The organism is Bacillus sp. FSL H8-0534 (assembly GCF_038005885.1).
GTDB lineage: Bacteria > Bacillota > Bacilli > Bacillales > Bacillaceae_G > Bacillus_A > Bacillus_A pseudomycoides.
The window spans coordinates 1,095,759-1,557,131 of sequence record NZ_JBBOUC010000001.1; the positions used below are offsets into that span (position 1 = coordinate 1,095,759).

General features: G+C 35.1%; 463 protein-coding genes, 3 other RNA genes, 22 pseudogenes, 7 riboswitches and 5 other annotated features (2 of these 500 running past the window's edge). Of the genes and pseudogenes, 94 read left to right on the forward strand and 394 right to left on the reverse strand.

Annotation, left to right across the window (positions count from 1 at the left end; translation table 11 throughout):
• Together MHH71_RS05740 and MHH71_RS05745 are read right to left on the reverse strand one after the other, a co-directional pair.
• Positions 1-1,307: the 5' portion of an MMPL family transporter gene (locus MHH71_RS05740; protein WP_006094587.1), read on the reverse strand. It extends 835 nt beyond the left edge of the window; 1,307 of the gene's 2,142 nt are visible here — the first part of the coding sequence; it begins with the start codon at positions 1,305-1,307; its stop codon lies off the left edge, out of view.
• A 265-nt stretch (positions 1,308-1,572) separates the two neighbouring features.
• Complete coding sequence (locus MHH71_RS05745) at positions 1,573-3,453, reverse strand: FtsX-like permease family protein (protein ID WP_006094588.1); 1,881 nt, start codon at positions 3,451-3,453, stop codon at positions 1,573-1,575.
• A 269-nt stretch (positions 3,454-3,722) separates the two neighbouring features.
• Here MHH71_RS05745 and nadE point away from each other — a divergent pair, with 269 nt between their 5' ends.
• Positions 3,723-4,541, forward strand: coding sequence for an ammonia-dependent NAD(+) synthetase (nadE, locus tag MHH71_RS05750; RefSeq protein WP_003197043.1), 819 nt, complete (start codon positions 3,723-3,725; stop codon positions 4,539-4,541).
• 59 nt (positions 4,542-4,600) lie between these two features.
• On the opposite strand, the gene MHH71_RS05755 is transcribed toward nadE, so the two are convergent.
• The 5 genes from MHH71_RS05755 to MHH71_RS05775 all read right to left on the reverse strand — a co-directional run bounded on the left by MHH71_RS05755 (position 4,601) and on the right by MHH71_RS05775 (position 8,323).
• Entirely contained in the window at positions 4,601-5,107 is a 507-nt protein-coding gene (locus tag MHH71_RS05755) for a hypothetical protein (protein WP_006094589.1), read from the reverse strand.
• Positions 5,108-5,207: 100 nt separating this feature from the next.
• Entirely contained in the window at positions 5,208-5,669 is a 462-nt protein-coding gene (locus tag MHH71_RS05760) for an NUDIX hydrolase (protein ID WP_006094590.1), read from the reverse strand.
• Between the two features lie 39 nt (positions 5,670-5,708).
• Positions 5,709-5,906 carry a DUF4083 domain-containing protein gene (locus tag MHH71_RS05765; protein WP_018781339.1) on the reverse strand — a complete coding sequence of 66 codons (198 nt, stop codon included), beginning with the start codon at positions 5,904-5,906 and terminating at the stop codon, positions 5,709-5,711.
• A gap of 312 nt (positions 5,907-6,218) precedes the next feature.
• Complete coding sequence (locus MHH71_RS05770) at positions 6,219-7,379, reverse strand: transglutaminase domain-containing protein (protein ID WP_006094592.1); 1,161 nt, start codon at positions 7,377-7,379, stop codon at positions 6,219-6,221.
• Between the two features lie 206 nt (positions 7,380-7,585).
• Positions 7,586-8,323: a YwqG family protein gene (locus MHH71_RS05775; RefSeq protein ID WP_003197034.1), complete on the reverse strand. Its 738-nt coding sequence runs from the start codon at positions 8,321-8,323 to the stop codon at positions 7,586-7,588.
• Positions 8,324-8,562: 239 nt separating this feature from the next.
• Here MHH71_RS05775 and MHH71_RS05780 point away from each other — a divergent pair, with 239 nt between their 5' ends.
• Complete coding sequence (locus MHH71_RS05780; RefSeq protein ID WP_003197032.1) at positions 8,563-8,730, forward strand: YjcZ family sporulation protein; 168 nt, start codon at positions 8,563-8,565, stop codon at positions 8,728-8,730.
• Positions 8,731-8,818: 88 nt separating this feature from the next.
• The gene (locus MHH71_RS05785; RefSeq protein WP_018781340.1) at positions 8,819-9,748 is read left to right on the forward strand and encodes a patatin-like phospholipase family protein; all 930 of its coding nucleotides are present in this window, start codon (positions 8,819-8,821) and stop codon (positions 9,746-9,748) included.
• A 265-nt stretch (positions 9,749-10,013) separates the two neighbouring features.
• Here MHH71_RS05785 and MHH71_RS05790 read toward each other — a convergent pair whose 3' ends face one another.
• From MHH71_RS05790 to MHH71_RS05800, 3 genes are all read right to left on the reverse strand, one after another.
• Positions 10,014-10,847: a VanW family protein gene (locus MHH71_RS05790; RefSeq protein WP_018781341.1), complete on the reverse strand. Its 834-nt coding sequence runs from the start codon at positions 10,845-10,847 to the stop codon at positions 10,014-10,016.
• Positions 10,848-11,073: 226 nt separating this feature from the next.
• A complete protein-coding gene (locus MHH71_RS05795; protein ID WP_003197025.1) occupies positions 11,074-11,241 on the reverse strand; it encodes a DUF3933 family protein in 168 nt (55 codons plus the stop codon).
• Positions 11,242-11,304: 63 nt separating this feature from the next.
• The gene (locus MHH71_RS05800) at positions 11,305-12,759 is read right to left on the reverse strand and encodes an aminotransferase-like domain-containing protein (protein WP_006094594.1); all 1,455 of its coding nucleotides are present in this window, start codon (positions 12,757-12,759) and stop codon (positions 11,305-11,307) included.
• Positions 12,760-12,880: 121 nt separating this feature from the next.
• Between MHH71_RS05800 and MHH71_RS05805 the strand changes: the two genes are divergently transcribed.
• Positions 12,881-13,480: a LysE/ArgO family amino acid transporter gene (locus MHH71_RS05805; protein ID WP_033798829.1), complete on the forward strand. Its 600-nt coding sequence runs from the start codon at positions 12,881-12,883 to the stop codon at positions 13,478-13,480.
• Positions 13,481-13,944: 464 nt separating this feature from the next.
• On the opposite strand, the gene MHH71_RS05810 is transcribed toward MHH71_RS05805, so the two are convergent.
• Positions 13,945-15,174 carry an MFS transporter gene (locus MHH71_RS05810; protein ID WP_003197019.1) on the reverse strand — a complete coding sequence of 410 codons (1,230 nt, stop codon included), beginning with the start codon at positions 15,172-15,174 and terminating at the stop codon, positions 13,945-13,947.
• Positions 15,175-15,442: 268 nt separating this feature from the next.
• Positions 15,443-15,649, reverse strand: coding sequence for an alpha/beta-type small acid-soluble spore protein (locus MHH71_RS05815; RefSeq protein WP_003197017.1), 207 nt, complete (start codon positions 15,647-15,649; stop codon positions 15,443-15,445).
• A gap of 316 nt (positions 15,650-15,965) precedes the next feature.
• Between MHH71_RS05815 and MHH71_RS05820 the strand changes: the two genes are divergently transcribed.
• Positions 15,966-17,636 (forward strand): IS200/IS605 family accessory protein TnpB-related protein, encoded by a 1,671-nt coding sequence (locus MHH71_RS05820; protein ID WP_340722988.1) that lies wholly within the window; start codon positions 15,966-15,968, stop codon positions 17,634-17,636.
• Between the two features lie 291 nt (positions 17,637-17,927).
• Here the strand turns inward: MHH71_RS05820 and MHH71_RS05825 are convergent, their stop codons facing one another.
• From MHH71_RS05825 to MHH71_RS05870, 10 genes are all read right to left on the reverse strand, one after another.
• Positions 17,928-18,461: a GNAT family N-acetyltransferase gene (locus MHH71_RS05825; protein WP_006094575.1), complete on the reverse strand. Its 534-nt coding sequence runs from the start codon at positions 18,459-18,461 to the stop codon at positions 17,928-17,930.
• Between the two features lie 474 nt (positions 18,462-18,935).
• The gene (locus tag MHH71_RS05830; RefSeq protein ID WP_003197014.1) at positions 18,936-19,613 is read right to left on the reverse strand and encodes an MgtC/SapB family protein; all 678 of its coding nucleotides are present in this window, start codon (positions 19,611-19,613) and stop codon (positions 18,936-18,938) included.
• A 449-nt stretch (positions 19,614-20,062) separates the two neighbouring features.
• Positions 20,063-20,719, reverse strand: coding sequence for a YkyA family protein (locus MHH71_RS05835; RefSeq protein WP_006094574.1), 657 nt, complete (start codon positions 20,717-20,719; stop codon positions 20,063-20,065).
• Between the two features lie 17 nt (positions 20,720-20,736).
• Positions 20,737-21,558 carry a peptidoglycan-N-acetylglucosamine deacetylase gene (locus MHH71_RS05840; RefSeq protein ID WP_018781344.1) on the reverse strand — a complete coding sequence of 274 codons (822 nt, stop codon included), beginning with the start codon at positions 21,556-21,558 and terminating at the stop codon, positions 20,737-20,739.
• 277 nt (positions 21,559-21,835) lie between these two features.
• Positions 21,836-22,834: an LCP family protein gene (locus tag MHH71_RS05845; protein ID WP_003197007.1), complete on the reverse strand. Its 999-nt coding sequence runs from the start codon at positions 22,832-22,834 to the stop codon at positions 21,836-21,838.
• A 273-nt stretch (positions 22,835-23,107) separates the two neighbouring features.
• Positions 23,108-25,417, reverse strand: coding sequence for a glycoside hydrolase (locus tag MHH71_RS05850; RefSeq protein WP_018781345.1), 2,310 nt, complete (start codon positions 25,415-25,417; stop codon positions 23,108-23,110).
• Between the two features lie 184 nt (positions 25,418-25,601).
• Positions 25,602-26,516: a homoserine kinase gene (thrB, locus tag MHH71_RS05855; RefSeq protein WP_018781346.1), complete on the reverse strand. Its 915-nt coding sequence runs from the start codon at positions 26,514-26,516 to the stop codon at positions 25,602-25,604.
• Positions 26,513-27,571, reverse strand: coding sequence for a threonine synthase (gene thrC / locus MHH71_RS05860; protein WP_016114538.1), 1,059 nt, complete (start codon positions 27,569-27,571; stop codon positions 26,513-26,515). Before thrC ends, thrB begins: the two co-directional genes overlap by 4 nt.
• Entirely contained in the window at positions 27,564-28,859 is a 1,296-nt protein-coding gene (locus MHH71_RS05865; protein WP_006094569.1) for a homoserine dehydrogenase, read from the reverse strand. The genes thrC and MHH71_RS05865 overlap by 8 nt, the downstream gene beginning before the upstream one ends.
• 156 nt (positions 28,860-29,015) lie before the next feature.
• Positions 29,016-29,249: a binding site (T-box leader), on the reverse strand.
• Positions 29,250-29,364: 115 nt separating this feature from the next.
• Positions 29,365-29,598 (reverse strand) — a binding site (T-box leader).
• Positions 29,599-30,071: 473 nt separating this feature from the next.
• Positions 30,072-30,710, reverse strand: coding sequence for a pyridoxamine 5'-phosphate oxidase family protein (locus tag MHH71_RS05870; protein WP_003196998.1), 639 nt, complete (start codon positions 30,708-30,710; stop codon positions 30,072-30,074).
• Between the two features lie 89 nt (positions 30,711-30,799).
• On the opposite strand from MHH71_RS05870, the gene MHH71_RS05875 reads away from it, so the two are divergent.
• Positions 30,800-31,414, forward strand: a complete 615-nt coding sequence (locus MHH71_RS05875; protein ID WP_006094568.1) for an NUDIX hydrolase — start codon at positions 30,800-30,802, stop codon at positions 31,412-31,414.
• A gap of 89 nt (positions 31,415-31,503) precedes the next feature.
• On the opposite strand, the gene MHH71_RS05880 is transcribed toward MHH71_RS05875, so the two are convergent.
• The 6 genes and pseudogenes from MHH71_RS05880 to MHH71_RS05905 form a co-directional block, all read right to left on the reverse strand.
• Positions 31,504-31,848, reverse strand: a complete 345-nt coding sequence (locus MHH71_RS05880) for an SdpI family protein (protein ID WP_006094567.1) — start codon at positions 31,846-31,848, stop codon at positions 31,504-31,506.
• A 181-nt stretch (positions 31,849-32,029) separates the two neighbouring features.
• A complete protein-coding gene (locus tag MHH71_RS05885; RefSeq protein WP_006094566.1) occupies positions 32,030-32,875 on the reverse strand; it encodes a peptidoglycan-N-acetylglucosamine deacetylase in 846 nt (281 codons plus the stop codon).
• 125 nt (positions 32,876-33,000) lie between these two features.
• Positions 33,001-33,873: an aminoglycoside 6-adenylyltransferase gene (locus MHH71_RS05890; protein ID WP_006094565.1), complete on the reverse strand. Its 873-nt coding sequence runs from the start codon at positions 33,871-33,873 to the stop codon at positions 33,001-33,003.
• A gap of 155 nt (positions 33,874-34,028) precedes the next feature.
• Positions 34,029-34,703 (reverse strand): annotated as a pseudogene (locus MHH71_RS05895) (O-methyltransferase).
• Positions 34,704-34,848: 145 nt separating this feature from the next.
• Positions 34,849-35,568 (reverse strand): 3-ketoacyl-ACP reductase, encoded by a 720-nt coding sequence (locus MHH71_RS05900; protein WP_016114516.1) that lies wholly within the window; start codon positions 35,566-35,568, stop codon positions 34,849-34,851.
• Positions 35,569-35,755: 187 nt separating this feature from the next.
• Positions 35,756-36,343 (reverse strand): annotated as a pseudogene (locus tag MHH71_RS05905) (ATP-binding protein); the annotation flags it as partial.
• A 269-nt stretch (positions 36,344-36,612) separates the two neighbouring features.
• Between MHH71_RS05905 and MHH71_RS05910 the strand changes: the two are divergent.
• Positions 36,613-37,371 carry an alpha/beta fold hydrolase gene (locus tag MHH71_RS05910; RefSeq protein ID WP_003196982.1) on the forward strand — a complete coding sequence of 253 codons (759 nt, stop codon included), beginning with the start codon at positions 36,613-36,615 and terminating at the stop codon, positions 37,369-37,371.
• 75 nt (positions 37,372-37,446) lie between these two features.
• On the opposite strand, the gene entFM is transcribed toward MHH71_RS05910, so the two are convergent.
• A complete protein-coding gene (entFM, locus tag MHH71_RS05915; protein WP_006094561.1) occupies positions 37,447-38,763 on the reverse strand; it encodes an enterotoxin EntFM in 1,317 nt (438 codons plus the stop codon).
• 409 nt (positions 38,764-39,172) lie between these two features.
• Positions 39,173-39,955: a TrmB family transcriptional regulator gene (locus MHH71_RS05920; RefSeq protein ID WP_006094560.1), complete on the reverse strand. Its 783-nt coding sequence runs from the start codon at positions 39,953-39,955 to the stop codon at positions 39,173-39,175.
• 178 nt (positions 39,956-40,133) lie between these two features.
• Here MHH71_RS05920 and MHH71_RS05925 point away from each other — a divergent pair, with 178 nt between their 5' ends.
• Together MHH71_RS05925 and MHH71_RS05930 are read left to right on the forward strand one after the other, a co-directional pair.
• Positions 40,134-40,907, forward strand: a complete 774-nt coding sequence (locus MHH71_RS05925) for a sulfite exporter TauE/SafE family protein (protein WP_033798827.1) — start codon at positions 40,134-40,136, stop codon at positions 40,905-40,907.
• An 83-nt stretch (positions 40,908-40,990) separates the two neighbouring features.
• Complete coding sequence (locus tag MHH71_RS05930) at positions 40,991-41,173, forward strand: hypothetical protein (protein ID WP_018781367.1); 183 nt, start codon at positions 40,991-40,993, stop codon at positions 41,171-41,173.
• A 239-nt stretch (positions 41,174-41,412) separates the two neighbouring features.
• Here MHH71_RS05930 and MHH71_RS05935 read toward each other — a convergent pair whose 3' ends face one another.
• Together MHH71_RS05935 and MHH71_RS05940 are read right to left on the reverse strand one after the other, a co-directional pair.
• A complete protein-coding gene (locus tag MHH71_RS05935) occupies positions 41,413-42,012 on the reverse strand; it encodes a nitroreductase family protein (RefSeq protein WP_033798825.1) in 600 nt (199 codons plus the stop codon).
• Between the two features lie 250 nt (positions 42,013-42,262).
• The gene (locus MHH71_RS05940) at positions 42,263-43,246 is read right to left on the reverse strand and encodes a D-alanyl-D-alanine carboxypeptidase family protein (RefSeq protein ID WP_033796067.1); all 984 of its coding nucleotides are present in this window, start codon (positions 43,244-43,246) and stop codon (positions 42,263-42,265) included.
• 224 nt (positions 43,247-43,470) lie between these two features.
• Here MHH71_RS05940 and MHH71_RS05945 point away from each other — a divergent pair, with 224 nt between their 5' ends.
• The 3 genes from MHH71_RS05945 (at position 43,471) to MHH71_RS05955 (ending at position 45,434) form a co-directional block, all read left to right on the forward strand.
• A complete protein-coding gene (locus MHH71_RS05945) occupies positions 43,471-44,478 on the forward strand; it encodes a S66 family peptidase (RefSeq protein WP_006094556.1) in 1,008 nt (335 codons plus the stop codon).
• A gap of 283 nt (positions 44,479-44,761) precedes the next feature.
• Entirely contained in the window at positions 44,762-45,103 is a 342-nt protein-coding gene (locus MHH71_RS05950; protein WP_018765426.1) for an EamA family transporter, read from the forward strand.
• The gene (locus MHH71_RS05955) at positions 45,096-45,434 is read left to right on the forward strand and encodes an EamA family transporter (RefSeq protein ID WP_018765425.1); all 339 of its coding nucleotides are present in this window, start codon (positions 45,096-45,098) and stop codon (positions 45,432-45,434) included. Before MHH71_RS05950 ends, MHH71_RS05955 begins: the two co-directional genes overlap by 8 nt.
• A gap of 75 nt (positions 45,435-45,509) precedes the next feature.
• On the opposite strand, the gene MHH71_RS05960 is transcribed toward MHH71_RS05955, so the two are convergent.
• The 9 genes from MHH71_RS05960 to MHH71_RS06000 form a co-directional block, all read right to left on the reverse strand.
• A complete protein-coding gene (locus tag MHH71_RS05960; RefSeq protein WP_006094555.1) occupies positions 45,510-45,959 on the reverse strand; it encodes a DUF6376 family protein in 450 nt (149 codons plus the stop codon).
• Positions 45,960-46,191: 232 nt separating this feature from the next.
• Positions 46,192-46,356: a spore germination protein gene (locus MHH71_RS05965; protein ID WP_018781372.1), complete on the reverse strand. Its 165-nt coding sequence runs from the start codon at positions 46,354-46,356 to the stop codon at positions 46,192-46,194.
• A gap of 110 nt (positions 46,357-46,466) precedes the next feature.
• On the reverse strand, positions 46,467-46,688 hold the full coding sequence (locus MHH71_RS05970; protein ID WP_003196960.1) for a hypothetical protein: 222 nt from the start codon (positions 46,686-46,688) through the stop codon (positions 46,467-46,469).
• A gap of 322 nt (positions 46,689-47,010) precedes the next feature.
• The gene (locus MHH71_RS05975; RefSeq protein ID WP_006094554.1) at positions 47,011-48,012 is read right to left on the reverse strand and encodes a branched-chain amino acid ABC transporter permease; all 1,002 of its coding nucleotides are present in this window, start codon (positions 48,010-48,012) and stop codon (positions 47,011-47,013) included.
• 4 nt (positions 48,013-48,016) lie between these two features.
• The gene (locus tag MHH71_RS05980; protein ID WP_006094553.1) at positions 48,017-48,877 is read right to left on the reverse strand and encodes a branched-chain amino acid ABC transporter permease; all 861 of its coding nucleotides are present in this window, start codon (positions 48,875-48,877) and stop codon (positions 48,017-48,019) included.
• A gap of 25 nt (positions 48,878-48,902) precedes the next feature.
• Positions 48,903-49,607, reverse strand: a complete 705-nt coding sequence (locus MHH71_RS05985; protein ID WP_018781373.1) for a branched-chain amino acid ABC transporter ATP-binding protein — start codon at positions 49,605-49,607, stop codon at positions 48,903-48,905.
• Entirely contained in the window at positions 49,585-50,358 is a 774-nt protein-coding gene (locus MHH71_RS05990) for an ABC transporter ATP-binding protein (protein ID WP_033798824.1), read from the reverse strand. The genes MHH71_RS05985 and MHH71_RS05990 overlap by 23 nt, the downstream gene beginning before the upstream one ends.
• Positions 50,359-50,464: 106 nt before the next feature.
• On the reverse strand, positions 50,465-51,682 hold the full coding sequence (locus tag MHH71_RS05995; protein WP_006094551.1) for a substrate-binding domain-containing protein: 1,218 nt from the start codon (positions 51,680-51,682) through the stop codon (positions 50,465-50,467).
• A gap of 312 nt (positions 51,683-51,994) precedes the next feature.
• The gene (locus MHH71_RS06000) at positions 51,995-53,218 is read right to left on the reverse strand and encodes a serine hydrolase domain-containing protein (protein ID WP_006094550.1); all 1,224 of its coding nucleotides are present in this window, start codon (positions 53,216-53,218) and stop codon (positions 51,995-51,997) included.
• Positions 53,219-53,530: 312 nt separating this feature from the next.
• On the opposite strand from MHH71_RS06000, the gene MHH71_RS06005 reads away from it, so the two are divergent.
• Positions 53,531-53,671 (forward strand): hypothetical protein, encoded by a 141-nt coding sequence (locus MHH71_RS06005; protein WP_003196947.1) that lies wholly within the window; start codon positions 53,531-53,533, stop codon positions 53,669-53,671.
• 88 nt (positions 53,672-53,759) lie between these two features.
• Here the strand turns inward: MHH71_RS06005 and MHH71_RS06010 are convergent, their stop codons facing one another.
• Positions 53,760-54,686, reverse strand: coding sequence for a CobW family GTP-binding protein (locus MHH71_RS06010; RefSeq protein ID WP_033796068.1), 927 nt, complete (start codon positions 54,684-54,686; stop codon positions 53,760-53,762).
• Between the two features lie 411 nt (positions 54,687-55,097).
• On the opposite strand from MHH71_RS06010, the gene MHH71_RS06015 reads away from it, so the two are divergent.
• Positions 55,098-56,042 (forward strand): L-lactate dehydrogenase, encoded by a 945-nt coding sequence (locus MHH71_RS06015; RefSeq protein ID WP_006094549.1) that lies wholly within the window; start codon positions 55,098-55,100, stop codon positions 56,040-56,042.
• Between the two features lie 74 nt (positions 56,043-56,116).
• On the opposite strand, the gene MHH71_RS06020 is transcribed toward MHH71_RS06015, so the two are convergent.
• The 6 genes from MHH71_RS06020 to MHH71_RS06050 all read right to left on the reverse strand — a co-directional run bounded on the left by MHH71_RS06020 (position 56,117) and on the right by MHH71_RS06050 (position 61,216).
• A complete protein-coding gene (locus MHH71_RS06020; protein ID WP_003196941.1) occupies positions 56,117-57,151 on the reverse strand; it encodes an AI-2E family transporter in 1,035 nt (344 codons plus the stop codon).
• Between the two features lie 461 nt (positions 57,152-57,612).
• The gene (locus MHH71_RS06025; protein ID WP_006094548.1) at positions 57,613-57,741 is read right to left on the reverse strand and encodes a hypothetical protein; all 129 of its coding nucleotides are present in this window, start codon (positions 57,739-57,741) and stop codon (positions 57,613-57,615) included.
• Positions 57,742-58,337: 596 nt separating this feature from the next.
• Entirely contained in the window at positions 58,338-58,940 is a 603-nt protein-coding gene (locus tag MHH71_RS06035) for a nitroreductase family protein (protein WP_003196936.1), read from the reverse strand.
• A gap of 75 nt (positions 58,941-59,015) precedes the next feature.
• Entirely contained in the window at positions 59,016-59,666 is a 651-nt protein-coding gene (locus MHH71_RS06040; protein WP_006094547.1) for a DsbA family oxidoreductase, read from the reverse strand.
• 115 nt (positions 59,667-59,781) lie between these two features.
• On the reverse strand, positions 59,782-60,213 hold the full coding sequence (locus MHH71_RS06045) for an Rrf2 family transcriptional regulator (protein ID WP_018765415.1): 432 nt from the start codon (positions 60,211-60,213) through the stop codon (positions 59,782-59,784).
• Between the two features lie 133 nt (positions 60,214-60,346).
• Positions 60,347-61,216, reverse strand: coding sequence for a LysR family transcriptional regulator (locus tag MHH71_RS06050; RefSeq protein ID WP_003196930.1), 870 nt, complete (start codon positions 61,214-61,216; stop codon positions 60,347-60,349).
• 97 nt (positions 61,217-61,313) lie between these two features.
• Between MHH71_RS06050 and MHH71_RS06055 the strand changes: the two genes are divergently transcribed.
• The gene (locus tag MHH71_RS06055) at positions 61,314-62,225 is read left to right on the forward strand and encodes a DMT family transporter (RefSeq protein ID WP_018781379.1); all 912 of its coding nucleotides are present in this window, start codon (positions 61,314-61,316) and stop codon (positions 62,223-62,225) included.
• Between the two features lie 220 nt (positions 62,226-62,445).
• Here the strand turns inward: MHH71_RS06055 and MHH71_RS06060 are convergent.
• The 24 genes and pseudogenes from MHH71_RS06060 to MHH71_RS06175 all read right to left on the reverse strand — a co-directional run.
• Positions 62,446-62,625 (reverse strand): annotated as a pseudogene (locus MHH71_RS06060) (integrase core domain-containing protein); the annotation flags it as partial.
• Positions 62,626-62,640: 15 nt separating this feature from the next.
• Entirely contained in the window at positions 62,641-63,264 is a 624-nt protein-coding gene (locus tag MHH71_RS06065) for a YcnI family copper-binding membrane protein (RefSeq protein WP_006094546.1), read from the reverse strand.
• A gap of 53 nt (positions 63,265-63,317) precedes the next feature.
• Positions 63,318-64,973, reverse strand: coding sequence for a copper resistance protein CopC (locus tag MHH71_RS06070; protein ID WP_033799642.1), 1,656 nt, complete (start codon positions 64,971-64,973; stop codon positions 63,318-63,320).
• A gap of 476 nt (positions 64,974-65,449) precedes the next feature.
• Positions 65,450-65,869, reverse strand: coding sequence for a VOC family protein (locus MHH71_RS06075; RefSeq protein ID WP_003196910.1), 420 nt, complete (start codon positions 65,867-65,869; stop codon positions 65,450-65,452).
• A gap of 186 nt (positions 65,870-66,055) precedes the next feature.
• The gene (brnQ, locus tag MHH71_RS06080; RefSeq protein ID WP_033798823.1) at positions 66,056-67,408 is read right to left on the reverse strand and encodes a branched-chain amino acid transport system II carrier protein; all 1,353 of its coding nucleotides are present in this window, start codon (positions 67,406-67,408) and stop codon (positions 66,056-66,058) included.
• A gap of 347 nt (positions 67,409-67,755) precedes the next feature.
• Positions 67,756-68,097 carry a zinc ribbon domain-containing protein YjdM gene (locus MHH71_RS06085; protein ID WP_006094542.1) on the reverse strand — a complete coding sequence of 114 codons (342 nt, stop codon included), beginning with the start codon at positions 68,095-68,097 and terminating at the stop codon, positions 67,756-67,758.
• Between the two features lie 127 nt (positions 68,098-68,224).
• Positions 68,225-68,464 carry a D-alanine--poly(phosphoribitol) ligase subunit DltC gene (gene dltC / locus MHH71_RS06090; protein ID WP_003196905.1) on the reverse strand — a complete coding sequence of 80 codons (240 nt, stop codon included), beginning with the start codon at positions 68,462-68,464 and terminating at the stop codon, positions 68,225-68,227.
• A gap of 43 nt (positions 68,465-68,507) precedes the next feature.
• Positions 68,508-70,271 carry a SulP family inorganic anion transporter gene (locus MHH71_RS06095; protein ID WP_006094541.1) on the reverse strand — a complete coding sequence of 588 codons (1,764 nt, stop codon included), beginning with the start codon at positions 70,269-70,271 and terminating at the stop codon, positions 68,508-68,510.
• A 137-nt stretch (positions 70,272-70,408) separates the two neighbouring features.
• A complete protein-coding gene (locus tag MHH71_RS06100; RefSeq protein ID WP_006094540.1) occupies positions 70,409-70,849 on the reverse strand; it encodes a hypothetical protein in 441 nt (146 codons plus the stop codon).
• A gap of 1 nt (position 70,850) precedes the next feature.
• Positions 70,851-71,204 carry an ArsR/SmtB family transcription factor gene (locus tag MHH71_RS06105; RefSeq protein ID WP_003196899.1) on the reverse strand — a complete coding sequence of 118 codons (354 nt, stop codon included), beginning with the start codon at positions 71,202-71,204 and terminating at the stop codon, positions 70,851-70,853.
• Between the two features lie 554 nt (positions 71,205-71,758).
• The gene (locus MHH71_RS06110; protein ID WP_006094539.1) at positions 71,759-71,980 is read right to left on the reverse strand and encodes a hypothetical protein; all 222 of its coding nucleotides are present in this window, start codon (positions 71,978-71,980) and stop codon (positions 71,759-71,761) included.
• Between the two features lie 32 nt (positions 71,981-72,012).
• Positions 72,013-73,098 (reverse strand): P-loop NTPase, encoded by a 1,086-nt coding sequence (locus MHH71_RS06115; RefSeq protein ID WP_006094538.1) that lies wholly within the window; start codon positions 73,096-73,098, stop codon positions 72,013-72,015.
• Between the two features lie 50 nt (positions 73,099-73,148).
• Positions 73,149-73,385 carry a molybdopterin converting factor subunit 1 gene (moaD, locus tag MHH71_RS06120; RefSeq protein WP_006094537.1) on the reverse strand — a complete coding sequence of 79 codons (237 nt, stop codon included), beginning with the start codon at positions 73,383-73,385 and terminating at the stop codon, positions 73,149-73,151.
• 4 nt (positions 73,386-73,389) lie between these two features.
• A complete protein-coding gene (locus MHH71_RS06125; RefSeq protein ID WP_006094536.1) occupies positions 73,390-73,854 on the reverse strand; it encodes a molybdenum cofactor biosynthesis protein MoaE in 465 nt (154 codons plus the stop codon).
• A gap of 170 nt (positions 73,855-74,024) precedes the next feature.
• On the reverse strand, positions 74,025-75,320 hold the full coding sequence (locus MHH71_RS06130) for a molybdopterin molybdotransferase MoeA (protein ID WP_033799641.1): 1,296 nt from the start codon (positions 75,318-75,320) through the stop codon (positions 74,025-74,027).
• 20 nt (positions 75,321-75,340) lie between these two features.
• Positions 75,341-76,357, reverse strand: a complete 1,017-nt coding sequence (locus tag MHH71_RS06135; protein WP_006094534.1) for a molybdopterin-synthase adenylyltransferase MoeB — start codon at positions 76,355-76,357, stop codon at positions 75,341-75,343.
• 62 nt (positions 76,358-76,419) lie between these two features.
• Positions 76,420-77,214, reverse strand: a complete 795-nt coding sequence (locus tag MHH71_RS06140) for a formate/nitrite transporter family protein (RefSeq protein WP_029427105.1) — start codon at positions 77,212-77,214, stop codon at positions 76,420-76,422.
• A 215-nt stretch (positions 77,215-77,429) separates the two neighbouring features.
• Positions 77,430-78,446, reverse strand: a complete 1,017-nt coding sequence (gene moaA / locus MHH71_RS06145; RefSeq protein WP_018781389.1) for a GTP 3',8-cyclase MoaA — start codon at positions 78,444-78,446, stop codon at positions 77,430-77,432.
• Between the two features lie 44 nt (positions 78,447-78,490).
• Positions 78,491-79,288, reverse strand: coding sequence for a formate dehydrogenase accessory sulfurtransferase FdhD (gene fdhD / locus MHH71_RS06150; protein ID WP_018765399.1), 798 nt, complete (start codon positions 79,286-79,288; stop codon positions 78,491-78,493).
• Positions 79,289-79,304: 16 nt separating this feature from the next.
• Positions 79,305-79,649, reverse strand: a complete 345-nt coding sequence (locus tag MHH71_RS06155; protein ID WP_000041501.1) for a DUF2294 domain-containing protein — start codon at positions 79,647-79,649, stop codon at positions 79,305-79,307.
• Between the two features lie 179 nt (positions 79,650-79,828).
• Entirely contained in the window at positions 79,829-80,311 is a 483-nt protein-coding gene (locus MHH71_RS06160) for a DUF1641 domain-containing protein (RefSeq protein ID WP_006094531.1), read from the reverse strand.
• Positions 80,312-80,326: 15 nt separating this feature from the next.
• Positions 80,327-83,266 (reverse strand): formate dehydrogenase subunit alpha, encoded by a 2,940-nt coding sequence (gene fdhF / locus MHH71_RS06165; RefSeq protein ID WP_033798822.1) that lies wholly within the window; start codon positions 83,264-83,266, stop codon positions 80,327-80,329.
• A 968-nt stretch (positions 83,267-84,234) separates the two neighbouring features.
• Entirely contained in the window at positions 84,235-86,379 is a 2,145-nt protein-coding gene (gene topB, locus MHH71_RS06170; protein ID WP_006094529.1) for a DNA topoisomerase III, read from the reverse strand.
• Positions 86,380-87,018: 639 nt separating this feature from the next.
• Positions 87,019-88,059 (reverse strand): YheC/YheD family endospore coat-associated protein, encoded by a 1,041-nt coding sequence (locus MHH71_RS06175; protein ID WP_006094527.1) that lies wholly within the window; start codon positions 88,057-88,059, stop codon positions 87,019-87,021.
• Positions 88,060-88,256: 197 nt separating this feature from the next.
• On the opposite strand from MHH71_RS06175, the gene MHH71_RS06180 reads away from it, so the two are divergent.
• Positions 88,257-89,489 carry an ATP-grasp domain-containing protein gene (locus tag MHH71_RS06180; RefSeq protein ID WP_006094526.1) on the forward strand — a complete coding sequence of 411 codons (1,233 nt, stop codon included), beginning with the start codon at positions 88,257-88,259 and terminating at the stop codon, positions 89,487-89,489.
• 173 nt (positions 89,490-89,662) lie between these two features.
• On the opposite strand, the gene MHH71_RS06185 is transcribed toward MHH71_RS06180, so the two are convergent.
• Together MHH71_RS06185 and MHH71_RS06190 are read right to left on the reverse strand one after the other, a co-directional pair.
• On the reverse strand, positions 89,663-90,511 hold the full coding sequence (locus MHH71_RS06185; RefSeq protein ID WP_003196864.1) for a YitT family protein: 849 nt from the start codon (positions 90,509-90,511) through the stop codon (positions 89,663-89,665).
• 48 nt (positions 90,512-90,559) lie between these two features.
• On the reverse strand, positions 90,560-91,456 hold the full coding sequence (locus MHH71_RS06190) for a LysR family transcriptional regulator (RefSeq protein WP_006094525.1): 897 nt from the start codon (positions 91,454-91,456) through the stop codon (positions 90,560-90,562).
• A gap of 583 nt (positions 91,457-92,039) precedes the next feature.
• Between MHH71_RS06190 and MHH71_RS06195 the strand changes: the two are divergent.
• Positions 92,040-92,269 (forward strand): annotated as a pseudogene (locus MHH71_RS06195) (DUF896 domain-containing protein).
• 133 nt (positions 92,270-92,402) lie between these two features.
• Here the strand turns inward: MHH71_RS06195 and MHH71_RS06200 are convergent.
• From MHH71_RS06200 to MHH71_RS06290, 19 genes are all read right to left on the reverse strand, one after another.
• Positions 92,403-93,005, reverse strand: coding sequence for a nucleotidyltransferase family protein (locus MHH71_RS06200; RefSeq protein ID WP_078211539.1), 603 nt, complete (start codon positions 93,003-93,005; stop codon positions 92,403-92,405).
• 1 nt (position 93,006) lies between these two features.
• Positions 93,007-93,957, reverse strand: a complete 951-nt coding sequence (locus tag MHH71_RS06205) for an XdhC family protein (protein ID WP_006094522.1) — start codon at positions 93,955-93,957, stop codon at positions 93,007-93,009.
• The gene (locus MHH71_RS06210) at positions 93,957-94,424 is read right to left on the reverse strand and encodes a (2Fe-2S)-binding protein (RefSeq protein ID WP_006094521.1); all 468 of its coding nucleotides are present in this window, start codon (positions 94,422-94,424) and stop codon (positions 93,957-93,959) included. Before MHH71_RS06210 ends, MHH71_RS06205 begins: the two co-directional genes overlap by 1 nt.
• Positions 94,424-95,260 carry an FAD binding domain-containing protein gene (locus MHH71_RS06215; RefSeq protein ID WP_033798821.1) on the reverse strand — a complete coding sequence of 279 codons (837 nt, stop codon included), beginning with the start codon at positions 95,258-95,260 and terminating at the stop codon, positions 94,424-94,426. The genes MHH71_RS06210 and MHH71_RS06215 overlap by 1 nt, the downstream gene beginning before the upstream one ends.
• Complete coding sequence (locus tag MHH71_RS06220; RefSeq protein WP_006094519.1) at positions 95,247-97,598, reverse strand: xanthine dehydrogenase family protein molybdopterin-binding subunit; 2,352 nt, start codon at positions 97,596-97,598, stop codon at positions 95,247-95,249. The genes MHH71_RS06215 and MHH71_RS06220 overlap by 14 nt, the downstream gene beginning before the upstream one ends.
• Positions 97,599-97,932: 334 nt before the next feature.
• Positions 97,933-98,328 carry a cytidine deaminase gene (locus MHH71_RS06225; protein WP_003206815.1) on the reverse strand — a complete coding sequence of 132 codons (396 nt, stop codon included), beginning with the start codon at positions 98,326-98,328 and terminating at the stop codon, positions 97,933-97,935.
• Between the two features lie 38 nt (positions 98,329-98,366).
• On the reverse strand, positions 98,367-99,668 hold the full coding sequence (locus MHH71_RS06230) for a pyrimidine-nucleoside phosphorylase (protein WP_006094518.1): 1,302 nt from the start codon (positions 99,666-99,668) through the stop codon (positions 98,367-98,369).
• 48 nt (positions 99,669-99,716) lie between these two features.
• Complete coding sequence (locus MHH71_RS06235) at positions 99,717-100,898, reverse strand: NupC/NupG family nucleoside CNT transporter (protein ID WP_006094517.1); 1,182 nt, start codon at positions 100,896-100,898, stop codon at positions 99,717-99,719.
• Between the two features lie 111 nt (positions 100,899-101,009).
• A complete protein-coding gene (deoC, locus tag MHH71_RS06240) occupies positions 101,010-101,681 on the reverse strand; it encodes a deoxyribose-phosphate aldolase (RefSeq protein ID WP_018765387.1) in 672 nt (223 codons plus the stop codon).
• Between the two features lie 404 nt (positions 101,682-102,085).
• A complete protein-coding gene (locus tag MHH71_RS06245) occupies positions 102,086-103,024 on the reverse strand; it encodes a sugar-binding transcriptional regulator (RefSeq protein WP_006094516.1) in 939 nt (312 codons plus the stop codon).
• Positions 103,025-103,306: 282 nt separating this feature from the next.
• Entirely contained in the window at positions 103,307-104,392 is a 1,086-nt protein-coding gene (nheC, locus tag MHH71_RS06250) for a non-hemolytic enterotoxin subunit C (protein ID WP_033799640.1), read from the reverse strand.
• Positions 104,393-104,588: 196 nt separating this feature from the next.
• Entirely contained in the window at positions 104,589-105,797 is a 1,209-nt protein-coding gene (gene nheB / locus MHH71_RS06255) for a non-hemolytic enterotoxin subunit B (RefSeq protein WP_006094514.1), read from the reverse strand.
• 53 nt (positions 105,798-105,850) lie between these two features.
• Positions 105,851-107,011 (reverse strand): non-hemolytic enterotoxin subunit A, encoded by a 1,161-nt coding sequence (nheA, locus tag MHH71_RS06260; protein ID WP_003196831.1) that lies wholly within the window; start codon positions 107,009-107,011, stop codon positions 105,851-105,853.
• A 961-nt stretch (positions 107,012-107,972) separates the two neighbouring features.
• Positions 107,973-109,073, reverse strand: coding sequence for a hypothetical protein (locus tag MHH71_RS06265; protein ID WP_033798820.1), 1,101 nt, complete (start codon positions 109,071-109,073; stop codon positions 107,973-107,975).
• A 107-nt stretch (positions 109,074-109,180) separates the two neighbouring features.
• On the reverse strand, positions 109,181-109,702 hold the full coding sequence (locus tag MHH71_RS06270) for a hypothetical protein (protein ID WP_167535675.1): 522 nt from the start codon (positions 109,700-109,702) through the stop codon (positions 109,181-109,183).
• Positions 109,703-109,802: 100 nt separating this feature from the next.
• Positions 109,803-110,207, reverse strand: coding sequence for a hypothetical protein (locus MHH71_RS06275; protein ID WP_167535674.1), 405 nt, complete (start codon positions 110,205-110,207; stop codon positions 109,803-109,805).
• A 223-nt stretch (positions 110,208-110,430) separates the two neighbouring features.
• The gene (locus MHH71_RS06280; protein WP_018781406.1) at positions 110,431-111,105 is read right to left on the reverse strand and encodes a response regulator; all 675 of its coding nucleotides are present in this window, start codon (positions 111,103-111,105) and stop codon (positions 110,431-110,433) included.
• Positions 111,068-112,591 (reverse strand): sensor histidine kinase, encoded by a 1,524-nt coding sequence (locus MHH71_RS06285; protein WP_018781407.1) that lies wholly within the window; start codon positions 112,589-112,591, stop codon positions 111,068-111,070. The genes MHH71_RS06280 and MHH71_RS06285 overlap by 38 nt, the downstream gene beginning before the upstream one ends.
• A gap of 663 nt (positions 112,592-113,254) precedes the next feature.
• Positions 113,255-115,081, reverse strand: coding sequence for an APC family permease (locus MHH71_RS06290; protein ID WP_003196822.1), 1,827 nt, complete (start codon positions 115,079-115,081; stop codon positions 113,255-113,257).
• Between the two features lie 141 nt (positions 115,082-115,222).
• A riboswitch (cyclic di-AMP (ydaO/yuaA leader) is annotated at positions 115,223-115,371 on the reverse strand.
• A 378-nt stretch (positions 115,372-115,749) separates the two neighbouring features.
• On the opposite strand from MHH71_RS06290, the gene MHH71_RS06295 reads away from it, so the two are divergent.
• A complete protein-coding gene (locus MHH71_RS06295) occupies positions 115,750-118,191 on the forward strand; it encodes a PAS domain S-box protein (protein ID WP_033798819.1) in 2,442 nt (813 codons plus the stop codon).
• Between the two features lie 465 nt (positions 118,192-118,656).
• Here MHH71_RS06295 and MHH71_RS06300 read toward each other — a convergent pair.
• From MHH71_RS06300 to panE, 3 genes and pseudogenes are all read right to left on the reverse strand, one after another.
• A pseudogene (locus tag MHH71_RS06300) lies at positions 118,657-118,815 on the reverse strand (phospholipase); the annotation flags it as partial.
• A 64-nt stretch (positions 118,816-118,879) separates the two neighbouring features.
• Complete coding sequence (locus tag MHH71_RS06305; RefSeq protein WP_033798818.1) at positions 118,880-119,155, reverse strand: hypothetical protein; 276 nt, start codon at positions 119,153-119,155, stop codon at positions 118,880-118,882.
• 150 nt (positions 119,156-119,305) lie between these two features.
• Positions 119,306-120,220: a 2-dehydropantoate 2-reductase gene (panE, locus tag MHH71_RS06310; RefSeq protein WP_033799639.1), complete on the reverse strand. Its 915-nt coding sequence runs from the start codon at positions 120,218-120,220 to the stop codon at positions 119,306-119,308.
• Positions 120,221-120,391: 171 nt separating this feature from the next.
• Here panE and MHH71_RS06315 point away from each other — a divergent pair, with 171 nt between their 5' ends.
• Together MHH71_RS06315 and MHH71_RS06320 are read left to right on the forward strand one after the other, a co-directional pair.
• Positions 120,392-120,937: a GNAT family N-acetyltransferase gene (locus MHH71_RS06315; protein WP_006094504.1), complete on the forward strand. Its 546-nt coding sequence runs from the start codon at positions 120,392-120,394 to the stop codon at positions 120,935-120,937.
• 319 nt (positions 120,938-121,256) lie between these two features.
• Positions 121,257-121,718, forward strand: a complete 462-nt coding sequence (locus MHH71_RS06320; protein WP_006094503.1) for a YfbM family protein — start codon at positions 121,257-121,259, stop codon at positions 121,716-121,718.
• Between the two features lie 119 nt (positions 121,719-121,837).
• Here the strand turns inward: MHH71_RS06320 and trhO are convergent, their stop codons facing one another.
• Positions 121,838-122,812, reverse strand: coding sequence for an oxygen-dependent tRNA uridine(34) hydroxylase TrhO (gene trhO, locus MHH71_RS06325; RefSeq protein ID WP_018781412.1), 975 nt, complete (start codon positions 122,810-122,812; stop codon positions 121,838-121,840).
• A 527-nt stretch (positions 122,813-123,339) separates the two neighbouring features.
• On the opposite strand from trhO, the gene MHH71_RS06330 reads away from it, so the two are divergent.
• On the forward strand, positions 123,340-124,638 hold the full coding sequence (locus tag MHH71_RS06330) for an Nramp family divalent metal transporter (protein WP_006094501.1): 1,299 nt from the start codon (positions 123,340-123,342) through the stop codon (positions 124,636-124,638).
• Between the two features lie 75 nt (positions 124,639-124,713).
• Here MHH71_RS06330 and MHH71_RS06335 read toward each other — a convergent pair whose 3' ends face one another.
• From MHH71_RS06335 to MHH71_RS06345, 3 genes are all read right to left on the reverse strand, one after another.
• Complete coding sequence (locus MHH71_RS06335; RefSeq protein ID WP_006094500.1) at positions 124,714-125,613, reverse strand: M23 family metallopeptidase; 900 nt, start codon at positions 125,611-125,613, stop codon at positions 124,714-124,716.
• 83 nt (positions 125,614-125,696) lie between these two features.
• Positions 125,697-126,791, reverse strand: coding sequence for a sensor histidine kinase (locus tag MHH71_RS06340; protein WP_167535673.1), 1,095 nt, complete (start codon positions 126,789-126,791; stop codon positions 125,697-125,699).
• On the reverse strand, positions 126,757-127,455 hold the full coding sequence (locus MHH71_RS06345) for a response regulator transcription factor (RefSeq protein WP_033798816.1): 699 nt from the start codon (positions 127,453-127,455) through the stop codon (positions 126,757-126,759). Before MHH71_RS06345 ends, MHH71_RS06340 begins: the two co-directional genes overlap by 35 nt.
• Before the next feature lie 200 nt (positions 127,456-127,655).
• Here MHH71_RS06345 and MHH71_RS06350 point away from each other — a divergent pair, with 200 nt between their 5' ends.
• A complete protein-coding gene (locus tag MHH71_RS06350; RefSeq protein ID WP_006094497.1) occupies positions 127,656-128,186 on the forward strand; it encodes a GNAT family N-acetyltransferase in 531 nt (176 codons plus the stop codon).
• 174 nt (positions 128,187-128,360) lie between these two features.
• On the opposite strand, the gene MHH71_RS06355 is transcribed toward MHH71_RS06350, so the two are convergent.
• The 6 genes from MHH71_RS06355 to MHH71_RS06380 form a co-directional block, all read right to left on the reverse strand.
• Positions 128,361-129,989: a peptide ABC transporter substrate-binding protein gene (locus tag MHH71_RS06355; RefSeq protein WP_006094496.1), complete on the reverse strand. Its 1,629-nt coding sequence runs from the start codon at positions 129,987-129,989 to the stop codon at positions 128,361-128,363.
• Positions 129,990-130,172: 183 nt separating this feature from the next.
• Complete coding sequence (locus tag MHH71_RS06360; RefSeq protein ID WP_006094495.1) at positions 130,173-131,480, reverse strand: bifunctional S-methyl-5'-thioadenosine deaminase/S-adenosylhomocysteine deaminase; 1,308 nt, start codon at positions 131,478-131,480, stop codon at positions 130,173-130,175.
• A 111-nt stretch (positions 131,481-131,591) separates the two neighbouring features.
• Positions 131,592-131,936: a YunG family protein gene (locus tag MHH71_RS06365; protein ID WP_018781418.1), complete on the reverse strand. Its 345-nt coding sequence runs from the start codon at positions 131,934-131,936 to the stop codon at positions 131,592-131,594.
• 27 nt (positions 131,937-131,963) lie between these two features.
• A complete protein-coding gene (locus MHH71_RS06370) occupies positions 131,964-132,410 on the reverse strand; it encodes a GNAT family N-acetyltransferase (protein WP_006094493.1) in 447 nt (148 codons plus the stop codon).
• Positions 132,411-132,488: 78 nt separating this feature from the next.
• Positions 132,489-133,094, reverse strand: coding sequence for a pentapeptide repeat-containing protein (locus MHH71_RS06375; RefSeq protein WP_018781419.1), 606 nt, complete (start codon positions 133,092-133,094; stop codon positions 132,489-132,491).
• Between the two features lie 57 nt (positions 133,095-133,151).
• On the reverse strand, positions 133,152-134,075 hold the full coding sequence (locus tag MHH71_RS06380; protein WP_006094492.1) for an alpha/beta hydrolase: 924 nt from the start codon (positions 134,073-134,075) through the stop codon (positions 133,152-133,154).
• 225 nt (positions 134,076-134,300) lie between these two features.
• Here MHH71_RS06380 and MHH71_RS06385 point away from each other — a divergent pair.
• From MHH71_RS06385 to tnpC, 5 genes and pseudogenes are all read left to right on the forward strand, one after another.
• A pseudogene (locus tag MHH71_RS06385) lies at positions 134,301-134,510 on the forward strand (dioxygenase family protein); the annotation flags it as partial.
• 479 nt (positions 134,511-134,989) lie between these two features.
• The gene (locus MHH71_RS06390; protein ID WP_006094490.1) at positions 134,990-135,235 is read left to right on the forward strand and encodes a hypothetical protein; all 246 of its coding nucleotides are present in this window, start codon (positions 134,990-134,992) and stop codon (positions 135,233-135,235) included.
• A gap of 180 nt (positions 135,236-135,415) precedes the next feature.
• Positions 135,416-135,736 carry an IS66 family insertion sequence element accessory protein TnpA gene (gene tnpA, locus MHH71_RS06395; RefSeq protein ID WP_033798813.1) on the forward strand — a complete coding sequence of 107 codons (321 nt, stop codon included), beginning with the start codon at positions 135,416-135,418 and terminating at the stop codon, positions 135,734-135,736.
• Positions 135,733-136,089, forward strand: coding sequence for an IS66 family insertion sequence element accessory protein TnpB (gene tnpB, locus MHH71_RS06400; protein ID WP_006094489.1), 357 nt, complete (start codon positions 135,733-135,735; stop codon positions 136,087-136,089). Before tnpA (MHH71_RS06395) ends, tnpB begins: the two co-directional genes overlap by 4 nt.
• A 39-nt stretch (positions 136,090-136,128) precedes the next feature.
• Positions 136,129-137,718, forward strand: a complete 1,590-nt coding sequence (gene tnpC / locus MHH71_RS06405) for an IS66 family transposase (protein WP_006094488.1) — start codon at positions 136,129-136,131, stop codon at positions 137,716-137,718.
• Between the two features lie 219 nt (positions 137,719-137,937).
• Here the strand turns inward: tnpC and MHH71_RS30540 are convergent, their stop codons facing one another.
• The 9 genes and pseudogenes from MHH71_RS30540 to MHH71_RS06450 all read right to left on the reverse strand — a co-directional run bounded on the left by MHH71_RS30540 (position 137,938) and on the right by MHH71_RS06450 (position 145,480).
• Positions 137,938-138,303, reverse strand: a complete 366-nt coding sequence (locus MHH71_RS30540; protein WP_139358561.1) for a hypothetical protein — start codon at positions 138,301-138,303, stop codon at positions 137,938-137,940.
• Between the two features lie 31 nt (positions 138,304-138,334).
• Positions 138,335-138,849 (reverse strand): annotated as a pseudogene (locus MHH71_RS06415) (LysR family transcriptional regulator substrate-binding protein); the annotation flags it as partial.
• Positions 138,831-138,995 carry an IS66 family insertion sequence element accessory protein TnpA gene (tnpA, locus tag MHH71_RS30545; RefSeq protein ID WP_412676842.1) on the reverse strand — a complete coding sequence of 55 codons (165 nt, stop codon included), beginning with the start codon at positions 138,993-138,995 and terminating at the stop codon, positions 138,831-138,833. The pseudogene MHH71_RS06415 and the gene tnpA (MHH71_RS30545), both read right to left, overlap by 19 nt.
• 80 nt (positions 138,996-139,075) lie before the next feature.
• A complete protein-coding gene (locus MHH71_RS06420; RefSeq protein WP_006094484.1) occupies positions 139,076-139,531 on the reverse strand; it encodes a DUF3189 family protein in 456 nt (151 codons plus the stop codon).
• A gap of 198 nt (positions 139,532-139,729) precedes the next feature.
• Positions 139,730-140,054, reverse strand: a pseudogene (locus MHH71_RS06425) (DDE-type integrase/transposase/recombinase); the annotation flags it as partial.
• Between the two features lie 400 nt (positions 140,055-140,454).
• Positions 140,455-141,543: a CDP-glucose 4,6-dehydratase gene (rfbG, locus tag MHH71_RS06435; RefSeq protein WP_033798812.1), complete on the reverse strand. Its 1,089-nt coding sequence runs from the start codon at positions 141,541-141,543 to the stop codon at positions 140,455-140,457.
• A gap of 26 nt (positions 141,544-141,569) precedes the next feature.
• The gene (locus MHH71_RS06440; protein ID WP_033799636.1) at positions 141,570-142,529 is read right to left on the reverse strand and encodes an NAD-dependent epimerase/dehydratase family protein; all 960 of its coding nucleotides are present in this window, start codon (positions 142,527-142,529) and stop codon (positions 141,570-141,572) included.
• Between the two features lie 118 nt (positions 142,530-142,647).
• A complete protein-coding gene (locus MHH71_RS06445; RefSeq protein ID WP_006094479.1) occupies positions 142,648-144,714 on the reverse strand; it encodes a hypothetical protein in 2,067 nt (688 codons plus the stop codon).
• Positions 144,715-144,730: 16 nt separating this feature from the next.
• Positions 144,731-145,480, reverse strand: coding sequence for a sugar phosphate nucleotidyltransferase (locus MHH71_RS06450; RefSeq protein WP_033798811.1), 750 nt, complete (start codon positions 145,478-145,480; stop codon positions 144,731-144,733).
• 354 nt (positions 145,481-145,834) lie between these two features.
• Between MHH71_RS06450 and MHH71_RS06455 the strand changes: the two genes are divergently transcribed.
• Positions 145,835-146,134: a hypothetical protein gene (locus MHH71_RS06455; RefSeq protein WP_018781430.1), complete on the forward strand. Its 300-nt coding sequence runs from the start codon at positions 145,835-145,837 to the stop codon at positions 146,132-146,134.
• 325 nt (positions 146,135-146,459) lie between these two features.
• On the opposite strand, the gene MHH71_RS06460 is transcribed toward MHH71_RS06455, so the two are convergent.
• From MHH71_RS06460 to MHH71_RS06505, 10 genes and pseudogenes are all read right to left on the reverse strand, one after another.
• Complete coding sequence (locus tag MHH71_RS06460; RefSeq protein WP_006094476.1) at positions 146,460-146,663, reverse strand: DUF1657 domain-containing protein; 204 nt, start codon at positions 146,661-146,663, stop codon at positions 146,460-146,462.
• A 406-nt stretch (positions 146,664-147,069) separates the two neighbouring features.
• Positions 147,070-147,462, reverse strand: coding sequence for a RidA family protein (locus MHH71_RS06465; protein WP_006094475.1), 393 nt, complete (start codon positions 147,460-147,462; stop codon positions 147,070-147,072).
• Positions 147,463-147,871: 409 nt separating this feature from the next.
• A complete protein-coding gene (locus MHH71_RS06470; RefSeq protein ID WP_033798810.1) occupies positions 147,872-148,345 on the reverse strand; it encodes a hypothetical protein in 474 nt (157 codons plus the stop codon).
• The gene (locus MHH71_RS06475; protein ID WP_033798809.1) at positions 148,317-150,449 is read right to left on the reverse strand and encodes a tyrosine-type recombinase/integrase; all 2,133 of its coding nucleotides are present in this window, start codon (positions 150,447-150,449) and stop codon (positions 148,317-148,319) included. The genes MHH71_RS06470 and MHH71_RS06475 overlap by 29 nt, the downstream gene beginning before the upstream one ends.
• Positions 150,446-151,806 (reverse strand): annotated as a pseudogene (locus tag MHH71_RS06480) (tyrosine-type recombinase/integrase). Before MHH71_RS06480 ends, MHH71_RS06475 begins: the two are co-directional and overlap by 4 nt.
• Before the next feature lie 33 nt (positions 151,807-151,839).
• On the reverse strand, positions 151,840-152,133 hold the full coding sequence (locus MHH71_RS06485) for a hypothetical protein (RefSeq protein ID WP_257143687.1): 294 nt from the start codon (positions 152,131-152,133) through the stop codon (positions 151,840-151,842).
• Positions 152,134-152,691: 558 nt separating this feature from the next.
• Entirely contained in the window at positions 152,692-153,906 is a 1,215-nt protein-coding gene (locus MHH71_RS06490; protein ID WP_033798808.1) for a multidrug efflux MFS transporter, read from the reverse strand.
• 160 nt (positions 153,907-154,066) lie between these two features.
• Complete coding sequence (locus MHH71_RS06495; protein ID WP_006094468.1) at positions 154,067-154,930, reverse strand: GNAT family N-acetyltransferase; 864 nt, start codon at positions 154,928-154,930, stop codon at positions 154,067-154,069.
• A gap of 14 nt (positions 154,931-154,944) precedes the next feature.
• Positions 154,945-156,294, reverse strand: coding sequence for a HAMP domain-containing sensor histidine kinase (locus MHH71_RS06500; protein WP_029427909.1), 1,350 nt, complete (start codon positions 156,292-156,294; stop codon positions 154,945-154,947).
• Complete coding sequence (locus MHH71_RS06505) at positions 156,291-156,962, reverse strand: response regulator transcription factor (protein WP_006094466.1); 672 nt, start codon at positions 156,960-156,962, stop codon at positions 156,291-156,293. The genes MHH71_RS06500 and MHH71_RS06505 overlap by 4 nt, the downstream gene beginning before the upstream one ends.
• Before the next feature lie 177 nt (positions 156,963-157,139).
• On the opposite strand from MHH71_RS06505, the gene MHH71_RS06510 reads away from it, so the two are divergent.
• Genes MHH71_RS06510 through MHH71_RS06520 form a run of 3 tightly spaced genes read left to right on the forward strand, consistent with a single transcriptional unit; the run spans position 157,140 to position 159,491 of the window.
• The gene (locus MHH71_RS06510; protein WP_003206779.1) at positions 157,140-158,072 is read left to right on the forward strand and encodes an ABC transporter ATP-binding protein; all 933 of its coding nucleotides are present in this window, start codon (positions 157,140-157,142) and stop codon (positions 158,070-158,072) included.
• On the forward strand, positions 158,047-158,763 hold the full coding sequence (locus MHH71_RS06515) for an ABC transporter permease (protein WP_018783452.1): 717 nt from the start codon (positions 158,047-158,049) through the stop codon (positions 158,761-158,763). Before MHH71_RS06510 ends, MHH71_RS06515 begins: the two co-directional genes overlap by 26 nt.
• Positions 158,763-159,491: an ABC transporter permease gene (locus MHH71_RS06520; RefSeq protein WP_006094465.1), complete on the forward strand. Its 729-nt coding sequence runs from the start codon at positions 158,763-158,765 to the stop codon at positions 159,489-159,491. Before MHH71_RS06515 ends, MHH71_RS06520 begins: the two co-directional genes overlap by 1 nt.
• Positions 159,492-159,550: 59 nt before the next feature.
• On the opposite strand, the gene MHH71_RS06525 is transcribed toward MHH71_RS06520, so the two are convergent.
• Positions 159,551-160,264, reverse strand: coding sequence for a DUF554 domain-containing protein (locus MHH71_RS06525; protein ID WP_018766677.1), 714 nt, complete (start codon positions 160,262-160,264; stop codon positions 159,551-159,553).
• A gap of 441 nt (positions 160,265-160,705) precedes the next feature.
• On the opposite strand from MHH71_RS06525, the gene MHH71_RS06530 reads away from it, so the two are divergent.
• Positions 160,706-161,803 carry a CapA family protein gene (locus MHH71_RS06530; RefSeq protein ID WP_018783451.1) on the forward strand — a complete coding sequence of 366 codons (1,098 nt, stop codon included), beginning with the start codon at positions 160,706-160,708 and terminating at the stop codon, positions 161,801-161,803.
• Positions 161,804-161,848: 45 nt separating this feature from the next.
• Here MHH71_RS06530 and ilvA read toward each other — a convergent pair whose 3' ends face one another.
• From ilvA to ilvE, 6 genes are read right to left on the reverse strand one after another with little or no spacing between them, the layout of a single operon-like run.
• Positions 161,849-163,111: a threonine ammonia-lyase IlvA gene (gene ilvA, locus MHH71_RS06535; protein WP_006094461.1), complete on the reverse strand. Its 1,263-nt coding sequence runs from the start codon at positions 163,109-163,111 to the stop codon at positions 161,849-161,851.
• A 32-nt stretch (positions 163,112-163,143) separates the two neighbouring features.
• Positions 163,144-164,817: a dihydroxy-acid dehydratase gene (gene ilvD / locus MHH71_RS06540; protein ID WP_033798807.1), complete on the reverse strand. Its 1,674-nt coding sequence runs from the start codon at positions 164,815-164,817 to the stop codon at positions 163,144-163,146.
• 43 nt (positions 164,818-164,860) lie between these two features.
• Positions 164,861-165,874 (reverse strand): ketol-acid reductoisomerase, encoded by a 1,014-nt coding sequence (locus tag MHH71_RS06545; protein WP_018783448.1) that lies wholly within the window; start codon positions 165,872-165,874, stop codon positions 164,861-164,863.
• A 15-nt stretch (positions 165,875-165,889) separates the two neighbouring features.
• Positions 165,890-166,120, reverse strand: coding sequence for an ACT domain-containing protein (locus MHH71_RS06550; protein WP_018783447.1), 231 nt, complete (start codon positions 166,118-166,120; stop codon positions 165,890-165,892).
• The gene (gene ilvB, locus MHH71_RS06555; protein WP_006094458.1) at positions 166,117-167,841 is read right to left on the reverse strand and encodes an acetolactate synthase large subunit; all 1,725 of its coding nucleotides are present in this window, start codon (positions 167,839-167,841) and stop codon (positions 166,117-166,119) included. Before ilvB ends, MHH71_RS06550 begins: the two co-directional genes overlap by 4 nt.
• A gap of 24 nt (positions 167,842-167,865) precedes the next feature.
• On the reverse strand, positions 167,866-168,765 hold the full coding sequence (gene ilvE / locus MHH71_RS06560) for a branched-chain-amino-acid transaminase (protein ID WP_033798806.1): 900 nt from the start codon (positions 168,763-168,765) through the stop codon (positions 167,866-167,868).
• A gap of 463 nt (positions 168,766-169,228) precedes the next feature.
• Positions 169,229-169,474 (reverse strand) — a binding site (T-box leader).
• A gap of 240 nt (positions 169,475-169,714) precedes the next feature.
• On the opposite strand from ilvE, the gene MHH71_RS06565 reads away from it, so the two are divergent.
• Both MHH71_RS06565 and msrA read left to right on the forward strand, forming a co-directional pair.
• Positions 169,715-170,473 (forward strand): SDR family oxidoreductase, encoded by a 759-nt coding sequence (locus MHH71_RS06565; RefSeq protein ID WP_006094456.1) that lies wholly within the window; start codon positions 169,715-169,717, stop codon positions 170,471-170,473.
• A gap of 91 nt (positions 170,474-170,564) precedes the next feature.
• Positions 170,565-171,101, forward strand: a complete 537-nt coding sequence (gene msrA, locus MHH71_RS06570; RefSeq protein ID WP_006094455.1) for a peptide-methionine (S)-S-oxide reductase MsrA — start codon at positions 170,565-170,567, stop codon at positions 171,099-171,101.
• 74 nt (positions 171,102-171,175) lie between these two features.
• Here msrA and speB read toward each other — a convergent pair whose 3' ends face one another.
• Positions 171,176-172,120 (reverse strand): agmatinase, encoded by a 945-nt coding sequence (gene speB, locus MHH71_RS06575; protein ID WP_006094454.1) that lies wholly within the window; start codon positions 172,118-172,120, stop codon positions 171,176-171,178.
• A gap of 517 nt (positions 172,121-172,637) precedes the next feature.
• Here speB and MHH71_RS06580 point away from each other — a divergent pair.
• Positions 172,638-173,714: an N-acetylmuramoyl-L-alanine amidase family protein gene (locus MHH71_RS06580; protein ID WP_006094453.1), complete on the forward strand. Its 1,077-nt coding sequence runs from the start codon at positions 172,638-172,640 to the stop codon at positions 173,712-173,714.
• A gap of 157 nt (positions 173,715-173,871) precedes the next feature.
• Here MHH71_RS06580 and MHH71_RS06585 read toward each other — a convergent pair whose 3' ends face one another.
• Positions 173,872-174,510 (reverse strand): FusB/FusC family EF-G-binding protein, encoded by a 639-nt coding sequence (locus MHH71_RS06585; RefSeq protein ID WP_006094452.1) that lies wholly within the window; start codon positions 174,508-174,510, stop codon positions 173,872-173,874.
• A gap of 142 nt (positions 174,511-174,652) precedes the next feature.
• Positions 174,653-174,916 carry a CD3324 family protein gene (locus tag MHH71_RS06590; protein WP_003203805.1) on the reverse strand — a complete coding sequence of 88 codons (264 nt, stop codon included), beginning with the start codon at positions 174,914-174,916 and terminating at the stop codon, positions 174,653-174,655.
• A 291-nt stretch (positions 174,917-175,207) separates the two neighbouring features.
• Here MHH71_RS06590 and MHH71_RS06595 point away from each other — a divergent pair, with 291 nt between their 5' ends.
• Complete coding sequence (locus tag MHH71_RS06595; RefSeq protein WP_078211535.1) at positions 175,208-175,525, forward strand: polysaccharide deacetylase; 318 nt, start codon at positions 175,208-175,210, stop codon at positions 175,523-175,525.
• A gap of 51 nt (positions 175,526-175,576) precedes the next feature.
• Here the strand turns inward: MHH71_RS06595 and MHH71_RS06600 are convergent, their stop codons facing one another.
• The gene (locus tag MHH71_RS06600) at positions 175,577-176,914 is read right to left on the reverse strand and encodes a sodium-dependent transporter (protein ID WP_003203801.1); all 1,338 of its coding nucleotides are present in this window, start codon (positions 176,912-176,914) and stop codon (positions 175,577-175,579) included.
• Positions 176,915-177,217: 303 nt separating this feature from the next.
• Positions 177,218-177,441 (reverse strand) — a binding site (T-box leader).
• A 230-nt stretch (positions 177,442-177,671) separates the two neighbouring features.
• Here MHH71_RS06600 and MHH71_RS06605 point away from each other — a divergent pair.
• Positions 177,672-179,306 (forward strand): putative polysaccharide biosynthesis protein, encoded by a 1,635-nt coding sequence (locus MHH71_RS06605; RefSeq protein ID WP_006094450.1) that lies wholly within the window; start codon positions 177,672-177,674, stop codon positions 179,304-179,306.
• Positions 179,307-179,358: 52 nt separating this feature from the next.
• Here the strand turns inward: MHH71_RS06605 and cysK are convergent, their stop codons facing one another.
• From cysK to MHH71_RS06630, 5 genes are all read right to left on the reverse strand, one after another.
• On the reverse strand, positions 179,359-180,276 hold the full coding sequence (gene cysK / locus MHH71_RS06610; RefSeq protein ID WP_006094449.1) for a cysteine synthase A: 918 nt from the start codon (positions 180,274-180,276) through the stop codon (positions 179,359-179,361).
• Positions 180,277-180,291: 15 nt separating this feature from the next.
• On the reverse strand, positions 180,292-181,500 hold the full coding sequence (locus MHH71_RS06615) for an MFS transporter (protein WP_006094448.1): 1,209 nt from the start codon (positions 181,498-181,500) through the stop codon (positions 180,292-180,294).
• A gap of 375 nt (positions 181,501-181,875) precedes the next feature.
• The gene (locus tag MHH71_RS06620) at positions 181,876-183,438 is read right to left on the reverse strand and encodes a Vga family ABC-F type ribosomal protection protein (protein WP_006094447.1); all 1,563 of its coding nucleotides are present in this window, start codon (positions 183,436-183,438) and stop codon (positions 181,876-181,878) included.
• Positions 183,439-183,768: 330 nt separating this feature from the next.
• A complete protein-coding gene (gene hflX, locus MHH71_RS06625; RefSeq protein ID WP_003206751.1) occupies positions 183,769-185,028 on the reverse strand; it encodes a GTPase HflX in 1,260 nt (419 codons plus the stop codon).
• A 583-nt stretch (positions 185,029-185,611) separates the two neighbouring features.
• Positions 185,612-186,418 carry a polyphosphate kinase 2 family protein gene (locus MHH71_RS06630; RefSeq protein WP_006094445.1) on the reverse strand — a complete coding sequence of 269 codons (807 nt, stop codon included), beginning with the start codon at positions 186,416-186,418 and terminating at the stop codon, positions 185,612-185,614.
• A gap of 125 nt (positions 186,419-186,543) precedes the next feature.
• On the opposite strand from MHH71_RS06630, the gene MHH71_RS06635 reads away from it, so the two are divergent.
• Positions 186,544-187,365 (forward strand): YwqG family protein, encoded by an 822-nt coding sequence (locus MHH71_RS06635; protein ID WP_006094444.1) that lies wholly within the window; start codon positions 186,544-186,546, stop codon positions 187,363-187,365.
• 399 nt (positions 187,366-187,764) lie between these two features.
• On the opposite strand, the gene MHH71_RS06640 is transcribed toward MHH71_RS06635, so the two are convergent.
• From MHH71_RS06640 to MHH71_RS06650, 3 genes are all read right to left on the reverse strand, one after another.
• On the reverse strand, positions 187,765-189,048 hold the full coding sequence (locus tag MHH71_RS06640) for an MFS transporter (protein ID WP_006094443.1): 1,284 nt from the start codon (positions 189,046-189,048) through the stop codon (positions 187,765-187,767).
• A 272-nt stretch (positions 189,049-189,320) separates the two neighbouring features.
• Positions 189,321-189,833, reverse strand: coding sequence for a hypothetical protein (locus MHH71_RS06645; RefSeq protein WP_033798805.1), 513 nt, complete (start codon positions 189,831-189,833; stop codon positions 189,321-189,323).
• A gap of 372 nt (positions 189,834-190,205) precedes the next feature.
• Positions 190,206-190,772: an undecaprenyl-diphosphatase gene (locus MHH71_RS06650; RefSeq protein WP_006094441.1), complete on the reverse strand. Its 567-nt coding sequence runs from the start codon at positions 190,770-190,772 to the stop codon at positions 190,206-190,208.
• A 243-nt stretch (positions 190,773-191,015) separates the two neighbouring features.
• Between MHH71_RS06650 and MHH71_RS06655 the strand changes: the two are divergent.
• Positions 191,016-191,342 (forward strand): annotated as a pseudogene (locus MHH71_RS06655) (RNA-guided endonuclease InsQ/TnpB family protein); the annotation flags it as partial.
• A 351-nt stretch (positions 191,343-191,693) separates the two neighbouring features.
• Here MHH71_RS06655 and MHH71_RS06660 read toward each other — a convergent pair.
• The gene (locus MHH71_RS06660) at positions 191,694-191,930 is read right to left on the reverse strand and encodes a hypothetical protein (protein ID WP_006094439.1); all 237 of its coding nucleotides are present in this window, start codon (positions 191,928-191,930) and stop codon (positions 191,694-191,696) included.
• Between the two features lie 58 nt (positions 191,931-191,988).
• Positions 191,989-192,585 carry a DedA family protein gene (locus tag MHH71_RS06665; RefSeq protein WP_033799635.1) on the reverse strand — a complete coding sequence of 199 codons (597 nt, stop codon included), beginning with the start codon at positions 192,583-192,585 and terminating at the stop codon, positions 191,989-191,991.
• 569 nt (positions 192,586-193,154) lie between these two features.
• On the opposite strand from MHH71_RS06665, the gene MHH71_RS06670 reads away from it, so the two are divergent.
• The gene (locus MHH71_RS06670; protein WP_006094437.1) at positions 193,155-193,463 is read left to right on the forward strand and encodes a hypothetical protein; all 309 of its coding nucleotides are present in this window, start codon (positions 193,155-193,157) and stop codon (positions 193,461-193,463) included.
• A gap of 100 nt (positions 193,464-193,563) precedes the next feature.
• On the opposite strand, the gene MHH71_RS06675 is transcribed toward MHH71_RS06670, so the two are convergent.
• The 4 genes from MHH71_RS06675 to MHH71_RS06690 all read right to left on the reverse strand — a co-directional run bounded on the left by MHH71_RS06675 (position 193,564) and on the right by MHH71_RS06690 (position 197,309).
• Complete coding sequence (locus MHH71_RS06675; RefSeq protein ID WP_033798804.1) at positions 193,564-195,315, reverse strand: MFS transporter; 1,752 nt, start codon at positions 195,313-195,315, stop codon at positions 193,564-193,566.
• 34 nt (positions 195,316-195,349) lie between these two features.
• Entirely contained in the window at positions 195,350-195,889 is a 540-nt protein-coding gene (locus MHH71_RS06680) for a PadR family transcriptional regulator (RefSeq protein WP_033798803.1), read from the reverse strand.
• A 300-nt stretch (positions 195,890-196,189) separates the two neighbouring features.
• Positions 196,190-196,834: an alpha/beta family hydrolase gene (locus MHH71_RS06685; protein ID WP_018766700.1), complete on the reverse strand. Its 645-nt coding sequence runs from the start codon at positions 196,832-196,834 to the stop codon at positions 196,190-196,192.
• A 154-nt stretch (positions 196,835-196,988) separates the two neighbouring features.
• Complete coding sequence (locus MHH71_RS06690; protein WP_006094433.1) at positions 196,989-197,309, reverse strand: hypothetical protein; 321 nt, start codon at positions 197,307-197,309, stop codon at positions 196,989-196,991.
• 343 nt (positions 197,310-197,652) lie between these two features.
• On the opposite strand from MHH71_RS06690, the gene MHH71_RS06695 reads away from it, so the two are divergent.
• Positions 197,653-198,114 carry a hypothetical protein gene (locus MHH71_RS06695; RefSeq protein ID WP_003196732.1) on the forward strand — a complete coding sequence of 154 codons (462 nt, stop codon included), beginning with the start codon at positions 197,653-197,655 and terminating at the stop codon, positions 198,112-198,114.
• Between the two features lie 43 nt (positions 198,115-198,157).
• Here MHH71_RS06695 and MHH71_RS06700 read toward each other — a convergent pair whose 3' ends face one another.
• From MHH71_RS06700 to MHH71_RS06715, 4 genes are all read right to left on the reverse strand, one after another.
• Complete coding sequence (locus tag MHH71_RS06700; RefSeq protein WP_006094432.1) at positions 198,158-199,420, reverse strand: MFS transporter; 1,263 nt, start codon at positions 199,418-199,420, stop codon at positions 198,158-198,160.
• 106 nt (positions 199,421-199,526) lie between these two features.
• The gene (locus MHH71_RS06705; RefSeq protein ID WP_033798802.1) at positions 199,527-201,158 is read right to left on the reverse strand and encodes a YndJ family protein; all 1,632 of its coding nucleotides are present in this window, start codon (positions 201,156-201,158) and stop codon (positions 199,527-199,529) included.
• The gene (locus tag MHH71_RS06710; RefSeq protein ID WP_006094430.1) at positions 201,155-201,775 is read right to left on the reverse strand and encodes a DUF4166 domain-containing protein; all 621 of its coding nucleotides are present in this window, start codon (positions 201,773-201,775) and stop codon (positions 201,155-201,157) included. Before MHH71_RS06710 ends, MHH71_RS06705 begins: the two co-directional genes overlap by 4 nt.
• Before the next feature lie 4 nt (positions 201,776-201,779).
• A complete protein-coding gene (locus MHH71_RS06715; protein ID WP_033798801.1) occupies positions 201,780-202,688 on the reverse strand; it encodes a DoxX-like family protein in 909 nt (302 codons plus the stop codon).
• A gap of 200 nt (positions 202,689-202,888) precedes the next feature.
• Positions 202,889-203,075: riboswitch (Lysine riboswitch) on the forward strand.
• Between the two features lie 230 nt (positions 203,076-203,305).
• Between MHH71_RS06715 and MHH71_RS06720 the strand changes: the two genes are divergently transcribed.
• The 3 genes from MHH71_RS06720 to MHH71_RS06730 all read left to right on the forward strand — a co-directional run bounded on the left by MHH71_RS06720 (position 203,306) and on the right by MHH71_RS06730 (position 206,487).
• Positions 203,306-204,535 (forward strand): aspartate kinase, encoded by a 1,230-nt coding sequence (locus MHH71_RS06720; protein WP_006094428.1) that lies wholly within the window; start codon positions 203,306-203,308, stop codon positions 204,533-204,535.
• Positions 204,536-204,679: 144 nt separating this feature from the next.
• Entirely contained in the window at positions 204,680-205,399 is a 720-nt protein-coding gene (locus MHH71_RS06725; protein WP_033798800.1) for a response regulator transcription factor, read from the forward strand.
• On the forward strand, positions 205,396-206,487 hold the full coding sequence (locus MHH71_RS06730) for a sensor histidine kinase (RefSeq protein ID WP_033798799.1): 1,092 nt from the start codon (positions 205,396-205,398) through the stop codon (positions 206,485-206,487). The genes MHH71_RS06725 and MHH71_RS06730 overlap by 4 nt, the downstream gene beginning before the upstream one ends.
• Positions 206,488-206,675: 188 nt before the next feature.
• Here the strand turns inward: MHH71_RS06730 and cyoE are convergent, their stop codons facing one another.
• From cyoE to asnA, 6 genes and pseudogenes are all read right to left on the reverse strand, one after another.
• Positions 206,676-207,599, reverse strand: a complete 924-nt coding sequence (gene cyoE / locus MHH71_RS06735) for a heme o synthase (protein ID WP_033798798.1) — start codon at positions 207,597-207,599, stop codon at positions 206,676-206,678.
• 259 nt (positions 207,600-207,858) lie between these two features.
• Positions 207,859-208,677 (reverse strand): DUF4097 family beta strand repeat-containing protein, encoded by an 819-nt coding sequence (locus MHH71_RS06740; protein ID WP_033798797.1) that lies wholly within the window; start codon positions 208,675-208,677, stop codon positions 207,859-207,861.
• A gap of 21 nt (positions 208,678-208,698) precedes the next feature.
• On the reverse strand, positions 208,699-210,219 hold the full coding sequence (locus MHH71_RS06745; RefSeq protein WP_006094423.1) for a hypothetical protein: 1,521 nt from the start codon (positions 210,217-210,219) through the stop codon (positions 208,699-208,701).
• A 37-nt stretch (positions 210,220-210,256) separates the two neighbouring features.
• A pseudogene (locus MHH71_RS06750) lies at positions 210,257-211,146 on the reverse strand (ABC transporter ATP-binding protein).
• A gap of 294 nt (positions 211,147-211,440) precedes the next feature.
• Positions 211,441-213,456 carry a class I SAM-dependent methyltransferase gene (locus tag MHH71_RS06755; protein WP_033798796.1) on the reverse strand — a complete coding sequence of 672 codons (2,016 nt, stop codon included), beginning with the start codon at positions 213,454-213,456 and terminating at the stop codon, positions 211,441-211,443.
• 376 nt (positions 213,457-213,832) lie between these two features.
• Complete coding sequence (gene asnA / locus MHH71_RS06760) at positions 213,833-214,816, reverse strand: aspartate--ammonia ligase (protein WP_006094420.1); 984 nt, start codon at positions 214,814-214,816, stop codon at positions 213,833-213,835.
• A gap of 70 nt (positions 214,817-214,886) precedes the next feature.
• Positions 214,887-215,147: a binding site (T-box leader), on the reverse strand.
• Between the two features lie 603 nt (positions 215,148-215,750).
• On the opposite strand from asnA, the gene MHH71_RS06765 reads away from it, so the two are divergent.
• Positions 215,751-215,888 (forward strand): DUF3934 family protein, encoded by a 138-nt coding sequence (locus MHH71_RS06765; RefSeq protein ID WP_003196698.1) that lies wholly within the window; start codon positions 215,751-215,753, stop codon positions 215,886-215,888.
• Between the two features lie 131 nt (positions 215,889-216,019).
• Here MHH71_RS06765 and MHH71_RS06770 read toward each other — a convergent pair whose 3' ends face one another.
• Entirely contained in the window at positions 216,020-219,235 is a 3,216-nt protein-coding gene (locus MHH71_RS06770) for a DEAD/DEAH box helicase (protein WP_006094419.1), read from the reverse strand.
• Between the two features lie 160 nt (positions 219,236-219,395).
• Positions 219,396-221,069 carry a ribonuclease J gene (locus MHH71_RS06775; RefSeq protein ID WP_006094418.1) on the reverse strand — a complete coding sequence of 558 codons (1,674 nt, stop codon included), beginning with the start codon at positions 221,067-221,069 and terminating at the stop codon, positions 219,396-219,398.
• A gap of 108 nt (positions 221,070-221,177) precedes the next feature.
• Between MHH71_RS06775 and MHH71_RS06780 the strand changes: the two are divergent.
• Positions 221,178-221,405, forward strand: a pseudogene (locus MHH71_RS06780) (hypothetical protein); the annotation flags it as partial.
• A 75-nt stretch (positions 221,406-221,480) separates the two neighbouring features.
• Here MHH71_RS06780 and MHH71_RS06785 read toward each other — a convergent pair.
• The 6 genes and pseudogenes from MHH71_RS06785 to MHH71_RS06810 all read right to left on the reverse strand — a co-directional run.
• A pseudogene (locus tag MHH71_RS06785) lies at positions 221,481-221,924 on the reverse strand (LysE family translocator); the annotation flags it as partial.
• 96 nt (positions 221,925-222,020) lie between these two features.
• Positions 222,021-222,953: a response regulator gene (locus MHH71_RS06790; RefSeq protein ID WP_003196687.1), complete on the reverse strand. Its 933-nt coding sequence runs from the start codon at positions 222,951-222,953 to the stop codon at positions 222,021-222,023.
• Between the two features lies 1 nt (position 222,954).
• On the reverse strand, positions 222,955-224,268 hold the full coding sequence (locus MHH71_RS06795; RefSeq protein WP_006094415.1) for an ATP-binding protein: 1,314 nt from the start codon (positions 224,266-224,268) through the stop codon (positions 222,955-222,957).
• A gap of 73 nt (positions 224,269-224,341) precedes the next feature.
• Positions 224,342-226,075: an oxaloacetate-decarboxylating malate dehydrogenase gene (gene malS / locus MHH71_RS06800; RefSeq protein WP_097814825.1), complete on the reverse strand. Its 1,734-nt coding sequence runs from the start codon at positions 226,073-226,075 to the stop codon at positions 224,342-224,344.
• 52 nt (positions 226,076-226,127) lie between these two features.
• Positions 226,128-227,567: an aspartate ammonia-lyase gene (aspA, locus tag MHH71_RS06805; RefSeq protein ID WP_003196682.1), complete on the reverse strand. Its 1,440-nt coding sequence runs from the start codon at positions 227,565-227,567 to the stop codon at positions 226,128-226,130.
• A gap of 24 nt (positions 227,568-227,591) precedes the next feature.
• Positions 227,592-228,863 (reverse strand): cation:dicarboxylate symporter family transporter, encoded by a 1,272-nt coding sequence (locus tag MHH71_RS06810; RefSeq protein ID WP_003196680.1) that lies wholly within the window; start codon positions 228,861-228,863, stop codon positions 227,592-227,594.
• 379 nt (positions 228,864-229,242) lie between these two features.
• Between MHH71_RS06810 and pyrH the strand changes: the two genes are divergently transcribed.
• On the forward strand, positions 229,243-229,986 hold the full coding sequence (gene pyrH, locus MHH71_RS06815) for a UMP kinase (protein ID WP_003196676.1): 744 nt from the start codon (positions 229,243-229,245) through the stop codon (positions 229,984-229,986).
• Between the two features lie 173 nt (positions 229,987-230,159).
• On the opposite strand, the gene MHH71_RS06820 is transcribed toward pyrH, so the two are convergent.
• Positions 230,160-230,828 carry a uridine kinase gene (locus MHH71_RS06820; RefSeq protein ID WP_033798795.1) on the reverse strand — a complete coding sequence of 223 codons (669 nt, stop codon included), beginning with the start codon at positions 230,826-230,828 and terminating at the stop codon, positions 230,160-230,162.
• Positions 230,829-231,138: 310 nt separating this feature from the next.
• Between MHH71_RS06820 and MHH71_RS06825 the strand changes: the two genes are divergently transcribed.
• Complete coding sequence (locus MHH71_RS06825) at positions 231,139-231,561, forward strand: GNAT family N-acetyltransferase (RefSeq protein ID WP_003196672.1); 423 nt, start codon at positions 231,139-231,141, stop codon at positions 231,559-231,561.
• A gap of 100 nt (positions 231,562-231,661) precedes the next feature.
• On the opposite strand, the gene cls is transcribed toward MHH71_RS06825, so the two are convergent.
• A complete protein-coding gene (gene cls, locus MHH71_RS06830; protein WP_006094412.1) occupies positions 231,662-232,873 on the reverse strand; it encodes a cardiolipin synthase in 1,212 nt (403 codons plus the stop codon).
• An 85-nt stretch (positions 232,874-232,958) separates the two neighbouring features.
• Here cls and MHH71_RS06835 point away from each other — a divergent pair.
• A pseudogene (locus tag MHH71_RS06835) lies at positions 232,959-233,243 on the forward strand (lipase/acyltransferase domain-containing protein); the annotation flags it as partial.
• 63 nt (positions 233,244-233,306) lie between these two features.
• Here MHH71_RS06835 and MHH71_RS06840 read toward each other — a convergent pair.
• The 5 genes from MHH71_RS06840 to MHH71_RS06860 form a co-directional block, all read right to left on the reverse strand.
• The gene (locus tag MHH71_RS06840; RefSeq protein ID WP_006094411.1) at positions 233,307-234,452 is read right to left on the reverse strand and encodes an ABC transporter permease; all 1,146 of its coding nucleotides are present in this window, start codon (positions 234,450-234,452) and stop codon (positions 233,307-233,309) included.
• Between the two features lies 1 nt (position 234,453).
• Complete coding sequence (locus MHH71_RS06845) at positions 234,454-235,563, reverse strand: ABC transporter permease (RefSeq protein ID WP_018782469.1); 1,110 nt, start codon at positions 235,561-235,563, stop codon at positions 234,454-234,456.
• A gap of 33 nt (positions 235,564-235,596) precedes the next feature.
• Positions 235,597-236,535, reverse strand: coding sequence for an ABC transporter ATP-binding protein (locus MHH71_RS06850; protein ID WP_018782470.1), 939 nt, complete (start codon positions 236,533-236,535; stop codon positions 235,597-235,599).
• Positions 236,536-236,668: 133 nt separating this feature from the next.
• On the reverse strand, positions 236,669-237,772 hold the full coding sequence (locus MHH71_RS06855; RefSeq protein WP_033798794.1) for a sensor histidine kinase: 1,104 nt from the start codon (positions 237,770-237,772) through the stop codon (positions 236,669-236,671).
• 4 nt (positions 237,773-237,776) lie between these two features.
• Entirely contained in the window at positions 237,777-238,415 is a 639-nt protein-coding gene (locus tag MHH71_RS06860) for a response regulator transcription factor (RefSeq protein WP_003196658.1), read from the reverse strand.
• Between the two features lie 275 nt (positions 238,416-238,690).
• Here MHH71_RS06860 and MHH71_RS06865 point away from each other — a divergent pair, with 275 nt between their 5' ends.
• From MHH71_RS06865 to MHH71_RS06880, 4 genes are read left to right on the forward strand one after another with little or no spacing between them, the layout of a single operon-like run.
• Entirely contained in the window at positions 238,691-239,179 is a 489-nt protein-coding gene (locus MHH71_RS06865; protein WP_078211532.1) for an RNA polymerase sigma factor, read from the forward strand.
• Positions 239,176-239,628: a hypothetical protein gene (locus MHH71_RS06870; RefSeq protein ID WP_018766730.1), complete on the forward strand. Its 453-nt coding sequence runs from the start codon at positions 239,176-239,178 to the stop codon at positions 239,626-239,628. Before MHH71_RS06865 ends, MHH71_RS06870 begins: the two co-directional genes overlap by 4 nt.
• A complete protein-coding gene (locus MHH71_RS06875; RefSeq protein ID WP_018782474.1) occupies positions 239,621-240,691 on the forward strand; it encodes a hypothetical protein in 1,071 nt (356 codons plus the stop codon). The genes MHH71_RS06870 and MHH71_RS06875 overlap by 8 nt, the downstream gene beginning before the upstream one ends.
• Entirely contained in the window at positions 240,688-241,644 is a 957-nt protein-coding gene (locus MHH71_RS06880; protein WP_033798793.1) for a LiaF transmembrane domain-containing protein, read from the forward strand. The genes MHH71_RS06875 and MHH71_RS06880 overlap by 4 nt, the downstream gene beginning before the upstream one ends.
• Before the next feature lie 86 nt (positions 241,645-241,730).
• Here MHH71_RS06880 and MHH71_RS06885 read toward each other — a convergent pair whose 3' ends face one another.
• The 8 genes and pseudogenes from MHH71_RS06885 to MHH71_RS06920 all read right to left on the reverse strand — a co-directional run bounded on the left by MHH71_RS06885 (position 241,731) and on the right by MHH71_RS06920 (position 249,290).
• Entirely contained in the window at positions 241,731-242,978 is a 1,248-nt protein-coding gene (locus MHH71_RS06885; protein WP_003196647.1) for a DUF445 domain-containing protein, read from the reverse strand.
• 191 nt (positions 242,979-243,169) lie between these two features.
• Positions 243,170-244,525 (reverse strand): D-serine ammonia-lyase, encoded by a 1,356-nt coding sequence (locus tag MHH71_RS06890; protein ID WP_006094404.1) that lies wholly within the window; start codon positions 244,523-244,525, stop codon positions 243,170-243,172.
• A gap of 179 nt (positions 244,526-244,704) precedes the next feature.
• A pseudogene (locus MHH71_RS06895) lies at positions 244,705-245,331 on the reverse strand (potassium-transporting ATPase subunit KdpA); the annotation flags it as partial.
• A 30-nt stretch (positions 245,332-245,361) separates the two neighbouring features.
• Positions 245,362-246,810, reverse strand: a complete 1,449-nt coding sequence (locus MHH71_RS06900; RefSeq protein ID WP_078211530.1) for a recombinase family protein — start codon at positions 246,808-246,810, stop codon at positions 245,362-245,364.
• Positions 246,811-246,944: 134 nt separating this feature from the next.
• Positions 246,945-247,562, reverse strand: coding sequence for a replication-relaxation family protein (locus MHH71_RS06905; RefSeq protein WP_078211528.1), 618 nt, complete (start codon positions 247,560-247,562; stop codon positions 246,945-246,947).
• Complete coding sequence (locus MHH71_RS06910; protein WP_078211526.1) at positions 247,504-248,685, reverse strand: FtsK/SpoIIIE domain-containing protein; 1,182 nt, start codon at positions 248,683-248,685, stop codon at positions 247,504-247,506. The genes MHH71_RS06905 and MHH71_RS06910 overlap by 59 nt, the downstream gene beginning before the upstream one ends.
• Before the next feature lie 117 nt (positions 248,686-248,802).
• On the reverse strand, positions 248,803-248,985 hold the full coding sequence (locus tag MHH71_RS06915; RefSeq protein WP_078211524.1) for a hypothetical protein: 183 nt from the start codon (positions 248,983-248,985) through the stop codon (positions 248,803-248,805).
• Between the two features lie 2 nt (positions 248,986-248,987).
• Positions 248,988-249,290, reverse strand: coding sequence for a hypothetical protein (locus MHH71_RS06920; RefSeq protein ID WP_078211522.1), 303 nt, complete (start codon positions 249,288-249,290; stop codon positions 248,988-248,990).
• A 156-nt stretch (positions 249,291-249,446) separates the two neighbouring features.
• On the opposite strand from MHH71_RS06920, the gene MHH71_RS06925 reads away from it, so the two are divergent.
• The gene (locus MHH71_RS06925; RefSeq protein ID WP_306473184.1) at positions 249,447-249,662 is read left to right on the forward strand and encodes a helix-turn-helix transcriptional regulator; all 216 of its coding nucleotides are present in this window, start codon (positions 249,447-249,449) and stop codon (positions 249,660-249,662) included.
• A 24-nt stretch (positions 249,663-249,686) separates the two neighbouring features.
• Here MHH71_RS06925 and MHH71_RS06930 read toward each other — a convergent pair whose 3' ends face one another.
• The 46 genes from MHH71_RS06930 to MHH71_RS07155 form a co-directional block, all read right to left on the reverse strand.
• A complete protein-coding gene (locus tag MHH71_RS06930; protein ID WP_078211518.1) occupies positions 249,687-251,777 on the reverse strand; it encodes a right-handed parallel beta-helix repeat-containing protein in 2,091 nt (696 codons plus the stop codon).
• 87 nt (positions 251,778-251,864) lie between these two features.
• Positions 251,865-252,917 carry an N-acetylmuramoyl-L-alanine amidase gene (locus tag MHH71_RS06935; RefSeq protein ID WP_078211516.1) on the reverse strand — a complete coding sequence of 351 codons (1,053 nt, stop codon included), beginning with the start codon at positions 252,915-252,917 and terminating at the stop codon, positions 251,865-251,867.
• On the reverse strand, positions 252,917-253,117 hold the full coding sequence (locus MHH71_RS06940; RefSeq protein WP_078211514.1) for a hypothetical protein: 201 nt from the start codon (positions 253,115-253,117) through the stop codon (positions 252,917-252,919). The genes MHH71_RS06935 and MHH71_RS06940 overlap by 1 nt, the downstream gene beginning before the upstream one ends.
• A 1-nt stretch (position 253,118) precedes the next feature.
• Positions 253,119-253,352: a hemolysin XhlA family protein gene (locus tag MHH71_RS06945; protein WP_078211512.1), complete on the reverse strand. Its 234-nt coding sequence runs from the start codon at positions 253,350-253,352 to the stop codon at positions 253,119-253,121.
• A 94-nt stretch (positions 253,353-253,446) separates the two neighbouring features.
• Positions 253,447-253,941 carry a hypothetical protein gene (locus MHH71_RS06950; RefSeq protein ID WP_078211510.1) on the reverse strand — a complete coding sequence of 165 codons (495 nt, stop codon included), beginning with the start codon at positions 253,939-253,941 and terminating at the stop codon, positions 253,447-253,449.
• 132 nt (positions 253,942-254,073) lie between these two features.
• Entirely contained in the window at positions 254,074-257,565 is a 3,492-nt protein-coding gene (locus MHH71_RS06955) for a phage tail spike protein (RefSeq protein WP_078211508.1), read from the reverse strand.
• Complete coding sequence (locus MHH71_RS06960; RefSeq protein ID WP_176134301.1) at positions 257,562-259,004, reverse strand: distal tail protein Dit; 1,443 nt, start codon at positions 259,002-259,004, stop codon at positions 257,562-257,564. Before MHH71_RS06960 ends, MHH71_RS06955 begins: the two co-directional genes overlap by 4 nt.
• Positions 259,005-259,038: 34 nt before the next feature.
• A complete protein-coding gene (locus tag MHH71_RS06965) occupies positions 259,039-262,677 on the reverse strand; it encodes a DUF2207 domain-containing protein (RefSeq protein WP_078211504.1) in 3,639 nt (1,212 codons plus the stop codon).
• Positions 262,678-262,693: 16 nt separating this feature from the next.
• Positions 262,694-262,882, reverse strand: coding sequence for a hypothetical protein (locus MHH71_RS06970; protein WP_254853729.1), 189 nt, complete (start codon positions 262,880-262,882; stop codon positions 262,694-262,696).
• 26 nt (positions 262,883-262,908) lie between these two features.
• The gene (locus MHH71_RS06975) at positions 262,909-263,271 is read right to left on the reverse strand and encodes a hypothetical protein (RefSeq protein ID WP_078211502.1); all 363 of its coding nucleotides are present in this window, start codon (positions 263,269-263,271) and stop codon (positions 262,909-262,911) included.
• A gap of 4 nt (positions 263,272-263,275) precedes the next feature.
• Positions 263,276-263,854 (reverse strand): major tail protein, encoded by a 579-nt coding sequence (locus MHH71_RS06980; protein ID WP_078211500.1) that lies wholly within the window; start codon positions 263,852-263,854, stop codon positions 263,276-263,278.
• Entirely contained in the window at positions 263,855-264,184 is a 330-nt protein-coding gene (locus tag MHH71_RS06985; protein ID WP_078211498.1) for a hypothetical protein, read from the reverse strand.
• A complete protein-coding gene (locus MHH71_RS06990; RefSeq protein ID WP_078211496.1) occupies positions 264,181-264,543 on the reverse strand; it encodes an HK97 gp10 family phage protein in 363 nt (120 codons plus the stop codon). The genes MHH71_RS06985 and MHH71_RS06990 overlap by 4 nt, the downstream gene beginning before the upstream one ends.
• Complete coding sequence (locus MHH71_RS06995; RefSeq protein ID WP_078211494.1) at positions 264,536-264,835, reverse strand: phage head closure protein; 300 nt, start codon at positions 264,833-264,835, stop codon at positions 264,536-264,538. Before MHH71_RS06995 ends, MHH71_RS06990 begins: the two co-directional genes overlap by 8 nt.
• Positions 264,832-265,101 carry a head-tail connector protein gene (locus MHH71_RS07000; RefSeq protein ID WP_078211492.1) on the reverse strand — a complete coding sequence of 90 codons (270 nt, stop codon included), beginning with the start codon at positions 265,099-265,101 and terminating at the stop codon, positions 264,832-264,834. Before MHH71_RS07000 ends, MHH71_RS06995 begins: the two co-directional genes overlap by 4 nt.
• Positions 265,094-265,255: a hypothetical protein gene (locus MHH71_RS07005; protein ID WP_176134300.1), complete on the reverse strand. Its 162-nt coding sequence runs from the start codon at positions 265,253-265,255 to the stop codon at positions 265,094-265,096. Before MHH71_RS07005 ends, MHH71_RS07000 begins: the two co-directional genes overlap by 8 nt.
• A gap of 14 nt (positions 265,256-265,269) precedes the next feature.
• A complete protein-coding gene (locus MHH71_RS07010; RefSeq protein ID WP_078211490.1) occupies positions 265,270-266,448 on the reverse strand; it encodes a phage major capsid protein in 1,179 nt (392 codons plus the stop codon).
• A 13-nt stretch (positions 266,449-266,461) separates the two neighbouring features.
• The gene (locus tag MHH71_RS07015; RefSeq protein ID WP_078211488.1) at positions 266,462-267,046 is read right to left on the reverse strand and encodes an HK97 family phage prohead protease; all 585 of its coding nucleotides are present in this window, start codon (positions 267,044-267,046) and stop codon (positions 266,462-266,464) included.
• Entirely contained in the window at positions 267,012-268,223 is a 1,212-nt protein-coding gene (locus MHH71_RS07020; RefSeq protein WP_078211486.1) for a phage portal protein, read from the reverse strand. The genes MHH71_RS07015 and MHH71_RS07020 overlap by 35 nt, the downstream gene beginning before the upstream one ends.
• A 15-nt stretch (positions 268,224-268,238) precedes the next feature.
• Positions 268,239-269,924 carry a terminase large subunit gene (locus MHH71_RS07025; protein ID WP_078211484.1) on the reverse strand — a complete coding sequence of 562 codons (1,686 nt, stop codon included), beginning with the start codon at positions 269,922-269,924 and terminating at the stop codon, positions 268,239-268,241.
• A complete protein-coding gene (locus tag MHH71_RS07030) occupies positions 269,917-270,291 on the reverse strand; it encodes a hypothetical protein (protein WP_078211482.1) in 375 nt (124 codons plus the stop codon). Before MHH71_RS07030 ends, MHH71_RS07025 begins: the two co-directional genes overlap by 8 nt.
• Positions 270,292-270,392: 101 nt before the next feature.
• Positions 270,393-270,839, reverse strand: a complete 447-nt coding sequence (locus MHH71_RS07035; protein WP_078211480.1) for a hypothetical protein — start codon at positions 270,837-270,839, stop codon at positions 270,393-270,395.
• A 5-nt stretch (positions 270,840-270,844) separates the two neighbouring features.
• Positions 270,845-271,138, reverse strand: a complete 294-nt coding sequence (locus MHH71_RS07040) for an HNH endonuclease (protein WP_078211478.1) — start codon at positions 271,136-271,138, stop codon at positions 270,845-270,847.
• Between the two features lie 193 nt (positions 271,139-271,331).
• A complete protein-coding gene (locus MHH71_RS07045; protein WP_371399389.1) occupies positions 271,332-271,595 on the reverse strand; it encodes a hypothetical protein in 264 nt (87 codons plus the stop codon).
• Between the two features lie 66 nt (positions 271,596-271,661).
• Positions 271,662-272,411, reverse strand: a complete 750-nt coding sequence (locus MHH71_RS07050) for a DNA-methyltransferase (RefSeq protein ID WP_078211474.1) — start codon at positions 272,409-272,411, stop codon at positions 271,662-271,664.
• A gap of 415 nt (positions 272,412-272,826) precedes the next feature.
• Positions 272,827-273,003, reverse strand: coding sequence for a hypothetical protein (locus MHH71_RS07055; RefSeq protein WP_176134299.1), 177 nt, complete (start codon positions 273,001-273,003; stop codon positions 272,827-272,829).
• 313 nt (positions 273,004-273,316) lie between these two features.
• Positions 273,317-273,859, reverse strand: coding sequence for a tyrosine-type recombinase/integrase (locus MHH71_RS07060; RefSeq protein WP_078211472.1), 543 nt, complete (start codon positions 273,857-273,859; stop codon positions 273,317-273,319).
• Positions 273,856-274,326, reverse strand: coding sequence for an ArpU family phage packaging/lysis transcriptional regulator (locus MHH71_RS07065; RefSeq protein WP_078211470.1), 471 nt, complete (start codon positions 274,324-274,326; stop codon positions 273,856-273,858). Before MHH71_RS07065 ends, MHH71_RS07060 begins: the two co-directional genes overlap by 4 nt.
• Positions 274,327-274,350: 24 nt before the next feature.
• Positions 274,351-274,530, reverse strand: a complete 180-nt coding sequence (locus tag MHH71_RS07070) for a hypothetical protein (protein ID WP_139358560.1) — start codon at positions 274,528-274,530, stop codon at positions 274,351-274,353.
• 230 nt (positions 274,531-274,760) lie between these two features.
• Positions 274,761-274,883, reverse strand: a complete 123-nt coding sequence (locus MHH71_RS07075; protein ID WP_078211468.1) for a DUF3983 domain-containing protein — start codon at positions 274,881-274,883, stop codon at positions 274,761-274,763.
• Positions 274,884-275,049: 166 nt separating this feature from the next.
• Positions 275,050-275,454: a DUF7448 domain-containing protein gene (locus tag MHH71_RS07080; protein WP_078211466.1), complete on the reverse strand. Its 405-nt coding sequence runs from the start codon at positions 275,452-275,454 to the stop codon at positions 275,050-275,052.
• Positions 275,455-275,544: 90 nt separating this feature from the next.
• Complete coding sequence (locus MHH71_RS07085; RefSeq protein ID WP_078211464.1) at positions 275,545-275,931, reverse strand: hypothetical protein; 387 nt, start codon at positions 275,929-275,931, stop codon at positions 275,545-275,547.
• A gap of 36 nt (positions 275,932-275,967) precedes the next feature.
• Positions 275,968-276,165 carry a hypothetical protein gene (locus MHH71_RS07090; RefSeq protein WP_078211463.1) on the reverse strand — a complete coding sequence of 66 codons (198 nt, stop codon included), beginning with the start codon at positions 276,163-276,165 and terminating at the stop codon, positions 275,968-275,970.
• A 23-nt stretch (positions 276,166-276,188) separates the two neighbouring features.
• Positions 276,189-276,569, reverse strand: coding sequence for a hypothetical protein (locus MHH71_RS07095; protein WP_078211461.1), 381 nt, complete (start codon positions 276,567-276,569; stop codon positions 276,189-276,191).
• Positions 276,570-276,607: 38 nt separating this feature from the next.
• Positions 276,608-277,063, reverse strand: coding sequence for a nucleoside triphosphate pyrophosphohydrolase family protein (locus tag MHH71_RS07100; RefSeq protein ID WP_078211459.1), 456 nt, complete (start codon positions 277,061-277,063; stop codon positions 276,608-276,610).
• A 17-nt stretch (positions 277,064-277,080) separates the two neighbouring features.
• Entirely contained in the window at positions 277,081-277,332 is a 252-nt protein-coding gene (locus MHH71_RS07105) for a helix-turn-helix domain containing protein (RefSeq protein ID WP_078211457.1), read from the reverse strand.
• A 25-nt stretch (positions 277,333-277,357) separates the two neighbouring features.
• Positions 277,358-277,522, reverse strand: coding sequence for a DUF3954 domain-containing protein (locus tag MHH71_RS07110; protein WP_078211455.1), 165 nt, complete (start codon positions 277,520-277,522; stop codon positions 277,358-277,360).
• An 18-nt stretch (positions 277,523-277,540) separates the two neighbouring features.
• Positions 277,541-277,900, reverse strand: a complete 360-nt coding sequence (locus MHH71_RS07115) for a cell division protein SepF (protein ID WP_078211545.1) — start codon at positions 277,898-277,900, stop codon at positions 277,541-277,543.
• A 39-nt stretch (positions 277,901-277,939) separates the two neighbouring features.
• Positions 277,940-278,386 carry a hypothetical protein gene (locus tag MHH71_RS07120; protein ID WP_078211453.1) on the reverse strand — a complete coding sequence of 149 codons (447 nt, stop codon included), beginning with the start codon at positions 278,384-278,386 and terminating at the stop codon, positions 277,940-277,942.
• Positions 278,383-278,673, reverse strand: a complete 291-nt coding sequence (locus tag MHH71_RS07125; protein ID WP_078211451.1) for an AbrB/MazE/SpoVT family DNA-binding domain-containing protein — start codon at positions 278,671-278,673, stop codon at positions 278,383-278,385. The genes MHH71_RS07120 and MHH71_RS07125 overlap by 4 nt, the downstream gene beginning before the upstream one ends.
• 17 nt (positions 278,674-278,690) lie before the next feature.
• Positions 278,691-278,885, reverse strand: coding sequence for a hypothetical protein (locus MHH71_RS07130; RefSeq protein WP_078211449.1), 195 nt, complete (start codon positions 278,883-278,885; stop codon positions 278,691-278,693).
• A gap of 2 nt (positions 278,886-278,887) precedes the next feature.
• Positions 278,888-279,751 carry an ATP-binding protein gene (locus MHH71_RS07135; protein WP_078211447.1) on the reverse strand — a complete coding sequence of 288 codons (864 nt, stop codon included), beginning with the start codon at positions 279,749-279,751 and terminating at the stop codon, positions 278,888-278,890.
• Positions 279,693-280,574, reverse strand: coding sequence for a DnaD domain-containing protein (locus MHH71_RS07140; RefSeq protein WP_078211445.1), 882 nt, complete (start codon positions 280,572-280,574; stop codon positions 279,693-279,695). Before MHH71_RS07140 ends, MHH71_RS07135 begins: the two co-directional genes overlap by 59 nt.
• A 217-nt stretch (positions 280,575-280,791) precedes the next feature.
• Positions 280,792-280,959 carry a hypothetical protein gene (locus MHH71_RS07145; RefSeq protein WP_176134297.1) on the reverse strand — a complete coding sequence of 56 codons (168 nt, stop codon included), beginning with the start codon at positions 280,957-280,959 and terminating at the stop codon, positions 280,792-280,794.
• The gene (locus MHH71_RS07150; RefSeq protein ID WP_176134298.1) at positions 280,956-281,132 is read right to left on the reverse strand and encodes a hypothetical protein; all 177 of its coding nucleotides are present in this window, start codon (positions 281,130-281,132) and stop codon (positions 280,956-280,958) included. The genes MHH71_RS07145 and MHH71_RS07150 overlap by 4 nt, the downstream gene beginning before the upstream one ends.
• 40 nt (positions 281,133-281,172) lie before the next feature.
• On the reverse strand, positions 281,173-281,400 hold the full coding sequence (locus MHH71_RS07155; protein ID WP_078211441.1) for a helix-turn-helix transcriptional regulator: 228 nt from the start codon (positions 281,398-281,400) through the stop codon (positions 281,173-281,175).
• Between the two features lie 170 nt (positions 281,401-281,570).
• Here MHH71_RS07155 and MHH71_RS07160 point away from each other — a divergent pair, with 170 nt between their 5' ends.
• On the forward strand, positions 281,571-281,921 hold the full coding sequence (locus MHH71_RS07160; protein ID WP_078211439.1) for a helix-turn-helix domain-containing protein: 351 nt from the start codon (positions 281,571-281,573) through the stop codon (positions 281,919-281,921).
• A 330-nt stretch (positions 281,922-282,251) separates the two neighbouring features.
• On the opposite strand, the gene MHH71_RS07165 is transcribed toward MHH71_RS07160, so the two are convergent.
• From MHH71_RS07165 to MHH71_RS07175, 3 genes and pseudogenes are all read right to left on the reverse strand, one after another.
• Positions 282,252-283,511, reverse strand: a complete 1,260-nt coding sequence (locus tag MHH71_RS07165; RefSeq protein ID WP_078211437.1) for an AimR family lysis-lysogeny pheromone receptor — start codon at positions 283,509-283,511, stop codon at positions 282,252-282,254.
• A gap of 178 nt (positions 283,512-283,689) precedes the next feature.
• Positions 283,690-284,736: pseudogene (locus MHH71_RS07170) on the reverse strand (potassium-transporting ATPase subunit KdpA); the annotation flags it as partial.
• 109 nt (positions 284,737-284,845) lie between these two features.
• A riboswitch (cyclic di-AMP (ydaO/yuaA leader) is annotated at positions 284,846-284,987 on the reverse strand.
• A gap of 238 nt (positions 284,988-285,225) precedes the next feature.
• Entirely contained in the window at positions 285,226-285,780 is a 555-nt protein-coding gene (locus MHH71_RS07175; protein WP_033798791.1) for a TlpA family protein disulfide reductase, read from the reverse strand.
• A gap of 169 nt (positions 285,781-285,949) precedes the next feature.
• On the opposite strand from MHH71_RS07175, the gene MHH71_RS07180 reads away from it, so the two are divergent.
• The gene (locus tag MHH71_RS07180) at positions 285,950-286,648 is read left to right on the forward strand and encodes a Type 1 glutamine amidotransferase-like domain-containing protein (protein WP_003196629.1); all 699 of its coding nucleotides are present in this window, start codon (positions 285,950-285,952) and stop codon (positions 286,646-286,648) included.
• A gap of 69 nt (positions 286,649-286,717) precedes the next feature.
• Here the strand turns inward: MHH71_RS07180 and MHH71_RS07185 are convergent, their stop codons facing one another.
• Both MHH71_RS07185 and MHH71_RS07190 read right to left on the reverse strand, forming a co-directional pair.
• Complete coding sequence (locus tag MHH71_RS07185; protein ID WP_006094401.1) at positions 286,718-288,127, reverse strand: MATE family efflux transporter; 1,410 nt, start codon at positions 288,125-288,127, stop codon at positions 286,718-286,720.
• Between the two features lie 30 nt (positions 288,128-288,157).
• Positions 288,158-288,922: a DUF2087 domain-containing protein gene (locus MHH71_RS07190; RefSeq protein WP_006094400.1), complete on the reverse strand. Its 765-nt coding sequence runs from the start codon at positions 288,920-288,922 to the stop codon at positions 288,158-288,160.
• A gap of 893 nt (positions 288,923-289,815) precedes the next feature.
• On the opposite strand from MHH71_RS07190, the gene MHH71_RS07195 reads away from it, so the two are divergent.
• On the forward strand, positions 289,816-291,036 hold the full coding sequence (locus MHH71_RS07195) for a macrolide family glycosyltransferase (RefSeq protein ID WP_033798790.1): 1,221 nt from the start codon (positions 289,816-289,818) through the stop codon (positions 291,034-291,036).
• 95 nt (positions 291,037-291,131) lie between these two features.
• Here MHH71_RS07195 and MHH71_RS07200 read toward each other — a convergent pair whose 3' ends face one another.
• The 7 genes from MHH71_RS07200 to MHH71_RS07230 form a co-directional block, all read right to left on the reverse strand.
• Positions 291,132-291,380: a hypothetical protein gene (locus MHH71_RS07200; protein ID WP_018764369.1), complete on the reverse strand. Its 249-nt coding sequence runs from the start codon at positions 291,378-291,380 to the stop codon at positions 291,132-291,134.
• Between the two features lie 96 nt (positions 291,381-291,476).
• A complete protein-coding gene (gene fumC, locus MHH71_RS07205) occupies positions 291,477-292,865 on the reverse strand; it encodes a class II fumarate hydratase (protein WP_006094398.1) in 1,389 nt (462 codons plus the stop codon).
• A gap of 108 nt (positions 292,866-292,973) precedes the next feature.
• Positions 292,974-293,759, reverse strand: coding sequence for a TerC family protein (locus MHH71_RS07210; RefSeq protein ID WP_003206694.1), 786 nt, complete (start codon positions 293,757-293,759; stop codon positions 292,974-292,976).
• 192 nt (positions 293,760-293,951) lie between these two features.
• Positions 293,952-295,355, reverse strand: a complete 1,404-nt coding sequence (gene nhaC, locus MHH71_RS07215) for a Na+/H+ antiporter NhaC (RefSeq protein ID WP_003196614.1) — start codon at positions 295,353-295,355, stop codon at positions 293,952-293,954.
• 457 nt (positions 295,356-295,812) lie between these two features.
• Positions 295,813-296,343: a cysteine hydrolase family protein gene (locus MHH71_RS07220; protein WP_018782481.1), complete on the reverse strand. Its 531-nt coding sequence runs from the start codon at positions 296,341-296,343 to the stop codon at positions 295,813-295,815.
• Positions 296,344-296,805: 462 nt separating this feature from the next.
• The gene (locus tag MHH71_RS07225) at positions 296,806-297,696 is read right to left on the reverse strand and encodes a TIGR03943 family putative permease subunit (RefSeq protein ID WP_006094396.1); all 891 of its coding nucleotides are present in this window, start codon (positions 297,694-297,696) and stop codon (positions 296,806-296,808) included.
• A gap of 16 nt (positions 297,697-297,712) precedes the next feature.
• Positions 297,713-298,687, reverse strand: a complete 975-nt coding sequence (locus tag MHH71_RS07230) for a permease (protein ID WP_018782482.1) — start codon at positions 298,685-298,687, stop codon at positions 297,713-297,715.
• 187 nt (positions 298,688-298,874) lie between these two features.
• Between MHH71_RS07230 and MHH71_RS07235 the strand changes: the two genes are divergently transcribed.
• The gene (locus MHH71_RS07235) at positions 298,875-300,062 is read left to right on the forward strand and encodes a GTP-binding protein (protein ID WP_006094394.1); all 1,188 of its coding nucleotides are present in this window, start codon (positions 298,875-298,877) and stop codon (positions 300,060-300,062) included.
• An 85-nt stretch (positions 300,063-300,147) separates the two neighbouring features.
• Here the strand turns inward: MHH71_RS07235 and MHH71_RS07240 are convergent, their stop codons facing one another.
• Positions 300,148-300,462, reverse strand: a complete 315-nt coding sequence (locus tag MHH71_RS07240; RefSeq protein ID WP_003196606.1) for a DUF3784 domain-containing protein — start codon at positions 300,460-300,462, stop codon at positions 300,148-300,150.
• A gap of 157 nt (positions 300,463-300,619) precedes the next feature.
• Between MHH71_RS07240 and MHH71_RS07245 the strand changes: the two genes are divergently transcribed.
• Positions 300,620-301,585, forward strand: a complete 966-nt coding sequence (locus MHH71_RS07245) for a DMT family transporter (RefSeq protein WP_003196604.1) — start codon at positions 300,620-300,622, stop codon at positions 301,583-301,585.
• A 16-nt stretch (positions 301,586-301,601) separates the two neighbouring features.
• Entirely contained in the window at positions 301,602-302,273 is a 672-nt protein-coding gene (locus MHH71_RS07250; protein ID WP_006094393.1) for a GntR family transcriptional regulator, read from the forward strand.
• A gap of 62 nt (positions 302,274-302,335) precedes the next feature.
• Here the strand turns inward: MHH71_RS07250 and fbpA are convergent, their stop codons facing one another.
• The 5 genes and pseudogenes from fbpA to MHH71_RS07275 form a co-directional block, all read right to left on the reverse strand.
• Positions 302,336-302,506, reverse strand: a complete 171-nt coding sequence (gene fbpA / locus MHH71_RS07255) for a Fur-regulated basic protein FbpA (protein ID WP_003196601.1) — start codon at positions 302,504-302,506, stop codon at positions 302,336-302,338.
• 191 nt (positions 302,507-302,697) lie between these two features.
• Positions 302,698-303,527, reverse strand: a pseudogene (locus MHH71_RS07260) (cation diffusion facilitator family transporter).
• 279 nt (positions 303,528-303,806) lie between these two features.
• Positions 303,807-304,907: a DUF4179 domain-containing protein gene (locus tag MHH71_RS07265; protein WP_033798789.1), complete on the reverse strand. Its 1,101-nt coding sequence runs from the start codon at positions 304,905-304,907 to the stop codon at positions 303,807-303,809.
• Positions 304,904-305,470 carry a sigma-70 family RNA polymerase sigma factor gene (locus tag MHH71_RS07270; protein ID WP_003196592.1) on the reverse strand — a complete coding sequence of 189 codons (567 nt, stop codon included), beginning with the start codon at positions 305,468-305,470 and terminating at the stop codon, positions 304,904-304,906. The genes MHH71_RS07265 and MHH71_RS07270 overlap by 4 nt, the downstream gene beginning before the upstream one ends.
• Positions 305,471-305,724: 254 nt before the next feature.
• Positions 305,725-306,519, reverse strand: coding sequence for a protein phosphatase 2C domain-containing protein (locus tag MHH71_RS07275; RefSeq protein ID WP_006094389.1), 795 nt, complete (start codon positions 306,517-306,519; stop codon positions 305,725-305,727).
• A 162-nt stretch (positions 306,520-306,681) separates the two neighbouring features.
• On the opposite strand from MHH71_RS07275, the gene MHH71_RS07280 reads away from it, so the two are divergent.
• From MHH71_RS07280 to MHH71_RS07290, 3 genes are read left to right on the forward strand one after another with little or no spacing between them, the layout of a single operon-like run.
• Positions 306,682-307,092, forward strand: coding sequence for a MarR family winged helix-turn-helix transcriptional regulator (locus MHH71_RS07280; protein ID WP_006094388.1), 411 nt, complete (start codon positions 306,682-306,684; stop codon positions 307,090-307,092).
• Positions 307,076-307,405, forward strand: a complete 330-nt coding sequence (locus MHH71_RS07285) for a DUF3147 family protein (protein ID WP_018764360.1) — start codon at positions 307,076-307,078, stop codon at positions 307,403-307,405. Before MHH71_RS07280 ends, MHH71_RS07285 begins: the two co-directional genes overlap by 17 nt.
• A 14-nt stretch (positions 307,406-307,419) precedes the next feature.
• Entirely contained in the window at positions 307,420-308,352 is a 933-nt protein-coding gene (locus MHH71_RS07290; RefSeq protein WP_033798788.1) for an alpha/beta hydrolase, read from the forward strand.
• A gap of 46 nt (positions 308,353-308,398) precedes the next feature.
• Here the strand turns inward: MHH71_RS07290 and MHH71_RS07295 are convergent, their stop codons facing one another.
• From MHH71_RS07295 to MHH71_RS07330, 8 genes are all read right to left on the reverse strand, one after another.
• Positions 308,399-308,791, reverse strand: coding sequence for a hypothetical protein (locus tag MHH71_RS07295; protein ID WP_018782488.1), 393 nt, complete (start codon positions 308,789-308,791; stop codon positions 308,399-308,401).
• A gap of 99 nt (positions 308,792-308,890) precedes the next feature.
• Entirely contained in the window at positions 308,891-309,475 is a 585-nt protein-coding gene (locus tag MHH71_RS07300) for a histidine phosphatase family protein (RefSeq protein ID WP_006094385.1), read from the reverse strand.
• Between the two features lie 142 nt (positions 309,476-309,617).
• Positions 309,618-310,697 carry a serine hydrolase gene (locus MHH71_RS07305; RefSeq protein WP_006094384.1) on the reverse strand — a complete coding sequence of 360 codons (1,080 nt, stop codon included), beginning with the start codon at positions 310,695-310,697 and terminating at the stop codon, positions 309,618-309,620.
• A gap of 135 nt (positions 310,698-310,832) precedes the next feature.
• Positions 310,833-311,459, reverse strand: a complete 627-nt coding sequence (locus tag MHH71_RS07310) for a cupin domain-containing protein (RefSeq protein WP_018782490.1) — start codon at positions 311,457-311,459, stop codon at positions 310,833-310,835.
• A gap of 171 nt (positions 311,460-311,630) precedes the next feature.
• Complete coding sequence (locus MHH71_RS07315; RefSeq protein WP_003196574.1) at positions 311,631-311,792, reverse strand: hypothetical protein; 162 nt, start codon at positions 311,790-311,792, stop codon at positions 311,631-311,633.
• Between the two features lie 165 nt (positions 311,793-311,957).
• Positions 311,958-312,752 (reverse strand): SDR family oxidoreductase UcpA, encoded by a 795-nt coding sequence (ucpA, locus tag MHH71_RS07320; RefSeq protein ID WP_006094382.1) that lies wholly within the window; start codon positions 312,750-312,752, stop codon positions 311,958-311,960.
• A 162-nt stretch (positions 312,753-312,914) separates the two neighbouring features.
• Positions 312,915-313,439: a DUF4398 domain-containing protein gene (locus tag MHH71_RS07325; protein ID WP_018782492.1), complete on the reverse strand. Its 525-nt coding sequence runs from the start codon at positions 313,437-313,439 to the stop codon at positions 312,915-312,917.
• A 134-nt stretch (positions 313,440-313,573) separates the two neighbouring features.
• Positions 313,574-314,842 (reverse strand): MFS transporter, encoded by a 1,269-nt coding sequence (locus MHH71_RS07330; RefSeq protein WP_006094380.1) that lies wholly within the window; start codon positions 314,840-314,842, stop codon positions 313,574-313,576.
• A gap of 118 nt (positions 314,843-314,960) precedes the next feature.
• Here MHH71_RS07330 and MHH71_RS07335 point away from each other — a divergent pair, with 118 nt between their 5' ends.
• The 5 genes from MHH71_RS07335 to MHH71_RS07355 all read left to right on the forward strand — a co-directional run bounded on the left by MHH71_RS07335 (position 314,961) and on the right by MHH71_RS07355 (position 317,966).
• Positions 314,961-316,175, forward strand: a complete 1,215-nt coding sequence (locus MHH71_RS07335) for a helix-turn-helix domain-containing protein (protein ID WP_006094379.1) — start codon at positions 314,961-314,963, stop codon at positions 316,173-316,175.
• Positions 316,176-316,243: 68 nt separating this feature from the next.
• Positions 316,244-316,423: an H-type small acid-soluble spore protein gene (locus MHH71_RS07340; protein WP_006094378.1), complete on the forward strand. Its 180-nt coding sequence runs from the start codon at positions 316,244-316,246 to the stop codon at positions 316,421-316,423.
• 226 nt (positions 316,424-316,649) lie between these two features.
• Entirely contained in the window at positions 316,650-316,985 is a 336-nt protein-coding gene (locus MHH71_RS07345) for an antibiotic biosynthesis monooxygenase family protein (protein ID WP_006094377.1), read from the forward strand.
• Between the two features lie 3 nt (positions 316,986-316,988).
• On the forward strand, positions 316,989-317,594 hold the full coding sequence (locus tag MHH71_RS07350) for a dienelactone hydrolase family protein (protein ID WP_006094376.1): 606 nt from the start codon (positions 316,989-316,991) through the stop codon (positions 317,592-317,594).
• 12 nt (positions 317,595-317,606) lie between these two features.
• Positions 317,607-317,966 (forward strand): hypothetical protein, encoded by a 360-nt coding sequence (locus tag MHH71_RS07355; protein ID WP_006094375.1) that lies wholly within the window; start codon positions 317,607-317,609, stop codon positions 317,964-317,966.
• Between the two features lie 30 nt (positions 317,967-317,996).
• On the opposite strand, the pseudogene MHH71_RS07360 reads toward MHH71_RS07355, so the two are convergent.
• From MHH71_RS07360 to MHH71_RS07395, 8 genes and pseudogenes are all read right to left on the reverse strand, one after another.
• Positions 317,997-318,212, reverse strand: a pseudogene (locus tag MHH71_RS07360) (hypothetical protein); the annotation flags it as partial.
• Between the two features lie 83 nt (positions 318,213-318,295).
• On the reverse strand, positions 318,296-318,466 hold the full coding sequence (locus tag MHH71_RS07365; RefSeq protein ID WP_003196553.1) for a DUF3951 domain-containing protein: 171 nt from the start codon (positions 318,464-318,466) through the stop codon (positions 318,296-318,298).
• 62 nt (positions 318,467-318,528) lie between these two features.
• Positions 318,529-318,840: an AzlD domain-containing protein gene (locus tag MHH71_RS07370; protein ID WP_018782494.1), complete on the reverse strand. Its 312-nt coding sequence runs from the start codon at positions 318,838-318,840 to the stop codon at positions 318,529-318,531.
• Positions 318,831-319,556: an AzlC family ABC transporter permease gene (locus MHH71_RS07375; protein WP_003196550.1), complete on the reverse strand. Its 726-nt coding sequence runs from the start codon at positions 319,554-319,556 to the stop codon at positions 318,831-318,833. Before MHH71_RS07375 ends, MHH71_RS07370 begins: the two co-directional genes overlap by 10 nt.
• Entirely contained in the window at positions 319,556-320,386 is an 831-nt protein-coding gene (locus tag MHH71_RS07380) for a TrmB family transcriptional regulator (RefSeq protein ID WP_006094373.1), read from the reverse strand. The genes MHH71_RS07375 and MHH71_RS07380 overlap by 1 nt, the downstream gene beginning before the upstream one ends.
• Positions 320,387-320,497: 111 nt before the next feature.
• A pseudogene (locus tag MHH71_RS07385) lies at positions 320,498-320,643 on the reverse strand (alanyl-tRNA editing protein); the annotation flags it as partial.
• A gap of 209 nt (positions 320,644-320,852) precedes the next feature.
• Positions 320,853-321,266 (reverse strand): NUDIX domain-containing protein, encoded by a 414-nt coding sequence (locus tag MHH71_RS07390; RefSeq protein ID WP_006094372.1) that lies wholly within the window; start codon positions 321,264-321,266, stop codon positions 320,853-320,855.
• Positions 321,267-321,365: 99 nt separating this feature from the next.
• Positions 321,366-322,271, reverse strand: a complete 906-nt coding sequence (locus tag MHH71_RS07395; RefSeq protein ID WP_018782497.1) for a DNA-binding domain-containing protein — start codon at positions 322,269-322,271, stop codon at positions 321,366-321,368.
• Between the two features lie 181 nt (positions 322,272-322,452).
• Here MHH71_RS07395 and MHH71_RS07400 point away from each other — a divergent pair, with 181 nt between their 5' ends.
• Positions 322,453-323,055: an HD domain-containing protein gene (locus MHH71_RS07400; protein ID WP_003206650.1), complete on the forward strand. Its 603-nt coding sequence runs from the start codon at positions 322,453-322,455 to the stop codon at positions 323,053-323,055.
• A 208-nt stretch (positions 323,056-323,263) separates the two neighbouring features.
• Here the strand turns inward: MHH71_RS07400 and MHH71_RS07405 are convergent, their stop codons facing one another.
• A complete protein-coding gene (locus MHH71_RS07405) occupies positions 323,264-323,980 on the reverse strand; it encodes a nucleoside triphosphate hydrolase (RefSeq protein ID WP_371398823.1) in 717 nt (238 codons plus the stop codon).
• Positions 323,981-324,329: 349 nt separating this feature from the next.
• Between MHH71_RS07405 and MHH71_RS07410 the strand changes: the two genes are divergently transcribed.
• On the forward strand, positions 324,330-324,794 hold the full coding sequence (locus MHH71_RS07410; RefSeq protein ID WP_018782499.1) for a VOC family protein: 465 nt from the start codon (positions 324,330-324,332) through the stop codon (positions 324,792-324,794).
• A gap of 279 nt (positions 324,795-325,073) precedes the next feature.
• On the opposite strand, the gene MHH71_RS07415 is transcribed toward MHH71_RS07410, so the two are convergent.
• The 10 genes from MHH71_RS07415 to MHH71_RS07460 form a co-directional block, all read right to left on the reverse strand.
• The gene (locus MHH71_RS07415) at positions 325,074-325,895 is read right to left on the reverse strand and encodes a GNAT family N-acetyltransferase (RefSeq protein ID WP_006094369.1); all 822 of its coding nucleotides are present in this window, start codon (positions 325,893-325,895) and stop codon (positions 325,074-325,076) included.
• 31 nt (positions 325,896-325,926) lie between these two features.
• Positions 325,927-326,355: an NUDIX hydrolase gene (locus MHH71_RS07420; protein WP_003196533.1), complete on the reverse strand. Its 429-nt coding sequence runs from the start codon at positions 326,353-326,355 to the stop codon at positions 325,927-325,929.
• A gap of 17 nt (positions 326,356-326,372) precedes the next feature.
• Positions 326,373-327,170, reverse strand: a complete 798-nt coding sequence (locus MHH71_RS07425; RefSeq protein WP_006094368.1) for an ABC transporter permease — start codon at positions 327,168-327,170, stop codon at positions 326,373-326,375.
• Positions 327,171-327,172: 2 nt separating this feature from the next.
• A complete protein-coding gene (locus MHH71_RS07430; RefSeq protein WP_006094367.1) occupies positions 327,173-328,156 on the reverse strand; it encodes an ABC transporter ATP-binding protein in 984 nt (327 codons plus the stop codon).
• Positions 328,157-328,167: 11 nt separating this feature from the next.
• A complete protein-coding gene (locus MHH71_RS07435; RefSeq protein ID WP_033798786.1) occupies positions 328,168-328,977 on the reverse strand; it encodes an ABC transporter permease in 810 nt (269 codons plus the stop codon).
• A complete protein-coding gene (locus MHH71_RS07440) occupies positions 328,968-329,939 on the reverse strand; it encodes an ArsR/SmtB family transcription factor (protein ID WP_033798785.1) in 972 nt (323 codons plus the stop codon). Before MHH71_RS07440 ends, MHH71_RS07435 begins: the two co-directional genes overlap by 10 nt.
• Before the next feature lie 132 nt (positions 329,940-330,071).
• Entirely contained in the window at positions 330,072-330,692 is a 621-nt protein-coding gene (locus tag MHH71_RS07445; protein WP_033798784.1) for a DJ-1/PfpI family protein, read from the reverse strand.
• Between the two features lie 63 nt (positions 330,693-330,755).
• Positions 330,756-331,490 (reverse strand): oxygen-insensitive NADPH nitroreductase, encoded by a 735-nt coding sequence (nfsA, locus tag MHH71_RS07450; protein WP_006094363.1) that lies wholly within the window; start codon positions 331,488-331,490, stop codon positions 330,756-330,758.
• A 197-nt stretch (positions 331,491-331,687) separates the two neighbouring features.
• The gene (locus tag MHH71_RS07455) at positions 331,688-332,005 is read right to left on the reverse strand and encodes a DUF4870 domain-containing protein (protein ID WP_006094362.1); all 318 of its coding nucleotides are present in this window, start codon (positions 332,003-332,005) and stop codon (positions 331,688-331,690) included.
• 112 nt (positions 332,006-332,117) lie between these two features.
• Positions 332,118-332,696, reverse strand: coding sequence for a YdcF family protein (locus MHH71_RS07460; RefSeq protein WP_033799633.1), 579 nt, complete (start codon positions 332,694-332,696; stop codon positions 332,118-332,120).
• Positions 332,697-332,869: 173 nt separating this feature from the next.
• Here MHH71_RS07460 and MHH71_RS07465 point away from each other — a divergent pair, with 173 nt between their 5' ends.
• The 4 genes from MHH71_RS07465 to MHH71_RS07480 all read left to right on the forward strand — a co-directional run bounded on the left by MHH71_RS07465 (position 332,870) and on the right by MHH71_RS07480 (position 337,398).
• Entirely contained in the window at positions 332,870-333,547 is a 678-nt protein-coding gene (locus MHH71_RS07465) for a DUF421 domain-containing protein (protein ID WP_003196513.1), read from the forward strand.
• Between the two features lie 233 nt (positions 333,548-333,780).
• Positions 333,781-334,914 carry a tyrosine-type recombinase/integrase gene (locus MHH71_RS07470; protein WP_033798783.1) on the forward strand — a complete coding sequence of 378 codons (1,134 nt, stop codon included), beginning with the start codon at positions 333,781-333,783 and terminating at the stop codon, positions 334,912-334,914.
• The gene (locus MHH71_RS07475; RefSeq protein WP_033798782.1) at positions 334,911-337,025 is read left to right on the forward strand and encodes a tyrosine-type recombinase/integrase; all 2,115 of its coding nucleotides are present in this window, start codon (positions 334,911-334,913) and stop codon (positions 337,023-337,025) included. Before MHH71_RS07470 ends, MHH71_RS07475 begins: the two co-directional genes overlap by 4 nt.
• Positions 337,018-337,398, forward strand: coding sequence for a DUF6262 family protein (locus MHH71_RS07480; RefSeq protein ID WP_033798781.1), 381 nt, complete (start codon positions 337,018-337,020; stop codon positions 337,396-337,398). Before MHH71_RS07475 ends, MHH71_RS07480 begins: the two co-directional genes overlap by 8 nt.
• Before the next feature lie 115 nt (positions 337,399-337,513).
• On the opposite strand, the gene arsC is transcribed toward MHH71_RS07480, so the two are convergent.
• The 6 genes from arsC to MHH71_RS07510 all read right to left on the reverse strand — a co-directional run bounded on the left by arsC (position 337,514) and on the right by MHH71_RS07510 (position 342,271).
• Complete coding sequence (arsC, locus tag MHH71_RS07485; RefSeq protein ID WP_033798780.1) at positions 337,514-337,918, reverse strand: arsenate reductase (thioredoxin); 405 nt, start codon at positions 337,916-337,918, stop codon at positions 337,514-337,516.
• A 26-nt stretch (positions 337,919-337,944) separates the two neighbouring features.
• A complete protein-coding gene (gene arsB / locus MHH71_RS07490) occupies positions 337,945-338,985 on the reverse strand; it encodes an ACR3 family arsenite efflux transporter (protein ID WP_033798779.1) in 1,041 nt (346 codons plus the stop codon).
• Positions 338,986-339,002: 17 nt separating this feature from the next.
• Entirely contained in the window at positions 339,003-339,404 is a 402-nt protein-coding gene (locus MHH71_RS07495; RefSeq protein WP_006094355.1) for an ArsI/CadI family heavy metal resistance metalloenzyme, read from the reverse strand.
• A gap of 66 nt (positions 339,405-339,470) precedes the next feature.
• Positions 339,471-339,776, reverse strand: coding sequence for an arsenical resistance operon transcriptional regulator ArsR (arsR, locus tag MHH71_RS07500; protein ID WP_033798778.1), 306 nt, complete (start codon positions 339,774-339,776; stop codon positions 339,471-339,473).
• Positions 339,777-339,982: 206 nt separating this feature from the next.
• Positions 339,983-341,341, reverse strand: coding sequence for an MATE family efflux transporter (locus MHH71_RS07505; protein WP_033799632.1), 1,359 nt, complete (start codon positions 341,339-341,341; stop codon positions 339,983-339,985).
• Between the two features lie 96 nt (positions 341,342-341,437).
• Positions 341,438-342,271, reverse strand: a complete 834-nt coding sequence (locus tag MHH71_RS07510; RefSeq protein ID WP_006094353.1) for a MerR family transcriptional regulator — start codon at positions 342,269-342,271, stop codon at positions 341,438-341,440.
• A gap of 293 nt (positions 342,272-342,564) precedes the next feature.
• On the opposite strand from MHH71_RS07510, the gene MHH71_RS07515 reads away from it, so the two are divergent.
• A complete protein-coding gene (locus tag MHH71_RS07515) occupies positions 342,565-343,722 on the forward strand; it encodes a cation:proton antiporter (protein WP_018764331.1) in 1,158 nt (385 codons plus the stop codon).
• A 139-nt stretch (positions 343,723-343,861) separates the two neighbouring features.
• Here the strand turns inward: MHH71_RS07515 and MHH71_RS07520 are convergent, their stop codons facing one another.
• The 7 genes and pseudogenes from MHH71_RS07520 to MHH71_RS07550 form a co-directional block, all read right to left on the reverse strand.
• The gene (locus MHH71_RS07520; protein WP_033798777.1) at positions 343,862-345,214 is read right to left on the reverse strand and encodes an aspartate aminotransferase family protein; all 1,353 of its coding nucleotides are present in this window, start codon (positions 345,212-345,214) and stop codon (positions 343,862-343,864) included.
• 190 nt (positions 345,215-345,404) lie between these two features.
• A complete protein-coding gene (locus MHH71_RS07525) occupies positions 345,405-346,955 on the reverse strand; it encodes a solute symporter family protein (RefSeq protein ID WP_003196504.1) in 1,551 nt (516 codons plus the stop codon).
• Positions 346,956-346,957: 2 nt separating this feature from the next.
• Positions 346,958-347,296 carry a DUF485 domain-containing protein gene (locus MHH71_RS07530; protein ID WP_018764329.1) on the reverse strand — a complete coding sequence of 113 codons (339 nt, stop codon included), beginning with the start codon at positions 347,294-347,296 and terminating at the stop codon, positions 346,958-346,960.
• Positions 347,297-347,488: 192 nt separating this feature from the next.
• Positions 347,489-348,101 (reverse strand): annotated as a pseudogene (locus MHH71_RS07535) (sterol desaturase family protein).
• Positions 348,102-348,184: 83 nt separating this feature from the next.
• Positions 348,185-348,478, reverse strand: a complete 294-nt coding sequence (locus tag MHH71_RS07540) for a hypothetical protein (protein WP_006094347.1) — start codon at positions 348,476-348,478, stop codon at positions 348,185-348,187.
• Between the two features lie 19 nt (positions 348,479-348,497).
• Positions 348,498-349,130 carry a LysE family transporter gene (locus tag MHH71_RS07545; RefSeq protein WP_006094346.1) on the reverse strand — a complete coding sequence of 211 codons (633 nt, stop codon included), beginning with the start codon at positions 349,128-349,130 and terminating at the stop codon, positions 348,498-348,500.
• A gap of 141 nt (positions 349,131-349,271) precedes the next feature.
• Positions 349,272-350,000, reverse strand: a complete 729-nt coding sequence (locus MHH71_RS07550; RefSeq protein ID WP_003196494.1) for a YqcI/YcgG family protein — start codon at positions 349,998-350,000, stop codon at positions 349,272-349,274.
• Positions 350,001-350,268: 268 nt separating this feature from the next.
• Here MHH71_RS07550 and cspB point away from each other — a divergent pair, with 268 nt between their 5' ends.
• Both cspB and MHH71_RS07560 read left to right on the forward strand, forming a co-directional pair.
• Positions 350,269-350,466, forward strand: coding sequence for a cold shock-like protein CspB (gene cspB / locus MHH71_RS07555; RefSeq protein WP_003196492.1), 198 nt, complete (start codon positions 350,269-350,271; stop codon positions 350,464-350,466).
• A 120-nt stretch (positions 350,467-350,586) separates the two neighbouring features.
• The gene (locus MHH71_RS07560; RefSeq protein WP_003206638.1) at positions 350,587-350,835 is read left to right on the forward strand and encodes a DUF2564 family protein; all 249 of its coding nucleotides are present in this window, start codon (positions 350,587-350,589) and stop codon (positions 350,833-350,835) included.
• 31 nt (positions 350,836-350,866) lie between these two features.
• Here MHH71_RS07560 and MHH71_RS07565 read toward each other — a convergent pair whose 3' ends face one another.
• From MHH71_RS07565 to MHH71_RS07575, 3 genes are all read right to left on the reverse strand, one after another.
• Positions 350,867-351,043, reverse strand: a complete 177-nt coding sequence (locus MHH71_RS07565; RefSeq protein WP_003196489.1) for a zinc-finger domain-containing protein — start codon at positions 351,041-351,043, stop codon at positions 350,867-350,869.
• A 12-nt stretch (positions 351,044-351,055) separates the two neighbouring features.
• A complete protein-coding gene (locus MHH71_RS07570) occupies positions 351,056-351,715 on the reverse strand; it encodes a ribonuclease H family protein (protein ID WP_006094345.1) in 660 nt (219 codons plus the stop codon).
• A 670-nt stretch (positions 351,716-352,385) separates the two neighbouring features.
• Positions 352,386-352,871 (reverse strand): QueT transporter family protein, encoded by a 486-nt coding sequence (locus tag MHH71_RS07575; RefSeq protein ID WP_003196485.1) that lies wholly within the window; start codon positions 352,869-352,871, stop codon positions 352,386-352,388.
• A 6-nt stretch (positions 352,872-352,877) separates the two neighbouring features.
• A riboswitch (PreQ1 riboswitch) is annotated at positions 352,878-352,922 on the reverse strand.
• Between the two features lie 131 nt (positions 352,923-353,053).
• Here MHH71_RS07575 and MHH71_RS07580 point away from each other — a divergent pair.
• The 3 genes from MHH71_RS07580 (at position 353,054) to MHH71_RS07590 (ending at position 355,328) form a co-directional block, all read left to right on the forward strand.
• Entirely contained in the window at positions 353,054-353,926 is an 873-nt protein-coding gene (locus MHH71_RS07580) for an aldose 1-epimerase family protein (RefSeq protein ID WP_006094344.1), read from the forward strand.
• A gap of 95 nt (positions 353,927-354,021) precedes the next feature.
• Positions 354,022-354,408, forward strand: a complete 387-nt coding sequence (locus MHH71_RS07585) for a reverse transcriptase-like protein (protein ID WP_003196481.1) — start codon at positions 354,022-354,024, stop codon at positions 354,406-354,408.
• Positions 354,409-354,437: 29 nt separating this feature from the next.
• Entirely contained in the window at positions 354,438-355,328 is an 891-nt protein-coding gene (locus MHH71_RS07590) for a DMT family transporter (RefSeq protein WP_033798776.1), read from the forward strand.
• 2 nt (positions 355,329-355,330) lie between these two features.
• Here the strand turns inward: MHH71_RS07590 and MHH71_RS07595 are convergent, their stop codons facing one another.
• On the reverse strand, positions 355,331-355,591 hold the full coding sequence (locus MHH71_RS07595; protein ID WP_003196477.1) for a DUF6123 family protein: 261 nt from the start codon (positions 355,589-355,591) through the stop codon (positions 355,331-355,333).
• 374 nt (positions 355,592-355,965) lie between these two features.
• On the opposite strand from MHH71_RS07595, the gene MHH71_RS07600 reads away from it, so the two are divergent.
• The gene (locus MHH71_RS07600) at positions 355,966-356,526 is read left to right on the forward strand and encodes an isochorismatase family protein (protein ID WP_006094342.1); all 561 of its coding nucleotides are present in this window, start codon (positions 355,966-355,968) and stop codon (positions 356,524-356,526) included.
• Positions 356,527-356,577: 51 nt separating this feature from the next.
• Here MHH71_RS07600 and MHH71_RS07605 read toward each other — a convergent pair whose 3' ends face one another.
• The 9 genes from MHH71_RS07605 to MHH71_RS07645 all read right to left on the reverse strand — a co-directional run bounded on the left by MHH71_RS07605 (position 356,578) and on the right by MHH71_RS07645 (position 364,934).
• On the reverse strand, positions 356,578-357,432 hold the full coding sequence (locus tag MHH71_RS07605; protein WP_033798775.1) for a GNAT family N-acetyltransferase: 855 nt from the start codon (positions 357,430-357,432) through the stop codon (positions 356,578-356,580).
• A 217-nt stretch (positions 357,433-357,649) separates the two neighbouring features.
• A complete protein-coding gene (locus MHH71_RS07610; RefSeq protein WP_006094340.1) occupies positions 357,650-359,629 on the reverse strand; it encodes an acetoacetate--CoA ligase in 1,980 nt (659 codons plus the stop codon).
• Between the two features lie 265 nt (positions 359,630-359,894).
• Positions 359,895-360,146 (reverse strand): hypothetical protein, encoded by a 252-nt coding sequence (locus MHH71_RS07615; protein ID WP_006094339.1) that lies wholly within the window; start codon positions 360,144-360,146, stop codon positions 359,895-359,897.
• A gap of 111 nt (positions 360,147-360,257) precedes the next feature.
• Entirely contained in the window at positions 360,258-360,398 is a 141-nt protein-coding gene (locus MHH71_RS07620) for an FbpB family small basic protein (RefSeq protein ID WP_006094338.1), read from the reverse strand.
• 247 nt (positions 360,399-360,645) lie between these two features.
• The gene (locus tag MHH71_RS07625) at positions 360,646-361,512 is read right to left on the reverse strand and encodes a 5'-3' exonuclease (RefSeq protein WP_006094337.1); all 867 of its coding nucleotides are present in this window, start codon (positions 361,510-361,512) and stop codon (positions 360,646-360,648) included.
• Between the two features lie 134 nt (positions 361,513-361,646).
• Positions 361,647-362,378, reverse strand: coding sequence for a P-type ATPase (locus MHH71_RS07630; protein WP_006094336.1), 732 nt, complete (start codon positions 362,376-362,378; stop codon positions 361,647-361,649).
• A 394-nt stretch (positions 362,379-362,772) separates the two neighbouring features.
• A riboswitch (M-box (ykoK) riboswitch) is annotated at positions 362,773-362,936 on the reverse strand.
• 67 nt (positions 362,937-363,003) lie between these two features.
• The gene (locus tag MHH71_RS07635) at positions 363,004-363,390 is read right to left on the reverse strand and encodes a DUF350 domain-containing protein (protein WP_018764315.1); all 387 of its coding nucleotides are present in this window, start codon (positions 363,388-363,390) and stop codon (positions 363,004-363,006) included.
• Positions 363,387-364,619, reverse strand: a complete 1,233-nt coding sequence (locus MHH71_RS07640; RefSeq protein WP_006094335.1) for a glutathionylspermidine synthase family protein — start codon at positions 364,617-364,619, stop codon at positions 363,387-363,389. Before MHH71_RS07640 ends, MHH71_RS07635 begins: the two co-directional genes overlap by 4 nt.
• A 3-nt stretch (positions 364,620-364,622) precedes the next feature.
• A complete protein-coding gene (locus tag MHH71_RS07645) occupies positions 364,623-364,934 on the reverse strand; it encodes a hypothetical protein (RefSeq protein ID WP_006094334.1) in 312 nt (103 codons plus the stop codon).
• 82 nt (positions 364,935-365,016) lie between these two features.
• On the opposite strand from MHH71_RS07645, the gene MHH71_RS07650 reads away from it, so the two are divergent.
• Entirely contained in the window at positions 365,017-365,466 is a 450-nt protein-coding gene (locus MHH71_RS07650; RefSeq protein ID WP_033798774.1) for a hypothetical protein, read from the forward strand.
• A gap of 240 nt (positions 365,467-365,706) precedes the next feature.
• Here MHH71_RS07650 and ssrS (MHH71_RS07655) read toward each other — a convergent pair.
• From ssrS (MHH71_RS07655) to MHH71_RS07675, 5 genes are all read right to left on the reverse strand, one after another.
• Positions 365,707-365,890, reverse strand: a non-coding RNA gene (ssrS, locus tag MHH71_RS07655) — 6S RNA.
• A 20-nt stretch (positions 365,891-365,910) separates the two neighbouring features.
• Positions 365,911-366,094, reverse strand: a non-coding RNA gene (gene ssrS, locus MHH71_RS07660) — 6S RNA.
• Positions 366,095-366,209: 115 nt separating this feature from the next.
• Positions 366,210-367,043, reverse strand: coding sequence for a sulfurtransferase (locus tag MHH71_RS07665; RefSeq protein ID WP_006094333.1), 834 nt, complete (start codon positions 367,041-367,043; stop codon positions 366,210-366,212).
• Between the two features lie 2 nt (positions 367,044-367,045).
• Positions 367,046-367,318, reverse strand: coding sequence for a DUF2533 family protein (locus tag MHH71_RS07670; protein ID WP_003196439.1), 273 nt, complete (start codon positions 367,316-367,318; stop codon positions 367,046-367,048).
• 56 nt (positions 367,319-367,374) lie between these two features.
• Positions 367,375-367,830 carry a GNAT family N-acetyltransferase gene (locus MHH71_RS07675; RefSeq protein WP_006094332.1) on the reverse strand — a complete coding sequence of 152 codons (456 nt, stop codon included), beginning with the start codon at positions 367,828-367,830 and terminating at the stop codon, positions 367,375-367,377.
• 71 nt (positions 367,831-367,901) lie between these two features.
• Here MHH71_RS07675 and MHH71_RS07680 point away from each other — a divergent pair, with 71 nt between their 5' ends.
• Positions 367,902-368,156, forward strand: coding sequence for a DUF3931 domain-containing protein (locus MHH71_RS07680; RefSeq protein ID WP_000369734.1), 255 nt, complete (start codon positions 367,902-367,904; stop codon positions 368,154-368,156).
• A 3-nt stretch (positions 368,157-368,159) separates the two neighbouring features.
• On the opposite strand, the gene MHH71_RS07685 is transcribed toward MHH71_RS07680, so the two are convergent.
• Positions 368,160-371,819, reverse strand: a complete 3,660-nt coding sequence (locus MHH71_RS07685) for a dynamin family protein (protein ID WP_033798773.1) — start codon at positions 371,817-371,819, stop codon at positions 368,160-368,162.
• Between the two features lie 491 nt (positions 371,820-372,310).
• On the opposite strand from MHH71_RS07685, the gene MHH71_RS07690 reads away from it, so the two are divergent.
• Positions 372,311-373,474: a DUF418 domain-containing protein gene (locus MHH71_RS07690; protein ID WP_006094330.1), complete on the forward strand. Its 1,164-nt coding sequence runs from the start codon at positions 372,311-372,313 to the stop codon at positions 373,472-373,474.
• A 19-nt stretch (positions 373,475-373,493) separates the two neighbouring features.
• On the opposite strand, the gene pbuX is transcribed toward MHH71_RS07690, so the two are convergent.
• From pbuX to MHH71_RS07705, 3 genes are all read right to left on the reverse strand, one after another.
• Positions 373,494-374,816 carry a xanthine permease PbuX gene (gene pbuX / locus MHH71_RS07695; protein WP_003196428.1) on the reverse strand — a complete coding sequence of 441 codons (1,323 nt, stop codon included), beginning with the start codon at positions 374,814-374,816 and terminating at the stop codon, positions 373,494-373,496.
• 2 nt (positions 374,817-374,818) lie between these two features.
• On the reverse strand, positions 374,819-375,412 hold the full coding sequence (locus MHH71_RS07700; protein ID WP_033798772.1) for a xanthine phosphoribosyltransferase: 594 nt from the start codon (positions 375,410-375,412) through the stop codon (positions 374,819-374,821).
• A 106-nt stretch (positions 375,413-375,518) separates the two neighbouring features.
• A riboswitch (purine riboswitch) is annotated at positions 375,519-375,620 on the reverse strand.
• Positions 375,621-375,745: 125 nt separating this feature from the next.
• Entirely contained in the window at positions 375,746-376,492 is a 747-nt protein-coding gene (locus MHH71_RS07705) for a type I methionyl aminopeptidase (RefSeq protein WP_029427542.1), read from the reverse strand.
• A gap of 440 nt (positions 376,493-376,932) precedes the next feature.
• On the opposite strand from MHH71_RS07705, the gene MHH71_RS07715 reads away from it, so the two are divergent.
• Together MHH71_RS07715 and MHH71_RS07720 are read left to right on the forward strand one after the other, a co-directional pair.
• Complete coding sequence (locus MHH71_RS07715; RefSeq protein WP_003196423.1) at positions 376,933-377,406, forward strand: cytochrome c oxidase subunit II; 474 nt, start codon at positions 376,933-376,935, stop codon at positions 377,404-377,406.
• The gene (locus MHH71_RS07720; RefSeq protein ID WP_033798771.1) at positions 377,403-379,052 is read left to right on the forward strand and encodes a b(o/a)3-type cytochrome-c oxidase subunit 1; all 1,650 of its coding nucleotides are present in this window, start codon (positions 377,403-377,405) and stop codon (positions 379,050-379,052) included. The genes MHH71_RS07715 and MHH71_RS07720 overlap by 4 nt, the downstream gene beginning before the upstream one ends.
• A 90-nt stretch (positions 379,053-379,142) precedes the next feature.
• Here the strand turns inward: MHH71_RS07720 and MHH71_RS07725 are convergent, their stop codons facing one another.
• From MHH71_RS07725 to MHH71_RS07775, 11 genes are all read right to left on the reverse strand, one after another.
• Positions 379,143-379,700: an SMI1/KNR4 family protein gene (locus MHH71_RS07725; RefSeq protein ID WP_006094326.1), complete on the reverse strand. Its 558-nt coding sequence runs from the start codon at positions 379,698-379,700 to the stop codon at positions 379,143-379,145.
• Positions 379,701-379,794: 94 nt separating this feature from the next.
• Entirely contained in the window at positions 379,795-380,274 is a 480-nt protein-coding gene (locus MHH71_RS07730) for a GNAT family N-acetyltransferase (RefSeq protein WP_003206633.1), read from the reverse strand.
• Between the two features lie 84 nt (positions 380,275-380,358).
• Positions 380,359-381,876: a carboxypeptidase M32 gene (locus MHH71_RS07735; RefSeq protein ID WP_006094325.1), complete on the reverse strand. Its 1,518-nt coding sequence runs from the start codon at positions 381,874-381,876 to the stop codon at positions 380,359-380,361.
• A 147-nt stretch (positions 381,877-382,023) separates the two neighbouring features.
• Positions 382,024-383,961, reverse strand: coding sequence for an ATP-dependent DNA helicase (locus MHH71_RS07740; protein WP_003196413.1), 1,938 nt, complete (start codon positions 383,959-383,961; stop codon positions 382,024-382,026).
• A gap of 133 nt (positions 383,962-384,094) precedes the next feature.
• The gene (locus tag MHH71_RS07745) at positions 384,095-384,280 is read right to left on the reverse strand and encodes a DUF3921 domain-containing protein (protein ID WP_003196411.1); all 186 of its coding nucleotides are present in this window, start codon (positions 384,278-384,280) and stop codon (positions 384,095-384,097) included.
• Positions 384,281-384,342: 62 nt separating this feature from the next.
• Positions 384,343-385,482 (reverse strand): THUMP domain-containing class I SAM-dependent RNA methyltransferase, encoded by a 1,140-nt coding sequence (locus tag MHH71_RS07750; protein WP_018764299.1) that lies wholly within the window; start codon positions 385,480-385,482, stop codon positions 384,343-384,345.
• Positions 385,483-385,662: 180 nt separating this feature from the next.
• Positions 385,663-386,054: RNase P RNA component class B (gene rnpB / locus MHH71_RS07755), an RNA gene on the reverse strand.
• Between the two features lie 87 nt (positions 386,055-386,141).
• The gene (gene gpsB / locus MHH71_RS07760; RefSeq protein WP_016114126.1) at positions 386,142-386,477 is read right to left on the reverse strand and encodes a cell division regulator GpsB; all 336 of its coding nucleotides are present in this window, start codon (positions 386,475-386,477) and stop codon (positions 386,142-386,144) included.
• Between the two features lie 97 nt (positions 386,478-386,574).
• The gene (locus MHH71_RS07765; protein WP_003196406.1) at positions 386,575-387,129 is read right to left on the reverse strand and encodes a DUF1273 domain-containing protein; all 555 of its coding nucleotides are present in this window, start codon (positions 387,127-387,129) and stop codon (positions 386,575-386,577) included.
• Between the two features lie 56 nt (positions 387,130-387,185).
• The gene (locus MHH71_RS07770; protein WP_340723250.1) at positions 387,186-387,605 is read right to left on the reverse strand and encodes a CotD family spore coat protein; all 420 of its coding nucleotides are present in this window, start codon (positions 387,603-387,605) and stop codon (positions 387,186-387,188) included.
• Between the two features lie 151 nt (positions 387,606-387,756).
• Positions 387,757-388,245 carry a YppG family protein gene (locus MHH71_RS07775; protein WP_003204284.1) on the reverse strand — a complete coding sequence of 163 codons (489 nt, stop codon included), beginning with the start codon at positions 388,243-388,245 and terminating at the stop codon, positions 387,757-387,759.
• 175 nt (positions 388,246-388,420) lie between these two features.
• On the opposite strand from MHH71_RS07775, the gene MHH71_RS07780 reads away from it, so the two are divergent.
• A complete protein-coding gene (locus tag MHH71_RS07780) occupies positions 388,421-388,612 on the forward strand; it encodes a YppF family protein (protein WP_006094322.1) in 192 nt (63 codons plus the stop codon).
• Positions 388,613-388,635: 23 nt separating this feature from the next.
• On the opposite strand, the gene MHH71_RS07785 is transcribed toward MHH71_RS07780, so the two are convergent.
• From MHH71_RS07785 to MHH71_RS07795, 3 genes are all read right to left on the reverse strand, one after another.
• Positions 388,636-388,962, reverse strand: coding sequence for a YppE family protein (locus tag MHH71_RS07785; RefSeq protein WP_006094321.1), 327 nt, complete (start codon positions 388,960-388,962; stop codon positions 388,636-388,638).
• A gap of 33 nt (positions 388,963-388,995) precedes the next feature.
• Positions 388,996-389,238 (reverse strand): hypothetical protein, encoded by a 243-nt coding sequence (locus tag MHH71_RS07790; protein WP_003206610.1) that lies wholly within the window; start codon positions 389,236-389,238, stop codon positions 388,996-388,998.
• Between the two features lie 429 nt (positions 389,239-389,667).
• Positions 389,668-390,693: a DUF2515 domain-containing protein gene (locus tag MHH71_RS07795; RefSeq protein ID WP_006094320.1), complete on the reverse strand. Its 1,026-nt coding sequence runs from the start codon at positions 390,691-390,693 to the stop codon at positions 389,668-389,670.
• Positions 390,694-390,796: 103 nt separating this feature from the next.
• Here MHH71_RS07795 and recU point away from each other — a divergent pair, with 103 nt between their 5' ends.
• Positions 390,797-391,399: a Holliday junction resolvase RecU gene (recU, locus tag MHH71_RS07800; RefSeq protein ID WP_003196400.1), complete on the forward strand. Its 603-nt coding sequence runs from the start codon at positions 390,797-390,799 to the stop codon at positions 391,397-391,399.
• A gap of 65 nt (positions 391,400-391,464) precedes the next feature.
• Positions 391,465-394,116: a PBP1A family penicillin-binding protein gene (locus tag MHH71_RS07805; protein ID WP_340723257.1), complete on the forward strand. Its 2,652-nt coding sequence runs from the start codon at positions 391,465-391,467 to the stop codon at positions 394,114-394,116.
• A gap of 23 nt (positions 394,117-394,139) precedes the next feature.
• Here the strand turns inward: MHH71_RS07805 and MHH71_RS07810 are convergent, their stop codons facing one another.
• The 17 genes from MHH71_RS07810 to MHH71_RS07890 all read right to left on the reverse strand — a co-directional run bounded on the left by MHH71_RS07810 (position 394,140) and on the right by MHH71_RS07890 (position 409,634).
• Positions 394,140-394,658 carry a YpoC family protein gene (locus MHH71_RS07810; RefSeq protein WP_006094318.1) on the reverse strand — a complete coding sequence of 173 codons (519 nt, stop codon included), beginning with the start codon at positions 394,656-394,658 and terminating at the stop codon, positions 394,140-394,142.
• A gap of 4 nt (positions 394,659-394,662) precedes the next feature.
• Complete coding sequence (gene nth / locus MHH71_RS07815; RefSeq protein WP_006094317.1) at positions 394,663-395,310, reverse strand: endonuclease III; 648 nt, start codon at positions 395,308-395,310, stop codon at positions 394,663-394,665.
• Positions 395,311-395,325: 15 nt separating this feature from the next.
• Positions 395,326-396,033 (reverse strand): DNA replication protein DnaD, encoded by a 708-nt coding sequence (gene dnaD, locus MHH71_RS07820; RefSeq protein WP_016114116.1) that lies wholly within the window; start codon positions 396,031-396,033, stop codon positions 395,326-395,328.
• Positions 396,034-396,177: 144 nt separating this feature from the next.
• On the reverse strand, positions 396,178-397,365 hold the full coding sequence (gene aspB / locus MHH71_RS07825; protein ID WP_006094316.1) for an aspartate transaminase AspB: 1,188 nt from the start codon (positions 397,363-397,365) through the stop codon (positions 396,178-396,180).
• 19 nt (positions 397,366-397,384) lie between these two features.
• Positions 397,385-397,861: a cell wall elongation regulator TseB-like domain-containing protein gene (locus MHH71_RS07830; protein ID WP_003206481.1), complete on the reverse strand. Its 477-nt coding sequence runs from the start codon at positions 397,859-397,861 to the stop codon at positions 397,385-397,387.
• Between the two features lie 7 nt (positions 397,862-397,868).
• The gene (locus MHH71_RS07835) at positions 397,869-398,039 is read right to left on the reverse strand and encodes a YpmA family protein (RefSeq protein WP_000412180.1); all 171 of its coding nucleotides are present in this window, start codon (positions 398,037-398,039) and stop codon (positions 397,869-397,871) included.
• Between the two features lie 413 nt (positions 398,040-398,452).
• Entirely contained in the window at positions 398,453-401,245 is a 2,793-nt protein-coding gene (gene dinG / locus MHH71_RS07840; RefSeq protein WP_006094315.1) for an ATP-dependent DNA helicase DinG, read from the reverse strand.
• A gap of 369 nt (positions 401,246-401,614) precedes the next feature.
• Complete coding sequence (panD, locus tag MHH71_RS07845; RefSeq protein WP_006094314.1) at positions 401,615-401,998, reverse strand: aspartate 1-decarboxylase; 384 nt, start codon at positions 401,996-401,998, stop codon at positions 401,615-401,617.
• A 13-nt stretch (positions 401,999-402,011) separates the two neighbouring features.
• The gene (panC, locus tag MHH71_RS07850; RefSeq protein WP_006094313.1) at positions 402,012-402,860 is read right to left on the reverse strand and encodes a pantoate--beta-alanine ligase; all 849 of its coding nucleotides are present in this window, start codon (positions 402,858-402,860) and stop codon (positions 402,012-402,014) included.
• A complete protein-coding gene (gene panB, locus MHH71_RS07855; protein WP_006094312.1) occupies positions 402,860-403,696 on the reverse strand; it encodes a 3-methyl-2-oxobutanoate hydroxymethyltransferase in 837 nt (278 codons plus the stop codon). The genes panC and panB overlap by 1 nt, the downstream gene beginning before the upstream one ends.
• 383 nt (positions 403,697-404,079) lie before the next feature.
• A complete protein-coding gene (locus MHH71_RS07860) occupies positions 404,080-405,060 on the reverse strand; it encodes a biotin--[acetyl-CoA-carboxylase] ligase (RefSeq protein WP_033796006.1) in 981 nt (326 codons plus the stop codon).
• Positions 405,045-406,238 (reverse strand): CCA tRNA nucleotidyltransferase, encoded by a 1,194-nt coding sequence (locus tag MHH71_RS07865; protein ID WP_018764289.1) that lies wholly within the window; start codon positions 406,236-406,238, stop codon positions 405,045-405,047. The genes MHH71_RS07860 and MHH71_RS07865 overlap by 16 nt, the downstream gene beginning before the upstream one ends.
• Positions 406,225-407,370, reverse strand: a complete 1,146-nt coding sequence (gene bshA, locus MHH71_RS07870) for an N-acetyl-alpha-D-glucosaminyl L-malate synthase BshA (RefSeq protein ID WP_033798770.1) — start codon at positions 407,368-407,370, stop codon at positions 406,225-406,227. Before bshA ends, MHH71_RS07865 begins: the two co-directional genes overlap by 14 nt.
• The gene (gene bshB1, locus MHH71_RS07875) at positions 407,367-408,071 is read right to left on the reverse strand and encodes a bacillithiol biosynthesis deacetylase BshB1 (RefSeq protein ID WP_006094309.1); all 705 of its coding nucleotides are present in this window, start codon (positions 408,069-408,071) and stop codon (positions 407,367-407,369) included. The genes bshA and bshB1 overlap by 4 nt, the downstream gene beginning before the upstream one ends.
• An 11-nt stretch (positions 408,072-408,082) precedes the next feature.
• A complete protein-coding gene (gene mgsA / locus MHH71_RS07880) occupies positions 408,083-408,478 on the reverse strand; it encodes a methylglyoxal synthase (RefSeq protein ID WP_006094308.1) in 396 nt (131 codons plus the stop codon).
• A gap of 14 nt (positions 408,479-408,492) precedes the next feature.
• Positions 408,493-409,293 carry a 4-hydroxy-tetrahydrodipicolinate reductase gene (dapB, locus tag MHH71_RS07885; RefSeq protein ID WP_006094307.1) on the reverse strand — a complete coding sequence of 267 codons (801 nt, stop codon included), beginning with the start codon at positions 409,291-409,293 and terminating at the stop codon, positions 408,493-408,495.
• Positions 409,293-409,634, reverse strand: coding sequence for a nucleotide pyrophosphohydrolase (locus tag MHH71_RS07890; protein WP_044880798.1), 342 nt, complete (start codon positions 409,632-409,634; stop codon positions 409,293-409,295). Before MHH71_RS07890 ends, dapB begins: the two co-directional genes overlap by 1 nt.
• A gap of 384 nt (positions 409,635-410,018) precedes the next feature.
• On the opposite strand from MHH71_RS07890, the gene MHH71_RS07895 reads away from it, so the two are divergent.
• Positions 410,019-410,900: a YitT family protein gene (locus tag MHH71_RS07895; RefSeq protein WP_016114108.1), complete on the forward strand. Its 882-nt coding sequence runs from the start codon at positions 410,019-410,021 to the stop codon at positions 410,898-410,900.
• A 105-nt stretch (positions 410,901-411,005) separates the two neighbouring features.
• Here MHH71_RS07895 and MHH71_RS07900 read toward each other — a convergent pair whose 3' ends face one another.
• The 31 genes and pseudogenes from MHH71_RS07900 to MHH71_RS08055 form a co-directional block, all read right to left on the reverse strand.
• Positions 411,006-411,644, reverse strand: coding sequence for a uracil-DNA glycosylase (locus MHH71_RS07900; RefSeq protein WP_018780979.1), 639 nt, complete (start codon positions 411,642-411,644; stop codon positions 411,006-411,008).
• Positions 411,645-411,845: 201 nt separating this feature from the next.
• On the reverse strand, positions 411,846-412,529 hold the full coding sequence (locus tag MHH71_RS07905; RefSeq protein ID WP_018764284.1) for a zinc metallopeptidase: 684 nt from the start codon (positions 412,527-412,529) through the stop codon (positions 411,846-411,848).
• A gap of 104 nt (positions 412,530-412,633) precedes the next feature.
• Positions 412,634-413,422 (reverse strand): sporulation protein YpjB, encoded by a 789-nt coding sequence (gene ypjB, locus MHH71_RS07910; RefSeq protein ID WP_006094306.1) that lies wholly within the window; start codon positions 413,420-413,422, stop codon positions 412,634-412,636.
• 78 nt (positions 413,423-413,500) lie between these two features.
• Positions 413,501-414,187, reverse strand: a complete 687-nt coding sequence (gene lit, locus MHH71_RS07915; RefSeq protein WP_018780981.1) for a lipoprotein intramolecular transacylase Lit — start codon at positions 414,185-414,187, stop codon at positions 413,501-413,503.
• Between the two features lie 27 nt (positions 414,188-414,214).
• A complete protein-coding gene (locus tag MHH71_RS07920) occupies positions 414,215-414,805 on the reverse strand; it encodes a DUF1405 domain-containing protein (protein ID WP_033798769.1) in 591 nt (196 codons plus the stop codon).
• Between the two features lie 124 nt (positions 414,806-414,929).
• Positions 414,930-415,697 (reverse strand): menaquinol-cytochrome c reductase cytochrome b/c subunit, encoded by a 768-nt coding sequence (qcrC, locus tag MHH71_RS07925; protein ID WP_003206500.1) that lies wholly within the window; start codon positions 415,695-415,697, stop codon positions 414,930-414,932.
• Between the two features lie 57 nt (positions 415,698-415,754).
• Positions 415,755-416,429 carry a menaquinol-cytochrome c reductase cytochrome b subunit gene (qcrB, locus tag MHH71_RS07930; RefSeq protein ID WP_000932700.1) on the reverse strand — a complete coding sequence of 225 codons (675 nt, stop codon included), beginning with the start codon at positions 416,427-416,429 and terminating at the stop codon, positions 415,755-415,757.
• On the reverse strand, positions 416,430-416,942 hold the full coding sequence (qcrA, locus tag MHH71_RS07935) for a menaquinol-cytochrome c reductase iron-sulfur subunit (protein WP_003196349.1): 513 nt from the start codon (positions 416,940-416,942) through the stop codon (positions 416,430-416,432).
• Positions 416,943-417,081: 139 nt separating this feature from the next.
• Positions 417,082-417,543: a YpiF family protein gene (locus MHH71_RS07940; RefSeq protein WP_018764280.1), complete on the reverse strand. Its 462-nt coding sequence runs from the start codon at positions 417,541-417,543 to the stop codon at positions 417,082-417,084.
• A gap of 164 nt (positions 417,544-417,707) precedes the next feature.
• Entirely contained in the window at positions 417,708-418,244 is a 537-nt protein-coding gene (locus tag MHH71_RS07945) for a ReoY family proteolytic degradation factor (RefSeq protein ID WP_003206504.1), read from the reverse strand.
• A gap of 73 nt (positions 418,245-418,317) precedes the next feature.
• A complete protein-coding gene (locus tag MHH71_RS07950; protein ID WP_006094302.1) occupies positions 418,318-419,580 on the reverse strand; it encodes a tetratricopeptide repeat protein in 1,263 nt (420 codons plus the stop codon).
• Between the two features lie 121 nt (positions 419,581-419,701).
• Entirely contained in the window at positions 419,702-420,985 is a 1,284-nt protein-coding gene (gene aroA, locus MHH71_RS07955; RefSeq protein WP_371399184.1) for a 3-phosphoshikimate 1-carboxyvinyltransferase, read from the reverse strand.
• 331 nt (positions 420,986-421,316) lie between these two features.
• Positions 421,317-422,429, reverse strand: coding sequence for a histidinol-phosphate transaminase (gene hisC / locus MHH71_RS07960; RefSeq protein ID WP_006094298.1), 1,113 nt, complete (start codon positions 422,427-422,429; stop codon positions 421,317-421,319).
• Positions 422,430-422,443: 14 nt separating this feature from the next.
• A pseudogene (aroH, locus tag MHH71_RS07970) lies at positions 422,444-422,795 on the reverse strand (chorismate mutase).
• Positions 422,792-423,883: a 3-dehydroquinate synthase gene (gene aroB / locus MHH71_RS07975; protein WP_003206512.1), complete on the reverse strand. Its 1,092-nt coding sequence runs from the start codon at positions 423,881-423,883 to the stop codon at positions 422,792-422,794. The pseudogene aroH and the gene aroB overlap by 4 nt, the downstream one beginning before the upstream one ends.
• Positions 423,883-425,055, reverse strand: a complete 1,173-nt coding sequence (gene aroC, locus MHH71_RS07980; protein ID WP_033798766.1) for a chorismate synthase — start codon at positions 425,053-425,055, stop codon at positions 423,883-423,885. The genes aroB and aroC overlap by 1 nt, the downstream gene beginning before the upstream one ends.
• A gap of 517 nt (positions 425,056-425,572) precedes the next feature.
• Positions 425,573-426,019 carry a nucleoside-diphosphate kinase gene (gene ndk, locus MHH71_RS07985; protein WP_003206516.1) on the reverse strand — a complete coding sequence of 149 codons (447 nt, stop codon included), beginning with the start codon at positions 426,017-426,019 and terminating at the stop codon, positions 425,573-425,575.
• A gap of 125 nt (positions 426,020-426,144) precedes the next feature.
• A complete protein-coding gene (gene hepT, locus MHH71_RS07990; protein WP_003206518.1) occupies positions 426,145-427,107 on the reverse strand; it encodes a heptaprenyl diphosphate synthase component II in 963 nt (320 codons plus the stop codon).
• A gap of 32 nt (positions 427,108-427,139) precedes the next feature.
• A complete protein-coding gene (locus tag MHH71_RS07995; RefSeq protein WP_006094292.1) occupies positions 427,140-427,853 on the reverse strand; it encodes a demethylmenaquinone methyltransferase in 714 nt (237 codons plus the stop codon).
• Positions 427,854-427,883: 30 nt separating this feature from the next.
• Entirely contained in the window at positions 427,884-428,639 is a 756-nt protein-coding gene (locus MHH71_RS08000; protein ID WP_006094290.1) for a heptaprenyl diphosphate synthase component 1, read from the reverse strand.
• 383 nt (positions 428,640-429,022) lie between these two features.
• Positions 429,023-429,592 (reverse strand): GTP cyclohydrolase I FolE, encoded by a 570-nt coding sequence (gene folE, locus MHH71_RS08005; RefSeq protein ID WP_003206523.1) that lies wholly within the window; start codon positions 429,590-429,592, stop codon positions 429,023-429,025.
• A gap of 122 nt (positions 429,593-429,714) precedes the next feature.
• Entirely contained in the window at positions 429,715-429,987 is a 273-nt protein-coding gene (locus MHH71_RS08010; RefSeq protein WP_001043860.1) for an HU family DNA-binding protein, read from the reverse strand.
• 352 nt (positions 429,988-430,339) lie between these two features.
• A complete protein-coding gene (gene spoIVA / locus MHH71_RS08015) occupies positions 430,340-431,818 on the reverse strand; it encodes a stage IV sporulation protein A (protein ID WP_016114091.1) in 1,479 nt (492 codons plus the stop codon).
• Positions 431,819-432,065: 247 nt separating this feature from the next.
• Positions 432,066-432,776: a hypothetical protein gene (locus MHH71_RS08020; protein WP_026008435.1), complete on the reverse strand. Its 711-nt coding sequence runs from the start codon at positions 432,774-432,776 to the stop codon at positions 432,066-432,068.
• Between the two features lie 109 nt (positions 432,777-432,885).
• On the reverse strand, positions 432,886-433,089 hold the full coding sequence (locus tag MHH71_RS08025) for a DUF2768 domain-containing protein (protein ID WP_016114089.1): 204 nt from the start codon (positions 433,087-433,089) through the stop codon (positions 432,886-432,888).
• A 564-nt stretch (positions 433,090-433,653) separates the two neighbouring features.
• Positions 433,654-433,905 (reverse strand): stage VI sporulation protein F, encoded by a 252-nt coding sequence (locus MHH71_RS08030; RefSeq protein ID WP_018764271.1) that lies wholly within the window; start codon positions 433,903-433,905, stop codon positions 433,654-433,656.
• A gap of 116 nt (positions 433,906-434,021) precedes the next feature.
• Positions 434,022-435,044: an NAD(P)H-dependent glycerol-3-phosphate dehydrogenase gene (locus MHH71_RS08035; RefSeq protein WP_006094267.1), complete on the reverse strand. Its 1,023-nt coding sequence runs from the start codon at positions 435,042-435,044 to the stop codon at positions 434,022-434,024.
• An 18-nt stretch (positions 435,045-435,062) separates the two neighbouring features.
• Entirely contained in the window at positions 435,063-436,373 is a 1,311-nt protein-coding gene (gene der, locus MHH71_RS08040; protein ID WP_003206531.1) for a ribosome biogenesis GTPase Der, read from the reverse strand.
• A 124-nt stretch (positions 436,374-436,497) separates the two neighbouring features.
• Complete coding sequence (locus tag MHH71_RS08045; RefSeq protein WP_016114087.1) at positions 436,498-436,683, reverse strand: capping complex subunit for YIEGIA; 186 nt, start codon at positions 436,681-436,683, stop codon at positions 436,498-436,500.
• Complete coding sequence (locus MHH71_RS08050) at positions 436,680-437,573, reverse strand: YIEGIA family protein (protein ID WP_006094265.1); 894 nt, start codon at positions 437,571-437,573, stop codon at positions 436,680-436,682. Before MHH71_RS08050 ends, MHH71_RS08045 begins: the two co-directional genes overlap by 4 nt.
• Positions 437,566-438,176, reverse strand: a pseudogene (locus tag MHH71_RS08055) (YphA family membrane protein). Before MHH71_RS08055 ends, MHH71_RS08050 begins: the two are co-directional and overlap by 8 nt.
• A gap of 118 nt (positions 438,177-438,294) precedes the next feature.
• Here MHH71_RS08055 and MHH71_RS08060 point away from each other — a divergent pair.
• On the forward strand, positions 438,295-438,429 hold the full coding sequence (locus MHH71_RS08060; protein WP_003206535.1) for a YpzI family protein: 135 nt from the start codon (positions 438,295-438,297) through the stop codon (positions 438,427-438,429).
• 53 nt (positions 438,430-438,482) lie between these two features.
• Here the strand turns inward: MHH71_RS08060 and MHH71_RS08065 are convergent, their stop codons facing one another.
• From MHH71_RS08065 to MHH71_RS08085, 5 genes are all read right to left on the reverse strand, one after another.
• The gene (locus MHH71_RS08065) at positions 438,483-438,650 is read right to left on the reverse strand and encodes a helix-turn-helix transcriptional regulator (protein ID WP_006094258.1); all 168 of its coding nucleotides are present in this window, start codon (positions 438,648-438,650) and stop codon (positions 438,483-438,485) included.
• Between the two features lie 250 nt (positions 438,651-438,900).
• Positions 438,901-439,950: a type 2 isopentenyl-diphosphate Delta-isomerase gene (fni, locus tag MHH71_RS08070; RefSeq protein ID WP_006094255.1), complete on the reverse strand. Its 1,050-nt coding sequence runs from the start codon at positions 439,948-439,950 to the stop codon at positions 438,901-438,903.
• A gap of 12 nt (positions 439,951-439,962) precedes the next feature.
• The gene (gene rpsA, locus MHH71_RS08075) at positions 439,963-441,111 is read right to left on the reverse strand and encodes a 30S ribosomal protein S1 (RefSeq protein ID WP_006094253.1); all 1,149 of its coding nucleotides are present in this window, start codon (positions 441,109-441,111) and stop codon (positions 439,963-439,965) included.
• A 355-nt stretch (positions 441,112-441,466) separates the two neighbouring features.
• A complete protein-coding gene (cmk, locus tag MHH71_RS08080; RefSeq protein WP_006094252.1) occupies positions 441,467-442,144 on the reverse strand; it encodes a (d)CMP kinase in 678 nt (225 codons plus the stop codon).
• Positions 442,145-442,277: 133 nt separating this feature from the next.
• Positions 442,278-442,451, reverse strand: a complete 174-nt coding sequence (locus MHH71_RS08085; RefSeq protein ID WP_003196311.1) for a DUF5359 family protein — start codon at positions 442,449-442,451, stop codon at positions 442,278-442,280.
• A 206-nt stretch (positions 442,452-442,657) separates the two neighbouring features.
• On the opposite strand from MHH71_RS08085, the gene MHH71_RS08090 reads away from it, so the two are divergent.
• Entirely contained in the window at positions 442,658-443,632 is a 975-nt protein-coding gene (locus MHH71_RS08090; RefSeq protein ID WP_003196313.1) for an asparaginase, read from the forward strand.
• Positions 443,633-443,660: 28 nt separating this feature from the next.
• Here the strand turns inward: MHH71_RS08090 and MHH71_RS08095 are convergent, their stop codons facing one another.
• The 12 genes from MHH71_RS08095 to MHH71_RS08150 all read right to left on the reverse strand — a co-directional run bounded on the left by MHH71_RS08095 (position 443,661) and on the right by MHH71_RS08150 (position 453,774).
• Positions 443,661-444,644, reverse strand: coding sequence for a YpdA family putative bacillithiol disulfide reductase (locus MHH71_RS08095; RefSeq protein WP_006094250.1), 984 nt, complete (start codon positions 444,642-444,644; stop codon positions 443,661-443,663).
• A 112-nt stretch (positions 444,645-444,756) separates the two neighbouring features.
• A complete protein-coding gene (locus tag MHH71_RS08100) occupies positions 444,757-445,287 on the reverse strand; it encodes a peptidoglycan recognition protein family protein (RefSeq protein ID WP_003206547.1) in 531 nt (176 codons plus the stop codon).
• 78 nt (positions 445,288-445,365) lie between these two features.
• The gene (locus MHH71_RS08105) at positions 445,366-445,602 is read right to left on the reverse strand and encodes a DUF3961 domain-containing protein (RefSeq protein ID WP_026008432.1); all 237 of its coding nucleotides are present in this window, start codon (positions 445,600-445,602) and stop codon (positions 445,366-445,368) included.
• 141 nt (positions 445,603-445,743) lie between these two features.
• Positions 445,744-445,965, reverse strand: a complete 222-nt coding sequence (locus tag MHH71_RS08110) for a hypothetical protein (RefSeq protein WP_033798763.1) — start codon at positions 445,963-445,965, stop codon at positions 445,744-445,746.
• Between the two features lie 98 nt (positions 445,966-446,063).
• Positions 446,064-447,347, reverse strand: coding sequence for an NAD-specific glutamate dehydrogenase (gene gudB / locus MHH71_RS08115; protein WP_003196304.1), 1,284 nt, complete (start codon positions 447,345-447,347; stop codon positions 446,064-446,066).
• Between the two features lie 259 nt (positions 447,348-447,606).
• Positions 447,607-448,209 (reverse strand): genetic competence negative regulator, encoded by a 603-nt coding sequence (locus tag MHH71_RS08120; RefSeq protein WP_006094247.1) that lies wholly within the window; start codon positions 448,207-448,209, stop codon positions 447,607-447,609.
• Positions 448,210-448,286: 77 nt separating this feature from the next.
• Entirely contained in the window at positions 448,287-449,186 is a 900-nt protein-coding gene (locus tag MHH71_RS08125; protein ID WP_003206552.1) for a MerR family transcriptional regulator, read from the reverse strand.
• A 29-nt stretch (positions 449,187-449,215) separates the two neighbouring features.
• Positions 449,216-449,989: a metallophosphoesterase gene (locus MHH71_RS08130; protein WP_006094245.1), complete on the reverse strand. Its 774-nt coding sequence runs from the start codon at positions 449,987-449,989 to the stop codon at positions 449,216-449,218.
• A 137-nt stretch (positions 449,990-450,126) separates the two neighbouring features.
• Positions 450,127-450,609, reverse strand: coding sequence for a LysM peptidoglycan-binding domain-containing protein (locus MHH71_RS08135; RefSeq protein ID WP_006094243.1), 483 nt, complete (start codon positions 450,607-450,609; stop codon positions 450,127-450,129).
• Positions 450,610-450,631: 22 nt separating this feature from the next.
• Positions 450,632-451,195 carry a CPBP family intramembrane glutamic endopeptidase gene (locus tag MHH71_RS08140; protein ID WP_018780991.1) on the reverse strand — a complete coding sequence of 188 codons (564 nt, stop codon included), beginning with the start codon at positions 451,193-451,195 and terminating at the stop codon, positions 450,632-450,634.
• Complete coding sequence (locus MHH71_RS08145) at positions 451,176-452,723, reverse strand: RecQ family ATP-dependent DNA helicase (protein ID WP_078211421.1); 1,548 nt, start codon at positions 452,721-452,723, stop codon at positions 451,176-451,178. The genes MHH71_RS08140 and MHH71_RS08145 overlap by 20 nt, the downstream gene beginning before the upstream one ends.
• A complete protein-coding gene (locus MHH71_RS08150) occupies positions 452,713-453,774 on the reverse strand; it encodes a helix-turn-helix domain-containing protein (RefSeq protein WP_018764260.1) in 1,062 nt (353 codons plus the stop codon). Before MHH71_RS08150 ends, MHH71_RS08145 begins: the two co-directional genes overlap by 11 nt.
• A gap of 319 nt (positions 453,775-454,093) precedes the next feature.
• On the opposite strand from MHH71_RS08150, the gene MHH71_RS08155 reads away from it, so the two are divergent.
• On the forward strand, positions 454,094-454,342 hold the full coding sequence (locus MHH71_RS08155) for a ferredoxin (RefSeq protein WP_003206564.1): 249 nt from the start codon (positions 454,094-454,096) through the stop codon (positions 454,340-454,342).
• A 117-nt stretch (positions 454,343-454,459) separates the two neighbouring features.
• On the opposite strand, the gene MHH71_RS08160 is transcribed toward MHH71_RS08155, so the two are convergent.
• Positions 454,460-455,038: an ECF transporter S component gene (locus MHH71_RS08160; protein WP_033796014.1), complete on the reverse strand. Its 579-nt coding sequence runs from the start codon at positions 455,036-455,038 to the stop codon at positions 454,460-454,462.
• A gap of 163 nt (positions 455,039-455,201) precedes the next feature.
• A riboswitch (FMN riboswitch) is annotated at positions 455,202-455,339 on the reverse strand.
• A gap of 266 nt (positions 455,340-455,605) precedes the next feature.
• On the opposite strand from MHH71_RS08160, the gene MHH71_RS08165 reads away from it, so the two are divergent.
• Complete coding sequence (locus tag MHH71_RS08165) at positions 455,606-456,289, forward strand: hypothetical protein (RefSeq protein ID WP_003206567.1); 684 nt, start codon at positions 455,606-455,608, stop codon at positions 456,287-456,289.
• Between the two features lie 29 nt (positions 456,290-456,318).
• Here the strand turns inward: MHH71_RS08165 and MHH71_RS08170 are convergent, their stop codons facing one another.
• From MHH71_RS08170 to ccsB, 5 genes are all read right to left on the reverse strand, one after another.
• On the reverse strand, positions 456,319-456,933 hold the full coding sequence (locus tag MHH71_RS08170; protein ID WP_033798762.1) for a peptidoglycan DD-metalloendopeptidase family protein: 615 nt from the start codon (positions 456,931-456,933) through the stop codon (positions 456,319-456,321).
• Between the two features lie 83 nt (positions 456,934-457,016).
• Positions 457,017-457,589, reverse strand: a complete 573-nt coding sequence (locus MHH71_RS08175) for a cob(I)yrinic acid a,c-diamide adenosyltransferase (protein WP_006094234.1) — start codon at positions 457,587-457,589, stop codon at positions 457,017-457,019.
• A gap of 416 nt (positions 457,590-458,005) precedes the next feature.
• On the reverse strand, positions 458,006-459,781 hold the full coding sequence (locus MHH71_RS08180; protein WP_003206574.1) for an ATP-binding protein: 1,776 nt from the start codon (positions 459,779-459,781) through the stop codon (positions 458,006-458,008).
• Positions 459,781-460,497 carry a DNA-binding response regulator ResD gene (resD, locus tag MHH71_RS08185; RefSeq protein ID WP_033799630.1) on the reverse strand — a complete coding sequence of 239 codons (717 nt, stop codon included), beginning with the start codon at positions 460,495-460,497 and terminating at the stop codon, positions 459,781-459,783. Before resD ends, MHH71_RS08180 begins: the two co-directional genes overlap by 1 nt.
• A 358-nt stretch (positions 460,498-460,855) precedes the next feature.
• Positions 460,856-461,373: the 3' portion of a c-type cytochrome biogenesis protein CcsB gene (gene ccsB, locus MHH71_RS08190; RefSeq protein WP_003196285.1), read on the reverse strand. The gene runs 640 nt beyond the window's last position; only the last 518 of its 1,158 coding nucleotides appear in the window; the start codon falls outside the window, past its right edge — the gene reads right to left on this strand; its stop codon occupies positions 460,856-460,858.

Consider the following 461,373-nt stretch of genomic DNA (forward strand, 5'->3'; position numbering starts at 1 on the left):
GTAATTGGTGCCAATTGACCAGGAGAGTATTTCTTTTCAATTAATTCATATCCTTGTCTGGATTCTAAATTGTCCGGGAAAGACTTTAATAGATTGAATGAATACTTAATTTGAAAAATATTCATTGAGCATACAATTAGAAATACAGCAACCGCTCCTCCAATAATATATGGTCTACTTACTACGACATGACTCACCTTTTTCCATATCACGTGTTTTTCTTTTTGCTGCCCAATTTTTGGAATAAACGGCCAGAATGCTTTTCTACCAAACAGCGTAAAGAGGGCAGGTAGTAATGTAATTCCACCTAGAATAATGACAACAAGCGCAATAGAAAATAGCGGGGCGAAGTTTCGATAACCATTATATACTGCGAAAAACAGCATTAACATCGAAGCAAGCACAGTACTCCCACTAAAGAAAATCGGTTCGCCTACCCTTCTCATCGCTTGCTTCATACTTTCATATTTATCTTCACGCTTTTGCAACTCTTCCTTGTACCTTGCAAAAATAAATAAAGCATAATCCGTTAACGCGGCGAATAATAAGATTGACATAATCGACAAGGATTGTGATTTTATTTCGAGGCCAAATTTACCAAATAAACCAAGGGTTCGGTCGATTACTTGGTACACAATAATTGCCGCTATGAGTGGAATAACTGCTAATAGTGGCGAACGATAAATCATAATTAATAATACAAAAATCAACCCAATTGTTGATAATAGAAGTACTACATCAGCATTTTTAAAAATTTCTAACGTATCCGCAGCAATCCCCGCTGGACCCGTTACCTTCGCCTCCATACTAGAAGGTAATTCCTGTTTCAATTCTTTTTTTATTTGATTTACAGTATTGTGAATCTCTTTTACTTCTAGATTATTTGTCATTGTAACAGGTAAAATAAAACTTGTTTTATCTTTAGATAAAAAACCTGTTAACATTTGAACTGGCATTTCACTAATTGGTACAATTTTCTCGACATGCTTTATTTTCTTATCCTCTAGCCTCTTGGTCATTTCTTGAATATGTTGTAACTCTTCTTCCTTCATTTCCTCTTTTTGATCAAATACAATAATAGCCGGTAATCCTTCATCATTTGGAAAATACTTTTCTACTTGTTTTTCAGCTTGCAAGGATGCTGCGCTTTTCGGAATGCCATCACCACTTACATTATTTGCGTATTTCTTTGCTGGTTTGGAGACTCCTGTTAGTACAAGCATAATAATAATCCAAGATACAACAATGATTTTCGCACCTTTTTTACTACTCGCAAAGTCTGTTGTGCTCTGTAACCATTTCAACATACAAACCCTCCTTACACATTATTAACATTTAATAAAGTTAATCATTAACTTTACACTATATGTATATTGCTTTCTTACAAACAAATAAAGTGTAGGACAAATATATGTGAAAAACAAGTCTGTTCACAAAAACTACAAATTACTATTTGTATATACAATTATTAAAACATTACATGTAAACTCTTAAAAATATCCAAGTTTTTATTTATATAATAAAAACTCCCCTAACCTCATGTGTTAGGGGAGTTTTATGAACTACTATATGTTAACTCATTCGTAATCTTTCTTTCAATTGCTTTAAATAACGTGATCGTATCAGGATAAAGTACACAATTTGAATCCCTACAAAGATACTTAATACAATCGCATTTTCTTTTACAAGTGAATACTCAAACATTTGCCCTAAAGCTGTTAACGCAACTGCACCATGTAATGTCGCAACACCAATTGGAACAAAGAATAATAGCCCTAATCGGATCGTTACTACTTTTGCTAACTCACCACTTGTTAAACCTACTTTTCGAATGGAATCAAATAAACGATAGTCCTCTTCTAAGTCAGAGAATAAGCGGAAGTATAAAAAACTACCTGCACAAACAAAGAATACAATACCAATAAAGAATCCTACAAAAAAGATAGGTCCAGCAAATTGTAAAGCCTGATTTTGATCATATTCTGCAGCACTAAATCTTGAATATTCTTGATAAGCTTTTATCTGGTGGGTAAGTTCTTTTCCAGCTTCAATTTCATTTTTTGTTTCGTTTGTTTTATACATGTAATCTTTTACTTCTTTGAATCCATCTTGTAGTAAATTATATTGAGCTTCTGAAACTACATAGATATTTCCAGTAAGTACTTTACCAAGAGAAGATGTGTTAACTTTTTTTACCTGCAACGATTTGTTATCATTCGGTAATTCAATTGTTGTTCTTTCTTTTTTCGGTGGACCTGGTATTTCTATCGATAGAAATAGTACTGCATTTTCAGTTAATAAATCAACTGGCTCCCCCGTTAACTTTGCATACTTTTTATAATCAGATTCTCTTACAAATGTCGCATCTCTTAGTGGTTTATTTTCAGTTTTCTTTGATACAATATCTATTTTTTCAGCAGATATATGATATCTCTTCAATGTTTGTCCAATGAATCGTACGTGCTGTGGCTCATTTTCATCCCCTTGTTTAGAGTGATAATGGAATGCAATTGGTTGATTCATGATTCCCTTTGTCATGGAAGCAAAGCCGACTAATGTACCAATAGCTGAAAATGCTACAGTTGAAATAATGGTAACAATAAAGAACATCCGCGCGTTATCTCTCATACGGTACGCTAAATCTGAAAGAGTAATAATATTCGTTCTCGTCCAATACAACCGTTTACTCTTTTTACATGCTCGAATAATAAATACGCTGAGCTGCTTATAAAATAAGTATGTGCCAATAATGACAACTGTCGTTACAGGAATCAACATAATAAATACCATGGCACCATGCGAAATTAAAGCACCTATATATCCCGCTCCAAGCAATACTATAGCTAAGAACGAAGAAATAATTGAAGCTTTTGGTTCAGGCTTTGCTTTTACTGCACCTCTAAGTAGTTTCATAATCTGATTTTTACGAATCAGCCCTGCACTAAAGAATGAAATGATAATAAATAATATGAAAAACATAATGCTTGTTACACCGATTGCTGTTGTTGGTACATAGTATGATAAAGATAAATCTAACTTTAGTAATAATGGCGCTACCAAAATCAATATACCCGAAAACAGCATGCCGCAAATGATACCTGTAATAATTGCAGCGATACCGATCATAACATTTTCAAAAAAGATAAGACGCTTTAATTGAAATTTCGTCATACCTAGCATCATTAAAATTCCCAATTCACGCTTTCTTGTTTTTAAAAACATTCCCATTGAATACAAAATAAAGAAAAACGTAAAAAGATAAATAATGACCTGTGCAACAGACATACTTACAAATACATATTGACCTAATTGGCCTGCGCTTAATGCTGGATGAAATGCAAAAAATGAATAAACAAAAAAGGCCATAATTGCAAATGCACTACTCAAAAAATAAGCTGAATATGTTCGTCTATTTCGCGTTACATTACGAAACGCTAATTCCCTAATATTCATATTGTTTCTCCGCCCTTCCAATCACTATACTGCAATCATAATGAAGCGAAGAAATATCTTCCATCGATTCAAATGACAAAAACCTTACATTTTTGAAAGGTTACAGAAAAATTGATTAAACAACGTAGTTTTTTTATAATGACTACATTCATATTCATACGTTCAACCTATTGTATATTCGCTAATTTTGCGAAATAATAAGGGTGGAGATATATGAATCAGTACATATAAACGTATTGCTTGTTCTATATGAATAGGAGGAAAACATAATGACATTACAAGAACAAATTATGAAAGCACTACATGTTCAACCTGTAATCGATCCGAAGGCAGAAACTCGTAAACGAATTGATTTTTTAAAAGACTATTTAAGAAAAACCGGCGCAAAAGGATTTGTGCTTGGAATTAGCGGTGGACAAGATTCCACACTAGCGGGTCGCTTAGCACAACTTGCAGTTGAAGAAGTTCGTAATGAAGGAGGCAACGCAACATTTATTGCTGTACGTCTTCCATATCACGTGCAAAAAGATGAAGATGATGCACAATTAGCGTTACAATTCATTCAGCCAGATCAATCTGTTGCTTTTGATATTGCATCAACAGTTGATGCATTTTCAAATCAATATAAAGACTTATTAGGAGAGTCATTAACAGACTTCAATAAAGGAAACGTCAAGGCTCGCATTCGTATGGTCACACAATATGCAATTGGTGGACAACAAGGTTTACTTGTTATCGGAACAGATCACGCTGCTGAGGCTGTAACAGGATTCTTTACAAAATTCGGAGATGGCGGTGCTGACCTTCTACCACTTACAGGCTTAACAAAACGTCAAGGAAGAGCTTTATTACAAGAATTAGGTGCTGAAGAGCGTCTTTACTTAAAAATGCCAACAGCTGATTTATTAGACGAAAAGCCAGGTCAAGCTGACGAAACAGAATTAGGCATTACATACGATCAACTAGATGATTACTTAGAAGGAAAAGCAGTTCCTGAAGACGTTGCAGAAAAAATCGAAAAACGTTATACAGTAAGTGAACATAAAAGACAAACACCGGCATCAATGTTTGATGATTGGTGGAAATAAACATATAAAGAAAAAAGAAGTCAATTTATATTGGCTTCTTTTTCTGGATTTTTTAAGCATTAATGTCTCATCAATAACACTATCCCTTTAAAAATTGCCACCCACACTACAAATGGCAAGTCTAACGTATTATGAACATTAACATTGTAATCATACATACTCAAAACATTTTTATATATCGAGGAGATTTTATTGGCTGTCATTATCAATTCTTCATCTTTACTTATAGTAATATTTTTAAATGCAAGCGTAGTCTTTATCTGATAACTATTTTTACCATACACTAAATTAAGTTCTTTTAATATAGACTCTTTTTTTAACAATGGTATATTTTTAACTCTCGCAATTTCGCTTCCATCCGGATGACACACTATAAATACATTATACATAACGCTTTCTTTTGTTGATATTGCCTTATACTCTTCTTCCCTACAAAAAAATGAATATTTTCCGTTTGGAAAGCTCCATCTAGGATAAAGTAGTATTTCCTCATTCGTTTTCGTTTCTTGTATATAAGTTTTTCTCAGGTCCATAAAGGAATCTTTAAAAACAAATTCATAAGTCATATCTTTTTCCTCTTGTCTTTAAAGTCTATTGTCTAATAGAGCAAACTAACTATTAACTAAATAAAAAATGTACGATATTCTTTTTAATGCAGTTTTTTCGTTAACGATATACAGCTGTTTTCCCTTTCAGAATATCTTGCAAACAATCCTTATGCTGTTCATTAAATAGTACAGGCATTTGATCTAACGGGAAAAACTGTAAATCTAAAGTTTCTTCTCCATCTATATTTTTACTTCCACCAATTATGGAGCATTTAAAGAACATTCCTATCGTCTGTGCTTGATCTCCATTCGGATATGTATGAAAATACTTTGTATATACGCCTATAAGCTCATCCACTTGCACCATATACCCAGTCTCTTCCCTTATTTCTCGAATTGCAGTTTCTTCAGCCGATTCTCCAATTTCCATTGCCCCGCCAAGAAATCCCCATGCACCATTATCCCCTCTTTTTTGAAGAAGCACTTCACCTACTTCATTAAAAACACAGCCGCCAGAAAAATTCAAAATTACATAATCATGCCCTACTTTTGTTCTTAATTTTCTAATATAATCAGCCATCTTAACTCCTCCAATATATCCTTCACCTATTCTATTTAATTATTTTTTATCTTTTTCAAGTAATTCTATAATTTTATCGAGCTTCTTCTCTATCTGATCGGAATGAACATTTTTTGTGGAAGAATTTATTAGTAATCTCCGAATGAAAAGAGTGAAAGATACGACAAATAACACAATAAGGCCTATCATGACGCACAAGTAAATCATTACAAATATATCATTTTCAAATAAAGACACATCATTCACCTGATTCCTATTTTTGATGATTTCAACATAACTTTACAATAAATAGGGTTTTAATTATGTGTTATCCATTCTAAAAATAATAGTTTTCTTCTATTTGTGGGCAGTAAGATCCCCACCTCAAAATTCAGCAGAAGCAAAGAGGATCAACTGCCCGTAAAAGCCGGATTGGTGAGGGCTAATAATCAGTGGGGAATGGAGAAAGCCCCACTGATTAAATTTTCATTTTATATGACTTAGCTATTTTAGCTTCTCTTTCTACTAACAACTAAGAAAAAAGAGTATCTACGGAAGATACTCTTTTCATTAATACTTAAACGTAATCGTCGCCAATGAATAGTCAGCTTGCGCACTATATGGGGCTACTTGATAAGAAACTCGTTTCACTCCGTTTGGCCAAGAAATTTCATTTAATACTTTTTTAACATCTTGCATCGTTCCATCCATAGACCGCTTATAGCGCACTTCTACTTTTTTAGGTTGTCCTGCAAATTGCTTCTGTAATTTTTTCTTTAATTCATTGTAGTTATCCGCTCCATATTTAGCAGATAAATATACAAGATTTGTATCCTTTAACATTTGCTGATATACCAGTGTTTTTGGACTTCCTACCTTGATTTTACTTGTTAATTCATTATAATAATTTGTTGTTGCTGCCGGATATTTACTCTGATCCCAGCTATGATCTTTACTGAATTGTTCATCAGACATATTAAAATATGAATAGGTTACACGTCCCTCTTTATCTGGAACCGGATCATCAAACGTAGTATCAAGATGATACCATTTTCCATCGATATTCACTAGATTCCAGGCATGCGCTTGCCCATCCCCCATCCCAGTTACGATATGGGATTGAATACCTGCTTCTTTTAATAATTGATAGGTTAATAATGTATATCCTTGACAAACCGCTGAACGATTCACCAACGCTTCATACGCCGTATAAGCTTTATAGGAAGTATCGTATGAAACATGTTTCACAACATAATCATGAATTGCTTTCACTTTTTCATGCTCATCCATGCCAACCTTCAAAATAGAACTTATAATTGATTTTGCTTGCGCCTTTACATGTTGCGTTTGTTCTTTTGATTCACGATATGTAATTTTTAATGTAAAAGTATAATTTTCTGGTATACCACGAATTGAATATTTTGTACTTGCTACATTGTATTTTAAGTACTCATCTGCATCTACTATCTTAGTATACTCTTTATAGAGCGTATCCATCACTTCTCTACCATTCTTAGCTTTTGTTTTATATGTGATTGTAATATTTTCTTCACGATTATCAATATGTTTTTTTAATTCTTTTTGGAAATTTTTTAATAATTTGGTATCCGGTTTTATATCGTCCACTTTTTCATTTGTAGCTGCATAAGATACTGCAGGAACTTGTAAACCACCAATCATAATCGTTGAACAAAGTGCGACAGCTGTTAAGTACTTGTTTGATTTCTTCATCTCATCTTGTCACGCCCTTCTACTTAAAATCATAAAAAATGTTCATATACTTTTAAAGTATACAATACTTTTTCAAAAAGAAAATATGGGATTGTGCATATTTATTAATCATTATTTTATCATCACTAAATATCGAATTTTTAAAAAATATATCGTAAAAGAAAAGCAGTAAACTCTTCAATAAGAATTAACTACTGCTTTTCCTTCTAACAAGACTGCAATACACAACATGTATTTTCAAAACGACGTTGCTTTAAATCTTCATTTCCAATGCAGAAATACAGCATCCCTAAATCTCCCCACATCATATTACAATTTGTATAGTCAGAGTCAACTTGGAATAACAATGTCATATCCTGATCATTAATACCAGCATATTCTCCAGCCTCCTCAAATACTTCTCTTTGCACTGAGAACGGTTCACCAAATACTTGATGATTATCATAATGATCTGGCATTAACTCCTCTAATAGTTGTAGAAAACGATCCGAATCAGCTTCATCTTCAATAAATAGCTCAGGGAGTTTATATGTTAGCTTAAATGATAATGCACATTGTGTATATTTTGATGGTTGATCACTTATCCTCTGTAATTGTTCTAGCGGAACGTTATAATATAGAACACGCCAAGTACCATCATATTGATAATTGCCATTATAGAAAAAATACAACATACCTGTTTCAGGTAAGTCATGCTCTATGTTCACGCCTTGTAGGTCAGCTAGATTGAATTGTGCAATAAAATCTAACGCTTTCCCTTCATAAGTTGGGTATTCAAATGTAGATGGAACATCAGGCATTCCCCCCATCTTTGAACAGCCAATTGAAAGTGACTCCTCTTGTCTCGGAATAACTTTTACACATGGAAATATAGTAGCTAATAGTTCTGGTTTTATATGTGTTAAATCATATTTATCAATTAATAAATCAATCTGGTTTCTCATAACTTCTCCTTACGTAAATGTGCTTATCCGTATCATAACACACATACAGTACATCCTTCATCCTAAAAAATCGAAATAAGTTATTCAAAAAAACAGGCTTATCCCTAGGACGCGAATAAGTTTAAAACAGCATAGTATACAGTGTTCCTACAAACACGATCTTTCATAATTCCTTATAGCAGATCCTCAAATTGTTCATTTTTCTTTATTTCAACTTTTATTATAAGGAGGCATTCCATATGGGTTATGGTTATGGTGGCGGTTACGGCTACAGTTGTGGTGGCGGTTACGGTTACGGCGGTTATGGTGGTGGTTGCGGTTACGGCGGTTTCGCTTTATTAATCGTTTTATTCATCCTTCTAATCATCATTGGAGCTAGCTGCTGTGGCGGCTTCATCGGTTGCTAAGTGGCTTTAAAAACTATTGTAAAAAAGCACGTGAATCACGTGCTTTTTTGCTATACGGCAAATCCAATCTTTGAAAGGAATTATTCCTATGAAAATCGATGGTGTCTTTGAAGGTGGCGGCGTTCGAGGAATTGCACATGTTGGTGCAATTTGTGCATTAGCAAAGCAAGGCTATGAATGTGAACGTGTAGCGGGAACATCAGCTGGAGCTATTATTGCAGCCCTTCTGGCAGCAGGTTACTCTTGTGAAGAATTAAAAACAATTATTAGTAACGTTAATTATCATCAATTTATAAAAAAAACTTTACTTGATAAAATTCCTTTTGTAGGAAAGGGATTAAATGCATGGGCTAAATTAGGGATTTATTCAAATGTTTTTTTAGAAACATGGTTAGAAGACTTACTACACAAAAAAGGGATTCATAATTTTAGCGACTTATCTAATCCACAAAACTTAAAAATCATTGCCTCAGATATTAGTAATGGAAAGATGGTTATTTTCCCTGATGATTTACCAAACTATGGATTTACAAATCAAGATTTCTCTATCGCAAAAGCTGTTAGAATGAGCAGTACTATCCCTTTCTATTTCGAACCAGTAAAATGGAAAACACCTAAATGGAAACAACCTTGTTATATGGTTGATGGAGGTCTTCTTAGCAATTATCCAATTTGGATTTTTGACTCACCTAATATACCCCGTTGGCCAACTTTTGGCTTTCATTTTGTAAAAAATGAAATACAAGCTGAACCTGTTCCTTATGAAGATCCCATCTCGATGTTTAAAGGCTTATTCAAAACGATGATGCAAGCACATGACTTACGCCATCTAGATAAAGAATCGAAAGCAAGAACCATTGCAATTCCAACTGGAACAATTACAAGTACAAAATTCCAATTAACTACTGAGGAAAAAGAATGGCTTTATCAGTCTGGTTTTCACGCTGCCGAAAAATTTTTACAGTCTTGGAATTTCAAAACATATATTAATCGATTTAGAAATGGGAATCGAATTTGAAAAAGAAATTAGCATTACTATCCATAGAATCCTTAGAAAAATACTTCTTACTGTATTCATTTACTTTTTTCATTATTTTCACATGGATATTGTAAGACCACTAAATCATAAAAAAGAAATAAGCCTAATAAACTAAATGTTTTATCCTACTACTTACGAACAATAATACCTCCAACTCAAAGTCCAACGAAAGTAAAGATGTTAGAGGTAAGATTAACTACCCGTAAAATTAAAGTTTCATTTTATTAGGCTTCTTCATAAAGTACTACTCCTCACTTTTACCACTACTATACGCCAGAAGTGGCTCATACATCATTATTGCGTGATTTCCCGTTACATATTGATCCTCAACAAACTGTTTTTGTTGATTAAACGCTCTACGATGTATGACATTACATCGGATATAGCCACCCCAATACGCTGGCTTAATTGCATGTTCTTTTTCATATACTTCATATTGGTAAAGCTGAGGATAGGCTGTTCTCCATTCCCCTACTAAGTGTTCGTCTGTCACGTAAAGATGAAGTTGATAAGCTTGATCTGTTTCATTTTTTATTTGTAAATCAAGATAGTTATAGGAGCAAGTCGCACCACTTCCAAACGGCTGTGTACGCTTTGAATCAGGAAATACATCATAGCTATGACGATATCGCTCTGTTACGGTTAGTGTTGTATGTAATGTCATCCAGTATATTAAATTTGAAAGTTGACAAAGCCCACCTCCAACTCCTGGTTTAAAAGTACCATAATGCAATACCATTCCTTCTACATACCCTTTTCTCTTTGTAGTCTTACCTATTAAACGCCAATAAGAAAATGTTTCTCCCGGCTTAATTACAACACCATTTAACTGTTTAATAGCGATTTTCAAATTAATAATTTTATTCTCTTGATACCACATATCTACATCTTTAAGTTTACGAAGCAGTATTGTTCGATGCTGTATAACAGTACAAGGTAACTTTTCTTGTTGAAAAGTTTTAGCATACTTTTTCCCATCCGTTAACCATTGAATATTCCTTTTTACAGAGTAATACCACGTTCCTAACATAATACGATACTTAGACCTTTTTTTAGGCCGTATGTTTACTTCATTCATTTTATTCTCTCCTCTATCATCTATGTATTTTCTATGGTTAAAATAATACTTATAAGCTCATACAGCATTCTTATTACTGTTTCCAAATAAAATATTATAATATACAGAAATAAGTATAGTATTATCTTAGAAACAAAGAAATGATATTTGAAGTTAATTTTATACAAATATGAAAAAAGAGCGAATCTTAGATTCACTCTTTTTCTCTATTTTAGTAGCTTAACAATTAGGGATACTGTAATCCCTCCGCTTCTTCAGCAGTAACAACAACGTAGCGGCTTCCCGTCCTTAACCCTAATAATTCTGCTTTTTCAATCGCTTCTTGTTTTGTTTCTGCATAGGCAGCTAAATACTTTGTTCCATCGATAACCTGACAAATGACATATTGTTTCATATTTCTTCTCCTTTTCCAATTACTGGTATTTATGATATCATTTTTCACTTCTAAAAATTGTGATTATTGTACTGAGAGATTCTTTATCAATCTCGCAACCATTTCAATCCCTTTCTCTATATCATGCATTGAGGCATATGAATAAGAAAGACGTAAATATTGGCTTGCATTTCTATCATACACATTTCCAGGATTGAGTAGAATTTTTTCTTGTAATGCTTTTTCAAACAACTCCCGCATCGAAATGTTTTGTTCAATATGTAGCCAAATATAAAATCCACCGCTTGGTATTTGCCAAGTTGCTATATCTCTGCAGTATTTCTCTAGCATTGCAAGCATAAAGTCTCTCCGTTTTTTCAACTCAATTCGTATTTGCTGTATATGTTTCTCATATAACTCACTTGCAAACCATTCTGCAGCAACTCGTTGTGATAACGAACTCGAGCCGTAATCCATTTGCATTTTTATATCTGCCAATCTTTTAATGACTGGTTCTGGTCCAACAACCCAGCCGATTCTTAAACCCGGACTAATGACTTTTGACATACTTCCAATATGTAATACGATCCCATTTGTATCATATGCCTTCAATGGTTTTGGTGGAGACGAATCAAGCCATAAATCTTGATACACGGCATCTTCAATTATAGGTAATCCAATTTCATTACATACTTTCATAACGTCTTGCCTTCTTTGTTCATTCATGACAAGACTTGTTGGATTATGAAAAGACGGAATAGTATATAAAATTGAACCATTGAATCGTCTTTTATATTTTGAAATAAGTGATGGCTGAACCCCATTTTCATCCATCGGAATACCAAACAAACGCATTCCTGCAGATTGAAAAACATTGAGGGAGTATAAATAAGATGGTTTTTCAAGTAAAATGGATGAGCCTTTGCATAGAAGTCCCATCGAAATAAGTTGCAGTGCTTGAATTGCTCCCGAAACAATTAATATAGATGCCGGCGATGCAAAAATATCATATTTTTGTAAATACGTGGCTATTTGTTCTCTCAACTTGAAGTCTCCTCTTGGTTCCTCATATCCTAAAGGAATTTTCCCACGAGAAAGTTCTTTCATGATTTGCTTCGTTTTCTTTTCAGGTAAAAGTTCTGGTGAAAGTTCACCAGTACCCAATCGAATGATATGTGGATAAAATTCGGCTTCATTAATCTCTTGAATGGTGGGAAGATTCGGATAATAAATACCTGTTTCTACATAAGAATTCCAGTTAGGAGGAGGCACCAAAGTTGATACACTCCATGTATCGTTTCTCACAATTGTTCCTCTTCTACCCTTTCCCTCAATCAATCCTTGCGCTGCTAATTCATCTAAAGCCATTATAATTGTACTTCGATTCACTTCAAATGCTTGTGAAAAAGCTCGCTGTGACGGTAATTTTGTACCAATCGTCCATTCTCCATTTATAATCTTCTCTTTTATATATTCCTCAATTTGTTTATATAAGGGAATCGGAGAGAATCCATTTGGCTTCCAGTCAAATCGCTCCATTTTATCACCTCACTTCTTTTTGGTTGGTTTATTATCCAACCATATGGATGGATACAATTTCGATTTTCTTCTATACAATATACACTATCATATTTCAGTAATTTATATGGGAGGAAATAAAATGATTGAAGCAATTCTTCACGGAATGGTTCTTGCGTTTGGACTCATTATTCCATTAGGTGTACAAAACGTCTTTGTCTTTAACCAAGGTGCTAGTCAGCCAAATATTTTACGGGCTACACCAGTTGTTCTAACCGCATCAATCTGCGATACAATTTTAATTTTGATTGCAGTACAAGGTGTATCACTTATGCTTCTGACCTTTTCATGGCTAACAACAATACTTTATGTAATTGGATTTTTCTTTCTGATTTATATGGGATGGATGATTTGGAAAAGTGATTCTACAAAAGAGACGATTGAAGCAAAAACGATGACTATCAAAAAGCAAATTATCTTTGCCGCTTCTGTTTCCTTATTGAATCCTCATGCAATTTTAGATACAATTGGCGTCATTGGCACAAACTCTATTCAATATGTAGGCAACGAAAAATGGGCCTTTACTTTTACAACAATTATAGTTTCTTGGCTTTGGTTTATTGGCTTAGCATTTGCAGGGCACGTGCTGGGAAAATTAAATTCATCAGGAAACTCAATTGCAATTCTAAATAAAATTTCAGGGGTTATTATTTGGGGAGTTGCTCTTTACATGTTAAAATAACTCATTTTTTAGAAAAGAAAGTATAACGGTTCAGTATATTTATCCCGCATTAACGGGCAGTAAGACCCCCACCTCAAAATTTGGCAAAAGCAACGGAGTTAGGAGGGGGATGAACTGCCCGTAAAAGCCCGATTAGTTCAACTAATAATCAGTGGGGGATGAAGAAACCCCCCACTGATTAAAGTTTCACTTTATAGATAATTGTTAAACAATAATTAAAGTTGTATTTCTTGTATAATGTTCATAAAAGGAGCAGTTACTTATATGGAATTCCGATATCCGGTAAGCCATTAACAGCGTGCCTAAATAAACTTGTTGAAAATTTTGATTAACTGGCAATACCTGATTATGATCACTATGTTGATCATACGAAAGAGAATTAACAGGTTGAAATGATATATTAAAAAAGTCCATTTGCAATCATTTGCAGATGGACTTTTTGATAGACCTTATAAAATTTTGAATTAAGATGTAGGTTCCGGAACTGAATTTAAAGGTTTATTATTCTTTTTAGGCTTAATCCACACTATTGTAATAATTGCTCCAGCAACTGCAAATATGCAGGTTAAATAAAATACTTCATGATCTGTCCCCTTCATAAAGTAAGCATACAGAGGTGGTCCCGCTGCTACACCAGTAAAACGCATTGAACTATAAAAAGAGGTAACAGTTCCTCTTTGTTCTTTTTCAATCCCTTGTGTAATAAGAGCATCTAAACACGGTAAAGCAATCCCGATTCCCATTCCCATAACAACAAGACAAAGAATTAACAAGTAAATGCCTTTTAAAAATAATGGAAGTATAACAGACGCGGCTGCTAATATAAATCCGATATATATACATTTTTTCATAACATCTTGGTCATCACCAATTTTCTTTCCTGCCATGTATGAACTTATTGATAATACAAGCAACGGAATCGCAAGTATACAGCCTTTCCAAATTCCATGAATGTTATATTTCTCTTCCAATATCGTAGACAAATAAAAAAGAATTCCAAATAATATGAGCATAATGATAGCACCTAATGCAAAAATTGCGACTAACCATCTTCCCTTTTCTTGGAAAGTTGAACCGATTGATTGAATGAATTCTTTGAAAGGTGGTGCTTGATTTTCTTGTTTCTTTGCTTTTACTAACAGTAATAATAAGATGATAGCAACAGCACATAAAACTGGAATGGCCCAAAATGGTAAAAACCATACTACTGCTGCGAGAGCAGAACCTAATATTGGACTTAGAACTTTCCCAAATGTATTTGACGTTTCAATAATCCCTAATCCCGTACTTACTTGTTTTTCATCTTTATATAAATCACCAACACATGGGATTACAACTGGCATCGCTCCAGCAGCACCTATCCCTTGAATCGCTCTTCCAATTAGAATCCAAACATATGGATTTTCCACTTTCCATGATACCCAACCCGTTATTGCACCACCGATAGCTGCAATTAACAAACTTGGAACCATTACCATTTTACGTCCCCAGCGATCCGATAAATACCCAGCAATCGGAATCAATACAATAGCAACGATAGAATATATTGTAATAATCATGGATACTTGAAAAGAAGAGATATGGAGTTTTTTTTCAAGTGTCGGAAGGATTGGAATTAGCATGGAATTTCCTAATGTCATAACAAGTGGAACAGATGCAAGTGCAATTAAACAACAGTTTTCTTTTTTTAGCATGTTGATTTCGAGACCCTTCCTCACGTATTTCTTTCCATATAGTAACCCTGATGAAATTCATTTTTAAATTTCATCAGGGCTATCACATTTTGTCTGCTTTTCAACTTATATAACAAAAGAAATTGGAGTATATCATAGCATTACTTCTATTTTTCCAATCCTTACAACAGTATATTCGTGCTATTAAATGGAAAACTCACTTTTGTTTTAGTAAAAACTATACAAAAAAGAAAGGAAGAATTCTTCCTTTCTCTCATACTGCTTTAAATTAACGAGTATACCCGCCACCAAGCTGTTGTTCTGCCATAGCTACAAGGCGTTTTGTGATTTCACCACCTACAGAACCATTCGCACGTGAAGAAGTATCGGCTCCAAGTTGTACACCAAATTCCTGTGCAATTTCATACTTCATTTGATCAAGAGCTGCTTGTGCTCCGTTTGATACTAACTGATTTGAATTACGATTTCTAGCCATTACCGTTCACCTCCTTTATATATTAAAATGTTTAAAAATTACACGTTTTATACTTGGTATTTATTGGTAAAAAATATACATTTTTTAATTTTGGAATAAAAGTCCTAGTATGAATACACCTTCCCATAGGCTAAATACATTCGTAAGCTGAAAACTTCATATTTTATTATGTTAACCGAAAAGACCCCCTCCTCTAGACCAAGTGAAGGTGGGGGTCTTCTCGGTTTTTTCTTTTTAAAGAAAACGTCTCTTTTTTCAGAACGTATGTTTGTTTTGATGTATAATGATCTTATCAAATAAAATGAGGTGAAAACAGGTGAAGAAAGCGTATTTTTCGAAACGGATCTATAAGACAGATTTACCCCATGAGATGGTAGATGTAGTCACACAGACAATCGAAACATGTAATCGGGCGAAACGATTTGCATTTCAAACGATTGTTCGGGAAAAACGTTGGAACCGTAAGATATATACAGACAGTCTTCATCTCGTTCTCAAGCGGAAATATCAATTGAATGATTACTATGCAAACAGTGCGGCGCAAGAAGCGAAGGCGTTGTTTACAGGTTTAATGGAATTACAAAAACGATATGAGAAACAAACACAAGAGAAAATTAAGAAACTTAAGAAAAAGTTGAAACAAGAACGGACAAAACTGACAAACCTTCGTAAAATCAAACAAAGTTGTGTAAAAGGAAAGCTGACGTTTCCAAAAAACACTCGCTTCGCAAAGCACAACAACCTCATTTCCTTATCCCGTAAAAAAGACACATTGATTTGGCTGAATGAATATCTGTTTGAGCACCAATACTTAGATGTTCAAATCAAAAGGATTCAGGCGAAAATCGGCCTTTTAACCCACAGCCAATACCGTTTAACTCAGAAACTTCCATCATATAAAACGCATATTCCAAGCGCAGTATTTGGAAGCAAAAAACTATTTCGCTCTCAATTTACCACCCGCGAGTTTGTACGTAACCACGACAAATGGAAAACATTCTTTTCCCGTTCTCGAAATAAACAACTCATTCTATCTGGCCGTAAAGATGCCAAACATGGGAATTTTGTGTTTCAGTATGTGCCTGAGACACAGGGATTATGGATGACGACAAGTTCCGGAAAAACACTGATGTTTCCAGCTGTTACGTTCCCGTATGGACAAGAAATCATTGAGGAAGTGATCATAACTCAATTACAGTGTGAAAATAAGAAAAAACACGGTAAACCAATTACGTGGTCTGTGGAAGACTATGGGGAATATTACATTGTAAAATGTTTAGTCGATGTACCGGAAAATCCTCACACAAATTATAGTAAATCAGATGGTGTCATTGGTTTGGATTGTAATCTTGAGCATTTTGCGTGGGCGAATGTAACGAAGGATGGGAATTACAAAGGAAGTGGTTCCCTTGGTTTTTCTATCATGGGTAAATCCACAGGACAAATCACAAAGATCATCGAAGTGGAAGCGATTCGCTTAGTGGACTTAGCGGAGCGGTATAACAAGCCGATTGTCATCGAGAAGTTAGATACAACCCAATCGAAAACAGGGAATCGATATGGAAATAAACATGCGAATCGAATGAGGAGTATGTTTGCTTATGAGAAGATGACAAGTGCAATTCTGAATCGTGCAGATAAAAGGGGTGTGGCTGTCTTTCAAGTGAATCCCGCTTACACTTCAATCTCCGGAAAGATGAAATACATGCGGAAATTCGGCATCTCTATTCATCAATCCGCGGCTTTTACGATTGGGCGCCGAGGGTTAGGGTATAAAGAAAAAGTACCTGGGGTGCTTCAGCCTTATATTCCAAAGAAAGACGCACATCACTGGAGCCATTGGCATCAATTAAACAATCGATTGGATATTCGCACGCATCATTTCTATCAGCTATACGATGTAGATCAACCGAAAGAAGTCTTACAAATCGAACGGTTACACTTGTTTGAAAATGAAAAGAAAAAACTAGCAAAACTATTTGCATGATAAAAAAGAGCACTTTGTCCCAGATTTTCACGCTTATTACCAGAGCAGATAACAAGTCTAGGAACTGGATGCATGACAAAGTGTTCTATCCTCGATATAAGAACAAAGTAGCTGTACCTATTTTGTTTACCTTTCGTCGGAAGATAGAATGGGTCGTCTTACATTACATACAGACACTACCGAACTCTATATTGTTGTATCCTCTTTGTTGAACGAGAGGAACTGTTTTTGTGAGGACAGAGACAGGAGAATCCCCCACCTCAAGCTCTTATAGAGGTAGGTGGGGGTAGTTCAATATGTTAAGCTCTTATACAGACTTTTAATATTTCTCCAACAATATGCCGTTTCTTCTACAGCTAACCTTTCCAAAAATTTTGTATCAATAAGTTCTGGTCTGAATTTTTCATAAAAAAGCTTAGAAGGATTACTAGAAACAACCCATACTAATACAGAAGACATATCATTTTTTATAAATTCTGACACAAGTTCTTGAAATAATCTCTTTCCTAATTTATTTCCTTGATATTCTTTCAATAAGTAAATCGCATACAGTTCTCCGTCACAATTATACTTTCCTGTTCTTTCATGACCACCATCAATAAATCCTATAATTTTCTGATCAAACGTTTCTGCCACATACCTATATTCATTTCCTACCGCTTGTTTAAAGATATTTTCCCATTGCTTTTCCCGACTTTCATACGTTGCATTGTCTATGATTTCATCATATATTATTCCTTTATATGTTATCTTCCAACTATCAACATGCACTTTTGCGATCCCTTTTATATCCTTTTCTGTTGCCTTTCTAATTGTTATATCCATTTCGTCTCCCCCTCTTGTCCCTCATTATACCAAAGGGTAACATAGCATCTATATCAATTAAGCAAATCATTTAATATTTCCCATTCTTCCCTATATAATTAATTTCCTATGGCAATTCATATCAAAAACATTTTAAAGTTGGAATAGTTGGAACAAATACAATCGCAACTAGATCTATCAAAGATTCACGTATATTACAAGACTTTTCTCTTACAGCGGTTTATTCAAGGTTAGAGCAAAAAAATTATGAAGGAGGCTAGACAACAAATCGGTCTTGTTTTCCCTACTGATAAAGTGGAATTTTAATCATGGGAGGTTCTTCATCATTCGCTTAACTTCTTTATTTTTTCTAAAATTGAAGGTTGGTTATTACTACTCATAATAGTGTAAAAAAACAATACTTTTCAAATAAAAAAGGGTGAATTTCATCACCCTTTTTTGATTTAACCTTGTTTCACTCATTAAACTTTATAATTATCTACTTTCAACCTCAACCGAAACAATATGATCAATTTCCTTTAAGGAACTGTATAATTCGGTTGTATATAAATCTTCAGGTGCTAATATAACCATTTCTAATTGCTGAGATTCACTATCAATATCTTTAATTTTCACGCGTTTCACTTGCATGTTTAAGTTTTTAATTTGTTTAAAAATGCCATCTAATTCTCGGTGCTCTTTTACGATAATTTTAATCGCTAAATCCCTTTGTCTTAAAGAATAAGGACCTGCTATTTTAACAAGGTGTGGCAATACATTTATGGCTAATATAATAAGAATCATTGCAACGATTGCTTGTATATAAAAACCTGCCCCAATTGCAATCCCTAAAGCAGATGCTGCCCAAACCATTGATGCTGTTGTTAATCCTGAAATCACATCATTATTTCTTCTTAAAATTACACCTGCTCCAAGGAAACCAACACCACTTACAATTTGTGCTGCTAAACGCATTGGGTCCATATTTGTATGTCCTGGTGAAGAGTAAACATTCACAGATTCAATCGAAACCATCGTAATTAAACAACTTGCTACAGAAATGACCATACTTGTTTTCACACCGAGTGGTTTATTCTTTAGTTGCCTGTCAATGCCTATAAATAAACCTAAAAAGAGTGCCAAACCTAATTTGAGTAAAAATTCATATGTCATTTTTCATTCTCCTTACTTATATGATGTTCATCATTTCTTTTCTTAAACATCTTTTTTCTCCTTAAACATTAAACTATAACTCTTTTAGAATTTCATTTCCAGTCTTTTCTGTCCTACAAGTTAAAAAAGCCGAAAAACATTATAATTTAAATGTCTTTCAGCTTTTTTGTCTATATTATTTGATTAAGGTATTTCATTACCTTTTCGCATTTGAGCCTTACACCTTAAATTTATGTATTACCTAACATCATACTATATAAATCCACTTTGATTTTTCGACATATAAATCGCTGCTACGAAGAAAAAAGATGACTTGCACTCGTTTTCTCTCTCTGTTTTCACTTGGCATAGGGCAAGAAGATGATCTGACCGCTTCTATGCATGGCCGGATGCTCTCTCCCCTAAAAAGAAAGGATTTATGTCGGTTTTTTAATTTGGATTTATATACTTTATTTTTGTTCCTTAACCTTGATTTTCGCTTCCTTATAGAATGCTAGTTTTCCTTCATTATACTCTTTTGTATATCCATTAAACTTCTCTTTTTCTTTTTGCATTTCTTCCGTTAATTGATTTACAGCTTTCACTTTCTCACCGATTTCTTTTAACTTTGTTTCTTTTACTTTTAACTTCGCATAAAGTTCTTTTTCAATCGCCATTGATTTCACATAGCTTTCGTTCATTTTTTGAAAAGCATCATAACGATTCTTATAAGATTCTTCTACTTTTTTCGCTTGTTTTTGTATTTTTTTATCTTCAATTTTCTCTACATTACTTTGAACTGAGTTCGTCTCTTTCTGTGCTTTCTCTAATGCATCTTTTTCATTTTTTAATATTTTTTCACGCTCGCCCACATTTAAAACTGCTTGGTCTAATTTTTGGGCAACAGCTTCATTATGCTCTTTTCCTTCTTTTATAATTTGAGCATATAATTCCTGGCCTTGTTTTTCCAACGTCTCTAATTTTTTCGCATCTTCAAACAATGACTTTTCTTGTTTAGCTGCGTTTTCAAATGCAACAAATAGATTTTCTTCTGGCTTTTCGCCAAAACAACCTGATAATAATCCTACTGATAATGCTCCAACTAGTGCTAATTTTCTATAACCCAACTTCTTTTCCTCCTATGTTACATACGTTTGTCATGCCAAAAATTCAACGGGAAGTGATCACCTTCATGATACGCTTCAAATTCATAACCTTTTTCTTTTAACCCTTTTATAATTGCCGGTACTGCTGCAACAGATTGCGGATGAATATCATGCATTAAGATAACTTCTTTAGGATTCGTTGCACCCGTAATTACATTTTCAACAATTTTTGCTGAAGCAGCATCAACAGGCATTTTATTATATTTCCAATCTAAAGAGTCAATCGTCCAATCCCAAACTTTTAAGCCATCTTCTACTACTTTATTACGAAGCGCTTCATTTAAACCAGGCATAGAACCGTACGGAGGACGTGTTAATTTCGGAAATTCTCCAATAATATTTGCTATTAAGCCTTGATCTTCTTTCATTTCATTCACATACTCGCCATTTGTATACAATTTTTTAAAATCATGTGTCATACTATGCATACCCACATAATGACCTTCTGCTTTCTCACGCTTTACTAAATCTGCAAATTGTTTTACATTTGCACCGATTAAGAAAAATGTTGCTTTCGCATCATTTTGTTTTAATATATTAAGTAGTTCAGCCGTATATTTTCCTGGCCCATCATCAAATGTAAGGTAGGCAACTTTTCTAACTTGACCATTAAATTGACTTGGTGCTGTTTTATTCATCTCCACTTTTGACTGCTCACTTGCAAGCTGTATAGAATTCGCTTGATTTGCTACTGCCCTAGCTGGTGATGTGACTGATTGAAACATAAAATACCCCACTGCGATCGCAACAACAGCCACTATTGTGACTACAATGCTTTTTACATTAAATACATTTCCCATTCTATTAAATTCCTTTCTATTAATCTTATATAATTCTTCCATTCATATTAGTATATCTATTCAATTTCTTTTCAATCTTCTAAAATGAACATTAACAAACTGTATACAAAGGAAGTTTTACCCTAATTCGTGTACTTCGTAATTCCTCGCTAACTATATATATGCATTTTATTATATATGTAAACATTTTTAAATAACTCCAATAATATTTTGATTTATTTAATACCCATATATATTATAAATCAAAAAAGGTTGGCCAGGCGCCAACCTTTTACAATTAGTTTCGTGCTGCTTTTGGCGTAACACCTAGATGTTCATTTAACTTTTTAGAAATGTCTTGCACATTTTTTTCATTTGGAATGTAGTAATAAATACCACCGATACGTTTATCCGTACCTTCTATTTGCATTTTCTCCATCTGTAAATCAGTTCCGGCCATATTTCTTGTAATGGAAAGCATATCATCAAATGTTAAGTTTGTTTTCATTTTGCTATCAACTGCATCTAAAAGGGGACCTAATTTACTAATCGATTGAACAGACATTGCTTTTTTCGCAATTGCTTCAATAACGAGCTGTTGTCTTTGACCACGCATTGCATCACTATCAATTTTACGAGTTCGTGCTAACGCAAGAGCTTGCTCTCCGTTTAAATGTTGGTAACCTTTTTCTAAATGAATCATACCTGCTTGATCTTTACTATCTTGTTCTGTAAATGCAACTGGTACATCCACATCAATACCACCAAGTGAATCTACAATTTTCACAAAGGAATCAAAGTTAAATTTCACATAATAGTCAACTGGAACATTTAAAAATCTCTCTACTGTATCCCGTGTACTTTCAACTCCACCAAATACATGGGCATGCGTAATTTTATCCAATTTCTTTTTTGATGGAATATACACGCGAGAATCACGTGGAATACTTACTAATTTTACTGATTTATCATCTTTATTAATTGTTGCCAATAATAGCGCATCCGTACGAACAGCTTCTCCATATTGTCCTTTTCGAATATCACTTCCATCAACACCCATAATTAAAACAGAAATATTATCTTTTAACGGTTCAACCTCTTTATCGCGTTTAGTTGATTTCTCAATTTTTGCATACGCATCACTTACAACCGCATTTGCTTTATTATATAAAAACGAACCATATCCTACTCCACCAAAAATGAGTAGTAAAAATGGAATCAAAATGAACCACTTCACAGATTTTCTTTTAGAACGTTTCTTTTTACTTCTTGTGTTTTGTTCTAATTCAGAGCTCATGTCTATTCTCCTCTCCTTCTCTTTTCCTAGTATACTCCATGTCTATCAATCTTCATATTGAATTTCATTTCATTCACCTTACATTTTTGTAAGGTTTCGTTATAAAGAAGTAAAATCAATATGTATTTCATTTCACATTATACTCTCGTGTTGGATTTTAACAAGACATCAAATGATAATTTCAAAAAATTTACAATTATTTTGTATACTAGTAAAAAATCCCCACCAGTTTAGCACTTTCGTTACCATACCAGTGGGAACCTGCTACATTTATCACTGTTTATTTATTTCAGGTTTGTAAATCATTTTCTTACCTTCGTCAAAAATAATAGCCGATTTTGCAGGTATTTTTGTATCTTCTGTTTTTACATCTTGATCAGAGAAGTTTACAATTACTTTTATGTCCTTTCCATAGGAAGCTGTTTGCACAAGTTTGTCTTTTGAAAGATATGCAAAATTCGTCATCTCTTCTTTTACTGCTTTTTTATGAAATGCTTCCCATGTTTTTAAATGATGTGTAATTTCATTTTTATGCTTCTTCCATTCAACTTCATCTAAGTGATATAAAGGAGGAACGTTATACAATAGTTCATATAACATACGATTTCCGACTTCATCTTTTACCTTCAAGCTACCCCATTCCCAATGATGCGTTGTAATGACAGAGTCATTGTACACTAATTTATATAAAGGTATTGAATACACTGGGTTTAAGTACACTTGTTTATATTCTTCCTTCACTGGTACTTGTTTTACATACTTTTCTGGAACATTTTGATTTGGCGACCAGTAACCCCCAACATAATATGGACTTGTCTTATTCTTTCTCATATCTTCATCGGCCCATTTAATAACGGGTGTTTCAATACCATGTGCAAAAGCAATCACTTGACTTGCAAAATCATTTCCACCCTCAGAGCCAACAACCATACCTTTTTCTTTCGCTATATAATCCATTCGTGCTAAACGTGCTTTTAAATCTTGTTCTTGTGTTGTAATATGTTTTGGAGAATAATCATCATAAATTTCCCCTGTGGCGTCACAATCAATAAACCATGAATTAAATGGGGTACCATTATTTAATATGCCACTAACTCGTTCTTTCACACTAGGCAAAGATAATGTCGGATTTAATTTACGACCTTTTCCTAGAAATCCTTGTATTTTCTCACCATTTTTTTTGGCAACCGTTGCATCTTCAAATAGTGAAGGATCTTTAAAGGAAGCTGTATTCCAATTTTTATCTCCTTTTTCATGAATGGAATGATAAGAATCATATGGACCAACTAAATATCCTATTTTCTCAGCTAGCTTCACAAATTCTGGTTGAATGAATCCTTGTTCCCAGTTCGGCAGTCCAATCCATGCATGTTCAATACCAGCTTCATCCATCTCTTTTAATACATTCGTTCCATCTGCACTACCCCATTTGTCAACATCCTCAACTGCATCACCAAGTGTTGATTTTAACAAATGTTTATTTAAATTATACAATTCCGTTTCAGTTAAGTGATCTACGCCTTTTTTCAATAATTGATTTGCCTCATCATCAACTTTCGGAAACATATCTTCTTTATAAAACTCCTTCATTCCCAATACTTCATTTATATAACGTAAAACAATATTTTTCTGATACTTATCAATAAAATCTTGCTTATTAATTTGATCAAATACATTTAATTCGCCAGGCTCTTTACTATATTTTTGAATCAGTTCTTTCATCCACCCAAATATAGGACTATTGATTTGTTGTCTTAGTTTTGGCCAATCTACATTACTTTGCGATAAAGCATTTTGATTCCAAAAATAAAAGTGAGCTGCTCCGTATAACTTTTCAACTTCTTTATTTTGTTTTGCTTTCTCTTGTAATGTTTTAAATTCACCTTTCTCTACAATATTATTCTTATACAATTTTGCAATATTTACCGCATCATTATCAGTCACATACAGTTGAAAACCGTACGATTTATTTTTGTTAATACTCGGAAATTCATGAGTAAAATCAAATCCAATTTTCGGATCAGAATGAAATTCAACTTCATTATTAAACATATTGTTTGCAACAAATACCATGGAATATTTCGAACCATTTAACGCAAAAAATTTCATTGAAAATGATTCCGCAAATGAATACGTTTCATCCTTTAAGAATTTCTTCCAATTTTCATCATTGCTCGGAATATACTTACCTTCCCATAAAGGAAGTGTATAATTTTCAGCTTGTACTTTTGGCCAAGTAAAGCTTTCTGCACCTGTAGATTCAATCGCAATATCTACATGATCTTTTTTCTTTTCTAAATTCACTTTTATTTTCTGATCAGGATATTCCCATGATGTATGTGTATCATCTTTTTTCAACTTTGATACTTTCATTTTCGGTAAAGGCTGTGATGCTTGCTCCTTCACTCCATCATGGTCTATTGTTAAAGCAAACGTTTCTGGATTAACCTCATACGTAAAATCTTTATATGTTACTTTTTTTGCTTTGAATTCCTGTGAAACATTTTTTTGTTTCCAATTGCATCCCGTCAAAGCCGTAATTGTCATTGTTGTAAGAAGACATATTGTCATCATTTTTTTCATCTTCTGCACCTCCACCACTGAATATATAGGTGGTTTGTTACAGGAATATGGCAAAGAGCATACAAAAAGAAGCCTGTCTCAAAATTCTTGTATTACGGTCGTTACTACACCAACCTAAAACAAGAAAAGAGTTCGACTCCTTTATGTCTATTATATAAGAAACTTCTCTTCTTTAATCCCTTATCTATATACTATACTTCTCTTCTGTTCTACCAGCACTTTGTTCCCTTTTCACAACTGTTCCTTCATGATCAATTTCTAGCTCACAAACTTGCATCGCCGGAAATACTTTTGCTAATTGTTCAGCAACTTCCTCGCGTTTTTCATATGGAGTCAATATAAAAAGAGATGGACCAGCCCCACTAAGTGCTGTCCCATATGCTCCAAACTTTTTCGCATACATCCGAACTGCGGGTAAAAATGTAACAAGCTGTGAACGGTATGGTTCATGAAATTGATCTCTTTCCATCATTTCACCAACAATTTCCCACTTCTTTTGGCATAACGCTGCTACTAAAACATTGCTGACTGCACTTGCACGAACAGCATCATGAAACTGAAATATTTCTGGCAATACAGAACGACTTTTATTTGTATTTAATTCTTCATCAGGAATAAGAGAGATTACACCTAATTCTTTACTCTCTATTCTAACAACAGATACATGATTCCCATCCATCGCGCCAATAACAGTACCTCCTAAAATAGAAGCAGCTACATTATCAGGGTGTCCCTCAAAACTTGTAGCAAGATGAACTTTCTCATCTGTTGTTAAATGTAATTCTCCAAGTTCATTGGCAAGTTCTATTCCTGCTACAATCGCTGATGCGCTGCTCCCCAATCCTCGCGTAAGTGGAATATTACTAGTAACTTCTATTATATAGGAAGATAACGAAGGACATACTTTAAGTGCTGTACTTACAATTAAGTTTCTCTCATCATTTGGGATAGAAGAATCGAATGAATGTATAACATGCCAATGAGCTGATTGTTCCTTCACAGCCACTTCCAAATATAATGATAATGCTATTCCAACAGAATCAAAACCCGGACCTACATTTGCCGTACTAGCTGGAACACGAACTTTAAATGGAATCACGAAACAATCACTCCTTTAATATGTTCTTTTATTTGTTCCATATCGTTTGAAACACTTGCAATCTCTAAGTGATTAGAGGCAATAGCAATATCAGGATCTTTTAAACCATTTCCTGTTAATACAGCAACAACTGTCTCTCCCTTTTTGATTTTCCCTGCTTGAACATGTTTAATTACACCTGCTAGAGAAGCACTTGACCCTGGTTCTGCAAAAACTCCTTCTGTTTTTGCTAGCAACTGATAGGCACTTAAGATTTCTTCGTCTGATACCATATCAATTTCACCGTTTGATTGCTCTGCTGCTTCTACAGCATAGGACCAGCTTGCTGGATTACCAATACGAATTGCAGTTGCGATTGTTTCGGGTGAATCAATGACATGACCTTTTACAATTGCAGCTGCTCCTTCGGCTTCAAAACCGTGAATTCTAGGTTTCTTGAATCCCTTTTCTTTCTCATATTCACAAAAACCTTTCCAGTATGCCGTAATATTCCCTGCATTTCCAACCGGAATAGCAAGGACATCTGGTGCTTTTTGCAACTGATCACAAATTTCAAACGCAGCTGTTTTTTGTCCTTCAATTCGATATGGATTAACAGAGTTTACTAATGTAATTGGTTCTTCATCTGCAATCTGACGTACAGCTCGAAGTGCGTCATCAAAGTTTCCTTCAATTGAAATAATCTCTGCTCCATACGCAATAGCTTGTGCTAATTTTCCATGAGCAATTTTCCCTTCTGGTATAACGATAATACACTTCAGCCCAAGACGAGCAGCGTATGCCGCTGCCGCTGCTGATGTATTACCTGTTGATGCACAAATAATTGCCTGTGATCCTTCTTCTTTCGCTTTCGCAACTGCCATCACCATCCCTCTATCTTTAAAAGATCCTGTAGGGTTAGCACCTTCATATTTTCCATACAAATGAATCCCTAATTCTTTAGAAATATTCAGAAGTGGAATGAGTGGTGTATTCCCTTCCATCAAGCTTACATCTGGTGTATTGTCATTCACTGGTAAATAAGAAGCATATTGTTTTAATAATCCTTTATACATATTGTTTTTCCTCCTCAATAGCGTAATAACTTTTTATTTCATTTGCTACATTCTCTAGTAATGTTAAAACTTTTTCGAATTGGTACTTTGAAGTTTGATGCGTCACAATCACAATTTCCGCAAGCTCTTGATTTAATGGAAGTTGCACAATTTCTTCTAAGCTAACCGATTCATTGACGAAACATTCTGTAATTTCCTGAAACATCCCTGGTTCATCACGTAATAAAATGCGTAAAAAATATTTCGAGACAACTTCTTCATCCCCTTTTAGTGTATAAGGCACTGACTCTTTTAACACACCTTTACTTTTCACTATTTGATTCATATTTTTAACGATTGAAATAATATCACTTACTACAGCAGATCCTGTTGGCAATTTTCCAGCCCCTGGCCCATAAAACATAACTTCACCAACCGCATGACCGTGTACATATACAGCGTTAAATTCGTTATTCACACTGGATAATGGATGCTGACTCGGTAATAAAGTAGGTGCTACGCTTAAATTAACAGCTGAACCTTGCTTCTCCGCTTTCCCGACTAGCTTCATAGTAAAACCTAGCTTCCCAGCCATTTCTAAATCTTCTTTTTCTACATTTCGAATACCTCGAACATGTACATCATCTAAAGAAACATTCATCGAAAATCCTAAGTTTGCAAGAATAGCTACCTTTCGTGCAGCATCCAGTCCATCTACATCTGCTGACGGATCTGATTCTGCAAAGCCTAGCTTTTGAGCTTCTTGAAGCGCCTGTTCATACGACCAACCATTTTGACTCATTTTTGTTAGTATATAATTCGTTGTGCCATTTACAATTCCCATAATCTTTTCAATATGATCAGAAGCTAAGCCGTCTACTAGTCCTCTTAAAATTGGAATTCCTCCAGCTACACTTGCTTCATAATACAACTGACAACCATTTGCATTCGCTAATTTTAACAATTCATTACCGTATACAGCCATTAAATCTTTGTTTGCAGTTACGACATGTTTCTTATTACATAACGCCCTTATAATAGCCTGTTTTGCTTCTTGAATTCCACCCATCACCTCTACTACGATATCAATATTGGGATCTTCTAAAATTTCATCTGCATCATTTGTTATCATGATTCCATCAATTGAAACATCTCGTTCTTTTTCCACATCACGTACTGCCACTGCCTTTACCTTTACTTCATATCCTGTATCAAGACTTATTTTCTCCTTGTGACCTTCCAAAATATGAACGACACCGCTCCCTACTGTTCCAAGTCCTAATACTCCAACATGTACTACATTGCTCATTTTTTAATCTCCTCCTATTTTTTAAACTACTTGACCATTATCTTCTTCCTATTTGCGCAGTTAATGGTGATTCTCGTTCGGATCACTCGTTTCACTCCACTGCACCTCCTTTCAATTCAGTAATACATTTTATAAAAAAAACACACTCATCCCTATAAAAGGGACGAATGTGTTTTCGTGGTTCCACCCTTGTTCCAATCCAAATATACATTCGCTTCGGATTGCTCAAGATCAGATAACGGCTGAAACCGTCAATAATTACTAGATTACTCGTTCACTATTGAAGTTCAAAGGTGGTAAGATTATTTCTCGTGTTAGGAAGCTCACAGCCTTTGGCCTCCCTCTCTGCAAACCGTAAAAATTATCTCATGTCCTTATCACTACTTTTCGTTCATATCTATTTGTTAAATTATTATACGTACATATCATACAAAAGCAAGGAATATTTTTTATATTTTTAATTTTCGAATATTAACTTTGTATAAAAAAACACACTCATCCCTATAAAAGGGACGAATGTGTTTTCGTGGTTCCACCCTTGTTCCAATCCAAATATACATTCACCTCGGATTGCTCAAGATCAGATAACGGCTGAGACCGTCAATAATTACTAGATTACTCGTTCACTATTGAAGCTCAAAGGTGGTAAGAGAATTCCCCGTGTTAGGAAGCTCACAGCCTTTGGCTTCCCTCTCTGTAAACCGTAAAAATTATCTCATGTCCTTATCCTTACTTTTCGTTCATGTCTATTTGTTAAATTATTATAATTACGAAAATTTGAAAAATCAATCCCATTTTTGAGAAAAAAATTATACCTTTTATTTTCCACAAGATAATTACACTTTTATAACTTATTTCAAGATAATAATTTAAACTACTAAAAAAATGATTAAACCCACATAATTACCTTTTTAAAATTGGAATTCACATAAAGTGAAACTTTAATCAGTGGGGGTTTTCTTCATCCCCCACTGATTATTAGCCCTCACCAATCGGGCTTTTACGGGCAGTTCATCCCCCTTCTAACTTCTTTGCTTTTCCAAATTTTGAGGTGGGGGTCTTACTGCCCGTTAATGCGGGATAAAAATATCAAGTAAAACAATTATGCTTTTGATTTTAAATACTGATTACCAATAGAATGAATGCTCTTTAGATTCCTAAATCATTAATTATATTTATATATTTTATCAATCAATGTACTATGCAATATTTTCAATATAATCTTTTTGTATAACTTTCTTCTAAAGAACGTGCGACTTCTTCTTCATTTGCATTTACTTTTGCATGATCAGCAAGCATTTTTGCTGCTGATGGTAATGCTTCTTTTTCTAACCAAGAATCTGGATTCCATAATTCAGAACGTATAAATGCTTTTGCACAATGGATGAAACACTCCTCTATTTTTACAACGATTCCGAGAAGTGGATTGCGACCCCTTACTTGCATTTTCTCTAAAATCTCTTCGTCTTTTGTGATAGTTGCACGCCCATTTATCCGTAATGATTCTCCAAGCCCTGGAATAAAAAAGATAAGTCCCACCCGTGAGTTAGATAAAATATTAAGGATAGAATCCACTCTCCGATTCCCCGGTCTTTCTGGAATTACAATTTGATTTTCATTTAAAACATATACAAATCCAGGTGCATCCCCTCTTGGTGATGCATCACAATGACCAAATTCATCTGAAGTAGATATTACTAGAAAAGGAGACTTAGATAGAAATTCACGACAATGATAATCGAGTGATGGGATCACTTTTTTCACCGCGCGTTCACTTGGATATCCTAAAATAAGACGTAATTCTTCTTCTGTTGAAATGAGCGAATTTATTTTTTTCTCGCCTAGTCCCATTCCATATACACTCCCTACTTAATTATCGTTATTTTCCCAAAATTACATACATTCATTGTATAATAAACTATGCAGAAAGGGGAATATCAATGGCAGAATGGTTAACGATATTTGATACAGAAGGAAACAAAATTGGAAAAAAACTACGTGATGATGTACATCGTGACGGTGATTGGCACGAAACATTCCATTGTTGGTTTGTAGAAAAAGATAATGAAGACATCTTTCTACACTTCCAATTACGTGCTAAAAACAAGAAAGATTTCCCAGGAAAATGGGATATTACATCAGCGGGACATATTATGCATGATGAAGATATACGAATAGGGGGTCTTCGTGAAGTAAAAGAGGAATTAGGACTTTCCTTTCAAGCTACTGATTTAGAGTACAAAGGCATTTTTAAAATCAACCATGAAATCCCGCATTTCATTGACCGTGAAATGTGTCATATGTATTTTCATGCTGTTACAAAACCACTTCCATTTGCTCCAGGTGATGAAGTTGAAGATGTAATGAAAGTAAATGCGACTTCTTTTTTACAGCTTTTAAAAGGAGAAATCTCATCTACAACAGGCATTCCAGTTTTAAACAAAAGCGCTAAATCTATTACAATAACATTTGAAGATATTTATCCATATGAGCTTGAATATTATGAATTTGTCGTAGAAAAAGGACGAGATATGCTAAAAATCAATAACTTCTAAAATTTAATTGACCCCCACTTAAATAGTGCAGGGGTCAAAACTATTTGTACTTCCTTAATAGAACAGCTTGAAAATTTCACAAGTAAAGTTTATTGTTTCTCCAGTACCTTTAATTTCTTCTCCACCCGTATAAACAAACGAATGATTAATACTATCATAAGGATTAAAATAGCAATCATTGTATGTGGGTACCAAAATAGCAATCCGATTAAACTTCCTATTAAAATCATTAAAAGTCCATTTTGTTTCATAACTTCAGCGCTATATTGATTTCCAACATCCCACAAATCTTTATTTTTCATTGATCGCTTTGTTCGATATCCGTATACTGCGTTAATATCTGTTGGTGGATTTTTTTGCAATATGAGTGCGGATAGTATAAATATAATACCGATTAACAAGCTCATTCCTATATTTACAAGCGCATATGTCATCTTATTCCCTCCACATCCACACACATATTTTCAAACTTATTTGTCAGTTTATAGTTTTATTATACAACAAAAACCAATCGAAAACCTATATTTTCCAAAAACAAAAATACACCACTCTTGTTTAAATGATGTACAAGCTGAATACAGTATTTTATATTTATAGGTCCACCTTATCGGTCATTTACTTTCTCTGTTTCGACGTATGAAACATGTTAGGAAGCGTCACGAAACGTGACCCTTTCGCTTTCAGTTCAGTAATGATTCGATCTAGCGCATCCACAGATCCTTGCAAATGTCCTCCCGGTGTAGAATGCTGGAGTATAACACTTCCTGGAAACGCATTCCCTAACACAGTATTTGTAACCTGCTCTGCACTTACTCCTTTCCAATCAACTGTATCTACACTCCATTGTACAGTCATAAAATTCTGTTCTGTCGCCCACTCTAATTGTTTTTCACGTATTTCACCATAAGGCGGACGTATAAACTTTGGTGCATACCCTATCAACTTCTGCAATATCTCTTCCGTTCTTACAATTTGATTACGATATTCTTCATCACTTACTTTAACTAAATTTGGGTGGTTATACGTATGATTCCCAACAGTATGACCCTCATTTGCAATTCGTTTTACTACATCAGGATATCTTTCTGCATTTTCACCAAGAAGAAAAAAAGTAGCTTTCACACCATAATTTTTTAACTTATCTAGTATTTGCGGAGTAAATACAAAGTCTGGTCCATCATCAAATGTAAGGGCAACTTCCGCTTTATTATATGGACCAGAAAATGCATAAGCATATTTTTCAACCCAAGAAAAAGGTGTCCACGAGCCTCTATCTTCTTCTGCACCTTGAACCTCATTCTTCAAACCAGCATTTAGCAAATCAGGCGTTACACTCAAATAGTTTTGATAATAAAATACATTTGAGTATGGCAAATAAGAATACATATTATATAAAGGCGTATTACGTTCTGAAACCCATTGAAAAGGAGTTAGTATCTCTGATGGATAAAAATAATACATAATTAATAAAACCTCCCTAAAATTTTATATGCAGTTCATTCTTATTTTGTCAGGATGATTCATGTTCCTGAACAGAAATAAGACCGTCCCATTTTGGAATGGTCTTATTTCTATCTATCATATACTTAATAAATTGTTTGACTATCTTTTGGTAAAGATCTCACATGTTTTAGATAGCTTGTTACTCTAGCATCGTCACCTTGTGGATATTCAAAACTAAAATATCTAGCAATTCCGATTGCAGTTTCCCTAAATAAATCCCCCATTACAAAGAACGACTTCCAAATATTCTCATAATCTGCATTTGAAAATGTCTCTATATATTGTTTCCACAAATCATCCTCAAGATATTGTTCAAAATACTTCCCAAACTTTCCGGCGTTTACTGTAAAATTTGTTTTTATCCCAATATGCCATTCTAGCATTTGCATCAGCATATTTCGAATAGGACCTTCAAGCATTCCTTTTACATAAGGAAGTTCTTCTCTCCACAACCCTTTTGCTACATTTGTACTACACCACCAAAACTCATTACAGCAATCTGCAAATTCTTTTGCTGTTGGCCTTTTTATACAGTAATCCGAATCATTTGCTGGTGGAAATGGCTCAATAGCACCATCTTTATCAAAAAGAAGTACACTCAAACTATCTCCACCAAGAATTTCATGTATTAATTCTACTGAAACTAAAGTCAAATCGATTCGATTCCCGTCTATAAACTGCATCAAATAAGGAAAGCTTCCATCCTCTTCGGGTGGAACTAAAGTGCTTTCTTCTGGCATTTGTACAATCATTATTTTTCCAAATCTATTTATCCAACTGTGATCAGATGTGAATGACTGTATATCTTTCACAACATATACAATATCGTAATCTTGAAAACAATCTCTCTTCACATTCGGATTCACACGAGAACCATTCATAATCACTGCGCGAATACGCTCATCTTCTCTTGCTGCATTTAATATTAAACACATCATTTCTTTTTCACTTCTCATATTTTTATAGCCTCCAAATTTTATTAGTGCATTGTACTGCATTCATTTTGGAGGAGCACGAGAAGAGTTCCCTGTTTTCCATCCATGTTATAACATATCAAACATTTTTTATTTCCCCCTCCTAGTCTAGTAGATCTATAATTGGCATCTAGACCTCATCCTTCTGTTACAAGCGCAATTACAAATCCATCATACCCCTTACTCCCTACAGTTTGGATCACAGTAGCAGTAACACGCGGTTCAGCAGCAATTCGTTCATAAAAACGTCGTATCCCCTGTACACGAGCGTCTTCATTTAAACCATTGACCACCTCACCATCGCGCACTACATTATCACCAATAATTAAACTACCACACCTCGAAAGTTTAAGAGCCCATTCAAAATATGCAGGGTTGTTTTGTTTATCAGCATCAATGAAAATAAGATCAAACGGCTCACAGTTTTCAGTAGCCATTTGCTGCAACGAATCTATTGCCATTCCAGTACGCACATGAACCACTTAACTCAAATTAGCTCGTTTGATATTAGCACGGGCAATTTCAGCATACTTTTCACTTGCTTCAAGCGTGATAAGACGACCATCTGTTGGCAACGCCCTTGCAAGCCATATTGTACTATATCCACCTAAAGTACCAATTTCTAAAATATTTCGTGCACCTTGAATTTGCACGAGCAATTGTAAGAACTTCCCTTGAGTTGGCGAAACATCATGTGCTGGCAAATTAGCTTCAGCATTTACTTGAAGTACCTCTTCAAGAATAGAATCAGTTGGTATAAGTAAATCCGTAATAAAATGATCAACAGCTTTCCATTTATCAATATTATTCACGTAAATACCATTCCCTTCGAATTGTATAGGATAATCCTTCAATAACTTTCATCCCTCATTACAGTTCGTAAAATTCAGAATTAAAAAGAAATAAATAAAAAGGATTTGGCTTTAAACCAAATCTTTTTTATTCATATACAACTTCTTACGGATTAGTAGACCAAAGTCCTGCAGATTTAATAAATGTACGTTTATTTAATTTCAGCTGCGCTACGATAAACTCAGCGATATCTTCTGCTTGCATGACTTTCTCAGGGTTACCATCTGTTAATCCTAATTCTACCGCCATATCAGTTGCAACAGTACTTGGTGTTAAAGCTGTTACACGAATGTTGTGTTTACGTACTTCCATTGCTAACGATTCTGTTAAACCAAGAACACCAAATTTAGAAGCACTGTATGCACTTGTTACTGGTGCACCTTTTTGTCCTGCTGTTGATGAAATATTAATAATGTCACCAGACTGTTGTTCAATCATGCTTGGTAGCGCTGCGCGAGTTGCGTAATATACACCCATTAAGTTTACTTGGATGATTTTTTCCCAATCAGCAACATCTAATTCTAAGAATTTGCCAAACTTAGAAATACCCGCATTATTAATTAAAATATCAATAGAACCTAATCCTTTTTTTAATGTTTCAATAGCAGTAGTAACTTCTTCATATGAAGATACATCAGCAGTAGCAATAACAGCTTTTACACCTTCTGCTTCTACTTCCTTCGCAACTGCTTTTAAGTTTTCTTCTGAGCGTGCTAAAAGACCAACGTTCACACCTTCTTTTGCTAAAGCAATTGCCACAGCACGGCCAATCCCTCTTCCTGCTCCTGTAATTAATGCATTTTTTCCTTGTAATAATTCTGCCAAATATAACACTCCTCAATCATTCTAAGTTGCTTTTTCATACCATGAATTCTATATGTATATCATCCTAAATGCAATTATGCACTTTGATGTGCGTAGGTTACTTCTAGGTAACCTATAATTTTTTTTATTTCTTACTAAACAAATAGAGAAGTAAGAGACAGTTTCCTCTGCCCCCACTTCTCTATTTTCAAGTGCTATGTTTACTCCCAGGAATCAAAACGATAAATTCCGTTCCCTTTCCAACTACACTCTCTATCCGGGTCTCTCCCTTATGAAGATCAATCATTTTCTTCACAATTGCCAATCCTAAACCACTACCTCCATGTGCACGATTTCGTGATGAATCAGCTTTATAAAAACGTTCTAATAAAGAAAACAATGTCGTTTTCCCACTACCACTTGGACCTACAATTGCAGTCACTTTTCTTGATTCAATCGTAAATTGAATATTTTGTAGTACTTTCTCTTCCTCGTTATATTCAAAATCCACATTTTCACCTTCTATATGATGTTCCACTTCATATTCTAAAATTGTATTAATGCGTTCCGTTGCGCCAATTGCCTTTTGGAATTGTGTAAAGAACATAGAAAGTTGACTCATTGGCATAACAATTTGCATTAAATATAAAATAAATGCCACAAGTTCTCCAATTGTTAATGCTTCACTAGAAACTCGCATTCCACCATATCCTACAATAATGACAAGTAACGCCATTAAAACAAATGACATAACTGGTGTAATTAAAGCTTGAACCTTGCCTTCTTTCAAACCAAACGGTTATTTCTAAAATTAGAATACGATATGAATGTAAACCGTCAAACGATTAATCTACTGATTTGGTAATAAAACACATCAAATCTTATCTTTACAACAGATATAATCATCTGATATTATTACCTGGTACTTAATAAAAAAATAAAAAATTACCATTCTATAGTCTACGCAAAAAGAATTTAGAATGATTACCCATATATAACTATAAAAATATATATTTTCATAGCATACGCATCTCACTAATCTTCATTCACCGAAAGGGGTATACCGTGCAAGCAAAAAAGAATTCTGAAAAAAAGACCATTATATTCATTCATGGATTAGTCGGAAATCGTCGTGCCTTCAAAAAAGAATATAAACGATTTTCTCCTTCTTACAATATTATAACGTATGATTTACTAGGTCATGGTGAAGACAAAGGGCAAGCAATAGACTTTTCTTTAGATCGATTAGTACAGCAATTATCAGACCTGTATGAGAAAGAAGGTATCCAGCAAGCTCATATTTGTGCCCTAAGCTATGGCTGTTACATTGCCACTATATTCGCTCACAAATATCCAGAGAAAGTATTAAGTCTTTGTCATATTGGAGGTCATTACAATAATCCCTCCCTTTTATATAACGTCTTTCGAAAGTTTTGGGACAACCGTGAAAATGAATATTCCACTTGGCTTTATCAATATGCGAGTACAATTTTCCCAAGTGGTATACTAAAAGCAAGTCCTTTTGCGGTTATTTCAAAAAACATTTATTATCGGTTTGGATTACAATTGCATTCATCGATTATTGTCGAATCGCTCAAACACCGTCTAGAATTCGATTTAAAATCTCGACTACGAGAACTATCACAACCTATTCTATGGGTAATGGGTGAACACGATCATCTCTATAAATCCTGTTTATTTGATTTAAAATCCATTCTTCCAAACGTTTTATATAAAGAAATTCCACTAGCCGGCCATGCCGCAAACTTATTCCGTCCTAGCTACTTCCATGATTTATATTCCAAATTTTTACTGGACGCATAAAGACATCTAAAACAGAAAAAGCTTTCTAGTTTCCTAGAAAGCTTTTTCTTATAATATGTAAGAATACGGTTCTTATTATGCTTTTGTGTAACCTGCTAGATGCTTACTCCAGTAAGAGTTATTTACTGAGCTAATTCTTACACCAGTTTTTTCAGTTTCTGCACTGATGAACTGACCATTTCCTAAGTAAATACCCATATGAGTCATACCTGCACCAGCACCAGTAGTATCTTTAAAGTATACTAAATCACCTGGTTGTGGATTACTAGTATGCGTCTTGCTGCTCCAGTAGCCAGCAACAGTTTGACGTCCACCAGAATGACCTGCTTTATTTAATACGTAGTAAACGTAGCCACTGCAGTCAAAACCAGATGGTGTTGTACCACCATATACATATGGTGAACCATTTAGCGATTGTGCAATAGACACAATTGATGAGCCATTAGCAGATGGTGTTGTCGGTTTTTCTGTTTGTGGTTTTTCTGTTTGTGTATTTCCTTGCTCACCGCCAGTAGCTGGACGAGAAGGCGTAGTTACATTTGCTGTACCACCTTTTACAAACTTAACATGGTCTGCACTTACATAGCCAGTTCTTCCTTGGTGGTTAATTTTATACCAACCGTTTTCTCCACCAATAACTTGTAATGTTTGGCCTTGTACTACGCCACCAATTACAGCATTATATGTAGCCGGGCCTGTACGTACACGTAAAGCTCCTGTATCAACAACATATGAGCCGTCTTTTCGGATTGTCATTTCATTGTTGTTTGGCTTTTCTGTTTCCGTACTTACATTTGTAGTTGTACCGCCTTTTGTTACAAAGTCTTTACTTACATAGCCAGTTCCGCCGTTGTGGTTAATTTTAAACCAGTCTTGTACTTCACCGACAACTTGTACAGTTTGTCCTTTGCCTACAGTACCTACAACTGTATGAGAAGCACTAGGACCTGTACGTACATTAAGTGAAGAAACGTTTACCGTATAGTTACCTGTTCCTTGTTGAACAGCAGTTCCTGTTTTCTCACCAGTTGTTACAAAATCACTGCTTACATAGCCAGTTTTACCGTTTACATTTACTTTAAACCAACCATTTTCTTCACCAGTTACTTGTAGAACTTGTCCTTCTTGTACTTTAGAAATAATATCATTTCCTGTACCAGGACCTGTACGTACATTCAATACATCAGCTGTTACTGTGTATTTAATGTCAGATTTTTTCTCTACTGTTTGTGTTTCAGTTACTTTCGGATCAACTGTTTGTGTTTGTTTTTGTGTTTGTCCATCGATTTCTTTTAGCGCGTCTGTTGAAACTTGTGCGTGAGCAGCATCCATTCCAGGAACTACTGCGCCGGCTACAGAAGCTGCCGCTAAACCTGCTAGTACTTTTTTCATAAGTTGTATTAACTCCCTTTCCCTACTACCCTCTTAAAAAAATGATTTTAATATCCTACCAAAACATTGGAAATGATTTCATGTTAAATTCCATTTTTATACAAGGGCTTTCTTTTTCACACGTCAACTATTTTAAATTATCAATGTGAACTTCACGTGAACTTCATGTGAATTCCAGCTTCATATACAGCGTTTTCGTAATAAAACATTTAATTTTTTCTATTACAAAACGAATCAAAGCTTCTAGTAGTATCCATTCTTTACTTACTCCACTAATAAAATCATGATATCTAAGTAAACAATTGGTTTTTCTACTGGTCTTACAAAATAGTTCTTTTCATGAGTCACCTTCTTATCATTACAAAAATTCCGCCATTTATCAACTATATAGTATCCTAAAAAATTATATTTATATGAAAAAGAACTTTTCTCGTTCTGGAGCAATCCAAGAATCCATGTTTTGATCGCTATCCCTTACTAAACGATTTACTAATATATCATGCCATATATAATTTTCTAGTAAATATATATGAACAGGATCATCTGTATAAAAAGCATTTCCTTTTTGTTCTATCGAGTGACCATATACCATTTCTTTTCCATCAATTGATAAGATAAACCATTTATGACTTCCAATATTATTAACGTAACTTGTTTTTCTATGAATTTCTAATCCTTGCAACGGATCGTCAACTTCACAGACAATACCCTTTAAACTACATTCTCTTTCTTTTTCTTTTAAGTCTACTAATAGTTTTTCATACATAGTATCCCAAATTGACAAAATAATCTTTTTTTTCGCTCTTCGAATTAATATTCTGCAGAAAGCTAGTATATTTTCTTCACCTTTCAAAGTGGTTACTCTCGGATCCACCTCAGGTTCTTTTTTTTCAAATACTTTTAATTCTTTTTCTACATACGTGTATGTCTCTTCCCATTTCTCTCTTACTGCCTCTAAAAACACATCTACAGGTAAAGGAGAATATTGTACTGCTTCATTTATTTCTTCCTTCATTACAATGCCTTTTTGTTCAAGGGTATTCAATATTTCATATATACGTGCACGAGGGACTCCAGAATTTTTGCTAACTTGATAAGCACTAGAAGCTCCTTGTTGAACTAATGAAACATAGGCTTTTGTTTCATATTGATTTAAGCCAAGCATTTGAATTTTTTGTAGTAAATCTTCCATTGTAAGCCTCCTGCATATTTTGTACTTGCCGCAACATTGACAGTAATTATTACTTTAATAGTAAACACAAAAGTGGTTGGAGTAAATATTAAAGAGGCATTATCAAATTTTCATTTACACAAAGCAATTAAACAGATACTATCTTAGTAGTGACTATTCTAGGATGGGGGAAATACATATGGAGGACATCAATCTTTATACAATGTTTTTTTTAATTGCTTCAGGTTTTTTAGCTGCCTTTATCGATTCTGTTGTAGGTGGCGGTGGATTAATTTCTATACCAGCTTTATTATTCACCGGCCTCCCACCTTCAACAGCTATTGCAACTAATAAACTGGCAAGCTCAATGGGATCACTTATGAGTACCATTTCATTTATTCGATCTGGAAATGTGAATTTCAAATTGGTCTCTAAGCTATTCTCTTTAACTTTTATCGGGGCTATACTTGGCGCCTTTGTAGTCAAACACATTTCATCTGAAATATTAAAACCATTAGTACTTGTTCTATTAATTGCCGTTGCGATTTATACGATTATGAAAAAAGAGTGGGGAAAAGATGCAAGTTATAATGGAATGAGTGTAAAAAAAAGAGTTATCTTCTCTTCTGTTATTTTTATCATTGGATTTTATGATGGATTTTTCGGGGCAGGAACAGGATCCTTTTTGTTATTTACATTTTTGATCATTGGATTTGATTTTGTGCAATCAGCTGGAAATGCCAAAGTTTTAAATTTTGGTAGTAACATCGCTGCACTTATCATTTTTCTTTATTTAGATGTTGTTAATTTTGCATATGGACTTCCAATGGGAGTTGCAATGATTTTCGGGGCTTTCGTAGGCTCAAATTTCGCTATAAAAAAAGGAGTATCTTACGTACGAATTTTATTTATCATTGTAACGTTACTCCTTATCAGTAAAAATATTTTAGATTATTTAGGCTTTTTTGATTGAAGACCTGATTATTTGGAATCTTTATGCTTATATTGTTAAAATAACCAATATAGTTCAAATAATTAGGAAGAGGAGTATTATCCATGGAACAAATTATTGATAATGGTTCGAAGCATTATATCGATTTTCACTATGCATTGGTTCGTACGCTATCCTTGGTAACGTTCAGAAAAATCCCAACCATTGAAACAAAAAAATCCGAATTAAAAGTTACTATTGAAAATCAAAGTAATAATTTAAATCATAAGAATCCTTATAAATTATAATTATTTTTTAATAATTTATCGCACAAACAGGGAATTGCTAATAACCGCATTCCCTGTTTGTCTGTTTCATTTATTTTGAAACCACTGCGTCACATGATGGATTTCAATATCTGTCATTCCATGCCTATAATGATATCTTAGAACTTCTAATGACTAGAAGTCACAAGATTTTAAAAATCTTTTATTGGTCTCGTACAAAACAAAAAAGGATTACCTATATAGGCAATCCTTTTCCCATTTTATTTATGAAATTTCACACGAGTTTCTAACGGCTGAAATTCTTTTTCACCTGCTGGCGCAACTGGCTTACCAAATGGCATTTGAGCGATCAGCTTCCAAGTCTCTGGAATATCCCATTCTTTTCTGACTTCTTCATCAATTAATGGGTTATAATGTTGCAGCGTTGCACCAAACCCTTCAATTTCTAATGCTGTCCAAATCACAAACTGTAGCATTCCTGATGATTGCTGGGACCAAGTCGGGAAATTGTCTTTATATAATGCAAACTTTTCTTGAAGATTTTCTATTACTTTGCTGTCTTCAAAATATAAAACTGTTCCATAGCCACTTTTAAATGCGTTCATTTTTTCTTTGGTTGGTGCAAAATTATTTTCTGGTACAATTTTTCGTAATGTTTCTTTCGTAATATCCCATAGTTTATCATGTTGTTCTCCTAATAACACAACAACCCTTGCACTCTGAGAATTAAAAGATGAAGGTGTATACTTTACGGCATGATTCACTACTTCTTGAATTTTCTCATCAGAAACAACTTGCTCTTTACTAATTGCATAAATTGATCTTCTGTCTTCAATTGCTGAATAAAAATCTTTTGCCATACTAATTCCCTCCAATTTTTATTTTGAGGCTTACTAATCTGTATTATGGTATATCCCGCCCCGAACTTATTAATAATAAGTTTATAACTTTATTATATCTACATAGAAAAACAATTTCAAACAATAGCACTCATACTTTTTAGTTTTTGTTTTTGATACCTTTTATATTCCCTTAAAATAAAAAAACAGCTTATTTTCCACTCAATCCGAGTTTTAAACAAGCCGTCTTCTTTCATAATAGATCCTTCACCTACTTAACAATCTCGAAACCATAGGACATTAGTTTATGCGTTTCTGTAAAACGTTTCATTTGGCTCTTCGTACCCATAACAACTGTTACAAGTCGCTTATCACCTTGTTTGGCAGTCCCAGTAAAGCAATAACCCGCACTATCAGTGAAGCCTGTTTTCAGTCCATCCATTCCTTCTAAGTAAAGTCCTTGGTTGGCCGGATTCAACATTTCATTCGTACTCGTAACCATCGTGCTTTTAAATGCTAACTGACTTTGACGTAAATGTGTAACATCTAATATCTCCGGGTAATCTGTTACAAGGTGATACGCTAACTTCGCTACATCAGCTACAGTCATCTTCGTTTCACTTCCATCAGGCTCTTGCAATCCAGAAGCATTTACAAACTTGGTTGCTTCTGATAACTCCAGTTGTTTCGCTGTTTGATTCATAAGATGGGCAAAATCTTGCTCAGTTTTTGCTATATGTTCCGCTAAAGCAACTGCAGAATTGTTGGCCGATTGGATCATTAACGCATGGTATAGGTCTTTAACCGTTAATACATCCCCCGTTTGTACCGGAATTCTCGCACCTTCTGCTTGTGCCGATTTCGCACTTATTTTCACTTGATCTTCCCAATGGACCTTTCCTTTATGTATGTTTTCTAAAAGAATATATGCTGTCATCATCTTTGACATACTCGCCGGGGCAAGTAGCTCTTCTTCATTGTTTTTATACATGACTTGCCCATTACTTGCATCAATGATCATTGCTGCTTTCGCTTCAACTACTGGTACATATTTTTGTGGGATCATCTTTTCAGTTAATCCTGTTTTTGGTAACTCTGCTACTTGTAGGGGCGGACCATCTATTGTCATTTTTTCTTTTGCTTTGGAAACATTAATACCATTCTTCTCTAGAATACTCCCTTGGAAAAAGAACCAACATGAACCTAAAATAATAGCACAGAGTATTGTTACACTTCCCCATCCTAACCTTTTCATCAATAAAACTCCTTTTACTCTACCTATTATAATTTCAAATTTAACCATAACAACAATGTCTTTAAACCGTCAAGGTCAAACAGTAAATAATCTACGATAACTATTTTTTCAAGATTATTTGTTAAGAATATGTTATACTACCAAAAATTTAATAATATAAATTTTCAAATATTAAACCCTGAAACTACTTAAATTCCTAATCGAAACAAGAAAGGTTTGATACAATGATACTACTTAACCCCTTAAAAAAAGGAGATACTATTGGCATTTACTCTCCTTCTTCACCTGTAACATATACATCTCCCGAAAGATTTAATCGAGCTAAAAAATATTTACAAGATAAAGGGTTCCACATATTGGAAGGTAACCTTACAGGTAAGCAGGATTTTTATCGTTCAGGAAGCATTCAAGAACGTGCTGAAGAACTAAATGCATTAATTAGAAATCTGAATGTTACATGCATCATGTCAACAATTGGCGGGATGAATTCAAATTCTCTTTTACCTTATATTGATTACAAAGCATTGCAAGAAAATCCAAAAATTATGATTGGGTATTCAGATACTACAGCTTTACTACTTGGAATCTATGCACAAACAGGCATTACTACATTTTATGGACCAGCACTTGTTCCTTCTTTTGGTGAATTTGAGCCTTTTGTGGATTCCACTTATACATACTTTGCAGAAGCTTTAATGGAAGAACAAGAAATTCCTTACAAGGTAAAGCAACCTTTATTTTGGACAGATGACTTTATAAACTGGGAAGAAAAAACAAAGGACAAAGAACTAAGAAAAAACGAGTGGATTTGTGTAAATGGCGGAAAAACAACTGGAAGACTAATTGGTGGCAACTTAAATACAATACAAGGTATATGGGGTAGCCCATTTATGCCTGGTATTAAAGAAGGAGATATTCTCTTTATTGAAGATAGCTCCAAAGATGCAGCTACCATTGAAAGAAGTTTTTCATTACTTAAAATTAACGGTGTATTTGATAAAGTTTCAGGAATCATTCTTGGAAAGCATGAGCAATTTGATGATTGTGGTACACATCGGAAACCTTATGAAATATTATTAGAAGTACTCCAAAATCGTAACATTCCATTTCTAGCAGACTTTGATTGTTGCCATACCCATCCGATGATGACGATGCCAATTGGTGTACAAGTGGAGATGGATGCAACCAATAAAAGAGTAAGAATCATTGAGCAATGGAAAAAGCAAATATGAAGTTTAATGATTCTATGAATATCTTTACTTTAATAATGAAATAGAAATTACATAACGAATATAAGGAAACGAGTGGCTTCTATATTAAAAAGCCACTCGTTTCCTTATATTGTTTTACAACATCACTCATGGTATTATATACCTTGGAATGTGAAGAGATAGACAAAGTATACACATTATAAAACAAAAAACCATTTCAAACCACATTCCATGTAATAAGAAAACATAGATGAAATGCATTCTTTTCAAATTAATGTATTTACATCTAAAAGAGAGTGAATATATGAAACCGACTATGAAAAATTATGTATTTTTACATGTAGCTTTCTTGCTATATTCTATCATCCTGCTTTATATGAAATGGGCAGCTAAATTCCCTGTTTCATCCATTTCGTTTTTCATCGCCTATTTTGGACTTGTTGTAATTTTATTTGGCTATGCTATTCTTTGGCAACAGGTAATTAAACATTTTGAAATTTCTAAAGCATATTCCCACCGAGGGATCATCATATTATGGTCCATGTTATGGTCCGTTATCTTTTTAGGTGAGACGATAAAATGGAACAATTTACTCGGTGCAGCTATCATTATGATTGGAATTGTGGTGGTGACGAAAGATGAATAATTATATATTGTTATATATTTTCGGTATTATTTTAGCAAATTACTCACAAATTTTACTCAAAAAAGCAACTCTACAAGAATATGATTCCAAATTAAGAGAATATGTCAACCCTTATGTTATTATCGGCTATTCTTTATTTGTAATTAATGCTGGGCTAAACGTTATTGCACTAAAAGGTGTTCCATTAAAACAGGCTCCTGTATTAGAATCTCTTAGCTATGTCATTATTTTAGTATTCGGTTGGTATTTCTTAGGAGAGAAAATAACAAAAAGAAAAGTCATTGGTAACATTATTATTATAATTGGGATCGTCGTTTTTTCTATTCAATAACAAGTACACGCCTTATTATAATATTCTCGCGTTAAAAAAGTCCGTTATAAATAACGGACTTTTTTCATATCCTCTCTACTGCCCTAAATTTTGAACTTTATCTTTTAAATCTTGAACTTGTTGCACTGTCTTCATAAGCTCTGAGTTTTTAAATTGTTCTACATCTATTTTCCCTTCTTCTATCTTTTTCATAGTTGTATCAATTAATGCATTTAATTTTTCGTTATATCCAACAATTTGCTGATGGATGTCCTTCGCTACATCCGGGGGTGTCAATTCATTAAAAGCTGGGATATCCTTTTGAATATCTCCGAGCTTAGTCTCTAATTCTTTTCGAGCAGCACTATCATTGATTGCTTTTTCTACTAACCCCGGCGCTTCATTTGCAAACGCACTCACTTCATTAACATAGTCTGTCGCCTTTTGAGCATAATCAATTGAATTCTTACCCTCTTCAATCATAGAGCAGCCCATTAAACCGATTGTAATTAAAAACACAAGTAATATCGTCTTTTTCAACTTCATTTTTTACCTCCTAGCTGAATACTAACGTTTCTTCTACTATATTTATAAACACCTATCCCTTTCGCTATACTGTCATTCTAGAATACTAGCTACTTCATTTCCATTTTCATTACCTCAACTTATATATTCTAGCAGGACTTTTCAATTTCCTTTTCATAATCAATTTTGAAAAACATACGGGGTTTTCATGGAACGAATTTCATATACAACAGGCTCGTTTGTTGATTTTTCTCTAGCTGTTAACACTCCTTGATTTCCATAATTGTGTTTCTAATAGTAGTATTTCTCCCATTCCATCTATTAGTAATACGGTATAACCTGTTAACGATTCAGAAATCGTACCTTCTACTACATCACACTCTTTCATGCTACCTACTGTTAGTACATAGTTTTTCAAAAACTCCTTCATTTCTTTACTTGTCGCAGTGCCTATTTCAAATTTGTATACAACCGAAAAAAGACATACTTAAGATACAATTAAGTATGCCGATTCCTTTATACTAACGTTTACTTCCCTACATATCCTATAACTGTTACAAGTTCTGATTCTATATGTACACCGATAATTTCCTCAATAATATTTGTGTATCCTTCCCCTATAGCCGCTCCATATTGTAAGGAAATTTCTTTTTTCTTATAAACTGACTGAGGTATAGTCAAAATGAATTTCCTAAGATCTCTTTCATCCACAGGTTCCATAATTAAAACTATGCCTTCTTCCTCAAACATCCAATCATCCTTTCACATACATTCCTAATATGGCTCAGTATTGCCTTTACCTGCTGAGTTCTAAACCCATTTACAAATAGTACGATACTCTTCATTCGATAAAACGCCCATTTCCCATAGTCATACTAATCACTCATCTAAAAATCTCCAAAATAAAAAGCACAAACCTTGACACATCAAGAATTTGTACTTTTATCACATACGATTTCACATTCCTTTATCCATCTCATAAGGTGATATCTTCATCAACGGAAGGTTCTACCGCTGATGGCTAACTTTCACCTATCTTCCACATTTCTCTCTAAATCTCAAGGACGGAGTTTCATGTACTATGCTCAACTTCCTTACTTTTCTCTGCCCCCTTCTTTTTTGTTATACTTCTTATTTTTTTAACCGTACCAGTTAACCCTGTTGGGAAACCTAATAACACAATAATATATAGTAACCCAAGAAAGATCGTCCATCTCTCAAAGATTGGATACTGCGCTGCAAGTTCTGATAAATAATACTTTAAAAACTCAATAATCCCTGCGCCAGCGATTGCTCCAACTAATGTGCCAACTCCCCCAATCATTGTCATTAACAGAGCATTTAAAGTCATTTCAATTGAAAAAACAGTTGTATTTACAAAGCGTAATGTGATAACAAATAAACCACCGCTAAGCGCTGCTACTACTCCCGCAACTATGCTCGCAATAATTTTATAGTGGAGAATTTTATATCCAAGTGCTTCTACACGTTGCTCATTTTGCGAAATTGCCTTTAACACTTTTCCAATAGAAGATTGTGTAAATAAGCGAAGCAATAGAAAGATGACGACTAGACATATGAGTGTAATATAGTAAAATGTGAAACGGTCACGAAACATATCAGGTACACGGAATGTAAAGCCATCTCCTCCATGTGTGAAAGACCGCCATTTTTCAGCAAGTACAAAGAATAGTTGGGAAATCGCAAGTGTTAACATTGCATAAAAATGACTTTTTAATCGTAAAGAAAGCATACCGATTATATAACTGATTATCGTTGATAGTACAACAGCTATCCCAATACCGATTAAAAAGCTTGCTATAGAAACCTCTTGTCGATCTAGTAAGAGTGCAACACAATAAGCACCTATTCCAAAAAACATGCAATGACCGAATGAAACAATTCCTGTATATCCAAGAAGAATATCAAAACTCATTGCAAATATAGCAAAGATGAAAACTTGTGTAAACAAAATGAGTAAGCTCCGTGAATCATTTACGAAAGGGAATACACTTAAACAAATCAATACAACTAGCCCAAAATATATCCCGGCCCGATTAAATGTATTATTCACCTTTTCACCCCTTTTCACCAACGAGCCCCGTTGGCTTGACTACCAAGAAAAACAACAACATTAACATATTTATTGCGAGTGATAAATCAGGTAAATAATAAGCCGTAAACGCTCCAGCCAATCCAACAATTAAAGACGCAAGCGCTGAACCTTGCACGCTTCCCAATCCTCCGATAATGACAACAATAAAAGCTAAAATTGCATACTGCATACCCATTTCAGCGAAAATAACTCCTGAATATGGAGCAAGGAGAAATCCCCCTAACGCGGCCATTCCAGCCCCTAATAAAAAGACAAATGAAAATATCGCCTTTATGTTAATACCAAGAGCTTGAACCATCTCCTTATCTATTACACCCGCACGAATCATAAGACCAATTTTTGTTTTACGTAGTAACAACATCAGGCCAATATAAATAAGTACCCCAACAATAATAACAAACAATCGATACTTTATTAATATAATTCCATCAAATGTCAAGCTTCCTTGTAACCATGTTGGTAATTTAGCACTAATTGGATTCGGTCCCCAAAATACTTTTATACATTCACTAAGTACAAGCATTCCACCAAGTGTAACGAGAAGTTGTCGAACATGATTTCCATAAACAGGACGAATAAGGAATCTTTCTAAAACGAAACCAAGAAACATTCCCATCAAAATCGCACCTATTAATGCAAGTACATAGCTACCAGTCATATTGAATAACCAAACCCCTGTAAAAGCTCCCCAGGCAAACAATCCACCATGAGCAAAATTGAGTACACTCATTAAACCAAAAATAAGTGAAAGTCCCGATGCTAATAAGAAAATAAGCATACCTGTCGAAACGCCATTTACAAATAAGTTAACTAACACATCCACGTTCCATACCTCCTCCGTATCAATGTTAAGAAATCCCCAGATACTTATGACATGTTTCCTTATCTTCTTTCAGTTCATTCATTGGACCGTTATGCACGATTTTTCCATTGTCCATGATGTAAAAATAATCACCTATCTGGCTTGCCATCATAAAGTTTTGTTCTACAAGCAAAACAGTCGTTTTCTCTTTCATTTTCAAAATAGCCGACATTAACTTTTCAATCATAATCGGCGCTAATCCTTTACTTGGCTCATCAATTAATAGCAATCCATCACTATTAATGAACGCTCTTGAAATCGCCAGCATTTGCTTTTGTCCTCCGCTCAACAGCCCACTTTTTTTATTCCAATATTGTTTTAAATCTGGAAATAAATCGAGCATCCATTCTACCTTTTCTGCATATTCTATCCCTTTCTTTACTCCAGCGAGAGCAAATGTTTCTTCTACCGTTAAATCATGAAAGATCCCTTGATTCTCTGGCACATAGCCCATTCCTTTTCGCGAAATCAGATGAGTAGATAAACCATTTACTTTCTCATCACAATAATAAATTTCTCCATTAGAAATCCGATTAAACCCCATAATTGAACGTAAAGTCGTTGTTTTTCCAGCCCCATTTCTTCCGAACAATACGGTGATTGTTCCTTTCTCAACCATAAAAGAAACGCCTTGCAAAATATGAAACTGATCCAAATACGTTTCTATATTATCCACTTTTAATAGTGTCACCGTATAATCCCCCTAAGTATGCCGTTTGTACACGTTCATCCTTCATAATCTCTTCTGGTAACCCTTCGGCCAATAACTCGCCATGAAATAGTACAATTAAATGATCTGATACATGTAGAACCATATCCATTTTGTGTTCAATAAGTACAATTGTATTCTCACGATTTTTCTTTATATTCTCTATCACTTGAAGAATAGCTGGGACTTCCTCAACAGAGATACCCGCTGTTGGTTCATCAAGTAGCAATACATCTGTTCTGAGCGCTAGCAGCATGGCCAGTTCTAATTTTCTCTTTTCCCCATGCGCTAAATCTTTCGCTAGCACTTCTTCTTTTTCGTGAAGCAATACTGTCTTCAAAAGACGTCTCGCCTCTCCCATCTGCTGCTTGAATCGTGAGAAGTTTGGAAAAAAACTATAATAATCTTGAACAAACGACTGTACACTTAAGCGTACATTTTCAATCACTGGTAATTCCGGAAAAATATTTGTAAGCTGGAAAGAGCGTCCCATACCAAGGCGGGTTCGCTCTGGAATCGATAACTTTGTAATGTCACGTTCTTTAAAATAAATCTCACCTTTTGTTGGAGAAATCTGTCCACTTAACAAGTTAAATAGAGTTGTCTTCCCTGCTCCGTTGGGTCCAATAATAGAAATAAGTTTTCCTTTTGGTATCATCAAATTTACGTCTTTAATGACATGATGTTCTCCAAATGAGACACAAAGATTTCTAGTCTCTAACAAGTTCTTCACTCTATACCCTCCTCAAAGAATTCATATTTTCAGGGTGAAAAAGAGAAGTTGATGTAAAGAGAAATAACCTCCTCTCTTTACATCTTTTCATTACCGAATATTCAATCTATTTATTTTGAATTGGTGGCTCTGTTTCTTTCATTGTTAATTCTCGCTCTAGAACAGGTACTGGATAATCAACACCCTCTTGTTTTTGTAGCGTTACAGAATAAAGCGCTTGCAAAGCTTGGTGGTCTTTCTCTCTAAATTTCATTTTTCCTTTTGGTGTTTCAAATTCCATTCCTTCCATTTTCTTAATAAGCGTATCAACATCTGTATCGCCTTTTGTTTTCTTTAATCCTTCAACGATGGAAATTGCTGCTGACATTCCTCCAGCTGTAAACAAATCTGGAACTGTTCCATTGAAACGTTTCTTATGTTCTTCCACTAGCCACTCGTTCACTTTATTTTTCGGAAGTGTATGATAATATACTGAAAATCCTTGCATGCCCACTAATGCATCCATCGTCTTTAATGCTGGTATATCCGGTGCCCCCGTTGAAATCTTAATCCCTTGCGCTTCTACATTCATATCTTTTAATTGCTTCCATGGTGAATTCGCACCAGCCCAAACAACAAATAAATAATCTGGTTTTGAACTAATGATGTTTTGAATATTTGCAGTAAAATCAGTAGAATTCGTATCAGCATATTGTTCATTTACAATATTCGCCCCTAGCTTCTTCGCTCCCGCTTTAAATGCAGCAATTCCTTCACGACCAAAGGCGTTATCTGGAGCAAGTGTTGCAATCTTTACATCTTTCTTAGCGATGGATGCAGCACCAGCAATTGCATCTTGAGATGAATTTCTGCCTGTTCTAAAAATATATTTATTCCAGTTCTTCCCCGTAATACTATCTGCAACTGCAGGTTCAACAACCATTATTTTTTCATATTCTTCCGCTAGTGGTAACACTGCTAATGTATCACTTGAACTCGAAGATCCAACAAGAAAATCAACCTTGTCTTCCTCTAATAGTTTCGTAGCTTTTTTAACTGCTACATCCGCTTTTGTTTCCGTATCTTCTACAACAAACTTAATCTTCTTCCCATCTACTTTCCCTGTTCCGCCTGTTGCGTAATCTAGCCCTAGTTCAAACCCGTTTACCGTTTGTTTCCCATATGATTCAAGCGGTCCTGTTAACGAAGCAAGAACACCTACTTTAATCGTCTTCTCATCATCTGTACTTGCTTTTTCCCCTGAACATCCTGCTGTTACTAATAATGAACCAAGAATACATCCCGTAAACACCATTTTTAGCCACTTACGTTTTTTTGCTGACATTGTGATCCTCCCCATACTTTACTTTCTGATAGAATCAAATACGCCAAAGTAACCATCCGTAATCATGACTTCTTGTTTTTAACAATGTGAACTATGTTGTCAATAGAAATTTCTCGAAGTACCTCTACATTCGCCAGCCATTTCCAAATCCCTTCCAATACATTTGTAAATATTCATACAATTATTCGCATTATACATATCATCCCTTGAACAAATACATTAAAATAACTGTTCTCTTCCTCTAATATATTAGCCCTACAAAAAAGACTAACTTCCAAAATGAGTTAATCTTTTCCCCCAATCGCACTACTCTTAAGACTCTTTACGTAAAAAGTCTACTATTGCACGATAAACAGCATACATTTCGTAGTGATGTTTTTCAAAACTAGGATCAGCACTTGTTCTCACAATAACAAGGTTTTCTGGTTGGTTTATATAAATATTCTGCCCCCAAATTCCTATAGCAAGAAATTCTCCAACTATATAATCTGGTCCAGGAGTCCACCATTGATACTGATAATTATCAGTAAAATGAGATTGATTATCTTTCAGTAGATTATACCTTTCAGGTATGGTTGATTCTCGAATCCACTCTTGAGAAATAATCTGTTTCCCCTTCCAATTTCCATTATGTAAGTAGAGTAATCCAAATCTAGCAAAATCTCTCAACGTAGCATTCAAGAAAGAATAAGATATCATGCTCCCATCACTACCTATATTCCAAAATGCATGGGACTCCATTCCAAGCGGTTCCCATATTTTCTCTTGCAAATATTGTGCTAAGTTCCGTCCAGTTGCTTTTGCAATCAACATGCCTAACACTTGCGCATCTATACTTTTATAAGAAAATTTCCCAGAAAATTCTTTATACTTAAATTGATTTATATACTCATTTACACTCTTACTTGCAGTCAATGACGCTTGCATCAGCATATAAAAATCTGATGACAAATTATGATAATCTTCATTGAAATAAATACCAGAGCACATCTGTAGACATTCCTTAATAGAAACATTTTTATATCCGGAGTCCTTTAACTCTGGCAAATAAGCAATGATTGGATCCTTTACTGATTTAATATCCCCTTCATCAATCGCTATACCTACTAAAGCAGATAAAAAAGATTTTGCTACAGACCATGAAGTATTAAGAGATTTGCACGTATTTCCATGAAAGTATCGCTCATTTACAACTTTATAATCTTTCATAATGAAAAAGCCTGTCGCCGTCGTGTTTTTAAGAAACTCATCAAGAGTTGATTGTTTCCCATTATAGCTGTACGTAACATTCATATCCTTCAAATCATAATCAAATCGAGAAATATGTCCTTTACGTTTCACCTTTTGGGCTGGGTATACTTCAGAAAGATTACGGAAGTTTTCAATTGTTTTTTTCTTATCAAATAGTATATGAAAATCCACAAAACGCTTCTTATTTGTAGTATTTTTATTCCTTAAATTTAGTAAATTTTTTAAACCAACGGCTATTGAAGCTGGAATCATAATAGTTCTTTTAAAACTATATTTCTTATTCATCTTATTCTCCTTGGATCAAAGCATATTACTTTCAACCTTCTTAACCTATACTTAAAAAACTCATATTCACCCTAATAATGTCAATTATGAACAACACAGAACGATTACTCCCTAGTTAATTCTAATATAATCCACTTCAAAAACCCAAAGTATGCAGTGCGATTTACATTTCATGTATGAATCTATTCACAAAGCTCTTAGCTTCTTTAGAATTGGCTCGGTACGGTATTGGCGTGGTTGCAGTAGCAATCGGGTGTCATTGTCGATACACCCATCATTCAAGGCTATAACGATTCAGGGTTAATTGATGTAATGAAAACAAAAGTAACAGGAAATAAATTAACTCAACCTGAGCAGATCGCAGATACTGTTTATCTTATTTCATTGGAAGAAGCAAGTTTAATTAATAGTAGAGTTGTTATAGCATATGAAGGTTACGCTTCCTTTAAATAATATTAACTTTCCAATCACTATCATTTTTATACATGCAAAAGCAGCCTAGAATCTATAATTCTACGCTGCTTTTCTATATCAACAAAAATTATGAAATCGAGTTACTCTCTAAACCACCTAATCCTTCTGCCAATTGTTTCTTATCTAAACTCTCACCAATAATCACCAAGTTTGTGGGAAACCCAAAGTCCTGTTCCAATAAAATTGGTACACCAAATGAGTATTGTAATAAGTGCGGATATTTATCTCCATGAAATTTTACAAATCCTTTTACACGATAAATTTCCTGCGATAAATTGGAAAGCCATTCATATAATTGATCTTGATCGATTGATTTTGTAAATTGATATGTCATCGTTTGTATATGTAAATGCTGCTTCATATGTAATGTTTCATGTTCTTCATTTTCTGTAAGTTCCACACCTTCTATATCCTCTAAAGATATATTACAATACTGTGTTTCATACAATTTCGCATGTTTATTAATTGCTGCTACTTCTTCTAAAACTTTTTTCTTCTCCTCATCTTTTAATAAATCTGATTTATTAATGAGGATATGACTTCCGTATTTGATTTGTTCATTTAAAAGTTGTTGAATATTTTTACTTAGTGTATCACGATTTAACCATCTCATTGCATCTAATACAACAACGATGGATTTCACGTCAAGATAAGGAGCTAAAATAGGTGACAAGCATGCATCTAATACTTCAATTGGGTGAGCAACTCCTGTTGTTTCTATATAAATTACATCTGGTCTCTCTTGTTGATATAAAGAATGTAACTGAATCTCAAGTTCATCTTTTAACGTGCAACAAATACAACCTTTTAAAAGTTCTCTTAAAATATTCTCTTTCCCTATAATATCTGTATCTACCGAGTATTCTCCTATTTCATTCATTAAAACAGCAACTTTTCGATTTTTCTTCTTTTCTGCTAGTAGTAAATTTTGTAGCAATGTGGATTTCCCACTTCCTAAAAAACCACCTAATATATGAATTTCTACTTTACTCATATGACCGACCATCCATTTCTATGCTTTTAATATACTTTAAAGCGTAATTATTACGATTTATATTTATTATTTTATTAAAATAACTGCAATTTGTAAACAAAACACTCCGGTTGTTTTGTATTCCTATATATATTTCGGATGCTCTGTCTTCATAAGTATAGTATGAATAATATAAATTATCTGTTCCATTGTTAATGGATTCAGCATCCTAATTTTCTTCTCTTAATAAAGATTACATTCAAGAGAGGATACTTATGTTTCATTCCCTATGATTCACAACTATATAAACGGATGTATTTTGAAATACTTGAATATCTTTTATGAAATGTAATAAACTAGGTTAGAATCTATAGAAGTAAGACATGTTCTTTCTTACATATCAAAATTACTGAAATAGCGAGGAATTATCATATGAAAAAAGGTATTAACCGTGTTGCATTAGTAGGAACTGGTGCAGTAGGATGTAGTTATGCTTACTGCATGATTAACCAAGGTGTTGCAGAAGAATTTGTTCTCGTTGATGTAAACGAGGCAAAAGCAGAAGGAGAAGCAATGGATTTAAGTCATGCAGTTCCCTTTGCTCCAGCACCAACAAGGGTTTGGAAAGGCAGCTATGAAGATTGTAAAGATGCAGATCTTGTTGTAATTACTGCTGGTTTACCACAAAAACCAGGTGAAACACGTTTAGATTTAGTTGAAAAAAATGCTAAAATCTTTAAACAAATTGTTCGTAGTATTATGGATAGCGGATTTGATGGTATCTTCTTAATTGCTACAAACCCTGTAGATATTTTAACTTACGTAACTTGGAAAGAATCTGGATTACCAAAAGAACGTGTAATTGGTTCTGGTACAACTCTAGATTCTGCCCGTTTCCGCTATATGTTAGGAGAATATTTCAATATTGACTCTCACAATATTCATGCTTACATCATCGGTGAACATGGTGATACAGAACTTCCAGTTTGGAGCCACGTATCAATCGGAATTCAAAAACTACAAACGATTCTTGAAAAAGATAATGACCTTAATCAACAAGATTTAGATGAAATCTTTATAAATGTTCGCGATGCTGCTTATCACATCATTGAACGAAAAGGTGCAACATACTACGGAATCGGTATGTCCCTTTTACGTGTAACAAAAGCAATCTTAAATGATGAAAATAGCGTATTAACTGTATCTGCATATCTTGAAGGTCAATATGGACAAAAAGATGTTTATATCGGTGTTCCTGCAGTCTTGAATCGTCAAGGTGTTCGTGAAATTTTAGAAGTTGAATTAAGTGAAGATGAAGAATTAAAGTTCGATCACTCTGTTCAAGTACTAAAAGAAACAATGGCTCCTATACTGTAAAATACATGCTAATTATGACCTTATAAAAAAAGCAATCCAAAATACTTGGATTGCTTTTTGCATAGCTTAAAAATTCATTCCGTATTTAGATCCGATTTCTCTCCATCGTACACTTCAAGCACATCAAGTAAAAAGATAAAGATTGGAATTCCAATAATGAGTCCCCATATTCCTAAAAAATGCTCTGAAAAGATAAGAACCATAAACGTATAAAAAATGGGTAAATTCGTTTTTGCGGACATAAATTTCGGATTTAAGAAGTAACTTTCAATTGCATGAATAACTGCAATAAAAATTAATATGTATACGACATATGCAATTCCACCAATATTATACGCAATGATACAAAGTGGAAATAGTGAAATAATAACACCTGCAACAGGAATTAAACCAAGCAAGAATATCATAACTGCTAATACAAGTAGCTGCGGGAAACCTAAAAATACTAGTGCAATGACAGAAAGAATACAGTTTACAACGGCAATTAAAAACTGTGCCTCAATGACTTTTCCAAATGAACGCGCAAATTTCTGACCAAAGTATGCAATTTCCTCATAAAAAATACTAAGTTTACTATCCTCAAATTTTGATGTAAAAACAATGATACGCTCTTTTTCTAATAAGAAAAATAAACTTAAAATAAGGGAAAGTAAAATTTGTAAACTTATCTTTCCAATATTCGCCAAAGATTGATAAATAACATCCACACCTTGTTCAATATATTTTGATACTTCCATCTGATTAATTGCAGAAAACACATATCTTATCATTTCATTATCAGGGGGATTTTTAAAAAACAATTTGAACTGGTAAATCAATTGTGAAATTTGTATCGTTAATACAGGCAAATATTTATATAACGTAGCAACAATAAACGTAACTAAAACAATGTATAAAAAGGCGATAATCACTTTCCTATTTATCCGTACAAAACGATTAAGTTTTTCAGAAATAAATCTTTGAAAGCGATCCATTAGAAACGTAAGGATAAAGGTAATCAATATTAAATTAATCATACTTTTTAGCCCGTATAATATAAGGGCTAAAATGACTAATATAAGAAGCCTCTGAAACCCTCTACTTTGAAAGAAATTTTTCATTTGAATCATTAAGTCTCACTCTCCCCCTTCGACGGATGGAAATTCCATATATTCATGAAAGTACTAACCGTTTATTTGTTACTATATTAAGACATTTTATGAACTTCTAAAGACAATCTTTCTCACTAATTTGAAAGTGTCCTCTTTTTCTTTTTAATTGTCTTATTTTCTTATTCCATATCAAAGCGTAAAACTATATTAGTATATACATCACAACACACAATCTTAGTCTTTTTCATTTTTTGGATAACTACTGATATACATAACCTATTCAAAATAATTCTATCATTTTCTGATATTTTAAGAGTTTTTATTCAAAATACAGAAACAAATAAGCCATAACTAGAAACTTCCATCAGCGGGGGCTTCATCTGCCACCTAACTTCTTTTCTTGCACTGAATTTTGAGGGGGGATTACTGCCCGCAAATAGCGAGATAAACGTATGATTCCTGACTACTATTTTATTTCCTTATTTCCGCTTCATCCGCTTTGCTAGTAACTCCTTTACTTGATTATACGTTAACCCAGAATTTTTATTTAAACGTTTCACTTCATAAATATCTGTGCCTACAACTGTATATTTCTTCTCTTTATTCATAATTACACATCCTTTTATAAACTTTCATTGAATCGAGCAAATATTATTTATTATAGTTCTTCCCTAAACGAAGAGTTCATACTCATACCATAACAAATTAAGTATTAGTGTACCTGAACAATAAAGTGAAACTTTAATCAGTGGGGTTTTTCTTCATCCCCCACTGATTATTAGTTGAACCAATCGGGCTTTTACGGGCAGTTCATCCCCACCTAACTTCTTTGCTTTTGCCAAATTTTGAGGTGGGGGTCTTACTGCCCGCTAATGCGGGATAAAGGTTTTTAATTACAAATAAAGTCGTTTAATTTACAATAAAGTTGTTTCATTCTTTTATTGCGCAGTAAAATACAGACTGTGCACAAGACATCACACATGAAATCCTCCCACATCAACGGTGTTATAGTATTGGTCGGCAGAACGGTATTTGTCATTTTTTAGAATGCCTTCGGTTTTAAAACCAAATTTCCCATAAAAGATTAAACAACTTTATTTATATTTTTCAATTAATCCTTAAAATCATTTACATAAAAAAAGAAGCTATTTGTCAAAACAGCTTCTTTTTCTGCTATATATATTTATACTTTCAGTCGTACATTTTAATAAAATTTCACTACATCTTCAGTAGGTAAGAACGTTCTTTCTCCTGGTTGTTCATTTGGCTCACCAAATGGCATTTGTGCTACTAAGCTCCATTCTGCTGGAATATCCCATGTTTCTTTCACTTCAGCATCTACAATTGGATTGTAGTGTTGTAATGATGCTCCGATTCCCTCTGCAGATAATGACATCCAAACAGCATATTGTAACATTGCACTCCCTTGGTGAGACCAATATGGGAACTGCTCCTTATATAAAGGTGCATTTTCTTGCATTTGTTTTACAGTTGCTTGATTTTCAAAGAATAATACTGTCCCCACTCCATCATGGAAACCTTTTAGTCTTTCAACAGTTGCTTCAAAATTTTCTGCTGGCACACGCGCTCTAAGTGTTTCTTTTACAATATCCCAGAACTTTTCATGCTCTGCATCCATTAATACAACCATACGACCACTTTGCATGTTGAAAGATGATGGTGCGTGTAAAGCTGTTTTTAAAACATCTTGAATTCTTTCTTTTGTAATCGTAGCATTTTTTGTTACTTTACGGATTGAACGACGGTTCACGATTGCATCTTTTAAATTTGTTCTAGTTACTGACATGTTAATTCCTCCAAGTATATAAGTTGTATAATTTATTTAAACAAATAGATTTGATTCTTCAATTGAAGACAAGTATTAGCAATATCCATCAGTTGTACATTGCATTCCATCAAATGAATTTGTTTTTCCCTTTTGTATTTCTTTATCAATTACTCTTTCTAGCATTTCCTTACTAGCAAGACCTTGAATTACTTCGTCTCCAATCATTACCGTTGGAACAGCCAGAATATTTGCTTCATCATATGCGTGTTGGATTGCTTTTTGATGTTTCTCTTTATATTTACGAGTTATTAAAGCTTCTTTAAATTCAGCTTCAGGAAGCCCTACTTCACCTGCTAACTTTGTTAGTACATCTATCTCTTCAATATTTTGTTCTTCCTGGAAAAATGCTGTAAACACTCGATGATGAAAAGCATTTTCCAAACCATGTTCCTTCGCAAATTGATATCCTTCAAACGCAAAGTGTGTATATGGATGAGGTGAAACACGTGGTAAACTCATCTCAACTCCTAACTTTTTCGCAGTAGGAAGAATAAACGAATCCCAAGAACTTAATTTATCTGGTTCTTGCCATGGATCAATTTTTGCATATGGACTTGGACGTAATTCGAATGGCATCCATTCAATTTCTACATCTTTTTCCTTAGCTACTTCATCCAATGGGCCCTTTGCCAAAAAACAAAATGGACAAATAAAATCAGAGTACACTTTCATTTTTACAGTCATATAATTACACCTTACCTTCATTAATTGTCATTAGTTGTAACCAAAGTGGTTACATTTATATAAAAAAAATATGCACTCTCTTTTTTATAGAACTTGGCATGTTTCAATCCTTATTTCAAGCATTTATTTTCTCTTGTAACGATTCAAACAAATTCTCCATCGTGATATTTTTTAAAACTTCTTCCATTGCAGATTGCGCTTGAACCAAAACCACTTCTAATACAGCTTGAATATTTGCTCCAATTGGACAATCTGGATTGGGTTGTTCATGAATATGAAATAACTTATCTGCCTCAACTACATTTACTGCATGATACACATCTAATAATGTAATCTCATTTAAATCCTTTAATAGTTCAGCTCCACCTGGCCCTCGATTTACATAAACAAACTCAGCCCGTTTTAAGTCAGACATTATTTTTCGAATTACAACCGGATTTGTATTTACACTCTCAGCGATAAATTCTGAAGTACAAATAGAAGATGAATTGTTTTTCAAAATAGATAAAATATGAACAGCTATAGAAAAGCGGCTACTAATTTTCATCATGATCACCACCTCGATGTAATCATTATAGTTACAACAAAAAAATAAGTCAATCCTTTTTATAGATTTTTTTGGACATTATTATAGTTAAAAACAAATAAGCATCTCATTATCATATATGAGACGCTCTTTATCATTCTGCGAATAGCCCTTGGAACTCTTCAATAAATAGTTGAACAGCTAGTGAAGATTCCCTTAATGAAGGAACAGCTAAAGCAATTTCCCTCCATACTTGAGGTGCTAATTCTTTCGTTTTGACATTTGGAGGTAAATTCGTTAAAGATAATTCAGCTAATATCGCTAAACCTAACCCCTCTTGAATCATATTTAAAGATGTTGTAACGGTAGACACCGCATACTCAACTCGAAGTGGTACACCTGCTTGTTTAAACATATCAATAATTGGTGGTTCGTATCCTCCCTTAAATAAAATAATTGGTTCACCCTCTAAATCATTTATTGTAATAGCTTCTTTCTCACAAAGAGGATGATCATTATGCAGGACAACAACCATTTTCCCCCTCGTTAACGGTACAATCTCCATTTCTTTATTGGGCAAAATAACAATTCCGACATCAATTACACGTGATAATAGCCACTCTTCTACTTCTTTCAGTGTTCCTTCATGGAGAACTAGCTCTAAATTCGGATATTTTTCACGAAAGATATTAATCATTCTAGGCAAGAAATATGCTGATGCACTTGGAAAGCTTCCGATTCGAATCGTCCCGACTTCATGCCCTTTCTCCATCGCAACCTCTTGTTCTACTTTCTCAACGCCATTTAAAATTTCTCGAAAATGAACAAGAATCCGATTTCCTACATCAGTCAGAATTAGACCTTTCCTTTTATCGCGTATAATAAGCGTTACACCGAGTTCCGATTCAACACTAGAAATAGCATGGCTCACAGCTGGTTGTGTCATATTTAAAACTCGAGCTGCCTTCGTAAAACTTCCTAGTTCAACTACTTTTATAAAAACTTGAAGTTGTGTAATGGTCATAACAAATTACTTATACTCCTTATAAAAAAGATTCATTTTATTTATCGTGTTCAATATCATATCATAGTGAAATGATATACAACAAGGAGGTATTATCGTGACACAGCTTTCACGAACAAAAACGGTCATAATCCTTTCATTTCTCGTTCTTATGTGGGGGATTAATTGGCCTTTATCTAAATTCGCTCTGCATTATACACCGCCCGTATTGTTTGCAGGAATTAGAACAATAATTGGAGGATTCATTCTACTTATTTTTGCATTGCCAAAATACAAACAGTTACATCTAAAAGAAACTTGGCATTTATACTTTATTTCAGCTCTACTCAACATTATTTTATTTTACGGACTACAAACTGTAGGGCTTCAGTATATGCCCGCTGGACTCTTTTCCGCTATTGTATTTCTTCAGCCTGTCTTACTTGGAATTTTCTCTTGGATTTGGCTGGAAGAAGCAATGTATGGCTTGAAAATTTTTGGTCTTATTCTTGGATTTGCGGGCGTTGCTGTTATTAGCTCTAGTAGCTTAACTGGACATATTTCTGTCATCGGCATCTTACTTGCTTTAGGATGTGCAATTGGATGGGCGCTTGGTACAGTGTTTATCAAAAAAACTGGAAACCGTGTAAACGCAATTTGGATGGTGACACTTCAACTTATTATCGGTGGATTTTGCTTAATTGGCTTCGGTTCAGAATTTGAAAGCTGGTCCAGCATCGCTTGGAGCATACCATTTGTAATCGTACTACTATTCATCTCAATCTTTGTTATCGCAATGGGCTGGCTCGCTTACTTTACACTTGTCGGAGCTGGAGAAGCAAGTAAAGTTGGTGCCTATACATTTCTTATTCCACTTATCGCAATTATTATAAGTTCTATTTTCCTACATGAGGCGATTACAATTAGCTTATTTGTTGGACTTCTATTTATTGTCGTAAGCATTTGCTTTGTAAATATAAAACCGAAATCGCTCATCATGAAACAGTCTATTGAACCCAAAAAATGTTAATAAAGTGAAACTTTAATCAGTGGGGGTTTTCTCCATCCCCCACTGATTATTACCCCTCACCAATCGGGCTTTTACGGACAGTTCATCTCCCACCTAACTTCTTTGCTTTCGCTGAATTTTGAGGGGAGAGTGTTACTGTCCGTTAATGCGGGATAAAAAAGAAAGAGCCTATGAACTGTACCCTATAAAATGGACAGTTTAATAAAAAGACCTTTAAAAATTAGGCACTTAACAGATGGTTCCGGTATTGTACCGGAACCATCTTTTTGAGTGTCCATTGATAACGATCATAATTATAATCTTGCATATACTTCTCGATTACCAGTTGAAGAGATTGGAATGTTTGACAACACTTGTAGTCTAATTCATCTTTCATATGACCGAAAAAGGATTCCATTGGGCACTATCTAGACAATTACTTTTTACAACTGGATACAAATATACATGCACCTATTGAAACGATAATAGAAAGAATGGATAAAATAATCGCGATTGTTTGTAGGCTTGTACTTTCTTTCTCTTTCGCATCAGGTGCTTTTAATTCTCCATGTTCCCCTGTTAGTGTTGTACCTTTTGTAATGGTAGTAAGTGAGTGCGGTTTATCTGCTTTCTCATCACCTGTCCACTCTGCAATATCTCCATCCTTATACTGTTGATATGCATCCCAAGCCACTTTTTGCTCTTTATCTGGATTTTTCGCAACAAAAGTAAATTGCTGAAATTGCCCCGGTAAAATACCTTCTCCAGTCGCTTCCCATATAACAGATTTAACCTTCCCAGATGTATCTTTTTGTTCATTGACTTTCCATCCTGGTACAGGTTCATACCGCTGGAACTCAACTCCCTCTGGGATTTTAAGGGTAATTTTGGTTGTTGCTATATCCTTCTCAACAGGTACCTTTATTGTATACGTTTCCCAAGAATCCACTCCAGAATTAGCCGGTTTCACCGTTACATGTGCACTAACAGGTAACGAGAAAAGTCCCATTGCAATTACTGTTGCCATCATTGTTGTTCCTAATTTTTTTATACGTTTCATTTCCCTATGACTTCTTTTTGATTATCTATAAGTAGCGGTTCGTAAGCTTCGCTTTACCGACCACCTACCATAAATTGAAAATCTGTATCAAAGCTATCAAGTTCTTTTGTTAACCCATGAACATGTATGTTCCATTTCCCTGTCATATTAATATACATTCCTTCTGCTTGATACGACCCTGATGAAACTGAAGAAACTCTAAACGTGCCTTTTCCCATATCCATGTCTAAAGATTTCGTTGTCAATACGATTTGCTCCATATTAGTAACAAGCTGTCCATTTGTATCCTTTATATCAATACGAAACGAATTCATCCCTACCTTATTTGGGCTTACATGTAAAGTAAGCTCATATCCATTATCAAGTTTTTGGCTCCCTATAAAAGGCCCAGTTGGCGGCATTGGTGGCGTTTGTACATTTGTTAAAAAAGCTACTATTATAAAAAGAGCTATCCCTATACCAAACTCGACTTTCACCGTAGCCCCCAATCTTTTCTGCCCTCTCATCCTTCCCTTCACATAATGAATAAGTCCCAATATCCCCATACCAATAAATAAAATAAATTTCATTAACAATGCTAATCCATAACTTGTATCAAATAATGAATGAATCGTTGGAATAAAGAATGTCGTATTAAAAAGACCGGTTATAAAAAGAAGAATGACCGCACATATTGCCCATAGTGAAAAACGTTTAATGGCATCCCAATACATCGTCCATTTCCCATTCTCATGGTCTTTAGGTAAAAGAAGAACAATTGCCGATAGTCCTCCAATCCATAATGAAGCTGCAAGTAAATGTAAAAAATCCATAGTTACAGCAATTTCTTTATACTTTAGACCATATGCATGACTATTCATTGCTTTCATAATAAGTAACCCAATAAAAAATAAGATCGGAATTGTCCATACTTTTAACGATGAAGGCTTTTCTCGTTTTAAAGCAACATATGTAACAGCAATCAGTGTTATTACGAGTACCATCTGAGCCGTCCATATATATCCAAAAACAGATAGTTGCAATGTTTCTTTTAGTAATGAAGGCTGGAATGCATCTATCCACGTAACATCAGCATTTATCTTTGCTTGTAAAGGGAGGCTAAATAGTAAACTAATGAATATGCCAAACAACGAAATCCAAATTAGTTTATTACCTCTTGATTGCACTTTACTCGAATTCCCCTTATATATAATAAGATTAAAAAATAGAACACCTATATAGAGAGAAAAACTTGTATATAAAATCCCTCTTTCTATCAACATATCCAACTGCGGGACATAACCAATTTCTTCGGCTTGTATATCACTCGTTCCCTTTCCCTCTGTTCCAATACGGAACGGAATGACCCCTTGAATGGGATGCCCATCAGCAGAAATAGCTTTCCACTGAATGGAATACGTACCATTTGGTATATTTTGTTCCACTCCAGCTTCTAATAATTTGGGATTCTTTTTATCAATATGAGCATTTTTTAAATCTACTCGTTTCCCTGAAGCATCCCTTACGAATACTGTATTAAAGTGTGAGGATTGAAGCATTTCATCAAATTCAATCCTTACAACGGAAGGTGCTTTTTCTAATGTTTCATTTTCTGCAGGATTTGATTTAACAATATAAGCATGAGCGGAAGCCGCGCTCGGTGCCAGTATCAGTAACACACATACCATTACCATCCAGATTCCTAGTTTTCTTAATACACTCACATTCATTTCACTTCTTTCTTTTGCATCACTATATTTCACTTGGAAGTTAATAAAGTACCACTATTTTTACTCTCTTTTTTTAGAAATTAACCTCATTAAATATCAAATAATAAAATATAAATTCTCATTATGAACTGTTCACACACCACCTTTAACTTACACTTATAAAGCTACTATTTATACAAACATAACTTATCTTTAGAAAGTTAGTTACGATTATAACACATAATATATAAATAAAAGTTTTTAAAAACGAAAAGAAACAATGAATCATTTGTGAAGAAAGTGTGAAATCCACTTTCATACAGCGTAATTCCTCACAAAAAAGGTATTACGCCAATGCATAACACCTTTTTGTTTTTTAATCAATATTATACAACCTACTCTATCTAATCGATGCGTTACTGCAATAAGTGTTGTCGCGATTGTCCAGGCTTCTAAACTTGCTGCCGCGACACCTTTTATCACACTTCATATACAAATTATTGTTCCTCTGGGTAATCACAATATTCGATAATTGTCCCCTCCGTATCTGCTGGATTGAGGTAAATTAATCTTCTACCATGCTTGTTTATACGGAGTGTATGCTCCAACGTTCGAATTCCTTGTTGTTTTAATTCTTCTAAAGCTTGATCCAAATTATCTACACGATAAGCAATGTGATGTACACCTTTTCCTTTTTGCTTTATAAACCTAGCAATTGGCGAAGTTGTATTATTCGTCGGCGCAAGTAACTCAATTCTATCTCCGTTCACTTCAAGAATAGCCACTTCACTCTCAACACCTATCGCTTCACTTATGTAACGATCTATTAATGTTCCTGATAAGACTTTTTCATAAAAACGTATACTACTATCTATATCACGAACAGCAATACCAATATGATCAATTTTTTTATTCATTTCGTTTCTCCTAGCTTCATTTTACTTCTTTTATAAAAGACATCTAATCAAATTGCCATCTATGAATGATCCAGATCTCTATATTTATTATACATCTAAATTATTATAAAAACTCTCGCTATTCATCTCCTATAATAATAAAAAAGTTATAGAAACGAATTCTATAACTTTTTTTGGTACATATAACTACTTATTTACTCTCGCTACGTTAGAATGAATTTCACCTTTCATTCGTAAATAACTAATCCCATATCCAATAAGTCCACCAATAATAGCTGGGAAAATCCATCCGAGCCCTACTTCATGCATCGGAAGAATTTGAGTGAACAGCTGATTAACTACTTGAATATTTACTCCAGCTACACCAAGTCCATCAAATAAACTTATAATAAATGTTACAAGTAAGCTTGCTTGATAAACTTCTGATCTCCCTTTAAATAATGGATGTAAAAACGTTAAGAAGATTAATACAATTGCTAATGGATATATAGCTGTTAATACAGGAACAGAAATAGCAATTAATTGTGTTAATCCTACATTCGCAACAATTGCACTAAACACAGATAACATAATCGCGATTTTTTTGTAAGATACCTTTGGAAATAATTTATGGAAAAATGAAGAACATGCTGAGACAAGCCCTACACTAGTCGTTAAACAAGCTACTGTAATCATTAATCCTAACAGTATTCCGCCATATGAACCAAAGTAGTAATTTGAAACCTTCGCTAACACTGCTCCTCCATTATCTAAATGTCCAAGCTTCGCTACGCTTGAAGCTCCCATATAAGAAAGCGCTGTATAAATAATCGCTAATGTCGTTGCTGCAATAATTGTTGCTTTTGCACAAACAACCATAATTTGTTTTTTCGTCTTCGCACCTTTTTCTTTAATAGCATTAATGATAATAATGCCAAATACGAAAGATGCAAGCGTGTCCATTGTTAAGTATCCTTCTTGAAAACCTTTAAAGAATGCGTGAGATGTATAATTTTCAACAGGTGCTTGCATATCCCCTATTGGGTGAATAAAAGCAACAATTACTAAAATTCCAATGAACGTTAATTTGATTGGCGTCAAGATTTTCCCAACAATATCGACAATTTTCGCAGGATTGAGCGAAAAAAAACATGTAATGCTAAAGAATATAATTGTAAAAATGATTAAAGGCATAGAACCTAAACTTTCTGGTACAAAAGGTTTAACACCAATTTCAAAGGAAACATTACCCGTTCTCGGTATAGCAAACAAAGGACCAATTGCTAAATACAAAACTGTTGTAAACACAACTCCGAAAACAGGATGAACACGACTTGCCAGCGATTGTAAATCCTCTTTACCTGAAATTCCAAATGCTAATACACCAAGTAACGGTAGTCCAACTCCAGTCACTAAAAATCCTGCATTCGCTGACCAAACATTCGTTCCTGCCGATTGTCCAAGCATCGCAGGGAAAATTAAATTTCCTGCCCCAAAAAAGAGAGCAAACAACATTAATCCAATAACTACTATGAACGAAAATGGTACTTTGTTCGTCATCATAAAACCTCCATTAAAAATAACGTATCTCATTTCCAAATTTAACTAATTGAAGATTCTGAATATTTAACTTAAAAGTTAGGTATTCTTTTCATTTATTATAGTCCCAAGGATAATATATTGCAATACTATTTTCTAACTTTTCTTTTTTTTTAGATATACAAATATTAATAGAGACTCAATTTTCCTGTTATTATATAATTCCGCATCAATATTTAAGAAGGTGTTGCGTATCATCACAACACCTTCCCTCTATCGTTATATAAACAGTTCTTTACTAATAAATAGCGAAATCAACATGTTTTCCAAGTAATAAAGATTTTTTATCTTTTATTATAAAGCAACATTTATATCTTTTTAACAAATTCAGATTTTAATTTCATTGCTCCAAAACCATCAATTTTACAATCAATATCATGATCTGCATCAACTAAGCGGATACTCTTTACTTTTGTACCGATTTTTATAACTGATGAAGTTCCTTTTACTTTAAGATCTTTGATGACTGTTACAGAATCACCATCGTTTAGTACATTTCCATTTGCATCTTTGATTACCTTTGTATCTTCACTATTTTCAGTTTCTGATTCTAAAGTCCACTCATGAGCACATTCTGGGCATACGAAAAGATTCCCATCTTCATAAGTGTATTCCGAATTACATTTAGGACAATTTGGTAAATTAGACATATTTTATTTCCTCCACTTGTTATCATTCTAATATATATGAATTATTTTCAATTTCCTTTTTACGACTTCATAAGAAAAACAATTACGAAGTTAAACTGTTTCTTATCCATTTCTCAAACTTCTATTTTTATCGAATTTCTTTCAATTTCTTAATAATCATGTTTGGTGTCGCCCATTCATCGCGATCAAAATCAGAGATAGACACTTCAATGTTTAAACGTTCTTGAAATTCTACTAATAAAGATACCGTACCAAAAGAATCTAAAATCCCTTCTTCAAATAATTGCACATCTGGGTTATCTTTTACGATATCATTTTCACATACTTCTTCTAAAATGTTTAATACTTGATCTTGAAATTCAGACATTATTTATTCTCCTTTATATCCATGATTTATAATACATTTCTTCTTAAAAATCTAGTGCATTAGCCTTATTATTTATTGTATTCCCTTCCTGGGATTGCTGAGAAAGCCCGGTACATTCACGAAAAGCGAAATGCTTACACTCTATACATTTTTTCGTATTTAAATGCTCTAGAGCGTAGTTAATCGCTTCTCCTGTATGATCAAAAAAGTTTTCTTCTCCAATCTCAGCGTATAATCCATTCTTGTCTAGAGTTGTTTTTAACTCTGATTGAACTCCCGAAATGAGAAGTACGCCACCTTGTTTTTTAAAATGCTGGACAATATTCCCAAAGTATGATTCTCCTGTTGTATCAATAAAAGGAACTTTTCCCATACGTAAAATTAAAACTTTAGGTTTATAATGAATGGTTGCTAAAATGTTTTGTTCAAACGTCTGAGCAGCACCAAAAAATAACGGACCTTCTATTGTATAAATACTAATTTGCGGACAATCATGAGCTTTACTTACCACATGTGGTAACAATTTTTCGTTCTTTTTTGTGTGATCAGGAAGCACTTTAGATATAACGAGCATATTGCTCATACGTTTTGTAAACAAAATAATAGCTAAAATAAGACCGATTTCCACAGCAGTTGTCAAACTAGTAAATACAGTGAGTAAAAAAGTTACAAGTAATACAAGGGAATCCCCTGTCTTCATTTTCAGTATGTGAACAAAGTGTTTTTGCTCACTCATATTCCAAGCTACTACCATTAAAATGGGAGCCATACTAGCAAGAGGAATATGCGAAGCATATGGAGCTAACAATAGAAGCGTAAATAACACAAATCCCCCATGAATCACACCTGACATCGGAGATATGGCTCCACTTTTGATATTGGTTGCTGTGCGAGCAATCGCTCCAGTTGCAGGAATCCCTCCAAATAATGGTGTAACAATATTAGCAATACCCTGACCAAACAGTTCTTTATTACTGTTGTGTTTACTATTTGTCATACCATCTGCTACGACAGCAGATAAAAGGGATTCAATACCACCCAGCATTGCAATAACAAATGCTGGACCAATTAACTGTTGTATCCGTTCTAATGTAACTTCTGGTATACCAAAATGAGGAAGTGTATTTGGAATCGTACCATATGCTGTGCCAATAGTAGGTATATGCCCTGAGAAAAATATAATTGCAATTACAGTTGAAACTATAATCCCTACTAATGAACCTGGTACTTTTGGAAAAATTTTTGGTGTTATAAGTATAGTGAACAAACAAATCAAGGCAGTTAAAACACTGTAAAAATTAGTAGTATCAATATGAGTAAAGATTTCTTTTAAGTTCGCTATAAATTCTTCATGTTTTTTGATACCCGTTAAACCTAAGAAACTGGAAATTTGTCCTGTAAAGATAATGACGGCAATACCTGACGTAAAGCCAATTGTTACAGGACGCGGAATAAACTTAATTAAAGATCCTAGCTTAAAAATCCCCATAAGACATAAGATAATTCCAGCTAATAAACCAGCAAGTAGTAAATCTTCATACCCATAGGTAATAACAATCCCTAAAAGAATAGGAACAAAAGCACCTGTAGGTCCTCCTATTTGATACTTTGAACCACCAAATAGCGAAATGAGTATCCCGGCAATACATGTTGTATAAATCCCATACTCCGGCTTAACACCAGAGGCTATAGCAAAAGACATTGCAAGTGGAATCGCGACAACTCCTACAATCATTCCAGAAAGAAGATCCTTTTGAAAATGTCCCAATGAATATCCTTCAAATCTTCCTGTAAATAACCCTTTCATTACAAACCCTTCTTTTCTATTTTTAATAAATCTAATTTCTTCTGAAAGAATATTTTCTTTTGATAAATTTGAATCCTAAATGTATGTTTCATACTTTTGTACAAGAGTTCTTTATCTCGTTACAAGAAAATATCAGCCTAGTATTGGCTATACGTTTTGCTTAAATGTCGTTCTAATTTCCCTATGTCTCCACCTTCTTGCATGTAGGATTTTAACCTTTCTGCTAAAAGTAATCCATCTCGATTATTTAATTTTTTCATATCTATAAACGATGTAACCTTTACTATATCTGGGGTAATATCTCTACGAAACATTTGTCCTGGAACTTCATTCCAGAAACGATTCCACTCGTCCAATATTCCGATTTGATCAAATAAAAAACATTGCATCCCACATAGCCAAGCTGTGCAAGCTGTATTTCTCTTTTGACATCCTACTCCTTCTTGCAAATGTTCGCATAAAAAACAACAAGAATTCCCACTTTCAATACAAACTTTACAAACGTGATGAGCTCCTATTGAGCGAAATAGTTCCATTCCGTATTGAATAATATCCTCTTTCTTAACTTCAATACTCAATCTAATCCTCCTTACTCATCACTTCACGTTCTGTTTCATCCAACTCTTCTAACATTGAAATTGTATCGATTAAATGGTTGTTAAAAATTTTCTTAGCAACTACCAGTAAATCCACAATCATAGGATCTCGCAAGGAATATAAAACTCGTTTTCCATCTTTCGTACCAACAACAATGTTCTTTGAGCGTAGTACACTAAGTTGTTGAGAAACAGCTGAACCTTCTTTATTAAGAATCGTTTGCATTTCATTTACGCTTTTTTCGCCCTCTGATAATAATTCAAGAATACCTATTCGCAAAGGATGTGATAAGGCTTTAAAAAAATCAGCTTTAAATTGTTGCATTTCGTTTCCCATTCAAACGCCTCCGTTATTTATCCTTAATTTGAAAAATCATCATATACATCTTCAAATGTTTGAATATGTATATGATACTTCTAAAACTTACAAGTTTCAATATAAATTTTGAAACTTTAAAAACCTAACTGTTTTTTGTACCAGAACAAAGTTCCTTATTTTAATTCGATAAGGTTTTTAGTATTAGTTTGATAGGAATTGAGACAAACAATTTATCCATTATTTTCTTTTAAATCATTGCGTCTATTCTCATTTATAATTCCCTCTGAGTGAAATATTTCAAACGAAAAAACCTCGCATCCTTAATGATGTGAAGTTTTAAAATGAGGACAGTATATATTCAAATTTGACTTTGCCACGTTTCTTCTACCCTCATTTGTTGCCTAACAAGAAAAGCATGACATTTCGCTGTCATGCTTTTTTCATGCATTTTATAATAACTCATTTAGTAAAAAATTTTTTTATCTTTTACTTTTTGATATCCATAAGATTCACCCTTTCCGAAAAGCTAACTAAAGAAAACACAAGTTAAATACTGCTGTAAATTCTATTAATTAACTTATAAGTAACATTAATTTTTCATTTCTTTTCTCCCGTTCTTCTTTAGCTGCTAGGTCGTACTTTTTTAAAAGGTGAAATATTTCATTTAATATTTTCTGTGAATGATTGCTTTTTAGAAATTCATGTAAGTCTTTAACCAAAAATTCGGATAAAAAATATTGCTGCGTTTCAAGTTTATTGATTACATCTTCAAAAGAATGATCTATATTACACATTCTATTAAAATCCCTCCTTATATCCCTCTCTTTTAAAAGTTCCGTTCTTTTACTATGTTGATATTTAATTTCCATTTGTAGATAAGATCTTGAGCTAAAGATGTAAACATCTCTCCAACAAGCGAATCTTCGTCATATACGGACGAACCTTTATTTTCTTCAGGCTTTGCAAAAGGTATTTGTGCCATCACTTCTGTTTGCAGTTGTTCTGCTAACATTTCGCCGCCACCCTTCCCAAAGAGATAATTCCTTGAACCATCTTGTTCCTCATAATATGCCATATTCTCAACGATACCTAAAATATCGTGTTTTGTATGCTTTGCCATTACCCCTACTCTGGAAGCAACAAACGAAGCTACACTATGAGGAGTCGTAACTATAATTTCCTTCGCATGAGGAATCATCGCAGCCACATCAATCGCGACATCTCCTGTGCCAGGAGGCAAATCAAGAAGAAGATAATCTAATTCTCCCCAATGAGTATTGGCAATGAAATTTTGAATCCATTTGTTTAACATTGGCCCTCGCCACATAACTGGGTTATTACCCTCTGTAAAAAATCCCATTGACATAATTTTAACGTCGTGGCTAACGACCGGAATCGCTGTCTGATCTATCATTATTGGCTTTTGATTAGCTTCCATCATAGCAGGGATACTGAATCCATATATATCTGCATCTAAAATCCCAACCTTTTTCCCCATACGGGCTAAAGCAGTAGCAAGGTTAATCGTCACAGTTGATTTTCCGACTCCACCTTTTCCACTTGTCACAGCAATAAAACGTACACCTGAATCTGATCGCAATATACTAGGCATGCCGGTTTCCGTTCTAGAATTTTTCTTTAAAGTTTCTGTTAATGCAGCCCGCTCTTCCGGTGTCATGGAGCCGAAAGTCAAAGACACCTTAGAGGCTCCAATGTTCCGAAGAGAGTCTTCAATATCTTGTTGAATTTTTGCCTTTAATGGACAACCTTGAATCGTTAAAATAACTTCAAGGTAAATATGTGTGCCGTCAATTTGAATATTTCTTACCATGTTTAATTCCACGATACTTTTGTGCAACTCTGGATCCTGAACATGGCTTAGAACTTTCATAATTTGTTCATGAGTAAGCATAAATCTCAGTCCTTTTCATTTTTATTTGATAATTTTTAGTACAAACAACATTATCCTCCACTTACAGGTGGCATAAACGCAACGTTATCTCCGGATTTTACAATATGTTCGTCAGTTACAAATTCTTCGTTGATAGCCACCATGACTCTATCCAACGATTGTAAATGATAACTATCTTTAAGCCATTCTTTTAATTGATGAACACTAATCTTTTGTTTTTCTATTATTACTAATTGGTCTGAGCCGACTTCCTCTCGCAAATTTGCGAACAGTAAAATTGTAATCATCTTCTCACTCTTCCTTCTTTGGTTCCCCTTCCGGGTACGGCGTATTTTCAAGCTGATCTCCAATCCACTTTGTTCCATCTTCCCAAAATTCTTTTTTCCAAATTGGGACGATTTGTTTTATGCGTTCAATTGCGTATTCATTCGCTTCGTAGGCAACTTTACGATGCGGCGACGACACTGCAATTACAACTGCAATATCCATTATTTCTAGTCGTCCCACTCGATGTATAATTGCTATCTTTGCACCCGGCCAACTCTTCTTAATTTCTTCACCAATTTGAGTAAGCATTTTTATTGCCATTGGTTTATACGCTTCATACTCTAAATGCAAAGTTCTTTTTCCCTTTGTCAATTCTCTTACTGTTCCAATAAATGTTGTAATGGCACCTGCTTCTCTTCTTGCTACCTTATTCGTTACTTCTTCGACTAAAATAGGAGTTTCTACAATTTCAAATAATACTTGTCCCATCAACATGATCCTCCTCTTGTTTTAAAGCTCTATTATTTATCCCGCTATTTGCGTGCAGTAAGACTCCACCTCAAAACTCAGCGAAAACAAAAAGGTTAGGTGGGAGATCAACTGCCCGTAAAAGCCTGATTGGTTCAACTAATAATCAGTGGGGGGCCATCCCCCACTGATTAAAGTTTCACTTTATAGGATGGAATAATATTGATCCAAGGCCATTCACTGCCTTGATTATCTTCTAATAAGAGAACCTCTACGAACATCCCTTTCTTATATCCTCTTGTACCGCCTGGGAGTACGATAAAAGCATTTGATTCAGCTAATGAAGAAACCGCACTAGACTTATCAAACCCTGATGGATAGGCGATTACTTGTCCTTCGTTATATTTGAGCTTTGCTCGTACAAACCTTGTAAATGGATTAGGTTTTAAAAAATCTTCTCCTAGTAATGCTTTTTCTTTTTTTAAATGTGGCTTTTCACTAAACATATAGGTACGAATGCTAGGTCTTACGAATAACTCAAAGCCTACATAACAAGCAGAAGGATTACCTGATAACCCAAATAATAGTTTTTTATTTAATTGTGCTACGGTCGTGACGCTACCTGGCCGCATTGCAACTTTGTTAAAAAGAACCGATGCCCCTAATTTTTCGTATATAGCTGGCAAATAATCATAATCCCCTACCGAAACACCACCTGTTGTGATTAACATATCCACTTGACTTAACGCTTCTTTTACGGCTGCGTGGCACGTATCAAAATCGTCACTAAACTTACCAAAGTATTTCACTCTTCCCCCTGCTCTTCGAATTTGGGACAATATCATGTACGTATTACTATTTCGAATTTTCCCAGGTTGTAGTAATTCATTTACATCAAGAAGCTCACTCCCAGTCGCCAATACTCCAACTACAGGCTTTTTTGCAACTGGCACTTCGCTGTAACCAAATGTAGCAAGGAGAGCTGAAATACCTGGATTAATGTAAGAACCTCTCTTCGCAAGAATTGTCCCTTTACGTGTATCTTCACCTTGAAAGGAAATATTTTCTCCTTTTTTGAATGAGCGTTTCACTTCCATATAGGCTTTACCGACATCCTCATATTGACGGGTCAGTTCCAGCATCACAACTGCATTACATCCTTTTGGAATTTGTGCCCCCGTCATGATTCGAACTGCTTGAAATTGACCTACCTCTTGAGGAAATATGGAACCTGCCCCAATTTCGCCAATTACTTCGAACAAAATTGGATTCTCATAACTTGCCCAGGCAGTATCTTCTGCCCTAATAGCAAATCCATCATATGGTGAGCGATTGAAGGAAGGAACATCATGATCAGCTATTAAATCCTCTGCTAATGTACGCCCATAAGCTAGTTCAAGTGGCAGTAGTTCTTTTAAACCACGATTGGCAAATTCCATTACTTTATGGACGGCCTCTCCAAATGCAATCGGTATTCTTTTTTCCATCATTCCCCTCACTCCTTCTGTTATCCTAATAAACGATAGTATATTTGTTTCGCTTTTTGAATTTCATTTGTCCCGTGAATAAATACACGACCATCTTGAAAAATGACCACACGATAATCCTCTAGTTGGCAAGATAACAAATACGGGTTTCGATCTACTTTCCCGTGTTTTTTTAGTTGTTTTTCTAACTGGTCAAAGTTGTAACAACTATTATGCATCGGTCTAATTTGAATCGTATTTCTTCCGCATAAAACAACTGTCTTTGTTTGATTTTCATAAGATAAATAAGGATAAGTTCTATGCGGTCCGCACGAAGGACAATTGTCCGCTTTTATTTTTCCTAGTTTGATAGAATGATGTTGATTACTCCATATATCAAACATTAAAAAAGTTTTTCTAATTGCTGCGAAATCTTCCACTAAAATTTTAAATGCTTCTGTCACTTGATATGCTGCCACTATTTGGACAGCGGGACTAATAATTCCAACTGTGTCACACGTCGCTCCTGTAACTGGAACACTTTTAAGTACACAATGTAAGCACGGTGTTTTCTTTGGAATAATCGTATAGCTCATGCCATACCCCCCGACACAAGAACCATAAATCCACGGAATATCATATTTTTGTGATAGATCATTTATCACAAATCGAATATCAAAATTATCTGTTGCATCAATGATTATATCGACATCGCCTAACAAAGCTTCCATATCTTCTATTCTTGCATCCATCACGAAAGCATTAATCTGTACCTCTGAATTGATTTGTTTCAACCGATTTTGAGCTGCAATTGCTTTTGGTAATTTTTCTATCGCATCTTGTTCAACATAAAGCTGTTGCCGCTGTAAATTACTCCATTCTACATAATCACGATCAATAATCGTTAATTTTCCAATACCTGCACGTACAAATGCCTCTGCACTTGCACTTCCTAATGCACCTGCCCCCACAATCAACACATGCTTATTTCTAATCTTCTCTTGTCCTTTACTTCCAATAGGAGTGAACAACTGTTGACGTGAATACCGCTCTATCATTAGATAGCCTTCCTTTCATGTACATACTCATCATTTAATTAAAAAACATGCTTCATATTCGATCATTTTCTCAATACATCTTTCTCTGTAGCACTTTGTTTCTGATAACAAGAAAAATAAGCAAACCCAACAAATCCAGCTCCACCAATTACATTTCCGATAAAGACAGGAACAAAGTTTTTAGCAAGATCCATCCACGTAAGATGACCAGCAAAAATAACTGCTGAAATAACAAACATATTTGCTACTACTTGCTGAAATCCAATTACTACAAAGGCCATAATCGGAATCCAAATTCCAACAATCTTTCCAATCAAATCGTTCGTTCCATAAGCTAACCAAATCGCAAGGCAAACGAGCCAGTTACAACCAATTGCTAAAATTAACGTTCTCCCAAACGATTCATGTAACTTATCTTGAGCTATCGCGATCGTTTTATTTAAATACGCCCCCTCTGTTAGCCCGCCAAGGTGGCCGAAACAATAAGCTACGAAAAGTGCACCGACAAAGTTAGTTAAAGTTATCCAAACCCAGTTATTCAACACATTTTTCAATGAAATTTTTCGTGCATAAAGTGCCATGGACAGTGACATCATGTTTCCCGTAATTAATTCTCCTCCTGCTAAGACTACGAGCATAAGACCTATAGGAAAAACCGCTCCTCCTATAAAATTTACTAAACTTCCCCATTGCTGAGGTACATTGCCTAGAACGCGAATATTAAGCAAAAATCCTAACGAAATGAATGCTCCTCCTAAAAATCCAAGAATAAGCATTGCGGATAGCGATTGCCTTACCTTTTGAACACCGGATTCAATCACAAGCTCAGCGATTTGTTCCGGTTTATGAAATGACATAACCAATTCCTCCATTTTTCCAATTAAAAAAGCAGCTTCAAAAACCCTTAACATAATAAGGGTTTTTGAATGCTGCTTAATCTCCCTGCATTTCTCTTACAGAGATATCAATCATCACTTTTACTATACAATAGAAAATCTGCAAAACTTGCACACTTTCCACTACTTACTTTAACAAAAAGAAGCTACGAACAGCCTTCTTTCATAGTGATTTCTCAACCACCAATATGCGACATTTCAATTTTCGGTAATGCTTTTTTATTTGTATTACTTAGCCGTTCATCTGAATAGCGATCTGAACGATTATTCCAAATGTCACGAATAACATCAGTAATCTCCTCATCGGTATATCCAGAGCGAAGTAATTCTCTAAGATCGTTTCCTTTAGAAGCAAACAAACAAGTATATAATTTTCCTTCTGCAGAAATACGAGCTCTTGTACATGATGAACAAAAAGAATCTGTTACAGATGAAATAATTCCTATTTCCTCATCGCTACCGATATAACGATAGCGAGTAGCAACTTCACCAGGATAGTTCGCTTCAATTCGTTCAAGCGGCATAACTTTATGAATCATCTCTAATATTTCTTGTTTAGAGACTACCTCGCCTAATTCCCAGCCGTTAAAATTTCCGACATCCATATATTCAATAAACCGAAGAATATGCTTATTCTCTTTAAAGTATTGCGCCATCTGAACGATGTCTTGTTCATTTTTTCCTTTTTGAACAACCATGTTCATTTTAATTTTCATCCCGACTTCCGCTGCAACCTGTATTCCTGCAAGAACCGTTTTTACTTTACTTCTATTCCCATTTAAATAAGAGAAACGCTCTTCGTCTAAAGAATCTAAACTAACTGTCACACGCGATAAACCCGCCTTATATAAATCCGGAGCAAACTTCTTAAGTAGTGATCCATTTGTAGTTAAACCAATATCCTCTACTCCATCAATCTTGTTAAGTCGCTCGATTAATTCAGGAAGGTTTTTCCGAAGTAAAGGCTCTCCCCCAGTAATACGCAACTTTCTTACACCTAAAGAAACGAAAATACGCGCTATCCTTTCAATTTCATCAAAAGATAAAATTTTATCATTAGACAAAAAAGAATAATCACGACCAAATATTTCCTCTGGCATACAATATCGACAGCGAAAATTACAGCGATCGGTAACAGAAATACGTAAATCCTTTAAAGGACGGTGCAATTTGTCTAATGTGACGGATTTCATGTTTATTGCCTCGCTTCTACATATTTTATAATTCCGTACAAGTTTTATTTAATATTTACAACCCGCTCTGGATGAGTATATACATTTAAAGATTGATTCCGAATGAAACCTATTGTAGTAATCCCCAATTCTTCTGCTAGCTGCAATGCTAACTCAGTTGGAGCGGATTTTGACAATATTATTTCACAGCCAATTTTCGCAACTTTCAATAGAATCTCTGAAGATATACGGCCACTAAAAACAATAATTTTATCACCAATAGAAATGTTATTTTTTAAACAATAGCCGTAAATTTTATCTAAAGCATTATGTCTTCCTATATCCATTCGGCTTAAAATAATCCCATTCACATCGCATAAAGCTGCATTATGAACGCCGCCTGTATGTTGAAAAGTAGCCGCAGATTGCTGCATATCATTCATTAATCGAAAACAATCCTGAGTAGTGATCTTTACGCGAATATCATTCATCTTCTTCGCAGTCAGCGCATCGTTTGCGAAAACAAATCCTTGCCTACTCATTCCACAGCATGAAGTAATATAACGCTTATTTTGGATATCACGATAATAAGGATTGATTTTTGTCGTTTTTACATGTACATATCCTTCTTTCTCCTGTACCCATATTTCATCAATATCTTCATACTTTCGGATTATACCTTCAGAGGCTAAAAAGCCTATTACCATATCTTCAATATACTCTGGAGTACTAACCATTGTAACAAATTCCTGTCCGTTAATTTTAACCGTCACTGGAAACTCTGTTACAATGCTGTCCTCTATTTGTTTAAATTCCCCTTGTTCATAACGGAAAATCCCCCGTTCCACCTGTATCGATTTCACGATCAGTATCCTTCTCTCACGTTATATTTTTATCAAAGACAAAGACTGAAACTGCAATATCTTCTTCCACTTTCATATCCGAAAACAGATGAACTAATTTTGCCCCAACAAGTTCCTCCAAATGTTCACGAGAATTGACAGCATAAACCTCCTGAATCATTTTCGTTCGAGCCATATGAACCATTTCCGCACCATCCATAGTTCCCGAAATGAATTTCTCAGTAGGTGTCAAATTTCCATAAAGTGTGGCAATAGCCATATTCTCAGCAAATACAGTATGAATTCGTTCTGGTCCCTTTCCGAACAAATCTTTTCTAAGCTTTCGTATCATATCATTAAATTCATGCACCATTTTTGACATACTCTCATTCCTCCCAGTTAATCAATATTAATTTCCCGAATACTACTTCATCATAAACATTGTAACAAAATGACCTTTTCGTCTAAATTATTCACTCAAATAATTAAACGAAAAGGCTCATCTTTTGGCATTATTTCAAACATGCATACAACATATGAAATAATATTATTGTTGCTTACCTATTCGTCTTTTAACCCTTTACCCATACCTTTTAAGAAATGAAGACCGAATCCGATAGCACGGTTAATATCCGGATCCTTAAGTACCTTCATAAGGTCCAGTATTCCTACTTTTTTATTACTTTGCAGATGCTGATTACCTTCATCCATGCCTGTTAATACACTACCTACAAGCTTTTTAGTAAGTTCCGGATTAAGCTCTGTTAAAGCTCCTGCAGCGCCCAGCATATTATTAATTAAATTTGTAACTGGTTCACGAGTGACTTGTCCTAAAACAATTTTTGCAATTGGTTCTTTCGCTTTAAGCATAGAATTTGCAGCTTCCAGCATCCCAATATCATTCAGTTCACCTACAATATTAAACATTTGATTTAAAGCTTCTTCATTATTAGCTAGAAGTTCTTTTAAACCTTCTAGCTTTTGTTGCTTTTGTTCTTCCTCAGTTAGCCCCTGCTTCTGGATCGCCTTAATAGGTGCTGCCATATTCTTTTCTCCTCCCTAGTTATCCGTTAAATGTACGTATCCTGGACGAGCCCACTTACGATTTACCTCAATCCCATTTTGAGGATGACGCTTTTTGTTACGTGGATTCGCTTTTGGCATCGGATTTTCACCTTCTACTTGTAACACTTCCATACGAACCTTCGTTTGTTTATATGCAGGTGTATTCGTACGTTGATCGACCGCCGGACCAGTTAAGAAATTAATCGCCGATTCTTTATCAGTTGAGTTCATCGGTAAATAAAGCTCATTTTCTTTTACGCGATCCGTTACAAGTGCACGTAATTTAAGTGCTCCAAAAGGAGAAACAAGGCGCACTAACGAACCAGTTTTAACTCCACGTTCTTTTGCAAGTTCTGGAGAAACTTCAACGAATACACCAGGCACTTTCGTTTGAATACCAGTTGATTTATTTGTCATATTACCTTCATGGAAATGTTCAAGCATACGACCATTATTAATGTGAAGATCATATTCCGCTGGGAATTCAGCAGGACGTACCCAATCAGCTAGCGCAAAACGAGCTTTTTTGTCTGGGAAGTTAAATCCATCTTGGAAAAGAAGCGGCGTATTCGTTCCTTCAAAGCTTCCCCAATGGAAACTATTCCAGCCTTCAAGTACTTCATAGTTTGCTTGTGCGAAAAGTGGCGATAAGCTTGCCATTTCAGCAAAGATTTCACTTGGATGACTATAGTTCCAATTTGCGCCTAATTTATTTGCAATCGCTTGTACGATCCACCAATCTGGTTTCGCATCACCTAGCGTTGGAAGAACTTGATATAATCTTTGTACACGACGCTCTGTATTTGTGAAAGTACCTTCTTTTTCAAGAGATGGTGCTGCTGGTAACACTACATCGGCGTATTGAGCAGTTTTAGAAAGGAAAACATCTTGAACGACAAAGAATTCAAGACTTGATAAAACTTCATGTACATGATTTGCGTTAGAGTCTACAAGGGCCATATCCTCCCCAACTAGATACATTGCTTTCATTTTCTCTTCTTCAATTGCGTGAAGCATTTCAATGTTATTAAGACCTGGTTTGTTATCAATTTTCACCCCGTAAGCTATTTCAAATTTCGCACGTTCTACATCGTCAGTAACGTGCTGATATCCTGGAAGCCAGCCTGGGAGAGTTCCCATATCACAAGCACCTTGTACGTTGTTATGACCTCGTAGCGGATATGCACCAGCACCTGGGCGACGATAATTTCCTGTTGCAAGAAGTAAATTTGAAATCGCAGCGGAAGTATCTGAACCACCCGTATTTTGCGTTACACCCATTCCCCAAAGAATACAAGTACCATCTGCGTCACGAATCATTTCTGCCATTCTAACGAGAGTTTCTTTTGAAATGCCTGTAATCTCTTCTGCATATTCAAGCGTATATTCTGCAAGACTATCTTTGAAGTCTTCAAAGAAGTTTACATTCTCGTCGATGAACTGTTGATCATGCCAACCTTGATCAATCATATATTTCGTAACAGCCATTAACCATACTTGATCTGTTCCTTGCTTTGGACTAATAAAGATATCTGAACGCTCTGCCATTTCGGTTTTACGAAGATCTGCAACAATTAGTTTTTGACCGTGAAGTTTATGCGCACGTTTCACACGAGTAGCTAAAACTGGGTGGCCTTCTGTTGGATTTGAACCAACGATAATAACAAGACCTGATTGTGCAATATCTTTAATCGTTCCGGCATCTCCGCCCATACCAATCGTACGGAATAACCCATCTGTTGCTGGTGATTGACAATAACGAGAGCAGTTATCAATGTTGTTCGTTTCGAATACTTGTCGAGCTAATTTTTGAATAACATAGTTGTCTTCATTCGTAATTTTAGAAGAAGAAATAAAACCTACAGAACCACTGCCGTACTCTTGTTTAATAGATCCTAATTTATTTGCCACTAATTCAAGTGCTTCTTCCCAAGTTGATTCAACAAATGTTCCATTTTTACGAATTAAAGGCTTAGTGAGTCGTTCTTCAGAATTTACAAAATCCCAACCAAATTTTCCTTTTACGCAAGTAGAAATTGCATTAACCGGCGCTTCAGAAGTTGGTTGGACTTTAAGAATTTTACGTCCCTTCGTCCACACTTCGAATGAGCACCCTACACCACAAAACGTACATACTGTTTTCGTTTTCTTCGTACGAGTTTCACGCATCGCAGCTTCTACTTCTGATATAGCGAAAATACCACTGTATCCAGGTTCCACTTCTTTTATAAGATCAACCATAGGCTCAAGTATGTCCGGCTTCAGCCCAGTCATAAATCCAGCTTCACCAAGCATCGATTTTTCCATCAAAGCATTACAAGGGCAAATAGTTACACATTGACCGCAGCTAACACATGAAGAATCGTTAATATCCACTCCATCATCCCAAATAACACGAGGACGTTCCGCTTCCCAATCAATAGATAACGTTTCATTTACTTGTAAGTTTTGACACACCTCTACACATTGACCGCACGCAATACACTGATTAGGATCATAGCGATAAAATGGATGAGACATATCAACCTCACTTGTATCTACTTTTGGCTCGTAAGGATATTTTTGATGCTCAATTTCCATTAATTCTGCCGTATTATGCAATTTGCAGTTCCCGTTATTGTTGTCACAGACCGTACAATAAAGTAAATGATTTTCTAATAAGCGATCCATCGCCTCCGTTTGTGCTGCCTTTGCACTAATAGAGGACAACTCAATATTCATACCGTCCGTTGCTACTGCCGAGCAGGATCGCACAAGTTTCCCATCAACTTCTACAATACAAGTATCACATGTTTGAATAGGATCCACTTCAGGCACATAACAGATTTGTGGATGTTCAATCCCGTTCTCATTAATGATGCCTAATATAGTTGAACCGGGCTTAGCACTATATTCTTTGCCGTCAATTGTAATATGAACCATGCTGTCATTCATGGTCTTTCCCCCTTTTTGAGAATAAAAAAACTCCACCACGAAAATATACGCACCGAATTAATAGGTACGCTATCATCATGGTGGAGTAGTTTATTAGCACATCTTGCTAAAATACCAATCCATTTATTCATAAGTAAAATGATAGATTCATAACAGGTCATATCACGATTCCATCTTTAACACTATAATTATAGCGTTTAATCCAAAAATACACAATATAATAATGATAAAAAAGTCACGGCACTCAATGCTCTGACTTGTTTGGATATATTCGTTTAATCACGAAGCCATGCATTGACAAGCATAATTCAACGCATGCTACTGAGCTTTCGGTGAATTAACTTTGCAGTCTCCATCCGTTTCAACATAGGGATAAGTGTTCCTGTATCCAGCCTTCACCGTGCTTTGTTTGCTTTCCCAAAGTACCAGAGGAACAAGATATTACAGATGAGTCAAACTCAGTTCTTTGATAGCTGTAGGACTAATTATTTATTTTTGTTATTCTCGCAATAAAAGTTCACTTAATAATAAGTATTAGCTCACATAAAAAAATAAATGTAACTTAATTTTAAATACACGGTTATTTATTAAGCTAAAGGATTTCTTATAAAAAATCCTCCAGCTTTTTTATAATCATAATTTGAATTAGCAAACTTTGATGAAACATATCTTTGTACAACAAAAAGAAAGCATACATCTGTATTTTATGCAAAGTTATACTTCATATCACACGTTGTTTTATATTAGAATCAACGTGCAATGCTATTTTATTATTTTTTAAATGGCTTTATTATTTGTTAAATACCTTTTTAATTCGTGAACATTAATTCCCCAAATAAAACCTTTGTATAGTTATTCTTATTCTGAATGGCTTATATTGTCTTGACGCAAGATATACGAAAAAAAGCACTCCATCTTGCTACAGAACCTTTTTACCTAGTAAAGAACTTTTTATTAGCTGACAACTCTCACTTCTCAAACACAAAATTGATTTTATTCTCTTTCCACTCTAATTTCGCATCAAAAGTTTTATCATTCTTCTTAAAACCTTTAATTAAATCTGTTTGTTCACCTTTTAATAACTTAGTCATATTCTTTTGTGATATTGTTTTCCCTAATATTTTTTTTGAAATCGTGAAATCACATTGTGTTGTATTATAGTTCGAGCACCCATAAAAAGTTGATTTATCGATTATATCACCATCACATTTTTTACATTTCCCTACTTTTTTACCTGTTGTAAACTTCGATTCTTTACGTTCAATCGATTCAACATGTAATCCAGTAAAGTCCCACTTCTCAGACATTTCAATCGCATCTTCAATAATTTTCGCTGATAGCTTTTTCGTTTGTTCCATAAAGGTTGCTGGAGAAGCTATGCCTTCCCCAATTTCAGCAAGACGCTGCTCCCACTTCGCAGTCATTTCTGGAGAAGCTAAAATTTTATCACCAATTGCGGTAATTAATACTTTTCCTTTATCTGTTGCATACACTTGATTTTTCTTCACATCAATATACTTACGATCTTTCAGCATTGTAATGATGCCTGCACGGGTTGCCTCTGTCCCTAACCCTTCTGTCTTTTTTAATACTTTCTCTAGCTCTTCATTTTCTAAATATTTCCCAGCTGTCTTCATTAGCGTAATAAGCTGCCCTTCTGTATAACGCTTTGGTGGCTGTGTTTTTCCTTCTTTCACTTTCACCGTTACAACTTTCCCTTGTTCGCCTTCTACTACGATTGGAAGAATGGTTTCATCTTCTTTATCATCTTGGAAAATAACTTTGCGCCATCCTTCTTGAATTTGCTGTTTCCCTTTTGAAATAAATTCAGCACGGCTATCAACAAGTGTTGTAATTGTTGTATAGTCAAAGATCGCAACTTCATAATGAGCCGCAATGAGACGCCTTACAATCATATCGTAAATTTTCTTTTCATCGCCAGATAGTTTATTTGGATTTGTCGCTTGTTCTGTTGGAATAATTGCATAGTGATCTGTAACCTTTTTCTCATTCACATATCGCTTATTATTCATAATGGACTCAATCGGCGCTGGTAATAAGTCTTTATATTCCTCAAACTGGCTTAATTTTTGTAAGATGTCAGGGAACGTTGCTGCTTCTCCTTGTGTTACATAGTTAGAATCCGAACGTGGGTAAGACACAATACCTTTTTGATACAATGCTTGTGTAATATCAAGAGTCTTTTTTGGTGAAAACTTAAATGCTTTATTCGCTGTTGCTTGCAGTGATGATAAGTTAAATAAAAACGGTGGTTGAAACTCCTTCCGCTCCGTTTTCATTTCTTTTACTTCAGCCGGTTTATTTTGGCAAAATGCTGCAATTTTATTTGCCATATCAGGGTCTTTTAAACGGGACTCATTATCTTTCTCCCATTTCCCTTCATATTTCTTTCCTTCTATATTAAAAGTTGCAAACACTTCCCAAAACGGCTCTGATTTAAAGTTTTCTATTTCTTTTTCACGTTTCACAATTAAAGCTAATGTCGGCGTCTGTACACGACCAGCCGAAAACACATCATTCATTCCTTTTTTCTTTAGCAAAATACTAAAGACACGCGATGCATTCATCCCAACCACCCAGTCGGCACATGATCGTGTGTATGCTTCATAGTACGTATTGATTGTATCTGCTTCATCAAGTAAATTTTTAAATCCTTGGTAAATCGCTTGCTTCGTTAAGGAGGAGATCCATAGACGTTTCATCGGTTTTTGCACGTTACAAAGATTGATAATATTTCGTACAATTAATTCCCCTTCACGCCCCGCATCGCCTGCATGAATAATTCCCGTCACTTGCGGATTATGTAACAGCTGTTTCACAACATTAAATTGCTTATACTTTGATTTTGTAACTTCAAATTGAAAACGTTCCGGAATCATTGGTAATGTATCGAGTGACCACTTTTTCCACTCAGCGTGATAATGTTCCGGATTACATAACTGCGTCAAATGACCAATTGCCCATGTACAATAAGCTCCATTTGGAAATAACTCATTTGCTTCTACTTCTAAATAGCCGTCTTTTCGGCGATATTTAAATTGAGAAACAAGGGCCAAACCTTGATCTGGTTTCTCGGCTATGATTAATTTCATTTTATAACTCCCTATCTAAATTCCAATGCTACTTTCATTTTATCTCTGTTTTATAAGTGATGAAAAATATCTATCATTTTTATCATTCACAATTTATCCTATATTTTTTAGACCTATAATATTATACGCTTAACCTTTACACCTTCACAATAGGAGACTATATAAACAATAGATTTAATAAAGATATGGAATTCATATAGGATGCGGGAGATCCAAAGAAAAACCATGCAAATAAACCATCTTTTGCGGAGAACCCGTTCCTTTTCCCTTAGATATAAGAACATCCCTTTAGATATTCGAACCTAAAGGGATGAAACCATGCAACTTTTTTACAAACACCGGAGCTTTATTTTAAGCATATTAACTTTATTTCAACTCTACACTAAAATTTGTTTTTGCATGCCCCCTATTTATATATATTTTTCCTTAAAAACAAAAAAATAGTGTATATCGTTGATCATTGTTTTGAATAGGGACTCCAATACTGTTCAATACCATATTATCAAAAAAGCTAGTAGCAAATAAACGATTGGGATATGTTGCAATCCCATTGTATAGATTGCCATGTAGTACATTCTCAATCATCTCTTCACTAATATTGATTTTTTTAAAAGCATCACCCTACCGTTTCCCTTGTTTTTATCCTCTATTTTGTTTGTATTTATTGGCTAAATATCTAGCATAGTGAATCGTGTTTCTAACTACATCTAATTCAAGATTAAATATACTAGGTGCACCTGGTCTCCAATTCACTTCAAACAGCCACAATTTTTGGTCCGCATCAATTCCAACATCAATTCCTAATTCATCAAATGATACACTGTCATATAAAGAATCAAAATGGTTAACAAAGCTTACTGCAAACCGCTCCAAATACCTTTGAATATTGTACCAGTTGTCATCAAACTCTGTTTTTAAAAAAATTTCTAGATACGTGCTATAACCACCACTACCCATATTTGATACAATGCTTCCCAATGGACCTATCCTTGGAAAAATTGAAGTAATGACCCATTTTCCTTCTCCGTTTCTTTGAACATGCAGCCTGAAATCATAAACATGACCAGTTTTCATTTGACATGAAATAAATTGTTGAACTAGGTAATCTTGTTCTTGTATTTTATGAGATATAAAGTCTAACAATTGTTTTTCATTAATAGATGAGATTTGCCCTGCCTCATTCATTTTGTAATGCTCTACCCCATATTTTTCAATAAAAACGATGCCCCCACCTTGATGCCCAGACATCGGTTTGATAATAACTTTTTTATAGCGCTTAATCATGTCAAAAAACTTGCTAGCATCAGTTAATTCATAAAAAGGAATAAGATATTGTTCAAACTCTTTTGCTTTTTTAATTCTGTTATATACACTTAATTTATCTCCAATCGAATGACTTGTGAATGGAATCCTATCGTATAGATAATCAAAGATTTTCTCAGTTTTATCACTAACAGGAGCACTTGCATTATAAATGACATCGGGAAAAGAAAATTCTTTTTCAATCCACTCGCCGTTTTCATAGATTTTTCCTAAAATCGTTTGATTTTCTATTTTTACTTTCCCTGGGGTAAAGTAAAAGAAGTTGACACCTTCAGCTTTTGCTACAGCGGCACAAGCATATGCTCTCCTTACGTTTCTTGGATCTTCTCGATGATGAAGCATACCAATTATAGTCATATTGGTTCCCTTCCCCTCTTTCTAAAGTTCTTTTTCAACATACAGATCAAATTCAACTTATATATATTCATATTCTTTCCACATTTAACCAATTTTCAAAAGATTAAGAACAACCTTTGTCCCATTTTTATATTCTATTTATATAGATAACAGAGCTTATTTTATAAAAACAAGTAAAGATAGGGTGGGGTAAGATTATGAATACTATTGTTTTTATTGAAACAAATAAATCTGGATCGAGTAGGGAAGCAATTAAAGCAGCAGAGAAACTTAATTTCTTTACGGTTTTGTTAACAGACCAAAAAAGATTTCTTGAAGAACGAAGTGAATTTCCGGATGTACATCAGATGATATTTACCGATATAAATGATTATGATAATTTAATTACAGTAATCCACAATCTAAAAAAAACAGGGAAAAATATAAAAGGAATTTTTAGTTTTATTGATTATTTTGTTTATGTCGCTGCATGTTTGTCTGAGAAGTTCTGTAAAAGTATGGTATCTACTGACGCAATTTATCATATGGAAAATAAAATATTGACCCGTAACGTGCTTAAGAATTTACCGATTTCACTCAATTATTTAATTTACAAACCAACAGAATCCTTATCATCTTTTCTTAAAACTGTAGAGATGAAATTTCCTCTTGTCGTTAAATCCCCTGAATCAGCAGGATCAAAAGATGTATTGTTGGCAAAGGATAGAGATCAATTAATTTCATCTATGCAAACCCTTTTAAAAAAACGACCTAATGAAGAAATTCTACTTGAAGAATATGTAGATGGACCTCAGTACTTAGTTGAAGTTTTAGTTCACAATAAAAAGGTTCATATTATTGCAGTGATTGAACAAGAAATTACATTTTTTGAACGTTTTATCGTCACTGGTTATTCTTTGTTAGGACAATTAGACACTAAACTACATTATAGTCTTCTTAACGCTATTCATTCTGTTGTACATGCTTTTGATATAAAAAATGGTGCTTGTCATCTGGAGCTCCGCAGAGTAAATGGTATTTGGAAGTTAATTGAGATAAACCCAAGGATATCAGGCGGAGCTATGAATCGTATGATTGAAGTTGGACATGGAATCAACTTAGTACAGGAAACGATTCAGTTAATGTTAGGAAATAAACCTTCACTGAATAAAAAACATTATAAATATGTATATACGCACTACTTAACAGTCGCTTATAGAGGGAAATTAATTCGAGCTACAGGAAAAAAGCGTAGCTCTAAATATCCTGGTGTAGAAGAAGTATATATAAAACCTAAAAAGGGAAGTATCCTAAAACCTCCTAAATCAATGGGGGATCGGTGCGGCTACGTTTTAGCAGCATCATTTTCTAAACAAGAAGCTAAAAGAATAGCTTTAGAAGCAGCTAAAGAAATTTCTTTTGACATTGAACCAATGAATACAACAGCATAAATTATACTGCATTCAAACGATACTCAAAAAAAAACGAAACCCTTATATATTATAGTGTTTCGTTTTTTTTTGAGTATTTGTTATGACGTTGTTTCTTAAAACTATAAACTAATGATTATTTTTTTACCTCCTTAAACAAAAAGCTGGTCCTCAAAATTTGAAGACCAGCTTTTTTAACTCGCTTTAAAACCACCACCTAATACATCACGCACATCGTGAATGACAACGAATGCATTTTCATCTTTTTGGCTCACGACTTTCTTTAATTGAATGAGCTCTTGTTTATTGATGACAACATATAATACTTCTTTGTTATTTCCTGTGTAACCACCTTTCCCATCTAGTACTGTTACACCTCGTGTCATACTCTTCATAATGGATTCTCTGATCATGTCTGGATAGTTTGAAATAATTGTTACAGCAGTCTTTGTATTCAATCCTTCTACAATAAAATCAATAACCTTTGCACCGATAAATACCGCTACCAGCGTATACATCGCTTTTTCCTGCCCAATAATAAATACTGAACCTGCAATAACGACGATATCAATAATTAATACACCTTTTCCAACACTCCAACCTAAATATTGGTTTGCTAATTGTGCTATGATTGCAGATCCACCTGATGTACCACCTGCACGGAACATAAATCCTAAACCAACACCAACGAAAACACCCGCAAATAGAGCTGCTAACAATGTATCATGATTTACCGGAGTCGCTATATCTTCTGTGATATATAAAAAGAAAGATGAAGAGACAATACCAAGTATTGTATACACCATTGTCTTTCTATCAAAAAACTTATACCCAATTGCAAGTAATACTGCATTTATTAAAAGGTTTACAGTACCTGGTGACCATTCAAACAAATAATATGTAATAACTGTAAGCCCAATAACTCCACCTTCAGATAACCGATTTGGAATAGCAAAAAAGTTAATCCCAATCGCAAACAATAATGATCCTATTACGACAAGCGCTACTTCTTTCACTCTTTCATTTATTACTCTTTCATTCATTACTTTTCCCCCAATATATAGTTTCCAGCCTACTTTCAGATCAGAGAATCAAGCGAATTCTTTCCATTTCTCTGCATGCTTTTCTATCATTTCAATTAATTTCTTCATTGCAGGAGTTAACCATTTGCTTTTATGATATGCCAATTCCGTTGTAACGAAATCTTTACTATACGTCCATGGTAGTACACTTAGCTTGCCTTGCTCGATTTCTTCCTTTACCGTTATAAACGGTAAATAAGATATCCCTAGCCCACACATAACGGTTTGCTTAATCGCTTCAATACTCCAAAAATGAATATGAGAACAATTAATACCATCTTCTTTAATCCGTCTTTCTAACAAATCTCGGTAACTCCCTGGCTCTGTAAGCAACAACATTTCTCCTTCTAAATCAGCAGGACTAACGCTCACCTTTTTTGTTAGTGGATGTTTGGGCGGAGCAATAAGCACAATCTTCTCTTGAACAAGAGAATGAGTAACAATGTCTGTACCTAGTTGCTCCGGATGTGTAAATAAAGCGAAATCAAATTTTCCTGATTTTAGCTCATTGTGCAATTCTTGACTCTCTGATGGTTGTAAAATGATATGTACTTGCGGATACTTCCTTTTAAATTCATATAAAACAGCAGGTAATCGATAAATCATTAAAGACTCATTCGCTCCAATGCGTATTGTCCCTGAAAATTTCCCGTTCATTTGAGATGATTCCAATGCTTCATTTGATAATTCCAATATTTTATGCGCATAAGAAAGCATATGCTCCCCTACATCAGTTAAAATTACCTTTTTTCCAAGACGATCAAATAATGGATTTCCAATCTCTTCTTCTAATGATCGAATATGATTAGTAATTGTCGATTGCGTATACCCAAGTTGTTCTCCAGCCCGTGTAAAGCCACCGCTTTCCGCTACAATAATAAAAGTTTTCAAATGGCGCAGCTCCATACTTACTCCTCCTGTTGTACGATCATTCTTTTGTTTTATATAAAGCTAAAATATAATTTCCGGATGTTTTTCTTGTTATAACCATATCTTCATAATAATGAAAAAGTTAATATGTAGGTTACATAGTTTTCTCTTACGCAGAAATGCAGTCCATTGTTCACCGAGACACCAATAAAAATAATCATTCTCATGAAATTAGTTGGTTTTAGTAACAATCTCATATATTTTCTATTCTGCGAGCTTGAGCGATTCCCTAAAAAATCATTGATTAACTATCTAAACGACTTATTAAATCGAACGATTTATGCACAAATAGCATTCCGAAAAGAAGGGCAATTAAATAGCTGTTCCTGTGCACTCACCTAATCGCTATTATATATTTAGAATGCAAATAAATAAAATGAATTATTTTAATAGAAATCATTTATAAAAATGATGGATAAACCTAATGTAATCTAGTTAGACACCTTTTTTAAAAAAGGAGTGTCTTTTTCATTTACAACTATTGACATAATCAAAAAGAAATATCAAAATCATTATAAATTAGTGAGTTACTAATTTATAGTTAAAAGAGGTGAACAAAATGAAAAATATATTATTTCGCATTAATGAATTAGCAAAAAAAGAAAAAGCTTCCGGACTAAAAAAACTGAAAAATAGGAACAACAAATGTTAAGACAACACTATATGACAGAATTTCGCGGAAGTTTAGATTCCATTTTATTAAATACAACGATTGTAGATCCTAACAGGGAGAACGTTACTCCACTTGCTTTACAGCATGCACAAAATCGTATGAACCTTACAAATTGAGATCCAAAATCGATTCAAACGACCAATTTCACAAAATAATATCAACGTAAAAAGAGCCAAATTTCTATATTGAGAAATTCCGGCTCTTTTTGACATAGTTCTATGTCTACTACATTGTAATTCAAACACCATATCAATCCGCATATTTTTGTTTCACCTGTTGATATTTTTCCCATGTATCGATATCAAAAAATATTTTGTCATTTTGAGACAACAATGAAATTCCATTTATCGTAGGCTTCATAAAAATTGCACGTGCTCCTTCATCCCCTTTCAACGCTTTAAAAAACGGAAACACTTTCTTTGTAAATAAAACAGGAGGTTGCCTTACTCCCCTATAACTCGCTGCTACAAAATGAATGTTTTTATTTTGCTCATAGCAATCCATTATCTTATTAATAAATTCAGCTGTAACGAATGGTTGATCCGCCAAAAGAACAACCACTGCATCTACATTTATTTTTTTCGCCATTTTAACACCACACTGAAGAGAATATGACTGTCCCTTATCAGCGTTTGGACAAGAAAGAATATACACATTTTCACGGCACATCCTCTTTAATATCCACGTGGGGTCATTTGTAACAACAATAATATGAGAGAGCCTTGAAGAAAATGCCGCTTGTAACGCTATGTTTCCAAGTGGTTTCCCCTGTAATGGTAAGTATAATTTATTTATTCCTGGCCCCATCCTTCGACTGTTTCCAGCAGCTAAATATATCCCTGCAATCTTTATTTTACTTCCCCCTTAATTCTTGGATGATTTCAGCTATGATACTAATCGCTATTTCAGTTGGCCCTTTTCCACCAATTGCAAGCCCTACCGGAGAATGAATATTTTTTGGTATCGCCTTTCCTTCTAATAGACGAGCAGTGCGGTGACGTGGACCTAAAATACCAATATAGCGAACACATTGTTTCAATAACAGTTCAACCAATTGCTGATCGCGTTGAAAATGGTGAGTCATAATCACAACAAAATCTTCTTCTCTTAATAGAAGTCGTGGTACAATCTCTTTCGGAAACCCATTCATACAAACATCTGCACTCGGAAAATGTAAAGAATTACATAACGATTCACGCCAATCACAAACTGTTACAACAAAGTTTACTTCTTTTGCAAACCGAACAAGAGGTTTCGCATCCTCCCCCGCTCCAAAAATAAAGAGTCGTGGCTTTGGTGCAAAGTGTTGATAAAACCATTTACCGTATAAACCATGTAAGGAATGAGTTGAAAATAAAGCTTCTTCATTCCCAAACATGTCACCATTCTCACTTACAAACAAAGTCTGTAATGAAGAAAGGTTCTTTATCATTCGAACTGAAATACCCTTCTTAAGATATTCATATAGTGTTTGCAAAAAAGCTTTGTACTCCTCATCTATATGCTCAACTAATATACGAATGATGCCGTTGCATCCCATTCCCCAAGATAAATCATCTTCTGCTTTTGTATTAAACTGATGGATAGACCAAGTTTGATTCTCTATTACTTCAGCTGCATAAATAGAAACCTCTTCTTCTAAACAACCTGCACTTAACATTCCGACTTTCGTTCCATCTTCACCAAAAAGCATGATTGTTCCTTCTTTACAATATGCAGATCCTTCTACATGAATAATCGTCGCTAAAGCACATCGTTGTTCACAAGATAGTAGTGCTTCTAGTACAGTATGAACAGAAGTCATCATTGATGCTCCCGTTGTTTTTGTAAGACAGATTTCACAGCTTCTTCAATCTCTTGATAACTTGTGCACCGGCAAATATTAGAACTTAACCATTCTTCAATAACTGAATCATCCACATCCATTTTTTGTGTAACGAGCGCATGACAATTTATAATAAACCCAGGCGTACAATACCCACACTGAAAAGCCCATTTGTCTTCAAAAGCTCGCTGAATAGGCGTTTCCCGTAAGCCTTCAATCGTTGTAATCCGCTTATCAATCGCTTCCACTGCTAACATAATACAAGACTTAATTGGTAGCCCCTCAACAAGAACTGTACAAGCACCACAATCACCGTTTTCACATCCCGGCTTAGCTCCAGTTAGACCGAGGTTATGTCGTAATGTATATAATAGCGTATCTGCCATTCTGACAATCACTTCACTATCTTCCCCATTCACATGAAGAATAAATTGCCCATTCCCCATTATTTCACCCCTTCCAGCTTCATCAGCACATCATAAAGCACATGTTGCAAAACAAACATACGATAAGCACGCGAACCTCGTATATCATCTAATATAAGTGCGGGAATATGAAGAAGGGCGCGCTCAATTCTCTTCCTTACTGGAATATCCCAATCGTTTAACACTGCCTCTATTGCGAGCGACCGAAATGGAAAGGCACACAATCCACTAAATGCAATTCGAATGTCTTCATCACTTTTTAACGCAGCAACTGTTACAAGTGGGTAATCAATTTTCTCTAATTGCCTTTTTTTTACACTGTAATAAGGAGATTCTATATATTTTTGATCGGTGATAATTTGTATAAGAAACTCACCTTTTTGCAATTGTAACTTCTCAATAAACGCTTGCTGTGCCTTGATATACTTTATACCTTCTTTTCCTGCAATAACAAATGTGCTATCAGCTAGTAAAAAAGGGAGTACTGCTTCCCTATATATAATTTTCCCTGCAATGTTGCCACCAAGCGTAATTTTATTTCTTGCTGTGTGATCTGCAGCCCTTCCGGCAGTCTCTCCAAGAAGAGGGAATACTTTTTTCTCTTGAACTTGTGTTAATGTTAATGTAGCTCCAAGAATAAGATTTTGGTCATTCCACACACAAATATTACATTCGGGAATATCTTTCAAATCAATGACCGCTTTCGCAATTATTTGTTGCAAACGCCCCATTGTAATAATTTCAGTGCCTCCTCCATAATAAATAGGCTTTTTTCCCTCTTTATCCAGCTGATGAAATAATCGGATTGCTTCTTCGATACAATTCGGACGATAATATTCAAAGTCAAATGGTATCATATACACCATTCTCCTCCGCTTGTTTTACTTTCCAAATCAATTCAGGATTAATAGGTAATTGACGAAGTGAAATACTAGCCGCAATAGATAACGCATTCGCTAAAGCAGCTGGCATACCGATAATTCCATGCTCACCAAGCCCTCTAGACCCAAATGCAGCTTGATCATGCGGTACTTCTACAAATTCAGCAATGTATTTTGGGTGTTGCCCATAATGCATCACTTTATAAGAACGAAACCGATTATTAAGAACTCTCCCATACAAGTCATAGTGAAATGTTTCTCTCGTCGCAAAACTTAATCCCATACTCATAGCCCCTATAATTTGTGTTTCTGCTCCTTTTCTATTTAAAATCCTTCCAGCATCTGCAACCGTTACTGCTTTAATTAATTTATACGTATATAATTGTGGATCAAATTCAACCTCTATTGCCTGTGCTCCCACTCCCCACTCTGGTCCTTGTTTCCCTTTTCCTGTTTCATAGTCAACCTTTGTTATTCCTTCAAAAATATATGTACCTCTTCCGATTATTTGCGCCCCTGCCACATTCCCACTCGAATCAACATATCCAAAAACAATTTTTGAAAATGGTACGTAAATATCTGGATTTGTTTTTACATATACAGTCTTATTTGCAATTGTTAATTCACCTGCTGGTATTCCAAGTACATTAGCTGCCGTATCTAGTAACTGCTTCATTACATCTTCCGTCGCTTTTACAACTGCATTTCCAACGAGATGTGTCGTTCGACTGGCAGCTGTTTTCCAATGTTTTGGCGCTATTTGTGTATTGACTTCCATCATAATAGATACATCTTTAACATTCATATTCATTTTTTCTGCAACCATTTGTGTTAAAGTTGTTTTCGTTCCTTGTCCAATTTCCACTGCACCACAATTGACATTTACACTCCCATCACCATTAAAGGTTATAGTCGCACCCGCTCCAGCATTATTTGGTGTAGTCGAATTTTTCCAAAAGCAACTAATTCCTTTTGCCCGTATCCTCCCATTTGGTAAAACAATACGATTCCCTTCTTCCCAACTAATAAGCGATTTTAACTTTTGTAAACACGCCCGAATATCCCCCGTATTACTTTTTGTGACTAATACTTGTGTTGGTGTTGTATCTCCTCCCTCAATTGTATTTTTCATACGAAACTCAAGCGGACATATATTTACTTTCTTTGCCAATATATCTATCATTCTTTCAATTACAAATGTATACTCGGCATGACTATATCCACGAAACGATGTCGCATATGGATGATTCGTATACATACAAAGCGAATCACACGATACATGCTGAATTGAGTATGGACCTGTACAGTCTAATCCGGCCGCTTTACTCATGGTCACTGCCCGATCAGCATACGCACCGCCATCAAATAAATATAAAATCTCTGCAGCTTGCAATTTCCCTTTCTTTGTACATCCAAGCTTTACTTTTGCTTGTAAACCAATATGAACAGGCGATGTTACAAAATCTTCTTCTCTACTATTCCGCAGGGTAACACGCCTCCCACCCACTGCTTTAGAAGCAAGATACACTAAATACTCAAGTTGTACCGCTGTTTTTCCACCATACGCCCCTCCAACTAAAGGCACATGTACAATTATTTTTTCCTCATCAATTTGAAACGTCTTACTAAGCAATCTTTTAATTTCAAAAGGGGCTTGCGAAGTAGAATGAATAATAACCTCTCCATTTGGCTTAATTTCTACTTTCGCACATCGAGTTTCCATTGCAGTATGATCAGATTGCCGAAAAGAAAACGTTTCCTCTACAACAACTTCACTATTTACAAACCCTTCTCGAATATCTCCCTTACGAATTTTCGTTCTATTTGCAATGTTTGTATGCGCTTCTGGATATACTTCTTCTTCCAATTCATATTGTTCTATATTTTCATGTACGAGTATATCCCTTTCTAAATAGGCTTGCAGCGGGGCGTGAACTACAGGCAGTTTCTTATATATAACACGTATTTGTGCTGTTGCGTGTTTAGCAATCGCTTCGCTATCCGCTACGACAAGTGCAATAGGCTCACCAAAATACCGAACTTTTTCGTAGGCTAACGGGGGACGATCTACAATACTGGAACCGACCAGAATAGGATAATCTGCGCCTGTTATTACAGCATGAACACCAGGGATTTCCTCAGCTCTCCTTATATCAATACTTTCAATAAAAGCATGCGCATACACACTTGTTAAGAGTTTTGCGTATAAAGTACCTATCTCAATCTCGTCATCCACATATTTTGCTCTACCCGTTACTTTATCTGCACCTTCTTTTCGTTTAATACTTTTTCCAATAATGTGATACGGTTTCATTTTAGCCCTCCCTTCCTTCTACTCTTCTACCAACCTTATTCGTAGCCACCCTCATTTAGTACGGAACTCTTTATAGATGCACAATACCATTAGAGAGAACTTCACCTAACCTTGTGGACAGTTTACGAGTTTGAAATAGATAAGAAGCAGACAGAAAGAGTAATCCTGCAAAACGGTCGATCCATCCCCAGAAAATTCCCATTCAAATAGAAAAATGTCTTTCATGAACAGAATTTCAATGGTTATATAAATAAAAACATATTCTTCACACAAAAAAAGAAGCTCTCCCTACATATAAATTTTAGGACAGCTTCTTTCTTATATTCATTTGAAATTAGATTAAATCCTCAATCGAAAATGCACCCGGTAACAATTGTTCAACCGTTACTTCTTTTTCATCGCCTTTTAGATTTGTTAATAACACTGGCATTTTAGGATCGCAAAACTCTGCAATGACTTGTCTACAAGCTCCGCATGGTGAAATAGGCCCATCTGTTTTACCTGTAATTACTAAATAACTAAAATCACGTTCCCCTTCTGATACTGCTTTAAATATAGCCGTTCTTTCAGCACAATTACATAGACCGTAAGAAGCATTTTCTATATTACAACCTGTATAGATCTTACCTTCTTTCGTAACCAACGCTGCACCAACAGGAAATTTAGAATATGGAATATAAGCTTTTTCTAACATCTTCGTTGCTTCTTCAATGTATCTTTTTTTATCCATGTTATTTCCTCCTCAGAGTAAATTAATCCTATGAACCATTAATCAGTTATAATTGTATGAATTAAGTTAGGAGTTTCAGCCTTTTCTGATACAGAAATGTTTTCATAAATTTTAGCTTTTACATCTTCCACGTTTTCACGATTCGCGTAAATCGTAACAAGTGGTTCCCCTTCTTTTACAGCTTCACCAACTTTTTTACGTAGCATTAAGCCAACAGCTAAATCAATTTCATCTTCTTTTGTTGCACGACCTGCCCCTAGAAGCATGGCAGCAATACCTATTTCATCTGCCACAATGTTAGAGACTACACCTGAAGTTTTAGCAGGTACATCAATTACATATTTAGCTTGTGGTAACTTTTCTGGATGATCTACAATTGAGCTATCTCCACCTTGATTACTCAAGAACTCCTTGAACTTCTCAATTGCTTTTCCATTTTTCATAACTTCTTTTAACATTTCACGTGCTTCTTCTAACGTATTCGCTTTTTTCCCAAGTACAACCATTTGACTACCTAATACAAGTACTAATTCCGTTAAATCTTCTGGACCTTCCCCTTTTAATGTATCAATCGCTTCTTGTACTTCAAGAGCATTACCAATTGCAAAACCAAGAGGTTGTGACATGTCTGAAATAACAGCCATTGTTTGACGCCCGACATTATTTCCAATTCGCACCATTGCGTGTGCTAATTCTTTCGCATCCTCTTCTGTTTTCATGAATGCACCAGCACCTGTCTTAACATCAAGAACAATCGCATCAGCACCAGCCGCAATCTTTTTACTCATGATCGAACTTGCGATTAACGGAATTGAATTCACTGTTCCAGTAACATCACGTAGTGCATATATTTTTTTATCGGCAGGCGTTAAATTTCCTGTTTGTCCAATAATTGCAACCTTGTCACGGTTCACTAATTCGATGAATTGCTCTTTCGTAATTTCAACATGGAAGCCTTCTACTGCTTCTAATTTATCAATTGTACCACCCGTATGGCCTAAACCTCGACCAGACATTTTTGCAACTGGTACATCTAAAGCAGCTACTAATGGTCCTAACACTAATGTTGTTGTATCACCAACACCACCAGTTGAATGTTTATCTACTTTTACTCCTTCAATCTCAGATAAATCAATTGTTTCTCCAGAATGCACCATAGCCATCGTTAAATCGGCACGTTCACGGTCAGACATGTCTTTGAAAAAGATAGCCATTGCCAGTGCACTTACTTGGTAATCAGGTATTGATCCATCTGTATACCCTTTGATAAAGAATTGAATCTCCTCTGTTGTTAATTCTTTACCATCACGTTTTTTCGCGATAATATCTACCATTCTCATCTGAATCACCAATCCTTTTTATTTTTTATTCGTCTAGCTCTTAAATTCTTAATATATTAAACCAACTATTGTTGCTGATAAAAAGCTTACTAAAGTTGCACCAAAGAGTAATTTCAAACCAAATCTTGCTACTACATTCCCTTGTTTTTCATTCAAACTTTTAACAGCACCGGCGATAATTCCGATTGAAGAGAAGTTTGCGAATGAAACAAGGAACACTGATATGATTGCTGTTGTTCTGCCTGAAAAATTAAAGTTCCCTTGTGCTAAATTTGTCATAGCTACAAATTCATTTGATACAAGTTTCGTTGCCATGATGTTACCTGCGTTAACAGCTTCATGCCAAGGGACACCTATAATAAAAGCAAATGGCGCAAATACATAGCCAAGGATTTCTTGGAATGAGATACCAATTACCCCTTTAAAAATTGCATTAATGAAAGCAATTAAAGCAACAAATCCAATTAACATAGCCGCTACTGTAATAGCAACTTTAAAGCCATCAATTATATACTCCCCTAATACTTCGAAAAAGGTCTTTTTCTCTTCCTCTTGTACTTCTAACATATCTTCTTCTTCAGTAACCTCGTAAGGGTTAATGATAGAAGCGATAATAAAACCACCAAACAAGTTAAGCACTAAAGCGGTTACAACGTATTGAGGCTTTAATAACACCATGTATGATCCAACTATAGACATAGAAACCGTTGACATTGCAGATGCACATAATGTATATAATCTTCTTTCCGATAATAAACCTAACTGTTTCTTAACCGAAATAAATACTTCTGATTGTCCTAGAATCGCTGAAGCTACAGCGTTATACGATTCAAGTTTCCCCATTCCATTTATTTTACTTAAAGCTAAACCAATGTATTTCACAATAAATGGCAATACCTTAATGTGTTGCAGGATACCAATTAAAGCTGATATGAAAACAATTGGCATTAATACCCCTAAAAAGAATGAAAATTCTTTTTGATTTGCTAAACCACCAAATACAAAATCAACACCATCACCAGCATACTTTAACAATTGTCCAAAACCATCTGCAATCCCAGCAATTAACACGTTCCCGATGCTTGTATTTAATAGTAAGAAACCTAAAATAAACTGAAGCACAATCATCGTTATAATAGGGCGATATTTCACTTTTCTTCTATTATTACTAGCAAGCCATGCAATGCCTAACACAATGATCAAGCCTATGATACCGATTACATATTTCATAAAATTCCCCCTCCTTTTCCGTATCCGCTTACATATTTATCAAGTGTTAAAGTAATAGATACACCATGCTCCTTGCAGTTTGTGTATCTATTACTTACAACGTTTTATGAATTAGTAGTTATCTGAAGCACCATTTTTGTCATCTAATACGATTGCAACACTAGCGCTTGCTCCGATTCTAGAAGCTCCCGCTTCAATCATTTTCTCTGCATCTTCTCTTGTACGAACACCACCAGATGCTTTCACACCAACATTTTCTCCAACAGTTTTACGCATTAATGCGATATCTTCAGCAGTCGCTCCACCAGTTGAGAATCCAGTTGAAGTTTTTACAAAGTCAGCTCCAGCTTTTACAGATAATTCACAAGCACGTACTTTTTCTTCATCTGTTAATAAGCATGTTTCAATAATAACTTTTACAAGTGCTTTTCCTTTTGCAGCTTGTACAACTTCGTAAATATCTTTTTCAACGAATTCATTATCGCCATCTTTTAAAGCGCCAACGTTGATTACCATGTCAACTTCAGTTGCACCTTTTGCAATTACATCTTTTGTTTCAAATACTTTTGTTTCAGTTGTATTCGCACCTAAAGGGAAACCAATAACTGTACAAACATCTACATCATGTCCTGCTAATTCTTCGGCTGCTAATTTCACCCATGTAGGATTAATACAAACAGAAGCGAAATTGTATTTTTTTGCTTCTTCTAAAACTTTCATAACATCTTCTTTTTTAGTATCCGGTTTCAAAACTGTATGATCAATTAACTTTGCAATGTTCATTTTCTTCACTCCTCATATCTTTTAACAACTTCATTCTAACTCCACTCTGAACAAATGTAAACACACTTTTGAAATTATGTTCAATATTTTTTTGAGATAGCGAACTAAGTTTTTAAAATTGACACAAAAAAGGGGATACCCTATTAACAGCTCCCTCATAAAACACAGTATTTATTCATTTATAAAGTGAAACTTTAATCAGTGAAGGGGCTTCACCCCTCACTGATTATCAGCCCTCACCAATCCGACTTTTACGGGATTAAAAAATTCCTTTCACAAATCTCTTATACAAACCATTATTTCATCATGAATTTTTTACTGAAAAACTCATATATTGCACAACCACATACTAAAAGAAGGTTTCTCAAATTCATATTTTTGAGAAACCTTCTTTTTTAACCTTTTTAATAATTTAAAAGCTCTTTCGCGGTATGCTGATCTATAATCAGCACATTTGCATATCCTCCGCTTAACGCACCATCTATTGCTTTTACTTTTCTAGAACCTCCAGCAACAAGAACAGAGCGTTTTTTTAAGCGCAACTCCTCTAAATCAATACCAATTGTACGCTGATTAATTTCCTCACTGCAAATATTACCAGCTCCATCAAAGAAACGTGAACAAATATCACCAACAGCTTGTTCTTTCAATAAACTCATCTCTTCTTTATCTAAATAGCCTAATCGAAATAATAGAGCTTCGTCTCTAACAGTTCCAACCGTAAAAATTGCAATATTTGCTTGTTTTCCCATTTCAATAATATGGTGAATATGTCTATCCTGCTCCACTAATTCCTTTGTAACTGCGTTATCAAATATAACTGGAAGCGGTAGATTTCGTGGTGTCGTTTGAAATGCATCTGCAAATAAAGCGATTGTTTCATTCGCATAGGTATTAACACTTGAGTGACTAATACCCCCTTTTAATTGAACAACCTCTACCCCTTTTACATGTTGCGGCACAATTTTTCTTGCGATTTCATACATAGTGGTTCCCCAGCTCACACCAACGATATCACCATTTGTAACAGTCTTCTCCATATACTCAGCAGCATATTTACTAATATATTCCGTAATAGTCGCATACTCTGGTACCGGAGAAAATACGATGTGCGCTTCTAATAAATTATATTTTTCTCTAAGTAGATTTCCTACATTATCTAAATCAGCAAATGGATCTGCTATGTTAATTTGAACAAATCCTTTTTCTTTCGCATATTTTAAAAGCCTTGAGATGGTCGGTCTGGAAATATTCAGTTTATTAGCAATTTCTTGTTGGCTATAATCAGATTGGTAGTATAATCTTGCAACTTCAACACTTAATTGTTGTTTATCTTTATCCATAGTAGCTATTTATATATCCTTTCCTACATTTTTCTATCATTTACAAGCATTATACCGCTTTATTCTAGGAAATTCGACCATCTAAATTGATAGCCAACATTTTCAGAGTAACTTCAATCAAATTTATTTATTAGGCGAAAAAAATTTCTATCAATAAGTTTCTTTTTTCTGTCCCTTGAATTAACACATATGAAGTTCCTTAAACCTCTATTTATCCTCGTTTCAAACTTCAACCAAAACAAAAAAATCAGCGGAGGCTCCCCCACTGATTAGAGTCTTACTTTATTCTACTACACCTTCATGTAATTTTTCTGTATAATTCTTGACATCCTGCCAACTATCTCTAGCTGTATTCAGATCTTCTTTGATAAAAGTAAACTCCTCAGGACTGATGCCTTTTACATTTTGCAACAAATTATTATACTTCGCTCCAATTGTATACCACTGATTCGATATATTTTGAAGAGAAGTAATGGCTGCATCAATTGTTTCCGTCATATTGATTGTCTTATTTTTAACATCAGTCAAAATAGCTACTTCCGCCTGTGCCCCAGAAATTCTAGCCTTTAAGTTTTCGATTTCTCGTTCTGCATTTGCAATATCTTTCTTAGCGACAGCAATCATCGGCCCACCAGCGAGACAAGTGATTAACGCCACACAAAGTGCTGCTCCCGCAATAACCATATCATTACTTTTTTTAATTGAATCATTGTAAGTATTGATTTGCTGTTGCAACAGCGGAATTCCAGCATTCGTACTTGCTAAAATTGAGGTTAATTGATTTGCATCATCCTTAAAGCTTTTTGTATCTTCTGCCATTCTATTTCGAAACGTTTTTAGATTTCCTAACAGCTTATCCACTTCACTCTGGTTGTTCAAAATGACATTGTACAATTTTTCTAAATCAGATTTCAATTTCCCGCTGTCTTTTTGGTCCATAGCTGCTAATAAATTGTTGTAATATGCTTGGAATGTATCATTAAATTCCACAATATTTTGATCCGTCTTCAAAATTTGAGGTTTCATTTCATCTAACCAGTATATCGCATTCAACTTGGCCTCTTTTTGGTGCTTGATCATATTTTCTCGTAAACTACTATTTACTGCACTTATTTTACTCAAATCTGTTTCTTGTTGATCACGAATTGTTTTCGCATATGCATCCATTGCAAATACACTAGATGTTGTTTGTGCCATTACATCCTGGAATCCTGCAGGACCAAGAGAATAGTTTTTATTGCTTTCTTGCAATGAATGTATTTGCCCCTTTTGTTCTGCTGCAAGAGGATGCAGTGGTACAATATTACTTGTCGTAACCCCAAGAACCATCATTGACAACATGATTTTCTTATAAAGCCTCTTATTCATATCTCCACCTACTTTGTATAAAGTACAACTTCTATCAGCTGAGATTCCCTTTATCTCAATCATTCTCTGTGTCTCTCTGTTCACGAATAATGAGATTAAAAATCTCCTGCTCAAAATTGAACAGGAGACCTGCATCCCATACTTTATATGTCCGAAAAAATTATCAAGTATCTCCATATAAAGCATTAGTGATTTATTACGCTTTTGTATCCACTACTTTAATATCCTCAGCATAAATCTTTTCAGCATAATCTTTAATATTTTTCCAGCTATCTTTAGCAATATTTAGATCCTCTTTGATGAAAACAAGATCGTTAGGGCTAATAGATTCAACGTTTTGAAGTAAAGAGTTATATTTTGATCCCATTGTATACCATTGATTTGAAATATTTTGCAGTGCAGTAATGGCTACATCGATTGTATTTGTTAAATATTCAGTTTGAGTTTTAATATTTGTTAAGCCAGCTACCTGTAATTGAGCTTGCGAAATTTGTCCTGTTATCTTTTGGATTTCTGCCTGTGCATTATCAAGTTCTTTCTTCGCTAAAACAATTCCAGCAGTTCCCCCTCCTATCGCTGCTGCTCCACCTGCAATAAGTCCAATTCCTAATGGAGTCCCTGCACCAGTAGCAATTACAACTGCACCACCTATAATCGCAATTGGTCCTAAAGCTGTTGCAACTGACGATCCAATAATAATTGCGTTATATTTACCAATCGCCTCATTATACGTTGTGATTTGGTTTTGCATAAGTGGAATTCCAGCATCTTGACTTGCTAAAATAGACGTTAATTGATTTGCATCACCTTTAAAGTTTTGCGTATCTGTTGTCATTTTATTTCGGAATTGTTTTAGGTCTGCCACTAACTTATCTACTTTTTCTTTGTTCTCTGTAATACTAGCAGATAATCTTGTAAGTCCTTTTGTTAGTGTTGCTTTGTCTTTATTATCTACCGCTGTTACTAACGTATCATAATAGTTTTGGAATTTCGTATTATAATTAATAATATTTTGGTTCGTGGAAATCAATTGCGGTTTAATTGTATCCAACCAATGATTTGCATTTCCTCTAGCAACATCTTGATGATGAACAACTTTTGTTTTTAAAGAATCATCAACTGTCGTTATACCATTAAAATTAACATTAGCTTGTTTGATAATTGTTAAAGCATATAGGTCCATTACTAAAGCATTTGAACCTGTTCTTGCCATCGCATCTCTTAGACCGTCTGGCCCTAATGAATATTCAGAGTACTTGTCCGATGCATCTGATACACTAGCATGAATCGGAATTGGTTTTGTTGTGCTTTCCGCTGCATAAGTATGTGCTGGTAGGATATTACCTGCTGCAACTACTGCCATGATTGCCGATAGAGCCATTACTTTATAAGGTTTTTTTGTCATTTTTCTTCTCTCCCTATATCATTAATTATTATGATGTATTGTCTGCAAGAAATTTAATGTACCATTACATTTGTCACGTAATCTTCAAATTGCTTCGTTTGTTTAGCCATCTCATCATTTAATCTTTTAAGTTGACTAAATTGTTTTTGGAGTGTACTACTATCAATAGAAACACCTGTTGCAAGATTCTCTTTCATTTGAAGCATAGTTTCATTCACTGACTTCCAATCATTCACCAAATACTCCAAAGTTGTAATTTGTCTATTAATTAGCTCCGTAAAACTTTTTACCTGATCTTCAATAAATGTAATTTCAGTTACTTGAATTTCAGATTGTGATAACTTTTGAATAAGTGGTAGTAATTCTTTTTGCTTCTGCTGAATTCTATTCGCAGCTTCTCTTGTTTGACTATCTGCAGCATTTACGATTTCATCGCTAAGAGATCCAATCGATACAAAATCTACTGTTTTTGTCTGAGCTGTTTGATTCGTAATTGTAAAAACTTGTTTCCCAATATTAATTGAGCCTTTAATAATTTCATTTGGTCGATTTAAAATCTTTGTAAGTTCCGCTTGAATCTCTTCTTGAATTCTTTTAATATCCGCTCTTATTTGTACAATATCTCCATTTGAGCCCTTTAATGATTGAATTGCTGTGTCAGCCTTTTGAGATAGACTTGCATTATCTTTATCCAATAAAGCTTTAAAGCGATTTAACTCAAGTAAAGTTTGTTCCATGTCATCTTGAATTGTTTGTGATTGACTATGGAGTCTACCGAAAGCGCTTACAAAATCATTTTTTGCTTGTTCATCTTCATTCACTTTTCCAGCTAAATCATATAATTTACTATAATAGCTATTAAATCTTGTACTATATCTCATCATTTCTTGATTTAGATCCATTAACTTCGGATTATACTCATCTACCCATTCACGGACATTCGTTTTTGCGATCTTTTGAAAATCTGTCAAACTACTCATAGCACTTACTTTAATATCTGGCTGTTGTAAAATAACTAATCCGTAAGCTTGTATTAAAGGAGTGTTTGCCCCTAAAGTTCTTATCGAATTTGACAATGTATTTCTAGCCGTAATATTTTGAACACTTGTTTGTTTAAATTCTGATTGATTACTTTCTGCGAAAGCACTTATAGGTGTTAAGCAACTTGTAGATACTGCCGTAACCAATAGCCCTGTAAGTAAAGTTTTTTTCACTTTAACTCCTCCTAATATATTAGTAACTAATTATATCTTTTTATATAGATTTAATACTGTTTATTTCTTTGTAATAGACAAATATAGGAAACGTTTCCATACATATTCAATCTTTTTCGAATATATATGAACTCTATTAGTTTTTATATTTCCTTATTAGCGATTTCATCCCTTACTTTTTTGATTCAAATTAGAACTACTATCTTAATAAGAAAATAAAATCATATTTTACTATATCCACCTCTTTCGATTCATTAGGTTTAAAATATAGCACCACTTGGACTTAAACTAAATCATATAAGCTATTCATCATACCTTTTATTTACTGAATGAATTTCCTACCATGAATCTTCTTCCAATTCCCTATAAAACTAAGAAAGAAGATTGCATATGTTACACAAAAATATTATTCATTTTTCACAATTCATTAATAAGGCTATGAAACAAATAACTGTGTTTAAATTCAAGTTTTATACTGTAGCCTCATTTAAACACAGCTATTTTTTATCGTAAAGGTGTATTTTTTCTTCCGCTATTCCATAGGCTTTTTGTCTTTATTTCAATATAAAGTAACATTAACTTTATAAAATATTAATAAGAGTATTTTCCATTGAAAAGCACCTTTATCTCTAAAAGAATTGCCATAGCAATTATTATTTCAATATAATTATTATGAGTGTATGCAATTATGCATACACTCTTTTCACAAAGCAGATTTCCTTACTTTAAAACTTTTTCCCCCTTACAGAAAACAATTCATTTTCTCTTTTTATAAAAAAGAAAATGAATTAATCATCCTCCTGATAGAAACATTCCCTTTCTGCTCTTTTATTCATAGGTAGTAAGTCCCATCTATATCCTATATTCATTATCTAAAAGCGAGCGCTCACTAGCCCCAATTAAATGGTCAAGTTTACTGAGAAATCCTATTCTATTTCTATTTTTTGATTAGCAAAGTATACTACAAACTACCACAGTGTCTACATTTATTACGCCTCCGATAATAGTAAGCTATCGTAGCGCCAAACAGAGCCACTCCCCAAATTGGCCATAATAACTCTGGACCTTCCAATGCCCATCCCCTGTGATCTAGGCCCCCTTTATTAATAAAACCTCGGATGTACATCAAACCAGCTGAAGTAACCATAATGGAAACCAGTGAAGCCGGGATAATCGCTAATGAAAGAGGTACACGCTTACCAGCAACAAATAGAAACCAACGCGGAAAAATTTCTCCCCATCGCTGAATAAGCCCTAGCGTAAGAATTGCCCCTCCAAGCGCTACGGTTGCCAAAGACGCACCCATTAACCAAATTCCAGGTGAATCACGTTCAAAAGAATCAAGTAATTCTTTAGTCGTTCCTAGTGGAATGCCTATCGCCCAACACCATCTTGTTATGGAATAACAGATGGGAATTATAATAGCAATGTAAGTGCACCATTTCCCCCAAGATGCTGCTGAGGATTGTGATGTCCATTTAGAAGGATTACTATTTCGGCCACAATACGGACAAGCATTTCGTATTTGGCGTTGGTAGGCTAAAGCAGTAGCAATCCATAGAAAGGATCCGAGCATACTAATATATTGATTTACAACCGTCCCATACATCATGTGTTCAAAAAAATTAGCTTCAGATGGAAAATCAAATGGCGCTCCAACCAGAAAGACAATTCCATACGCCGCAGTCGCCAAAATACGGTAATCGATAACTGCAAATAATAGAATTGCTACTAACATATACACAAACGTGAGCAACATCATTCGGAAAAGTCCCTTGCCCCAGCCAAGAATCATCAGGACAGCTACAATGACTCCCATTAATCCAAATCCAACCATCATAGGTGCACCGATCTCAGGCCTCAAACCAGCTAGCATTGAGTATTCAGAATGTGGATCCCCTATCCCAAGTGGAAAACCTTTTCCTCCCAACGCCCAATACAAACCTAATATGAAATACATAAACGACCACGCACCTGCAACATACCCAATCCATTTTGGCCATAGCGATAACCGCTCAACAATATGAATTCCGGTTTCACTTGTTTTCTTTATCTTTAACATCTCGAAAACCATCCCTTCTATTAGAAAGTTCAAATGCTAAAACTTTCCGCAAAATCCACACTGGCCTTTCCTTCTTTGATAATAAGCAAGAGTTGCCACTCCTAATGCTATTCCCCATGGAAGCCAAAATAGTGAAGGCCCCAATTTCCAGCATTGATGGAACCATCCAATATTTTCAAAATGATAATCGGACTTATTTTTAATCCCGCAAGAGTGATAAGAACAGATGCACATGTCGCTGGTATCACCGCGAACCAAATAGGAACACGTCTTCCAGCCAAATAAAGGCACCAACGAGGAAAATTTTCTCCCCATTTTTGGATAAGTCCCAATGTAAGAATAGCACCGCATATTGGTAATCCCCCAAGTACGACCTCTATCAAACGTTCCGTAAATGATTGATTGCTAATTAATGTTGCTGCTGCATCACTCACTCCCAATGGAATCTCTGCAGCCCACGCTAAGCGGACAATGCCATAAGGAAGTGCCATAACGATAGCAATGTAGGTTGCATATTTCCCCAAACTGTTTCCGGCAATTGAGTTATCCTGAGTCTCCTTTTGGCGCCCGCAATTCTCACATGCTTCCCGGCTCCGCCGCTGATAAGCCAAGGCTGTGGCTCCCCACAAAAATCCTCCTACCATACATAGAAGTTGATTTATTACAGACCAATCAATGAGTTGAAAGTGTAGCATGAATGAATAAGCGAAATTCTGTAATACCCGGACATCAGGAATCACCAACACTAGAGTCATACACATTATCCATGCGAAAATGAGCAGGACTGCACGTGGAATCATTCCCCCCCCACATTCGGATTGTAGCCAATGCAGCGATTGCTCCAATCCCTCCAATGCAAACGATTGTCACTCCTCCCACATCTGATTGTATGTTTGCTAAAAATGATCCCATCATAACCCCTCTTGAATCATTTTCACCAAAAGGAAATCCTGCGCCTCCTAAAGCCCAATAAAGCCCCAAAATCCCATACAAGAAAGACCAGATTGCAGCTATATAAGCAACCCATCTATGCCAATCTGACAGCAGTTTATTTTGATTCCTCTTCCTATCTTTCAATGTGTATTCTGAGTTATTCTCAGTCGACTGTCGTATATAATTTAATTTAAAAACCATAGTCTCCAACTCCTTAGTGGATAGTGATGAGTAAGTTCATACTATAATAGGAGAAACAATTTGAAACGAATCCACGGACCTGTTTATAAACAGGTCTAAAGATCCGTTTATAAACAGGAGTTTACATGATTAAGGCTTTAGGCCCACTTCTTGTAAATGTCGCTAGAAAACAAAAACCCAATTCCATGTAAAGGAATTGGGTTGAGAACTTTCTAAATATAAATCAATAATCGCTTTCCTGATTCGGACGCATAAACCCTTGTTCCCATGCAAAAACAGCAGCTTTCGTACGATCAAGCATATGAAGCTTACTTAAAATGTTACTAACATGGCCTTTCACTGTCTTTCCACTAATGAAAAGACTTTCAGCAATTTCAGCATTCGTGAGTCCCCTAGCAATCAATCGTAATACTTCCAATTCTCGTTCACTTAGCTCGGAAAATGGATCGGGAGATGCCTGTTTCGTAGCACGAATCTCATTAACAACCCGTGCAGCCACCCGTGGATGCATAATGGATTCGCCTTGTACGCCTCTCCTTACCGTTTCAACCAATTGATTAGGCTCAATGTCTTTAAGCACATATGATATCGCCCCTGCACGTAACGCTGGAAAAATGTACTCGTCCTCATGATAAGAAGTCAACACAATCACTTGAGAACGAGGACTAACTTGTTTAATCATTCGTATCGCCTCTACACCATTGATACCCGGCATCACTAAATCCATGAGTACGATATCTGGCACAAGCTCAGCAGCTAGGTCCGTAGCATTCTCACCATTCTCTGCTTCTCCAACCACGTGAAAGTCAGGTTGAATTGTGAACAGAGTATTCAATCCTTGTCTTACAATTGCATGATCATCAACAATTAAAATCGAAATCGGATCTTCCTTCTCCATTTTCTGTCACCTCTTCTAAATAACCATTGGCATTCGGATTGTTATCTTCCCAAATGTCTGCTTGTTTACATTGAACGGTAATTTTCACACCTTTCTCTATCCCGCTTTGGATATCGATATTCCCTTTTAACGCATGAATCCGTTCACGCATAGAGGACAAACCTACTCCTTGTCGAGCTCCCCTTTGCATATCAAACCCACAACCATTATCATGAATAGAAAGAGTTACTACTTCTTCGCACTCTAGATGAATCATTACCATATTTGCTTGACTGTGGCGTGCAACATTATTCAGTGCCTCCTGTGTGATGCGAAAAAATGTTTCTTCAATAATGGGGGATACTTGTTGCTGTCCACTTGTCTCCAAATTAACCATGATACCCGTTTGTTCTTGCCACATCCCCGCATAATCTTTTAATGCATGTGCCAAATTCTTTCCCTCAAGTGCGACAGGACGTAATTCCCGTATTAATGCACTTAACTCCCGCTGCGTTTGATGTAACAAGTTTTCTGCCTTTAGTAAATGGTCTTTAGCGATATCATCATCTTTTCCAATAAGGGATTTACTAGTATTCAGCCAGATAGATGTAGCAAACAGTTGCTGCTTAATACTATCATGTAGCTCACGAGCTAATCGATTGCGTTCCTCAAGTGTCGCTAAATCTTGCCGCACTCTAAGTAAGGTACGTAATTGTTTTGCCATTTGATTCAACTTATATGCCAACTGCCCTAATTCATCCTTTGAAGGATCATGTACAAATGTTGTGAAATCTCCTTGACTCCATTGATCTGTAGAGTTTAATATCTTTTGAATACGACGAACGAGACTTCGAGAGGTGATAATTCCAAAAGTAATACCAACAATTGCTGCACCAATAAAGAAAGCCAAAATACTAAATCCAAAAAACTGAAAAGTAGCCTTCCAAAAATCGAACAAAGAAAAATGTATGTTTTCTGCTTTAACTACTAATACCCCAAGAACATCTTTCTCATTAGATAACGGAGCAACAATATATAAAACCCCACCTTTATGATAGCTATATGTTTTTAACTTACGTGCTTCGGATGGTTTCAGTGACAGAGCTGTATATATATTTCGATAAACTTTCGCAGGGAACTCTGTTTTAAAATCAATAAACTGAGGCACATTCTCTCCAGCACTTGCAAGTAATTTCCCATTTGGATCAGTCACCACAGAAAATCCATCGAATTCAGTCCCTACTTCTATGGGCCAATCTTCTAATGCCTTCTTCAGTTGATTTTGATTAATCAATGGTCCATTAAAGTTAGAAGATATATTTTGGGCCTGTATGCTTATCTGTTGTTCAAACATTTGGTCCGCATTATATTTCACTAGACTAAGTGAAATAAGAAAGCCTACCACTTCAAGGGTTAATAGAACACCAATGGTTGTTAATACATAAAATAAAGTCAGTTTCCACTGCAAGCGGCGGAAATGCCGGACAAAACGAGACAAAAATTTCATGTTTTTCCCTTCCTAATTGAAAGTATAGTGACCACCGTATTGTTCAATTCCCACTAAAATCTACTTCCTACTATAAAATATGTATTGAAATTTAACATTCCTCCCCCCAAGAAGCTTCTTTATATCATTCATTCTAAATTTAATTTTTCTTGATAAATTAGAAATTTCCTAGCGTACCCTTAAAATTATTTGTGCACGAATATATCCTCTCCTTGCTCTTCTGTAAATCAGATCCTTTTCCGTCTTATCATTCACTCTATTTTAACAACTTCTTAAAAAGATAGATTGGTATGGAGAAACAGATATAAACTCCCCCCCTTCTACTTAATGACGAATGTGGATGTGGAACATGCACTTTTGTAATAATATTCTTAAAGAAAAAATCAAAAACTATATATCTTTATTGCCTTAATAGTAGTAAATATATTCATAAAATGTAGATAATCATTTTAAAAACCAGGGTCGTTCAAAGAATTGGTGAAAGTAAATGGATAGGAATTTTAACAAGGTTAGAAAGAATAACTTTTGGAGTGGTAAAAAGTTTCGAAATACCAAATTTAACATAAGGATTGGATACACAAAGATAAGATATAAAACCTATTTGTATAAAAAGGTAGCTCTACATAAGTAAAGCTACCTTAGAAATTGCTTGTTCTATAATCTTTATTTTTTCAAATGATACGGTACAGTCGTAATAACTACATTTCTCTTATAGAGCAAGAATGCACGAATCAATAAGCTAGACTGGTTATGAAGAATATTGTGCCAGCCTTTCTTAGGAATAAATTGCGGTATTACTACAGTAACCCGATAATTTGATTCGCTCGCTTTATATTGAACTGTATCAATAAATTTGGTTAGCGGCTGAATAATACTTCTGTAATGAGAGTGTAGTGTCACCAGTCTAACCTCAGGCTGCCATTTCTTCCATTTTTCTTCAAACTTCTTCTCATCTTCTCTTTCAAAAGAAACGTAAACAGCTATGACCTGATCTGGTGAAAGGGATTTAGCATAATTTAATGAATTCTCTACTACATGAGTCATCCCAGCAACAGGAACAATTATGACATTCCCTTCAATCGGCACAATTGGTTCACAAGTTTTAAGACTTAATTGATCACCTACCGCTTCATAATGCTTTCTAATTCGATGAAAAACAATAATAATGACAGGTAAGAAAATTAAGACTGTCCAAACTTGTGAAAACTTAGTTAAAAAGAACATACTCATAACTATAAAACTAATAATAGCACCCGTTAAATTAATCGTTAATTTTAAAATCCATCCTTGAGGCTTTTCACGAATCCATTTTACCACCATTCCAGACTGGGACAACGTAAATGGAATAAACACGCCTACTGCATAAAGTGGAATGAGATGTTCTGTTTGCCCTTGGAAAGCAATAATTAAAAGAATTGAAGCAATTCCAAGTATGATAATTCCATTTGAATACCCTAATCGGTCTCCTCTAACTGTAAACATTCTAGGTATAAACTTATCTTTTGCAAGATTAACTGCTAATAAAGGAAAAGCAGAATAACCAGTATTAGCAGCAAGTATTAATATCAACGCTGTTGTTCCTTGAATAAAGAAATACATGAAGTTCCGTCCAAATGTTTCTTCGGCAATTTGTGAAACAACTGTTACCTCTCCACTTGGAGTAATACCATAATAGTAAGCTAAATATACGATTCCTGAAAATAACACTGCAAGTAAGGAGCCCATCGCAAGTAACGTTTTAGCAGCATTTTTAGGAGCCGGATCTTTAAAGTTTGGAATCGCATTGGAAATGGCTTCAACACCTGTCAAAGCAGAACTACCTGATGCAAATGCTTTTAAAAGTAAAAACAAACTAACCCCTGCTACTGGTGTACCAATTGGTGTATGCAAATTAGGTGAGACTTCACCTGTTACAATGTTGTATATACCTACACCGATTAATATAAATAACGCTAAAACAAATAAATAAACGGGATAAGCTAAAATAGAAGCTGATTCCGTTACTCCTCTTAAGTTCAAAATTGTAATAAATAATACAAAGATAATAGCAATAATTACATTATGAGCATGTAAGCTAGGAAAAGCAGATGTAATAGCATCTGTACCTGCAGATACACTTACTGCCACCGTTAAAATGTAGTCTACTAATAAGGAACCTCCAGCTATTAATCCTGGATTAACACCTAAATTTTCTTTTGATACTACATATGCTCCCCCGCCATGAGGATAGGCAAAAATAATTTGTCTATAAGACAAAATTAGAGCTGTTAGCAAAACTAAGACTCCTATTGCGATTGGAATAGAATACCAAAATGCTAACGCCCCCACCGTAGATAGAGCAATCAATATTTGCTCCGGACCATAGGCAACCGATGATAATGCGTCAGAAGATAGAATCGCTAACGCTTTCGTTTTATTAAGCTTTTGCTCTCCTAATTCGGTTGATTTTAAGGGTCTTCCAATTAAAAACCTCTTTATAGTTGAAACCACTGCTGTCCACTCTCCAATAACTTTGTACGTACATTTCTCTTTTAGTCAAATTAATACGCTATTTTTCAGAAAACAAAAAATGTCTACAAGCCATAACAAATAGACTTGTAGACATTAATTTTTTTGTCGCACAAGCTCCACCTTCCTTCTCATATAACGCTTACGAGGTTAGCTGTCGGATTCGGGCCTGTGAGTAGCCCTACCTCTTTTGCAAGGATTCACCCCTTGGATTATGTATCAATCCATAAAAACGGTTCCCCCGTACCATCAGGTTTCAGCGATTTAGAAATTCGAAACTGTCGATTATCATACTCCCTTATTTAGAAAAAGTAAACAAAAATTTTTAAACAATGGCTTAAATTTTTAGAAATAGAAAAATTGTGATGATTATATAGGGTATTACTTCGTGAATGAATATAATGCATCATATAAAATTAGCTTTTGAAGTTTTTGCACCACAATCAAATTATTTATATATACGCTATCTATTAATGAATAGACTTCACCTTTTTTCAACTACAGTATACATATATCTAGACCCATCGATTACTTCTATCAGTTCCCCTATTAATACTCTTATTGTTCGAAATATTAAATCTAAAACCCGTTTTATTTGTAGGATTTCCTTACTTTTTGTCGAATATATTCAATGGGAGGAGGAATATTACATGATTTTCAAAGGATTCTTCATTAATCTATCTATTTTTGCTTTCCTAGTTAGCTCAGCTATATTCATTCGGGTGTTGATTTTGAATATTAATTCTAAATTAAACCGGCTATACGGAGGAGTAGTTGCCGGTATCATAGCTGCTATTCTGATGGTCTTTAATTTTAAGCACATGGGATTGTTTTATGATCTCCGAATGGCTCCTCTTATAATTTCGTACATTTATTTTGGTCGTACGGCCGGTTGGATTACAATAACATTTATTATAATTATGCGCATTTTCTATCTTGGTGGTAATTGGGGACCATCTTTGATTGTTTCTTTAGGAATAGCTACTATATATACTATTTTTGAAACTTATCTCAAGGAGCTTCATCCCTTTAAGAGAGTCTTTCTCTATCTAGCTGTTTATATAGCTATGATCCATTTGGTATTCGGATTCTTTTTTCCTTCTATACCTCTTATACTTTTTGACATTCAAGGTACATTATTTATATCTTCTGGACTATTGATCTGTATTTTTCTTATGGAGTCCTATCAAAAATTATATTGTTTAACACAAAATTTAACTAAAGCGAATGAAACATTACTAGAATCCAAGCAAGAATTAAGGGATACCGTACATGAATTGCAAGGAGGTATTTTTAAATTTAAAAAAGTAAATGGAAATTTTATTCATACTATGTGTGATGGGCAGTTATTTTATCAACATGGGTTTCACTCAGAACAAGTGGTAGGAAGAAGTTTACTTACCATAGATTCTTCCATTATTTCATTTCATTTACTTCCTCGACTACTAAAATATTATCAACAGGCATGGGATGGTGAAGAAGTCAGTTTCGAACTGCCATGGCCCAATGATGAGACTATTATACTTTTCTCTCTTAGGCCTGTTAAACGAGAAGGAACAGTTATTGAGGTAGTTGGTTCTACTGTTGATATAACGAAAAGAAAAAATGCGGAAGATGAACTAAAGGTGACGAAAGATCGGCTGGAATCATTTATTAATCATAACGTAGATGCTATCACTATATTTGATTTAGATGGACATATGATACAAGCCAATAAAGCTTATGAAAAGATATTTGGATGGTCAGAAAAAGAAATCTTGGGAAAAAAATTACCTTGCATACCTGATTTTTTAATGAATGAAACTTTAGAATTTATAAAAAATATTAAAAATACCAATATACAAGACCCTGTTATTACTAGGTTAGAAACAGTTAGACAAAGAAAAGATAAAACTCTAATTGATGTAAGCTTGACGGTTTCACCCATTCTAGATTTAAGGGGCAATGTAATTGCTTTATCAGGAATTTGTAGAGACATTTCTGAAAGGAAACAAGCAGAAAGAGAACTCCATCGATTACATCAACAATTAAAAGACAGTGAAATGAAATACCGTGCACTAATCGAACAAGCAACTGACGCAGTATATGTAGTAGAGCTGAATGAGGATCAATTTCCAACAGGATTTATAGAGGTAAATCCTGTTGGGTGTAAAAGATTTGGATATAGTAGAGAGAAGCTTCTCTCAATGCCATTTCCTAGTACCGTTCCGCCAGATTCTCCAATGGTCAAAAGAGTAATAAAAAAAATTAGAGAAGGGCAAACTTCTTTCACTTTGCAAGATGAATTTGTTTTTCCAACAGGAAAAACAATAACAACTGAGTTTGGTGTCCGTGTTTTTAACTTGAATGGCAAAAACGTTTTCTTGAGTATCTCTCGAGATATCACTGAGCGGTTAAAAACAGAGGAATTATTACGAAAATCAGAGAAACTTGCTGTAGTTGGTCAATTAGCCACTGCAATTGCCCATGAAATTAACAATCCTTTAACAGCAATGAAAGGATTCATGCATTTACTAAAATCATCGGAAAATAAGAAAAATGAACATTATATAGATATCGTGTTATCAGAGATTGAGCGAATAGAAAGTATTACAAATGAATTTATGGCACTAGCAAAGCCTCAGGCGTTAGAAATTAAAACAAATGATCTTAATGTATTAATGAAACAAGTTGTAATGATACTTCAGCCTCAAGCAATGATGAACAACATACAAATTACAACTGAGTTTACATCTGATACTTCATTCATCCTTTGTGAAGGAAATCAATTAAAGCAAGTTTTTATAAATATCTTAAAAAATGCGATTGAAGCGACAGCAATGGGAGGGGAAGTCTTGATTCAAATCGAATATATACCTGATAAAAACCAGGTAAACATTCGATTTACTGATTACGGATGCGGAATTGAAAAAGATCGTATACCTTATCTAGGAGAGCCATTTTATAGTATTAAAGAAGATGGTGTCGGTTTAGGATTAATGATCTGTTATAAAATGATCGAAAAGCACCAAGGAAAGATACTTATTGAAAGTGAGGTAGGTAAAGGAACGACAATCAATGTAAATCTTCCTATATCTACTCTCGAAAACTAATATTCTTATTTATCTTTTTAGGTACCACCGTATCACCAGAAATTTAAAAATAAAAACATCTCAAAAGTAAAAAGTTTCTTTTCTATAGTTTAGAAGAAGAAATTTTTTCATTTTAAATATTATGGATAATTTAATTTAAAAAAATGAAGAACAATATCTATTAGAAGCTGATGATAGTGTAAAAATACCAGCAAATTCGAAACATAAATGGGAAAATTTTTAGATATGGTGGATTATTCCTAGAATCGTTGCCGTATCTTAATAAAGACATCCTTGTTGTACAGACAATTGGTATACCAAACATGATTGTAATACACAGATTGATCGAATGAACTTAATAGAAAGAGAGGGCCTTTCTGGTAAGAGCTCCTCTCTTTCTATTAAGTTGTGTCATGTGTAAGTTTATCATTTTAACCGAGAAGACTCCCTCCTCTAAACGAAGTGAAGGTGGGGGTAGTTCAATTCTTATTGATTCACGTACGTATCAAACCATAAATGGATATATCCAGCTGTAATACGTTGCGCTTCTATTAAGCATTTTCCTGTTACTGGTGTTACCTCAGCACGCCATTTATCAGCAGAGTCTTGTGACACAGCCGCTTTTATAAACCAACCTTTCGTTGAACTTTAAGGTGAGAGTCTTACTATCGGCGAATAGCGGGATAAAATATTGAATGTTCATATACAATTACCTGATTTGTACTTTTTTATATCCACCTTCTTTTTCGAGACCATTCATTTTTAAATTCACATAATAAACCAATCTAAATATAAACGGAAACAACAAAGAGCCTACAAGGGATGGAATGAATATTTTATTAAAAAGTGAAGCTATCCCAAAAAGAATCCCCGCAAAAAAGTAGCCTACAATTGCACTCCAATAAACAAAACGTGCAAATTTAATTTGGAACGTATCACCTTTTTTGCAAGGTTTACCGAACATAACTTGGACAAATTTAATCAATGTAATCACCTCTCCTTATGCTGTAGCTTGTTTCAAGAGACAACAAGCCAATTATATCTCATTTACAGTAACTCACTTGGAAATGTCTCCTCGAAAACCCGTCACACCAGCAGGTCTACGAATCTCTCTATAGACTGTTGGAATGTTCGCTTACAGCATCTCTTCATAAACTTTTAAATTTTGATAAATAATTTTTAGCAATGGCGCATCTATATGAAATTGTTTTGCTAATTTTAACAAATATCCTTGTAAGTACTCCCCCTCGATAGGTGAATCTTTCTCCATATCCCGCTGCATAGAAGATTTCATATCATATGAAATCTTATCGATCGTCTTCATATGTTCGTCAACAATATTATCCTGAATTGGGGCTCCAGATGCTTTCATAATCTGTGCTGCTTCTTCAAATAAATTCCGAATCAAGTCCCGTCCCCCATCACTTTCACGGATTGGTCCTATTGGTGCGCGCATTAGCGTAGTCACACCTGACATAACAGTAATAAATAAATATTTATGCCACATATCTTGCACGATATGATTACTCAAAACAAAACTTGCTTTTGTACCCTTTAATGCATCGGCAATCTCATATATTCGCTCTGTATGTAGATGTTTAATTTCCCCAAATACAAGTCGGTCAGCAGAGCTAGTTTGAACAACATCTCCCTCACCGTTTAATGTTGTTTCAATAAAACACAAACCTCCAATAACTTTATCCTCACCAAATACCCGTTGTAATACAGATAGATGAGCTATACCATTTAGTAGTGGTATAATAATTGTGTTCTCACCAACAAATGGCTTCAAATCGTTTATTGCTTCTTCTAAATGATAAGTTTTTGTTGAAAATAAAATTAAATCGAATGGATCTGCGGATTCAGTTTTTGTGATTAATTGTGGTATAAAGGAGAAATCTCCATTTATGCTACGAATAACAAGACCATTTTTCTCAAGCTGTTGTTTTCGTCCACTACGAACGAGAAAAGTAACGTCTTCCCCTTTTTCTACTAAACGGCCTCCAAAATACCCTCCGACTCCTCCAGCTCCTAGTACTAAAATACGCATATAGAACTCCCCTTTTCCAAACATGAAAATTTTACTTCCTTGTAACATAACTATATTATACATCTGACTCATCAATTAAACAGAAGATTCAACTTTTTAATAAGGTTTTATTTTAAAATTATGTATTATAGACTTAGTAAAGACTTGTATAGTTAGAAAGGATGAGAAGAAATGCAATATCCAATGTTCTTATCTAAAAGATTAACAATACGCCCATTTGAATTAGATGATGCTCCGAGAGTTCAAGAATTAGCAGGCGATAAAGAGGTTGCGAAAACTACTACAATTATTCCTCACCCTTATCCAGATGGCTGGGCAGAAGAGTGGATTACCTCTACTCATACAGCTATGGATAAGGGAGACAGTTTTCACTTTGCAATGGTTAATGAGCAAAATATGCTCATCGGTTGTATTTACCTTTTTATTAACAAAAAACACAATAAAGGAGAACTAGGATACTGGCTGGGTAAATCCTATTGGGGTAAAGGATACTGTACAGAAGTCGGTCAGGTCATCGTTACATATGCATTTGAAGAATTACAGCTAAATCGTATTTATGCTGATGCTTTTACTAAAAATCCTGCTTCTTCTAAAGTCATGCAAAAATTAGGCTTGAAACATGAGGGAACATTTAAACAAAGTTGTTTGTATTGGGGAGTGTATGAAGATACTGTTGTTTATGGTTTAACAAGATCTGATTATAACAAGAGTAAGTAGCTTCTCTTCTTTTTAGCGAATATCAATAATACGAAAGCTTTACTTCCACCATAAAAATCAAAATTTCAAGAAGAAAAAACGCAGAAACCTCCTTTTAACAATTACGTTTTAACATCTAAATGAATGATTATAAAAAGAGTAGGCCACAAATTTTTATGGCCTACTCTTTTATTTAAACATTTCCCTTGTTTTGATTCACCAGAAGTAATCTATATTTTCTCATATCTTATAAATAAGTTAAAATCCTCTTCCATCCCAAAAAAACACCTACATAAAATATGATATACTAAATTCAAAATCTTTAGAGGAGCTGGCTATTATGGGGATGATTGGACAGTATCTATTAGTTACAGATGAGGAATTAAGTAAAATCAACAATAACGAGTTAGACATTTATTTTAGAGAATCTGATTTAGATATCGATAAGTCATGGCAGTTACTTCATTTTACTTTATGTGGTGAGATTGGCGGAGGCGAACCACCGCTTGGACATGTCGTACCGCTTAATGATTCCATCATAGATAACGATTCTCTCGGTACATTTTATCTTACAACTAGTGAAGTCGAAGAGGTCTATTCTGCAATAAAAGATTTAAGCGAATCTGATTTCAACAACATGTACAACTTTCAAGAATTAATGGATGAACAGCTTTATCCACTTGTTGAAGATGATGACCCGGATGAAATATTAGAATATATCTATAGTTACTTTTTAGAAATTAAGGATTTATATAAGCAAGCTGCTGCAAACAAGCAATGTGTAATTTTTTTCATTATCTAAATAGAAGTGAACTACCCTCCCCTTCACTTCTATTAGAGGAGAGGGGCTTCTCGGTTAAAACGATAAAAAAACGGATCCTCTCTTTGACGATAAGATCCGTTTTTTATGAAAGTGAACGATTATCCTAATTTCACTTTATTTTCTTCTTCAATTTTTTCTAATGCGATAGCCACTTGCTCTTCTGTTAATTCATGCTCTTTTACATAACGATTGCGCGGGTGTACACGGCATTCATGTGAACATGCACGTAAATATTTCTCTTCATTTTCTTCCGAGCATAAGATTTGTTTGTTACATTCTGGATTTGCACAATTTACATAGCGCTCACATGGTTCTTTTGTAAAGTGGTCTTTCCCAACAATAACATGTTCTTTTTGGTTTACTGGTACACCAATACGCTCATCGAATACGTAACATTGTCCATCCCATAGTTCACCTTGCACTTCAGGGTCTTTTCCGTACGTTACAATTCCGCCGTGAAGCTGACTTACATCCTCAAAGCCTTCACGCACTAACCAGCCTGAAAACTTCTCACAGCGAATACCACCTGTACAATATGTTAAAATCTTTTTACCTTCGAACATTTCCTTATTTTCATCAATCCAATCTGGTAGTTCGCGGAATGATTTAATATCAGGTTTAATCGCGCCTCTAAAATGCCCTAGCTCATATTCATAATCATTTCTTGCATCTATGATAACTGTATTTTCTTCCTTCATTGCTTCACAAAACTCTTTTGGTTCTAAATACTTACCTGTTGTTTCTTTCGGATTGATATCATCTTCTAAACGAAGTGTAACAAGCTCTGAACGAGGGCGCACATGCATTTTTTTGAACGCATGTTCATCAGCTTCATCCACTTTAAACACGATTCCATCAAAACGTGAATCGTTCTTCATTGCTTCCATATATTCCTCTGTTTGTTCAACAGTACCTGAAGCAGTTCCGTTAATCCCCTCTTCTGCTACAAGAATTCTTCCTTTTAACTCAAGTGAATTACAAAATTCTAAATGCTGAGCAGCAAATTCTTCCGGATTCTCAATTGTAGTGTACATGTAGTACAGTAACACTCTGTATGGTTTTGTATTTGACATTTTATTTTTACCACCTATCTAATTCGATATTTTAAAATCATGTATAAGTTAACGATCATATCGGAACATATAAGAATAAGAAAAGATATGTTAACTATTGCTCAAATAACTTTCTCCTATTTACAATGTTTTCCTATAAGTTAACGCAAATGAAAAACGAGATTACATCACAATCCAATAGAGTTGTGATGTAATCCCAATATATTATATAACATACAAATTGGTTTCCAGCAATTAATATGCTGTAATCCCTGTTTTACAATTAAAAAACAGCCTTTTCCATTCCATATTATAGGTTAATTTTCCTACAATCCCAAAAGTTATAACTGTATGTTAGCTATTTATTTATTTTTATTACATAGTTATTTCAAGTACACCTTTTATTGTACACAGTCATATAATTTGCATTAAGGAAACATTTGTGTTCAAATAAAAAAATCAACTAAAACATCTAAATGTATTGAAATAGATAGTAAGAATAAATACAATAATTGCATCATGCTAAGAAACTAAAGGGGAAAACTACTATGAATAAAAATATAACAAAAGATGAACACGTCCCTTCTCAAAGTACAACCGTTCAATCTGCTCATCTAGCTTTAAGTGGTGAAACTAAGGGACTTAAAAAATTATTACCTTTTCTAGGACCTGCATTCATCGCATCTGTTGCTTATATTGATCCAGGGAACTTCGCTACAAATATTGCAGCTGGATCACAATATGGTTATTTACTACTTTGGGTAATTCTCGCTTCCAATTTAATGGCCGTTTTAATTCAGTCTCTATCAGCGAAACTCGGGATTGCTACTGGTAAAAACCTTCCAGAAGTTGCTCGCGAACATTTCCCAAAACCCGTTTCAATTGGTTTATGGATACAGGGTGAACTCGTTATTATGGCTACTGATTTAGCCGAGTTTATCGGTGCTGCTTTAGGATTATATTTGCTATTTGGCATTCCAATGTTACCTGCTGCTTTAATCACAGCAATCGGATCATTCATTATTCTTGAATTTCAGCGCAGAGGCTTCCGCCCATTAGAAGCTGTTATTACAGGGATGGTCTTTATTGTTGTTGTTGCATTTGGTGTACAAATGTTTTATGCGAAACCAGAGCTAAGTCCCCTTCTTTCGGGACTATTTATTCCTAAATTTCAGGGTGTAGATAGTATTTTACTTGCAGCTGGGATTTTAGGTGCAACAGTAATGCCACATGCAATTTATCTACATTCTGCTTTAACGCAGCGCCGCGTAGTTGGAACAACAGATGAACAGCGCAAAAAGATTTTTCGCTTTGAATTCATTGATATCATTATTGCAATGGTGATTGCTGGAGCAATTAATGCAAGTATGCTAATCGTAGCAGCTGCCCTGTTCTTCAAAAACGGATTACATGTTAAAGATTTAGACGTTGCTTTTAATGAATTTAGCAATTTAGTTGGACCTGTATCAGCCAGCCTTTTCGGAATTGGATTGTTGGCTGCTGGTTTATCTAGTTCTTCCGTCGGTACAATGTCTGGTGATATTATTATGCAAGGATTTATCCGCATGCATATTCCTTTATATGTAAGACGCTTTATTACAATGATTCCGCCTCTTGTTATTATCGCTTTAGGTGTGAATCCAACTTACGCTCTTGTTATGAGTCAAGTTGTATTATCATTTGGAATCGCGTTTGCATTAGTACCTCTTATTATGTTTACAAGTAGCAAAAAAATTATGGGCGTGCTAGTTAATCATCGTATTACAAGCGCAATTGCCTGGTTAATCGCGGCTCTAGTTATCGCTTTAAATATTTTCTTACTGTATCAAACATTTACTGGACAATAAAGCTATTATGTTTTTGATTTTTATTTTATAAGATGCCATGATAAATCCCCTTTGCTTAAACAAAGGGGATTTATTTTAGGTTAAAGGTGAAATCACATCACCTATTGGTACCGCATTTCCATTTTTCACACGAATACCACCTTCTGGCATAGCGTGCCCATCAATATCCCGAAAATATAATGGTAAGCCTTCCGAAAGAAACATGCTCGTCTTGGATGGATCTTGCCATTGATGATGAATATGTAAATGTGGCTCACTGGAATTTCCTGAGTTTCCAACTTTCGCAACCACTGTTCCTTCGTTTATGTGTTGTCCTTCTTTCACAAGTACCGATCCTCTCTTCAAATGAGCAAGGATAAGGTATGTTCCTGTTTCATCTAAGCGTAAATATATGTGATTACCAGCCATAGAATCAAAATCATCAGTTCCTGGTTTCAAATCAGGTTCATCAGTATTAATCGATATAACTGTTCCAGAAGCCGGAGCTACTACCTCTGCCCCATATATACCGTAATCTTCTAATTTTGAGCTTTTTATTCCCGCTGGTGGAACGAGAAAATCATATGCCCAACGTTGATTTGGTGCCCAGGCGTGATAATTCGTTTCAAGTCGATTTCCTCCCCATCCTACTAATGCAGTTTGATTCAATGGAAGACGAATCGTTGCTTTTGGAGTTGCAGAATGAACATCTGCCGGATAAGCAATTTGTCCTATTCCAACAAACCATCCTGCTGGCCAAGCTCCAGCTACAGATAGAATCAAAATAAAAATAATTGTTTTATCTATACGTCTTCTAGAAAACAAAATCCAAATAATTGTAGTCATTGTGATGATAAAAATTACGATAGAAAAGAAACTAAAAGCTTGTATTCCCCACCAAGCAAAGATAGATACAATGCCCCTAGCTAAATAAATTAAGCTCCAACCTATCAACAAAATTGCAACAAAAATAGTAAGTATAATTTTCTTCCACATATTATATCCTCCGTTTCCATATCTTCATTCGCTATGATACAGAACAGACTTTACGACATATGAAAGAAATACTTACGACTTTCTTACGATTTCCTTTTATATCTTGGTAAAATGATAGTAAATGTTGTCTCTTCTTTATTACTATCCACTGTTAGATCACCTTCATGGATGTGAGCAATACTTTTAGCGATAGCAAGCCCCATTCCTTTTCCACCAGTATGAGCATTCCTTGACTTTTCTCCACGATAAAATTTTTCAAATACATACGGAATGTCTTCGTCTGAAATGCGTGGTCCATAATTCTTTATTTTTATTTGGGCATTCACGTTTTCAACTAACACTTCAATAACGATTTTCTTTCCAGACTTCCCATATAAAATACTATTACTGATTACATTTTGCATTAGCCTTATGATTAATTTTATATCTACTTCAATTTGTACAGTTTGTTTACACTCAATGTCAAAATGCATCTTTTCCTCATCTAATTGCGGTACAAAATCAATCATGATTTGTTCTATTAATGGTTTAACTTCTACTATTTCTTTATGTAACTGACGTTCCTTATAGTTTATATGACAATATTCTAGTAGATCATCTATTTGATTTTTTAACTCATCACTTTTTCGCTTTAATACCGCTACATACTGATCGCATTCCTCTATGTTGGAATGAAGCTTACTTTCCACTAAATCAACATAACCTATTAAAGATGTTACAGGTGTTCGTAAGTCATGAGAGATGTTATGAATCATTTCATTTTTCATTTCTTGTGATTGTTTTTCTTTTTCAATCGACTCCTTTAAACTTTTTACCATCCCATTAATATCGGTCGCTAACTTTCCAATCTCATCACTTTTCAAAACGGGTATACGTACTTCCAAATTACCTTTACTTATCTGTTTCACACCCTGATTGATTTGCTCCAATCTTTTCATCATATTCTTTGATAATAGTAGAAAAAAGAGCGAAGTTAAAATGAGAAAAATAACAAAGTAAATAAAAGAATATTCTTCTTCTAATCTCATAACATCCTCATGCATACTTCCAGCCAAACTTTGAAATACTATAATGCAAATAGTAGAGAATAAAATGCTACTTATAAAAACAAGAAAAAATTTCATCCTAATCCCTTGCAATAATTTAGTCTTCAATTTTATAACCGACTCCCCAAACATTTTGTATAACTGTTGGCTTCTTTGGATTTTCTTCTATCTTATTTCTTAACCTTGCAAGATGAACCATGACAGTATTATTGCTTTCATGAGCTCTTTCTCTCCAAATACTTTCATATATTTCTTCTAATGTGAATACCCGGTTTCTATTTTTAGCCATAAGATGTAATATATCGTATTCCGTTTTTGTAAGATTAATAGCTTTCTCGTACAACATCACTTTTCTAGATAATTCATCTATCTCCAAACCTCTGATTTTAATTTTGTTTTTATGCACTTCGCTTGGCATATGATTGAAATATGTATATCTTCTTAATTGTGCCTTCACCCGTGCTACGAGCTCCATCATACTAAATGGTTTCGTTATATAATCATCTGCGCCTGTGCTTAGTCCAATAACCTTATCTATATCTGTCGCTTTTGCACTTAAGAACATAACAGGAATAGTATGCCGTTCTCTTATTCTTCGGCATACCTCAATTCCATCCATGGCAGGCATCATAATGTCCAAAATAACCAGTTGTATATCATTTATATCTAAAATATTTAATGCCTCTCCCCCAGTGTAAGCTCTTAAAACACGAAACTCTTCTTGGCGTAAATGTACTTCAATTAATTGAACAATATCTGCGTCATCATCTACGATTAATATAGATTGTTGTTTCATAACCCATCCTCTTCCATAATCATTTGAAATATATTCCATAAAATTATATTAACATGTAGCAAAAGAGAATTATCATTTCTTTTTAGTCAGTTTCTAAAGTTCTCATTATAATTATTTCACGATAAATATTTTAAAAGTTTGTTTTTTTCTGATTTTAATATAGAATAATAAATAAATTTTATACAAAAAGGAGTGAAAAAATGTTTCCGATATTAGAAACAGAACGACTCATTTTGAGAGAACTTACAGAATCTGATGCACAAAGTATATTAAATTGCTTTTCTAATACAGATGTATTACGTTACTATGGTCAAAATCCATTAAAAAGTATAGATCAGGTAAAACAAATCATTAGAAATTTTGCAGAAAGTTACAATGAAAAACATGGTATGAAATGGGGAATTGAACGAAAGGGGACGAAAGGCATTATTGGAACAATCGGTTTTCACGATTGGTCTTCTGAACATAAAAGAGCAAATATAAGTTATGCACTTTTCCCTGAGCAATGGGGAAATGGCTATGCTACTGAAGCAGTTTCTCAAGTTATATCATATGGTTTCCATACACTTCATTTAACACGTATTGGAGCGATTGTTTTTCTTGAAAATGAATCATCCAATAAATTGTTAACAAAACTAGGGTTTAAAAAAGAAGAAGTTCTACAAAATTATATGTATCAAAATGGAATTCCATATGATACAAACGTTTATTCTTTACTAAAATCTGTTTAATAAAAAGAATAACACAATCCCTTTACTTTAACTAAAATATAATTTTCAAACTTAAATACAACATTTCCCTTGAAAAAGCTTTTTCTAAATTTGTTTTAAAATGATTCAAAAACCAATTAAAAAAGAGCTAATATTTCTGTATCAAGCAATTAGCTCTTTTCCACCTCAGTATTTTTATTTTTCAGCTATAAAAGCATGTTTATACGTGTATACACCGCCAAATTGATGCTTCTCAATGCCCTTTATACGCTCCTTCTGTATATATGCTGAACCAGTATGATAAAGAGGAGCAACTGCCGCATCTTCCAATACTATTCGTTCTGCCTCTTGTAAGGCTTTCCATCTTTTTTGTTGATCTAGTACAATATCATATTTTGCTTTCTTTATAAGATCATCATAATTAGAATTTGAGTAATCCATCTTATTATTAGGGCTATTTGTCGTAAATAATTCTAAATAATTTATCGGATCTTTGTAATCTGGTCCCCATACTACCATAGATATATCATATTGCCCTGTTTGTTCTAGTTGTAATTTTTGCTTAAATGGTTGCTGTTTAATCTGCACTGTTAAACCTTGTAAATGCTTTTCTAAATCTCCTTTTATATATTCAGCTATACGTTTTGCATTATCTTGCTCAAATGTCAAGAACTCCACTGTAACATTCTCCGTACCAAGCTCTTTTTTCGCGTCTTCCCAAAGTTCTTTTGCTTTTTCTAAATCGTAATCAGCAATATTCCCATTTTCCTTTCGAAAATCTTTCCCGGTTACTTCATTCTTATACCCTGTTGGAATCAAGCCATGCGCAGGAGATGCACCGTTGTTTATAAAGTGATTTATAAGCTCTTCTTTATTTACTGCTAAAGAAATTGATTGCCGAAGTTTTTTATTTGCTAGTGAAGTATTCCCTTCATTAAAGCGAAGCATAGCTATAGCAGGATCACTTGACACATGTAGCTCCTTATTGTTTTTATATTGGTCTACAAATGTAGAATTAATAGGTACTCGATCAAGACTACCAGATTCATATAAATTTACAGCTGTCATTGTATCTTTTATAATATGAAAGTTTATTTCATCTAGCTTTACTTTCCGCTTATCCCAATATGTATCATTTTTCTTCAATTGAAATTCTTGTTCATGCTTCCATTTTTCTAACACAAACGCTCCATTATATATAAGATTATCTGGTTCTAATCCATAACGATCTCCTTGTTCTTTCACAAATGATTCATGCTGTGGTAAATAAATAGGCAACGCTAATAATTGCAATAAATAAGGGACAGGCTGCTCTAACTGTACTTCTAGCGTATAATTATCTAATGCCTTTACTCCTAGTCGATCAGTAGCCAATGTACCTTTATTAATTTCTTGTGCGTTTTTTATATAAAATAGCATGTATGCATATTGAGATGCTGTTTCAGGACTCAATGTCCGTTTCCACGAAAAAGTAAAATCATGTGCTGTTACCGATTCCCCATTTGACCATTTTGCATCTTTGCGCAAATGGAATGTATATCTTTTCCCATCCTCACTTTTCTCAAATGACTTCGCCACACCAGGTACGGGCTTGTCTTGATTATCTAGCACATACAACCCTTCAAATATATTTTGCATCACATGTGATGATGTACCATCCATCACTTTCGCTGTATCAAGAGAAGGAATTTCTTCTGATACTGTTACATTTAACACTTGTTTTTGATCCCCTTTATTAACTTTATTCGCTGTACTACTACAAGCCGATAAAATCAAAGATGTGACAAGTGTAATTACTAGTAAGCGGCTCTTTTTCTGCTTCATGAATTTTTCTCCTTAAATTCAAATAATATTATAAAACGTTATACATTATAACAGAAGGACCAGTATAAAGTCGTGATATTCTATTGAATATTTATTCGTTTCACATAAAATTCACAAAAAAAACGCTTCCCTCTTGTATTTTATTAAAAAGGGAAGCGTTCGTTATCAATTCCTCTATTTCAACTACATCCCCAATCCTCGTTTATAACGACTTGCCTCAAAAATAATTTGCTCTTCATCTAATGTTTTACATTCACCATTCCACACAATATGTTTCCCATTAATTACAACATCAGATACATCTTTTCCACTTGCTGCATACACAAGGTGTGACAACACTTCTTCTGCTGGCTGTAGATGCGGCTTATTGGATGGATCAATTGTAATAAAGTCAGCACACTTTCCTACTTCAATGGAACCTGTTTGTTTCATCCCAATGACTTCTGCCGCTCCTTTTGTTGCGAGTGAAAGAGCTGTTTCAACTGGTAATGCAGTCGCATCTTTATGAATACCCTTTTGCAATAAAGTTGCAACTCGAAGCTCCTCAAACATATCTAAATTATTGTTAGATGCAACGCTATCTGTTGCAATACCAACTTTTATTCCCGCTTCTAACATTCCCTTAACATTCGCTATACCAGACCCTAATTTTAAATTGCTATTTGGATTGTGTGCTACACGAACGTCATGTTCCGCTAAGAATGCGCGCTCATCTTCATTTAACACAACGCCATGTGCAATAACTGTCGGTCTCTTAAATAAACCACAGCTCGCTGCATATTCTACAGGACGTTTGCCATATCGCGCTTCAATATCGCGTACTTCACGCTCTGTTTCTGAAAGATGGATGTGAACCATCGTATGGTTTTCCACCGCGATTCTCGCACACTCTTCTAACATTTCGGTAGAGCATGCATATGGACTATGAGGAGCAACCATCGTTGTTAACATGCCGTTTTCACTGTAATATCGTTTTACATATTTTTCAGCATCTTGAATTGCTTTCTTTTCATCCTCTTTCGTTCCAAAACTAAATAAAGTTCTTGAAACCGCTGCTCGCATTCCACTATTACGAACCGTTTCCATAATCGCATCCTGATCTACACCGATTGGATTAAACATATCAGAAAATGTTGTTGTCCCGCTTTTTACCATTTCTAATAAACCAAGTTCTGTACTAGCAACAGCAAGCTCTGGCGTAAATTGACTTTCAAGAGGCCAAATTCTTGTTTCAAGCCACGGCTGTAATAACATATCATCACCAATGCCACGTAAAAGACTCATCACAACATGTGTATGCGTATTCACAAGACCTGGAAATAGCCACTTTCCCTTCAAATCTATCACTTGATCCACTTGATTTCGATTAGAAAATTCTCCATTTTGTACTTCTATAATCTTATCATCTTCTACAATGATATATCCGTTTTCAAACAATTCATTCTGTTCATTTAGCGTTGCAATCGTAGCGCTTACATAAGCTGTTTTCAAAAGTATTTCCCCTCTCGACTCTATAAAGTATGTTTCCCTTTAAAAAGTTACCACCATTATAGTAACTCATTGGACATTAAGAGTCAAAAGATATTTCACTTCAAACAAATTCTATTGCATAAAGATATGCATTTTCTGTTTTAAAGCATAATATTGCCTATCATTTGTGTCTGCAAATGCTTCTTCTCTATTAGAAGGAATATCCATATAAGCTATCTCTTCAAAAAATTGTGTTGCGGTAAAATCATATCGCTTTCCATTTATAGCATTGTAAAAGTGCCAATCTTCGCCAACTTGCGTCTTTTTTATTTCCCCTCCAAACAAATCATGTATAACAAGTGCTGTTACACCACATTGCCCTTTTGCCGGATTTTCTATCGTCCACTTTGAACTTGTTTCAAGTGACCAAGATTTCATTAAAATCTTGTAGATTTGTGCGATTTCAAAACCATCCATTTCAGCATCTCCCATGTATACTCATTTTTATACATCATATTGCAAAAGTGGCAGAACACGATCTTTAAAAACTGTTGAAGGTGTCTCTCCAATCAATTTTGCACCCATTTTCATGTAGTAGCCTTTCGCATTTGGATCACTATCAATTGTAAAACTCTTAATTCCTAATTCAACTGCTTTTTCTACGACACTTTGCCATAGAATGTTACCATAACCCTTTCCCTTATAATTTGGATGTAAATATAAAAAATCGAGAACATCTTCTTCTTTTCGTTGAAATGAAAAAAAACCAATTTTCACTCCTTTATTTTCTAAAATATATACGTAATGATTTTTAATATACTCTTCCGTAATCGTTAAATCTTCCTTACATGCTAGTATAAATTCTTCGCTGTAATCCCAAGTTGCCTTTGATGCTAGTGCTATATGACTTAGTTCATTTGCCTCGTTTAATAATGCTTTCCTCACTACCATTTTCCCCTCTCCCTTTCCTTTAAATTACAAAAAGAACCCTTACTGATACTTTATCATAGTAAGAGTTCTCTCATCATTTTAATCTACCTTCGCTCCATAACACCTCGCCACAGCAACCGCCTGCGTTATATCCAATCTTACATTCTGTAAATCAAATGCTCTAAAGTCAATTCTATCCACTACAGCTCCTCTTAAATCTGCACCTATAAGCTTCGCTTTTCCTAATTGTGCACCTGTTAAATCAACATCACGTAAATCAGCTTTTTCTAAATTACATTCACAAAGATCCGCTTCAACTAAGCGAATACCCTTTAATTTTTGTTTACTTAAATTCGCAAATCTTAAATTTGTATATGACCAATCGCCAAATACAATCGTTATTCCATCTAAATTCGCCTCTTCAAAATCAGAACCCGTCATTTTACATTCCTCAAACTTAGAAACAAATAAATTTGCTCCAGAAAATTTACAATTTGCAAACGTACTTCCCTGGTGAATTGAAGCATTAAAAAGAGCGCCTGTGAAGTCACATTCTATGAAATTACAATTTTCCGTTACAATTTCTGATGCATCTACACCTCTAAAACGACACTTTATAAATGTACAATTTTTTAATTCCTCTTCTTTTATAGCAACATCACGAAAATCTATTTCTATATACTCGTTATTTACAAATTCACTCATGCTTTCCCTCCAAATTCCCAAAAAGAAACCTCACTACAACAAAAGTGAGGTTTCTTTTTATATAATATGTTCATCTAACCAAGAAATCAAATCTTGAAATACTTCATCCCTATTTACTTCATGGAACATTTCGTGCCTTCCATTTTCATATAGGCGAAGTGTTACATCTTTCACACCGCAATTTTTATACATATCGTATACTTCTTTTACGCCTTTCCCCATATCTCCCACTGGATCACGATCTCCGGAAAAAATATGTATAGGAAGGTCTTTCGGCGTTTTTTTATATTCTTCTGGTCTATTCACTTCCAGCATACCACTAAATAATTCACGGTAAAAACTCGTTGAACAAATAAAACCACATAACGGATCTTCTATGTATCTATCAACTTGATTTGTATCTGAAGAAAGCCAATCAAACTTTGTCCGATTCGGTTTAAAATTGGAATTAAAGTTTCCAAATGACAAAAAGTTCAACATTGGACTTTTCGTTTTTGTGCCGCGAAGCTTCATTTCAATCGTTGCCACTTTATAACCTAGTACACCTAAAAATCCAGGGTTTCCACCTGTCCCAGAAATAAGGAATCCATCATATAGGTCACCACGAAGTTGTACAGCACGTCTAGATAAGAAAGAACCCATACTGTGACCTAATAAAAAGAGCGGACAAGTATGTTCATTACGAATAAGTTCCGATACAAAGATTATGTCAGAAACAGCTTGATCCCAGCCAACATTCGGTTCGAAATGGCCATAATCCTCTTCTTGTTTTGCTGTTTTTCCATGTCCCCGGTGATCATGAGCATATACACCATAACCAGCCTTCAATAAGGCATCAATGTATTCTGTATAGACACCAGCATGTTCCGTCATACCATGTGCAATCTGTACAATTCCACGAATTTCACTTTCCGGCAGCCACTTACGCAAATAAATTTCCGATCCATCCAACACTGTAACAAAGCTTTCCTGTATGTTCATTTTGAAGGCCCCCAAATCTATATAATCTATTAACAATAGCAATCTATATATCTAAAAAATGAATCACTATTCATTCTTCTTACTATGTATTATATGCAATTGTTTGTATTATGACAAACACTGCACTTTCTAAGCAAAGACTCAAACCATTATCTTGACGAACAACAAATTAAATATTATAGTTACTTACATAAAGTAATTAATATATTTTAGGAGGTTTCACTTATGATGCCATCATTATTTTTAGCGCACGGCTCACCAATGCTTGCTATTCAAGATACAGATTATACACGTTTTCTAAAAACACTTGGAGAAACATATAAACCAAAAGCAATTGTTATTTTTACAGCACACTGGGAAACTGAAGTATTAACTATCTCATCTTCAGATAATGAATATGAAACAATTTATGATTTCGGCGGATTCCCTCCTGAAACGGATATATCTCCGTAAACTTTTATGTACATATTCTTCGAATATCATCCAAACCTTTAATTTTCAAACATATCACGCATTAAATGTTCACTGTACATAAAAGTTTTTCTGTACATAAATAGGACGCTCACGATAAAATGTGTACATGTTGATTTGAAATAAAGTCGTACCGGTTTGCGTTCGGAGTAAAATCGAAAAGGTTGGGTTCTGTACCCAGATCAACATCCAATTCATTATTTTTTTATCAATTACCCTCATTGAGCTTGATCCAGAGCCATCCAAAACAATACAATTTGTTTCATCAAAACCGAATTGACTAAGGCGAATTTTCAAACTACCAATCGACGCCCCTTGAAGAGTAACCATTAAATACGCATAGATAGTTCCATTTTCTTCCTGAAATCCTAAAACTGTTCTTCTAGAATGAAAAAATACGCTATTCTTTCTGTAGAATCATAGGAAAGGATGGCGTTTTTGGCATGAACTTATCGAATTTTGATAAATTAGAATTGTTTTCTAAAGAGTTACAACGATATATGTCACCTGATGCTTTAGAACAATTAGCTAGAGAAAGAGGATTTGTTTTATCTGTAAAACCTTATGATGAACGCGCGGAAGCTGATTTATATTTTGAAATGTATTTGAAAGAACGCGGCTTATTTATCGGCGATGAAGAACACGAAATTGATAAGGTTGTGATTCGAAAGAAAGTTGAAATGTTATAGAAAAAAGCAGGATAGCAATGTATCCTGCTTTTTTCATTTGAAAGTCTTATTCTCTAATATAACAACGTAATCGTTTGTCAGTCTACCAGCTTCTTTGTAAGCGTCAAACATTCCCCACTTACAATTTGTAAATAACCCATGAGATAATCTCCGTACATACTACATGTGGAGGTTTTTTTTATGAAAAGACACCTATTAAAGAAAGAATGGGAGACTAATATTCAAGACTATAAAAACAGCGGATTATCAAAAGTTGCCTGGTGTCAGAAACAGAACCTACGGGTTCATCGGCTATATTACTGGCTAAACAAATTATCACCTGAAACGGAAGATCAAAATAAAAATGAGCGTGTGAATTGGATTTCTATGAATGTCCCTGTCGTAGAAGAAAACATACATGCCACCATTCGAATTCACATGCAAGAAGCCACTATTGAGTTAGATGTGCCTTTTACTCCACAAGTGCTCCTACAAGTGATACAGACGGTGAAACAACAATGATATCCGAAATCGCAATTGAAAAAGTATATCTTGCACAAGGGGCAACAGATTTACGTAAATCAATTGATGGACTAGCAGCTATTGTAAAGGAAGAATTTGAGTTAGACCCTTTTTCTTCTTGTTTATTTGTTTTTTGTAATCGCTCACGCGATAAACTAAAAATTCTTGTTTGGGAACATAATGGTTTCTGGTTGCACTATCGCAGATTGGAAAAGGGAACGTTTTACTGGCCAACTGGTCATCCGGGTGTGCCACTTACCATTTCAAGACGACAATTGAGATGGCTTCTTGATGGATTTGCTTTTCAACAAAAACAAGGTCATCAAGCCGTACATGCGAGAACCATTCTATAAAAATCATATATGAAAAAGGAATTTGGATGATTTTATCGAATGGATTTATCTATGAAAACAACACTCTCACATTCAAAACAACCCACAATTGAATCACTTCAAGCTCAAGTAGAGGAACTCACGGAAAAAGTGAGATGGTATGAAGAACAATTTCGTCTTAGTCAACAAAAACGGTTTGGTACGTCTAGCGAAAAAACACCTAATAATCAACTCGCTTTAGAACTGTTTAATGAGGCTGAGAAAGAAAGTGACTCTGAAACCCCTGAATCAGCTGTTGAAACAATCACCTATCGTCGTAAGAAGAAACACGGTCATAGGGATGAGTCTGTCCAAAACCTTCCGGTTGAAACGATTGAATATCGTTTACTTGATATGGAACAGGTTTGTTTGTGCTGTGGTGGTGCTTTGCATGAGATGAGTGTAGAAGTCCGTAAGGAACTGACGATTATCCCTGCGGAAGTAAAGGTGACGGAACATAAGAGGTATGTATACGCTTGTCGTAAGTGTGAATTAGATGAGGTATCTACACCGATTGTGACGGCTAAGATGCCAGCCCCTGCCTTTCCTAAAAGTATCGCTTCCCCATCGATTATGGCGTATATCATGACACAAAAATATGTAGAAGGATTGCCTCTTTATCGTCAGAAAAAGCATTTTAAACGAATGGAAATCTTCTTATCACGACAAACGATGGGAAATTGGTTATTATATGGGGCGGATCGATGGTTAGTGGCTTTGTATGAAAGGATGCATGAACATTTACTTACTCGAACCATTCTTCATGCGGACGAAACAACCTTCCAAGTCTTACGCGTACCTGGTCGAGCCGCAACAACCAAGTCCTATCTGTGGTTATATCGTACAGGACGAGAGGATATCCCTATTGTCCTCTATGACTATCAACCTACAAGAGCAGGCGAACATCCGAAACGTTTTTTAACTGGTTTTGAAGGATATTTACAGGTAGATGGATATAGTGGTTATCATCAAGTACCGGATGTCACCCTTATCGGATGTTGGGCGCATGCGAGACGAAAGTTTGATGAAGCCTTAAAGGCTTTACCTGATTCACAGAAGGGGAAAAAAGTGAAGGCGAGCGAAGGTTTACACTTCTGTAATCAACTCTATTCGATTGAAAGGAAGCTCAGACATGTCAACCCTACCGAGCGATATGAGCAGAGACTGAAAAAAAGCAGGCCCATTCTGAACCTTTTTTCAGCATGGCTTCATGAACAGAAAGATCGTGTTTTACCAAAAAGTGCGCTAGGCAAAGCCATCACTTATTGTTTGAATCAACGGAATCATCTTGAAGCTTTTTTATTAGACGGTCGTTTAGAAATCGATAACAACAGAAGTGAACGTTCTATTAAACCGTTTGTAATCGGGAGAAAAAATTGGATGTTCTCAAATACACCGCGAGGTGCCAGAGGAAGTGCCATCATGTATAGTGTGGTGGAAACTGCAAAAGAGAATGGTTTAAGTCCTTATCATTATCTTCGTTATTTATTTGAAACACTTCCCAACATCGATTTAAACAATAAAGAGGAACTGGATAAAATCTTGCCGTGGTCAGCGGATTTACCATCTAGCTGTAGAGTGCCGAAAAAAAGTGAAGTAAACAAAAAATAACTCCAAAATCAACTTTTATTGTATATTTTGGAGTTACTTTACGTTTACTTTTAAACTTCCATTTCTCGTACAATTTGGACAGAAAATTATAAAGAAAAAGCTCTCCCTGCATATAAGGGATAAGCCTATTTTACAAAGAAAACAGCTCTTGCACCTCTTCAATAAATAATTGGACTGCAAAAATCATTTTTTTTTACAAAATCTTATAGAAATGAGCCTTTAAAACTGCCCATTCTTTTCCCAAGATTCGACGATGTAATGTGCCAGTTGTTGGTCGTAGCCTTTTCCAATTAAGAACATGATTGCAGCTAATTCAGTCATAGCGTGGGGAATGGGATTGTGTTGAGTTTCTTGAATTCCATACTGTACCCAAGGTCTAACAATTTGTAGAACTGGATCTTTTAAATAAAGATAGTGAGTACCCACAGCATGTTGAACTTGCTGTTGAGTGGGTTCTTGAGGGATATATTGCTGCTGGCGTAAATTAGGATGCTGAGCTTGTTGAGTGTGTTGTGTATCATTCGGATATTGTGGGTATTGCTGATTATAACGAGGATCATTCGGCATTTGAGAATTAGTATACATGAATTTCCTCCTTTTATTTGCTATATATACATTATATTAATGTACATAAAAAGTTATGTTGAGAAATAGATAATTCCCCTCCAGGATGCTCCCTTTCCATGGGGAAATGCCATGATTCCTTTAATGAAGGGACAGCTAGACCTATTTCTCTCCAAACGTGTGGTTCTAGCTCTCGAGTTCGAACATTCGGGGGTAGATTAGATAAGGATAACTCAGCTAAGATGGCCAACCCTAGCCCTTCTTGTATCATATTTAGTGATGTCGTTACAGTAGAAACTGCATATTCAATGCGGAGCGGTACTCCGTCTTGTTTAAACATATCGATAATCGGAGGTTCATATCCCCCTTTAAAAATAATGATTGGTTCATTATTCAAATCCTGTATTGTAATAGCTGATTTCTTATATAGGGTGTGATCATCTCGTATTACCACAACCATTTCCCCCTTGTCAATGGGCTAATTTCCATTTCTTCATTTGGAAGGATAACTATCCCGATATCGATGACGCGAGACAATAACCAATCTTCTACTTCCTTAGGTGTTCCTTTTGAGGTGATAATTTTTTCAACCAATAGTAAAGCCCATGAGCCAGTAGGTTCTGTTTTTGACACCAAGCAACTTTTGATAATCCACTGTTTTTATAGTCTTGAATATAGGCTTCCCATTCCTTTTTTAATAGGTGTTTTTCCATAAAAAAAACTTCCACATGTAGTATGTAAGGAGATTATCTCATGGGTTATTTATAAATGGCAGGTGGGGAATATTTGACGCTTACGCTTCTTTTGTATAATCCACCAGTCTTTGTACATTGACACAACAAATCTGTGCTCCCCATACAAGTAATGGAATACCAATAAAATCAATATGTAATCTTCTAGAGAATAAACCACCAAACGTCATAGGAAGTGGAACGGTTGGTGACATATTTGAAAAAATGATTTTTTCGTTGTTTTGATATTGATGTTGAAGAATTTCTCCTAGATTTTTCATAGATGGTACCACAACTTTTGATGCTCCGCACCCTACTGTATAAACAGGATTGCCGCCCTCATCTCGGCCATGAAAAATAATTTTTCCCATATCATAAGTTTTAAGTTTATTAAAATAGTCCACATTTAAAATTTCTTCTCTCGTTAAATTCCGATCAGTTGGTAGTTTGTTTAAATGATACGCTGCGGCTAGTGATGTTGTATGCGTTCCGCCATAATCAGTGTAAATATAAATCATGTTCTCATTCCTTTGTCATTTACGTTCAATATTGATTAGTATCACCATTTCATTATTTACTAATCAAGGACTGATATATTTGGTTCTGGTACAAAGATAAAATAAAAGGGAATATAGCACATATATTTCTAACGGGATTGTATTTTATGCTGTCAGCCTAAATAATTGATGGATGAATTCTTTTTGATTTTGGACAGACTAATTCCTTAAATTAATCTGTCTCTTTTTCATCATATGCATGACTCCCACACCACTCAATATAGCGGTTGCTGTTTAAAATGATTTGAATCCCATCATAGAGCGTACACGTTTCTTAATAAAACGATGATCTTGTTCCACAATGTTATTTAGATATTTTATCTGCCTGATTTGGATGCCTAGTGGCATCTTTTTTTCTTTCTTCATTTTTTCTATGGCGATTGGATAATCTGGATTTTTATCAACTGTAATCACATGGGGGGAGAGGGACATGAAAAGACCGCAAAGCTTTCTTAAAGAATCGCTTTGCAGCCCTATGATTTCTATACATTTAATCATTTTTATATTTTAATTTATTTCTTAAGGAACTTTTTAAGGCAGTGAAAAATATCCTTTTTATTTTTCACTATATAATACCTAAACTCCTCATCTTCAATGTTTTTATAAACAGAAAAAAGGGTAGATGATGAGCGATTATACTGGTTTAATTAGCAAGGATGTAACCAAATTCAAATAGATTCTGTTCCCAAAACTCACTTGTCATGACTTTTTTGTTTTGTTTATTCTTTTTCTGGTTCTGTTGCAAAGTTTTTAAAAGTAGGCTAAACCTTTGCAAAATAGAGTAAGGAGAATCATAGATGGGATATTTTAAAGGAATGATAAGTGTCAAATGAATGATACATTCCGAAGTATACAATGAGAAAGGGATTATAGCTTTTCTTTTCTTAAGACTGCACATATTGTTTAATTTGATCAACACATAAATTTCTCAGCTCTGTACTGGAGTACGCCTTATAATTTTTATACCAGTCTACTGTATGGTCTAAAGTCTGTTGAAGGGACCATTTTGGTTCCCAATTGAGCTTGAATTTTGCTTTGCTTATATCTAGGTTTAGGAATGTTGCCTCATGAAATTCTTCTGGATTTACATTTGAAGATATCCAATTCCCACATCCCCAGGACTTTATCATACCGGTAACAAGCTCTTTTACTGAGACAATATTATTTAGTTTTGGACCAAAATTCCATGCACCAGAAAAAAGGACCCCATCAGTTAAAATTTTTTCTGCTAGAAGTAAATATCCACTTAAGGGTTCAAGTACATGTTGCCAAGGTCTTACTGCATTAGTATTTCTAATGAAAATTTCTTGGTTTGATTCCAGTGCTCGTATACAATCAGGAATAATCCTGCCTATTGACCAATCTCCTCCGCCAATTACATTGCCAGCACGAACACTTGCGATTATTTTTTTATGGTGCTCATATTTTTTTTCTGGAAAATAAGAGTTGCGGTAGGAGGAAATTAATAGTTCGCAGCATCCTTTGCTAGAACTATAAAGGTCATGTCCACCCATTGGGTCATTTTCACGGTATCCCCAAACCCATTCATTGTTCTCATAACACTTGTCACTTGTAACTATAATTCCTATTTTAGTGGATTCATGTAAACGAATTGCTTCTAATATATTCATTGTTCCCATAACATTTATATCATACGTATCTTTAGGGTGCTCATAAGAATATTTAACAAGTGGTTGTGCGGCTAAATGAAATACAATTTCAGGTTTATATTCTTTGAAAAGCTTATTTAATTTATTATAGTCTCTAATATCCCCACGAACATCAATTATGTCGTTTTGAAGGTTTGTTAAATTAAAGTTATCTTTTTTATTTTTAGGATCTAAAGAATATCCAATTACAGTCGCGCCTAATTCTTTTAACCATATGGATAACCAAGAGCCTTTAAAACCAGTGTGTCCTGTGATTAAAATCTTTTTTCCATGAAATACATTCTTAAAGCTATTATTGAACAATTGTTTCACACCTTAGAAATAGATTTTCATACATTCGGATATAGATGTGTATTATGTTTATACCAATTAACAGTTTTAATAATACCTTCTTCAATACTTATGCGTGGTTCCCAAGAGAGCATACGTTTAATTTTATTAATATTCGGTTTAGAAATCCTTCTTTCATTCGTTCTATAGGATAACGCACCATAATTGGGTCTTTTATTAGTCTGCAAGTGTTTAAAGAGTAATTCCACATAATATTTTAAAGGGTGAGTTTCACCGCTTCCAATATTAAAAATCTCATTTTGTATAGAATTATTTTCAATTGTTAGCATACAAGCATCTATAATATTATCTACATAGCAGTAATCTCTTAATTGATTACATAACGTTAAGTTTACATTTCTATTCTGTAATACCTGTAAAATAATATAGCAAAAAATTTTATGTGGTTCTTCACCTTCTCCGAATACTCCAAAGGGTCTTAAGGTTATAAGGTTGATATTGTTTTCAGCCGCGACTTGATGAGCAATTATAGTGGCTGCAGCTTTACTACTTCCATAAATATCTACTGGTGTTAATTCCATATCTTCCTTAATAGATTCTGTTTTATTTCCATACTCAGAACTGCTTCCAATATTAATAATCTTTTTGCAATCTATAGACTTTGTTGCCTGAATAATATTAATTGTACCTAAAACATTCGTTTCAATAGCACTCATGTAATCTGTATGAGCTGAATTTACTCCGTATGCAGCAAAGTGAAAAATATAGTCAGGACGGATTTGTTTTATAATATTTTCAACTTGGATCTTATCTCGTATATCTACTTCATAAAGTTTGATACTTTTTAATACATCATTAAGACGCCAAGGATTTGATGACTTTCTGGCTAAAATAACGATTTTCGCTTGTAATTTCAATAATCTTCTTACTAAATGAGAACCAATAAAACCGTATCCGCCAGTGATAAGAAACGTTTTATTTTTAAAATGGTCAATCATATTCATAGAATTTCATTTGTCTCCTTATAAATTTTGGGTAAAAGGAATAAATATATTTACTGAGGAAGTTTGTGTGAATTAGGGAATAATACTATTTATATAAAAGAGAGAATGGATATCACTTAAAAGATGAGGGAAGGTATTGGAAATAGTTTTTTACAGAGGACTCATCTAATTTTCCAACAAATAAAGGGGTAAGAGAAAAGATATTATCAAGTACGCGACATGTATTTCGTATTTTTTCGATATAAGGAATATATATATATTCTAAAATTGACGGATCTATTTCTACATGTTCTTGTTTCCATAAATCAAATTCATTTTTATTAATAATTTGCATACTCCCAAAGTGAAAAGCGATTAATTCATCTTGATCTATAAAAATCTTGTTTTCTGTTTTTGTTATAGAAGAATGATTATTTAAAATTAGATTCCAAGGTGCAGCGTTAATCCCCTTTTGAGTCATGATTTTAATGTTAGAAAATAAATCAGGAATGTGATTTAAATATTTTTGATCTCCCCATCTATTCATCTCAATATCATATACATCTTTACAATATTCTAGGCACTTATCTTTCCACCATATTAAAATATCTTTACTGTTTTGATCATTTTTAAATCCTATTAGGCCGGCCTGATACATGCCATGTACATTTTCCAATTCAGTAGTGCCTCTCTGTGGACAAAGAAATACAGAATACTTCCACCATTCATCTAGAATTATAGTAGGCTTTGTAAAGAAAAACATATCTGCGTCACAGTATATAATGTGATCAACTTCAGAATAATATTTAAGAATATGAAGGCATAGAGGGGCTTTTAATGTCCAGCAGTATTCCTGCAAACTTCTTTCATTCTTTATATTTAGGAGTTCTTGATTTTCTATGTCTTTCACATGAAGCAGTATAGCATTCTTCAATTTTAGATTTGTTAGAATTCGATAAGTTAAATTGTCCATACAACAGATCCACACTATAAAATCTGTACCATGGCTTTCAAGGGAATAGTAGCAAGTCAGACCTTGAATTAAACGTTTTTGACTTATAATTATTGAATAATTCATAAAATGATTTGATTGATTCATTTTTCTTCTTAATTGTGTATCTTTATATAAAGTCTGCGCCTCGCTAATGTCTTTAATACTTAACAGGCGCTGTGTTTTTTCACCTAATTTTTCTGCTAATTTTGTGAGGTTAAACTGAATTCCTTCTAGATAGGGGGTATAAATAAGGTGCAATATATTATTTGGTATTGAAAGTTTACCTAAAGACCAAAGATCAAAATCCTGTTCATTGAAAATGGTAATGCATGCAAAATGATATACAATTAGTTTATCTGTTTCAATGTATACCTCATTTTGATTTTTATCAATTATATAATTGTTATTATAAATACAATTCCAAGGTGCGGCATTTATACCTAGATTGCTTGAGATTTTTACTTTTGGAAAGTAAATAGGAATTAAATCTAAATATTTTTGGTCACCAAATCTTCCTTTATCAGGATTAGCACTACACCAGTCTAAGCATTTATCTTTCCACCATCGTACGCTTTTTAATCCGTAGAAATCGTTTTTAAACCCAATTAACCCAGCCTGATATTTCCCGTATTTTTCCTCTACCCAGTCACGGTCTCTCTGTGGACAAAGATAAATAGAATTGTCATCCCATTCTTTAAATATCATGTTAGGATCAGAGAAGAAATATAAATCACTATCACAATAAAGAACAGATGGCAAATTATAATTTACCAATAAATATTCAATAAGTACGGACTTTAAAGTCCAACAATATTCACTGACTGTCCTATTTCTTTTAATATCTTTCAAATTTGGATCTTCTATATCATCTACCTGCAAAAGATTTACATTATTCAAGTTCATTTCTTTCAATGTTGAATAAGCAAACACATCTATACAACAAATCCATAATGTAAACGTTTGTGAATTTTGCATTAGAGATTGGTGCAAAGCAATTATTTTCAAGACGTATTCTGTTCCAACTATGGCACAAAAATGATTTTCAGAGTGAGGCTGTTTATTATAAGGTAGAGGATAGATTTGTTTGCTTGTAGTTTTTTTAGAGTGGTCAATAGCTGAAGCATCTGAAGATAACGGAAAATCCTTTTCTATTTTAAAGGGAGTATAGCGGTGCGGCCAACCTTTCTTTCTATTGTTAAAACGCAATGTTTATTCACTCCTTTCAACTATTTTTGTTAGGGTTCCAGCTTTCATTTGCATCTTTAAGATCTTTAGGTGTATCTACACTAATCCAATAATCATTGTGCTCATAAACTGCAAGTTCCTTGTTTTTTATTAAATTTAGTAGAGGTTCTTCTTCAAGCATACAATCATTATCATTCAAATAATTGAATATTCCTTTATTAAATACAAAAAAACCTCCATTTATTACAGCATTAAGTAGGGGTTTTTCCTTAAAATCCACAGCAATCCCGTTTTCAATCTGTAAAAGACCATATTGACTACTTTTTTTTATACCGGTTAATGTTGCGATTTTTCCTTTGTCTTTATGAAATTTTATAAGTTCGTTAATATCTATCTTTGCTAATCCGTCACCATAAGTTAATAAAAACATTTCATCCTGTATATGCTTTTCAAGTTTTTTCAATCTGGTTCCGGTCATTGTTTCAATCCCTGTATCTATAAATTTTATATTCCACTGTTTTGGTTCTTCAAGCAACTGGTAATGATTATTCTTTAAATCTAAATTAAAATCATGTTCTTTCCATATATAGTCCATGAAATATTCTTTGATTTTTTCACCTCCATACCCTAATGGTAGGACGAATTCATGATGTCCAAACTTGCTATACCAATTCATTATATGCCAAATGAGAGGTTTTCCTTGAACATGAACTAATGGTTTGGGTATATTCCCCAGAATACCTTGCATCCTCAATCCTTTTCCACCACATAAAATTATGACTTTCATAGTCTTCTCTCCATCCCCTTCAGTTATTTAGCTAATTTAAATTATGCTATCACTATATAAATGGTATACACACTTGTACCATTAATTTTACAGAAGATATTTTCCATAAAAATACTGGTTAAAATACAAAATAAAGCCTACTCAAATGTATGAGTAGGCTTATTGCCTTAACATTACTTCAAGGTTACAAATGGATTTCAAAATCTAATAAGCATAGACATATCACTAAGCTAAACATACAAAAACCGGATAGGGATCCATTTATTTCATCATTATGAAACAAACTTAGTCCATTCTTTTAGTGCACTCATAGAATAAAGGGATATAAATCTTATTAAAAAGGGTTGGATTTCGATGTCTTTCGAACGCAGAAGACGTGGAAGATTTGATAGACGAGAAAGAGAGTTTTTCGGTGAAAGAGAATGTTTTGAGGAAAAGAATTGCTTTGTTGAGCGCAAAAGACGCTCAAGATTAGATCCCATACGAGAGGGAGATAAGATTCAAGTGTTCTCTGGTAGCAATCGAATCGATGGAACAGGAGTTTTTATTAAAGTTGAAGACAGATTTCTTGTTTGGGTTGATGAATGTGCGAATATTAATGTTACAAGCCTAGATGTTATTAGTGTTTGTAGAGAACATTCTTGTAATGCTTGAAGCATAACATTGCCATAAATCTTTTATTACCCCATAATCTTGCCTCAGGGACAAAGATAGTAGCAATCCATCTCAAACTTTTAAAATCAACACTTCAAATCCAAAAAAATAAATTGGGGTTCAGCCCATGCCCATCAAGCTAGTATTTTGAAGTGTCCCCAAAACGACAATTTTATTATTTTACAGTTATTTATGAGAATTTAGCTTAATTTTTTCGTTTTGAGGAACAACCAATTTCTTAACTTGATGGGCATACGGCAGAACCCCAGATATATAAATCTAACTATGATAAGACCTCTGCAAAAAATCTGAAGATTACTGCGTTTTATTGATTATACTGAGGCTCATCTTGTTGAACCTCCTGAACACGTGGTTCTAAAGAATCAATAATTATCTGCGCTTGCTGAGCTGCATTTTGATACAGTTGTTTTGCTTGCTGATTGTCAGTATCAAGAACAAATCCTTCTAAACATGCTTGAGCACTTTTTAATCCAGAAATAGTTTGCTTAAGCTTAGTAATTACTGTCATAATTAAATTCCTCCTTATAATTATGAATTCACTATTTAGAATAGCTATTTTCTACTGAAAATATGATTTCTAAATCTTGGTTATCTTTATAAAAGGGGTAGTGCCACATCGCTATCAACTTAAGAAAAGTAAACACCGCCAAAACAAAAAAATGAGCTGATCTCTCAAAATAACTAACTGTAGAGAAAGAAAATTTTCATTTAGGGGGTACTTCAAAACCTTAGCTTGATGGCGATGGGGTCTCGCCAACAAAACGCGAATTTTGTACGCTAAGCAAATTTCCATTCAAAAAAGTCGAATTCCCATACACTAAGGATTCGACTTTTTTAGATTGATTTATTCAATTAAAGCTCCCGATAATACAATAAGATTCATCATATAATTAATTATTGTTTATCAAAAGAGATTAATTAATTTCCTTACATGCCCATGCGTCTATCTCCACTTTAAATACAGGAGCTGCTAATGCCACCACATAAATCATAGTAGTACAAGGAAGATGTTCACCTAGAAAATCTCCAATAATTTTCCTTCTCTTCTCTGCATTAAAATCACCTACTAAATAAAATACTATCTTCGTTAAATCTTCTACGTTCATATTAGCAGCCTTAAGATTTCTTCTAATATTATCTAGAGCTAATTGTAACTGCTCCAATGGATCATCTGGAACCATTCCATCTATTTCCATGCCTAATTGACCTGATAATGTGAGCCATTTATTGGGACCTGTTACTTCTATTTGATGTACATATGGTGCTACTGGTTTATGTACTGTTTCTGGATTTCGGGATTTCTTCAACTAGAATCATTCCTTTACTGAAATTTTATAATAATCTAAATTATTATATCAGTTTTTTGAGTTTGGTGTTAACCTGCCTTGTTAGCTAAATTATATTTCTTCATAAACTTTTTTGTAACATATTTATCCAATTTATTTTCTCTAAAAGTACCGAAAACGACCGTTTAAAGAACTCTATTTAGTTCTAACAAAGCTGAAATAAATACGGTCAAAAACCAGTTCTAAAACTCATTACCAAAAACAAAGTTCCATAACAAACATTAAATGTCGTTTATGGAACTTTGTTAAAGTACGGTAAAACCAAGTTTTTTAACTTAGGAATTCCTTAGCGTACGAAATTCGCGTTTAGTTGGCGAGACCCCTAGCTGGTTTAGTTGAAGAAGGGAGGGTGATGCTTACCGTGTATCACCTACTTAAACAATTCAAAATAATTTGCCACCCATTTTGAATTGTTTTCTGCAATATATTGTTCTGCCAAAATCAATCGCTGTACAAGCTCTTTCTTAGACATCTTCATATACTTTCGTTCCGTGTTTTCTATGCTTCGGTCTAAACGTATACGTCGATAATCAACAGAAGTAAATGCAACTGAACGCTTTTGTGTAGACTTGTTGATATTTAATTTTTTCTTATATGATTTGCTATGCTGCTTATAATACGCATTCAATTCTTGATTTGTACTAATCGTGTTACGATGAATCCCTTTCCCTTCGGGATCAATGTCTTTTGACTTCTCTGATACAGTCTTGAGTGTAACAGGGAGGTTTTGTTTGACCAGAAGGTCAATTGCCTCCTTCCCTAACAAGAGAGAACGCTGGCTTCGAGATTCATGAACCTCTTTGAGCCACGTTCGGTTATCTTTTGAAGGAAACGTCTGGTTCATATGTCTGTTCCTCCCGATATTTCTCAATCAATTCAATTTCCTTTAACTCGTTTCTCGCAAGTTTCCGCATCTGTTTCGCCTTATTTACTTCAATCGTCAAATCCAGGGAAGCATACCGCTTTTCCATATCCTTAGATAAATCAACCACTTCAAGGAGTTCATGTTTCTTCTCAGGTTGCGGAATTTTTGCTACACATCCTAAACATGCCATTTTTACAGGACATACTTTATCTGTAACGCAAGTACCGCCCAACACATTGTTATATACACCTACTTTGGCCTTGTGTTCCTCCCACTCCCGCTGAAGTTCTTCAGGACTGCGAAGAATCGCTTCATCTAAGTCAACATAGTTTAAAATTACGCTGTGTAATTCTCCAACCTTTTCAGCTACTTGACTTGGAGTGGGTTCAGAGTAATACCTTGTTACATTCAAATCACGCTGATGAAGGATTTTCGCTACAATATCAACGGGAATTTCCTGACGTTGAACAGCTTCTGTTGCGAAAGCGTGACGCAGTAAGTGTGTTTTAATGATCACATGTTTTCCTTCTTGTGTCTCGAAATGCAATCCATGCAAGAGAAAACGGAGACATGAATGAATGGTTCTATCCTTAAGTCCTTTCTTGTTATATTGAAAGAAGTAGGGCTTTGTCTCTGGAAATAGGTGTTTCCTGTCACCTTGATACTTTACACTTGGCATTGCTCCATTATAATGTTTTTTCAGCATCTTATTGACTCTTTTCATTAGTTCGAAGGTTTGCTTGCTAATTATGTAAGACTCAACCGTATCTCGTCCTTTTGGGACAGCGTAGAAGGAATATTTTAAATCGCCATTCACCCTCATGGCTTGTAGGCAATCTTTTGCACGGTTAATTTGTAATAGTTCATTGATTCTCGCTCCTGTTGTCGTCAGAATGTCTACCGCCAATAGACCGAAGGTTGATGCAGCATAGAATGGCTCCATATCGAATAAAATACCTTCGGCTTTGTCTCTTTGTTGAGTAACAAAAGTAGTTTGAGATAGAACTCCTTTGTGATGAGATTCGAAAGGGCTAGGATTGCTAATTGATCCTTCTTCGCCATATCCCCATGAGAATAGGAGTTCTCGTTTCTGTTCAAGCCCTTCATCCATCACATTTTGAAACCACTTTCCTAATACGCCTTCTTGCAAGATTTCTGCAAACCATAGACCTTCCGCTACATCATCATCTTCTAATCGTTCGGCTTTTACAAACTCTACAAAGTAATGATTGTTGGCCTCCGAATATGTCCTTGTTCGCTGTTCAGCTGATGTTACAATAAATTCTGTAAATTTCTCTTTCTGGTACAGAACAAAGGAAGGTTTGTCCCATAAGCGGAAGTAAAACCGCTCTCCGATGCGTTCAGGTTCATCATAATGAAATTCTATGGGTAATGTGACCTCTCTCTTTTCCGCTTGTTTACAGGCTGTCAGAAAGGCTTCTCGCAATCGTTTCATCTGATTCCATCGGAAGTTTGCTTCCGCCCGAATTTGAGGAAGGTAAGGGAGAATGGCATCCGTCTCACTCTTGCGAGTGTTTTGAGCTTGTTCTCTTGCTTGTTTAGTGAACGTAAAATCTCGGCTATCAAACAAAGGCTTAGGGAGTAAGAATTGCTGAAAATACTCCCGTTGTTCTTGATTTAACTTTGCTATAAGCCATTTGTTAGTCGAGTAGGAAATTGATTTATAACGACTTAAAAACCTTGCTCGCTGGTCATTTGAATGTTCGGGATAAATAAGGCCTTTCAGGTACTGGTACATGTGTTTTTCTGTATCAAAATCAGCAAAAGTTTGCAATTCATAAGTATGGAATATATCCTTGAATCTTGGACACAATGTGCGAAGTTGGTTTGCTATGCTATTAGTATCTAAATTTCTATCTCCACTAATAAGCATATATAATAGCAATTGATTTTGCCAAGGCGTATCTAGACACTGATTTAGAAAGTATTTTACAGGGGATTCGTCTAATTTATCTAAAAGAAACACCCCTCTGTTATCCTGCAAATGAAGAAAGTGTTCATACACTTTTCCTATTAATTCATTATAAAATGGGGAGGTAGGTAAATCTGTTATTGTTGTCATAATTCATCCTCCAAATCATCCAGTAGAGCCTGTATATCCACTTCTAACTCCATGTCTTTTACTGTGTTTACAACAGTCAGAGTGGGCTTTTTTGTTCTTTTTTGTTTTGGCTGCTTTATGTATTCCTTTTCTTTCTCTGCTATATGTTCCAGCATCTTGTCATGGAAACCTCGATGCCTTTCCTCGTCAAAGTGGTGTTCATACACTTCAATCGTGTCTTTTTGTTTCCATTTCATGTATTTAATAAGTTCATCTTTACGTTGAGCAATTTCTGCATCCGTTTTAGAGACATTATAAATTTCACGCATACTTGTCGTAACAAACCAATGTCTTATTTTGTGCGGATTTAACCTTATGTCCATCAACGTCATTACCTTATTCCAGTGCAGATACCAGGTCTGATATGACAACGGTGTTCCTCGTTCCGTCAGAAACATGGGTGCATCGTTAGGTAGGGAATCAAAATCCTGCCCTAAAGGGTCAAATATTTTCCGCTCCTTGTTGATATATTGAAACAGGAGTTTCGTGGTGTCTTTACTAAAGCGAAGAAATTTCACTCTGCGACCATGACTCCCTTTATTAAACGTGCTGACTTCTTGAAAGGACTTACGGGAACGATAGTCCCCAATCGTAAGTTCAATAACTTCAGATGCCCTTGCTCCTGTCTCAAATAACATACGGGCGTGCCCTTCTCTCGCAATGACCAATTTGCATGATTACCTGTCTGTTTGACTTTATGGTAGAGAAGAGGATCATCAATGATTTCAGGTTGCCATTCCTCGTTAATGAGCTTGAAGTAGGAATCTGTCAAACGTCTATGCACAAGCGGGTCTTCCGTTCCTGCTTCGGCAGGCATTCGCGGTTTATTTTCTCTTACACCTTCGGTATTCGTTTTATAGTCATCTAATATTGCATGAGAGTCGATAAGAGGATTGGGATAGCTATACTGTCTCAGCGTAATCAAAGACTTATAAAACGACTTGAGAGCGGAAAGAAAACGATGAACCGTATTGGGGCTTTTATTGGAACGATTGATAAAACGAAAAGAATCCTTTTCTCGAACTTTACAAGCCATTTCATCCATCAAATAATCTTCCACAGCGATCCGTATGGCTTCTGGAGAATCAATCCACTGAACACGTTTTCCTTGATAATTGCTGTGTTTATCCAACCAACTAAAGAATGGTAGAAGGCATTGTAGATACGACAATGCCGAGCTTTCTGAGATTTTCCTGCTGACATCATCATAAAAGTCAGTTAGCGGTAAAAACGGCTCATTACTGGCGTTGAACACAAGCAATTTGTATCGGCTTTGAACACCTTTTGGGCAATACAAGTGGTAATAACTATTTTGCATTTTCACAATCTCCTGTCAGACGAACTAAGCAAATCACTCTTCCAACCAATTGAAGAGAGGCACTTTGGGTTGATATTCATGCTGTTTCTGATTCCCCATTGCCTCGTAATCCTGTTGGGTAAGGTCGTAGATATGTTTACTTTGCTTCTTTGATAATTTGACAGGAACGGTCATTGGACTCCAATTCTCTCGAATAGCTTTCTTAATAAACCCGTCAGGTTTTTTTACTTTTGTAGCGGATTGTTGCATAATCAGTAGAATTTCTAAGGTTCGTTTAATCCCGACAACGGACAGAAGAGTAAGGATTTCCTCCGTAGGAGATGTCAATGTGACTGCCTCATATGCTAATTTTACTAACTCCCATTCCTCAACCTCTTGTTGTGCCACTGGCGGACTTTTCTGAGAATCTTCTTTTACAAATCCTATTTCTTTCTTAATATGTACAAAGTCGCTTTCAGGAATCTTCCATCCTTGCTTGTCGCTATTGCGAAATGCGTTCGGAAACTTGCCAGAGCGTAGCCATTACTTAATTGTTTCTTCATGTTTCCCTAAAGCGGTCGCCATCTCTTTCACTGTATATACTTTCATCTAAACACCTCATATAAGACTGAAAATTCAAAAAACAATATAAATTCTTATTATAACTAAAGTAATTGTTGCTGTAAATGCGCTTTTCATGAGGATGTGTTGTTGTTGTAAATGAGGTCATGCAGAGGTCTGTAAAATTAAAAAAGTACACCACTTTCATTAAGTGATGTACCAATATTTATATAATGTGTAACATTATATAAGTTCTTTACTCTTAGTAAGGAAAGAGAACTATTAATCATTCTTTATTTTACAGAGTAACTTCATCCTTTTTTACAACTTACATATTTCACCTTGTTAACTAACTTTCAAATGCTCTTTTTCTGACACCACTGCACCTTTACTATTGAAATATACCCAAATGCAAGCTAAGAATAAAAGCGATGCTGTAGAGAAGAATACATATTGAAACCCGGCATGTGCGGCAATTTGTCCACCGAGTACTGGTCCAATCATATTTCCTAAAAACTGAAAGGATTGATTATATCCAAAAATACGTCCAGTCACATGTTGTGGTGTATGTTGTTTAAGTAGAGTTTGTACGGAAGGTAACAATCCAGCTTGTGCAATCCCTAATAGAAAACGCAATATGAATAATTGCCAAGCAGCTGTCACAAATGCTTGTGGAATAAAAACAATTCCTGCAAAGAACAATGCTACAACTAACGTTTTTTGAGGGCCAATATGATCCGATAATCTCCCTAGTTTAGGAGCTGCTAAAATGACTGCTAGACCTGTTGCAGATATCACTGCCCCCGCAATTATCTCAATATGATCCGTATGAGGCCCCGCTAAATGTTTCACATACAACGTAATAATAGGTTGTATGGACATATTTGCAAGTTGAATCATAAAGGTTACTACAAATAGGCTTATAATAAAATGTTTCGCCGGAACCATCGTCCATACTTTTTTTGGTTGCTCTTTTTTTGCTTGAACAGAATGATTCGATTCATGTAAAAAGAAAAAAACAATTAAAAATGAAAGAAATAAAAAAGCACCCGTTACTAAAAATACATGACGCATTCCGATTAATTCAGACAAATAGCCACCAAGCATCGGGCCAAGTAAGGAACCACTTACACCACCTGTTGATATAGTAGAAATTGCCCAGCCTGAATGCTCTTTCGGTGTTTCTGCTGCTATAAATGTGATTGCAGTCGAAAGAAATCCTGACACTGCACCCATTAAAAAACGAAGTGCAACTAATTGATATACATTTGTAACAAATCCCATAAGCGTCATAATCATTGCCATACCAAGACTCGCACGAATGAGCATCAATTTCCGACCATGTATATCACCGAGTTTCCCCCATATTGGTGATACAATCGCACCCATTAAAAAAGTTACACCGAATGCAAGTCCTGACCACTGTGCAATTTCAGATGTACCCGTTACTCCTAGATCCTCAATATAGAAGGATAAAAATGGTATCACTAAACTCATACCGGCTGCAGTGGTAAAACACCCAAGCCAACAAATGATTAAATTTCTTTTCCAGCTGGCCATTTTTGCACCTTCTTTCTTAGATACCCATTCTACACCCTTTTCTTAAAAAAGTTTAGCAATATGATTCATAGATCAAACCTTATTCAAAAACTACAATAACATGTAAGAACAATAAACAACACTCCTATTGCTTCTGTGACATTTCTAATCAAAGCAATCTCTATATAATATGTATTACTTGCGCACCACAACTCTCCTCATAAAACTCAATCGGACCTGCCTGACCAATCACTGCATATTCATAACCAATTTGCTGCATTTCAGCCAAGCATCTATGTAATAGTTCTCTTCCTACACCCTTTACACGATTATTTTTAGCGATTCCCATCGGTCCAAACAGCCCCTTCTTTCCTCTTACAACATCATAACAAGCAAAACCAATAATCTTCTTCTCTTGCACTGCGATATATATTGGCATTTCTTGATATATTTGAAAACCATTATGAATTGCATCGATCCATCTTTCTCCAAATTCAAACATAACAAATTGAAGAAGTTCTTCTAAATCAGATTGAACAGCTCGTCTAACATTGCAAACGGCATGTTTCATACTTGTTGGTATTTCACAACTATTCAAATTTACAGTCATATCTCTTGGTACTGAAACAATCTGTAAAATACTTTGTTTCATATCTTCGTCTATTAGACTTGCTATTGTCTCATCTTGCTGAAGGATCACACTTAAAATATGTCCTTCATTCACATATAATTGATTAAATCGCGCCATCTTATGTTTAGCTAACTGTAATATCTCCATTGTTTTATAAGAAACTTTGTATCCTTGTACTTCTATATATCTTTTATCTTGAAAGCCCCTTTGTTGTAATTGTACAAATTTCGTTACAAAATCTAGCCCTATATTATGAAATAAATACATATATAATTCACTACAAACCCCTGTTCCTTCTTTATAGGCTCCTATAAATAAATCTAACGGGTGAATGATATACTCATTATATTTAGATTCTTTGCTTGCAATTTGAAAGATTCTATTTACACGCTTTGTGAATCGAAACTCTTCCATGTATATTCTCCCTTCTACGGCAATTTTTTAAATATACACTTCGCTCCTGTATCATCAGATTCTATACTCCAGTCGATACCCATCTCTTTCGCCATAACAGCAATAATAGATAATCCAATTCCCGCACCTTTATTTTGCGAATGAATATTTTGAAAACCTGGCCCATGGTCAACAACTGTAATTGTTTTTTCCCCATGGTTTACATATACCCCTATAAACTTCCCATCATCTGCATGCCTAACTACATTTTGAATTACATTATCTATAATTCTTTGAAACCAATTTTCATCGATATTCCAAAACAATTGCTTTTCTGGAATCACAATATCAACCTCAAAACCTTTCTCATCTAATATGTCATACCATGATGCAACAACCTTTCTCATTAAACGTGTCATATCCCTTCGTTCCGGATGATATGGATATTTCTTTGCCGTTATTAATGAATACGATAGTAAGTTCTCTATTAACTCCGCTAAGTAATTAATTTTTTCATCCATTCGTACGATTGTTTTCTGTCCTTTGACTGAGATAACTTCTTCTTTTAAAGAATCTATTTGTGCACGCATTGTCGTTAATGGCGTTCGCAAATCATGAGAAAGATCGGCAATTAGTTTTCTACGAAATTGCTCCTCTTCCTCCTCCTTCAATCGACTTTGCTGTAAAGCCTCTACCATACGATTAAACGACTCTTCTAATAAGCCGATCTCGTCTTGCTTTGATATAGAAATTTTTGACGGAAGTGTCTGGTCTTGCGGAAGTTCCATTGCTTTTTGTAGCTTTAATAATCTTTTTCTAATCTTAAGAAAAAAGATGATAGAGATAATGATAAATGTTGTGAAACATCCAATGATAACCATTTCAAAAACAATTTCATATCTTTCACGTATTTGAGCAATTGGTGCCTTCACATATTTCCTCGGAATTTGAAATACCATAAATGCCCCTTGCTTCTCTTTTCCAATGTAAGATACAACTGTAAATGGATCCCCTTCAAAACTCCTTTTCATAAATGCAACTGCATCACTTGCACTCCACTCCTGTGGAATATTTTGTTTTTTAGGAATTTGAAGGTTCGTTTTCCCTTTATTATCTACCCAAAACATTGATCCTTCTGGATATTTCCCTTGAAATTCTTGAAAAGTTCGCTCAATTCCTTCAGGATTTTTTCCGTGTAAATCTGTCGCTTTATTTCTCCATTCCTCTTCTATTTGCACACTAGAATACGCAACTTTAAAATCCTCTATCCACTCGATATATTTAATGAAGAGAAACGAACTGAGTGGGACAATGAGAGGTAACAATATAACCGCTATAAATATGATAAATAAGTACTTTCGTAATAGTGATGTACTTTTTATCATATTTTACACCGATAACCTATTCCACGTATTGTTTCTATTATTTGAGGACTACTTGGATTTCTCTCTATTTTTTCGCGTAAATGACGGATATGAACCATCAATGATTTATCTCCTTCTATGTAGGATTCATTCCATACTGCCTCAAAAATTTGTTCTTTCGTTAATGTACGATTCATATTCTTCATCAAATAAAAAAAGATTTGATGCTGCTTTCCTGATAAAACAATTTCTTCACCCGTGTCTATATCAACAATCCGGTATTCTTTCATAAATACTTTTAAATGTTTCACATATTGCACTTCTGCTCCATCTTTGTTATACCGCCTTAATAAAACTTCAATACGTGCCATTAACTCTTTTGGATGGAATGGCTTTGTTATATAATCATCAGCAAATGTTAATCCATATATTTTATCTTCTAATGTTGTTCTTGCAGTTAACATAATAATAGGGGTATCTGGATATTCACTTTTAAAACGTTGACCTAGTGTAAAACCATCAAGGCCTGGCAACATAACGTCTAAAACAATTACATCTGCTATTTCACATACTTCATTCGTACCATTCTCTGAAGTAAACCATGCAACTTCATACTCTTGTTTCTGCAGTTCTCTTTTGACCCATTCCCCAATCTCGTGATCATCCTCAACATATAAAATGTGTGTCATTTCTTCACCTTCATATACAAATTTAACCTTTCTCTTCCATCATAAGGAATACAACACGATTTGAAAACCAGCACACTCCAAAATTAGGGAATACTGTATAAATTTAAACAAATCTTAAACTCTTCTAACATTATCATTAACCTTTATTTCCTATACTTGATTTGAGGTGATAGGAACATGAATTATATTTTGAAAACGACAGGGTTAACAAAAAGATATCGAAATGATTATGTAGTACATAACGTAGATTTAAAAATTCCAAAAGGAGAGATTTATGGATTTCTCGGGCCTAACGGAGCTGGTAAAACAACTAGCATTCGCATGTTATTAGGCCTTATTAAACCAACGCAAGGAAAGGTCGTGATATTTCAACAAGATTTGGCTAAAGAACGCTTATCCATATTATCTAAAATTGGAGCTCTCGTTGAAAATCCATCTTATTATGCCCACCTAAATGCCATTGAGAATTTAGAGGTTTACCGGATTTTAAGAAATGCTCCGAAAGAAAAAATTGAGGAAGTGTTACAAATTGTCGGTTTACAACATGCTGCCAAACAAAAGGTAAAAGAATACTCATTAGGAATGAAACAACGGTTAGGAATTGCAATTGCCTTACTTGGTGATCCACAGCTATTAATTTTAGATGAACCGACAAACGGACTCGATCCAGAGGGGATTCATGAGATTCGTACGTTAATTAAGCAATTAGCAAAAGAAAGAGGAATTACCATCCTTATATCTAGTCACTTATTAAGTGAAATTGATCAAATGGCAACTTATGTTGGTATCATTGCAAAAGGAAAGCTTATTTTTCAAGACAAAATAGAAACATTGCGCCGCCATGCTCAGCACTCTATTTCACTTATGACAGACAAATCAGATGCAGCTTGGAAAATCATTCTCGCTAAGGGGATTCCTTCTATGCAAGAAGAGCAGCGAATTATTCTATCAAATGTATCAAATGAAACTGTTGGCGAAATTGTAAAAACACTTGTAACACATAACATTTCTGTATTCAGAATTGAAGAAAATAAAAAGTCACTCGAAGAGATATTCTTACAGCTTATAAAGGAGGAAGAGACACATGTACAAACGCCTCTTTCAATCTGAGCTTTTAAAAATAAAAAGGAAGTGGATTTGGTTTTTAATCTTTTTAGGACCAATAGGTGTTATTTCTCTTCAAGCATGTAACTTCTTTCTTCGATATGATTGGTTGACAAAGAAATATGCGAAAGACTTATGGAGCGGCCTCATTTCTGAAGCTCAACCGCTTGCTCTCACAACTCTTATATTAGGAATTACGATTGTTACTTCTTTAATTGCACACATAGAGCATCATTCTAGTTCATGGAAGCATCTCTTATCCTTACCTATTAATAAGCGACATATTTTTCTAGTAAAATTCATACTGGTATTTTTCCTGCTTGCTGTATCTTGTTCTTTATTATTAATTGGCATAGTTGGATTGGGTTTAGCATTACAATTCGATGCTTCCATTCCATGGCTTTCTATATTTAAAATGAGTTTCTATCCTTATTGGTCGGCACTGCCAATTGTAGCGCTACAACTATGGATTGCTATCATATTTCAAAACCAAAGTATCGCATTTACAATCGGACTTTTAGGAACTATTTTCACAATGTTTTCAGTAGCTCTTCCCAATTGGTTCATATGGAGATGGCCAAGCCTACGTATTGACTGGGGGTCTCCACTTCTATGTGTAGCAATAGGCCTAATCGTTGGTATATGTATGTTATGTATTGAAACAGCAGATTTTACTAGAAGGGATGTGCATAAATAATGCTTTGGCTTAAAACCATACAAGCTGAATTTTATAAAATTAAAAAAACCAAAATATGGACATTACTATTTTTAAGCCCGATTTTAGCAGGAGTAATAGCTTATGCAAATGCCTCAAACTATCCCGATTATAAACATTGGGAGTTAATTTATAATATCATGATAATGGTACATGGTATGTTGCTTCTTCCATTATTAACAGGCATTTTCACTGCATTTATTTGCCGATATGAACATTCAAATGGTGGTTGGAAACAACTTTTAGTACAACCTATATCACGATATCACGTCTATATTATAAAATTTCTCTTTATTCTCTTATTTATAGGTGCGATGCAAGTCTTCTTCATTATAAGTTATATTAGCGTTGGACAACTTTTGCATGTCCCTGGGCCATTCCCTCTAGCTACTATAGTAAAAAGTGTAGTAGGCGGCTGGATTGCTACCCTCCCTTTAATCGCCTTACAATTATGGGTTTCAAGTATTTGGTCCAGCTTTGCAGCACCGATTGCTTTAAATGTTATAGCTTCCATACCCGCTATGATAATTGCGAATTCTGCAAGGTTCGGTCCCATCTATCCATGGTCCCAACCTTTTCTCGCTATGCTTCCTAAAGAAGGCTCTGGGCTGTTTTATATCTCTGTTCAAACACTAGTATTTGTCGTAATCGGGAGCTTTGTGATTGTATTTATAGGTGGCTTTGTTCATTTTATGAAAAAAGCATATTAATTTTTTACATACAAATAGCCCAAAACTGTTTCAAAACAGGATTGGGCTATTCAGCCTAACTAAACATACAAATCATATCCATATATAATAGAAACAATAATCCCAACTACCACTATCCCAGGCAATAAATTTGCCACTTTAATTTTAATAAAACCAAGTAAATTGAGTCCAATTGCAAAAATCATAATCCCACCAGTCGCAGTCATTTCTACGATAAACTGATTCATTAGCTTCTCTGGTACAAAACTATTAATTTGCGTCGCGAAAATCGCAATACCTCCCTCATATAAAATGACTGGTATTGCTGAAAATAGTACGCCTATTCCAAGCGTTGTCGTTAAAATAAGCGAAATAAATCCATCAATAATTGCTTTTGTAAATAGCACATCATGATTTCCACGAATACCGCTATCCAAAGCTCCAAGTATCCCCATTGCTCCGATAGCAAAGATTAATGTAGCTGTCACAAATCCAAGAGATATACTCCCTTCTCCTTTTGAGCCAACCTTTTTTTCTAGCCAATCCCCTAAACTCTTTAACTTTCCTTCTAACTCCAACCATTCTCCAATCACTGAACCAATAACAAGACTTATAATTACAACAAGAAAGTTTTCGCTTTTTAATCCCATTTGAAGACCAAGTACAGTAACAGCTAAACCAATTGTATGCATAACTGTCCCTTTCATACTTTCTGGAATATTACTTAATAGTTTACCTAATATAGTACCAATTAGTATACAAATTCCGTTCACTACTGCTCCTAATATAACCATTATGCCTTCTCCATCCTCTTCAAGCATTATTTTTCAAATTTTTATATCTAACATACAACAAAATACACGAAATTTTAACAGAATTTTCAAAACTCTACAAGTAAAATCGACTTATGTATTGTATTTTTTCCTCGTTTCATGTTACCGTAATATTACACTATGAGATGAGCTCTTAATACATAGCTATCATCTTACATACCATGTCTAGCATACATAAAGTGAAACTTTAATCAGCTCTCACCAATCAGACTTTTACGGACAGTTCATCTCCCACCTTAACCTCTTTGCTTCCGCTGAATTTTAAGACGGGAGTGTTACTGTCCATAAATAGCGGGATAAACTATTAAGCACTTACTCATTTTTGTACATATTATATGAAACTCTCATCATTGAACTTTCTAAAAGGAAGTCATGATATAAAAAGAAAAAGGAAAGATAACTATGACACCTTTATTTAAACGATTTATTTTAATAGTAATTCTCATTACACCGATTGTTTTATTGATAAATAACTCCTTTACATCAAAAGCAAAAGATACAGCTGGGGTAGAAAATAAAACGAAAAAAGCAACGGACACAAAGAAGAAAGAGAATCCTGAAATTACAATTACTTTCTCTGGTGATACGATGTTCGATTGGAATTTACGACCAGCTATTCAAAAAAACGGTGCTGATTATCCGTTCCAGCATGTGAAAGGTGAAATAACCAAAGCTGATATTTCCTTTATAAACTTGGAATCTGCATTTACAACACGGGAGAAAAAGGCCCCTGGTCAGTCATTCTGGATCAAAAGCGATCCTTCCACATTACAAGCTATTAAAAACACAGGCTATGACATTGTGAATATTGGCAATAACCATACGCTCGACTATGGACAAGATGGTTTAATGGATACGATATCTCATGTAGAAAAACTAAAACTCCCTTATATTGGAGCTGGAAAAAATGCAGATGATGCATACACAGCTAGAGAAATCACAGTAAAAGGGAAAAAAATTAAATTCCTTTCCTTTGTTCGTTTTATGCCTGACTTTACCTGGGTAGCTGGTAAAGACAAGCCAGGTGTTGCAAATGGATATGATATCAATCTAGTAACAAAAACGATTAAAGAACAAAAGAAAGACGCCGATTATCTGATTGTGTATATGCATTGGGGTGTTGAAAAATCTAATAGACCTGTAGACTACCAAAAACAATATGTACCGAAAATAGTCGAAGCTGGTGCTGATGCGATTGTTGGAAGTCACCCACATTGGTTACAAGGATTTGAATACTACAACAAAGTCCCTGTCGCTTATTCATTAGGAAACTTCTTATTCCCTAACTATGTAAAAGGAAAAAGTGCTGAAACAGGTGTATTGACCCTTACATTTAAAGGAAAAGATGTACAAATGTCAATTAACCCTTATATCATTCGTAATGATCAAATTTCACCAGCCACCCCTGAGGAAAAGAAAAAAACACTACAATATTTACAAACCATTTCAACTGATGTAGAAATTGATGAAACTGGAACAATCAAAAATAAACGTAGTTAGAAAAAAGGAAGCTTTTCACTAAAAAGCTTCCTTTCTTTTTGTATATTAAATTAACAAATCAAACAAAACAGGATTTTTATTTAACTCCATAAATTGAATATTATTTTCTCGAAAACGGGTAATTAACGGTTCATAATCTTCTTTATGTTTTAGCTCCACTCCAACGAGTGCAGGTCCATTTTCTTTATTATGTTTTTTAATATACTCAAAACGAGTGATGTCATCCTCTGATCCTAATCCTTTATCAAGAAATTCTCGCAATGCTCCTGAACGTTGCGGAAATTCAATAATAAAATAATGTTTTAACCCTTCGTAAATGAGAGAGCGTTCTTTCATTTCCTGCATTCTATCAATATCGTTATTCCCACCACTTAACGTACAAACAACGGTTTTCCCTTTAATTTCGTCCTTATAAAAATCGAGTGCTGCAATTGAAAGAGCACCAGCTGGCTCCGCAACGATTGCATTTTTTTTGTACAATTCTAAAATCGTTGTACAAATTTTCCCTTCAGGAATCAATACAATATCATCCAATACGTCTTTACACGTTTCAAAGGTTAATTTCCCTACCTTTTTGACAGCTGCTCCATCAACGAAACTATCGATTTTTTCTAGGGCCACGTTTTCATTTTGTAAAAAAGCTTCTTTCATCGATGCTGCTCCCTTTGGTTCCACACCGATTACTTTTGTCGTAGGACTCACACCTTTTACATATGTACCAATACCTGATGCTAAACCACCGCCACCAATTGCTGTGAAGACATAATCCACATGTTTCTCCATATCGTGTAAGATTTCAACAGCGACTGTCCCTTGACCCGCAATTACATATGGATCATCAAACGGATGAACAAACATCATGCTATTTTCCTCACAATAGCGCTGCGCTTCTTGGAAAGAACTATCAAATGTGTCTCCAACTAACACAATTTCCGCATAAGTACCACCAAAAAATTGTACTTGAGATACTTTTTGCTTAGGTGTTGTTGTTGGCATAAAAATTTTAGACTGAATCTTCAATAAATTACACGTATAAGCAACCCCTTGCGCATGATTACCAGCACTAGCACATACAACCCCATTTTGTAATTGTTCTTTCGATAAGCTTTGAATTAAATTGTAAGCACCTCGAATTTTAAACGAACGAATTACTTGTAAGTCTTCTCGTTTCACATATACATCACATTCATATTTCTCAGATAAAACTGAATCCCGCTGGAGCGGTGTTTTATTGACGATATCCTTCATATGATTATGAGCCACAAGGATATCTTCGATTTTCACTCTCTCCCTTACATTTTGCACCATCTCGTATCATTCCTTATCTCTTTTATATAGATTTAATCAAAATTTTGCATTTTTAGCACTGCACCTGTATTCGCTGATGTTACCATTTGTGCATAGCGCCCAAGCCATCCTGTTTTCACTTTTAGCTCTGGTTTTCTCCATTCTTTTCTCCGTTTTTCTAATTCTTCATCACTTACTCTCACTTCAAGTAAACGTTCCTCTACATCAATACATACAATATCGCCTTGCTCGAGAAGTGCAATCTCTCCGCCAGCAGCAGCTTCTGGTGAAATATGTCCTACTGAAATGCCGCGTGATGCACCTGAAAACCGACCATCTGTTAATAGTGCAACATCTGCGCCTAATCCCATACCAGCAATTGCTGAAGTTGGAGCTAACATTTCTGGCATACCAGGTCCACCTCTTGGGCCTTCATAACGAATAACAACAACATCTCCTTTTTTCACTTTACCTAGCATAATCCCTGCAAGCGCCTCGTCTTGAGACCCAAAAATAACACATGGTCCTTCGAAACGTTTCACTTCTGTTGCACCACTTTTAATAACAGCACCATCTTTTGCAAGGTTTCCTTTTAATATACGCAGACCACCTTCTTCACTATGAGGATTTTCAAGAGAGTGAATTACTTCTTTATCTTGAATTTCTGCATGAGCGATGTTTTCTCGTAATGTCTGGCCAGTAGCTGTAATACGGTCCAGATGGAGTACACCTTCTTTTCTACTTAACTCTTTTAAAATAGCGCTGATACCACCTGCACGATCAATATCTTCCATATGCCAATTAGAAGCTGGGCTCACTTTACATAAATGTGGAACGCGTCTTGAAACTGCATCAATTCGGCTCATATCATAATCAAGTCCCGCTTCCTGTGCGATTGCTAACGTATGTAATACCGTATTTGTTGATCCTCCCATCGCCATATCTAATGCAAATGCATCGTCAATCGCTTCTTCTGTTACGATATCTCGTGGTTTAATATCACATTCAATTAATACTTTTAATTTTTCAGCTGCTTGTTGAATTAGTTCTTCACGCCTTGGGTCTGTTGCTAAAATGCTACCATTCCCAGGAAGCGCAAGCCCTAATACTTCACATAAACAGTTCATTGAATTTGCAGTGAACATACCTGAACAAGAACCACAAGATGGACAACCGTGATCTTCAATATCCTTTAACTCTTCTTCTGAAATTCTCCCAGATTGATAGGCACCTACCCCTTCAAAAACGGAACTTAAGTCGACTACTTCTCCTTTTGATGTTTTCCCTGCAGCCATTGGACCACCAGAAACAAATACAGTCGGAATGTTAACACGTAATGCGGCCATCATCATACCTGGTGTGATTTTGTCACAGTTCGGAATACAAATCATCCCATCAAACCAGTGTGCATTTACTACCGTTTCCACTGAATCGGCGATAATTTCACGGCTTGGGAGCGAATAGCGCATACCGATATGCCCCATCGCAATCCCATCATCTACCCCAATTGTATTAAACTCAAACGGAACCATACCAGCTGCACGTACCGCTTCTTTTACAAGACGACCAAATTCATTTAAATGTTTATGACCTGGAATAATTTCAATGAAAGAATTACAAATTGCTACAAACGGCTTATCAAAGTCTTCATCTTTTAAACCAGTTGCTTTTAATAAACTACGATGTGGTGCTTTGTCAAATCCCTTTTTAATCATGTCACTTCTCATCTTTTCAAGTCCCTTCTGTTCATTTTCACTTATCTATCTCCTACTACTTTTTCACTAACTCTTTCCCCTTTGGCTGCTGGATCCAAGTCATCATCTCTCGTAATTCTGCTCCTACTTTTTCAAGTTGATGATTTTGCTCTGCCTTTTTCATCGCATTGTAAGTTGGACGTCCTGCTTGATTTTCTAAAATCCATTTCTTTGCAAATTCGCCTTGCTGAATCTCCGCAAGAACTCGTTTCATTTCTTTTTTCGTTTCATCTGTAACAATTCTAGATCCTGTTACATAGTCACCAAACTCTGCTGTATCTGAAATAGAATGGCGCATATTCGTTAGACCACCTTCGTACATTAAATCAACAATTAACTTTAGCTCATGTAAGCATTCGAAATATGCAATCTCCGGACGATATCCACCTTCTGTTAACGTTTCAAAGCCTGCTTTCACAAGTGCAGTTACCCCACCGCATAATACAGCCTGTTCTCCAAATAAATCCGTCTCTGTTTCTTCTTGGAATGATGTTTCAATTACACCAGCACGTGTACAACCAACTCCTTTGGCATATGCAAGAGCTACATCAAAAGCGTTTCCAGTCGCATTTTGATAAACGGCAACTAAAGCTGGAACACCATTTCCTTCTTGAAATACGCGGCGAACAAGATGTCCTGGACTTTTTGGCGCAACCATCGCTACATCTACGTAACTTGGTGGCTGAATTTGTCCAAAGTGAATATTAAATCCATGTGAGAAAAGCAACATCTGTCCTTCGCGAAGATTCTTTTCTACTTCATTTCGATATACATGCGCCTGCTGTTCATCTGGCAATAATACTTGTACAACGTCTGCGGTTCTTACCGCTTCTGAAACTGACATTACTTCAAAACCATCCGCTTTCGCTACGTTAAAAGATTTTCCTGGACGAACACCCACTACAACATGAACACCGGAATCACGTAAATTTTGAGCTTGCGCATGACCTTGTGACCCATAACCAACTACTGCCACCGTTTTCCCTGCTAATACCTCTAAATTTGCATCTTTTTCATAATATGTTTTCATCTTCACATACACTCCTTATAATTTATTTACTTGCAAGACATCAATTAACTTTTTTAACTGATTTACGAGCAATATCGCTTCATTTTCTGTACAAACTGTCGTAAGTTTCATTTCCGAAATCTCTCTTGTTTCTCCTTCATTTAAATTTAAAAAAGAAATATTATAACCACGCCGAGCAAAAATTCCACTTACTCTTAGTAAAACTCCAGGGTCGTTATTGACAACGAGTGAAAAAGTATGACTCATTCTTGCCACCTCTTCATAATCATTTCATGATTCCCTTTATTAGGAGGGACCATTGGAAATACGTTTTCGCCCTCTTCTACACAAAAATCAACAACAACTGGTCCTTGATGACAAAATGCTTCTAACATGACTTGTTTCGCTTCAATCGGATTTGTAGCGCGCAAACCTTTTACTCCATATGCTTCTGCTACTTTTACAAAATCAGGCGATCCAATCTGTGATTCTGATAAACGACTTTCATAGAACATCTCTTGCCATTGTCTGACCATACCTAAAAACTTGTTATTAATAATAAAAACTTTCACTGGAATATTGTTTTCTGCAATTGTTTGCAATTCTTGAATGTTCATTTGAAATGAAGCATCTCCCGCAATACAGACAACTGGCTTATCCTCAAATGCAAGCTGAGCACCGATTGCTGCTGGGAATCCAAATCCCATCGTTCCTAGTCCACCAGATGTTAGAAATGTTCGCGGCTTTTGCGCCTTATAAAAATGTGCTGCCCACATTTGATGCTGCCCAACTTCTGTGGTCACAATTGCTTCACCATTTGTTAATTCACTTACTAAATGAATCACATGCTGCGGCTTTAATTTTGATTCACTCTGTTCATATGACAGCGGGTATTCTTTTTGCCATGTTCTTACTCTCTCTACCCATGAATCAGTTTGGCACTCTATTCGCATATCTACCAACATGTGCAACGCTCGCTTCACATCTCCAACGACTGGATATTCTACTTTCACATTTTTATGAAGTTCCGCTGGATCAATATCGATATGTACCTTTTTAGAATGAGGTGAAAATAGTTCTAACTTTCCTGTTACTCGGTCGTCAAAACGAACACCTAAGGCAAGAAGTAAATCGCATTCCGTTACTGCCATATTTGCGGCATACGTACCATGCATGCCTAGCATTCCTAAAAACAGTGGATCTCCCGGCGGATAAGCGCCGAGTCCCATTAAAGTCGAAACAACTGGAATACGGTTCTCTCTTGCAAATGTTAGAAGCTCTTCAGATGCATCTGCATGAATGACACCGCCGCCGATATACAGTAGCGGGCGATCTGCTTTTGAAATTGCCTCCGCCACGCTCTCCAGCTGCATTTTGTCTGGTTCGATCCGTGGCTTATAACCAGGAATTTGAACTTCTCCTTCAAAAACATTCGTTACAATAGAATTTTGAACATCCTTTGGAATATCAATTAACACCGGACCCGGTCGTCCACTTTTGGCAATATAATATGCTTCCTGCAATATACGTGATAGCTGATTCACATCTCGTACTTGATAATTATGCTTTGTAACCGGCATTGTGATTCCCACAACGTCCGCTTCTTGAAAACCATCTTTTCCAATGAGAGGTGTTGCTACTTGCCCTGTAATTACTACTAAAGGAATCGAATCCATATACGCATCTGCTAAACCAGTAACTAAGTTTGTAGCCCCAGGGCCGGAGGTAGCAAATACTACCCCGACCTCTCCAGAAGCTCTCGCATACCCTTCTGCTCCATGAATAGCTGCTTGTTCATGACGCGTTAAAACATGTTTCAAACCACTGCGATACAGCGCATCGTAAACTGGTAAAATAGCTCCGCCCGGATAGCCAAACACTGTTGTTACACCTAATTTCTTTAAACATTGAATAACATGTCCGGCACCTGTTACTTTTTTTACTTCTCCATGATCCACTTCATCACACACTGCATGTTGTTCCTTCATTTTGCTAACTCCTTCCCCTATTCGTTAAGCTAAGCTTTCTGCTAGTCCCGGAACGCGCACTCCTCGCTCTCTCGTTAACTTTTTAAATTCTTCTGTTAACTGTTTCGTTACTTCTCCTGGTTTTCCAATTCCGATTTCTCTTGAATCCACTCTTACAACTGGAATTAATTCAGCAGCAGTTCCTGTTAAAAACACTTCATCCGCTACATATACATCGTGACGAGTAAATGGTCTTTCTTCACAAGGAATATTTAACCTTTCACAAAGTTCAATGACACTATTCCTTGTAATCCCTTCAAGAGCCCCTAAATATGCAGGTGGCGTTACTACTTTTCCATCTTTCACAATGAACACGTTATCTCCCGATCCTTCACAAACATATCCTTGTTGATTTAACATAAGTGCTTCTAGCACACCTGCTTGTGCTGCTTCAATCTTTACTAATACGTTATTTAAATAATTCATCGACTTAATACGTGGATCAAGTGCATCTGGCATGTTACGCCTTGAAGCAACAGATACAACACTAAGACCGTTATCATAAAACTCTTGCGGGAACAACTTTAACTGTTCAGCAATGATAATGACACTTGGTTTCGTGCAGCTTCTTGGATCCAGCCCTAAATCCCCTTTTCCTCTTGAAACAATTAATCTAATATATGCATCTGCATATTCATTTTTTTGTAGTGTCTGTAAAACCGCTTGTTCCATCTCTTCGATTGTCATCGGGATCGTTAGTAAAATCGATTTCGCAGATTCATATAAACGCTTTAAATGCTCTTTTAAACAAAATACATTTCCGCCATAGCTACGAATCCCTTCAAATACGCCGTCTCCATATAAAAAACCGTGGTCGTAAACAGATACAACAGCCTTTTCTTTTTCTATTAATTCCCCATTCATATAGATATACTGGTTACCCATCTTACATCGCTCCTCTTTTTTATCTCTTTATGTGCAATCCATCTTTTTATCGATTGCTGAGAAGAATGCATTTTATCAGAACATTCTGTATATTAACCATAAAAATATCCTCGCCTCAACAATCGATTTTCTACAAACGTGTAGCAATCCATTGCTGAGACGAGGGAATCGTGGTACCACTCAGCTTCCTTATACTTCTCGCGAAATATATGCTCTGTAAGTCCTATTAGACTTTTGTTCTTTTACCGGGAACAACTCCGCTGCTCTCTACTCATTTTTTTCAAGGACAGTGCTCTGAGGTGATCTTCAACCGATACAATTGTTACCACCCTCACAGCCACGGGGCAGCTCTCTGAAACAATTTGTATCGTTTACTCTCCTCTTCTTTGCATTCTTCTATTCTCTTTTCTAAAGTAAAAACTCTCGCCTCAGCAATCAATCACTACGTCATAGTAGCTTTGATTGCTGAGGCGAGAGTTTCGCGGTACCACTCAGCTTCCTTATATTTCTCACAAAATATAAGCTCTGTAAGTCCTATCAGACTATCACCCTTTTACCGGGGATGAAACCGCCGCTCTCTACTCGGTTTCCCTTTCGCAAGCGATGCTCCAAGGTGATCTTCAATGATTCGATCGTTACCACCCTCACAGCCATGGGGCAGCTCTCTGAAACTTTCATAATCATCTACTTTCCTCTTCTTTGCATATACAATATATAAAAATTAGAAAATTCTAAATTAACTTTTAAGTTATTACACGTATTATAGGACTTCATTCTTTTCATTGTCAACATGTTTTTTGAAAAATTTTATTTTAAATTATAATCCGAACTTTTTATCAAAATAAAAAAGGAATGAATCTCAATCCAACACTCATATATTACTTAAGGCTTGTCTATTAGAAAAGACAGCTTCATACATATGTAAAATTATTAAGGAGATGATGTGAATATGTTACAAGGAAAAGTTGCATTGGTTACTGGAGCAAGCCGTGGAATTGGACGCGCTATTGCAAAACGCTTAGCAAACGACGGTGCATTAGTTGCTGTTCATTATGGAAATCGTAAAAGCGATGCAGAAGAAACAGTGCAGGAAATTCAATCAAATGGCGGTTCAGCTTTTTCTATAAATGGTAACCTCAAATCGTTACATGGTGTAGAATCTCTTTACCAATCTTTAGATGACAAATTGCAAAAACATACAGGTGAAAATAAATTTGATATTTTAGTAAATAACGCAGGAATCGGTCCAGGAGCCTTTATTGAAGAAACAACTGAAGACTTTTTCGATCGAATGATTTCCGTGAATACAAAAGCCCCATTTTTTATTATTCAACAGGCATTGTCACGTTTACGTGACAATAGCCGTATTATCAATATTTCATCAGCTGCAACACGAATTTCTTTACCCGATTTCATTGCCTACAGCATGACAAAAGGCGCGATCAACACAATGACTTTTACACTAGCAAAGCAACTTGGAGCAAGAGGGATTACAGTTAATGCGATACTACCAGGCTTTATTAAAACAGATATGAATGCTGAACTCTTAAGTGATCCAATGATGAAACGATATGCAACTGAAATCTCTGCTTTCGGCCGTTTAGGAGAAGTAGAAGATATTGCAGATACCGCTGCATTTCTTGCTTCCTCTGACAGCCGATGGGTTACTGGACAATTAATTGATGTGAGCGGTGGTTCTTGTTTATAAAAAAACATATAGTTTCAAATCTTTTTTATTGCGCAATAAAACAATTTATATAATACTAGATAAAACATATCTATTTAGGAGGATTACAGCAATGACAGAAAAAACATACGAACTCGCAACCTTTGCAGGCGGCTGCTTTTGGTGCATGGTAAAACCATTTGATGAACTTCCAGGTATTCAAAAAGTTGTTTCAGGCTATGCTGGTGGCTACACCCCAAACCCAACATACGAACAAGTAAAGTCTGGAACATCTGGGCATTTAGAAGTTGTTCAAATTACTTTCAATCCTTCTATTTTCTCTTATCAAAAATTACTAGATTTATACTGGCCACAAATTGATCCAACTGATGATGGCGGGCAATTTTTTGACCGTGGACCATCCTATCGCACAGCGATTTTTTATCATAATGAATCGCAAAAAGAGCTAGCCGAAAAATCAAAGCTAGCAATAGCAGAAAGCGGTATGTTTAAGGATCCAATCGTGACGGAAATTCGTTCAGCTGCTCCTTTTTACGAAGCGGAAGAATATCATCAACATTTTTATAAAAAAAATCCTGAGAAATATGCTCAGGAGCGTAAAGAGTCTGGTCGTGAAGATTTTATTAAGGAAAATTGGCAACAGAAATAATAAACAGACATCTTTAAGGCTGATGAAAAATTGTTTCATCGGCCTTTTTATATTTCAGTATAATAATTAACTCCTTACTTATTCACTTCATTTTTTAACTGCAACGCAATCAAACTAGCAAAATCATGTACTAGTGTCGCAGCTAATAAAGAAGTAATTTGAGCTTGATCATATGGCGGTAACACTTCCACTAAATCGAAACCAATATAATTAAAACCACTTAATGAACGCACCATATTTAATGTCTCACGACTGTTAAATCCCCCAACTTCTAATGTCCCTGTACCAGGCGCACAAGATGGATCTACAAAATCAATATCAAACGTTAAGAAACACGGTGTATCGCCAATCGTTGTTCGCATTTGCTCAAGGATACTTTCAAAACCACGATTACATAATTCTGCTGTTGTAATAACGTTATATCCTAAGTCATTGCTAGCTTCTATATCACCAGGATGATTCAATGTTCCACGAATTCCAATTTGAAATACTTTGTCTGGCTGTAGTAGCCCTTCTTCATGTGCACGTATAAACGGCGAACCGTGCCAATATTTTTCCTCATAATATGTATCCCATGTATCTGTGTGCGAATCGAAATGAATCATTGCCACAGGTCCATGAACTTTCGCTGCCGCACGAAGGCTTGCTAATGTAACAGAATGATCCCCTCCAAGACCTATCGGGATAATTCCCTGCTGCATTAACCCAAAAACGGCTTCCTCTATTAAATCATAGCTGCGATGAATATTATGTGGAATCACAGAAACATCACCAATATCAATCGCATTTGTGTCATCAAATGGGTATACATGGTGAATTGGATGATATGGAAATAAGGTCATCGATGCCTGACGAATTGCTTGTGGAGCAAAACGAGCACCAACGCGAAAAGAAGCAGCAGTATCAAATGGCATTCCTAAAATAGCAACTTTTGCTTGCTCATTACTTGATGGCAATCTCATAAATGTACCTGTCGTACAAAACTCTGGTTTTACATCTGGTGTTAGTGGATATTTCATTTCTCATTTCCCCTTTTCAAACATAATTTTTTGCACCCGAAAGAAACTTTTTTTATATGAATGTTTTTTATTAAAATGCAAAAATCATGCCATATAGAAAATGATTCGTTACCCTCTATTCACTCTTTTTCTGTCTATGCATAATTGCATAGCTTATTCTAATCAACATACAAAGTATGAAAAATAGTTTTTATTAAAAGGCAAGAAATTTCATAAATCACTTATTAAAAGAGTGCGTTTATAAAATGGCACACATGGTATAATAGGCGTTTTTATTTTACATATATAATTGTAATTGGTGTGGTCTATTCAAGGGATGATAATGATTCAAGAAATAAAGTAAGTTACTTAAATTGCAAACCCACTTAATTTATGACAAAAAAGCAAATTAAATTTCAATAAATCAAAAAACATTACATTTATATTACAAGACACATTGATTATTTCAATATTACAGAATATAATTCTTTTGTGAAAATAAAAACTAAAATTATTCATTATTTGGGGGATATGGAAAATGAAGAAATCTATTTTACCAATTTTAATGGCTGCAATGTTTGTAGTTCCTACAGTTTCTCATGCAGAAGAAAATGTAGTTGTTCAGAATCATACATATGCAATTGAGCAAGGTGAAGAAAATGGGGCTATGGTTCCACATTGGTCAAAATATGGAGGTTCTTGGTATTACTTTAATGAAGATGGTAATACAGCTAAAGATTGGAAAAAGATCGACGGCACTTGGTATTTCTTTGGTAAAGATGGAATTATGGTTACAGACTTGAAAACTATTAATAAAAAAACATATTATTTTAATGATAATGGAGCTATGATGACAGGTTGGAAACAATTTAATGGACCTGTGTCTTATAACGGAAAATGGCGTTATTTTAATGAAGATGGCTCCATGGTTAAAGATTGGAAAAATATTAAAGGCACTTGGTATTACTTCGATGAAGAAGGATTCATGGCCACAGGTAAAAAAACGATTATAGGACAAACATTTTACTTTAATGATAATGGCAGCATGGTGACAGGTTGGAAACACTTTGGTGGTTCCGACGGATGGCATTACTACAATGAAGATGGTTCCATGGCTATAGGGGAAAAATTGATTAATGATAAAGGGTATTATTTTAATGATAATGGGACTATGGTGACAGGTTGGCGTGAGATTACTAGTGGGCCCTATAAAGGCACTTGGTATTACTATAATGAAGATGGTTCCATGGCTACAGCATGGAAAAATATAAAAGGGACTTGGTATTTCTTTTATGGAGATGGGACTATGGCTACAGGTTGGTTACCAGCAGGCGATACTTGGTACTATCTAAATGCAAATGGTTCTATGGCTACTGGCTGGTTAAAAGAAGGATCTACTTGGTATTATCTAAATACAAATGGTTCTATGGCTACTGGCTGGTTAAAAGAAGGATCTACTTGGTATTATCTAAATACAAATGGTTCTGTGGCTACTGGCTGGTTAAAAGAAGGATCTACTTGGTATTATCTAAATACAAATGGTTCCATGGCTACTAGCTACCTGTTCATTGATGGAAAGTGGTATCACTTTGCAGATAATGGCGTTATGATCTAAGTGAATTTCAATGGGTAGAGATTTACATCTCCTACCTATTGAAAAGTATCCCTAGACCTGTTCCCTCTATTCTTTAGGGAACAGGTCATTTTTGTTTTCTTGAACTCACACACAATTATAGTGATGAATGTAGTTTAGTACGATCTTTTGCAATAATTTATTTCCTCAATCTCTCAATAAAGTCATGTAATTTATCAAGCGAAGTCATATTCTGATTACATGCTATACTATCTTTACAAATATAGTTTCCTTTTTTAACAAAAGTACCTGGTACATCACCTTTTATTTCAACTAAAAACAGACCTACTTCTTCGTGACCATGACACAATGAACAAATACTCTTTTTATTTATACTTTGAAATGTTCCCTGTAGGCCAACAAACTTATTTCCGTTCTTTGCTATAATAAACTTTCTGCCCGTTCCTTTATCAATCCAACCTAAATACGACATTTCTTTCATATTTATTTCTTCTATTTCAGGAAGCTTCAATTTTTTAGCTTTAGGAAATATTTTTTTTAACGCTTGTGGTGTAATTTCCTGAAACGGAATAACATATGGATTTAACTGAAGTAAAAACGCTTCTGCCTTCTCTCTATTTTCAACTGCCAAAATCGTATCGATTATTTTTTTTTGTTCATCAGTAAGATTTTCAAAAACATGTAACACTTTTTCTATTGCAAGAGACTTCAGCGCAGCAATAACACCTCTATCGTTTGCTGTTGCGTGTCCATGCGCTAGAATATGAGTTTGTGATTTTATAAAATTATATTGATCACTTCTAATAAATGCTTCCATTATTATCACTCCATACAAATTGTTGATCTCTTTTTATTGTATACAATACACTTATTTTATAAAATGTCGAAAACGATTCATAAACAAAGTATACACAAAAAGCACTGATTATTTCTAATTGAATAATCAGTGTTTTTCATTATTATTTTGAATACACGATTTTTTTTATCGTTTCCGTAGAAAGAAAGTATTCCTCTGCTAATTGATGAATGGTAGTTCCACTTTTAAAAGCATGTTTAATGTCTCTATTCCGTGCATCAAGTTGCTTTCTTCCGCCAGATCGTGTACCCCATTTATAATGTTTAGTTTCTTGTTTTGGAATGTAAATTGTTTCACCTTGTACATACTTTTGAATTTCTGCAATTAAGTTTTCTGGTAAAACAGTCGCTGCCTTTACGTATTTCATTTCTGCTCGCCCCTTATTTTTTATGGTTCATTTCAATAAGGTGCAAAGCCAAATATAAAAGAAATGATACGAGCTCATTTTGGCGATTGAATACTACTTGTCTACCTCACGCAAAGTATCGCCATTTCCATACTTGGCTTTGCATGAGACGCTGCAGTGTCTGGCAATTGTATTGTAATCGCCATATCAACACCTCCTAATATACCTTTTGATTCAACTTTATTATATGATAAATTTTCCTCACTTGCATCCCACTACTTTTTAAAATTAAAAATAATGTGAGGGCGCTTTATGAACAAAAGAATCATTACATCATTGATTATACTAACCACTCTTCTCTTCCTACTCTTTGGAACTTATAAATTAATGAATTCACGAACGTATCAACTATTTGGTAAATTAACAAATCGGGTAGAAACAAATCAAAAAGTCGTCGCCCTAACCTTTGATGATGCTCCTACAAAAAATGTAGAACCTGAATCTATCATTTTATTACATTCCATGTATGACGATTCTAATAATGCCTTAAAGACCATTGAAAGCATTTTAGATTCTTTATCTAAAAAAGGCTATCAATTTGTTACAGTAAACGAATTACAGAAAAGATAATTCTATAATTAAAAGGCTCTAGCATAACGTTATGCTAGAGCCTTTTGTACTTTAAATCACTCCAATTACATTTAAAAATACGATAATAATTGCAATTGGTGCGATATAGCGAAGTAAGAATAACCATAATACAAATAATTTATAGCCTTTATTTTTACTGACACCCAGTTCTTTCATTAATACATCTTTCTTCATTTTTAATGGCACGAAAATTGCAACTAATAATACACCAAGCGGCATAAGAACGTTACTTACTGCAAAGTCTGCTAAATCAAACACTGTTTTTCCAAAAAGCTTCACATCACTTAATACACCATATGATAGTGCCGATGGAATTCCAACAACAAAGATTAGTAATCCAACAATCAATGCCATTTTTTCACGTTTTCCCTTTCCTTTTTTTGTTAAGGAAGCAACACTAATCTCTAACATAGAAATTGCAGATGTTACAGTAGCAAAAAAGAATAGTAATAAGAAAATAATGAAAAATAGTTTTCCAAATGCCATTTTACTGAAGATAGCCGGTAATACAATAAATAGTAATCCCGGTCCTTGAGATGGCTCCATTCCAAATGCAAATACAACCGGGAAAATTGCAAGTCCCGCAAGTAATGTAATAACAAGTGTTAAACCAACAATAGAAAATGCTGAACGCGGTAAATTTTCTTCTTTCGGCAAGTACGAGCTATACGTTACCATTACTGCCACACCGACAGATAATGAGAAGAACGATTGCCCCATCGCATATAAAACAATCTCAGACGTTACATGCGAAAAATCAGGTTGTAAGAAGAAACGTACCCCTTCTCCCGCTCCATCTAATGTAAGCGCACGAACAATTAACACAAAGAACAAAACGAATAGTGCTGGCATAAAGTATTTATTTACTTTTTCAACACCATTTTGCACGCCTTTACTCACGATAAAAATAGTAATAAGAATAAATAATAGCTGTGATCCAACTGCTAAATATGGATTGGAAATGATTTCACCAAATGTTGCTTCGTATGCACCATTTCCTTCCCATAGTCTACCTGTAATTGCATTCCATAAATATAATAAAATCCAACCTCCTACAACACTGTAGAAAGAAAGCAATATGAAACATGTTACAATCCCTAACTTACCAACCCACGGCCATAATGTTTTAGGAGCGATCTCTCTATACGCATCAACAGCCTCTTTTTGCGTACTTCTTCCGATTGAAAATTCTGCCAATAATAAAGGTAAACCAATCAGTAAAGTAAAACCAATGAATATTAGAAAGAAGGCACCGCCCCCTCCAATACCGGCCATATACGGAAACTTCCAAATTGCGCCAAGGCCAATTGCTGAACCTGCTGCAGCTAAAACGAAACCTAATTTCGATGTCCATTGCTGTGAATTCATCTTTCTATCTCCTCTCTTCTTCTATTTTTTCTTGTTATTACATTTCATACTTACTTGTATTGTTCTATCCTCTTCCCTTTCTAATACAACCACTTCCCTTCAGAAACAAAAAATCGCCCCTACAGTAACGTAGGGACGATAAAAATATCGCGGTACCACCCTAGTTGTGAAAAATACTAAGAAACTGCCGAAATAAAAAAAGCCCCTACGAAAACGTAGGGACGATAAAATATCGCGGTACCACCCTAGTTATGAAGATACAACTAAAATAACCCCTAAATAAAAAACGTCCCTACGCAAAAACGTAGGGACGATATATATCGCGGTACCACCCTAGTTGTGAAAAAATTCTTCACCACTTTATTTGATAACGGTATATACTACCGTCTTTCATTTCCTCACAATGTGAGATTTATGAAAGATGCTCCAGGACGAACTTCATGAATAATCTATATACTGATTCGCACCAACCATCAGCTCTCTGTCATAGGGAGATTTTCACTACTTTACCCTTTCATTGCCCAACTATATGTTTTCCGAATTGATTACTATCATTTTTATCATACAATAAAAAGAGTGTCAACTGATTTTTTTGAATTTTTATGTATTAATTTGCTATTTGTTGCTATAAAAATTCAAAATATGACTTTTTGATGAATACTATTGCACGACTTATGGTTTATGCTTTATAAAATCCACTGACAGGTTTATAGTAGTATAGGATGATTGTAACAGAGCACGAGTAGGAGGAAAGGTTTTGTCTACTTCAAAAGTTTTAAAAGGTACAGCTTTACTAAGCGGTGCCACAATGATTTCGCGTATTTTAGGCTTTATATACTTCTTCCCCTTTCAACTATTAGTTGGTGAACAAGGGGTTGCTTTATATGCGTATGCATATTCTTGGTATGGCATCTTGCTTAGCTTTTCAACAGCCGGCATTCCAATTGCTGTGTCGAAATTTGTTGCTAAATATAATGCATTAGGTGACTATAACACAAGTAAGAAACTGTATAATTCTAGTGTGAAAATCATGCTACTTATGGGTTTCGCTGGATTTTTAATCTTATTTATCGGAGCACCTTACGTATCGCAGTTTATTATTCGTTCCAAAACACCTGATCCGGGGTTTATCGCTGATGTAACACTTACAATGCGAGCATTAAGTTTTGCGCTCATTATTGTTCCAGCAATGAGTGTAACACGTGGATACTTCCAAGGATTCCAACATATGAAGCCAAGTGCTGTTTCTCAAGTTGTGGAACAAATTGCACGTGTCATTTTCATTTTAGTAGGTAGTTTTATCGTTTCAAAATTACTAGGTGGTTCCGTTGCGTCTTCTGTTGCAGTCGCTACATTCGGAGCTGTTATTGGAGCAATTGCCAGCGTTTCAATTTTAATCATGTATTGGAAAAAATATAATCATTTAAAACCACCTGCAGGCGAACTAAAAACAAGGGCTTCAAACATTTCATTAAAAAGCATTTATATGGAGCTACTTCGTTACGCAATCCCTATTGTTTTTGTAGGGATCGCTATTCCACTTTATACTTTAGTGGATCAATATACAGTTGCTGATGCACTAAGAGCAATTGGAACACCGCTTGAAACTGCGAATGCGATTTTCGCTTATATAACGAACTATGCTCAAAAATTAATTATGATTCCCGCTTCGCTCGCAACTGGATTTTCACTTACGATTATTCCAGCGATAACAAAATCATTTACAAGCGGGAAACTAGAAGAATTACAAGAACAAATTACAAAGATTTTCCAATTATTGTTATTCTTCACAATCCCTGCTGCATTTGGACTCGCTAGCATCGCATATGATGCATTCCGCATGGTATATATGAGTCCTGATACCGCTTTAGGCGGGTCTCAATATTTAATTTCTTATGCACCATCAGCAGTATTAAGTGCGATTTTCACTGTTTCAGCAGCCATTTTACAAGGCATTGATTATCAGCGAAAAACAATGATTGCATTCTCAGTTGGTATTCTCGTAAAAATCTTAGTGAATACGCCACTTCTATATCTATTAGGTGGGCATGGAGCAGTACTTGGAACAATTCTTGGATATCTCGTTTCTGATATCATTATGCTATATTGCATCGTCAAATTTGCAAATTTTGATATTGCAGAAACAGCTAAAACAGTATTTCTTATTACAATTTACTCCGCAGCAATGTCCGCTGTCGTAATAGGATTAAAAGCGATTATCGGATGGTTGATCCCTGGACAACCTTATATCGAATCATTGCTAATCGTTATTATTTGCGGCGTGGTTGGAGGAATTGTCTATCTTACTTTCGTATTAACAAGTGGCCTAGCATCACATATTCTTGGTGATCGAATTGGTCGTTTACCTATATTAAAAAAATTAGTAAAATAAAACAAAGAAGAGATTGTATATGATACATACAATCTCTTCTTTGTTATGTTTCTTATTCAAACAATCCCATACTTAAATAACGCTCTCCCGTATCAGGTGCAATACATAACACTTTCTTACCAGCACCTAATTGTTTTGCTATCGTGATTGCAGCATAGACCGAGGCACCTGAAGATGGTCCTACTAATATTCCCTCTTGTTTTGCTAGATTTCTCATTGTACTAAGCGCTTCTTCATCCGCAATTTGAATAATTTCATTATATATTTCCGTATTTAAGTTTTTCGGAATAAACCCTGGGCTTGTTCCAACTAGTTTATGAGGACCCGGCACACCACCAGATAAAACAGGAGATCCTTTCGGTTCAACTACTGCAATATATAAATTTGGTAGTTTTTCTTTCAATATTTCTCCTGTGCCAGTAATGGTTCCACCAGTTCCAGCAGTTGCTACAAATGCATCTAGCTTTCCATCCATTTGTTCATAAATTTCAAGAGCTGTTGTATAGCGATGAATATTCGGGTTTGCTGGATTTTCAAACTGCTGCGGAATAAAGCTATTTGATATTTGTTTTTGTAATTCTACCGCCTTCGCAATTGCTCCTGGCATTCTTTGTTCTGCGGGTGTCAAAACAACTTCAGCCCCATATGCCTTAAGCAAGTTAATCCGTTCTTTTGACATATTATCTGGCATAATTAAAATCGCTTTGTATCCTTTAGCAGCTGCGTTCATCGCTAAACCAATCCCTGTATTTCCACTTGTTGGTTCAATAATCGTATCACCTGGCTTAATGAGCCCTTGCTCTTCCGCCATATGAATTAAATTATACGCCGCTCGGTCTTTCACACTACGAGATGGATTAAACATTTCCAATTTCACATACACATCTGCCGCATCTTCTGGAACGAATCGCGATAACCGTAAGACAGGTGTATCTCCAATTAATTCTGTAACATTTTGAGATAGTTTCATAGCGCATCCCCTATTCTATCGTGTTTTTCGATCGCTTGGTAGTAACCATGACGTAAGTCCAATTAATGGTAAACAACTACATAATACCATAATAAATTGCAGACTATACACGTCTGCTAATTTCCCAAGAACAACGGCACCTAATGCTCCAAGGCCAAACGCAAGACCGACAATTAATCCTGACACCATTCCAACTTTTCCCGGAACGAGCTCCTGCGCATACACAACAATAACACTAAAGCTACTGGAACTAATAAAACCTATACATAAAAATAACGGCACAACCCACGCTAGAGAAACATGTGGTAATAAAAGTGCAAGCGGCGCAGAACCTAGCATTGAAAATACGATAATATTTTTCTTACCAAATCGATCTGCTAATGGCCCACCAAAGAATGTACCCAGTACCCCAGCAATCATAAAAGCAAATACAAAGTACTGTGCATTTTTAATAGACACACCATAATGCTCGATTAAATAAAACTGATAGAAGTTCCCAATGCCAGCTCCATACCAAGAACGAACAAAGGTTAAGAAAACAAGAAGAACAATTACAAACTTAATATGCTTACTAACAATTGCATTCTCCGCCTCAAGTGCAGCTCGTTTCTTTCTTCGCATCGCACCATTTACTAACTCATTTTTGTACCAATTTGAAACAAAAATTAATAACACAATACCTACCGCTGCAAAAGCCGTGAATCCAAGTGATCCAACTTGCCCAAGCGGAACAAAAATTAGCGCTGTAAAAATTGGTGCAAGAGAATTCCCTGTATTTCCTCCTACTTGATAAATTGACTGCGCTAACCCTCGCTTTGCACCAGCTGCCATATAAGCAACACGTGCGCCTTCAGGATGAAAGACTGCTGATCCTAATCCGATAAATAAAACTGAAATAATAACGATAATAAAGTTTGGTGCGAACGCAAGTCCAATCATCCCAAGCATACTCGAAAACATACCGAGCGGTAATAAAAATGGAGATGGTTTCTTATCTGAATACATCCCAAACACCGGCTGCATAATCGATGACGTCATATTTAACGCGAATGCAATCCATCCTACCTGCATATAGGACAAATTCATCGACTTTTCCAAAATAGGAAACAGTGCCGGTACAACAGCTTGCATCGAGTCATTTAAAAAATGACCGAAACTAATCGCAAATAAAATACGATATATCGTTGGTGAAGCTATTTTATTTTCCTTTGAAACTGCCTGCATAATTCACTCTCTCCTTCCCTAAAAAACAGAAAATGTAACTAATTAACATTACACTTACTGTAATAATTTCTGATTTTTAAAACATTTTCTATTCTATACTGGTTTTATTTCTTTTTCCAGCAACACAACTTCGATTTCATCTATATACATAAAATCATTAAATTTATATATTTTTATAAAATTGAATGGAAGAAGTTTTCTTTAGATTATTTTATATCAGCAAAGATGAAGAAAGAGACAAACAAGAGTGTTGCACTCTTACTTCCATGATCAGTAGTTCTATCCGCATGTTAGCAAAAACAAAAGACAACACCTAGCTCAAAAAAAGTACATCACTCCATTAGTCGTGATGTACTTTTTTCTAATCAACTTTAATTATAATTCTCGTTTTTCTTTTAAAAGTTTTTGAAATTCTATTTCTAATTCTTCGGACGGTTCAATACTTAAGCGACTTAGCACTTCCGATATTTTTGTTTCAAGTAAAAGAAGCTTATCTTCTTTCGTATCTCGCGTCTTTTCCACTTGATTGAGTTTATATTGCTGATAATTCCCTTCAAATAATTCAATCTTTTGATTGCGGATTGTTAAAATTCGCGTAGCAATATTTTCGATAAACCGGCGATCATGCGAGACAAAGATTACACTTCCTTCATATTCTTTTAGAAGAGACTCTAACGCTTCAACAGCTTCCATATCAAGAAAGTTCGTCGGCTCATCTAACACTAAAGTATTAATATCACTTAAAAATAGCTTTGTCAGCGCTACTTTCACTCGCTCACCACCACTTAAAACCCCTACCGGCTTATAAACATCATCTCTGAAAAAATGCATTCTCGCAAGAACCGTTCGAATCAGTGTTTCATCCTGTTTTGAATAGAGTTGGACATTTTCGATAATTGATTTCTCCGTATCTAATATGTTTAAGTTTTGACTAAAATAGCCAATTTTAACAGCTGGTGAAAGCTTAATACCATACTCTTGGTTCATGATTTTTTTGACAAATGTCGTTTTCCCACTTCCATTTGAACCGATAATCGCTAATTTATCACCGCCCCGAATGTGAAAACTTGTTTTGCTCCAAAGCACACGTTCCCCAACTTTACCTGTTACACCATCTACACGAAGAATAATCCGGTTTTTAAACGTTTCTGCATTTGGCAAATTCATCTTAATTGGTGAGAGCCCCTTTACTTTTTCTACCTTTTCAAGTTTTTCTAATCTCGTTTCGATGGCCGTTGCTGTTTTTTGTAGCTTCTTTTGCTTTTTGGCAAAGTATGGCTTTGCTCCTGTAATTCTCGCTTCGGATTTACTTACCTTTTTTGGCGCCTTTGTTGCTCTTTCAGCTTTTTTCTCTTTTAACTTTAACGCTTCTTCCAACTGCTTTTTCTTTTTCTCATACTTTTCATACGCTAATTGTTCTTGATTTAGCTCTATTTCTTTTTGTTTTACATAATCACTATAGTTGCCTGTATACTCTTTTATTTTCCCTTCATTCAATTCCCATATCGTTGTACAAAGAGCATCTAAAAATGCACGGTCATGCGAAATAATGATAAATGCCCCTTGCCAACTTTTTAACTTTTTCTCCAACCATTCGATATGTTCTGTATCAAGATTTGTAGTCGGTTCATCTGCAAGTAAAAGCTCGGCATCTTTCATAAGAGCTTTTTGGACATATTCTTGCGTCACTTCCCCACCACTTTTTGTTGTATCTGTTCGTTTAAGCTGCGGCAAAAGCTCACACCTAGTACGTTGAATAACATTTCCTTCTTCTGGAGAAATTTTTCCAGCCAACATTTGAAATAACGTCGTTTTCCCGCTTCCATTTCTACCAACTAACCCAATTCGAGCATTTTGATGAATTTGCAATTGGTCCACATCTAGTAATAAACGATCCTGTACATAGTACTTTATATGATTAGCTTCTAATAAAAACATAGTAACATCCCCTTTTATCCAGTTTAGGAGACAAAAAAATGCCCCCTATATCCATTCAGAATAGGAGGCATAATTATATATAGGTGTACACCAAAAGAGACTATCCCTTTTAGATCCAACTATACAAAACCAATCCTATTCTGAAAAACGCAAATTAAAGGCATCACAAATAACAGCATAATCATCTGTTAAAAATAACCTTCGATTGTTTGTTTTCGTAAATAGGATTAGTACTTCATGTAATTGGGTCACCCTTCCGTTCTTTCAATTTCATTAACACTATTTTTAGTATAGCTAGAAATTTCAAATAAAATCAATGTTTTTTTCATTTTAAATAACAAAACGCTTATATTTTTCAAAATCACTCGTCTTACATTCGAGTGAAAGTTTTGTACCTTCATTTTCATAGCTCGTAGATACAACATGAGCATGATCATTGAAATAGGATACAACTTGCCCTTGATCATAAGGAATTAACATCTCACACTTTGTATACTCTTTGTAAATGTAAGAACGAATCATTTCTACAAGCTCTTCAATCCCAATTTGTTGTTTTGCAGATAGATATACTCGGTCCTCCTGGATTTTCGGAATTTCAACATCCATCATATCTGATTTATTATACGCATAAATCGTTGGGATGTTTTCAACACCAATTTGTTTTAATGTTTGGTTTGTAATCTCAATTAATTGTTCATAATTTGGATTTGCATAATCCACTACATGAATCAATAAATCCGCCTCCGCTACTTCTTCTAACGTTGAACGGAATGCTTTCACAAGATGATGCGGTAATTTGCTTACAAAACCAACTGTATCTGTTAATAAGAATGATTTATTATCTGGAAGTTCAATATTGCGTACGGATGTTTCCAAGGTCGCAAATAGCATATCCTTTTCAAACACTTGCTTCTCAGTCGAACCATTAAAGATTTCAAGCATCGTATTCATAATCGTTGATTTACCTGCATTTGTATATCCTACTAATGAAACAACAGGAATTTCGTTTTTCTTACGCTGTTTACGCTGCGTTTGACGTTGTGCAACAAGCGCTTCTAATTCTTTATTTAATACTGCAATTTGCTCTTCAATTTTACGACGGTCCAGCTCTAATTTCTTCTCACCGACACCTTTATTCTTCGTACCAACGCCGCCGCTCTGTCTTCCTAAAGATTCACGAAGACCGATTAAACGCGGCATCATATATTGTAGGTGCGCGACTTCAACTTGCAACTGCGCTTCTTTCGTCTTAGCACGCTGCGCAAAAATATCTAAAATTAAAATGGTACGATCAATGACTTTACAATCTAAGTCAGCTTCTAAATTTCGAATTTGTGAAGGCGATAACTCATCATTAAAAATAACCATATTCGCATCTGCTTCCTTCACAAAAGCAGAAACCTCTTCAATTTTCCCTTTTCCAATATAATGTGATGGATTCACGCGATGTAAATTTTGAGTAACTCTCCCTATAACTTCCACATCACAAGCTTCTGCAAGATTCGTTAACTCCTCCATTGAATATTCAAAATCACTTTCACTATTTAAATTAACTCCAACTAATATCGCTTTTTGTACTAGTTCTTCCATATATTTATTCCTCCATTTCGATTACGTAAAATTAAAAAACACAGGTCACTGCCTGTGTTTTTCGTAAACGGATGAGAGTACACCAAATAAACAAAAGAAAGCAACATTGCTTCCAAATTGCTACATGGTTAATACGTCACAAATGATATACGTTTCCAAAAACATATACGTATATCACATCATTCTATTATAAAGGCAAAACAAAAAGAGGGCGTATTCGTCCCTCCCTCTTTTCACATATCAGTTCAATAAAGGGTTCCTTTAAAATAGGCAGACCAATCCCGTTCACTCTGTACACAGACAGAGCCTTTGAGCGCTATTCAATTATCGGCACAAAGCTTTGAGACGTAATCTGATTAAAATCAAAGGAGACCCCTCCGTTCATTAAAAGTTACATAAATCTTAGCATAATTATGTAGTTTTCACAACATTAAACTTCACTTACGGGCATAAATAAAATCATTATTTTTCTACTGCATTCTTCATTTTTTTACGCATAATTTAATAAAGTTCTCGTCTTTTGTTTTGCATCACTTTATGGGTGAAATCTATAATTAATGAATCGAATTCACCCCATACAAGCTTAACGACCTATATCTTGCACGTGTTCAATCTCTTCTTTTTCTTCTTTCATTTCATAATAGTATGATGGCAATTCTATTCTATGCTGCAAGAAATAATCCTCAATCAATGAAATGATCACTTTCAATGTTTTCACACGCGCATATAATTTATCGTTACTAGCGATAATATTCCATCTTGCATTCAGTTTATCTGTTTTCTCAAACATTTCTTCCATTGCCCGGGCGTATTCATCCCACTTTTCACGATTGCGCCAATCTTCATCTGTAATTTTCCATCTCTTAAGAGGATTTTTCTCTCGATCTTTAAATCGCACTAACTGCTCATCTTTACTAATATGATAGAAGAATTTTGCTACTATGTAATGATCATCTGTTAATAATTTTTCGAAATCATTGATTTCATCGTATGCTCTATTCCATTCTTCCTTTGTAGCGAATGCCTCTACACGCTCTACCAATACACGACCATACCAAGAGCGATCAAAAATTGTGATTTGACCATACTGAGGAATTTTCCTCCAGAAGCGTTGCAAATAATGGTAACGTTTTTCATGAGGAGCAGGCGCACCAATTGGATTTACTTGAAATCCACGCGGATCCAGATGCTCAGTAATTCGTTTAATTGCCCCTCCTTTTCCAGCCGCATCCCAACCTTCCATCGCCATAATAACGGCTATTTTTTCTTTTTGTAAAATTTGCTGCAACGCTAATAAGCGCCTTTGATACTTTTCAAGCTTCTTATTATACTTTGATTTTGATTCCATTCTTTTCGTTAAATCTACTTGAGCAAGACGATCTTTTGTCATAAAATAATCCCCCTTTTCCTACACTAACGCTATTTTAACATAATTTTCAATATTTTTGATTTTATTCAGAAAATAACACTAGTGCAACTAGAAGTTGTTGTACAATAAAAACGAGGTGATACATAATGCAAAAAACGCTACAAAATGTACTCGAAAAATATAATGCCATGCATCTAGAAAAGCATATTTTAAATTCTCTTGAGCCAACAATTCAAATTCGTCTACGTAAAGGATCTGATGAGCAAATAGCAGTGGGAACCTCAAAATTAGGAGGTTTTCCAGACTTACCTGATGAATTAAAGATTCCAACATACAACGACATACCGTTACACTTTATTGGACAGCTGAATTTAGAAGAAATACAACCTTATCACAAAGGAAACCCACTACCTACGAAGGGCATGTTATATTTCTTTTATGACGCAGAAGAACAACCATGGGGGTTTGACCTAAGAGATATTGGAGGTCATCGCGTTCTGTACACAGAAAATATAGAAAACCTAAAACGACGAGAACTTCAAACAGAAGTGTTCCCTCCTTCCATCATCTCCTTTCAAGAAACTTGGACATTAGCAAAAGAAAAAGTCGGAGAAACAGGTTTATCAAATGATGATGAATGGGATCTTTATAAAGAAATAGAAGAATTGTATATCGATGGATTGCATCATTTACTCGGCTCCGCACAAGCTATACAATCAGAAGCAATGGCGGAAGAGTGTCATCTTGTTACAAACGGAATCTATTTAGGAAATGGGTACCCCTCAGATCAAGAGATAAAACATTTGCCTGGCAGCGCCCAAGATTGGATGTTACTGTTACAACTTGATACCAATGATGAATCTGAAATGGATTGGGGAGACACTGGCTTATTATATTTCTGGATCAAAAAAGAAGATTTATTGCAAAGAAACTTTGAAAATACATGGTTGATTTTGCAATGTTGTTAAATCAACCATGCATTTTCAACATATCTCCTCTGTTTCTATACTGTAATTCGTATAAAGCGAAAAAGAATAGAAAAAATGGCCAACTTTTTCTACAAAGTTGGCCCATCTATTATAATTTCAGTTCTTCTATATGAAAAAGCTCAATAACCGCTTGTGTACTCCTCTAACCCTTAGTTTTTGCATCACATTACTAATATGATTGCAGACAAGCCTTCTACTAAAGTACACCTTTTATCAGCGGAGGGCTTCATCCTCTACTAAGCTATTAAAAGAAGATATACCTCTTACAATTTTATGAGATTCATTTTGTGCAGTAACTTCTTTGATTTCTTTTAGTAACTATTTATCCATCTCTTTTTCTCTGTCAGTACAAATCAATCTGCAAAACTTTCAGGACTTCTATTTTATTTCATGTTCTTCACCTTTTCTAGACCATATCACAACAGGAATGAGTAATAAGGCTAAAGCCCCTCCAGCTAATGATAATGCCGCATAACTCGAATTCGCTACCACCATGCCTGACATCGCTCCCCCAGAAGCTCCTGCCAATGCAATAAAAACATCCACTTTCCCTTGTGTCTTTGCACGCGTTAAAGGTTCTGTTGCATCAACAATTTGAGCAGTGCCACTTATTAATCCAAGGTTCCATCCTAATCCAAGTAAAGAAAGAGCAATGATCAGGAGAATTAAAGAATCGCTCGGTGCAATGGCAGCTACCACTCCCGCACTAAGTAGTATAACTCCGGAAGCAATACTCATTGCCATTCGACCAATCTTATCAACAAGAATTCCTGTAACGAGTGATGGAAGGTACATTGCTCCTACATGAAATCCAATAACAAGGCCCACTTCATTTAATCCATGTCCATGGTGTTCCATATGTACGGGAGTCATAGTCATAATTGCAACCATAACAATTTGAGTAAGTATCATAACGATGGCCCCAACTGTAACGCCCCTTTTATTTGCTATCGATTTCTCAGTTATCGCACGCCCTTTATTTGTATGTTCCTGTTTATATGTTTCTATCCTGTTCGCTATTATTAATGGATCTGGACGAAGCATAACGAAAAGTACGAGACCTGCTAACAAAAATGCAGCTGCTGATAATATGAACGGACCAGCAAGTTCAGGAATACCAATAGAAAGAGCAAAGCTCCCCATTACCCCTACCAAATTTGGTCCTGCTACCGCACCAAAAGTCGTCATAACCATTGTAATACTAATAGCAGTTGCCCTTTGCTTCTTATTTGCTAAATCCGTACCGGCATAACGGGCTTGTAAATTTGTGGCTGTGCCTGCACCATATATGAGTAAGGAAGCAAGTAAGAGAATAATACTATTTGTTAAAGCTGCGATTACAACACCAATAGCACCAAGCCCTCCTACCATAAATCCTGTCGCAAGCCCGATCCGGCGTCCATAACGCTGAGAAAGCCTGCCTACTACTAAAGCTGCTCCTGCAGATCCCATTGTAAACATGGCTGCTGGCAATCCCGCGAATGCATCTGTTCCAAGCATTTGCTGCGCAAGAAGTGCGCCTACCGTAATTCCAGCAGCCAATCCCGCACCACCAAACATTTGTGAAATACTTACGATCACTAATGTTCGTTTATATATCTTTTGTTGTTCTTCTACTGTATACATATGATTCCTTATTGAACCATCAGCTGTATCAAGCATTTTCTCACCTTCTTTATGAAAGATTTTCCTTTTTTAAATGTACTATGTTTAATGTTTCATATTCAATAACATTTTCATCCGTTCTTTTCTTTCTAAAAGAGAAAAACAAAAAAACTGCCCAAATACTTTGATTTAGGGCAGTTTTTTCTTAGGCACAAATGTTTTTTATTTATTAAACTAAGATTCTCTCATTTATTTGCAAACTCTACACATCACATTGTTAATATGATTACGAATAAGCCTTCTTGTTACTAAATTTATCTTCAATTCTTTTATCTACCCCATTTATTCTCCATTACTTTAAAATACAAATTTTCAAACTCACTAAAATATTTACCATAAAACCCTAACATTTCAATGTAAATGTTAACAACTTCAACTAAATCAAAATGATCGCCATTTTTAGCTAATTCATAACTATCATCAACACTATATAAATCACCATATTCATCTTCCCAATACAAACCTCTGTTGACTAAAAGTCTAGTTGTGGATTTAATTGACTCTTCAATCATTAGCTCATTTCGTACTAACTTTTCATGAATTACAGAAAGAGTTAATTTCACAGCATACTCTTCATCAACTATTCTACTAAACTCAAATAACTTCCCTTCAATATCATCTATCTTTTCTTTAGACATTAAGGATATCTCAATTATTTCATATGGCGGGCAGTCACTCACTTCAATCACTTTATCACACCATTGAATTACTTCTTCTTTGCTCCACAATCCGCAACAAAGCCCTAAGCCATAAATACTAGTTAGTTTTTGAATGCAATCCAAAACTTCTCACCTTCAATTTCTCATATACATTTTCATTTAGTTTTAAACCCAGTATACGATACATTCATTTAAAATTATAATGTTTAAATTTAATATTATAATATACATTACATAATTTCTTTACAAATGCTTTCTATCCCTGTGAAGATTTTGATGCATATAGAACCTTTCTGAGGAATGAGAAAAAGTATTGAGTAAAATTCTCTATAATAAAAAGAACCAACCCTCGATGATATCGATGATTGGTTCATTTACATGATTTCACAATAGAACATTTTTCAATATATACTTACTAAAAATCGTGTAACATGTTTCTGCTATTATCTATTCTCCTATGCGCATGTTAGCACTCATCCAACCGACTCGACTCTTTTAGCTAGTTTTCCCTTGAAAAATAGGTTTCGCAATTAATGTAGCGAAAGGTCGTATTTTAAATACAACGTACTGCGTAAATAATGCTATTAATATTCCATGTACACATCCTGCAATTACATCCAATGGATAATGTACTCCTACCCATATTCTCGAAAAAGCTACACCAAGTGCTAAGAAAAACCAAGTATATTTAAAACGATAGGCAGATAGCAATAGTGTAGCTGCAATTACAACAGCTGATGTTGCATGATCACTTGGAAAAGAAGAATTGGCAGCATGATCTACAAGTTTTGTGATGTTATGTGAGACAAAAGGACGCTCTCTATAAATAAATATCTCGATAATTCTATTGATGGAATACGCTAAAGTAAACGCAACAATCGATTGAAAAGCCATTACACGAAATTGAGGTTTATTCTTTATCCATAACAGGATGAGTAGTAACACGAAAGCATATTGTACATATTCTGCAAATATAATCATTACATCATCTATCAGTGGATATTGCTGTACCTTACTATTTATAAAGTTGAACCATTCATAATCTAAGTCTTTAAAATTCATTACATAATCTCCTTTATTGCTATAGAGTCCACGCTACATTTCAACAAAATATACCTTTGGACTCTAATAAATTCTTATTATATTTTTTTATTGTTTCCACCTACAAATCATAATCTATTCAATTTTAATAAGATTACTCACAATGTACTATCTTATTTTGTGACATAAACATTACATTTTTGTAAGGTTCTTTTTTCATTTTGATAGTTTAACTTATGTAAAGTGTTTATATGAAAAGATTTATCGGTGATTTGTATAGAGAATCTCGATATCCGAAATATGGTTCGGAATCGAAAAGTGTCAAAGTCGATTTCTGATGTGGGCTAGGGCGCTTTTCGCAAGATGCTTTTGTAAAAGTGCGAAAAATTTGGAGGTCTACTTGTAAAAATAGATCCAGCATACACATCACAAGATTGTTCAAGCTGTGGAAATCGCGTAAAAAAATCCCTATCGATTCGGACACATATTTGTACAAAGTGTGGAACGATATTAGACCGGGATCACAATGCGAGTCTAAACATTTTGCAAAAAGGATTAGAACAATTACATGTGAGAACGACGGAAGACTGAAACTGAAGGGCAAGGTTGTGTCCAAACAGTATAAACGGCGCCTGTGGAGAATATGTAAGACTGCTTGGGAAACCCCAAGCAGCAACCCTCTATGAAGCAGGAAGCCCCTTCTTCAAACAACTCATAAGAGTGTTAAGAAGGAGTCATTCACAAGTCAACTACTTAGCTCATTCTAGATATTGTTTGAACTATAGTTTGAATTCCGGTTGAAATAATAGATGCATTTATATTTCTTGCATCTATTTTAATGATATTTTCTTTATAAAAATTTGATAAATAATTTTCATCAATAGGCCTCAATAGTACATGTTCAGCATGTAAACGTTGAATCAACTCAATTGCATTCATATTTTACGGTAAGGCAAGATGTAACTTTGTATCAAGAGAAATCGACCTTTTATAGTCAATGCTAACTTCACAATCTTGGAGTTGTCTTTTAATTTCTTGATGTAATAGTATCGATTTTTTTGCATATTTTTTTGCAAGTCGCTTACTGTGCGTATGAAACATGCCACTTTTCAAATAAATCTCCAGCGCTCCTTGTGTAATAAGGCTTGTATCATAATCAATTACTCGTTTTAATGCCAAAAAATTACTGAGAATATCTTGAAGTGGGAGTATTACTGCTCACGAATAACGGGATAACTTAGTTTCTATCTTTTTTGAAGCGAAAATATACAAAAATCAAACCCACAAGGATAACTAGCACAATTAAAAGAATGAGGCTATAACGGTGAGCATAGTGTACTACATGACGCCACTTTTCTCCCAGTTCTAATCCTAACTTGATAAAGGTGAAACTCCATAATAATGCTCCTGAATATGCATAAAGGCAAAAAGTCCAAAATCGAAAACGAGAAATACCCGCTAAATAGGCAGTAACATGGCGAACCCCAGGAATAAAATAGCCAATAAATAATAAGGCAGGACCAATCTTCTGAAACAAAATCTGTGTTCGATTTATTTTATTTTCTGTAATATGTATTTTCGGACCAAATTTCTTTAAAAACGGAATCCCAAGTTTCACTCCTAACAAATAACTAATAGTAATACCAATTGACGAACCGATACATGCACTTAGTAATGCAAGTAGAAAATTCATTTCCCCTTTATATACATAGTACCCTACAAACGTTAACAACGTTTCATCAGGTATCGGTAACCCGATAATTCCACCCACTAAAGCAATAATAATCCCGAAATATCCAAAATGCGAAATGAGATAATGTAATTGTTGTTCTATTGTAATCACCATCCATACCAATTACGAACTGGTATCTCAATCATTGAGACACCTTTTTAAACAAAAAACATTATATACCTCCTAGTATTATTCCAATAAACCCCATTAAAATTCTAACCGTATAACTTATTTCCGAATATAAAGTGAAACTTCCATCAGTGGGAGTCTTCACTTCCCCGCCGATGGTTAGCTGAACGAATCGAGCTTTTACGGGATAAAATGTGTTACTCCACTTTTTTCTATATTTTCAAAATGAAATTGTATTGATTTCTCTTTTTTATCCAAATATAATTAAATATGGATTTTGTATTGTGCTAATAATAGCCTTTATTTCATAGTGTGTATCTCTAGAATTAGAAATATAAAAGATAAATAAGCAAGTTATATAAGATTTATGGTTTATAAGAAAAATCAAAGTTAACAAAACAGATAAAATTATAATATGGGGTTACACAAAAACGTTTGGAGTGTGTACATATGGTATACAAAGATATTCTAAAAAAGATCCATGATGCACCAACTGATTATGATTTTAGTAAATTAACTGAATCCATTATTGATGAGAATCTATGCTTAATGGTATACCCCAAGATTACATTATCTTCTTAAAAGAAGTTGGATACGGATCTGTTTCTAATGCGTATTTTATGTTCTATGGAGGACTTATTGAAGCGGATGAAATATATGACGCAGATGAAAACCCAGAAATAAAAACTGTTTTATTATTTGGTGATAACTTTGCTGGCGATGCGATAGGCTTTCAAACTACAAATAGCTGGGAAATTGTTGAGATTTGGCATGAGGACTTATCAATCGTACCGAGAGACGAAACGAGTTTTAAAGAATTAGCTCAAAGCATATTTTCAAAAGAGCTTTAAGCGATTAGTCACTTTATCTAAAATAAAAAAAGCATTCCACCATTGCAGCTGTGGAATGCTTTTCTCTCATTAATCAAATCATATTAATTCCTTATTTACTTCACCATCCCTTACTCGTTAACCCTTTTCTTCTCCTACCAACTCGAAACTTTCCTTTATAAAACACCAAACTCACCAAACCACAAAGTAAAATAATTGGTGCACTTACTTTATATAAATCTGTAAAGCTCATTGCCATCTTATTTTCGGCATAATGACTAACATCATTTGAGAATGCAAGGATATCTTTCTTTATACTTTTTTCTTTTTCTTCCACTTCTTTTGTTACTTGCCTTGTAATTTCTTCTCTTTTTCCTTCTCTATATTCCACTGGAACTCCATTTAAAGCTTCATTCACTTTTTCATGAATCAATTTCTCTTTTTGTTCCTTGCTCAAGCCGAGATTGTCTTCACTTTGTTTTTTTTCAGCATTTGATTCTAAACTTTTATTTCGGATTTTTTCTTTTGTTATTTGCAATATTTTTTCTTGCTCAACCTGATCCACATGAATATTACGAACTTTCTCTTCAGCATAACGATAAACATTGTCTTTATTTACAGATAGATTATGAGTTAAAGTTGATACAAATATAGCAACAGCTAATACAATCCCTACTTGTCTCAACATCGATACAATGCTTTGGGAAGCGGTTAGTAATTCCCCTTCAAATGAAGAAGCACTTAAAATCGTAATGGGACCTACGACTAAACCATATCCAGCACCTAATATCATACAAGGAATAATAATATCTGCACTTGTTGAATCTACTCCTATCATTTGTAACCAATAATACGCTATGCTCATCACTATGAAACCCGATAAAATAATAAAAACTTTCCCAAGCTTTTTAATTAGCGTTGCAGATAGTGGGGAAACAATAAATATCATTGCTGAAATAGGTGTAACTAAAAAAGCCGCTTCCATTTCTGTTCGATATTGTATTTTTGTAAGAAAAGTCGGAAGTAAGACAGTTACTCCAACCAAAAATAGATTGCTTAATATGACCACAATAGATGCTCCAACAAAGGTTCGATCTTTAAATAGCTGCAAATTCACCATAGGCGCTGAAACTTTTCTTTCGACTAAAATAAATAACAAGAGAGAGAGAATACTAGTAATATAGCAAATCCACGCTACGTTACTCAGCCAACCCCATGTGTTCCCCTTAACTAATACAAGGGTGAAAAAGAAAATTGCAGAGCTACTTAATACTAATCCGATCCAATCTATTTTGGATTTAATACGTTCTTCATTTTTTATTTGTAGCATAACAAAGCATAAAACAACTCCAATTACACAAATCGGAATATTGACAAAAAATACCCATCTCCAACCTAAATTTTCTGTAATAACCCCACCTATCACTGGTCCGATTGCCGCCGAAAACCCTTGTGTTACTCCTAAAATACTAAGCGCAATGTGTCTCTTAGCTAACGGAACTGCTGATACTGCAATTACCATACTCGTCGGAAATAAAATCGCGGCTCCTATACTTTGAATAAAGCGAGAAAAGATAAGAAAATCTCCAGTATTCGCAAATGCACAAAGTGCGGAACCACCACCAAAAACGATTAAACCAATGATATACATTTTTGCCTTACCAAAAATATCTGCAATACGCCCTAACGGAACTGCTAGCACAGCAATTGTCATTGTATACACATTTAAAATCCATGACATTTTTTCTAATGACGTATTTACACTAGATTGTATTGCTGGTAAAGCGATGTTCATAATGGTGGTATCAATCATACAAAGAAAAATACCTAAACACATCAAAAACACTATCTTAAGCCCCCTTGATTGCTCGATTGCAATCTCCCCCTTTATAAATTAGCACTTCTTTTTATTCCTTGTTTTCCCTATCTTCTTCCAGTGTAAGTTGGACTAATTTCTTCCTTAATGTCTCAACTTGTGCAGCATACGATGCAATACCAACATCAAGCGAAATCTCCTCTACAAATGTTATACCCTCTCTCCATTTCTCATATTTCAAGCGAAGATCTGCAATATATGCTTCTTTCCTTTCAATTTCTTCTTCAATCCATCTCTTCATTGTCTCTCCATCAGCATAATTACCAAAATACATTCGCATTAAAAAGTCCGAGCGTAACACATCCTTCTCTACATCAGTCCTCATATATTGATAAAACTCTTCTCTTCCTTCATCCGTTATGAAGTACATCTTCTTATTTGGCTTTCCTTCTTGCATAATAACCTCTTTTTTAATTTTTCCTTCCTTCTCTAACTGTCTTAAAGTTGGATAAATCATACCGAAGCTTCCATCAAAGAAATGAGTGAACACATCTTCAAATACAATTTTTATGTCATAGCCAGACAACTCTTTTTCCATCAATAGCCCTAAAACAACGTCTCTTCCCTTCATCATAAACACCCCATATAAGTTATATAATCAATAATCATATTAACATTATTAATATGATTATTGATTATATAACTTATTCATTCATTTGTAAAATGTAACCAATTAAATTTTCATTTCATACCCTGTAAAGAATTTAAAACAAAAGACTATGTAGAAAAATCCTAACGGGTTCGGATTTGAAGTACAAAATTAAAAATAACCATTTAAAAAGAGGTGCAATTAGCACCTTTTTTTAAATGGTTATTTTAGCAAGTGAACTAGCCCCCAAATTGGTAAACTTTTGATAATATCAGTTTATCACTAATTTGTCCTAACGGTTTCTTGGAGTTTTTCCATTACCCTTGATAAAGCTAAAATTGAATTTGTTGTTTCAAATTCTCCAACATCTAAGGAATGGTTTGCATTTTGGACAACATCAATCTTTAAATTTGATTTACTTAATTGGTCAATTTGATTTGAATTGTAATGATGGTCTTTATCCCCGATAACTAAAAGCCCTTGATGATGACTATTCAAAATTGAGTCAAAAATCGAATCAGACTTTATCAGAGGAGTGAGTAAAATCATTTTTGACTTTAAGAATTCATCTCTCTTCATTAAGTCATTCGCAATTGGAATTGTTCCGAGTGATTTTCCTAAAAAAATCGAATTGTTGTATTGCCCATTTTTTAAAGCATCTAAAATCACAGGATTAATATCATCCATTATTATTTTGGTTATTTCTTCAATATTTTTTTTCATTGTTTGCTCATCATAGGCGTAATGGATATGGACAACATCGATTTTGTTTTGGAGCATTACCATCGTCGAATAATAAAACAAGGGTTTATCGTAATTGTAACCTGAACCTGAAAACATAAAGCAAATCGTTTTGGAACCCATTTCTATATGTGTATAACTAATCGCTTTATCGTTTGTTTGTATCTCCTTTTTCTTTCCTTTCATCATTTTCCCCTCCGAAACTTTTATAATATTATAACATAAATTACCAACTTCTCTTTTTATTTTTCTCAACTTTCGCAAAAAATAAAAAAATCAATATCACAATAATAATCCCGCCTATAAACATTTCTTAATTTACTCATTCATAACCTCCTTACTACTTAGAATTCATATTTTGTCTCTGATAATCAAGAGGAATATCCACCGCAAATTCTCTATCTGCAATTGGTGTATTTACAACAAAGGACTCCGTTTCTAAATAACCCACTACCTCTCCTTGTTCATTTCGATTTTCATATTTCAAAACAAGTCCTGTATTTCGATCAAACCAATAATGAAATATTTTTGCTTGAAATTTTTTAGCATTAGCACCTATAAATTCTCCTTGAACTACAATTGTGTCATAACCCCTATACGTTTCATGTTGGTTTACTATATTCCCCTCCTTCGCCAGCTGAATTAGTAATGTTTCCTCCACGTTTTCACCTCCCCATATTCATCCTATCTATTTATTACCTACCAACTTGAAAAAAGTTCATTTTCTTCCTGTAGAATTACATATAAAATAAAGCTAATCCTTCTATCAACTAAGAAAGATTAGCTTTATAACTCATGCATATACACAATAAGATAATTTTCTATCTTCCCGTCCAGTGCTTTCTTATCACTTCTACGACAATTCCCGGGTTATCCCAGTGCAGCATATGTGTCGCGTCACTTTTCTATAACTGCTAAATCAAATATACATGCATAACTTCTTTAAAATTAGAAAATGCTAACAAAATCAAAACTATCCGCTATAGCGAATTGGAGAATCATACATGACAAGAAAAATATTATTCTTACTTGCTTTCATATGTTTTGCAGTTCCACTTCAAACAAGCGCTTTTACTTTTGCAGAACTCCCTGTTACATCAAAATCTAAGCAGTGGTATATTGAAGTTGATAAGGCTAAGGATCCTCAAGCATTACCATCAAAAGCAGATATGTTTCATTCATACAGCTTACTTGTAAAGAATATCGGTAAGGACGTATCTAACGTATCAGTTGAAATACGTCACAATAACCCGAAATCAAAAGCCTCTTTCAAGCCTTTCAACAAGTCTGATATGAGCGTGTCATATAGTCAAACTAGTTTTACAAAAATGAAATTCCCATTATATGAAGACGCCAATTCATTTGATATTGTTATTAGCTGGGAAGAGAAAGATTTTAGTTATAATGGTCACCCCGAAAAAGCAGAAAAACAATTTACGCAAACATTTGTATTTCAGGAACAGTGAGCTCTACCGTTTAACAGGGCTTACTGTTTTTTGTTAACCTATATTAATCAAACTTGCGAATGCTCGGAACAAGTAGCGCGATTGCTACTACGACAATTGCTGCAATAGCTAGAATGATAATTGTCACAGTACCACCAATTATATTCGCCAACCAACCGACAACTAAATACCCTAACGGCAATAATGCAAACGATCCTAACATATCAAGACTTGCTACCCTTCCGAACGCTTCTTCTGGCACGAGTTCTTGCAAGCTCGTTTCCCATATTAGGCCAAAAATCATAATTCCAAACCCCTCTAATGCCATTAACCCTATTAATCCTGGTGCCCAAGAAACAAAAGGCATTAGTAAAAGTGACATCCCACTAATGAGAACACCTCCATAGGCAAGCAATCCTCGTTTATGCCACCTCTGTCTCCCGCCAAAAATAAGAGCTGCCACAACAGCCCCAGCTCCAGAACACGCCATTCCAAGTCCATAAACAAACGGTTCAAACTGATGATGTATATTAAATAGCCAAGGGATTAATACAACGATAATTCCTGCGTAACAAATATTAATAAATGAAAATGCTAAAATTGTAATCCAAAGCCACGGATGGCTTTTTAAAACAACAATACCTTCTGTAAAATCTTTTTTGAGATTCATTTTTTGATTTGTTTGTTCCTGTACTTTTTTAGCTGTTACATCTTTTAAAAACAATAAACAAATAAAAGATAACAAATAAGTCAATGCATCTAACCCAAACCCGATTCCAGCCGATGCAACTGAAACAATAAGCCCGCCAAGCGCTGGGCCTATTAAACGAACGCCTTGATTACTCATTTGCGTTAATGCGTTAGCTGCATTCCGAATTTCTGGCACGAAAACCCTTGCTCGCACCGCTGCATATGCCGGTTGAAACAGGCCTTCCATTAGTCCATATACTGCTACTAATACATATAGAATATTGATTGTTAAAGTGTCTGTAAAAATAAGTGTCGCAAGTGTTATCATCACTATGCATCGAACAATATCAGTAAATAACATTAATTTAACTCGATTCATGCGATCAACGATTAACCCAGAAAACGGTAAAACAAGAATATTCGGAAGCATATACATAGCCATCGTCATCCCCATAACCACCGTTGAACCTGTTAATGTATATACTACTACTGGAAGAATTACCATTGTAACCGAGCTTCCAAGTACAGAAAGCAGCTGACCAATCCATAAGAAAGTAAACTGCCGTGATTTTGTAACAGGTAACAATAAATTACTTACATAACTCCCCTTATTTTTTGTCTGTATTTCTCCTTGCATATGTATCCCCTTCCTCTAAATATCTTCCTTCTTTTTCCTTTTATTATAACATTTATTTTTTCTTTCTTTTCTAATAATTTAGTTTTTAGATATATCAAAAAAAATTTCAACGACATCTCCCTTCCGTTCTCTCAATCTCATAATCAATCTCTAAAAACCTCACACCAAACACCCACATTTGATGGTGCGCTGTCAAAATCTGATCAGTTTTTTCTTTTATCGTAAAAGTCTCAGCTAACGGTAATCGAATCGTAAAGAAAGGGGTATGTAAATAAATCCCTTCGTCTCCTTTTGTACTCTCTCTTAACTGACTAGTAATGATAAGATCTTTGTTATCATTACGTAATTTTAAAATACCCGTCATATTAGAAAATGGTAGCGGCAAAGCAATATTCATATATGTATCTCCTCTATATGTATGCTGTGAATAAAGAGCTACAAAGATCGTTTCATCCTGCTCATTTTTTCGAATCCATGCCCTCACATCTTCTCTACCATCTCGTTCACCTTTTACCGCAATGATATTACCATACATAGCTTCCCATCTATTTCCCATTCCTAAATGAATTTGCTGTATATGTCTACTTATTTTTTCATAGAGAAAGGCAAAGGGCCGAAACCAACGAGACCACTTAATGTTTGCTTTTAATTGATAATTTTTCGTATGCTCATAAAAATCAATGATAAGTGGAGATACTTTTCTTTCATCAAACCCCATACTATGAAAATCACTCATTTGCTCTACAAGACCTGTATACTCTTTCTTCTTTATGAAATCCTGTTGCAAGAAAAGCGTTTCCCCCACTTTCATCTTCCCTTTGATACGACTCATCGGTTTTCCATAATGAATGTAAGCTGGCACATTCTTTTCAATCATCCAGCCAATAAAAGCAGGCAATGTTACACCAATTCCATTCACAACACCATGAATCCAAACCATTTGCGTAATTGTGATCGTCATAACTTGCTTAAAGTTCCCATATGAGTATACTAACGAAAATAAAATCGTTATCATAAGTGTACTCGATGAAATGATAAGAAGGATTTTTGCAATTATCGAAGTGAATTTTGTTTTCCATACATAAACACCATAAGCATAAAGTGAGATGAGATAAATTAATACCGCGAAGAACTCGAATGTTCTTGAATAAGTAATACCAATCGCTACTGTCATCGGTGAAATAACAATAATAACCGTGATAAATTTATATAGTTTACTTTTCTTTTGTTGCTTTCTCCCAAGTAAACCTACAGATAAGGGTAGTAAAAAGGCTGAATAATGAAAGTGAGCTGCTGTAAGCAAAACAATATCTGAACTAAACTGCATAATGGATATATTTGCTACAGAGGCAAAGAACCAAAAACCACCTAAAAACAAATAAATAAATCCGCTATCAATTGCCATCTCTTCTAACGGCTTCCATCCTCTTTCTAGTAACCTACTTACGCCGAATAATGCAATAATGCCTGTATATATAAACCAAATCACTGCAAATAAAAAATAATCTGTTATGAAGGCAAGCATCGCACTGATTGCAGCAACCGGATAAAGTAACAATACAAGTTTATAAAATAAAACCTGTGATCCATCTCTTTTTTCCTTATCAACAATGCATAATGACATTGGTATAAATAAAAAAACAGATAACACTATGATACATTCAACGGGATTTAATTTCGGCCATTCCAATATAATAAAAACCATATAACAAATAAGGCCAAGAATTATATTTTTCATCTAGTCTGATCCCTTTCTACAAACGTTCCCTTATATGAGAAAAGCGGGCCAAATAATGGATTTCGCACTTGAACATGAATTTTGTAACAGTTTAATACATCATCATAGCTCTCTATAACTTTCGCCTCTCCATATAAAAATTTGGGTAGTGGTATTTTCTTCCCAAGTATGTAAAACCATTGTTTTTTTGATGAGATATGCATTGCTCCTTCTTCATCAACATAAAAGGCAAGTGTTGATACGAGCAAATACGGTTCACCAAAGTAATCAATAATTTCATTCTGTTTTGTATTCAGGTACATAACGGCATTGAAATAACGTTTTTTGTTATCAAATCGAAACATCCGATTCCACCTTACAAAAACATTTCCTTTCGCATCCTCTTCAGCAATATTATGTATTGTAAACGGTACTTCTTTTCCTCTTTCTGAAAAGAACATGCGAAACTTAGATGCAACTCTTAAAAGCATTTTGACAAGAAACGATCCTTCATCAATTTCATCCATTTTCCCTTCACCTATAAAACTATTGTTTTCCGTAATTGCATAACGTTTTTGTAATTTCGGGTGTAGCTGCTGATAAGATTCTCCTAATAATACTTCATAGATGCTAGCCACGCATTTACCCCCTTCTTTTTCTCTTACAATTTTTCGCTCTTGGTAAATCACTACTGTTCATATACCCAATAATTGATAATCCAATTAATATAAAATTTAAGGCAATGGGGTTAAATGGTTGGATAAAACTCAAAATATTTGTGAATCCTGCTACTATGGTTAGACCAATTAAAATAATAATGTGCAGCAGCAATAACTTCTGTTTTTGAAACGGCAACAACCATATGATCCCGAATCCTATTTCTAAAAAACCAATTATTTTAAGCGAAAGAATGCTATTTTCGTTTGAACCAATAAGTACAGAAAGCATCTGTACCTCTTCTGGGTGATTAAATAATACTTTTGGCATAAGCCCTTGATACATCCATACAAAAGAAAGTAAAAAACAAATAAGCCAATACGTAATCGATTTTCTTATTAACAAGCGAGGATGCAACCCTTTTTCTAACCATAATTTTAAAGCATCAAAGCTCCATGCTGTCGCCCATCCTAATAGCGGCCGAAATACATATGAATCTATAATCCTCCCTACACCACCAAATCTCGTCTCATAATCATACTGCGTTTCAAAGCAAATCATTTCTCCATTCGGTGTATATTTCCAATAGCCTCTTCCTATTTGTATCAATGAAAGTCTATTGTCTGTCCAAAATTTTAGCGAAGATATTCTTTCTCCTGTTTCCTTTTGGAATTCCCCTACCGATTCCCCTTCACCAACTATTTCAAGCCCAAAACCGATTTTTGTTTTGTATAAAAAACGTTGTGGTTCATCATCTTGTTTCTCTAAATATGATATTTCAGTAAAGCGAGCATCCCACTCTGTATGTAACATCGGATCTTGCGTATACTTCCATAATTCATCCATTGATGTTACCATTTCTGTTTGAACATAAATCGGTTTCTGCCTCTTCATCCTCTCTCCCTCCACTCCCTCTATATCACTAATGTATACGTAAAATTCGATTCTATCTATATTTTTCAAATAATTCTTTCATTACACAAAGAGACTTAATTTTCAAAATATTAACAAAGCACTTGATTTCCTAAAATATTTTAATTATTATAAAACAAATGTTACCAAACAACTTTATAAACCAAACACTCTCGCCCAAAACGTGAGATAGAGGTTGCAACGCTTATAAGTATTCTAAAGGAGACACAGAGATGTCGATGAATTTAGAAAAAAGGAAGTGTTGCCGAAATTAATAAATTTCTCTGCATTTATTAATTGGGGCTGTTTTCGAATAGAAACAGAACTGTCATATGTACAGACGTGTATATATGAAGAGCTATCTACAAAAAAGAGGTATCATGCTTTATATGATATTCTTTTTTGGCGGTTTTTTTATTAGCTCCTTTTTCTGTTTCCCTTTTCCTGTAACAGCACCATCCTCCCCTATTTGAGATGGTGTTTTTTTGTTTTTCTTTCCGGTAACTACAGGAATATTTAGGGACTTATACATCTCTCTTATATGTTTTTTACACCTTTCCTGATTAATTAATAAAAATGGATGAAAGAAGGAATTTGTAATGGAAACGATTGTTCAAAAATTCGGTGGTACTTCTGTCGGAAGTATTCAGCGCATTCAACATGTAGCAAATTTAATTATTGAAGAATATGAACGAGGGAACGGTGTTGTTACAGTTGTATCTGCAATGGGAAAAAGCACAGATGAGCTTGTCGCACTTGCTACTGCTATTACCGAAAATCCGAGTAAACGTGAAATGGACATGCTTTTAACAACTGGCGAACAAGTTACCATTTCTTTATTAACAATGGCGCTGCAAGCAAAAGGATACGACGCTATTTCACTAACTGGGTGGCAAGCTGGTATTACGACTGAATCTGTACATGGAAGTGCAAGAATCTCTGATATTAATACTGAACGTATTCAATCCCTTTTACAAGAAGGAACAATTGTAATCGTTGCTGGCTTCCAAGGACTAAGTAAAGAGAACGAAATTACCACACTAGGCCGCGGTGGTTCTGATACAACTGCTGTTGCATTAGCAGCTGCGCTGAAAGCGAAAAAATGTGATATTTACACAGACGTAACAGGTGTATACACGACTGATCCACGCGTTGTAAAAGACGCATATAAATTAGATGAAATTTCTTATGATGAAATGTTAGAGCTCGCAAATCTTGGTGCTGGTGTACTGCATCCACGTGCTGTTGAATTCGCGAAAAATCATAACGTAGTTTTAGAAGTTCGTTCAAGTATGGAACAAGAAAACGGAACAATTGTAAGGGGAGAATGTAACATGGAACAACAATCAATCGTAAAAGGTATTGCATTTGAAGATAATATTACACGCGTAACAATTAAAGGATTAGAACAAGGAGCACTTTCAACTGTTTTCTCTACGTTGGCTACCGCTCACATTAATGTTGATATTATTATTCAAAGTATTACAAATGAAGGTACTGTACATCTATCCTTCTCTATTCATTCGGGTGACTTAAGAGAAACATTAGAAGTATTAGAACAAAATCAAGAAGCACTTCACTATAGATCTGTAGAATATGAAAATCATCTAGCAAAAGTATCAATTGTTGGATCCGGCATGGTATCCAATCCAGGTGTTGCCGCTGACATGTTCTCTACATTAAAAGACGAAAATATTCATATTAAAATGGTAAGTACATCTGAAATTAAAGTATCTGTTGTCATTGATCGCCTACATTTAGTAGATGGTGTAGAAGCTCTTCATCAATCTTTTATGGCAAAAATTGAACCGATGGTACAAATGAATTAATTTCATTTTCAAAAATAACAACAAGGAATATTTCTTTGTTGTTATTTTTTTATCTAGCAAAATAGTATTATGTTACACTATTACATGTGAAATATTTTCCAAATCATTTTAATGAGACAAAAAACATGTAAAGGCGGATACATAATGAGAACAGAAAATATTCTTTTAGTAGATGACGAGCAAGGTATACTAGATATGTTGGTACTAACCTTAAAGAAAGAAAATTTTATTCATGTAACAACCGCTCTAAACGGAAGTGAGACGTTAAACTTAGTTAAAAATCATCCATTCGATATTATCTTACTCGATGTTATGCTACCAGATATAGACGGCTTCGAATTATGTAGACAAATACGAAACTATACAAATACCCCTATTCTATTTGTGACAGCGCGCTCTAGTGACTTAGATAAATTAACAGGCCTCGGAATTGGTGGGGATGATTACATAACAAAACCATTTAATCCTTTAGAAGTAGCTGCTCGAATTAACGTACAATTACGCGGACAAAGTATGCTGCTAAATAACCGCCAAGCAGAACATTCAAACTTACATTTTGAATCCTTTTCTCTATATCCAAGCGAGGGACTGATAACAGTAAACGGAAAATCTGTACATTGCACTGCTAAAGAACTAGAATTACTTACTTTCTTATGCACACATCCAAATCGGATTTTTACAGCTGAGCAATTATATGAACAAGTGTGGGGACTTACTTCTATGGGTGATGATAAAACAGTAGTCATGCATATTTCTAAATTACGTAAAAAAATAGAAGAAGATCCTAAATCCCCTACATACATTGTTAATTTGAGAGGAATTGGCTATAAATTTATCCCGCATACTAAGGAGCAACAAAAATGAAAATTGGTTTCCGACTAGGCTTTCATTTTATTCGTAGTTTATTTATCGGTACTTTTTTTATGGGGATTTTCATGGCCATCTTCATGGAAGGCATACTACCTCTTATCGGAATAAGCAAAGAGAACAAAGACACGGAAGCTCTTATCGTTTTTTGCCTCTTTGTATGTACTCTTATTTTAGGCGCTATTTTATATGGATGGCATATCGGGAAACCTTTATTTCGAATAATTTCATGGATTAACCATCTAGCAGAAGGCTCTTATGTAACCCCAGAAAGTACGAAACAAATGTACAATAAAAAAACAGGAAAATTAAAAGGCCCTTATCGCTTATATAAAGACGTCTTTCTAAATATAGAACATTTAACAAATAGATTACGAGAAATAGAGAATGAACGAGAACAACTTGAGAAAATGAAACGCGAATGGATGGCAGGAATCTCTCATGATTTAAAGACACCTCTCACTTATATTACAGGATACAGTGCACTTATGTTATCACCCGACCATGAATGGAGTGAGGAAGAAAAAGAGAAGTTTCTGCAAGAGATTCAACAAAAAGGGGACCATATGAAGGAGTTAATTGAAGACTTAAACCTCTCGTTCCGCCTTCATGATTCACAAATCCCGCTAAAAAAAGAAGAAATAAATATCATTGAATTTACAAGAAGAATGATAGCTGATATGACAAATGATCCACGATCTGAACACTATCATTTTAGCTTTCACGCAGACAAAACGAACATTATTATTCCTATTGATACAAAATTACTACATCGCTCTTTGCAAAATTTATTTATGAACGCCGTTTTACATAACCCTGTAGAAACAAAGATCCATACCTCGATTCTATTAGAGGACACTGTACATATTATAATAGAAGATACTGGCGTCGGTATGGATGAAATGACAGTTCAAAATCTATTTAAACAGTACTACCGAGGTACAACTACAAACGTTTCAAATGAAGGAACTGGTTTAGGAATGGCTATCGCCCAAAAAATTATAACGGCACATGGTGGAACCATTCAAGTAGACAGTGAAATAGAAAAAGGAACAACGATTCATATTACCCTTCCAACTCTATAGTACTTATTATCGACAAAAATATAGTTTTATTAAAGTGACGATTACTTTCGTTCAATTTAGTAGAACAAACGTAAGTAAAATTTATTCACACGCTAAAAAACCAATCTCTCATTCTAATACACGAGAAATTGGTTTTTTTATTCTTTACAAATTAAATCGTTCTAAAACTTTTCATTCGTTACCTATATTCATCTTCCAAAAAAGACACCTATAAGGGAATAGATAATGATCGTTGAAAATAAAATCGTCATATGGAAAAGAGAAAAAATAAACAATGATTTTGCCCATTTCTCTGAATCCATCTTTTTATAACCATAAATGCTTAAAACAAGCCATAAAGTACTTAAAAGAAGCGCTACTAGCATAAGACCAATGCTTAAAGATCCTAAAAGAACACTTATTCCAATTAAAACAATTAAATAGATATTCGTTTGTATATATGTTCTTTTAACACCTTTGACTACTGGAAGCATCGGAACCTTTGCAGCCTTATACTCATCATGTTTGCGAATAGCTATGGCGTAAAAATGAGGCATTTGCCAAATAACCATTATGATAAAAAGCCCAATAATAGCCGGATGCATTATATCCGGATAAATAGCAGCCCAGCCAATGAGTGGTGGCATTGCCCCTGAAACACTTCCAATTTCTGTGTTGTAAATTGTTCTTCTCTTACTCCACATTGTATACGGTACAACATACAAAAATAAGCCTAAAAACCCTAATAAGGCTGCTAAATATGTGGTTAGTGCAAGAAATACTAACCCGGAGATTGTCATCAATATTCCAAGCCATAATACAGCCTTAGGGCTTATTTCTCCGGTTACAGTTGGTCTCTTTTTGGTTCTCTCCATAATCGAATCAATATCACGATCATACAGATTATTAAAAGCCCCTGCTGCACCTATGATTAAAATAGAACCGATGAAAGCAAATATAATCTCTGGAATTTTCTCAAACGGGCTAATCTTATATTTATATAAAGCCAATGTTAACCCAGCAAACATTGGGACCAAATTCGATTTAATAATTCCGGTTTTAACCGTTTGGGCTAAAATGTTCGATAACTGTCGTTTCGAATTCGAATTTGTTAATTCTTTTTTCCTTCGCATGACACCCTGTACTCCTTTTCATTAGACGTTTTTACCATGTATATAGTATTAATATACTCCCCGGTATATTAATACTATATGATATTCCTGTCAAGAAAAAGAGAGTATACAGTGCACCGATGAAGAGCAATCTAGAATAATTTAAAAAGTTTAAATAAACACACCTATAAAGAGATTTATACTGTACAAACATATTCTAAGTAGAGCGAGAGTATCAGTATCCATTCAGAATGTATCTTTCATAATCGAACTTTATTTTTTAAAGCTGTTTCACACTCTCATTACGTTTCAACTCAATCGTTCCTGTCATAGACTGCACCGTTAACTTTGTATCATTCCCTTTTCCAGTTCCTATACGACCTTTTACCTTATGATTGTTTCCTTTTTCACCAGTTGAAAGTGAAAATTCATTTTTTATTTGGCCCGCACGCGTTGACAAGTCAACCTCTAGATTTTTTGGCTCTCTCTTAAAGTTTATATTTATATGAGATGATTCGGTTTTTATTTTACTTTCATTTTTTAAATTTGAAACAGAGGATACATTCACCTCTCCCGTATCGTTTTGAATATCGAAGCTTCCTTCCACTCCCTGTAACGTAATCCCTCCTGATTTGGAAACTCCTTTTATATTGTTTCCTTTATACTCTTTTATTGTCATATCACTTGAATCGCTATACAAATTCAATTGTTCAGATGCTATATTTTCACCTATTACCTCACCTGACTCTGTTTTAACATCTATTTTTTTATATGTTTTTTCAGGAAGGTATATATGCACAGTAGCTGTTTTTAAATTTACAATGGATGAAGAGTGTTCTGTAATAACTTCTAATTTCTCTCCATTCTCTTTCACTTTTACATCTTTTATCTCTCCTATATCAACTTTAATATCTGTTTCTGTTGTAGAATGGAGTTTAATATTTTCTCCTACTGTTTTTATATAAATCTCATTTATATTTTTCACGGCGAACTGTTTGGAGACTGGCGCTTCACTCTCTTTTGTACCACAAGCCACTATACTTAAACTCATTAGACTTATAGATGAAAATAAATATATTTTCTCTTTGATTCCCTTCATTACATCACCCCTCTTGACTACTTACTTGAATATTAGCCGTAGCCTTCCCATTTGCTGTAACTGCCCAATTAATGCAATACTTAGCAATAAGATAGATAACCCCATATACAAAATAGCGTATGATGTTGATATTCCTAAGAAGTCTACATATGGAAGATGATTCACTGGCCCTAAATACCATAAAAGTATATACATGACTTCAAACAATTTATGCGTTCGGCTCCACACTCCAAATACTAACGCTAGCGTTGGAATGAACACTATACCGCTAAGCCAAGAAAACAAGAATGAAATATCTTCAATTAATATAAATTGAATGATAAGACCACTGGAGATAATGAGACCCACGATAACACCTGAAATCCATGTTGCAAAAAACTTATACAATGGGGAACAACTCGAAATAATAATTTGATCCGTACCATAGTATTTTTCTCTCGTCATCATCTGTGACCAAATTGCAATTGGCCAAATTATAATAATAGGTAGCCATCCTTTTGATATATCTACCGGACATATCAATCCAAATGCTATAAGCCCAATCGCAATTACATACCACCAAATCGTAAACCCTTTTAACATAATCGATAGCTCCGCTTTAATTAAACGAAACATACTAATGCTCTTTGTTTTCGTTATAGAAGTGAATATAAAAGAGTTATGATTTTGTTCATTCACAGCGATTGTTTTCTTATTCCCTTCAACCTCTCTTACCTTTTCCTTTACTTTGGTAAATGTAAGAAATCTATTAAACACAAGGGACGTTAGCCAAATTAGTAACATCGCCATTCCAATCCAAACCAAACTTGTTACAAGCATTTCTGCATCCCAAGTCAATCCATCCCAGTGAAATGTTTTAATCTTTCCCTCTACCGGGTTATACCCGAATCCTCCACCATTTGTTTCTCTTAAAAATTCATATTCTCTCATTGCATCATGTATCATATCAGAACGAATGATTCCTAAACCAAATACATCTAAATAACGATTTGACATTTCAAACGACATAATCGCTAATAACACCCACAAGAAAAAGAACACAATATTGCCTACTACACCTTTTAGACCAGGAAACACATCAAAAAAAATTGTGAATGCCGCTAGAAGCAATAATGAAGGAAATACAATATAAAAGAGTGGATATAAATAACCACCTAATTGAAACGAAAGGTCTTCCCCACGTATAAATTGCATTACCATAAAAGCAATGATAAATACCGTCTCAATGACCACTAAAACAATAAAATTAGAAATCGTTTTACTAAAAATATATTGAAATTTACTTATAGGTGAAGCGGCAATCAATTGCCCTACTCCTAACTGTTGATCGTCTGAAATTTGACTTCTTAACATATAAAAACCAAGCAACCAAATAAATAAAGTAGAAGTCATTGCTCCCATACCACCAAGCCAATTTGAATTATATACTCCTCTAACTCCACCAAGATAAAATATTTCATAGCCTGCTGAAGCTGCTGGCACACAAGCATATCCCAAAAAAATCGTTAATCCAATTACAATTAGAAATGGATAACTTCTCATTTGTCTAATTAAATTGTTTTTAATGAAATAAAATAGATTATATACATTGTTCAATTTTATGCCCTCCTTTCGAAGAAACATAATATAAGTAAGCATCCTCAAGAGAGGCTGCGATTATATGTGCTTTAGCACTAGGCGCATTGCTGGAAACGATGCGTGCATGAATTCCATCACTCCGGTGAATCGCGCTGCTTACTATATATTTCTTTTGAACATGATGTAACTCAGAAGCTGGTATAACCCACTCCCATACTTTCCCTCTACATGCTTTAATAGTTGTTCAGGTCTCATATGAGCTAATACATTTCCTTTTGATAATAAAGCAATATCTGTCGCAATTGATTCAATATCCGTTACAATATGCGTCGATAAAATAACCATTCTATCCGTAGAAAGACTAGATAATAAATTTCTAAATCTAATTCTTTCTTCAGGATCCAATCCTACTGTCGGCTCATCTACAATCAATAATTTCGGATCATTTAATAGCGCCTGTGCAATTCCAACTCTTTGCCGCATTCCACCTGAATAGCCACCTAATAGTCGTTTCCGGTCATTCATTAAGTTCAGCGCTTCAAGCAATTCATTGATCCGCTTTTTTGAAGAGCTCATTGATAAACCTTTCATCGCTGCTATATACTCTAGAAATTCGACCGCGTTCATATTTGGATATACACCAAAGTCTTGCGGTAAATATCCGAGCTCTGAACGTAACAACTTCGGTTTCTTTTGAATATTTTCCCCATCCCATATCACACTACCATTCGTCGGTTGTTCAATTGTTGCTAACATACGCATAAGTGTAGACTTCCCCGCACCGTTCGGGCCTAAAAGTCCTAATACTCCTGGTTTTAAATGTAAACTACAATCATTCAATGCTATTTTCTCACCATATTTTTTTGTTACGTGGTCAATTATTAATTCCATCACGTTACCTCCTCACTTTATGAAACAAGTGTAAATTTTTATCACTTACGTTTTCTTATTTTCATTGTAGGTGGTGAAAGTAAAATCTAAGTAAAATCTAGGAAAAATTAGTTTAAAATATAAAACTAGTAAACATAATTTCTAAAGCTCAATTTATACATGCTCATAAAAAAAGATTCCGAAACAGATTATATGTAAATCCGTTTCAGAATCTTTTCTGGAACGAGGCAGCGAAATCGAATTTTGCTAGCCCCATCTTCTATCTTTTAAGTAAAAAACATGATTCCGTCTCTTTTATCTTTTCTCAAACACAATCAAACATGTACTATTCGGCAATGCTATTTGTTCACCATGTTCATCATACAATGTAACCTTTTGCGATAAATGTTCTATATAACCTTCTAGAAGGTACTGCTTGGCCTCAATTACTTTTACATTCTCTGAACCTACAACACTCTCTACAAAATCAATATATTCTTGAAGTGTGAATACACCAAATTGTTCTTGCACCTCATGTGGATACGCTTCTTCTCCCCACGTATACGTATATAAAAATTCCATTGCATCATTAACTGGCATTCTTACTCGATCCACATCTAATATATTCACCTTAATTTGTCGCCCTTGAAAATCACGTTGATAATTTTTTAAGAAAGGCATAGCGGTTTCATCATGAAAATGTAATTCACACCATTCTTTACTTTCTGTCTTTACTCCATCACGAATAATCCAACGTCCTCCAGAAGTCAATACTCGAAATACACTTCTCACTAGACGTTCCATTGTCGCAACATTAAATTTCTTACCATCTGTTTCTCCGTAAGAAAAAATCTCATGATTTACTGAACCACAATGAACTGTAGAAATACTTTCCGGATGGAATGTATCTGCAAGATGTAAAGCATCGCCTAGTGTAACTTCCCAGTTGTAGCCTTTTTCGTATTTATCACTTGTTAACTTCTCAATTACATTTCGTGATAAATCTATTCCAATAACCGATTTATTCGGATAAACCTCTTTAAATTTATTCATCATTACGCCCCCACCGGGACCAATTTCTACTATTGTATCTCCTACTACATATGGAAGAACCACAACTTTATCATCTACACTTCCATTCATATGCGAAAGATATTCTTCCTCATTTTCCAATCGATCAAACACATCCCGGCGTAAGCCAAATATTTCACATAACATCATGACAGCTTGTTCATAATGAGCATTATTTTCTTTTTTACAGGCTAAACAAAATTCGATGAGTGTTTTTCCAACCTCACTTGTTCCAAAACCAATTGTTAATACGTTTTCAGTTTCCTTTAATTCAGGATACATTTCTGATTGAGGAATTCGACTCATATTTAGCAATTCTACTATTGATACACTTCGCAATACTTTTTCAATTGCTCGTTTCGTATAAATATTTAAGTATTTATCTCCACCTCTCTCATAATACAATGCGTCCATAAGAGGCTGGAAACTGATATGATCTATATTCTTCTGAGTAATATGTTGGTAGGCTAATGCAAATACTTTCACGAATTCTTCAAAACTAAAATGAGTTAATGCTGCTTCTACATACCAAAGGTCATAATCAAATAAAACTGTAAACATTTCTTCTAACCTATCATTCATAATTGAATCATACTCTTGAACAAAATATGTATCGTTAGGTGAAGCATTCGTACGTAACCGCCGAATTCGCTGCTTTACACTATATTCAATCAGTTCTCCGCAAAGTATTTGTTCAATACGTTCATATACCTCTTCCTTCACTCTTATCCATAACTTATCAGATACCCCGGTAATAATACATTCATTTAAAACACGAAGCACTTCACGCAGTTCATCTTTTTGAATCACACCTCGCTGCCATAATCTTACCAGTTCATCATGAGAAGTCATGGATACTTCTCCTCGTAATACTTGCCCTATTAATCCATGCGTACGAATAAGTGTAAACGTTACATCATCATATGGAAAATAGCGTCTATAAATAAAAGCTGAATCTTCGTTATGTGCTAAAAACGACACTCCTAAATCCTCCCACTTCTTGCGTTGCGTTACAGAACCACACTTCGATACTTCACTCCAGCATAATACAGTTTCTACACGAGCACGAATACCGTATGAAGCATTCATTTTTTCTAAATGCCTTAGCGTCCGTTCCACATACTCTAATATACTTCGGTAATTCCTTTCTATACTCACCAATCCATATTCTTCCAATAAAAATCCTAGCCATATATTCGCTTCTTTCGTATACATGTTTCCATTTCGTACTTCTTCTATTGCATGTAAACTATGTAACATACTTTTCTCCCCCTTTTGGTTATCCAATAAACATTCTGTCAGAGACATATATATATTAAATGCGTAACCTGTATCCTAATAGCCGAACTACTACATACATGTTATTTCAAATTTTAGTCTATCACACAATTAGTTTTTATTTTTTTGATAATGTACAGCATTCCAATTTACGAAACATAAAAAACATCCAAAAATATCATGTGTCTCTTTTTTCTGCTTTATATACCACAGAAAAAGATATCTCTTGATATTTCGGATGTTTTTTGAAGAGTTTCATACCTCAAAACTAATAAAAAGATAGAGCTAATTTAAATCATGTTTGGTAAACTTATGAATCAACAGTCCCCGTTCAAAAAATAATTCGATGCATTCTTTATTAAAACAAGTGAATGTTTTCCTTCTTACACGCTTCACGCATTTCATCAGGCCATACAGAAGTTTGAACCTCACCGATATGCGCTTTACGTAAGAAGTACATGCACATTCTTGATTGCCCAATGCCACCACCAATTGTAAGCGGGAGCACGTCTTCTAAAATTCCTTTATGGAAATCGTAATCACGTTTGAAATCTTCGCCTTTCTTCGTTAACTGTTCATCAAGTGATTTACTATCAACGCGAATTCCCATTGATGATAATTCAAATGAAGATTGCAGTACTGGATGCCAGAATAAAATATCTCCGTTTAATTTCCAATCGTCATAGTCAGATGCGCGTCCATCATGCTTTTCACCAGAGCGAAGTGCATCGCCAATTCCGATAATAAAGACTGCACCATGCTCTTTCGCAATCGCGTGCTCACGATCTTTCGGCGTTAACTCTGGATATTTATCTTCTAATTCTTGAGATGTGATAAATACGATATCTTCCGGTAAATACTTCCCAAGGAACGGATATTTTTCAAACAAATGATCTTCTAAATCTTTGAATATTCCATAAATTGTACGTACTGTTTCTTGTAAGTAATCCACTGTACGCCATTCTTTTCGAACAATTTTTTCCCAATCCCATTGGTCAACGTAAATGGAATGCGTTGCATCAAGTTCCTCATCACGGCGAATCGCGTTCATGTTTGTATATAAACCTTCACCAGCTTCGTAACCATATTCATGTAGTGCAAATCGTTTCCATTTCGCTAGTGAATGAACAATTTCTAATTCTTCTCCTGAGTGAAGCATATCAAATTCAATTGGACGTTCTACACCGTTTAGGTGATCGTTTAAACCTGATTTTTTCGTTACGAATAATGGTGCAGATACGCGGAATAGTCCAAGACGTTTTGCTAATTGATCCTCAAAAAATGTTTTAACTTCCTTAATTGCGATTTGTGTCTCTCTTACTGTCATTAATGATTGATACATGTTGGTTTCCTCCTAAAATGTTTGGATGTAGTGGAAAGAAGCCAACAAAAAAAGCCCTTCTTTCCCAAAAAACTGGGACGAAAGGCTTTGGTTCCGCGGTACCACCCAAATTAGCAACAGAGGTTGCTCACTTATTCAGTACGGAGATTAGAGAAATCTCGATACTGTTCTTCTTGTAACGGCGAAGTTTCCGGCTAAGTCTACTTTCCTTTAAAGGATTTCGGTTAGCGACTCCAGGAGGTTCTTCATAACAGGCTTCGTATCAGGCTCACACCACCCCTGACTCGCTTTGACTACATCCTACTACTACTCGTCCTTTCATAGTCGTTTTGTTGTCACATCTCTGAAACATTTTATTAATGATTATTCTATACAAAAAAACAAGAAAGTCAACAAAAAGTTTGAAAATATTTTTCAATTCTTTATTTTACGGCTTTATTGATTGTTGTAAATAAAACATCTTTATAAAGTAAAACTTTAATTAGCGGTGGGGGCTTCATCCCCTACCTATCTCCTTTGCTTTTGCTGAATTTTGAGGTGTGAATCTTACCGTTCACGAATAGCGGGATAAAATTTATCGCTTCTTTTGTGGCTTCAATCCAAAAAATAATTTACTCAACGTAACCATCATGTATATGACAAGTAGTGTAATTGTCCGAAAAACAGAATCCATTGTATTTCTCATAAATTTCATTTTCTTTATAATTTTTATCATATGTAATAACATTCTACAATTCGAATAAATCTATACAAATTTCGATAATGATTTCATAATGCATCAAATTACTTCCCATTTTATGATATACTAGAGCATTCAGTTGTTTGTTCTGATCAGCAACTGTTAGGAACAAACATAGTCATGGATCGAGATTATATTTCAAAGACATTGACTACTATCAAAGTAGATTTTCTATAATAATAACGGAGTGATTATATGAGTAAAACGAAAGCTAAAGCTAAGAAGGGGACAGGTCAAGGAACAGGAAGTAAAGGCTGGAACCGCTGGCAATCTAGCGCTAAGAAAAAGAAAAATGCGAAACCTTATAAAAGTAAAGGTACAAAAAATAGTTAACAAAAATATATGATCCACTTACTTTGCTCGAAAAAGAATGTAATTATTACGTTCATAATGAAAAAAGCTATTCTTTGGCATTTACGAAAGAATAGCTTTTATTTCCTTAAAATCCTCTAATATTTACGATGTTAAATCATAAGAATCTCTCTAATTTCTTCCTCCGTAATCGAAGATAGCTTCTCCTGACCTGGCTCAATCACTTCTGCAATTAAATTCTTCTTGCTCTCTTGCAACTCATTCATTTTTTCTTCAATCGTGCCATGCGCTACTAATTTGATCACTTGTACAGTATTCTTTTGTCCCATTCGATAAGCACGGTCTGCCGCTTGCTGTTCGACTGCAGGATTCCACCATAAATCGTACAATATAACGGTATCCGCTCCTGTTAAATTGAGACCAGTACCACCAGCCCTTAAAGAAATAAGGAACAAATCCCCCTCTCCTTCGTTAAACCGATTGCATAACTCTATACGTTCACACGCCGGAGTATTCCCATCTAAATAAAAATACGGGACAGCTTGACGGTTTAACTCCCGTCCAATGATGGAAAGCATCTTCGTGAATTGTGAAAATATAAGAATTCTCTTCCCTGTACTTCTGCACTCCTCCACAATTTCTAGAAGCTGTTCAAATTTAGCTGAACTCCCCCTATAGTCATCGACAAACAAACCTGGGTGACAACAAATCTGCCGAAGTCTCGTCAAACCAGCCAAAATTCTAATTTTGTTTTTACGCAATGTATCTTTGTTTAAATGCTTTAATGTTTCTTCTCTCAACTTTGCTAAATAAGCTGCATAAAGCTTTTTTTGATCTGGTAGTAGTTCAGATGATTGTAAGTGCTCTATTTTCTCTGGTAATTCTTTCAAGACTTCTTCTTTTAAACGACGTAACACGAACGGCTTCACCCGTTTTGCAATGTTTTCACGCCTCAAGTCTCCAAACTCTTTTCTTCCTGGAAGCAATTCCGGGAATACTACATAGAAAATAGACCAAAGTTCCTCTAATGAATTCTCTACAGGAGTTCCAGTCAGTGCAAAACGATACTCTGCTTGAATCGCTTTCACTGCTTTTGCAGTTTGCGTCGTATGATTTTTAAATGCTTGTGCTTCATCAAGAAATAACGTATGGAATGGCTGTGCATATAACTTTACATCTCTTCGTAACAAAGGATACGACGTAATAATAACGTCAAACTTTGTAGCATCTTTTAAAATATTTCGGCGTTCTGTTTGATTTCCATCCACAATAATAGCTCGAATATCTGGAGCAAATTTCTTTAATTCACTTAGCCAGTTATAAACTAAAGAAGACGGCGATACGACTAATACAGGTAGCTTCTTCTCTCGAATTTCAGGCAAAATAGAAGCGATAAAAGTAATGCTTTGCAGCGTTTTACCAAGTCCCATATCATCTGCTAATATGCCACCAAAACGATAATATGCGAGTGTCTTCATCCATTCAAATCCATATTTTTGATATTCCCTAAGGACTGTAGCTAAGCTATCTGGTACAGTAAACTTTAGATTTTTAGGGCTTTGAATGTTTTCTACCAACTCTTGAACAGATTGATCTACACTCAAAACATTTCCTTCTTGAAGTGAACTCATCCATTTTACACTGCGCACGAGCGGTACATTCACTTCTTCTCCTTTTAGAATTTCTTTGCGAATACCCGATTCCTTTATAAACTGGTTAATCTCATTAAACTCCTCGCTCTCTAGGGATAGCAAGGAACCGTTCGCTAATCGATAATATTTACGTTTCTCCTCAAGTGCTGCTAATACACCTTTAATCTCAGCTTCCGGAATTCCTTTTATATCAAAACTGAATGATAACCAATCCATTCGCTCTTTCCGCCTTACCCTTATGAGAGGTGCACTGTTTCCTCTATGAATGCGCAACTTAATAGCTGTAGTCGCATAAATCTCCAGTAAACCTTTCAATTTCGGAACAACGTGATATAAAAAATTATATTCCGCTTCCTCATTATGCATAAAATAACCGCCTTCTGTTTTCGCGAAGGCACTCTCATTCATAATTTCTAAAATTTCTTGTTCTTTTTTCTCCTCCCGATTGAAAACTGAAGGTTGTCCATCCTCTTCTAACGGATTGATAACAACATTTCCATATTGGAATTCTAGTCCTGCCAGTAACCGATCCTTGACCCGATCTAAAAACAATTTGGCTTTGAGAAGTGTTTTTTCAATGCGTTCCGATACAACCTCATCAATCCGAACGTTACCAAGCTTCATTAAACCTGGTACTACTTTCGCTACGAAATGTTCCATTTTCTCAATTGAAATATGAAATTGATTACTTCTAGAACGATTCATCATTCTCTTTAATTCAATAAGCCGATTACAATCCTCCACGTTTAAACGATATAGCTTCCCTCCAAAAAGAGCATAACTATATGTATCCATTACTTGAACTTGTTGTAACCCACTAATCTCAAGTATATATCCCCCATTTACACCTTTATTGAACTCAAAATTTATAGGTAATAATCCTTTTGAGACATGTACACCATGAAATGATTTTCCATCATGCTCAACCGTTACAAATGAAGTAGCGGAAAGCAGTGAAAGCATATAATCCCAGGACGCAGGTGGAATTAAAATCATACTTTCATCTTGTTTAGCGTTTATTTGCAACGATTCTACATACATTTTTTCATTTCGGTAAATTTGAATCAGTTGTTGAATAACAGCATCCGTTTCCGGCTGAAAACTATAAGCATCTGACGTGTAAGTAAAATTATTTGAACATATGAAAGGCTCTCTTTGTTCCACTCTATTAAGAAACTCTCTAAGCTTATATACAGTGTATAACTTCTCTAACTTTACCTGAATACCAAACAGCGTCCCCCCGTTTTTAGAAGATACTGGAATACAAAAGAATTCCACATCAAGTATTTTTCGTGTATCAAATCGGTGCTGCTTACTTTTAGGTCGCAGTGGCTTTTCATCAAATAAATCCAACATACCACTCGCTAGTTGAGCATCTTTAGAGTTCATGGGATCTTTTTTTGAATTAACTTCTAACGATTGTCCACTTTGTTGAAAATTATTTATATATAGTAATACAGCTGCAATATGTTGACAATATGTATGAAAAGAAGCAAGTGAAGGACAACTGCATTCCCCAACAATATCACCATTATGAGCGGTTTCTATCTTGACATAGAAATCTCCGTTCCCCTTTACTGTTGCCTCGCAAATATTTCTCTGAGTATCGTAATTAGTAATATCAACCTTGTCTGTCTTATAATAGGCCTCACCCTTTTTATATGAGGTTTCTCCACATAATCGTTTAATTATTGTTTTATTTAATGTAAAGCTCATTATTTTGACCCTTCCCTAAAAATAAAAAATTTATCTTTCTTAACGTTATATAAAAAAAACATTAGAATACAAACATTTCTAATGTTTTTTATCTACTCTTATACAACATTTTACATGTATACACAGTAATATCAAACAGCAATTACTTAAAACAGTCCGTTTAAACTTCAATTATTATAGGAAGAATCATTGGTTTTCTTTTTGTATGTGAGTATACAAACTGTCCAAGTACTTCTCTTATTTCTTTCTTAAGAACATTCCATTGACTAACATTTTCTTTTTGTAAATTGTTAATGGTTGTTACAACCAATTGGTTAATCCTCTGCAAAAATTCTTCCGAATCACGAACATATACAAATCCACGAGAAATCATATCCGGACCAGAAATAATTTTCCCTTCTGTTTTACTAAGTGTGATAACTATAACAAGCATACCATCTTCAGAAAGCTGTTTACGATCGCGTAAGATTGCGTTTCCAACATCTCCAATACCCAATCCATCTACGTATATATTTCCTGCAGGTATTCGTCTGGATTTCCAAGCGACTTGATTCTTTATATCAACAACATCACCATTACTAATAACATAAATATTCTCTTTCTTAACACCAACGGACTCTGCTAATAGACTATGATGATGTAACATTCTAAATTCACCATGAATAGGAATGAAATATTTAGGTTTCATTAAAGTAAGCATTAATTTTAATTCTTCTTGATAGGCATGTCCAGAAACATGCATTCCCGTTGAACTGCCCGATCCATAAATAACATTGGCTCCCAATAAAAATAAATTATCTATAATACGTGAAACATTACGTTCATTTCCTGGGATAGGAGTTGCGGCTAAAATGACAGTATCTTCAGATAGGATATCTACCTGTCGATAGTTTCCACTGGCTAAACGGGATAAAGCAGCCATAGGTTCACCTTGACTTCCAGTACAAAGAATAGCTACCCTTTCTGGGTCCATTTGATTGATCTCATTTGCTTCTATTAACATTCCCTCAGGAATATTCAAATAACCTTGTTCTAAAGCAACAGACACTACATTAACCATACTCCTCCCAAGCAAAGCAAGCTTTCTATTCGTTTTTATAGCCGCATCTACCACTTGCTGTACGCGATTAACATTAGAAGCAAATGTAGAAACAATGACTTTTCTACGAGCTTTGATGAACGCTTCTTCAATGCGCTCACCTACAGATCGTTCTGATGGAGTAAATCCAGGGCGTTCTGCATTCGTACTTTCAGAGAGCAGAGCTAAAACGCCACCACTTCCGATTTTAGCCATTTTATGAATATCTGGGTATTGATTATTTACAGGAGTCAAATCAAATTTGAAGTCGCCTGTATGTACTACAGTACCTTCTGGTGTATAAAAAGCAATACCAAGGCAGTCAGGAATACTGTGATTCGTTTTAAAAAACGTCAAGCTTATTGAACCAAATTCAATAACCGATTCAGAATCAATAACAAATAATTGCGTTAAATTTTGAAGCCCATGTTCTTTTAATTTAATTCCAATTAAACCGATTGTTAATTTTGTTGCATAAATTGGTACATTCAATTGTTTTAATAGATACGGGATACCGCCAATATGATCTTCGTGTCCATGTGTAACAACTAAACCGCGAATTTTATCCTTATTTTCTTGCAAGTATGTAGTATCCGGGATAATCAGATCAATTCCTAATAAACTTTCATCTGGAAACTTAGAACCGCAATCAATTACCACAATATCATTTGAATATTGTATAGCATACATATTTTTCCCTATTTCATTTACTCCACCTAAAGCAAAAATGGATAGTGCATTTTCTACTGTGCTCAAAGTTAATCCCCCTTTGGGAAAACATTCAAATATATTCGAAGAAATATGGAATTCTTTTTTATGATTAACCTATCTAACTAAAGATTATTCTGATTTATAGCCGAATAAATATTTTTTCATATTTACATGAAAAGAATGGTTTTACATGAAGATGAAGATTTACGTCCGTCATCTAACATACATCATCGTGATAAATATGCTATGGAGTTTTCAGATGAATATGTGGATCACTCTAAGATACAAAAAGTGCATTCACCTGGAAAAGTGGAAGATACGAATGATAAAATAAATAATAGAAAAGGTGGCTTTTGCCATTCCAAAAAAGACATACTCTAATTATATTTTTAAAAGGATAGCTAAGGCATAATTATTTTCTTCCTTGGCTATCCTTCTCTTATATGAGATCCCCCCCCCTTTAATTGCTTCATATCCAAACCCAACTAAAACAATTCCCGCAAAAATAGAAATCCATTTCATCATACGGTTATTTACAAATCTTCTTCCAAAATGAATAGAAGTCGCCATAAATAAGTCCCAAATCATAATCCCAACAAATATTGTAATGCTGTACAATAACGCTTGTTCTTTGCCTACTGCACCAATCGCACTTGTTAAGACAGCTCCGTAAATGCCAATCCAAAATATAATATTAAGTGGATTAGAAATTGCAATTAAAAATCCTGAAGCAAATGATTTCATTGGGTGTTCTCTTTCTCCATTCCCTTTACTCTCCACCTGCTTAGAAGCATCTTTTATACTTTCATATCCAAGATATAGTAGCGTAAAAAAGCCAAATATCCAAATGATTAACTTCGCACCAGGTGTTGTTAAATAGACAGAAACACCAAAATAAATTTATATTCAATTACACCCTTTTATTACTATTAAATGGATAATATTCAAAATTTTAATCATAGAAAAAAGGACGCTCATTTGTAAGCATCCTCTTTTCTATTCTACCTCCATCAACCTTTTCGCCTCAAAATACAACACTTGAATAAACTTCTTCGTATTAATTCTCGTATGCCCGGAAGTTGCTAGTTCTTCCTTCGTCATTTCTGTCATACGTTTACGAACAATGGTAAAATCAAAAAATTTCGGAGCGTAGCTTTCAAATTTAGGGTTTGAAAAATCAGTTAAACCCAGAGAGGCCAAATGATTTAATGACTGATAAATCGCTCGGCGCACCCTTTGTTCTGAAGCTTTTCTTTCTTTATCAATTTCCGTTTCTGAGGCTGCACCACCTAATTTTTTGACCGTAATATAGTGAAAAATATCTTTCAATGCTGGAAAACCATATTCAAATGTTTTTTCCTTTTCTTGTCCCAATAAATATTCCAACATACTAAGTAAATCTTTACTTCCATTCTCTCCAGCAATACCAAGTTCTGATAATAAATAGCGACCTGAGTCCATTATCTTCTTCTCTTCTAGCAACGGTTCATTTCGCACCTGCGGTTGTTCCCATTGAAAGACGTTATTCAGTGATTTTTGAATATCTTGTATAGATCGCTCCAGACGAATACGATCCATCACTTTTCGCACAACAGATACAACCTCAATTTTATTTAATGGTTTTGTAATATAATATTCAACACCTAGAGAATACGCTTCTCCAATTAATTGTTTCGACTCAACTTGAGAAATCATAATTATTTTTCCTGTAAACGACGGTGCAATATGACGTACTGTTTCAATGCCATCGCGAATTGGCATTAATAAATCAATAAATAAAATATCTACCTTTTTAAAATTCAACTGATCTACTTCAACAAAAGCACCATCTTCCGCTTCTCCCACTACTTCTCCAAGATCACCATCTTCAATAATTTGTGATAGCATAGAGCGGAATACTTCATCATCATCTACGATATAATAAAACACTCTATTCCCCCTCTCGCGTTAAACTAGACTCTGGTAAACGGACAATAAACTTGCATCCTCTGCCGCTCTCCCTGCATTGCAGATTCACTTCTCCCCCAAGTTCTGTAACCATCTCTTTTATATAAGAAAGACCAATTCCTGTAGATGGTGTACCTGTTTGATCATACTTCGACGTAAAACCTGGTTTAAATACGAGTTTTTTATATTTTGGTGAAATACCGGGACCATCATCTATTACTTCAAACATTATATTTCTTTCTTGTTTATATGTCTTTATTATAATTGTACCAGTGTTCTCAATTGCTTCAACAGCATTTGCCACTAAATTATTTAATATCGACAATACAGTATAAACATGATATTCCTCATGCTCACCTTCTATGTTTTTAGAAAATGTTATCTCTTTCCCTAATAGCTGGGCGTACTTCTCATTTATCCTGACAATCATTTCTGTCAACTCATGACCTTCTATGTATTCAGAAAGATTTTTATCTAATAAAAGCTTTGATAACCCCGCAAAAATTCTTTGATTGTCTTTTTTTATTTCGTGTACTTCCCCAGCAATTTTTAATACTTTTTTACTATGTATTTCTATGCCACCTGCATCATTACTAGCTTGTAAATTTCGATATAATTGATATGCTTCTTGTGTAATTAATTCTGCATTTTGAAGTGTCTTTTTTAAATGAACAGATTCCACATATAAGTTAGAAAGATGCATTAACATTTTTTCATTTTCTTTCCGGACTTGTGCTTCCTTTAATTTCGTTTCATATAGACTCATCATATTTAAGAAACCAAGGGCAAAGAAGCTTCGAAAAACAGCGATAATAATCAATTTATTTATTTCAGAAATCGTAATTGTTGTACCAAGCACTAAAACATGATAAAAAGTAAGTTCTGACATACTTGCTATAATCTCAATTGTAATCCCAAGGCACCCTATTATAAATGGTTTCTGATGAAATTTATTCACTCTACATAATGAAAAAAGACTTCCATACACAAAATAATAAAAGAACACTGGATAACGCAAATAAAAAGAATCAGTTATATGAAAAGACCCTTGTAGCATCCAATCAAGACAAATCCGAACTCCTACCACCGATAACCCGACGAATACACCGGCTACTGCCGCTGGTATTTTACGTAAAAATAACAATAAAAAGAAAAAGATTGGCGTCCCAAAACTTACACGAAAGGTATCATTAAACGGATGAAAATTTAATTCTCCGGCAATTGGAACAATTAATATTAAAATAATTAAAAGGGACATATCTTTCTTCCACAATTGATTCCAATTCAAAGATGCCACTTCCTATTTATGAAATATATTTTTCAAAAATTGAACAAGGAAAGCCCGCTTATAATATAAACGGGCTTTATTTCTATATTGTTACCTGTTTAGCTGCTTTTACTTGGCGATATTCAGGTTGCCACATTGCCTCTTTAACAGCTTCTCTGATATCGTTATCACTGAATTCCTCACGAGTAACCCCTTCAGCAACTGCTGCTTTAGCTACTTCAATTGCTACTATCTCTGAGATGTTACGTAGTTCTTCTACCTCCGGAAGAATAGGTGCTCCTGGTTGACTTGTATCTACCATGCTTGCCACTGCTTCTGCTGCTGCTGCAAACATACCATCTGTCATTACACTCGCACGAACAACAATTGTTCCAAGACCAAGCCCTGGGAAGATAAGCGCATTATTTGATTGTCCGATTACATACGTAACACCATCATATGTAACTGGCTCAAATGGGCTTCCAGTTGCCACAAGTGCCCGTCCTTCTGTCCAATGTATTAAATCTACCGGTTTTGCTTCTGCAAGCGGTGTTGGATTCGACATTGGTAAAATAATTGGTCGTTCTACATGAGAAGCCATTTCTTTTACAATTTCTTCTGTAAATGCACCAGCTACTGTTGATGTACCAATTAAAATTGTTGGTTGTACATGTTTCACAACTTCTGCAAGCCCAACCGTTTCACTTTGCTTCCATTCGTTCACTTCAGATTCCATACGTGTATATGGGAGTTGGAAATCAAGAAGACCTTCCATATTATCTGTAAGTAAACCATTACGGTCAATACACCAGAAGCGCTCGTTTGCTTCTTTCTCTGATAGCCCAGCACGAACCATCGCATCTCGCACTTGATCAGCGATTCCAATTCCAGCTGTACCAGCTCCAAAGACAACAACTCGGTGTTCACAAAGTGGGACACCTGAAGTTTTCACTGCTGATAATACAGCTGCAAGTGAAACTGCACCAGTTCCTTGAATATCATCATTAAATGTACATACATGATCACGATATTTGTCTAAAATTTTACGTGCATTGCGTGAGCTAAAGTCTTCCCAGTGCAACAATGCTTTTGGAAACTTGTTACATACAGCTTTTACAAATGTATCGATAAATGTATCATAGGCCTCGCCAGTTATACGAGGATGACGGTTTCCAATATAAAACGGATTACTTAAAAGATCCTCACGGTTCGTACCAACATCTAAAATAACAGGTAATACACGACTAGGATCGATTCCAACTGCTGCTGTATAAACTGCTAACTTCCCAATAGCAATATTAATACCACCAACACCCCAGTCACCAATTCCTAATATTCCTTCACCATCTGTTACAACAACTAAATCAATATTTTCAGCTGTTGCACCAATGTTAGAAAACGCTTCTTCTATGCCAGAAGGATCATTTATGGATAAATACACTCCACGTGGTTTACGATACTCATGACTATATCTTTGAATGGCTACACCAACAGTTGGCGTGTACACAATTGGAAGCATCTCACGTAAATGATCTGTAAGTAAACGATAAAATAACACTTCATTACGATCATGGAGTGCTGTTAAATATACGTTTTTTAATAAATCGTCTGGCTGTGAACAAAACTGTTCATACGCACGGCGTGCTTGTTCATCCAATGTTAATACCGCAGGTGGTAATAACCCTTTTAGCCCTAGTTCTTCTCTTTCTTCTTCTGTAAAAGCAACCCCTTTATTTAAAAGTGGTGTAGCTAATACTTCTACTCCTCTTAATGTCGTTTCTAATACACCATTAGAGGTAACTGTAAATTTACTCATACCATCCCTACCTTTATTTATATATGCCATTTCTATATTGTAAACAAAAAAGAGGGGAATGTCCCCTCCTCTTTTAATTTTTCTTTAAAAGAGTTGCTCCCGCAATCCCCGGATGTGTCATTTCATATGGATCTAAAATTAAATCTAACTCTTCTTGTGACAGCACACCATTTTTTAAGCAAAGCTCCCTAACAGATTGCCCTGTCGCAATTGCTTCTTTAGCAACGCGAGCCGCTGCTTCATAACCAATATGTGGATTCACTGCCGTAATAATTCCTACACTTTTCTCAACATATTCTTTCAAGTGTCCTTCATTTGCTTCAATTCCTTTTAGACAATTATCTGTAAAGGCACGGAAACCGTTATTCATAATACTAATCGATTGAAGTAAGTTGAAAACAAGTACTGGCTCCATAACGTTTAGCTCTAATTGACCCGCCTCTGACGCAAGACAAATCGTATGATCATTACCGATTACTTGGAACGCGATTTGATTAATCACTTCTGGCATAACAGGGTTTACTTTCCCTGGCATAATAGATGAACCTGGTTGACGAGCTGGAAGCATAATTTCTGCAAGTCCAACACGTGGACCAGATGCCATTAAGCGTAAATCATTCGCGATTTTGGACATGTTCATCATACATACTTTCAGTGCAGCTGATACTTCCGTATATGCATCTGTATTTTGCGTTGCATCTACTAAATCTTCCGCTCCAACAAGAGGTAGTTCACTAATTGAAGCTAAATGTTTTACCACCGCTTCAATATACTCAGGATCCGCATTTAATCCTGTACCAACTGCTGTTGCTCCCATATTTACTTCATATAAATGTTGACGGGATTGCTGAATTCGTTTCATATCACGCCCAATTACACGAGCATATGCTTTAAATTCTTGTCCAAGACGAATTGGTACAGCATCTTGTAAATGTGTGCGCCCCATTTTAATCACATGGTCAAATTGCTCTGCTTTTAATTCGAATACATCATGCATATAGCCCATTGTTTGTAGTAACACTTCTAGTGCATTTAATGTCGCAATATGAATTGCTGTTGGAAATGCATCATTTGTTGATTGTGCCATATTCACGTGGCTATTTGGACTAATATAATGATAGTCTCCCTTTTCCATTTCTAATAATTCAAGGGCACGATTGGCAATGACTTCATTCGCATTCATATTCATAGAAGTTCCTGCTCCGCCTTGAATCGGATCCACGATAAAATGATCATGCCATTTCCCTTCAAGAATCTCTTGTGCTGCTTCGGCAATTGCGCCACCTTTTTTCAGTTCCAATCTTCCTACATCAGTGTTCGCCAGCGCGGCTGCTTTTTTTACAATTGCTAAAGCTTTAATTAAACCTTCATGGATTTTATACCCTGTAATTGGAAAGTTTTCTACAGCACGCATCGTTTGAACTCCATAATAAGCATGCGTTGGCACTTCTTTTTCACCTAAAAAATCTTTTTCAATTCGTACATTTTTTGTAGTTTCAGTTAATGTTGCCACTATTACTCACTCCTCATCTATTTCTTATGCTGCTTCTGTTTGTTTGACTGTTTCTACATATTGTTTCGCTTTCTCATGATCAAATTCGCCTTCCCACTTCGACATCACGATGGCCGCTAATGCATTCCCTAATACATTGACAGATGAGCGAATCATATCTAAAATGCGGTCGATACCAGCAATTAACGCGATACCTTCTAACGGTAATCCCATTGAACCTAATGTTGCTAATACAACAACAAATGAAGCACCTGGAACTCCTGCCATTCCTTTTGACGTCAGCATGAGAACAAATAACAATGTAATCTGCTGCGTTAATGGCATGTGCACTCCATACATTTGAGCGACGAACAATGCTGCTAATGCTTGGTAAATAGCCGAACCAGTTAAATTAAATGTATACCCTGTTGGAATAACGAAAGAAGCAACTGCCTTCGGACAACCGAACTCTTCCATTTTTCTCATTATATTAGGTAAAACAGCTTCTGAACTTGCTGTTGTAAACGAAAGAATAAGTTCTTCTTTTAAAACTTTCATTAATGTAAAAATGTTTATCCCTACCATTCGTGCATTAATACCTAATACAACAATAACAAATAGTATAACAGTTACATACACAGCTAGCACTAATTTTCCTAAAGGAAGTAGTGTTGCCACACCAAATTTTGCAACCGTAACAGCAATCAGTGCAAATACACCAAATGGCGCAAACTTCATAACCTGATTTGTAACCCAAAACATCGCTTCGAGCACACCTTCAAAGAAATTAAACACCGGTTTTCCTTTTTCCCCAATTGCTGCAACTCCTAAACCAAATAACACAGAGAAGAAAATAATCGGTAATAAGTCTCCTTGTGCAATTGATTCAAATACGTTCTTTGGTACGATGTGAACAATCGTTTCTGCAAAACCTTTTTTCTCTGTTGCATCAGCCGTCTGTTTATATGATGAAATATCACTTTGCTGTAAGTTATTCATATCAACACCCGTTCCTGGATGGAACACGTTTGCTGCGATTAATCCCATTAAGATCGCGATTGTTGTGATAATTTCAAAATAGAGAATCGTCTTACCGCCTAATTTTCCGAGCTTTTTCATATCCCCTACACCAGCTACTGCAACAATCAGCGCTGAAATAACGATCGGTACTACAATCATTTTAATTAAATGGATAAATATATCCCCAATTGGTGTGATATAAGAAATTGCTGTTTTATTGCCATAAAAGATTGCCCCTACTACAATCCCTAAGACAAGTGCAACAAAAATCTGTGTTGCTAATCCGAATTTTTTCATATATTTTCATCCCTTCATGCGAACGCTTTCAATTTGTATTTACAAAAGCTTACTCACATAATATAGGCGAACCTACAAAATCAGACAAAAAACTACAGATTCGTCACAAAAAATTTGAATTTTTTTCTTTAAATATTCATTGACACCCTTTGAAGATAAAAAAATGAAAATAACATTGATAAAACACCAAATTATTTTATATAATCTGAAAAGTAAGTTTATTTGAACGTAAATGAGATGAAAAGGAGTTGATATTATGAAGAATCATACAAAAGATCTCATTATAGCTCTTCCTTTTTCTATTTCATTTTCTCGTAAAGGAGCAAAGGCATTCGCCTCTGCTCCTTTTTTATTGCCATATGTATAGGAGGGAAAATCCATGAAACCATACAAACGTGTTCTAATTAAATTAAGTGGTGGTGCTTTAGCTGATCAAGATGGAAATAGTTTCGGTTCCAAACGTTTAGAACATATCGCAACGGAGATTTTATCAATCGTCGATTTAGGTATTGAAGTTTCTCTTGTCGTTGGTGGAGGAAACATTTTCAGAGGAAACTTAGCTGAAGAATGGGGGATTGATCGCGTTGAAGCAGACAATATAGGGACATTAGGTACAATTATTAATAGTCTCATGCTGCGCGGTGTATTAACAAGTAAGACAGATAAAGAAGTACGCGTTATGACATCTATCCCCTTTACAGCCGTGGCAGAACCCTACATCCGTTTACGGGCTGTTCATCATTTAGATAAAGGGTATATCGTTATCTTTGGCGGCGGGAATGGGCAACCGTTCGTTACGACAGATTATCCGAGTGTCCAGCGAGCAATCGAAATGAATAGCGATGCCATTTTAGTTGCAAAACAAGGTGTAGACGGTGTTTTTACAAGTGACCCAAAACGAAATAAATCAGCAAAAATGTATCGTCATTTAAATTATAATGATGTCGTTCGAAACAATATAAAAGTGATGGATCAATCAGCCTTATTACTTGCTCGCGACTACCATTTACCAGCTCATATCTTTAATTTTGATGAACCTGGAGTTATGAAAAAAATATGCTTAGGTGAGCATATTGGCACATTAATTAATCATGAGTTAACGGAACTCGTAGAAGAAAAGTGACTTTTTCTAGAGTAAAAAAACTGCAACTTTGACTTTAAAAATAGGTGCGGTATTTTCCGCACCTTACTCTTTCTAAAAAAGTAGTATCATAACAATATAAAAAAACTGTGCCCCAATTATACACAATTCATGAAACGCCCTTCCAATAACTGTTATCAGTATCACTGTTACAATCACAAACTCTTAAATAAAACCTTCGGTGCTTCAATATCATTATTAATTAAAACTACCTCTGCACATTCCTTCGGTCCATGCTCTTCTATATACATATGACAAGCAGCGTGATACCTTTGTAAAAACATTCTCTCTGCCTTTTCTTTATTCCAAAAGTTTTTTGCTTCTCGACTCGAACCACGTTCTCTCGCAATTTCAAAATCCGTTTCTACGAATATTTTATAATCAAATAAATGTTGCAACTCTTTTTTTAATAAAAGAGTACCATCAATTATAAATACCATGTCTTTTGAAGCAAGTATGGGATCTGGTTCAATATACATATCCGTTTCTAAATCATGTGATCTCATATCATATCGCATATCACCACCAGGCCCTAACGGAATCAATAACCGCTCAGCAAATGCCTTATAATCATGAGCATCTTCATAATATCCTTTAGCCGATTCCTTACCTTGTGAATATCTAACTATTCTTGGATTATGGAAATTATCTATACTTGTTCGAACAGCTTTTCCTCCCTGCAAATGAATTTCTTTCTGTAACTCATTTGCAAATGTTGTTTTCCCAGAAGCTGTTATACCACTAACACCGACTCTTAAGGGATGATCTAATTTAACCATGAATATACGCTCTACAATCTCACGAATAATAGTTTGACGATTCAATTCCATCCTCCTCAACCATCTTTGTTTATCCTTCAAAAGATATTTTGATGAAAAAATACGTTTCGAGTATGAAATTTCATACAATTTATTCTCGCTTTTTAATTGTTATATGGTTTGAACAATTAAAATAACACTCTGAATGGTATTACTTTCAACACATTCACAATAGATGTTTTAAAAAACAATAACCAGAATATTAGGATATTTATGTTAAAATAAGTATATTGAGATGATGAAGATACGTATTCAAGAAAAAGTAATTCATTTTATATTCTAAATCATTTCACAAAAATTGCAGGAGGAGAAATTAATGAATTTACATATTACGAAAGAATTAAATGGAACTGATAAAAACAACGTTAACAATCGGCTTTATGAATATAATTTAAAGTATTTCCCAGTGGATTTAAGAGGTAGATACCAAGAGATTAATTTATTTCTTAAGGATGAAAACAGCAAGGTTCGCGGAGGAATATTAGGTGAAATTTGCTGGAATTGGTTAGAGATTCATACTTTTATAATTGATGAAGACATACGCAAACTAGGTTATGGGACTAAACTTTTATTAGAAATCGAACAAATAGCTTTAGAAAAGAATTGTGATTTCATAAAAGTGGATACTTTAAGCTTTCAAGCATTAGACTTTTATAAAAAGCACGGTTATCAAGAATTTGGTGTCCTTGATAATGTCGGCAGAGACTATAAACATTACTATTTAAAAAAAGACTTATAGATCATTTAATTTTTGAAAACTTGGATTGAAAACACTACAATGAAAATTAAAATGCTCAGAGAATAAACTCTAAGCATTTTAATTTTCATTTATATGATTCCTATAAATAATAATTAACCAACCATGCTATTTTTTCTTTACACTTCTCTAAAAATGATAAATTTGCAAAGAATGATGAAGTTATCTCCTTTGAATCTTGAAAATCTTGTGTTAACGCTTGATTTATTTGTTGAATCATCGGGCCACCATATACATAAAAATCCATCTCATCATTAATATGAAAACTACGCGAAGTGAAATTTGTTGTACCAATCACAGTTGTTTCGTTGTCGAGTATCATTGCTTTCCCATGAAACATCCCCTTTTTATATCCATATACAGTGATTCCATTTTCAATTGACTGACGAATATATGGGTAGGCTGCTTCTTTAATAAGCGGAACGTCCGGTTTGTAAGACCAAAGTATTTTTACCGATACTCCCCGCTTTCGTGCCTGAATTAAAGCATTCATAAGTTCTTTATCTGTCGGTATAAAATAGGGCGTGGCAATCACGATAGAACGCTTTGCTTCTTTTATTAATTCCATATACTTCGTAACAACTTTATGTCCATTATAACTAGACATAGTGTGTAACGTCTTTCCTTTAATAGTAGATTGAGCTGTTCTTGCAATTTCCTCTGAAGTATCCCGTTTCCAATCTAACGCAAACTGCTCCTCTAAATCCGTTACCCCTTCTCCCTGCAATCGCACATGATAATCTCGCCAATATCCAAAGCGCTTATCTTTCCCTAAGTATTCATTACCTATATTAAAACCACCACTATACCCTATTTTCCCATCTATCGTTGTAATACGGCGATGATTACGATGATGGAGCGAATAAAAAAAGAATGGGAACTCCGGTTTCCTGCTGTATGTAAAATGAACACCACTTGCCTGCAATTCATTTTTATATTTTCTTTCAAAAGATAAATCATTAATCCAATCAACCGATAAGTATACTTGTACCCCTTCTTCTGCTTTTTCCTTTAACAAATTTAAGAAAGTATGGCTACTTTTATCATTCGAAATGATATAGAAATACGTGAAGATAGAATCTTTCGCTTCTTTTATATCGGAAAAAAGCTGATGATATAGCGTTTTTCCCTCTACATATAATTGAAAATCACTATAACGAGGAGCATACTCTTTCCGTTGGTTTTTATCAGCTTCCACTTTCCTTCCTAGCGTTACATCAATATGCATCCAAACAACTAGAAAAATCACTACACTAATGATAATAGAAATAATACGTAATATCTTTTTTGCCATGTCAGTCCCCTTTAGCTTAGACTCACTTTCATTACATAGTGTTCAACAAAATCTAATTTTAATGCTCAATAAAAAGGAGGACGCTATGAAAAACAATACAAGAAAAAAACCTATCGTTTTTGTCCCAGGACTATTTGGCTCTATGAGCAATATAATTATTCCCAGCACAGGTGATTGGAATTTCGGAATCTCTGCGTTTGTATATGAGCCTTTCATCATGATGTTAGAAAACATGGGATACGAAAGAAATAAAAATCTTTTTATCTCTTTTTATGATTGGCGACAACGAATTCAGACCGCTGCTCAAAATTATTTATTAAAAACCATTAATTTAGCAAAACACATAACAGGATCCCATAAAGTAAATTTGAAAAGATACTTTAGATTACAAACATACAAAAAGGGATGCGGCACCATACCGCATCCCTTCCTATTACATAAAATTCCTCGCGTCATTATTACGACCAAACTTATAAATCGCAATTAAGAAGAAGGCAATTGCAAAAGCAAACAAAATTAAAATGTTTAAATATAAATCTGCAAATGGCGTCCCTTGTTGTAATTTTCCTATCGTATCTAATAACCAACGTTGAGGGAGAAAATCAGCTATTTTTTGCACGGATGTTGGCATAATTTCAAACGGAAAGAAGCATCCGGCAAGTAAGCACGTTGGTGTTATTATAATATTTTGCATAGCATTTGCAGAAGTTGCATTTTTCGCAAAAGATACAATGGCTAGTGACATACCAATTGCTACTAAAGCAAATATCATCAGTACGCCAATCATGACCATAAATGGCATATTGATATTCGTATGAAAAACGTTCGTCAGAAATAACACTGCGACAACAATTTGAACGACTAAAACAATCATATTAACAGCTACGTTAGATAATATAAATTTTTTCCCATCTATCGGTGTTGATAATAATCTAAAATACGTTCTATTCTCTTTTTCCTTTAAAATGAGTTCTGATAAATTCACCGCTGAAAACAACATAAACATAATGAGATAACCGACAGTTTGATTCGTCATATCTTTATTTTTTGAAATATCTTGAAGCGTCTCAGCTTTTACTTTAAATGAACTTTTTTGATAACCCGCATACATGTTATCAAACGTACTTTGATCATTTTGTGCGACTTTACTAATAGCAACTATATTATCAATATAATTATACAAGTATGATTTTACAAACCCTGTTACTTGATCACCTTTTATCGATGCAACCTCAATATGACTCGGTTTCCCATCTCGAACACTTTGTGAAAAACCTTTATTTAACGTAATTACTCCATCAAGTTTTTTCGAAGTAAGCTTATCTTCTACTTCTGATTCCTTAATCTTACTCACTTTCACATGATTTAATCCCTCTAAAAACTTCACCGTATCATTTGCTATATACTGATTTTCTTTATTTACAACCCCAATATTTAACTTCCCTTGCCCTACATTTCCATATATCGAAAAAGAAATTAAAGACCCTATTATTGGTAAACCCATAATAATTAGTAATCCTTTTTTATTTTTCAAAAGCACAGATAATGTTTTTTGTATAAGCCATAAAATATCATTCATACTATAACCCCTCCCGTCTGCGTAATGCGATAATCGCAAGCAATAAAAAGAGTGCTGAAATACCAAGATTTAAAAAGATAACGGGTAATGCAGCTCCTATGTCATTTGCATAAACAATTTTCATAATCGCTGTATTCGCCCATGTTAATGGTGATAAATTCGTAACTACATTTTCTTCAACTACGAAATATGCTCCTCCAAAAATAGAAGCTAATTGCACAACAACCATAATAATCGCTTTAGATGCTTCTCCTGTTTTTGTAATATATCCAATTCCTAATCCAAAGCTAATTGCAAGCAAGACTTCCGTTAATAAAATAAGAAAGATTACTCCAAGATGGTCACCCCAATTCGCCTTATAGACAAATTTACTAAAGAAAACGACGAGAAGTAGACAAAGCGTATTTGCTACAAGACTACCAAATATTTTTCCTATAAAAATTTCTGCTTTACTAACAGGTGCCGCAATTAAGCGATCACCCGTTTTTCTAAGTCGCTCTCCACGAATTAAATAACTTGCTCCCATCGCTGCATATAAAGCAATCATTGTCGTCATTACAATTGCATAGTAATCCATAGAACTTGGTTTTTTAGCAGCTTGTAAAGATGTTTCTTTTATATAATCATCATGATTTCCATTTGAGATAACTGTGCTAACCTTACTAAGATCCACTTTCGCAACTTCTACTGCTACATTGTACTTATCAACAAATGTCGTAAGCATCCCTTCAATGATACTTCCTTCAACACTATTTCGATCACTCTCATATAATTTCACACCGTCTTTATTCATTTCTAAATATCCGGCATATTTATTTTGTTTCACTTCTTCTTTGCCATCTATTTCATTTGAGGCTTTTTTAAAGTGAATTCCCGATTTACTTGTTTCTTTCGCAAATGCTTCAAATGATTGAGAGAACGTACTACTTGCTTCATCTTTATATAATACTTGTATATCTTTAATAGACTGGCCTTCCCCATTAAATGCATTCGTTAAAGCTGTTCCTAATACAAGCATAAGCACAATTGGGAATGCCAACATAAAAACTAATGTTCTAATATCCCGAAAGTCTCTTTTGATGTGCATAATCGCAATATTGAAGATGTTCAATCGATGAACCTCCCTTTTTCTCTTAATAAAAATTTATTTATCTCGTAAATTTCTGCCTGTCAGTGTAAGGAATACTGTTTCTAAGTTAGGCGCTTGTTCTTCTAACGAACGGATCTCAATATCATGATTAATAAAATGTTGAATAATTTTGTTTAAATTATTCAGCCCTGCATCAGAATGCACTTTAATCACGTTCTCTTCGATTTGAACAGCTTTGACGCCATTAATCTCTTTTAATTTAGCTACTTCTAGATTTTCGACTGACTTCACTTCAATCCAAATATCCTTTGTATCTGTAATAATCGCTTTTAATTGTTCTTTCGTACCTTCTGCAATTACTTTACCGTGATCTACAATTGCAATTTTTGTACAAATTTCTTCTACTTCTTCCATATAGTGACTTGTATAAATAATTGTGCTCCCCATCTCATTTAATTTTCGTACAGACTGAAGAATGTAGTTTCTTGATTGCGGATCAATTCCAACGGTCGGCTCATCCATAATAATTAACTTCGGATGATGCGCAATGGCACAAGCAATGTTAAGTCTTCGTTTCATCCCACCCGAAAAGTTCTTTGGATAACTTTTATGTTTATCACTTAGTCCTACAAACTGCAATGCTTCTTCTACTCTCGCTTTTAATTCTGCACCTCGTAATCCATACAAACCCGCAAAGAATTTCACATTTTCATAGGTGGTTAACTCCTCATAAATTGCTATATCTTGCGGTACAATTCCAATGTTCATTTTCGCAAAACGATTATGTTTCTTTGTATTTTTTCCTAGTATGCTAATCTCACCTTCATTACTTCTTAACAATCCAGCAATCATATTAATTGTTGTACTTTTACCAGCACCGTTTGATCCTAGAAATCCAAATATCTCTCCTTCTTTAATAGCTAAAGACATATTATCTACTGCGATGAAATCACCAAATTTTTTTGTTAAATTTTTTATTTCTAATACGTTCATCATTTCACCCCTATTTCAGTTTCTCTGCTGTTATTATAAACAAAAAGAATGAACCTGCTCAGTGCAGAAGTTCATTCTTTTCACATGAGAATATTCACTTTTTTCATATGAGATCATTCATCTCAATCATGTCTTACTGAATCGGCAACAACATTGTTACCGAAAAGCCATTCGTTCCATCTACAATTATTTTCCCATTAACAGACGCTGTTCTCTCCTCCATCCCAATAATACCGAGTCCTTTTTTAACAAAGACTACACCCTTCCCGTTATCTTTCACCTGTACCTTGACCATCTTGTTAAGTACATGAATATCTATTGAAATAACTGTCGCATCAGCATATTTCATCGCATTCGTTAACGCCTCCGTAATATTTTCACCAATGATTTTCCATTGGATAGGGGAAATTGTATCCAAATTCCCTTTATACACAAACGGAATTTTTATATCATGCTTGCCCGTAAACTCATCTATGAATAATTTCATACGATGAATTCCAATTTGTTCAGTTGGTGGTTTCATATTTTTAAGGGTAATTCTAATATTTTCAATCCCATCTTTAGAAATATGAATCGCATTTTGTAGTAACTCCGTAGCTTTATCTTTATCTATTTCCATCAATCTCTTTGCTGCTTCCATTTGAATAAGTGCACCTGTCATGGAGTGACCAATTTTATCATGAATTTCTTGTGATAATCGATTTCGTTCTTCTAATTTAAATGTGTATTCTGATTGCCTTATGTATTCTTTATTTTCATGTAAACTTTTTGCGAGCCGCTGCATATCTTTTCGCATCTTATCATTTTGCTTTTCAAGCTTTAGTAATCGTACTATGTAACGGTCTGCCATCGTTAAAACAAGAAAACAAAATGCAGTAATGAGTCCATATGTCATTTGAACACTTTCATCCGCAAAAACGATAGGGAGAATCATAATGAAAAAGATCTGCCATTTCTTTTCTATGTAATAAGATATAATTTCGTATAAGTTCAAAGGTAAAAACAAAATAAAAAACGGATGAATCCTCCATGTAAACAAAGCGATAATACCGATTGATAGTCCAATTAATATTTTTTTATACGCATCTTTTTTTAAAATAGAAATTGTCACGTTTACACAAAGGTACGAAAGCAAAGTAAATATAACCCACGGTAAGTTCATAACATTTGAGTGAATATAACTGAACACTATATATAAGAAGACAATTAATTTACTTACAATGAACCAAAACTCCATAAAATCAGTCTACTTTCCCTGTTAAATAATAAATCGCAATTTGCGTACGATGTTCAAGACCCGTTTTCCCTAAAATAGACGTAATATAATTTGCAATTGTTCCTTCTGATATAAAAAGCTGTTTTGAAATTTCTTTATTAGAGAAACCTTTTGCAATTAATGCAATAATACTGAGTTCCCTCTCTGTAAAAAGAGTCTTATCTATTTTCGACTCCTCTTCTTTATTTTCCAGTAAGTTACACTTAATTTTATCAAGCACTACGTCTTGCATAACAGTTTGCCCGTTATATACTCCTTTTATCGCATCACGAATGCGCTCCGGGTCGTTATTTTTTAACAAATAACCTTTCGCTCCGTTTTTTACTGCCTCCAAAATATACTCATCATCATCAAATGTCGTTAAAATAAGCGGCTTTGTTTTTGTCTCCTCACAAATTAGCTTCGTCGCCTCTACACCATTCATATTTGGCATTCGAACATCTAAAAGTGCAATATCTACATCATGTTTTTTGCAATAATCTAGAGCCTCTTGCCCATCATTTACTGTTTCTAGCACTTCGAATTCTTCGTATGTACTTAAAATAATTTTCATGCCTTCTCTAATAAAAGAGTTATCATCGGCTATCAATACTTTTATTTTCATGTTTGTTAGTATAGGAGTTCCTCTACTAACATTCACATCCTTTCTCCATGTAACATTTCCCTATTTCTCATTATATACTTCTCTATAACATTTTTTCACACCTTTTGAAGTAGCCTCTTCTCTTAAAATATATTATTCTTTTTTTACATCATGTGTAGGGGGACTTCCCATTTCTTACGTCTATATAATAGAATGCGTCAAAAAGGAGGGAGAGAACCATTGAGGAAAAACAATTAATTGAAAAAGCACAACAAGGAAGTGAACATGCTTTTCGTATCCTTGTACAAACATATCGTCATTATATTTTCCAAGTTATTTTTGCTATTTTAAGACATGAGGAAGATGCACAAGATATCACACAAGAAGTATTCGTAAAGATTCACGCCTCTCTCCCTAACTATCAATTCCGCGGATTAAAAACGTGGATGGCACGGATTGCTACAAATCATGCCATTGATTATAAGAGAAAGAAAGAAAGGGAAAAAGTAGAGCTCTCCTTATCAAACGAAACTCAGGAAAATATAAAATCCTCTCATAATATTGAGGCATTGTTACTGACGAAAGAGCAAAAATTGCTGATTGCTCAAAAACTAAGAGAACTTCCAGAGAATTATCGTGATGTCGTTCTCGCACATTACTTAGAAGACAAAAGTTATCAAGAAATTGCTACTCAACAAAATGCTGAAGTCAAAACAGTCGAAATGAAGCTTTATAGAGCAAGAAAATGGATCAAAAAACATTGGAAGGAGGAAGATTTTTTATGACGCATTTTTCAAAAGAAGCTTGGTGCAATTACACTTTAGATCTTCTATCACATAACGAACGTGAATCTATGGAACAACATCTTTATGAATGTGATCATTGTTTAGCACTTTATATGGAAATCATTGATGAACAAAATGAAAACCTTCCAATCATAAATGATGATTCATTTACAAATGAGGTTATGAAGCAAATCAAATTCGAAAAACTTAAGTCTGAAGAAAAAATGAGTAAGAAGCAACCAAGACAAATAAAAAGTACGCTCATTCACTACATAATTGCAACTGCAGCTACTTTAATTTTTATGGCAAGCGGTTTATTCCATTATATTTTCACAGTGACTTCTAGTTTTGAACAATCTTCCAAACAAAGTGGGGTTTCGATTTCAAAACAAATTTTAAACAAAACTATACACACTTCAAAAACGAACGGAGGTTCAAAACATGAATAAAAACCCATTTTTAGCGCTAGTTCTAGGGTTGATTCCTGGGCTTGGACATTTATATTTAAAGCGAATTGGTCGTTTTATTATATATGGTGGTAGTTCATTATTATTATTTCTCGCTGCGATAGGCTTTACTATTAACTTCGGAAATCACGGGATTGTTTTCCTTATCCTATTTTTATTAGCACTTGTATGGGGAATAAATATACTAGACTTAATTATTTCTATAGTGAATCAGTCATGGAAAAAAGAGAAAGACCTAACGCAAGAAGCAGCACGTGAAAGTGAACGATTTTATATCATTCTCTTATCCATCATCCCTGGACTTGGGCATTTCCAATTAGGACTTATGCAGCGTGGACTTACATTTTTAGTCGCTTTTACAGGACTAGGTAGCATGATTATATTCGTTACACTATTAACATCTCGTGAAAGCTTTCTTATCTTTCTCGCTACGTTACCTGTTCTATGGATTTATAATTTCTTCGATGTCGTCCAGCAGCTGCAGAAAAAAGAACGTGGGGAAATATTAGTCGATCGTACTATTTTCGAAGATTTTGAGGAGCACCGAGAACAAGGAAGGAAAAGTAAAACATTCGCTTCTATTTTAGCGATGTTCCCTGGAGCGGGTCATATGTATTTAGGCTTACAGCGCCGTGGTCTTCAACTAATGGCAGCCTTTTTACTTGCCATTTATATGCTTGATTTATTAAGACTTTCCGCCTTCTTATTTTTAGTACCTATCATTTGGTTTTATAGCTTTTTCGATACATTACAGCAAACATCCAAATACGGAAAAGAAGATTTACAAGACACACCTATTATCGATTATTTTATTAATCATCAAAAATGGCTTGGTATCGGACTCATCGGGTTAGGATGCTATTATTTACTAGATCAAACACTCCTCCCTATTTTTGACGATTATTTCGCTACTATATTCAATATTCATATTAGTGAATTATATTATCGCTATTTCCAAACATCTATCGTTGCCCTCCTTTTAATTGGTGGTGGCTTTAAATTATTACTAGGGAATAAAGAAGAAAAAGGCGGTGCTAAAGAATGAGAACATGGCGTGTAGGAACGGTATCTATGGGGATTTCAATTATCACATTAGGTTGTTTCTTATTATTTTCAACTATAAAAGGTATACAAGTATTTGATAACTTCACAGCATGGTGGCCTATTCTTTTCATTGTGCTTGGCATCGAGATTTTACTATACGTTACATTCTCTAAAAAAGAGCAGCCTATTATTAAATATGATATATTTAGTATTTTCTTTATCGGCGCATTAGGGACCGTTGGAATTTCATTCTATTTCTTATTATCCACTGGATTACTAGAGGAGATTCGTTATTCCATTGGAACAACTGAGCAAACGAATAACATCCCAGAAGTGCAACATGACATCCCTGATTCTATTAAAAAGATTGTAGTTGATACGAGTAATACTCCTCTTACAATAGAAGGTAGTAACATTAATAAAGTGCATTTATTAGGAACATATGAAATGACTATGAAAGCAAATGAAAAGAACAAACTAAAACAGGAAGATTTCATTGCCATTCACACAGTTGGTGAAACAATGTATGTGACATTAAAACCATTACCTGTTCACCATAAATTCTTTGCTTCACAGTCAAGAATGACAGCAACACTTGTCCTCCCGCAGAATAAAAATGTGGAAATTCGCGGTCCTGAAAGAGAACTCTCTCTTTACCCAGGCCAATTACAAAGCAATTGGTCTGTACAAGAAATATTAAACGTGTCTGTTCATCTTGTAAAAGATAGCGACATAACACTATCAGCAGTAACAAATCAAAAAGATTCTCATGGGAATACACCTTGGGAACATGTAGAAGAGTTAACGAAAAAGGTGAATAATTCTTCAAAAGAAAATCCAGATTCAAATCAGCAAGAACAATGGTATAAAAACACACTAAAGCTCGGAAACGGAACACATCAGCTAAACATTCAAAAAGCTTATAATACAAACATAAGCCTTCTTGAAGAATGAAACGCTAGCATATAATTGAGGAAGGAAACTTCTTCGGATACTAAAAACCTTCCACATGCATTTCATATCATGAGGAAGGTTTTTTTCTATATAAGTGCTTTAATCCCTTCCAAAACTAACCCAATCATAAACCCGCAAACAGCACCATTCACACGAATCCATTGCAAATCTTTGCCTACGTTATTTTCAATCATTTCAATCAATGTTTGATCGTCTAACTTATCAAGGTTTTCTTGTACAAGCTTTCCAATCTTGGAATGATTATTTTCAACAAGATTTACAATTTGCTTTTGCAACCAGCCTTCTATTTTTTGAACTGTTACTGGATCTTCTTTCACTTTGTTCATTTGCTTCGTTAAAAATGGAAGAAGATATTGATCTGCAAACTCTTCTTTTTTAATAAAAGCGACTGCTCTTACCTGCGCTTGTCCTAACAATTCTTTTATCTTGTCAGCCGCATTCCAATTTGCGATCCAACTTTCTTTCCAATTCTCTAATTCCTGTAATACCGCTTCATTTTCCTTCACATTAATAAGTTCTTGACGAACTTTCACTAATATAAGTTGTCTTGTGGTATTATCAGGATTTTGTAAACTACTGATATTACTAATCACGAACTTCTGCAATATGCTTCCGATTTTTTCTTCATCTACAATATTCATGAAAGATTTTAGAGTAAATTGCAAGAATCCATCCACTTTTATATTTTCCATCGCTTTCATGCCTAAACTTCCAAGTTGATAACGGGCTTCATCTTGAGCCGTCCACTCTTTCGCTTTAACTAACATGTAATCAAGTGTTTTTTCATCATATTCTTGTACAACCAATTGATCAATAAGGACTTGCAGTATATTTCCTGTATTAATCGTATGTAAATATGTTTTTAATTCTTTTTCAATTACAATAGCTAACTTTTCGATATCAATTTGAAGAATCGCTTTTTCAGCAATTGTAACAATCCCTTTTTTCACAGCATCAGATTGCAGCTCTCTTTCTGCAATCTGTAACACCATTTGTGCTAACTTCATTTCCTTCACTTTATTTGTTATGCTTTCTTTTGTCAGCCAATCATTCTCCAGTGTGGAAACGAGGCCTTTCGTAATCCGTTTACGATTTTTTGGAAGTAGGGCTGTATGCGGAATTGGAATTCCCATTGGATGACGGAATAGTGCCGTGACTGCAAACCAATCAGCAAGCCCCCCTACTAATCCTGCTTCAAATCCACCTTGTACAATTGTTCCTATCATCGATTCCTGAAATGGAATAGTCGCCGCAAACCCTACTCCCATTACCCCAAGTGAAATACCCGCTAAATATTTTGACTGTAGTGACATTGTATATACACATCCTCTTATTTATGTAAAATGAAGCTTTCTATTGTATAACGAATTTATTAAGCTTATATCGTCAAGTCCTTACTTTCAAAAAAAGCCTATATCTATACTATAATGAACCACGTTAAAAATAACAAAAAAATTCGAATAAAAAAACACGGGGGTTAAACTACCCTCGTGTTAAATTACTTCTAGTTCTCTATCGCTAAATTCAAGCCTTTTTGATAATATTGCTTCCTCACTTCTTCAGGAACCATACTTCCACCAGTCCCCCAAATAATATGTGTACCCTTCCTCACTTTTTCTGTTAAATTATGCTTCAATAAATAATCGGTTCCCTCTTTACATAATTTCATTGGTCCTATCATCCCTGCTAGTGCAGAAGGTTCTAAATGGAGCCCCTCTGTATCGACTAATTTCTTAAGTAACTTATACAACTGTTCATCGCTAACTGTATAACTACCACTTAAAAAAGGTTCCATAGTTTTACCCACAAATCCAGATGGTCTTCCTACAGCAAGTCCGTCCGCGTCTGTGACATTATCAATGCCAATATCTTGTACAGAAATTTTATCATGAAGTCCAGTCATTAAACCAAGTAACATACATGGAGAGTGGGTAGGTTCTGCAAAGAAACAATGGGCATTGTCTTTATACAATAACTTTAAGCCAAATGCTACTCCTCCAGGCCCACCACCTACTCCGCACGGAAGGTAAACAAATAAAGGATGTTCATCATTTACTGTTATCTCTAACTCTTCTAATTGTTTTTGCAAACGAGATGCCGCTACCGCATATCCTAAAAACAAATCATGGGAGTTTTCATCATCAACAAAATAGCAACTAGGGTCTGCATTTGCTTGCAGTCGCCCTTCTTCTACCGCTTTACTATAATCAGCTTCGTATTCAATCACTGTCACATTTTTACTTCTTAACAAATCTTTTTTCCACTCTTTTGCATCGGCTGACATATGAACAGTCACATTAAAACCTAACTTAGCACTCATAATACCTATACTAAGACCTAAATTTCCAGTCGAGCCTACTGCAATTGAATATTGCGAGAAGAAACTTCGAAACTTATCACTATCTAAAATCGAATAATCATCTTGTATCGTTAACATTTGATGTTGAAAAGCTAATTCCTCTGCATGTTTGAGAATTTCATAAATTCCCCCTCTTGCTTTAATAGATCCTGATATAGGAAGATGACTATCACACTTTAACAATAATTCACCTAATATAGGTTGTTGATAATCCTGTTCTAAGGATTGTTTCATGGAAGGAACTCTCACTAAAGGTGATTCTATGATACCGTTCATTCCTTTTGTTTCTGGAAAAACCTTAGCAATATATGGAGCAAAACGTTTCAACCTTTCCTCTGCATCCCTTACATCTTCTTGAGTGAGGGGGGATTTTTTAATTCCCGTTTGAAATTTTTCGATATTGGGATTAATCCAAAATACTTCTTCCATCGAAATGAGCCTGCTTAGTAAAGGATATTGGCCTTTCCATTTTTGTATATCTTTGCTTTCAATCTCCTTCATTTATCTAATCCTCCTAATTTTCTTATAGCAATTTGCACAATAAAATTACATTAAATTAATTTTAATACAGTTTAACATATAATCATTTTTATGTTAATTTTATTTACTTTAATTAAATTAAATTTAACACTTTGTTAAAGAGAATGCATTAGTAAAAGCCTAAACAAATTAAAGTTTCACTATGATATTGTAAGAAATTCAGCAACCGGTCCTAGTATAAGTACCGGCAGAAATGTTAAGGCACCTATTAAAAAGATAGTCCCAAGTAGAATTCCTCCAAATAGCCGATTATCTGTTTGAAAGGTTCCTCTAGTCTCAAGTACAACCTTTTTCCTTTTGAGTCCAACTGCGACGGCAAGCATTGTAATCACACCTAAATATCTACCAATATACATAACAATTCCCGTTGAAAGATTCCAAAAAGGCGTGTTATCCCTTAATCCTTCAAATCCGGATCCGTTGTTAACAGCAGATGACGTGTATTCATATATAATTTGCGTTAAACCATGAAAACCCGGATTAGAAATTGCATCTGTTCCTAGATTCGTAGAAAATGCAATCGCTGCAGTTCCAAGAATAAGTAATGGCTGAGACACAATCGTGACTGCTATTAACTTCATTTCTTTTCCTTCTATTTTTTTGTTAAGAAACTCCGGTGTACGTCCCACCATTAATCCGGCTAGAAACACAGCAATCATTGCATACATGACGACATTCATAAACCCAAGTCCGATCCCTCCAAACACGGTACCTAAAAGCATGTTTATAAGTGGAACCATTCCACCAATCGGTGTTAATGTGTCGTGTGAGATTCATACCAATAACTAACGGATGTTTTAAACACCAAATGTGTATTCAATTTGCAGCTTCTTGTTTTGATACAGTGTTATCCGATTAATTAAAATGTTGAATACCTCATATAGATCCTGTTTTTCATGTAAAAGAGAAAATGCTTTTTTCACTTCTTTTTTTTCTTCAGTTTGCGCTTTAATGTCATTCAACTTGATCAATTGAAGTTCTTTTTCTTTTATATCATTATCTAACCGTGCATCACGTTTAGAAAATACCTCTCTGCCTATTAATTCTTCTATATATAGTTCTATAAGCTTGTCCTTCTTAGATTTTAATTGCTTTATTTCTCGCTTTATAGTCTTTATTTTTTCTTGATTCCTATCTCCATTTTGTGGACTTAATTGTATATCTACATATTTTTCTTTTTCTTTTAACATCGAAAGAATAACTTGACGAATATCATGATATTGAATCGGCTCGTGATTAACACATGTACCATATCTTTTATATCTTGCACACTTCATATATACCCATTCTCTTTTTTCACCTTTAGTATATTTCCCACTATATACTGCACGAATAGCTGTTCCACAATGAGCACAATACATCATTCCACGGAACTCATTACGCTTATCTACTTTCGTTTTGTTCTGTCTGAGCTTATCTACATTATTTACACGACTCCATTGTGTATTTGAAATTATTTCCGGATGATGATTTTCGAGAACAGTCCATTTTTCCATAGGATTCTTTATTCGTTTTTTTCTTCCATCTATTTTTACAGTACTGTACTTATTCATTATACTTTCACCTTTGTACAATGAGTTTACTAAAATAGATTTCACAGTTGGTGCTGACCATATATTTCCTGTTTTTGTCCTTGTTCCCTGTTCATTTAAATACTTAGCAATTGTCTTATAGCCTGTTCCCTTTTCATACAAATCAAATATTTTCTTTACAATCGTTGCTTCGTCCTGATTTATAACTAATTTTTTATCAACTCGATCATATCCAAAGGGAATTTTACCTGTATGCTCACCCCTCCGCACTTTCGCAGTTAGAGCCGCTGATATTGAAACAGACAGAGTTTTTGGCAGTTGCGAAGCAAACATTGCATACATTTCAAACTTCATGTCATTTTTTCCTTCATACAAGCTATCATAATTTTCTTCTATGGTTACCAATCGAATTCCATGCCCCAGAAGTATTTCTTTAATTTCAAGTGCATCTTTTAAGTCCCTGGCTAATCGGTGAATAGATTTAAAAACTACAGTATCCAATTCTTTTTTTCTAGCCTTTTCTAAAATAAGTTGCATTGCATGTCGTTCTAACCAAGCTGTTCCAGATATACCATCATCAAAATACACTGAACTTTGATTCCATTCATATCCATTCTTTTCTAACCAATATCTACAAATATCTATCTGATTCTCCACAGAAGATTCTTGTTCATCTCTATCAGTAGAAACACGCACATATACAGCATATTTCAATTTAATCACCTACTTTACAAATTCTAGGATGATTAAATTATACGAAATAATTTCCCCTTGGGCAAATTATTTAATCATTTTAATTCCTTGCCAAAAAGAGATAAATTATTAACATTCATCTCTTTTTGGTTAAATTAAAATACTTGAATAACATATACTTTTACAAACACACCATATTTTGATGCCAGTTGTTCCAATTTCTTTTCTCTATATTTTGTAATCGTAAAGAAATGGATCACTGGCACTTTCCCGTTATATTTTTGTTTATAAATTTGTGTAAACTCTTCATAGCATTTTAACTTCTCATCATTTACGACCATCTTTTGAGTACGATCTATTTCAACCGCATGAAGTATCCCCTCATCGTCACGAAACTTTACGTCGGGAATAATTTTTTTCTTCTTCTTATCTTTTATATATCTAATTTCAGCTTCCACTTGCCAATCATCGGGACAGAATAAATGTAACCACGCTTCATTACGTAAAATTGCATGTGCAACCCTACCATGATGAACCACTTTTCCTTCTCCGAATAGCTTGTGACCTAATTGATTTAAATAATAAACATGTTCTTTGTTGTAAACTACCTTACTTGTATAAGAAGATAAATCTTTCATAATACGATTAGCATTCCTTATACCACCCATATCATGCACACACATCAAATGCCTTCTTGTTGCAAACTGTAGCTTTCTAATCGTCGCAAGTATCGCCATCTGACGATTGATTTGCATATGTGTTTGCATCCTCATGTTTCTCCACCTCATATTGTTTTAAATGATTCCACATCACTTTATCGCTAATGTAAGGTACTTGAATTTCAATAAGCCGATCTGTTTTAAATATCGCACGACCTGGGATGCTTTGAATTGACTCTAGACCAGGTTCATCGATAACAACACTAGAAGCTGTTTGAGTAGGTAGCCTAAAGCCAAGTTTAGCATCACTGTTCTGCTTTACTTGTCGCGGTAACGTGTCTCCTGTTGGATACTGTGTACAAAAAATAAGTCTAAATCCAAGTGCGCCACCTATACGAGCTATATGAGAAAGCATTTGTTGACACGCTCCTAATAATTTTTTCTGTTTTTCCTTCATGCTTTTGTCTGGACAAAGCTCTGCACCTTCATCAACTATGATGAAATATCGCTCTTTTATATTTGTTTCCACAACATTTGTATAATGTTTATCTTTCATATATTGCATTTTTTCTTCCATCTTCTTAAGAATGGTATTTAACACCATAAAGGCTTCTAGTGGTTTCTCAGCAATGGCGTCCACTTGTTTTAAGTTTTTATATGGACCGAACTCCAAACCGCCTTTCAAATCAATAATGTATAAATGAATATGTTCTGGTTGTGCTAAAGTAAGCGAAGTAAATACATTCTTTAAAAACACTGTCTTGCCCATACGTGTGAGTCCGCCTAATGCCATGTGCGGTGTTTTATCAAAATCATGATAAATTAATCGTTCTAAACTTTGCCCCATTGGGACTTGCCATTTACCTTTCTTTATCAAATTCACATACCAATCCCATTTATCCGGCACATCTTTATAAAATACACGAATGTTTAATTTGTAATTGTCATATTGAATTCGTACAGGCTTACTTAACCCTTCACTCACAACATCCTCTACCTTTTGAATGATTTTTGACGGCATGCCTACCGGCAATCGATACACATAAGTCGTACTACGATCATCCTCTTTTTGCTCAATAAAAACTGGATACTGCAATTTTTCATCTCTCCGGATTGCAATTCCACTTACTTCAAAAAATACTTGTATCTTTTTTCGGTCATTCTCTTTGCTTTTAAACTTATCACCGAATACAGCGAAAATTAATGCCGCCATTGGGACAGATAATAGCTCCAACATATAATCACTCCCTATATCCCTCTTATAGAGGGTATATATCCCTGTTTCAAGGAATACGTGCATACAAGCCAAAAACCTTATGTTATGCCGAATGGTGAATTTCTACATCATAATCCTTCATAGAAACAAAACGAGAACATAACGTAGAAGGTATAGAAATGAGCCTGTGAGCGTTGTGTACAAGGTGACATGTGGAAGCCAATGTGGAACACTCTTCCCCATTTTTCCAGCTGCCTTCATTGCAACTACAGACAAGCCTGTTGCCGTCCAGATGATTACCGCTTCCCCTGCGAGTGTCATAATTATTCCTCCTCTTCCTTCTCACGAAATTTAATCCCTGACTTTGTAGCAACAATTTCATAACGTTCCATTAAATCTTGCCAATCAAGAATATCCTCTTCTTCACCGTATAGATCTTCTTCAATCACTTGTGACAAACTGAAATAACCTCTATATTCTTTTTGATTCAATACTTTATGATTTTGCATGTGAGTCAAGATGGATTCTGTTTCTCCTCTTGATCTCGATTGATTATACATTTGCTTTAAATGCTTAGAAGAATAAAGGTAAGGTGTTTCATTTAGATCTGCATATTGCCAACGCATATATCCCTCTCCCTTTTTGATGTCTTTGATTCCACTTGGTATTCCTCGTGGTATTGATATAGGTATATGACCTAGAAAGAAGAATATTGCCTGTCCTTTATAATTTTATTTTTAAAGGGATGTTCAAAAAAATGTTGAACTTTATACATAAATGAGGTGATACACTTGAAATGTAGACTCCGAGGGATTTTAGATGAAAATGGTATAAAATATAGTTTCTTTGCTGAGAAGGTAAACATTCAACGATCTACAATGAGTTTAATATTAAACGAAAAAAGCATTCCTACACTTCCAGTTGCCATACGTATTGCAAAAGCTTTAAATATGCATGTGGAGGATATATGGGTAGAGGAAGAAACAGAAGATAAATAAAAAAGCCATCTCATAAGAGATGACTTAATTTGTGGCTGGTAAATTTATATTTGTAAAAGTATTATCAGTATTGATGAAGTTACGAATGTGATTCTTATTTGTATAGTACTTTAAATTCAGAGGTGTTGGGCCTGTATAAACAAACTCATTTCCTTCTAGAACTAGTTCATTCGCTGCATTAGCTGATCCAGATGCTAGTAGTGAAGCAAATGCAGGGTTACTTATTGAAATTCTACAATCCTTTGCTTTATAAGTTGTATATGGTCTGTTTGTATCAGATAAGAATAAATTATTTTTCGTATTAATGGTGATATCACAGTCATCTAACAGCGTATACGATACTTGGTTGTCTACGTTTGTAATACCAACTTCACAGGTCGTATCTATAAGCTTTGATTTAGTAACCTTAACGTTCATGGGACGTCCACTAAACATATGATTTCTTAGCTCACAATTAATAAATTCTGATCTAGTGAATTCACAGACATCTACATTCTTAGGATCTGGATTTTCAGATCTGACTCGTAAGTTTTCGAATCTACAATTATCGTACTCTTTCACTTTAAACGTCATTTCCTTTTGTATAGCAACAGATTTAAAGGTACATCTGCTTATTTTGTTTGCCTTTAGCCATGGTGCAGTAACTAATTTTTCTGTAAAAATAATGTAATTATAATCAAACGTGCAATTATCGCCCATTGCAATCATGTCAGGATTTACGTATTGATTGTTTGATAATGAAACCCTGTATGAATCACTAGTTACATTCATGATGCCACCTGTAAAGCTGTTTCCTTCGATATTCACAAACGCCACACTGAAATTAGAAGTCATAAGACCAATGTTGTTTTGACAGTTGTATAAGCAGTTATCCTTAATGTTTGCGTGCGCAAGAGAATACAAATTGATTGCAATATTATCAATGTTGTAAATGTGATTGTGCTCTATTAAAACATCGTAACACCCGACTAAGATACCATGATAACTACCGTAAATTTCGTTATCTTTTATCGTACAACTTGCCCCATAACTATCTTCCATATTTATGGAATATCTAGTCGGATCATTGAAAAGTGGTTTTCCATCCAAAAACCTAACCAAACCTTTCCCATTATCACGGATTTTATTGTTTGCAATTTTGTTATAGCTACCACCTAAAGTAATACCGCCTCTATGCCCATTAAATATTTCACATTTTTCAACAGTGTTATGGTGTGGTATTCCACCAAACATGATTGTAATTTGCATATTTTTACTCAGATTGTTTTCGTTATAGTATTGTAATCGAAATTTAGTAGCAGTAACAGGGATAGAAATATCGGTATAAATTCGCCTTTTCTTCATAACCCCTATGAATTTGTTGTTATTGTCGTAAAAGAAGATGTCCAATTCTTTTGTATTTAAATTAGTTTTTCTAGCGTATCCTGCGCCAGCTATAAGGAAAGAATTTATCTTTGGTGTTAAATCTTGAGGTATGTTTATCAATCTTGTTGTGAGTGTATTCGTTGAGGGAATAGGTTGTCCAGTTGTGTAATCTAAAGCACTTAATGTAAGCCCTTGATCAAATTCACCATAGTTATATATAGAATCTGAGCTAAATGAAACATTATCACCCATGTAATCGCGAACTGTACAATTTGCCATAGAACAATAACTTGAACTTCTTTGAAAGAGAACTCCATATGTGTGCTCCATTGCAACTTCTAAGGGATTAGAGAAGCTTCTGTCATCTCTGCATCCGATAACAATTCCACCGAACAAATGAGAATTAGTGACCTTGCTAAAAACAACGCTATTCCCTTTAAAGTTGTAGTAATCAGCAGTTTCCCTGGTATCGAATGGTGATTTTCTATTAGAATCGTATATAACTTTTAATGTTGATCCATTTAAATTAAAATCCAAATTGGAAACCATTTTAATCTCACGTGGATAACAGATAGCATACTCCCCTTTAGGTAATCTTGCTTCGCTATAATCGTTGTCTGACGCATATTGTAAAGCAGCATTTATCCCCTGGATATTCTTATCAGCTTGTATATAATCCGCATCTACATATGGTTTGTTCGGTAATCCTTTTTTAATATTAAATTTCTCTAAATCAATAGCATATATCATCTTTTTCCCACCTTATTTTTAATTTTTAGATTTTTTTCAGTAAAAATAAAAAGAGCATCTTAGTAAAAAGACGCTCTTTTTTCACCCTTACTTCACGTTTACATAGGCTTCATTTGCAGTAATGTAGTATGTTTTCCCCTTACTGTTGTGTGCTTTATATTGTGGTGAACCATTTACAGTTACTTTCGCATCGATTGTAAATCCTAATCCTGCATCTAAAGTGCCAGCAACATCTTTATCTGCCCAGGAAGCAGAGTCATAGAAACGTAGGTTGTCCACTTTAGAAACGACACGCTTTCCTGCAATTGGATTAACTGGATCTTTCTTCTCAAACTTGATGTAAGAAGGATTGTTATATACCCACTGATTACCGCCAAGGTTTAGCCATCCATCTTTTTCGCCCCACACTTGGTATGATTCCGGTTTATTCAACTGACGAATAACAGAGTAACTGGCATCTGGTCCTTTGCGAAGATTTACATTGTAACCTTCAATATATGCAATGCCTTCCACATTAGCGACTGGTTCGCCTGGTTTAGATGGTTGTTCTGGAACAGAAACAGCACTATTATTATATGCACGTTGTACATCTGCTCTAAATTGAGCTTCTGATACTCCATGACTACGTAAATAATCAAGCGGATCTTCGTGGTCAGTACCACCCAAATACTTCGTCACATCATAGTGAGTCCACAATCCTTTTTCTACAGATAGATTGTTATCTTTCAAGATTTTAGCCAGCAACTTCACGTATTTATCATAGCTACGTTTGAACTTCTCGTAATCTTTTGTTTCGCAAAGCTCTACATGTACAAAACGTTTATTCGCGCCAGGTCCTCCGCCATAAGCAATATACTTTGTATCAGCAATTTGAATTGTTTCGTTCCAATCAACTGCATAATGTACGAATGCATTTCGCCATGTACGAGTTTCATATTTTTGAATATTAATAGCTGGTGCTTCTGGAGTTGCTGTACTATGTGCCACAACGCCCTCGTAAGCTCCTACACCATAACGATATGGTTGTTTCGGTAAATCAGGAATAATAAGTGTTCTATCAGCAAAAGCACCTGTAGCAAAGCTAAATAGGAGCAATGAAGTCATAAATACAGAAGAAACGATTTTTATTGGTTTTTTCATTAAGCATCTTCTCCTTTTTCTTCGTGGTCTGTCCAAATACCAAGTGAGACACCTACTGCAAATACATACGGCAATAATTCCTCAAGAAAGTTATTCGCTTCTGGTATTCCGAACTTAGTAAATAGAAATCCAATCAATGAAAAAACCGCAACCCAGGTACGCCAGTTACGGAATCGTTTTTCAATATTTTCTTTTGACATATTACATTCCACCTTTCAGTAATAATCCAATTAATCCAGTTACAATTGCACCAATGATGATTCGAAGAATCCAGGTTGTATTAGCACTGATTTTTTCAAGCTGCTTGTTTATATTCACGATGTCGTTCTCGTTGACAGTAGTACGAGTTTCTAAGCTGCGGATATCACGTTGCATATCTTTTTGATCTGATTTAATTTGTTGGATCTCTTGCTTTAAATTGTTTAGTTCCTCCAATACCCTCATCCCCTTTTTGACAATAAAAAAAGAAGCATCAGTTATGCTCCCTTTTTTATTGCTATTTAACTGGCAATACCTTCACTACTTACCATTACTTAATTGGATATGATAGCGAGAATGCTACGTAATGAGTAGTAGCTTCTGGGAGATACATAGAGATATATCCGTCCTTAGTGATTAACACTGTAGCGGCTACGGGCTTGTTAACGTCACTAGCTAAGAAAGCATTAGCAGCAAAGTACGAATCCTGGTGAGGAGCGATATCAGGAGTAATACGTGCAATTACTTGACGGTTTTTAACTGATCGCACTGCTCCCGTAACATGTACCAAATTGCCATGACGTCTAAGCTTTAAAGGTGTATCCACGTCTTGTACTGCATTAGTGATAGGAAGCTCCTCGAAAGCTACATCATCCATATAGAATAAACCGTCACCTTCTAGCCACACACTGCTTTCATAGTTGCCCTCATTTAAGAAGATAGCTTGCGCTTCTTTGTCATACTTGAAGAATCCAGGGATTAGTCCGTAACGTTGTTCCATCTCTTTAATTACTTCTTGTTTTACCTCATTGTAATTTGTAGCCATTATTAAACATCTCCTTCGAATTTTGTTGTTTGTTTTTTTGATTCTCTTAAATTGATTCTTACTTTTACCGCATTTTGTCTTATCTTTTCTACATCGTTATCACCCCCTTTCAAGCAAAATAAAAAAGACCAGCTATTGCTGCTCCATAGGCCCAGTTGGTTCTTCATTTGTTGATGGTTCTGTTTGGTTGCCTTTATCTATTAAATCTTGAACCAATTCTTTTAATTCTGTATATCTATCTTTTAATGTTGTTACTTCTTCCTTGAGTTGTTTGTTCTCTTCAAACAAACGATTGTTTACTTCTCTTTGTTCTAAAACATGTTCCTTTAACCCTGCCATTGTTACAGAAGCCACACTATAAGTATCAATCGTTTCATGCTTTTCACCAGCGAAAACTTCATCAGCATCGTCTGCGATTAAACCTATATTTTTTTTAATTTCTTTTATGGTGTGTAAATTATCTGGATCGTTTTCTCTGATTTCGTACAAATTAGCAACGTCAGACTTGAAGTAGTATTCTTGGACATTAGCTTCTAGAATTTTTTCTAGAGGTGAGAACGTTAGGTCTTTGATATAAGTTTTCAAACTCCTTTGTGACGTATTAAGGAATCGTTGTGCTTTCAAGTCTGCCCAGCCGCCTCCACGTTTTAGGAATTGTAATGCTTCAGCATAATCTGGATGCGCTGAGCCACGAATTATGAAGTATGATAATCGTAATTCAGAATCATATTCATTTCTGGCTAAGCACATGATATTCGTGTTATTAACACCTTTTTTATGAAAATAAAATTCGCCAGTGCCACTTGTAAACCATTGGAGTCCATCGCTGGTAGCTTCAAATTGTCCTGAATTCCTAAAGAACAGTAATTGTACATTTGAACTATAAGTATCATTGTTGGAATCCTTTACCATTTCGATACTACCCACAGATTCTTTTAAATTGTTCGGGTTAACGATGTTATTAAAAACAAGAGAACCTGTCATATTAGAGCCAATAAAAGAGTCACTTCCAAGGACAAGAGCTGGACGCACACTCCCGTCATTTCTGTTGAAAAAACCCCAGAATGCCCGTGGTGTTGATTTTTCATATAATGTCATGTATTGTTGTGTCATTTCTACAAAACGGTCGCTATTCGCTGTTCTAATTGTAACCCCTTTTAGTTGTTGAGCTTCTAAAGATTTAGCTACTGTGTTACCATCTAATTCAATTTTTCCCGCTTTAATTTTAACCGTCTCAGCTGTTTGGTTGATTTCTGAAATAACAGTTCCTTTTTTGACGGTGTTAAGAATGTTGTTCTCAGTAACCTGAATACGTCCTTCCATCTGTTTCACATATGCATCTTTAGCAAATGTTCCATCAGTTTCCGTCTTTGTATACACTTCGGTTTTCTTAGCGGATAATGAAACTCCTTCAGCATTTGCTTTAATCTGACGATCTAGTTCTGTTACCTTCTGGTTATAATCCTCTGTTGCGACTTTATCTGCTAGATCATCCATGATTTTATCTTTACCTACCATGTCATTTGGATTTTCGATGAAAGAACTTGCTGTAATCCCTTTTTGCAGCATCGGACGTGCTATCCAGAAGGTACCATTTTGAAGGACGTATGCTCTTAACCCTACAAGAGCTGCGTCATCCGGAGCTTTTAATGTATGCGATTGTCTGACCCATGTATCATTAGGAATAGTAAAGTCATTAACAGCTGCTTTTAATTGTGTGCCATCTGATTTCCAAAAGATAGGGATCAATCTAATTTTCTTATTGTAGTGTTCATCTATATTTTTAGTCATAAAATACGCTGAAATAACAACATCTTCTCCGGGTTTAACAGGGATTCTATTAGAAGTGAAACTGCTATAAACAAGACTCGTTTGACCATAGCAAGATAATTTACAGCTAAAATCTCCTAAATATGTTGTATCTTTATCTATAACCATTGGAGAGTTATCAGCCGTCCAATATCCCCAGTACTTTGTACCCTGTGTAAATCTGGTGTTTCTAATTTCATTCATTGCACCAATTCCACCGACGTACCCTTCAACTTGTTTAATATCGACTTTAGCTGAAATTTCTCGTGAGTTCTGTTCAATTTTTGTATTAGCATCAGTGATTTGTTTACCTTGTTCTGTTGTAGTGATAGATAGTTGCTCAACATCACTTGTTAGACCATTCATTGACGTTTCGAATTTAGCAGTACGCTCATCAAGTTCTTTTACATCTTTTCCATAATCTTTTAATAGAACTTCCCATACTGTACCATTCCACTTTTTCAAAATCCCAGGTTTACCTTGAGAGATATCTTGCCATAAGCTTTTCCCAGCTGTTAAACCTTCAGTAGGAGCAGTTACACCTTCATAAATAGTTGTTTGGTAATTCTTTAGATTTTCAACTACCTGTTCAGCCAATTGCTTTGCTGCTTCAGATTTTTTTTGTGCCGCATCTGTTTTCTTATCATTCTCTTGTACTAGTTCTTCTAGCTTATCTAATAATTCCTTGTTCGCTTTACTACTTAAAATACCAAGAATTTTCTTGTACCATTTTTGTAATTCATCACTAACAATAGCAATTTCACGATAATCACCAAAATAATATTTATCCTGACTTGGATCAGTATCACATTCCTCTGCACCGATTGCCCGTGCTTCCAAATAGAGCGGAGTAGAAAATTCGGTATCTTTGATTCGGACTGTGTCTCCACGTCGCACTGCTTCGTGAGATAAACCAAAAATCTTTTCCAATGACTGAGCATTAACTTCATACGTTCGTGATGTATTAATCCGCTTCTTTAATTCCATCTCACCTAACTGTTTAAGACGTTCCGGCTTCATATCTTGCTCTGTTTCAGGAGTATAGATGTCAAAAATATGATGTCCATCTTGATGCCAACGTTTGAATGCATCAAAATCATAAACAAAGTTTTTCCCATCGTTTACAGCTTCGATTGTTAGAATTCCATCTTCCCCTCTATCTAAAACCGGAACAAGTGCAGTAACAATATTTTGCGAATTTTCGATTCGATTGATACCAATAAGATCTTTCCCTAACGTGATTTCTTTACCGCTATCACGCCCAACCTTTTTTACAGCATCTACATACCTAGCGACAATTTGATTGCCTTTAATAACTGTTCGAAAACGTAATTCCATCCCAAATTCACTTTTTAATCGTTGTAATAAAGCAAGTGGATTGGTCGGCTTATCAATATTTATTGTTCGAAAGCTAGCAAACTCTGTAACTCCACGTTTCCATTTTGTTCCTTTCACACAAAAATCAATCAATTGAGCAACTGTGTATTGTGTTAGTTTCTGTGGAAGGATAACTTTAGCACCTTTCAATTTTACATGTTCGCTAAGTGCTACAATCTTTTTCGAACGATTATCACTACCTTGATCAATTTCAGTAATGAAATAGGTGACATATCCACCTTCTCGCACACGTTTTGCAATTATGTTGCGACTCATTAAGGTAAATGCATCTCGAATATCTTCACCCACCTCAAATTCAAATGTATCTAAAGCATTTTCTAGATCCCATTTTCGTATGTCGTTTCTATAATCTTCTTCATCAATAATTCCAACAGTTGCTTCAGTTTTAAAATCAAGAATGTGTAATGTGTTTTTCATCGATATCGCTCCCTAAATTCCACGTCAACTTTTCCGATATCACGAGGATATGCTGAAACTTTAGTTTTCCCTTTCGATAATCGTAAAAAATCACTGCTAAAGTCTTTCAAAAATAATTGACTTTCTCCATTTATTCTTATATCACTTTTCTCACAATCTATTTCTATTTTGTCGTTAGTATTAATGATGTAAGGTACATTAAAATCAGCCGGATTATTATAACGCCATACACGCAATTGATTAAAGGATTGTCGCTTAGTCGTTATATCACCAAATGCAGCGCTATGAATAACGATTTGGGCGAGTCTAGTTTGATTAAATCGATCTTCTATATCGTTAAACACACGGAACATGGCGGAATCATGTTTCCCTTTTTCATTTACTTTTGCAATATAAGCTTCCCAACGTTGGTTCACTCGAACGATACGCAATACACCGCTAAACAAGTCCCATGTATTTTCGTAAGTACCGTGAGAACCAATAATTTGCACCATATTATTTTTATTACCCGCGTGGATATCTACCCAAGTGTAACTTGTTCCCAATTGATTACGCCAAATTGCCATTTTCCCAATGATCTCACTCGCTTCATCTAGTAAGTACACCTCCATTCGACCAATCTCATATGCTGTCATTTGAAAATCTAAGTCAACTTCTACCCTAAAATTTTCGATAGGAACTTTAAGAGAACGCTTCAGCGCTGGTCCGTGCCAACCGGTCCCTGTGCCGTAATCTTCTGCCTGTAGAGGTCCTTCACCTGAATTTTCAAACGAACCAGCGACATTTCCATAATCTACGTAATTTGCCGTTGTCCAACCGATAGTAGTCATAGGTAAATCTGCGATTAGTTCTTCTCTAATAAAAGGCTTTTCCTCCACAGTTGCTGGATAGCCAATTCGAAAGAACTGTCCATCGTCCGTATCAATATCAAAGAATGTGCTTTCTCGTGCTGCTGTTAGGGTAATCAGTGGGCTTGCTTCTACTGTACCTTTATTTTCTACGTCTGCTTTAAAAGTAGAGTTTTGATTAATCATTGTGTATTTCTTTTTATCTTTTGATAGTTTATAAGGCATTGGACAAATAAACTTGATTACACCTTTGCCAAGAGTAACAAATTCCTCTGGATCAAAGCTTTCATCCACAACAGACATATAAATTCTGTCCGGTTCTGCATCAAAAATAAGCTCGACTGGCTGTTCTGTGATAAGCCAACCAGCAATTTCTTCTTTTAATTTTTCTAAATCAGAGCCATCTGGAACGATAATTCCTACTGGAATAGGTAGCACACGAATATCGGTTTCTGTACTTAATAATCTCGCTCCTGGATAATTAGGAACTTGTACAAGGTTTCTCCTTAATGGCGCCCATGCTGGTCTTTTCCATCCATTTTCAATTTGAATGAACTTTTTGCGCTGATTATTAAATGTAAAAGAACTCATTTTGACACCTCTTTTCTTTACAAAAAAAGAAACCCTAACCCTTAAAGGATGAGTTTCTTTCTTCTTCTCTCTTTTGATATTCAGTTGTATAACGATAAGTGCCACGTGCAACATCTTTACCTTCTAAATGAACAGGTACTTCAATTACTAGATCGCCACCTTGCATTGGTAATACACCTGCCATCCCTGCTTGCACCGATCCATAATTACCACCGCCTAGATTAACCGTTGAATTTGTAACATTACTAACCATGGATTGTCTATTACTTGCCATACTTCCATAAACACCACTCATCACACTTTTTAAGCCGGATAGTTGGTTCATAGAACTAGCTAATTGACTCATAGTATCAGCAATGCTCGAAAATTGTTCATTTGTCGAACCTAGTTGCATAGTTGCTGCAATTCCTGCTCCAATGTCACCAAGTGTTTTTTTGTTCAGCGGAAGTACGGCTTCTCGTCCAGCTTCACCAGCACCTTGTAAGTTGCCGCCATTCATTCCAAAAATCGTAGGTTTGGTAAAAATACCACCTTTTGCATACCAATCCACATTAATTCCAGATGGAAAAGTAATATCTTTCCCTAAAACTGTTGTTGTACTTGTTTTTAGGCTAAAGTGTGGTAATTTAGGCATTTCTGGTGATGGGATTTTCAATTTAAGATCACTAAAGAATCCCTTGATTTTATCAATCCAACCTTTCACAGTTTCAACAGCATCTTTTATCGGATCGATAATATTGCGTTTAGCAGCATCGAACTTTTCCTTCGCTTCATTTTTCACTGAATCAAACTTATCCTTAGCAGCATTGTACAAATCTGAAACTGTATTTTTCACACTGTTGTACGCTGAAACGATTGGATCAATAATATATTGCTTAACTAAATTCCAGGCTGAAAGTGTATAGGACTTAATAGTTTCCCATTTTCCAAGTATCCAATTTGCCAAATCACCAAGTTTTTCTTTCGTTGTATTCCACAATTCTTGAACTGATTGGATAACATATTGTTTGACCAAATTCCAAGCCGCAAGAGTATACGATTTAGCAAGTTCCCATTTTGAACTTAACCAAGATATCAAATCACCAAATTTTTCTTTTACAAAGTTCCAAGTATCTAGGACGGGTTGAATGATATATTGTTTAAATAAAGACCAACCAATTTGTGCCGCTAACTTCGCAATTTCCCATTGTTGACTTAACCAGTTAACTAATTCACCAATTTTTCCACTTACCCAATCGTAAGCTTCTTGAATTGGTTGAATAATATATTGGCTTATCGCCGCCCAAGCGATTTGCGCTCCGGCTTGAATTAGTAACCAACCTGCTTCTAAAACGGTTGAAATCAATGAAATGATCGGATCTAAAAAGGTAACAATCGTATTCCAAGTATCTTGCCAAGCTTGCGTTAGCATCCCCCATAATTCGGATGCGGTTGTAACTAAAGAAGACCACCAGGAAGAAGCTGTTTCAACAATCCCAGACCATAAGCCACTAAAGAATTCACCTATTGTGTCAAAGGAACTATGCATCATTTCTGTAAATGAAGCCCACGCCCCAGAAAAGAATTCAACAATAGAATTCCATGCATCACTACATACCTGACCTATACCTGTCCATAAATCACTGAAAAATTGACCAATGGGATCAAAAAACTCATGCATTGTTTCTAAAAATGAACTCCACGCTTCACTGGATGATTGAACTATACCGTCCCAAAGACCTACTAAATATTCTTTAATAGAATTCCAGGTTTCTATTGTCCAATTTTTAATAGCTTCCCAGTGTTGATAGATTGCTACACCCAGAGCGACTATAGCGGCTATGATAATAGGTACAATGAGTACAATAGATGTAGCAACTCCTGCTGTAACTCCTATCAAACTCATTACAGTCATAACTATAGGAGCAAGTGCCATAATCGCACCCGAAATTATGCCAATAGCTGTCGCTACTGCTGCAATTGTTGCTGCCAATTTCGGATTATTTGAAATCCATTCAGCAAATTTAGAAATAATATCAGCTACAACTAATAAAACTGGTTCAAGAGCCATCTTTAAATCGCCTATAGCCTTTTGCATTTTAACTGCTGGGTTTGCATCCATTTTCTTTATGGAATCATTTAATTGATCCTGATTCTTCTTAAAATCGACTACTTTACTTTGTGCACCAAGCAATGCGTATGTTATGTTCTCCCCTTGGTCTTCGTACATGGTACCGAAGAGCTTAACACCTATCTCATTTCTTTTTGTTTGATCTTCGATATTGGTTAACGCTGCTGCAATTTCTGTCATAGCGGTAGATCCTTCTTTACCGCCTTTAGCTACGGATTGCCCCCATTTTTGTAACTGTTCAGCTGAAATGTTTGTACCTTTCAGTGCTTCAGTCATAGCTTTATCGACACCTTGACCAAACTCAACTGCTTTAATACGTCCTTCCTTCAGTCCATCTAGCAAATTATCGATATTCCAAGTACCAGTTTCAATCCCAGCCATCATAATAGCTTGTACTTCTTCAGCACCGTAGCCAGCTCGCGTTAGCTGTCCACCATATTCGGCGATTACATCCAACTGTTCGGGTGGAAAACCAATTTTTAAAAGAGAATTTGTTAAACCCAAAGCTTCTTCATTGGTAATCCCCAATTCATTTGCTATTTCATTTGTTTCTTGTATTAATTCATTAAAATCTATTCCTTCATAAGATGAAGCAATTGCCGCTGCTCCCTTAACGATAGCTGCATTTGCTTCATCACTAACATTTTTATTTAAAGCCCATTGTCTTCGAACACCCTCTAAAGCAGCTTCACCATCAACACCATAGGCTTCGATACCTCTAACTGCTTCTTCTACTGACTTTTTTGATGATTCGGGGACATCAAAAGAGATATCAATCTTTGTTTTTAATTTAGATGTATCAAGTGCCTGTTCGATGGCGGCAGCTATTCCACCACCTGCTACTAATGCACCTGCTACACTTTCTAACCCTGATCCGAAATCATCTACCGCTCGGTCTGCTTGACGTGCTTCATCTGCAATTTCGTCTAGTTCTCTACTTATTTGTTCTAAGTCCGCACCATCGTTAACGCTTCGTAAAGCCGCCCTGAAGCGTTCTAAATCAGCATCAGCACCTAACGCTTTTCGACCTATGCGATCCATTGCTTCGCCAAGTTGTTCGGATGTGGCTGTTCCCTCTCGAATTGCTGCTGTTAATCGCCCACCTAATATATCTGCAAAATCATCTACACTTGTACCAGTCGCATCAAAAAGAGTATTTAATTCACGAGTTGAACGCGCCGCTCTTTCTTGCTCATCTTTCATGTTCTTTAATTGATTTTGAAGTCCACCTAAAGAACCTTGAGTATATTCAAGCTCACGTCTGAAAGCTCTATATTGTTCAGCGGAAATATCACCACGTTCAAATTGCGCTTGAACTTGTTGTTCGGCTGCTTTCAATTTATCAAGTTTCTCAGTAGTAGCTTCAATGCGTTGGGTTAATAATTGTTGTTTTTGCGCCAGCGCTTCAACGTTTCCAGGGTTAAATTTCAAGAGACGCTCAACATCTTTTAACTCTTTCGCTAAATCATTACTACGTTTATTAACATCTTTTAAAGCATTCTGCAAACCGACGGTATCGCCACCAATTTCAACTGTGATTCCTTTTATTCTACTTCCTGCCATCATTTCACCTCATTTCTTAGAAAGAATCGTAGTCTTTTTGATTTGCTTTTCTTACTTTGTCTTTTTGTGGATTTTCCATTTCAGCAAATTCGGAAATATAATCAAAGCAATCGCCCACAGTCATAGTTTCTAGGTCAGCATATGTTAATTTCGATTTATAACAAAGAGCAAGGAACGTATCAGTGGTTAATTCTTCATCACTGATAGCTCCTTGCTCTCCATCATTACCTGTTATTTTTTTTTTGCTCCCATTGTACTTTGGATCATATCCATGATTTCTGGAAGGATATCGTAAATAGGGAATTCGTCAAACCCATCTAGCCATGTTAAAGGATCAGGGATACTTTGATCAGCAGTTCTAGCATATAGCCACACTAAATCATAAATAACCTCAAAATCTACTTTACTTAAATCAAGATTAGATACATCAATAGGATGTTGTGAGCCATCTTGATTGGTAACTGCACTAATTGCACCTAATCCCATCATATCCGCAAATAAATCGCGTCTAAATTGTGCTTTATAACGTTTAACTGTTGCCGCTGTACTTTTTAATCGAACCTGTTTACCATCTATAGTAATTGTCTTTTCCATCTAATTACGCTCCTTTTGGTACTTTCACGTACACTTTTTTGTACCAGTTATCATAAATTGCTGGTGTTGTTTTAGCAGTTGTTTTTGTTTTAACCATTCGTTTTCCAGTGATATCAATAGGACTAGATACGAATTTCAATTCATTTGTATTCGGTTCAGCAGAGCTTGTTTTTGTTTTAGATGAAATTGTAGGACGACTTGCTGTGCAATTGAACATAACGTGTCTAGTTGCTTTCACGTCACCGTCGAATTCAAATAATAATGCGAAGTTCTTCCCTTTCGCATCAGCTAATTCGTTTAATACTCCATCTTCTGCATCAAGCTGTTCACCTAATGCATCAATGGCAAATTGTTCTGGAATAGTAGCGATATTTAATGTTCCATCATAACCTTGGTTATTACTTGCAGAATAATAAAGCATGTCATCTGCATAGAATTCGATCAGGTCTCCACGTGGATCGAATGTTAATTCAACAGCACCTGGCATTGGAATTGGTGTTCCAAATGTAACTACACCATCTTTTACTTCATACGTTGCATAATGAACATTTTTCAAACCAAAAGCCACTTTGTTTTCTGGCATTTACATCAACCTCGTTTCATATATTTTTTGATATAATTTTTCAGATTCAATAAAAACCTCAAATGATTCATAAGGTATCTCAAGATCATCTAAAACCTTTTCTAACTTAGATTCTGTAACCAAATCTTTTCTTAATGTATAAAGCTCAATGCTTACATCATTTATTTTTTGGTATACCTTGTTATCCGCCATCATGTTTGATGAGCCATCCACAAGGAAACAAATATAAGGCGGTGCTGGTACTGGATTATCTGGAGTAGCTGTGAAATGCGAATAAGCCACAGGATATCCTGTAGCATCAAGAATTTTTTTCAATTCAGCTAATGTCATTGCCTTATCGCCCTTTCCACACGCTCGATGAAATCATTTACCGCATGTTCTTCTGCTGGAGCAATATGAACTTTAGCTGGAACACGTCCGCCATTTACTTTTGCATGACCTTTTTCTAATAAATGAGTTAATTGGTAGCGAGTTGCGTTATGAACAATATATTTCTTTCCTTCTTTCTTCTTACGCCACCCTTTACGATATGCACCACCATTAGGACTCTTAGGACTATTTTGTCGCAAGTCATTTACAACATTATCTGAAACTTCGTCTCCAGCTTTATCAATATCTTCCTCAATTACGTTTGCATATCGTTGTAATTCCCTGGCAATCTCATTTGCTAAACTATCGATACTAGCCACCAGATTTCACCTCACAATAAAGCTCGATTTTTTCATCATCTCTTTCGTATGTGCGGTAAATACTATATGTTTTCTTACCATATTTCACCTTAGTTTCTTCTTGATAGTCCAACAAATGAACAATCAATGTACAACTAGCTTTAATTCCACTTTGCCCAGCTTGGAAAAATTCCGACTGTGGAACAGACTTTTTCTTACAAAACACTTGCCTACTAAATGTTTCGATTTCCTCTTTTTGTCCTAGTTCATCTTCAATAGTTGTAACAACTGGAAACAATAAAATATCGTTCATTTATAATCACCTGCTAAAGTTAGGTGGTTTCTAAGCATGTTATAAGATAATTGGAATCGTTCTGCTTCTTTTGCATCTGGAATAAAATTAGCTTTTACATAAGTGATAATCGCTCGTTTAATAAGTGGATCAGTGTCCACACTCGCTTTTGCTGAAGAAACGCCCGACAACATTAAGTCGTGCCGGGCTGCTTCAATTAAATCTGAAATTTCATCATCAAGAGCATTATGTGAAACACGTAATGCTTTTTTTATAACATCAAGCATCTTTCTTTACCGTTTTCTTAGGTGGTGTACTTAAATATCCTTCTTTAACCAAAAAGGTGATACGTTTAGAATCTGCTGATTCGTACATATCACCTTCCGAATATCCTATTTGTGTATCTTTATCGACAAACGGCTTAATCACTAAGCTTTTCATCTGTTATCAGCTCCTTAAACTGCTGCTGCCTTTTTAAGAACTACAAGAGAGTTCACATTAACTGCTTTGCCATCGACAACCATAATTGCTTTTGTAACCATGTCGTCAGTTTCGTTATCTTCATATTTTTTAACGCCCATTTGGTAATTAGTGTTAAGAAGGTAATCACTGAAATTGAATAAGAAACCAAACGGTTTGCCAGTTGCAGCAGTAGAGAAGCTATCAATATAGTTACAAAGAACAACATTACGACCTAACAGAACTCGTTCTGCTTTACCATTAATACCGTAATTCGTTCTTGCGATAGGTTGTCCACTTGTATCTACCATTCCGGCAAACGACATAAATGTTTTCTTTGTCATGCACCAAACAGCACCATCTTCATATTCGAGTGGTAATGCTGCTTCTGCATCAACCAATGTTTTATACTCAACTTTAGCAACATCTAACGCTTGTCCTGCAACTGGTGTTTCAGCCAAGATACCTTTTGGTTGTCCTACTCCAGTACCATTGATAATTGATTGCTCAATCGCCTTTGTCATTGCTTCCACAACGTTATTAATTAAAGTAGATTCAAAGACAGGTAACGCCATAGTATCAACTTCTAATGATACTGCTACTGCACAACGAAGTTTATTGTAGTTAAATGTGATAGCACCTGTTGTTTTCTTTTGCTTATCACTTCCTGCGCTTTCAGCTACCCATGAAGCCACTGGTTTTACAGAAGAAATTGGAACACTTACGCCACCTTTAATCGCTGTACGAGTAACAAGTGGAAGAATCATACCAACTGCTTCAATTTTTTCGATAATTTGATTCAATACTGTTTGTGGAATAACAGATCCTACATCACCAGTTTTAGTAACTGCATTAGCACGAAGTTCAGTAGGGATTGCTTCTCCACGTAAAACATAATTCATGAAAGCATTACGATATTCTAGTGAATCTGTTCCTGATTCACGCTCTTCATTTTGTTGAGTGTTGAAAGTGTGAATTGTACGAGTTTCAGGTGCACCACCATCATTAATAGCACTAGCTTCTTGCAATAAACGTTGACGAGTTTCGATTCCATTTTGCTCTTCACTAAGTTCACGTAATTCAGTTTCTAATGCTGCTAAATCAACTTCTCCAGTACCTTCTAATGCTGTGCGGATTTCCGCTTTACGTTGTAAAATTTCTTGTAAACGATTCATATATCATTCTCCTCTATAAGTAAGTTTTTAAGATTAGTTTTTTACGTAAATCATTTTGATTTCTTTCTTCAATATAATTTTTATATGGATCATGAGATCGTGCTGAAACTTGTGAATCTGGGTATGCAGGGAAAGCAACAGGACTAATTTCTATAAGTTTAGATTTTGTAACACTACGAATTATGTTATCTGGGTCCGTCTCATCCCACTCTTCTTTAACCATTTGAAAACCAAATGAAACACCGTCAATATCACCGCGCTTAATAGTTTCGTATGTGTCATTTCCAAGCGTTGTATTAGCTAAATCTAATTCAAATCGTAATCCTATGTCATCCTCAAATAATCGAAGAGTTCCATTTTTTGTTCTACCTAATACCTGTGATGTATCATGACTCCATAGTGCCAATTGATCGTCAGAAATTAACGAATCTGTAAATGCACCGCGTTTAAATTGTTCTTTGAATCGGCGCCAATACCCCATTGTGACTGATTTCATTTCCCATTTTACTGCGTAACCTGAAATTGTTTTGATACCATTTTCAGATTCTCTAAATTCAATGGTATTACTGACTAGTTCCCTTTTTTCCGTTTTGTCCATTATTATCACCCCCTTCTGTTGTATTACCATCTTTAACTAATGCTGTGTCTAGTCTGCGGATTGGTTTATCTCCGCCTTCAATAGGTCCTAGTGAAAGAATAGAACGCCATTCGTTAGGGGTCATAGCGCCTCGGTCTACCATTTGAACAAGATTCATTTTTGTAGACATGGAAGCATATTGAAGGCTTGATGCTTCAAAGATAATCTTGTTTCCAAACCCTCTTTCGCGACGTGAAAAAAGCTTCCTGGTAAATTCTCCAGCAAGCTGCATCGCCAATGGCTCTATTTCAGATTCGTAATAAGCATTCCATTCATCTTCTGAATATTTACTTTGTATAATTTTTTCGTTCGTATTAAAAAAGTTATATATTCGTTGAATAGTTTCTTGCATTTGTTTTGAATCTGGAACAAACGCTTCAGGTTTAACTTGTTCTAAATCATAACGTGGATCAGATGAAGCGGCTCCGCCATTAACATTGTCGATACTTAAATAATTGGTAACAAAGTTTTTTACTTGTGTATCGATGTCCTCTTGCTTTAAAACAGACTTGAATTTCAATATCCATTTCACTACCGCACTATTTTTAATTGCTTTTACAATCCCTTGATCGGTAGTTGTAACAATATCCATTAATGAAGATAATGCTGTTCCTGGATGTTCTCCAAAAAAGTCATCTTCATTGAAATCTTTTCTGAGATGAATTACATCTACATATGGAACAGTCATTCTCTTTCCATTTTTAAAATAAAAGGTTAAGAAAATATCACCTTGTACTCCTTCCACAACCTCTACAGTTATACAAGGAATAGGATAAATTTCAGTCGCAAAGCCAAGTTCATCTCGTTTAATGTAAGCAAATGCATTATGATTCAGTTCTAATTGCACTGTCATTTTTTCTTGAAACATTTGACCTGTCATTAATGGATTCGGCTCTTCTAAAATAAACCTCATATACGGATCTGGATTCACTTTAAATTCATTTGCATTATCTCTAATATGTTTAGCAATTAATTTACCTACCGCTTTCGTTTTAGGTCGTATGCAAGCTCGAATAATATCGCTCTGATAGATATCACCATTCCAAGCGAAAAAGCCACCACCATTATCGTTTATCATTTCAAAACGAGTTGTAGTAGGGGCTTGTTTCTTTCCAAATATCTTATCAAATAATCCCAATATCTCACCTCCCTCTTAGATCATATTTAGATAATCATTTCGCTTTTCTTGAAGAACAACATAAGCATTAAGAAGAGCCGCTGTTCCATCAATTCGGCGTCTTTGATTTTTTGTTTTATTCGGTTGGATGTTTAAGTTCTTATCAACATCAATAGCTGTATTAGAAAGGCACCATTTATCAATAGGATTATTGTTATAATTCACTAGTTTAGATTCCAAATCAGCACCTAACAACTTCATTGGGCTAGAAAGTGTCTGTTTCCCTTGAGCGACAGGTACCATAGCTTCTTTTCCGAAATAACCTTCCATTTCTTCAACCCAGTAATTTGCGCTCCATCTGTCATAACCAATCCAAGGAATGTATATACCACACTCATCTCGTATTTCTAAAAACCATTGGGTAACATACTTATAATGAACCGAATTTCCAGGTGTAGTTCTTAATAATCCTTGTTCATGCCATAAATCATACGGAATATCATCTTCTTTACTCCGTTGTTCTAGTAAATCTTCAGGTAACCAATACATTTGTTTAACATAGATATGTGGATCATCAGCAACCATAAAAATAACTTTCGCTGCTGTTAAATCGGTAGTTGAAGATAAGTCACAACCACCAATTCCATACGAAGGTTTTAATTCAGTCTCACTATATTTAGCTATATTATTTAATTGTTCAAAGGTTAACCAAGCTTCCGTTGATGTTTCACGAATATTGAAGTCTTTTGTAAGCAAATTTTTTACAAGCATAGGATTCGCTTTGGCCTTTTCAACTTTGCTTCTAAGTTGGTCTTCATTTTTTATAGTTCCTAGTCCTGGATTTGCTTTTTTCCAACACTTTGGATCTATCCATTCTTCTCTTTTATCAAGCTCATAAATAATCGGAAGAACCCTTTCATCTTTATATCCTTCTGGATCATCATATCCATTTATAATACGTTCGGCTTCTTCGTATTTAATATCAAAAATTCCTTCTCTTACAGTTCCAGCAGTCGTTGTAATAATAGAAATCGGTTGTTCTCGTGCCGTCATACCATCAACAATAACGTCATAAAGGTTCTTATCTTCAATAGCGTGTAATTCATCTATTAATGAACAATGAACGTTTAGTCCATCAAGTGTATTTGAATCACTCGAAAGCGGTTTAAAAGAACCATCGTTAAAATCAGAGATCATTTCAGCTACTAATGTACGAATTCTCTTTGAAAGAATCGGTGACTTTTTAACCATTCTCTTCGCTTCAGACCAAATGATTTTAGCTTGGTCTTTTTTAGTTGCTGCAGATACAATTTCTGGACCTGGTTCATTATCAGCAACCATTAAATAAAGAGCGATAGCTGATCCCCAAGCTGATTTCCCATTTTTCCGTGCAACAATCAACATAAACTCACGGTATTTTCTTACACCGTCTATCTTATGAACAAATCCGAATAAAGCTGCTGTCATTGCTTTTTGCCATAGTTCTAATAAAAAAGGCTTTCCGCCCATTTTACCTTTACTATGCTTACAAAAGTTTTCGATGAATTCTATAGCATGATTTGCACGTTTGGCGTTATATTCCCATTCACTTTTTGTACTACTGATATCTGTGACGAGCTTTTTATAAACTCGCCTTACTTTATCTGATACAATTTCTTGTTTAGTTTTTATTTTGTACCAGTATTCTAGAATTGGATTATAAGATATAGGGTACTTAATCACGGCCGTTTACAAACTCATCAAACCCATCGCTCTTCTTTTTGGGTTCTGGGGGGATTTTAGGAACATAGTCGCCAAGTTGTTTCATGATAGATTGATAATTTTTATTCATCGATATATATCGCCGAGCTTGTGGACGTTCTCTTTCATATGGCTCTTGAGTCTCTGATTGTGAGAACATTTCATCATACCCGTTTTCATCAAGATCCTTTCGAATATCTTCTAACCGAACTCGTAAGTCTGCAGCTTCAACAATTAACCCCTCTACAACCAAGAGGGTATCTTTTGGCATTTCTTTATATATCCGTTTAAGTCTGTTTATTTCCTTTTTAACTCGGTCTTCTTTTGTTAACACTTTCTTTATCGCCATCAATAACACCTCATTTCTTCCGTTTTGGGGTAGGGGGGTCACGCGAAATGACCTGTGTGTTACACGAAGCTCCCCCCTCGGTCCCTATAAAAAAAATTTTTTTATTTTTTTAAGGGGGGGATTGGTTCTTTTTGCTCCTGATTGTTTTCTTTTACTAATTCATCAATTAGTTTATTGATTAGATTTATATGAATTTCTTTTTCTTCCTTTAGCTCTGTATCTTCTTGTAACTCTTTAAATACTTTAAGTACGTCCGATATCTTTTCTTTACTTACATGTCCATTTAGTTCTGTATTATCAATAGCATTAAAAATTATACCAAGAGCAATAGCTTTCTCTACCTTAGTTAAGGCTACACCTTCATGCTGTTCTTTTGTACACGACTCTTGTTTAACTTCTTTAATAGACTGTATTAGGTTAGCATTATATACATTAAGATTAGTTGCTATCGGAACTACCGCTGAGTTCTCGTTAAATAGAAATACTTTCCCATCAACAACTTCTGATTTTCCATTTTTAAAAGTAACTTCATAACTACGTAACATCATCCTTATTACCTCCTAATTAAATCTCCATTACTATCAAACATTACACCTTCAACAACAGGACTGTTCCTCTCATGGTGCTCACGGTTATGACAGTCCTGGCACAATAGTTCTAAATTACTAAAGCTTAATGTAATCTCTGGATCATTAATGTTATCTGGTGTTATGTAATCTTTATGGTGAATTATCTTCCCTGTACTTTGGCACCTTTCACATAATCCATGCCGTAGTTTGAAGTATGACCCTCTACACTTCTTCCATGCTGTAGACTTATAGAACTTCTTTGCGTATTCTTTTGCCATGTCTACTCCTCATTCTTTATACTCACCAATACGATAACCACAGTAGATTACTAGCAAAGTAACAAGTGTACCTAGAAAGTATCCCGTTAAGCTTCCTAACCAAAACATCCCATCACTTCCTTCGCAAAATAAAATAAGACGCTGTACCGATCACGGCAGTGCCTAGGATAATTGCTATTGGTTTAATCACAACTTAAATCCAGATTTTTTCTTCTGTATTATTAATTCGTTGTATGATGTCTGAAGGTTTCACTTCACCGCATAATTCAATACCAACCTTAGGGAAATATTTGATTGGTTTACTTTTACCTGTAATTCTATTCATAACCGTTTCCAACTTCTCCAACGCAGCCACACATTCATTAGCGGCTTCAGTTACTTCCTTAATGTTTTCATTCGCTTCTTTTGTATCGACTTCTACCTTTACTGATAATGCACTCTTCTGTTCACTCATCATTCATCCTCCTCCAAAATAAAAAGAGAGTTTCATCTTGAAACTTTCCTTATAAATAAAAAGCACCCATTACGGATGCTTAATTGTTTGTATATGTTTTGCTACTCGTTCATTACCTAACTTCCAATACTCTTCATCCATCTCAAATCCAATGTAATTTCTATTCGTATTAATGCATGCGATAGCAGTAGTAAATGACCCCATGCAATTATCTAATACTGTTTCGCCTTCTTTTGTATATGTCTTGATTAGATATTCGAAAAGAGTGACTGGTTTTTGTGTTGGATGAAATGTCTTGCTTTCCCGTGGAAAATCTAAAATTGATTTAGGGTAATTTGTATACTTAGTTACATGCACTTTACTTAACGATTCATTATTTCTCTTACCAAAAATTTTTAATTTCTTACCTGTACTCTTTCTTTGAATTGGTTTGTCCAAAAGAATTAAGTCTTGCGGATAGTATGAAGGCAATTTCTTATAAAATACCAATACATTTTCATGATTCTTTAATGGCATTCTATTTGCATTCGGAAATCCTGTTGTATGATTTCCTTTCTTCCAGATCCATTCGTAACGAAATAGCTTTAAATTAGAAGCAATTACCTTTGTAGTGAATGGTTGACTTGCTGTTAAAAGGATAGCTCCATTGTCCTTTATAATCCTTTCGTATTGTTGCCATAACAGATCAAAAGGAATAACCTCATCCCAATGACAGGAAGTCGTTCCGTAAGGCAAATCACACAGAATTAAATCAATAGATTTATCCTCAATCATTTTCATTCCTTCTAAGCAGTCCATATTAAGTACCTGATTTAACATTCAATATCCCATCCATTTCTATAAATATGATTTGAACACTTTTAGATAGTTTTAAAATCTGGTACGTGAAGTTTTATCCTTCTCTCAGTCACCTGATGTTGTTTACCAACTAAATCTATACATTATCAAGTGGCTGAGAGAAGAGCAAAAAGCCCTCTTCTACATTAACGGTATCATTCGATCAGTACCATCTGCTGGTTACGGATTTTATGTGCCGTCATTATGAAGCCGTTTATAATTTTATAAAGAAATCCTTATGAGTAATGTTTTCCGCCACTACTCACAATACAAATATAACACGTTGAAAACCAAAACGTGTCCGTAAATAGTTCGCAAATTGTCCGTGAATAGTTCGCGTTTTATAAATAGAAAAAAGCTACTTTTAGTATAAGTAGCTTTTTAAAAATACAATTCATCAGATTTCTCTAATTTTATAGCATGTTACATTTGCCAAGTTAATTTGAGTTTCATCATTCCCAAACCAATTGCTCTTTTCAATCTCTTGGATTATTTCGTTACGATTATTTGCATCTAGTAATATACTTCTTGAATGTTCTTTTTCAAACATAAATGTAACTTTAAATTCCTTCATTTTTATGCCCCCTTCCAATATTAGTCTTTTTAATTATCTATATAAATAATTTTTATGTCAAACAAAATTACCTATGTCATTCCAAATACTATAAAATGACTTAATACTGTTTCATTTTTCAACCTCTTTTCACATAGTTTTCATCATATACAGTCTGTATTCATTAAAAATGAATTAGCTATAATCTAGATTGTGTTGAATTAAGCTATCTCGTTTCCCCTTAGATACATCAAGCTTTTCGACACATCACTAAAATGAATTTGACACTTTTCTTTTGTAACTAATTTAAAAATACATAAAAAAATATATAGTCTTAGATTTTGAATTTCTTTTGATAATCATTTAATGTATCTTGTTCAATACCAATGTATCTCAACGTTTCTTTTTGGTCTGTATGATTTAACATCCGTTGTAACACCACTACATCTTTAAACTGTTTATAATGATGATAACCATACGTTTTCCGAAGCGAATGAGTCCCAATACGTTCTAACCCAAACTTTTGCGCAGCTTGATTCAATATGACATATGCCATTGATCTAGTTATAGGCTTATTCTTTCCATTCCTACTTTTGATAAGGAATTCATTCTTATGCTTTCCTTTTGAATATTCTCGTAATGCTTTCTTTAATTCAGATGGCATCTGTACTTCTTTTACTTTCTTTGTTTTCTTTTCGCGAATAAAGATACTCCATCCTTCTACATCTCGAACTCGCAAACGTAAGATGTCTGAAATACGTAACCCAGTATTAATACCAAGAAGGAACAGAATGTAATTACGTTCATTCTGTTCCTTGAAATATTCTTTTATTTCTTGAATCGCTTCTTTATCTCGAATTGGTTGAACAAGATTCATACACTCTGCACCTCTTTTTGTTTATGTTTCTTTTTATATACTTCTTTTTTTAAGTTAAAAGCTAAACGCAATATAGCTTGACCTTTGATCTCGTAATATTTTGTTTTCCCTATTCCAAGTTCCAACCAGATATCTAGATCATAACCTGGTACATCTTCCATAAAGAACTTGATAATAATTTTCCTTTCGTCATCTCTCAAACGATTTACCGCAGCGTGAACCCAATCCATAAATTCATGTCTTTCTTGCTCGTATTCTACTCTCTCAATCGCGATGTTCTCTGTAGAACTATTAAATTCATTTGTAACTGATGGAGGAACAATAGAATATGCTGGTGTAACCTTTGGTAAAATATCGCTTGGCATTGTTGCTAAATACATACGATAATCTTCCATTACTTTTTCAACTTCTTTTTTCGTTTTCTTTCCATCTACAATCGGCATTTTGAATGATAATTGCTTATTCATACTGAATTCCTCCTTATTTATTAATTACTTCTGTCTTAATGCTCCACGTCTACGTTCATAACGTGGTCCATGAATCCCCATTAAATCCTCAATATCACGTGTAGTTAATTTTTCTTTTCGTTTTTTCTTCTTTTTCTTTTTTGTTTGATTTGCTTGTTTTTTCCACTCACGTAATTGGTCTTTTAATGCTTTAATTTTCCCCATCTCCCTTTTCAAAATAAAAAGGACACCATTTCTTAAAACAGCTATAGTTGCTGTTCTAAAAAATTGGTGTCCTCTAGTTTTCTAGCCGGACTATATGCATTTCTCAACTCGAATTTTGTCTAATAATTTCGTTTTTTATTCATCCAGCTGATACATTAAACTTGTTATAATAAATGTATCATTGCCATCTGAAAAAGCGACTCGTCCCCAAACGGGTTGCTTTTTCTTTTTCATTTCAAAATACCAGCTTGTATAAAAATGTTTCTCCAAGCAGTATCGATACGATGTTTTTCAAATAACTTAGCTCTACGAGCGATTGCTTTCTTTATTTTTCGTTTTTTACGCTTTTTCATCGTTTTTCCCCCTTTAATTTCACCTCAAAACCGATGAATCATTTTATACAGTGTTATTACACGTTTTTAGACATTATAATGCCCACAAGACCTATAACATTCGAAAAAGATTTAAACGTCAAATCCCCTTATTATATAGAGCCGTTTTTTCGACAAAAGGATTATTTTATAGCACTTCATCATGATTAATTTGTTTTGAAATAACTTTAGCCTCATGACCGTAATATCCATTATGTTCGTTGTAAGCGATAAACTGGAGAGTTCCTTTAGATGTGACAATATCAACAAACATCACGTCACCTTCGAAATACTCACTTTCTATATCCAAATCATGTTTTTCAAGAAGACCCTCTTTTAATTCTGTATCAGTTATTTTTACATCAATAAGTTCTGCTCCTATAAAATCATTGAAGTCATCTTCTGACATAAAGTAACCAAAGTTTTCACAGCAAGATTGTTCATCGTCAATTAATAGCTTTATTACCTGTTCGTTTGTCGTAATCGCGTAACCACTCATGCTGGACCAACGTACTTCTTCTTGATGTTCCACAATCTTTAAAATTTGTTCCATTTTCATCATTCCTCCCTGAATAAAACTCAATCTTTTGTCAATACTGTAGACAACATGATATTTCTCCAACCCCCAATTGGAGCTGAGCAGTTAGCTTTTGCTAGCTGCTCTTTTATCGCGCTTGTCCACCTCAACCCATTCACCGTCATATAACATCCAACCGCCATGAACGTACAATTCTTTTTGTGAGTTCTCCTTGCTTCGCTTTTCACTTTCAATACGTTCTAAAATTCCTCTTAGTGTTTTTTGCGCGTTTATATAATTGCTTTCTAGTTTCATAATTTGTTTTTCGTTATTTTCTACATATCGCATATATGCTTTGACTCTTTGCTCACTCCACTTAACTTCTTCTTTAATTGGCATCGCCCAATGAACTGCACCTGTATCTCTCGTTAACTGTTGTGCCTCTTCACAAGCTTTAAAATAGTCTTCGTGAGTTTCCATTACTTCTCCATCTAAATAAACTCCGTATTTCATATCCATTCCCCTTTTCTACAAAATGAAATTTTTATACTAATTACTTTCATATCTCATAATCCAATTCAATCTCATAACTACTTGTTCCAAAATGACTATTTGTTTATTAACGCCATCACGATATTCTTCACTATGAATTCTAGAAAAGCCATTCTGGATCCGTTTTAAGCCTGATTTTCTTCGTTCCAAATCAGTAATAAATTTTTTAATTTCTTCAGATTTCAATCCGCTCATCCTTTTCTATTCAAATAACGCTTTTATATGATTTCTCCCCATTGATTTTGTAGATAACTCCAACACTCTTTTAAATATGATTCAATTTCAGGCAAATCTTTTTCTGTAATGGTTTTTATAAAAACAGGTCTGTAAATTCCTTTTCTTTGCAGTATAAAGAATAACCATAATGAAAATTCTCCATCTATTTCTTTTTCCGCTTCAAAATCCCATTTAGCTTTGATATCGAACCTGAAACAATGGTTGTAATCATGATCAATCTCATTATCTCCTATAAACCAATCATCCTTAAATTGTTCCCATGTTTCAGCTTCGTACCTCCCGAAATTTTCACCGTTTCTATTACCTACATAAAAGTTATTACCCGAACTATAATAGTTGTGATTAGTCTCTTTTAATTCCACTTTTACCCCTCACTTTTATACAAAATTCAAATTTGGTCTTACTTTACATCGACACGTTTTTGACTAGCTTCTCTACTAAATCCATCCGGGTATCTTTCAGCTAATTTTGCAATATTCATTTCAGCAATATCTTGTAAGGTATATCCCATTTCGTGTGCCATAATCCCTACGTAGTACATAATGTCTCCAAGTTCTAAAGCTAGTTTATGAACATTTCCGTTCTCTTCTCCTGGGCAATGAGCCGGCTGAAATCCATGCCCATGATAAATTGCTTTTTTGACTAGATCAGCAACCTCGCCAGCTTCTCCCGTAAGTCCTAATGCTGCATTTGAAACACGCCCACCGAAATCGTTATTTGTATTCCATGTACGTAATGTTGCTTCTTGATATTGATCTAATTCACAAATTTGATTGATATTCATTTCAGCTTGTCCTTCCTTTGATTTACTGATTAATTTAGTAGCTTCAAACACTCCATTTTCCATTGCTTTCATTTTGATTTCCCCTCTCTTTAACAAATCCCTAATCCCATTGGACGATTTTCAATCATATACTTATCAGCTTGGTCTATAACAAGAAGCGCAACTTCCGATTGATGCCTTCTTAATGCCTTAGCCATTTCTGGCAAACTCATATTTTGCTTCCACATATCCCGAAAGCGTATAATGTCTCGCTCATCCCAAATGAAGTTAGCTTCTTCTAAAGCGATGTATATTTTCAAACGTGATTCCTTCATCGCTTCATGATTTCTTGATACGCTCATAAGCGAACCTACCTTCTAAAAATGATTATTTTATCTTTTCAGTAAACTTAGTATCCACACGGTCTACTTTTCCGTTCTGCCAAACAGCAACTTGTTCACCAAATCCGCTAGCTGGTGGTTCTACTGCTATCACACGGCCATCTTTTACAACATAGATTTTATTATTAGAAGTATCGATCTCTACTTTCATAAACGCATCTCCCTTTGTTCACTTCATGTACTCAATAACATTAGGTTTAAATCCACTACCTAGATATATCCTTACTGGAACGACTTCTTTATGATCCCTGGCTGCCTTGCACAATTCTTCCGCCGATTCCCAATTGAAAGATTTGTCTCGTGCACGCTGGTAACGCCAAATACCAATAGCATGCTCTTCAAATATTTCATACGATTCACTTGGGCTTGTTTTACGAGGCAATTCATCTGTACTTTTTGCATTACGAGGAATCAACACGCGTACATCTGTATATGTAACCTTTCCTGTTCCTCGTTTCACTTTTGCTTTACTGACATCAAACTGCATAATTTCCGGCTCCACATCGAAAATATTCAATTGCTTAGCCATATCCATCTACGCCCCTTTTTAAGTTAGTAATCTATAAAACTAAACTGCATACACACCTTTTCTTATATCTTTAATAATCCGTCCACTTTTATTGAAGTATGCTATTTCAAATCTTGGATCACAGTTGTATATTTCCATATCTCCATCAAATACAACTAATAAGTTACTTTTACAGTTCCCAATGATTTTTCCCATTCGTCCCAGGACCTGTACTTTCATTCCGATATAAGCAAATGGTATTCCTCGTTTTTTACACATACGCTTAAATTGTTCTTCTTCTCTCAAAGATGGATTAATATCTGTTAATCCTAAATTTTCACATCTTACAAACTTCGTAAATTCATGAACATTCATTGTGACAAACTTATCTTTAAGTTTTAGGAAATACTCATACTTTGCTTTCTTCTCCGTACTAGCAACAATAATTTCCTCGCATGGCCAAGTATCAAAAATAGTAGACACTTTGAACTTGAATTGTAGAATCATTTACCAAGCCACCCCTTTTCTTTGCCTTTTTGAAGAATGAGATCCATTACAACCTCCGCTCCTTCTCGACTAAGAGCAATCCGTCCACCTAAAAGTTCTACATTGTCTTCAGAAAGCTCGCCTGTTACTAGGCAAGCTTTCTCATGTTTTCTTAAAACAATGTCCTGATTATCAACATGAAACTCCATTGGTGAACCTTCAACAATACCTAATGTTCTACGCATTTCAATTGGAATAACTACACGACCAAGCTCGTCCACTTTTCTCACGATCCCCGTATTCTTCATTTAATTAATCCCCCTTATTAACTAGCTTTTTGATTTCTTTTGGATTCTATTGCCTTTGCCATTTCTTCAAACTGTACTAACCATGCTTCCCAACGTTTTTGGTTTGCTTCTTGCTGTTGTATCGCCACTTCACAATTACAACCATTTGTTTCAATTACACCTGGATAAGTTTCTTTACGAATAATTCCCGTACCGTTGCATAATGCACACATTGTTATTCCCCCTTTTTAAAATTGCGTAATCTATAATTATCCCCATGCATTTCTAACATTTCGGCGTTTTCCATCATCCGACTAAAATCACGTTCTCCATACATTCCTGCTAATTCATCGATAGTAAAATTTGTAGTAAACAAAGTACTCTTACCTATACGACTATCAACGATTTCATTTGTTTTTGTTTGTTTCCATGTAACCCCTTCTTTATCTTTCTCCGTGAATTCCGCTCCGAAGTCATCGATAATCAAGACATCAACTTTTGCTAGAAGGGACATAAGCTTGTCCTCTGTCATTTCACTGTTTTTATTCCAAGTTGATTTGATTTTGGTAAATAGCTTATTCATTTGAATGAACATTGCACTGTGACCCTTTTTCATAAGTTCTTTAGTGGCTGCCACACACAAATGACTTTTCCCTACTCCATAATCGCCGGTTATAATCATGCTTGTTGGTTCTTCTTTATTAAATGAAGCGACGAAATTCATGATTGTTTCTTTCGCATCAGCTAATTCCTTTTTAGGTGGTACATAATTTTCAAATGTAGCTTTTTTAAGCTTGTCATTTATTAAACTGTTATCAGCAAATGAATCATATAAATAAATGATTTCATTTTTCTTTTTTATGGCTAGTGTCTCTTTAGCTAAGTTCTGATCTTCGTTTTCTACCGATCTACATTGTGGACAAAATTCTTCATTTGTTTCTTTATCTATCAACATACGTTTGCTGCAAACATCTTTAAAATTGTCTTTTCCTACTAAAAAGACGTTCTTACATCTATTAGGAGACAATACATATCTTTGACTAGCGTTTTTTGAAGTCGTATTTTTCGATGAAGCTACTATCTTTTTGATTGCTTGCATTTTTTTTCTCTCCTTTTTTACCTTTGTTTTTAAACTCAGTTTCTAACGCATGAACATCTGCTAATGTACGAATATTTTTATTAACCCACTGTTTTAAAATGCCCTCAGCATAGTTCCATTTTTTCTGTTGTTTCAATGCCCGTTCCATGGCTGCTTGTACAAGTTCTTCGCTTGTATCGTTTGCCCATTGGGTAATACTATCGGCTACGAATGGGTTTAAAATCCCGAAATTATTTTCATAGAATGAGAAGACATTACTACTACTTACATTCTTTGTAGTAATCTTTGTAGTAATATCTGTATTTGTCTTACGTTTTAACGTAGGAGACTCTTCCGTTTTATAGTAAGAGGGTGGTACATTTGGTTGTAATAGCCTATTACGTTCTAACGTAGGAGGGGTGCCGTTCTCCCAATATAAAACTGATATTTTTTGTATTTCTTCAGGAACAGGTTCTATGAACATTACATTGTTACATCTAGTTCCATTTACAAACACTGTGCGAAACTCAATATGAACCAGCCCTCTATCCTTCAAATAATCACATGCGTCTTTCACTTGTCTTTTTGTAAAGCCGAATGAATCTGCAAATTGCTGATAGCTTTTTTGAAGTGTATCCGCTTTAAACTTTTGTTTGTACCTCACGTTATTTGAATGCTCATCTCTTACTTCTGTAGGCTTGTACCAATAAACAACCTCTCCTAATATGGAAATCGCAACCATATTGGGTTTTCCGTTGTCTAGTGTTATCGTTTTAAACCAACCATGATCTATGACATTTCCACGGAAGTTCATCTGTCCTATTTGTAAAACTACGTTGTTCAAACCAGTCACTCCCTTTCGCAAATCGCCATGTACGATTCACCATCTTGAATAATTTTCTGTATTTTGTAATTGGGATAACTAACACTTAAATATTTTCTAATCATTTGATTTAACTCTTTTTCATTTTTTGATTGCTCCAAAAATTTCCGAGGTAACAGTACTTGATAAGGAACTAAAGTCAGTTGCATGTACTACTTACTCACTTTCCGTGATATACTTATGACAAGTGTTTTTTTCTAAAGGACCCATGGCCGTGGGTCTTTTTCTTTTGCTCTATATCACTCCATGCCCATCTTTGAATCGGTTCATAAGTGATATAAATTATCCAAATACAAGCAACGATTAACAGCCCGAATATTGCTAATGAACCAGTATCCTCCATCATGCTGTTGCACTCCTTCTTAAATTTGTTGAATCACTAATGTTTTTCTGTGCTTTACAAGTCACCTTCACTTTTACTCCAAAGTGATTTTCGTATGCTTCTTTAAATACATCCTCAATTTTCCGGTGACCGTACACTTCTTCAATAATGAATCCATTGATTGTTCTTTTTGACATTTCCCTTCCCCCTTAATATTCCCTAAGGGAATATTAATATTTAAAAAAATTCGACTTGCTCCCTGAACAAATCTGTAACATCTTTTTCTAAAACTAATGCAATTTTAGCTGCTAGGTTATAATAGATATTCTTTTTATATTTCTCGTTATTTATAACCTTGTAACAATAACTATATGAAATGCCTAACAGTTTAGCTAGTTCTTCATAAGTATATCCTGATTCTTCAAATGCCTTTTTTAAGTTAGTTTTCGTTGTACTGTTATTCATTAATTATCTCCTTTCAATAGCTGTTGCTCTTATAATAATATTCCCTAAGGGAAAATTCAAGTGTTTTTTCAAAAAAATTATCCCAAAAGGAATTTTTTTTGGTTTGATTTTCCCGATAGGAAATAATATAATTACCTTAGATTAGGGAGCTTGTCCACGGAGGTGATTTAATGGAACTGAAGGATCGGATTCGTTCTTTAAGAAAGGAACGAAAATTAAAACAAGATGAACTTGGAAAAGAGATAGGTGTGAACGGTGCAAGCGTTTCTAAATTCGAAACAGGATTGAAATCACCTTCTCGCGAAACCCTTCAACGAATTGCAGATTATTTTAATGTTACTGTTGACTATCTACTAGGAAGATCCGACAACCCTCAATTAGACGAGATGTTAGATCGTAAATATAAAGAATTAAAATTAAGAATCGACCAGTTACCAGAAGAACAACAAGAAATGGTATTCAAACAAATGCAATCAATCACAGAAAGCTTTGAACAACTTAATAAGCGAATTAAAAAATAGCAATGCGATTTAAATGACATTGTTATTTTTTATTCCTCTTTTTCAAAAAGCGCTTCAATATATGTATCTATTTGCTTTTCATCCTCAAAACTTTCCCCCAAGTATTGAATGAATTTTCCCAAAATTTCTTCTTTTTTCAATATTTACATCCCCTTACGCTTCTTTTTACTTATAATAACATTTCCTCTAGGGAAAATTTTGAAAAGTATATAATCTTTTCTTTTTTCATTTTTGGTTACCTAAAAGAAAAAGACCGAGAATATTCTCGGCCTTTTTAAATATTATCAATTTCAACCACCAGGTTTGATTGTGTCTTGATACATTATAGTATTATTTTGTTTGTAGCTCCCTTGATCCATTCCTGTAAATCCGCTTATTACTGTGAATACTGTTAATGCAACTAAGATTGTAGAAATTATCTTTTTCACTACAAAACACTCCCTTCCCTATATCACCCTTAAAATCCACCATCGACTTAATAAGCTCCGAACGGTCTCCTCTTTTATAAATTTCTTTAGCAACTAAGCTAGTAAAAAAATAATTTGATTGTAAAAGAAACTTTTGAAAACATTCATAAATTCCAGTCGGAGATTCGTTCACAACTCCTTTATAGTATACCAAAAAATCCTCTTCCGTCCCATCATATAATGAACTCTGAAGCAAATTAAGGCTTTGTTCATCTCGTTTGTTTTGAAACTGTATTAAAATCGGATCGGAATCAAATTCTAAAGTCTCTTCAAAATATATCTTAGCAAGATCCAAATTATATCGAACTTCTTTTTCATATTCTTCATCTTTTACAGTTTTGAAAATTTCATAACTATCTTCAAAATATTGAAGACTCTTATATTTCTCCACTCTTAAATAAGACATTCCTAATATGTACAAAGCATCTGAAATGGTTTTCGCACTAATATTAGCTTCAATAATCACATTAGCAAATTTTCTAGCTAATTCCACATGATTATAATGTAAATATACAGGAGCAAATATTTCTGCAACCCTGTATATATAGCACTCTTTAATGTAAGATTTCCTATCACCGTCTACAGCTTCAACTTGTTCTTCAATCTCTTGTATTAGCTCTAACATTAGATTATATTTCTTTAAGTGAAAATAATTGTAACACTTCATAATATCCATAAGAATATTTAAAATTTTATCTTTAGGTTGTCCTACTTTCTTAAGTTGATTAATTATTTCTGTTCCATGCACTTCCCCGATAATGTATTGATATAAAATTCTATATACTGATACATATTCATGTACTGTGCCAGTTTCATTTTCATGTTTTAAAATCAGTTTGTTTAAAAGTTCAACATTTCGCGTTACACATGCATATTCAAAGCTTTGTTTTATTGATTCTACCGTATCTAATTTTAAGCACCACTCGTCCATAGTTTCTTTAGATGTTTTATTTTCATCACTTAGAACATGCGATAATTTCACAAGCTGACAAAAGCCAATTGTTCCTTTGTTTTTAAATTTAGATATATATTGTTTGGATACACCAATTTTTTCGGCCACAATTGTTAAATTTAAATCTTCTCTATCTTCAATGATATCACAGATTTCTTTATGAAAACGCATACTTTCACCCCTTATCAACAAACTTCCGATTATATACAAACTCACAGTTTATTTACAGAATATTTTACCACAAAAAATACGAACATAGATTCTCTTTATATCAAAAAGCATATTGAGAAAGTTTTTTCTAAAAAAAATAACTAGCCATATCTAATTATGGTTAGTTATTAATATGGATATCATGTGTTGTATTAACACCACCTGTTCCAGAGGCACTTGTAACAGTTGCATATAAAGCAGAAGAGATGACGCCAAGACGAGTTTCTTTCCCTTCCATATTTCCTTGTGAACTTTCTATCCCTAATTGATTTAACAATGGATTCCCCTTCAATTCAGATATAGCAAGCGTACAAAATCCGATAATCAAAAGAATGAACATTGATATAAAAAACATTCTACCTTGTTTCCGATTGCCAACCATTCTTCCGTATACAAATGGAAAAGCCATCGGAATTAACATTTGTAACATCATTTGTAGCACGTTACTTATCATATTGGGATTTTCAAAAGGATGCGCAGAAACTGTTCCCAAAAAACCTCCTCCATTGTCACCAAGTTCTTTAATAGAAAGCAAAGACGCTACCGGTCCACGAGGAATTTCTTGTGCCGTTCCTTCCAACGTTTTCACAACAATTGTTGGATCCAGTGTTTGCGGTGTCCCTAAAACCACAAATATCAATGATGCCACAAATGAAATTGGCAATAATACTCTTGTAATTGCTTGTACAAAATCAACAAAGAAGTTTCCTATTCTTTTCCCCGCTAGTACACGAATAAACGTAATACCAATTGACAATGAAGTTGCAGGTGCCGCAAACATCATAAATGTCACACCTACCATTTGAGAGAAATATGATAAACTACTTTCTCCCCCATAGTGTTGTAAATTCGCATTCGTCATAAATGTAATTGCTGTATGAAATGCTAATGTTGGTTCTAATCCTAAAAAGTGATTCGGGTTTAATGGAAGAATCCCTTGTAATCGAAATATCGAATATACAACCAAGATACAGAAAAAATTTGTGCTCATTAAGCAAAACATATATTGTTTCCAAGTCTGACTATGCCCTTTAATCCCAGCAATTTTAAATAAGATGTTTTCCAGTGGGCCAAATACCTTTTGAAATGGTTCCTTACGCTGAAAAGCATTGTATATATAGTCTCCCATCGGTTTTGCAACAATTACGAATAGGCCAATTGTAATTAGACTTGTAAGCCAGTTCATCCTCTTTCCCCTCTCTGTTTCCATTACACTCAAAAACAAATGTTATATTTTACCATCAAGAGAATAAAAAGAAAACACCAGGTTGCACCTAGTGTTTTTTACACACACAAGCCCCCCTCTCAAAACGCTGACGAGGTTAGCTGTCGGATTCGGGCCTTGAGAGTAGCCCTACCTATAAAAGGATTCACCCCTAGTGACAATGCACAAATTTGGTTCCCCCGCTCCTGAAGTGGATTAAGCGATTTATTATTTGGCTGTAAAATCTACATTGAGCTATTCTGATTGTTAATATACTCCTCTAAATGATAGTTGTAAAGAGAGAGAAAACAAAAAAGAAGGAATCTTCTCACAATAAACTCCCAATACATATGAATAATGCTAATCTCTATAAATATAGTAGCACATGAAATAGTGAAAAATGATATCATTGGAAATCACCCACTTCCATTTCCTATCCCTATGAGAAGCTTTGTAACCTTTATCCCCCTCTTACTTCTCAATTAATTGTTTGAATTTCTTTTCCAACTGATCCGGAGGTAATACTCCACGCGCTTGATCTACAATAATCCCATCTTTATCAACAAAAAACGTTGTTGGCAGTGAAACAATTTTATAATCAAGTCCCGCCACCCCATCCATATCTAATAAAATTGGGAACTTAAATCCAAAACGATCTGCAAACGCCTTTGCTTCTTGTACTGCATCTCCAATCGTTGCATTCACCGCAAAAATTTCGATTTCACCTTTATATTTATCGTAAAGACGAACTAAGTCCGGCGCTTCCATTTCACATGGTCCACACCATGACGCCCAGAAATTGATAACATACGGTTTTCCTTTTGCATCATTTAATGAATAAAGCTTTCCGTCTAATCCTTTTAGTGTGATTTTCGGCGCCTTAAATCCTACTTGAGGTAATACTTCTTTCTCTTGCAGTGCTGCTTGTTTTGCTTTCCGTTCTTTTTCTTCTTGCTTGGAATTATAAAAGTTAACTCCAGCCCAAATAAGTGCTCCAGCTAGTATAATTACAATTAATTTTTTCACTATTTTTCCTCCCATTATCGAGTTCACTTTTTATTTAACTTCGGTATATCACACACCTTTCCTTTATTCATTCATACTTTTTACTTTTCATCTTTTGTTGCAGAAGGAAAGCCACTCTCCTGTAGCGAAATTTTATCAATAATAAAAATCTATTAGGTGGTGCTTCATTATGAAGTTAGCTGTAATTGGCGGAGGTTATCTCGAACAGACAGATCATTTCCATATAAATCAACGACTTATAGAACTAACTGGGAAACAATCTCCAAGAGTATTGTTTATCCCAACAGCAAGCAATGATGATGAAGGTTATATAAAAGAATTTAGAGAAACATTTGAAAAGCAGTTAGGGTGTGATGTTCACATTCTATGTTGCATAAAAGAAAGCTATAGCGAAGATACAATAAGTGAAATGATTCATTTTGCTGATTTCATCTATCTAGGCGGAGGAAATTATATCAATATGCTTGAAAAGTGGAAAGAAAACAAAATAGATGAAAAGTTAATAGCAGCCCTACACAATGGAACATTCATTGCAGGATATAGCTCTGGTGCTATGTGCTGGTTTACAACCGGCTTCCGTTCTAATTATAAAGGAGATGGCTATATAGAAAGCGATGGCTGGAATATGGTAAACAAACACTTCTGTCCCCATTACAATCAGCCAGATAGAGCAACTGCTTTCCATCTATTCTTACAAAATCATGCATGTGATATAGATGGAATTGCTTTAGAGGATAATTGTGCTTTATATATAACAGAAAATTCCTTTGAGATTATCGGAGATCCAGAGAAAGCTTGGGAATTCTATATGAATGATGGAAAACTCATAAGACACCATTTTGATGTAACTTTGAAAAGTTATTTATGAGTTGTACTCATACAAAATAAAAATGTCCCTAAGCTTTCAAGCTTAGGAACATTTTTATTTACTTTCAATCTAACTAACAAGTCGCGTAATCCGTTTCTTCTGCCATGAAAGTTTATAATACCCATATTGTAAAAGTAAACTCACAATAAATGCTGCTGGATATCCAATCCATATACCCTTTATACCAAGACTTGTATGATACGAAAGGTAATAGGCAACAGGAACTTCTACAAGCCAAATTGATACAACACCGATAATAGTCGGCCATAGTACGGTTCCACTTGCTCGCATTGTCGCACCAATAATTTGCGCATGACCGAAAATTAAATAACTCCATAATGTAATCATCACTAAACTATGAGCAATTTCGATTGTATTTGGACTTGTTAAGAACAATGATAAAATTTCTCTTGAGAACAAATAAATAAGAGCAATTAATACCCCGCCGATGATATAATTCATCACAATACCTGCCCGAACAACTTTCTGTAATCGATCAAATTGATTCGCACCAATGGATTGTGCAGCAAAAATGGATACTGTAATTCCAAGACTCACTGCTGGCATTTGTACATAACTTGCCACTTGGTTCACGACTCCATAGGCTGCGGTCGCATCAGAACCGAAGCGATTTACAAATGCAATGACTGCAATCTCAGATAACGAAACTAATATCATATTAATACTTGCTGGAATACCAAGACGTAGTAATAACTTTAATAATTCCCAATCCATCCGAAGATATTTTCGTACTGCCCCATCCAATTGCAATGGATGATTTTTCTTCTTTAAATAAATAAGCATTACAACAAACGTTATAATCGTTGATATAACAGAAGCATAAGCTGCTCCATAAACATCAAGTTCTGGCAATCCTAACCAACCAAAAATAAGAACAGGCAACAATATCATGTTCAATACTGTACTAACAATTAAAAAGTAAAATGGCGTTTTGGAATCTCCTGTACCTCGCATAAATGTTGTATATGCAAAATATAAGAATAAGACCGGCATTGAAATAAATAAGATACGTGCATAGTGAACACTCATATCAATAATGTTTTCTGGTGTACCCATAAGGCGCATAATGTCCATTGCGAATATACTTCCAACTATCGCTAAAATGACTCCAATAACAAATGTAAAGGTCAATGTTGTACCAACGATTGCTTTTAAACGCTCTTCATTACGAGCACCAAACGCTTGCCCAATCAAAATTGAACTACCAGAGCCAATTCCAATTACAAATGAAACAAGTAGAAAGAACAATGGAAAGAATGCAGAAATGGCAGCTAAATCATTCACACCGAGCCATCGTCCTACCACTACCATCCCAAACAATTGTCCAACTGATTGTAATACATTACTTAAAAGTAAAGGAACTAAGAACATGGACATTGATTTCCATATCGGTTTCTTTTCCTTCTCATGATTTTGTGATTCTACACCTTCTTGGGTGTTATCTGTAGGTGATTTCAAAATTCATTTCTCCTTTCTTTTGTCTTTTTCTTATAATTTAACCCAATATTTACTTCCATCAGCTGTTCGATCTAGAAAACCATATTCAATTAAATACCTTCTCAAGGTTACAAAATCCGGATACACACTTTCTAAAATTTGATTCACTTCTTTTTCTGTATACTTCTCACTACTATCAAACTTTTTCACTAAATGTCTCAATATGATAAGTTTACGCTTTTGTTTCTTCGGAAATTTAACAAGCGGCCCATTTAATCCTTCGGTAAAATGCAATTTCAACACTTCATCATTCTCTTCTTCCGTAATGTTATATCTGTCATCCACCATTGTAGCTGTGCGGTGAATCGGTAAAAATTTAGACTGCACTTTTGATTTTTCTTCCGACAATTCCATCAGCGTTAAAAACACCTTAGCCTGTTTCATCTTCTCCCGTAATGTAAATCGATGATTACGAATTGTCGATGTACTGCCTCCATCCATCTCTTTCACAATTTCTTTATCATTTAAACCCATATAAAAAAACTGCACCATTTTCTTTTGTAAATCTGTTAAACCTGTAAACTTCTTATCCAGACTTAATAAATATGCGAACATAGATGTATGTTCCTTTTCAATATGCAGCTGTGCAAATTTCTCTGCTTCATATAAAACATTATGATCTTGATAAATAACACCTTTTATAAAAGTTTCTCCGCAAGCTAAGCAAATGTATTCTTCTGTATCCTCTTCAAATACATATCCTTTTTTCAGTTCTTCAACGGAAGCATCCCAAAACTTCTCTGAAATATCACTCATACTAAACAATCCTCCAAAAAGTTTATTATTAACCTAAACAAATTACGATATCGTTTATCCACTTTATCATATTATCATAAACTTCACAAACATTTCAACATTACGTTTGCTTATTTTATAAACAAATTTAAAAACGTTTGTATACAATGTGAACTGAAAGGAATTTTATAGTTAATAAAAAAACAAAAATCCGTGAAAAGATTTTTGTTTTTTTACGCCCATTATATCGCCTTATTTACGCTTCATGTTCATTTCTATATCATGATCAAAAGCAACAGATTACTGTTTCACCACAACATCTATCAAGATCTTACTTACTTTTATGATTTCTTTTTTATTCGTTAGTTGGTTCCAATCCCCTCGAGATCTATTCGAATATTCACAACCATTCAAAGTGAAAAGCAGTTGAGTTTTTCTTCATCTCCCACTGAGTATTATCCCTCACCAATCCGACTTTTACGGACAGTTAATCCCCAGCCTAACTTCTTTGCTTTCGCCGAATTTTGAGATGAAGGTTTTACTGCCCGCAAATAGCAGGATAAATGAAACTCCCTCTTATTTCTTATCTATCTGTTTCTCAAGATAACATTACTGCTTCCTCTCTATTCAATCCGCTCCATATAAGTGCAATCTATACCCCCACACAAAATATTTTTGTTTTTATAGACAAATCCAAAAATAGTTTGTTATAATCCGAACAAAAGATAAATATGTTTACTTTTTAATCCGACGTTATTCATCTGAAAATATAATATACATCCACAAAAAATAGAGATTTTATTATGACAATCATCATATTTTGTACTTCGCACTGCTATAGGAATCATTACTGATAAAACTTGTATTCTCTTTGCTAAGGTATGTATCAAACTATATTTACTGGAGGGATAAAGATGAAAAAAGCGCTTTACATCAACATTGGTGGAGAAGGACATGTAAATCCAACACTTGGATTAGTAAATGATTTAGTAAAACGAGGAGAACATATCACCTATTATTCATCCAATCATTTTGAAGAAAAAATCAAAAAAGCCGGTGCCCAGTTCCGTCCCGTTGATCAAAAGGCACACAGAAAGCTTGCAGAAAGTATGGGTCTTATGGCTTCCCAGCCTCAAGAATATTTATTGCAATTTCTAAATGCAATGGAAATGATCACCGACTCCATCCTAGAAGAAATTTCCAACGAAACGTATGATTATATTATATACGATGCACAGTCTTTACCTGGAAAATGGATTGCCCACCAAAACAAATTATTATCTATTGCAACTTGGACCACTTTTGCATATTCACAAGACCCAAAAATAAATATGTCCCTGACAGGAATAGATGATATGGAACAAAAACAAGAGCGTTTGACCATGCTAAAAGCATTTTTACAATTAGAAGAAATCGCCAAACGCAAACAATATTTAGAAAACAAATACGAACTTCCATTATCTTACAACTTCTTACTTTGTCCTGGTTCAGGAGATTTAAATATCGTCTTCACTTCTTCCTATTTCCAAAGGAATAGCAGCGCTTTTAAGAATAACTATATTTTTGTCGGACCTTCCATTACTAAAAATGAAACTGCAAACGATTTTCCAATGAATCTATTAAAAGACACACATGTGATTTACATTTCTATGGGAACGATAATGAACAACCAGCCAGACTTCTATCAAAAGTGCTTTACCGCTTTAAAAGATTTAAAGGTTAAAGTGGTGCTTAGTATAGGCAAACAATTAAAAGCAGAGCAGCTAAAGAATATACCCGATAATTTTATTGTTCGTAACTATGTTCCTCAATTAGATGTACTTCGCCAAACTAATGTCTTTATTTGCCATTGTGGAATGAATAGCACCAGTGAATCACTTTATTTTGAAGTACCCTTAGTTATGCTTCCTATCATAAATGATCAACATACGATTGCTGAACGAGTGAAAGAACTTGGTGCAGGAGCTATGTTAAATATTCAACAACTATCGGTGGAGGATATCAAAGAAGCTGTTAGTGAAGTGTTAAGGAATCCTATTTATAAGAACAATACGAAAAAAATTAGTCAATCATTTCGTAACGCGGGCGGTTATTCTAGGGCTGCTAATAAGATTTTCAAATTTACTCGTTCATGAAAATCATTAAAGATCCATGATTTCACTAACATAGACCTTTTTTCATAGCCCATAAGCATTATCTTGTAGCTCCAATTACCGGATTTACTTTTAATCTAAACTCTTTTCCTTCTCTCAATAAATTTAAGTGTAACAAATCCTACGATGAAAGATAAAAAAACGAAGAATAATTGTATGTAGTCAACATCAAAGAAGTGATTAGCAGATACTGCTGGAGTTATTGTTGCAACGCTCGTCCAATCCCGTGAATCCTGCATGTAAAAGTATGTGAATATAGTTCTTGGTAACAATTGTAATACGATAAATGTAATCAGCACCGCTAGTGTAGAAATGGCGTATTTCATTCTCCTCACCTGCCTTTCATTTCAAATATTTTACCATGAAAAAAGAGCCAAGATTCTAAAATTAGAACCTGGCTCTCTCTCCATTATGAATTAAAATTATTCTTTCGGCGCAATCATTTTCTTCGGATCTACAATTTCATCAAACTGTTCTTCCGTTAATAATCCTGATTGTAATGCTGCTTCTTTTAACGCTAATCCCTCTTTATGAGCATGTTTAGCAATTTTCGCTGCATTTTCATAGCCAATATGTGGATTTAATGCTGTAACAAGCATTAAAGAACGATTTACATTTTGGTTAATCACTTCTTTATTTGCTTCGATACCAACCGCACATTTATCATTGAACGAAACTGTTGCATCAGCTAATAAACGAGCAGATTGTAAGAAGTTATATGCAATTACTGGCTTAAATACGTTTAACTCAAAGTTACCTTGGCTCGCCGCAAATCCAATTGTTGCGTCATTTCCCATAACTTGCGCTGCAACCATTGTTAATGCTTCACTTTGCGTTGGATTTACTTTACCTGGCATAATAGAGCTTCCTGGCTCATTCGCAGGAATAATAATTTCACCGAGACCACTACGTGGACCGCTCGCAAGCCAACGTACATCATTAGCAATCTTCATTAAATCAGCTGCTAATGCTTTTAATGCACCATGTGCAAACACAACTTCATCATGACTCGTTAATGCATGAAACTTATTCGGTGCAGACACGAATTGTTTTCCTGTAAACTGACTAATTTCCTCTGCGACCATCTCACCAAATTTAGGATGAGCATTAATTCCTGTTCCAACTGCAGTACCACCAATCGCAAGTTCTTTCATATATGTATTGCTATCCGCAATCATACGCTCTGTTTTTTCAAGCATACGATGCCAACCGCTAATTTCCTGTCCTAGCGTTAAAGGCGTTGCATCTTGCAGATGCGTACGACCAATTTTAATAATATTTTGAAACTCATTTGCTTTTTTCTCTAATGTTACTTTTAATTTTGTAATTGCCGGTAACACTTGGTTTTCCACCGCAATCACACATGCAACGTGAAGTGCTGTCGGGAATGTATCATTTGAACTTTGAGACATGTTTACATCATCATTTGGATGAATATGTACATCAAGCCCTTTTCCCTTTAAAATTTGATTCCCCCGGTTTGCGATTACCTCATTCACATTCATATTTGATTGTGTACCGCTACCTGTTTGCCATACAACAAGCGGGAAATGTTCATTCCATTTTCCTGCTAGGATTTCATCCGCTGCTTCTACAATCGCCTGCGCTTTTTCTTCTGATAACTTCCCTAGTTTCTGGTTACTAATCGCAGCACTTTTCTTTAAAATTGCAAATGCTTGTACAATTTCAATCGGCATATACTCCGTTCCAATCGGAAAGTTTTCTTTACTGCGTTGTGTTTGCGCTGCCCATAATTTATCAGCTGGAACTTTCATTTCTCCTAATGTATCTCTTTCAATTCTGTACTCCATGTTTTCATCCCCTTGAAAATATAATAGCTACGCTTTTATTGTAACAGACTCCCCTTCAAATGATAAGGATTCTCACTCCTGTTTATTCATAATTCTATATTTAAAAAATTATGTTTCAGATGAATCGGGAGATAAAAACCAACCAGAAACGCCAATCGCAATTAATACGATATAAAAAATAGCTTTCCACGTAACCGATTGGGGAAAATCCTTATTAATTATTCCAACCATAGGATGTGCTAGCGTTGAAATAATAAGTTTCACACCGACCCACCCAACAATCATAAAAGCTGCCGTTTCAAGACCTGGTCTTTCACGCAATATCTTCACGAAATAAGTAGCTGCAAATCGCATAATAATTAAACCAATCATTCCACCAGTTAAAATAACGAAAAATCTCCCTGCGTCAAGGCCACCTATCATTCCTTTATTCAAGGGTGTAATTGTCAGTGTAAGGGCCACTGCTGCTAAAATCGAATCAATCGCAAATGCAGTATCTGTAACCTCTACTTTCAGAACTGTTAGCCAAAAACCACTTTTCTTTTTTGGAGTATTTTCTTCAATCTTTTTTTCGTGCTCTCCGTACTTTTCTCTTTGCCACTTCTTTTTTCGATATACTTTAACCAAACTTCTAGCAGAGAGAAACAATAAATAAATTGCACCAATCGCTTGCATCTGCCATACATTCACAAGAAATGAAATTAAAAATAATGACCCAAATCGAAATATGAATGCTCCGAATAATCCATAAAATAAAGCCTTTTTTCTATCATCTTCAGGTAAATGTTTAACCATAATAGCAAGTACAAGAGCATTATCTGCAGATAAAACTCCTTCTAATGCAATAAGAATTAATATAACTCCCCCATACTCCAGCAGTAATGATTCAGTCATATTTCTCCTCCTGTTTTTGATACTATATATTTTGCTTTTTGATAAGGGAAATATACTAATCTCATTAGAAACTGAACAACCCGTAAGTTCTAATCGAACTTACGGGTTAACTTCGTACTATACGATGAAGAATTGTCATCTTCTATAGAAATTAAAAAACTCTAATACACCAATGGAAGGGATGATTTTATATTATGACACTTGCTTCCCTTTTTCAGCATCATCAACATACCAAATGAATTTCCCTGTATATCCGTATATAACTGCCAATGCTAATGATACAAAGCTCATCCACATGAATGGAATGTATGATAATGTTGCGACCCCTAATATACCAGCCATGTAAATCCCATTATCAGACCATGGAACCATACCTGAAGTTAGCGTTCCGCCCACTTCTGAGTTACGAGCCAATATACGACGATCGAGCTTTAATTTATCATAGCTGTCTTGCATAATTTTTGGAGTTAAAATAAGTGATACGTACATTGCGCAGCCGAATACGTTTGCCAAGAAAGCGACGATTAATGTGGACAGTGTTACATTTCCTGCAGAGTTTAGTTTCTTCTCAAATTTTGATACGATTACTTTTAAAACACCGAGTTTTTCAAGTAACCCTCCGAAACCTAATCCAAAAATAATAACTGCTACTGAACCAAGCATACCATTGATTCCACCGCGATTTAGCAACTTATCAATGAAGTCCACACCTGATTCAATAGAAAAACCGTTATATGCTGTTCCAATTGCCTCTCCAAAGTGCATACCTTGGAACAGAGTTGCCCAAACTGCACCGAGAAGCGCTCCCATTGCAATTGTTGGCATTGATGGTTTTTTCATTGCTAATAGTGCGATGACAATAACCGCTGGTACAAGCATCCATATTTTAATATCAAATTGCTTTAATAAAGCTTCTTTTAAAAATTCCACTTTGTTTAAATCAACATTATCTCCACCATACATCCATCCGGCAACTGTAAACATAATACCGGTAATAATATATGCTGGTACATCTAATACAAGCATAGCTCGAACATGTGCAATAACATCTACTTTTGCCATTGAAGCAGCAAGTACCGTACTATCAGAAAGCGGAGATAACTTGTCTCCAAAGTATGCCCCTGAAAGTACTGCTCCAGCAACTAGTGGAAGCGGTAAACCAAGACCTTCACCGATTGCCATCATGGCAATACCAGCCGTACCAACTGTTCCCCATGATGTACCTGTTGCAATGGAAGTAATTGAGCAAATAATTAAGGTTGCTAATAAAAATACACTCGGATGAATAAATTCTAATCCGTAGTAGATCAATGTCGGTACAACACCGCCAGCAATCCATGTCCCAATTAATGCTCCTACAGCAACTAAGATGAGAACAGCTTCTAATCCGTTGGAAATTCCTTTTGTAATTGCATCTTGCAATTCTTGATAACGAAACCCTAACCTTAGTCCAAGCGCAATTACTAAAAACCATGAAATAAATAGCGCTAGTTGAATCGGCAAATTAAAGATCGTTTGAAAGGAAAAGACAACAGCAAGAAATAGTAATAAAAGAATAATGATTTCTGGAATTGATGGTAATCTTACACTTTTCATTTGCTTCTCTCCTTACAAGTCGATAACATGATGTATGTCGCCTAATATGTACTTTTGTATATAATGCACAAAGACAAACTATAATTTTCATATTATTCCGATTTGTTTTTTTAGTATAATAAATATACACCTTTTCTATTGTAAAAGTAGAGCGGACATTTCGCAATGAAAATTATAAAAAATATTGTATTTTTATTTATCATTTTAACCGAGAAGACCCCCTCCTCTAAACAAAGTGAAGGTGGGGGTAGTTCAATACTTACCAAAAAGCCTTATTAAAAAGAAAGTCTAAAAAATAGATTTTAAAATAGAAATCATATGTACAACAATTATTCCATTTTCTAACATTGTTATTTTAGAATTATGCACATCGAAAAATAATATATATGAATAAACAGAAATATCTGCGCTATATTATTTGCCATTCTTAAAAATTCATCCGCAATCAAAATACCCACTAAAATCTAATTTGCTCAGCAGGTTTAACATGAGCGAACCATTGTCCAATTACTTGGTTATGATGATCGATAATTTGGGATGCAGATAAGATTGTGGAGTCGTATGTACTATGTCCATCTTCTACAAGAGTAAGATCATATCCAAGACTATAAGCACGTCTACATGTTGCATCCACACAAATCTCAGATTGAATTCCTGTCACTACAATTTGTGTTATATTTCTTTCGTCTAGCTCCTGTTGCAGATTCGTTCTATGAAATGAATCTGGGTGATTTTTCTTAAGAACAATATCCTCTGCTAATGGAGCTATAGATTTATGAATCCCCCAACCTAAAGTCTTTGGTTCAAGTGGTGAACCAACTTTCCCATTATACTTCATATAAAAAACAGGTGCTTGAGCAGATCGAGCTTTTGAAATTAACAACTGAATATTTTCTAACAATTCCTTTCCTTTATATAAAGGTTGCTTCTCTTGAAAAGAACCTGTTTGTACATCAATAATGAGTAATGCTACACAATTTCTTATCATAAAAATACATCCCTCCGAAAGTTTTCCTTCCCAATACAATTACAAAACATATTCACTTATACATTCATATTTTTAATCTATCCAAAATACGCTATCCAATTACGTATAATTGTTTAATAAAATAAAGGTGTAGAGTTTGCTGTAATTTATAAAGTGACAATTCTCTTCATCCCCACTAATTATGAGTTAAAGTAATTGAGGTTTCGGAAAAATAATATCCTGAAGACCAATCCATAAAAAAGCTTTCTTTACCCTAATGAGTAAAGAAAGCTTTTTTATTTAATGTACCAGATCTTTTCTTTTAAAATCATACAGGCTTAATACTCTTTATATATGTTTTGTAATTCTTTTTTTCGATTACTAACTTTCACAAACTTATCCATATGTCGCTTTAGAAAGAAGATACAGTGGGTATGCCTTCACCCCTCATTCCTTAGCAATGCTAATTGCTCTTTCAAATTATCATTGCGGCAAAGCATCATACACATATGGATCCTTCGGCTTTTCCACCTTTTCTACTTTACTTACTTTTACAAGTGGAAACAACGTCCCTTTATATGTCGTTTCATCTAATGTCCCTGTGACTTTCACCCACGTCTCTTCTGACAGAGTGTTTATTTCGTCTCCAGAAACAATCATTCCCCACACAGAAGCATCTGCAATACAACATGTAATGCCGTACCGAGCAACCACTGTTTTATCTCCTTTCACTTCTTTATCATTATATATAAAACCAGTAAATGTAATTTGTTTCCCCTTAAATCCAAGAACATCCTGACCAATTACATCCATCGTTTGAATGTAATTTTTATCATCAACTTGTATTGTTTTTTGTTTCAGCACATTTCTTGCTAATTCTTCTGATGACTGCCCTGATGCAGGAAGATTTTGAATCGGCTCCTCTTCTTTATCAACTAATAACTCTCTCCAATCAGAACTAACCTGTTTCGTTTGTGGCACTTTCTTCTCTACACTCTTTGCCTGTGCATTCTGATTCATTCCTCGCTTTGATGCGAGACTACCATCAATCGTTACATTCGAGAATAAAAATGCACTAACAATAGGAACAAGAAACAAGGCGTATAACAGAAAAACACCCATTTTTGATTTCGGCACTGTTTGAGGTTCACAACAACCACAAGCATTTTGTTTCTCTTCACCATTTTTCCATACTTGTACACATCCAAGAAGAAGTGAAACTGCAAAGGTCGCATATGTGAACTTTATCATTTTCGGTGCAATGAAATGGTCAATATTCCCTGTTACAAGAAGTTTAAATAACAGCATTGCAAAACCAATTAAAATGATACCGCGAATATAACTATGGAATCTTCTTTGTTCTTGATTACGCATTTTCCCCCCTCCTTAATCACATTATCAGCTGAACAACAATATACACAGCCACAATTACAATCCCAATAAACGCGAATACAAATTTCTTTTGGAAATAAGCAAATAACATAAATGTATTTTTAAAATCAAGCATTGGACCAAATACAAGAAATGAAAGAAGAGCTTTAGTAGAAAATATATGACCAAAAGATGCTGCGATAAAAGCATCAGCTGCTGAACAAAGGGATAATACATACCCAAATCCCATCATCACAAATGGTGAAATTACTTCACTATGTGCTACTGCATCAAGAGCATTTCGATCTAAAAACGTTTGAAATAAACTTGCCAAGCACGCACCAATTAATAAATATTTCCCTGTATCAAAAAACTCATCAACTGTATGATTTACAACATCTTTCCAACTCTTTTTTTGTTTTTCATGTATTGGAACTATTACATCCTTTAATACATTTTTCCCATGGTAACAGTAGTACACAACTAATCCAATAAGAAGTGCAACTAGAAAAGTTATACCAAAGCGAGCATATATAATCGACGGATTTGTTTGAAACGCATAAAAAGTTGATAAAAAAACAATTGGATTCATAATGGGAGCACTCACCAAAATAACAATACCAACATGAAGTGGTAACCCCTTTTGAATGAGCCTTCTTACAATAGGAATGATGACACATTCACACATTGGAAATATAACGCCTACAAATGCCGCTGGTAGCATCATAGCGATAGGTGACTTTGGTAGTACCTTTTGAATCATATCTTCCGTCACAAATACTTGAATAATGGAAGAAACAATAACCCCTAATAAAATAAACGGGACTGCTTCAAAGAAAATACTTAAAAAAATTGCATTTACGTTTAACCATTCTTTTGGAATACTCTTGTGCAAGTTTGATAGACTTGTAAAATCTACAAAAAATAACAAAAAAAGAAAGATAACAATGAGGATCTTACCAATTAACTCCTTTGATATTCTATTAAAAACCAACTTCCTCGCCTCCGTTTTATTCATATTTAAACGTATGCTTGTCCTCTTCTTCTATGACAAATCCCAAACATTTTTCATACTTCACTTCTATTCATAAATCGTAATCATTATGATTTATTGTTGCATTTCTCTTTAAAATTATTTATCATAAAACGTAATGATTACGATTTAACAGGAGGAATATACAATGAAAAAAATACCCATTACCGTTTTAAGTGGTTTTTTAGGTTCTGGAAAAACAACATTATTGAATCATATTTTGACAAATAGAGCGGGCTTAAAAGTAGCTGTCATTGTAAATGATATGAGCGAAGTAAATATTGACGCTGCTCTTGTGAAACAAGGAGGTTTTTCTCGTACAGAAGAAAAATTAGTAGAAATTCAAAACGGCTGTATATGTTGTACACTTCGAGAAGACTTAATTATTGAAGTAAATCGCCTTGTAGAGACAGGAGATATTGACTACATTGTTATTGAATCTTCCGGCATTAGTGAACCAATTCCTGTTGCACAAACATTTACGTATATAGATGAGACACTTGAAATTGATTTAACGAACAAATGTCGTCTCGATACAATGGTTACCGTAGTCGATGCAAACCGATTTTGGGATGATTTTGCAGCTGGTGAAAGTTTACTAGATCGAAAGCAAGCAATTGATGAAACAGATACTCGAGAAGTTATCGATCTACTAATTGATCAGATTGAATTTGCAAATGTGATTCTTTTGAACAAAGTGGATTTACTAGAAAAAGAAGATAGTATGGAACTCTATCGCCTCTTACAAAAATTAAATCCTGGAGCAAAAATCATTGAATCTTCATTTAGCGTGGTTCCACTAGATGAAATTTTAAATACAAATTTATTTAACTATGATGAAGCAAGTCAAGCAGCTGGTTGGATTCAGGAGTTAAATAGCGAACACCATACACCAGAAACAGAAGAATACGGCATTAGTTCCTTTGTTTATCGCCGCAAACGTCCATTTCATCCTGTTCGACTTATGAATTGGTTACAAAAATGGCCATTAGATATTGTAAGAGCGAAAGGTTTTTTCTGGCTTGCATCTCGTAATCACATGATGGGGCTTCTCTCTCAAGCTGGCTCTTCCATTACCATTCAAGGAGCTGGTGAATGGGTTGTAACATTACCTGCAGCTGAGCAACAGCAAATACTTAGGGAAGAACCAGAAATCTTAAAAAATTGGGATGATCAATATGGGGATCGAATAACAGAACTAGTCTTTATTGGAGTTGAAATGAATCAATATGAAATTGAACGCTCTTTGGATACATGCTTATTAACCGGGGAAGAAATGAATCAAGAGTGGGATGATTTTGTTGATCCAATTCCCCCTTTTACCGTTGTCTCATAATACAAAATTCATAAGATTACTAACTATAAAGTGATTTCAAAAACAAGATGGCTTCCTCAAAAGGTTACCATCTTGCTTTCGTTTATCATTCAGATTTGTGAGGCTTATTTATTACATTAGCCCATATAACAAGTACAATTGTACTTATAACAACAAAAATCCCATACCCAACCCCTGCAGCATCACCAATTGATTCTAGTCCAAATGGTAACAGAGCGGTAGTAATTCCTATTACGTAAGAAAAAATCCCAGATATTTTTGCAAGTTTCTCTTTATCCCCCACGAAAGTCTCTTCTTGGTATCCTGCAATGAGAAATAATCGCTTTTTTATATGAATTTGGTATCCCATAATAATGATTAACATGCCTACAAGAAAGCTGATTATAAATCCACCGATCATCAAATCCCTCCTTTACAATATTTTACCATAATTATAACTATTACATGTCTATCTTTAATGTTAAAAAATTCTGTTTATTTTTAATATTACTCGTGATATATTACATATTGTATTCAATATTTCAATTAGATTTTCTTTTTGAAAGGAGGACCCAGCTATGGATTCAGGAAGATTGAAAGGCATTATTATGGTCATTACAGGTGCTAGTTTATGGGGATTATCCGGGACCGCTGCACAACAACTGTTTCAACAAGAAAATGTTTCTACAGAATGGTTAGTTACAATTCGATTACTTATATCCGGAATTATTTTGCTCTTATTCTCCTCATTTGGCAGTAAAAAATCAGAAGTACTTGGCATTTGGAAGCAAAAAGCTGAGGCAAACAAAATAATTCTGTTTGGATTGTTAGGTATGCTTGCTGTACAATATACCTATTTTGCTTCTATTCAGGAAGGAAATGCTGCAGTCGCAACATTGTTACAATATTTAGCACCAATATTTATAACTGTTTACCTTATCTTTAAATGGAATATTCGTCCTACTAAAATCGATTTTATTTCTATCGTACTATCTTTAATCGGGACCTTTTTCTTGCTAACGAATGGATCCATTGATAATTTAGCTGTTTCAACACCAGCTATCGTTTGGGGCATTTTATCCGGTTTATCACTAGCATTCTATAGCCTTTATTCAAAGGAATTATTAGAGAAATGGTCTTCATCTGTCATTGTTGGATGGGGGATGATTATTGGAGGAGTTGGTGTAACCGTCTTACATTTTCTCTCCACGAACGAGTTTATCTTATTATCTGGCATGAAATATTTTCAGCCTAACAATCTTTTTCTCATTACATTCGTTGTTATTTTCGGCACACTCATCGCATTTTATTTATATTTAGACAGCATACGATATCTTACACCGAAAGAAACTACATTATTTGGTTGTACAGAACCACTTGCAGCTATCATTTCTTCTATTCTCATTTTGCATGTTCCGTTTCAATCGTTCCAATTTTTAGGCGCTCTTTGTATTATTGTAATGGTACTTGTACTAAGCCAAAAGCCAGATGAAGGAAAACCGAAACTACGACTTGCCGTTACGAAAAAACAAAACATAAAATGAAAGGAACTGTTCGATCATGCCTATTCCTCAAAACTATCGAAAGCAAGAAAGAGTATCTGCTAAATCCCTCGTTTTAAACCAACTACAAGATTGGATTATTGAAGGTGTTTTACAACCTGATGAAAAGATTAATGATGGAGAGCTAGCTGAAGCTTTAGGTGTGAGCAGAACACCGGTTAGAGAAGCACTGCAAGTGTTAGAACTTTCAGGACTGGTCGAGATGGTTCCAGGACAAAAAACAAAAATCACCCCTATAAAATTAGAAGATGTATCTGTCATTTATGAAACGATCGCTGGCCTTCATACCATTATTGGAAAACAAGCAATTCATCAAATAAACGACACCGACCTGATAAGACTTTCTGAAATAAACGAGGCATTTCAAAATGCTATAGATGAAAAAAATTCAAAACAAGCATTAAACTTAGATATACAATTTCATAATACAATCGTATCAATCGCTAAAAATACATATATCGAGCCTTTCTTAGCAAACATACAACTTCATGTGTTACGTCTTGAATACCTTTTTTTCCAAAACTTCATTCCTGCACGTAAATCGATTGAAGAGCACAATTTAATAATTGAGGCATTAAAAAACCAGGATGCAGCACAAATAGAACAAATCATGTCTCAAAACTGGTTACGACCAATGAAAGAAATCCAAAAAATAATCTCTATGAAATAATGAAAAGAGCCGTTTACGTGTTCTCTCAACACAAACGGCTCTTCCTTTACAATTCTATATAACTATGCGCGAATCTCGGCATATTTCTCAATGTCCCTATACTCTTTTTCTAGTTCCTCTAAAGAAAGCTCGTATAATTGTCGATCGAGAATTTTAAACACACCCGCCCCAATTAACTGATCAATTAACTGCCTCTTACGATTTTCAACAGCAAAACGGAGTTGACTACTCATCTTTTAAAAACTCCTTTCCACAATCATTGAAAATGATAATCTCTATCAATTACCACTTTGATTATAAAAGATGATATTTTAGAAGTAAAGTAATATCATGAAATATTTACCTTACAAACTGTTTGTGGCCACATTATATATATGTATGTTTCCTAAGATGGTTTATGACACTTTTTATCATCTTTTTTCTTTCATACTTTGCAAAGTGGTTCTTTATGGATAGAGTCCCTCTCTATTTCTATTTGAATCGTAACATGCTCTACATGAAAACTGTCCTTCAATAAACGTATTGCTTCTGCTAATACACTTTGTGCTTCCTCACCTTTTTCTATAACAAGATGACACGTTAAAACTTGAAAATCTGATGTAACCGACCATATGTGTAAATCGTGCACTTCTTTTACAATTGCAATGTTTAATAATGTATCTTTCACTTCTTCCACATCAATATATGAACGGTATCATGTGTTACACGCCAGCCACTTATAATGACTAAGATGGAAACGAGGATACTGGCAATTGGATCGGCAACTGTCTAGCCAAAAAATTTAATAAGTATCGCTGCAATAATTGCTCCCACTGATCCTAATAAATCACCTAAGACATGCAAAAAAGCACTTCGTACATTTAAATTTCCTTTCACATCTCCGCCTCGCATTAAAATCCATGCTGACGTAATATTAATGAACAAACCGAAAACAGCAATCATTAACATGCCATTGCTTGCAATCTCTACTGGTTCATGAAAACGGCGAATTGCTTCGATAAAAATGTATATCGAGATAGCAATAAGAACGCCACCATTGCACAATGTGGCTAATATTTCAATTCGCTTATATCCATATATTTTGTCTAAAGTCGCCTTTTTTTCTCCAATTTTAAAGGCAAGTAAACTTAAAGCAAGAGAGACTGCATCACTTAGCATATGCCCAGCATCTGATAAAAGTGCTAAACTATTCGTTACAAATCCACTAATAACCTCAGCAATCATAAAACTTGTCGTTAATATGAATACAACCATTAACGCTTTTTTATTTTGTGAATGACCATGATTATGTGAATGTCCCCTATAAATACCCCTTCAATAATAATTCCAGCATTCTATTATGCAACAAATATTACTAATTTATCATGATTTATCCATTTCAATTCATACACCACGAGTCACTCCTTTACTTAATTTCTTCGTGATTGTTAACACCAGTTCCTTGTTTCCCCGCAAAAAATATAACTATTTATTGTTTATAGTGGTTTCATGAAAAAGGACTGCCTTGTGTAAACAAGACAGTCCTTACACCTATTACTTCTTCAAATCAATCACAATATCATCTAAAACAATATCTTTACTTTTTGCTTCTTTTTTAGGTACTTCAATCTTCTTCTCTTTTCTACCACTCATTTCTACCCCGCCATGGTTTTCAGGAGTATGAACTCGCAAATTAATCCGGGGAGTAATAATTAGTTTCGTTGCATTTTCATTGAGCTTTTGAAATGTATCACTCCAATGAATATTATAGGAATCCTTACCTGATCCACCATTTCCTTCTCCAGAATAATGATTACCTAAATCATCTTTAACTTCCAACTCAACATCTACAGCATCCCATTCCTTCCTTGTATTTTTAGAAACTTCTTGATTGTAATAAAGAATAAACGTTATCGGTGACACTGCCACCTTTTCCATATTTACTTTTACGCCTTCTTTTTCGGAACTTCCACTAATTATTTTTTCTTTACTATCCATTGCCTTTACAGTAAGAGCAAAATTCCAATTCCCTTTTATTTCTTTCTTTTTATCCGGTATTTCTATTTTGTCTATATTCCATCTAAGGTTTATTTTGTCTTTTTTATTACTGCTATGATGTATCGTTGTCGCCATACCTACATACTTTTTATCTGCAACTTTAGAAATTTGAGAACTTCCTGTTCCTCCATCAGACCCCATTATATCTAACCCACCTAATATAATTGGGTCATCTCCTAAATCTTGCTCACTTTCCATTGAATATGTTATTGATACAGTTCGTCCATCAGAAATCACATCATTGATTGTTATTTTAATCCCATTACTTTCCCTCACCATATTTAACTCAGTAGAAAATTCTTTATAATTTTCATAAAGTCCCGTTCTACCATTATCTAAAAACCGAAAAATATTACCTACAATCGGAAGCCCTCCTGCATAAGTAGGAAATCCAATTCCAAGTGTTGCAACTGACAACCCTACTAAAATAGATGCAACAGCGACACCCTTTTTCCAGTTCTTCGTTTTTTTCTTTATATATATAGCCTGTTTTAAGTTACGTTTCACTTTTTCCTTTTCAAATTCATAAGCCTTCATTTCCTCTAATTCTTTTTCATCTATATCAATGTCATTTAACAGCTCGTAAATGTCTTTCATATTACACTACCTCCTAAACTAAGATTCGTAGCATTTTTTTGTAATTTCTTTTTCCCTCGATAAATCCGATTATCTATCGCCGCTCGCGTTAAACCGAGCTTTTCTCCTATTTCCTCCGTCTTTAACCCTAGAAGAAATTTCATGATAAAAATCTTTTGATCTATAGGCTCTAATTGATTAATTAACTTTATCAGTTCATCCCTATCTTCCATTATAATCAGTTCATCTTCTATCGATTTTCCTGTATTTACATCAAAATCATCTGAGGTAACCTCAACTTCCTTAATGGATTTTCTGTAGTAATCAATTGCTTTAAACTTAGCAACCGCTGCAATCCATTTCTTAAAATCTTCCGGCTCTCCATGAAACTTGTTTGCATTATTCCAAACTGAAAGAAAAATATCATTGATACATTCATCTATAAGTCCATCATTTTTAAGCGGAATAAGAACCTTATGTACGATTGCTTTTATTAATGACAAATAAGTATCGACAATAAACTCTAACGCATCTTCTTTTTGTCGCTGCAGCCTTTTTATAAAATTTTTCTCATTTGATTTCATTTCGCAATTCCCCTTATTTTTTTGTAAAAGCTTTTACACCTTATATAACGTACAGGAAAATTTTTTCTCTCATATTTATAATCATTTTTTCATTTTCACAGAGTAAATGTGTTTCCACATATACAATAAACCTTCGATACACTAGAAATATACTGAAGGTTTGTTTGCATTGGATTATTTAAATTTTACGTTTATTCAAGAAAAAGAAAATGAGCTTAGAATGGATTTGTCCTAAGCTCACTTTATGAAAAATATTAATTCGCATATTCTCTATTTTCTGTATCAATTGACCACCCAATGATAGTCGCACAATCTCTTCCCTTCCATTCAAGCACATTCGCTAATGCAGGTTCAATCTGAAGAGAATCTCCTTTATGCAGTACTTCAAGTAAAGATTGATCATCATCAAACGTTTGCTTATCACACTCTAACACACCGTCTGTCGCCAAAACAATATGATTCATTCCCTTCTCTAATCCACGAACTCCAGAAGTGAAGCAGGGTGAATTAGCAGCAAAAACATTTTTCCTTCCAATATATTCATAAAATTTACGTTTATTTAATCTCCCTTTTCCATTCTGTGATTGTTCCGAATGAAATAAATAAGCAAAGCACTCTCCTACTGATAACCAATATAAAAATTCACCTTTTCGTAAACAAATTAAGCACGCGAGTTCTTCATTCTCTTGTTCACATTTCTCAATAAATAACTCATCTGTAAATAACGCTAATAAATACATATGTGTATGGTGAAACGCAAGATGAACTGGATATGAGAATAATTCTTTTAATTTCTCTTTTCTTTCAGAAATTGCTTCTATTATATAATGTATATTTTTCGTTTTATGATGAGCATCAAAGATCATAACAAATTCAAATTCTAATTGCGTATCCCACCAAGCTAGTACTGCATCTCCTCTTTCATACGCATCACTCTCTTGATTCCCGCCATATACACCAACTGAAAGAGGACCACATTTTTCAACATGTATTTGGTCTAAATACATCTTTTCATGACTAATCCATTTAAATGTATTCACTTCTATCATCCTCTCTCTTGCTATTTGTATGCCTTTACATTAAGAGTACCGTATATTTCAAGAAAAATAAACTTTTTCAATAATTTTTATGCAAATAAAGGAATTTACTTCTTACAAAACGAATATATCGTATTATAAGATATAAATAAAAAACGGAGGAATATTATCATTATGAAGAACATCAATCAAAATTGGGAAACCATTTATTATCATTTACGGTATGAATATGAAGATAATCTTTCTCACCAAGCCATTCGGATTCTTCAAATCATTTCCCGAGAAACGGAGACTACAATTGGGAAAGTTGCATCTGAATTAGGCTTATCTCATAATACAGCATCAGAGCATGTGAAACGCCTTATTCAAAAAAGATTCGTTATAAAGGAGCGAAATAAACAAGATGAACGAGTCGTTAATCTAACATTGACTACAGAAGGTAAGGAAGCGTTAACGAAACATACATTATTAGATGAAGAAAAATTAAAAGTATTAGAATCTCAATTTTCAAAAGAAGAACAGCAATTAATCGAAAAGGCTTTTTCATTACTAGCAAAGGAGTCAAAATATGCATTTCCTCGTTAAAGTAATCGTTTCCGCCCTCATCATCGGTGGTGTAACTGAGTTTGCCAAACATTATAGTACAATTGGTGGTTTTATCGCTGCCCTTCCACTCATCAGTTTGCTTAGCTTGTTTTGGCTTTCATTTGAAGGTGGGAGCAAACAAGATTTAAGTCAATTTACTTTAGGAGTATTATACGGCTTTCCTGCATCAGCACTTCTATTATTTGTTGTTTATATTGGATTGAAAAATTCTTTTTCACTCAGTACCTCTGTACTATTCGGTGTAGGCATTTGGTGTATCGTATTTGCTTTTCAAAAAACATTTCAATCTTAGTGGAGGCTATTACCATGAATCGTTTTGTAAAAGTACGTGGAAAGAAAATAGAAGTTTGCACAATGGGAAATGGCTCTCAGACCGTTGTAATTCAAACAGGGATGGGATGTTCCTTTTATGATTGGTTCCAAATTGCAGAGAAACTTTCTTCAAATTATACCGTAGTTCTATTTCACCGCCCTGGTTATGGGAAAAGTGAACTTGGTAACGAACCACGTACAACACTACAAGCAACAAAAGAATTACAGGAACTATTACATATGTTAGCTATTCGACAACCCATAATTTTAGTTGGTCATTCTTATGGAGGGTTATGTGCGCAACATTTTGCTATGGTACACCCCAATCAGTTAAAAGCTTTGATTCTTGTTGATTCTACTTCTGTAAACTTACATCGATTAGATGAACTGGATTTACCTACCTCTGATCAAACCGATTCGGATGATATATGGCTACAAAAATATAGGGATTATTCCAATATGAATGCCGAAGCACTTCGTGCAGAACTAGACTCTACATTAAATCAATACAGTCACTTGTCACCATATAAACAAAAACAATACGTGAAATTCCTTACATCACCTTTCTTATATAAGGCTACTACTTCTGAACTTTCAGAGTGGAAATCTTGTGCACATAGAATAAAACAACTTAGAGTCACATTAAAAACACCATTAATCGTCATTGGAAGAGATCCCAATCATTCTATCGGGCAAATGATTCAAGAAGGAATGCCTAATGAAGAAGCTAAAAAGCTTGAAAAAACATGGCAAGAACTTATTCAAGAACAACGTATGCTCTCCCAAAACAGCCGATATATTCTCGCTCAAAATGCTAGTCATGGAATCGAAAGTGATCGCCCTGATATCATAATTCAGGCAATCCATTCCTTCGAAGTAAGTGACGTACATGACCCTGAAAACAATGAGCATTCTAGAATTAAATAAACATGCAAAAAAGAAAGCAGCCTTCACTGCTTTCTTGTCTTTTCATCTATTCATAACCTTCCTCGTCTTCATCACCATCATAATACGAGTTTCCATTATTCACATATATAGGTCCATTCGCAACATCAATACGAAGTACCCATGCCCAAGGTACAGCTAAGCGTTTATGTAATGCCCGCCAAAACCCTATTGACTTTCTTTCATACTCCTGGAACTCCTGAAGTATATCCTTGTAGGAGGAACCGTCTAGCTGAATATTTGCTTCTAGTAAACGAGAATAGGCATAGTGCTGTAATTCGAGTTCGGCAGCAACTTCCATCTCTTCTGGTGTTGCCATACCAATAATTGTTCCATCAGGTGGCACAATTTCATATACGTTATGAACTTCAATGAGCCCTTCTGGTGGATGATCTACTAACCCCTTCTCTTTCTCAAACATGTAAACAGCCTCCTTTATCATGCATTTTTTTTTATGTTACAAAAGCATACTTCTCTAACAAACCCGTTCTTTCCTGCTTTCTCGATAAAATTTTACAAATTATTCACATGATGACCTGTTTCTATATTTCAGTTTACTTTCTACTCTTGCAGTAGAAAGTAAACTCTCCTCATTAAAAGTCAATTTATATACATCTGGCATGTCGAGTGTTTTCCAAAAATGATAATCATATGTAGAATCAAAATAATTCATTATTAATACCATAATATTTCCATGGGTACCAACTACAATATTTTTCCCTTTATATTGTTTTAATATATTTTGAATACATGTAACACCACGCTTTTGTGCAATATCATTTGATTCCCCGCCTTTAAACGAGAAGATGGGATTCTCCCGCACCTTCATAATTGCTTCCTCAAAATCTTCTACCGGTTCTTTACTTAGTGGTCTCTCACGCAATTCTTCTTCAATTTGTATTGGCAATTGGAATTGGTTTGCAACCCCTTGAACCGTTTGAATCGCTCTTTTGTATGGACTAGAAATTACAACATCAATTTTCTCTTCTTTTAATAACTCTGCCACACTTTGCGCATCATTCCGTCCTTTTTCGGATAATGGACGTTCTCTTTCTTCCGGTGTATATATAGAATGGGCGTGACGGACAAAATATATATGAGTCATGAAAATCCTCCTTTTATTTTCTCTTCTATCCCATTGATTCTATTAGATATAGACCAATTCCTTTCAATATTTTTTGCTGTATAACAAACAAAAGGCACTTCATGAAAAAAGCACCTTTTGTTTACATAATAAAATTATATTGTTATAACTTTTTTCTAAATTCCTCACTCATTACTACAGATCGAATAAAATAATCTAAGTTATTCTTAAGTTTTTGTAATTCCATAGAATCTAAATCATTAGACATAAAGACTATTTCAACCTTGTTTCCTTCTTTATCTGTACCATAAAAACTATTTGTCAATACAAATGGAGTTGAACCTCCTTTTTTACCAGCATGTTCATATATACTATCTCCAACAGTCCCATTAAAAATCTTCTCAATCTCATCTTGCATTGGCTTTGGAAAAGCAGTTCTATTATTGATTTTCCCTATTAGACTCATGTAGTCTTTTGCAGTTGCCCTTACTAGCCTATCAGACCAAATACGTTGAAATTCCATGTCAACTTTTAATGGTATATTGTGTTTTTTCCATTCCACTTCATCTTTCATCCATTCATGTATTTTCAAAGCATGCTTTCTATATTCATCCATAGACATTTTACGTAACACTTCTAATGATTGATCTTTAGGTACATTCAGTTCTTTTTCTACATACCCTCTCATATATAAGGGGGATGTATATGGATAGAATGCATCATGGCTATTTAGCTCTAATTCTTTTAAGCTATTATTTATTCTTTCGAGTCCTAATTTTTCTAATAAATAGGTTGTATTTGCATTAGAACTAAAGTGAATCATACCTCGGGCTACTTCTTCTAAAGAAAGCTTTTCATTTTTTATTGCATTTCTTATTTTTGCATCCTCTAACCATGCAGGATGCGCTCCAGCATCTGTGTCTGGTACGTAGTATTTTTCTAAATCTTGTAATGGAATTTGCTCCTGTGGATTTATCTTTTCTTCTGAAACTTGTTTTGCAAATTCCACTGCTACTACTATTTTTGCCATACTTGCTAACGGTAGTTTTTTATTCTCATTCACAGTAGCTAAAATTTCACCATTTCTTCTAATCATTAATGAACATGTTTGCTCATTCTTATGCTCTTTTATGTAATCTAGCACATAGTTTGGATCTTCTTTTGAATAGTAATATTCCATAATCGCTATGATGATTGCTATAATAATAAAAATACTCCATCCTATAACCTTTAACACCTTCACTATATTGCTCCCCCTAACAAAATACCTTTTATCAATATATTCATTATATCAAATGTACAAGGGGGTTTTATGTAAAAAAATCCAGTGTTTTGCTAGAAACACACAAATGAAATAGCCCTCACTCGAGAACAAGGGCTACTCTATCTCACACGAAGTCACCTCTCCGTTTAATACAACCACTATATCAGACCGCTGTTCATCCGTAAAACGCATTAAATTAGGTGGTCCAATCACAACAGATTCTTTAATAGGTGCAAGATCCTTAGCTAAATGTTCAGCATTAACACCGTAAGCGACTTGGAATACTTCTGGTGGGGTCATTCTAAGGACATCTGAACCCTCAGCTGTTTCAAATTGATCATTATTGAAGAAGAGATGTAAATGGGCTTCTTCTGATACAGCCGTAATCCAGTGCCACCAACCCATTGGAATAAATACCGTTTGCCCAGCTTTCGCTCGATAATTTTGCAGTTGATTCGTTTCTGGATTTAAAATAGAAGTAATTGCTTCTCCAGAAACGATGACATCTAATTCCCAAGCGTTTGGATGCCAATGTGGTTCCCTCATATGACCTTTCGTCATAAAAAGATCGACAAACGCTCCTCCAATCATTGCTGGTAATTGTGTTGAAGTCACTTCATAAGCAATATTTTTATCATCTCGTTTAAAAAATATATTTTCCCGTGAGTCAAAGAAAAGATTTGGTGTCCCAGAACTTTTCTTTAAGTTTTTATTATCTGGAACATATCCTGAATTAGCCATTCGATCCCTCTTTTCTATTCCCAACATTTCATACTTAACATTGTATCGTATGGAAGAAATCAAACTGATGTGCCTATCTACTATCGTTTTTACATAACAAAAAAACATGCTCCACAATGCTAGCATGTTTTGTGATATCCTTCACATTGTTTAACTAAAAAATAAACCTCTTTACTTACCATGATGTAACATTAAATCGCCAAGTTCTTCTTCAATATGATTTAACTTTGCAATCCCTTCTTTCCATTTGTGGATATAACGTGAAACTCCAAAAACAAATAAAGCAATAATAGTAGAAAGAATAATACCATATACGATAGCTACTGTACTCATAAGTTACACTTCCTTGTAATAGGTTATACATTTATTATATTCCTTTTTTTGATGAAATAGTGGAAATTCAAGTTATTGTAACAAAATTGATTTTTCTAATTATACAAAAAAACACCCTAATGGGAGAAACCCTAAAAACATTAAGATTCCTCCTATATTTAAATATTACTCCACACCAACAGAAACTGTTTCTGGCAATGTACTTCCACCATCAATTACAATGTGTGTTCCTGTTATGTAACTTGATTCGTCAGATGCAAGGAATCCAGCTAATTGTCCTACTTCTTCAATTTTCCCTAAACGTCCTAACGGAACACCTGAAGCGATTCCATCAATAACACTATTCGGTTCATTTGGATCAGACTCATTTGCAATTTGCTCTGCCATTGGCGTCATAATATAGCCTGGACAAATCGCATTTACCGTAATATGATGCTTGGCTACTTCACGTGCTAACGCTTTTGTAAATCCCCAAATAGCGGCCTTGGTTGTCGCATAAGCTGTTTCTCCTTCATCTGCAACTAGCGTTCCTGTTACAGAAGACATGTTCACGATTTTTCCATAGTTTTTCTCAATCATATATGGCAAGACCGCTTTAGAGAAGTTCCACACACCGTTAATATTTACTTGAAATTGAAAATCACGCATTTCATCTGACATCTCTAAAAAGTTAGCAAGACGAATAACTCCTGCGTTATTCACTAATATATCAATCTTCCCATATTTTTCGTATACATCTTTTGCTATTTCTTTTACAGCTGCAAAGTCAGTTACATCTACTTCGTAACTAGCTGCTTCTAACCCCTTACTAACAATTTCTTTTGCTGTTTCATGAACCTTTTCTGAAATATCAACAAGTAATACTCTCGCTCCTAATTCAGCAAATACATGGGCAATTCCAGCACCATTCCCCATTGCAGCACCGGTAACAAAAGCAACTTTTCCATCTAATTTTCTCATTTCATAGCCCCCTTATGATTTGTAGAAAACTTTTCCAATAATTTTATCATACCAAATATTTCCTGTGTTTTTTTTATTTCTTTCATTTGTTAAAAAATGTTCAAAAAGAAAGGCTGTCATAAAAATGACAGCCTCATACATACCTTTTCAAATACTATTCTATTAGTTTTTCTTCGCTTCTATTTTTTCTTGTGCATTTTCAGCTTTATCCAATACTTCTCCAGCTTTCTTCTGCTTTTCTTTTACTTCATCAATACTATCTACCGCTTTAATTACTTTATCAATTCCTTCTTCGTCCACTTTTTTCTGCTTTGCAATTCTTTCCTTTTCTTTTTCTTCAATGTCTTTTGCCTTTTGAAGCATATTTTCTGCGTTTGACTTTACAGATTTCTCAAGGGATGCATCCTTTTTCTTTTGTAATACTTGGTTCGCGTCATCCTTTGCTTCTAAATATTTACCATCTTTTAACGCCGTTGCACCATGATCCATCAGGCTAGCAACTTCTTTATAGGCTTTTACCTCGTTCGTAGATTTTTCTTTTTCTGCTTTTTCAAACCACATAATTGCGTCACTATATTTCTCATCTTTTAATGCCTGCATACCTGTATCAACTTGGATATCGTAATTACTGCTACATCCAGCCACTATAAACAGTACAAAAAGCATTACAACCATTTTGTATTTCATGTTGTTCTTCTCCCTCTCTCTTGCCATTCAACATGGATTTCTAAATTTAATTTATCATAACTAAAAAACACTTTCAAAAAAGAAAAAACTTCATTTCCTTCAAAATGAAGTTTTCCTAGAAAAACATTGTACATCTATGCTGATACATCCACTTGTTTTTTCACATCCATTTGTTTCATCCCTAATAATACTACCATCCATACTCCAATAGCCGAAATAACCATTACCATACTAGTTGGCATTATATCTAATAAAAATCCATACAAAATAATTCCAAGAGGCGTAATTGCCGTAGAAATTGTTTCAATTAATCCAAAAACCCGTCCTAGATATTGTGAATCAGTTGTTTTCTGAACATATACTTGAAGGGGAACATTGATGGAAATGCTCGTCATTCCAAAAATAAGCATAAAAATTATATAGTAAATAAAACTTACCGTCCCTGGAATTGTAACTAATAACGGAAATGCAGTACACAAATACAAACCCGCTAAGACAAATAAACTAATGCGAACCGCGCGAAATAAATTATTCATTTCCTTACGAACAGATAAAACAATTGATGCAACCAACATTCCTACCGCCAACATTCCTTCCACAACACCTAGTTGCTGAGACGATAAACGTAAGTTTTGAATGATAATATACGGAAGTGCAACAAACAGTGCACTGCCAAAGAAATTAATCCAAATAAACACTTTTAACATCGTATACATATCATCACGTCTTTTTACATATAAGAATCCTTCTTTAATACTGGATAAAAAATCAGCTTTCTTCTGTTCTGCTTGTACTTTATACAGATCAAATGCAATAAAAAACTGTACAATTACCGCTAAAAAAAATGTAATACCATTTAAAAGAAAAAAGAATTTCATTGAAAACAAACCAAATACCATTCCACCAATAACTGGTGCTAAAATAGTCGAAAGTGCTGTCGCTGTTTGGTTTAAAGAACTCGCTTGTTGAATACGTGCACTGTCAACTAAAGTTGGAATAGAAGCCGTAAAAGAAACAGAATAGAAACTTGCACATATCGATAACAGTGCTGCAGATACATAGATGAATAGAAGTGAAATGTCAAATAAAGTAGAAAGTGCAAACATCGTGAACATGATAAGACTACTTAATAAATCCGCACCAATAACAACCCACCGTCTGTTTATTCGGTCTGCCACAGCCCCTGCAATTGGTCCACATACCATTCTTGGAATAGAACCACAAATAAGCGTAATTGCAAAACCTACTCCTGATCCTGTTGTTTTTAAAACATATAACCCCATTGCAAACGTATAAATCCCTGCACCTAATAAAGAAGTCATTTTTCCAATCATCATCAAAATGATATTTCTCGTTGCGATTTTGATTCTCGGATCATTTTGACTTATACTTACATCCCCCATTACGCCACTCTCCCCTAAAAAGTTAAATTGTGTTAAACTTATTATATAATCATTTTTTAAATTTTTACAACAAAAAGTTTAATTGCATTTAACTTTTTTATAATAAAGGAGCAACGATATGGCTACTCTTGGTGAAAAAATTAAAGCATTGCGAAAAGAAAAGCGTCTTACTCAGACACAATTAGCTGGCTCAGAGCTAACGAAAAGTATGCTGAGTCAAATTGAAAATGGGAAAGCAACACCTTCTATGAAGACATTACAATATCTTGCTAGTCAGCTTGAATGTGAAGCAAGTTTTTTACTAGAGGAGGACAACGAAGAAGTAACAAAGCTGATTCCAAAAATGGAACAAGCTATAAAAAATAATCAATTTGAAGAAGCGTATCGTACACTGCTACCTATTGTTCAAAAAGAACTACCACCTACTTTAAGTACAGCTCGTTTATATAAACAATTTATAAGCGTTGCATTTAATATGAAAGATTACAGCATACATTCCTATATTGAAAAAGCCGTAGAAATTTTTCAAAAGTATACTTTATATCGTGAAAGTACACAAACTAGTTTAAAGCTGTGTTATGTATTATTTGTCCATAAAAAATATAAAGAATGCCTAGAACTTCTTACCTCTATTCGAAAAGAGTATGAAGCAAAACAATTAGAAATGGATCTTATTATACAAATAGAATTATTCTTATGTGAGGCAATTGTTTTACTCGCATATGGTGATTATGATGGGTGCGAAAAAATTATCTTACAAGCTCTTGACTTCTCAAAAGAAAATCAAGTGTATTATAAAACAGATGAATTTTATCGAATTCTCTCCTACCAAAATGTAATAGTGGCAGATGAAAATAAATATCTACACTATATAAAAAAATCCGAACAATTTGCCGTTTTCACAGAAAATATTTTATCTATTGCGATTATAGATATATTAAAAGCTTATTATTATAATACAATAACAAATGAATATACATTAGCTCTCAAACATCTAGATTTATTTAGAACAAAACTTCAAGATAAACCGCTCTTTCAAGAGGACGGGGTTTATTACCTAGAAAAAGGAAAGGCTTTATACGGCCTTAAGCGATATGAAGCAGCATTAGAAACATTACAGCAAGCGACAATTCCAGATTATATGTTTCACCCACTAGACCAAGCATGGATTATAACTGGGGGGGCTTACCGTGCCCTTTGTTATATGGAACTCAAAAATAAGAAAAAGGCGCTTCGAGAAGCAACAGAAGCTTTTCATGCTATACAAGAATTCCCTGATTCGACATTTACTGTGTTTATTAAAGAAACATTACAAATAATACAAAAACTTTAAACCCATCTCAAAATGGTATATTATTCCTCCTTTTCAGCAAAAATAATAAAGATGGGAGGAATGTAAGAATGAATGTACAACGTGCAAAAGAGCTTTCCGAGTCATCAGAACAAGCGCATGTTAGTTTTCAAGGCATGCCCGTTATGATTCAACATGTTGATGAAAGCAATGAAACCGCCCGCATATATGATGCAACGAATCCAGATCGCGAATTAACAGTTCCAGTTAATAGCCTAGAAGAAATATAAGAAACTCCACTTCAGTTTTATTTGAAGTGGGGTTTTTCTTGTATGCCGTATGATTTGTCTTTCCAAATATTTTTATCATCACTGCACGAATAACGTAAATTTCTATTTTTTCAACAGTTATCCTAATATGGTACGGGATATTTCTCAAAACATTTTTATACTCAAAAGACATACTATTCAATCTTTATGATATGATACAATCCATAAGTATATTTGGAGGGATACGATGAGGGATACAAAGCAAAGTAACGAACCTTATTATGCAGTTATATTCACTTCCCAGCTTTCACAAGACACGACTGATTATGGCGATGTCGCTGAAGAAATGGAAAAACTCGCTAAAGGGCAACCTGGCTTTATAAACGTTGACAGCGTACGGGATGCATCTGGTCTCGGTATTACAATTTCATATTGGGAGTCACTTGAAGCAATTAAACAATGGAGAGAAAATGCAGCACATACTATAGCAAGACAAAGAGGTCGTGAACAATGGTATGAAAGCTTTCATATGAAAATATGTGTTGTAGAAAGAGAATATAATTTTCAGAGGAAAGGTTTATAATCAATGAAGAACAAAGTAGCTCTGATTGTTGTTCACGAAATATACGGCATAAATCAGCATATGCAGGATGTCATATCCAGGTTTTCTTCACCACAGGTAGATATCTTCTGCCCAAGTCTTTTACAGCTAGATGCTCCTTTTCATTATAATGATGAACAAAAAGCTTACTCCCATTTTATGCAAAACGTTGGATTTCAACATGGAAAAGAAAAAATTGAAGAAATGATTATACAGTTTTCAAAAAATTACCCATATATTGGACTCATAGGTTTTAGCATTGGCGCAACCATCTCTTGGCTATGCAGTAACAATCCAAAAGTTAATTTTATTATTGGCTGCTATGGCTCTCGCATACGAGACTACTCTTATATTATTCCTACATGTCCTACTCTTTTAATTTTTCCAGAAACAGAATTGAACTGTTCCATTTCTTCTCTTATTACGACATTGCAAAGACAAGACAACTCATTTCTACATATACAACAGTTCCCAGGAAATCATGGATTTCTGGATCCTTATACTACAAACTATAACGAACAATCTACAAAACAAGCATATGAAATGATTGATTCATTTCTTCTAAAAACTATAACGAAACAAATGTATTAAAGGAGTTTTGCTATGTCATTTACATTACTTTTACTTGCTTTCGTTATTCTAATCATTCTCATAACGTTAGCTTTCATTTTTACAACTCTTAAAAATCGTAAATATTTAAACCTTCCTTATCGACATTCCTTTATCGTTATGACCTTATTTCTTGGACATTGGATTTTAGTTTTGACTAGTTTTTATACATTACTCCCTAATTATATTAGCGATTTTATTTTTCTACCAATCTGGTATTTTCTTTGTATTTTAGGATTTATGGTTTTCATAAAAGAATGGAAAAATAATCGAATTATTTCTGTATCCGTCGGTGCTTTCTCTTTTATCAGTCTACTCTTCGGCATACTATTACAAGGAATTGCTAAAATGTAAGTTTGTTTTATAGGAGCTGATTTTTAAGAATCAGCTCCTTTTTCTACACGTAAATAGGAAGCATTTCGCAAACGATCGTTCCATCCATACAGGAATGAATAGATATAGTGCATAGGCTATAGTCATCCAAATTGCGAAAGATAGAACTTGTTGTGATGAAAGCGTCGAAAAAATACTAGAGGAAGAATAAAGAATGAAAGTATCTAAAAACAACCCTATCCCGGTGCCGAAAATCCCCCACCTAACTTCTTTACTTTTTCTGAATTTTGAGATGGGGTCTTACTGCCCGTTAACGCGGGATAAATAAAAAGAGGAAGAAAAGCCTAAAATCAACTTCTCTTCCCTCTATTTTTTTTATGAGATTGTATTGTCATGGAATCACAAGGTGTGTAGTAAATTTGTGGAGTTGCTTTATTAACAAGCATTGTAAAAGTAAGCAGACCAATGATGAAGAAGATAAAAACTATAAACAAAATAGCACCTATCGTTAAAAGAATCATAACACCACCCCTATTTCATTCATGATATTACACTCTTCGATATACTATGAAAGAAATCCTTGTTATATAAACAAACGTAACAAAATAATCACAATCACCCCAGTTAACACTGTTCCTAACAGGCTACGTGTATAAACAGCAACAAAGAATGTCGGAATTGCTGCAATTATATAATCCCATTGCATCGTTTTATTCATAAAGAGCACTTCAGCAAGGAGCGCCGCCAATATAGCAATTGGTATATAACTTAACCATTTTAATCCCCAATCTGGAATTTGTATTTTACTAAATACAATGAGCGGTAATAGGCGCGGAATTAAAGTAACCAGACCTGCTCCCATTAAGAGTAATAACACATCGATTCTTACTTCCATCTTTCAATCACCACCCCTATTGTTGCTGCCGTAAGTGTTGCAATTATAACTGCTACGCTTGCCGGAACGAAAAAATGTATGCTATATGCGATTACAATTGCCACAATCGCAACACTGAGATGAATGACTAATTTTGGATGACTACTCATTAACTGCAGGACAAATAATCCAATAAACATAGCTGGTAAAGCATAATCCATACCATACGTATGAGGGTTTGGTATCCACTCACCAAAAATACCACCGATGACATTCGCAATGATCCAGTTTAAATATGCTGTCACATTTAAACCAAGCATCCATCTCTCGCTTAGATACTTCTTTTTTGAAGCTTGCTGAACCGCAAGACCAAATGTTTCATCTGTAATTTGCGAGCCAATTATCATATTTTTCAAGAAAGGAACCTTCATTAAATACGGGGCAAGCGCAGCACTCATTAACAGATGACGTAGATTGACAAAAAATACGGTGAAAATAATTGCAGAAGTAGGTGCTCCAGCGGCAAACATACCAGCGAGTATAAATTGTGAGGAACCAGCATAAATCAAAGTAGACATTAATGCTATTTCTGCTAACGAAAACCCTGCTGTTTTTTCAATTACACCAGCTGCGATACCAATACTTAAATACCCTAGTACAGTTGGTAAACAATCTTTCACTCCCTGTTGAAATGTTTCATTCCCGTGCATTGTCATCTGTACTTCAGCCCTTGCCATCACTCTTCCCCCTTCGTTTCTTGCATCAAGCGTTTACCCGTTACAACGTGAACTAAATCTGCATTACCACGCCATAATGCATCTAATTTATCAGGACCAAATTCCTGTGTAATTTCTTCAACCATAATGTCATGACGAATATATTCTATTGCGACAAGCACTAATGCTGGATCATATGTTGTAACAGCCCATGATGTACTATGTTCTGAAAAATTGGCAATAAGCACCTCTTTTCCATCTCGTGCAACAATTGTTAAATGCCCCCCCATCCGCTCTTTCACAACATCTGGAGTCATATAATTATGATGAAATGTTGTTCCTATTTTTGTTTGAGGTGCCCCAAAAAGTATCGAAAAAACATGTACACCTTCTTGTTCCTTTTTGTGAATAAGAGGCTCCAGCTCGCTCACTTGCTGTTCCCATACAGAAATCCATAACTCTTCTTCTGCACGCTCAATAATGTTACTTATTTCCTTTAAAATTCGTTCATCCGTACGAATATGAGAGATTATATCTACTTGACGCTCCTGCTCTAAACAATTTAACTTCTGATCAAGGAAATCAAATGACTTTTCAAAATCTTGTCGCATTCGATTCATTAACTCACTTGCCGATACTGGAACGTACTTAACTGGTTCTGAGGGTACTAAATGCACTGCGCCTTTATCCATCAATTTCCCAAGTACCTCATAAATCATGGAACGCGGTACACCCGTTTGTTTACTAATTTCATATCCTGTCGCAGGATAATGTTTTAATAAACCGATGTATGCTTTACATTCATATTGTGAAAACCCTAACTTTTGCAATTCTTTCATGACTTCATCCACTGTAATCCCTCACTTCAATTTACCTCTATTTGCATTTACATGACAGCGCGTACTTCAAAACGACGATTTTGCTTTCTTTACTTTTACAACTTCAAAAGTATTCTCACCTTATGTAAGTACGCCTGTATCGCATTCTTGTCCTCCACCAGTTGGATAAAATATCGTTTCTTTTACAAATACTCGGTTTCCATCCACTCTTGTTACTTCTGTTTGACAGTTTTTTTATATGCATCCTGTAAAAATAATGCCTCTGGCATGTTCCCACTCCTTTAGTAGTTATTACTATACCTACTAATATAAAAAGAAAAAAATGTACAGTCAATAAAATTCTGAATTTTGATTCGATTAATAAGAAATAAGCTATCTTTAAAACAAGATAGCTTGATTACATTTATCCCGCTGCTAATCCTCAGCGAAGGTTTTCTTCCTCTCTACTAAGAGCTCGATACATTATATTTCCATATACTTATTTAAGTTTCTCATATTCCTTCAAAGCATTTTGTAAAGTTAAGGTTAATGGTTCTGGAAGACTATCTAATGAAAACCACCCCACTTCACTAATAGCATGTTTTTCCAGATTTTCTGCTATCCCATTAGTTACTTTTGCAATATACGTCGGACATACCCAATGTGCTTCTTCTTCAGGTAAAATGTGATTCGTCACACATAATAACGATGTGAGTTCAATTTCTAACCCTACCTCTTCTTGAATCTCCCTGACAACTGTATCTTCTGCTGTTTCCATCCATTCCACTTTTCCACCTGGGAGACTCCAGTGCGCTTGCTCTGGTGCCTTCTTTCTCCGTACAAGTAATAACTCGCCTTGCTCGTTTAAAAGAAACGCTCCAACACCGACGCGTGGATGTAACTTTTGGTTCATATTAACTTCTCCTCTTAATTTGTAAGTTTTCTTGATTTTAACATAAAAATAATAGAGCTACTTTCTATCAGCTTCATAAAAGCCAATAGAAAGTAGCTCTCATTGTTTCATAGATATTATTTGTTCTTTTGTATCCATTTTGTCATGATGAAGTTTGTTTTTCTCCAAATATTGTTTACACATATTCACAAAAGCTGGTAATGTTCGAATTTGATTAATATCAGAGCTCTCAATAAAACGATTCATTTGATTTGTCATTTCGTCCATACTAGAAATAACCTCTTCTTTTTCATATCTCAATCTCTCATTTTCAGCACGAAGATTTTGAAGCTCTTTCTGTATCTCATGTGTATTATTTTCTTTTGTATGCCCAGCTGCCATACTCGAAAGTTTGTAAATCCCTTCCATAAATTGATATAGTTCTTGTTTCTTGCCCTCTACACCAATTGTTTCAAAATTATCGACAATCCCTGATAATATAGTAACCAGATTATTCTCTGTCTTTTCACTTTGGACCACTATACTTTTTACTCTATTCTCCTTCTCACAAACATACTGTTCTGGCTCGTGCTTTTTCTTACGCCCCGGCTTACCCTTTTTTATATTTTCAAATGGCAGCTCTTGATTTTTTAATTTATAATACGTATTCTGCAGTTGACTTTCTGTTTTCGGAAATAATTGTAGATTCTCTTTACTAATTGCCTTTGAAGTATCTGAAATATTTAAATTGTAATGCTGACAAAATTGATACGTAGCATATAAAAGTTCTAATTCAGATTTCAACCACATCATTTGAGATTGTTCGTATGCAAATAAACCACCCATTTTTTCAATCTCTCTTTGAAAAGCTATCATTTTATCATATAAGTCCATTAATTCTGCATACGTCACATGGAACTCTCTTTCTATTTTTCTACATTCCTCTTCCACTTTCTGAATATTTTTTATTCCATTTACAATATTTTTCAAAAGATCTAGTACATGAATTGCTGTCTGTTGGTACATTTTATATTCACTCCCACTCAGCATTTTTGCAATTTCAACTTCTTCTTTGTCTTTTGTAAAAATAAAAAAATATTATGGGAATATTTTATAATATTTCTGAATTATTAGTCAAACGAACGTAAAATTGACACATTCTATTTTTATATTAATATTAGTTTATAGCAATATGAGGGGGATCCATATGGAACATAACATTTTAAAAGTCATTGCACTAGCAGAAAAACTTAAATACGAAATGCGACATAGCTGGCTTTCTAATGGTCGGCAAGAGAGTGTTGCGGAACATACGTGGCGTATGTCCCTTATGGCTGTTTTAGTTCAGCCTTATTTAGATAAAGAAGTAAACATGGAAAAACTATTAAAGATGGTTATTATCCATGATCTCGTGGAAGCAGAAGCCGGGGATATTCCTGCTTTTGACACAATGAACAGCGAACAATTACAATTACAAAAACAAGAAAATGAACAAAAAGCCATTTTGAATATTAAACATACATTAGAAGGTCCTCTTGGGGACGAACTGTACAATTTATGGATAGAGTTTGAAGCAAAAGAAACATACGAAGCGAAAGTGGCAAATGCTCTTGATAAACTAGAAGTTAAAATTCAGCATAACGAAGCCGATATCGATACTTGGATTCCCATCGAACATAAAATGACGTTCCAAGTTGCCAAACATACTGACTTTGACTCATTCTTATCAAAATTACAAAAAATTATTGAACAAGAAGGCGAAAAAAAATTAATTGCTGCCGGCATTGATGTCGAGGCATGCAAACAGTAGCAACTCACTGTTTTTCATACTTTTTTGCAGATGATTAAAGAAGTATATACCGTTTTATAGAATATTAAATTACAAAAGGTGACACACATTAATGATGTACAATGTGTGTCGCCTTTTAATTTTTATGTTTTCACTTTTTATGCTTGGATAACATTTCAGTTGTCATCTTTTCCTGTCAAAATCTTTTAAGATAGTTAAAGAGTTCTCTTTAACTCATAACACCATTATCTTTGAATGAATACCATTTTCCATCAATGAAATGTTTACCTATCGCCATTGCACCGTTAGACTGTAAATAATACCAATTCCCATTCTCTTGTAACCAGCCTGTTTTCATCTTAGCACCAACAAAGTAATACCAGCTTTCTTTATAGCTTAGCCAGCCATTATAAGCAGCTCCGTTTCCGCTAAAATAATGCCAATGGTTGTCAATTAAATTCCAACCTTTTGCCATTGATCCATCAGAAAGGAAATAATTACCATCAGGATGTGAACCTATCCAACCTAATAGCATTTTATTATTATCTGGATTTAAAAAGTATGTCTTACCATTATATTCAAGAAAATCCCAGTGTAGCTTTCCCCCTTGGTGAACATAATACCAATCTCCCTCATACTGAAGCCATCCTTCATTGGTATATAGCGCACCGTCTGCTCCTAATAAGTAACCATTATATTGCTCTTCAATACGACCCGTTTTCATTTTTCCGTTTGCATCAAAGTAGTACCATTTTCCTCCATCTTGTAACCAACCAGTTTTCTTCATACCATTTTGATCATAGAAATACCATGTGTTTCCATCTTTTACCCAACCTGTTTTCTGCATCGTCTGTTCTGTTTTTGGAGTAATCTGTTTCACAGTTTCTTGTTTTTCTGCATGAGATACTGCAGGAGCTACAAGCATTGTAGACATTAAAATAGGCAAAATAACTTTCTTTATTTTCCATATCCACCAAATAATGAATAATTTTAGTTTTTATTTCCACAAAGAGAATTATATTATCATATACAAATATAATCAATAATTTTTTGTAATGAAATCGTAATATTTTTAACTTTATAGAAAATATATTCATTTAAAAGTAACTTTAAATACATTTTTGAGATATTAAACAGATTAATGTATACTTTTTGTAATATAAAATAAAAAGAATGGAGAATATTTCATACTTTTGTATGAATCATTCTCCATTCTTTTTATTGATTTAACCAAGAAGGACATAGATTACAATTACAAATAAGAACAATATATTATCTAAAGAGGAGGATTATTTATGATCAAAGGATTATACGAATCACATCTACCCGTTCGCAGCCTAGAAAGATCCATACCATTCTATGAATCATTGGGATTAAAACTATATAAAAGATATGAGGATACTGCCTTCTTTTGGATTGTAGAAGAACAAAGTTGGCTCGGACTTTGGGAAGGAGAAGAATATAAAACGCCGTATCATCCTTCCCTTCGCCATATTGCGTTTCAAGTAGACTTCGAGTTTCTTCATACATCTATTAAGTGGCTGAAAGACCGAAATATTACGCCCGTTCCATTTAGTAATCGAACTACCATTGGACCTTTTGTTCGCCCTAACCAAGGCAATGCTTCTGTCTATTTTAAAGATCCAGATGATAATAGTATTGAGTTTATTAGTTTTGTTAATGTTCCAGATGAACTAAAACATATTACAGAAAAACTTTCTTTAGAAGAGTGGACTACACTATCACGATCCTATTTGTAGATGATTTAATAACTAGATATCATCGGTACCTCACTGGGCAATATGATTGCTCAAATAATTAATGTGAAGGCTTTTTTATTAATAGTGTTTCTCCCATCATTTTGGCATTACACATTTATAAAGAAAAGCGACTTTTACAAGTCGCTTTTCTACATCAAATATTTCAAAGTTAAAAGTACACCCACTGCAATTACAAATATATTGAAAAAAATATACCAAGCAGAAAAAGAACAAATACATTCTTTTCCCTTGAGGTATTTCTTATTTTCTTTAGTCAAATTAAAATTGATACTCGTATACAATATAATCAAAAATGTTTGTAAACCCTAGGCTCTCTGCTATAGCAATTGAAGGTTTATTCACTTCCATACAGTCCCAATAGGGCACATACCCTTGTTTGAAACATTCTTGAACAAATATATGTGCGACTTTCTTGGCAAGATTCTTCCCTCTATGTTCCAAAATTGTCTCGATATTTACCGCATGCATATTCCCACTTACAAATCCTGAAAAACAAAGACTCACCACTTGATCCTCATGCAAAATCACATACCCAATTCCTTTTTCAAAAAATGATTCCATCGAATTCCAAAATGATGTAATTTGTGAAACGAAAAATGATTGCTTGAGCAAAGAGTATGTCACAAGATTTTCCTTCGTTACTTTTAATACCGTATATACCTCATCAATGATTGGTTCATTATATGTTTTGTACGCACTTTCATATAATTTGTATACTTTTTGATTGGATTCCTCGTATGATTGTTCACATAATATTTCTCTAATTGTACGATCCCACCCTACTTGATGACCAAATCCTTCAAACCACTTCAAGTCCAAACAGGCTGCTTCTTGTGCAATTTGTTCCCTTAAAACCTTTTTTATTTCAAGGTTAAACATTTTGTTATTTGCCTCACCAATAAATACAAAACCATCTAAATTTCCAAGCCAAACTAAACCAGACCGTGGTTCGCTCGCATTGTCAACAAATATACGGCCCGAATTATTCCCTTCAATGATAGCTTGCACTTCTATATGCCTTTCCTTTTGTAGAAGATGTTTGCAATTCATAAACTGGTCTTTCTGCAATTCGTATATCATCTTTTTTCTTTCCTTTCATGTGTATCAGCGCTTAGGTTTCATCACCTGCTGTACAATCTATGAATCCCTGCAATAACTTTCTATCTTCTAGAAAAGAAAGGGTAATACCTGCTATTTCTTCACTGCTTTTCCAAGCCACTTCATAAATTAATCCATCTGGATCGCATATTTCTTTATTTCCTCCAATTACTTCTACCTCATAATACACAATGTGAACATCATATCCATTACTATTCCCCTTCTTTTCGTACATACTTTTAATGACACGTACATCATATCCCGTTTCCTCTTTCACTTCTCGTATACAACACTCCTCAAATGTTTCCTCTTCCAATTTCCCACCAGATGGAATAGACCATTTTAGTTCTGCTTCTTTTACATCTGGGCGCCCTTGCAATACCATTAACAATTTCCCATCATTATTTTTACATAATGCCGCTGCACCTTGAAATATTCCCATTTCTCTCTCCCCATTCCTTAAAATAAAACCATATTTCCTGTTCGTTTCGCATGCTTTTCTGCTTTTCGAACAAGCACATACGATATTCCAATTAAAATGATTAATAAGCTAGCTAATAAACCTAACTCTGGAAATACATTTATAATACTTTTTCCTTCCATTAATAATGAACGGAAAATTTGAAGTACATACGTTAATGGAAACAAAGCTGCTAGTACTTTGCCCCATAGTGGTAATACAACAATGGGAATGCGTACACCCGCAAAAAATTGCATCGGTTCTTCTAATATTGTAAATAGAATACTAGCATCTCGTGAAAATAAAAAAATCGTATTTAAGCAACCCCCCCACACAACAGCCGAAATACATAAAATCATAAAAGCAAATACAATATTTTCAACTGGTGGTATCGGTGTGTCATTCAGAAACAATGCGATGAGAATCGAAAACATCGTAAACATCCATACTCCTTCTATTAAATTTGCTCCTGCCCGGCAATACATCATCCATACACGCGATGCTGGTGTTAAAAATATAAGTTCCAGTGTTCCATTTTGGCGTTCCCATGACATTTGCCATGCCGATTGAACAAGGCTCCAAAAGAAAACATATCCAATATAACCTGTAATGAGAAAAAAACTAATTTGTTTTGGATCCATCCATTTTGCAAGCGGGCTAGTATTTGAAGTATCAAATGGCTTCACCGAAAAATAAGCCGTTGCAAATAATAAAACCGGCCAAATGAATAAAGAAAAATAAACCATCTTACTATGAAAATGATTGCGGTGACTTTTTTTCCATTCTGCAAAAAACATATTCACGCACTCACCTCATTTGCAATTTGTAATATTGCATCTTCCAATCTTGCTTTATGTGTTTCTAACTGTAATATACGAATTTGATATTTGGTTAATAATGATAAAACCGTTGTTGTCATATCAAAAGATGCCTTTAGTTCATATCGTATATGTTCACCCATATGTTCTTTTTCATATTGAATTTCCTTCAGCCCTAAAGAATACTCTAATCGTTCTATCGTTTCATTCTTCATTTCAGGAATCACAATTTCTAAACGATATTCACGGACAATAGACTGGATAATTTTATCGGGAGTTCCTTCATAAAGAAGTCGTCCTTTTTCAATAATATAAAGGTGATCACAAAGTTCCTCTACTTCTTCAAGATAATGGCTCGTTAACAAAATACCCTTATTTTGTTCCTTCGCCAATCGATATACCATTTCTCTCAGCTTTTTCGCTACAGGTGCATCAAGTCCTAATGTTGGTTCATCAAGAAATAAATAATCTGGATCATTAATAAGACCTCTTGCGATTTGCAAACGCTGCTTCATTCCCTTTGAATATCGTTCTACAGGTGTATTAGCAGCTTCTTTGAGCTCTACTTGACCAAGGAGAAACTGAATACGTTCCTCTAATTCGGCTCCTTTTAATCCATACAAACTTCCAAAATACTGCAAGTTTTCTTTACCTGTTAAACGCCAATACAACATGCGTTCACCACCTGCAATCATATTGATCTTTTTCTTTACAAGTAAATCTTGCTTTGTGCTGTCTATACCATCAATTTCAATAGCACCCGAAGTTGGTTCAAGAAGCGTTGCTAACATTTTAATCGTTGTTGTCTTCCCAGCCCCGTTCACACCTAGCAATCCTACAATCTCTCCTTTTTGAATTGTTAAATCTAGTCCATTTACTGCTTCAACTACTCTTCTTTTTTTACGAAAAAAACCTACTTTCTCTTTTAACTCATACCGCTTTACAAGTTGTTTTGCTTGTATCATAATAAGCCCTCCTATGCAAAATGTTTTTCAATCACATACTTTTCCATTCGTTTCATCGCATATACACCCGCAATAAAATACGCAACTCCTAATCCCAATAACCACATAAGTTCAATTTGTATGGAAGCTAAATTCCCACCTTCAATCATGCACAATCGAAATGCTGATAAACCATGTGAGAGCGGCATCAATACACTCATAGGCTGTAAAAATGTAGGAAGATAACCTACTGGAAAAAACACACCACTGACAAGGCTCATAAAAATAAACAATGTATTTTGTGTTAAATATGTATCACGAAAATAGAGCATAAAAGCCCCCAACACTAGTGCTTGAGCGAATATAGCAAAAAAGAAAATAATTAATAAAAATACCACTGGTATCATATTTATTTCTCGAAACTGTAATCCAAAAAACAAACCAAAAATAAAAATCGTGATAAATTCAAGTCCCACACGCAATATCCCTTGCGCAGCTGCTCCTAGAAAATAACCTTGCCGAGATGATGGCGTTAATAACAAAACATCCAGCGTCCCTTCACGCAGTTCGGTTATCAATGTTCGGCTCACAATCATTAATAGAGAAACAGAAAATGAATAAAAAACAGCTCCTAATATAACGTACGAAAGATAATCATCCGTCTTCCCTAACTTTGCAAAATTAGCATCTAACTTTCCTTGAAACATAAAATGATATGTTAGATAAGCAAACAATACGATATATACACCAGTTAAAATATGCCCTAAAAAAAATGACCATGGGTACGCTCTACGCATCGTATAGAAATCACGACGAAATGTAGCCATAAACGTTAGCCACATGTTCTCCCCTCCCCTAATTTTTGAACAATTGGGAAATCCATAAATTGATCTAAATCAACACGAATTTGTTCTAATCGTTCTCGATTTGTTTTATAAAATACGTAATAACCTTTTCGTTCCTTTTGTATAAGACCTGTAGACTCTAACATTTTTAAATGATTGGAAACCGTTGATTTTGTAAGACTATACCGCTCTGTTAATTGCTGTGTACAAAAAGATTGAAAGGATAAATCTCTTAGCATTTTTAATCTCGTTTCATCTGATATCGCTTGTAGAATTCGCAAAAGATCCTTTGGTACTTCATCTGTATACGACGATGCGATTTCCACCTCATAATAGACTTTTATATGAGTAGAAATAAGATTATCTATTAGTAAATGAGGTGCGACAAAAGTTGATGGATATAATGTAATTGCTGATAAATCCTCATAACGATATTGCCAAGTACGGGCTTTTAAAAAGGTTATTTCCTTTTCATCAATTAAAAATCTCGGATGCAAATTTTTAGAAAGGGACAACGGGTTTTGTTTGATTGTTTCTTTCACATCATATACAGATCGTTCTAGCCATGGTTCTATTTGAAATAACTCTCGTGCAAAATAGCGCTGATGATATTGATATAAAAAATTACAAACTAATTCTTTCTCTAGCTTAGGAAAAAATGATTGAAAGCCTTTTGTATCCGTGACTCGTAATTTTTCAATCCCTTCTTCAACATAGACTTCAGCCTGAAACTCAGAGCACCAATCTATAAAATGTAACCAGTCATCGCTTTTCTCATTAATCTCATATAATATTTCTTTTTCCTCCTGATCCATCTGATTTAATACATTTTCTGCCCACTCTAATCGTTTTACATGATGGGTAGGATTAGATAAAACATGTAAGCTTAATAACATTTCGCGAAATGGTGAATATACAACTTTGACATGTCGTTCAAACCATGATGTAACTCGCAACATAAATTCCCCTCTCTTTGATTCGATTTCTATCGAATCAATTTTATAATTTTGCAAAATTATTCAGTATATTAACAACTTACAATGTAAACGTCAATGAAAAATTAGAAATATTTTCATAAAATAAGACCTCAGCTACGCTAAGGTCTTATTACTTAATTCTTTTATGTTTTTAAAATACAGGAGTGTTTCTTTCTCTTCTCCCTCATCAAACAAATTGAGTTGTTTAATGATTTCAACTGCAAACTCGACATAAGCAGAGCCAACTGCTGTAATGATTTTCCCATCCACTGTTACATCTGTACTTTGTTTATACTTCCACTCATGGAGATGTGCTAGACTCTCCACTTCTGGTGTTAAAGAAGTTGAAAATCTTTTATTTTGCAACACATCAGCTGCTTGTAATAAAGCGGTTCCTGCACAAATAGCAGCTAACCATTTATTTTGTTCATTTATCTCCCGGGCAAGCGATAATAACTTAGGATTTTCTAGATGATGAAAGATCTCTCCGCCGGGGACAATTAAAATCTCATACTCTTTTGCAATTATGCCATCTATGGAAATATGCGGTTTACACTGGAAACCTCCTTCTCCTGTAACAGTCGCATTATCTACACTTGCTGTGACAATTTCAAATCCCTTACTCTTTAAAAATAAACTCGCTAGATTCACTTCAAATTCTGCAAATCCATCAAATAGAAAAAACAATGCTTTTTTCATTTCATCAGCCCCTTTACTTTCGACACACTTATACATATTCGAAAGTAAAAAAACTTCTCCTTCTAAAAACAAACCTGCTAATGCAGATTTGTTTTTACCTTATCTTCTATTAAACCCTTTTTTACTCAAAAACTCCTTCATATGCATTCTTTTCTCTTTTGACATAAAAGCACTCATTGATCCTGTCCATGTTACATCCTTTTGATTTGTAGATCTTCCCTTATAATATTCATTAGTCGTACGGTCATATTCCTCTAGTAATTCATCATATTTATTTTCGTCATATACGTTTTCATGTAAAATCGCTTTAACTGGCAAACGCGGTTTCACTGCATGACTTTCATCAGGTACTCCAACTGTCATCCCAAATACCGGGTATACTTTATCTGGTAAATGGAGCAGTTCACTCACTTCTTCTGGATTATTCCTGATTCCTCCAATATAACAAATGCCATATCCTAGTGATTCTGCAGCGAGCGCTAAGTTTTGTGCAAATAAGGATGCATCTACTGTAGCTACAATAAAGTCCTCTGCACCATCATGTTTAATCTCTGTTCCATGTTTCTCACATGCTGTTTCTAAGCGCTTTAAATCTGCACAGCAAACAAAAAATGCCGCGCAATCTTTCACATGACGATTACCTGATAACTCTGCCAATTGCACCTTTAAATTTTCATCTGTAACGTACATAACTGAATACGCCTGAACAAAATGTGATGATGCTGCATACTGCGCTGCTTGCACCATTCTTTCCACTATATTCTTAGGAATTGGTTCTTGTTTATATTTCCGAACTGATGTATGTTGCTCCATTTTATGTATCATCTCATTCATAGTAAAGCCTCCTTATTTCTTATTACTGAAAAATTAACATATCCTTTTCATTTATCACAACTTTTATGCCCATCTAAAAACTTCTATATAATATGCTCTTTTTTCACCTCAATTAAAGCAGAACCCTTCAAACCTATACAAAAAGAGAACGAATTTTTAACCATTCGTCCTCTTTCATTCTTGAAAAAATAAATCGTTTAAGCTGCTCTCAGTACTTTAACACCTTTAACAATATTCCAAACAAAGTAATAAATACCTACAATTGTAAAAGTTACATAGGTTACAATCATTCCGATTCCAACACTTGCGGATTCTCCAAAACTTAAACCGAATACACCTGAAAATGCCAATCCACCAAATAAAATTGCATATGGGAAAATGTGTGTCCAAAATGCCTTTTTCGCATGATATTTCACATCATCTTCTGCAATAAAGTAGACGATGATTGGGAATAGAAACGGTGCAAAGAAAATACTAAAATAACAAAGTGAAGATAAAATATTATTGCCTTTCATACGATTCACTCCTAAAGTTTCGTTGTTTTTGTTACCTTTATTATGGCACTTCACTACTTTAGGAACTATCGTTTTACCTTTCAATCAGATTACATTTTTGTAAGATTTATTACTATATACGATTCGTTAGCCAATACTGTGTAATCGCAAAATATTCCCTCACATTTGACTGAATAATAATCGATTTAGGTGTTTTCGCAGGAAGTCCATTTACCTTCAACCCTTGTTTTTCAGCAATTTTTTTGGCCCGAAACATATGAAAATCATTTGTAACAATCATCCCTTTTTTCTTATTTGCTGGAATAAGAGACTTTGAGAATTCAATATTTTCATCTGTATTTGTAGAACGATCTTCCATTATAATTCTTTGTTCTGCAATACTTTGTGTCATTAATCCTTTTTTCATAGCCCGTGCTTCTGAAATATCTTCTCCTTTTCCTTTACCACCGGATACAATAACAATCGTTTGTTCATGTGTTTTTAAATATTCCGCTGCTTTATCAATACGATATTGTAAAGAATAAGAAGGCTCTGTTCCTTTCACCTTTGCTCCTAAAAGAATCATGTAGTCTGCATCGTTCGGTGCTTCCATATGACCATGCTTATAAATGTTATATTGTAAAAATCCTATATAACCTACTATAATCATTATCACAACTAAACTATACTTCATCATCTTTTTCTTCTTTATCATTTACATTTACTCCTATTTTTTCTATTTTCTCATCATAATATTCTTCTCATTATTTGTATAGATTTAATTTCCTAAATAACCCTCGATAAGTAATATTTACAATAAATAAAGGGAATAGTGGATAAGGTATATATAAGATAATGGGAACTTTGCATTAAGGAGTGTAAACATTGATTGTTTTTTTATGTAATATAACCTTCTTCTTTTTATTATTTCTTATCTCGCTTAAACTACTAGGAAAATCCGCACTCGCTCAGCTTACACCACACGATTTCGGGGCGATTATCTTTTTATCTTATTTAGCTTTTCGAGCTATACCGGTTGATGGCGCTCTGCAAGCTATTGTAGGTATAATTGTGATTACATGCCTTCATCTCTTGATTACAAAATTGAGCTTGCTAAATAAACTGAATCGTTTCATTCTTGGTCACCCCATTATTTTAATTAAACATGGAGATATTGTTTTTGAAAATCTAAAGAAAAGTAGATATCCAATTGCTGAGTTACTATCTAATCTTCGCGTAGCAGGATATCCTAGCGTACATGAAATTGAATATGCCATTTTAGAAGCGAATGGCGCCATTAGTATTTTACCAAAAAGAGAGCTTGTTCCTCTCACTCCAAAAGATATGCATATAGATGTAAAATATGCAGGATTACCAATTGCCCTTATCGTTGATGCACAAATTCAATACGATAATTTAAAATTAATCCATAAAAATGAAAAATGGCTTCGGAAAGAGTTACTAGAAAAAGGATTTGAAGATATAAAAAACATTGCATTTGCTTCTGTACAAGAAACTGAAGGCTCTTTTGCAATTAGCCTAAAAAATAAGAAATCCCCTTAAATACATTTAAACATACTATAATTAAAAGAGGATATTATGTTCAATATAGAGCATAAATCCTCTTTTTTTATACATAATGGAATGAATAATCAGATATTACGAATATTGTCTATTATGTATATAATGTTATAGATGAAAATTTGTTGTTAGTTAGGGGGACAAAGCCCACAGCGGGAGGCGTAGTGAGGTCTATAAACCGAACGTAAAAAAATGGTTTTAGGTGGTGAATGTCTATGAGGGTCCAAGAGGTGCTTTTAGAGAATAATAGTAAGAGATACATATTAGTAGATAATGAAGGAATTCCTGTGATTCCTGTGATGAAATACCTGAAGTATTTAGATGTTACAGGGAAAAGCAACAACACACAGAAAACGTACTGTTATGCACTAAAACAGTATTTTTTGTACTTACAGGAGATAGAGAAAAATTACAGAGATATAAGATTAGAGGACTTGGTGGAGTTTGTAGGATGGCTTCGGAATCCGTATGAGAGCAGCAAGGTAATGTCTCTTCGACCTGTGAAGGCAAAGAAAACAGAAAGGACAGTGAACCTTACGGTCACCGCTGTTACAAACTTCTATGACTATTTGTACCGGAATGAAGAGTTACCGCGTGATATGAAAGAGAAATTGATACGTCAGGTCTTTACAGGCGGGAGAACACGGTATAAGAGTTTCCTTCATCATATCAACCAGGACAAGCTATCTATGCGGAATGTATTGAAGGTAAAAGAACCTCGCAAGAGGGTGCAGACGCTCTCAAAAGAACAGGTGAAACAGGTCTTAGCAGCAACAACGAATATACGGGACACCTTTCTCATCCAGCTCCTGTTTGAGACGGGGTTAAGAATTGGAGAGACGCTTTCTTTATTTTTAGAGGATTTCAAGTTTAGTCATCAAAAAGGACATCGCATTCGTCTGACGGATCGCGGGGAATTAGAGAACGGTGCGAAACTGAAAACAGGGGAACGGGAAATCTTTGTTTCACAGGACCTCATGGACTTATATGATGACTACATGTACGATGTCATTGACGAATTGGACGTCGAAACCAACTTTGTGTTCGTCAAATTGCGCGGTAAAAACATGGGGAGACCGATGACCTACGGGGATGTAGAAGCTCTATTCAAACGACTGCGTCAGAAAACAGGAATCGATGTCCATCCTCACCTGTTTCGTCATACGCACGCGACGATGTACTATCAGGAGACGAAGGATATTAAACAGGTACAAGAGCGCCTTGGTCATTCACAAATCCAAACGACCATGAATTTGTACCTTCATCCTTCGGATGAAGACATCCGCAAGGATTGGGAAAAGGCACAGGGCGCATTTCAAATCAAAGAACCGAACGGTGGGAGAGAATGAAACAAGTTTATCAGGTTAATACAGAACAACTTGGATTTCATGAGCGATTGCAGCGTGACCTGTCAGGTTATCCCATGAAGACCATAGAGAAGGATGACTCAGTTATCATCCATCACGTGAAGGATCCCTACTTCTTGGTCAAAGACATTTGGAATGTTGACTTTTTGGAAAACATTCCTCAATTTCAGGAAATGGTTGAGAAATATAAAGGTACAAATCGCAATGTGCGTTTTCAAATCAATAACGCGACTGTTAACCTGGAAATAAAATATGTGTGGTATCAGAAATTATTTAAGGATGAATGGTCATTAAGCACCGTATTTGGAGAGCCAGCAAGGCTCTTACGAAGGTTAACAGTATTTCTCAACGAAAAATACCCTAACCTTTTCTCCCTTCTTGATCTGGACATCGACCAAACAGAACGGGAATGGTGGTTTTGGTTAGAACAGCAAGGGATTTCAACACAATATAAAAGAAAAGACGTGACAGGTGGCGTTTATATACATAAAGCACCCATCGCAAGCTTTTTACGATTTATTCATTCCAATTTTTTTGTCCTGACTGATACGCGTGAAGAATGGGAGAAAGATCGATGGGATGTGCGAATGTTACATGACAAATATGGAATTAACTATAACAAGACCAAGCCTGACTATTACCTTGATTTCACCAAAATTGAACAAGTGGAAATGCGTCAGCATATTAAAAGGTATTTCAAACAACGCTTACTTAGTAAGAATCATTTCTCATGGGGTTCAGCTCAAGGTTATCTAACTCATTTATCAAGGTTCTGGTCACTTATATTTTCCTTAGAACCTTCATGGACGAATTTAAAAGGGTTGAAACGATCGCATATGGAACGGTACATCCAATGGTTACATGAATATACAAGAAGTAATTTGACTCAAAAAAATGCGCACCCTGAAAGCCATATACAACTTGTACTGACCTACATAGGAAAGTTCTTGAGAGACACCCAGCGATATGAATACGATATCGCTCCTGACACCCGTATACAATTGTTACTCTTTCCAGAAGACAAGCCGAAGTTAAAAAAGAAATCGATTGATCAAATTGATTACATTCCTGACTATGTGTTAGAACAGCTCTTTATGCACATCGATGATTTACACAAAGAGGTCGTTCCTGTGGTATGGGTTGCTTACAAAACAGGGCTTCGCATTTCGGATGTATTAGGTTTAACCTCGAATTGTTTGGAGCGGATTAACGGTAAATACTCCATTGTCACGGATATTGAGAAAACCTATGTACAAGGACACCGAATTCCAATTGACGAAGAATTGGCAAACATCCTTGCGATTCTCATTCACAAATCCAAAGAGAACAGCAACCAAGGAAATAACCCCGAAGGGTTCATTTTCGTTCGTTATCGTGGCTCTCGAAAAGGCAATCCTTATTTTCAAAAATGGATTCAACGAGAATTAAACAAACTAGCAAAACAAAAGAACATTGTAGATGAGAATGGAAAACTGTTCCACTTTAAACTTCATCAATTTCGACATACCTACGCTGTCAAAATGTTAAATAGCGGTGCAGACATTCTAACTGTACAGGAATTGTTGGCGCATGCCTCGCCCGAAATGACCTTACGGTATGCCAAACTGTTGGATGACACGAAGCGAAAGGCATTTGAAGCGGTCTTTAGCAAAGGGCTATGTTTCGACAGAAATGGTAAGGTGCAAGAAATTAAAGCGGATGAAGATATCCCAAAGGACATCCTGCAGGCCCTTTGGCAAGATCATAAATTAAATGCGATGGAAAATAACTATGGAACGTGTCACGCTCGTTTAAGTGGCGGCTGTGCTTATTTGGAGGAAGCGCCTTGTTTAACGTGTGGTAAGGAAGGCACTCCTTGTAAGGACCTAGCAATTGGCTTTTCCGATTTCGATATCGGGAAATATGAGGATCATATCAAAAGAACCTCCAGAAATATGGAATTGGCAAAACAGTATGGACGTGAAGACATTGTGAAAAAGGGTTCTAGAAATTTGAAGCGTTATGAAGAGATTTTAAGCAAGCTCCAGGAAGGGAACGTTATCTTCGGCAGAATGGAACGAATGAAGCGAAAGCAAGGTGTAGAAAATGGTTAACTATGACCGTAAAGAACATTTAAAAGCAATTCATGCATCAAGAAAAGCGACTACTTCGCAAAAGGTGGATAAAGCCATCCAAAGGCTCGTGCGAGCCAATGATCCTATCAATTTTAATAGTGTGGCAAGCGAGGCTGGCGTAGCAAAAGCCACGCTATACAATAACCGTGAACTGCGTGAACGGATTGAGAGCCTGCGCCAGCAACAAGCGGAAGCTCCTACGCCAAAACAAATCAAGCGTGAGATAAATGAAAACAATAAAGATGCAATTATCGCCTCTTTGAAACGTAAGATTAAGAAGTTAGAAGAAGAGAAAAAACAACTGCGTGAGCAATTAAAATTTGCGTACGCGGATGTGTATAAACAGATATAAGGAAATATCAAGATGTAATTTTATCATACGCACTTAAAAATTTCAGAAAAGAATAAAAAAAGACCGTCAATACACTAGAGCAAATGCTCAAAATATTAACGGTCTTTCTTTAATATTATTCTCCTGTTTCAGAAAAACCTTTAATACGCGTGCCAATTTCATCACGTACTCTTTGGAATTCAGACCATTCTTTTCCTGCTGGGTCGTCAAATCCCCAATGAACACGTTTTACATGTGGAGGTGTTGTTGGACATACATCATTTGCGTGACCACAAAGCATTACAACAAGATCTGCATTATTTAAAATTTCTGGATCAATAGTATCAGAAGTTTGGTTAGTAATATCAATATCTACTTCTTTCATTGCTCTAATAGCATTTGGATTTACACCGTGTGCTTCAATACCAGCTGACAGCACATTCCATTTGTCACCTAGATATTTTTTGCCCCAAGCTTCAGCCATTTGACTACGGCAAGAGTTCCCTGTACATAAGAAGTAAATTGTTTTTTTGTTATTCAATTTAATTCCACCTTTACTATGAATGTTTATCTTGGTTGTGTCTGAAAGTACTTACGTTGGAACCAAAGTGCTACATTTACAAGGGCAATCATAACAGGAACTTCTACTAAAGGCCCGATAACTGCTGCAAACGCTGCACCAGACTGGATTCCAAATACACCAACTGCAACTGCAATTGCTAATTCAAAATTGTTACTTCCTGCTGTAAATGCTAATGTTGTAGTTACTCCGTAACTTGCACCAATTTTTTTACCCATAAAGAAAGAAACAAAGAACATGATTACAAAATAAATAAGTAATGGAATCGCAATACGCACAACATCAAACGGTACGCTCACAATAACTTCCCCTTTTAAAGAGAACATCACAATTATAGTAAATAGTAATGCGATTAAAGTAATTGGACTAATCTTGGAAATAAAGACTTTTTCATACCATAGACGGCCTTTTGTTTTTACTAAGATTAAACGAGTTAACATCCCAGCAATAAAAGGAATTCCTAAATATATAAATACTGACTTTGCAACCTCTGCCATTGTAATATCAACGATAGCTCCTTCAATTCCCAACCATTCTGGAATTACTGTTACAAACACATACGCATACACTGAGAAAAATAACATTTGGAATACAGAGTTAAAAGCGACTAAACCCGCTGCATACTCAGTATCCCCCTTTGCCAGGTCATTCCAAACAATAACCATTGCAATACAGCGAGCTAAGCCAATCATAATTAAACCCACCATATATTCTGGTTTATCTGGTAAAAATATTACTGCTAAAGCAAACATTAGAACGGGACCAATTATCCAGTTTTGAACAAGTGATAATACTAACACTTTTACATCTTTGAAGACTCTCCCCATCTCTTCATAACGAACCTTGGCTAATGGAGGATACATCATCAAAATTAAGCCTATTGCAAGTGGAATAGATGTTGTACCCACTTGTAGACTATTTATGCTACTTGTAATTTGAGGGAATAGTACCCCTATACCGATTCCTAGAGCCATGGCAAGAAAAATCCAAATGGTTAAGTATCGATCTAGAAATGATAGTCTTTTCATTGGACACTCCTTTCAGATTAACAGCAAGATGTAGGTTCTGATTTATGAACATCACTATCTGCTTTTGTATAGAAAAATTCCCATTCGTTACCGTCTGGATCAGTTATCCAAAACTTATCTTGTACAGCATAGCAACATGTAGTATTCATCTCGTCTCTTGCAAAAAATCCTTCTTTTTCTAATCGGTCCTTATGGACCTTTATTTCTTCTGCATTCGCTACTTGAAAACCAAAATGATTCACTTGATTTCCAGATACTTCATCTTTCACATTTAAAGTGAAGTTAAGTCCTGGAGTATCTAGTAGAAATTTTGCATAATCATTTTTTACCTTAACTGGTTTTACTCCAAATGTTTTCTCATAGAATTCAATAGATTTTTCTAGATTTTTAACATTAATCCCAACGTGTACGTACTTCATCACAAATTCCTCCTTTTGGTTTTACATACAATTAATCAAAAAAAATTGATGTATAGTTTAAAAAAATTAGCAACAAGTTCCTTTTCCTATTTTTCTAAATATGCAACAAAGTTCTTCCGATAGTAGGTTATTCACTTCAGTATCATTTAAATCATAATAGCTCCAAGTACCTTGTGTATCTTTGATTATTAAATTTGCCTCAAGTAAAATTTTTAAGTGGTAAGATAATTTAGATTGCGTCATTTCGAATATTTCCGTTAAATCACATACGCAAGTTCTACCTCTTTGGCAAAGTTCATACATAATCTCTAATCTTTTTTGATCTGCAAGAGCTTTAAATTTCTTCTCGTATTGTTCAAATTGTTTAGTCATATTATGTAACCTCCTATTCATCAAATTTTTTTGATGTATTTATTATATGTGAGATTTCTTGTTTAATGCAACAGTTAAATCAATTTTTTTTGATTAATTCAATTAAAAAACCCCCTAACATATTATATATGTCTAATATGTTAGGGGGTTGATTTAATAATATTTTTTAAAATTAGGTCTTGATAAACTTGCTAAGGGGATTTCTATCATGCCACATGTTCTCTTTCTATATTTCGTACTGATACAGGATGAGAAATACGATTCATCCAAAATACAACAATCGCTGTTAATACTTCAGATACAGGCATTACAAGCCAAATTCCATTTACTCCAAACAACTTTGGCATAATCCATAAGAGTGGAATAATGAGTAATAAACCGCGGTTCAAAATAATCAAGATAGACTTTCTTGTTTGTCTCACCGATTGGAAATACTCTCCATATACAATGTTATAGCCAAAAAATACATATTGAACAAAGAACAGACTCATTCCTGTTACAGTTAGTGTCAGTAACTCTTTTGATTGAACATCAAATAAACCAATAATGTATTCCCCAAAGAATAATCCGCTCACAATTGCTACACATCCAAGTACAATAGCTGTTTTTACTGCAAAGTTTAGTCCTTCCTTCAAACGTTCAGGTAAATTCGCACCGTAATGAAAACTTGCAATTGGTTGCAATGCCGCTCCAACACCTAAGAATACTAATAGCATCATGGAGTGAATACTATTCACTATTGCGTAAGATGCTACACCTAATTCTCCTGCATATTTCATAAAGGTTATGTTAAAACCAATCGTTACAATCGCTACTGTTATTTCTGCGGTGAAACTTGGAAAACCAATCAGCATAATTTGTTTGACTGTATTCCATTCAAAATGAAATTTCGTCCATTTTAAAATGCTACTTTTTCTAAAGAAATGACTTAATAAAACAAGAAAACCAATTGCTGCTGACAGGATAGTCGCTGCCGCCGCTCCTGTTACACCCCAGCCAAAAATAAAAATAAAAATATAATCAAAAGCAATATTTAACAACGCTGTTACAACAAGTCCTGCCATCGCTAAATTTGGATTTCCGTCGTTTCGTATAAATGTACTTAAAATATTTTCTAATACGTATATCATTCCAAATGTTAATAATACAGTTAAATAATCTAATGCATATGGTAAGATTACTTCATTAGCTCCAAATAAATAGGCCAAATCTTCTATTCTCCATAAACAGATGACCATTAAAGCACCAACAATTACAACAGCCACTGTCATAGACTGAGTAAAAATGGATCTCGCTCGCTCTATTTTATTTTCACCTAATGCTATGGAATATAGTGTAGCTCCGCCCATTCCAATCCACAATGATATAGAGAAAAAAATGGAAAAGGCGGGGATAGCAACGTTTACTCCCGCTAAGCCATTCGCTCCGACTCCTCTGCTAATCATAACGGCATCGATTACAATATTCACCGACATTAATACCATTCCAAGAACCGCTGGTATTAAATAAGATATAAATAAATTTTTCATTGGTTTTTCTCTTAATTTCTCAGTTGTTTCCATAATAAAATGCTCCTTTTCAATTCTCTGTTCACATTTTAAACCTTCAAGCAACTTGAAGGTCAAGTGAGAATTAAAAATACATTTTTATTATACAACCTCTTACTTCTTTTTTATTACCGGGATTTGTATTTCTGTAACTTGCTCTTCTGGATTCTCCGTTACAGAACAGTCAATTAAAGCGAGCTCAATTGCATCTCCAGACACTTCATATCCTTTCTCCTTGATATCCATTAACAGCTTCTTATAAGTTCCATCCGTTTTTTCATATGGCCCATGGTGATAAGAGCAAGCGAACATCCCGTCTTTAATTTCATCTGAAGTAATAATTTGAAACGGCATATAATCAAGAAGAATAAAAACACTGTTATATGCTTGAAATTCATTTTGAAGCAACCCTTCTTTTGACACTGTCACACCTAGGTCTCCTGAAAATAAACTATCATCTATTTGCTTCATATTTTTTTGGAGTGAATGGATATAATATTCAAACATATCATCCGTTATATTTGGTGCAATAGCTAACGCTGTAATTTTTCTCTTTGGTAATTTTTTAAGTGTCACATTATTAGCTTTTGACTTTGTAGCTTCTTTCATCAAATTGATTTTATGCTTCATTTTAGCCAATGCATATTCAATTTCTCTTTGCTTTTTTAACATCATCTCTTGTTGTTTTTTAAGTAAATTTAAGGCATAAGATGGGTTTCTTTCATCAATATATTCCTTTATTTCTTTTAAAGAAATATTTAACTGCCGTAAAAATTTAATTGTATCTAAAAGTGCAAATTGGTCGATTGTATAATATCGATACTTTGTTTGTGGATCAACAATGGATGGATGAAAAATACCTTTTTCATCGTAATAACGTAATGTTGACTCCGCAATATTATGCATTTTTGCCATTTCTCCAATAGTAAAGCGTTGATTGAATAACATATTTTCTACTCCGTTTCTTTCAAATAAATTGATTCGTTAAAAACAAATTTGTTTTTCTTCCCCTTCATTATATAGACATTCATTCCTTATTCAAAATGAATCATCCCCATGAAAATCTTCCGATTTAACATTGATTTTTCTTGAAATTTATTATATATTTATTACAGGTTCAAATTACAAGTTCAAAAGAACTCGTATAAAGACCTCTTGTTTAATGTGTTTTACATATTAGTACATTAGGCAAACTCCGAGAAATCGTTTAATAAAAACAAAAAATGAAAAGGAGAGATGAGATGGAATTTTTCTTTCAAATTGCGTTAATTTTACTAAGCACCAAAATTGCTGGTGACATTAGTGTGAGATTAGGGCAACCTTCTGTACTCGGGAAATTAATTGTTGGTATTGTAATTGGTCCGGCGGTATTAGGTTTAGTTAACAATTCAGATTTACTCACACAGTTAAGTCAAGTAGGAGTTATTCTCCTTATGTTTATGGCAGGTCTAGAAACAGATTTAAAAGAACTAAATGAAAATCGCAATTCATCTTTAGCTGTTGCTGTTGGCGGTATTATTCTTCCATTTGTAGGTGGTTATGTTTCAGGACTAATTATGGGTATGGAACAAGCAAATGCTGTCTTTTTAGGATTACTTCTATGTGCAACAAGTGTTAGTATCTCTGTACAAACACTTCGTGACTTAGGAAAAATGAAGACTCGCGAAAGCACAACAATGTTGGGAGCAGCTGTATTTGATGATATTCTTGTTGTTATTTTACTAGCATTTGCCATGAGTTTCTTAGGCTCAGGTGATGTAAGCTTAACAATGATTATTTTGAAAAAGGTTGTTTTCTTCCTTTCTATCATCCTAATCGGTTGGAAAGGTGTTCCAATGATTATGCGTTGGTTATCACCATTACGCGTATCAGAGTCTATAATTAGTGCGGCTCTTATCATTTGTTTCGCTTTTGCATATTTCGGTGAACTATTAGGAATCGCAGGCATTATCGGAGCATTTGCAGCAGGTATTGCTATCTCTCAAACAGATTACAAACATGAAGTAGAAAAGAAAGTAGAACCAATCGCTTATGCAATGTTCGTTCCTATCTTCTTTGTAAGCATTGGTATGAATATTACGTTTGCAGGCATTGGAGATAAAGTATGGTTTATCTTGGCTTTAACTGTAATTGCTGTATTAACAAAACTGATTGGTTGTGGCTTCGGAGCGCGCATGACAGGATTTGATTTACAATCATCTACAATCATTGGGTCCGGAATGGTTTCACGCGGTGAAGTTGCTCTTATCATTGCAGGACAGGGGCTTACTTCTGGACTACTAGCACAAGATTACTTTACAGCAATTGTAATTGTCGTTATTTTAACAACCATGATTACACCACCAATGTTAAAATATTCTTTCGGTGTAAAAGATAAGCAATTAAAACAAAGTGCATAATAGCTATATAGAGTACTAGTTTCATAATATAAAAAACGAGATGATTCTCTTCAAAAGACAATCATCTCATTTTTTATCATTTTAACCGAGAAGACCCCCTCCTCTAAACGAAGTGAAGGTGGGGGATGAATCGGTTTTTTTAAATACGTTCCATCGCTGTCTTCAATGTCCCGACAACAAAAGCAATTTCTTCACTTGAAATAATAAGAGGCGGTGCTAACGTTAAAACATTATTATAGCCTGCTGTTGTCATTCCGTTACGCCCAATGATTAATCCTTTTTCTTTACAAGCATTCACTACACTGACAATTTTATCATTATCAATTGGTTCTTTTGTTCCTTTGTCATTTACCAGCTCAATGCCAACTAGCAACCCTTTCCCTCTAATATCTCCAACAAGTGGATGATCATCTCCTATTTCTTCTTTTAATTGCTCTAATAAAAGCGATCCCATTTGTGCAGAACGCTCAATTAAATTTTCGTTTTCCATAATCTCTAAGTTTTTAAGTGCTAACGCACAAGCTGCTGGATTGCCACCAAACGTGTTAATATGACGGAAAAATTCATATTCTCCCTTTCCTTTAAATGCTTCATAAATCTCTTTCTTCACTGCTGTTGCTGATAACGGTAAGTATGCACTTGTAATCCCTTTTGCCATTGTAATAATGTCAGGCTTTACATCATAATTCATAAAACCAAACGCTTTTCCTGTACGACCGAAACCACAAATTACTTCGTCACTAATTAGCAATGCACCATGTTTTTGACACGTCTCATGAACAGCTTTCATATAATCTTGCGGGGGCATCAAAATTCCTCCGCCTGTAATAATTGGTTCCATAATCAATCCAGCTATCGTTTCACTTAGTTCCCACGTCATAACACGATCAATTTCTTTCACACACTCTACATCATAAATATTTTGTGACGAAATCTCTGGCATTCGGTAACAATCTGGTGGCGTAACATGTAAAAAGCCAGAAGCAAATGGCTCATACTGATACCTCCGCTGTGCCTGTCCTGTCGCTGCCATCGTCGCCATTGTATTTCCATGATAACCACGATAACGTGACATAAATTTATAACGGTGTGACTCTCCCTTATGAGCATAATATTGACGAGCAACTTTAAATGCTGTTTCATTCGCTTCCGATCCACTGTTAGAGAAGAAAATAACATACTCTCCTCCAAGCCATTCATTTAACTTTTCAGCAAGCTGAATTGCAGGTTCATGAGATTGTGACATTGGAAAATATGATAATTTTTGCAATTGCTCATACGCTGCTTCAGCAAGCTCTTTTCTTCCATATCCACTATTCACACACCAAAGCCCACTCATCCCATCTAAGTACCGTTTCCCCTCTATATCTTCTACCCAGCATCCTTCTGCTTTTGCCCCAACCATTGTACTATTTGGACTAAAAGGACGCATTCCATGCCACACATACTTTTCATCCTTTGCTAATAATGCATCTGATTGTTTCGTTTTCATCATACATTCCACCTTCCAAAACAACTTATATTTTCCCAAGCTGTACTGGCGCCATGATGAGATAAAACTTTTCCCTATTTATTTTCATTCCACATGAACAAAATAAATCCTACCGACTGCCGAGTAATATTTTCAAGCAACATTACAAAACAAAAGAGCTCTCCAAGCAACTGGAAAGCTCTCTTTCTTCTTAATGCGCAGACACGTCACTAACTCCATGACCTGTGTTAGATTTAACAAGGATTTCATCGAACTTCGCTGCATCTTCTTTCTTACTTGAAAAGATTGTCCCTAAATACGCTGCTAAAAATCCAAGTGGAATAGAAATAATTCCAGGTGTTGTATAAGGGAATAATGCTTTTCCAACAAAGATTGCTTTCCCAGCTTCAGGATTCCAAACATTCGGGCTTAGTGCCACTAATACGATAGCTGATACTAACCCAACAACCATTCCACAAATTGCTCCTGTTGTATTAAAACGTTTCCAATAAATTGTAAACAAAATCACTGGTAAGTTAGCACTTGCAGCAACCGCAAATGCTAACGACACTAGAAACGCAACATTTAACGTTTGAGCAAATAACGCTAAAATAATAGATAATACAGCTACACCAATTGATGCATAGCGTGCCATGGACACCTGCTCTTTTTCTGTTGATTTTCCTCGGCGAATAATTTCATTATAGAAATCATGTGCGAAAGCTGAAGCGGCTGTTAAAACTAAACCAGCTACAACGGCTAAAATCGTCGCGAATGCAATTGCAGAAACGAATGCAAATAAGAAATCTCCCCCAAGTGCTTTTGCTAATAAAGGTGCTGCCATATTACCAGCTGGATTTGCCTGAATAATTGCAGCATTCCCTACAAATGCAGCTGCACCAAAACCTAGGAAAATGGTCATAATATAAAATGCACCAATTAACCACGTTGCATATACAACAGACTGACGTGCTGTTTTCGCGTCACGAACAGTGAAAAAGCGAACAAGAATATGAGGTAAACCAGCTGTTCCTAAAACAAGACCTAAATTTAAAGAAATCGTATCTAATCCATTTTTATATTTCACACCTGGATTTAAAAATGCCTCTTTTAGAGGTGTTGCCGTTTTCATCTGCGCAAACATTTCTGTCACGCTAAAATTAAATTTAGCAAATACAATTACTGAAATAATAAATGTCCCTGCCATTAGCAAGACAGCTTTTACAATTTGCACCCAACTCGTCGCTGTCATACCTCCAAAAATCACATACACCGTCATTAACGTTCCAACAATTAAGACGGATGTCGTATATTCAATCCCTAATAATAATTTAATAAGTGCTCCTGCTCCCACAAGCTGTGCAATCATATAGAAAATTGAAATCGTCATCGTATTTAAAGCTGCAACTCCGCGCACTTTTCTCGCATCAAAACGTGCTGCAATCATATCAGCTAATGTATATTTCCCTAAGTTTCTAAGCGGTTCAGCAACCAGATATAATACAACTAAATAGGCAACAAGAAAGCCTATGCTATAAAAGAAACCATCAAATCCAGTTAATGCGATTGCGCCTGCAATCCCTAAAAAAGAAGCAGCTGACATATAATCTCCCGCAATGGCCAAACCATTTTGCCACCCAGTTAAGCCTCCTCCTGCCGTATAAAACTCGCTCGCATTTTTCGTCTTTTTCGATGCAAAATATGTAATGACGAGCGTACCAAGAACGATAATTAAAAAAAGTGCAAACGCCGTTACGTTCAAATTTATCCCCTCCCTTTTTGTATATCTTGAAGAATTTTTTGCGAAGTTTTGTCGAACGATTCCGCTTTTTTGTTATACATCATACATAACGACCACGTCATAACAAATTGTGTAAAAGCAAAGATCCACGCCCATGTAACATCTCCAAACGCTGGTGTATTCAACACTTTTGAATAAGAAGTCAAAAGCGGCAGAGCAATAAAAAAGCTTAAAAAGAAAATGCTCATCGGAACAATAAACTTTCGCTTCTTTTCTAGCAATGCTTGAAATTCCGCTGACTGGACGACTTCTGTATAATTTACCTCACTTTGCAACTTACGTGCTGAACTCTCTCGTTTCATTTGTCCTCTCCCCTTTCCTTCAATCCTTAAATAAAATTCCCCCTCATAAACCAAAAGCTAAATTTTATAAATATTCAGAAACTTACATTTATTTTAGACAATCTCTTCTCCTCTGCAAAGATTTTTCGATAGACATTTTTCGTCATATTTTCCTAATTTTTTAATATATTTTTTTAAAATAAAAAGAAGTGCTCATCGCACCACTTTCTTGTCCTTCTCTTTTTCTAAGTTACGTGCCGTCCTACTTAATTCAACATCTTTTCCGTTTTTATAAGTTCCAAATAAGAAATCACAAACTGGATTCGACACACCAAACCAATAATTTTCATTTTTATAATGATGCAAAATATGTTGTTTTTTTAGCCATCTACCAAAACCAGTCAAAGGACGGATTGGTCTATGCGCTATGTAATGTTTCCATTCATAGACGAGCAACATGATAATCATCCCAATTCCAAATGAAAATGTAATCGTTATATTACTTGTAAGTCCATACAGAATGAACAAATAAATTGCAAATCCTGTCATGCTATAGCATACTGGTAAAAATAATAGCTTTAAATCATCCGGGTACACATGGTGATCATAATGTAATCTCTTTAACATTTTTAGGAGGTTTCATATGAAATAAAAACCGATATGTTATATACTCATTGATTGTATAAAAAACGATTCCCGCAAGACATGATAAAATCGCCACCCCTGTAAATAATTGCATTTTCAAAATAATGATAAACAATATAAATACTCCAAACATAATCACAATATCATGTTGGAAAAAGAACTCCTTCATCACCCTTTTCATTCATCCTATCCCCTTTCTTAGAAAAAACAGCCATAACATATCGTTACGACTGTTTTCATTCTATCTATCTTATTCTCTTTTACTCACAAATTTGCTCGCTGTTCTATTGTAGAGAAAAAATTTTGCGAACCAAATATATTTTGTTTCGGTATAATGTGTTCAACTGCAAAGACAGTTACTTCACCTCCCTGTACCTCTCCAATAATCAGTCCCAGTATTGCATGATTTACAGCAAATGTTGGCTGCTTTGTTTGAAGTAGTCTTTCAACAGTTTGAAGAACGGCCTCATATAAAGGGTCCCTATCCGTTATTTCTTTTCGAATTTTTGGTGCTAATGTAATGATAATTTCTTTTCCATTAACTGTGGTTCGATACATAAAAATCTCCCCTTCAATCTTATATGAACAACTGTAAAGCTTTATACGCAAAATGAATCGAATACCCGACTAAGATAAATCCAGCTCCCGCTGTAATATAACCGAGTACCTTTGGTTTAAGCACTGTGCGTCCAAAATGAACAGAAAAGGCAATATTTAAATTCCATAAAATAATGCCACCAATTATGCAAAGACTATATAAAAAGGCCTCTTGTTTTGTTACTTTCGTGAGCAGTGAATTAAGCGTACTCCCATATACACCAAACCAAAAGACAAGATTTAACGGATTAGATACCGCAATTAAAAATCCTGCCATAAAGGATTGACGAAGTCCACCTACCTCTTCTTGTTTATATTCCATATTTGAATGTGAAATTCCTTGTTTTACACTTTGAAATCCTAAATAAAACAATAAGAAAAAACCTATACAATACATAAATGCTTGTACATATGTATACATAAATACAGAAGATAATCCAAAGTAAATAAGCAGCATAAATAAAATATCTGCACTCATGCCTCCTATCCCAACAAACCAAGCATGCCAAAACCCACGTTCGATCCCTCTTTTTAACATTTCAATATTAATTGGCCCTACTGGTGCCGCTAGTGAAATTCCTAGTATAAATTGCTGTATAATTGCTCCAAACATCGCTCTATCCTTTCTATATCATTTTACTATTAGCTAATGTAAACAGTACTAAAAATAGACTAACTTTTATAAAAAATATACATATATAAAATGCCCTTTTTCATCCAAAATATGCAAAAAAGCCATCCTTAATGATGGCTTTCATTTTAGTACTTTATGATGAAATGGACATTTTCCTTCGATTGGTTCGATGTCATCTCCAATAAAATATTGTTTCCATTCCTGATGATTCGGATCACCATAGTGACTTATATTGGGATGTTTCGGCAGCTGATCCCACTTTTCCACTCGTTCTCTAACCGTTTGTCTGGAATATGCCCCTTTCGGTCGATCTCCTTCTAATCCATCAAATATGATCCGTGGCTGAAATCCTATAATGAGCGAATTTCCTAAATGCCTCGTTTTTCTCTGTTTATAGGCAGGAGCATTCCCAAATGCAAACATCGGCTCCCCACCAAATGAAAATTCCCATAAGTAATGATCTGGATTTTTTGGAATTTGCTCTGGCCATGGCTGTTCATCCTTTTCATGTAAATATTGTAGCACTCTCCAAAAGTACATGCGGTAATATTCGAGCGATCTTTCTTCACACTCTGGCTCAACAAAAAGAAAAAAACCTCTTCTTACAACTGGTCGCTCATTCATTAACTGTAAAAAAGAAAACAGAGTCTTGGGTAAATGACTCCAATCATCCTGAGATAAAAACGAGTAACGAAGTTCATTTTTCTTTAAGGCCGTTAAGCCAAAATAGCACGGAAAAGTTGGCTCTAATACAACATTAGAAAAATTCTCAAATTCTTTTGAAACCCAACTTGGTATATCACTCCTAGTTTTAATTTCTTGATTATCTAACAAATAAGACTTACTCATTCTCTCACCTCATTATGTACAGCATTCATTTAAGCATATTAAGAATATAAGTTGTCCTATACCATTTTAGAAACTTGTGTAAAAATTATTTGAAAATACAAAAATATAAAACCGCTTACTTGACTAAAATCTACCATTTCATGTATATTTAAAATATCATTTAGCAGAATATTCGATAATATAGCATTTTCAGTTTTATGAATTCGCAAATATTTCAAATGAACTTCACTAAATGAAAAAGTAATCGTTTTTTAGGAGGAATTGTAACATGCAAGGAAAAGTAAAATGGTTTAACAACGAAAAAGGTTTTGGATTTATCGAAATTGAAGGTGCTGACGATGTATTCGTACATTTCACAGCTATTCAAGGCGAAGGCTACAAAGCTTTAGAAGAAGGTCAAGAAGTATCTTTCGACATCGTTGAAGGAAACCGTGGACCACAAGCTGCTAACGTAGTAAAACTTTAATCCAACATATAACAGGAGGTTACCTTATTTGGTAACCTCCTTTGTTATTCCTTTGTATATTTCCTTTTTGCAGAGTAAAAACTATGTGAAATGTGACAGAATACAAAGGAGGAATCGACAATGGGTTCACATGTAAATGATTTTGAAGAAGTAAAATTCCGTGTAGAAACAGCACAAAAAATGGTAGGTTCTGCTACAATTACAATGGATCCTGAATCACTGCAGCATGCGACGACTGCAGTAGAATCTGCACGCTCTCAGCTTGAAACAATGAAATCTGTTGCAACAGATTTAGACGAGCCTTTCTTAATGAATGAAGAAAAAAAACTAAGCCTATGCGAACACCAATTGAAAGAAGCTAAGCATTAAAAAAACATCCAGAGCTACCTCTGGATGTTTTTTATGATAATTGATTGCCATATTCTTTTAACTTCGCTCCCACTGTGCATTGCCGAATACAAAAAGAATGGGCATAGTACTTACTTTGTGTTTTTCTATAGTGTTCTTGTAAAAAACATCCTTCACAATACGTCTCTAATAAATCATTTACCTCTATAATGAGCTGCTTCTTATTCACCAGTGCACCTCTCTATTCTGTTACTTCCTTATGACTATCGATCGGTGTCCCTTCCAATGCTTGCGCGGCCAATTGATGTGCTTCTTTATTTTGTTTTCTTGTTACTGGCTCACAGACAAGCTTCAATTTCATTTGCTTTGCTTTTTGTTCAATTTGATCTAAATAGTGATTCAAATGTTCATCATAGCATGGCCACTGTCCAGCTAATTGCTGAAGTACGACTTGAGAATCACCATGAAGCGTAACTGATTCATATTTGATTCCTAATTCTTCTAATACATCCATTCCATATAATAACGCTGCATACTCTGCCTCATTATTATCATATATACCTTCTATGTAAGCATTTCGACGAACACGATACACTTTTTTCCCTTTTTTATAGTACACGCATATTCCAAGTCCCGCCTCTTTCGTTTCGATGTCATATCCTCCATCAAAGTAAATGCGAATTTCTTGCGGATCTTCTTCCACTTGTTTACTCAATTTTTTCATTTCTTTCAGCGTCCATTCCGCGCCCATTTCATCGTAAAATACGAGTTCTTTTACTCTTCCCGTTTTCTCAAAATCCACTGCAAATTGGAGAGCTTCTTCCATACTCATATAATCTGTTATTAATTCTGTTTGAAGACCATGTTTTGTTTTATACAACCAATTCATTTTATACTTCATACTATTTTCCCCTTATATAAGACTTCATATTTTTATTTTATTATATTTTACCAAGAGTCACAGTATTATATGCGAATGAATCAAATCATATTGTAAGTAACTACCATTATCTGAACTTAACTTAGACTGCTCTCCTAACTCACAAGAAAGAGGAGCGTCTGTATGATTAGAAGGGCTTCATCCTCCATCAAAGTCCTTTGAACTCCTCAAAATTTTGAGATAAAGTGAAACTTCCATCAGTGGGGTTTTTCTTCATCCCCCACTGATGGTTAGTTGAACCAATCGGGCTTTTACGAGCAGTTATCCCCCACCTATCTTCCTCATTTCTCTCTGGATCTTGAGGTAGGGGTCTTACTGTCCGTTAATGCGGGATAAAATGAAACTTTAATCAGTCCTCACAAATCGGGATAAAGCGATTACTTATAGAAATACTAACTTAGATTTAGCCCTTATCCTCTTCGAAAACAAAAAAGAAAATTCAGACACGTGTTATAGTAATGAAAAAACTATCAATTCTAACATCACAATCATTAAAGTTCCTAATCCAACAAATGCAATTTTTTTCTGAATCTCGGTTTCTTTACTGCTATTAGATATACTGAGAGAACTTACTTATATACAAATAAAGAGGCTACCCAATCCTTTCGATTTGGTTCAGCCTCTTTATTTATTACATCACCTTTTCAAATTGCACTCGTTTATTAATCCAATACATAACAGGCATACCAATTGCCATCACGACAAATTCACCAGCTGCACATGTAAGCCATGTAAATAAAAATGGCAGATCGAATGCAAGATGAAGTTCAATCGCTATCATAAACATTGTAACTGTAAAGATAACTGTATTAAAAATCATGCGCGCCCAAACACCCTTAATAAAGCGCATGGAAATAATAGTAGCAAGAAGTGCAAGAATGGATTGCCCCACTCCAAATACTAAATCATACGCAATCATAGGTGAGAAAAAGAGATTTGTTAAAAATACCCCTAAGACAATTCCATAAATTGATTTCTTATTAAATACAACGAGATGATTAAACATCTCCGAAATACGAAATTGTACATTCGTAAAGCCAAACGGCTGAATAAGTGCTGAAACAGCAATATATAATGCTGCTAAAATACCATTACCAACTAATGTTTTTATATTCATGACAAAATCTCCTTAGTTTTTTTACGTGGGATGGTTTCGAACCACGTGATTCGTTTTTAAACAACAATTTTATATTGTACGCAATAGCAAACCATTCGTCAATAGATTCCTACCATCCACTACCCTTTTTCTTATAGACCACGTATAATAAAGAATATGAAAGATTTAGGAGGTTTCACTTCATGACAGCAACAATTCAAAACGAAAAAGTGATCGTTTCCATCTCTGAAAAAGGTGCAGAGTTACAAAGCGTTCGCTTAAAAGAAGACAACACAGAATATATGTGGCAAGGAAATCCTAACTATTGGGGGCGCCGTGCACCAATTTTATTCCCAATTGTCGGTAGATTAGTGGACAATATATATTATGTAGATGGTAAACCTTATTCATTAACACAGCACGGCTTCGCTCGCGATCTTACATTTTCAGTAAAAGAGCAAAGTGAAACAAAAATTACTTATGCAGTCACTAGTAATCAAGAAACTTTACAAAAATATCCGTACGAATTTGAGTTACGTGTTTCTTATGAACTAGACGAGCAAAATATACATGTTACTTATGAAGTTATCAACCCTACTTCAAAAGAAATGTTCTTTTCTATCGGAGCACATCCAGGCTTCAATTGTCCTTTAATAGAAGATGAATCATTTACAGATTACCATTTATCATTTAATGGCCCTGAACATTTAGAAACAAACGTTCTAAAAGGACCATTTCTTTCAAAAGAAAAACAACTAATGGTTGAAAACAAGACAGAATTACCACTTACATACGATTTATTCAAAAATGATGCCCTTATTTTTGAAAATATGAATACAAATGAAATTTCCATTCGCTCTCATAAACATAATAAGTTTGTAAAAGTAGCATTTGAAGGTTTCCCATTGGTTGGTGTGTGGACACTAGAAAATGACGCTCCTTTCTTATGTATCGAACCGTGGTATGGAATTGCTGATGAAGTAGAACCAGCTAAAGATTTCAAAGAGAAAAAAGGCGTACAATCCTTACAAGCAAATGAAACGTTTACATGTCGCTACAGCATTACAATTGGATAAAGTGCATTTTTCATATTCTATCCCCCGCCCCTAGAAGTTTTTAGGCGGGGTGATTACTATCAGCTAACGCTATATAATAATGGAGGTATTCAATTTTGATTGAAGTATATATTGATGGTGCATCAAAGGGAAATCCAGGTCCTTCTGGTGCTGGGGTTTTTATTAAAGGTGTGCAGCCACCTGTGCAATTATCACTGCCGCTTGGAATCATGTCCAACCATGAAGCTGAATATCATGCATTACTGGTCGCATTAAAATATTGCATGGAACATAATTATAGCATTGTATCTTTTCGCACAGATTCACAGCTTGTTGAACGTGCTGTAGAAAAAGAATATGCAAAAAACAAAACGTATGCACCACTTTTAGAAGAAGCACTAGCGTACATCAAAAGCTTTGATCTTTTCTTTATAAAGTGGATTCCAAATAGTCAAAACAAAGTTGCCGATGAATTAGCAAGAAAAGCCATTTTACAAAATTAATGGGGGTTTTAGTGTGAAAAAAAGGATGGATTGCTCCTCTCGCTTTATTATTTGTCTGCTTTATTTGGGGAGCCACATTTGTTGTCGTTCAAAATGCAATGTCATTTGTTGGGCCATTTACTTTTAATGGTATTCGCTTTTTATTTGCTGGAATCATTTTATTATTTGTCCAATTTATATTCTCGAAAAAAACTTCAAAACAAGAAGTTCAACATAGTAGCATTGCTGGTTTAATTATCGGATTCTTCTTATTTATCGGTTATTTATTACAAACATTTGGATTACTCTATACCACTTCTTCTAAAGCAGGATTTTTAACTGGACTCAGCATTGTTATGGTTCCGATTCTTTCATTTATCTTTTTAAAACAAAGAGTTACACCTTTTATCATACTTGGCATTACTGCTGCAACAGCAGGCTTATATTTACTAACCGCTGGTGATTCTTTTCAATTGAATATTGGTGATATACTTGTTCTCGGCTGTGCAATTGCTTTTGCAGCCCATATTCTCATTAACGGAGTCTTTTCTAAAAAAATATCCCCTTTATTATTAAGCACATCTCAAGTATTATCTGTTGGAATTTTCTCTTCTATCTGCGCTTTTTTATTCGAGGACTGGAAAAAGTTATTTTCAATCTCTTTATGGACGAATTCTGCTTTTTTATTTGCTCTACTTGCAACATCCGTGTTCGCAACATCCATCGCTTTTTTTATTCAAACAGCTGCGCAAAAACACACCTCTCCAACAAGAGTTGCCATTATTTTCGCAATGGAACCTGTCTTTGCTGCATTAACAGGTGTTCTTGTCGCAAACGAACAACTTTCTATTCCCACAGTACTTGGTTGCCTTTGTATTTTCTTAGGCATGATCTTCGTTGAACTTCCTTCAAAAGCAAAAAAAGAAGCGCAGGCTGCGTGATGTTACGCTTGTAACGTCCACATGAAAGCCTTTGCGCTTTTTTTATCAGTAATTTCCTCTTCCTTCAAACGCTCCAATAAAGCGATAAAATAACTACCATCAAATTGTAGTTGATGTTTAATTGTTGCCTCAATCGCTGCATTCACAATCCCATCCGACGCACCAGTATACCCTTGACCAAACATAATAAACCCTTGTGCGTCCTCTGATAATTTAAATCCTTTTGTGTGTAAGAATGAAAGATATTCTTGTACCGTTTGCATGCTGTTCCCACCTACCAAAAAATTCTCCACTTCCTATCATACATTTTTTTAGGCTTTATGAGAATGAATTTTCTTTGACAATCTCTCTTAGATTTCTTGATTTCCTAAAAGATAAAAACAACACTAAATACTTCACTAATTTTCACTTTCTCTCCTTGGTTATATTGTAAGGTATTACATGATGTGAAGATCAATAAAGAAAATGAAATAATTCCCTTATATAAAAAGGATTCATGTACAGCATCACGAAATAAATAAAGTGTAACTTTAATCAACGGGAATTTTCTTTATTCCGTACCTGTCTCTCTATCTATATTCTAAACATCGAGACAAACTTATTACCTACAAATCACGAAATAAAAAGGAGAAATATAATGAAACAAGCTCTATTAATTATTGATGCTCAACAAGAACTTATTGATGGAAACGAGCAAGAATCTGCAGTATTTCATAAAGAGCAATTATTAACGAACATAAATATAGCCATTCAAAAAGCAATTCAATCCAATGCTCTTATTATTTTCGTCAGAGATACTGATGTTGCTTCTGGCATGGGGAAAGGATTTCAAGTACATGAGGAACTCAGAATTCCGCATGCAGCACAAATCATAGACAAACAAGCAACCAATTCATTTTATAACACCTCTTTACACGCCATTTTAAAAGAGAAAGAAATTGTTCATCTCGTTATAGGCGGCTGCAAAACAGAGCATTGTATTGATACTGCCGTTAGAACAGCAACTGTACAGGGATTTGATGTCACTTTAATTAAAAATGGGCATTCCACGAATGATTCTACGATTTTATCAGCCAAAAAAATTATTGAACATCATAATAAAACACTACATGGTCATTATAATGTGGATCATTTTTCTGTTGTTAGAGATGTCGAAGAAGATCTATTTTCCCCTATTCATAATCAATATCGAGAATAGAAAAATCACATTTATAAATTAAAAAGATTCCTTTTAAAAAAGGAATCTTTTTCATCCAAATATCTGTGCAGCAATTCCATATAATTCACCATTTCTTTTCAAAAATCGAGTGCTGTTTTTCAACATAATTGGTGGTTGATTTACCTTTTGAAATCCAACTGTCTCGAGCACTGTCATAAAAAATTCTTTTCCTTCTGGTACATCAATTCTAAGCTTTCCTTTATAATCTTTTGCCAAATGATGAACAATTGTAGTTGCGATATGATCATTCGGCGCGACAATTGATCCTATAATTCTATTTTCTGGAGTTTGTACGCTCATTCCATATCCCACAATATACTTTTCTTTGTCTTTTACAACTATACATTGCTCAGATTGTTCAATTCTTCTCTGTATAAAATTACTTCTATTTACCCCGAAAGCGGCTTCATCTAACTTCACAATCCAATTACTATCTCCCTTATCATAATCCATAAAAATATGTTGCTCATTTCTATCGTAATCTTTAGGAGTTACATACTGATTACATATATACTTTGAAACATGACTAACCACTTGAAAACCTAATCTCTCATATAAAGGTCTTCCTTCTTCTGTAGCAATAAGCATAATCGATGTCTTTTCTGAAACACTTCTTATACAAGCCTCTGTAATTTCCCCTCCAATCCCCTTTCCTTTATACTGAGGATGTACAATAACCATACCAATAGATGCTAGTTTCTCTCCATATAGGATGATAGCTGCACTAGCGATTATTTCACCTTGCTTATTTTTCCCACCATATATAATTCCAGAATTAACAATTGTTTTAATTTCTTCTGAGCTATAATCCCATCCAACTGATTCAGATAAATTTATAAGATGCGGTATATCATTTCCCTGAATTCTCTCTATTGCAATCACTATCTATCCTCCTTCTATATTCCATAAATGAATGTCTCAATACAACTCCTTTGAAACTTTAATCAGTGGGGGTTTTCTTCATCCACCACTGATTATTAGCCCTCACCAATCGTTTTTTTACGGGCAGCCCGATCCCCACCTACCTTCCTCGTTTTTCTTTGAATCTTGAGATGGAGATCTTACTGCCCACGAATAGCAGGATAAATAAGGAAGAACTCTATTATTCTTGCTTATTTATAATTCGTGCTAAATCCATAAAAAAGCTTAATGATTCAGGATTCGCCATGGAACCTTGATTGACTACCTTTTCTGCCGGAAATCCTAATAGAATTTTGCGAATTGGGACTTCTAGTTTTTTTCCACTCAATGTTTTCGGAATTTGCTCTACTACGTAAATTTCGTCAGGGGCAAACCGAGGCGAAACTTTTTGTTTTATTTCAGCTCTTATTGTTTCTTTTAAGTTATCACTCATATTTACTTCAGGTTTTAATACCACAAATAGCGGCATAAATGATCTACGTCCAAGGAGCTCTAAATCCACTACTAAACTCTCTATAATGGCATCCAGGGACTCAACTACACGATAGATTTCGCTCGTCCCTAGACGTACCCCTAGCCGATTGATCGTAGAGTCTGATCGCCCGAAAATGACACAGCTGCCTTTATCATCAAATTTAATCCAATCACCATGTCTCCAAATCCCTGGATACATCTCAAAATAACTTTCAAGATAACGCTTATTATTGTCATCTCCCCATAAATATATAGGCATAGATGGCATTGGAGAAGCTATAACCAACTCCCCAACTTCATTAGTAATCGAATTCCCTTCATCATCAAATGATTGTACGTTTGCACCTAAAGAACGAGTTTGTATTTCACCTGCATAAACAGGCAATATAGGAGAGCCACCAACAAATGCAGTACATACATCAGTTCCTCCACTGGTCGAAACAAGCCATACATCTGTTTTCACATTTTCATATACCCATAAAAACCCTTCCACAGGTAGAGGTGAACCAGTTGAACAAATAGCCTTTAACTTAGAAAAACTGTTTCTTTCTTTCGGCTTAATCCCAAATTTCATACATGCACTTAGGAAACCGGCACTTGTACCAAAGAAAGTCACACCAACTTCTTCGGCAAGATCCCATAATCTATGTATACTAGGATAAGATGGGCTGCCGTCATATAAAACAATTGTACCTCCAGCTAAAAGACCACCCACTAAAAGATTCCACATCATCCACCCTGTCGTTGTAAACCAAAAAAACACATCATCTCGGTTAACACCTTGCTCAACTAATAATGTCTTAAGCTGTTCTAATAATATTCCACCTTGACTTTGTACAATTGGCTTTGGCAACCCTGTCGTTCCAGAAGAAAATAAAATCCAAAGAGGATGATCAAATGGGACCTTTTCGAAAACAAGATCACAATCTCCTCGCAATAGGTCATTCCAATACATTGTACGATTATTCAATTCAGAATCATTACTGCCAACATAAGGGATTAAAACTGTCTGCTTTAAGGTAGGTAGGCTCGATTGAATTTCCGAAACATTTGTTATTCTATTCTGAATTTTACTATTATAGGAATACCCATCGACTGCAAATAAAATTGTCGGTTCAATTTGTTTAAATCGATCAATAACAGTATTTGTCCCGAAATCAGGAGAACAGCTGGACCAAACCGCTCCAATGCTGGCACATGCTAAAAAAGCAATTATAGTTTCAGGAACGTTAGGCATATAAGCCACAACACGGTCTCCTGGTTTAACCCCTAATTCCTTTAGAGAATTGGCCACCATCGCTGTCTTTTCCTGAAGTTCTTTCCAGCTTAATTCTGTTCTCGGAGTGGTTTCTGATTGAAAAATTACTGCCGGTTTATTTTTTCTTGCATTTCGAAAAATATGTTCCGCATAATTTAAAGTAGCACCCGGGAACCATTTTGCCCCGGGCATCTTTCTTGATTCTAAAACTTGATGATACGGTGTAGTAGAAATAACTTCGCAATAATTCCAAATACTTTCCCAGAACGCTTCAAGTTCTTCAACAGACCATTTCCATAGTTCCGTTTGATTTCCAAAAGATAGCCCCTTCTCTTGTTTGAGCCATTTCATGAAAAGACTGACACCTGAGCTTTCTATTTGTTGCTGTGATGGCTCCCATAACAACACACCTTCAGTAATCGCTTTCATTATTATTCCTCCTTAGCTATCAATTTTTTAAAGAAGTAAATAATAACTATATACAGCGTATGCTCTTAAAAAACCTTTTTTCAGAAGGGAGAGTTCGTGATTTAATAAAATGAAACTTTAATCAGGAGGGGACTTCTTCATCCCCACTGATTATTAGCCTTCACCAATCAGGCATTTGCGCGCAGTTAATCCCCCACCTAACTTCTTTGCTTTCGCTGAATTTTGAGGTGGGGGTCTTACTGCCCGCGAATAGCGGGATAACAAATTACTTTATCAATATTCCATTCAATTCTTTCTGAAATATCATAATTTCTAAATCACTTTTTAACATCTTTTCAATATCGTATTTCATAATAAACTCTCTTACCTCTGGTTGAAACATCACAGTGGTATCATATTTATCTTGAAACCACTTTTGTTTTCTTAGTAACTTGAATTTTTTGTTAACGATCCTTTGTTTTTTTGATGGAACAGAAAGAATTAATTGTAACGCCACCTTTTCTATTAACTCACTCATTTCATTCCCCTTCTTTCTCCGTTACAACCCCGCTCTTAAGTATGATCCATATATAAATAAAACCCCTTCGAACCATAAATGAAGGGATTTTACATATTTTTTTTATCTTATTCAGTTACTTGATACACGATATGATACATGCCTTTTTTCGATTTTTTCTTCTATTTCTCTTATATTCTCTTTATCGCTTAATAATAATTGTTTATTCTCTATCAATAATTGTTTAAATGATTTTCGTATTTTTTTTCGCATATTTAATTTCCTCCTTCACTATTACAAATAACTTATCAAAGGATCATTTATATAAAAGATAAGTAATTATCTGTGTAGTTTTATAATAAAAGATTCGTGTGAAATCTATTTGAATTCCAAATGAAAACTAAGTATTTTTTCTGATAACTTTATCGATTAAAAGAAATCACATAAAAAATAACGCCTAATCAAAATATATTTGATCAGACGTTATCTATAGTGGTAAGCAATCTCTCTATCATTGCTTTTACAGCATATTTATAAATATTTCAGGTCTTCCCCAGTTCATTTGGTCGCAAACAAATCGTACTTTCTCTTCATCAATTGTATGCAGTCCTTCTTCTAGCGAGCATGAAATCGGAACTTCACAATGAATTTGTGCTAATTGTAATGATATGTTTAAATTCTCCAAATCATTTTCAATTTTTGTACGCTGTGCTTTTGTTAATGCCGCTATATTTTCTAATACTGCCGCTACGGTTCCGTGTTCTTGAATTAGTTTATATGCCGTCTTTTCGCCAATTCCTTTTACACCTGGATAATTATCACTCGTGTCTCCCATAAACGCTTTGGCATGAACGATTTGCCAAGGTTCTACACCCTTTTCTTCCCTAATCTTCTCTGGCGTATAATACTCATAGTTTCCAATACCCTTACGAAGAAGCATTACCGTAACATTTGTATCAACAAGCTGTAATAAATCTGTATCGCCTGTTAAAATATATACTTCTGCCTCACTAGCGTATTCTTTTGCCAACGTACCAATACAGTCATCAGCCTCATAGCCTTTCAGTCCAATTACAGGAATAAATAACTTCGATGTCATCTCTTGCACGAGATCAAATTGCGGAATCAATTCTTCTGGTGGTGCTGCACGATTTGCTTTATAGTTTGAGAAAGATTCTGTTCGGAATGTCGTACTTCCCATATCCCAGCACGTTACAATATGCGTCGGTTCAATCGCTTGTGCCGCTGTTAATAAATGTTTCATATAACCATGAATCCCGTTTGTTGGGGTACCATCTTGTCGTTTCATAAATTGGCCATAAACACTTGTTGCGTAAAAAGCACGAAATAATAGTGCCATGCCATCAACTAACAATACTTTTTTCATAATTCCTCTCCTACTAACAAAAAATAATAACCTCACGTTATCACGTAAGGTTATATAAATAGATTACCATTCTACGTTTCTGTTCAACTTTATCTATTATACAATGTTTTCATATATTTAGCACCATTAATAGTTTAACATGTTTGACTACAGCATGTATGAAGCAATCCAGAATACGTGTTTTTACCTGTTGAAACGACCACAGCCTTCGCAGTTCCATTTACAACATGTGTGCCTTTAAAACATACATTTTCAAGTTGAAGTGGATTGTAATCTTTCATTCGTTTTAACGGAATAAAACGTTTGCGTTCAAGATGATAACAGCTTTCAAATTTCTCTACATTCGTTTCTTTCCCTGTTAGCACCGATTCATTTACTAACAAATCCTCTGCAAAAATAATACGTACATCAGCTGGAACTGTATCACCTGCTGAAAGAAAAATCATATCCCCGGGAACTAGCTCCTCAACTGGAAGTTTCATTATTTTTGATTCGCTATTCATCTCTGCAGTTGTACATCCTTCTATCCTAGAAACAGTAACCATTACAATCTCACACTGATTTTGATTATGAACACGTTGCTTTGTAAATCCAGGGAGCATTTCACATAATTTCATCATTACATCAAAAAGAATTGCTCTTTTTGAAGGTAATTCATTTTTCCCGTACACATGCATGCGTTTCTGCGCTTCTTTAATAGAAAGACCATCTCTTGTCGTTTTAAAATAAGCAAATACAGACTTTACATCTCTTGTTGCAATTTCAATTAACAAGTCTTTATTTTGTTTTAACATAGATTGCTCTTTCATCATTCTTTTACTTTGTTTATGAGACATGTTACCCACAAGTTTATTTACATATAACATATTATCGTCTCCTCCTTTACAACATAGGAAGAAACGCTTTGTTTCTCAATTTATCTCACTTTAACAATGGATATCCCTAAACTCAGTTAAAGTGTCTACGCTCAACTCATAATTATTTCAGCACATAACTATAAGCTGACCGCTATTTTAGTGATAAATTATAGAGGGAGGAACAAGTCGTTTCCTGCCTACATCATATATTTTTGTTTTGCAGTATATGGGTAACGGAACCGAGTCAGAATTTGACATGCTCCTCACCTCCTCTTTCATTTGTTAGTCAGTATTTATACTATGGAAATGGTCATAGTTTGTTAATAAAAAGACCTTTACTCATAAGCGAGTAAAGGTCATTACATACATAAATAAGCGATTCCTAATCAACATAGAAATCTGCGAACCTCTCCCTCGCCGAGTTTTAGCACTGTATAGCATAGGTACATTACCAGCTACGTTAAGAAAAACCTTAATTCGATCATTCCTGTTGACCCATTGGCGTCTCTCGACATTTTTGGGCAGTAGCATTTCTCTATACAGGAGCCTCACCTAACAGAGACTTATTTTTTTATTACATAGAAAATGTTACTCCTATTTAAAATAGATGTCAACACCTTCAGTTCAAGGTTTTTCAATACGTTAAACACCCAGCAATCACGATTCCGATGGAAATTGATAAAAACATAAGGAAAAGTCCGACGGCCTGATTATCTTCTTCGATGCTTTGATTGATATTAAAACGCGGTGTGAGCCATTCAGCTAAATAAAACACAATAATCTGTGCTAAAATTCCAATCGCTCCCCATAAAACCATATCCAAAAATGAAATAGAATTAGCTGCGGTCGAATACAAAACAATAGCAAGACCAAGAAGTCTTCCTCCAAGTGCATAACTTGCTGCTTTATTACCTTTCGCCATTAACGAAAATTCCTTGACTTTCGTTGTCACTTCCATAAGAAACAGACCGATACATAAAAGACCGATTGAAATCGCTAAATAAAGTAAGAAATTTATCATTTATAATCCTCCTTTTTAATTCCTACAGGTAAATAATAAGATTCATTCCCCGTAATTTTTTCACCGGCACGTATACCGATACTACTTGGTTTTCCTGCAATTAAAAACGATCCAAACACATACGACAGCTCCTCGTTTCCCCTTTCAGTCTCAAGTGAAACAACTGGAAGCTTTATATATTTTTGAAATACAGGAAGTTCTTTTTTATACGTTTGATATGAATTTTGATTAACAATATTGGTGTCTTTGTCACGAATTGTAACCGTGTCACCTTCTCTACCGAACGAAGGCTTTTGAACAAAAGAACTTTTCCCTAAAAAAGGATCCTGTTCTAGGTAAGTAGGGAGCATATATTTTTTTATCCATTGTCGTTCCTCATTTGTATAAAAAGCGCCCGCCTCGGCCAATCCCCAAATCAGGCATTGAATCGATTTTGGCTGAAGCAGAAAGGATGAGATAGGATTTATAATAAAGAGCTTTCCTTCCTTTACAAGTTGCAGTAGCTCAATCCCTACAAGATCTCCGGTTTTGGGATCCCTGTCCTCAACCAAGTCTTCAATAGGATATGTCTGACGATACAAAATATCAATTGGCACACCGTCTCTGTCGACCAAAGCATCGTCAGTAATTCTGAGTTCTGGCATTGACATCATTTTGTTTTTAACCTGACATAGCTGACTCAAATACGCAGTCGTATTCCAATCCTCTATATTTTCATGATGGGCTGTGAAGACAACGTTTGGACTTTCTATTCCCTTAGCAGCCTCCATCACAGCTTTTGTGATACCAGAAGAGAGAAGACGTTCCTGATTCTTATTCGGATCATGATAATCTAATTCTTTACAAACCACTCCATTCATTTGAAAGCATTCCACCATAAAAGTTGGAGTATCACTATTAAACTCAAGCATTTTGATACCACTATCCTTCAAAACAAAATCAAACCGTGAAATAATAGATTCAGGAAACAGAGATTTCATTCTAATAAAAGGCAAACTTGAAGATGGAAAACCAAATTCAAGAAGCTGAGCGTCAGACAAGGTCCGAAGAAGCCTAGCAGTCTTAAAAAATACTTTCCCCATTCTTTCTGTTGCTAATTGCAAATCTTGGATTGTTTGTTCTGTTATTTCAAAAACATGAAAAAGGCTATACTCACTCCCGTATAAGTCAGACCAAAAGTGAGGGAACCTTGAATAAAATTCACTTCGTTTCTTTATGTAAAGCGACATAATTTAACCTCCGAATCCACCCTTTGAACCGCTTCCAATTCCCCCTTTAAAATTGGACGAAGCTTGGTAGGACTTAAATTCAGATGAATTTTTGAAGATGGATTTATTTTGATAGTATGTACTACCGTAATAATAATGCCCATGATAACTTGAACGGTTGTCATCGCATCGCCACACACCAAGTTCATCATCCCAATCCCAATCAGCACAACTCTTATCCTTCGGTTTTGGAGGGAGATCTTCTGTACATCCAGATAAAGTGCTAGTCATTAAAGAAGTAAGAACACCTGTTACTAACCATTTGGTTTTTGTCACTTTCCAACGCTCCTTTGTATATTATTTTTTTATTATAATAGAATTCATGATAAAATAGAAGAAAAAGGAAGAGGGAGTACAATTGCGGTTAGAATATCGACTCAATGCTGAAGCGAAACAATACCCTGCCCTATGGAGCTACGCGAACATTCCTGTTTCCGAAACCGTCGCAAGGATGACTTGTGAGTATTTCATTAAAGAAGGAGATACATATGTCGTAACAGCGACCGCGATGGATCCTGATGGAACAGCAGTATTATATGTCCAAAAAGAAGCGTTCTTCGATGATCCTTCAGAGCCTACATATTCCCATATAGGTTTTGAGATTAGAGAACTACAAGAGGCAAATTCAATTTTAATAGAAAGTAAAGATGTATGGAACCATGACGAGATTTTAACGTATCTCCATTCAGATATTTTGTACGTTCAAAAAGACGGAATATTTATGGAACTCGCCTTAGATTCCAGAGAGATTGATGAAGACCGAAAGTGCTATGTTTATTATGGAAATTTTACAGGTGGGCACAGATAAAGTGAAACTTTAATCAGTGGGGGTTTTCTTCATCCCTCACTGATTATTAGTTGAACGAATCGGGCTTTTACGGACAGTTAATGCGGGGTAACAATCAAATGAAACTCCCATAATTGGGAGTTTCATTTGATTTCTAATATTTTTATGCTCTCCACACAATGAAATTCTAATCATTTCCATAGTCCCGATAAAAGGTTCCTAAAACAAAAAAACCTTACGTATAAAACGTAAGGTTTTTTATATAGCCCCACACATGCCGTTCTCTCTAGATGTCCATAAACCTGCTCTCACAGGTGGATGTTCTCATAAATGCTTTCAGCTTCCTTCTTAAAAAGATGGCATGCTGTTTACATTTAAATATTGAACTTCCGTATTATACTTATTGGTTTAAGACATACATAAGCTACGTACACCGTAGGAATTTTATATAATGTTAGTTAAAATAAGACCCCCGCACGTGCCGTCCCTCGTAAATGTCCAAAAACCCGCTACTCGCAGGTGGATGCCCTCACAGCTACCGTACATCTTCCTCCACATGGAAGGCTTGATGATGGTCGCTAAATGTTGAGCTTCCGTATAACTAACATCGGTTTTAGACATAAATAAGTTACGTACACCGCAGGATGCTTTATTTACTTGTCGTTATCTTATCACATTGCATGCAATGTGTAAAATGTAATATTTTGAAGCAAATTCTTGCTTGTGACCTTATTTTAATACAAAATATTTTTGCACGCAAGAGGTTACTGTCCTTCTTTTACAATTTGGTTTTCTGGATAAGAAATCCAATCACTCCAGCTTCCAGCATATAACTTCACGTTACGAAAACCAGCTGTTTGTAACGCTAATACATTCGGGCATGCTGTTACACCAGATCCGCAATAGACGATTGTTTCCTTCTCTTTACTAAGATAGCGGAAACGATCTTCTTGTTCCTCTTTATCTTTGAACTGACCTTCCGATGTGATTCCATCTTTCCAAAAATAATTTTCTGCTGTTGGAATGTGACCAGCTTTAGGATCAACAGATTCTTCAGCGCCAGCATAACGTTTTGGCTCTCTCGAATCAATTAACGTAACATCTGCATTTGTACGAATTTTTTCTTTCACATCTTTCATCGTTACAAGCATGTTGTCTTGCACATTCGGTATGAATTTTTTCCGTTCAATGGTTGGAACTTCAGCTGTTGTAGATAAATTTTGGTCTTTCCAAGCAGGAAACCCACCATTTAACACATATGCTTTTTGATGTCCTACATATGTTAATAGCCACCATAGACGCGAAGCCATTGCACCAGCTTGACTATCATATGCAACCACTGTCGTATTTTCATCAATACCAGCCTGAGAAAGCTTTTCGGCAAAATTCTCAAGACTTGGGAGTGGATGACGACCACCATGCTCCGTAACAGCGCTTGATAAATCAAGATTTAAGTCAAAATATAATGCATGGGGAATATGTTCTTTTTCATACTGCTTTCGTCCCCAATTTGAATCAGCTAAGTCAAAACGACAATCGACTACACGGACATGTTCATCTTCTATGTGATCACGTAACCATTCGACTGTAACAATCATGCTTAACGACCTTCTTTCTCTTGCAGACGACCTACATACTCCATAACCATATCTTCTGTTACAATTTTACGTTGCGGTGCAACACCTCGTTTAGCAAGAGCATTGATTTGCTTCGTTACCATATTAATTGCATCTACTGAGAAATGTTTTCCATTTGACGCAAGTGCTACTGCAGCTTCAATTGCCGCTTCACGCTGTGCTTCTAACTGTAAAAATGTTGTCACAATTTCATTTTGTTTACGAGAATGTGCTGTAATTGCTTTATGTACTTCCATCTTCTCTTCCCCCTAAATAATTTATACTTTCTCGCCAATTCTTCATAAGAAAATGACTAGAGTTCTATTGTAAGCCGAATCATATCTCGGCATACAATCCCATTTTCAATAATCTCTTCTTCATAATGCTTCGAAAAGTAATCAAAATCAATAGAAAAAATACGAAAACCACATTTTTGATAGAAAGCAAGCTGTGAAATACTAGAATTCCCTGTCCCTACCTCAAGGTTATGCATGTGTTTTTCTTTGGCAGTTGCAATTGCATGCTGTAATAACTGTTTTCCAAGTCCTTGCCCTTGTATTTCTTCTGAAACAGCGATATTCATAATTTCCATTGTTTGCGGTCTTGTTTCAAGTAATACATATACGCCTATAACATCTTCTTCATATTTCGCAATATATAAAAGACCTCTCTTCAAATATGAATTAATTTGCCTCTCACTGGGATCAGCAAGCAACAATAATGACATCGGCGCCTTATCTTGCGAAATACGTTCCATGACAATTTTCATGAAATTTCCCCTTTCTCTCTTGTTCTAAACCCTCCTTGTCTACCATAAGTAATACAAAGGAGGGATTCACCATGGACAACAATGAGAAAAAATGCAACGTCATCTCGATTGATGGAAAGAAAAAGAAAAACGGAACATATTCCCACCCAAAATTAGTTGTAGATGGAAAAACATATGAGTTTTCTTCATTCGTCTTATGCGGTGAAACACCAGATGGCAGACGGTTAGTTCTGACTCATATGATTTCTACAGATGAATTTGCAGGATTCGTAAAATCTCTGGATGCTGTATTACAAAAGAAAATTGAACGAATCTTTTTTTCATAGAGCTTATAAAATATGAATTTCTTTTTCGATTGCTGCTAACTGTTTCTGTAATTGTTCCTTACTTTGTTCATATAGCGACACATCAATTGTCTCTGCTAAAGCGAATAATACACTTGCATAATATTGCTTAACATCTTCCTGCATCACTTTTTTGAATAAGTCCCATTTCAATTCCCATTCTTGTTTATAATGCTGGATAAATATCTCTTCTTCATCAGCTACATATTGGGATACGACAGGCTCAAGTGATTCCTTCGTATCTTCCTGCATTGTTGCTTTATCATTTTTTTCAAAGAAACTTTTCTCATTTTTGAAATGAGATAATGCCTTTTTAAAATGCTTTATTTCTATAGAAGGAAACGGCTCTTTATGCGTAATAACTTGGTATTCATAATCTGCTGTCCCATTCATAGAAATAGATTCGTTTTCCAACTTACATTTCACTGCAATTTCATCTTTTGCACGTTGCATCGCTTCATCCATCCATTTTTCAAGACGTAGTGACGTTGCTCGCATTTCCTGTAATAAATCATGTTGGATAAAGGCTACAAGTTCCATGAGACATTCTTGCAACTTAATTTTCACATTTCCATCTGTTCGAAGGGATGCTGGGTTAATAAATTCAGTAAACACATCGTTATAACGTAAAAATAGACGTTGCTGCACATAATATAACAGTTCTTTCACTTCATTTTGCATCGCTTGCTCTTCTGCAAGTACACTATACGATGAAATAATATGAAGTAGCTGCTCACGTTCTGCTTCATATTTTTTTATTTGTTTTTCTTTCTCATCGTTCCCTTGCTTTGCTCCTTGTATCATATTTACAAGAAGCTGCTCAGCACTTTGCAATGCGCTATATAAAGAATGGACAGATACGAGCATTAAATCACGCATCATAAAGGATGTAAATGATTCTTCAAACTTTGTAATCCCCGAATTTTTCAAGATACCATACTTTTCTTTTGCAATACTCTTTCCTTGTTTCTCCTCAAGTGCACATAAGCTCGAAATTGCAAATAGACGTGGATTTCGGATACCGTATTGCAGGAGCTGGTCTGCTATATAGCCTTTTACCATTTCAAGTTCATCCTCAGACTGAGCTAAATCCGCTGCGTTAATTAAAAAGAACATTTTATCAAGCGCAAATGTATCTTTGACACGGCCAAGTTGAATTAAAAATTCACGATCCGCCCTTGAAAAGACATGATTGTAGTATGTTACAAATAAAATCGCATCAGCGTTTTTAATATATTGGAATGCAACGTCTGTATGTCGAGCATTAATAGAATCTGCTCCTGGTGTATCAACAAGTGCAACGCCTTGTCTCGTTAAAGCACAATCATAGTATAATTCCATATATTCAACAAAACATGATTTCTCTTCATTCGCTACATAATCAGAGAATTCCTCTAACGTAACTTGCACTTGTTCTCCCAAATGATTAGAAACTGCTTGATATCCCCTCTGCACTGCACGTAAAAAACTAAACGTTGTTTTCTGCTTTCCACTTGGTGACGGGTATTGTAGGATTGTATCTATTTGTAATAACGCTTCTTCAAATGTCTTTATTTCATAATGAAACAATTTATAAACTGCTTTCATATCTTCTAATAGCGCCTGCTTCGATTTAAACTGAACAATTACTGTGCCGTGAGGTTTGTCTTCTGTAATCGGTAAAATCTGATTAATCGTCGCCGTTGTTGGATTTGGTGATACCGGGAGTACATTCGCACCAAGCAATGCATTTGCAAATGATGATTTCCCTGCACTAAAAGCTCCAAATAACGCTACTGTAAATTGCTTTGTTTCAACACGTTTTCTTTTCCCGACAACTTCTTGATGCAAATGTTTAAGTGTAGGAAGAGTTTCTAATATTGTTTCCGCATCTTTTACTTGTTCTAATATACGATGAATATTTAATGTTGCTGTTGTTTTTACATTTTCTTCCTTATACGAAATACTATCACTTTGTACCTCTTGTTCTTGTAATGTAAACTTCTCATTTACAACCTGTTTCTTCCCTTGTAATACTTTTTCTACTTGCAATTCATTTGGCACCGGTACATGATCGCTCCAAATACCTTGTAAGTAATTCTCGTATTTATCATACGCCTCAATATATTGTAATTTTGTTTCTTTTGCTGTCTGTAACATAGTATATTGCTCAATTTCTTGTTCAATATGAGCAATCTCTTTCTCCATCTTTTTCCGTAAAACGCCCGTGCTTTGCTCAAAAATTTGCTGTGCTTTCATAAAGTAGCGTTTCTTCAGCTCATTCGCAACATCCGCTGTATAAAGAAGCAAGTAATCTCCTGTAAACCCTGCACCTTGTTTAATGGTTTCTGCTAATAATTCTGGACCAAAAGAAATTCGCAGTGCATATATGTCTTTTCCGACTTCTTCTGTAAACATCCCTTCATCTTTTAAGAAAGCCACAATAAACTCTTTCACATGAAAATCAATCTGTGTTTCAACGGTCTTCCCTAGTGCTGAATAAAATGCATCTAAACGCCGCTGTTTTTCTTGCTCTGTTTTTCCTTTTGCAAATAGCAAACCAACTTTAAACTTCGTTAGCTTCGTTTCTAAATATTGATTTGCTAACTCTCTCATTTCAAATGGCATTAAGTAAGCATTGTCTAATATTGCTTGCAATCCTTTTATAAATTCATTTTTCACGTCCGATTCTTTACTAGCCACACGTCGTTTATTTTCAATAAGCTCTTCTTTCTTTTCCATTACGTCTGTAAGCGATAGAGGTGATGCTAATTCTTTTTGGTAGGGCATTAATTGTTTTTCATTTTCTGCAAGAATAAATGAAAAATGTTCTTGTAATAAATATGCCGTTTCTCTTTCCATACCATTGCCCACATACTGCTCACGCTCTTTCATAATCGAAGAAAGTAATTTCTCTAATCTTTGTATTTCATTATATGGATGGTTCATCATTCGTAAAGAAGTATAAAAAATACCATCTACTTCAATATCCCAGTTAGAAAACGATTGACTCACACTTTGCCTATAATCTTCAAATGATAGCTCATTTTCTTTATGCTTATCGATTTGATTGATAACAAGATAAACTGTTTTATTACGCTGCTTTAATTCTTTCACAAACTGCAAATTCACTTCTGACTGAACATGGTTATAATCCATCATGTAAAAAATAACATCCGCAAGATGGAGTGTTGATTCTGTTGCTAATTGATGCGCATCATCTGTTGAATCAATTCCAGGTGTATCAACGAGCATAACACCATCAGGAATTGGCGCATCATTTCGATAAATATGAACGCCAATTATTTCATCACCATTTTTACAAAGCTGTTTCAATTCTTCCGCCGAGTATGCACCATCATATTCATAATGCTCTCCAGATTTCACTGTCACAACAACACGGTCCTGTCCCTTTTCAATTTTAACAACGTTCGCGCTTGTCGGAATCGGACTTGTTGGTAATAACTGCGCTTTATATAAGTGATTCATCATTGTCGATTTTCCAGCAGAAAAGTGACCGCAAAAAGCAATCATAAGCTGTTCTTGCTTATATTTTTGAATCACTTCAAACAACTTCAAACTATTTTCCGTATCACCATGCTTCTGCCATTCTTCATAAAAACAAACAAGCTTTTTCATACTGTTTGTCTGTACTATGTTTGTCATCCCCTTGTTCCCCTTTATTCCAAGATGTATATACCCTACTATCATACTAAATTTTCAGGATATTCTCATTAAAAATAAAAAATCCCTTTCATTCTTTTGACAGATGAAAGGGATTCTATGTAAGTTTGTTCATTTTGTTGCTCCGACTCCATTTAACACATATTTTGTAACGACAGCATACACAGCCACCGTTCCTGCAACTAATGCATATACCATATTTAGCACACCAACCTTTTTTTGATAATGATTATCACTTTTGAGTATATTTTATCATTAAAGAGAATCATTATCAATATTAATTTCTAAAAAAGAAGCTCCTTGAAAATAAGGAGCTTCTTTACTACCTGTTTTAAAGGAGTGAAAAACTTGCTGTGCATCCTTATTATATCTCATAACAAACATCTTAACAGTTTCAAAAATTGGAAATCCCCTCTATCTCCTTTTGATAACATTTTGTATAATAAAAGGGCTTTATTCAAAGGAGGAAAATAATGGAACTAAGCGTTTCGAACGGTGAGAGGATTCATTCTATCGATATTATTAGAGGGATTGCTGTATTTGGTATTTTTCTTGTTAACTGGCCTGTTATTGCTGGTGTTGACACTAGTGAAATCACAGGAGGTTATGAAGAAATAGACCGTTATATTCGCCTATTTTATGACATGTTTATTCAAACAAAATTTTATACTATTTTTTCATTTTTGTTTGGACTAGGATTTTACATTTTCATGCAGCGTGCTGAGACAAAAACAGATCATCCAAAAACATTATTTGTTCGTCGTCTCCTCATCTTATTATTATTCGGCTTCATGCATTATGTCCTTTTATGGGATGGGGATATTTTACATAGCTATGCAATTGCAGGATTTTTCTTATTTTTATTTTATAAAAGAAAGCCTCGTACTGTTTTAATATGTGCTTTAGTTCTATTAGGACTTTTCCAGTTTTTCATGCTACTAATGAGTTTACTCCTTATGTTTATGCCAATAGAAGAATTAAGAACTTCCCACCCCATTATGCCTTTAGAAAATTTGGGAGTACAAGTGCAAGATCGCTTTACAGATTTTTATTCTGAAGTAATCCAGACAAACCTTTTTATACTTCCAGAAATAGTTGGATTATTCTTGCTCGGCTTATATGCCGGCAAAAACGACATTTTCCGCCGAACGAAGGAACTAGATCCAAAACTAAAAAAGTGGCAAATCATTATGTTCGTTTTAACATTACCTATTTGGTTCTTCATGATTCGCTACTTTGTGGCAAAACAACCATATGAACCAATCTACATGAGAGGTCTTACAATGTTTAGTGGTAAAACTTTATTTATCTTTTATATTTTCACACTTATGCGTTTATTACAAAAGGAACAATGGCAAAAATTATTACAACCTTTCCAATATGTAGGACGGATGGCACTAACCAACTACATTTCACACACAGTAATAACATTGATTGTGTTTGGTCTATTTTTCAAAAATTATTTACCGGTCCCATTATGGGTAGGCCCACTATTTTGCATTGGTTTTTATACACTACAAATCTTTATGAGCCGCTGGTGGCTCTCTCATTATCAATACGGCCCACTCGAATACATTTGGCGCCTTGGCACATATGGAAAAATGATGCCTCTAAAAAAGAAAAGCAAGGTCTCTTAATGAGAACCTTGCTTTTTGTTTATGCTTCTGTTACAGCACTTTGCATTGGAATTTGCTCTTCTTTTGTTTTCGCTTTGCGCTGCGGAATCATATTAAACACAATATTTAAGAGTACAGCTGACGCACTTCCAAGTACAATTCCGTTATCTGTTAAAATACGAATACTTTCTGGAAGCTGAGAGAATAACGTTGGAACGACTGTTACACCAAGGCCAATTCCAACAGAGCATGCTACGATTAATAAATTTTCTTGTTTTGCAAAGTCTACACTACTTAACATTTTAATACCGTATGCCATAACCATCCCAAACATTGCTAGCATGGCACCACCAAGTACTGGCTTTGGAATAATCGTTGTGATAGCTGCAATTTTTGGAATAAAACCAAGAACGATTAACATACCACCGCACGTATAAATAATGACGCGATTTCGTACACCTGTTAATTGAACAAGACCTACGTTTTGCGAATAAGTCGTATATGGAAATGCATTAAAAATACCACCTAAGATCATCGCTAATCCTTCGGCACGATAACCCTTTGTTAGCTCTTTTTCACCAATCTTTTTGTTACATATATCGGATAAAGCGAAATACACGCCAGTTGCTTCCACAATCCCAACACAAGCAACGAGAATCATCGTAATAACCGGCGTTAACTCAAATGTTGGTGTGCCAAAGTAAAACGGTTGAATACCGTGAAACCACTCTGCTTCTCCAACAGCCTGCAAGCTCACCTTTCCCATAAATGCTGCAATAATCGTACCAAATAAAAGACCAAGTAATATAGAAATAGAACGGATAAAACCATCAAAGAAGCGGTACATAATTATAATAAATAGTAAAACACCAAATGCTAACGCTAAGTTTTCTAGACTTCCAAAATCCTTACTTCCAACTCCTCCAGCCATGTCATTAATAGCCGCTGGAACTAATGTAACTCCAATAACTGTAACAACAGAACCCGTTACTACAGGCGGGAACAGTTTCACAAGCTTTCCAAATAATTTTGCAAAAATAACAACGAACAATCCTGCTGCAATAATTGCTCCATATATAGAAGAAACACCGTACTGTTTACCGATGGCGATCATCGGTCCAACTGCTGTAAACGTACAACCAAGTACAACAGGAAGGCCAATTCCAAAAAATCGATTCGATAAAGCTTGTAAAATTGTTGCGACACCACACATTAATAAATCGATGGATACTAAGTATGTTAATTCTCGTTGATTTAAGCCAAGTCCTCCGCCAACAATAAGTGGAACAATTATTGCTCCTGCATACATCGCAAGCATATGTTGCACGCCAAGGGATGCGATTTTAAATGGGTGTTGCTTCATGACTATTTCACCTCCGCAGTCTCATGCTGAACAAATGTAACAGTACCGTTATCAAGTGATGCAATTTCTGCAAGTGATTCTAGACGAACACCGTTCTCACGTAGTTTCTTTCCTCCGTCTTGAAATGCTTTTTCAATAACAATTCCAATCCCAGCAATACTTGCACCGGCTTGCTCTACTAAACTCATTAAGCCTAAAGCAGCCTGACCGTTTGCTAAAAAGTCATCAATGATTAATACACGATCATTTTCATGGATATGATTTCTAGATAATGAAATCTCATTCGTTTCTTGTTTTGTAAATGAGTATACTTTTGCAACATACATATTATCTTGTAACGTTAACGATTTCCGCTTTCTTGCAAAAACCACTTTTACACCAAGCTCTAAACCTGCCATAACCGCTGGTGCAATACCCGAAGATTCAATCGTCACGATTTTCGTAATATTATCTTCCTTAAAACGCTGTGCAAACTCTTTTCCTATTTTCTGCATAAGTACTGGATCAATTTGATGATTTAAAAAGGCATCTACCTTCAACACATCACCAGATAAAACCTTTCCTTCGTTTAAAATCTTTTCTTGTAATACTTTCATGTTTGCTCCCCCTCTTATGCAAATAAAAAACTCCAAAAGCAGCCACCACTCGTTACAAGTGAGAGACGTGCTTTTGGAGCTTGGCAAAAAAGAATGCTAAACCAGCAATATATTCGTCCTCACCCATAGTCAAAGTATTTACGGTACTTCGGTAGAAACTTGCAGGCCATATCCCCGCGATTATATGAGTGTAGCTAACCTATTTATTTTATAGAAGGATTATAACGCACTTTTTTTACTTTGAAAAGCGTTTCTAGAAAAAACACGTACAAATTTTACAAAAACATCTTTTTCGTTCGAGTTTTGAAACCTCTTACATTTCGTATTCTTCTACTAGAGACTCGTTAAAATAACTGGTCCATCCTTTGTAATTGCTATCGTGTGCTCGTATTGCGCTGCCAATTTTCCATCCATCGTACGGGCAGTCCATCCATTTAAATCTACTTTTGAATATCGCATACCTACATTTACAATCGGTTCGATCGTTATTACCATTCCTTCTTGTAATTCTGATCCTTGACCTGACTTTCCAAAATGAAAAATTGCTGGTTCTTCATGGATTTCTTTACCAATTCCATGTCCTGTAAAATCCCTTGCGACAGAAAACCCTTCCGAAGCTACATAACTTTCAATCGCATATCCAATATCACCTACACGATTTCCGATTATCGCTTGCTCAATTCCTTTATATAAAGCATTTTCCGTTACTAGTAATAACTTTTCTGCTTCATTAGAAATATCCCCTATTTTATGAGTCCATGCAGAATCAGCAAGAGCACCATTTAAGTTCACTACCATGTCAATCGTAACAATATCACCTCCCTTTAATGGGTGAGTAGTCGGAAAACCATGACACATTTCATCATTCACAGATGCACATATTGCATATGGATAATTGTTATATCCTTTTTGTTCAGGTGTCGCACCATTCTTTTCTAAATACGTTTCAACAAATGTATTAATTTCCAATGTCGTGATACCTGGTTTTATTATTTTCGCAATTTCTTGATGACACGAAGCTAGTAAATTTCCCGATTCGCGCATCAAATTTATTTCTTTTTTCGTTTTTATTGTACTCATGAAATCTCCCCTCGATAAAAGCTTTCCAAATTTAATCATACACATCCTCCTCAACAATTTCAAAAGAGCATTCATTTCACATTTTTTTCACAAATTAACATTCCAAAACTTGTAAGAATCCGCAACTTTATAAGTTCTCATCATAGACATAGTTTTTATTGTATCAATGAACACTTTTTGAAAGCACATTCGGACGTGATAAAATTATCTAAATTTTTTGTATTATAAAAATGTAAGATTTCATTTATTCAAGGAGGGGTATCATGGGGGAACATAATTTACATCAGACAGAAACTGAAGACACTCAAAAAAGTTCGTTAAAAGGAACTTTAATCTCTGTTTTTTTTTATTGGTTTTTTCATTATTTTCACGTGGTTTAGCGTCTATCAAATTTTTGTTAATCGGCTATAAGATATAGTTCTGAAAAGGGAGATGGAGATATGCACTTACATAAATACGAAAAAATTTGGCTCATTTTCGGTGTCGGCTCACTGTTCGTATTTTTGGCTGTTTTAGGGATTAGTGCTTTTTATATGGGTAACAAACCACCGAGTTGTTTAACTACAATTGACCCAGAAAAGGTTCAAGCGACCGCACCATTTGATCAACCCGGCGTTAAACAAGTTGGAAAAAATCATTATCAAGTGACGATTGTCTCACAAGCTTTTTCTTTTACACCAAATACAATTAAAGTACCAAAAGGTGCAAAAGTAGATTTTGTCGTTGCAACAAAAGATGTTGTACATGGTTTTGAAATCGCAGGGACAAATGTCAACATGATGATTGAACCTGGATATGTAAGTACCGCTTCACAAGTTTTCAAAAAATCTGGAGAGTATTTAATTGTCTGTAATGAATATTGTGGTACTGGCCATCATATGATGAGCGCGAAAGTAGAGGTGACCGACAAATGATTGCACTGCAGGATAAAATAAGCAAACGAGATGCAAAATTAGCAATGGCTCATATTCACATCGCATTTATCGCCCTGTTTTTAGGTGGGTTATGCGGATTACTACAAGTTCTTGTCCGTTCAGGAAAATTCAATTTACCTGCTGGTATTGGTTATTATCAAGTGTTAACGACACACGGTGTTTTACTCGGGCTTGTCTTAACAACGTTCTTTATTATCGGTTTCTTATTTGCTTGTATGAGTAAAACAACTGGTGTCCTCTCAAAAGGTACCCGACAAACAGGCTGGATTGGTTTTTGGCTTATGACAATTGGAACAACAATTACTGCAATTTTTATCCTACTCAATAAAGCTACTGTACTCTATACGTTCTATGCTCCATTAAAAGCACATCCTGGATTTTACATTGGCCTTACCCTTGTTATTGTCGGAAGTTGGTTCAGCGGATTTGCAATGTTTGCTCAGTATCGTACATGGAAAAAACATAACAAAGGAAAAATAGGTCCTCTGTTAAGCTTTATGGCTGTTGTGACAATGACACTATGGCTTGTTGCAACACTTGGTGTAGCGGCAGCAGCACTTATTCAATTTATTCCATGGAGCCTAGGCTTTATTGATAAAATTGACGTCCTGGTCAGCCGAACACTATTTTGGTACTTCGGTCATCCGCTCGTTTATTTTTGGCTCCTTCCTGCCTATATGGCTTGGTATGTCATTATACCGAAAATTATTGGCGGTAAAATTTCCAGTGACTCACTAGCTCGTTTGTCATTCATCTTATTTTTACTATTTTCTATGCCTGTAGGATTCCACCACCAATTAACAGAACCAGGTATTGACCCTGGGTGGAAATACTTACAAGTTGTCTTAACGTTTATGGTTGTCATTCCATCTTTAATAACCGCCTTCTCTTTATTTGCAACCTTTGAACAGTTTGGGCGTTCAAAAGGAGCTACTGGACTATTCGGATGGCTTCGAATGCTCCCATGGGGAGATGCTAGATTTTTCGCTCCATTCGTCGGTATGTTAATGTTTATTCCAGCTGGTGCTAGTGGACTTGTCAATGCAAGTAACCAACTAAACCAGGTCGTTCATAATACTGTATGGATAACTGGGCATTTCCACTTAACATTAGCAACATCTGTTGTATTAACATTTTTCGGAATCGCCTATTGGTTAATTCCACATCTAACAGGACGCGTCATGACAAAGGAAATGAACCAGCTTGCCATGATTCAAACTTGCGTGTGGGCTATCGGTATGTTCTTCATGTCTGCTGGTATGCACTTTGCCGGGTTACTCGGAGCACCTCGGCGTTCTGCTTTTTCTACATATGGAAATTCGCAGCAAGCACTTGAATGGATTCCATATCAAATTGCGCAAGCAGTCGGAGGCGCCATTTTATTCGTTGGCATTGTTATCGCAATTATTATTTATGTGGATCTTGTCTTCTTCGCTCCAAAAGGACAAACGGAATTCCCAATTGGTGAAGTAGCTGATGCATCTGAACGGACACCGATGGTTTTCGATAATTGGAAGCTTTGGATTGGCATTACAGCTCTACTCATTTTATTCGCTTATACCATTCCGTTTATCGATATGATTCAAAATGCTCCGCCCGGTTCAAAAGGGTTTAAATTATGGTAAGTGAAAAGCAGAGGGGATATCCCCTCTGCTTTATTTCGAGAATAGCTATTTAATCAGGTACCTGCAGGCTTAATAAGCATAATCCTTTTCTTAATATTCTTCCTTGATTTGTTCGCTATCATCATAGACTTCCCCATTTACAAGCCCTCTAATAAAACTCTCAAAGTCTTTTGCTAACCATGTAATTTTATAATCATATTCTTGATCGATATGTACAACACAAGGCTCTCCTTTCGGGCCGCACTCCCTATAATCAAGAAATATCATATCGTGTCCAGCCGAGGGACAATCACAAATAGCTACTCCTATTTCAGGATATCCCCATTCTTCAATCCAAAATTCACTACCAAATTCTCCACCTAATGAAGAACTTTTTTTATATCCAATACCATAAATACCAGTTATAGCAACATGATCCTCTGCCCAACTTGTAGGAATATCTGTAGGAAAACAATCGTTTATTGGAATTCCCCCATTATGCTTCTTCATTAACCAAATATAAGATTCAGGTAGCTTATACCCTAATTCATTTTCTAGTTTAGAAATCATTTCATCTGTAAGATATTCAGAAATATATTCATCTCTTGCATATTCGCTGTCATCCCAAAAGTTATTAAAATCAAAATTATCAAAACAACCCACTTTCATATCCCTCCCTAAATTTCAAAAAAATGTATTTTTATGTACGATAGAATCCATAAAAAACATAAATCACTACTAAGCAAATCGTTTCAAAACTATTTTATCTTGATGGGCATAAAGTCACATACATCATTTTTAAAAATTCAAAGCGACTTCCATTTGTCTCTTGAATAAAAGCTCCAACTGCTTCAAAACCTGCTTTCTTATAAACATTAATTGCCCTTTGATTAAATGTTGCCACTGATAACGTTATATACTTAGGTTGATATTTTTTTTCACAAAAAACCAGACCTGCCTTTATAAATACCAAACCTAATCCATTTCCAGTCAGGTTTGGTTTCATTCCAAGTCCAATATCCACTGTATGTATATCTACTTTATTAAAACTAAAAAATCCAACAAGCCTATTATTCTCACTAACAGCAAAAGTCGTTTCTCCGCGTATTTTAGGATCTAAAAACTCCACTAAATCTTCTTGATCGGCTTCCATATCATAAAAAGAATACTTATCCTCATAGTGCCATTTAAACGCAATTTCTTCTGCTTGCTCTTGTGTCATCACTTCAAAAGTATAATTCACTTCTCTTCCTCCTTAAGCAACGCACATATACAGTAAAATGTTAATTCATAAAAAGGAGCTGCATTAAAGCAGCTCCTTTTCTTTTTATAACTCATAAATCTCTTTATATTTCGCTTCTAAATAATCCGCTAAATAATTTGCATTTAACCCTTCACCTGTTATATCCTCTAATATTTGTAATGGTTTTTTCGTTTTACCATATTGGTGAATATTTCTTGTTAACCATTCACGAATTGGTGTCACATTTCCTTCTTCTAGCAATGCATCGAAGTTTGGAATTTCCTCTAACATCTTATGTTTAAATTGCGCTGCATACATATAACCAAGTGCATAAGATGGAAAATATCCAAAAGATCCATCTGACCAATGTACATCTTGTAGCACACCCTGTGCATCCGTTTCTGGACGGATACCTAAATAACTCTCCATCTTGTCATTCCATGCTGCCGGCAAGTCTTTTACTTCTAATGTTCCATCAAATAATTCTTTCTCCAGTTCATAACGAACCATAACGTGAAGCGGATATGTAAGTTCATCTGCCTCAATACGTATAAAGGAAGGTTTTGATTCATTAATCGCATCATAGAATTCATTTACAGATACGTTTTCAAATTGCCCATCACTAGATTGTTTCAATATATCATAATTTTTCTTCCAGAACGATTTATTACGTCCAATAAAGTTTTCAAAGAATAGCGATTGCGATTCATGGATTCCCATCGATGTACCACTGCAAAGCGGTGTTCCTTCTAATTCTTCTGAAATATTTTGTTCATATACAGCATGTCCACATTCATGAATTGTTCCGAAAACTGCCATGCGGAAGTCATTCTCATCATAACGAGTTGTAATGCGAACATCCCCTCTATTTAATGTAATTTCAAAAGGATGTATCGTTTCATCAAGACGGCCAGCCTCGAAATTATAATTTAATTGCGTTAGTAACTCTAAAGTAAAATTCTTTTGTTGTTCTTTTGAAAAATGTTCAAATAAGACATTTGTTTTTAATTCTTTATTTGATTCACCAATATCTTTTACAAGTGGAACAATACGCTCACGTAGTTGTCCAAATACATGATCTAACACTTCTACTGTCATACCTGGCTCATACATATCTAAAAGCGTATTATACTTATAAGTTTCATAACCCCAATATGTAATAAATTTTTTCTTATATTCAACAATTTTTTCTAAGTATGGTCGGAACATTTCAAAATCAGATTTTTCACGTGCTTCTCCCCAAACACTTTCCGATTTTGCTTGCAATTTAACAAACTCTTCATACTCGGCCTGTGGAATTTTTTTATTTCGATCATACGCTTTGCGGCACTCTTCTACAATTTTCTTTGTTGTTTCGGAAATTTTATTATCTACTATTAGCTGTTCTAATTCTTTTAAATATCTTTCCATCTCATCAGAAGTTGATAATGAAAATACCTCTGATGAAAGCATTCCTATTACCTCAGAGCGTTGATCCACACCTTGTTTCGGTGCTCCTGTACGTAAATCCCAAAATATTAGGCTTAATGCTTCCCCATAATTATTTATCTTTTTCACGTGTGCTAAAAACTCTTTTTCTACTTCATATGTAGCGATTGTCATATTTTATTGCCTCCTTTTTCTACCTCACCTATATTTCGACATAAAGATATAAAGTCCTTTTCCATATAGAAAGAAAAAGCTTAGCAAACGCTAAGCTTTTTCCATTGGTGAGGGGTGCCGAAAACCGCTACTGATTACAGTTTCACTTTATAGTACCGTACCTTCTACTGGAAGTACTTTCTTTACAGCCTCAATAACCTTTTCATTTTCATTCTCTGATAAGAATAACGAAATAGCACCTTTATCTTCGCTCGTACGAATTAAACGTCCAATTCCTTGACGAAGACGTAAAATCATATATGGTACATCTACATCCCAAAACGGATCATTAACATGCTTACGTTTCGCTTCAAACACAGGATCGTTTGGAGGGAATGGTAGCGACCAAATAATGACATGTGATAGTGAAGAACCCGGAATATCTAAACCTTCCCATAAATGAACAGCGCAAAGCACAGTCTCTTGTTCATTTTGGAAGCGGGAAACAAGCTGACTAATCTCTTGATCTCCTTCATATAAGAACGGAACAGACATTTGTTCTTTATTCACATATTCTTTGAACGCCGCAAGTTCTTGTGTTGTGCGGAATAATACAAGCGTACGCCCATTTGTTTTTTGAATGTTCTCAAGCGTATACTGACATTTTCGTTCCCATTCATTTTCCTGGTTATACGATGGTAAGTATACTTTCATTTGCTCTTCATAATCAAATGGAGAAGCTACTGAGAATGATAAATAATCTTTTACCCCTAAACTATTTGCTGTAAATGCGAATGAATCATTTTCAGATAATGTAGCAGAAGAGAAGATATACGGAATCTTTTTCGAGAATACTTTCTCCTGTAGCACTTCTTCTACCGCACGTGGCATAATAACTAACGTAAAGGCACCATCACCTTCTTCTCCCCATGTAATTACATTTTTCTCATGCATAAAGAGACGAAGTGAATGTTCCAGTACATCTAAATGCTCATCAACGATATTTAAATCATAAGTGTTTACTGTATACATTTCACTTTCAAATACAAGAGCATCACCAACTTCAGCAATTTTGGCATAAAGTCGTTTCGCTTCTGTAATCACTTTTTCTGTTACTGTAATTTCTAAACGATCTGATCCAGCAATTTCTTTTTTACTTTCTCTTAATACATCAAAGAAACGCTCTGTTTGCCAAATTGTCTCTTCTACTAAATGAGCAAACTCTTCTCGAATATCATTTTGTAATAATCTTGTTAAGAGTTGCTCCATCATCGTTTGCTTTAATCGATACGTCAGTGCTTTTTGCGCTGCGTATTCCACAAGGTGTCCTTCATCAAAAACAACGCAACTGCTTTCTGGTAAAAGCGGCATTTGCCCTTCGCGTTTACGAGCATCATATGTCCAAATATGATCCATATAGAAATCTTGAGAGCAAATAATTAAATCTGCTGCTTTACGGTAATGTTCACGAGAGAGCGTTTGACCACAACGGTGACGAGAATCACATGTGAAGCAGTCTTGGAAATAATCCCAAGATACCTTTGACCATTCTTCGTCATTTAATAATGGAAACTCTTTTCGATCACCGTAATGCGTAAAGTTTTGCATTGTTCCATGATCAAATACAAACTGAGGTAATTCATAATATAGATCTTCAATTACTTCTGGAGCTCGTCCACTCATTACATCTTCAAGTTTACGTAAACATAAATAATTATCCATTGATTTCGCTAGACGTACATCAACAGATAACCCTAATGCTTCTGATAATTTCGCAATGTCCCCTTCTTCTTTCACAAGCTGCTCGATTAGCGTTTCGTCTGCACAAGCAATAATAGCTGGCTTTCCTGTATAACGCGCATAACAAATTGCATATAAAAGATACACAATCGTTTTTCCCGTTCCTACACCCGCCTCTGCGAACATAACTTTCTTCTCTTGAAACGCTCGTTCTAATTGGAATGCCATAAAAATTTGTTCATCGCGTTCTTCAAAACCTTTTTCTGGGAGGATATCGTAAAACACATCTCCAATCCACTCATTCAACTTATCATAAAAATTATCTTGTTTCCCTACTTCAAATGGTAATCTCTTCTCAGTAAACATCCTTAGCCTCCAACCAAAAAGTTTTTCTATAAAAAGATATAGCAACTGCTATATCTAAATAGCAGTTGCTTTCCCCTGTTGCAATACATAGAAATGAGCGAAAAAAATTTTCCTTTATATAAAGGAAAATTTTTCACTCTATTAATGACTTTAAGTAACGCTTATCAATCAATGTCTCATATGATAATGCAGATAAATATTCTTCCTGTGCTTTCTGTATTTCATCTGCAACTACACCCTGAAGATTAATTTCTTTTCCAAGCTCATCATACGTACGATGAATGGCCTTTTGAATCATCGACAATTGGAAACCATCCATATTTATTCCTCCTTTTGCACATTACATAATAGCCAGTATATGCGCGTCAAAGAGGTTTTATACTATGAATTACGAGGTGGGCGTTTACCAAAGTACTGGTAATAGTCTGTACGAATAAAACCGTTAAATAGTTTACGCTTTTTCGATGCATCTTTTCCATAACATTTTTCAAACGCTTCATAGCTCGTTAATAAATACAGTGACCACGTATCTAATGGGCGGAATACTTCTCCCATTTCTTTATATAATTTTTCAACAAGCGCTTTTTCACTTAAACGTTCTCCGTATGGAGGATTCGTTACAACATAGCCATATTCCTCTTTTGTTGTAAAATCTTTTACTTGCATTTGTTTAAATGAAATTAAGTCACCCAGTCCAACTTCATCAGCATTGTCCTGTGCAACTCTTATCATACGGTGGTCGATATCTGATCCAATAATTTGCAATGGTTGATCATAATTCGCTAAATCTTCTACTTCTTGACGAGCCTCACGCCAATTTTCTTTACCAATCCAACCCCATGCATCTGATGCAAACTCACGGTTAAAACCAGGAGCAATATTTTGACCAATTAAAGCTGCCTCAATCGGAATTGTTCCAGATCCACAAAACGGATCAACAAACGGACGATCTGGCTTCCAATTTGTAAGTTTAATTAAAGATGCCGCTAATGTTTCTTTCAAAGGCGCTTCCCCTTGGTCAAGGCGGTATCCACGTTTATGAAGACCAACGCCACTCGCGTCAATTGTCAATGTTGCAATATCTTTTAGCATCGCAATCTCGATACGGAATAAAGGACCATCTTCTTCAAACCAAGTTGTACGTCTATATGTTGTCTTTAGTTTCTCAACAACAGCCTTTTTCACAATACGTTGACAATCTGAAACACTAAATAATGTTGATTTTAAAGACTTCCCAATTACAGGAAACTCTCCATTTTCTGGAATGTAATCTCCCCAGTTCAATGCTTTTGTTTTTTCAAACAATTCATCGAATGTTGTTGCTTTAAATTCACCAACTTTAATTTTCACACGATCTGCAGTGCGTAACCATAAATTAGTGCGACAAATCGCTTTTGCATCCGCTTCAAACGTTACTTTTCCGTTTTCTACTTGGCATTCATAACCAAGATCGCGAACTTCTCTTGCAACTAAAGCTTCAATTCCCATTGCTGCTGTTGCAATTAAAGTAACTTTTCCCATTTGCATTCACCTCTTATGTATAATCAAACAATAATTAATAGCTTTTCCTTCTATTAATTATTAAATATTACGAAGTATTTTCTTATTTACCATTTTAACTCACAAGTTATAACTTCATACAAATAAAAAGCCCTCCTCTTACAAAGGAGAGCTGAGTCATTCCATAATTGGTTCATAACGTTCTGTAAGCCATGTTCTGTTCCTTTGTACTGCAAACGGCCCACGCCTCGTACTCCGGTGGCAATCATCTATCTACAGGTTACTCGAACCTGTCCTTTTCCATCGTTCATTTCCTTGGAAAAGATTCCCCTACCATTATTTGGGTTTCTCGCTCGTGGGGTTTACCTCGTTCCACTCCTATCATTTCTTCAAGGACTTCGTCACTGTGGCACTTTAAAGGTAGTCAAACCATATCCAAAAGGACTTAGGTTTTTTCCCTGCCGTTAATCCAGCCTTACAGCCAGAATACCCTAGCTTATGAATTGGCTAGGCACGAACACTACAACCATCTCAGGTCGTGCGAGCATGGACTTTCCTCTACAACGTTGGCGTTGCAGCGATTACCCAAACGTTATGACAAACATTAGTATAGTGGAAACAAAAAGATTTTGCAATGCTTTTTTATATGTAAAATGCTTTAATCTTTTTCTGTCCCTAGATTACTCGTATAACTTACTTCCAAATACAGCTTTTTCCAGATTAGATAAACGCTTTAAAATATCCGTGTTCGTATTGTTGTATACAGGTTGTGCAACCGGTGTTGGAGCTGGTTGTTGCGGTACTTGCACTGCCGCTACTTTTTGCTCTTCTAATTCACGTTTTAAACGAACATTTTGTTGCTGTAATTGCTCAAGTTCCTTATGAAATGCCTCATAATCCTTAATAATCATATCAAGAAACTTATCTACTTCTTCTTGCTGGTAACCTCTCATACCTGTTTTAAATTCTTTTTCCAAAATATCTTTCGCTGTTAATTTAATTTTATCCGAAATCATTTTCTTCACCTCAAATTTTTACCAAAACTTTCATTAACTAAATTTTTTCAGAAACAATGTCTTTTGTCAATCCTATATACATGAGCTATATTACATATTACTCGGCATTATCCCACTGTTCCTCTTCTATTATATCTTGTAAATCAGAAAAAAGAATGAAATAACTGTGATAATTTTCTATTTCGCCTTTTTTCTTTGCTGCTTCTACTATGTATTTAGGACTTCCTGGTTTTTCTTCATCATACACTGCCAAAAGTGCATTACTTTTTTCAATAAAAAATTGATTTTTTAATCGAAATTGCTCAGGACTTTCATATTTTCTTTTCGTAATACTATCAACATGATCTGCTTGCCCTAGAATAAACTCATATAGTTCCCGATTTCCCTCTTTCCAATTTTCCTCTTGTTCTAAAAAAGGAGTAAACACAGCAAGCTTTAAATTAGGATATTCTAGCTGCAAGTCAAAAACAACTTCAGCAGCCCATAACTCTACTCCTAACTGCCCACTAATAATAACCCATTCCAACCCTTCTTCTATAAAAGCAAGTAACTTACGATGCAATGCTTTTTTTATACAAATAACGCCTGGATGATCATCCTTAAATATCCCAAGTTCAAATGGTTTATATCCTGTTACCGCAACAACTTTCATATCAACACTCCAATAAAAAGAAAAGAACTAGCATTTTGCTAGTTCTAACATAACATTTACTTTTTAAACATTCCACCTACATTTGGTCCTGGTCCGTATGGAGATACTTGTGGTCCTACATTTGGTCCTGGTCCGTATGGAGATACATGATGCCCATGGCCACACGGTCCGCCGAATCCTCCAACTCCAGGTCCGCCGAATCCTCCAACTCCAGGTCCGCCGAATCCTCCAACTCCACCGAATCCTGGTGCAACAGGTTCTACAACATTCACATTTGAAACTGTTTGCGGGAAGAAATGTTGACTTTTAACTTGTTGATGATGAACATGTGTTGTATGAGTTGGGTGAATATGTGGTACCACCGTTGTGGAAAAAGTGTTCGTTACACATTGCTTTGTTGGATGAACGACAGGAGGTGTTGCGCAAATAGGTCCTACAGGTTTATGCCCTCCAAAACAAGGATGACAATGATACATAGTTTTTTTCTCTCCTCTCTCATTAAAAAATCTGACTACACTTTACAATATGAGAAAGGGGTAAAAGCCGCTTGTTATATATACCCATTTATTTAATGGAAATTTGTCTATATAATAGCCATTTAAATATGATAACTTGGACACGCAACTATCATCCTTTAGCAAAAAAGCCGCCAACTTGTTTTACAATCCCAGTGACTTGATTCATAGCATTCATCATTTGGCCTGCTGTATTCATCATTTTATTCACATCATAGTTACCATCTGACGTCTTAAATTGAGATACGAAACTAGAAAATTGACTTGGCTGCTGTTGTTGCTTTTGTTTATTCATCGTTGGATATGGTTGAAAAGGCTGTTTCGGTGGGTAAAACATTGATGGCTGATTCATAAAAGATTGTGGTTGCTGTGGTACATAAGATTGTGGTTGCTGTGGTACATAAGATTGCTGATTCATATAGGACTGTGGTTGCTGATTCATAAAGGATACTTCAAATGGCTGATAATAATTCGCTTGATTTCCATAATAAGGTGCAAATGGGTGCATATTATAGCGTAAATATGGATCTTCATTATATTGATAAAAATCCGGTTGTGTATACGAATTGATGTGTTGGTATACATTAGATTGCTGAAACATGCATTCTCCCCCTCTAACTAAGTTTCTACATATAGAATATGTACCTATAAAATAAAATGTGTAACCTTATAAATGTCTATTTTTGTCGGAAGTTTAAATTTTTAAAAAAATAAGAAAGTAAGCCTTTTCATGTTATGATAATGAAGAAGAAGATTCTCATTGGGGAGGAATCAACATGATATTAGGGGATTTAAAACAAGCTTTCGCTCAAAAAAAGGGGTACTCTACAGAGGATATGAATGAGTTGCTTGATTTTGCTAGACATCACTATTTAGAAGGAAAAATCTGCATCTCAGAATACCGAGTATTAATACGTGAATTAGAAATAAATGGGGCGAAACCCACACATACAACTGTAGAATCATAAAAACAAGAGGGTTTTCCCTCTTGTCACTTACATTGTTCTATTATGTTCTGCAACGTGTATAAAATCGCCTGATGTGTTTCATAAAACCGCTTACCTTTTCCCTTATTTACAAAACATTGCAGTGCATTATTTTGTAAATTCTCATACACTTGGTCAATTTGTTGCACATGTATATACTTAGGCTTTTCATGTTTTATCCATTGATAAGCTAATTCTTTCCACACTTCTAACTCTTGATCAACCATATCCACAAAAGGCTTCATATCTTGATAAAAATCAAACTCTTTCTCTTCTCTTTTTTTTATAATCGTTTCATCATTGTACTGTATTAATTTTATTGAAGACTGCATTAATTTTCCATAATCCAATTTATTTCCACCCTCTTATGCACTTACTATGACGTTTTGAAACGTTTGAAGCCAACTTCCTTTTTCTTCGTGATGTAATAATTTATCCTCCATATGTTGAATGTGCATTTCTGTTATTTCTCCTCGATTACATATATCTTCACGTTTATCTTTTAAAGAATGATTAACTCTAAGTGAAACATTCATTTCCAGCAAATCAAGAGCACTTAACATTTGATCCATTTTTTTCATTACATTTTCCTTCTGAACCATCGCCATTTATAAAACGCCTCCTTCTTTGCTTTTCCTTTGTCATGTTATTTCGACGGGTCACTTACCACTCCTGCACAACTGACAAAACTAGTTGATATTCGGCAAAGAAATCGGTTTGTATGAGTTTTATAGAAGTGGTAACAATACAAAAGGGAGGTGTTTACCATGGCTAAAAATAAAAATAAAAATGAGAAGAAGAAAAAACAAAACACACAGCAAAATAAACCTGAAACTGGAAATCCGAAGCTAGATGGTCCGAACTTTCCTGCTACATAAAGTAAAACTTTAATCGGCGGGTCTATTTCTCTTACCTAGCTTCCTCAATTTCCCCTACATTTCAATTGGAATCATACTTATTGAAACTGTATAAAAACATGAATCGATTTATGTAATCCATTCGTCCCGACTCCCTGTCAGAGAGCGGGACTTTTCTTATTATATCATGAAGTCATTGTTCCTTTTAAAAAAGCTATTCAATGAAGAAAAAAGATGTATTTGTTGTTGTTTTTGTAAAAACCATTCTGTAATATTAACTTCTTCTTTCAGTTCCTGAAAGAAAAACAATGCCTCAATATCCATTTTTTTATGGAACCAATCTTTCGTTACGTTATGGTGATGTAAAACAATTGAGAAAGCATCTCTTAACTGCGGTGTATCTTTTTCTTTTGGAATTATAAAGTACCGCTCGTAATCCATTCTTGATCCTGTAGGAAACGTTCGCAAGGAAAAATCGTAAAATAACGTTTCATATTTAGGATGAAATAATAGCCAAGCTAATTTCTTTCCGAGTTCTATACGTTTTTGTAATGTTTCAAATTGATAAACCGAAAAACCATATAGTTGTCCTTTTGTAGTCGGAAAAATTACAGCACTAAAATGAAAGAGCTCTTGAAATTTAAACAGTAAAGTTTGGAATACGTGCTTTTGAAAATATGGGTGTTCAATAATCGGTTTTTGAATCCTATTTTGTTCATTAATAATAAGTGCTGTAATAAGACGTGTGAGATCTCTTTTATTCCAAAAATCATTCCATTCCTTCTCCATAAAAATAGATACGTTAAAAAACTGTAATAAGTGAAAGATTGGTTTATTCATTTTCTTGCTGTACTCGTATAACAACAATTGTGGGTATGCATCTGAAAAAATAAGCCAATTTGCACTTTCATAAGTAAGGAACAGTTGCTTCCTCATTCTTTCAGATAAAATATTCGGATAATATTCCCCTGCTAAATCTGTCATATTCCACCCAGAATTTCTCGAAACCATACTCGCCAGAAATGACCACCGGATTTCTTTATTTCTCAAGTAATATTCTTGATAAGCCTGTGTGCGTGAAATATTATCTATATTTGCTAGAGCCGTCTGTTGTTTCATATACGCTATTAATTGTTTCTCTTCTATTGTACAAGAAAGTCCACTGCGCTCTCTATTTATTTTCTCATACTCATTCTGCATATGCATACAGGAATCACCACATCTCTCTTGAAAAAAATCGCATCTTTTTTGTTTTTTTTGATATAATCACCTTTGTAAGTAATTCTAGGTAAGTTGGGGTGGACAAACTATGACCATTCGTTATCCAAACGGAAAAAGGTATAATCAAGCGTTACAACCTCAAAAAACACAATTTAAAAAACATACTTATAGCAATAGAGGTATGTCTCTGGAAGAGGAACTAAATGAAACAAATCAATATTATTTAACCCATAATATTGCATGCGTACATAAAAAACCCACTCCTCTTCAAATTGTAAAAGTGGATTACCCCGCTCGAAGTGCGGCGGTTGTGAAAGAAGCTTATTTTAAACAGCCTTCTACAACAGACTACAACGGTGTATACAAGGGGAAATACATTGACTTCGAAGCGAAAGAAACAAAAAATAAAACAAGTTTTCCGCTACAAAATTTCCATCTTCATCAAATTAAGCATATGGAACAAGTAATAGCTCATAACGGAATTGCATTTGTTATTATTAAATTTACACTTTATGACGAGTTTTATTTACTTGATGCGAAACATGTCGTTTCATTTTGGAATCGCCAAGATGCTGGTGGACGCAAATCGATTAAGAAACAGGAAATCGAAGAGCACGGATACTTGTTATCATGCGGTTATCACCCTCGAATTGATTATATTCGTGTACTAGACATGGCTTATTTTTCGTGATAGAGTCAACAATAAGGCTCTTTTTTCGACTTTTGGGGAAAAAATGAAAGGTAGGAGAAAGTATAATGTCAGAAAATTATCGTTCTCGTACAGAACGAAAACATGCACAACATCAAAAACAAGAAACAAACCAAACGGAGAAACCAAAGAAAAAAGGTTCCTTTTTCAAGAAATTTTTAATTGGTTGCCTACTTCTTGGCATTGTTGGTCTTATAGCTGGAGTTTCCGCCTTTTTTGTAATGGTACAAGATGCTCCAAAGCTAAATAAAGCAAAACTTGTCAATCCGCTATCAACTAAATTTTATGATAAAGACAAGAATTTCTTTTATGAATATGGTGCCGAAAAGCGAACGAATATTACTTACGATCAAGTTCCGAAAGTAGTAGAAAGCGCATTCCTAGCGACAGAAGATGCTCGCTTCTATCAACATAACGGAATCGACGTTAAGCGTACTGGAAAAGCAATCCTTGAAAATGTCACAGGTGGTTTTGGTTCTCAAGGCGGTAGTACAATTACCCAACAGGTAATTAAAAACTATTTTCTAACGATGGAAAAAACATCAAAACGTAAAGTACAGGAATGGTATTTAGCTTATAAATTAGAGCAACAATATTCCAAACATGAAATTTTAGAAATGTACTTAAACAAAATCAACCTCGGCAATCGCTCTTATGGGGTTGCAACAGCAGCGAAAACTTATTATGGCAAAGACTTAAAAGATTTAAAATTACACGAAGCAGCGATGCTTGCTGGATTACCTCAAGGTCCAAATATTTACGATCCAACAAAGAAAGAAAATATCGATCGAGCAACAAAACGTCGTAACGTTGTATTAACGTTAATGAATCGACATGGCTTTATTTCAAAGCAAGAAATGGATGAAGCGATAAAAATCCCTGTAACAGAGGGACTTCTTCCATCTAAAGATGTAACCGAAATGCCTTATCAAGCCTTTTTAGACGCAGTCGTAAAAGAAATCGAAAAAGAAATGCCCGATGTAAATATTGGATCTGACGGATTACAGATTTATACGACAATTGATACAAAGGCACAAGAATACGCTGAACAATTACTGGATGGGGATATTATTAACTATCCAAACGATCGTTTCCAAGGTTCTTTCGTATTCATGGATACAAAAAATGGTGAGGTTCGTGCAATTGGTGCTGGCCGTAAAGAAAGTAAAACTGTATTTAAAGGGCATAATATGGTCGTTGATATGCAACGCCAAGTAGGTTCGACTATGAAACCAATTTTTGATTATGGTCCTGCTATTGAATATATGCAATGGTCTACATACCATCAATTAAATGACTCAGAATATACGTATTCCAACGGTAAAAAAATCCGAAATGCTACAAACAGCTATAAAGGTGATGTCTCTTTACGTGAGGCATTGAAAAAGTCATTAAACATCCCTGCTTTAAAAACAGCACAAGCAGTTGGATTAGACAAATCAAAAGGATTTGCCGAAGGACTTGGAATGACATTCCCTAATGGGAATGCAGTCGAAGCCAATGCGATTGGTAGTAACGATGCTTCTCCGCTACAAGTAGCTGGTGCATATGCAGCTTTTGGTAATGAAGGGAATTATAACAAGCCACATTTCGTAACAAAAGTTGTCTTTCCTGATGGAAAAGAGAAAAGCTTTAAACCAAAAGAAATACGAGCAATGAAAGACTACACAGCATATATGATTACTGATGTTCTTCGCGATGTTGTAAAACCAGGTTCTGGTGGTACAGGTCCAACTGCTTATGTATCAGGAATTGATGTTGCTGGTAAAACGGGAACACAGAACTATGATGCAGATGTATTAAAAAAATATAATATCCCAGAAAGTGCTAACAGAGATAGTTGGTTTGCAGGTTATTCACCGCAATATACGATGTCAGTATGGACAGGATATGAAAAAGATTCTGAAGAAAACTATATTGCAGATAAATCACCTTCAGTCCGAATTGCACAGCAAATATTCAAAGAAATGATGAGTAAGTTTGCTACAGATACATCTCGTTTTGAACAACCTTCTTCTGTAGAACGTTTGAATGAAGAACTCTATGTGAAAGGTGCAAAAAAGGATGCTGTTAAACAGATTAAAGTAGATCCACCAACTGGTGTAACGCCATCTTATGATGCGTCATCTAATACAATTACATTAAACTGGTCTGGTCCTTCAGACGCTGAAGCTTACTCTGCAAGCTATAAAGCAAACGACGGTTCTAGCGGTGGCCTATCTGTGAGTGGCACAAGTGCTTCCCTTGGCGGAGTGAAACCAGGTGTAACTTACAGCTTCTCAGTAGTAGCGAAAAAAGGAACGGGAACAAGTGATGCCGCTGGCGTATCCTTTACTGTTCCTGGCGAGAGTGCAGAAGCTAAGAAAAAAGCTGAAGAGGATGCTAAGAAGCAACAAGATGAGCAGAAAAAAGCTGATAAGGAAGCTAAAGACAAGGCTGATAAAGAAGCTAAAGACAAGGCTGATAAAGAAGCTAAAGACAAGGCTGATAAAGAAAAAGCCGATAAAGAAAAAGCTGATAAAGAAAAAGCCGATAAAGAAAAAGCTGATAAACCAGATACACCAGATAAACCAGATACACCAAATAAACCAGATACACCAGATAAACCAGATACACCAAATAAACCAGATACACCAAATAAACCAGATACACCAGATAAACCAACAACAGGTGGCGGAGAAGTTAATCCAACACAATAATACAAAAAAGAAGTCACCTTTCTCTAACGAGATGGTGACTTCTTTTTTTGTATGATTTTTTTTGCATACAGCTTTTCTATTTCTACATACAACTGTGCCAATTGAATATAGGAATGATAGTGATTTGGTTGCTTTGTAATAAATGAATAACGTTCCATAAAGTTAATCGGTTTTATTTGTAGCTCATCAATCTTGTTTTTAATATCCTTTAACCCTGACACTGGTTTTCCGTTTAACCAATATAAACTCGATAATAAATGAGCTGCAAAGTGAATCATTGGCCTTTTTGCTTCATTTCGCTTTCGATCCTGAAAAAATATCGATATATCCTCTTTTTTGTCTTTCCATATATCTAATACAGCTGGAATTCCCATTTCTATTTCATTCCATGGCTCATATTGTTTTCCTATATCAAATAAGAAATAATGGCTTTCTAGCAATTGCACAAACGATTCATCTGTATGATATATAATCTTATCTATCTCCCCTTCAAAAAAAGGATTACATTGAAACTCATCCGGTACTTGTACAACTTGTTCCATCTTTTTATTTCCCCTTCATTCGCTTCTTACCTTCACGACACACTTCTAGTAGCCGGCATTCTTCACATTGCGGCCGCTGTGCTTTGCAATGATAACGTCCAAAGAAAATCATTCGGTGATGCGTAACTCCCCACTCTTCCATTGGCACTTTCTTCATTAATGTTTTCTCTACCTCTAGAACGGAATCTTTCCAACGGCAAATAGCCAAGCGTTTACTTACACGTTCCACATGTGTATCAACAGCAATAGCTGGGATACCAAATGCTACAGAAACAACTACATTTGCAGTTTTTCTACCAACCCCTGGTAGCTTTGTTAGTTCATCCCGATCCTGTGGTACCTCTCCATTATAGTCTTCAAGCAACATTCGGCATAACTTTTGAATATTTTTCGCTTTGTTCCGGTACAATCCAATTGAACGAATATCTTGTTGCAACTCTTCTAAGGACACATTTAAATAATCTTCAGGTGTCTTATACTTTTGAAATAAACTTTTCGTTACTTTATTTACAAGGACATCTGTACATTGTGCAGATAATGCAACTGCAATTACAAGTTCAAATGGATTATCATGATTTAATTCACAATGTGCTTCTGGATACATTTCTGCCATTGTATCTAAACAATAACGAATTTGCGTCTTGTTTAACATGTATTTCCTCCTATATCACTGCTCCAACCAATTATAAAAAGGCACTTTCCCCGTATATTTGGTCTCTTGTTTCGTTACTTGCTGCGAGCGTTGTTGATTCGCTCTAAATTTTCGCCCTTGATCTTGCGCTTGATCAACTGTCTTAATTCCATTCTTTTTCCACTCAAAGAGAATACGGTCAATATATCGAAAATTAAGTTTCCCACTCATTACAGATTCTCGAAGAGCTGCTTGAATTAAATTCGGATGATGTTGATCCTGATCTTGCCACATCGCTAATGTTTCACATTCAAAAGGCGATAATGGTCTCCCAAATTCCCGTTCAAAAATTGTATATAAATTCACTTGAAGTTTCTTTTGTTCTTCTTTTTCTTCTTCTATTGTTTCATTCATTAAAAAATGCAAGATTTTTTCCCAAAGTGGTTGCAACGAATAACTTTCGCACATCATAGCTTCAGATTTTTGACTACCTTCTAATGCTAAAAAGCCTTTTTGAATTAACGCTTGAATGATTTCCATACATTTCATTTCTGTTATTGTCATTCGTTCTGCAATCTCTGAAGGAGTTGGAAAAGAATTACCCGATTCTAGAAAAGTATGCACATGGAGTACAACCATAAATTCCATCTCATTTAAGCCTAGTTTTTTATAATGCATCATAAGCAATTTTGGAATTGCGACGCTGCCTTGTTCAAACCATTGTAACATCATTTTTTTCTTCATGACCATACACCTCGCTTTCTAGTATAACACACCTGTTATAATTTTCTTTTACCACAATTCGTCAAAAAACCTCCCTATAGATAGGGAGGTCATCTTCATTTGTTCAAAGTAACTTATGTGGTAAAAATGAAAGTAATTAGCCTTTTAAGCCTGTACTTTACTTCTCATAAACGTATTAATTCGCTCTAACGCTTTCTCTAATTGTTCAAGAGATGTCGCATAGGATAAACGAACATTGTTTGGTGCACCGAACCCTGTTCCTGGAACAAGAGCTACTTTCTCTTCTTCTAACAATGCTTTTGCCCACTCATCAACGGTTTCATATCCAGCTAACGCTACAGCCTCTTTTACGTTCGGGAATAAATAAAATGCACCTTGTGGTTTAATACAAGTGAAACCAGGAATTTGAATTAATTTATCATAAATAATGTTTAATCGTTCTTCGAATGCTTGACGCATCATTTCCACAGGCTCTTTCGACCCAGCATACGCAGCAATTGCGCCGTATTGAGCGATTGAAGTAGGGTTTGACGTACTATGACTCGCTAAGTTCGTCATCGCTTTAATAAGCTGCTTATTTCCCGCTGCATAGCCAATACGCCATCCTGTCATGGAATGCGATTTAGATACACCATTAATAATAAGTGTTTGTTCTTTTAATGCATTAGAAAGCTGGGCAATTGAAGTATATTCCACGCCGCCATAAACCAATTTCTCATAAATCTCATCAGAAACAATTAAAATGTCGTGCTCTAAACATACTTCTCCAAGCTGCTGTAATTCTTCTTTGCTGTAAATCATCCCTGTCGGATTGCTCGGTGAATTTATAATAACAGCTTTCGTCTTCTCTGTAATTGCCTCACGTAGCTGCTCTGGCTTAATTTTGTACTGATTATCTTCTAGTCCTTCTACATAAACTGGCTTACCACCAGCAAGCTTTACTTGTTCTGGATAACTTACCCAATAAGGAGTCGGAATGATAACTTCGTCCCCTTCGTCAAGTAGCACTTGAAATAGTGTATAAAGTGCATGTTTTGCTCCATTACATACGATAATCTCAGTTGGATCATACGCTAATCCTTGATCACGAGTAAATTTCTTCGCAATTTCTTGTTTTAATGTTGCTAATCCACCAGTTGGTGTATATTTCGTATGTCCTTCTAACATTGCTTTATGTGCAGCATCCATAATATGCTCTGGCGTATTAAAGTCAGGTTCTCCTGCTCCTAATCCAATTACATCATGGCCTTCAGCTTTCAATGCTTGTGCCTTTGCTGTAATTTCTAAAGTTGAAGACGGTGTTAAAGCAGCTACTCGCTTTGCTAATTTCATTTGTGGTTTCCCCCTGCATCTATTTTTCAATGCTGTAATATCCAGCATATTTCCCATCTTGAAATTCTAGATAATAATACGTATAACGACCTTCTTGATCAATATATGTAATTTCCCACAACGGAACATCGTTTTCAGCACCTAATTTTGCCTTTACCAATTCTTTGGGCTTACGTTCCCCAGCCACAATTTGTAAAGCTTTCTTTTCAGAAATGCCCTCGTTCTTTTTACGTACTAGAACATTCCCTTTTTTCTCAGGTACCCAAACAATGATTTGTTCTCCTTTTTCATCTACACCTTGTACGACTGCATATGAAGATTTCCCGTTATAATAATCAACCGTTTTTACTTTCGTAAGCTTTGCTTTTTCTTTTGCAATTTCTACAACTTTTGACTCTTTCGGAATTTTCTTTTCCATTGTCGCATTATAAACATGCACCCCATATAATCCAATGGCAACGATAACGATAATGATGGCAAAGATCCACTTCTTCATTGCATCACTACGTTCTGTATATCGTAAATACTGCTGTTTCTTTTTCGTTTTCGTCTAATGCCAATCCGAACATGAGGTCCTGCTCTTTTAAAGTGCGATTCAAACTATCAACAATTTTATATAAGTCAGACGAATATTTAATACGCGTCGTTGATAGCACTTCGATTTTCTTCTCCATGAAAACTCCTCCGTTACACAAAAATTTCTAATTATAGAAGAACGCAATACGGTTACAATAAGAGTACATTCTTTACAACCCCTGCTTCATCACCCATCTATTATAGCAGGACATGTTCAGCAAAAAAAGGTTTCAAATTGAAAACCGAAACATTTGTATACAAGAAGTAAGAAAAAATAAATTTCCTCCTACCCACATTTCATGCCTGAAGTACGTCGTACTTCAGGCATATTTTTTCACTTACTGTTATTCCTTTAGCTATTTACCGATAGTAATTCCACCTACCTCAAAGTTATCTAAAAAACAACAAAAGTGAGGTAGGATATACTACCCGTCAAAAAACGATTGGCGAAGACCAAGAATCAGTGAGAAATGAAGGAACCCTCAGTGATTACAGTTTCACTTTATCCGCTTTATTCTTCTAAGTGATCTAACAGTTCTTCTAACGACCCTTCATAAAGAGGAACATTTGGAATAGATTGCATAAATCTTTTTCCGTAGAAAGAGTTGGTTAAACGACGATCTAAAACAAACACCGTTCCAGTATCCGTCATTGTACGAATTAATCGTCCAAACCCTTGCTTAAAACGAAGAATTGCTTGCGGAAGTGCCAGTTTCGTAAATACGTCGTCTCCTTTATTTTTCAACCATTCACTTTTGGCTTCCATCATTGGCTGATGAGGCGGTGTAAATGGTAACCGAACAATAACAAGATAGCTTAATGCATCTCCAGGAATATCAATCCCTTCCCAAAAACTACTTGTTCCTAACAAAATTGCTTTGTCGAACTCTTGAAATTTCCGAACTAAACGACTTCGGCTACGATTATGAACACTTTGTGTTAGTAATACAAAGTCTTCTAATTCATCCGCTTGTTTTAAATTTGTATATGTTTCCTTTAGCATTTCATAGGATGTAAACAAAACAAGCATTCTTCCATTTGTCGCTTTAGCAATCTTCATAATATGATGTGATACTTCTCTTATATACACATCCTCGCTTACTTGCTTAATAAGAGGAACATCAGTAGAAACCATTAGCTTTACTTGTTCCTCATAATGAAACGGCGATGGAACTGTTAATGTGTCTGGTGCAAAGTCATATAATCCAAGTTGTTCCTGTATATAATCGAATGTATTATTAACAGTTAAAGTCGCCGAAGTAAAAATAACGCTTCGCTTTTTTGTTAAGAACTCATCCGCAAACCTTTCTCCTATATGGACAGGTTGTGCATATAACACAGTGGAATGAATTGTACCTTTCGTTTCCGTTTCCATCCATGTCACATACTCTGTTTTTTCTAATATAAGCAGCTGCAATGAGTCGACCATTTTACGCAATAATTCAATTAAATGCATAAACTCGCCTGTAACAACATGCATCTCCCATTCGATTTTACTTTGTAATAAGTCCGCTTGTTGCTCTAGCGCAGTAAGTATTTTTCTCAATTCATATACGAAGCGATTTGTTAACTCAGCTATACTTCTCCATAGCTTTCCATCCTCTTGGTCCGCGTTATATCGATAAATAAGCGGCATATTATTTGCCCCTTGTTCTTGCTTTGTTTGCTGAAATATAAATGTACGTAACATTTGAAATAATTCATCAGCATCGAATTTAATTTCCTTTAACCTATGACTCACCATTCGAAAAGCTGAGCGTGACGAATGATGAGATTTTTTCATCAATTCATATACCTTTGATAGCACATCGTCCGTCTCTAACGTACCAAAGCGTGATAAGATTAATTGAAAGTACATGCATGAAAACTGCTCTCCAAGTGTCCTAGTCGCTGTTTCTTCGATGTGATGAGCTTCATCAAAAATAATATGTTCACAAGATGCCAAAAGTGGATCTTCACTAACAAAATCTTGAAATAGTAAAGCGTGATTTGTAATAACAATATCTGCAAATAACGCTTTATTTTTTGCTCGTTGATAAAAGCAGCGACTAAACCAGTTGCTTTGCATGCCGCCCGGACTGTACGTATCACTACAAATGCGATCCCACAGTAACTTCCCGCCTTCTGGAATATTAAGCTCGTCACGATCACCAGTCTCCGTTTGCAATAACCATACTAATACTTTTGCTTTCGTAAGCGCAGCATCATAGTTTTTCTCTTCTTCTTGCAATGCATATTCAAATTTATGTAAGCAAAGATAATGTTTTCTTCCTTTTAAAAGAGCCACTTCGAATGGAAATGGTACTATACTTTGTAATAAAGGAATTTCATTTTCAATCATTTGTTGTTGCAGTTGTACCGTTTGCGTACTAATAACAACTGACTCTTCTCTTCTCTTTGCAAAATAAATACTTGGAAGTAAATAAGCAAGTGTCTTCCCTGTACCTGTTCCTGCTTCAATTAATGAAAAACGAGAATCTCTTAATGCTGTATATATTTCCTTCATCATTCGCTGCTGACTTTCTCTTTGTTCAAAATTTGGCATCTTTAGCTCAAGTTGTCCCATTGACTTGTGTAAAAAAGCATCAAACTTAGATAAACAATCATCACCGATTTCTAATGAATAATTTCGTTTTCGAAGCGCAATATTTCGATATACTTCATATTCCTTTGCATCTTCTGTACCAAGCATCACTTTATTTAAAATATTTTCTGAAATGATATTCGCTATATCACTTTGGAATACATCGCTTAGTTCATATAAAGATTGTAATGTGACAAGCGGTAGTTTTTCTAATTGATTTAGAAATTGTAAAAATAATTCCGCTGTCACAAGAGCATCACTATCCGCACGATGCGGTTGATCATGTTCCAATTCATGTTTTTTTGCTAAATCACGCAATTTATAGCTATCAGCTGTCGGCAATAAAATTTGTGCCAATTCAACCGTATCAATTTTTGGACAGTTTACTTCTCCATATCCAGCCTGTTTTAATTCTTCCTTCAAAAAATTCCAATCAAAGTGAACGTTATGTGCAACAAAATAAGCACCCTGTAATAGTTCGGCTACCATCGGCGCTACATCGCAAAATAGCGGGGCTTGTTTCACGAGATTTTCATCAATCCCTGTTAATTCTGTAATAAATGGAGGAATCTCTCTCTTCGGGTTAACAAAAGACGAAAAGATTTCCAATATCTCTCCATCTTCTACTACAACAGCTGCAATTTGTGTAATTCTGTCCTTCCCATCTTTCCAGGAGTTCCCTGTCGTCTCTAAATCGACAACGACATAACGCTTACTCATATGTAACACCTCAATTTCTTACCCTTTCAAACAACAAAAATTCATATATTGTTACTATACCACGTTTTATATCATCTTAATGAAAAGATGGACAAAAAATAGAAGAGCCTGGTGTTGAAAAAAGGACTCTTTCTATTCATTCAAGTATATAGTTTCAAAAAAATCTTTAATCTTCTTTATTAATGAATAATTTTTCCGAACCGTTTTTTTACGTGTATTTACATAAAGTAAGCTTCCATCTGCGGGATTTTACATGCTATTATCCTCACTCACCTATTTGCGCGCCTCTCTGAATCTTGAGGTAGATGTCTTACTGCCGTGATAGCAAGATAAAATGAAAAGCTACCTCATATGAGATAGCTTTTCATTTTATAAAATCGTACCTGCTTTTTCAGCACCTAACATTTCAACAATTTGATTGTTATCATCTAACACCGCAATTTTTGGTACTTGTTTATCTACATCTTCTGTCGCTACGAGACCGTAACAAATAATAATAACTTTATCTTCAGGTTGTACAAGTCTTGCAGCTGCACCATTTAAACAAACAACACCGCTACCACGTTCTCCTTTAATTACATACGTCTCTAAGCGAGCTCCATTGTTATTATTTACAATTTGTACTTTTTCATTTTCTACAATCTCCACTGCGTCCATTAAATCTTCATCAATTGTAATACTACCTACATAATTTAAATTTGCTTCTGTTACAGTCGCGCGATGTAACTTCGCTCTCATCATTGTGCGAAACATAGATGACTCCCCCTTATTCAACCGTTAATGTAATATTGTCAATTAAACGTGCATTATCAAACTTCACTGCAATTGCAAGAATAATACGCCCACCAATTGTTTCAACTTCCGTCAAAGTTGGGTACGCATATAGATCTGCATAATCGACGATACCTTGTGTATTTTCCTCAATATATTCTTTCACAAGACATGTAATGATTTGTGGATTACGCTCTCCAGCTTCAATTCGTTTTTTCGCTATACATAAGCTTTGATATAAATGTGGTGCTTCCTCACGTTCTTTTTCTGATAAATATACATTACGAGAACTTCTTGCTAATCCGTCCTCTTCCCTAACGATATCAACAGGTACAATTGTGATTGGAATATTGAAATCACGTACAAATCCTTGGATAACAGCGACTTGCTGTGCATCTTTCATACCGAAGTAGGCACGCTTTGGCATTGTAATATTAAATAGTTTCATCAATACAGTCGCAACACCTGCAAAATGAATCGGTCTTTGCTTACCACATAATACGTCTGTACGCTTTATAACTGCAACCTTTGTTGTCTGTTCTGCAGGATACATTTCTTCTACGCTCGGATAAAATAAATAATCCACCCCGGCTTCTTTTGCTACTTTCTCATCTCTCTCGATATCCCGAGGATAGCGATCTAAATCTTCATTTGGTCCAAATTGTAATGGGTTTACAAATACGCTTAAAATAACAACTTCATTTTCTTCCCTTGCTTGACGTAATAAAGTTGCATGCCCTTCGTGTAAATATCCCATCGTTGGAACAAAACCGCTATCTTTACCACTTGCACGAATTTCACTAGCAATTTGCTGCATCTCTTGCACTGTTGTTACAATTTTCATCACTGTTTCCCTCCGTATAATGCTACACATTCTTCCTCTTTCATTGTGAATGAATGTTGTTCTTCTGGAAATTGTCCTGCTTTTACTTCAGCAACATATTGCGCAATTCCGCGTACAATTTCTTCTTGAACTGATGTATATTGTTTCACAAATTTCGGAACACGCTCCACTCCATACGAAATGAGATCATGATAAACAAGTACTTGACCATCTACTTTACTACCTGCACCAATACCTATTGTAGGAATCGTCAGCTGCTGTGATACAAGCTCTGCTAGTTGCATTGGTACGCATTCTAAAACGATTGCCATTGCACCAGCCTCTTCACATTTCTTAGCATCTTCTAACAATTTCTTTGCACTTTCAGCATCTTTTCCTTGCACTTTATAGCCACCTAATACACCTACAGATTGGGGTGTTAAACCAAGATGGGATACAACAGGAATTCCTGCATTCGTTAAGAAGCGAATGATTGATACTACCTCATCCGCTCCTTCTACTTTCACTGCATGTGCTCCGCTCTCTTGCACGATGCGGCGCGCATTATGCATCGTTTCTTGCAAAGATACATGGTAAGACATAAAGGGCATATCCGTTACAATAAAAGTTTCCTTTGCTCCGCGGCGCACTGCTTTCGTATGATGAATCATATCATCTACCGTTACTGGAATGGTAGAATCGTATCCAAGTACAACCATTCCAAGGGAATCCCCTACTAAAATCATATCAACTTCAGCTTCTTCTGAGAGCTTTGCAGATGGATAATCATACGCAGTAAGCATCGTAATCGGCTCACCGTTCTCTTTCATTTTTAAAAAATCTGTTGTCGTTTTCAAAAACTACTCCTCCTTTATTCAGGAGAGAGGAGATGGCCGAAATCATATAAAAAACCCATCTGACCAAAAAAGGGCAGATGGGTTGTGTTAGTCGGCAAAATTCATCCCTCTGTCCCAGTCCGTTGTTGGATCAAGGCAGAATCCAAATTATTTTTCTTCATTGCTTGAAATAATGGTGCAGTTCACTCAGATACTGCCCATATTCGAACTAATTATAGCAAACTAAGAAATAAAATTGCTACATTTTTTTGAAAAAATAATTTTCTATTCCTATTACAGTATGTGAAATTTCAAGAATAGCAACGAATATAACAATAAACAATTCTATTCTTACTGTCATCCAATGTACAAATAAAAAGAAGCTCCCAAGCAGGAACTTCTCTCTACTTAATTTCTATATCAGCAGAATGAATATGATGAAGTTGACCTTTATCATCTTCTAACATAAGTACACCATCCGCTGTAATTCCTTTTGCTACACCTGTAATCGTATCTTTCATCGTTCGGGCCGTAATTTCTTTTCCAATACTTATTGCATAACTTTCCCAAAGAAGTTTAATAACCGAAAAACCATTTTTCACATATTCTTGATATAACTTTTCCATTTGTAAAAAGATCTGTTGCATAAGCTCTGCTCGCACAATTGGTTTTCCTGATTCAATTGCTAAAGATGTTGCAATTTCTTTAATCTCATCTGCAAAATGTTCTTGCCCTTGATTTGCATTAATTCCAATTCCCATAATAACAGCATTAATCTTATCTGGGTCAGCCTGCATCTCTGTTAAAATACCGACAGCTTTTTTTCCTTCAATTAAAATATCATTGGGCCATTTAATTCCCACATTCACACTTGTACATTTCTCAATTGCTTGTGCTACACTAACAGCTGCTAATAAAGTAAGCTGAGGAGCATGATGAACGGGAATAGCTGGACGTAAAATAATACTCATCCAAATCCCTGTCCCTTTTGGTGAGTGCCATTTTCTACTCAAACGGCCGCGTCCTGCTGTTTGCTCTTCCGCAACGACAATTGTTCCCTCCGCCGCCCCTTCATAAGCAAGTTTTGCTGCAATATGCTGCGTAGACTCTACAGATTCTTTAAAATAAACAGTTCTCCCTATAAATTCTGTCTGTAAGCCTAATTGAATTTCATTCGCTGTTACTTTATCTGGCTTACTAGCAATCCGATATCCTAGACGGCGCACAGCTTCTAGTTCATATCCTTCGCTCCGAAGATCCTCCATATGTTTCCAAACAGCGGTTCTTGAGCAGCCCAGCTTGTCACTAATTGTTTGACCAGATACAAACTCGCCATCTGCTGCAGAAAAAATCTGCAGCAATTGTTTTCTTATAGTAGATTGCATCCTTGTAGCCACTCCCTTATTTTCTCTTTCTCATTTTCTAATCGTTCTTGTAAAATTTCTTCTTCGATTCTTTGCAACACTTCTGCCACCCATGGTCCTGGCGTTTTTTCTGTCCAACCTAACAAATCATTACCGCTTACTTTCATTTCCTGACGATTATGAATGGATAATGAATCAAATAATGACTGTACCTGATTTACAGAAAATATATCATATTTTTTTATAATAGCTTGATATACTCTTTCCGCCATTAAAGCAGTATGCAAACCTGTCTTGTATAGAAAAACTGCATCCCAAGACTTTGTTTTTCTAGAGCGGATTGCTAATATAACAGCTACAATATCTTTTATTTTTTTGTTTGAAAATTTCCATTGACGTAAGAAAACTGATGGATGTTCTTCACCAATACAATATAAGAAAAATGCCCACGCCTCGATATCGGTTTCAAAAAAACCCCAGTTATATTGCATAGCTTTTAAAATTCTTTCTTCTGACATTTGTAAATATGGTAAATGCGTAACTAGTTTCGTCTCTACTAGTTGTTGAAGCCCATTTACACAATATTTACCCGTCAACAGCTTTTCAAACTCAACTGTAATTCTTTCAATCGCTATATGTTCCAGTAAATGCCCATACTCCTCAATCGCACGTTTCGTTTGTTCCTCTAAAAAGAATCCTAAAGTACTAACAAAGCGAATACCCCGCATCATACGTAGTGCATCTTCTTGAAAGCGATCCGCAGCATTCCCTACTGTTGCAATTTCTTGTTTACGAATTGCCTCTTGCCCCGCAAACAAATCAATGATGTTTCCTTCTTCATTCATCGCAATCGCATTCATAGTAAAATCTCGTCGTTTTAAATCTTCTTCTAATGAACGAACAAACTGAACACTACTTGGTCTGCGAAAATCTTCATAATCACTCTCCGTTCGAAATGTTGTCACTTCATACGGAATACCTTCTTGAACAACAATAACCGTACCATGTTCAAGCCCAACAGGGACATGTCTTGGGAATAAATGCATCACTTCTTCTGGAAGAGCTGATGTTGCGATATCAATATCACCAATTGGTCTATTGATAATAAAATCACGCACACTTCCCCCAACAAAATATGCTTCATGCCCATGTTGTTTCAATGTCTCAATAATTGCTCCAGCTTGTTTAAATCGTTTCATTTTTGTCATCCCTTAGTATGTCATAATAAATTGCCTCATATTGTGAAACAATATTTTCTGAACGAAATTGCTCATATACAGCTTCTATGGCGCGCTGTGCCATATTTTGATGGAGATCGTCGTTTTTAAGCAATTGTATCGCTTGCTTAGCTATACCTTTGATATCTCCAACTTCACATATATATCCCGTTTCACCATGTTGAATAACTTCTGGAATACCTCCAACACGCGTACCAATACATGGCACACCACACGCCATTGCTTCTAGTAAAACGAGGCCAAAGCTTTCTTTTTCTGATAAAAGCAACATTAAATCGCTCATTGCAAGAAGCTCAGCAACATTATCCTGTTTTCCTAAAAACAAAACATGTTCTTCAATATGTAAGCTTTTCACCAACTGTAAAATTGTACAAAATTCTGGCCCATCACCAACAAGTAATAATTTCGCTGCCACTTCTTTTACAATTTTAGCAAATGACTGGACAACATCTTGTGCACGCTTGACCTTGCGAAAATTCGAAATATGAATTAATACCTTTTCATCTTCACGTATGCCATACTCTTTTTTTAGTTGGGACATATCTCTCTTAAAATAGACACGCTCATCAATAAAATTATATACAGTCTGAATTTCTTTATTTGGCTTTACAAGCTCATGTGTTTCTTGAATTAACGAGTGGGATACAGCTGTAACAACATCAGATTGCTCAATACCAAACCGTATTAAATTATTTAGAGAAGGATCTGAACCAAGTACAGTAATATCAGTTCCATGTAACGTCGTAACGATTTTAATATCGTCTCCAATCATTTGCTTTGCTAAGTATGCACAAATTGCATGTGGTATTGCATAGTGTACATGTAAAACATCCAAGTTTTCTCTCTGTGCAACCTCTGCCATTTTACTTGCTAATGCTAAATCGTAAGGTGGATATTGAAAGACAGAATATTGATTTACCGTTACTTCATGAAAATAAATGTTTGGATATACTTTATTTAATCGGAATGGAACTCCAGAGGTAATGAAGTGAATTTCATGACCTCGTTCAGCCAATTGTTTTCCTAATTCAGTTCCTACAACCCCAGAACCACCAACAGAAGGATAACATGTTATACCTATTTTCAATTTCATTTACATCCCCCTATTAAATCAGCATGTAATAAAACTGGCTTTTTACTCATAAATCCTTCAGCATACATAACTCCAACTTCTTTTCCAAACATTTTCTCACGAGCGATTACTGTTTCGACATAACCTTCTGTTAAAGGTGTCTTCACACCATCACTTCCTGCTGTAAATTGGCTTTCATAGGCTTCTAACGCGGCTATCTTTTCAGAAAGATGTTCGCTAATATCAATGCAGAAATTCGGTTTATGAAAACCATTAATCATATAATAATAAAAAGATTGTACGCGATGTGGTGACATTTCTGGCATATATTTACGAACACCTGCTGAAAACACAGCTTCTTCCACGAGTTTCGCACAATTCGCATGGTCTGGGTGGCGATCTTCATAGTATGGTGCAAAAATAAGCGTTGGCTTATATGTCCGAATAATTTTTACGATTTCTCTTATATATTCTTCTTTCATATACAGACCGCGGTCTGGCATTGCTAAATTGATTCGCTCTGTCACTCCCATGATACGAGCGGCTTCTTGTGCTTCTTCTTTTCTTAGTTCAACCGTCCCATTTGAGGATAAATCGGCTTCTGTCAAATCACAAATGCCAACTTCATATCCTTGTTTTGTATATTTGGCAATAGTGCCAGCCATGCCGATTTCAACATCATCGGCATGGGCACCAAACGCTAATATATGTAATCCTCTCATAATTTGTTCCCTCATTTTCGTAACTTTCGGTAGTCTAAATCTCCTCGTTCTAATGCATGCATTAACATCTCAGCACTTGCCATATTCGTTGCAAGCGGAATCGCATACACATCACATAAACGAAGCAATGCATTTACATCTGGCTCATGTGGTTGTGCTGTTAGCGGGTCCCGAAAGAAAATCACCATGTCTAAATCGTTTTTTGCAATCATTGCACCAATTTCTTGATCGCCGCCAAGAGGACCAGATTGATATCTTGTGACTGTAAGTCCTGTCGCTTCCATAATGCGAAGGCCTGTTGTTCCCGTAGCAAAAAGTTCATGTTGTTCAAAAATTGGTTTATATGCGTATGCAAACGAAACTATATCATCTTTCTTTTTGTCATGTGCAATTAAGGCAATCTTCATCCGTCTTCCCCCCTTTAATCGATGATCTTCTCTAATCCATATACAAGATGGTCAAGATTCATTACTGTTTCAATAGCTAATTTTACTCCAGACATAAATGATGCTCTGTTGAATGAATCATGACGAACTGTTAACATTTGTCCGTCTCCGCCAAACAATACTTCTTGATGCGCAATAAGCCCTGGTAAACGCACGCTATGAATATGAATACCATCTACATTTGCACCACGTGCTCCTTTTAATTGTTCTGTTTCATTTGGATGACCTTGTTGTTTTGGTTCACGATTTTGACGAATTAAATCTACCGTTTTTACAGCTGTACCTGATGGTGCATCTAATTTTTGATCATGATGTAGTTCAATCACTTCAACATCTTGGAAATATTTCGCTGCCATTTGAGAAAACTTCATCATAAGTATTGCACCAATTGCAAAGTTTGGAGCAATAATAGTACCTACCTGTTTTTCTTTCGCAGTGTCTGTTAAATGCTGAAGTTCTTCTTCTGTAAACCCTGTCGTACCAATAACGGAACGAAGACCATGTTCAACAGCGAGTGTAACATGTTCTTTGCCGACTTCTGGTGTCGTTAAATCTAGCAATACATCCGCTTCTACTTCATTTAAACAAGTATGTAAATCCGCATAGATTGGTGCATGTAATGTAGGCATTCCAGGAAGATTTGAAATCATTTCACCACCATGCTTATAATCAACTGCTGCTACTAATTGAAAATGTGGTGTTCTTTCCATTAGAAGTACCGCTTCGTGTCCCATACGTCCTCTTGGTCCAGCAATAATCACTTTAATATCTTTCATTATTCTTTCTCTCCCTCTTCAATACGTGTCCAGCGATCTTTATCACGTGTATTAAATTTATCCATTACAATGTTATGTGCTGTTTCTAAATCAATATGTAAGCTATTTGCCATGCAGATCATAACAAATAATACATCTCCAAGTTCTTCTTCAATTGTTCGTTCTTTTTCAGTCGTTTTCTTCGGCTTCTCACCGTAATAGTGGTTCACTTCCCTTGCAAGTTCACCCATTTCTTCTGTCAAACGAGCCATCATTGCAAGCGGACTGAAATAACCTTCTTTAAATTGACTAATATATGCATCTACTTCTTTCTGCATATCTTTCATCGTTTTTTGTTCCATGTTGTTCACCTCTAATCCTTCCTCTTTCATGTTAGCCAATTCATGGCGATTTGACAAATATTATTCCTCTTTCGTCCCTATTTGCCACGTATTTTTGGATAGACTATAATAAAGTGAAACTTTCTTTTACAAATGTTCTTCTTGCAAAAGATTAGTTGAACCAATCGGGCTCTTACGGTTGGTTAGTCTTTTCTTCTCGCCTTACTCCTTACCAACCGTTAGTGCGGGGTAAAGTGAAACTTTCTTTTGCAAATGTTCTTCTTGTAAAAGGTTACCTCTTACCAATTACAATCATATAAATGACTTACTATTCTTATCGTTTTTCTTCGTCATTAGCTATTTCAACGGAGCGAAGTAACAATTACATATTAGGGGGCTTGCTACATGAAAACCAACTTAAAGATTCGAAACATTATATTTATTTTGATTGGTTCCGCTATCTTCTCTTTTGGCATCGTAAATATTAATATTGAAAATCACTTAGCAGAAGGTGGCTTTACAGGAATTACGTTATTGCTTTATTTTCTCTTTTCGCTTGATCCATCTTATACAAACTTAATCTTAAACATCCCTCTCTTTTTTGTCGGTTGGAAATTACTCGGCCGAACAACTTTCTTATACACATTAATCGGAACATTTAGCGTCTCCTTATTTCTATGGATTTTTCAGCGCTACGAATCATTAAATTTACATTTAAATTTGCAAAATGATATGACATTAGCAGCCCTGTTCGCTGGAGCATTTATTGGGATTGGTCTCGGAATTATATTCAAATACGGTGGAACAACGGGTGGCGTCGATATTATTGCTCGATTAGCTCATAAATATGTTGGCTGGAGCATGGGAAAAACAATGTTTATGTTTGACGCTGTTGTCATTGTCATCTCCATTCTTACATATCTATCTTATCGCGAGGGCATGTATACGTTAGTTGCGGTCTTTATCGGAGCAAAAGTCATTGACTTTATGCAAGAAGGAGCATATGCAGCAAAAGGAGCAACCATTATTTCAGATAAAAACGACGAAATTGCTGCCAAGATTTTATCCGAGATGGAGCGCGGGGCAACCTTTTTAAAAGCAGTTGGCTCTTATACAAAGATTGAGCGAAACGTACTTTATTGTGTTGTGGCAAAAAATGAAATCGTAAAACTAAAGAATATTATTACTTCAGTAGATCCTCATGCATTTGTTGCAGTAAGTGATGTACACGATGTAGTTGGTGAAGGCTTTACATTAGACGAAAATAAAAATCCATTACATAATTAAACATGCTAGATCTCTAACATTACTACACTTTCCAAATACACAACTTAAAAAGCTATCGAACCCGATAGCTTTTTAAGTTGTAAACCCCTATAAAGAAAACTTCTACTATATATACTTCCCTAATTTTTCTAAATCCTCATAAATCAAATCCAACAAGCCTCTATTATAAAAAATTGATGCTGGATGAAATGTCGGAAAAATATTATATATCTTCTCGGTCCATATAAAATCTGTACTTTGATTATTTTTTAGTCTTCGTACTGGCTGCTGCAATAATTGTCCATGAACATCAGTAATTTTTTTATCTGGTCCCACTAAACGCTTTAATGCAATATTTCCAAGTGTGACAATAACCGGTGCTTGCACGTGCTCCATCTCATAATCTAACAAAGGAGCATGTATAAGTATTTCTCCCTGATTTGGGGTTCGATTATATTTCTTCTGAGCAACTTGCCCGCTCCGCTCTCTTTTCTCTCTCCATATATAAGGCCGGCTACGTACAGTGCTCGTAATATATACTTCTTCCCTTGTAAGGCCGATACGTTCTAAAAATCCCATTAACTCCTTACCTGCTCTTCCACTAAACGGAATGCCATTATGAATTTCTGTTTCTCCTGGCGCTTCTCCAACAAGCATTAGTTTCGGCTTTTCAGGACCTTGTCCACATAAAAAACCTTCTAATGGATAGGGAGCACTAAGTTTTTTCACATGCAGTACTAATGAATCTGGATATTGCATTTCCATCACCTTCACTCATAATCACTTTACCTATGCTTCTTACTATTATAACTTGCTCTTTAAATTTCATTATGCTACTTGTTATCAATTTACAATAATAAACAAATTATAAAACAAAATTCATCGCTGCTCTCTGAAACTTAAGGCTTGAGTCTTACTGTCCACAAATAGCGGGATAAAGAAAAAGACTATCGAAATCGATAGTCTTTAATCATCGCTACGCTGCATCCCTGTATAAACTAATACTAGACGAAGCAATTCAAATACCGCTACTGCCGCCGCTGCAACATATGTTAAAGCTGCTGCATTTAATACTTTACGTGCTTGCCCATATTCGTCTGTTGATACAATTCCAAGTGCTTCAATTTGCTGCATTGCGCGTTTTGAAGCATCAAACTCAACCGGCAATGTAACGAGCTGGAAAACTACACCTGCTGCCATTAAAATAATCCCTAGTAACAATAGCTTTGTCATCGATGCAAATATACCAATCATAATGAACACCCATGACATGTTCGATCCGAAGCTTGCAACTGGAACTAAAGAATGACGAAAACGCATAAACTTATAATCTTTCGCATCTTGAATCGCATGCCCTACTTCATGAGCTGCTACAGCTGTTCCAGCAACTGAATGACCATAATAGTTATCAGTTGACAAGCGAACCGTTTTGGCTGTTGGGTCATAGTGGTCTGACAAATGCCCTGGTGTTTCTTCTACAGCTACGTTATACAAACCATTTTCATCTAAAATTTTTCGAGCTACTTCCGCTCCTGTCATACCCGATGTTGAATACACCTGTGAATATTTGCTATAAGCACTGCGTACTTTTGACTGTGCATACAACGGTATGATCATAATGATCGCGAAATAAACTAAATAAAAAGCCATTATGAACCTCCATTGAAGTCGTAATTATAGTACTATCCATTCTATTTTCTTCTTTATATATTGTCAATAAAGAAACCTTACAATCCTTGTCTATATTAGTGATCTTATCGATTTTTAGAATGTATCCCACTGGTACGCTTCGCTTTCTCTCCCTTATATTTTCTCCAACCGACGTACGTTAATGTAAAGAAAATAAGTCCACCTGTAATTGTCATAAACCATATGAGAGAAGAGTCCACTTCATCTTTCTTTGCTGTTTGAAATATTTTTTGTAAATCTCCTTTTATAATCCCTACTTGCATTTGTCCACTTTTATTTTTTAACATCACATTACGGAATTCATCCAAATACGATAAATGCGCATTTACACGCTGTGATTGATTTTCCGGCAATGCAATCATTAAACTTGGATAAATCACATAAAATTCATGCAAAAATGTATTTAATGATTGTTGGAATCGTTCATCATCTTCTGTTTGAAGTGCCTTTTCAACTTTAGCAAAAGCCCCCATAACACGTCCTTCTCGTTCTATCCAAAGCGGTTGATACTTAGATACTTCCGCATCTACCACCAATTGTAGTGCCAAGACATCATCTATTTTTATTTGCTGATCTAAACTTTCTTCCTCAAGCGATCGCTGTGCCCTGTCATACGCTAAAGAGATTACCCGAAAATGCATGGGTGTTAGTTTATTTTCCTTTTCATTCTCCCGCAATACAAATTGTTCTGAAAAATGTTGCAATACTTGCGTTGCTTTCTTATATTCTTCTTGTTTTACAAGTTGCAAAGAATCATCTAATAGCCCCGTTAACTCATTCCATTTTTCAGCGTATATACGTACTGGAAACAATATAATCAGAAATGCTATCATTCCAATTAAGACTCTCTTCATTCCGGTCCCCCCTATAACTACTAGTACAAAATATGTTAAGGTGGACAAGAATAGAACAGAACGAAACCGAAAAATATTTTATGAATAAAGATTTTCCATTGAAGACTTCCGCTTTTTTAATAAATATCTATACATACAATAACAAAAAGCACTCCCACATAAAATCAATATTAAAATTACACATGCTGCATGCATAAAAAACTGTTCTGGTAGCATTAAAATAATAGGATCTGTTTCACTATCAAATTGCCAATAATCATTGCTAAAAAGAAGTTTATGGAATAGTACAAAACTCTTTTCAAAATTAATTGCAATAGGCAAAGTAAGCGCAATCGGAAATATAATGGTCAAAATTGCGCCATGTAATAAAAACTTCATCTTTCGTTTACGCAATAAATACCCCCCGCCCAATAAAGCAATACTGAGCGCCATACACATCCCGTATTGAATCTTCACTAAAATATTTTTCACATCAACAAAATGAATTCTTCCATTTGTTGACATATCTAGTGTAGGCAATTGTAATGATTCATGATAAAAAGGAGAAAGGTATGTCATCAGTACATCATAGTTCTTCTTAATTTCTGATTCTGTCATATTTGCTAAATCTGGTATATTTAAAAAATGTATATCTGCATAATATAACCATTTCCCATATACAACAATTGTAGTTGCAATAGCAAAAATAGAAAATGCTATACAGTATGAGACAATAGTAGTTATCAAACGATCGAATATTCTTACACCTATCTTATTTTTATTCATTTTCTTTCTCCAATTCCTCATTTAATTTCATAACGAAAACTGTTTTCGATTTTTTCTCAAACAATAATAGTATGTAATAGCTAATACAACAATACTTAACCAAAATGTAAAGTAACCAATCTGTTCTACAAACAAATGCATAATACCATATCTCGGCATTTGCCAAAACAAATAGTCGATTACATCATTATGTAACGTCCATATACCTGCTACAATAAAATGCCACTTTTTTATACGGTAAAACGGGGCATATAATAAACCTTGTATAGCCATTGCAAAATGAGAAAGTACCAACATATAACTTATAAACTCAAGATTGCCCTTAACCATAAACACAATGCCATTTACAACAACAGCCCAAATGCCATATTTCATTAAGGAAACGATTGCTAAAGCTTCTATTAGTCCCCAATTTTTATTACACAAAAAGGCCAGTAATACAAAAACAAAGAAGAAACTTGCAATAGGACTATCAGGAACAAATGGCCAGAATATCAATGAAGTTTCCATCAGTTGATCTCCATACCAAATAAAACCATATATTGTCCCTAAAATGTTAATGATGAACAAAAGTAGTAAAACCGAACGCTGTCTTAATAACGCATACATGTAGACCAATATGTATATACAACACCTTTCAAACAAAGTAACTTTTTTATTCTCTAAAACGCTATGCTTTTATTATAGCAAACTTTGTGTTACAAACAGAAAAGCTGACTACAAATTCGTAGTCAGCCTTCAATTATTTTTTATTATATTTCGTAATAAATTCTGAGAGCTTCTTCAACTCTTCATCTGTGCCCTTAAATACTCCTTTAGGCATCGCACCTTTTCCATCTTTCGCAATCTTTGCAATTTCTTCTGGTTTTAACGTTAAATTCTGCAGCGCTGGCGCCGCTGCACCACCTTGCAAGTTATCACCATGACATGTTAAACATGTATTTTTTTGCATCAATTTATAACCTTCATCATTTTTATCTACTGGTGTCGTTTTCACAATTGCACCTTGTTTTTTTGCAGCTTCCCAGTCATGATGTGCCACAGACTCCCATGTTAAAAAGATGATAGAAGCAATTGCTAAAAGCATGAATCCAGTTGCAACTGGCCGTTTCAATGGACGTCTTTCAGGACCTCGATCGAGAAATGGCGCCAATAGTAATGCTCCAAATGCAATCCCTGGCATAATAAACGCGCCGATTACAGTAAATGAGCCTGATGCATATGAGTACTTTAAAAGCTGATACAGAAATAAGAAATACCAGTCTGGAAGTGGTATATATCCTGCATCTGTAGGATCCGCCATTCTCTCAAGTGGCGACGGGTGCGCCACCGTTAAACATAAATAACCGATTAAAAAAACCGCACCAACCATCCATTCTTTCAACAAGAAGTTCGGCCAAAACGCTTCTGTTTTCCCTGGATATTCAGAATAATCTTTCGGGATATTCGGTTTACGTGCTACAGGTACTCGTGAATCTCCCACAAACTTCATCCCTTTGCCGCGATGCATAATCTCCCTCCTTCAATTCAGTTTTTCTCCTATTCTTTCAAATTAGCAATCTCTTACTTATAGCGGACCAGAAATACCTTGTTTGCGAATCATGATGAAGTGGAAGGCCATTAAGCCTAGAAGTGCTGCTGGTAAGAAGAAGACGTGAATAGCAAAGAAGCGAGTTAATGTTTGAGCCCCGACAATTTCGGAGTGACCAGCAAGTAATGTTTTAATATAAGGACCGATAAGCGGTGTTTGCTCCGCAATTTGAATCCCTACTTTTGTTGCAAATAACGCTTTCATATCCCATGGTAATAAATATCCGGTAAAACCAAGACCTAGCATAACAAAGAAAATAAGAACACCGACAATCCAATTTAATTCACGAGGTTTCTTATATGCACCTTGGAAGAAAACCCTAAGTGTATGTAAAAACATCATTACAATTACAAGGCTGGCACCCCAATGGTGCATGCCACGTACAATTTGTCCATACGCAACTTCATTTTGTAAATAATAAACCGATTCCCAAGCATTTTTAATATCCGGTACATAATACATTGTTAAAAACATTCCTGACAAAATTTGAATTACAGTAACAAAAAACGTAAGTCCTCCAAAGCAGTAGACGAATGCAGAAAAGTGATGTGCTGGATTTACATGTTCGGGTACTTCATGGTCGGCAATATCACGCCATATCGGTGTAATATCTAACCGTTCGTCCACCCAATCATAAATTTTATTTAACATCTATTTCGCACCCCCTCTTGGCTTTGCTTTTCCTAAATAAAGCGTTCCATCCTTCACTTTGGATTCATACACATCAAGTGGAGCAAGAGGCGGCGTTCCCTTTATGTTTATGCCATCTTTTGTGTAACGTCCCCCGTGACATGGACAAAAAAATTGATTAGGATGCGACTTGTCTGAATTCCAGTTAACCGTACACCCTAAATGTTTACACACTGGAGAAAACGCTACAATGTCTCCGCTTTCATCTTTATGCACCCAAGCAGATTTTGGTTCTTCGGACTTGTACCATCCATCAACCTGCTTTACCTTAAAGTCAAAGCGTTTTGGTTCTGTTGTAATCTCTTTAACTTGCGCAACAGCAACCATCTCTCCCCCCGCTTCTTTCCTTAAAACTGGATCAAGTGCAAAGCGCGTCATTGGCATTAAAATTCCAGCTGCCATAAAACCTCCTACACCTGTAAGCGTGTAGTTTAAAAATTGTCTTCTTGACACACGATGTTCTTTCTCGCTCACGAAAATTTCCCCCCTCTATCAGAAATTGTCCCCTCGTGACAAAACAGTATAAAAAAATAAAAACTAGGACACTATCATGATATAATACCCACATGCGCAGGTCAATATCATACTACTCATAATCATAAGAACTATCTGCTTATTTTTTATTTTCCCACTTTTCTGTTAATAATTCCATTATATTTTTTACATGCGCATGAATTACTTCTCTTTTCGCTTGATCACTAAATTCCTCTAGCGACAAAGCAGGTAACCAAAACAAATGACCTGGTAACGTATCTACACCCTCTTTCCATGCAAAGTCACTTGTAACATAAGCAATATGTTTCAATCCTTGCTCCTGCAAATGACTTGTCCAATCTTGTAAACGCCCTTTCTCTTGCTTTTGCTGCTCCGTTAAGTACGTAAACGGCGGTAACAAAAGCACTCTCCCTTTATATTCTCTTTCTAACTCCATGCTTAAAGTTTCAATAAATTCCCCTTGCGCTACAACACTCTTCATTTCTTTTGCTACTGAAATAGAAAGAAGGGGTATAATACCAGTATCCACATACTCTCTAGCTTGTTCAAATTGCTCCGCATCTTTTACAGCCCATTTCATCATAATTCCCTCCTTTGCCCATTATCTCATTCTAAATGACAGAACTTTCACTTTATATCTATTAAACCATACTAAAACAGGTAAAAAAAGAAAAACTACCTATATTAGGTAGTTTTTCTTTAAATAGTTAGAAATTTGTCAAAATTGAAGAAAATTATCATTCCCTACAAACTTTTCAATTCCTCTGTTAACTTACAAAAAGCTTCCTTATCTTGATTGTCCAGCGCTTCATCAATTTGCTTTAAAAGTCGATCTCTTCGAAATGAAAATACACTCTCTTCTAAAAATCGTTCTGCAAGTAAACGATCTTTTTCATTTACTTCAATATGCTTTGGCAAGTACGGATTTTCTTCTAATACTGCTACATAATTTGCATTTTGGAACGATGATTTAAAATTAAGTTGAATATAAATATCCTCATCTCGATTTAAACGAATGTCATGAAATGATTTTTCTGCATCCGTCGTCATAACATTTTGTTTAAAGAAGTGAAACGGTGTATCTTTCACACAATTTGCTGACATCACTAAACCACGAGGGCAATATTTTGCATGTTCTACGAAGTGGACTTTGTGCATTAATTGATCATGACTCATTAAATAATTTAAAATCCATACACATTCACGCTGTTTCAGTTGATAATTGTTTAAAAACCATTTTACAAAATCCTTCTTCTCGTTTACAGAAACAGGGGTATTCATAGCGCTCAGTCCCTCCTCTGTCTTTCTCTTTTCTTATTTAGATTCAAGAAGCAGCATTCACTTTCCTTCCAACTTATGAAAAATCCTCTAAATTATATAGCAATTCTTCGATGTGAATTTGTGTTGGATCCAGTTGTAGTAAGCGTGTAAATACTTCTTTCGCTTCTTTTCGCATCCCTTCTTCTAATAGGAAATAACCGTACTCTTCCAAGAAATCCGGATGATTCTTAAAAGAAGTATATGCACTCTCATAGTGTTTTAATGCATCAGAATACATTTCTAATTGTTTTTTCGCAAATGCCAGATCCCAAAGTAATTGTGTATCTTGTTCTCCACTATCCATTGCATTTTCTACAACAACAATTAGTTCTTCATATTTCTCTTGTTCTTTTAAGATATATGCATATTTTAATATCGTACCTAAATGTCCTGGATCAATCTGTAATGCTTTTTGAAGCAATTCTTCTGCTTCTGCTAATTTCCCTATCTTCGCTGCAATATTTGCAAGTTCTACATAAAGAGGCACAGATAATTCATCAATTTTAATTCCTTCATGAAGTGTTTCATAGCTTTCTTGAAGCATTCCTTCTTTTTCATAACATTTAGCCAAATACATATATAAGGATGCATATTCTGGGTCTAGTTCTTTTAATTCTTTCCAAGCTCCAATCGACCTTTGATACTCTTCACCTTGATAAAGTGTAAATGCATACCCAAATAAAGAATGAATATCTTTTTGTTCTTCTAATCCTTCTTCATAGTACGTAATTGCTTCTTCCCAGTTTCCAATTGCACTTAGCGTTTCAGCTAAGCGAAGGGCAATTACAACACCTCCCATTACTTTGTGATCAGAAAGTAATGACTGGTAATAAGCAATCGCTTTTTGCTCCTCACCTTTACTGCTATAAAGTTCTGCTAGTCCAAAAGTAATAACAGGCTCTTCTGGCATCATTTCTTTTGCTTTTAATAGTTTTTGCTCTGCAACATCATCGAAGCCCTGCATTTGAAATAGATCCGCAACAAGTAGTAAAGATTGAACATACAGTTCATCGTCTTCAGAGATATCATGAAGCACTTCAATTGCCTCATCTTCTTTATCTAAATCAATATATAATTCTGCTAAAAATATTGTAAACTCACTTTCTTCTGGATATAACAAACGTAAATCTTCTGTAATCGCTAACGCTTCATCAATAAATCCAAGCGTATGATAGTAGCGAGCAATATCATACTTCTCTTCATCTGTCCCTTGTTTTACCAATTCTTTTAATTGTGTTAATCCTTTTTCCGCTTCCCCATTTTCAATATAAGAAACAGCCTGTTCAAACTTTTGCATAAATGTCTCCTTTAATTCTTATAATATTCTCTTCTGTTCATTAATCATAAACAACTGTTGCCATGTAAGCAACTCAAAGAAGCAGAAAAGAATCTTCCCAAACTGAAAAGATCCTTTTGCTTCACAGAGATTCTAACTGCTCAAAAAAATTCGGATAGGATACAGCAACTGCATCACCATTTTCAATTTGCATTTCTCCTTCTGCTATACAAGACGCAATTGCAAGCATCATGCCAATGCGATGGTCCCCATGACTATTAACAATATTCCCTTGTAACTTCTGATTCCCATTAATAATCATACCATCTGGTGTCGCTTCAATTTCCACTCCCAGTTTTCGAAGCTCATCAACAACCGTATTGATGCGATTCGTTTCTTTTACTTTTAACTCCTCTGCATCTTTAATAATTGTTGTTCCTGTCGCCTGTGTCGCCAGTAAAGCAATAATAGGAATTTCATCAATTAACCTTGGAATAAGTGAACCGCCAATTTCAATTCCTTTCAGTTCAGAAGTTTCAATTGTAATATCTCCACATGGTTCAAACTCTTCATTTCGAACATTACGAATTGAAATAAGCGCTCCCATTTCTGATAACACATCCAGAATCCCTGTTCTTGTTGGATTTAAACCAACATTTTTCAATACAAGTTTACTATTTGGTACAATTGCACCCGCTACTAAGAAAAAGGCAGCTGAAGAGACATCACCTGGAACCTCTATTTCCGTTCCTACAAGCGATTGCCCCCCTTGTAAAGAAACAGTTCGCCCTTCTACATTCACTTCACAACCAAATGCACGCAGCATTCTTTCCGTATGATCACGAGATTGTAACGGTTCTGTTACTGATGTCACCCCTTCTCCTTGCAATCCTGCAAGTAAAATAGCTGATTTTACCTGCGCACTTGCTACAGGAGAATGATAGTGTATACCTTTTATGTTTCCTCCACGAATCGACAACGGCGTATATTGTCCATCTTCCCGACCTTCAATTTGTGCATCCATTTCACGAAGAGGGGCTGTAACACGTTTCATAGGACGTTTTCCAATAGATTCATCCCCAATTATAGTACAATGGAAAGGAGCATTCGCTAAAATACCAAGCATGAGACGAATAGTGGTTCCTGAGTTCCCTACATCTAGCACCTCTTTCGGTTCCTGTAATCCAGCTAATCCTTTTCCATATACAATGACATCGTTACCATCTTGCTCAATCATTATTCCTAATTTCCGAAAGCAAGCAATCGTACTTAAACAGTCTTCTCCTAATAAAAAATTTGAAATTTTTGTTGTTCCCTCTGCTATCGCTCCAAACATCACAGCGCGGTGTGAAATAGATTTATCTCCAGGCACAGCAATCGTTCCATTCAAACCATTTTTCCGCCTTATGAGTCTCCTCATTTTTATCACCCCTATTAAAAATAATATATACTTTTGTACACCTATATCATCTCTATATATCCATTTTGATTTTCCAACATATAAGTCGCGGCTATAAAAACAAAAGAAGATCCCCACTCATTTTCTCTCTTTGTTTTCACTTGGCATGGGACTGACTGAAAAAAGCTCTGACCGCTTCTATGCACGACCGGATCCTCTCTCCCTCCTAAAAAGAAATGTTTTATGGCGGTTTTCCAATTTGTATGTATATATCTTTATTGTACTGCTTTCCTTCTTCATCGTGCAAATATGTATAGCCTAAAGAAAACGACTCCTATAATGGGAGCCGCGCCTTTTCTTAAGAATATGTTTCTTCTTTCTTTTTTTGCTCTTTCACAAGTTCCGTCAGCAATTCAATAATCTCATCATTCTCTTCTTTTAAACCAACAGTAATACGAATACCATCTGGCAAGCCAAACGCAGCACCTGAACGAACAATATACCCTTTTCTCATTAATCTTTCAAATGCTTCATTACCAGGAATCCCAAGCTTTAAGAATATGAAATTTGTTTGTGATGGATAGTAAAAAACGTCGTACTCCTTACAGAACGTATAATATTGATTTAATCCTTCAGCATTTTGCTTCACGCACTCTTGTAAAAATTCTTGATCTTCTATCGCTACCAAACCAACAGCTTGTGCAACAGCTGATGTATTAAATGGTAATCTTGCTACTTCTAATTGCTGTATGAGTTTTTCATTCCCTACAGCATAACCAATACGAAAAGCAGCTAAGCCATATGCTTTTGAAAATGTACGTAACACCATGAGATTTTCATACTCTTCAAGAAGTGGCAATGTTTGTGGATACTCTTTCGCTCCTGCATATTCATAGTATGCTTCATCCATAATTACGAGTGTTGACTTCGGAACCGCCTCTAAAAATGAAAGTAATTTTTGCTTTTCTACATATGTTCCTGTTGGATTGTTCGGATTACAAATCCATACGATTTGCGTTTGTTCATCAATTTGCTTTAGCATCGTGTCCAAGTCATGAATACCGTCCTTAAGTGGCACTTCACGAACCTCTGCCCCTTCAATTACAGCATGGTGATAGTATTGTGAAAATGTTGGATTTGCCATCACAACATTTGTACCTTTTTCTAATAAAGCGCGACTAACCATTTGAATTACTTCATCCAGACCGCTACCAAATAAAAGTTGCTCTGGTTTCACATGAAGGTGTGCGGCTACTTTTTCACGAAGTTCAAAAGCTGCTCCATCTGGATATAAAGCATATTGTGTGCTTAATGAAGCTAAAGCTTCCGTTACACGTTTTGAACAGCCGAACGGGTTTTCATTAGATGCTAATTTTACAATTTTAGATAATCGATATTCTCTTTTTACTTCTTCAATGTTTTTGCCAGGTACATATGCTTTCAAAGTTAACAATTGCTCTTTTACTCTCATTTTGATTCCCCCTGTCATTTTACTAGATCAGACCGCAGTACAATCGCCTTTTCTACATGCATACACTCTACTTCATGCTGCAACTGTCTTGTCGTGACTGTCATCATCACACGAATACACTTCTGCAAAGCATTCGGTACATCTATTTCTTTTACACACATCACCGGTAATAAGTAAAGCCTTCCAAGTCGCTTCCTGAAAACATGCATTTATGTCAGCTGTTGTAGAAATTAACACCGATACAATATCAGCCGGATAGATTCCATTGTCATTTGCTATTCTCTTCACTAAACGCTCTGTTGCAGTCAATATCTCCTCAGCTTCATTATGTTCGACTGTAATCGCGCCGCGAATTGCGCGAATCAAATAGATTCCTCATCTCTTTGAAATGCTTCTAATGTAGTATGGACAGTCTCATCTGAAATAGATACGACATTCACTACCCCATATTCCTGCATAAGTACCATACGAATTATTCCTGCGTTCGCTTTTTTATCTTGCTTCATCACTTGCACAAGACGTTCTATATTTAGATTCCTTGGCATATGTGGATAACCATACTGAGAAAACCACCGCTTAATTTCCTTATAACCAAGGTCTACTTTATAAATTTGTTCACTTAAGAATATCGCGAATAACATACCAATTGCTACTCCATCACCATGAGTAATTTTCCCATACCCCATCTCTTTTTCAAGAGCATGTCCTAATGTATGTCCAAAATTCAAGTGAGCACGCACACCTTTTTCAGTTTCGTCTTGCGCTACAATATTTGCTTTTACAGGAATTGCTCGCTGTAATATATAAATTAATTTTTCATCCCGTACATCTTCTAATGTTTTCACTTCTCGCTTTAACCAATGATATAATTCAACATCACCGATAAAAGCATGTTTAATCGCTTCAGCAAATCCTGAACGCCACTCTTTTTCCGGTAATGAATTTAAAAATGGTGTATGATATAGAACTGCTTCTGGCTGATGAAACGCTCCTATCATATTTTTTCCTAGAGGGTGATTAATGGCAACTTTTCCACCAACTGCGCTGTCATGTGCCAGTAACGTTGTTGGAACTTGAATAAAGCGAATACCGCGCATAAATGTCGCCGCAACAAAACCAGCTAAATCACCGATCATTCCTCCTCCAAGTGCAACAACTAAAGAATGTCGATCCATCCCATTTTCAAGCGCTGACGTATGAGCCGCATAAAAGTTTTCAAATGATTTTTCTTTCTCTCCACTTGGAACAACAAATGAAAAAACATGTTTTTCTACTTGCAATGCATCCATAACTTCTTCTAAATGAAATGATGCGACAGATTCATCAGAAATGACCATTACATTAGAAACAGTCGGTTCCATATTTCGAACAAGCGCTGTCAAATGTGACAACGCATCTTTTCCTACATATACATCATACTCTTTAGACTGCGTCTGAATATGTATTTTCTCCATTAAAATTCCCTCGCATATTCATTATGTTTCTTAATATTTTCACGAATACAATCCATACGATCTGCTCCAAATTGTTCCACTAAAGCTACTGCTAGTTCCCATGCAACAACTGCTTCCGCCACAACACTAGCTGCTGGTACAGCACAACTATCAGAACGTTCAATGCTCGCTGAAAAAGATTCTTTCGTATCAATATCAACACTTTGAAGCGGCTTATATAGCGTTGGAATGGGTTTCATGACGCCGCGTACGACAACCGGCATACCTGTTGTCATGCCACCTTCTAATCCACCAGCATGATTTGTTCGTCTCGTATACCCTTTTTCTTGATCCCAAAGAATTTCATCGTGCACTTGACTTCCTGGCTTATGTGCCGCTTCAAATCCAATGCCAATTTCCACACCTTTAAAAGCATTTATACTCATTACTGCCGCTGCTAATTTCGCATCGAGTTTTCGGTCATAATGCACATAACTCCCTACTCCAATTGGCATTCCCTCTACAATCACTTCAACAATTCCACCAATAGAATCTCCACTTGTTTTTGCATCATCAATTGCCTGCATCATCTTTTTAGACGCTTCCTCATCTAAGCAACGAACCGGGGATGCTTCTGTAATTTCTTCTAGTTGTTCTATTGAGTCATATGTAAGCTTTTCTGCCTGCACACCGCCAATTTCAATTACATGTCCAGCAACCTTTACACCTAACTCTGCTAAAAGTCTTTTCGCAACAGCTCCTGCTGCAACTCGAACTGTTGTTTCACGTGCTGAAGAGCGTTCAAGTACATTTCTCATATCACGGTGTCCATATTTAATTGCACCATTTAAATCAGCATGACCAGGTCTCGGTCTTGTAATTTGTCTTTTCATTTCTTTTGCTTCTTGTTCAGTTAACGGATCTACTCCCATAATCTTTGTCCAATGGGTAAAATCTCGATTTTCGACAACGAGTGCAATTGGAGACCCTAGCGTAAGTCCATGTCTAACACCACTGACAATTTGTGCTTGATCTTTTTCAATCTGCATACGTCTGCCACGTCCGTAACCTTTCTGCCTTCTTGCTAATTCTTCATTTATATCATCTGCTACTAAAGATAACCCTGCTGGAATACCTTCTAAAATTGTCGTAAGCTGCGAACCATGAGATTCACCCGCTGTGATGTATCGCATCGGATATTCCCCTTTTCTTGTAATTATTTTATCCCACATTAATGATAGGATGAGGATCTGACCGCTTCTACGCATGAGCGGATGCTCTCTCCCACCTAAAAAGAAAGATTTTATGTCGTCTTTCAAGTTGTATGTATATATAGTGAAGATATAGGATTTCCCTATTTTCTACTATATAACTCCATTTTGTTTTTTCAACATATAACTCGTTGCTATGAAAAACTAAAGGTGACCCGCACTTCTCGCTTTGTTTTCACTTGGCATGGAGCACGAAGAGGGGCTGACCGCTTCTACGCATGAGCGGATGCTCTCTTCCACCTAAAAAGAAAGATTTTATGTCTTGTTCAAAAGTTATTCTTCCTTCATAGAGGTTTTACTTTATGTATCAATATATCATACCGAGCCTTACTTCGTAACTATTTGAAACTAAAAAAGTGCAAGAAGAGTATTTACACTCTCCTTGCACTTTTCACTATTACCACAGTAATTAAAGCGTTTACAAATTATTTTAAAATAATTAGTAAATCCATTGATTCATTAATTTTGAGTAGTCTACTAATTCTTCTTCTTTAAAGAAAATACCAATCTCACGTTCTGCACTTTCTAGAGAATCAGAACCATGGATAATATTTTTCGCAACTGTTACACCAAAATCGCCACGAATTGTACCTAGTGCCGCTTCATGAGGTCTTGTTTTACCCATCATATTACGAGCAGTATCTACTACACCTTCCCCTTGCCATACCATTGCAAAAACAGGACCAGATGTAATGAAATCTACTAATTCACCAAAGAAAGGTTTTTCTGTGTGCTCAGCGTAATGTTTTCCTGCAATTTCTGGAGTAACTTGCATTAATTTCGCACCAACTAATTGAAAGCCCTTTTTCTCAAAGCGAGCTACAATTTCCCCAATGAAGGCACGTTGTACGCCGTCTGGTTTTACCATTAGAAATGTTTTTTCCATAAAAAATCTCTCCACTTCTGAATTATGTATGTAATTGTATATCCCCACACACATATTAACACCCTTATCACAATTGTGCAATAGTTTTGAAATAGAGAGATTTTTTTATTTGTAAAAGAAAGTCATTAAAATTTTCGTTTTCCAATATACTTTGCAACATTTTGCAACGCATATTTTGCCTGTCCACGTGGCAAAGGTTTTATTACCTCTAATGCTTTATGTAAATAACGTTCACTAAATGCAAATGCCCGATCAATTGCTGGACTTGTTTTAATATCGTGAATAATTTCTTTCATCTCACTTGCAGTTGTATTTTCATGTACGGATACAATTTTTGCACGAAGCTTTGGATCTTCCATTGCATACAAAGCTGGAAGTGTGACATTTCCTTGCAATAAATCTCCACCAGCAGGTTTTCCTAATTTTTCTTCTGTTGAAACGAAATCTAAAATATCATCAATAATTTGATACGACATTCCAACAAAATAACCATACCAAAACAAACGATTTACAGTATCACGACTTGCCCCAGAAGCAATAGCTCCCAACTGACAACTAGCCGCAATCAACAATGCTGTTTTTCTCTTAATCCGTCGTAAATACGTTCTTAAATTTTGATTATAATCATACTTATCCTTAATTTGTTCGATTTCACCCTTACACACTTCCAAAATTGTATACGATAATGCCTGGTGAGCTTCTGGAACTTCTAAATTCGTAATGCACTCTAGAGACTTTGCAAACAAATAATCTCCCGTATACATCGCAATACGATCTCCCCATTTTGCATTTACAGTTGCACTACTTCTTCGTAAGAGCGCTGCGTCAATTACATCATCATGAACAAGCGAAGCCATATGGATGAGCTCTAGAGCAACTGCAACATGTTTAATTGCATCTAACTTGTAGTCTCCGAATTTCCCCGCAAGTAGCACAAATACAGGACGAATTCGTTTACCACCAGCTTCGATAAGCTGTAATGCCGCATCTTCTATTAGTTGTTGCTCTGAGGCAACAACCTTTTTTAATTCTTTTTCTATTACATCAATATCCGATCGTAAAAAAGAGTACATAAGTTGTAACTTCATATTGTTCACCTTAACCTAAAAACGTCTTTTTTCTATTTTAATTTCGGTTTTAATCCTAAGTGCATAGCTGCTACACCAAAAGTAAATGGTTTCACTTGCACATGCTCAAGTCCTGCCGATTCAAACATCTTCACTAATTCTTTCATCCCTGGGAATGTGCTAGCAGACTCCTGAAGCCATGAATATTCCTTATAGCTTTTTGCAAACATTTTGCCAAACAAAGGCATAATGTATTTGAAATACAAAATATACATCTGGCGAAAACCAATCATCGTTGGTTGAGATGTTTCTAAACAAATCACTTTCCCGCCTGGCTTTACTACTCGCGTCATTTCTTTTAATACATGCATATAATCAGGAACATTACGTAATCCAAACCCAATTGTTACATAGTCAAATGTATTATCTTCAAATGGAAGTTCCATTGCATTTCCATGCAGAAGCTCCACTTGCGTCAATCCTAATGCCTTTACCTTTTCTTTACCGACAGATAGCATATTTTCACTGAAGTCTAAACCATGTACCTCTCCGTTTGGACCAACAGCATTAGCAAGTGCAATTGTCCAATCAGCAGTCCCACAACACACATCTAACGCCTTACTTCCAGGTTGTACATCCATAATTCGCATCGTTTCTTTTCGCCATGCTTTATGCCTTTGAAAACTTATAACTGAATTCATTACATCGTATTTATCAGAGATTTTTTCAAATACGTCATGTACTCTTTCTTCTTTTGATTGTTGCATGCGCTTACCCTTCTTCCAATATAAAATTGCTTATGTTTTCAATTTATCTTTTAAAGCGGAAACTATCTCATCAATTTCTTTATGGCTTTGAAGAAATGATTTTTCTTGTTCATCCATTTTTTTCAACCACTCTGTAAAGACCGCTTCCACATTTCTGTCATCATCATTTGATAGAGTTGCTTGAACCGCTTGAAAAACAGGTGCAGTTTTTCTTTTAGCATGCAATTGATACTCTTTTTGAAGACGCTTATTCCCTAGCATATATGCTATAAACGGTTTCCAATGTGATAAATGAAAATGATCACATGTTTTTTGTAAAAGTGCCGATTCGATTGTCATAACACTTTTGACTACTTCATCAGCTGTTTCATATGCCCTCTGATATAACATAATTTTATGTTCATTAATTTCTTTAATCCCTTCGGCAAGTGCACGAATTAATACAATATCACAATTCATTGAAAGTAAATAATAATACAGTCCACTATAGTAATCACCTGCAAGTACTGTAAGCTGACGACGCTTATGAAATCCACTTGTTTCTTCATCTGCTTTGTTTGATACTTTTTCATGTGTATCAAGAGCGATTTGTACAAGCATAATCGTTAAAACATAGTGATCAATCTGTTCTTTATGTAAATTTGCATTTTTTAAAGCAGCGTATAAAAGCACTACCTTTTCTTCATCAATAAATGGTTCTTCAATATAGTTTATAAAATAAGGATGGCGCAGTTTTGATAGCAACTGCTCCTTTATATCCGCATACCCTCCGTAGATGTCACACACAAAAAATCACCCTTGTTTTCTAATTCATAAAACCTATTATAACACATACATTCTATTTTCTATAACCAAAACTTGGGGAATCAAGATAAACTATATGTTAGATTTCTATTCATACAATACGCATAAAAAACAAAAACTCATTCACCTATAAGTTTATGGACAGCTATCAAAATATATGTAATTTTTTAAAGACTATATCTCTCACTCCATAAACACACATTAAAATGGAATTCTCATTTCTCCTTGCTCATTATAAGAATTTAGATTTCACAGGCAGTAATCCCCACCTAGTTTTGTTGGATACAGACAGTATTTCCTACAAACAACCGGAATCAAAAGTAAAATAATATAAATAAAAAAGAAAAGCAGTTTCCCGCTTTCCTTTACTTTGCCTTAATAAAAGACAAAATTTCGCTACGTGCCGCTGCATCATTTTCTAACACACCGCGCACTGCTGTAGTTACCGTTTTTGCACCAGGCTTTTTCACACCGCGCATTGTCATACACATATGCTCCGCTTCAACAACTACCATAACACCATGTGGTTCTAGCACTTCCATAATAGAATTAGCCACTGTTGACGTAATACGTTCTTGAAGTTGTGGACGACGTGCAATTGTATCTACAGTACGAGCTAATTTACTTAAACCTGTTACTTTTCCACCACGTGGAATATATGCAACATGAGCAACTCCGTAAAACGGAACAAGATGGTGCTCACACATCGAATAAAATGGAATATCTTTTACTAATACAAGCTCCTCGTGCTCTTCTCCAAACACTTTATGCAAATGCTCCTTTGGATCTTCATGCATACCTGAAAATACTTCTGCATACATTTTCGCAACACGTTTCGGTGTATCAAGTACTCCCTCACGATTTGGATCGTCTCCAATTGCCTCTAGAATAAGACGCACTGCTTGCTCGATTTGTTCTAAGTTAACTTTTGCCATCCGCTTAACCCTCCCGAAAAACCTAAAAGTGATACGAACACATTCTAGCATATTTATGATTTTAAAAGCAAAAAGAAGAGTTTCCAAAAAGGAAACTCTTCTTCCCTGTTAATATGTAAGGATTATTTAACCGCATCTTTTAACGCTTTACCAGGTTTGAATGCAGGTACTTTACTTGCAGCGATTTCAATTTCCTCACCAGTTTGTGGGTTGCGTCCTTTACGAGCCGCACGCTCACGAACTTCGAAGTTACCGAATCCGATCAATTGTACTTTATCACCTTGTTTTAAAGCTTCTAAGATAGAATCAAAAACAGCGTCAACTGCTTTTGTTGCGTCCTTTTTAGAAAGGGAACTTGCTTCTGCAACAGCATTGATTAAATCTGTCTTGTTCATGCCATTCACCTCCTCCCAAAGATAAGACTGTATAATGATCATAAAATGAGTCTTACTTTCATTTGTAGGCAATTTTTACAAATTCTATACTACAAAGATGTAGATAAATCATTATCAACGCCTATATTATACGATTCTCCTGTATAATTCAATATTTTTAAAGAAATTGTTACCTCGAAAATGTGAAAAAACGATGAAACTTGACAATATGCTACAAAGTATTAGATAATGGCTATTTCTTTTCTCCTCTCCACCTATCTTCCTCACTTTTCTCTGAATCTTGAGACTGGAGTCTTACAGCCTGCAAATAGCGGGATAAAAAAGTAAAAACCCCCTGCTCGCAGGGGGCTCCTTATAAAATAATGGCAATCAATCCGCCAGATCCTTCGTTAATAATTCTTTCTAGCGTTTCTTTTAATTTGTAACGAGCATTTTCAGGCATTAAAGACAATTTTGCTTGAATTCCTTCTCGAACAATTGAACTAAGCGAGCGTCCAAAGATATCAGAATTCCATATAGAAAGCGGATCATCCTCAAAATCTTGCATTAAGTAGCGGACAAGCTCTTCACTTTGCTTTTCAGTACCAATAATTGGCTCAAATGTAGATTCAACATCAACTTTAATCATATGAATAGACGGTGCAACCGCCTTTAATTTCACACCGAATCGCGATCCATGACGAATAATTTCTGGCTCATCTAGGCTCATATCAGCTAAGGCCGGCGCAGCTACGCCATATCCTGTTTGTTTGACCATTCTTAAAGCCTCTGAAACTTGATCATACTCCGTTTTTGCATGAGAAAAATCAAGCATAAGCTTTAATAAATGATCTTTCCCTCTAATTTCTACACCTACAACTTCTTTTAATATTTGATCGTACAATTCATCTGGTGCATATAAATCAATCTCTGCAACGCCTTGCCCCATATCAATCCCAGCTAAACTCGCTCGATCAATAAACTCATATTGACTAAATTGCCAAACAACACGATCTACATCACGAAGCCTTTTTATATCTTTAACTGTCTCTTGAACAGCTTCTTGATAACTTTGACGTAACCAATGTCCCTCATTTAATACCATAACCCAGCTTGGTAGATTCACATTCACTTCCAAAACAGGGAATTCAAATAAAGCTTCACGAAGTACATTGTAAACATCTGTTTCTCTTAAACTCTCCACACTCATTGCTAATACAGGAATATCATGCTCCTCTGATAAACTTTGACGTAACTGTTCTGTATCTGGATGATACGGCTGTACTGTATTAATAATCATGATAAACGGTTTACCCACTTCTTTTAACTCATTGATAACACGTTCTTCTGCTTCTATATAATCTCGTCTTGGAATTTCTCCAATCGTTCCATCAGTTGTAATGACAACCCCAATAGTAGAATGTTCTTGAATCACCTTACGCGTTCCAATTTCAGCAGCCTCATGAAACGGGATGGGTTCTTCATACCAAGGTGTATTAATCATGCGTGGGCCATTCTCATCTTCATACCCTTTCGCTCCAGGAACCGTATAACCAACACAATCTACTAATCGAATATTTACTTCAAGACCGTCATCAACATGGATGGAAACCGCTTGGTTTGGAACAAATTTCGGTTCTGTTGTCATAATTGTACGTCCAGCAGCACTTTGAGGTAATTCATCTTGTGCTCGCTGACGATCTGAATCATTTTCGATATTTGGAATAACAACAAGCTCCATAAATTTTTTAATAAACGTTGATTTCCCTGTTCGAACAGCTCCTACAACCCCTAAATAAATATCACCGCCTGTGCGCTCAGCAATATCTTTAAAAATATCGACCTTTTCCAAGTGATTCCCTCCCTCAAAATTTTTGGGAATAATCCAATTTGTATTCACATACAATATCCTTCACTGATGTTTCCTATCATATGAAATAACATAAAAATATTCTAGAAGTGTGGACAATATATCATATGATTTTGTCCTAAATTCATATGACTATTTAAAAAAAACTTTTTGTTTGCATCATAAGTTGTAATACATGAAAAAACCTTTCTTCTAGAACTTATTCGCTAGAAGAAAGGTTAATGACTTATCATTTAAAAAAAATTGGTTCTCCGTTTCTTACTGTATACGGTAAAGAGTATGCGGGCACAAATGGTGTATCTTTTAAAAGCATATTACGAATATCTTCCCCCTCTTTCAACTTTTCTCCGTTTTTTTGTAACATTTCATATAAATCCATTCGATAATCAACAAAAATTTCCCCTTTTTCATTAATTACAAGCGGTAATCCTTTTCCAGAATATGGACTTGTCACTTGAGGCACATCTTTATATCCCATCTTTTTGAAATCTAGCTCATAAACACCATCTGCAATAACCTTTTTAAAGGGAGGATATTGATGTTCATCACGATACATTTGCAATTTCAACTTAACATCCCGAATTTGTTCTGCCATTCTTACATCGATTAATTTTACCGTTGGATTTGTTTCTACATCTACTAATACATATTGATATACACCACCACTTTCATATGCATTTCCAGGTGCTTCTTGTATATAACGTGGTGCAATTTTTTGAAAATCAATTGGATATTTTTGATAAATTGGTGTGCTCATATCACGCGTTTTAATTGGCAATAAACCATTATTTTGTTCCTTATATGTATTGACTGCCTTTTGTACAGCTTGCAGCTGATCTTCATAAGGGACAGCATTCTGTTTCATATTTTCTCTAGGATACATACATCCTGACAAAAGGCTTATACAACAAAATATTAAAATAATATAGTTTTTTTTCACAGTCAATCCATCCTTTATTTTCTCGCTCACATCTATTAAATCTTGTTTATTCATTTCCACCTACCTCCCCACAATCTATTTGAAAACAAAGAGTGGCGATTATTCATTCTTATTGTTCGACTGGCCCACTAAATACAACGAGGAAAATAACAATCCCAGATACAACCATAAGTGTATAAGCAACCAGCGCTGTAATACCTTTCAAAATTTTATTCTTTATTTTATGCCTACTTAATAAAATAAAAGCTACTGCAATAAACATGAATCCCATTGCTCCTAAAGAAAACCACATTTTTATAAGTCCTTCAGACATATACCCACCCCTTAATTATCAATCTATTTTTATACTATTTTAACAAATTAAAAATTTTAAACAAATAGAAAAATAATATAAGACCATTCTTTTTAGCTGGTAGAGAGCATCCGGCCATACATAGAAACGGTTAGATCCTTTTCCTGCCCCATGCCAAGTGAAAACAAAAGGAGAAAGCGGGTGGAGACTCCCTTTTATTTTCACAGCTGAGACTTATATGTTGGAGAATATTTATGTATACGTACAAATTGAAAAAGCGGCAGAAAGCGTTTCTTTTCTGGCGGAAGAGAGCATCCGACCATGCATAGAAGCGGTCCGACCCTCTTCCTGTCCATGCCAAGTGAAAACAAATAAATAAAATGAGTGTAGGTCACCTTTCGTTCTTCATAATGGCGAATTATATATTGGAAATTCAAAATGGATAAATGTAAATAAAAAACAAAAATAAAACCGAAGCGAATGTATCATCTTCGCTTCGGTTGACCAAATACGCCCACAAACAGCTCCAATCCCATTTCTTCATAGCTATCGTATGCAATCCTCGAACCCTTTGTTTCTCATGCTTTATTTTTTAAACATTTTACTTAACGAGCTAAAGTCTGTTGGCATATTATTATTAATAATCGCTTTTACAATTTGATCTTCTTGCTCTTTTGGTACCTCTCGCCCTGCCATTACTGCGACCTGATGGATTAATTGGCGTAGTATTTTCTCATCGCGTAAATTTGCATTTTGTACAGATGATGCTAATTTAAAAATATCGTCTTTATTTACTTTCGCTTCTTTTTCAATATTATTGAAAATGTTATTATCCATTTTCTTCACCCTCTCTTCAAGTTACAATCCATCGTATGCAAAAAGAAATAAATGGTGAAAAAACCCAGAAAAATAAAAAGCTGTATACGTGCTTTTTTCACGCATACAGCTTTTATTTACAATAAATCAGGTATCGCTTCAACTTCATGTTTACGAACACGCCCCATCAATGACCCTACTGCATCTTTCACATTATTTCCATTGAATAGTACATCATATAAGGCTGCCGTAATTGGCATTTCAACTTTCATTTTCTCAGCCATCTCATATGCAGCTTTCGTTGTTCGTACACCTTCAACTACCATACCCATACTATCTAATACTTCTTCTAATGAATACCCTTTTCCAAGCATATTTCCCGCACGCCAATTTCGACTATGGACACTTGTACAAGTTACAATCAAGTCACCCATTCCCGTTAAACCAGCAAATGTTAACGGATTACCACCCATCTTTCTTCCTAAACGAGCGATTTCCGTTAAACCACGTGTCATAAGAGCTGCTTTTGCATTATCACCTAATCCAAGGCCATCCGTTATACCCGCGGCTAGTGCAATAATATTTTTTAATGCCCCACCGAGCTCTACTCCGACAATATCAGGATTCGTATATACTCGGAAATAACTATTCATAAACAAGTCTTGTACTTCTTCAGCTGCTTCCATACGTTTAGCAGCTGAAGTAACAGTTGTCGCTTGACGAAGCCCTACCTCTTCCGCATGGCTTGGTCCTGATAGGACAACAACATCCCGAATAAGATGCGCTGGAATTTCTTCTTCAATCATTTCTGAAATACGTTTTGAAGTTCCTGGTTCAATCCCTTTACTTGCATGAATCCAAGTAATTGGCTGTGAAACAATATCTTTCATATTTTTCAATACTTCTCGATACGCTTTCGTTGGCACGACTAAAAGTACTGTATCTACATCTACTAATGCCTCTTCTAAAGAAGAGTAGGCTACGATTGTGCTTGGCAATGTAATTCCTGGGAGATACCGGCTGTTCTCATGTTTCATATTGATTTCATCCATGAGCTCCGAACGATTTCCCCAAATACGTACATCATGACCATTGTCAGCTAATACCATCGCTAACGCTGTGCCCCAGCTACCTGCTCCTACTACTGTGATTTTTTTCATAAAATCACATCCTCTCCATTAGTCTCTTGCTCTAGAAATAATTCGAATTGGCGTTCCTACGAAGCCAAACGACTCACGCAAACGATTCTTTAAGAAGCGCTCATATGAAAAGTGCATTAATTCTGGATCATTTACAAATACAACAAATGTTGGTGGTTTCACCGCGACTTGCGTTGCGTAGAAGATTTTCAAACGTTGTCCATTATGCGTTGGTGTTGGATTCATTGCAACAGCATCCATAATCACGTCGTTTAATACGTTTGTTTGTACACGAATACTATGACTTTCATTAACTTCATTAATAACTGGTAATAATGTCTGTGTACGTTTTTTCGTTTTCGCAGATAAGAATACAATCGGTGCATAATCCAAGAATTGGAAATGCGCACGAATATTTTCTTCAAATGCTTTCATTGTCTTTTCATCTTTTTTAACTGCATCCCATTTATTCACAACAATAATTACTGCTCTTCCTGAGTCATGTGCATAACCAGCAATTTTTTTATCTTGTTCAATAATTCCTTCTTCACCATCTAAAACGACTAAAACAACGTCAGATCGTTCAATCGCTCTCAATGCACGAAGTACACTATACTTTTCAGTACTCTCGTATACTTTCCCTTTTTTACGCATCCCCGCTGTATCAATAATAACGTAATCTTGACCATCTTTACTATATGGTGTATCAACAGCATCACGGGTCGTTCCTGCTACGTTACTTACAATTACACGCTCTTGACCAAGCAATGCATTTACAAGTGATGATTTCCCTACATTTGGACGCCCAATTAATGAGAAACGAATTGTTTCGTCATCATATGCCTCTTCTTCAATCTTAGGGAAATGCTTTGCTGCTTCGTCTAATAAATCACCTAAACCTAATCCGTGTGTACCTGAAATTGGGAATGGCTCACCAAATCCTAATGCATAGAAATCATAAATATCATTACGCATCTCTGGATTATCAACCTTATTCACCGCTAGTACAACCGGCTTTTTAGAACGATATAAAATCTTTGCTACTTCTTCATCTGCAGCTGTTACACCATCACGGCCATTTGTCATAAAAATGATAACATCCGCTTCATCAATCGCAACTTCTGCTTGTTGACGAATTTGTGTCAAAAACGGCTCGTCTCCAATATCAATTCCACCTGTATCAATAATGTTAAATTCATGATTTAACCATTCTCCCGCACTATAAATACGATCTCGCGTTACGCCTGGGATATCTTCTACAATTGAAACTCTCTCTCCAACAATTCTATTGAAAATAGTAGATTTCCCTACGTTCGGGCGTCCTACTATTGCCACTACTGGTTTCGGCATATAATTTCATCCTTTCAACTTGCTTCTGTTTATTATGTAAAAAACCCTTCTTTGTGCAAGAAGGGATTTGCATTCCAGAATATTTCTCATCGTATCAAAACATCTCATATTATAGCACACGTTACTAATGTTTCACAATAATATATACATTCTCTTGTAAGCGGTGTGCGATACCGTCTAAAATCGCTTCTAAATTATTTGCTACAAATTCCATTTCTTCTTTTGAGTCACAAGTAAATAAAGGTGCCCCCCCAGCAAACTTTTCTGGCGTCGTTGTAATTACAGCAAGAATATAGCTTTCTAACATCATCGTATATCTCCCCTTCCTTTTGGGGCCTCTGATGACATATGAACCGCACTTTCTAATGTTGGTACATTCCCTATTACTGCAATCGCTTTTTTTACATCTTGATCTTGCGGGAGTACAAATACCCCTACTCTTCCATCTTCTAAATCGCGCTTAGCTAAGGGGACTAACGCCGGGGTTCCAGAATCTCTAAATATGCCTAATGCAACCGATACATCATGTAAGATTGCTTGTCGTTGTCCAAGATTGGAAATTGTTATTCTTGCGTCAATAGACTTAGGCTTTAGAATAAAACCCATTCCATACTTCATAATTTCTTCTTGCCTTGCGGGCAATCCAATATTCATAATATAAATATTATCAATATATAGTCCTGCTCCCTCAAAGCGGAGAGGGACATGCTCAATGTCTACAAGATCACATAACCTTTTACCAGACATCAATATTTTGGCAATAAAGAATCCCGCTGTGCCAGCAACTACACCAGCTATCCACGAATGAAACCCTATATATGTAAATGTTGTCACAAATGCTGTTAACATCGCTAAATAGTTGCGACTTTCAAATACAAGAGCTATTCCCTCAATATATGTGTTTCCACGCGGTACAAGCTCATACCCATCTAATTGCTGCAGTGTATTCCTTTCCATATTTCGAACATCTCGAAATTGAGACGCAGCTAATGTTAAGAAAGTAATCGCTGAAAAATCCTTCTTCAAAATGGATGGAATAGCAATTGCTCCTAAAGCTGCTGCAATTAATCCCATAGCAATGTGAATGATTTTTCCATGTAAACGTGTCGGATACTGCCTCGTATCTGTACGAAGCATCAAAATTCGCGTTACTGTTCCAGCAATGACGCCACATAAAATGGCTGGTGTATATTCAGTCATGTATTACCCTTGCCTTTCTTTTACATGTTTTTTTCTAAATTGTCCTCTATACGCCGATAATTTTGCGATATAAGACATCATCATAACCAGTAGTGTAGAAACAGCAATGATATCAAAGAATGTCAAACCACCAAATTCGTATGGAAAATGAAGCCTGCGAAAAATAAATGTTACCAATATTTCTCCTTGTAGTGCTCCGGCATATAAAGAACATAGACGCAATAAACGATCTCGATGTAATAAAATTGATGCATATACAAGAGCACCGCTTAACATAAAAATCCGATCAATAACAATCCAAATCGGATCATACACCTCTAATAAATGAAAGCTTGTATATAGCATAGCAATGATAAGTGCCGACAATAAGGCATACATTTTTTTCCACACAGAATATAGAGCAATCCCCAAAAAGGAAATAATACCGAGTATAAGAGCGTTTAATGATACAGTGAAAGAAGCAATAGATACCGTTATCTGTGAACAAATAATAAATATTAATATAGCAGCACTAACTTTCCAACGAATTTCATCTTTTTTCAAAAAAAACGTTGTAACAACCCAGCCCACCCACGCTAAAAAATAAAAATAACTTCCATCCATATTTTCTCCTCCTATCATTTCCATTATGGGAACTTTTTATGAAAACTAATCCTTTTCTTCTTTTTGCATATTTTTTCTTATAACAGCAACACTTTCTATTAAGGAGGTGTAGATAACGATGGGAAAAGACCGCCAAGAAAAGAAACTAAAACAATCGCGCCGTGTCGAGTCTGACCGCGACCAATCGCTGCAATATCCTGGAGCAACTGGGCTTGATACACCAGAGCAAGCTCGCAAGCAAAATCAGCATTAAACAAAATGAAAAAACAGCCGACATCGGCTGTTTTTTCATTTTCCCACAATTCATTATGTTATTAATCCATGCTCCAACGCTTTCTTTATTGCTTCTACACGATTAGAAACTTGGAGCTTAGTATATATATTAATAATGTGTGTTTTAACCGTTGAAATTGAAATAAAGAGTTTCTCACCAATCTCTTTATTTATCGCTCCAGTAGCTAGAACAATTAACACCTCTAATTCTCTCTGACTTAGCACTGTATTTGTTACTTTTTCACTTTTAAAGATAGTGCTTTAAAAGTTTCATAGCACTTCGTTACTTTATCCACTTCAATAATCTTATTCATTTCATCTTCCCCTTTCCTCTTCATTGTACGAGGCGGGTACATAAAAAAAATCAACCGAACGGTTGATTCTTTCGGTTGATTTTTTATTCTTATCTTATTCTGATTTATAAATAACCTGCAAAAAAACTTAAAAAACATTACCTATTGCTATAGCACGTCGTATCAATCCCACGTTGCGATAACCAATGATACGTGTCACCCTTCACAATAAGCGGCACTCGCTGAAGCTCAGAGAGTGTTCTCGCTCCAAGAGCCGTCATTATAAATTGTAAATCCGTATGTAAAAGTTCTATTTCATCCATTAATTTCTGGGTACCATCATTCATCAATATACGTAAAAAATACCCAGCAAAAGCAGTCGCCCGTGCCCCTAATGCAATTGCTTTTGCTACATCAAGCGCAGTTTGTATACCGCCAGATGCAATAAGAGAGAGGTTTTTATTTGTAGAGGATGCTTCTATGATCGAAGCTACCGTCTGAATGCCCCAATCATTAAAATAAGAAAGCATTCGCTTCCTTCGCTCATTTTCAACTGCAGCAAAATTTGTGCCACCATAACCACCAACATCTACAGCCGTAACACCAACATTAGTTAGCTGCTGTACCGTTTCTTTACTCATACCAAAACCTACTTCTTTTACTATAACTGGAACCGGAGAACTTGTAACAATTTGTTCAATCCGCTCTAATACGCCTGTAAAATCCCGATCACCTTCTGGCATCGTTAGTTCTTGAATGACATTCAAATGAATTTGCAAAGCATTCGCTTCAATCATATCAACCGCTCGTTTTGCCTGTTCAACGCTCGCTTCACTACCCAAATTTGCAAAAACGATTCCATTTGGATTTACCTTTCGAACAATTCGATAAGAAGATGCTTCTTTTTCATCTTTTAACGCAGCCATTTGAGAACCGACAGCCATCGCAAGGTTATGCTGCTTAGCCACGTGTGCTAACTGTTCATTAATATGTAATGTGTGATCTCCACCACCACCAGTCATCGCATTGATAAAAATCGGCGAACTTAATGAAAGTTCGCCGATTTCCGTTTCAAATGTAATGCTTTCATAACTTGAATTTGGCAAGCTTTGATGGACAAAAGCAATGTCATGAAAGCCATGTATACGAGACTGTCCGGTGGAAAGAGCGTATTCAATATGTTCTAATTTTCGTTTTGCCCTTACCACTTGTACCCCTCTTTATTTCTTTAATTTTTTCAGTTGTTCACCAATAATATCACTAAATTGGAAAGTTGCAGACTCAGAAGTCGGCTCATATTGGCTATAATCTTCTGTTTCATTATTTTCTTCAACAGCTTCTTTTATACTTAAAGAAATACGTTTTTCTGCTGCATGTACTTCAAGTACTTTCACTTTCACTTCTTGTCCCATTTCTAATACTTCATTTGGATTTTTCACGTGACGATTTGCAATTTGCGATACATGCACAAGTCCTTCTACACCTGGTAAAATTTCAACGAAAGCACCAAATGTAACAATTCGTTTCACTATACCTTCTCGAATATCACCCGCTTTAACTTCAGCAGAAACGTTTTCCCAAGGTCCTGGCTGAGCCGCTTTAATCGATAAAGAAATACGCTGCGTATCTGCATCAACCGATAATACTTTGACTTTTACACTTTGTCCTTGTGTTAACACATCAGAAGGCTGTTCAACGCGGTCATGAGAAATTTGTGAAATGTGTACTAAACCATCTACATTACCAACATTCACAAAAGCACCAAAGTCAGTTAATCGTTGAACTGTACCTTCCACAACGTCTCCTTCTTTTAAAGAAGAAATCGCTTCTTTTTTCTTTGATTCTAATTCCTGTTCTACAACTGCTTTATGTGAAAGAATAACACGATTTTTTTCACGATCTAATTCAACAATTTTCACCGCTAATGTTTTTCCTTTATAATCAGTAAAATCTTCTACATAGTGCATTTCTACAAGTGAAGCTGGAATAAATCCACGGACACCAAGATCCACAACTAAACCACCATTCACAATATCTTTTACAGTAACATCAAAAACTTCACCTGAAGTGAATTTTTCTTGCAACTCTACCCATGCTTTTTCTGCATCAACAGCACGTTTCGATAATACAAGATCATCATCTTCTAATTTAATAACTTTTAATTCAAGATTTTGATCTAATTTTACAACATCGCTCGCTTTTTCAATATGAACGTTAGCTAATTCACTAATCGGAATAACGCCATCTGTTTTGTATCCAACATTTACAAGAACTTGTTTTTCTTCAACCTTTGTTACAGAACCTGTAACAACGTCACCCACTTGTAATGCTTTTGAATCCACAACTTCTTCATTCATTTTTTCTACCATGGAAATACCTCCCTACAGAATTGACAAAGCTTTTTTATGTATATACGAAATGAAAACAAATGTTTTCATTTGCATGTTATAAGAAATTTTTAGCATATACTCGCTTCCAATACATACAACAACCTATTTTTTGCTATACACTTCATAGAAGATATAGAAGCCTATATAAATAGTATACAGCAAAATCTCCTTGAATAAAGTATGTTTTAAAATATAATAGCGAATATATTCTGACAGTTTCTCTTCTTTTACTAACTTCTTACAAATTGACTTATTTGTCAAGGGAAGTGTTTCACTATTCTCTGTTATATTAATATTTTTAAAATAAAAAAAAGAAAGAGGATTCCCTCTTTCTTTATTTTGCAAACGCTCCAGAAACAATATCCATGATTTTTTGGACAACTTCTTCAATTGATAAAGAAGTTGTGTCTAACTCCAATGCATCATCCGCTTTTTTTAACGGAGAAACTTCGCGCTCTGAATCTAATTTATCACGCTTGGCAATTTCTTTTTTCAATTGCTCCAAACTAGAAGCGAAGCCTTTCTTCGCATTTTCAAGGTGTCTACGCTCCGCTCTCTCTTGAACAGAAGCAAGCATAAAAATCTTCACTTCCGCATTAGGTAGCACATGCGTACCAATATCACGACCATCCATTACCACCCCGCCCTTTTCTGCTAGAGCTTGTTGGCGGCGCACCATCTCTTCGCGAACAAGACGATGCTTGGCAACAATTGATACGCGATTTGTTACATTCGGTGTACGAATCGCTTCAGATACATCCTTGCCGTTTAAGAAAACTAGTTGTGTATTTTCACCTTGCTGAAAATCAATATTCACATTTTTTAAAACTTCCATTAAACTTTCTTCATTTTCAATATCTACATTTTGTTCCAGAGCAGCGTATGTAAGCGTACGATACATTGCACCTGTGTCAATATAGACATAAGAAAGTTCTTTCGCAACAACCTTTGCAACTGTGCTTTTTCCAGCAGCTGCTGGACCATCTATCGCAATTGAAATTCGTTTATCCACTGTAACACCTCATTTTTTTCACTTATAAAACAAAATGAAAAGCAGGTACAAATCCCCTGCTTCTCTACGCTTGTTTCATACCGATTAAACCCTCAATTATTGTAGCACAATCCTTACTAGAAGAAAATGAAAACTACTTATTGACTTGTAAAATATCAGTTATATTTTCACTTGTAACTCCTTCATAATAAACGATTTTTGATAAATATTTCACTGTGGATTCTTGCATGAAAAGCAATTGAATAATGCAGAGACAAATAAATTGAATCAATAATATACGAATTAAAGCTCCCTCAATTTTTTTCAAAGAAATATCCTCTTTTCATTTTTCTCACTCATTCTAACAACTCACGATAAAAAAATTAAGAATCCATTCCCTTCAATTATTTCCAAAATAAAGTAGTCAACTTTATTTTCATTTCTAATACAAACTTTTATACATTTCCATTGTCGAATCTAGTAAAAACATGGTATGTTCTAAATGTATTTTTTGACTAGAAAGGGGTATAAGCATTGAAAAAAATCCTAGTTTTACACACAGGTGGAACAATCGCAATGGAAGAAGATAAAGAAACTGGGGTTGTACAACCAGGGGAACAAAATCCTCTTTTAAAATTCATTCCAAATTTAGCGGATGATATTGATTTAATCGTTGAAGATGTCTTTCATCTTCCATCTCCTCATATGACTCCTAGCGAGATGTTACAATTACAAATCATCATTGACGAAAGAGTAAAACATGAAGATATCCATGGCGTTGTCATTACACATGGTACAGATACATTAGAGGAAACTGCATACTTTTTAGATTTAACTGTACAAGCGAACATTCCAATCGTTGTAACAGGTGCAATGCGCTCTAGCAATGAATTGGGTGCTGACGGTTTATATAACTTTTTATCAGCTGTAAAGGTTGCAAGTAGCAGCGAAGCGCTTGGAAAAGGTGTTCTTGTCGTGTTAAACGACGAAATTCACTGTGCAACAAATGTAACAAAAACACATACAAGTAATGTTGCAACATTCCAAAGCCCTCAATACGGACCAATCGGTATGGTGACAAAACGCGGCGTTGTCTTCCATCACGCTCTCGTAAATCATGAAACATACATGATTGGGCAAATTTCTAAAAATGTTGTTGTGTTAAAGGCATACGCTGGTATGGATGATACATTATTAGCAGCAATTGAAAACCTACCGGTCGATGGGATTGTAATCGAAGCACTCGGTCAAGGTAATTTACCACCACGAACGCTTTCTAGTTTACAACGCTTAATAATTAAAGGGATTCCAATTGTTCTCGTTTCTCGCTGCTTTAATGGAATTGTCCAAGACGTATATTCCTATGAGGGTGGAGGAAAACAATTAAAAGATATGGGAATTGTTTTCACATACGGTTTAAATGCCCAAAAAGCTCGTATTAAACTACTTGTTGCTTTAGAATGTACTCATTCTCAAGATAAAATCCAACAAATGTTTATGCACGATTAAAAAATAAGCTGTCGAAAAATTCGACAGCTTATTTTTGTTCTCTTGATACAACTGTTTGTGTAATTGCTCCACCATGAAATCTTCCATTCTCAATAAAAATTTCATTCGCATTATTTCCAGCTGCAATAACACCCGCAATAAAGATATTCTCCACATTCGTTTCCATTGTTTCTTCTGTAAATATCGGACGCCCTGTTTCTTTATCAATTTCTACTCCCATTTTTGTTAGGAAACTATGATCCGGGTGGTATCCCGTCATCGCAAATACAAAGTCATTTTGAATTGTAAATAACTCTCCGTTGCTTGTATACGTAAGCGTATGTTCGGTAATTTCTTTTACGTGAGCATGAAACTGCATTTGAATCGTACCATTACGTACTAACGCTTCAAATTCAGGTAAAATCCACGGCTTAATACTCTGCGAATATTCTCCCCCGCGATATAACACCGTTACACGTGCTCCAGCTTTTACAAGTTCTAGCGCAGCATCTACACTTGAATTTTTCCCTCCTATTACAACTACATCTCTGTCAAAATAAGGATGTCCCTCTTTAAAATAATGAGATACTTTCTCCAATTTTTCTCCAGGAACGTTCATATAGTTTGGATTATCATAATATCCCGTTGCCACTACGATATATTTCGCAGCGTATGTTTCCGTATTTCCATCACGCTTCGTCGTACTTACTCTAAAGAAGTTCCCATCCTTTTGCACTTGTTCTACGCGTTCAAATGCATTTACTCGCACACCTTTACGCTTTACCACTTCACGATAGTACGCAAGCGCTTGATTACGAACTGGTTTGCGGCTTTCTGTAATAAAAGCAACATCACCAATCTCTAACTTTTCACTAGAGGAAAAAAACGTTTGATGAGTCGGATAATGATAAATCGCATTCACAATATTTCCTTTTTCAATTACTAGTGGATTGATTCCCTGTTGCTGCAGTGAAATCGCTGCTGCTAATCCACACGGTCCGCCCCCGATTATAATAGCTGTTTCTTTTTGCATACTCGGTTCACTCCTAGTCTTCTGCCTCAATCTCTATTTATTACAAAACAAGAAAAAACCTACTTTCAGCAGTAGGCACCTATCTTTATTGTATTCATTTTTCATATATTTGTCATCTAAACGATACGTACATTCGATAGACGTCCGCTAAAAATTGCCTAAATCGTATTCCTTGTTGTCCCAATACATTTTCTGGATCAATCTTCCTCGTAGGATCAAGTGTTTTATGAGATACAATATCCTTTTTAGGATTTAAATTGAATGTATGACATAAATAAGCATGGTACCATGTAAACCGCGTGTAAGAATCCCAAAAGTTAACATTACCTCCATAACACATTTCAACACCAATTGCTGCTTTGTTCGCATCATAACCAAACAAATCATTGTCTGTTGGTACATTATATCTTACATGATACGCTACCTCATCAATTGGGATAATTTCTAAAATGGTTGTATCATCTACAAAGGTATGCGCCGATGCTTTCGGTTGTATTTCGTTAAAGTAATCTCGATTTCCTATCGCATTGCTGCCAGGATTCCCCGTATCATGGCTTACAATGAACCTCACCTTCGAAAGGCGGATTCCTGGTCGGGAGCTTCCGTACCCAATATAATTTCGCTCTATAGGGAACATCACCATGTCTATCAACTCCGCTCTAGAAAATTACCTTTCTTCTTTATATATGTATTCAACCTCGATATCTATATAGCACATTTCTTACACAAAGAGAAAATCAAAAATATTCGAAGTAAATACCATAAATAATAAAATACTTACAGCCGTTCCATAAAACCCATAAAACCAAACACAGTCTTCTTTTGTATCTAAACCGAAAAATTTATTTACGGATTGTAACAAAGAGGAACGTTTTACATGTTTTTTTCGTAAAACCTCTACCCGTTCCATAACATCTGTTGGCATCATAAATCTTTGGTCTGCTGTCATTTTCATTATTAATCTCTCCTTATCTTGTTTCCGTTTTGTTTATCTAAAGAGAGTATAGCACAAACGTTCTGTTGGAACAAGTGTTCTTTTTTTATTTTTTGTAATCGATCATCCACTTTTAACAATATTACACCTATTAACAGTAATTATTTAACCGAACCACTTTAAAAGTAATATTATAATTCCCCAGACGATAGCTATCACTGGCCCAACAATACATACTCCAAACAACAAAGACATAATTCCTTCTCCAAATATTTGCAGTACACTCGCCCTTTCACTAGAATTCCTTTTCTTTAACCTTTCTTCTAAATATACGATTCTCTTTTCCAATTCATCCACTCGCTCACTCACATCAATCTTCGTTTGCAATTTTATCTCCACCTTTTCTATGATCCTTATTATGTACTTCAATAAAAAAACGTGGTTTCCTTGAAGGAAACCACGTTCTCTCTAAACTCTTTATTCTATTATACCCAGCCTCTAAAACGGCTAGCTTCTGCCATTTTACGTACACCAACCATATAGGCTGCTAAACGCATGTTCACTTTACGAACTTGTGATGTTTCGTAAATAGAATCGAATGATCTTACCATTACTTTTTCTAAACGTTGTTCTACTTCTTCTTCTGACCAGTAGTAACCTTGGTTATTTTGCACCCATTCGAAGTAAGATACAGTAACACCACCAGCACTTGCTAATACATCAGGAACAAGTAAAATACCGCGTTCTGTTAAAATTTTAGTTGCTTCTAATGTAGTTGGACCATTTGCTGCTTCTACAACAATTTTCGCTTTAATATCCGCAGCATTCTCTTCTGTAATTTGGTTCTCGATTGCAGCTGGAACTAAAATATCACAATCAAGTTCTAATAGCTCTTTGTTTGAAATTGTATTGTTGAACAATTTCGTTACTGTTCCGAAGCTGTCACGACGATCTAGTAAGTAGTCGATATCCAATCCATTTGGATCATGTAGTGCACCGTAAGCATCAGAAATCGCAATTACTTTTGCACCAGCATCATGCATAAATTTAGCTAAGAAGCTACCAGCGTTCCCAAACCCTTGGACAACAACGCGAGCGCCTTTAATATCAATACCGCGTTTTTTCGCAGCTTCGCGAATACAGATTGTTACACCTTTTGCAGTTGCTGTTTCACGTCCATGAGATCCACCTAATACAAGCGGTTTCCCTGTAATAAATCCAGGCGAATTAAATTCATCAATGCGGCTATATTCATCCATCATCCATGCCATAATTTGTGAGTTTGTAAATACATCTGGAGCAGGAATATCTTTTGTTGGACCAACAATTTGGCTAATTGCTCGTACATATCCACGGCTTAATCTTTCTAATTCACGGAAAGACATTTCACGTGGATCACAAATGATACCACCTTTACCTCCACCATATGGTAAATCAACAATACCACATTTTAAACTCATCCAAATAGAAAGTGCTTTCACTTCGTTTTCTGTTACGTTTGGATGGAAGCGAATTCCACCTTTCGTTGGACCAACAGCATCATTGTGCTGTGCGCGATATCCTGTAAATATTTTAACAGTCCCGTCATCCATACGAACTGGAATTTTCACTGTCATCATACGAATTGGTTCTTTCAGTAATTCATATACCTCGTTTGGATAACCCAACTTTTCTAGGGCTTCGTTAATAACAATTTGTGTTGAATTCAACAATTCAAAATGTTGCTCCCTTTGTTGTGTTTGTGTTTGAGCTCCCTTTTCGGCTACCATAGTAAGTAAACCCCCTGTAATTTCACTTGTTTAGTAAACCTTCATTGCCTAGTATACACCGTTAAATTTGGAATGCAATAGAAAACGCTAACAAATGTATACAAACTATTCTTTATTGCAAGCGTTTTCACTATTATTATAGTCCTTTTATCGCTTTTAGAAAAGTAAAATACTTAAATATTTAAATGTTTTTTATATCACAATGTATTTTAGTCTATCTAATATCGCAAAATACTAACAAAACCTCAAGCTATTTCTACTAGCTGAGGTTTTGTTTTAAGACAAAATACTTGTATATTTGCTGAATTGCTTGAGAATCCATTAATTCTTTTCCATATTCCATAATACGATAAATTGTTGCTGTAGAAGAATTACCGTATTCTGCTAAAATCGCAATAATATCTGCCTTTAATAATGGTGTTTCTTCTTCCATCCAAAGATAAAAACGCCCATCCCATGTGTAGAGTTTCCCTCCGGTTACACCGAGATTATACAAACGATTTGCCAACGTAATCACATCTTCAAACGTTGCAAATTCATACAATATATGTTCACTCTCATCTAGAGTTACTTGCATCTCGATAAACTCATCACGAAACTCATCTTCTGTATCGGTTTCGTGATTTTCTTTTGTGACAATTACAACCATTCCTTGTGCTTGTAAAGAAAAAACTTCAACCGCAATTGGACCATCCGCTTCAAATCCAAGTTCTTTATTTGCTTCTTGCATCATATCGCGAAATAACTGTTGCACTTTCGGAGCATTTTTCCATAAATCCTCCTTCGTCAATCCTCGCTCAGATAAATCATCAAATGTTAGGAAAATTTTGATTTTATTATAATTTAAACGTTCCAGCCTCATCTTGTAACCTCCCTACGTAACCGCTGTATCTAATTTTTATTATATGAAATAGAAAATAGATGGTTCTTTTCGAACAACTATTCCGACGTATTTAACCATTTATCCCATTCTTTTTTTGTATCACCAATGAACACATTTTGAAGTCCAATCTTGTCTTCATCTGAAACAAACTGACTTGCAAATCCAACAAGCCCTATGCAGATCTTTGAATTCTGACTTTGCAACTTCTTAATCAAATTTAGTGCGCCTTTCAAATATCGCTCTTTTGAACATGATATAAACACATATTTGGGTGCAAATTGCTTAATAACTGTATGAATCTCATCTTCCTCTAAGCCTGTCCCAAAATATGTTGCTTGATAGCCTTTCAAACGTAAATATATTGTGAAAACAAAAAGGTTTAATGTATTCAATTCTCCTGGTGCGCATATAGCCAAAGCTTTTGGCAAAATAAAATTAGTATGCGTATTATGATAAATCATTCCAATGCGTGAACATAAAAATGAATCTATATACCGCTCTTGTACAGCTGTTATCTCATCATTTCTCCGCATAGTCTCCAATTTATCAATAATCTTAACAAATATATGAGTGATTACTTTTTCTGTTGTATAAATAACAAATGCCTCGTTTAATAATTCACGGGCATGCTTTTCATCAAATTTTAACAAATAATGAAGGATATCGTCTACTAAAAACACTTCTGTACTGTATGCTACTTCAACTAAATTGTGATTTTGCAATCGATTGCTCTCTAATAACTGGACTGCTTGACCAATCGTAAATCCTTCATTCACTTTATACATTAACCATTTTAAAATTCTCACATGCTCTTCTGTATATAGGCGATGCCCAGCATCATTGCGCTTTGGAGCAATAATATGATATCGTCTCTCCCAAGCCCGCAGCGTACTCGGCTGAATTCCAAGCATATTCGAAACAGCTTTTATATTATATTTCCCTTTTAAAGTTGGCATGTTTTTCCCACCTTTAAACCGAACATCTCTTATTTTTTTCCTTGCAACGTAATTAAGTGCGTTTGGGCTGGAGCTCGAAAACGTAGTGGTATCAATGTCGTTCCATACCCATTACTCACAAATAAAGTTGTATTCGGATACTTATATACGCCGCCTTTTAGATATCGTTTAAAATGAAATAGACGAATTTGTCCCCCATGGGTATGACCACTTAATACGAGGGAAATTTGTTCTTGTCCAGACATTTTGTTTACAATAACAGGATTGTGACTAATAAGAATACGAAAGCCATTTTCTTGACAATCTGCTAGTGCCAAGTCTAAACGATCCCGTTCTAATCCAACATCATCCACCCCTAATAAGCAAAGCTTGTCGCCAGAATCTGATTCAAACAGCACTCTTGTATTATCTAAAATTTTCACACCATGTTCTAGTAATAACGCATCTAGTTCATGATAGTCAATTTCATAATCATTATTTCCCCATACAAAATATATAGGACCAATTTTACTTAATGTTTGAACATTAGCAGCAATTTGTGATAACGATACACCTTTCTCAGCTAAATCACCGCCAATAATAACAAAATCAGCTTTTCCTTTTACATTTTCAATTAAAGAAGGCGAAACAATTCTCCTATGAATATCTGAAATGAAAAATATCCTGACCTTTCCAAAGCTTTCCGGGAAATTTACAAATGATAAAGTGTGTTCTAACAATGTATTACGCAATGCTTCTCTATACATCATAAAAAGACAAATAAAGCCAATACATATGAACGTGCCACCTAAAATCCACAACATATATTTTTCTCAACTTCCCTCTCAACAAAATGTAATTTTATCAAGCTATATTGCAATAAAGATGAATAAAATCTCATCCGATACAAAAGACTTCATTCACCTTTTCAATCACTCATATAACCATTATTTTACAGCTACTATTCCTTCTCCGTTTTCTTTTTGACAGGAATTTTCAATTCTTTTCCCACTTCTAACTGATTGTCTTGTAAATTGTTATAGCGTTTAATGATTGTAGCCCCATCTTCATTGGGAAAATACTGTTTCCCAATACTTTCAAATGTCTCACCTGCTTTTACAATATGCGTTTCAAATTTTTCTGGCTGCTTCTTTTTTCCTTCACCATGTTTATTTGAATCGAAAAAAATCACTTCAAACGCATTTGTTCCAGGGACATCATTCTCTTTTGCACTTTTTACTTCGATATACTTATCCGTATACCATAAAATACTAAGTGGTAACAAAATAAATAAAAATGTTAAAACTCGAACAAAAAAGTGGTTAATCTTAAATTTAGATTTTTTCTTTTCTTTATTTCTATGAACCTCACTTCGCGGCGGTAAACCTTCTTCTGTTTGCTCTTCTTCCAATTCTTCTTCAAAATCGGGAATTTGTTTCCTCATGCTGTTCACCACCACCTTTCATTTATTTTCTTAATTGAAGTCCCATTATAAAATCAACAAGAAAGTGTGCAAAAATTGTTATAAACAAATTTCCTGTCCATTGAAACACATATCCAAATACAAAACTAATCATACATACAAAGCAAAATAAGAATGGCTTCATCACATATCGAATATGTAAAACAGCAAAAATAAGGCTAGCAATTACAAGTCCGAAATGCGTCTGTAACACACCCCGAAATAAAAATTCTTCAGCAAATCCAATAACAAACGTAATAACTAATAATTGTATAACAGAAATCCCTTGGAACATCCGCTCATTAATTCCACCATCATCAAACCACGATTCTGGGAACACTTGCATTGCAATATAATCAAATAAGATGACACCACCCGCAACTCCACTACCTATTATAAGGATGGAAACAGGTTCCCATTTCCACAAATCATAAAATTCATTCCTATTTGGAAATAATATATAGGCTAATGCGCAGCCAACACCTATAATTATTAATTGTGTTATATAGAGGTTAAGCCGTATTTCTTTCGGACCTATGTCTTCAATACTACGCCTTTGAATGTCCATCATTCCTCCGTTCTCTCATACCAAAGAGCAATTGTAACTCCGCTTCCCAATTATAGTCGAAAATTGATTGTCTTGCTCGTCTTTTTTTATAATCTTCTTTGGAAATACCGCAGTAGTCACAGCAGTTTTTTACCTCAGCTTCCTTCTTATATCCAAATTGATGTAGCATTTGTTCCCGTCTACAGCCTTTAAACTGGAGCCACGATTTCATATTTTCTAATTGCCTATATTTATTCCGAAGACGCTCGTCCACTTCTAACATCAATTTTTTCATTTTCTCATCTGACAAGGATTCCATAATGAGCTTCTTCTGTTGTATGATTTTCATCTTTTCTAAATGATAACGTACAAAACGCCAATGCTGCTCACTAAACCTTGCGGCATTATAACAAATTTCTTCCACATCTTCCATTGGCAATACTTTCGTTTGGAACATCTTCTCTTGTAGTAAGGAAAATAAAAATTGAATTTGCTGTTTATTTGGTAATTCATCCTCAATGATAGAAACTGGTAGATCATGATCCAATGGACTACAAAGTAGAATCGCAATACTCATCTCTCCATCTCTTCCCGCTCTACCGATTTCTTGTAAATAAGAAGCAATATTTGCTGGATAATGAAAATGAATAATATATCTTGTATTCGGCTTGTTTACCCCCATACCAAATGCACTTGTACATATAACAAGCTGCAGTTGATCATTCATAAATTGTTGCTGAATTAACATCCGCTCTTCATGTTCCATTCCACCATGATAAAATGCAACATCTGCTATACCTTTACTCCTTAAATATTCTGTCAGGCGCTCCGTCCAAGCCCTGCTAGAACAATAAATAATTCCTGGTCCTTGTAAATAAGTAACTTGCGTGAGAAGCGCTTCCTTTTTTTCTTCTATTGTTTGTACAAATTGTACTTCCATTGCAATATTTGGACGATCAATCGAATACACATGCTCTGCTACATTCGTAAGTTTTAAACTTTTTATAATATCTTGTAATACTTCTTTTGTTGCAGTAGCTGTTAATGCTAATACCGGAGGATGTCCAATAGCCGCTATAACTTGATCTAATTTTTTATAGTCTGTTCGAAAATCGTAACCCCATTGCGAAATACAATGTGCTTCATCAACGACAAATAGCGAAATATGAATCTTTTTTAGTTCTCTTATTATTGCTTCAGTTTGCAGCATTTCAGGCGAGACAAAGACAAATTTATAAGAAGATAATCTTTTTATCGCTTCTTTTTTCTCAGTTAATGTACGGAAACTATTAAACGCAATCACACGATCCTTTACTATATATTTAAGCTGCGCTACCTGATCTTCCATTAAGGATAGTAATGGAGAAACAATCAGTACTGTTCCATCTCTCATAAGACCTGGAAGTTGATAGCACATTGATTTTCCTCTTCCAGTTGGAAGCATCGCCACAACATCTTTTCCTTGCAACAAATCCACAATAACATCTTTCTGTCCTTGACGAAATTCGTTATAACCAAACCACTTATACAGATAATCCTCAAGTCTCATTTACACCCTCCATCTGTGCTAACACAAGACGAATTTCAAAATAAGAAACTGTTTCTCCTACCGCTTGCTTTAATACACGCAACTTACGTGTTTGTAATGTTTCAATAATGCGCTGCACATGCTTAATTTTATTTTTCCCCATGAACATTTCAATAGAAAAATCTCGTTCGCGTAATGCAATTTCAACAAAATGATCCTCTATTGTTGCAACCTTTAAATTTCTAATCGTTGCAATTTCATCTAAAGAGAGCCCTTGTCTCCAAAGCTGATATGTTTTCTGCGTGGATAAACTAAACAAATCTGCCCTTTCATTCGGATAAGAAATAATTTTTGTTAATAACGGAAACTCTTTTTCATTCTCTCGAACAGATTGAATAAAGAAATGAATGGTACCCCAAAATAAGAGATAGATGCGAAATACATCTTGGTTTGTAATTTCTGCAAGTTGTTTTAATGTATATCCAATCCGTTCATACCCAGTTAGTCGATATGTAAAAATCGTTGCTTCTATTGGCAAAGTATCTTTCAACAGCATATGTATCTCTTTCCACAAACCTGCCGCAAGTTCACTTCTTGTATACGGTATCCCGATGAGGAACTGCTTGACCCACATCATGATCTCTGTATCTTGTTGAATAGGAATAAATTTCGCATTTTGCTGTTGTAAATTTGACACAGTTTGAATAATTAATGAAAGTCGTTTCCAAAAAAGCTCGCCAAGATCACCATAGTGTAAACCATGTAAATACTGTGGAAAAGAAAGTGTTTTTTTCCAAGTTTCCAGTTGTTCCTTTCCAGCATCAGTTAAAATGTACGTATTTTCATGTACATTCTGAATCCATTCTTTATGCAATACATGTTCAATTTCCTGATCATAATCAGAACGTTGTAATGATTTGTATATTCCAAACAGAAAAGAAATGTGAAATATATTTCCGTCTTGTAGTGTTTGTGAAGAACGTTTTCCTTTTAAAAGGTGATAAATGGAAGAAACAGTTCGTTCACCATTTAATTGTTTTATGCAATATAGTAAAGTATATTGTAACTGCATCACCGCTTCCACCTTTCAATTACATTTATCCCGCTATTTGCTGACAGTAAAAGCCCGATTGGTGAAAGCTTTCTATCGATAGCGATGAAGAGAACCCCACTGATAGAAGTTTCACTTTATATTTTCTATTGTATCAAACTGTACAGCATTTAGGCATTTTGAAAATCTTGTGAAATAAATCAAAAATAAGTTGACACTCTAATTGATAAGCATTATCATTATAATTTTATGTTGAAAAGTTTGAAAAACCGTTTTACAATAAGGTTATAATTTTTATAGCGAATATTTTCACATACATATTATCAGGAGGGAAAAGAATATGGCAAAATATACAATTGTTGATAAAGACACTTGCATCGCATGCGGAGCTTGCGGAGCTGCTGCACCAGACATTTATGATTACGATGATGAAGGTATTGCATTTGTAACATTAGATGATAACCAAGGTATCGTTGAAATTCCAGATGTATTAATTGACGACATGATGGACGCATTTGAAGGTTGTCCAACTGACTCAATTAAAGTTGCTGACGAATCATTCGATGGCGACGCTTTAAAATTCGAATAGTCTTTTTATTAACTTCAAAAAATCCCCCTCATTTTATGAGGGGGATTTTTTGTTATTCATCTAACTTACAATTTAAAAAGCCATCAGCGATATTCTCTCCTCTGATGGCCAAAATTTCTATGCATTTTTCATTTTTGCAAATACCCATACTTTTAAACGTGAAAACAGCGCTACAAACACAACTGTTACAACAATTCCTTTAATTAAATTAAATGGTAGAATTGCCGCTACAATCATTTGTCGCATACCACTGCTAGACATAGCAGGCTGATTTAAAAACCAAGTGTACGCTGGTAAAATAATGAAATAATTTAACACACTCATAATGATAGACATAGCAACCGTTCCTAACATTAACCCTGTTGTTAAACTTTTTACTGTGCGATGCTTACGAAATAAGAATGCCGCTGGACCAATAAATAGACATCCCGCAATGAAATTAGCTACCTCTCCAACCGGAACTCCGGTTAAACTTCCTTGAATCCCATAGTGAAGGATATTTTTTATCCCTTCTACAACTACACCTGCAATCGGACTAAAAATAATCGCTGCAATTAAAGCTGGCACATCACTAAAGTCAATTTTTAAAAATGGCGGAAGTCCTGGAAATGGAAAATCCAACATCATAAGCAAATACGCAATACTACTAAGCATCGCTACACTCACCATTTGTACTACACTGTTTTTTTGTTTCATCATTCTCTCTCCTTTTCCATCGATCATCTCATGGAAAGTGGAAAGGTTCTGCTATGCCTATTTTTTCATGATACGAAAAAACCCTTTGTGGTTTACACAAAGGGAGAATTTTTAGGCACATCAAACAGACGTTCAAAGAGCTATCTTTTTTGAACGCTTGAACCTCCATCTTCTCCCATCCAGACTGTACTGTCGGCTTTGGAATCTCACCAAATCCTGCCTTAACGGCTCGCGGGCTTAGAACGAAAAGCAACTGTTCATCACCGCCGGTCGGGATTTTCACCCTGCCCCGAAGATAGACCGATATTCTATTTTCTTCACCATTATACAACAACATCATACAGTTGTGAATAAAAATGTTTATAACTTACGAATAGTAAGCATCGTTCTATATAAGATTTGTCTTATTAATACTCAATAAAAAAGCTATCGAATTATTTGACAACACAATCCATATTTTTTACAATCTGACTTTTTCCTGCGTAATTCCCTAGTCATTCATACAGAAAAGTGATAAGATGTTGAATTGTTAAGATAAGAGCATTTTCTTAATACGGAGGAAATGTCATGAAGAAAGAAAAAAGACACTCTATTCAAGAAACGATGAAAAAAAACTTAAGAAAAGAATACTTTTATTTAAAAAAGGAATTACTTTTCTACTGTCCAATTGATTTAGGCACATTTTCAAGAGAAACATACTATGCTACTTTTGACAAAGAAGGAATTAGTGTATATCAGTATGATAAAACAACAGAAAGTAAACTAAAGCTACGCGAGCGTCACCTGTGGAAAAGTTGGGATAAAGTGAAAATTGATCACTATTTAACAACATCACAATTTGTTTTCCAAGGAAAACGAAATTGGATTCTCTCTCTCTTTCATAAAGGGAAAGAGGCCCAAAAAATAATTAAAGAACATACTTCTTTACAAACAGAAGTTGTTTCCCGATCCTTTTTGAAAAAGCTTCCTGGTTTTCGTTCCAATACAACTTTAAACAAATATATAGGCAGCATTTGTTATACAGCACTTATTGCATTTTTATTAAAGTGGATAATTCCATTTCAAGTACAAGTTGCCTTGTATTCGTTTTCTATCGGCTGTATGCTCCTTGGTCTACTTTGCTTTACAATTGGACTAATCGAACCAACCATTGTATTATTTCGAACGAAGGAAAAAACAAGGACAAAGGTCTTTTATTATTATAGCTATTTAGCCATTTCTGGATTTATATGTGTCTTTATTTTTTGGTAAAAAAAGAGCTAGTCCTACTAGCCCTTTTTTTAATTCATATATAATTTTTGATTTGGATAAATTCGATCTTGTTGTAATGCATTTTTTACTTTTATCTCATGAACAGTCATGCCAAACTTACGGGCAATACTGACCAATGTATCCCCTTTTTGCACAATATACATCGATGATGAAACCACTTGATCCCTTTCTCCATTTAAAACAAACAATGGATTCATTGCATTTCTTTTCCCAAATGTCCAAGCACCTTTATGAACTTCTAAGTGCAGATGTGCACCTCGTGATTCACCTGTGTTTCCCACTTCACCAATTACCTCACCTCTTGTAATATGATTCCCTTGAAATACATATCTCTTATTTAGATGGGCGTAAACGGCCTCATATTCTCCATGCTTAATAAACACTACATTTCCATAACTATTTGAAAAATAGGATTTTGTCACCGTTCCACCTCGAATAGCGGCAATCGGTGTTCCGATTGGAGCAGCTATATCAATACCATAGTGTTTTCCATTTCTTGTTCCAAAATAGTCACTAATTCTTCCATCTACCGGCCATGTCCATCGTCCGTCCTCAGCATAAGCATATAATTGAGAACTAAAAAACAATCCAAAGACAAGTATCCCGACTTTTAAGCCTTTCATATACATCCTCCGTTTTTTAATAACCGCCACACTTTCTCTATTGTGGTATATTACGGAAAAAAGTATACAAAAAAGAAAGTGAATTACTCCACTTCCTTTTTACGAAAACCAATTGCACTTCGTTTATATTCAACATCTTTCACCATAAGGCGAGCATTTATCACCCTAGCTATTGCGAATAAATAATCAGATAATCGATTGACATATCGTAATACAACTTCATTTATTTCCTCTTGCTTTCCTAATGATACAATATAGCGCTCAGCTCTCCGCGTTACCGTACGTGCAACATGGGTCACCGCAGATGCTGGGCTCCCGCCAGGTAAAATAAAACACTCTAATGGTGGCGCTTCTTCTATGTAGTGATCAATTCGTCCTTCTAAATATATGACCATTTCTTCTGTTACTTTATAAGGTAATTTTTGCTGCACAATTGCTAAATCTCCACCGCAATCAAACAATTCATGCTGAATCTTTTCAAGCTCCTCATGTATGTCTTGAAAGCATTCTTCTTGAAGCATAGTCATCGCATATCCAATATGAGAATTCGCCTCATCAATTGTTCCATATGCTTCTACACGAATATGATCTTTATCAACTCGTCCACCTATAATACTCGTTTGTCCTTTATCTCCTGTTTTCGTATATAGTTTCAAATATTCTACACCTCTCTTTTAAATTTTTATTCATTACACGATCCATCAAATGTAAGTATACATTGAAAAAAACGACTTAAACCTTTCTTTTTTTGATGGGAGAGAGCATCCGACCATGCGTAGAAACGGTCAGTACCTTTTAGCCCCATGCCATGTGAGAACAGAAGGAGAAAATGAGCGGAGACCTTCTTTTATTTTCATAGCCGTGACTTATATGCCAGCAAATCAACATGGATTTATTCTTTCCTTAGTCTAAGCTTCTTGTCTTTCAATCAACTTTCATAGAGAGACTACCATCTACAAATAGTACAATAAAACAAAAAGCTCTAATATTCTTCATTCCATTGAGAAAATATTATAAACTCAAAAAGAATAAAAAATACTAGAACTTCAGTATTGACTCACAACAATATCACTTATATTGATTGACCTGGTAAATATACAGAGAATATTGTTCCTTCTCCAACGACACTTGATATAGAAACTTTACCATTATGCCCTTGTACAATGTTTTTAGCAATTGCAAGCCCTAAACCAGTACCACCTGTTTTCCCACGTGTTCTTGCTTTATCAGCTTTATAAAAACGATCAAACAAGAACGGAATGTCTTCTTCAGGAATACCAGCACCTGAATCTTGCACTTCAAACATGAGTCCATTATTTTTCGTATCAATAATAAGCTCAACATGACCACCTGCATTTGTATGCCTGATTGCATTGTCAATTAAGTTCGTTAATACTTGCTCCATACGATCTGGATCAAACGAATGTTGCTCAATTGGATTACGGAAATCAACTGTTAACCGCACATTTTTTTCTTTTGCAATCCCTTGAAATTTGCGTCCAATCTTCTCAACAAATGGATGAATATCCACTTCAGATATATGCAATTCAACATGACCACTTTCCATACGCGCTAAATCTAAAAGCTCATTCACAAGGCGACCTAAACGAACTGACTCATCATAAATAATTTGTACAAATTCATTTATTTCTTCTTTTGTTTGAACAATATCATCCAAGATTGCCTCACTATACCCTTGGAGCATAACCATCGGTGTGCGCAATTCATGAGACACATTCGCAATAAAATCTTGACGCATTTTTTCAAGGCGACGTTCTTCTGTCATATCACGAAGCACCGCCACAGCACCGCGAATTTTTGTTTGATTATATAGCGGCGTCATAAGGACAACGTAGTTACCCTTTTGTAAATTAATTTCAATGACTTGCTGTTGCTCACTTTCTACTACAAGATGAAACAACTCAACAAGTTCCGGCGGTAAATTCCTACTTAATTCCAACTCTTTTTCTTCTTGCCAAACTTGTAAAAAATGCTCCGCCGGTGGATTGATAACAACAACCTCACACTCTTGATTTAGCGTTACAACCCCATCTGCCATACTGCTTAAAATACTAGAAAGTTGTTCTTTTTCTTGCTGTAGTGCATTAATATTAAACTTTAATTGTTTTCCCATTTGATTTAACGCCGTTGCTAGCTCTCCTATTTCGTCTTGCGAAACCATAGGTGCTTTCGTATCAAATTTCCCGCGCGCTACTTCAAAGGCCACTTCACGCATTTTACGAAGTGGAGCTGTAATTCGTGTCGATAAGAAAAATGCAAAGAACGTTGTTAAAATAATCGCAATTCCCGCTGATAAAAAAATAAAATCTGTCGCTTTTTCCATACCTTGTTTTGGAACTTGCAATGATTGATACACAAACACCGCACTATGATTTGATGATTGCAGCGGCTTGCCAACAATCATAATATCATTTTCAGAGTTCTTCTTCGTTTTGTCATCAGACACTTTTTTTATTTTTTCTTTATTTTCTTTTTTATCTATAAAAACAGCTGCTAAATCTTTATCCTTTTTCAGATCTTCTATTGTAAGATCTACCAATCCTTCTTGTTTCGGTGAAGAAGAAACTTCATGATCCCCTTTTACAATAATAATTCGTGAGAGCGGATCAGCAAACTTATACGCGATATTCTCAATCGTTTTTTCGTCTGCACCTTCTTCAATTAATTCCGAAACACTTGTCGCTACTTTTGTAAGCCTGTTTTCACTCATTTCAATATAGTAATTATCAAAAAACTGCGAAAGCAAAATGGCAACAAAGCCAAGAACAAATGAAACAAGAAGCAATATGGTCATCCATAGCTTTCCTACTACACTTCTCCAAAGCATCAGTCGTTCACAACCTCAAACTTATAACCAACACCCCATACAGTTACGATCATCTTCGCTGCATCAGCTGATTTTTTACTTAATTTTTCACGTAAACGCTTTACGTGCGTATCTACTGTACGCAGGTCTCCAAAGAATTCATATTGCCATACCTCTTTTAATAATTGCTCACGATCAAATACTTTATCAGGAGCCTTTGCTAAAAATAGTAACAATTCATATTCCTTTGGTGTTAAATTGACTTCATCACCATCAGCAGTAACGCGATGCGCATCGTTATCAATTGTTAAATGCGGGAATACAATAATATCTTTTGTTATTGTATCTTGTGTAAAGAATGTTGTTGTCACAGAACGTCGCAAGACCGCTTTTACACGAAGGACTACTTCACGTGGACTAAACGGCTTTACGATATAATCATCCGAGCCAACTTCAAATCCTTGCACCCTGTTTACTTCTTCACCTTTAGCTGTCAGCATAATAATTGGTGTTGCTTTTTTCTCACGAATTCCTTTACATACTTCAATCCCATCTTTTCCAGGCATCATGATGTCTAATAAGATTAAATCATAATCATTTTGCAATGCTTTTTCTAAAGCTGTATCACCATTATCAGCCTCATCAATCGTATATTGTTCTCTTTCTAAATACATTTTTAATAAACGGCGAATACGATCTTCATCATCTACAATTAAAATTCTTGGTTCATTTTCCATTGCTTCCCGCTGCCCGTAAAAAAACATGACAACGGTTCACACCTACCTTTCTATGATGTAATACGATTTTTACTCTTATCTCATAATAGATAATTCTAAAATGTTAGTCTTCCACCTTAGACATTATACTTCACAAGAATAATAAAATTTGTTCATTTCTTTTCCAAAAATATGTATTTTTCTTGAACAGGACATTTAGGCCCCGACATCATTTTACAAAATCAGCCTTTATTTTGCCATGTTTTTCTCAAAAAAGAAAAGAAATTGGCAAAAATAAAATAGGAAAGTGACAACCACTTTCCTATTTTATCATGCTTCACTGAATCGTGTACTCCCCCTCCAAAAAAGAGGTAAAACCTTACGCATATGAGTGCAAACCAGCAATAATTAAGTTTACCGCTATAAAATTAAACATGATAATCGCAAATCCAATTACCGCAAGCCATGCTGACTTCTCACCATGCCATCCTTTAGATAAACGTAAATGCAAAACTGCAGCATAAAAGAGCCATGTAATGAGCGCCCATACCTCTTTTGGATCCCATCCCCAAAAACGTGTCCACGCAATTTGCGCCCAAATCATCGCAAAAATTAACGCTCCTAACGTAAAGACTGGGAATCCAATTGCAATAGATCGATATCCAATTTCATCAAGTAAATCACTGTTAACGTTTTTCACTACTGGCTGAAGGGCTGCTGATACTCTTTTTCGTAAAATTAATCTTAATACAATATATAGTCCCGTTCCAATAAGCAGTGACCAAATTACTGTATTTAATTTCTTTGCATTTATTATAGCAGGCATTTCTGCAATCGGTTCAAGTTTTCCAGTTGTTATTAACTTCCCTTCATGGGGTCCAACTAGTGCAGGCAGAT

Coding starts and splice junctions, on each gene's coding strand:
- MHH71_RS05850 (WP_018781345.1), bottom strand. CDS start 25,417: ATGAAAAAAATGATGACAATATGTCTTCTTACAACAATGACAATTACG.
- MHH71_RS06920 (WP_078211522.1), bottom strand. CDS start 249,290: ATGCGTTGGCAATATGCAGATCTAAATGAAACACCTTACCTTTATTCT.
- rpsA (WP_006094253.1), bottom strand. CDS start 441,111: ATGGTAGAAAAAATGAATGAAGAAGTTGTGGATTCAAAAGCATTACAA.
- MHH71_RS07905 (WP_018764284.1), bottom strand. CDS start 412,529: ATGGCTTTTTATTTAGTTTATTTCGCGATCATTATGATCATACCGTTG.
- MHH71_RS06955 (WP_078211508.1), bottom strand. CDS start 257,565: ATGAAAAACACATTACACATTCTTGATTTTAAAACTGAAGCAACTGTT.
- MHH71_RS06180 (WP_006094526.1), top strand. CDS start 88,257: ATGAATACTATTGTTTTTATTGAAACAAATAAATCTGGATCGAGTAGG.
- MHH71_RS07245 (WP_003196604.1), top strand. CDS start 300,620: ATGGATTCAGGAAGATTGAAAGGCATTATTATGGTCATTACAGGTGCT.
- MHH71_RS07065 (WP_078211470.1), bottom strand. CDS start 274,326: ATGAATAAGCAATTATCATTCAAAATGCCGATTGTAGATGGAAAGAAA.
- MHH71_RS07150 (WP_176134298.1), bottom strand. CDS start 281,132: ATGTCAAAAAGAACAATCAATGGATTCATTATTGAAGAAGTGTACGGT.
- MHH71_RS07395 (WP_018782497.1), bottom strand. CDS start 322,271: ATGTACCAACAGACAGCAATTCATGTACTAGATCTTTTGAAAAATATT.
- MHH71_RS06475 (WP_033798809.1), bottom strand. CDS start 150,449: ATGACAACAATAACAGATTTACCTACCTCCCCATTTTATAATGAATTA.
- MHH71_RS05785 (WP_018781340.1), top strand. CDS start 8,819: ATGAAAATCGATGGTGTCTTTGAAGGTGGCGGCGTTCGAGGAATTGCA.
- MHH71_RS06580 (WP_006094453.1), top strand. CDS start 172,638: ATGAAGAAATCTATTTTACCAATTTTAATGGCTGCAATGTTTGTAGTT.
- MHH71_RS06585 (WP_006094452.1), bottom strand. CDS start 174,510: ATGGAAGCATTTATTAGAAGTGATCAATATAATTTTATAAAATCACAA.
- mgsA (WP_006094308.1), bottom strand. CDS start 408,478: ATGAAGATTGCCTTAATTGCACATGACAAAAAGAAAGATGATATAGTT.
- MHH71_RS07195 (WP_033798790.1), top strand. CDS start 289,816: ATGAAAAAAGCGCTTTACATCAACATTGGTGGAGAAGGACATGTAAAT.
- MHH71_RS08160 (WP_033796014.1), bottom strand. CDS start 455,038: ATGAAACAAAAAAACAGTGTAGTACAAATGGTGAGTGTAGCGATGCTT.
- MHH71_RS07775 (WP_003204284.1), bottom strand. CDS start 388,245: ATGTTTCAGCAATCTAATGTATACCAACACATCAATTCGTATACACAA.
- MHH71_RS05790 (WP_018781341.1), bottom strand. CDS start 10,847: ATGAATGAAGTAAACATACGGCCTAAAAAAAGGTCTAAGTATCGTATT.
- arsB (WP_033798779.1), bottom strand. CDS start 338,985: ATGAAAAGACTATCATTTCTAGATCGATACTTAACCATTTGGATTTTT.
- MHH71_RS05795 (WP_003197025.1), bottom strand. CDS start 11,241: ATGAAACAATATGTCATTTGTCAGGTTATCGATGGAACAAAGTATTTA.
- entFM (WP_006094561.1), bottom strand. CDS start 38,763: ATGAAAAAAGTACTAGCAGGTTTAGCGGCAGCTTCTGTAGCCGGCGCA.
- dnaD (WP_016114116.1), bottom strand. CDS start 396,033: ATGAAGAAAAAAATGATGTTACAATGGTTTGAACAAGGCAGCGTCGCA.
- MHH71_RS06995 (WP_078211494.1), bottom strand. CDS start 264,835: ATGAACGATATTTTATTGTTTCCAGTTGTTACAACTATTGAAGATGAA.
- tnpB (WP_006094489.1), top strand. CDS start 135,733: ATGATATCCGAAATCGCAATTGAAAAAGTATATCTTGCACAAGGGGCA.
- MHH71_RS06125 (WP_006094536.1), bottom strand. CDS start 73,854: ATGGGACAAGTATTATTTGAAATTGTAGAAACTCCTATTTTAGTCGAA.
- MHH71_RS07045 (WP_371399389.1), bottom strand. CDS start 271,595: ATGATGAGTGAACAGAAGAGTGCATTATCAGTAAAGGTAGAAGTCGAT.
- speB (WP_006094454.1), bottom strand. CDS start 172,120: ATGAAATATCCACTAACACCAGATGTAAAACCAGAGTTTTGTACGACA.
- MHH71_RS06695 (WP_003196732.1), top strand. CDS start 197,653: ATGACAAGAAAAATATTATTCTTACTTGCTTTCATATGTTTTGCAGTT.
- MHH71_RS07180 (WP_003196629.1), top strand. CDS start 285,950: ATGAAGTTAGCTGTAATTGGCGGAGGTTATCTCGAACAGACAGATCAT.
- ucpA (WP_006094382.1), bottom strand. CDS start 312,752: ATGAGAAAATTAGATGGAAAAGTTGCTTTTGTTACCGGTGCTGCAATG.
- MHH71_RS06550 (WP_018783447.1), bottom strand. CDS start 166,120: ATGAGTCATACTTTTTCACTCGTTGTCAATAACGACCCTGGAGTTTTA.
- MHH71_RS06210 (WP_006094521.1), bottom strand. CDS start 94,424: ATGGGGAATGGGCAATTTATTCTTCATGTGAATGGGGAAGATAGTGAA.
- MHH71_RS06715 (WP_033798801.1), bottom strand. CDS start 202,688: ATGAAGAGGCAGAAACCGATTTATGTTCAAACAGAAATGGTAACATCA.
- MHH71_RS06515 (WP_018783452.1), top strand. CDS start 158,047: ATGTACAAACGCCTCTTTCAATCTGAGCTTTTAAAAATAAAAAGGAAG.
- MHH71_RS07165 (WP_078211437.1), bottom strand. CDS start 283,511: ATGCGTTTTCATAAAGAAATCTGTGATATCATTGAAGATAGAGAAGAT.
- MHH71_RS07005 (WP_176134300.1), bottom strand. CDS start 265,255: ATGAAAAGCTTAGTGATTAAGCCGTTTGTCGATAAAGATACACAAATA.
- MHH71_RS07705 (WP_029427542.1), bottom strand. CDS start 376,492: ATGAGTACAATAAAAACGAAAAAAGAAATAAATTTGATGCGCGAATCG.
- MHH71_RS06505 (WP_006094466.1), bottom strand. CDS start 156,962: ATGACACACATTTTATATGTTGAGGATGATCACGAGATTGGGGAATGG.
- MHH71_RS07795 (WP_006094320.1), bottom strand. CDS start 390,693: ATGCATATGCAGAATGAGTATGAGAAAATAAATAGAGAGCGCAGTGGA.
- MHH71_RS07445 (WP_033798784.1), bottom strand. CDS start 330,692: ATGTATAAGTGTGTCGAAAGTAAAGGGGCTGATGAAATGAAAAAAGCA.
- MHH71_RS07115 (WP_078211545.1), bottom strand. CDS start 277,900: ATGGCTAAGCAATTGAATATTTTCGATGTGGAGCCGGAAATTATGCAG.
- nhaC (WP_003196614.1), bottom strand. CDS start 295,355: ATGAAAAGTGTAAGATTACCATCAATTCCAGAAATCATTATTCTTTTA.
- panE (WP_033799639.1), bottom strand. CDS start 120,220: ATGCGTATTTTAGTACTAGGAGCTGGAGGAGTCGGAGGGTATTTTGGA.
- MHH71_RS07680 (WP_000369734.1), top strand. CDS start 367,902: ATGGACAACAATGAGAAAAAATGCAACGTCATCTCGATTGATGGAAAG.
- MHH71_RS06890 (WP_006094404.1), bottom strand. CDS start 244,525: ATGAAGGAGATTGAAAGCAAAGATATACAAAAATGGAAAGGCCAATAT.
- MHH71_RS07295 (WP_018782488.1), bottom strand. CDS start 308,791: ATGTTTGAGAAAGAGAAGGGGTTAGTAGATCATCCACCAGAAGGGCTC.
- MHH71_RS05950 (WP_018765426.1), top strand. CDS start 44,762: ATGAAACCGACTATGAAAAATTATGTATTTTTACATGTAGCTTTCTTG.
- MHH71_RS07210 (WP_003206694.1), bottom strand. CDS start 293,759: ATGACTGAATCATTACTGCTGGAGTATGGGGGAGTTATATTAATTCTT.
- qcrC (WP_003206500.1), bottom strand. CDS start 415,697: ATGCATCGCGGCAAAGGGATGAAGTTTGTGGGAGATTCACGAGTACCT.
- MHH71_RS06910 (WP_078211526.1), bottom strand. CDS start 248,685: ATGTTGGAGCTATTATCTGTCCCAATGGCGGCATTAATTTTCGCTGTA.
- tnpC (WP_006094488.1), top strand. CDS start 136,129: ATGGATTTATCTATGAAAACAACACTCTCACATTCAAAACAACCCACA.
- MHH71_RS07950 (WP_006094302.1), bottom strand. CDS start 419,580: ATGCAAAAGTTTGAACAGGCTGTTTCTTATATTGAAAATGGGGAAGCG.
- MHH71_RS06455 (WP_018781430.1), top strand. CDS start 145,835: ATGTCTTTCGAACGCAGAAGACGTGGAAGATTTGATAGACGAGAAAGA.
- MHH71_RS07350 (WP_006094376.1), top strand. CDS start 316,989: ATGAAGAACAAAGTAGCTCTGATTGTTGTTCACGAAATATACGGCATA.
- MHH71_RS05920 (WP_006094560.1), bottom strand. CDS start 39,955: ATGGAAGATTTACTACAAAAAATTCAAATGCTTGGCTTAAATCAATAT.
- brnQ (WP_033798823.1), bottom strand. CDS start 67,408: ATGACGAACAAAGTACCATTTTCGTTCATAGTAGTTATTGGATTAATG.
- MHH71_RS05870 (WP_003196998.1), bottom strand. CDS start 30,710: ATGGGACTAGGCGAGAAAAAAATAAATTCGCTCATTTCAACAGAAGAA.
- cyoE (WP_033798798.1), bottom strand. CDS start 207,599: ATGCGAAGGAAAAAAGAATTAACAAATTCGAATTCGAAACGACAGTTA.
- aroC (WP_033798766.1), bottom strand. CDS start 425,055: ATGCGATACATCACAGCGGGTGAATCTCATGGTTCGCAGCTTACGACA.
- MHH71_RS08150 (WP_018764260.1), bottom strand. CDS start 453,774: ATGCAGTTACAATATACTTTACTATATTGCATAAAACAATTAAATGGT.
- MHH71_RS06630 (WP_006094445.1), bottom strand. CDS start 186,418: ATGACAAAAGATCGTCTTGCTCAAGTAGATTTAACGAAAAGAATGGAA.
- moaA (WP_018781389.1), bottom strand. CDS start 78,446: ATGAAATCCGTCACATTAGACAAATTGCACCGTCCTTTAAAGGATTTA.
- MHH71_RS06810 (WP_003196680.1), bottom strand. CDS start 228,863: ATGAAAAAATTCGGATTAGCAACACAGATTTTTGTTGCACTTGTCTTA.
- MHH71_RS06960 (WP_176134301.1), bottom strand. CDS start 259,004: ATGAGTTCTTTTACATTTAATAATCAGCGCAAAAAGTTCATTCAAATT.
- MHH71_RS07455 (WP_006094362.1), bottom strand. CDS start 332,005: ATGAAAGGCAATAATATTTTATCTTCACTTTGTTATTTTAGTATTTTC.
- gpsB (WP_016114126.1), bottom strand. CDS start 386,477: ATGATTTCGGATAAAATTAAATTAACAGCGAAAGATATTTTGGAAAAA.
- MHH71_RS07515 (WP_018764331.1), top strand. CDS start 342,565: ATGGAATTTTTCTTTCAAATTGCGTTAATTTTACTAAGCACCAAAATT.
- MHH71_RS06745 (WP_006094423.1), bottom strand. CDS start 210,219: ATGAGAAGTTATCCATTTCTAATTGTAATTGGATTAACGATTTTTTTG.
- MHH71_RS06185 (WP_003196864.1), bottom strand. CDS start 90,511: ATGAATGAAAGAGTAATAAATGAAAGAGTGAAAGAAGTAGCGCTTGTC.
- MHH71_RS08130 (WP_006094245.1), bottom strand. CDS start 449,989: ATGTTGTGGATTTTAGGTGGCACGTTCATATGTATTGGCTTTATTTGT.
- MHH71_RS05940 (WP_033796067.1), bottom strand. CDS start 43,246: ATGAAAAGGTTAGGATGGGGAAGTGTAACAATACTCTGTGCTATTATT.
- MHH71_RS06095 (WP_006094541.1), bottom strand. CDS start 70,271: ATGAAAGGGTTATTTACAGGAAGATTTGAAGGATATTCATTGGGACAT.
- MHH71_RS07560 (WP_003206638.1), top strand. CDS start 350,587: ATGGGTTCACATGTAAATGATTTTGAAGAAGTAAAATTCCGTGTAGAA.
- MHH71_RS05880 (WP_006094567.1), bottom strand. CDS start 31,848: ATGACATATGCGCTTGTAAATATAGGAATGAGCTTGTTAATCGGTATT.
- MHH71_RS07770 (WP_340723250.1), bottom strand. CDS start 387,605: ATGTATCATTGTCATCCTTGTTTTGGAGGGCATAAACCTGTAGGACCT.
- MHH71_RS05935 (WP_033798825.1), bottom strand. CDS start 42,012: ATGGCAAAAGATTTTTATTCAGCAATTGAAGACAGAAGATCAATTTAT.
- cspB (WP_003196492.1), top strand. CDS start 350,269: ATGCAAGGAAAAGTAAAATGGTTTAACAACGAAAAAGGTTTTGGATTT.
- MHH71_RS06885 (WP_003196647.1), bottom strand. CDS start 242,978: ATGTCACTACAGTCAAAATATTTAGCGGGTATTTCACTTGGGGTAATG.
- MHH71_RS07635 (WP_018764315.1), bottom strand. CDS start 363,390: ATGATAAATTTCTTACTTTATTTAGCGATTTCAATCGGTCTTTTATGT.
- MHH71_RS06040 (WP_006094547.1), bottom strand. CDS start 59,666: ATGACTGTAAAAATGAAAGTGTACTCTGATTTTATTTGTCCATTTTGT.
- MHH71_RS06265 (WP_033798820.1), bottom strand. CDS start 109,073: ATGTTAAAGATAAAGAAAACAAGTGAAACCGGAATTCATATTGTTGAG.
- MHH71_RS07600 (WP_006094342.1), top strand. CDS start 355,966: ATGAAACAAGCTCTATTAATTATTGATGCTCAACAAGAACTTATTGAT.
- MHH71_RS08100 (WP_003206547.1), bottom strand. CDS start 445,287: ATGGTGATGTTCCCTATAGAGCGAAATTATATTGGGTACGGAAGCTCC.
- MHH71_RS07330 (WP_006094380.1), bottom strand. CDS start 314,842: ATGGGGGATGTAAGTATAAGTCAAAATGATCCGAGAATCAAAATCGCA.
- MHH71_RS06010 (WP_033796068.1), bottom strand. CDS start 54,686: ATGAGTAAAGTAGAAATTCATATATTAGGTGGTTTTTTAGGAAGTGGG.
- MHH71_RS06635 (WP_006094444.1), top strand. CDS start 186,544: ATGCAAAAAACGCTACAAAATGTACTCGAAAAATATAATGCCATGCAT.
- trhO (WP_018781412.1), bottom strand. CDS start 122,812: ATGTCAAATACAAAACCATACAGAGTGTTACTGTACTACATGTACACT.
- MHH71_RS07550 (WP_003196494.1), bottom strand. CDS start 350,000: ATGAGTAAGTCTTATTTGTTAGATAATCAAGAAATTAAAACTAGGAGT.
- dinG (WP_006094315.1), bottom strand. CDS start 401,245: ATGAGTAAGCGTTATGTCGTTGTCGATTTAGAGACGACAGGGAACTCC.
- MHH71_RS06595 (WP_078211535.1), top strand. CDS start 175,208: ATGAACAAAAGAATCATTACATCATTGATTATACTAACCACTCTTCTC.
- MHH71_RS06875 (WP_018782474.1), top strand. CDS start 239,621: ATGAATAAAAACCCATTTTTAGCGCTAGTTCTAGGGTTGATTCCTGGG.
- MHH71_RS08135 (WP_006094243.1), bottom strand. CDS start 450,609: ATGAGGAAACAAATTCCCGATTTTGAAGAAGAATTGGAAGAAGAGCAA.
- MHH71_RS07630 (WP_006094336.1), bottom strand. CDS start 362,378: ATGTTATATGTAAATAAACTTGTGGGTAACATGTCTCATAAACAAAGT.
- MHH71_RS06370 (WP_006094493.1), bottom strand. CDS start 132,410: ATGGTAGTGAGGAAAGCATTATTAAACGAGGCAAATGAACTAAGTCAT.
- MHH71_RS07270 (WP_003196592.1), bottom strand. CDS start 305,470: ATGAAATCAAATGAGAAAAATTTTATAAAAAGGCTGCAGCGACAAAAA.
- MHH71_RS07510 (WP_006094353.1), bottom strand. CDS start 342,271: ATGTTATTCAATCAACGCTTTACTATTGGAGAAATGGCAAAAATGCAT.
- MHH71_RS06000 (WP_006094550.1), bottom strand. CDS start 53,218: ATGAATAAGAAATATAGTTTTAAAAGAACTATTATGATTCCAGCTTCA.
- MHH71_RS07810 (WP_006094318.1), bottom strand. CDS start 394,658: ATGGAACAAGTTGTACAAGTACCGGATGAGTTTCAATGTAATCCTTTT.
- MHH71_RS07275 (WP_006094389.1), bottom strand. CDS start 306,519: ATGATAGAAGTGAATACATTTAAATGGATTAGTCATGAAAAGATGTAT.
- MHH71_RS06105 (WP_003196899.1), bottom strand. CDS start 71,204: ATGGGAAACGAAATGCAACAATTTAAAGCTGATTTTTTTAAAGCCTTA.
- MHH71_RS06510 (WP_003206779.1), top strand. CDS start 157,140: ATGAATTATATTTTGAAAACGACAGGGTTAACAAAAAGATATCGAAAT.
- MHH71_RS07120 (WP_078211453.1), bottom strand. CDS start 278,386: ATGATTCTACAATTCAAGTTCAAAGTGTCTACTATTTTTGATACTTGG.
- MHH71_RS05815 (WP_003197017.1), bottom strand. CDS start 15,649: ATGGCTAGAAATCGTAATTCAAATCAGTTAGTATCAAACGGAGCACAA.
- MHH71_RS06490 (WP_033798808.1), bottom strand. CDS start 153,906: ATGGCCAGCTGGAAAAGAAATTTAATCATTTGTTGGCTTGGGTGTTTT.
- MHH71_RS06065 (WP_006094546.1), bottom strand. CDS start 63,264: ATGAAACGTATAAAAAAATTAGGAACAACAATGATGGCAACAGTAATT.
- MHH71_RS07240 (WP_003196606.1), bottom strand. CDS start 300,462: ATGATCGGTGGATTTATAATCAGCTTTCTTGTAGGCATGTTAATCATT.
- MHH71_RS07200 (WP_018764369.1), bottom strand. CDS start 291,380: ATGAAATACGCCATTTCTACACTAGCGGTGCTGATTACATTTATCGTA.
- MHH71_RS05840 (WP_018781344.1), bottom strand. CDS start 21,558: ATGGGAAATGTATTTAATGTAAAAAGCATTGTAGTCACAATAGTGGCT.
- pyrH (WP_003196676.1), top strand. CDS start 229,243: ATGAAACCATACAAACGTGTTCTAATTAAATTAAGTGGTGGTGCTTTA.
- folE (WP_003206523.1), bottom strand. CDS start 429,592: ATGGCAAAAGTTAACTTAGAACAAATCGAGCAAGCAGTGCGTCTTATT.
- MHH71_RS08165 (WP_003206567.1), top strand. CDS start 455,606: ATGAAGAAAGAAAAAAGACACTCTATTCAAGAAACGATGAAAAAAAAC.
- recU (WP_003196400.1), top strand. CDS start 390,797: ATGACCATTCGTTATCCAAACGGAAAAAGGTATAATCAAGCGTTACAA.
- MHH71_RS07375 (WP_003196550.1), bottom strand. CDS start 319,556: ATGGCAAGGGCTGAAGTACAGATGACAATGCACGGGAATGAAACATTT.
- MHH71_RS07085 (WP_078211464.1), bottom strand. CDS start 275,931: ATGAAATACGGAGTTTATTTAGATGGAGAAGTAATGGAAACTCACGAA.
- MHH71_RS08145 (WP_078211421.1), bottom strand. CDS start 452,723: ATGAGACTTGAGGATTATCTGTATAAGTGGTTTGGTTATAACGAATTT.
- MHH71_RS05775 (WP_003197034.1), bottom strand. CDS start 8,323: ATGAGAAACCAGATTGATTTATTAATTGATAAATATGATTTAACACAT.
- MHH71_RS06450 (WP_033798811.1), bottom strand. CDS start 145,480: ATGAAAGTCATAATTTTATGTGGTGGAAAAGGATTGAGGATGCAAGGT.
- MHH71_RS06130 (WP_033799641.1), bottom strand. CDS start 75,320: ATGGAAAAAAGAATACCGATTGCATTTGGAGAGGCCGTCCATAAAGTA.
- MHH71_RS06770 (WP_006094419.1), bottom strand. CDS start 219,235: ATGAGCTTTACATTAAATAAAACAATAATTAAACGATTATGTGGAGAA.
- fbpA (WP_003196601.1), bottom strand. CDS start 302,506: ATGAGTAGTCAACTCCGTTTTGCTGTTGAAAATCGTAAGAGGCAGTTA.
- MHH71_RS06680 (WP_033798803.1), bottom strand. CDS start 195,889: ATGAAGGGAAGAGACGTTGTTTTAGGGCTATTGATGGAAAAAGAGTTG.
- MHH71_RS07440 (WP_033798785.1), bottom strand. CDS start 329,939: ATGTTGCGAGTTACATCATGGTTTGAACGACATGTCAAAGTTGTATAT.
- MHH71_RS06380 (WP_006094492.1), bottom strand. CDS start 134,075: ATGAACATACAGGAAAGCTTTGTTACAGTGTTGGATGGATCGGAAATT.
- MHH71_RS06330 (WP_006094501.1), top strand. CDS start 123,340: ATGAATAAAAATATAACAAAAGATGAACACGTCCCTTCTCAAAGTACA.
- MHH71_RS07130 (WP_078211449.1), bottom strand. CDS start 278,885: ATGTGTGCATTATGCAACGGTACGGGAATTATTCGTAAAGAAACTTAT.
- MHH71_RS06545 (WP_018783448.1), bottom strand. CDS start 165,874: ATGAAAACATATTATGAAAAAGATGCAAATTTAGAGGTATTAGCAGGG.
- MHH71_RS06700 (WP_006094432.1), bottom strand. CDS start 199,420: ATGCAAGGAGAAATACAGACAAAAAATAAGGGGAGTTATGTAAGTAAT.
- MHH71_RS08030 (WP_018764271.1), bottom strand. CDS start 433,905: ATGGATAATAACATTTTCAATAATATTGAAAAAGAAGCGAAAGTAAAT.
- MHH71_RS05970 (WP_003196960.1), bottom strand. CDS start 46,688: ATGTTTGAGGAAGAAGGCATAGTTTTAATTATGGAACCTGTGGATGAA.
- MHH71_RS08155 (WP_003206564.1), top strand. CDS start 454,094: ATGGCAAAATATACAATTGTTGATAAAGACACTTGCATCGCATGCGGA.
- gudB (WP_003196304.1), bottom strand. CDS start 447,347: ATGGTAGCCGAAAAGGGAGCTCAAACACAAACACAACAAAGGGAGCAA.
- MHH71_RS07035 (WP_078211480.1), bottom strand. CDS start 270,839: ATGATGTTACGTAGTTATGAAGTTACTTTTAAAAATGGAAAATCAGAA.
- MHH71_RS07790 (WP_003206610.1), bottom strand. CDS start 389,238: ATGGCGATGGTTCAGAAGGAAAATGTAATGAAAAAAATGGATCAAATG.
- MHH71_RS07060 (WP_078211472.1), bottom strand. CDS start 273,859: ATGAATCTTGTTCAACCAATTCGAGATAAAGAAGCGATTCAAGAAATA.
- MHH71_RS07765 (WP_003196406.1), bottom strand. CDS start 387,129: ATGAAAGTTGTTGCGGTAACAGGATATAAACCATTTGAACTTGGGATA.
- MHH71_RS07945 (WP_003206504.1), bottom strand. CDS start 418,244: ATGAATACCCCTGTTTCTGTAAACGAGAAGAAGGATTTTGTAAAATGG.
- der (WP_003206531.1), bottom strand. CDS start 436,373: ATGCCGAAACCAGTAGTGGCAATAGTAGGACGCCCGAACGTAGGGAAA.
- panC (WP_006094313.1), bottom strand. CDS start 402,860: ATGAAAATTGTAACAACAGTGCAAGAGATGCAGCAAATTGCTAGTGAA.
- MHH71_RS06650 (WP_006094441.1), bottom strand. CDS start 190,772: ATGAATTTTAAAGACTTAGATTATGAATGGTTCAACTTTATAAATAGT.
- MHH71_RS07470 (WP_033798783.1), top strand. CDS start 333,781: ATGAGGGTCCAAGAGGTGCTTTTAGAGAATAATAGTAAGAGATACATA.
- MHH71_RS07780 (WP_006094322.1), top strand. CDS start 388,421: ATGATATTAGGGGATTTAAAACAAGCTTTCGCTCAAAAAAAGGGGTAC.
- MHH71_RS07345 (WP_006094377.1), top strand. CDS start 316,650: ATGAGGGATACAAAGCAAAGTAACGAACCTTATTATGCAGTTATATTC.
- MHH71_RS07325 (WP_018782492.1), bottom strand. CDS start 313,439: ATGAAATACAAAATGGTTGTAATGCTTTTTGTACTGTTTATAGTGGCT.
- ndk (WP_003206516.1), bottom strand. CDS start 426,019: ATGGAAAAAACATTTCTAATGGTAAAACCAGACGGCGTACAACGTGCC.
- MHH71_RS06975 (WP_078211502.1), bottom strand. CDS start 263,271: ATGGAAAAGACAATTACTATAGATGGTAAACAGGTTCGATTAAAAAGT.
- MHH71_RS07895 (WP_016114108.1), top strand. CDS start 410,019: ATGAAAACCAACTTAAAGATTCGAAACATTATATTTATTTTGATTGGT.
- MHH71_RS06245 (WP_006094516.1), bottom strand. CDS start 103,024: ATGGATAAAGATAAACAACAATTAAGTGTTGAAGTTGCAAGATTATAC.
- MHH71_RS07000 (WP_078211492.1), bottom strand. CDS start 265,101: ATGCTTGATGTTATAAAAAAAGCATTACGTGTTTCACATAATGCTCTT.
- MHH71_RS07720 (WP_033798771.1), top strand. CDS start 377,403: ATGATTGCACTGCAGGATAAAATAAGCAAACGAGATGCAAAATTAGCA.
- MHH71_RS05875 (WP_006094568.1), top strand. CDS start 30,800: ATGGCAGAATGGTTAACGATATTTGATACAGAAGGAAACAAAATTGGA.
- MHH71_RS06275 (WP_167535674.1), bottom strand. CDS start 110,207: ATGGTTTTTAAATTAAATTATATACGACAGTCGACTGAGAATAACTCA.
- MHH71_RS07480 (WP_033798781.1), top strand. CDS start 337,018: ATGGTTAACTATGACCGTAAAGAACATTTAAAAGCAATTCATGCATCA.
- MHH71_RS06280 (WP_018781406.1), bottom strand. CDS start 111,105: ATGGAGAAGGAAGATCCGATTTCGATTTTAATTGTTGATGATCATGCA.
- nheC (WP_033799640.1), bottom strand. CDS start 104,392: ATGAATAAGAGGCTTTATAAGAAAATCATGTTGTCAATGATGGTTCTT.
- MHH71_RS07080 (WP_078211466.1), bottom strand. CDS start 275,454: ATGGAACAAATTTTAAAGATTGTGGAACATCAAGAAGAAGTACGTTGG.
- MHH71_RS06075 (WP_003196910.1), bottom strand. CDS start 65,869: ATGAATAAAAAAATTGATCATATTGGTATTGCTGTTCGTGATATAGAT.
- MHH71_RS07250 (WP_006094393.1), top strand. CDS start 301,602: ATGCCTATTCCTCAAAACTATCGAAAGCAAGAAAGAGTATCTGCTAAA.
- qcrB (WP_000932700.1), bottom strand. CDS start 416,429: ATGTTAAATAAAATTTATGATTGGGTGGACGAACGGTTAGATATTACA.
- MHH71_RS07615 (WP_006094339.1), bottom strand. CDS start 360,146: ATGAGTGAGTTAATAGAAAAGGTGGCGTTACAATTAATTCTTTCTGTT.
- nadE (WP_003197043.1), top strand. CDS start 3,723: ATGACATTACAAGAACAAATTATGAAAGCACTACATGTTCAACCTGTA.
- MHH71_RS07155 (WP_078211441.1), bottom strand. CDS start 281,400: ATGAATAACAGTACAACGAAAACTAACTTAAAAAAGGCATTTGAAGAA.
- MHH71_RS06880 (WP_033798793.1), top strand. CDS start 240,688: ATGAGAACATGGCGTGTAGGAACGGTATCTATGGGGATTTCAATTATC.
- MHH71_RS06365 (WP_018781418.1), bottom strand. CDS start 131,936: ATGGATGGTTTTGAAATCGCACAAATCTACAAGATTTTAATGAAATCT.
- MHH71_RS06765 (WP_003196698.1), top strand. CDS start 215,751: ATGAGTAAAACGAAAGCTAAAGCTAAGAAGGGGACAGGTCAAGGAACA.
- MHH71_RS07900 (WP_018780979.1), bottom strand. CDS start 411,644: ATGGAAATGCAATATCCAGATTCATTAGTACTGCATGTGAAAAAACTT.
- MHH71_RS07540 (WP_006094347.1), bottom strand. CDS start 348,478: ATGTATCGAACCACAGTTAATGGAAAAGAAATTATCATTACATTAGCA.
- MHH71_RS07940 (WP_018764280.1), bottom strand. CDS start 417,543: ATGAAATGGGCTGTAAAAGATGCGGAGCAATTTGAACAAGCTAGAGAG.
- MHH71_RS07265 (WP_033798789.1), bottom strand. CDS start 304,907: ATGAAAGACATTTACGAGCTGTTAAATGACATTGATATAGATGAAAAA.
- MHH71_RS07530 (WP_018764329.1), bottom strand. CDS start 347,296: ATGAAACGAGAGAGTTCAGCACGTAAGTTGCAAAGTGAGGTAAATTAT.
- MHH71_RS07675 (WP_006094332.1), bottom strand. CDS start 367,830: ATGAAAATTGTCATGGAACGTATTTCGCAAGATAAGGCGCCGATGTCA.
- hepT (WP_003206518.1), bottom strand. CDS start 427,107: ATGAAGTTACAACTTATGTACTCTTTTTTACGATCGGATATTGATGTA.
- MHH71_RS06725 (WP_033798800.1), top strand. CDS start 204,680: ATGAGAACAGAAAATATTCTTTTAGTAGATGACGAGCAAGGTATACTA.
- MHH71_RS08050 (WP_006094265.1), bottom strand. CDS start 437,573: ATGACTGAATATACACCAGCCATTTTATGTGGCGTCATTGCTGGAACA.
- MHH71_RS05930 (WP_018781367.1), top strand. CDS start 40,991: ATGGAACAAATTATTGATAATGGTTCGAAGCATTATATCGATTTTCAC.
- thrC (WP_016114538.1), bottom strand. CDS start 27,571: ATGTATAAAGGATTATTAAAACAATATGCTTCTTATTTACCAGTGAAT.
- nheB (WP_006094514.1), bottom strand. CDS start 105,797: ATGACAAAAAAACCTTATAAAGTAATGGCTCTATCGGCAATCATGGCA.
- MHH71_RS06950 (WP_078211510.1), bottom strand. CDS start 253,941: ATGGCTACAAATTACAATGAGGTAAAACAAGAAGTAATTAAAGAGATG.
- MHH71_RS07225 (WP_006094396.1), bottom strand. CDS start 297,696: ATGCGTAATCAAGAACAAAGAAGATTCCATAGTTATATTCGCGGTATC.
- MHH71_RS07740 (WP_003196413.1), bottom strand. CDS start 383,961: ATGTTTACTGAGAAGAGATTACCATTTGAAGTAGGGAAACAAGATAAT.
- MHH71_RS07160 (WP_078211439.1), top strand. CDS start 281,571: ATGGAACTGAAGGATCGGATTCGTTCTTTAAGAAAGGAACGAAAATTA.
- MHH71_RS06620 (WP_006094447.1), bottom strand. CDS start 183,438: ATGTTTTTATTAGAAGCTAATCATATAAAGTACTATGTACAGGATCGT.
- MHH71_RS06705 (WP_033798802.1), bottom strand. CDS start 201,158: ATGAAAAATATAATTCTTGGCCTTATTTGTTATATGGTTTTTATTATA.
- ilvA (WP_006094461.1), bottom strand. CDS start 163,111: ATGGTGCAAAATGTAAGGGAGAGAGTGAAAATCGAAGATATCCTTGTG.
- MHH71_RS06230 (WP_006094518.1), bottom strand. CDS start 99,668: ATGAGAATGGTAGATATTATCGCGAAAAAACGTGATGGTAAAGAATTA.
- MHH71_RS05755 (WP_006094589.1), bottom strand. CDS start 5,107: ATGACTTATGAATTTGTTTTTAAAGATTCCTTTATGGACCTGAGAAAA.
- topB (WP_006094529.1), bottom strand. CDS start 86,379: ATGAAATTAATCATAGCCGAGAAACCAGATCAAGGTTTGGCCCTTGTT.
- MHH71_RS05955 (WP_018765425.1), top strand. CDS start 45,096: ATGAATAATTATATATTGTTATATATTTTCGGTATTATTTTAGCAAAT.
- MHH71_RS05745 (WP_006094588.1), bottom strand. CDS start 3,453: ATGAATATTAGGGAATTAGCGTTTCGTAATGTAACGCGAAATAGACGA.
- MHH71_RS07190 (WP_006094400.1), bottom strand. CDS start 288,922: ATGAGTGATATTTCAGAGAAGTTTTGGGATGCTTCCGTTGAAGAACTG.
- MHH71_RS06530 (WP_018783451.1), top strand. CDS start 160,706: ATGACACCTTTATTTAAACGATTTATTTTAATAGTAATTCTCATTACA.
- nth (WP_006094317.1), bottom strand. CDS start 395,310: ATGTTAAACAAGACGCAAATTCGTTATTGTTTAGATACAATGGCAGAA.
- MHH71_RS07785 (WP_006094321.1), bottom strand. CDS start 388,962: ATGCAGTCTTCAATAAAATTAATACAGTACAATGATGAAACGATTATA.
- MHH71_RS06850 (WP_018782470.1), bottom strand. CDS start 236,535: ATGAACGTATTAGAAATAAAAAATTTAACAAAAAAATTTGGTGATTTC.
- MHH71_RS05845 (WP_003197007.1), bottom strand. CDS start 22,834: ATGAGCTCTGAATTAGAACAAAACACAAGAAGTAAAAAGAAACGTTCT.
- cls (WP_006094412.1), bottom strand. CDS start 232,873: ATGGCAAAAAAGATATTACGTATTATTTCTATTATCATTAGTGTAGTG.
- MHH71_RS06440 (WP_033799636.1), bottom strand. CDS start 142,529: ATGATTGACCATTTTAAAAATAAAACGTTTCTTATCACTGGCGGATAC.
- MHH71_RS06670 (WP_006094437.1), top strand. CDS start 193,155: ATGCTTAATGGTATACCCCAAGATTACATTATCTTCTTAAAAGAAGTT.
- MHH71_RS07285 (WP_018764360.1), top strand. CDS start 307,076: ATGCATTTCCTCGTTAAAGTAATCGTTTCCGCCCTCATCATCGGTGGT.
- MHH71_RS07370 (WP_018782494.1), bottom strand. CDS start 318,840: ATGGAAGTAAGAATCGATGTGTTATTACTCTTAATGGGAGCAGGTCTG.
- aspB (WP_006094316.1), bottom strand. CDS start 397,365: ATGAAATTAGCAAAGCGAGTAGCTGCTTTAACACCGTCTTCAACTTTA.
- MHH71_RS08140 (WP_018780991.1), bottom strand. CDS start 451,195: ATGGACATTCAAAGGCGTAGTATTGAAGACATAGGTCCGAAAGAAATA.
- fdhF (WP_033798822.1), bottom strand. CDS start 83,266: ATGAATGACAGCATGGTTCATATTACAATTGACGGCAAAGAATATAGT.
- MHH71_RS08120 (WP_006094247.1), bottom strand. CDS start 448,209: ATGAGGCTGGAACGTTTAAATTATAATAAAATCAAAATTTTCCTAACA.
- MHH71_RS06355 (WP_006094496.1), bottom strand. CDS start 129,989: ATGAAGCAGAAAAAGAGCCGCTTACTAGTAATTACACTTGTCACATCT.
- MHH71_RS08125 (WP_003206552.1), bottom strand. CDS start 449,186: ATGCCAACTTTAAAAGGGAAATATAATATAAAAGCTGTTTCGAATATG.
- MHH71_RS05780 (WP_003197032.1), top strand. CDS start 8,563: ATGGGTTATGGTTATGGTGGCGGTTACGGCTACAGTTGTGGTGGCGGT.
- MHH71_RS06085 (WP_006094542.1), bottom strand. CDS start 68,097: ATGTCTAATTTACCAAATTGTCCTAAATGTAATTCGGAATACACTTAT.
- MHH71_RS05760 (WP_006094590.1), bottom strand. CDS start 5,669: ATGGCTGATTATATTAGAAAATTAAGAACAAAAGTAGGGCATGATTAT.
- MHH71_RS07685 (WP_033798773.1), bottom strand. CDS start 371,819: ATGACAAACATAGTACAGACAAACAGTATGAAAAAGCTTGTTTGTTTT.
- msrA (WP_006094455.1), top strand. CDS start 170,565: ATGACAGAAAAAACATACGAACTCGCAACCTTTGCAGGCGGCTGCTTT.
- MHH71_RS07280 (WP_006094388.1), top strand. CDS start 306,682: ATGAAGAACATCAATCAAAATTGGGAAACCATTTATTATCATTTACGG.
- MHH71_RS07580 (WP_006094344.1), top strand. CDS start 353,054: ATGACAGCAACAATTCAAAACGAAAAAGTGATCGTTTCCATCTCTGAA.
- MHH71_RS07995 (WP_006094292.1), bottom strand. CDS start 427,853: ATGCAACAATCAAAAGAAGAAAGAGTACATGACGTATTTGAAAAAATC.
- asnA (WP_006094420.1), bottom strand. CDS start 214,816: ATGTATCAATCATTAATGACAGTAAGAGAGACACAAATCGCAATTAAG.
- MHH71_RS06175 (WP_006094527.1), bottom strand. CDS start 88,059: ATGACTATAATTGGTATGCTTCATCATCGAGAAGATCCAAGAAACGTA.
- MHH71_RS07715 (WP_003196423.1), top strand. CDS start 376,933: ATGCACTTACATAAATACGAAAAAATTTGGCTCATTTTCGGTGTCGGC.
- arsR (WP_033798778.1), bottom strand. CDS start 339,776: ATGACTAAACAATTTGAACAATACGAGAAGAAATTTAAAGCTCTTGCA.
- MHH71_RS07300 (WP_006094385.1), bottom strand. CDS start 309,475: ATGACTCATATATATTTTGTCCGTCACGCCCATTCTATATATACACCG.
- aroB (WP_003206512.1), bottom strand. CDS start 423,883: ATGGAGAAAATACATATTCAGACGCAGTCTAAAGAGTATGATGTATAT.
- MHH71_RS07365 (WP_003196553.1), bottom strand. CDS start 318,466: ATGATTCTTTTAACGATAGGTGCTATTTTGTTTATAGTTTTTATCTTC.
- MHH71_RS06375 (WP_018781419.1), bottom strand. CDS start 133,094: ATGAGTGAATTTGTAAATAACGAGTATATAGAAATAGATTTTCGTGAT.
- MHH71_RS05770 (WP_006094592.1), bottom strand. CDS start 7,379: ATGAAGAAATCAAACAAGTACTTAACAGCTGTCGCACTTTGTTCAACG.
- MHH71_RS07620 (WP_006094338.1), bottom strand. CDS start 360,398: ATGCGAAAAAAAATACGAAAATCATTTAAACAATTATTGATAGAGAAT.
- MHH71_RS06225 (WP_003206815.1), bottom strand. CDS start 98,328: ATGGATAAAAAAAGATACATTGAAGAAGCAACGAAGATGTTAGAAAAA.
- MHH71_RS06110 (WP_006094539.1), bottom strand. CDS start 71,980: ATGTGTAATATAGATCATTCTTTTGAAGATGTAATCAATAAACTTGAA.
- MHH71_RS07110 (WP_078211455.1), bottom strand. CDS start 277,522: ATGAAAGTAGAGATCGATACTTCTAATAATAAAATCTATGTTGTAAAA.
- MHH71_RS07290 (WP_033798788.1), top strand. CDS start 307,420: ATGAATCGTTTTGTAAAAGTACGTGGAAAGAAAATAGAAGTTTGCACA.
- MHH71_RS07545 (WP_006094346.1), bottom strand. CDS start 349,130: ATGTTTGGAGCAATTATACAGCAATTTATACTAGGAATTTCACTAGCG.
- MHH71_RS06020 (WP_003196941.1), bottom strand. CDS start 57,151: ATGATTCAAATGAAAAATTTCTTTCAAAGTAGAGGGTTTCAGAGGCTT.
- moaD (WP_006094537.1), bottom strand. CDS start 73,385: ATGATTACAATTTTACTGTTCGCAAATTTGCGAGAGGAAGTCGGCTCA.
- MHH71_RS06320 (WP_006094503.1), top strand. CDS start 121,257: ATGGGGATGATTGGACAGTATCTATTAGTTACAGATGAGGAATTAAGT.
- MHH71_RS07055 (WP_176134299.1), bottom strand. CDS start 273,003: ATGAAGGAATTTAAAGTTACATTTATGTTTGAAAAAGAACATTCAAGA.
- MHH71_RS06335 (WP_006094500.1), bottom strand. CDS start 125,613: ATGTGGAAGAAAATTATACTTACTATTTTTGTTGCAATTTTGTTGATA.
- MHH71_RS07735 (WP_006094325.1), bottom strand. CDS start 381,876: ATGACAATCGCTACATATGAAGTAGAAAAAGAGTTTTTAGCACACGTG.
- ilvD (WP_033798807.1), bottom strand. CDS start 164,817: ATGAGAAGTGACATGATTAAAAAGGGATTTGACAAAGCACCACATCGT.
- MHH71_RS07090 (WP_078211463.1), bottom strand. CDS start 276,165: ATGAGCGGATTGAAATCTGAAGAAATTAAAAAATTTATTACTGATTTG.
- dapB (WP_006094307.1), bottom strand. CDS start 409,293: ATGAAAGATATTAAAGTGATTATTGCTGGACCAAGAGGACGTATGGGA.
- MHH71_RS07570 (WP_006094345.1), bottom strand. CDS start 351,715: ATGAAGTATAAAATGAATTGGTTGTATAAAACAAAACATGGTCTTCAA.
- MHH71_RS06015 (WP_006094549.1), top strand. CDS start 55,098: ATGAAAAAAGGTATTAACCGTGTTGCATTAGTAGGAACTGGTGCAGTA.
- MHH71_RS07355 (WP_006094375.1), top strand. CDS start 317,607: ATGTCATTTACATTACTTTTACTTGCTTTCGTTATTCTAATCATTCTC.
- MHH71_RS06840 (WP_006094411.1), bottom strand. CDS start 234,452: ATGAATGATATTTTATGGCTTATACAAAAAACATTATCTGTGCTTTTG.
- MHH71_RS06005 (WP_003196947.1), top strand. CDS start 53,531: ATGAAAACAAAAGTAACAGGAAATAAATTAACTCAACCTGAGCAGATC.
- MHH71_RS06520 (WP_006094465.1), top strand. CDS start 158,763: ATGCTTTGGCTTAAAACCATACAAGCTGAATTTTATAAAATTAAAAAA.
- MHH71_RS07310 (WP_018782490.1), bottom strand. CDS start 311,459: ATGGCTAATTCAGGATATGTTCCAGATAATAAAAACTTAAAGAAAAGT.
- MHH71_RS06215 (WP_033798821.1), bottom strand. CDS start 95,260: ATGATACCATTTGACTTTGAATATTATCGTCCGAATTGTATCGAAGAA.
- MHH71_RS07495 (WP_006094355.1), bottom strand. CDS start 339,404: ATGAAGTACGTACACGTTGGGATTAATGTTAAAAATCTAGAAAAATCT.
- MHH71_RS07665 (WP_006094333.1), bottom strand. CDS start 367,043: ATGATTGTTACAGTCGAATGGTTACGTGATCACATAGAAGATGAACAT.
- lit (WP_018780981.1), bottom strand. CDS start 414,187: ATGAATAAAAATAAGATAGGTGTAAGAATATTCGATCGTTTGATAACT.
- dltC (WP_003196905.1), bottom strand. CDS start 68,464: ATGTCTGAATTTCAAGATCAAGTATTAAACATTTTAGAAGAAGTATGT.
- MHH71_RS08025 (WP_016114089.1), bottom strand. CDS start 433,089: ATGTCTGAAGGACTTATAAAAATGTGGTTTTCTTTAGGAGCAATGGGA.
- MHH71_RS06190 (WP_006094525.1), bottom strand. CDS start 91,456: ATGGAGCTGCGCCATTTGAAAACTTTTATTATTGTAGCGGAAAGCGGT.
- MHH71_RS06155 (WP_000041501.1), bottom strand. CDS start 79,649: ATGTCAAAAATGGTGCATGAATTTAATGATATGATACGAAAGCTTAGA.
- MHH71_RS08170 (WP_033798762.1), bottom strand. CDS start 456,933: ATGAAAGGCTTAAAAGTCGGGATACTTGTCTTTGGATTGTTTTTTAGT.
- MHH71_RS07125 (WP_078211451.1), bottom strand. CDS start 278,673: ATGAAGAATACGGGGATCGTGAGAAAAGTGGACGAGCTTGGTCGTGTA.
- MHH71_RS06495 (WP_006094468.1), bottom strand. CDS start 154,930: ATGGAAGAGTTTCGATTCACAAAGCGTGTAAATAGAATCTTTCAAATT.
- MHH71_RS07400 (WP_003206650.1), top strand. CDS start 322,453: ATGGAACATAACATTTTAAAAGTCATTGCACTAGCAGAAAAACTTAAA.
- ilvE (WP_033798806.1), bottom strand. CDS start 168,765: ATGGGTAACCAGTATATCTATATGAATGGGGAATTAATAGAAAAAGAA.
- fumC (WP_006094398.1), bottom strand. CDS start 292,865: ATGGAGTACAGAATTGAAAGAGATACATTAGGAGAAATGAAAGTTCCA.
- MHH71_RS06045 (WP_018765415.1), bottom strand. CDS start 60,213: ATGAAAATTAGTAGCCGCTTTTCTATAGCTGTTCATATTTTATCTATT.
- MHH71_RS05865 (WP_006094569.1), bottom strand. CDS start 28,859: ATGAGCAATGTAGTACATGTTGGAGTATTAGGACTTGGAACAGTAGGG.
- ilvB (WP_006094458.1), bottom strand. CDS start 167,841: ATGAAGGAACAACATGCAGTGTGTGATGAAGTGGATCATGGAGAAGTA.
- MHH71_RS06140 (WP_029427105.1), bottom strand. CDS start 77,214: ATGTCATTTCATAAACCGGAACAAATCGCTGAGCTTGTGATTGAATCC.
- MHH71_RS08035 (WP_006094267.1), bottom strand. CDS start 435,044: ATGAAAAAAATCACAGTAGTAGGAGCAGGTAGCTGGGGCACAGCGTTA.
- MHH71_RS05825 (WP_006094575.1), bottom strand. CDS start 18,461: ATGGATATAACAATTAGAAAGGCAACAGAAAAGGATATAAAAGGGATC.
- resD (WP_033799630.1), bottom strand. CDS start 460,497: ATGGAAAATGAACCAAGAATTTTAATTGTAGATGATGAAGATCGTATT.
- MHH71_RS06685 (WP_018766700.1), bottom strand. CDS start 196,834: ATGAAAGGAAAGAAAAAGGAGATACAAACAAACGATAAAGCGATTAGT.
- MHH71_RS08060 (WP_003206535.1), top strand. CDS start 438,295: ATGGGAAAAGACCGCCAAGAAAAGAAACTAAAACAATCGCGCCGTGTC.
- MHH71_RS06070 (WP_033799642.1), bottom strand. CDS start 64,973: ATGAATGTGAGTGTATTAAGAAAACTAGGAATCTGGATGGTAATGGTA.
- MHH71_RS06730 (WP_033798799.1), top strand. CDS start 205,396: ATGAAAATTGGTTTCCGACTAGGCTTTCATTTTATTCGTAGTTTATTT.
- MHH71_RS07520 (WP_033798777.1), bottom strand. CDS start 345,214: ATGAAAACGAAACAATCAGATGCATTATTAGCAAAGGATGAAAAGTAT.
- MHH71_RS06350 (WP_006094497.1), top strand. CDS start 127,656: ATGTTTCCGATATTAGAAACAGAACGACTCATTTTGAGAGAACTTACA.
- panD (WP_006094314.1), bottom strand. CDS start 401,998: ATGTTTCGCACAATGATGAGAGCGAAGTTACATCGCGCGACTGTAACA.
- bshA (WP_033798770.1), bottom strand. CDS start 407,370: ATGAAATTGAAAATAGGTATAACATGTTATCCTTCTGTTGGTGGTTCT.
- MHH71_RS06115 (WP_006094538.1), bottom strand. CDS start 73,098: ATGCTTACTCATGAACAAATTATGAAAGTTCTAAGCCATGTTCAGGAT.
- MHH71_RS05800 (WP_006094594.1), bottom strand. CDS start 12,759: ATGGAGCGATTTGACTGGAAGCCAAATGGATTCTCTCCGATTCCCTTA.
- MHH71_RS06965 (WP_078211504.1), bottom strand. CDS start 262,677: ATGGCAGGAAGTAGAATAAAAGGAATCACAGTTGAAATTGGTGGCGAT.
- MHH71_RS07340 (WP_006094378.1), top strand. CDS start 316,244: ATGAATGTACAACGTGCAAAAGAGCTTTCCGAGTCATCAGAACAAGCG.
- MHH71_RS07835 (WP_000412180.1), bottom strand. CDS start 398,039: ATGGAGAAGAAAATCGAAGTGCTATCAACGACGCGTATTAAATATTCG.
- MHH71_RS07745 (WP_003196411.1), bottom strand. CDS start 384,280: ATGGATGGTTTCCAATTGTCGATGATTCAAAAGGCCATTCATCGTACG.
- MHH71_RS07145 (WP_176134297.1), bottom strand. CDS start 280,959: ATGATGGAGGATACTGGTTCATTAGCAATATTCGGGCTGTTAATCGTT.
- MHH71_RS07135 (WP_078211447.1), bottom strand. CDS start 279,751: ATGCAAGCAATCAAAAAGATAGTAGCTTCATCGAAAAATACGACTTCA.
- MHH71_RS07100 (WP_078211459.1), bottom strand. CDS start 277,063: ATGAAAGCAATGGAAAATGGAGTGTTTGAAGCTACTAAATTAATCAGT.
- MHH71_RS07640 (WP_006094335.1), bottom strand. CDS start 364,619: ATGTCGCTTTACATAAAGAAACGAAGTGAATTTTATTCAAGGTTCCCT.
- MHH71_RS05885 (WP_006094566.1), bottom strand. CDS start 32,875: ATGTATTATTTTTATCCATCAGAGATACTAACTCCTTTTCAATGGGTT.
- MHH71_RS05945 (WP_006094556.1), top strand. CDS start 43,471: ATGATACTACTTAACCCCTTAAAAAAAGGAGATACTATTGGCATTTAC.
- MHH71_RS06220 (WP_006094519.1), bottom strand. CDS start 97,598: ATGAAACCGTATCACATTATTGGAAAAAGTATTAAACGAAAAGAAGGT.
- MHH71_RS06905 (WP_078211528.1), bottom strand. CDS start 247,562: ATGAGGATGCAAACACATATGCAAATCAATCGTCAGATGGCGATACTT.
- MHH71_RS06640 (WP_006094443.1), bottom strand. CDS start 189,048: ATGCTTGATACAGCTGATGGTTCAATAAGGAATCATATGTATACAGTA.
- hflX (WP_003206751.1), bottom strand. CDS start 185,028: ATGGAAGAACTAGTACAAAAAGCGATATTAGTTGGAGTTAATTTAAAT.
- MHH71_RS06340 (WP_167535673.1), bottom strand. CDS start 126,791: ATGTTTGGGGAGTCGGTTATAAAATTGAAGACTAAATTATTGCAAGGG.
- MHH71_RS07750 (WP_018764299.1), bottom strand. CDS start 385,482: ATGGGAAAAGTTACTTTAATTGCAACAGCAGCAATGGGAATTGAAGCT.
- MHH71_RS07595 (WP_003196477.1), bottom strand. CDS start 355,591: ATGCAAACGGTACAAGAATATCTTTCATTCTTACACACAAAAGGATTT.
- MHH71_RS05960 (WP_006094555.1), bottom strand. CDS start 45,959: ATGAAGTTGAAAAAGACGATATTACTTGTGTTTTTAATTACAATCGGT.
- MHH71_RS06855 (WP_033798794.1), bottom strand. CDS start 237,772: ATGGAGTTTTGGTTCATTGTAAGTAAATTAATTGTCTTCTTATATATA.
- MHH71_RS06600 (WP_003203801.1), bottom strand. CDS start 176,914: ATGAATTCACAGCAATGGACATCGAAATTAGGTTTCGTTTTAGCTGCA.
- MHH71_RS06500 (WP_029427909.1), bottom strand. CDS start 156,294: ATGATAAAAAGTACATCACTATTACGAAAGTACTTATTTATCATATTT.
- MHH71_RS08095 (WP_006094250.1), bottom strand. CDS start 444,644: ATGCAAAAAGAAACAGCTATTATAATCGGGGGCGGACCGTGTGGATTA.
- MHH71_RS06740 (WP_033798797.1), bottom strand. CDS start 208,677: ATGAAGGGAATCAAAGAGAAAATATATTTATTTTCATCTATAAGTCTA.
- MHH71_RS06985 (WP_078211498.1), bottom strand. CDS start 264,184: ATGACATTAGCTGAATTGAAAAAAATTCTTGATGCTACAGGATATCCT.
- MHH71_RS07050 (WP_078211474.1), bottom strand. CDS start 272,411: ATGTTAAATCAGGTACTTAATATGGACTGCTTAGAAGGAATGAAAATG.
- MHH71_RS07420 (WP_003196533.1), bottom strand. CDS start 326,355: ATGGGAATATTTCAAGGTGCAGCGGCATTATGTAAAAATAATGATGGG.
- MHH71_RS07575 (WP_003196485.1), bottom strand. CDS start 352,871: ATGAATATAAAAACATTAGTTGGTAATGGTATTTTAGCAGCATTATAT.
- MHH71_RS06870 (WP_018766730.1), top strand. CDS start 239,176: ATGACGCATTTTTCAAAAGAAGCTTGGTGCAATTACACTTTAGATCTT.
- MHH71_RS05810 (WP_003197019.1), bottom strand. CDS start 15,174: ATGCTAAAAAAAGAAAACTGTTGTTTAATTGCACTTGCATCTGTTCCA.
- MHH71_RS07075 (WP_078211468.1), bottom strand. CDS start 274,883: ATGAAAAAGCGTAAAAAACGAAAAATAAAGAAAGCAATCGCTCGTAGA.
- MHH71_RS07700 (WP_033798772.1), bottom strand. CDS start 375,412: ATGAAAGTATTACAAGAAAAGATTTTAAACGAAGGAAAGGTTTTATCT.
- MHH71_RS06935 (WP_078211516.1), bottom strand. CDS start 252,917: ATGAAAAAACCAATAAAAATCGTTTCTTCTGTATTTATGACTTCATTG.
- MHH71_RS06470 (WP_033798810.1), bottom strand. CDS start 148,345: ATGAACCAGACGTTTCCTTCAAAAGATAACCGAACGTGGCTCAAAGAG.
- MHH71_RS05890 (WP_006094565.1), bottom strand. CDS start 33,873: ATGAGAAGTGAAAAAGAAATGATGTGTTTAATATTAAATGCAGCAAGA.
- MHH71_RS07390 (WP_006094372.1), bottom strand. CDS start 321,266: ATGAACCAAAAGTTACATCCACGCGTCGGTGTTGGAGCGTTTCTTTTA.
- MHH71_RS07830 (WP_003206481.1), bottom strand. CDS start 397,861: ATGAAGAAGTGGATCTTTGCCATCATTATCGTTATCGTTGCCATTGGA.
- MHH71_RS07435 (WP_033798786.1), bottom strand. CDS start 328,977: ATGTGGCTAACGTTTATGGCTACATTTCGTCGTGATTTCTATACGATG.
- MHH71_RS07890 (WP_044880798.1), bottom strand. CDS start 409,634: ATGGAACAAAAAACGATGAAAGATATGCAGAAAGAAGTAGATGCATAT.
- MHH71_RS06590 (WP_003203805.1), bottom strand. CDS start 174,916: ATGAAATACGTAAAGGCAGCGACTGTTTTACCAGAAAACTTAATTGCA.
- MHH71_RS08010 (WP_001043860.1), bottom strand. CDS start 429,987: ATGAACAAGACAGATTTAATCAATGCTGTTGCAGAAGCAAGTTCCCTT.
- MHH71_RS06860 (WP_003196658.1), bottom strand. CDS start 238,415: ATGAAAATAAAAGTATTGATAGCCGATGATAACTCTTTTATTAGAGAA.
- MHH71_RS06390 (WP_006094490.1), top strand. CDS start 134,990: ATGAACTTATCGAATTTTGATAAATTAGAATTGTTTTCTAAAGAGTTA.
- MHH71_RS07335 (WP_006094379.1), top strand. CDS start 314,961: ATGGCTACTCTTGGTGAAAAAATTAAAGCATTGCGAAAAGAAAAGCGT.
- MHH71_RS08045 (WP_016114087.1), bottom strand. CDS start 436,683: ATGATGTTAGAAAGCTATATTCTTGCTGTAATTACAACGACGCCAGAA.
- MHH71_RS07235 (WP_006094394.1), top strand. CDS start 298,875: ATGAAAAAAATACCCATTACCGTTTTAAGTGGTTTTTTAGGTTCTGGA.
- MHH71_RS07475 (WP_033798782.1), top strand. CDS start 334,911: ATGAAACAAGTTTATCAGGTTAATACAGAACAACTTGGATTTCATGAG.
- MHH71_RS05925 (WP_033798827.1), top strand. CDS start 40,134: ATGGAGGACATCAATCTTTATACAATGTTTTTTTTAATTGCTTCAGGT.
- MHH71_RS07670 (WP_003196439.1), bottom strand. CDS start 367,318: ATGGAAGTACATAAAGCAATTACAGCACATTCTCGTAAACAAAATGAA.
- MHH71_RS07220 (WP_018782481.1), bottom strand. CDS start 296,343: ATGATAAGAAATTGTGTAGCATTACTCATTATTGATGTACAAACAGGT.
- MHH71_RS05995 (WP_006094551.1), bottom strand. CDS start 51,682: ATGTCAGCAAAAAAACGTAAGTGGCTAAAAATGGTGTTTACGGGATGT.
- MHH71_RS07690 (WP_006094330.1), top strand. CDS start 372,311: ATGGAACTAAGCGTTTCGAACGGTGAGAGGATTCATTCTATCGATATT.
- MHH71_RS07625 (WP_006094337.1), bottom strand. CDS start 361,512: ATGAAAAAAGTATTGTTAGTTGATGGCATGGCACTATTATTTCGTGCT.
- MHH71_RS06915 (WP_078211524.1), bottom strand. CDS start 248,985: ATGACACTCGCAGGGGAAGCGGTAATCATCTGGACGGCAACAGGCTTG.
- tnpA (WP_412676842.1), bottom strand. CDS start 138,995: ATGGAAAAACACCTATTAAAAAAGGAATGGGAAGCCTATATTCAAGAC.
- MHH71_RS07610 (WP_006094340.1), bottom strand. CDS start 359,629: ATGAAAGCGATTACTGAAGGTGTGTTGTTATGGGAGCCATCACAGCAA.
- MHH71_RS06315 (WP_006094504.1), top strand. CDS start 120,392: ATGCAATATCCAATGTTCTTATCTAAAAGATTAACAATACGCCCATTT.
- MHH71_RS06050 (WP_003196930.1), bottom strand. CDS start 61,216: ATGACCATTACACAACTTCAAGTTTTTATAAAAGTAGTTGAACTAGGA.
- MHH71_RS07425 (WP_006094368.1), bottom strand. CDS start 327,170: ATGTTTTTTGCAGAATGGAAAAAAAGTCACCGCAATCATTTTCATAGT.
- MHH71_RS06235 (WP_006094517.1), bottom strand. CDS start 100,898: ATGAAATATGTAATCGGTATCATAGGCTTGATCATTGTGTTAGGCATT.
- MHH71_RS07805 (WP_340723257.1), top strand. CDS start 391,465: ATGTCAGAAAATTATCGTTCTCGTACAGAACGAAAACATGCACAACAT.
- ypjB (WP_006094306.1), bottom strand. CDS start 413,422: ATGAAGAGAGTCTTAATTGGAATGATAGCATTTCTGATTATATTGTTT.
- MHH71_RS06025 (WP_006094548.1), bottom strand. CDS start 57,741: ATGAATAAAGAGAAGAAATATACAGTTGTAGGCACAGATATTTATGAA.
- MHH71_RS05805 (WP_033798829.1), top strand. CDS start 12,881: ATGATTGAAGCAATTCTTCACGGAATGGTTCTTGCGTTTGGACTCATT.
- tnpA (WP_033798813.1), top strand. CDS start 135,416: ATGAAAAGACACCTATTAAAGAAAGAATGGGAGACTAATATTCAAGAC.
- MHH71_RS07415 (WP_006094369.1), bottom strand. CDS start 325,895: ATGATATACGAATTGCAGAAAGACCAGTTTATGAATTGCAAACATCTT.
- MHH71_RS06755 (WP_033798796.1), bottom strand. CDS start 213,456: ATGTTACATAGTTTACATGCAATAGAAGAAGTACGAAATGGAAACATG.
- MHH71_RS06420 (WP_006094484.1), bottom strand. CDS start 139,531: ATGATTTATATTTACACTGATTATGGCGGAACGCATACAACATCACTA.
- MHH71_RS06980 (WP_078211500.1), bottom strand. CDS start 263,854: ATGCCAGAAAACAAAGTGGCTTTTGGTTTGAAAAATGTTCATTATGCA.
- MHH71_RS07865 (WP_018764289.1), bottom strand. CDS start 406,238: ATGAAACGATTTAAACAAGCTGGAGCAATTATTGAGACATTGAAACAA.
- cysK (WP_006094449.1), bottom strand. CDS start 180,276: ATGAAACTATCTCAAAATGTTACAGAATTAATTGGAGATACACCTGTC.
- MHH71_RS06285 (WP_018781407.1), bottom strand. CDS start 112,591: ATGAAATTTTTGTCTCGTTTTGTCCGGCATTTCCGCCGCTTGCAGTGG.
- MHH71_RS06460 (WP_006094476.1), bottom strand. CDS start 146,663: ATGACAGTAATTACTAAGCTTAAGCAAACTATTTCTGGATTAAAAAGT.
- pbuX (WP_003196428.1), bottom strand. CDS start 374,816: ATGAAGCAACACCCATTTAAAATCGCATCCCTTGGCGTGCAACATATG.
- nfsA (WP_006094363.1), bottom strand. CDS start 331,490: ATGAATGAGATGATACATAAAATGGAGCAACATACATCAGTTCGGAAA.
- bshB1 (WP_006094309.1), bottom strand. CDS start 408,071: ATGAGAGGATTACATATATTAGCGTTTGGTGCCCATGCCGATGATGTT.
- MHH71_RS06825 (WP_003196672.1), top strand. CDS start 231,139: ATGAATTTACATATTACGAAAGAATTAAATGGAACTGATAAAAACAAC.
- MHH71_RS05830 (WP_003197014.1), bottom strand. CDS start 19,613: ATGACATATGAATTTTTACTCAAATTAGGTTTGGCACTCTTTTTAGGT.
- MHH71_RS06345 (WP_033798816.1), bottom strand. CDS start 127,455: ATGAAACAACAATCTATATTAATCGTAGATGATGACGCAGATATTGTT.
- MHH71_RS06295 (WP_033798819.1), top strand. CDS start 115,750: ATGATTTTCAAAGGATTCTTCATTAATCTATCTATTTTTGCTTTCCTA.
- MHH71_RS06615 (WP_006094448.1), bottom strand. CDS start 181,500: ATGCAGGCAGTTTCAAAGGAAAATAAAATAGCTTCACCAACGATATAT.
- MHH71_RS06160 (WP_006094531.1), bottom strand. CDS start 80,311: ATGGCAGCACCTATTAAGGCGATCCAGAAGCAGGGGCTAACTGAGGAA.
- MHH71_RS06720 (WP_006094428.1), top strand. CDS start 203,306: ATGGAAACGATTGTTCAAAAATTCGGTGGTACTTCTGTCGGAAGTATT.
- MHH71_RS06940 (WP_078211514.1), bottom strand. CDS start 253,117: ATGTCAAAAGAAAATATTGAAAAACGATTCCGTAACTGGCGTACCTGG.
- MHH71_RS07040 (WP_078211478.1), bottom strand. CDS start 271,138: ATGGCAAAAGAATACGCAAAGAAGTTCTATAAGTCTACAGCATGGAAG.
- MHH71_RS06135 (WP_006094534.1), bottom strand. CDS start 76,357: ATGATAGAGCGGTATTCACGTCAACAGTTGTTCACTCCTATTGGAAGT.
- MHH71_RS07070 (WP_139358560.1), bottom strand. CDS start 274,530: ATGGGGAAAATTAAAGCATTAAAAGACCAATTACGTGAGTGGAAAAAA.
- MHH71_RS06930 (WP_078211518.1), bottom strand. CDS start 251,777: ATGATATATGCTATTGATTTAGAGAAATTTAATATTAAAAAAGGATTA.
- MHH71_RS30540 (WP_139358561.1), bottom strand. CDS start 138,303: ATGTATACTAATTCTCAAATGCCGAATGATCCTCGTTATAATCAGCAA.
- MHH71_RS06035 (WP_003196936.1), bottom strand. CDS start 58,940: ATGTCAGTAACTAGAACAAATTTAAAAGATGCAATCGTGAACCGTCGT.
- MHH71_RS07315 (WP_003196574.1), bottom strand. CDS start 311,792: ATGAGTACAGTAGCTATCGTATATGGTATTATTCTTTCTACTATTATT.
- MHH71_RS07410 (WP_018782499.1), top strand. CDS start 324,330: ATGATCAAAGGATTATACGAATCACATCTACCCGTTCGCAGCCTAGAA.
- MHH71_RS07105 (WP_078211457.1), bottom strand. CDS start 277,332: ATGAGCGTATCAAGAAATCATGAAGCGATGAAGGAATCACGTTTGAAA.
- MHH71_RS08180 (WP_003206574.1), bottom strand. CDS start 459,781: ATGCTTTGGAGAAGTGTAGTAGGAAAGCTATGGATGACCATATTGCTT.
- MHH71_RS07430 (WP_006094367.1), bottom strand. CDS start 328,156: ATGATACAAGCAAAACAACTTGTAAAGCGGTATGAGTTAAAAGAGAAA.
- MHH71_RS07030 (WP_078211482.1), bottom strand. CDS start 270,291: ATGGCGATAAAGAAAGTGTTAACAAAAGAAGACCGAGTTAAAAAGGAA.
- MHH71_RS07010 (WP_078211490.1), bottom strand. CDS start 266,448: ATGAATCGTTTACAAGAAATTTTACAACGTAAAGCGGAAATCCGCACA.
- MHH71_RS06565 (WP_006094456.1), top strand. CDS start 169,715: ATGTTACAAGGAAAAGTTGCATTGGTTACTGGAGCAAGCCGTGGAATT.
- hisC (WP_006094298.1), bottom strand. CDS start 422,429: ATGAGAGTAAAAGAGCAATTGTTAACTTTGAAAGCATATGTACCTGGC.
- MHH71_RS07860 (WP_033796006.1), bottom strand. CDS start 405,060: ATGCAATCTACTATAAGAAAACAATTGCTGCAGATTTTTTCTGCAGCA.
- MHH71_RS06525 (WP_018766677.1), bottom strand. CDS start 160,264: ATGGTTATATTAGGAGCAGTAGTGAACGGAATTTGTATACTAATTGGT.
- MHH71_RS07015 (WP_078211488.1), bottom strand. CDS start 267,046: ATGGACAAAACGGAAAAAAGGGAACTAGTCAGTAATACCATTGAATTT.
- MHH71_RS07725 (WP_006094326.1), bottom strand. CDS start 379,700: ATGAAAGTGGGTTGTTTTGATAATTTTGATTTTAATAACTTTTGGGAT.
- deoC (WP_018765387.1), bottom strand. CDS start 101,681: ATGAACATTGCAAAGTTAATTGATCATACAGTTTTGAAACCGGATACT.
- MHH71_RS06205 (WP_006094522.1), bottom strand. CDS start 93,957: ATGACTTCTGTTCATACTGTACTAGAAGCACTACTATCTTGTGAACAA.